The sequence below is a fragment of the Candidatus Deferrimicrobiaceae bacterium genome (assembly GCA_036504035.1).
Taxonomy (GTDB): domain Bacteria; phylum Desulfobacterota; class Deferrimicrobia; order Deferrimicrobiales; family Deferrimicrobiaceae; genus JANXPS01.
The window spans coordinates 288,187-706,943 of the sequence record DASXVV010000009.1 but is presented as its reverse complement, the minus strand read 5'-3'; the positions used below and the strand labels follow the sequence as shown (position 1 = coordinate 706,943).

379 protein-coding genes, 9 tRNA genes and 1 pseudogene (1 of these 389 running past the window's edge) are annotated in these 418,757 nt (G+C 64.5%); 251 read left to right on the top strand and 138 right to left on the bottom strand.

Annotated features, from left to right (window positions below; all coding sequences use genetic code 11):
- The first annotated feature begins 273 nt into the window (after nt 1-273).
- From VGK27_08990 to VGK27_08940, 11 genes are all read left to right on the top strand, one after another.
- A complete protein-coding gene (locus VGK27_08990) occupies nt 274-723 on the top strand; it encodes a hypothetical protein (GenBank protein ID HEY3490240.1) in 450 nt (149 codons plus the stop codon).
- 243 nt (nt 724-966) lie between these two features.
- On the top strand, nt 967-1,242 hold the full coding sequence (locus VGK27_08985; protein ID HEY3490239.1) for a type II toxin-antitoxin system Phd/YefM family antitoxin: 276 nt from the start codon (nt 967-969) through the stop codon (nt 1,240-1,242).
- A gap of 4 nt (nt 1,243-1,246) precedes the next feature.
- A complete protein-coding gene (locus VGK27_08980; GenBank protein HEY3490238.1) occupies nt 1,247-1,552 on the top strand; it encodes a type II toxin-antitoxin system RelE/ParE family toxin in 306 nt (101 codons plus the stop codon).
- A gap of 111 nt (nt 1,553-1,663) precedes the next feature.
- Entirely contained in the window at nt 1,664-3,838 is a 2,175-nt protein-coding gene (locus VGK27_08975; protein ID HEY3490237.1) for a kelch repeat-containing protein, read from the top strand.
- A gap of 149 nt (nt 3,839-3,987) precedes the next feature.
- Nucleotides 3,988-4,638 carry a transposase gene (locus VGK27_08970; GenBank protein ID HEY3490236.1) on the top strand — a complete coding sequence of 217 codons (651 nt, stop codon included), beginning with the start codon at nt 3,988-3,990 and terminating at the stop codon, nt 4,636-4,638.
- A gap of 112 nt (nt 4,639-4,750) precedes the next feature.
- Nucleotides 4,751-5,212 carry a hypothetical protein gene (locus VGK27_08965; GenBank protein ID HEY3490235.1) on the top strand — a complete coding sequence of 154 codons (462 nt, stop codon included), beginning with the start codon at nt 4,751-4,753 and terminating at the stop codon, nt 5,210-5,212.
- Nucleotides 5,213-5,236: 24 nt separating this feature from the next.
- A complete protein-coding gene (locus VGK27_08960; protein ID HEY3490234.1) occupies nt 5,237-5,833 on the top strand; it encodes a TonB family protein in 597 nt (198 codons plus the stop codon).
- A gap of 106 nt (nt 5,834-5,939) precedes the next feature.
- Complete coding sequence (gene sucC, locus VGK27_08955) at nt 5,940-7,097, top strand: ADP-forming succinate--CoA ligase subunit beta (GenBank protein HEY3490233.1); 1,158 nt, start codon at nt 5,940-5,942, stop codon at nt 7,095-7,097.
- A 41-nt stretch (nt 7,098-7,138) separates the two neighbouring features.
- Nucleotides 7,139-8,029, top strand: coding sequence for a succinate--CoA ligase subunit alpha (gene sucD, locus VGK27_08950; protein ID HEY3490232.1), 891 nt, complete (start codon nt 7,139-7,141; stop codon nt 8,027-8,029).
- Nucleotides 8,030-8,096: 67 nt separating this feature from the next.
- Nucleotides 8,097-8,939 (top strand): Sir2 family NAD-dependent protein deacetylase, encoded by an 843-nt coding sequence (locus VGK27_08945; GenBank protein HEY3490231.1) that lies wholly within the window; start codon nt 8,097-8,099, stop codon nt 8,937-8,939.
- Between the two features lie 77 nt (nt 8,940-9,016).
- Nucleotides 9,017-10,246, top strand: a complete 1,230-nt coding sequence (locus tag VGK27_08940; GenBank protein ID HEY3490230.1) for an HD domain-containing phosphohydrolase — start codon at nt 9,017-9,019, stop codon at nt 10,244-10,246.
- A gap of 13 nt (nt 10,247-10,259) precedes the next feature.
- On the opposite strand, the gene VGK27_08935 is transcribed toward VGK27_08940, so the two are convergent.
- Nucleotides 10,260-10,862: a DedA family protein gene (locus VGK27_08935; GenBank protein ID HEY3490229.1), complete on the bottom strand. Its 603-nt coding sequence runs from the start codon at nt 10,860-10,862 to the stop codon at nt 10,260-10,262.
- A 164-nt stretch (nt 10,863-11,026) separates the two neighbouring features.
- Here VGK27_08935 and rpsA point away from each other — a divergent pair, with 164 nt between their 5' ends.
- Genes rpsA through infA form a run of 3 tightly spaced genes read left to right on the top strand, consistent with a single transcriptional unit; the run spans nt 11,027 to nt 12,880 of the window.
- Nucleotides 11,027-12,244 (top strand): 30S ribosomal protein S1, encoded by a 1,218-nt coding sequence (rpsA, locus tag VGK27_08930; protein ID HEY3490228.1) that lies wholly within the window; start codon nt 11,027-11,029, stop codon nt 12,242-12,244.
- A gap of 27 nt (nt 12,245-12,271) precedes the next feature.
- Nucleotides 12,272-12,643 carry a translation initiation factor Sui1 gene (locus VGK27_08925; GenBank protein ID HEY3490227.1) on the top strand — a complete coding sequence of 124 codons (372 nt, stop codon included), beginning with the start codon at nt 12,272-12,274 and terminating at the stop codon, nt 12,641-12,643.
- Nucleotides 12,644-12,658: 15 nt separating this feature from the next.
- On the top strand, nt 12,659-12,880 hold the full coding sequence (infA, locus tag VGK27_08920) for a translation initiation factor IF-1 (protein HEY3490226.1): 222 nt from the start codon (nt 12,659-12,661) through the stop codon (nt 12,878-12,880).
- A gap of 100 nt (nt 12,881-12,980) precedes the next feature.
- Here the strand turns inward: infA and VGK27_08915 are convergent, their stop codons facing one another.
- Nucleotides 12,981-13,379 (bottom strand): hypothetical protein, encoded by a 399-nt coding sequence (locus tag VGK27_08915; protein ID HEY3490225.1) that lies wholly within the window; start codon nt 13,377-13,379, stop codon nt 12,981-12,983.
- Between the two features lie 127 nt (nt 13,380-13,506).
- On the opposite strand from VGK27_08915, the gene rph reads away from it, so the two are divergent.
- The gene (rph, locus tag VGK27_08910) at nt 13,507-14,301 is read left to right on the top strand and encodes a ribonuclease PH (protein HEY3490224.1); all 795 of its coding nucleotides are present in this window, start codon (nt 13,507-13,509) and stop codon (nt 14,299-14,301) included.
- Entirely contained in the window at nt 14,298-14,903 is a 606-nt protein-coding gene (gene rdgB / locus VGK27_08905) for an RdgB/HAM1 family non-canonical purine NTP pyrophosphatase (GenBank protein ID HEY3490223.1), read from the top strand. Before rph ends, rdgB begins: the two co-directional genes overlap by 4 nt.
- A 16-nt stretch (nt 14,904-14,919) precedes the next feature.
- Here the strand turns inward: rdgB and hgcB are convergent, their stop codons facing one another.
- The 14 genes from hgcB to VGK27_08835 all read right to left on the bottom strand — a co-directional run bounded on the left by hgcB (nt 14,920) and on the right by VGK27_08835 (nt 27,227).
- On the bottom strand, nt 14,920-15,216 hold the full coding sequence (gene hgcB, locus VGK27_08900) for a mercury methylation ferredoxin HgcB (protein ID HEY3490222.1): 297 nt from the start codon (nt 15,214-15,216) through the stop codon (nt 14,920-14,922).
- Complete coding sequence (gene hgcA, locus VGK27_08895; protein ID HEY3490221.1) at nt 15,213-16,247, bottom strand: mercury methylation corrinoid protein HgcA; 1,035 nt, start codon at nt 16,245-16,247, stop codon at nt 15,213-15,215. The genes hgcB and hgcA overlap by 4 nt, the downstream gene beginning before the upstream one ends.
- Nucleotides 16,248-16,356: 109 nt before the next feature.
- Nucleotides 16,357-17,127, bottom strand: a complete 771-nt coding sequence (ygiD, locus tag VGK27_08890; GenBank protein HEY3490220.1) for a 4,5-DOPA dioxygenase extradiol — start codon at nt 17,125-17,127, stop codon at nt 16,357-16,359.
- A 53-nt stretch (nt 17,128-17,180) separates the two neighbouring features.
- Entirely contained in the window at nt 17,181-18,107 is a 927-nt protein-coding gene (lipA, locus tag VGK27_08885; GenBank protein HEY3490219.1) for a lipoyl synthase, read from the bottom strand.
- A complete protein-coding gene (locus tag VGK27_08880; protein HEY3490218.1) occupies nt 18,056-18,871 on the bottom strand; it encodes a lipoate--protein ligase family protein in 816 nt (271 codons plus the stop codon). Before VGK27_08880 ends, lipA begins: the two co-directional genes overlap by 52 nt.
- On the bottom strand, nt 18,868-20,310 hold the full coding sequence (gcvPB, locus tag VGK27_08875; GenBank protein ID HEY3490217.1) for an aminomethyl-transferring glycine dehydrogenase subunit GcvPB: 1,443 nt from the start codon (nt 20,308-20,310) through the stop codon (nt 18,868-18,870). The genes VGK27_08880 and gcvPB overlap by 4 nt, the downstream gene beginning before the upstream one ends.
- Nucleotides 20,301-21,635, bottom strand: a complete 1,335-nt coding sequence (gene gcvPA, locus VGK27_08870; GenBank protein ID HEY3490216.1) for an aminomethyl-transferring glycine dehydrogenase subunit GcvPA — start codon at nt 21,633-21,635, stop codon at nt 20,301-20,303. The genes gcvPB and gcvPA overlap by 10 nt, the downstream gene beginning before the upstream one ends.
- A gap of 2 nt (nt 21,636-21,637) precedes the next feature.
- On the bottom strand, nt 21,638-22,012 hold the full coding sequence (gene gcvH / locus VGK27_08865) for a glycine cleavage system protein GcvH (protein HEY3490215.1): 375 nt from the start codon (nt 22,010-22,012) through the stop codon (nt 21,638-21,640).
- A 51-nt stretch (nt 22,013-22,063) separates the two neighbouring features.
- The gene (gene gcvT, locus VGK27_08860) at nt 22,064-23,155 is read right to left on the bottom strand and encodes a glycine cleavage system aminomethyltransferase GcvT (GenBank protein HEY3490214.1); all 1,092 of its coding nucleotides are present in this window, start codon (nt 23,153-23,155) and stop codon (nt 22,064-22,066) included.
- Between the two features lie 86 nt (nt 23,156-23,241).
- Complete coding sequence (gene thiE, locus VGK27_08855; GenBank protein HEY3490213.1) at nt 23,242-23,886, bottom strand: thiamine phosphate synthase; 645 nt, start codon at nt 23,884-23,886, stop codon at nt 23,242-23,244.
- A gap of 3 nt (nt 23,887-23,889) precedes the next feature.
- Nucleotides 23,890-24,690 (bottom strand): hydroxyethylthiazole kinase, encoded by an 801-nt coding sequence (gene thiM / locus VGK27_08850; protein ID HEY3490212.1) that lies wholly within the window; start codon nt 24,688-24,690, stop codon nt 23,890-23,892.
- 82 nt (nt 24,691-24,772) lie between these two features.
- The gene (locus VGK27_08845) at nt 24,773-25,138 is read right to left on the bottom strand and encodes a DUF488 family protein (protein ID HEY3490211.1); all 366 of its coding nucleotides are present in this window, start codon (nt 25,136-25,138) and stop codon (nt 24,773-24,775) included.
- 9 nt (nt 25,139-25,147) lie between these two features.
- The gene (locus VGK27_08840; GenBank protein HEY3490210.1) at nt 25,148-26,212 is read right to left on the bottom strand and encodes an EamA family transporter; all 1,065 of its coding nucleotides are present in this window, start codon (nt 26,210-26,212) and stop codon (nt 25,148-25,150) included.
- A gap of 121 nt (nt 26,213-26,333) precedes the next feature.
- A complete protein-coding gene (locus VGK27_08835) occupies nt 26,334-27,227 on the bottom strand; it encodes a LysR substrate-binding domain-containing protein (protein ID HEY3490209.1) in 894 nt (297 codons plus the stop codon).
- A 126-nt stretch (nt 27,228-27,353) separates the two neighbouring features.
- Here VGK27_08835 and VGK27_08830 point away from each other — a divergent pair, with 126 nt between their 5' ends.
- From VGK27_08830 to VGK27_08810, 5 genes are all read left to right on the top strand, one after another.
- Nucleotides 27,354-28,607 (top strand): MFS transporter, encoded by a 1,254-nt coding sequence (locus VGK27_08830; GenBank protein HEY3490208.1) that lies wholly within the window; start codon nt 27,354-27,356, stop codon nt 28,605-28,607.
- A 51-nt stretch (nt 28,608-28,658) separates the two neighbouring features.
- Entirely contained in the window at nt 28,659-29,195 is a 537-nt protein-coding gene (locus tag VGK27_08825) for a rubrerythrin family protein (GenBank protein ID HEY3490207.1), read from the top strand.
- 113 nt (nt 29,196-29,308) lie between these two features.
- Complete coding sequence (locus VGK27_08820; GenBank protein ID HEY3490206.1) at nt 29,309-29,767, top strand: DoxX family protein; 459 nt, start codon at nt 29,309-29,311, stop codon at nt 29,765-29,767.
- A 214-nt stretch (nt 29,768-29,981) separates the two neighbouring features.
- Complete coding sequence (locus VGK27_08815; GenBank protein ID HEY3490205.1) at nt 29,982-31,484, top strand: hypothetical protein; 1,503 nt, start codon at nt 29,982-29,984, stop codon at nt 31,482-31,484.
- 43 nt (nt 31,485-31,527) lie between these two features.
- Entirely contained in the window at nt 31,528-32,052 is a 525-nt protein-coding gene (locus tag VGK27_08810; protein ID HEY3490204.1) for a hypothetical protein, read from the top strand.
- A gap of 30 nt (nt 32,053-32,082) precedes the next feature.
- Here VGK27_08810 and VGK27_08805 read toward each other — a convergent pair whose 3' ends face one another.
- Nucleotides 32,083-33,669: a peptide chain release factor 3 gene (locus VGK27_08805; GenBank protein ID HEY3490203.1), complete on the bottom strand. Its 1,587-nt coding sequence runs from the start codon at nt 33,667-33,669 to the stop codon at nt 32,083-32,085.
- A gap of 108 nt (nt 33,670-33,777) precedes the next feature.
- Nucleotides 33,778-33,990 carry a hypothetical protein gene (locus VGK27_08800; GenBank protein HEY3490202.1) on the bottom strand — a complete coding sequence of 71 codons (213 nt, stop codon included), beginning with the start codon at nt 33,988-33,990 and terminating at the stop codon, nt 33,778-33,780.
- A gap of 168 nt (nt 33,991-34,158) precedes the next feature.
- Here VGK27_08800 and VGK27_08795 point away from each other — a divergent pair, with 168 nt between their 5' ends.
- From VGK27_08795 to VGK27_08785, 3 genes are all read left to right on the top strand, one after another.
- A complete protein-coding gene (locus VGK27_08795) occupies nt 34,159-34,611 on the top strand; it encodes a universal stress protein (GenBank protein ID HEY3490201.1) in 453 nt (150 codons plus the stop codon).
- A gap of 55 nt (nt 34,612-34,666) precedes the next feature.
- Nucleotides 34,667-34,996 carry an antibiotic biosynthesis monooxygenase gene (locus tag VGK27_08790; GenBank protein HEY3490200.1) on the top strand — a complete coding sequence of 110 codons (330 nt, stop codon included), beginning with the start codon at nt 34,667-34,669 and terminating at the stop codon, nt 34,994-34,996.
- A gap of 539 nt (nt 34,997-35,535) precedes the next feature.
- Nucleotides 35,536-35,940 (top strand): hypothetical protein, encoded by a 405-nt coding sequence (locus VGK27_08785; GenBank protein ID HEY3490199.1) that lies wholly within the window; start codon nt 35,536-35,538, stop codon nt 35,938-35,940.
- Between the two features lie 122 nt (nt 35,941-36,062).
- Here VGK27_08785 and VGK27_08780 read toward each other — a convergent pair whose 3' ends face one another.
- The 7 genes from VGK27_08780 to VGK27_08750 all read right to left on the bottom strand — a co-directional run bounded on the left by VGK27_08780 (nt 36,063) and on the right by VGK27_08750 (nt 43,801).
- On the bottom strand, nt 36,063-36,530 hold the full coding sequence (locus VGK27_08780) for a hypothetical protein (protein HEY3490198.1): 468 nt from the start codon (nt 36,528-36,530) through the stop codon (nt 36,063-36,065).
- Between the two features lie 66 nt (nt 36,531-36,596).
- On the bottom strand, nt 36,597-37,958 hold the full coding sequence (gene fdhD, locus VGK27_08775; GenBank protein HEY3490197.1) for a formate dehydrogenase accessory sulfurtransferase FdhD: 1,362 nt from the start codon (nt 37,956-37,958) through the stop codon (nt 36,597-36,599).
- Nucleotides 37,955-38,809, bottom strand: a complete 855-nt coding sequence (locus VGK27_08770; GenBank protein HEY3490196.1) for a formate dehydrogenase accessory protein FdhE — start codon at nt 38,807-38,809, stop codon at nt 37,955-37,957. The genes fdhD and VGK27_08770 overlap by 4 nt, the downstream gene beginning before the upstream one ends.
- A 4-nt stretch (nt 38,810-38,813) precedes the next feature.
- Nucleotides 38,814-39,716 carry an NrfD/PsrC family molybdoenzyme membrane anchor subunit gene (nrfD, locus tag VGK27_08765; GenBank protein ID HEY3490195.1) on the bottom strand — a complete coding sequence of 301 codons (903 nt, stop codon included), beginning with the start codon at nt 39,714-39,716 and terminating at the stop codon, nt 38,814-38,816.
- Nucleotides 39,713-40,534, bottom strand: coding sequence for a 4Fe-4S dicluster domain-containing protein (locus VGK27_08760; GenBank protein HEY3490194.1), 822 nt, complete (start codon nt 40,532-40,534; stop codon nt 39,713-39,715). The genes nrfD (VGK27_08765) and VGK27_08760 overlap by 4 nt, the downstream gene beginning before the upstream one ends.
- The gene (locus VGK27_08755; protein HEY3490193.1) at nt 40,535-43,156 is read right to left on the bottom strand and encodes a molybdopterin-dependent oxidoreductase; all 2,622 of its coding nucleotides are present in this window, start codon (nt 43,154-43,156) and stop codon (nt 40,535-40,537) included.
- 21 nt (nt 43,157-43,177) lie between these two features.
- Nucleotides 43,178-43,801, bottom strand: a complete 624-nt coding sequence (locus tag VGK27_08750; protein ID HEY3490192.1) for a hypothetical protein — start codon at nt 43,799-43,801, stop codon at nt 43,178-43,180.
- Between the two features lie 140 nt (nt 43,802-43,941).
- On the opposite strand from VGK27_08750, the gene VGK27_08745 reads away from it, so the two are divergent.
- The 8 genes from VGK27_08745 to VGK27_08710 all read left to right on the top strand — a co-directional run bounded on the left by VGK27_08745 (nt 43,942) and on the right by VGK27_08710 (nt 50,721).
- Nucleotides 43,942-44,757 (top strand): substrate-binding domain-containing protein, encoded by an 816-nt coding sequence (locus tag VGK27_08745; GenBank protein HEY3490191.1) that lies wholly within the window; start codon nt 43,942-43,944, stop codon nt 44,755-44,757.
- Nucleotides 44,758-45,453 carry an ABC transporter permease gene (locus tag VGK27_08740; GenBank protein HEY3490190.1) on the top strand — a complete coding sequence of 232 codons (696 nt, stop codon included), beginning with the start codon at nt 44,758-44,760 and terminating at the stop codon, nt 45,451-45,453.
- Nucleotides 45,450-46,166: an ATP-binding cassette domain-containing protein gene (locus VGK27_08735; GenBank protein HEY3490189.1), complete on the top strand. Its 717-nt coding sequence runs from the start codon at nt 45,450-45,452 to the stop codon at nt 46,164-46,166. The genes VGK27_08740 and VGK27_08735 overlap by 4 nt, the downstream gene beginning before the upstream one ends.
- The gene (gene glp / locus VGK27_08730; protein HEY3490188.1) at nt 46,153-47,346 is read left to right on the top strand and encodes a gephyrin-like molybdotransferase Glp; all 1,194 of its coding nucleotides are present in this window, start codon (nt 46,153-46,155) and stop codon (nt 47,344-47,346) included. Before VGK27_08735 ends, glp begins: the two co-directional genes overlap by 14 nt.
- 71 nt (nt 47,347-47,417) lie before the next feature.
- Complete coding sequence (locus tag VGK27_08725; GenBank protein ID HEY3490187.1) at nt 47,418-49,271, top strand: ankyrin repeat domain-containing protein; 1,854 nt, start codon at nt 47,418-47,420, stop codon at nt 49,269-49,271.
- Nucleotides 49,268-49,660: a hypothetical protein gene (locus tag VGK27_08720; GenBank protein HEY3490186.1), complete on the top strand. Its 393-nt coding sequence runs from the start codon at nt 49,268-49,270 to the stop codon at nt 49,658-49,660. Before VGK27_08725 ends, VGK27_08720 begins: the two co-directional genes overlap by 4 nt.
- 10 nt (nt 49,661-49,670) lie before the next feature.
- Entirely contained in the window at nt 49,671-50,201 is a 531-nt protein-coding gene (locus VGK27_08715; protein HEY3490185.1) for a hypothetical protein, read from the top strand.
- 226 nt (nt 50,202-50,427) lie between these two features.
- The gene (locus VGK27_08710; protein ID HEY3490184.1) at nt 50,428-50,721 is read left to right on the top strand and encodes a hypothetical protein; all 294 of its coding nucleotides are present in this window, start codon (nt 50,428-50,430) and stop codon (nt 50,719-50,721) included.
- A 60-nt stretch (nt 50,722-50,781) separates the two neighbouring features.
- On the opposite strand, the gene VGK27_08705 is transcribed toward VGK27_08710, so the two are convergent.
- From VGK27_08705 to VGK27_08695, 3 genes are read right to left on the bottom strand one after another with little or no spacing between them, the layout of a single operon-like run.
- On the bottom strand, nt 50,782-51,798 hold the full coding sequence (locus VGK27_08705) for an STELLO glycosyltransferase family protein (protein ID HEY3490183.1): 1,017 nt from the start codon (nt 51,796-51,798) through the stop codon (nt 50,782-50,784).
- Nucleotides 51,795-52,553 carry a glycosyltransferase family 2 protein gene (locus tag VGK27_08700; protein ID HEY3490182.1) on the bottom strand — a complete coding sequence of 253 codons (759 nt, stop codon included), beginning with the start codon at nt 52,551-52,553 and terminating at the stop codon, nt 51,795-51,797. The genes VGK27_08705 and VGK27_08700 overlap by 4 nt, the downstream gene beginning before the upstream one ends.
- A gap of 5 nt (nt 52,554-52,558) precedes the next feature.
- Nucleotides 52,559-54,307 carry a tetratricopeptide repeat protein gene (locus VGK27_08695; GenBank protein ID HEY3490181.1) on the bottom strand — a complete coding sequence of 583 codons (1,749 nt, stop codon included), beginning with the start codon at nt 54,305-54,307 and terminating at the stop codon, nt 52,559-52,561.
- A gap of 326 nt (nt 54,308-54,633) precedes the next feature.
- Between VGK27_08695 and VGK27_08690 the strand changes: the two genes are divergently transcribed.
- Both VGK27_08690 and VGK27_08685 read left to right on the top strand, forming a co-directional pair.
- Nucleotides 54,634-57,255: a DEAD/DEAH box helicase gene (locus tag VGK27_08690; protein ID HEY3490180.1), complete on the top strand. Its 2,622-nt coding sequence runs from the start codon at nt 54,634-54,636 to the stop codon at nt 57,253-57,255.
- 107 nt (nt 57,256-57,362) lie between these two features.
- Nucleotides 57,363-58,262 (top strand): SWIM zinc finger family protein, encoded by a 900-nt coding sequence (locus VGK27_08685; protein HEY3490179.1) that lies wholly within the window; start codon nt 57,363-57,365, stop codon nt 58,260-58,262.
- Nucleotides 58,263-58,564: 302 nt separating this feature from the next.
- Here the strand turns inward: VGK27_08685 and VGK27_08680 are convergent, their stop codons facing one another.
- Together VGK27_08680 and VGK27_08675 are read right to left on the bottom strand one after the other, a co-directional pair.
- A complete protein-coding gene (locus VGK27_08680) occupies nt 58,565-59,242 on the bottom strand; it encodes an alpha/beta family hydrolase (protein HEY3490178.1) in 678 nt (225 codons plus the stop codon).
- A gap of 137 nt (nt 59,243-59,379) precedes the next feature.
- Complete coding sequence (locus VGK27_08675; protein HEY3490177.1) at nt 59,380-60,375, bottom strand: trypsin-like peptidase domain-containing protein; 996 nt, start codon at nt 60,373-60,375, stop codon at nt 59,380-59,382.
- 128 nt (nt 60,376-60,503) lie between these two features.
- Here VGK27_08675 and VGK27_08670 point away from each other — a divergent pair, with 128 nt between their 5' ends.
- The 7 genes from VGK27_08670 (at nt 60,504) to VGK27_08640 (ending at nt 65,132) form a co-directional block, all read left to right on the top strand.
- Nucleotides 60,504-60,689: a DUF1059 domain-containing protein gene (locus tag VGK27_08670; GenBank protein HEY3490176.1), complete on the top strand. Its 186-nt coding sequence runs from the start codon at nt 60,504-60,506 to the stop codon at nt 60,687-60,689.
- A 353-nt stretch (nt 60,690-61,042) separates the two neighbouring features.
- On the top strand, nt 61,043-61,609 hold the full coding sequence (locus tag VGK27_08665; protein ID HEY3490175.1) for an Rrf2 family transcriptional regulator: 567 nt from the start codon (nt 61,043-61,045) through the stop codon (nt 61,607-61,609).
- Entirely contained in the window at nt 61,606-61,980 is a 375-nt protein-coding gene (locus VGK27_08660; protein ID HEY3490174.1) for a pyridoxamine 5'-phosphate oxidase family protein, read from the top strand. The genes VGK27_08665 and VGK27_08660 overlap by 4 nt, the downstream gene beginning before the upstream one ends.
- 420 nt (nt 61,981-62,400) lie before the next feature.
- Nucleotides 62,401-63,486 carry an SBBP repeat-containing protein gene (locus VGK27_08655; protein HEY3490173.1) on the top strand — a complete coding sequence of 362 codons (1,086 nt, stop codon included), beginning with the start codon at nt 62,401-62,403 and terminating at the stop codon, nt 63,484-63,486.
- Between the two features lie 12 nt (nt 63,487-63,498).
- Nucleotides 63,499-64,146: a hypothetical protein gene (locus tag VGK27_08650; GenBank protein HEY3490172.1), complete on the top strand. Its 648-nt coding sequence runs from the start codon at nt 63,499-63,501 to the stop codon at nt 64,144-64,146.
- 23 nt (nt 64,147-64,169) lie between these two features.
- Nucleotides 64,170-64,664: a hypothetical protein gene (locus VGK27_08645; protein ID HEY3490171.1), complete on the top strand. Its 495-nt coding sequence runs from the start codon at nt 64,170-64,172 to the stop codon at nt 64,662-64,664.
- Nucleotides 64,665-65,055: 391 nt separating this feature from the next.
- Nucleotides 65,056-65,132, top strand: a tRNA-Pro gene (locus VGK27_08640).
- 41 nt (nt 65,133-65,173) lie between these two features.
- Here VGK27_08640 and VGK27_08635 read toward each other — a convergent pair.
- Together VGK27_08635 and VGK27_08630 are read right to left on the bottom strand one after the other, a co-directional pair.
- Nucleotides 65,174-66,676, bottom strand: a complete 1,503-nt coding sequence (locus VGK27_08635; GenBank protein ID HEY3490170.1) for a TolC family protein — start codon at nt 66,674-66,676, stop codon at nt 65,174-65,176.
- Between the two features lie 141 nt (nt 66,677-66,817).
- Entirely contained in the window at nt 66,818-67,252 is a 435-nt protein-coding gene (locus VGK27_08630) for a cytochrome c (protein ID HEY3490169.1), read from the bottom strand.
- 543 nt (nt 67,253-67,795) lie between these two features.
- On the opposite strand from VGK27_08630, the gene VGK27_08625 reads away from it, so the two are divergent.
- Together VGK27_08625 and VGK27_08620 are read left to right on the top strand one after the other, a co-directional pair.
- The gene (locus tag VGK27_08625; protein HEY3490168.1) at nt 67,796-68,032 is read left to right on the top strand and encodes a hypothetical protein; all 237 of its coding nucleotides are present in this window, start codon (nt 67,796-67,798) and stop codon (nt 68,030-68,032) included.
- 75 nt (nt 68,033-68,107) lie between these two features.
- Nucleotides 68,108-68,184, top strand: a tRNA-Pro gene (locus VGK27_08620).
- Nucleotides 68,185-68,271: 87 nt separating this feature from the next.
- Here the strand turns inward: VGK27_08620 and VGK27_08615 are convergent.
- Both VGK27_08615 and VGK27_08610 read right to left on the bottom strand, forming a co-directional pair.
- Nucleotides 68,272-69,657: a hypothetical protein gene (locus tag VGK27_08615; GenBank protein ID HEY3490167.1), complete on the bottom strand. Its 1,386-nt coding sequence runs from the start codon at nt 69,655-69,657 to the stop codon at nt 68,272-68,274.
- Between the two features lie 97 nt (nt 69,658-69,754).
- Nucleotides 69,755-70,345 carry an alpha/beta hydrolase gene (locus VGK27_08610; GenBank protein ID HEY3490166.1) on the bottom strand — a complete coding sequence of 197 codons (591 nt, stop codon included), beginning with the start codon at nt 70,343-70,345 and terminating at the stop codon, nt 69,755-69,757.
- A gap of 81 nt (nt 70,346-70,426) precedes the next feature.
- Between VGK27_08610 and VGK27_08605 the strand changes: the two genes are divergently transcribed.
- Nucleotides 70,427-71,428, top strand: a complete 1,002-nt coding sequence (locus VGK27_08605) for an aldo/keto reductase (GenBank protein HEY3490165.1) — start codon at nt 70,427-70,429, stop codon at nt 71,426-71,428.
- Between the two features lie 31 nt (nt 71,429-71,459).
- On the opposite strand, the gene VGK27_08600 is transcribed toward VGK27_08605, so the two are convergent.
- Both VGK27_08600 and VGK27_08595 read right to left on the bottom strand, forming a co-directional pair.
- Nucleotides 71,460-71,918, bottom strand: coding sequence for an SRPBCC family protein (locus VGK27_08600; protein HEY3490164.1), 459 nt, complete (start codon nt 71,916-71,918; stop codon nt 71,460-71,462).
- 239 nt (nt 71,919-72,157) lie between these two features.
- Nucleotides 72,158-72,439 carry a hypothetical protein gene (locus VGK27_08595; GenBank protein ID HEY3490163.1) on the bottom strand — a complete coding sequence of 94 codons (282 nt, stop codon included), beginning with the start codon at nt 72,437-72,439 and terminating at the stop codon, nt 72,158-72,160.
- A 266-nt stretch (nt 72,440-72,705) separates the two neighbouring features.
- Between VGK27_08595 and VGK27_08590 the strand changes: the two genes are divergently transcribed.
- Complete coding sequence (locus VGK27_08590; protein HEY3490162.1) at nt 72,706-72,999, top strand: hypothetical protein; 294 nt, start codon at nt 72,706-72,708, stop codon at nt 72,997-72,999.
- Nucleotides 73,000-73,015: 16 nt separating this feature from the next.
- Here VGK27_08590 and VGK27_08585 read toward each other — a convergent pair whose 3' ends face one another.
- From VGK27_08585 to VGK27_08575, 3 genes are read right to left on the bottom strand one after another with little or no spacing between them, the layout of a single operon-like run.
- Entirely contained in the window at nt 73,016-73,456 is a 441-nt protein-coding gene (locus VGK27_08585) for a hypothetical protein (protein HEY3490161.1), read from the bottom strand.
- 7 nt (nt 73,457-73,463) lie between these two features.
- The gene (locus tag VGK27_08580; protein HEY3490160.1) at nt 73,464-74,933 is read right to left on the bottom strand and encodes a hypothetical protein; all 1,470 of its coding nucleotides are present in this window, start codon (nt 74,931-74,933) and stop codon (nt 73,464-73,466) included.
- The gene (locus VGK27_08575) at nt 74,930-77,116 is read right to left on the bottom strand and encodes an ankyrin repeat domain-containing protein (GenBank protein HEY3490159.1); all 2,187 of its coding nucleotides are present in this window, start codon (nt 77,114-77,116) and stop codon (nt 74,930-74,932) included. The genes VGK27_08580 and VGK27_08575 overlap by 4 nt, the downstream gene beginning before the upstream one ends.
- A gap of 165 nt (nt 77,117-77,281) precedes the next feature.
- On the opposite strand from VGK27_08575, the gene VGK27_08570 reads away from it, so the two are divergent.
- Nucleotides 77,282-77,824 (top strand): hypothetical protein, encoded by a 543-nt coding sequence (locus VGK27_08570; GenBank protein ID HEY3490158.1) that lies wholly within the window; start codon nt 77,282-77,284, stop codon nt 77,822-77,824.
- Between the two features lie 20 nt (nt 77,825-77,844).
- Here the strand turns inward: VGK27_08570 and VGK27_08565 are convergent, their stop codons facing one another.
- The gene (locus VGK27_08565; GenBank protein HEY3490157.1) at nt 77,845-78,687 is read right to left on the bottom strand and encodes a dihydrofolate reductase family protein; all 843 of its coding nucleotides are present in this window, start codon (nt 78,685-78,687) and stop codon (nt 77,845-77,847) included.
- Between the two features lie 157 nt (nt 78,688-78,844).
- Here VGK27_08565 and VGK27_08560 point away from each other — a divergent pair, with 157 nt between their 5' ends.
- Both VGK27_08560 and VGK27_08555 read left to right on the top strand, forming a co-directional pair.
- Nucleotides 78,845-80,245 (top strand): hypothetical protein, encoded by a 1,401-nt coding sequence (locus VGK27_08560; GenBank protein HEY3490156.1) that lies wholly within the window; start codon nt 78,845-78,847, stop codon nt 80,243-80,245.
- Between the two features lie 91 nt (nt 80,246-80,336).
- A complete protein-coding gene (locus VGK27_08555; protein ID HEY3490155.1) occupies nt 80,337-80,831 on the top strand; it encodes a hypothetical protein in 495 nt (164 codons plus the stop codon).
- Between the two features lie 37 nt (nt 80,832-80,868).
- Here the strand turns inward: VGK27_08555 and VGK27_08550 are convergent, their stop codons facing one another.
- The 3 genes from VGK27_08550 to VGK27_08540 all read right to left on the bottom strand — a co-directional run bounded on the left by VGK27_08550 (nt 80,869) and on the right by VGK27_08540 (nt 84,956).
- Nucleotides 80,869-82,347, bottom strand: a complete 1,479-nt coding sequence (locus tag VGK27_08550; GenBank protein ID HEY3490154.1) for a DUF4070 domain-containing protein — start codon at nt 82,345-82,347, stop codon at nt 80,869-80,871.
- Between the two features lie 89 nt (nt 82,348-82,436).
- Complete coding sequence (locus tag VGK27_08545; protein ID HEY3490153.1) at nt 82,437-82,733, bottom strand: hypothetical protein; 297 nt, start codon at nt 82,731-82,733, stop codon at nt 82,437-82,439.
- Nucleotides 82,734-82,823: 90 nt separating this feature from the next.
- Complete coding sequence (locus VGK27_08540; GenBank protein HEY3490152.1) at nt 82,824-84,956, bottom strand: M1 family aminopeptidase; 2,133 nt, start codon at nt 84,954-84,956, stop codon at nt 82,824-82,826.
- A 115-nt stretch (nt 84,957-85,071) separates the two neighbouring features.
- Between VGK27_08540 and VGK27_08535 the strand changes: the two genes are divergently transcribed.
- From VGK27_08535 to VGK27_08520, 4 genes are all read left to right on the top strand, one after another.
- A complete protein-coding gene (locus tag VGK27_08535) occupies nt 85,072-86,586 on the top strand; it encodes an efflux transporter outer membrane subunit (GenBank protein ID HEY3490151.1) in 1,515 nt (504 codons plus the stop codon).
- Nucleotides 86,570-87,772, top strand: coding sequence for an efflux RND transporter periplasmic adaptor subunit (locus tag VGK27_08530; GenBank protein ID HEY3490150.1), 1,203 nt, complete (start codon nt 86,570-86,572; stop codon nt 87,770-87,772). The genes VGK27_08535 and VGK27_08530 overlap by 17 nt, the downstream gene beginning before the upstream one ends.
- A gap of 4 nt (nt 87,773-87,776) precedes the next feature.
- Entirely contained in the window at nt 87,777-90,860 is a 3,084-nt protein-coding gene (locus VGK27_08525; protein ID HEY3490149.1) for an efflux RND transporter permease subunit, read from the top strand.
- 69 nt (nt 90,861-90,929) lie between these two features.
- Complete coding sequence (locus VGK27_08520) at nt 90,930-91,232, top strand: hypothetical protein (protein ID HEY3490148.1); 303 nt, start codon at nt 90,930-90,932, stop codon at nt 91,230-91,232.
- On the opposite strand, the gene VGK27_08515 is transcribed toward VGK27_08520, so the two are convergent.
- Together VGK27_08515 and VGK27_08510 are read right to left on the bottom strand one after the other, a co-directional pair.
- Complete coding sequence (locus VGK27_08515; protein HEY3490147.1) at nt 91,220-93,622, bottom strand: ATP-binding protein; 2,403 nt, start codon at nt 93,620-93,622, stop codon at nt 91,220-91,222. The two genes, VGK27_08520 and VGK27_08515, sit on opposite strands and share 13 nt — an antisense overlap.
- Nucleotides 93,623-93,708: 86 nt before the next feature.
- Nucleotides 93,709-94,956 (bottom strand): AmpG family muropeptide MFS transporter, encoded by a 1,248-nt coding sequence (locus VGK27_08510; GenBank protein HEY3490146.1) that lies wholly within the window; start codon nt 94,954-94,956, stop codon nt 93,709-93,711.
- 592 nt (nt 94,957-95,548) lie between these two features.
- Between VGK27_08510 and glgX the strand changes: the two genes are divergently transcribed.
- The 4 genes from glgX to VGK27_08490 all read left to right on the top strand — a co-directional run bounded on the left by glgX (nt 95,549) and on the right by VGK27_08490 (nt 100,504).
- Nucleotides 95,549-97,690, top strand: a complete 2,142-nt coding sequence (gene glgX / locus VGK27_08505; GenBank protein ID HEY3490145.1) for a glycogen debranching protein GlgX — start codon at nt 95,549-95,551, stop codon at nt 97,688-97,690.
- 111 nt (nt 97,691-97,801) lie between these two features.
- The gene (locus VGK27_08500) at nt 97,802-99,412 is read left to right on the top strand and encodes an ammonia-forming cytochrome c nitrite reductase subunit c552 (protein HEY3490144.1); all 1,611 of its coding nucleotides are present in this window, start codon (nt 97,802-97,804) and stop codon (nt 99,410-99,412) included.
- Between the two features lie 179 nt (nt 99,413-99,591).
- Nucleotides 99,592-100,125: a gamma carbonic anhydrase family protein gene (locus tag VGK27_08495; protein ID HEY3490143.1), complete on the top strand. Its 534-nt coding sequence runs from the start codon at nt 99,592-99,594 to the stop codon at nt 100,123-100,125.
- The gene (locus VGK27_08490) at nt 100,109-100,504 is read left to right on the top strand and encodes a PaaI family thioesterase (GenBank protein HEY3490142.1); all 396 of its coding nucleotides are present in this window, start codon (nt 100,109-100,111) and stop codon (nt 100,502-100,504) included. Before VGK27_08495 ends, VGK27_08490 begins: the two co-directional genes overlap by 17 nt.
- On the opposite strand, the gene VGK27_08485 is transcribed toward VGK27_08490, so the two are convergent.
- Nucleotides 100,505-101,974 (bottom strand): NAD-dependent malic enzyme, encoded by a 1,470-nt coding sequence (locus tag VGK27_08485; protein ID HEY3490141.1) that lies wholly within the window; start codon nt 101,972-101,974, stop codon nt 100,505-100,507.
- A 346-nt stretch (nt 101,975-102,320) separates the two neighbouring features.
- Entirely contained in the window at nt 102,321-104,975 is a 2,655-nt protein-coding gene (locus tag VGK27_08480; GenBank protein HEY3490140.1) for a LuxR C-terminal-related transcriptional regulator, read from the bottom strand.
- A gap of 136 nt (nt 104,976-105,111) precedes the next feature.
- Here VGK27_08480 and VGK27_08475 point away from each other — a divergent pair, with 136 nt between their 5' ends.
- From VGK27_08475 to VGK27_08460, 4 genes are read left to right on the top strand one after another with little or no spacing between them, the layout of a single operon-like run.
- Nucleotides 105,112-106,899: a YgiQ family radical SAM protein gene (locus VGK27_08475; GenBank protein ID HEY3490139.1), complete on the top strand. Its 1,788-nt coding sequence runs from the start codon at nt 105,112-105,114 to the stop codon at nt 106,897-106,899.
- The gene (locus tag VGK27_08470) at nt 106,896-107,645 is read left to right on the top strand and encodes an SDR family oxidoreductase (protein ID HEY3490138.1); all 750 of its coding nucleotides are present in this window, start codon (nt 106,896-106,898) and stop codon (nt 107,643-107,645) included. The genes VGK27_08475 and VGK27_08470 overlap by 4 nt, the downstream gene beginning before the upstream one ends.
- Before the next feature lie 24 nt (nt 107,646-107,669).
- On the top strand, nt 107,670-108,665 hold the full coding sequence (locus tag VGK27_08465; GenBank protein ID HEY3490137.1) for a TIGR00730 family Rossman fold protein: 996 nt from the start codon (nt 107,670-107,672) through the stop codon (nt 108,663-108,665).
- 51 nt (nt 108,666-108,716) lie between these two features.
- A complete protein-coding gene (locus VGK27_08460) occupies nt 108,717-109,490 on the top strand; it encodes a DUF1499 domain-containing protein (protein HEY3490136.1) in 774 nt (257 codons plus the stop codon).
- Between the two features lie 13 nt (nt 109,491-109,503).
- On the opposite strand, the gene VGK27_08455 is transcribed toward VGK27_08460, so the two are convergent.
- The 8 genes from VGK27_08455 to epmA are packed head-to-tail and all read right to left on the bottom strand — an operon-like array spanning nt 109,504 to nt 119,760.
- Nucleotides 109,504-109,941: a PIN domain-containing protein gene (locus VGK27_08455; GenBank protein HEY3490135.1), complete on the bottom strand. Its 438-nt coding sequence runs from the start codon at nt 109,939-109,941 to the stop codon at nt 109,504-109,506.
- Complete coding sequence (locus tag VGK27_08450) at nt 109,929-110,153, bottom strand: CopG family transcriptional regulator (protein HEY3490134.1); 225 nt, start codon at nt 110,151-110,153, stop codon at nt 109,929-109,931. Before VGK27_08450 ends, VGK27_08455 begins: the two co-directional genes overlap by 13 nt.
- A gap of 41 nt (nt 110,154-110,194) precedes the next feature.
- The gene (locus VGK27_08445) at nt 110,195-113,287 is read right to left on the bottom strand and encodes an efflux RND transporter permease subunit (protein ID HEY3490133.1); all 3,093 of its coding nucleotides are present in this window, start codon (nt 113,285-113,287) and stop codon (nt 110,195-110,197) included.
- Entirely contained in the window at nt 113,284-114,522 is a 1,239-nt protein-coding gene (locus VGK27_08440) for an efflux RND transporter periplasmic adaptor subunit (GenBank protein ID HEY3490132.1), read from the bottom strand. Before VGK27_08440 ends, VGK27_08445 begins: the two co-directional genes overlap by 4 nt.
- Nucleotides 114,523-114,551: 29 nt before the next feature.
- A complete protein-coding gene (locus VGK27_08435; GenBank protein HEY3490131.1) occupies nt 114,552-115,892 on the bottom strand; it encodes a TolC family protein in 1,341 nt (446 codons plus the stop codon).
- Nucleotides 115,893-115,915: 23 nt separating this feature from the next.
- Nucleotides 115,916-117,520: a DHA2 family efflux MFS transporter permease subunit gene (locus tag VGK27_08430; GenBank protein HEY3490130.1), complete on the bottom strand. Its 1,605-nt coding sequence runs from the start codon at nt 117,518-117,520 to the stop codon at nt 115,916-115,918.
- Nucleotides 117,521-117,526: 6 nt separating this feature from the next.
- Nucleotides 117,527-118,789 (bottom strand): HlyD family secretion protein, encoded by a 1,263-nt coding sequence (locus VGK27_08425; GenBank protein HEY3490129.1) that lies wholly within the window; start codon nt 118,787-118,789, stop codon nt 117,527-117,529.
- 23 nt (nt 118,790-118,812) lie between these two features.
- A complete protein-coding gene (gene epmA, locus VGK27_08420; protein HEY3490128.1) occupies nt 118,813-119,760 on the bottom strand; it encodes an EF-P lysine aminoacylase EpmA in 948 nt (315 codons plus the stop codon).
- A 195-nt stretch (nt 119,761-119,955) separates the two neighbouring features.
- Here epmA and VGK27_08415 point away from each other — a divergent pair, with 195 nt between their 5' ends.
- The 35 genes from VGK27_08415 to VGK27_08245 all read left to right on the top strand — a co-directional run bounded on the left by VGK27_08415 (nt 119,956) and on the right by VGK27_08245 (nt 157,340).
- Complete coding sequence (locus VGK27_08415) at nt 119,956-121,230, top strand: Glu/Leu/Phe/Val dehydrogenase (protein ID HEY3490127.1); 1,275 nt, start codon at nt 119,956-119,958, stop codon at nt 121,228-121,230.
- A 522-nt stretch (nt 121,231-121,752) separates the two neighbouring features.
- On the top strand, nt 121,753-122,673 hold the full coding sequence (locus VGK27_08410) for a carbon-nitrogen hydrolase (protein ID HEY3490126.1): 921 nt from the start codon (nt 121,753-121,755) through the stop codon (nt 122,671-122,673).
- Complete coding sequence (locus tag VGK27_08405) at nt 122,670-123,755, top strand: agmatine deiminase family protein (protein ID HEY3490125.1); 1,086 nt, start codon at nt 122,670-122,672, stop codon at nt 123,753-123,755. The genes VGK27_08410 and VGK27_08405 overlap by 4 nt, the downstream gene beginning before the upstream one ends.
- Nucleotides 123,752-124,663 (top strand): cation diffusion facilitator family transporter, encoded by a 912-nt coding sequence (locus tag VGK27_08400; GenBank protein HEY3490124.1) that lies wholly within the window; start codon nt 123,752-123,754, stop codon nt 124,661-124,663. Before VGK27_08405 ends, VGK27_08400 begins: the two co-directional genes overlap by 4 nt.
- A gap of 24 nt (nt 124,664-124,687) precedes the next feature.
- Entirely contained in the window at nt 124,688-126,016 is a 1,329-nt protein-coding gene (locus tag VGK27_08395; protein HEY3490123.1) for an ATP-binding protein, read from the top strand.
- Nucleotides 125,988-127,313 carry a sigma-54 dependent transcriptional regulator gene (locus tag VGK27_08390; protein ID HEY3490122.1) on the top strand — a complete coding sequence of 442 codons (1,326 nt, stop codon included), beginning with the start codon at nt 125,988-125,990 and terminating at the stop codon, nt 127,311-127,313. Before VGK27_08395 ends, VGK27_08390 begins: the two co-directional genes overlap by 29 nt.
- 195 nt (nt 127,314-127,508) lie before the next feature.
- Nucleotides 127,509-128,126 carry a hypothetical protein gene (locus VGK27_08385; GenBank protein HEY3490121.1) on the top strand — a complete coding sequence of 206 codons (618 nt, stop codon included), beginning with the start codon at nt 127,509-127,511 and terminating at the stop codon, nt 128,124-128,126.
- 35 nt (nt 128,127-128,161) lie between these two features.
- A complete protein-coding gene (locus VGK27_08380; protein HEY3490120.1) occupies nt 128,162-129,010 on the top strand; it encodes a hypothetical protein in 849 nt (282 codons plus the stop codon).
- Nucleotides 129,011-129,041: 31 nt separating this feature from the next.
- Nucleotides 129,042-130,502: a hypothetical protein gene (locus VGK27_08375; protein HEY3490119.1), complete on the top strand. Its 1,461-nt coding sequence runs from the start codon at nt 129,042-129,044 to the stop codon at nt 130,500-130,502.
- 161 nt (nt 130,503-130,663) lie between these two features.
- The gene (locus tag VGK27_08370; protein ID HEY3490118.1) at nt 130,664-131,104 is read left to right on the top strand and encodes an Rrf2 family transcriptional regulator; all 441 of its coding nucleotides are present in this window, start codon (nt 130,664-130,666) and stop codon (nt 131,102-131,104) included.
- 51 nt (nt 131,105-131,155) lie between these two features.
- Nucleotides 131,156-132,487, top strand: coding sequence for a cytochrome ubiquinol oxidase subunit I (locus tag VGK27_08365; GenBank protein ID HEY3490117.1), 1,332 nt, complete (start codon nt 131,156-131,158; stop codon nt 132,485-132,487).
- Between the two features lie 30 nt (nt 132,488-132,517).
- Entirely contained in the window at nt 132,518-133,546 is a 1,029-nt protein-coding gene (gene cydB, locus VGK27_08360; GenBank protein HEY3490116.1) for a cytochrome d ubiquinol oxidase subunit II, read from the top strand.
- 349 nt (nt 133,547-133,895) lie between these two features.
- Nucleotides 133,896-134,336: a hypothetical protein gene (locus VGK27_08355; GenBank protein HEY3490115.1), complete on the top strand. Its 441-nt coding sequence runs from the start codon at nt 133,896-133,898 to the stop codon at nt 134,334-134,336.
- A gap of 139 nt (nt 134,337-134,475) precedes the next feature.
- Nucleotides 134,476-134,901, top strand: a complete 426-nt coding sequence (locus VGK27_08350; GenBank protein HEY3490114.1) for a hypothetical protein — start codon at nt 134,476-134,478, stop codon at nt 134,899-134,901.
- A gap of 163 nt (nt 134,902-135,064) precedes the next feature.
- The gene (locus VGK27_08345) at nt 135,065-135,346 is read left to right on the top strand and encodes a BrnT family toxin (protein HEY3490113.1); all 282 of its coding nucleotides are present in this window, start codon (nt 135,065-135,067) and stop codon (nt 135,344-135,346) included.
- Nucleotides 135,343-135,597 carry a BrnA antitoxin family protein gene (locus VGK27_08340; GenBank protein ID HEY3490112.1) on the top strand — a complete coding sequence of 85 codons (255 nt, stop codon included), beginning with the start codon at nt 135,343-135,345 and terminating at the stop codon, nt 135,595-135,597. Before VGK27_08345 ends, VGK27_08340 begins: the two co-directional genes overlap by 4 nt.
- Nucleotides 135,598-135,685: 88 nt before the next feature.
- The gene (locus VGK27_08335) at nt 135,686-136,156 is read left to right on the top strand and encodes a DUF2059 domain-containing protein (GenBank protein ID HEY3490111.1); all 471 of its coding nucleotides are present in this window, start codon (nt 135,686-135,688) and stop codon (nt 136,154-136,156) included.
- Between the two features lie 307 nt (nt 136,157-136,463).
- Nucleotides 136,464-138,446: an APC family permease gene (locus VGK27_08330; protein ID HEY3490110.1), complete on the top strand. Its 1,983-nt coding sequence runs from the start codon at nt 136,464-136,466 to the stop codon at nt 138,444-138,446.
- A 73-nt stretch (nt 138,447-138,519) separates the two neighbouring features.
- Entirely contained in the window at nt 138,520-139,878 is a 1,359-nt protein-coding gene (locus tag VGK27_08325) for a sigma-54 dependent transcriptional regulator (GenBank protein ID HEY3490109.1), read from the top strand.
- Nucleotides 139,879-140,074: 196 nt separating this feature from the next.
- Nucleotides 140,075-140,638: a hypothetical protein gene (locus VGK27_08320; GenBank protein HEY3490108.1), complete on the top strand. Its 564-nt coding sequence runs from the start codon at nt 140,075-140,077 to the stop codon at nt 140,636-140,638.
- Nucleotides 140,639-140,689: 51 nt separating this feature from the next.
- The gene (locus tag VGK27_08315) at nt 140,690-142,525 is read left to right on the top strand and encodes an ATP-binding protein (protein HEY3490107.1); all 1,836 of its coding nucleotides are present in this window, start codon (nt 140,690-140,692) and stop codon (nt 142,523-142,525) included.
- Between the two features lie 178 nt (nt 142,526-142,703).
- Nucleotides 142,704-144,422: a potassium-transporting ATPase subunit KdpA gene (gene kdpA, locus VGK27_08310; protein ID HEY3490106.1), complete on the top strand. Its 1,719-nt coding sequence runs from the start codon at nt 142,704-142,706 to the stop codon at nt 144,420-144,422.
- Nucleotides 144,423-144,437: 15 nt separating this feature from the next.
- Nucleotides 144,438-146,459 (top strand): potassium-transporting ATPase subunit KdpB, encoded by a 2,022-nt coding sequence (kdpB, locus tag VGK27_08305; GenBank protein HEY3490105.1) that lies wholly within the window; start codon nt 144,438-144,440, stop codon nt 146,457-146,459.
- Between the two features lie 28 nt (nt 146,460-146,487).
- Nucleotides 146,488-147,072 (top strand): K(+)-transporting ATPase subunit C, encoded by a 585-nt coding sequence (kdpC, locus tag VGK27_08300; GenBank protein HEY3490104.1) that lies wholly within the window; start codon nt 146,488-146,490, stop codon nt 147,070-147,072.
- 10 nt (nt 147,073-147,082) lie between these two features.
- Nucleotides 147,083-148,756, top strand: coding sequence for a PTS sugar transporter subunit IIA (locus VGK27_08295; GenBank protein ID HEY3490103.1), 1,674 nt, complete (start codon nt 147,083-147,085; stop codon nt 148,754-148,756).
- Between the two features lie 61 nt (nt 148,757-148,817).
- A complete protein-coding gene (locus VGK27_08290) occupies nt 148,818-150,338 on the top strand; it encodes a multiheme c-type cytochrome (GenBank protein ID HEY3490102.1) in 1,521 nt (506 codons plus the stop codon).
- A complete protein-coding gene (locus tag VGK27_08285) occupies nt 150,335-151,168 on the top strand; it encodes an SCO family protein (protein HEY3490101.1) in 834 nt (277 codons plus the stop codon). Before VGK27_08290 ends, VGK27_08285 begins: the two co-directional genes overlap by 4 nt.
- Nucleotides 151,165-152,103: a cytochrome c oxidase subunit II gene (gene coxB, locus VGK27_08280; protein HEY3490100.1), complete on the top strand. Its 939-nt coding sequence runs from the start codon at nt 151,165-151,167 to the stop codon at nt 152,101-152,103. Before VGK27_08285 ends, coxB begins: the two co-directional genes overlap by 4 nt.
- 67 nt (nt 152,104-152,170) lie before the next feature.
- Complete coding sequence (ctaD, locus tag VGK27_08275; protein HEY3490099.1) at nt 152,171-153,787, top strand: cytochrome c oxidase subunit I; 1,617 nt, start codon at nt 152,171-152,173, stop codon at nt 153,785-153,787.
- Complete coding sequence (locus tag VGK27_08270) at nt 153,780-154,373, top strand: cytochrome c oxidase subunit 3 (protein ID HEY3490098.1); 594 nt, start codon at nt 153,780-153,782, stop codon at nt 154,371-154,373. The genes ctaD and VGK27_08270 overlap by 8 nt, the downstream gene beginning before the upstream one ends.
- An 11-nt stretch (nt 154,374-154,384) precedes the next feature.
- Nucleotides 154,385-154,651: a cytochrome C oxidase subunit IV family protein gene (locus VGK27_08265; GenBank protein HEY3490097.1), complete on the top strand. Its 267-nt coding sequence runs from the start codon at nt 154,385-154,387 to the stop codon at nt 154,649-154,651.
- A 21-nt stretch (nt 154,652-154,672) separates the two neighbouring features.
- Entirely contained in the window at nt 154,673-155,530 is an 858-nt protein-coding gene (locus tag VGK27_08260) for a COX15/CtaA family protein (protein HEY3490096.1), read from the top strand.
- Nucleotides 155,527-156,474 carry a heme o synthase gene (cyoE, locus tag VGK27_08255; protein HEY3490095.1) on the top strand — a complete coding sequence of 316 codons (948 nt, stop codon included), beginning with the start codon at nt 155,527-155,529 and terminating at the stop codon, nt 156,472-156,474. The genes VGK27_08260 and cyoE overlap by 4 nt, the downstream gene beginning before the upstream one ends.
- Before the next feature lie 89 nt (nt 156,475-156,563).
- Complete coding sequence (locus VGK27_08250; protein ID HEY3490094.1) at nt 156,564-156,776, top strand: hypothetical protein; 213 nt, start codon at nt 156,564-156,566, stop codon at nt 156,774-156,776.
- Between the two features lie 270 nt (nt 156,777-157,046).
- Entirely contained in the window at nt 157,047-157,340 is a 294-nt protein-coding gene (locus tag VGK27_08245; GenBank protein HEY3490093.1) for a DUF1540 domain-containing protein, read from the top strand.
- Nucleotides 157,341-157,407: 67 nt separating this feature from the next.
- On the opposite strand, the gene VGK27_08240 is transcribed toward VGK27_08245, so the two are convergent.
- From VGK27_08240 to VGK27_08195, 10 genes are all read right to left on the bottom strand, one after another.
- A complete protein-coding gene (locus VGK27_08240) occupies nt 157,408-158,238 on the bottom strand; it encodes a hypothetical protein (GenBank protein HEY3490092.1) in 831 nt (276 codons plus the stop codon).
- Nucleotides 158,235-159,338: a cytochrome bc complex cytochrome b subunit gene (locus VGK27_08235; protein HEY3490091.1), complete on the bottom strand. Its 1,104-nt coding sequence runs from the start codon at nt 159,336-159,338 to the stop codon at nt 158,235-158,237. The genes VGK27_08240 and VGK27_08235 overlap by 4 nt, the downstream gene beginning before the upstream one ends.
- 15 nt (nt 159,339-159,353) lie before the next feature.
- Nucleotides 159,354-159,773 carry a ubiquinol-cytochrome c reductase iron-sulfur subunit gene (locus VGK27_08230; protein ID HEY3490090.1) on the bottom strand — a complete coding sequence of 140 codons (420 nt, stop codon included), beginning with the start codon at nt 159,771-159,773 and terminating at the stop codon, nt 159,354-159,356.
- A 20-nt stretch (nt 159,774-159,793) separates the two neighbouring features.
- Nucleotides 159,794-160,288 (bottom strand): cytochrome c, encoded by a 495-nt coding sequence (locus tag VGK27_08225; protein ID HEY3490089.1) that lies wholly within the window; start codon nt 160,286-160,288, stop codon nt 159,794-159,796.
- A complete protein-coding gene (gene nrfD, locus VGK27_08220) occupies nt 160,285-162,213 on the bottom strand; it encodes an NrfD/PsrC family molybdoenzyme membrane anchor subunit (protein HEY3490088.1) in 1,929 nt (642 codons plus the stop codon). The genes VGK27_08225 and nrfD (VGK27_08220) overlap by 4 nt, the downstream gene beginning before the upstream one ends.
- Nucleotides 162,210-162,920 (bottom strand): 4Fe-4S dicluster domain-containing protein, encoded by a 711-nt coding sequence (locus VGK27_08215; protein ID HEY3490087.1) that lies wholly within the window; start codon nt 162,918-162,920, stop codon nt 162,210-162,212. Before VGK27_08215 ends, nrfD (VGK27_08220) begins: the two co-directional genes overlap by 4 nt.
- Nucleotides 162,921-162,933: 13 nt before the next feature.
- Nucleotides 162,934-165,129 carry a molybdopterin-dependent oxidoreductase gene (locus VGK27_08210; GenBank protein ID HEY3490086.1) on the bottom strand — a complete coding sequence of 732 codons (2,196 nt, stop codon included), beginning with the start codon at nt 165,127-165,129 and terminating at the stop codon, nt 162,934-162,936.
- A 13-nt stretch (nt 165,130-165,142) separates the two neighbouring features.
- Nucleotides 165,143-165,634 (bottom strand): cytochrome c3 family protein, encoded by a 492-nt coding sequence (locus VGK27_08205; protein HEY3490085.1) that lies wholly within the window; start codon nt 165,632-165,634, stop codon nt 165,143-165,145.
- Nucleotides 165,635-165,729: 95 nt separating this feature from the next.
- Nucleotides 165,730-166,440, bottom strand: a complete 711-nt coding sequence (locus VGK27_08200; GenBank protein HEY3490084.1) for a VTT domain-containing protein — start codon at nt 166,438-166,440, stop codon at nt 165,730-165,732.
- Nucleotides 166,437-169,424 carry a calcium-translocating P-type ATPase, PMCA-type gene (locus VGK27_08195; protein ID HEY3490083.1) on the bottom strand — a complete coding sequence of 996 codons (2,988 nt, stop codon included), beginning with the start codon at nt 169,422-169,424 and terminating at the stop codon, nt 166,437-166,439. The genes VGK27_08200 and VGK27_08195 overlap by 4 nt, the downstream gene beginning before the upstream one ends.
- A gap of 93 nt (nt 169,425-169,517) precedes the next feature.
- Between VGK27_08195 and VGK27_08190 the strand changes: the two genes are divergently transcribed.
- Entirely contained in the window at nt 169,518-171,128 is a 1,611-nt protein-coding gene (locus VGK27_08190; GenBank protein HEY3490082.1) for a radical SAM protein, read from the top strand.
- Here VGK27_08190 and VGK27_08185 read toward each other — a convergent pair.
- Both VGK27_08185 and VGK27_08180 read right to left on the bottom strand, forming a co-directional pair.
- Nucleotides 171,098-172,201, bottom strand: a complete 1,104-nt coding sequence (locus VGK27_08185) for a response regulator (protein HEY3490081.1) — start codon at nt 172,199-172,201, stop codon at nt 171,098-171,100. The genes VGK27_08190 and VGK27_08185 overlap by 31 nt on opposite strands.
- Complete coding sequence (locus VGK27_08180; GenBank protein HEY3490080.1) at nt 172,198-173,949, bottom strand: histidine kinase dimerization/phosphoacceptor domain -containing protein; 1,752 nt, start codon at nt 173,947-173,949, stop codon at nt 172,198-172,200. The genes VGK27_08185 and VGK27_08180 overlap by 4 nt, the downstream gene beginning before the upstream one ends.
- Before the next feature lie 88 nt (nt 173,950-174,037).
- Here VGK27_08180 and VGK27_08175 point away from each other — a divergent pair, with 88 nt between their 5' ends.
- Complete coding sequence (locus VGK27_08175; GenBank protein HEY3490079.1) at nt 174,038-175,294, top strand: M48 family metallopeptidase; 1,257 nt, start codon at nt 174,038-174,040, stop codon at nt 175,292-175,294.
- A 183-nt stretch (nt 175,295-175,477) separates the two neighbouring features.
- On the opposite strand, the gene VGK27_08170 is transcribed toward VGK27_08175, so the two are convergent.
- Nucleotides 175,478-175,554, bottom strand: a tRNA-Arg gene (locus VGK27_08170).
- Nucleotides 175,555-175,645: 91 nt separating this feature from the next.
- Here VGK27_08170 and VGK27_08165 point away from each other — a divergent pair.
- From VGK27_08165 to VGK27_08145, 5 genes are all read left to right on the top strand, one after another.
- Nucleotides 175,646-177,961, top strand: coding sequence for a heavy metal translocating P-type ATPase (locus VGK27_08165; protein HEY3490078.1), 2,316 nt, complete (start codon nt 175,646-175,648; stop codon nt 177,959-177,961).
- Nucleotides 177,962-178,053: 92 nt separating this feature from the next.
- Nucleotides 178,054-178,129 (top strand) — tRNA-His (locus VGK27_08160).
- Between the two features lie 68 nt (nt 178,130-178,197).
- Nucleotides 178,198-178,273, top strand: a tRNA-Arg gene (locus VGK27_08155).
- 24 nt (nt 178,274-178,297) lie between these two features.
- Nucleotides 178,298-178,373, top strand: a tRNA-Lys gene (locus VGK27_08150).
- Nucleotides 178,374-178,705: 332 nt separating this feature from the next.
- Nucleotides 178,706-179,980 carry a carboxypeptidase-like regulatory domain-containing protein gene (locus VGK27_08145; protein HEY3490077.1) on the top strand — a complete coding sequence of 425 codons (1,275 nt, stop codon included), beginning with the start codon at nt 178,706-178,708 and terminating at the stop codon, nt 179,978-179,980.
- 10 nt (nt 179,981-179,990) lie between these two features.
- On the opposite strand, the gene VGK27_08140 is transcribed toward VGK27_08145, so the two are convergent.
- Complete coding sequence (locus VGK27_08140; protein HEY3490076.1) at nt 179,991-180,194, bottom strand: 4-oxalocrotonate tautomerase family protein; 204 nt, start codon at nt 180,192-180,194, stop codon at nt 179,991-179,993.
- An 11-nt stretch (nt 180,195-180,205) separates the two neighbouring features.
- Nucleotides 180,206-180,937 (bottom strand): DUF1847 domain-containing protein, encoded by a 732-nt coding sequence (locus VGK27_08135; GenBank protein HEY3490075.1) that lies wholly within the window; start codon nt 180,935-180,937, stop codon nt 180,206-180,208.
- Between the two features lie 109 nt (nt 180,938-181,046).
- Between VGK27_08135 and VGK27_08130 the strand changes: the two genes are divergently transcribed.
- Nucleotides 181,047-181,826, top strand: coding sequence for an aldo/keto reductase (locus tag VGK27_08130; protein HEY3490074.1), 780 nt, complete (start codon nt 181,047-181,049; stop codon nt 181,824-181,826).
- Between the two features lie 25 nt (nt 181,827-181,851).
- Here the strand turns inward: VGK27_08130 and VGK27_08125 are convergent, their stop codons facing one another.
- The 5 genes from VGK27_08125 to VGK27_08105 all read right to left on the bottom strand — a co-directional run bounded on the left by VGK27_08125 (nt 181,852) and on the right by VGK27_08105 (nt 189,262).
- Entirely contained in the window at nt 181,852-184,536 is a 2,685-nt protein-coding gene (locus tag VGK27_08125; protein ID HEY3490073.1) for an ATP-binding protein, read from the bottom strand.
- A gap of 6 nt (nt 184,537-184,542) precedes the next feature.
- On the bottom strand, nt 184,543-185,007 hold the full coding sequence (locus VGK27_08120; protein HEY3490072.1) for a chemotaxis protein CheW: 465 nt from the start codon (nt 185,005-185,007) through the stop codon (nt 184,543-184,545).
- Nucleotides 185,007-186,620 carry a methyl-accepting chemotaxis protein gene (locus tag VGK27_08115; protein HEY3490071.1) on the bottom strand — a complete coding sequence of 538 codons (1,614 nt, stop codon included), beginning with the start codon at nt 186,618-186,620 and terminating at the stop codon, nt 185,007-185,009. The genes VGK27_08120 and VGK27_08115 overlap by 1 nt, the downstream gene beginning before the upstream one ends.
- Before the next feature lie 195 nt (nt 186,621-186,815).
- Nucleotides 186,816-187,451: a response regulator transcription factor gene (locus tag VGK27_08110; protein ID HEY3490070.1), complete on the bottom strand. Its 636-nt coding sequence runs from the start codon at nt 187,449-187,451 to the stop codon at nt 186,816-186,818.
- Nucleotides 187,448-189,262, bottom strand: coding sequence for a cache domain-containing protein (locus VGK27_08105; protein ID HEY3490069.1), 1,815 nt, complete (start codon nt 189,260-189,262; stop codon nt 187,448-187,450). The genes VGK27_08110 and VGK27_08105 overlap by 4 nt, the downstream gene beginning before the upstream one ends.
- Nucleotides 189,263-189,489: 227 nt before the next feature.
- Here VGK27_08105 and VGK27_08100 point away from each other — a divergent pair, with 227 nt between their 5' ends.
- The 6 genes from VGK27_08100 (at nt 189,490) to crcB (ending at nt 193,613) form a co-directional block, all read left to right on the top strand.
- Nucleotides 189,490-190,413: an ABC transporter ATP-binding protein gene (locus VGK27_08100; protein ID HEY3490068.1), complete on the top strand. Its 924-nt coding sequence runs from the start codon at nt 189,490-189,492 to the stop codon at nt 190,411-190,413.
- A complete protein-coding gene (locus VGK27_08095; GenBank protein ID HEY3490067.1) occupies nt 190,406-191,437 on the top strand; it encodes an ABC transporter permease in 1,032 nt (343 codons plus the stop codon). Before VGK27_08100 ends, VGK27_08095 begins: the two co-directional genes overlap by 8 nt.
- A gap of 183 nt (nt 191,438-191,620) precedes the next feature.
- Entirely contained in the window at nt 191,621-192,112 is a 492-nt protein-coding gene (locus VGK27_08090) for a hypothetical protein (GenBank protein HEY3490066.1), read from the top strand.
- Nucleotides 192,113-192,139: 27 nt separating this feature from the next.
- The gene (locus VGK27_08085; GenBank protein HEY3490065.1) at nt 192,140-192,706 is read left to right on the top strand and encodes a phosphatidylglycerophosphatase A; all 567 of its coding nucleotides are present in this window, start codon (nt 192,140-192,142) and stop codon (nt 192,704-192,706) included.
- A gap of 51 nt (nt 192,707-192,757) precedes the next feature.
- Complete coding sequence (locus VGK27_08080) at nt 192,758-193,225, top strand: hypothetical protein (protein ID HEY3490064.1); 468 nt, start codon at nt 192,758-192,760, stop codon at nt 193,223-193,225.
- Nucleotides 193,226-193,238: 13 nt separating this feature from the next.
- The gene (gene crcB, locus VGK27_08075) at nt 193,239-193,613 is read left to right on the top strand and encodes a fluoride efflux transporter CrcB (GenBank protein HEY3490063.1); all 375 of its coding nucleotides are present in this window, start codon (nt 193,239-193,241) and stop codon (nt 193,611-193,613) included.
- Nucleotides 193,614-193,626: 13 nt separating this feature from the next.
- Here the strand turns inward: crcB and VGK27_08070 are convergent, their stop codons facing one another.
- Nucleotides 193,627-194,487, bottom strand: a complete 861-nt coding sequence (locus VGK27_08070) for a hypothetical protein (GenBank protein HEY3490062.1) — start codon at nt 194,485-194,487, stop codon at nt 193,627-193,629.
- 93 nt (nt 194,488-194,580) lie between these two features.
- Here VGK27_08070 and VGK27_08065 point away from each other — a divergent pair, with 93 nt between their 5' ends.
- Nucleotides 194,581-195,486: a hypothetical protein gene (locus VGK27_08065; protein HEY3490061.1), complete on the top strand. Its 906-nt coding sequence runs from the start codon at nt 194,581-194,583 to the stop codon at nt 195,484-195,486.
- A 20-nt stretch (nt 195,487-195,506) separates the two neighbouring features.
- On the opposite strand, the gene VGK27_08060 is transcribed toward VGK27_08065, so the two are convergent.
- Nucleotides 195,507-197,021, bottom strand: coding sequence for a FapA family protein (locus VGK27_08060; GenBank protein ID HEY3490060.1), 1,515 nt, complete (start codon nt 197,019-197,021; stop codon nt 195,507-195,509).
- A gap of 156 nt (nt 197,022-197,177) precedes the next feature.
- Between VGK27_08060 and VGK27_08055 the strand changes: the two genes are divergently transcribed.
- From VGK27_08055 to VGK27_08035, 5 genes are all read left to right on the top strand, one after another.
- Entirely contained in the window at nt 197,178-199,370 is a 2,193-nt protein-coding gene (locus VGK27_08055; GenBank protein ID HEY3490059.1) for a hypothetical protein, read from the top strand.
- Nucleotides 199,355-200,863, top strand: a complete 1,509-nt coding sequence (locus VGK27_08050; GenBank protein HEY3490058.1) for a hypothetical protein — start codon at nt 199,355-199,357, stop codon at nt 200,861-200,863. The genes VGK27_08055 and VGK27_08050 overlap by 16 nt, the downstream gene beginning before the upstream one ends.
- Nucleotides 200,864-200,937: 74 nt before the next feature.
- Complete coding sequence (locus tag VGK27_08045; protein ID HEY3490057.1) at nt 200,938-201,357, top strand: YcfL family protein; 420 nt, start codon at nt 200,938-200,940, stop codon at nt 201,355-201,357.
- A gap of 14 nt (nt 201,358-201,371) precedes the next feature.
- On the top strand, nt 201,372-201,986 hold the full coding sequence (lpoB, locus tag VGK27_08040; protein HEY3490056.1) for a penicillin-binding protein activator LpoB: 615 nt from the start codon (nt 201,372-201,374) through the stop codon (nt 201,984-201,986).
- 28 nt (nt 201,987-202,014) lie between these two features.
- Nucleotides 202,015-202,617 carry an outer membrane beta-barrel protein gene (locus VGK27_08035; GenBank protein HEY3490055.1) on the top strand — a complete coding sequence of 201 codons (603 nt, stop codon included), beginning with the start codon at nt 202,015-202,017 and terminating at the stop codon, nt 202,615-202,617.
- A gap of 83 nt (nt 202,618-202,700) precedes the next feature.
- Here the strand turns inward: VGK27_08035 and VGK27_08030 are convergent, their stop codons facing one another.
- On the bottom strand, nt 202,701-202,982 hold the full coding sequence (locus VGK27_08030; protein ID HEY3490054.1) for a hypothetical protein: 282 nt from the start codon (nt 202,980-202,982) through the stop codon (nt 202,701-202,703).
- Between the two features lie 111 nt (nt 202,983-203,093).
- On the opposite strand from VGK27_08030, the gene VGK27_08025 reads away from it, so the two are divergent.
- From VGK27_08025 to VGK27_08015, 3 genes are read left to right on the top strand one after another with little or no spacing between them, the layout of a single operon-like run.
- On the top strand, nt 203,094-204,356 hold the full coding sequence (locus tag VGK27_08025; protein HEY3490053.1) for a ChaN family lipoprotein: 1,263 nt from the start codon (nt 203,094-203,096) through the stop codon (nt 204,354-204,356).
- Nucleotides 204,357-204,380: 24 nt separating this feature from the next.
- Complete coding sequence (locus VGK27_08020; GenBank protein HEY3490052.1) at nt 204,381-204,737, top strand: phage holin family protein; 357 nt, start codon at nt 204,381-204,383, stop codon at nt 204,735-204,737.
- A gap of 36 nt (nt 204,738-204,773) precedes the next feature.
- Nucleotides 204,774-205,685 (top strand): PfkB family carbohydrate kinase, encoded by a 912-nt coding sequence (locus VGK27_08015; protein HEY3490051.1) that lies wholly within the window; start codon nt 204,774-204,776, stop codon nt 205,683-205,685.
- 13 nt (nt 205,686-205,698) lie between these two features.
- Here VGK27_08015 and msrB read toward each other — a convergent pair whose 3' ends face one another.
- A complete protein-coding gene (gene msrB, locus VGK27_08010; GenBank protein HEY3490050.1) occupies nt 205,699-206,268 on the bottom strand; it encodes a peptide-methionine (R)-S-oxide reductase MsrB in 570 nt (189 codons plus the stop codon).
- A 126-nt stretch (nt 206,269-206,394) separates the two neighbouring features.
- Between msrB and pgm the strand changes: the two genes are divergently transcribed.
- The gene (gene pgm, locus VGK27_08005) at nt 206,395-208,044 is read left to right on the top strand and encodes a phosphoglucomutase (alpha-D-glucose-1,6-bisphosphate-dependent) (GenBank protein HEY3490049.1); all 1,650 of its coding nucleotides are present in this window, start codon (nt 206,395-206,397) and stop codon (nt 208,042-208,044) included.
- A gap of 22 nt (nt 208,045-208,066) precedes the next feature.
- Here pgm and VGK27_08000 read toward each other — a convergent pair whose 3' ends face one another.
- Complete coding sequence (locus VGK27_08000) at nt 208,067-209,224, bottom strand: class II aldolase/adducin family protein (protein HEY3490048.1); 1,158 nt, start codon at nt 209,222-209,224, stop codon at nt 208,067-208,069.
- On the bottom strand, nt 209,221-210,957 hold the full coding sequence (locus tag VGK27_07995) for an aldehyde ferredoxin oxidoreductase C-terminal domain-containing protein (protein HEY3490047.1): 1,737 nt from the start codon (nt 210,955-210,957) through the stop codon (nt 209,221-209,223). The genes VGK27_08000 and VGK27_07995 overlap by 4 nt, the downstream gene beginning before the upstream one ends.
- Nucleotides 210,958-211,055: 98 nt before the next feature.
- Between VGK27_07995 and VGK27_07990 the strand changes: the two genes are divergently transcribed.
- The 6 genes from VGK27_07990 to VGK27_07965 all read left to right on the top strand — a co-directional run bounded on the left by VGK27_07990 (nt 211,056) and on the right by VGK27_07965 (nt 230,347).
- On the top strand, nt 211,056-211,856 hold the full coding sequence (locus tag VGK27_07990; GenBank protein ID HEY3490046.1) for a DUF1189 family protein: 801 nt from the start codon (nt 211,056-211,058) through the stop codon (nt 211,854-211,856).
- Nucleotides 211,857-211,920: 64 nt separating this feature from the next.
- On the top strand, nt 211,921-212,844 hold the full coding sequence (locus VGK27_07985; GenBank protein ID HEY3490045.1) for a class I SAM-dependent methyltransferase: 924 nt from the start codon (nt 211,921-211,923) through the stop codon (nt 212,842-212,844).
- 319 nt (nt 212,845-213,163) lie between these two features.
- A complete protein-coding gene (locus VGK27_07980; protein HEY3490044.1) occupies nt 213,164-216,154 on the top strand; it encodes a radical SAM protein in 2,991 nt (996 codons plus the stop codon).
- Nucleotides 216,155-216,162: 8 nt separating this feature from the next.
- Nucleotides 216,163-220,245 carry a TylF/MycF/NovP-related O-methyltransferase gene (locus VGK27_07975; protein ID HEY3490043.1) on the top strand — a complete coding sequence of 1,361 codons (4,083 nt, stop codon included), beginning with the start codon at nt 216,163-216,165 and terminating at the stop codon, nt 220,243-220,245.
- Nucleotides 220,242-224,540: a glycosyltransferase gene (locus VGK27_07970; GenBank protein ID HEY3490042.1), complete on the top strand. Its 4,299-nt coding sequence runs from the start codon at nt 220,242-220,244 to the stop codon at nt 224,538-224,540. The genes VGK27_07975 and VGK27_07970 overlap by 4 nt, the downstream gene beginning before the upstream one ends.
- Before the next feature lie 2 nt (nt 224,541-224,542).
- Complete coding sequence (locus VGK27_07965) at nt 224,543-230,347, top strand: glycosyltransferase (protein HEY3490041.1); 5,805 nt, start codon at nt 224,543-224,545, stop codon at nt 230,345-230,347.
- 4 nt (nt 230,348-230,351) lie between these two features.
- Here the strand turns inward: VGK27_07965 and VGK27_07960 are convergent, their stop codons facing one another.
- From VGK27_07960 to VGK27_07810, 31 genes are all read right to left on the bottom strand, one after another.
- Nucleotides 230,352-231,179: a class I SAM-dependent methyltransferase gene (locus VGK27_07960; GenBank protein HEY3490040.1), complete on the bottom strand. Its 828-nt coding sequence runs from the start codon at nt 231,177-231,179 to the stop codon at nt 230,352-230,354.
- Between the two features lie 9 nt (nt 231,180-231,188).
- Nucleotides 231,189-232,364 (bottom strand): ATP-binding protein, encoded by a 1,176-nt coding sequence (locus VGK27_07955; GenBank protein ID HEY3490039.1) that lies wholly within the window; start codon nt 232,362-232,364, stop codon nt 231,189-231,191.
- On the bottom strand, nt 232,365-233,150 hold the full coding sequence (locus VGK27_07950) for a FliA/WhiG family RNA polymerase sigma factor (protein HEY3490038.1): 786 nt from the start codon (nt 233,148-233,150) through the stop codon (nt 232,365-232,367).
- A 2-nt stretch (nt 233,151-233,152) separates the two neighbouring features.
- Entirely contained in the window at nt 233,153-234,028 is an 876-nt protein-coding gene (locus tag VGK27_07945) for a MinD/ParA family protein (protein HEY3490037.1), read from the bottom strand.
- Nucleotides 234,025-235,437 carry a hypothetical protein gene (locus tag VGK27_07940; protein ID HEY3490036.1) on the bottom strand — a complete coding sequence of 471 codons (1,413 nt, stop codon included), beginning with the start codon at nt 235,435-235,437 and terminating at the stop codon, nt 234,025-234,027. Before VGK27_07940 ends, VGK27_07945 begins: the two co-directional genes overlap by 4 nt.
- A gap of 19 nt (nt 235,438-235,456) precedes the next feature.
- Nucleotides 235,457-237,553 carry a flagellar biosynthesis protein FlhA gene (flhA, locus tag VGK27_07935; protein HEY3490035.1) on the bottom strand — a complete coding sequence of 699 codons (2,097 nt, stop codon included), beginning with the start codon at nt 237,551-237,553 and terminating at the stop codon, nt 235,457-235,459.
- Nucleotides 237,554-237,564: 11 nt separating this feature from the next.
- Nucleotides 237,565-238,632: a flagellar biosynthesis protein FlhB gene (gene flhB, locus VGK27_07930; protein HEY3490034.1), complete on the bottom strand. Its 1,068-nt coding sequence runs from the start codon at nt 238,630-238,632 to the stop codon at nt 237,565-237,567.
- A 9-nt stretch (nt 238,633-238,641) separates the two neighbouring features.
- Nucleotides 238,642-239,415 carry a flagellar biosynthetic protein FliR gene (fliR, locus tag VGK27_07925; GenBank protein HEY3490033.1) on the bottom strand — a complete coding sequence of 258 codons (774 nt, stop codon included), beginning with the start codon at nt 239,413-239,415 and terminating at the stop codon, nt 238,642-238,644.
- Between the two features lie 2 nt (nt 239,416-239,417).
- Entirely contained in the window at nt 239,418-239,687 is a 270-nt protein-coding gene (fliQ, locus tag VGK27_07920; GenBank protein HEY3490032.1) for a flagellar biosynthesis protein FliQ, read from the bottom strand.
- Nucleotides 239,688-239,697: 10 nt separating this feature from the next.
- On the bottom strand, nt 239,698-240,468 hold the full coding sequence (fliP, locus tag VGK27_07915; GenBank protein HEY3490031.1) for a flagellar type III secretion system pore protein FliP: 771 nt from the start codon (nt 240,466-240,468) through the stop codon (nt 239,698-239,700).
- A complete protein-coding gene (locus VGK27_07910; GenBank protein ID HEY3490030.1) occupies nt 240,465-241,070 on the bottom strand; it encodes a flagellar biosynthetic protein FliO in 606 nt (201 codons plus the stop codon). The genes fliP and VGK27_07910 overlap by 4 nt, the downstream gene beginning before the upstream one ends.
- Entirely contained in the window at nt 241,067-241,375 is a 309-nt protein-coding gene (gene fliN, locus VGK27_07905; protein HEY3490029.1) for a flagellar motor switch protein FliN, read from the bottom strand. The genes VGK27_07910 and fliN overlap by 4 nt, the downstream gene beginning before the upstream one ends.
- A gap of 12 nt (nt 241,376-241,387) precedes the next feature.
- Nucleotides 241,388-242,338: a FliM/FliN family flagellar motor switch protein gene (locus VGK27_07900; protein HEY3490028.1), complete on the bottom strand. Its 951-nt coding sequence runs from the start codon at nt 242,336-242,338 to the stop codon at nt 241,388-241,390.
- Between the two features lie 20 nt (nt 242,339-242,358).
- Entirely contained in the window at nt 242,359-242,922 is a 564-nt protein-coding gene (locus tag VGK27_07895) for a flagellar basal body-associated FliL family protein (GenBank protein ID HEY3490027.1), read from the bottom strand.
- A gap of 757 nt (nt 242,923-243,679) precedes the next feature.
- Entirely contained in the window at nt 243,680-245,134 is a 1,455-nt protein-coding gene (locus VGK27_07890) for a flagellar hook protein FlgE (GenBank protein ID HEY3490026.1), read from the bottom strand.
- A 126-nt stretch (nt 245,135-245,260) separates the two neighbouring features.
- Nucleotides 245,261-245,659 carry a TIGR02530 family flagellar biosynthesis protein gene (locus tag VGK27_07885; protein ID HEY3490025.1) on the bottom strand — a complete coding sequence of 133 codons (399 nt, stop codon included), beginning with the start codon at nt 245,657-245,659 and terminating at the stop codon, nt 245,261-245,263.
- Nucleotides 245,660-245,664: 5 nt separating this feature from the next.
- A complete protein-coding gene (locus tag VGK27_07880) occupies nt 245,665-246,342 on the bottom strand; it encodes a flagellar hook capping FlgD N-terminal domain-containing protein (protein HEY3490024.1) in 678 nt (225 codons plus the stop codon).
- A gap of 34 nt (nt 246,343-246,376) precedes the next feature.
- On the bottom strand, nt 246,377-248,374 hold the full coding sequence (locus VGK27_07875) for a flagellar hook-length control protein FliK (protein HEY3490023.1): 1,998 nt from the start codon (nt 248,372-248,374) through the stop codon (nt 246,377-246,379).
- Nucleotides 248,374-248,892 carry a hypothetical protein gene (locus VGK27_07870; protein ID HEY3490022.1) on the bottom strand — a complete coding sequence of 173 codons (519 nt, stop codon included), beginning with the start codon at nt 248,890-248,892 and terminating at the stop codon, nt 248,374-248,376. The genes VGK27_07875 and VGK27_07870 overlap by 1 nt, the downstream gene beginning before the upstream one ends.
- Nucleotides 248,889-249,341, bottom strand: coding sequence for a flagellar FliJ family protein (locus VGK27_07865; GenBank protein ID HEY3490021.1), 453 nt, complete (start codon nt 249,339-249,341; stop codon nt 248,889-248,891). The genes VGK27_07870 and VGK27_07865 overlap by 4 nt, the downstream gene beginning before the upstream one ends.
- A gap of 15 nt (nt 249,342-249,356) precedes the next feature.
- Nucleotides 249,357-250,670 (bottom strand): FliI/YscN family ATPase, encoded by a 1,314-nt coding sequence (locus tag VGK27_07860; protein HEY3490020.1) that lies wholly within the window; start codon nt 250,668-250,670, stop codon nt 249,357-249,359.
- Nucleotides 250,667-251,341: a FliH/SctL family protein gene (locus VGK27_07855; protein ID HEY3490019.1), complete on the bottom strand. Its 675-nt coding sequence runs from the start codon at nt 251,339-251,341 to the stop codon at nt 250,667-250,669. Before VGK27_07855 ends, VGK27_07860 begins: the two co-directional genes overlap by 4 nt.
- The gene (gene fliG / locus VGK27_07850; GenBank protein ID HEY3490018.1) at nt 251,331-252,347 is read right to left on the bottom strand and encodes a flagellar motor switch protein FliG; all 1,017 of its coding nucleotides are present in this window, start codon (nt 252,345-252,347) and stop codon (nt 251,331-251,333) included. The genes VGK27_07855 and fliG overlap by 11 nt, the downstream gene beginning before the upstream one ends.
- Nucleotides 252,348-252,356: 9 nt before the next feature.
- Entirely contained in the window at nt 252,357-253,991 is a 1,635-nt protein-coding gene (fliF, locus tag VGK27_07845; protein HEY3490017.1) for a flagellar basal-body MS-ring/collar protein FliF, read from the bottom strand.
- 31 nt (nt 253,992-254,022) lie between these two features.
- Nucleotides 254,023-254,322 carry a flagellar hook-basal body complex protein FliE gene (fliE, locus tag VGK27_07840; GenBank protein HEY3490016.1) on the bottom strand — a complete coding sequence of 100 codons (300 nt, stop codon included), beginning with the start codon at nt 254,320-254,322 and terminating at the stop codon, nt 254,023-254,025.
- A 15-nt stretch (nt 254,323-254,337) separates the two neighbouring features.
- Nucleotides 254,338-254,760, bottom strand: a complete 423-nt coding sequence (gene flgC / locus VGK27_07835; GenBank protein ID HEY3490015.1) for a flagellar basal body rod protein FlgC — start codon at nt 254,758-254,760, stop codon at nt 254,338-254,340.
- 24 nt (nt 254,761-254,784) lie between these two features.
- Complete coding sequence (flgB, locus tag VGK27_07830) at nt 254,785-255,195, bottom strand: flagellar basal body rod protein FlgB (GenBank protein HEY3490014.1); 411 nt, start codon at nt 255,193-255,195, stop codon at nt 254,785-254,787.
- Nucleotides 255,196-255,411: 216 nt separating this feature from the next.
- Nucleotides 255,412-256,791 (bottom strand): sigma-54 dependent transcriptional regulator, encoded by a 1,380-nt coding sequence (locus tag VGK27_07825; GenBank protein ID HEY3490013.1) that lies wholly within the window; start codon nt 256,789-256,791, stop codon nt 255,412-255,414.
- Entirely contained in the window at nt 256,788-258,047 is a 1,260-nt protein-coding gene (locus tag VGK27_07820; protein HEY3490012.1) for an ATP-binding protein, read from the bottom strand. The genes VGK27_07825 and VGK27_07820 overlap by 4 nt, the downstream gene beginning before the upstream one ends.
- The gene (locus VGK27_07815; GenBank protein HEY3490011.1) at nt 258,044-259,936 is read right to left on the bottom strand and encodes a tetratricopeptide repeat protein; all 1,893 of its coding nucleotides are present in this window, start codon (nt 259,934-259,936) and stop codon (nt 258,044-258,046) included. The genes VGK27_07820 and VGK27_07815 overlap by 4 nt, the downstream gene beginning before the upstream one ends.
- A 321-nt stretch (nt 259,937-260,257) precedes the next feature.
- The gene (locus VGK27_07810) at nt 260,258-261,631 is read right to left on the bottom strand and encodes a sigma-54 dependent transcriptional regulator (protein ID HEY3490010.1); all 1,374 of its coding nucleotides are present in this window, start codon (nt 261,629-261,631) and stop codon (nt 260,258-260,260) included.
- Between the two features lie 80 nt (nt 261,632-261,711).
- On the opposite strand from VGK27_07810, the gene VGK27_07805 reads away from it, so the two are divergent.
- The 30 genes from VGK27_07805 (at nt 261,712) to VGK27_07660 (ending at nt 286,816) form a co-directional block, all read left to right on the top strand.
- On the top strand, nt 261,712-262,473 hold the full coding sequence (locus VGK27_07805; GenBank protein ID HEY3490009.1) for a flagellar motor protein: 762 nt from the start codon (nt 261,712-261,714) through the stop codon (nt 262,471-262,473).
- 22 nt (nt 262,474-262,495) lie between these two features.
- Nucleotides 262,496-263,263, top strand: a complete 768-nt coding sequence (locus tag VGK27_07800) for a flagellar motor protein MotB (GenBank protein ID HEY3490008.1) — start codon at nt 262,496-262,498, stop codon at nt 263,261-263,263.
- A gap of 154 nt (nt 263,264-263,417) precedes the next feature.
- Complete coding sequence (locus tag VGK27_07795; protein HEY3490007.1) at nt 263,418-263,624, top strand: hypothetical protein; 207 nt, start codon at nt 263,418-263,420, stop codon at nt 263,622-263,624.
- 6 nt (nt 263,625-263,630) lie between these two features.
- On the top strand, nt 263,631-264,242 hold the full coding sequence (locus VGK27_07790; GenBank protein ID HEY3490006.1) for a response regulator: 612 nt from the start codon (nt 263,631-263,633) through the stop codon (nt 264,240-264,242).
- 171 nt (nt 264,243-264,413) lie between these two features.
- A complete protein-coding gene (locus tag VGK27_07785; protein ID HEY3490005.1) occupies nt 264,414-266,438 on the top strand; it encodes a diguanylate cyclase in 2,025 nt (674 codons plus the stop codon).
- Nucleotides 266,422-267,033 carry a PilZ domain-containing protein gene (locus tag VGK27_07780; GenBank protein ID HEY3490004.1) on the top strand — a complete coding sequence of 204 codons (612 nt, stop codon included), beginning with the start codon at nt 266,422-266,424 and terminating at the stop codon, nt 267,031-267,033. Before VGK27_07785 ends, VGK27_07780 begins: the two co-directional genes overlap by 17 nt.
- Entirely contained in the window at nt 267,023-267,214 is a 192-nt protein-coding gene (locus VGK27_07775; GenBank protein HEY3490003.1) for a hypothetical protein, read from the top strand. The genes VGK27_07780 and VGK27_07775 overlap by 11 nt, the downstream gene beginning before the upstream one ends.
- Nucleotides 267,211-268,218, top strand: coding sequence for a flagellar hook-length control protein FliK (locus VGK27_07770; GenBank protein ID HEY3490002.1), 1,008 nt, complete (start codon nt 267,211-267,213; stop codon nt 268,216-268,218). Before VGK27_07775 ends, VGK27_07770 begins: the two co-directional genes overlap by 4 nt.
- Nucleotides 268,215-268,523: an EscU/YscU/HrcU family type III secretion system export apparatus switch protein gene (locus VGK27_07765; GenBank protein ID HEY3490001.1), complete on the top strand. Its 309-nt coding sequence runs from the start codon at nt 268,215-268,217 to the stop codon at nt 268,521-268,523. The genes VGK27_07770 and VGK27_07765 overlap by 4 nt, the downstream gene beginning before the upstream one ends.
- Nucleotides 268,524-268,673: 150 nt before the next feature.
- A complete protein-coding gene (locus VGK27_07760) occupies nt 268,674-269,429 on the top strand; it encodes a flagellar hook-basal body protein (protein HEY3490000.1) in 756 nt (251 codons plus the stop codon).
- A gap of 16 nt (nt 269,430-269,445) precedes the next feature.
- On the top strand, nt 269,446-270,231 hold the full coding sequence (gene flgG, locus VGK27_07755) for a flagellar basal-body rod protein FlgG (GenBank protein ID HEY3489999.1): 786 nt from the start codon (nt 269,446-269,448) through the stop codon (nt 270,229-270,231).
- A 16-nt stretch (nt 270,232-270,247) separates the two neighbouring features.
- Nucleotides 270,248-270,961, top strand: a complete 714-nt coding sequence (gene flgA / locus VGK27_07750; protein HEY3489998.1) for a flagellar basal body P-ring formation chaperone FlgA — start codon at nt 270,248-270,250, stop codon at nt 270,959-270,961.
- 28 nt (nt 270,962-270,989) lie between these two features.
- Complete coding sequence (locus VGK27_07745; GenBank protein ID HEY3489997.1) at nt 270,990-271,682, top strand: flagellar basal body L-ring protein FlgH; 693 nt, start codon at nt 270,990-270,992, stop codon at nt 271,680-271,682.
- A 40-nt stretch (nt 271,683-271,722) separates the two neighbouring features.
- Nucleotides 271,723-272,853, top strand: a complete 1,131-nt coding sequence (locus VGK27_07740; GenBank protein ID HEY3489996.1) for a flagellar basal body P-ring protein FlgI — start codon at nt 271,723-271,725, stop codon at nt 272,851-272,853.
- Nucleotides 272,854-272,862: 9 nt separating this feature from the next.
- The gene (locus VGK27_07735; GenBank protein HEY3489995.1) at nt 272,863-273,159 is read left to right on the top strand and encodes a rod-binding protein; all 297 of its coding nucleotides are present in this window, start codon (nt 272,863-272,865) and stop codon (nt 273,157-273,159) included.
- Nucleotides 273,160-273,224: 65 nt separating this feature from the next.
- Complete coding sequence (gene flgM, locus VGK27_07730; protein ID HEY3489994.1) at nt 273,225-273,554, top strand: flagellar biosynthesis anti-sigma factor FlgM; 330 nt, start codon at nt 273,225-273,227, stop codon at nt 273,552-273,554.
- Nucleotides 273,555-273,602: 48 nt separating this feature from the next.
- Nucleotides 273,603-274,103, top strand: coding sequence for a flagellar protein FlgN (locus VGK27_07725; GenBank protein HEY3489993.1), 501 nt, complete (start codon nt 273,603-273,605; stop codon nt 274,101-274,103).
- Nucleotides 274,104-274,117: 14 nt separating this feature from the next.
- The gene (flgK, locus tag VGK27_07720; protein ID HEY3489992.1) at nt 274,118-275,941 is read left to right on the top strand and encodes a flagellar hook-associated protein FlgK; all 1,824 of its coding nucleotides are present in this window, start codon (nt 274,118-274,120) and stop codon (nt 275,939-275,941) included.
- Between the two features lie 11 nt (nt 275,942-275,952).
- On the top strand, nt 275,953-276,882 hold the full coding sequence (flgL, locus tag VGK27_07715) for a flagellar hook-associated protein FlgL (GenBank protein HEY3489991.1): 930 nt from the start codon (nt 275,953-275,955) through the stop codon (nt 276,880-276,882).
- Between the two features lie 27 nt (nt 276,883-276,909).
- On the top strand, nt 276,910-277,140 hold the full coding sequence (csrA, locus tag VGK27_07710; GenBank protein ID HEY3489990.1) for a carbon storage regulator CsrA: 231 nt from the start codon (nt 276,910-276,912) through the stop codon (nt 277,138-277,140).
- On the top strand, nt 277,130-277,582 hold the full coding sequence (locus VGK27_07705; protein ID HEY3489989.1) for a flagellar assembly protein FliW: 453 nt from the start codon (nt 277,130-277,132) through the stop codon (nt 277,580-277,582). Before csrA ends, VGK27_07705 begins: the two co-directional genes overlap by 11 nt.
- A gap of 2 nt (nt 277,583-277,584) precedes the next feature.
- Nucleotides 277,585-278,583, top strand: a complete 999-nt coding sequence (locus VGK27_07700) for a hypothetical protein (protein HEY3489988.1) — start codon at nt 277,585-277,587, stop codon at nt 278,581-278,583.
- A 208-nt stretch (nt 278,584-278,791) separates the two neighbouring features.
- Nucleotides 278,792-279,610, top strand: coding sequence for a flagellin (locus VGK27_07695; protein ID HEY3489987.1), 819 nt, complete (start codon nt 278,792-278,794; stop codon nt 279,608-279,610).
- A gap of 84 nt (nt 279,611-279,694) precedes the next feature.
- Complete coding sequence (locus VGK27_07690) at nt 279,695-280,084, top strand: flagellar protein FlaG (protein ID HEY3489986.1); 390 nt, start codon at nt 279,695-279,697, stop codon at nt 280,082-280,084.
- A gap of 4 nt (nt 280,085-280,088) precedes the next feature.
- A complete protein-coding gene (fliD, locus tag VGK27_07685; GenBank protein HEY3489985.1) occupies nt 280,089-281,825 on the top strand; it encodes a flagellar filament capping protein FliD in 1,737 nt (578 codons plus the stop codon).
- 52 nt (nt 281,826-281,877) lie between these two features.
- The gene (gene fliS, locus VGK27_07680) at nt 281,878-282,282 is read left to right on the top strand and encodes a flagellar export chaperone FliS (GenBank protein HEY3489984.1); all 405 of its coding nucleotides are present in this window, start codon (nt 281,878-281,880) and stop codon (nt 282,280-282,282) included.
- Nucleotides 282,279-282,677, top strand: coding sequence for a hypothetical protein (locus tag VGK27_07675; protein ID HEY3489983.1), 399 nt, complete (start codon nt 282,279-282,281; stop codon nt 282,675-282,677). Before fliS ends, VGK27_07675 begins: the two co-directional genes overlap by 4 nt.
- A gap of 43 nt (nt 282,678-282,720) precedes the next feature.
- The gene (locus VGK27_07670) at nt 282,721-284,538 is read left to right on the top strand and encodes a glycosyltransferase (GenBank protein HEY3489982.1); all 1,818 of its coding nucleotides are present in this window, start codon (nt 282,721-282,723) and stop codon (nt 284,536-284,538) included.
- Nucleotides 284,525-286,198 carry a glycosyltransferase family 9 protein gene (locus VGK27_07665; protein HEY3489981.1) on the top strand — a complete coding sequence of 558 codons (1,674 nt, stop codon included), beginning with the start codon at nt 284,525-284,527 and terminating at the stop codon, nt 286,196-286,198. Before VGK27_07670 ends, VGK27_07665 begins: the two co-directional genes overlap by 14 nt.
- Entirely contained in the window at nt 286,199-286,816 is a 618-nt protein-coding gene (locus VGK27_07660; protein HEY3489980.1) for a hypothetical protein, read from the top strand.
- On the opposite strand, the gene VGK27_07655 is transcribed toward VGK27_07660, so the two are convergent.
- From VGK27_07655 to VGK27_07645, 3 genes are read right to left on the bottom strand one after another with little or no spacing between them, the layout of a single operon-like run.
- A complete protein-coding gene (locus VGK27_07655; GenBank protein HEY3489979.1) occupies nt 286,804-287,175 on the bottom strand; it encodes a response regulator in 372 nt (123 codons plus the stop codon). The two genes, VGK27_07660 and VGK27_07655, sit on opposite strands and share 13 nt — an antisense overlap.
- A gap of 29 nt (nt 287,176-287,204) precedes the next feature.
- Nucleotides 287,205-288,185, bottom strand: coding sequence for a hypothetical protein (locus VGK27_07650; protein HEY3489978.1), 981 nt, complete (start codon nt 288,183-288,185; stop codon nt 287,205-287,207).
- Nucleotides 288,186-288,197: 12 nt separating this feature from the next.
- Nucleotides 288,198-288,689, bottom strand: coding sequence for a chemotaxis protein CheX (locus VGK27_07645; protein HEY3489977.1), 492 nt, complete (start codon nt 288,687-288,689; stop codon nt 288,198-288,200).
- Between the two features lie 156 nt (nt 288,690-288,845).
- On the opposite strand from VGK27_07645, the gene VGK27_07640 reads away from it, so the two are divergent.
- The 10 genes from VGK27_07640 (at nt 288,846) to VGK27_07595 (ending at nt 298,833) form a co-directional block, all read left to right on the top strand.
- Complete coding sequence (locus VGK27_07640; protein ID HEY3489976.1) at nt 288,846-289,343, top strand: chemotaxis protein CheW; 498 nt, start codon at nt 288,846-288,848, stop codon at nt 289,341-289,343.
- A gap of 29 nt (nt 289,344-289,372) precedes the next feature.
- The gene (locus tag VGK27_07635; protein HEY3489975.1) at nt 289,373-291,625 is read left to right on the top strand and encodes a chemotaxis protein CheA; all 2,253 of its coding nucleotides are present in this window, start codon (nt 289,373-289,375) and stop codon (nt 291,623-291,625) included.
- Nucleotides 291,626-291,650: 25 nt separating this feature from the next.
- Complete coding sequence (locus tag VGK27_07630; protein ID HEY3489974.1) at nt 291,651-292,535, top strand: protein-glutamate O-methyltransferase; 885 nt, start codon at nt 291,651-291,653, stop codon at nt 292,533-292,535.
- Nucleotides 292,532-293,011, top strand: coding sequence for a chemotaxis protein CheD (locus tag VGK27_07625; protein HEY3489973.1), 480 nt, complete (start codon nt 292,532-292,534; stop codon nt 293,009-293,011). Before VGK27_07630 ends, VGK27_07625 begins: the two co-directional genes overlap by 4 nt.
- Nucleotides 293,008-293,868: an HDOD domain-containing protein gene (locus VGK27_07620; protein ID HEY3489972.1), complete on the top strand. Its 861-nt coding sequence runs from the start codon at nt 293,008-293,010 to the stop codon at nt 293,866-293,868. The genes VGK27_07625 and VGK27_07620 overlap by 4 nt, the downstream gene beginning before the upstream one ends.
- 6 nt (nt 293,869-293,874) lie before the next feature.
- A complete protein-coding gene (locus VGK27_07615) occupies nt 293,875-294,912 on the top strand; it encodes a chemotaxis response regulator protein-glutamate methylesterase (GenBank protein ID HEY3489971.1) in 1,038 nt (345 codons plus the stop codon).
- A gap of 5 nt (nt 294,913-294,917) precedes the next feature.
- On the top strand, nt 294,918-296,177 hold the full coding sequence (locus VGK27_07610) for an HD-GYP domain-containing protein (GenBank protein HEY3489970.1): 1,260 nt from the start codon (nt 294,918-294,920) through the stop codon (nt 296,175-296,177).
- Nucleotides 296,178-296,245: 68 nt separating this feature from the next.
- Nucleotides 296,246-297,403 (top strand): hypothetical protein, encoded by a 1,158-nt coding sequence (locus VGK27_07605; protein HEY3489969.1) that lies wholly within the window; start codon nt 296,246-296,248, stop codon nt 297,401-297,403.
- 15 nt (nt 297,404-297,418) lie between these two features.
- Nucleotides 297,419-297,787: a metallopeptidase family protein gene (locus tag VGK27_07600; protein HEY3489968.1), complete on the top strand. Its 369-nt coding sequence runs from the start codon at nt 297,419-297,421 to the stop codon at nt 297,785-297,787.
- 101 nt (nt 297,788-297,888) lie between these two features.
- Nucleotides 297,889-298,833 (top strand): hypothetical protein, encoded by a 945-nt coding sequence (locus VGK27_07595; GenBank protein HEY3489967.1) that lies wholly within the window; start codon nt 297,889-297,891, stop codon nt 298,831-298,833.
- Here VGK27_07595 and hisC read toward each other — a convergent pair.
- Together hisC and VGK27_07585 are read right to left on the bottom strand one after the other, a co-directional pair.
- Complete coding sequence (hisC, locus tag VGK27_07590) at nt 298,823-299,905, bottom strand: histidinol-phosphate transaminase (GenBank protein HEY3489966.1); 1,083 nt, start codon at nt 299,903-299,905, stop codon at nt 298,823-298,825. The two genes, VGK27_07595 and hisC, sit on opposite strands and share 11 nt — an antisense overlap.
- Nucleotides 299,902-301,104, bottom strand: a complete 1,203-nt coding sequence (locus VGK27_07585; GenBank protein ID HEY3489965.1) for a pyridoxal phosphate-dependent aminotransferase — start codon at nt 301,102-301,104, stop codon at nt 299,902-299,904. Before VGK27_07585 ends, hisC begins: the two co-directional genes overlap by 4 nt.
- A gap of 175 nt (nt 301,105-301,279) precedes the next feature.
- Between VGK27_07585 and VGK27_07580 the strand changes: the two genes are divergently transcribed.
- From VGK27_07580 to VGK27_07560, 5 genes are all read left to right on the top strand, one after another.
- The gene (locus tag VGK27_07580; protein HEY3489964.1) at nt 301,280-301,951 is read left to right on the top strand and encodes a hypothetical protein; all 672 of its coding nucleotides are present in this window, start codon (nt 301,280-301,282) and stop codon (nt 301,949-301,951) included.
- The gene (locus tag VGK27_07575) at nt 301,948-303,666 is read left to right on the top strand and encodes a PhnD/SsuA/transferrin family substrate-binding protein (GenBank protein HEY3489963.1); all 1,719 of its coding nucleotides are present in this window, start codon (nt 301,948-301,950) and stop codon (nt 303,664-303,666) included. The genes VGK27_07580 and VGK27_07575 overlap by 4 nt, the downstream gene beginning before the upstream one ends.
- A complete protein-coding gene (locus VGK27_07570; GenBank protein ID HEY3489962.1) occupies nt 303,663-305,501 on the top strand; it encodes an ATP-binding protein in 1,839 nt (612 codons plus the stop codon). The genes VGK27_07575 and VGK27_07570 overlap by 4 nt, the downstream gene beginning before the upstream one ends.
- 4 nt (nt 305,502-305,505) lie before the next feature.
- Nucleotides 305,506-306,501, top strand: a complete 996-nt coding sequence (locus tag VGK27_07565; protein ID HEY3489961.1) for a GNAT family N-acetyltransferase — start codon at nt 305,506-305,508, stop codon at nt 306,499-306,501.
- A 71-nt stretch (nt 306,502-306,572) separates the two neighbouring features.
- On the top strand, nt 306,573-307,745 hold the full coding sequence (locus VGK27_07560) for a glycosyltransferase (GenBank protein ID HEY3489960.1): 1,173 nt from the start codon (nt 306,573-306,575) through the stop codon (nt 307,743-307,745).
- Here the strand turns inward: VGK27_07560 and VGK27_07555 are convergent.
- Nucleotides 307,636-308,790, bottom strand: coding sequence for an inositol-3-phosphate synthase (locus tag VGK27_07555; GenBank protein ID HEY3489959.1), 1,155 nt, complete (start codon nt 308,788-308,790; stop codon nt 307,636-307,638). The genes VGK27_07560 and VGK27_07555 overlap by 110 nt on opposite strands.
- Before the next feature lie 125 nt (nt 308,791-308,915).
- On the opposite strand from VGK27_07555, the gene VGK27_07550 reads away from it, so the two are divergent.
- On the top strand, nt 308,916-310,274 hold the full coding sequence (locus VGK27_07550; GenBank protein ID HEY3489958.1) for an NAD-dependent malic enzyme: 1,359 nt from the start codon (nt 308,916-308,918) through the stop codon (nt 310,272-310,274).
- A gap of 75 nt (nt 310,275-310,349) precedes the next feature.
- On the opposite strand, the gene VGK27_07545 is transcribed toward VGK27_07550, so the two are convergent.
- Nucleotides 310,350-311,582, bottom strand: coding sequence for a multiheme c-type cytochrome (locus tag VGK27_07545; protein ID HEY3489957.1), 1,233 nt, complete (start codon nt 311,580-311,582; stop codon nt 310,350-310,352).
- 120 nt (nt 311,583-311,702) lie between these two features.
- On the opposite strand from VGK27_07545, the gene plsY reads away from it, so the two are divergent.
- The 5 genes from plsY to VGK27_07520 all read left to right on the top strand — a co-directional run bounded on the left by plsY (nt 311,703) and on the right by VGK27_07520 (nt 317,559).
- Nucleotides 311,703-312,311 (top strand): glycerol-3-phosphate 1-O-acyltransferase PlsY, encoded by a 609-nt coding sequence (gene plsY, locus VGK27_07540; GenBank protein ID HEY3489956.1) that lies wholly within the window; start codon nt 311,703-311,705, stop codon nt 312,309-312,311.
- A gap of 201 nt (nt 312,312-312,512) precedes the next feature.
- Nucleotides 312,513-312,851 (top strand): P-II family nitrogen regulator, encoded by a 339-nt coding sequence (locus VGK27_07535; GenBank protein ID HEY3489955.1) that lies wholly within the window; start codon nt 312,513-312,515, stop codon nt 312,849-312,851.
- Between the two features lie 48 nt (nt 312,852-312,899).
- Nucleotides 312,900-314,312, top strand: a complete 1,413-nt coding sequence (gene glnA, locus VGK27_07530; GenBank protein HEY3489954.1) for a type I glutamate--ammonia ligase — start codon at nt 312,900-312,902, stop codon at nt 314,310-314,312.
- 111 nt (nt 314,313-314,423) lie between these two features.
- Complete coding sequence (locus VGK27_07525) at nt 314,424-315,788, top strand: TolC family protein (protein HEY3489953.1); 1,365 nt, start codon at nt 314,424-314,426, stop codon at nt 315,786-315,788.
- 214 nt (nt 315,789-316,002) lie between these two features.
- Nucleotides 316,003-317,559 (top strand): multicopper oxidase family protein, encoded by a 1,557-nt coding sequence (locus VGK27_07520; GenBank protein ID HEY3489952.1) that lies wholly within the window; start codon nt 316,003-316,005, stop codon nt 317,557-317,559.
- Here the strand turns inward: VGK27_07520 and VGK27_07515 are convergent.
- The 4 genes from VGK27_07515 to aroF are packed head-to-tail and all read right to left on the bottom strand — an operon-like array spanning nt 317,556 to nt 323,521.
- On the bottom strand, nt 317,556-319,193 hold the full coding sequence (locus VGK27_07515; GenBank protein HEY3489951.1) for a DUF4382 domain-containing protein: 1,638 nt from the start codon (nt 319,191-319,193) through the stop codon (nt 317,556-317,558). The two genes, VGK27_07520 and VGK27_07515, sit on opposite strands and share 4 nt — an antisense overlap.
- Before the next feature lie 16 nt (nt 319,194-319,209).
- Nucleotides 319,210-319,716 (bottom strand): signal peptidase II, encoded by a 507-nt coding sequence (lspA, locus tag VGK27_07510; GenBank protein ID HEY3489950.1) that lies wholly within the window; start codon nt 319,714-319,716, stop codon nt 319,210-319,212.
- A complete protein-coding gene (ileS, locus tag VGK27_07505) occupies nt 319,709-322,492 on the bottom strand; it encodes an isoleucine--tRNA ligase (protein HEY3489949.1) in 2,784 nt (927 codons plus the stop codon). The genes lspA and ileS overlap by 8 nt, the downstream gene beginning before the upstream one ends.
- 9 nt (nt 322,493-322,501) lie before the next feature.
- A complete protein-coding gene (gene aroF, locus VGK27_07500; protein ID HEY3489948.1) occupies nt 322,502-323,521 on the bottom strand; it encodes a 3-deoxy-7-phosphoheptulonate synthase in 1,020 nt (339 codons plus the stop codon).
- Between the two features lie 129 nt (nt 323,522-323,650).
- Here aroF and VGK27_07495 point away from each other — a divergent pair, with 129 nt between their 5' ends.
- The 12 genes and pseudogenes from VGK27_07495 (at nt 323,651) to VGK27_07440 (ending at nt 334,034) form a co-directional block, all read left to right on the top strand.
- On the top strand, nt 323,651-324,244 hold the full coding sequence (locus VGK27_07495) for a porin family protein (protein ID HEY3489947.1): 594 nt from the start codon (nt 323,651-323,653) through the stop codon (nt 324,242-324,244).
- Nucleotides 324,208-325,158 (top strand): MTAP family purine nucleoside phosphorylase, encoded by a 951-nt coding sequence (locus VGK27_07490; protein HEY3489946.1) that lies wholly within the window; start codon nt 324,208-324,210, stop codon nt 325,156-325,158. Before VGK27_07495 ends, VGK27_07490 begins: the two co-directional genes overlap by 37 nt.
- Nucleotides 325,155-325,721 (top strand): annotated as a pseudogene (locus tag VGK27_07485) (DUF507 family protein). The gene VGK27_07490 and the pseudogene VGK27_07485 overlap by 4 nt, the downstream one beginning before the upstream one ends.
- A gap of 132 nt (nt 325,722-325,853) precedes the next feature.
- Nucleotides 325,854-326,147: a co-chaperone GroES gene (groES, locus tag VGK27_07480; protein HEY3489945.1), complete on the top strand. Its 294-nt coding sequence runs from the start codon at nt 325,854-325,856 to the stop codon at nt 326,145-326,147.
- 49 nt (nt 326,148-326,196) lie between these two features.
- Entirely contained in the window at nt 326,197-327,816 is a 1,620-nt protein-coding gene (gene groL, locus VGK27_07475) for a chaperonin GroEL (protein HEY3489944.1), read from the top strand.
- A 115-nt stretch (nt 327,817-327,931) separates the two neighbouring features.
- Nucleotides 327,932-328,210, top strand: coding sequence for a zinc ribbon domain-containing protein (locus tag VGK27_07470; GenBank protein HEY3489943.1), 279 nt, complete (start codon nt 327,932-327,934; stop codon nt 328,208-328,210).
- 37 nt (nt 328,211-328,247) lie between these two features.
- Complete coding sequence (locus tag VGK27_07465; protein HEY3489942.1) at nt 328,248-329,705, top strand: RtcB family protein; 1,458 nt, start codon at nt 328,248-328,250, stop codon at nt 329,703-329,705.
- 2 nt (nt 329,706-329,707) lie between these two features.
- On the top strand, nt 329,708-330,139 hold the full coding sequence (locus tag VGK27_07460; protein HEY3489941.1) for an archease: 432 nt from the start codon (nt 329,708-329,710) through the stop codon (nt 330,137-330,139).
- A 52-nt stretch (nt 330,140-330,191) separates the two neighbouring features.
- On the top strand, nt 330,192-331,082 hold the full coding sequence (gene prpB / locus VGK27_07455; GenBank protein ID HEY3489940.1) for a methylisocitrate lyase: 891 nt from the start codon (nt 330,192-330,194) through the stop codon (nt 331,080-331,082).
- Nucleotides 331,079-332,224, top strand: coding sequence for a citrate/2-methylcitrate synthase (locus VGK27_07450; protein ID HEY3489939.1), 1,146 nt, complete (start codon nt 331,079-331,081; stop codon nt 332,222-332,224). The genes prpB and VGK27_07450 overlap by 4 nt, the downstream gene beginning before the upstream one ends.
- Nucleotides 332,221-333,669: a bifunctional 2-methylcitrate dehydratase/aconitate hydratase gene (locus VGK27_07445; GenBank protein HEY3489938.1), complete on the top strand. Its 1,449-nt coding sequence runs from the start codon at nt 332,221-332,223 to the stop codon at nt 333,667-333,669. Before VGK27_07450 ends, VGK27_07445 begins: the two co-directional genes overlap by 4 nt.
- 32 nt (nt 333,670-333,701) lie before the next feature.
- Nucleotides 333,702-334,034: a 4a-hydroxytetrahydrobiopterin dehydratase gene (locus tag VGK27_07440; protein ID HEY3489937.1), complete on the top strand. Its 333-nt coding sequence runs from the start codon at nt 333,702-333,704 to the stop codon at nt 334,032-334,034.
- A gap of 36 nt (nt 334,035-334,070) precedes the next feature.
- Here VGK27_07440 and VGK27_07435 read toward each other — a convergent pair whose 3' ends face one another.
- Nucleotides 334,071-334,583, bottom strand: coding sequence for a BCAM0308 family protein (locus tag VGK27_07435; protein ID HEY3489936.1), 513 nt, complete (start codon nt 334,581-334,583; stop codon nt 334,071-334,073).
- 124 nt (nt 334,584-334,707) lie between these two features.
- Between VGK27_07435 and folD the strand changes: the two genes are divergently transcribed.
- Together folD and gcvH (VGK27_07425) are read left to right on the top strand one after the other, a co-directional pair.
- Nucleotides 334,708-335,574, top strand: coding sequence for a bifunctional methylenetetrahydrofolate dehydrogenase/methenyltetrahydrofolate cyclohydrolase FolD (gene folD / locus VGK27_07430; GenBank protein ID HEY3489935.1), 867 nt, complete (start codon nt 334,708-334,710; stop codon nt 335,572-335,574).
- Nucleotides 335,574-335,972: a glycine cleavage system protein GcvH gene (gene gcvH / locus VGK27_07425; GenBank protein HEY3489934.1), complete on the top strand. Its 399-nt coding sequence runs from the start codon at nt 335,574-335,576 to the stop codon at nt 335,970-335,972. Before folD ends, gcvH (VGK27_07425) begins: the two co-directional genes overlap by 1 nt.
- A gap of 7 nt (nt 335,973-335,979) precedes the next feature.
- Here the strand turns inward: gcvH (VGK27_07425) and VGK27_07420 are convergent, their stop codons facing one another.
- Nucleotides 335,980-336,978, bottom strand: a complete 999-nt coding sequence (locus VGK27_07420; protein ID HEY3489933.1) for a TonB family protein — start codon at nt 336,976-336,978, stop codon at nt 335,980-335,982.
- 185 nt (nt 336,979-337,163) lie between these two features.
- Here VGK27_07420 and VGK27_07415 point away from each other — a divergent pair, with 185 nt between their 5' ends.
- The 11 genes from VGK27_07415 (at nt 337,164) to lon (ending at nt 348,933) form a co-directional block, all read left to right on the top strand.
- Nucleotides 337,164-337,685 (top strand): rhomboid family intramembrane serine protease, encoded by a 522-nt coding sequence (locus VGK27_07415; GenBank protein ID HEY3489932.1) that lies wholly within the window; start codon nt 337,164-337,166, stop codon nt 337,683-337,685.
- A 107-nt stretch (nt 337,686-337,792) separates the two neighbouring features.
- Complete coding sequence (locus VGK27_07410) at nt 337,793-338,083, top strand: HU family DNA-binding protein (protein ID HEY3489931.1); 291 nt, start codon at nt 337,793-337,795, stop codon at nt 338,081-338,083.
- A gap of 126 nt (nt 338,084-338,209) precedes the next feature.
- Nucleotides 338,210-339,493 (top strand): phosphopyruvate hydratase, encoded by a 1,284-nt coding sequence (gene eno / locus VGK27_07405; GenBank protein ID HEY3489930.1) that lies wholly within the window; start codon nt 338,210-338,212, stop codon nt 339,491-339,493.
- Between the two features lies 1 nt (nt 339,494).
- On the top strand, nt 339,495-341,042 hold the full coding sequence (gene gpmI / locus VGK27_07400) for a 2,3-bisphosphoglycerate-independent phosphoglycerate mutase (GenBank protein HEY3489929.1): 1,548 nt from the start codon (nt 339,495-339,497) through the stop codon (nt 341,040-341,042).
- Nucleotides 341,043-341,050: 8 nt separating this feature from the next.
- Nucleotides 341,051-342,760, top strand: a complete 1,710-nt coding sequence (locus VGK27_07395) for a response regulator (protein ID HEY3489928.1) — start codon at nt 341,051-341,053, stop codon at nt 342,758-342,760.
- Nucleotides 342,757-343,134, top strand: coding sequence for a PilZ domain-containing protein (locus tag VGK27_07390; GenBank protein HEY3489927.1), 378 nt, complete (start codon nt 342,757-342,759; stop codon nt 343,132-343,134). Before VGK27_07395 ends, VGK27_07390 begins: the two co-directional genes overlap by 4 nt.
- A gap of 49 nt (nt 343,135-343,183) precedes the next feature.
- A tRNA-Leu gene (locus VGK27_07385) sits at nt 343,184-343,265 on the top strand.
- Between the two features lie 47 nt (nt 343,266-343,312).
- Nucleotides 343,313-344,599: a trigger factor gene (gene tig, locus VGK27_07380; protein HEY3489926.1), complete on the top strand. Its 1,287-nt coding sequence runs from the start codon at nt 343,313-343,315 to the stop codon at nt 344,597-344,599.
- Nucleotides 344,596-345,204 (top strand): ATP-dependent Clp endopeptidase proteolytic subunit ClpP, encoded by a 609-nt coding sequence (clpP, locus tag VGK27_07375; protein ID HEY3489925.1) that lies wholly within the window; start codon nt 344,596-344,598, stop codon nt 345,202-345,204. Before tig ends, clpP begins: the two co-directional genes overlap by 4 nt.
- 15 nt (nt 345,205-345,219) lie before the next feature.
- The gene (clpX, locus tag VGK27_07370; GenBank protein ID HEY3489924.1) at nt 345,220-346,473 is read left to right on the top strand and encodes an ATP-dependent Clp protease ATP-binding subunit ClpX; all 1,254 of its coding nucleotides are present in this window, start codon (nt 345,220-345,222) and stop codon (nt 346,471-346,473) included.
- Between the two features lie 24 nt (nt 346,474-346,497).
- Nucleotides 346,498-348,933: an endopeptidase La gene (lon, locus tag VGK27_07365; protein HEY3489923.1), complete on the top strand. Its 2,436-nt coding sequence runs from the start codon at nt 346,498-346,500 to the stop codon at nt 348,931-348,933.
- Here lon and VGK27_07360 read toward each other — a convergent pair.
- Nucleotides 348,917-349,924, bottom strand: a complete 1,008-nt coding sequence (locus VGK27_07360) for a saccharopine dehydrogenase NADP-binding domain-containing protein (protein ID HEY3489922.1) — start codon at nt 349,922-349,924, stop codon at nt 348,917-348,919. The two genes, lon and VGK27_07360, sit on opposite strands and share 17 nt — an antisense overlap.
- 109 nt (nt 349,925-350,033) lie before the next feature.
- Here VGK27_07360 and VGK27_07355 point away from each other — a divergent pair.
- The 5 genes from VGK27_07355 (at nt 350,034) to VGK27_07335 (ending at nt 356,691) form a co-directional block, all read left to right on the top strand.
- Nucleotides 350,034-350,109: transfer RNA gene (locus VGK27_07355), tRNA-Val, on the top strand.
- A gap of 725 nt (nt 350,110-350,834) precedes the next feature.
- Nucleotides 350,835-354,338, top strand: coding sequence for a hypothetical protein (locus tag VGK27_07350; GenBank protein HEY3489921.1), 3,504 nt, complete (start codon nt 350,835-350,837; stop codon nt 354,336-354,338).
- The gene (locus tag VGK27_07345; protein HEY3489920.1) at nt 354,319-354,777 is read left to right on the top strand and encodes a hypothetical protein; all 459 of its coding nucleotides are present in this window, start codon (nt 354,319-354,321) and stop codon (nt 354,775-354,777) included. Before VGK27_07350 ends, VGK27_07345 begins: the two co-directional genes overlap by 20 nt.
- A gap of 5 nt (nt 354,778-354,782) precedes the next feature.
- Nucleotides 354,783-356,012 (top strand): hypothetical protein, encoded by a 1,230-nt coding sequence (locus VGK27_07340; protein HEY3489919.1) that lies wholly within the window; start codon nt 354,783-354,785, stop codon nt 356,010-356,012.
- A gap of 280 nt (nt 356,013-356,292) precedes the next feature.
- On the top strand, nt 356,293-356,691 hold the full coding sequence (locus VGK27_07335; GenBank protein ID HEY3489918.1) for a hypothetical protein: 399 nt from the start codon (nt 356,293-356,295) through the stop codon (nt 356,689-356,691).
- A 37-nt stretch (nt 356,692-356,728) separates the two neighbouring features.
- Here the strand turns inward: VGK27_07335 and VGK27_07330 are convergent, their stop codons facing one another.
- The 5 genes from VGK27_07330 to VGK27_07310 all read right to left on the bottom strand — a co-directional run bounded on the left by VGK27_07330 (nt 356,729) and on the right by VGK27_07310 (nt 361,975).
- Nucleotides 356,729-356,971, bottom strand: a complete 243-nt coding sequence (locus VGK27_07330; protein HEY3489917.1) for a hypothetical protein — start codon at nt 356,969-356,971, stop codon at nt 356,729-356,731.
- Between the two features lie 119 nt (nt 356,972-357,090).
- Nucleotides 357,091-359,253, bottom strand: coding sequence for a phage/plasmid primase, P4 family (locus VGK27_07325; GenBank protein ID HEY3489916.1), 2,163 nt, complete (start codon nt 359,251-359,253; stop codon nt 357,091-357,093).
- Between the two features lie 337 nt (nt 359,254-359,590).
- Entirely contained in the window at nt 359,591-359,812 is a 222-nt protein-coding gene (locus tag VGK27_07320) for a helix-turn-helix domain-containing protein (GenBank protein ID HEY3489915.1), read from the bottom strand.
- 93 nt (nt 359,813-359,905) lie between these two features.
- Nucleotides 359,906-360,589: a hypothetical protein gene (locus VGK27_07315; protein HEY3489914.1), complete on the bottom strand. Its 684-nt coding sequence runs from the start codon at nt 360,587-360,589 to the stop codon at nt 359,906-359,908.
- Between the two features lie 201 nt (nt 360,590-360,790).
- A complete protein-coding gene (locus VGK27_07310; GenBank protein HEY3489913.1) occupies nt 360,791-361,975 on the bottom strand; it encodes a site-specific integrase in 1,185 nt (394 codons plus the stop codon).
- A 476-nt stretch (nt 361,976-362,451) separates the two neighbouring features.
- Between VGK27_07310 and VGK27_07305 the strand changes: the two genes are divergently transcribed.
- The 14 genes from VGK27_07305 to VGK27_07240 all read left to right on the top strand — a co-directional run bounded on the left by VGK27_07305 (nt 362,452) and on the right by VGK27_07240 (nt 377,288).
- Entirely contained in the window at nt 362,452-362,715 is a 264-nt protein-coding gene (locus VGK27_07305) for a type II toxin-antitoxin system prevent-host-death family antitoxin (GenBank protein ID HEY3489912.1), read from the top strand.
- Nucleotides 362,712-363,149, top strand: coding sequence for a type II toxin-antitoxin system VapC family toxin (locus VGK27_07300; protein ID HEY3489911.1), 438 nt, complete (start codon nt 362,712-362,714; stop codon nt 363,147-363,149). Before VGK27_07305 ends, VGK27_07300 begins: the two co-directional genes overlap by 4 nt.
- A 28-nt stretch (nt 363,150-363,177) precedes the next feature.
- Nucleotides 363,178-364,410 (top strand): exonuclease SbcCD subunit D C-terminal domain-containing protein, encoded by a 1,233-nt coding sequence (locus VGK27_07295; protein HEY3489910.1) that lies wholly within the window; start codon nt 363,178-363,180, stop codon nt 364,408-364,410.
- Nucleotides 364,407-368,081: an AAA family ATPase gene (locus tag VGK27_07290; GenBank protein HEY3489909.1), complete on the top strand. Its 3,675-nt coding sequence runs from the start codon at nt 364,407-364,409 to the stop codon at nt 368,079-368,081. The genes VGK27_07295 and VGK27_07290 overlap by 4 nt, the downstream gene beginning before the upstream one ends.
- Nucleotides 368,078-368,929, top strand: coding sequence for a DUF1848 family protein (locus tag VGK27_07285; GenBank protein ID HEY3489908.1), 852 nt, complete (start codon nt 368,078-368,080; stop codon nt 368,927-368,929). Before VGK27_07290 ends, VGK27_07285 begins: the two co-directional genes overlap by 4 nt.
- A 56-nt stretch (nt 368,930-368,985) precedes the next feature.
- Entirely contained in the window at nt 368,986-369,798 is an 813-nt protein-coding gene (locus tag VGK27_07280; protein ID HEY3489907.1) for a hypothetical protein, read from the top strand.
- A gap of 69 nt (nt 369,799-369,867) precedes the next feature.
- Nucleotides 369,868-369,944: transfer RNA gene (locus VGK27_07275), tRNA-Asp, on the top strand.
- 223 nt (nt 369,945-370,167) lie between these two features.
- Complete coding sequence (locus tag VGK27_07270; GenBank protein ID HEY3489906.1) at nt 370,168-371,181, top strand: hypothetical protein; 1,014 nt, start codon at nt 370,168-370,170, stop codon at nt 371,179-371,181.
- Entirely contained in the window at nt 371,178-372,674 is a 1,497-nt protein-coding gene (locus tag VGK27_07265; GenBank protein ID HEY3489905.1) for a Ni/Fe hydrogenase subunit alpha, read from the top strand. The genes VGK27_07270 and VGK27_07265 overlap by 4 nt, the downstream gene beginning before the upstream one ends.
- A 2-nt stretch (nt 372,675-372,676) precedes the next feature.
- The gene (locus VGK27_07260) at nt 372,677-373,144 is read left to right on the top strand and encodes a hydrogenase maturation protease (GenBank protein HEY3489904.1); all 468 of its coding nucleotides are present in this window, start codon (nt 372,677-372,679) and stop codon (nt 373,142-373,144) included.
- Between the two features lie 10 nt (nt 373,145-373,154).
- Entirely contained in the window at nt 373,155-375,122 is a 1,968-nt protein-coding gene (locus VGK27_07255) for a CoB--CoM heterodisulfide reductase iron-sulfur subunit A family protein (GenBank protein HEY3489903.1), read from the top strand.
- Complete coding sequence (locus VGK27_07250; GenBank protein ID HEY3489902.1) at nt 375,119-375,529, top strand: hydrogenase iron-sulfur subunit; 411 nt, start codon at nt 375,119-375,121, stop codon at nt 375,527-375,529. The genes VGK27_07255 and VGK27_07250 overlap by 4 nt, the downstream gene beginning before the upstream one ends.
- 34 nt (nt 375,530-375,563) lie before the next feature.
- Nucleotides 375,564-375,794, top strand: coding sequence for a sulfurtransferase TusA family protein (locus tag VGK27_07245; GenBank protein HEY3489901.1), 231 nt, complete (start codon nt 375,564-375,566; stop codon nt 375,792-375,794).
- A gap of 15 nt (nt 375,795-375,809) precedes the next feature.
- On the top strand, nt 375,810-377,288 hold the full coding sequence (locus tag VGK27_07240; protein HEY3489900.1) for a methyl-accepting chemotaxis protein: 1,479 nt from the start codon (nt 375,810-375,812) through the stop codon (nt 377,286-377,288).
- 34 nt (nt 377,289-377,322) lie between these two features.
- On the opposite strand, the gene VGK27_07235 is transcribed toward VGK27_07240, so the two are convergent.
- Nucleotides 377,323-379,647 carry a glutamine--tRNA ligase/YqeY domain fusion protein gene (locus VGK27_07235; GenBank protein HEY3489899.1) on the bottom strand — a complete coding sequence of 775 codons (2,325 nt, stop codon included), beginning with the start codon at nt 379,645-379,647 and terminating at the stop codon, nt 377,323-377,325.
- A 308-nt stretch (nt 379,648-379,955) separates the two neighbouring features.
- On the opposite strand from VGK27_07235, the gene VGK27_07230 reads away from it, so the two are divergent.
- On the top strand, nt 379,956-382,283 hold the full coding sequence (locus VGK27_07230) for a multicopper oxidase domain-containing protein (protein ID HEY3489898.1): 2,328 nt from the start codon (nt 379,956-379,958) through the stop codon (nt 382,281-382,283).
- Between the two features lie 27 nt (nt 382,284-382,310).
- Nucleotides 382,311-382,979 carry a PEP-CTERM sorting domain-containing protein gene (locus tag VGK27_07225; protein HEY3489897.1) on the top strand — a complete coding sequence of 223 codons (669 nt, stop codon included), beginning with the start codon at nt 382,311-382,313 and terminating at the stop codon, nt 382,977-382,979.
- A 95-nt stretch (nt 382,980-383,074) separates the two neighbouring features.
- On the opposite strand, the gene VGK27_07220 is transcribed toward VGK27_07225, so the two are convergent.
- Nucleotides 383,075-383,284: a hypothetical protein gene (locus VGK27_07220; protein HEY3489896.1), complete on the bottom strand. Its 210-nt coding sequence runs from the start codon at nt 383,282-383,284 to the stop codon at nt 383,075-383,077.
- Complete coding sequence (locus VGK27_07215; protein ID HEY3489895.1) at nt 383,278-383,565, bottom strand: chorismate mutase; 288 nt, start codon at nt 383,563-383,565, stop codon at nt 383,278-383,280. The genes VGK27_07220 and VGK27_07215 overlap by 7 nt, the downstream gene beginning before the upstream one ends.
- A 141-nt stretch (nt 383,566-383,706) precedes the next feature.
- On the opposite strand from VGK27_07215, the gene VGK27_07210 reads away from it, so the two are divergent.
- From VGK27_07210 to extS, 15 genes are all read left to right on the top strand, one after another.
- The gene (locus VGK27_07210; GenBank protein HEY3489894.1) at nt 383,707-385,026 is read left to right on the top strand and encodes an O-acetylhomoserine aminocarboxypropyltransferase/cysteine synthase family protein; all 1,320 of its coding nucleotides are present in this window, start codon (nt 383,707-383,709) and stop codon (nt 385,024-385,026) included.
- A 2-nt stretch (nt 385,027-385,028) separates the two neighbouring features.
- The gene (locus tag VGK27_07205; GenBank protein ID HEY3489893.1) at nt 385,029-385,490 is read left to right on the top strand and encodes an Rrf2 family transcriptional regulator; all 462 of its coding nucleotides are present in this window, start codon (nt 385,029-385,031) and stop codon (nt 385,488-385,490) included.
- Between the two features lie 25 nt (nt 385,491-385,515).
- The gene (gene cysK / locus VGK27_07200) at nt 385,516-386,469 is read left to right on the top strand and encodes a cysteine synthase A (GenBank protein ID HEY3489892.1); all 954 of its coding nucleotides are present in this window, start codon (nt 385,516-385,518) and stop codon (nt 386,467-386,469) included.
- 152 nt (nt 386,470-386,621) lie between these two features.
- A complete protein-coding gene (locus tag VGK27_07195) occupies nt 386,622-387,785 on the top strand; it encodes a Fic family protein (protein ID HEY3489891.1) in 1,164 nt (387 codons plus the stop codon).
- A 33-nt stretch (nt 387,786-387,818) separates the two neighbouring features.
- Nucleotides 387,819-389,420: a methyl-accepting chemotaxis protein gene (locus VGK27_07190; protein ID HEY3489890.1), complete on the top strand. Its 1,602-nt coding sequence runs from the start codon at nt 387,819-387,821 to the stop codon at nt 389,418-389,420.
- A 35-nt stretch (nt 389,421-389,455) separates the two neighbouring features.
- Nucleotides 389,456-390,754, top strand: coding sequence for a selenite/tellurite reduction operon rhodanese-like protein ExtH (gene extH, locus VGK27_07185; protein HEY3489889.1), 1,299 nt, complete (start codon nt 389,456-389,458; stop codon nt 390,752-390,754).
- A 60-nt stretch (nt 390,755-390,814) separates the two neighbouring features.
- A complete protein-coding gene (gene extI, locus VGK27_07180) occupies nt 390,815-392,062 on the top strand; it encodes a selenite/tellurite reduction operon porin ExtI (protein HEY3489888.1) in 1,248 nt (415 codons plus the stop codon).
- Nucleotides 392,063-392,086: 24 nt separating this feature from the next.
- On the top strand, nt 392,087-392,413 hold the full coding sequence (locus VGK27_07175) for a hypothetical protein (GenBank protein HEY3489887.1): 327 nt from the start codon (nt 392,087-392,089) through the stop codon (nt 392,411-392,413).
- Between the two features lie 7 nt (nt 392,414-392,420).
- Nucleotides 392,421-393,743, top strand: a complete 1,323-nt coding sequence (gene extKL / locus VGK27_07170) for a multiheme c-type cytochrome ExtKL (protein HEY3489886.1) — start codon at nt 392,421-392,423, stop codon at nt 393,741-393,743.
- Nucleotides 393,640-395,586, top strand: coding sequence for a selenite/tellurite reduction operon c-type cytochrome ExtM (extM, locus tag VGK27_07165; protein HEY3489885.1), 1,947 nt, complete (start codon nt 393,640-393,642; stop codon nt 395,584-395,586). The genes extKL and extM overlap by 104 nt, the downstream gene beginning before the upstream one ends.
- Nucleotides 395,540-396,802 (top strand): selenite/tellurite reduction operon b-type cytochrome iron-sulfur cluster-binding subunit ExtO, encoded by a 1,263-nt coding sequence (gene extO / locus VGK27_07160; GenBank protein HEY3489884.1) that lies wholly within the window; start codon nt 395,540-395,542, stop codon nt 396,800-396,802. Before extM ends, extO begins: the two co-directional genes overlap by 47 nt.
- Nucleotides 396,757-397,179 (top strand): ubiquinol-cytochrome c reductase iron-sulfur subunit, encoded by a 423-nt coding sequence (locus VGK27_07155; GenBank protein ID HEY3489883.1) that lies wholly within the window; start codon nt 396,757-396,759, stop codon nt 397,177-397,179. The genes extO and VGK27_07155 overlap by 46 nt, the downstream gene beginning before the upstream one ends.
- Nucleotides 397,169-397,789: a cytochrome b N-terminal domain-containing protein gene (locus VGK27_07150; protein ID HEY3489882.1), complete on the top strand. Its 621-nt coding sequence runs from the start codon at nt 397,169-397,171 to the stop codon at nt 397,787-397,789. Before VGK27_07155 ends, VGK27_07150 begins: the two co-directional genes overlap by 11 nt.
- Nucleotides 397,786-398,205 carry a hypothetical protein gene (locus tag VGK27_07145; protein ID HEY3489881.1) on the top strand — a complete coding sequence of 140 codons (420 nt, stop codon included), beginning with the start codon at nt 397,786-397,788 and terminating at the stop codon, nt 398,203-398,205. The genes VGK27_07150 and VGK27_07145 overlap by 4 nt, the downstream gene beginning before the upstream one ends.
- Nucleotides 398,187-399,038: a selenite/tellurite reduction operon c-type cytochrome lipoprotein ExtS gene (gene extS / locus VGK27_07140; GenBank protein ID HEY3489880.1), complete on the top strand. Its 852-nt coding sequence runs from the start codon at nt 398,187-398,189 to the stop codon at nt 399,036-399,038. Before VGK27_07145 ends, extS begins: the two co-directional genes overlap by 19 nt.
- Nucleotides 399,039-399,051: 13 nt before the next feature.
- Here the strand turns inward: extS and VGK27_07135 are convergent, their stop codons facing one another.
- A complete protein-coding gene (locus VGK27_07135) occupies nt 399,052-399,399 on the bottom strand; it encodes a YtxH domain-containing protein (GenBank protein ID HEY3489879.1) in 348 nt (115 codons plus the stop codon).
- A 150-nt stretch (nt 399,400-399,549) separates the two neighbouring features.
- Between VGK27_07135 and VGK27_07130 the strand changes: the two genes are divergently transcribed.
- Nucleotides 399,550-400,122 (top strand): flavin reductase family protein, encoded by a 573-nt coding sequence (locus tag VGK27_07130; protein ID HEY3489878.1) that lies wholly within the window; start codon nt 399,550-399,552, stop codon nt 400,120-400,122.
- Nucleotides 400,119-401,270 (top strand): methionine aminotransferase, encoded by a 1,152-nt coding sequence (locus VGK27_07125; protein ID HEY3489877.1) that lies wholly within the window; start codon nt 400,119-400,121, stop codon nt 401,268-401,270. The genes VGK27_07130 and VGK27_07125 overlap by 4 nt, the downstream gene beginning before the upstream one ends.
- Before the next feature lie 52 nt (nt 401,271-401,322).
- On the opposite strand, the gene VGK27_07120 is transcribed toward VGK27_07125, so the two are convergent.
- Nucleotides 401,323-402,978, bottom strand: coding sequence for a bifunctional UDP-sugar hydrolase/5'-nucleotidase (locus VGK27_07120; GenBank protein ID HEY3489876.1), 1,656 nt, complete (start codon nt 402,976-402,978; stop codon nt 401,323-401,325).
- A 210-nt stretch (nt 402,979-403,188) separates the two neighbouring features.
- Between VGK27_07120 and VGK27_07115 the strand changes: the two genes are divergently transcribed.
- The 3 genes from VGK27_07115 to VGK27_07105 are packed head-to-tail and all read left to right on the top strand — an operon-like array spanning nt 403,189 to nt 406,779.
- The gene (locus tag VGK27_07115) at nt 403,189-404,328 is read left to right on the top strand and encodes a PLP-dependent aspartate aminotransferase family protein (GenBank protein HEY3489875.1); all 1,140 of its coding nucleotides are present in this window, start codon (nt 403,189-403,191) and stop codon (nt 404,326-404,328) included.
- 1 nt (nt 404,329) lies between these two features.
- Complete coding sequence (gene cobA / locus VGK27_07110; protein HEY3489874.1) at nt 404,330-405,637, top strand: uroporphyrinogen-III C-methyltransferase; 1,308 nt, start codon at nt 404,330-404,332, stop codon at nt 405,635-405,637.
- Nucleotides 405,634-406,779, top strand: a complete 1,146-nt coding sequence (locus VGK27_07105) for a PLP-dependent aspartate aminotransferase family protein (GenBank protein HEY3489873.1) — start codon at nt 405,634-405,636, stop codon at nt 406,777-406,779. The genes cobA and VGK27_07105 overlap by 4 nt, the downstream gene beginning before the upstream one ends.
- Nucleotides 406,780-406,789: 10 nt before the next feature.
- On the opposite strand, the gene VGK27_07100 is transcribed toward VGK27_07105, so the two are convergent.
- The gene (locus tag VGK27_07100; GenBank protein HEY3489872.1) at nt 406,790-408,340 is read right to left on the bottom strand and encodes a methyl-accepting chemotaxis protein; all 1,551 of its coding nucleotides are present in this window, start codon (nt 408,338-408,340) and stop codon (nt 406,790-406,792) included.
- A gap of 434 nt (nt 408,341-408,774) precedes the next feature.
- Between VGK27_07100 and VGK27_07095 the strand changes: the two genes are divergently transcribed.
- From VGK27_07095 to VGK27_07080, 4 genes are all read left to right on the top strand, one after another.
- A complete protein-coding gene (locus tag VGK27_07095) occupies nt 408,775-410,361 on the top strand; it encodes an acetyl-CoA hydrolase/transferase C-terminal domain-containing protein (protein HEY3489871.1) in 1,587 nt (528 codons plus the stop codon).
- 196 nt (nt 410,362-410,557) lie between these two features.
- Entirely contained in the window at nt 410,558-412,144 is a 1,587-nt protein-coding gene (locus VGK27_07090; GenBank protein HEY3489870.1) for an acetyl-CoA hydrolase/transferase C-terminal domain-containing protein, read from the top strand.
- Between the two features lie 132 nt (nt 412,145-412,276).
- On the top strand, nt 412,277-412,474 hold the full coding sequence (locus VGK27_07085; GenBank protein HEY3489869.1) for a ferredoxin: 198 nt from the start codon (nt 412,277-412,279) through the stop codon (nt 412,472-412,474).
- Entirely contained in the window at nt 412,471-412,866 is a 396-nt protein-coding gene (locus VGK27_07080) for a hypothetical protein (GenBank protein ID HEY3489868.1), read from the top strand. Before VGK27_07085 ends, VGK27_07080 begins: the two co-directional genes overlap by 4 nt.
- A gap of 61 nt (nt 412,867-412,927) precedes the next feature.
- Here VGK27_07080 and VGK27_07075 read toward each other — a convergent pair whose 3' ends face one another.
- The gene (locus VGK27_07075; protein ID HEY3489867.1) at nt 412,928-414,241 is read right to left on the bottom strand and encodes a replication-associated recombination protein A; all 1,314 of its coding nucleotides are present in this window, start codon (nt 414,239-414,241) and stop codon (nt 412,928-412,930) included.
- Between the two features lie 144 nt (nt 414,242-414,385).
- Between VGK27_07075 and VGK27_07070 the strand changes: the two genes are divergently transcribed.
- The 5 genes in view from VGK27_07070 to VGK27_07050 are tightly spaced (at most 45 nt apart) and all read left to right on the top strand, a layout consistent with a single transcriptional unit that may run on beyond the window.
- Nucleotides 414,386-414,751, top strand: a complete 366-nt coding sequence (locus VGK27_07070) for a hypothetical protein (protein HEY3489866.1) — start codon at nt 414,386-414,388, stop codon at nt 414,749-414,751.
- Nucleotides 414,752-414,753: 2 nt separating this feature from the next.
- A complete protein-coding gene (locus tag VGK27_07065; GenBank protein ID HEY3489865.1) occupies nt 414,754-415,761 on the top strand; it encodes a transglutaminase family protein in 1,008 nt (335 codons plus the stop codon).
- A gap of 45 nt (nt 415,762-415,806) precedes the next feature.
- Nucleotides 415,807-416,661 (top strand): NAD(+)/NADH kinase, encoded by an 855-nt coding sequence (locus tag VGK27_07060; GenBank protein HEY3489864.1) that lies wholly within the window; start codon nt 415,807-415,809, stop codon nt 416,659-416,661.
- A gap of 13 nt (nt 416,662-416,674) precedes the next feature.
- A complete protein-coding gene (recN, locus tag VGK27_07055; protein HEY3489863.1) occupies nt 416,675-418,354 on the top strand; it encodes a DNA repair protein RecN in 1,680 nt (559 codons plus the stop codon).
- A protein-coding gene (locus VGK27_07050; GenBank protein ID HEY3489862.1) for an N-acetyltransferase crosses the window boundary here: on the top strand, nt 418,351-418,757 show its 5' portion. Its footprint extends 61 nt past the window's final position; the window shows 407 of its 468 coding nt (coding positions 1-407); its start codon is at nt 418,351-418,353; its stop codon lies off the right edge, out of view. Before recN ends, VGK27_07050 begins: the two co-directional genes overlap by 4 nt.

Sequence of the window (418,757 nt, the reverse complement as noted above, 5' to 3'; positions counted from 1 at the left end):
TCGACAAGAAAGAGCATTTTCTGGTCCATGGGTGTGGTCTCGCTCCAAGGCATAGGGCACCTCCTGCGGCACCCTTTAGATTGCCGGGAGTGTTACCCATGTCTCCGGACTGTTTTGTAACCCATGTGTCCAGACCGTACCAATATTCTACCTAACAAAGCGTTGAAGCTGACAGATCCTTTAATCACGCTTTTATGTTTATCGCTGGCAAAAGCGTGCCTTCGGCCTGCAGCTTAACGCTAGCGTTAGGTGGAATTTAATAGGAGGTCTTAAATGTCAAAAGCAATATTTGCGATGGCGTTTTCGGTAATAACATTGTTTGCGTCTGTTCTCGTTAGAGCAGAGAGTTGGGTGGAGTTTTCTGGAGTTCAAGCAACCAACGAAAAAACAGGAGAAATATTATTTGTCACGGAATCATATTATGACAAGGATAGTATAAGGCTAGTCGGAGACAACACATATAAATTTTGGACTAAAGCAGTAAGGACGATTACGGGAAGTCCAAATAATGATATATATGAAAAAATGAAGGATGAGACTACGAAGGATTTAGTTGCGATTAATTGCAGCGATAAAACATTTGAAGTTCTTACTAAAACTGAAAAGCAACTTATCGAAGACTGGATGCCTGAAGATTTAAAAAACCGGGTCAGGAAAACAATAAAAGGGAATGTTTTTGATTTAGATTATTATGCCAAATTATGGATTGCTGTTTGTAAGTAAATATAACTATTAAAATATATAGTTTGTCGAAATCCACCTAACAAAGCGTTGAAGCTGACAGCTCTTCAGTAACGCTTTTATTATTCTCGATGGTAAAAGCGCGCCTTCGATCTGCAGCTTAACGCTGGCGTTAGACGCACCCGGTGTAGATAGAGAAAAACATATGAAGGCATATGAAAAAAAGACAGCGTTGACGAACGATATTGTTGGTGATACGCTTAAGGGTACATTGGGAGGTGTCACATGGGTAGAATGCCGAATATTATACCGATAACGGATTTACGCCAGGATGCGGCTGGTGTGTTGCAGCGTGTGCGGGCTTCGCGCGAACCTATATTTATAACTCAGAGGGGACGCGCCGCGGCTGTCATGGTAAGCGCGGAGGAATACGAACGCGCAGAGCATGACAGGGAGATCCTCATGTTATTGGCACGAGGGGAAAAAGAAATTAAAGAAGGTAAGGGGTATGATCTAGATACGGTCATGGCCGAGGCTTATAAATTATTAAAAGAGGGATAATCCTGTGAAACTCCGGTTTACCCCATCTGCGAAAACCGAATTATTATCAGCTGCCAAATATATAAATAATGATAATCCTGACGCCGCAATAAATTTTCTAAAAAAGACGGATGAATTACTAAAACGGCTAGAGAAGCACCCGTTATCAGGGCGTATTATTCCAGAATACCCTGAACTTCCATATCGTGAATTGCTCGTGTTACCCTATCGGTTTTTCTATAGCGTACAAAATCAAACAATATGGATAGTGGCGGTATGGCATACGGCTCAATTACCGAAAGAGCCTAATAAAAATGTTAAGGGCGTCTAACAAACGGTTGGAGCTGACGGCTCCTTCAGTCACGTATTTATTTATCTCGTTGGAAAATGCGCGCCTTCGGCCCGCAGCTGAACCTGAGCGTTAGACGGACAGAGGTAAATCATGGCAAAATCGTTCAATAGCAATAAAATAAATTATTATTTCGTTGCATTGCTTGTTTTGTTTATGGACTTACTCTCATATTCTATAGCGGGTGGGATTGATACATTAATAGGAAGCGTTACAGGAGAAATGAATAAGGCACGTATACAGCACACCGCAACCCTCCTGCCAAATGGAAAAGTTCTAATCGTTGGTGGGCACGGGACATTCAATTATAAGGACCGGACGGACGAACGTCTATCTTCGGCAGAGTTGTACGACCCTCAAATGGGAACGTTTTCTCCCACTGGATCAATGGAGCATGTCTGTGGTTATAACACAGCGACACGGCTCCCAAACGGCAAGGTATTGGTAGTAGGGGGGAAACATGCTGAACTTTACGATTGGGAAACCGGTTTGTTTTCCCCGGTAGGCACAATGGAATACATACGATGGGAAGGATTTACTGCGACATTACTTGGCAATGGAAAAGTATTGGTTATCGGCGGTGCAAGAAATAATGAAACTATTGATAAAGTATCTGTGTCTGCAGAATTGTACGATCCAGTCTCCAATTCGTTTTCACCTACAGGGTCTACTAATCATTTTAGAAATAAGCACACGGCAACGTTGTTAGATAACGGAAAAGTACTTGTCGTTGGGGGGATGGCGGGGGACCATGCAGAACTATACGACCCGATTACAGGGCAATTTGCACTAACGAAAGGCACGATGACTAGTATCATGATTGTTCAGAAAGCGATATTACTTAAAACAGGGAAGGTATTGTTATCGGTTGAAAATCCTAATTTTCAGGAATTATATGACCCCGTGACGGAAACATTTTCGAGAACCGGAAACCACGGCCGTTCTGGCCGAGATTTCACAGCAACACTTCTTCTGGATGGAAAAGTTTTATTTGCGGGCGGGTATTTAGATACGGGTTTAAATAGGATAGAAATTGCAGATATTATGATTTACGATCCGGCGGCAGGTAAATCTGTATTGGCAGGGAAAATGTCAAGGTCGCGTCTTATGCACACAGCAACCCAGTTGCTTGATGGAAAAATTTTGTTTGCGGGGGGAGGACCGGCGGGGCGTTTTAGGAGTGCGTACTCTACTGCTGAACTATATGCTGTACCCACAATAAAGCCTCACGAACTATCATATGTTACTTCTGGACCCGATCATGCAATATCGACTAATCAGAACGGGGCTAAGGAATTGGCAATTGGCCGGCGAACAGAATCCCCACTGCCCACACCTTCAGGTCAACCTCACGAGCAATCGCCTGTTACGTCTAGTTCAGATAATGCGTTTCCGGCTAATCCGAATGGGACCAAGGAATTAGCCGGTAACCGTCGAGCGGAACCCCCTCTGCGTGCATCTTCCGGTGGGGAGGGTAGACCGGCGATCCGGGAATATGTTCCGTCTCAATCATTAAATAGTGTAAAGAAAGCCGATACAAGAATAGATCCATTCGATGAATTGATCCTCACCAAAAAAATTATGAGAGCAGATTCGTTCTACTTGGATGCGTGGGAAACAGAAGCAATAAATAAGTATGGCAAATTCAACCCAACAATTGTTAATGATATTTCGAAATATAGAAATAAAACAAATTGGAAAATAGATTATGAGTCAAATAATATATATGTCATCCTTGATGGACGTTTTGAGTTTCCAACGGATATGTGTCCTGACAATAAAAAGGTATATATTGTCCCATGGAATGCCAGGACCCCATATGGAGACAAAGGAGATAGCACCATTTATTATTTAAAGGATGCAAAATGTGAGGGCTCAGGGTGGCCATGCGCATTGATCTCTAAAAATAGTTCACTATATAAGCAAGATAAATTGGTTTTCGATCTTATTTCGAAGGGATATATAAATAAATCGACAGATGACGATTTCAGGCAATGGTTTGAAGCTTGGGTCAATAATAATAAATCAAAAAATATAGATGACAGATTGAAATCAAGAAATATCAGTACCAATAGTATTAAGGATATATTGAGATTGAGTTCGAGAAAAATTTATAAAACATGTGATAATATAGGTGAGATACCCGAAGGACTAAATATCGATCTATTGATATATAAAAGACATATTACATCTAGGACGAAAAGGGGACAAAATACATTTTATTATATTGAAACAGGAGAATGCGAAGGGCGTAACTGCCCCAAATAGGCCGTCTAACAATTGGCTGAAGCTGACGGCTCCTTCAGTCACGCTTTTATGATTCTCGTTGGCAAAAGCGCGCCTTTGGCTGGCTCCTCGCTGTTTGGAGTGGGTAACGGGGTTAGAATGGCCCCATCCCGTCCTGGAGGTTTGATCACTTGAACACGGAAGTCCTGTTCGGTACCGAAGGGTGCGATCATGAGACCGTCAAGGCCTTTGCTGCGGACTTCAAGGCCCACAACGGGGATCCGGTGAACGTCACCGCCGCCTGCCTCGACATGTCAAAGGCGTTCATCAAGGGGGTCAACGAAGCCCTGCCCAACGCCGAAATCACCTTTGATTCCTTCCACCTGATCAAGCACATGAACGACGCCCTGAGTGAGGTGCGGACGGAAGAATCCAAGATCTATCCCGCAATGATGAAAAGCAGCCGTTATGCTTTCCTGAAGAACCCCGAAAACCTGACCCAAAAGCAGGATGAAACCTTGACCCGGCTCTGCGGCTATCGGCTGAAAACGGCCCGGGCTTATCTGATCAAACTGGCCCTCCAGGACGTCTACTTCTCCCACTCGCGCACAGAGGCCGAAGCCCGCCTCAAGGACTGGTACGGCTGGGCAATCCGCTGTCAGTTGCTCTGGATGGGGAAGGAATGCTCGGAGAAAACCTTGCCCGGGTTCTTCGAATGGTTCGGCGAGGAACGGAGAGGCGCCCTTCGATCCGTCTGCAGCGAAATGTGGACAACTTGCTGGAAGGTGATCGCGAAGAAGGCGCAGGGATCTTCGTATGCGATTTCCTGGATGTTCAGATAGACCCAATAACCCGGTCGGGATCCACACCGTCGGCGGTGGAAGCGTCGGAAAAAGAGAGCGACGCGGTCACTGCGGGCATCGCAAGATCAATCTGATGAAAAGAGGAATTCCCATGCGGAATGTGATCATGTTGGCCCTCCTGATAGCCTGCGCCTATTGTGCTCCGGGGCACGCCGCGGCGACCCGGGTTTCGGGCCCCGGCTTCGACGGCGTGATTCTCGACATGCCGTCGACCCGGAAAGACGTCAAGATCTGGGTCCCCGGGTACGACCAGATCAACGAGATGGAACGGGCACTACCGGACTACGTCAAGCGGTACATCAAGGTACACAAGATCGTCCTGCGGAAGCCGATCAGCAAATACAAGCGGCACTATCTTGGGGTGAGCGAAAACGGGAAGCGGATGATCGGGGTCAGCTATTATTATGAAAATCTGGATTTCGTGACGTCGAAAAAATGGTTGAATGGGGTCGGGGACAGCAGCTCGGGCGGGGACGATTACCTGGGTGCCGTCTACGATGTGGACCAGAAGGCTTACGTGTTGTTCGAGATCTATCCCGATAAGAAGCAATAGAATTTCGATTTGCCGGGGCTGAACATGAAGCGGTTCGGGACGACAAAGGCGCTTGCGGTTCTGTTCCTGGTCTCGACGGCGATGGGCGGCGGCGGGTGCGGCGGCTTCCGGATGCTTCCCGCCGAGGGGCAGGGCAGGCAATCCCGGGACGCGGGGAAGATGCCCGATCCGGTGCCGGCGTCGGGACCGATGAAGACGGGCGCAGGCCCGCAGGCGCTTCCAACGCCGGACAATCCCGCTCCGGTTGCCTTGGCGCCCGCGGCGCCCCTGTTCCGGATGACGGAGTGCCGCGGCGGCTGCGTCGACATCACCGTGGACGCCATCGAGGACTTCGCGTTCACCCGCAGGTATGTCGAGGCGATCGGTCGCCGGATCGTATTGTGCGTCGTCTATCCTTGGGAGACGGTCGAGCGGGGCGCCGAGGGAACGGTCGAGCTCCATGGCATGGTGGACCGGAAGGGGAAACTGGTCTCGAAGGAAATCTTCCGCAGCTCCGGAAAGCCGCTGCTGGACAACGCCGCGTTGGATTCCCTGATCGCGGCGGCGCCGTTCAATCCGTTCCCGTCCGCTCCCTACGTCCAATCCCTGCGGTTCCAGGCCACGTTCCGGTATCTCCAGTAGCCGGGCAGATGATCATCATCCACTGATATTTATCACGCCATCTGCCGATGAAATCTCCGTGTTGTCCTGACCATTTATCCGGAACCACAATTTTCCAGGGGGAGCCATGAACATCCACGAATACCAGGCCAAGGAGATTCTCAGCGCCTACGGCATTCCGGTCCCGAGAGGTCGGGTCGCGATGACTTCCGACCAGGTCGAGCGCGCCGCCAAGGAGATGGGCGGCCATTGCGTGGTCAAGGCGCAGATTTACGCCGGCGGGCGCGGGAAGGCGGGCGGCGTGAAGGTCGTCCACCACCCCGAGCAGGCGCAGGAGGTCGGCAAGGAGCTGTTCGGCAAAAAGATCGTCACGCCGCAGACCGGGCCGGAAGGGCTGCGGGTCCGCCGCATCCTGGTCGAAGAGGCGGTCGAGATCGCCAAGGAGTTCTACCTGTCGATCACGCTCGACCGGGGCAACTCGCAATACATCCTGATCGCCTCCGCCGAGGGCGGCATGGACATCGAGGAGGTGGCGGCGAAGTCTCCCGAGAAGATCGTCACCTTCGCCATCGACCCGTTTACCGGGCTGCGTCCCTACCAGGCCCGCCGCATCGCGCTGGCGCTTGGCCTGACCGGCAGCGTCTGCGAGGATTGCGTCAACCTCATCCTCAACCTTTATCGCGCATTCCATGAGAAGGACTGCTCGCTGGTCGAGATCAACCCGCTCGTCGTCTCGAAGGCGGGCTGGCTGATGGCGATGGACGCCAAGATCACCTTCGACGACAACGCCGTCTTCCGCCATCGGGAATATCCCGACATGGTCGACTACTCGCAACTCGACCCGCTCGAGATCCAGGCGGGGAAATACGACCTCTCCTACATCAAGCTCTCCGGCAACATCGGCTGCCTGGTCAATGGGGCCGGCCTGGCGATGGCCACGCTCGACGTGCTCAACGAATACGGCGGGAAGCCGGCGAATTTTCTCGACGTCGGCGGCGGCGCCACGCGCGAGAAAGTGGCCGAGGCGTTCAAGATCATCTTGCAGGACAACGACGTGAACGGGATTTTCGTCAACATCTTCGGCGGCATCATGCGCTGCGACGTCATCGCACAGGGGATCATCGAGGCGGCCGAAGAGGTCCACTGCACGCTGCCGATCGTGATCCGGATGGACGGCAGCCAGGTCGAAGAGGGGAAGCGGCTCCTGAAGGAGTCGGGGCTCAACGTCGAGTGCGGCGACAACCTCGGCGAGGCGGCGGCGCGGATCGTCAAGATGCTCGGCTAAGGGCCCTGGCCCAATAAAATAAAAACTTCGGGGAGTCTCCCATGTCCATATTGATCGATAGGAATTCGAAGATTGTCGTCCAGGGGATCACCGGTCGCAGCGGCCTGTTCCACACGCAGCAGTGCAGGGCCTACGGCACCAATATCGTCGCCGGCGTCACGCCGGGGCGGGGCGGCATCCACATCGAGGGCATCCCGGTCTTCAACACCGTGAACGAGGCGGTCAAGTATACGGAAGCCAACACGTCGATGATCTTCGTGCCTCCGCCCGGGGCGGCCGACGCTATCCTCGAGGCCGCCGACGCGGGGCTCGGGCTGGCCGTCTGCATCACAGAGGGGATCCCGGTGCGCGACATGGTTCCGGTCAAGAAGATGGTTTCCGAAAGCAGGATGCGGCTGGTCGGCCCGAACTGCCCCGGCGTCATCACGCCCGGCCAGTGCAAGGTCGGGATCATGCCGGGCTACATCCATACGCCGGGCAGGATCGGCGTCTTGTCACGGAGCGGGACGCTCACCTACGAGGCCGTCAAGCAGCTCACCGACCTGGGGCTCGGGCAGTCGACCTGCGTCGGCATCGGCGGCGACCCGATCATCGGGATGAACTTCATCGACGTGCTCACGATGTTCAACGATGACCCGGAGACTGACGGGGTCTTCATGATCGGCGAGATCGGCGGCGGCGCCGAAGAGGCGGCCGCGCACTGGATCCAGGAAAACATGAAGAAGCCGGTCGCGGCGTTTATCGCCGGCGTCTCCGCGCCTCCCGGAAAGCGGATGGGACACGCCGGGGCGATCATCACCGGGGGCAAGGGGCGCGCGGGCGACAAGATCCGCACGTTGTCCGAATGCGGCGTGACGGTGTCGAAGAGCCCGACGAAGATGGGCGAGGCGATGCACGAGGCCATGAAGGCGGCGGCTCCGGCCGCGACCTGATTCGGCCGGGCGCTCTGAATCGGGAGGGCCCGCGGGCCACGGACGCCGGGGTCAGGGAGAGGCGGATTTGGAGCTCGGGAAGGCGGTTGCCTGCGCGGCCGCAGCGATCCGGGAAGCAGAGGTGCTCATCGTCGCCGCCGGGGCGGGGATGGGGGTCGATTCGGGGCTGCCCGACTTCCGGGGGCCGCAGGGATTCTGGAAGGCCTACCCGATGTACGAGCGGCTGGGGATGCGATTCGAGCAGGCGGCCAATCCATCCCATTTCACCGACGATCCGGCGTTCGGGTGGGGATTCTACGGGCATCGGCTCGAACTCTACCGCAAGACGGTGCCGCACGACGGGTTCCGCATCCTGCGCGACTGGGTCGTCCGCTTCGGGCTCGACGCCTTCGTGGTCACCTCGAACGTCGACGGGCAGTTCCAGAAGGCGGGTTTCGACGCGGACGCCATCCTCGAAGTGCACGGGTCCATCCACCATCTCCAATGCATGACGCCCTGCTGCGACGCGATCTGGACCAACGCGGAATCCGTGGCGGTCGATCCCGCCACGATGCGTGCACGATCGATTCCCCGCTGCCCGCACTGCGGCGGCGTGGCGCGTCCCAACATCCTCATGTTCGGCGACTGGTCCTGGGTCGACGGACGGACGCGCAAGCAGGAGGAGCGATTCGACCGTTTTCTGGGAGAGGCGGCGGGCCGGAAGACCGTCGTGGTCGAGATGGGCGCGGGGACGGACATCGCCACGATCCGGTGCATGACCGAGCGGCTTGGCCGCTCGCCCGGAATCACCGCGGTGCGGATCAACCCGCGGGAGCCCGGGATCTCCCCACCGCACCTGCCGATCGCGCAGGAGGCGCTCAAGGCGCTCTCGGCGATCGATGCGCTGCTTCCTGCCCAGGGATCGCGTTGACCGGTCGCTGCCTAAGTTCTACACTTTAAAGACCGAGGCCGCTGCGCAGGTCAACCGACCCTGTCGGGAGGTGCCGCATGAAGGTCGACGTTCGGCAATTGATCCTGTCGGTCGCACGGGCCGTGGATCTCGTCGGGATCGACGATGTGATGCACGGCCGCCGGGTCGCGGTCATCGCCGTCGAGATCGCGAAGCGGATGGGCTGGGACCGGGCGACGCAGCAGCTGCTCTTCGATGCCGGGCTGGTCCACGACTGCGGCGTTTCCTCGACCCGCGTCCACCGCACCCTCGTCGACGAACTCGACTGGGCGGATGCCCACCTCCATTGCGAAAAAGGGTACGCCCTTCTGAAAGACTTCCCGCCGATGGGCCATCTGGCCCCGATCGTGCTCTATCACCACACGCACTGGGACGAGCTCTCGAAGACGCGCTGCGATCCGATGACGGCGCTGCTCGCCAACCTCGTCTACCTGTCGGACCGGGTCGACGTGCAGGCCGCCTCCTGTATGGGCAGCGAATCGCCGCTCCTGGCGGTCGCCCCGATCCGCGAGACGATCGCGCGGTATCGCGGAACATTCTTCGCCCCCGAGATTGTCGATGCGTTCCTCACTGCCTCCGCTCCCGAGGCGTTCTGGCTGAGGCTCACGCAGGACTACATCCCCGAGTATGTCGCCGAGATGCAGCAGGCCGAAAGCTGCCGCTACGTGGGTTACGACGAGTTGAAACGGTTCGCCCTCATCATCGCAGAGATCGTCGATGCGAAATCACACTTTACGAAGGAGCATTCGCTGGGGGTTGCGCGGCTGGCGCGTCGCCTGGCGCAGATGGCGGGATTCACGGGAGAGCGGCTGGGCGAGATCGAGGTCGCGGCGCTGCTGCACGACATCGGCAAGCTTCAGGTGCCCGACGAAGTTCTCGACAGCCCCGCCAAGCTTTCGACGATGGAGCGCGCCGTCATCATGAAGCACAGCTATGCGACCTGGCAGATCCTGCGGCGGATCGGGGGGCTGGGGGAGGTTGCCCGGTGGGCGTCCGAGCACCACGAATCGATGAGCGGCCACGGATACCCGTTCCGCATCGAGGGGCATGAGATCCCGATGGAATCGCGGATCATCAAGGTCGCCGACGTCTATCAGGCGCTCGCGCAGACGCGTCCCTACCGGAGATCGCTGCCGGCGGCCGAGATCCTGACGATGCTGCGGGGGATGGAGGCCGAGAACGAAGTGGACGGGAAGCTGGTCGATCTCGTCGCCGCGAATCTGGCCGTATGCCAGGATGCCGCGGTCGGGGCGCCGGCGGCTGCCTGACCGGCCGGCCCTCTCAGGGGCGCTTCCTCTTCCGGATCAGCACGTAGACTGCCACCAGCAGCGCCGACGCGACGACCACGCCTCCCAACGCCCGGTGAGAATAGGACATGACCAACGCCTGGTTCTGCCCGATGGCGTAGCCGATATACGTCAGGATCGTCACCCAGATGCCGGCGCCGAGCAGCGTGTAGGCCGTGAAGCGCAGATGGCTCATCCCCGATAGCCCCGCGGGAATCGAGATGAGATGGCGTATGACCGGCAGCAGGCGGCCGATGAACGTGGAGATCTCGCCGTGGGTCAGGAAGAAGAGCTCGACCTTCAGAAATTTTTCGGGGGGCATCAGGACGTAGCGCCCGTACTTGAGGATCAGCGGCCGGCCCAGGTACCGGGCGGCGAAATAGTTGGCGTACGCGCCGACGAGGCTACCCGCCGTGCCGACCAGGATGGCGACCCAGAGATCCATCCGCCCCTGGCAGGCGAGGTAGCCCGCGGGCGGCATCACCAGTTCGCTCGGGACCGGGACGATCGAGCTTTCCATCGCCATGAGAAGGAAGATGCCGGTGTAGCCGCAGGCCCCGATGGTCTCGACCAGCCACATGACGACGTTGTGGATCATGCCTTGTTGCCCCCGGATGCGCAATTCGCGAAGATCGTCTTGCCCCCCGCGTCCGATGCATCATAACTCCAATTTTTCATGGATGCCATTTTCGGATGGTTCCGGAGGACGATTCGGGTTATAGTCGAATGCTTAATCTATTTTCCCCAAGGAACAGGCTACCGATGAGTGAACTGGAAGACACGAAAGTCAATGAAGTCGAAGAGGAAGAAGATTTTGCCGCAATGCTCGAAGGCTCGTACGTCGCCCCGACCAAGCTGAGGCCGGGACAGAAGATCGACGCGACCATCGTCTCCATCGCGCCCGACTGGATCTTTCTCGATCTGGGCCGCAAGGGCGAAGGGGTGATCGACCGCAAGGAGCTGCTCGACGCCGACGGGAACATCACCGTCAAGGTCGGCGACCCGCTCTCCGCCTACTTCCTGTCCTCCTCCAACAGCGAACTCCGTTTCACGCTCAAGGTTGTAGGAGGCGGCGGCAACGCCCAGATCGAAGAGGCGTTCAGAAGCGGTATCCCGGTCGAAGGGTTCGTCGTCAAGGAGATCAAGGGCGGCTTCGAGGTGAAGCTCGCGGGCGGCACCCGGGCGTTCTGCCCGTTCTCCCAGATGGGGCTTCCCCGCATCAAGGAAGAAGGCGAGTACCCCGGCAAGAAGCTTTCCTTCAAGGTCACCCAGTACGGCGAGCGCGGCCGCAACATCGTCGTCTCGCGCCGCGTGCTGCTCGAGGCCGAGCGGCAGTTGCGCCAGGAAGGGCTCAAGGACACGCTCAAGGAAGGGACGACCGTCAAGGGGACGATCACCTCGCTCCGCGATTTCGGCGCCTTCGTGAACATCGGCGACATCGAGGGGCTCATCCCGATCTCCGAGATCGGCTGGGCGCGCGTGGCCGATGTCCGGGACGTGCTGACCGTCGGCCAGGAAGTCGAGGTCGTCATCACGCAGCTCGACTGGGTCAAGGAGCGGTTCACCTTCAGCCTCAAGGCCGCGCTGCCCGATCCGTGGGACACGTCGGTCCAGAAGTTCCCCCCGGGTTCCGTCCACACGGGCAAGGTGGCCCGCCTGACGGCGTTCGGCGCTTTCGTGGCACTGGGCGACGGCATCGACGGCCTGATCCACATCTCCCGCCTCGGTGGCGGCAAGCGGATCAAGCACCCGAACGAGGTCGTGAAGGAAGGCCAGGTCGTCGAGGTCAAGGTCGAATCGGTCGACCGCGAGAAGCGTCGCATCGCCCTCGCGCTTCCGGGCGTCGTAACCGCGTCCGACTCGTCCGAGGCCGAGGCGTCCGACTACAAGGACTACATGTCCCCCGACGCGCCCCGCTCGCTTGGTTCCTTCGGCGAGGCGCTCAAGGCGGCCAAGCTGGGCAACAAGGACGGCAAGTAGCCATCACCGGGGAGGAAAGCGCAGGCGATGAACGATCGCCGTGACGACCGACCTGTCGTATATACAACCGGGGTCGGCCGGGTCTGCCCTTCGTGCGGCAGGCCGGCCGCCGGTTGTGTCTGCCGGAAAAAAGCCGCATCGCAAGCGCCTCCCAAGGGGGACGGCGTGGTCCGCGTTCGTCGCGAGACCAAGGGGCGTGGCGGGAAGACCGTCACGACCGTCTCGGGCGTGATGCTTTCCGAGGACGCGCTGGCGGCGCTTTCGGGCGAGCTCAAGAGGCGGTGCGGGACCGGCGGCACCGCCAAGGACGGCCTCATCGAAATCCAGGGCGACCATCGCGAGACGCTGGTCGCCGAACTGACGAAACGCGGCTACACCGTCAAGCTCGCAGGCGGGTAGCGGGAGGGCGATACCATGGCAAGAGACGACCTGGCAAAGATCGAGGGGAGCGTAACCGCCGCGACGGGTGGGGGCAACTACGTCGTCACGCTCGAGAACGGGATCACGATTCTTGCCAAGCTTGGCGGCAACATGAAGCGATTCAAGATCCGTGTGCTCGTGGGCGACAAGGTGACGGTCGGCGTCTCCCCCTACGACCCGACCCACGGGCTGATCGTTCACCGCCAGAAGCTCTAGAAAAGACAACGGGCGGCAGGCCTTTTCGGTCGCCACCCATTCCAGGCGTACGGCCCCGCGCGGGGCCGTTTCGTTTTTTGCTTGCGTTGATGCGGAGCCGTCAGCGGGTCCCCTGCGGGATCGCGACCGTGATCTTTTTGCCGGTCAGTGCGTTGAAAGTGAAACCTGTGGCGGTGTCCTTGTAGAGATGCCCCTCGATGGGCTGCTCGACGGCGCCCTCGATGGGGCGGCACTTTTCGGGTTTGACCAGCACCGAGGAGCGCTTGACGGCGACGACCTTCTTATCTTTCCGGTCGACCTCGTAGAGGTTGCTGTCGCCCTGGATGCAGACGTAGTAGATCTTTTTTTCGGGGTTGGTGAACAGCTTGGCGTCGGCCTGGTCCTGCCCGTCGACCTGGACGACGGAAGGCTTGACGACGGTGAACTCAGAGGCCAAGGAATTCGAATACAGGGCTCCGAGGCATCCCAGCAACAGGAACGTTCCGAGTGCGGCTTTCATGGCGCCTCCCAAGGATTCGGTCGGGACTGGATTGCCGGATCCGGTCAATTTGTATACTGTACGCAAAAATCATCATATACCTGCAGTGGGAAAGATCAATGCCCCCTGCGGCCCGAGAGGAACCCCCATGCGCAATGACGGAAGAAAGGCTTCAGAGCTCCGCCCGATCCGGGTGACCACCGGGATCCAGAAGGATGCCGAAGGCTCGGTCCTGTTCGAGATGGGCGAGACGAAGGTCGTGTGCGCCGCTTCGATCGAGGAGCGGGTGCCGCCGTTCCTGAAGGGGCAGGGGAAGGGATGGGTGACGGCCGAGTATGCGCTGATGCCCCGCTCCACCAACACGCGGGTCCAGCGCGAGCGCGGCGGCAAGGGGCTTCAAGGCCGGACGCAGGAAATCCAGCGGCTGATCGGGCGGGCGCTTCGCTCCGTGGTCGATTTCGAGAAGCTGGGCGAGCGGACGATCACGATCGACTGCGACGTGCTGCAGGCCGACGGCGGCACGCGGACCGCCTCGATCAACGGCGCCTGGCTCGCGTTGCGGCAGGCGTGCGACCGGCTGCTGGCCTCGGGCAAGATCCAGGAAGACCCCATCTCCGGCGGCGTGGCGGCGATCAGCGTCGGCGTGGTCGGGGGAAAGATGCTGGTCGACCTCGACTATTCCGAGGACTCGAAGGCGCAGGTCGACATGAACGTCGTGATGGCGTCGGGCGGGCGGCTGATCGAAGTGCAAGGGACGGCCGAGGGCGATCCGTTCTCCAGGGCCGAGCTCGACGCCATGCTCGACGGGGCGCTGAAGGCGGGGAAGGCGATCCTCGCTGTTCAGGCCGAGTGGGCGCTGCGGGAAGCGGCGCAGCTCAAGAAGGCGGCCGCGAAGAAGGCGGTCGTACCGAAACGGGGCGGTGCGGGGAAGCGGGCAAAATGAAGCTCCTGATCGCGACAAAAAATCCCGGCAAGGTCCGCGAGATGCGGGAGTTGCTGGCGCCGGAAGCGGCGCGCGGCCTCGAAGTGCTGACGCTGGCCGACTTCCCGTCCGTGCCCGACCCGGTCGAGGATGCCGGGACGTTCGCCGAAAACGCCCGGATCAAGGCGCTGGCGTACGCCGAAGCGTTGGGCGTCCTGTGCATCGCGGACGATTCGGGCATTTCGGTCGAGCCGCTTGGGGGACGGCCTGGCGTGCATTCGGCCCGCTATGCCGGCCCGGACGCGACCGACGAGGACAACAACGCGCTGCTGCTTTCGGAGCTCGCCGCGGTGTCGAAACCGTGGCCGGCGGCCTATTTCTGCGTGGCCGTTGCCGCTGTTCCGGGGAAGGTGATCGCCGAGGGGCGCGGGATCATTCGCGGCCGGATCACGGCCCATCGCGCCGGCACGGGCGGATTCGGATACGACCCGTATTTCGTCGTCGAAGGACGGGTCGAGACGATGGCCGAACTGACGCCCGAAACGAAGAACCGGATCAGTCACCGCGGGCAGGCGATGCGGGCACTGGTCGGTACGTTGCGCGAGTTGGGCGCCCTGGAGTAGGCCCGGAAGAATCGGGTCAGCAGCAACCGGACTCCGGTCCCCCACGTCGTCCGGGAAACGTGTCCCGCCACCACTCGGTGAGGATGCCCGAGGCGCAGCCGACGCCGGCATCGACGCACAGCGCATCCTCCGGACAGTTGAGGGCGCAGGCGCCGCACTCCATGCACGCGTCGCGGGCGACGATCTCCGTCTTCCTCCCTCGGATCACGAAAACCTGGTGCGGGCAGACGTGGGCGCAAAGTCCGCAGCCGCTGCACCGCTCCCGGTCGAGCGCCAGCGTCGTCACGTTCTTCAGGTACGAAAATCCCTTCATCCCGCAAATCTCCCGACGATCCATGCGATGAGACCGGCCAGCGCCGACAGACCCATCGCGGGCATCGCCAGTCGGATCTCCTTCTTGACGCCCGATTTCGAGGTGAAGGTCGTGCTGCCGGTGAAGTTGAGCGCGAAAAAGGCGGAGACGGCGGGCAACGCGAACAGCGCCGGCAGGACGGATTTAGGAGACCATCCCGTCATTCCGCCGATCGCGGCCACCGGCAGGAGTCCGAACAGGGCGCCCTTGAAGGAAAAGGCGCGGCCGGGGAGGAGCGGCAGAAGCAGCGGGACGCAGATCGTGCCGCAGGCGAGCGCCGACAGGTATGCCAGGGCGGGGAAGAGCGTCTCGAACGAAACGACCTTCGGGGCGGCAAGCGCCCCCACGACGAGGCAGGCGGCGAGGACCGGGAGCGAGGCGCCAACCGCCAGGACGAGATCGACGGGGACGACGGCTGCCCGCTCGCGCAGCGTGAACGTCAACTGCCGCATGGGTCCGGTCGTGCGGTGGCCGTTGTCGAGGTATTCGGGGAGATCCGCCGCGCGGATGGACGCGAAGCGCGCCTCGAAGCCGCTTTTCGCCCGGACGGTCCGGGCGCAGACGCCGTTCGCCGACAGCAGCGGCAACAGCACCGTGCGGTGGGAGACCACCCGGGAAAGGTTGACGGCGCCGATTCGCCGGACGAGTTCGTCGCTCCCGAACGTGCCTTTGCCCCCCGCGCACCAGACGTTGATTCCGTGCGTTTCGAGGACGAGGAGCCACGTGTTCCGGCCGCGCAATGCGCGACGGACAAGATCGAACGTCAGCTTGTAGTTGGCGGTGACGACGACGGGCGACGACGCATCCGGGGTTCCGACGGCGTAAAGCCCGGGGGGAACGAGGTAAGCCATCCGGCCGATCGCCCATCGGACCTTCCATGCGCCCAGCCGGTCGGCAGCGGTCCAGTCGGACGCGATGCGGGCGATCTTGCCCGAAGGCGTGTCAAGCCAGCCGAGGAAGCCGGGAACCGATTCGTCGATGCCCCCGCCCACGGCGGGAGTCTTCGGCCCTCAACAGGGGGGGGCTTCGGGATCCGGGCCTTTCGGGGGAACCGGGCCGAACTTGGCCGGCATGATCTTGCGGGGCGCTTCCATCGCGTCTTTAACCAAGCAGGACCGCGCGCATCGACAGCGAGGCCAGGGAAAAGCCGGTGATGGGGAAGTCGACTTCGTCCCCGGGGGCGGCGGCTCCGACCGCATAGGCCAGCGGGAGATAGTGGTCGGGCGTGGGATGGCACATCCGTCCGTCGTCGCTTTCAAGCGCACGTGCGAAGAAGTCGGCGTCGTTCCGTTCAAAGGCGTAAGCGACGGCGGCGTCGAAGCGGACGGCCCAGTCGGGCGTCGAAAAATCGCTACGATAAACGCTGGTCATCGCGTGGCGGAGATTGTGGGTGATGTTCCCGCTGCAGAGGATCAGGACGCCCTCGTCGCGCAGCGGGGCGAGCTTCCGGCCGATCGCGAGGTGGCCGGCGGATGGCAGCCGGTGGTCGATCGACAGCTGGACGACCGGGATGTCGGCCTCGGGGAAGAGGTGGAGCAGCACGCTCCACGTGCCGTGGTCGAGCCCCCAGTCGTTGCTGATCGAGGCGATATCGGGCCCGATGAGGGCCGCGGCCCGCCCCGCGAGGGCCGGATCCCCGGGCGCGGGGTAGCGCATCCGATAAAGTTCGTCGGGGAAACCGCCGAAATCGTGGATGGTCTTCGGGTGGGCGTCTCCGGTGAGGAACGTGCCTTCGACGAACCAATGCGCCGAGATGGAAAGGATCGCCCGCGGACGCGGAAGGGTCTTGCCGAGTGCCCGGAAGGCCCGGCTCCATTCGTTGTCCTCGATCGCGTTCATCGGAGACCCGTGTCCCAGGAAGAGGACAGGCATGCGGCGGATTCCGGCAACTTGCCGTGGCGTATCCATGGGCGAATTCCCTCCAGTCAGATGCCGGGCGATCCGGCCGGGTTCGACGGGACGTCACCGTAGTCGGCGGCGTGGTAAGAGCTGCGGACGTAGGGACCGCTCTCGACGTGCGCAAAACCGAGCCGAAGCGCTTCCTCCTTCAGTGAATCGAAGGTCTCCGGCGGGATGAAGGCCGACACGGGCCGGTGGCGGCGGCTAGGCGCCAGATACTGCCCGAGGCTCAGGAACGCGCAGCCGACGCCGCGCAGGTCGGCGAGCACGGCGCGCACCTCGTCGCGCGTCTCGCCCATCCCGAGCATCAGGCCGGATTTGGTCGGAAGGTGCGGCGCCCGAGCGTGTGCGGCCGCCAGCACGCCGAGCGACCGGGCATAGACGGCGCCCTTGCGGATCTCATAGAGCCGCGGCACCGTCTCGACGTTGTGCCCGAGGATGTCGGGGGCGGCGTCGACGACTTCGGCGATGCTTCCGGGGCGGCCCTGGAAATCGGGGACCAGCAGCTCGATGCGGGTGCCGGGCGACTGCCGCCGGATCGCGGTGACCGTCGCGGCGAAGGCGGCGGCGCCGCCGTCGGGCAGGTCGTCGCGCGTCGGGCTGGTGACGACCACGTGGGCGAGCCCAAGCCGCTTGACGGCGGCGGCCACCCGCGCCGGCTCGCCGGGATCGGCGGGGAGCGGGACGGTCTTGGCGACGTTGCAGAAGGCGCATAACCGGGTGCAGGCGGCGCCGAGGATAAGGAAGGTCGCCTGCTTCTGGCGGAAGCATTCCGTAATGTTTGGGCAGAGCGCCTGCTGGCAGACCGTGTTGAGCTGGAGCTCGACCAGCATTTTTTCCATATCGGCGTGTGCACCGGGCGACAGCTTCTTCTGGAGCCACTCGGGCCTGCGGACGGCATTCACGACGGGAAGGTCCGGAAGGCCCAGTCGTGCTCGGCGTATTTTCCGCATCGGAGGGCGGCTGCTCCCGCCTGCTCGGCAGGGGTCAGCGACGAGGGGGCGAGAGTGGCCCCGAGCGCATCGGAAAAGGATGCGGCGAGGCGGGCGAAAAGCGCCTCGGGCGGCAGGGTGATCCCAAGCGTTTCCAGGCTGGTCACGGCGAGGTCGGCGGCGGCCGGTTCCTCGCGCAGATAGCCGATTCCGGTCGGCACCCGGTCGGCGAGCGGGATGGAGCCGTGCTGGAAGATCGCATGGCGAAGGCGGCGTTGGGCGTTTCCGCCGATCTTGGCGCCGTCGACGAGGATGTCGAAATCCTCCTTCCCGGCGAAGCAGAAGGCGGTACGCTCTCCCAGCCGCCCTGAGTCGGCGGCCACGTCGGCGGCCCAGGCGGCGTCGAGGCCGAGACCGCGGTAGAACGCGAGCAGGAAGCCGGTGAGGTGGCGAAAAGAGTCTTTGACGGTTGACGCGGGGGGAAGGTGTTGCGGTGCGCAGACGATGGCATAGGTCAGCTCGTCGGCATGGTAGATCACGCCGCCGCCCGTGATCCGGCGGACAGCCGGAACGCCGTCGGCCCGGCAGCGGTCGAGATCGAGCACCGCCGCCGGGTCCTGGTAGCGGCCAAGCGACAACGCCGGTGGATTCCAGCCGTAGAGGCGGAGCACCGGCGTCGAGCGCTCGGGATCGAACGCGTCGAGCAGCGCCTCGTCGACCGCCATGTTGGCGGGCCCGTCAAGTGGGCCGGTGTCGACGAGGCGCCAGTCGGTGCGGCAGGTCATCCCAGGTGGCAGACGTGCTGCCCGCGGGCCGCCTTGGTCTCGTCGAGCCGCGAGACCGGCATAGTCAGCGGCGCCCGCTTGAGCGCCTCGGGATCTTTCTCTGCAAGCTCGGCCGCCTCGCGCATGACCGCGATGAAGGCGTCGAGCGTCTGCTTGCTTTCGGTCTCGGTCGGCTCGATCATGATCGCCTCTCTCACGATCATCGGGAAGTAGACCGTCGGGGGGTGGTACCCCTGGTCGATGAGGTACTTGGCGATGTCGATGGCATGGACGCCGTACGCAAGCTGGCGCGAGGCAGAGAAGACGCACTCGTGCATGCAGGTCTGGTCGTAGGGAAGATCGTAGAGGTCCTTCAGCCGGCTCATGACGTAGTTGGCGTTGAGTACGGCCAGCTCGCTGGCGCCGACCAACCCCTCGCGCCCGAGCATCAGGATGTAGGCGTAGGCGCGGACGATGATGCCGAAGTTGCCGAAGAAGTTGGCGACGCGCCCGATGCTCGACCGGGTGTCGTCGGCGACGCCGAAGGTGCCGTCGTCGAGCTTGACGACGCGGGGCGCCGGCAGGAAGGGGGCGAGCGCCGCCTTGACGCCGACGGGGCCGCTTCCCGGCCCGCCGCCGCCGTGCGGCGTGCCGAACGTCTTGTGCAGGTTGACGTGGACGACGTCGAACCCGACATCGCCGGGGCGCACCTGGCCGAGGATGGCGTTGAGGTTGGCGCCGTCGTAGTAGACGAGCGCGCCGGCCTCGTGCGCCAGGTCGCAGATCTCCTTGATGTGCGGGTTGAACAGCCCAAGCGTGTTGGGGCAGGTCATCATGACCGCGGCGACCTCGTCGTTGAGCGCGGCCTTGAATGCGTCGAGGTCCATGTCTCCGTAAGGGGCCGTGGGGATCGTGACGATCTCGTAGCCGGCCATGGCCGCGGAGGCCGGGTTGGTGCCGTGCGAGGAGTCGGGGACGATGACGAACTTCTTCTTGTTCCCCTTGGCCTTGTGGTAGGCCGAGATCAGCATGATTCCGGTCATCTCGCCGTGGGCGCCGGCCAAAGGCTGGCAGGTGACCGCGTCCATGCCGGTGATCTCCTCGAGCAGCTCGCCCATGTGGTGGAGCAGAGCGAGCGACCCCTGGACCAGCGGCTCGCCGCCAAGCAGCAGGGCGGGAACCGGGTGGAAGCCGGTGAAGAAGCGCGCGGCCTCCTCGGCGGCCTTGGCGTTGTATTTCATGGTGCAGGAGCCGAGCGGGTAGAAGGCGTTGTCGACGCCGACGTTGCGGCGCGACAGCTGCGTGAAGTGGCGGACCACGTCGAGCTCGGAGAGCTCGGGAAGCCGCGCCGCCTCGGCGCGCAGCAGCCTTTGGGGCAGGGGTGACGCCGGGGGGACGTCGCTATTGGGAAGCCGGGCGCCCCGTCGACCGGATACCGACTTTTCGTAGATCAGCTCCATAGCACCTTCTCCAGTTCCTGCGCGAGCCGGTCGATCTCGACCTTGCTCCGCTTCTCGGTCACGGTGATGACGAGGTCTTTTTCACTGCCCGGGTACCAGGGGGCGAGCGGGACGCCCGCGGCGATGCCCCGCCGCAGCAGCGCGGCGACCGCGTCTTCGGCGCGGCTCGGGAGGCGCAGGGTGAACTCGTTGAACGACGGCTCGCGGGCGATGGCGGTGACGCCGCGGATCGCGGTGAGCGCGCCCTTGGCGTATTCGGCTTTATCTCGGTTCTGATGCGCCAACTCGACCATCCCCTGCTTCCCGAGCAGCGACAGGTGGATCAGACCGCGCAGAGCGCACAGGCTCTGGTTGCTGCAGATGTTGGAGGTGGCCTTGTGCCGCTTGATGTGCTGTTCGCGCGCCTGGAGCGTGAGGACGTAGCCGCGGCGCCCCTCGCGGTCGTCGGTCTCGCCGACGATGCGGCCGGGCAGGTTGCGGATGTAGGCCTTCTTCGTCGCGATGAAGCCGAACGCCGGACCGCCGAAGGAGAGCGGGTTGCCGACCGATTGGCCGTCGCCCACGGCGATATCGACGTCCATCTCGCCGGGCGTCTTGAGCAGGCCGAGCGCGACGGGATAGACGGCCGAGACCAGGAGTGCCCCGTTTTCGTGCGCCTTCGCCGCCAGGTCGGTGTAATCGGAGACGCAGCCGAGGAAGGTGGGGTTGGCCACCAGCACTGCGGCGCACCGATCGTCGATCTCGCCGAACAGCGCGCCCCGCGCGGTGGACGCATCCTCGGGGAACACCTCGACGACCTCGACCGGGTGAGTTTCGAGGTATGTTTTCACGATGGCACGATGGAACGGGTTGACGGCCGCGTCGATCACGAGCCGGTTGCGGCCCGTGATCCGGAGCGCCATCAGCGCGGCCTCGGCCAGCGCGGTGCCGCCGTCGTAGAGCGACGCGTTGGAGACGTCGAGCCCGGTGAGGCGGCAGATGGCGGTCTGATACTCGTAGAGCGCCTGGAGCGAGCCCTGCGAGCATTCGGGCTGATACGGCGTGTAGGCGGTGTAGAACTCGGAGCGGCCGGCAAGGTGGTCGACCGCGGCCGGGATCAGGTGGTCGTAGTATCCGCCCCCCACGAAGGGAAGGACGTCGGTGTTACGCGACGCCAGCGCCTTGAGCCGGTCGAGCATCTCGAACTCGGACATCCCCGGCGGAAGGTCGAAGGATTTGGCGCGCAACGCCTGCGGGATCGGCGAGAACAGTTCGCCGATGCTGCCGACGCCGATGGCGGAAAGCATCTCCCGGATCTCTTCGGGCGTATGCGGTGCGAAGTCCATGGCTAGAGTCCCTTCAGGTACTCGAGGTATTGGTCGCGATTCATCAGCTTCGAAGTCTCGGAAGCGTCGGCGATCTCGAGCTTCGCCATCCAGGCGGATTCTTCGGGAGACGCGTTGACGACCTCGGGCGTGTCGTTGAGGGCGTCGTTGACCGCGACGACCTTGCCGGAGAGCGGCGCGTAAATGTCGCTCGCCGTCTTGACCGACTCGATGCCGCAGAGCACCTCGAACTGCTTGACCGTCTTGCCGACCTTCGGAAGCTCGACGAAGGTGATATCGCCGAGCTGGTGCGCCGCGAAGTCGGTGATGCCGACCGAGGCGCTGGTTCCGTCGACCGTGACCCATTCGTGTTCCTTGGTGTAGTACGTATTCGGCATGCCATTGCCTCCTTTTCGAAAGGGCGGATTATTGGATGCGATCGGTAAAGATTATGCGCGCAGCGACCCGCCGGCGTAGAACGGCAGCGAGCAGACGGTTGCTTCCATGACGAGGCTTCCGTGCCGGATGGTCAGCGCGGCGCCGGGCGCGGCGGAGGCCGGGTCGACGAGGCCTAGACCCATCCCGCAGCCGAGCATCGGGGAGAAGGCGCCGCTGGTGACGGTGCCCACCCGGGCTTCGCCCGACCAGATTTCGTAATAGTGGCGGGGGGAGCGGCGGGAGCCGACCTTGAAAGCGACCTTGGCGCGGGGAAGGCCCGCCGCCCGCTGGGCGAGCAGCGCCTCTTTCCCGACGAACGCCTTGTCGAAGTTGACGAAGGCATCGAGTCCCGCTTCGAGCGGCGTGACCTTCTCGTCGAGGTCGTTGCCGTAGAGGCTGTAGCCCACCTCGAGGCGGAGCAGGTCGCGAGCGCCGAGCCCGGCCGGCTTCACCGAGGGATAAGCGAGCAGCGCGTCCCACAGCTCGGCCGTCTTTTCGGCGGGCAGGAAGATTTCGTATCCCAGTTCTCCGGTGTAGCCGGTGCGGCTGACGATCGCGGGGCTTCCCATCACGGTGGTCTCGATGAATCGGAAATAGGGGAGGGATGTGATCTCGCGGCCGATCAGCGACATGAGGACGTCGCGGGATAGCGGGCCTTGCAGGTCGAGTTTGCCGGTGGCGGCCGAGATGTCCTCGAATCGGGCGGAGCCGGGCAGGCGCGAACCGATGACGGCGAAATCGTTGGGCGCCGTGGCCGCATTGACCACGATCATGGCCTCGTTCTCCGCAAGGCGGAAGACGATCAGGTCGTCGATGATGCCCCCGCGCTCGTTGAGGAGGAACCCGTAGCGGGAGCGGCCGACGGGGATCGACGCAACGGACATCGTGAAAACGTTCTCGAGGCCGCCGCCGACGATGTCCCCCTCGTACCGGAACTCGCCCATATGGCAGATGTCGAACAGCGCCGACTTTTCGCGGCAGGCGCGGTGCTCGGCCAGGATGCCTTCATACTGGATCGGCATATCCCACCCTCCGAACGGCGCCATGAGGGCGCCCAAGGCACGGTGCCGGTCGACAAGGGGGGTGGTCTTCAACGGTTCCATCGGGTCTCCTCTTAATTGGGCGGATTGCGGGGGAGTCTCGATTTTATCCGATTTGGCCGGCGGTGGAAATCGAAAGACGACCGGGGCTAACCCCGGCCCGCCATTCCGGCGGCGACCGCCTGCCGAAGAGCGGCGCACGCGCCCTCGATGTCGTCGGCCGAAACCACGGCCGAGATGACCGCGATTCCCGCGGCGCCCGCGCGCACCACGGAGGCGGCATTGCCGGCGTGGATGCCGCCGATGGCCACGACCGGCAGGGGGGTCGCCGCCGCGATCCGGGCGAGACCGTCGAGCCCCAGCGGCGCCCCGAGATCGGTCTTGCTGGCGGTGGGAAACAGGCCGTTGGCGGCGATATAATCCGCGCCGAGCGCCTCGGCCCGGCGCGCTTCACCGGCATCGTGGACCGAGACGCCGAGGATGCGGCCATCCCCCAGGCGTCGCCGCGCTTCGCCCGGATCGAGATCGCCCTGCCCCACGTGAAGCCCGTCCGCCCCGACACGAAGCGCCACATCGATCCGGTCGTTGACGACCAGCGGGACACCCGCCGCCCGGCAAAGCACGAGCAGGTGCGCGGCCTCCTCGGCCATGGCGTCGTCCGGAAGCGATTTCTCGCGGTACTGGATCATCGTGGCCCCGCCCGCCAGGGCGCGCCGGACCACCTCGGCGTTGTCGCGGTTCCGCGACAGGCCGAGGTCGGTCACGACGTAAAGCGCGAGATCGAACCGCGGCATGCCTTACGCGATCCGGAGCGGGAGGGCGAGCTCGCCTTCGGCTGCCTGGTACAGGGCGTCGAGCAGGGCGGGAACGAACGTCCCGGGCCCCGAGGATGCGGCCGCCGCCATCTCGCCGCAGGCGCCGAACACGCCCATGGCGAGTGCGGTGGACTCGAGCAGCGGCTGCCCCGCGGCGGCGAAGACGCCCACCGCCGAGGTCGCCGAGCATCCCGTCCCGGTGACGCGGCCGAAGCGCGGATGGCCGTTGTCGACCCGCAGCATCCGCGCGCCGTCGGTCACCCAGTCGGTCGGTCCCGAGACGCACACGATCGCTCCGGTGCGCCGGGCGAAGTCGCGGTAGAGGTCGAGCGGGTCTTCCCCGGTCTCGCGCGAGTCGACGCCGCTGATTTGCGCGGCGACGCCGCCGAGGACCGTGATTTCGGCGCGGTTGCCCCGGATGATGTCGGGCCGAACCTCGTCCAGCAGCTTCCGGCAGGTGTCGGTCCGGAGCGAGGTGGCGCCGGCGCCGACCGGGTCGAGCACGACGGGGATGCCTCGGGATTTCGCCCGCCGGCCCGCCAGCAGCATTGCCTCGATCCAGCGCGGGGACAGCGTGCCGATGTTGAGCACAACCGCCGAGGCGAGCGACGCCATCTCCTCGACCTCGTCCACGTCGTGCGCCATCACGGGCGAGCCCCCGAGCGCAAGCGTCACGTTGGCGGTGAGGTTCATCACGACGTAATTGGTGATGTGGTGAATGAGCGGCCGCTTCCGGGCAACCGCCCGGCGCGATTCATCGAACAGGTCCTGCCAGGGGTTCATCTTCTTCGGTTCCTTTCGGGAATGGATCAGGAAAGTATAACGCCAAGCGGCCGGTTCGCGCGCCGGAGCGCCTCGCGGAAAGTCATCGCTCCCCGTCGACCAAACGATTCAGGTAATCCCGAAGCACAAGCGCGTGATTGTGCGCCTCGTCCCTGGCCGCGTAGACGAGGGTTATGCGCCCGTTTCGCGCCTTCTCGGCCAGCGTTTCCAGGGGCTCCCGCATCCCGGGCCCGGATAGTTCATCCTCGTACCGTCGACGAAATTCATCCCACCTTGCCGGATCGTGGCCGAACCATGTGCGCAATCCGGGGCTGGGGCTCACCTCCCTCCGCCAGTCCGAGATGCAAATCGCTTCCTTCTTCACTCCCCTCGGCCAGAGGCGGTCGACCAGGATCCGTTCCCCGTCCCGATCGCCTGGCGGATCATAGGCGCGCTTGATGGCGATCATTTACCCTCCCTAATAGTCTCGATGTTTCTCGCTTTTGCGGTGGCTGTGCCCATGGTGGAGGTCGGGCCCGTGAGGGTGGGCATGGTCTGCGGCCTCGTGCAGGTGCAAATGGCTGTGGCGGCGTTCCCGCTGCGTCGGAACCGCGGGGGAACGCCCGTGGTGGTCCGAGCCCCGGCCGTGGCGGTGGGCGTGCTCGTGCTCGAGCGGCGCGTGAAAGTGCGGGTGATCGTGCCGCTCTGTCGCGAGGAGCCATGCGCCCGCCAGCATCAGGGCGATCCCTCCCCACGTGAAGCTCCCGGGCCGGTCGCCCAGCGCCATCGCGAGCACGGCGCCGATGAACGGCGCCGACGCGAAATATGTCGAGGTCCGCGCGGTGCCGAACCGCCGCTGGGCGAGGAGGTAGAAGCGCATGCTCAGGCCGTAGCCGACGACGCCGATCGCCGCGAGCGCGGCGGCGGCGGGCAGGCGGGGGATGCCCTCCCCGAACGCGGCGGCGGCCGACAGCGTGAGAATCGCCCCCAGGGAAGCCTTGGCCAGCACGACGGAGGCGGGGTCGAAATCGGCCAGCGGTCGTGAAGCCACGTTGTCCACGGCCCACCCCGCCGTGGCGGCAAGCACGGCAAGCAACCCGAGGGCGCTCGTGCCGCCCCCGGTCGAACGTTCGAAGACGAGGAAGGCGCCCCCCAGCGCCAGGGCCAAAGCGGCGGCGCCCACGCGCCGCCCGATGTGCTCGCGGTAAAGCGCTGCCGCGAGGAGGATCGTGAAGACCACCTCGGCGTTGAGCAGCAGGGAGGCGCCGAGCGCGCCGGTCCGCTGGAGCCCCCAGGCGAGCGCGGCGGGGGCGAACGCCGCGCCGGCCATGGCGACGAGCAGAAGGCGCGGAAGGTGACGGAGGCGAAGCGGCGCTTCCCGCCCGGCCCGCCGACGGGAGAAGGCCGAGACAAGCGCGGCTCCGGCATAGAGCAGTGCCGCGGTCGTCCATGGTCCGATCCCGGCCCCGGCGATCCGGATCAGCGGAGTGGTCGCGCCGAAGCAGAGCGCGGCCAGGAGGGCGAATTCCGCCCCACGGCCCACCCCGCGCCGCCTGTCCGCAGCCGGTCTTACGGAAAGTTCCATCCCTGCCGCCGTTCTCCGCGTCCTGGAAATCCGCAACCGTTGATTGGATTCCGGCGGGACATAAGTCGTTGCCGACCGATCAGCCCGGGACCCGTCGGGTCGCCGCACGGACATGGGCAACGAACCGCGAGATCAGCGGAGAGCGGTCCGATTTCCGGTGGAGCAGATACAGACGGGTCTTGGGCAGGCGTGCCGCGAGCGGGCGATAGACGACGTTGCCGCCCGGCAGGTCCATCCAGGGGAGCAGCGTCGGCGAGATCCCGAAGCCGGCGGATACCAGCCACAGCTTGGTGACCAGGTCGTTCGTGTACTGGAAGACCGGAAGCGCCACGCTCGCCGCCGCGCACGCCGCGAGGAACGAATCGTAGACGCCGAACGCCAGCTCCGGCCGGATGAGGATCAGCTTCTCTCCCCGCAGGCGCGCAAGCGGAATCCGGGACAGCGAGGCCAGCCGATGGTCGCGGGGAAGCGCCAAGGCGATTTGACCCTCTCCGAACGGCTCTTCGGAAAGTTCGGACCGCCTCGCCCCGCCGGGCACGAGACCGAGATCGAGCGTGCCGTCGAGCAGCCCCTCGATCTGTTGCGGGGCGCGCTGCTCGACCAGCGAAATCTGGACGTTCGGGCAGGAGACCCGAAATGCGTGGAGCGTCTCGGCCAGCAGGGGGCCGAGCGTTGAGGGCAGGTAACCGATCGCCAGCGTTCCGATTTCCCCCGCAGCCGCCCGGCGGGCCTCGGTCTTCATCCGTTCGGCCCCCGCGAGAATGTTCCTGGCCAGCGGGAGCAGGTTCTCTCCCGCGGCGCTCAGTCGGACCGACCTGGACGTCCGCTCGAACAGCGGCGTTCCCAGCTCGGCCTCGAACTGGCGGATCTGCATGCTCAAGGGGGGTTGGGAGAGGTGGAGCCGCTCGGCGGCCTTCCGGAAGCTCTTCTCCTCGGCGACCGCGACGAAATATCGGATGTGTCGAAGCTCCATTTCATCAGTATACAAAAGATATCAATCCATAAGATCAATATATTGGAAGGAATGACGCCCTGGATCTATCCTTGAAGAATCAAACAGGAATCGTTTCCGGGAAGGCCGCCGTTCGTGGAAGAGGTCGTGAAAGTCATCCCCCTGGCGGGGGAGCAAGCGGAGATCGTCGGGAAGGAGACATCGGCCGGAACGGCCGGCATCATCGCCGTGGCGCTGGCGGGCGTCGGGGCGAACCTCAACCTCTATGCCCCCCAGCCATTGCTGCCGATGCTCTCCACGCATTTCGCGGCTTCCAAGGCCGCCGTCGGCATGACGGTGAGCGCGACGACGCTGGGGGTTGCGCTGACGGCCCCGCTCTGGGGGATGCTGGCGGAGCGGGTCGGGCGCCGGCGCGTCATCGTAGCCGCCATGTTCCTCCTGACGCTGCCGACGCTCCTGGCATCGACCGCCGGCTCCCTTCCGGTACTGGTCTTCTGGCGATTCCTGCAGGGAGTCGTCATGCCCGGCATCTTCGGAGTCACGATCGCCTATGTATCGGAAGAGTGGCACTCCGGGCGCGTGGCGGCGGTCATGTCGTTCTACGTAAGCGGATCGGTCCTCGGGGGATTTTTCGGTCGGATGATCACGGGGTACGCCGCCTCGCACGCGCTCTTCCCGGGACTCGTCGCCGGTTGGCACGGCGGGTTCCTGGTGCTGGGGATCTGCGACCTGTCGGTCGCCGTCCTGCTCGCTTACCTCCTGCCGGGCGACCGGCGCCGCTTGTCGACTGCCCGGGGGGGCGACTCCCCGACCGGCGTTTTCCGGGTACTCCGGAACCCGCAGATGATGGCGACCTGCGCGGTCGGTTTCACGGTACTGTTTTCGCTCGTGGCGACCTTCACCTACGTCACGTTCCACCTGGCCGCGCCGCCTTATTCCCTGAGCGCGGCCAGGCTCAGCGAGCTGTTCGTCGTCTACCTGGTCGGGGCCGCAACGACGCCGATCGCCGGCCGCTGGATCGTCCGGGTCGGATCTCGGCGGGCGCTCCTGACGGCGGTCCTCGTGGCGATGTTCGGCGTGCTGCTCACGCTGGCGGGCAGTCTTCCGTTCATCCTGCTCGGGTTGGTGATCTGCTCCGCAGCCGTGTTCGTCTGCCAGTCCGCCTCCACGAGCTACATCCACAAGGCGGCGCCCGCCGGCGGCCGCTCCTCGGCGGCAGGTCTCTACGTCTCCTGCTACTACATCGGGGGAAGCGTCGCCGGCGTCCTGCCGGGGCTCCTCTGGGGTTACGGCGGCTGGACGGCGTGCGTGCTGCTCGTCCTGGGCGTTCAGGCGCTGACGATGCTCATCGCCGGGCTCGCCTGGGAGGACAACGGCCGGAGGGCGGTGAATCGGATATAATTCTGCATCTCTGCAGGATGATTTCGACATCGGCCAAGGGAGGGATGCGGCATGGCGGATCTCAAGGGCACCAAAACGGAAAAGAACCTGATGGACGCGTTCGCGGGGGAATCGCAGGCCCGCAACAAGTACACCTATTTCGCGTCGGTCGCGAAGAAGGAAGGGTACGAGAAGATTGCCGCCATCTTCCTCGAGACCGCCGACAACGAGCGCGAGCATGCCAAGCTGCACCTCAGGAATCTTGGCGGCATCGGGACGACCGCGGCCAACCTGCGGGCCGCCGCGGAAGGCGAGCATGAGGAGAGCGCCGACATGTATCCGCGCATGGCCCTGGAGGCGCGCGAGGAAGGCTTCCCGGAGATCGCGGCCACGCTCGAGGGGATCGGGAAGATCGAGGCGGCGCACAAGGCGCGCTACCGGACGCTGCTCGAGGAGCTGGAAAAGGGCGTCCTCTTCCGCCAGGGCGAGACGGTCCGGTGGCGCTGTCGGAACTGCGGCCACATCCACGAGGGCGTTGCGGCGCCCGATGCCTGCCCGGTGTGCAATCACCCGAGGGCCTATTTCGAAATGGTGGAAGACCACTACTAAGACAAGCCATCGGTTGCCGGGGCAGGCGACGATCCACCTGTCCCGGAACCTCTCCCCCGCGAAAAGCATTTCTATGACAGGTAGAAGAGCACGATAAAGGGGAGGGGAACGCCATGAAATGGGTCGTATTGCTCGGAAGGGTTCTGCTGGGAGGGCTGTTCGTCATCGCTGCGCCGGGTCATTTCCAGGCTGCAACTATCGCGATGGCGGCCGCCCATGGGGTGCCGCTCGCGAAGTTCGCTGTGCCGCTTGCCGGGGTGATCGCTTTCGCCGGAGGGCTCAGCGTGATCCTGGGATTCAAAGCGCGGTTGGGCGGGGTGCTGCTCGCCCTTTTCCTCGTGCCCGTCACGGTCATGATGCACGACTTCTGGGCGGTGGCCGACGCAGCGGCGGCGCAGATGCAGCGGGGCTTTTTCCTGGGCAACCTGTCGCACCTCGGCGGCGCGCTGCTGGTCTGCTACTTCGGGGCCGGACCTTTAAGCCTCGACGCGTGGCTGTCCGGCCGGAACGCGCAGGGCTCGCATCCCGGGGAGGAGTCGAAGCAGTCGCAGTCGATGGGCGAAGCCGCCTGAACAAGGCGGCTTCGCCGTCTGCCGTCACGCGATCGCGTTCAGGCCATGGCGCTCCCCGCCAAGCCACCTGATCACCTCGGGACGGGGGTGAAGACGGCACGAAACGTTAGTCGGGAGCGACTATTTAATGGAGAATCAGTTGACGACAAGGTCAGGTGTCGTGGTCTAATTAAATAATCATCGGAATTTCATGAAACCTTGCGGGAGGCTGGCCGTGCGTCGCTGTATTACTGGGGTGGGGCTGGCTTTGACGCTCTTGTTCTGCGCGTGCGGCGGCGGCGGGAGCGGCGGAACCGCACAATCTCCCGGCGCTTCCTCCCCTCCGCTTCTTGACGCGCCGCAACCGGCCACCGTCAGCCCGACGCAGGCCGTAATTTCCGCGTCGGTCAACCCCAACGGAAACGCTACGGAAGCCTGGTTCGAATTCGGAACCGACCCGGGACTAGCTGCCCCGCTCCAGACCGTGCGACAGGCCATCGGCAGCGGCAGCGCCCCCGTCACGGTCAACGCGACGATCGTCAACCTGGCGGCTTCGACAACCTATTATTATCGGGTTGCGGCCTCCAATGCCGCCGGGACCCAAAAAGGGGCGGTCGCGAACTGCACGACGCTTCCGTCAGTCTCCGCGCCCACCGTGCGAACGGCGACCACGGCATCCGGCGTCGGCGCCGACAACGCCGGCCTGTCGGGCATCGTCAATCCGAACAGCAACGCGTCGGAAGCCTGGTTCGAGTGGGGAACGGACAGTCAACTTTCCGCCTTCGTCGCCACCCCCCATCAGGCCATCGGATCGGGCATTTCGGATGTCGCGGTCACCGGGGCGCTAACGGGTCTGGCGAGCAACAGGACCTATTATTTCCGGATGGCGGGGGCAAACTCGCTCGGAACTTCGAAGGGGACGATTTCGGCATTCACGACCGCTGCCGCCGCACAGCGGGTCTGCACGGATTGTCACGGCGGCGTCAACGGCGACAATACCCAGGTGCGCAACAACGCCCCCAACATCACGAAATACTGGCTCAGCAGTGGCCACGGCCGATTCTCCACGAAAGCCCCCCAGTCCGTGCATGCCATCCTGTGCGACGATTGCCACGACCTGAATTTCCTTTCCGCCGCCGACCATAAGACCGACGGCACGGCCGGGGCTGCGGACCCGCCTGCGAACATCAACACATTGATGTGGCCCGGGAAGACCGGAACCGTAAATACCGTTCCCGATGCGAACACGTCCCACTTGAAGGCATCGTTCTTCCCTGTTTCTCCGGTTCGCAAATCGGATTACGCCCTGGCGTTCGATACGCAGTGCGGCTCCTTGACGCGCGGTTGCCATACCTTGCGATATCCCTTATCGCACGTCGGTTATGCCCATCCGGATTCGCGGGTCGACAATGTGCTGACCTTCGGGCGGACGCATGCGAATACCCCGCCGGATCCCAAGATCTACTCGTGGTATCCGACGGTCGTCGGGGCAGCCGATTACGCAAACCGGTCTTATGAATCGCCCGCCGTCTGGCTCGTGAGCGACCTGACCACGCTGGCCGACAACGCCGCTTATCCGGATGCCTCGGTCAGCTACGGAGGGTGCATCTCGTGTCACGACCCCCACGGAACCGGTGTCCCGATCGACGTCTCCTGGACCTCGAACAAGATGCTTCGCGGTGTTGCCTTAGGCGCCGCTGTTGGGCCGTTCTGCAACCTCGCCTGTCACGGCAATTAGGCCGGGATCGGGCTAATCCAAGGATCGAAAAGGAGGCATTGTCATGAGAACGAAAAGTCGCATGCCTGGATTCGTTGCCGTGGTAGCCTTGCTCGCGATGTGCGCAGCCGCGCCCGTTTTATCCGCCATGCGGGATATGCCCATGATGCCGCCGGGCGGAGGGCACATGCCGATGATGGGCATGGAAAACATGGACAAGATGGACGAGATGATGGGGATGTGCCTTCAGAACGCCGACAAGATCGGGCTGACCGAGGACCAGATCGCGAAGATCAAGCCCCTGCACAATGAAATGCGGAAGAAGCAGGTGCGTTACAAGGCCGACCAGAAGATCGCCGAGATCGAGATGACCGAAATCATGGACGTGAAGGATTTCGACCTCGAGAAGGCCAACGCCGCCGTCAGGAAGATCGCGGATCTCAAGACGGCCCATCAGATGGACATGCTGAAGTCGATGAAGGAGATCCGGGCCAACCTGACCGACGATCAGTTTAAGAAAATGCAGAAGATGATGATGTCGATGAAGATGGGCGGGAAAAATCCGGCCAAAAGGCCGATGAAGAAATAGTCCCCGTCGCTCCGGCCCGGGGGCATCGGCTTACGAATGCTCCCGGGTCTTGTGAAAGCTGATCTCGGGCCATTTCTCCATGGCATGGCCCAGGCGCCATTCGCTGATCGCCAGGTAGGCCAGGTTGTCCTCGGCGTCGTACGCCATGTTGCCCTGGTGCTCCCGCTCGAACTCCCGCAACCGTTTTTCGTCGGGGCAGGTCACCCAGCGCGCGGTGACGAACTCGATCCCTTCGCAAACGACGTCGACGTTGTATTCGCTCTTGAGCCGCGCAATGGTCACGTCGAACTGAAGCACGCCGACGGCCCCCAGGATCAGGTCGTTCCCGAGCAGGGGGCGGAACAGCTGCACTGCCCCTTCTTCGGCGAGCTGCGCCAGCCCTTTCAGGAGCGGTTTCGACCGAAGCGGCGATTTCAGCCGCACGCGCCGGAAATGCTCGGGGGCGAAGCTCGGGATGCCGGTGAACTGGAGTTGTTCCTTCTCGGAAAACGTGTCCCCGATCTTGACGGTCCCGTGGTTGTGCAGGCCGATGATGTCGCCCGGCCAGGCCTCCTCGACCAGCGCCCTGTCCTGGGCCATGAAGAAGACCGGGTTGGCGAAGGTGACTTCCTTGCCGATGCGGTGGTGGCGCACTTTCATTCCCCGCTTGAAATGCCCCGAACAGATCCGCAGGAAGGCGATCCGGTCGCGGTGCGACGGGTCCATGTTCGCCTGGATCTTGAAGGCGAAGCAGGAAAACGCCTCCTCGTCGGGTGCCACCATGCGCGTGGTGGTCGGCCGCGGCCTCGGTGCCGGTGCGATCTCGACGAACGTGTCGAGCATCTCGCGGACGCCGAAGTTGTTCACCGCGCTGCCGAAAAAGACCGGCGTCTGGCGTCCGTCGAGGTATTTATCCAGATCGAAGGGGTTGGCGGCACCTTCGAGGAGCGCCATGTCCCCGCGAAGTTCCTCCGCCTGGCTGCCGAGCAGCTCGTCGAGCCGCGGATCGGCCAGGTCGTGGATGACGACCAAGTTGCCGGTCAGCCGCTGTTCTCCCGCCGTGAACAGGGTCAATTCCTTGCGATAGAGGTTATAGGTTCCCTTGAACCGCTTGCCCATGCCGATGGGCCACGAAAGGGGCGCGCACTCGATCTGCAGCTTTTCCTCGATATCGCCCAGGATGTCGAGCGGGGGCATCCCCTCGCGGTCCAGCTTGTTGACGAAGGTCAGGATCGGCGTGTTGCGCATTCGGCAGACGTCCATCAACTTGCGGGTCTGGGGCTCGACGCCCTTGACGCTGTCGATGACCATGACCGCGCTGTCGACCGCGGTCAGCACCCGGTAGGTGTCCTCGGAAAAGTCCTGGTGCCCCGGCGTGTCGAGCAGGTTGATTTCGTGGTCCCGGTATTCGAACTTCATCACCGAGCTGGTAACCGAGATGCCGCGTTCCTTCTCGATGGCCATCCAGTCGCTCGTGGCGTGCCGGTCGGACTTGCGCGCCTTGACGGCGCCGGCCATCGTGATCGCCCCGCCGAACAGCAGCAGTTTTTCGGTGAGCGTCGTCTTCCCGGCGTCGGGGTGGCTGATGATGCCGAACGTGCGGCGCCGGTCGATCTCGGATTGCAATCTGGTGGCCATGAATCTTCCTTGCGGAGGAATGAGGATGCGTTCGCCGGGTGAGCAGGACATGATAACCGATAAACGGCCCGATTGCCCAGCCCCCATGTCATCGGACGGCCGGACCGGTCAATGGCTGCCCACGTTGTCCGCGCCGTCGCCCAGCCAGCCCAGCTCGGGCAGCTGACGCGGGCTGCACACGTTCTCGCCCTCGTCCGCGTACAGGCCGCATATTTCGCAGCGGACCGTCGGCTTCGAGGACAGGCTCTTCAGCAGTCCTTCCATCCCCTGATTCTTCAAATGGCAAAGCTGCGGCTTGTGAAGCTTTCCGATCGTCGCCATCGCCGTCTCCCTTCCCGGGTTGCCGTCGGTACCGGCCCCCGTTTCCCTTTGGATGACGAAGCGCGGGGGCGGGATGCCGGCGACGCCATGCGGGCGGTTCCGGGAGGACGAAGCCCGGCAGGGAACCCCCGGAAGCGGGACGTCATCTCAACCCAGGGAGAGCGGGTCATGGAAGGCATCAGGAAAATCATGGTCCTGGCACTGGAAGTCCGGAACTGCCGGCAGACGGTCCACCAGGGAATATCGCTCGCGAAGCTACTGGAGGCGCAACTGTTCATCCTTCACGTGGAGCACAACCCGTTCGGGGCGGAAGGGTGGAACCTGCCGCTCCTGTCGCTCGACGAGGACTATGTCGATCTGGTCAAGGAAGCGAAATCGGAGCTGGACAGGATCCTGTCCGCCGAAAAGGCCGACGGGTTGCCCGTCCGGGAGATCATCGTCCGGGGCGAGCCGGAAAAGATGGTCAGGGGGGCGGTCGAACGGGAGGGGATAGACCTCCTGATTGCGCCCGCTCACGAGGAGTCCCGCCTGGAGCATTTCCTGTTCGGGCGAATCAATGAATCCATCCTTCGGAATATGCCGTGCTCCGTCCTGTTCGTGAAAGAGAACCCGTCGTCCTGACGGGGCCGGACAGCGAGACCGAACGGGCGGACAACGGGACAAGGAGGAGAAAGCGATGCTGACGAAAGGGTTGCTGGTCAGGCTGGAGGCGAAGGTGGGCAAGGAGGCCGAGTTGGAGTCGTTCCTTCGGGGCGGGCTGCCGATCGTCGAGGGAGAGCCGGAGACGGTCGCCTGGTTCGCCATCCGTCTCGGACCTTCGACCTACGGGATCTTCGACGCGTTCCCGGACGAGCGGGGGCGGCAGGCCCACCTGGACGGCCGGGTGGCCGAGGCGTTGATGGCGCGCGCTTCGGAGCTTTTGTCCGGCCCGCCCGTCATCGAGAAGGTGGAAGTCCTGGCGGAGAAGATCCAGCCTTCGGCCAAAGAGACGCAGAAGGTCGCCTGAGAAGGGGGATCGAGCGGGGCGACTGCGCCTTGGGCACCCCGCTCGATTTTTACGCGGTCGAGGGACGGGTTCAATCATGGACGCCGTCCTGGGGAAACCGCCAGTCCCAAGAGGGCTCGGTTCTCCCCGCGAACGGGCATCTCATTCTTTCGATATCGATCTGGATAAATATCTAGAATTTCCCCGCCGACCTTGGAAGATATGCAATCGATGCTCATGCAACACAACGGATATAAACAGGAATCCCATCAGTAGATCCTCGTTGTCCCTCTGGCATGCTCTTTGCGCGTTGTCATGTGCAACGAATCGGCGGAGATCGCCCGAGGGAGGACTTGATGAACCCGGTGATCGAAGATAACAAAACGTTGGTGTACGCCTATTTCATAATCCTGGGTCTCGGGTTGATGCTCTCCTTCCTGATGTCCTGCGTGGAATAAGGCCGAAGCGATGCGCGCGGAATGCCCATCCATGACTGCAGGCCTCCATGCACCGTATCCAGACCCGGCAGACCGGACCCGACCGGACTGCGGAAGGAGCCGATGATGAACCGGAAGGAATTCGCCCTGCTCGCCCTGCTGACCGTGGTGTCCGGTTTGATCGGCGGCGCCTTGTCCAACCGGATATTCTCGAGCGCTCCGGCGTTCGCCCAGGGCGAGCCGGCGATCGAGAAATGCATCCAGGCCGAGTCCTTCCAGCTTCTGGACCCGGGGGGCAATGTCCGGGCCGAGTTGTGCATCGGTCCAGACGGCAATCCGGGCCTTGCGATGATCGACGAAAATTTCGTGACCCGCGTGAGATTCGCGTTGGGCCAAGGCGGCAGGCCGTCGTTGAGTTTAACGGACGAGAACCGCCGGTTGCGGGCCCACATCCCGCTCGATGAAGAGAATCTTGCAACCGCTCCCGGATTCGAGTGGTCGAAACTCGGCGGGGAAGCCGGGAAATGACGGAAACCTGGAGATAAAGGCGGTTCAGTCTCAGATCCGATTGGCCACGTTCTTGTGGTAGACGTCGAAGTAGATGACGCTGTTGTCCTTGACCTCCCGGGTGGGGAAATAGGTGAACCGGTTCATGCGCGACGGGCCGCCAGCCACGCCAGCTCGGCGTCAGCGACGTGCCGGAAGGATTCGTCCCGCAGGACCTTCAATGCTTCGGCCACGGCGGGCGTGTCGCCCTCGAAGTGGTCGAGCACCTTGCGTTCGACGTAGGACCGCTCGATATCCACCGTGATCCCCAGCGCGCGTTCCGGGGTCATCCTGCCCCCCGAAACCTCTTTGGCCATGGCGTCGACATAATCGAGGAACATCCGCATCGCCTCCGCGCGAAGCTCCCCCTGGCCGAAGGACGCCTCCCCGGCGGCGATTTTCCCGCGGAGCGCCTTCAGGACGGCGGCATGGCGCTTCTCTTCGCCCGCCATCCGCGTCCAGAGACCCCGGTGTTCCGCCATCGAGTCCGCAAATCGTCCGTATAGCGCCTCACAGCGGGCTTCGGCAGTGATCAGCAGATCAAGCAGTTCCTTTTGCGTTTCGATATTCATGGGGCCCTCCGCGCCACCGATTATATCCCGAGCCGGGCGGTGATTCCGTCTCGATGGCCGGATCGGTCAGCCCTTCTCTTCTTCGGCGAGACGGGCGTACTCCTCCGGGGTATTGACGTTGCGGAAGGAACGGAACGCGGGATCGAGGCGGGCGACCTCGTCCCGGGCGACGCAATAGACCTTCACGCGGTCGAGGAACGAGACGATCCTTCCGTCGCCCCGGCCCAGAAACGATTCGAGCTCGGCGAGGGCTCCTTTCCCGTAGAGGGCGTGCAGCGGCTCCAGCCCCCGATCGCTCTCGGGCACGACGGCGTCGGCTTCACACGCGACGGAGGCGAGGCGGCGGACCAGCGTCTCGCGAATCGTGGGCATGTCGCATCCGACGACGAAAATCCTTGGGTGACGGCTCTGGGAAAGCGCGGCATGGATCCCGGAGAGGGGGCCCAGCCCGGGCCGCAGGTCGGGCACGTGGGCGCAGGGGAGGAAGGCGAACCGCTCCCGGTCGCCGCCGGCCACGATGACTTCCTCGAAGAGATTCGCAAGCCCCCGATGGACCGCCTCGATGAGACGCCCGCCCTGCCAGGGGAGGAGCGCCTTGTCCGATCCCATCCGCCGGGAGGCCCCGCCCGCGAGGATGACGGCCGTCACGCCGGGGATCTTCCGCCCGTTCTCGTGGAGGGTGATCCGTTCCGGGTGGGCGTAGACGTTGAACCGTCCGCCCCGGACGTACCCCGCCAGCGTGATGCCCAGCTCTTCGCACATCCGGACCGCCATGTCGGTAGGGGAGGTTCGGGAGGCGATCAGGGATATCCCAAGCATGGCCGCCTTCCCTGCCATCTCGGAGGAGACGCGCCCCGACGTCACGAGCATCTTGCCCGACAGGTCGGTCCCGGTCAGGAGCGCCTCGCCCGCGATCCGGTCGATCGTGTTGTGGCGTCCCAGGTCTTCGGCGAACAGGAGGATCGCACGACCGTCTCCCACGGCGGCCGAATGGATTCCTCCGTGCCGGCTGTACCGCTCCGCCCTCTGGGCGAGCCCATCCATCAGGGCGAACAGCTGCTCCGGCGAGAAGGAGACATTCGCGGGGGAACGATGCTCCCCGTGACGGTCGGGTAACCCGAGGTGGAACGAGATGCCGCCCCCGCATCCCGAAGTCAGGACGGTCCGGAATCCTCCCGATACTTCTCCCCGGATATGGACGTTCGCGCTTCCGGAATCGGGGCAGACGGCCAGCGAAAGCAGGTCATCGGCAGTTGCCACCAGCCCCTGGGTCCGAAGGAAACCGGCCACGAGGAAAACCGGGTCGTGCGGCGATCCGATCAACGTGGCGAGCGCCACGCCGTTTACGGTCAGGGAGATGGGGAACTCCCCCACCGGGCGATGGTCGCCGGTCGCCCAACCGTGCCCGTCGAAGGTGACGACCGTCATGGCCGGAGATCCGCGGCGGGGTGGTAGCCCCGCTCCCGGGCGATGCAGTCGAGGGGGAAGGTGGCGAGATCCGCCGCGGGGAGCAGCTCGAACGGGCTGGCATCGAACGCCACGACCACCTTGACGTAGGCGTGGCATCTGTCACATACGTCGACCCGTGCCGAGGGATCGCGTCCTTCGGGATACAGGCAGCCCAGGGTGGCAGGATCGTCGTTCGCGCAGGCGACGCACCGGATGCGGGGAACCGGCCAGCCGGCGCCGCACCGGCCGCATCGCAGGTGCTTCGCCTGTCCGCGCCCCTGCAGCTCCCCAAGCGTGGCCGCTGCTCCGCAGACGAAGCAGGTCAGCCTCTCCCAGGGGACCGGGTCGGGAACCACGGCCGAAAGCTCGAGAGACCAGGCGTGGAAGGCCGGCCGGAACGCGGTCGACAGAAGTAAACAGAGGAGGTCGGCCTTCAGCGCCAACCGGCCGGCGACCGCATCGACGGGAGATCGGTCGCCCGCGAGCACGTCGCGGAGAAACCGGGCGGGATCGATTCGCGCGCTTCCGGCCGCCTCCCGGATCGGGGAGGCGCCGGCGACCCCACGATCCGCTAAGCCGGCTGCCAACCGGGAAAAGAGGGCATTCGCCGACTGTTTGTCGAGGCGGAGATCGACGCCCCGGAGAAGCGGGATTCCCTGGGCCAGCCGGTCGTGCACGGCATGAATCGGGAGGTCGATCGGGACGACTCCCAGGTCGGCGCCGACCGCCGGGGGAAGAAGTTCCTCGTACAACGCCGCCGCCTCAGCCAGTTCGGGCGTTTCCCGGGCGATGCCGCGCAGGCAGGCGATCAGCGGATCGGCTTGCGGCATCGCCCTACACCTGCCCGGCCTGGATCAGGCTGATCCGCAGCAGGGCGCCCCCGAACAGGGCGAACGCCGCGGTCCAGTTCGCCCGGGCGGAAGGGGCGGCGGCGACCGGTTCCACGCGCCAGTTCACGGCGAGGGGAACCACGATACCTAGCAGCACCGCGCCCCCCCAGAACAGGATTGCGTACCCGCCCCGCAGGAGCGGTGCGGCCCATTTGCCGGCGAACGCGATCAGGCTCGCAACGAGGAGCAGCTCGACGATCTTGGCGAGCCGGTCGAACCGGTGGAATGCGACGAGATGCCCGCACGCCGTTTTCTCCCGGAAGAGCAGGAACAGGTGGATGGCCGCGGCGCCCGTCGAGGCGGCCGACGCGATGAAGAGCGCCCCCATCATCGGAGACGTTGCGGCCCAGAACGGCCGGGCGGTGACGTTGAGCAGCACGCCGGTGTATCCGGCCACGAAGAACCCCGCCGCCGCGCCCACGACGGCGTAGGCTTTCCTGGGGATCCGATTGTAGGCGTGGGAGAAGGGGGCGCTCCGGAACCGGTTTTCCGCCACGAGGTTGTCGAGGAACGAGAGGAACGCCATGACGCCGAAGAGCAGGAGCGCCCAGGAGCCGACCGAGAGCGGCGACTGGAGATTGAAGATGGGCAGGCCGTTCCCGGAATAAAGGAACAGGTGCCAGAACCGTTCCGGCCGGCCGAGGTCGGCGATGAGGAGGGGCGGCGTCAGAAGGATCAGCGGGAAGGCGAGGTAGAAGCCCGCATGGCTGACCGCGCGCTGCTTTTCGCCGCCGAACAGCTCGGCGAGCGAGGCGATGAAATAGGCGCCGGCCGAGACGCCGCCGATGAAGAAGTACGCCGCCACGTAATACCATTCCCATCCGGGGATGTGGACTTCCGGGTTCATGATTTCACCTCCCCCTCTTCTTCGGCCTTGCCGCGTTCGCGGAACGCCGCGATCGCGACCGCGCCCAGGACGAGTGCCCCGGCAACGGTCGCCGCGGAGGAGGCCGGCAGCCGCTTCTGCGGGACCACGATCTTCTCGGGCTGGCCGTAGACCGCGGGTCGGTCGAGGAACAGGTAGAACACGTTCAGGCCGCCCGCCTCGTTGTAGCCGTAGATGTTGGCGTCGGTGCGTCCCAGCGCGACGAGCTGCGCCAGCCGCTTGTCGGCCCGGACCCGGAGGTCGGACATCTCGCCGAAGGCGATCGACCCGGTGGGGCACGCTTTCGCGCAGGCGGTACCCATGCCGTGGTGGATCCGGTCGTTGCACAGCGTGCACTTGCGGGCGGTGCCCGTCGCTTCGCTGACCGAGACCACGCCGAAGGGGCAGGAGGGGACGCAGTACTTGCAGCCGATGCAGACGTCCTGCCGGATGAACACGTTCCCGAGGTCGGTCCGCTCGATCGCCCCCGTCGGGCAGGCGTTCAGGCAGCCCGCGTCGTTGCAGTGCTTGCACGAATCGCTGGAGAACAGCCAGCGTCCCCGGGAACGGTCGGCGCTGAACTGCTCGATGAACCGGACGCGTCGCCAGTCGGTGGCGCTCAGCGCGCCGGTGTTGTCATAGGAGTCGCCGGTGAAGTTGATGGCGACGGGCCGCATCTCGATCGGGTCCTGGATGAAATGCGAAGGCTCGTGGGGCAGCCCGTTCCATTCCTTGCAGGCCACCTGGCACGCCTTGCATCCGGTGCAGATGGAGGTGTCGACGAACATTCCCTTGGGCATTTACGCCTTCCCTCCCTTCTTCCCCGCCCGCACGTCGCAGGTGAAGACCTTCCCCTCGTGGATCGACACGTTGGGGTCGGCCACCAGGGCGCTCAGGTTGTTCACGACGTCGCCGTTCGCGGAGCCCTGCCATCCCCAGTGCCAGGGGAGGCCGATCTCGTGGACGGTTTTCCCTTCGATGACGAACGGCGTCATCCGGCGGGTGACCAAGGCGCGCGCCTGGATCTCGGCCCGCGCGGTGCGGATCGTCATGTACTCTCCGTTGCGGATGCCCTTTTCCCTGGCGAGCTCGGGGGAGATCTCGCAGAAGAGCTCGGGCATAAGCTCGGCGAGCCAGGGGAGCCAGCGGGTCATGGTCCCGGTCAGGTGGTGCTCGGTCAGCCGGTAGGTGGACACGACGATGGGGAACTCTGGATCGGCCACCTTGTGGTAGGGGTTGCCTTCGATCTTCCACACCTTCGCCACGGGGTTGGACTGCCGGGCGTACATCGGGTTCTTGACGGGCGATTCGTACGGCTCATAGTGGGTCGGCAGCGGGCCGTCGACCAAGCCGCTCGGCGCGAACAGCCACGCCTTCCCGTCGGGTCGCATGATGAAGGCGTCGTCTCCCCCGAGCCGGTCGAAGGCGAGCGCCGCGTCCTTCCCGATCGATCCGGGCGCTTTCGTGGGCATGAAGTCGATGCCCTCGCCGGAAGGGGAGACCCACTTCCCGCGGACCGGGTTTCCGGCGGCGTCCTTTGTGCCGCTGTCTGCGCCCGCGTCCCAGAAGACGAGCTTCTTCCGCTCGGACCAGGGACGCCCCGCCGCGTCCGCTGAGGCGCGGTTATACATGATGTGCCGATTGGCTGGCCAGGCGAAGCCCCAATCCGGCGAGATCCACGCATCGCCCTTCCGGGAGGCCGCCCGGTTCCTTCCCTCCTCGGGGATGATGCCCGTGTAGATCCAGGCGCCGCAGACCGTGGAGCCGTCCTCCTTCAGGGCGGCGAAGGTCGAAAGCGGCTTGCGGTCGCTCCAGGTGTAGCCGTTGATCTCCTTCATGACCTTGTAAGCCGACGGTTCGTCCTTGATCCGCCACGCCGCCACCTCGTTCGGGGGCGGGTCGTAATCCCACAGCAGGTTCCGGATCGCCCAGTCCCGGTCGCCCGTCGTCGACCGGTAGCGTTCCTGGAGCATGCGGCCGAGGCGGTAGGTGAACCAGCTGTCGCTGCGCGCATCGTCCGGCGGATCGACCGCCTTGTCGTGCTGCTGGACGAGGCGCTGGGTATTGGTGAAGGTCCCCTCCATCTCGGCGACCGCCGCCGCGGGCAGGAAGAATACCTCGGTCTTGATGTCGGACGGCTTGACTTCGCCCGCCTTGACCTCGGGCGAGTTCCGCCAGAACGCCGCCGTCTCGGTCTCGTAGAGGTCGCGCACGACCATCCAGTCGAGCTTCGCGAGCGCCTTGCGCTGGAAGCGGGCGTTCTGCCCCCCGACCGCGGGATTTTGCCCCATCACCAGGAACCCCCTGATCTTCCCCGCCGCCATGTCGACGAACATGGGCAGGTGGGAGTGATCCCCGGTGATCTTGGGATGGTAGTCGTAGCCGTAGTCATTTTCCTTCGTCGCCGCGTCGCCGAACTGCGCCTTGAAATAGGACACGGCGAACTTGGGATAGTTCCCCCAGTAGCTCGTGGACAGGGGAACGGCTTCGGTGAGGATGAAATCCTTGAGCGAATCGTGGCTCTTGCGGGCGTCGGGCATGTTGAGGTAGGCGGGGAGGGAATGATACAGGGTGGCGATGTCGGTCGACCCCTGGATGGTGGCATGGCCGCGCAGCGCCAGCACCCCCCCTCCAGGGCGCCCGATGTTGCCCAGGAGTGACTGAAGGATGGCGGCGGTCCGGATGATCTGGACGCCCACGGTGTGCTGGGTCCAGCCGACCGCATACGTGATGTTGGACGTCCGGTCCCGCCCCGAGTTGGCCAGGAGCGTTTTGGCCACGGCGAGGAATTTCTCCTTCGGGCAGCCGCACACCTTCTCGACCATTTCGGGCGTGTACCGGGCGTAGTGCCGCTCGAGGATCCGGAACACGGTTTGCGGGTCCGACAGGGTCGGATCGGTTTTGGGGCGCCCGGGAACGCGCTGGAGGAGCAGGTCGGAGAAGCTCCTCGCCTCCCGGACGGCGGATGACGGGGACTTCTCGCGCTGGTAGGCCCAGGTGGCGTTGTCGTATTTCTTCCCGTCCGCGGACATGCCGGAGAAGTCGCCCGCGAGATCCTCGGTGTCCTTGAAGTCGGGGTTGATCAGCGTCGCCGCGTTGGTGTAGCGGACCACGTATTCCCTGAAGAACGGGTCGCGGTTCCATTTCTCGCTATGGATGACGTGGTTGATGATGGCGCCGAGGAAGACGATATCCGAGCCGGCGCGGATCGGCGCGTGGATGTCGCAGAGCGCGGAGGTGCGGGTGAAGCGCGGGTCGACGTGCATGAGCACGGCGCCGTGATCGGTCTTCGCCTTGAGGGGCCAGCGAAACGCCACCGGGTGGCATTCGGCCATGTTGGACCCCATGATCATGACCGCGTCGGAGTGGACGAGATCGCGCGGGAACGTCGTGGAACCGCCTCTACCGAACGAGACCCCCAGACCGGGGACCGTGGATGAGTGTCATATGCGCGCCTGGTTCTCGAGGTACACGACCCCCAGGGCGTGCGCGAGCTTCTGGTGGAGGTAGTTCCACTCGTTGTCCATGGTGGCGCCGCCGAGCGAGGCGATGGCATACGTGTTCATGACCTTCTTGCGGACGGTCCCCCCCTTGCCGTCAGGCAGATCCTGGAACTCGTTGAAGTTCGAGTCGCGCGTCTTTGCGACAAGTGACGCGATGCGTTCCATCGCCCAGTCGAGCGGCTTCTCTTCCCAGTGGTCGGAGCCGGGGGCGCGGTATTTCACCTTCGTCCAGCGCTGCGGGTTGACGGCGAGCTGATAGGTCGCGGCGCCCTTCGGGCAGAGGGTGCCTTCGTTGATGGGGGAATCGGGGTGGCCCTGGATGTCGAGGATCTTGCCCGTGTCGCGGTCGACCATGACGATCTGGCCGCAGCCGACCGCGCAGTAGGGGCAGATCCCGGGAAACTCGCGGCCTTTCTTGATGGGGATTTCGGAGGCTTTCGCAACGGCGGCGCGGGTGTCGAGACCTAAGGCGGCCAATTCGGCGGCGACCGAGACGGCCGCAGCGCCGGCTGCCCCTTTCAGGAGGGTACGGCGTGAAAGCGGGGGGATCCACGTCTCGGCCATGGCAGTCCTCCATTGCGGCGGGATGGGACGGCTTTTTCTCTTGAGGCACCTCGGGAAATAAACGCATTAAAATGTACTGGATCAGGATATCCTTTTCGGAAGGGAGATTCGACCCCTTTTCCGACGTGCCGGAGGAATCGATGCGCGTTGCGACTTTCCTGGTTCTCCTGCTGGCGACCGGGCTCCCGGTTTCCCTCCCCGCGTGGGGGGTGGAACGATTGCGGATGGCCACGACCACATCCACCGAAAACTCGGGACTTTTCGCCGTCCTCCTGCCGCCGTTCGAACGCGCCAACGGCTGCCGCGTCGATGTGATCGCGGTCGGCACCGGCAAGGCGCTGAAACTTGGGGAGACGGGCGACGTCGACCTGGTGTTCGTCCACGCCCGGAAGCTCGAGGACGCCTTCGTCGCGGCGGGATTCGGGGTCGGACGGAAGGACGTCATGTATAACGATTTCGTCCTCGTCGGACCGCCCGGGGATCCGGCCGTGGTCTCCGGCGCGAGGACGGTTCCCGAGGCGTTCGGGCGGATCGCCGCGAAGGAAGCGCTATTCGTCTCGCGCGCCGACGGCTCCGGCACGCACGAGAAGGAGCGCGAGATCTGGGAGGCCGCGAAGCGGTCGCCGGGGGGCCGCTGGTACGTCGAGACCGGCCGGGGGATGGGCGAGGTTCTGATGATGGCGGCGGAGAAGGGCGGATATGCGTTGACCGATCGCGGCACGTTCATCGCCTTCCGCCGGAAGACCGGCCTCGTCGTGCTGGCTCAGGGCGACGAAAAGCTGCGCAACCCGTACGGCGTGATCGTCGTGAACCCGCAGCGCCATCCCCACGTCCGCACCGGGCTGGCCCGCCGGTTCATCGATTTCGTGACGGGGGAGGAAGGACGTGCGCTCATCGCGAGCTACCGCGTCGATGGCGAGCCGCTCTTCTACCCCGTCGCGCCCGGGAGGCGGTGAATGGGCTTCATCGGCGATGGGCTACGCGAGGCGCTCGTCCTCCTGGCCGGGCTCGATCCCGACGTCATCCACGCGGCGTGGACCTCTCTCGTCGTCTCCGTCTGGGCGGTTGTCATCGCCTCCCTGGCCGGCATCCCGCTCGGGCTGTTCGTCGGCGTGGCCGATTTCCCGCTCCGGCGCCAGACCGTCATGCTGCTCAACAGCCTGCTCGGCATCCCCACGGTGCTCGTCGGGCTTCTCCTCTTCGGGTTCCTGAGCCGCCAGGGCCCGCTGGGCGCCTGGGGGATCCTCTTCACACGGGAGGCGATCATCCTGGGCGACGCGCTGCTCGCCGTCCCCATCATGGCCAGCTATACGCTGGCGGCGGTCGCGGGAGCCGATCCGGCGATCCTCGAGACCGCGTCGACGCTGGGCGCGGGACCGTTGCGCGGAACATTCAAGCTGGCGTCCGAAATTCGTTACGGCATCGTGGCCGCGGTGATCGCGGGATTCGGCCGCGTGATCTCGGAGGTCGGCGTCGCAATGATGCTCGGCGGCAACATCCGCGGGGTCACGCGGACGATGACGACCGCGATCGCGCTCGAGTCGGGCAAGGGAAATTTCGCCTTCGGCGTGGCGATCGGCGCGCTCCTGCTCGCCATCGTGCTGGTCGTCAACATCTTCCTGAATTCCCTGCAGCAGCAGAGGTCGCGATGACGCAGCTCTTTCGCCTGACCGGCATCCGGAAACTTTACGGAAACAGGGTGGGGCTGGAGATCGCGGACCTTTCCCTCCGGGAAGGAGCCCTCTACACGCTCAGCGGCCCCAACGGGTCGGGGAAGAGCACACTGCTGCGCCTCCTGGCTTTCCTCGTCCCGCCGACCGCGGGAGAATTGTCCTTCGCCGGCGAGACGGTCCGATGGTCTCGCCGCGGGCTGTCGCCCCTGCGCAGGGCGGTCACGCTGCTTCACCAGTCGCCGTGTCTTTTCCGGGGGAGCGTCGAAAGCAATCTCGCGTTCGGCCTCGCCGCCCGGGGCGTGGAAAAAGAGGCGCGGCACGAACGGATCGGCGGGGCGCTGGATTCGGTGGGGCTTTCGGGATTCGAAGGGCGGGATGCGAGCGCGCTTTCCGGCGGGGAGGCGCAGCGGGTCGCCATGGCGCGGGCGCTGGCCCTCCGGCCGCGCGTCCTTTTGCTGGACGAGCCGCTCGCCGGGGTCGACCGGGATTCGGCGGCAATCCTCGGGGACGTCATCGCCGCGCTGCCCGGGGCTGGGACCACCGTGATCCTGTCGACGCACGACACCGTCTTGCCGGACCGGCTCGGGACCGAGGTGATCCGCCTCGAGGCGGGCCGGATCTCCGCGCCGTGTCGATTCAAGCCCGAGATGGAAAAAGTGCAGGGAGGCGTCCTCCGCCATGCCCGCATTTGAGGAAGCGCGGACGATGATCCTCGACCGCGTGTCGGCGGGCGGCGTCGACACGATCCCGCTCGACGAGGCGGCGGGGCGCATCCTTTTCGAGGACGTGATCGCGTCCCGGGACCTTCCGGGCTTCGACAATTCCGCGATGGACGGCTTTGCGGTGCAGGCGGGGGATTGCACCGGCGACGCGCGCCTTGTCATCTGCGGTTACCACCCCGCGGGCGTCGTCGACGGCGCCCGCGTCGACCGGGGGTGCGCGGTCCGGATCATGACCGGCGGCGCGATCCCGGAAGGGGCCGACGCCGTCGTCCCCTTCGAGGAAACGGAGGAATCCCCCGGCGCCATCCGGGTGGCGGGCGCCGTCGCCCGCGGGGCCCACGTCCGTTCCCGGGGAGAGGACGTGAAGGCGGGCGAGGTCGTGATCCCCCGCGGCACGCGGCTGCGCCCGCCCGAAATCGGCATGCTCGCCTCGTTCGGCCGCATGATGGTTCCCGTGCATCGCAAGGTCCGCGTGGCGATCCTCGCCACGGGCGACGAGCTCGTCGAGCCCGGGGAGCCGGTCCCGGACGGCCGGATCGTGAACGGCAACGGCCTCGCCCTGGCCGCGGCGGCGCGGCTCGCCGGGGCCGAGCCGGTGCTGCTCGGGATCGCCCGGGACACGCGCGAGAGCCTGCGGGAGAAGCTGTCGGCCGGCTTTTCCTGCGACGCGCTGGTGACTTCCGGCGGCGTCTCGGCGGGCGACCGCGACCTGGTCCGTGAAGCGCTGGCCGAGCTGGGCGTCACGGCCGTCTTCTGGAAAGTGGACGTTAGACCGGGAGGGCCGACCGCCTTCGGCATGAAGGACGGAAAGCCGGTCTTCTCGCTGCCGGGCAACCCCGTATCCTCGCTGCTCACGTTCGAGGAATTCGTCCGCCCCGCGCTGCGCAGGATGATGGGGCACGCCCGCGTCGTCCGACCGTGCGTCCCGGTCATCCTCGCGGAGCCCTTCCGCAAGAAGGCAGGCAAGGTCCACCTGCTGCGGGTGAAGCTGGCCCGGGCGGGCGCGTCGCTGACGGCGTCTTCCGCCGGGCCGCAGGAGACGGCGATCTCGCGCACGCTGCTGTCGGCGGACGGCATCGCCGTGCTTCCCGCCGACCGGACCGTCTTCGCGGCAGGCGAGACGATCTTCGTCCATGACCTGTATCCCTGAACAGGGGCCTGTATAATCTCGGTTGTTTTCCGGGCGACTTTCCCCAAGGCCCGGAACCGATGAGGTGGCCGATGATCCGCCGAAGTAAAGGAACTCCCCCGATGCTCCGGACGATCGGATGGTGCTCACGCCTTTTCATTTCCCTTCTTGCGGCCCCCGTCCTGGCGATGGAACCTGTCGCCGAACGAATGATGCCCCCGCGCAATATCTCGGGCCTCTGCGCCGATCTCGAGCAGGGTTGGACGAACCTGGCCGGGATCGCCCTGCAGAACGGAGCCGGGCTCGATGCGCCCGATCCGGAGGACCGCCTGAACCGTCCGCCGCTGATCTGCGCGGCCGAGGCCGGACAGGCCGAATCGGTCGCCTTCCTCCTGTCGAAGGGGGCGAAGACGGACGTCACCCGCAACGGGCTCCTCGGGCCGACGACCCCGCTTTCGATTGCGGCGGCGAACGGCCACGGCGAGGTCGTGAAGCTCCTGCTCAAGGCGGGCGCATCCGTGAAAGCGATCAACGGGGGATGGACCCCGCTGATGTCGGCCGCATTCGAGAACGACAAACGGAATGCCGGCGGGTACGCCATCGCGATGCGGGCGCTCCTCGACGCCGGAGCCGACCCGAATGCGGCGAGCGACCGGGGGGAGACCGCATTGACGCTGGCGATCGGGAACCGGAACACGGCCGGCGTCGTCCTCCTCGCGTCCCGGGGGGCGGATCCGGACCGACGGGACGCGAACGGGCGGACCCCGCTCTCCCTTGCCGCCGGCCAGGGGGATGACGAGATGGTCGAAGCGCTCCTCAAGGCCGGGGCGAAGGTCGACGCGGCGGACCGGGACGGAAAGACGGCGTGGGTCTACGGGTTGGAAAAGGCGAACCGGGCGATCATGGACCGGCTCGCCAAGGCGGGCGCGCGCGAACGATACGATGCGGCCAATCTCGACGAGGCGTTCCCGAACGCCGTCTGCGGTGGCGACCTCCCGCTGGTCGGGAAAGTGCTCGGCACGAACGACGCCGACCTGGCGAAGGGGAAACGGTTCGGGACTGCGATCGTCCATGCGGCGCTGTGCGCCCGCATCGATTCCGTCCGCTTCCTCCTCAAAAACGGGGCCGATCCGAACGTCGCCGGGGAGAACGGCGAGACGCCGCTGATGGCCGCCTTGACCGACTACTCCTCGACGGGACGCGAGGCCGCGGTCCGCACGGAGCTTGCCTCCCTGCTGGTCGGGAAGGGCGCCGACGTCAACGCCCGCAACGCGCTCGGAGTGACGCCGCTCCTCCGCGCCGTCACCTGGGACAATCCCGAGGCGGTCCGCCTCCTCCTGTCGAAGAAGGCTGACCCGAACCGGGCCGACGAGAAGGGGAACCTCCCGCTCGTCTCGGCGGTCAAGAAGGGGGAGACCGCCATGACGAAGGCGCTTCTCGACGGCGCGGCCGACCCGAACGCGAAGGATTCCGGCGGAAAATCGGCTTGGGTCCACGCGAACGAGAAAGGGGACAAGGCGATGGCGGCCCTCCTCGAGAAGGCCGGCGCCCGCCCCGATTTCGCGTCGATGAAGTGGGAGGGGAGCGCGTCCGGGATCGCGTCGCTCCGGCAGATGGCGGTCACGACCGACGCGGAGTGGGTTGCGCTCTGGAAACAGGCCTTCGGAAAGGCGGCGCCGTCGATGGACTTCAGCCGGTACTTCGTCGCGTGCGCTTTCCTCGGCCACGACGCCGGGTGGTGGTACGGGATCGGGTTCGACGGGCCGGTCGTCCAGGGGAATACGCTGGTCGTCAACTACACCCTTGCGATGCTGCGCGTTTCTTCCGAGCGGGGTGCTTTCGACCGTCCCGGGATCCGCGGGCAATACGCGATGAAGGTCTTCCCGAAGCGCGAGGGGCTCGAGATCGTCGTGCGTGGCGCTTCGCCGGAGGGGGTGGGGCCATGACAAGGATCGCCTGGTTTCTGCTCGCATTCCTCGTCTCGGCGGAGACCGGGTGCGCATCCCGCCAATGGGTCGCCCCGTCGATGGCGGGAACGGTCGTGGACGCGCGGACCGGGACCCCCCTTGCAGGGGTCGAGATCCAGCGGGCGATCGACCGTTCCGATGCCGTGCCCGTGGGGGCGTCCGCTGCCGACGGTACATTCAGGGTCGCCCCGGAGCAGGTTACCGTCTGGCGGATCCCGCTCGGCGACCCGCTCCATGCCGGTCACTACGCCTTCCGTCTCGACGGGTACAAGGAGCAACGCCGTCCTTTCGGTCTTTTCGGCTACGATGTCCTGCGGGACGCCCCTCCGTCGGTCAAGGGCGGAACGATCCGGCTCGAACACGAATAAGGAGACTCTCATGGATTACCGAAAGGGGCCCGCATCCCGACGCCCCGCTTGCAGCCGAACGCCGATTCGAACGGCTGCGTCGTTCCTGGTCCTGATCGCGGTGCTCCTCGCCGGTGCGCCGTCGACCGCCGCCGGTCCGAAGATCCTCGCCGGGAAGTGGCTCGCCGAACTCGCGGGAGCCGAAGGGGCGGGGTTCACCGCGTATCCGCAACCGCTCGGTTGGCAGGCGGAGCATCCGGAGTCGTACACCGCTCCGTTCCTGGTCGTCGGCACGCGTCCTGCCGGGGACAAGCCGGGCGATGGCGTGACGCTCCGCGGCGTGAAGCGGACGGATGCCGACTGGGTGGTCGCCGACGGCTCCGGCGCCCTCTGGGTCACCGGTCTCCCCGCCCCGGAACCGGGGAAGCCCGTCGTCCTTTCGGGGCGGTTCACGACCGAAGGACTGCTCGCGCTCAAGGGAATCCGCTTCCTCGTCTTCGCCGAGCCGAAAGGGAAGACGGTCGCGCACGCCGGCGATTTCGTCTACTACGCGCTGGCATGAACGAAGAGCTCCACCTGTCCGGTCGAGATCGACGGAGACGCGGCGGCGGTTGCCTTCAACGACGAGCGGGATGCGCTGATCGTCCGTGCCGTCAAGCCCGGCACTGCGAAGATCAGGATCTACTCGCTCTGGTTCACCGAGGATGCGCCGAAGCTTCAGCACGAGCTCTTCCTCACGGTGGAATGAACGATGCCCCCCGATCGAGGCAACGAAGGAGGATGACGGGATGGGAAACAAAGAGAACGTGCGGGCTGTGACGGTGCAGGTCCGACCGGGGAAGGCGGGGGCAATCGTGCTGATCGTCGTCCCCCTCCTCTTCCTCGCGTTCGGCGTCGTTCTGTTCGGGAGCGTCATCGGCGAGTCCGAAGATGGACGTTTGCCGATCATCATGTTCGGGATCATCTGGTGCGTGGTGAACCTAATGCTCACCGGGTACGGGATCTACTCCCTCCGCCACCCGATGGGGGCGACCGGAGTCGAGATCGAGTTCACGGAAAAGAAGGAGGATTCCCCGGCCTGACGGCGAGGAGGATCGCCCCGACCGACCGGTCGAAGATCTTCCCGCCGACCGCTTCGGCCCTTACGCCGGTAGACCTTCAAGATCGTCCCGCCAGGCGCGGACGAGCGGTAATTCCTCGATGGGGAAAAAGCCCGTTTCCGTCAGCCGCTCGTAACAGGCGACCAGGTTGTCCGCGACCGCATTCGCTCCCGCGGAAAGCCGCGTCGCGTCGAGAACATTAACGAGCTCCTCGTTCCGCAGGTATCCCGGCACTTCGTCCCGAAAGTCCGCCATCAGGTCGTGGTCGTTCCGATCCTGCACGACTTCGGGTGAATGGAAGACGACGCCGTGCCCCAGTTCCCACAAGCAGCGCTGGGCGACGAAACTGCGCCAGATGTCGGTCATCCGGAAGGAGCAGAAGCTCGGCAGGTACAGAAGCGGCCAGGCGGGCGGGCGCCACCAGGTCGACTGGCTGTTGAAGGGGCACCAGGCGCCCGGAGGCAGGATCACGCTGTCGCCGTCCCGGAAGCGGAACTCCCGGTCGAGCAATAGTCGCCATACGGCGTCGACGTCCGGCGAGTAGTCGGCCAATCCCTGCTGGACGGGTGCCTCGACGACGACGGTACCCGCTTCCGCGTCGCCCTCGGGGAGGCAGTCCTGCCGCGCCAGCCGCAGGGGAAACCCGCGCGGCCAGATGGTTTCGTCGGTGAAAAAGCGGTAGGCGTTCACCCACGGCGCACGCTTCGCCTTACGTACGGGGACGGATGCGGGTCGGATGCGCCAAGAGGGCAACGGGGCGTTGTCGTCGTCGGTCTCGTAGATGCACGTCGCCCCGTCCCGGATCGCCAGCAGGTATCCCATGTTCTTGCGGGCGTAGTGCCCGGCCGGCAGGAGGCGGGACAGCCGGAACGGCAGCCTCTCCTGTGCGGCCAGGGAGAAAAAGGATGCGCCTTCGAGCGGGAAGGACGCGGGGCCTTTCCGGTCGCCGACGACGATCAGCCTGCCGCCGGCGGAACCCAGCGCCTCCTGCAGGCGCCGCATCGCGGGGGTCGGTTCCTGAATCGTGGTGACGACGGCGAACAACGATTCCCGCTTCATGCGCGGTTCCCTTTTCCGGCGTCGTCCCGCCCTGCGCGGGCGAGCTGGAGCAGGATACGGATGGATTCCAGGACGGGAGCCTTCCCCACCCCGACGCTCGGATTGGAATAATGGATGGGGATCTCGACCCAGGACCAGTCCTGCAGCATGTACCGGATCTCGGTCTGGAAGAAGTGCGCCCGGCTCCTGACGCCTTTCTCGACGACATGGGAAAGCGCCCTGCGGCTGAAGCATTCGAAGCCGCTGGTCATGTCTTTCATTCGCGTTCCCAACAGCAGGTTGGCGAGAAGCGTCCCACCGCGGCTCAGCAGCCACCGCGACCACCGCCCCCGATAGCTTCCCCCCGCGACGAAGCGGCTCCCGGCGGCGAAATCGATCCCGGTTCCGATCGCGTCGAGGAAGCGCGGGATCTCCTCGGGGCAGTGGCTCATGCCGCCGTCCATTTCGAGGATCCACGCGCACCCCGCCGCCAGCGCCTCCCGATATCCGCGGAAATAGGCGTCGACCACGCACCGGTTCTCCGGCGCCCAGACCGCCTCGACACGGCTGTCCGCCGCCGCGATCCCCCGGACCCGTTCCATCGTCTGGTCCCGGCTCTTTTCGTCGAGGATGCAGTAGATGCGGTCGCGCTCCTCCAACTGGGCCAGCACGCGCCGGAGCAAATCCTCGACCGTCGCTTCCTCGTTGGCCATCGGGATCACGACGCCGAGGCGCGGGGGATTTCCGGGAAGATCGGTTTGCGGGAGACCGGGCATTCCCGTCACTGATCCCCTTGCGACTGGAGGAGCCGGCGCAGCCGGATCGGCGCATCCGGGTCGCCGGGGGTGAGGCGCATCACCTCCCGGTAATGCGAGATCGCTTCGTCCTTTCGCCCGGTCTTTTCGAGGTCGGACGCGAGGTTGAAATGGGCATCCGCATAATCGGGCATGATCTGCAGCGCTTCCCGATAACAGGCGATCGCCTCTTCGTACCTGCCCTGGTCGGCCAGTTTCGTCCCCATGTTGTTGAGGAGGACCCGGAGCCGGTCTGCCGCATCCGGGTCGTTTGGGGCGAGCCGCTGCGCTTCCCGGTAATGGACGGCGGCTTCCCCATCCTTCCCCGTCTTTTCCATGAGCGTGGCGAGATTGTAGTGGGAGATCGAATAGTTTGGCTGGATTCTCAAGGACTCCCGGTACTGTGCGACGGCTTCTTCGGTTTTTCCGAGGCGGTTCAGTTCCACGCCCAGATTGTTCCGGATCAGCCAGTTGTCCGAAGTGATCGCCAGGGTGTGCGAAAACAGCGTGACCCCGTTTCGCCAGTATTCGACCTGCGCCCGTGCCGCCGGGGCCAGCGCCAGGAGGGAAGCCGTCGCGATCGCGGCCGCGATGCGGCCCCCGCGGCGGAACGATTCCGCGATATCCGCTCCTCCCCACGCGACCATGATGAAAAGGCCGGTCAACGGCAGGTAGACGAACCGGTCGGCCGTGAAGTGGACCCCCACCCGGACCAGCCCGATCGCCGGCAGGAGCATGCCGAGAAACCAGAACCACCCCACAAGGAGGTAGGGGCGGCGACGGGCCTGGTGAAGGACCAGCGCGGAAACGCCCGCCAGCAAGAGCGCCGCCGCGCCCAGTTCCCAGAGGGGCGGGGCGCTTGCCGGATAAGGGTAGAGGACCGCCAGGTTCGCCGGCCAGAGCGTCTTCCCGATGTAGGTCGCGTACGCGATGAGCGAATTCTCGATTCGCAGCAACAGCGGGGCGGCCGTGTCGAGGGCCCCGCCTTCATTCTGGGCGATGACGGCGATGATGCCGAAAACGATCGACAGCGCCAGGAGCGGGGCCTTTTCTCCCGCGAGTTTCGCGAACGAGGGACGCGGGGAAGGCCGGACATTTCCCAGCGGCCAGTAGTCCAGCAGGAGCAGCACGAACGGAAGCGTGATCAGCGTCGATTTTGACATGAGCCCGAGGAGGAAGAAAAAGGCGACCGCAAGGTATCTCGAAATGCCCGGTCGCTCAACGTATCTTCGGTAGGCAAAAAGGGTGAGCAGGAAGAAGAAGCCGCACAGGAGGTCCTTCCGGTCGGCAATCCATGCCACCGGCTCCACGTGCAGGGGGTGGAGGGAGAACCATGCCGCCACGAGGGCGCTGCGCCCGAACGCCCCGGTCACGCGGTTGAGAAAAAAGAACAGCAGCAGCGTGTTGGCGACGTGGATCAGCAGGCTGACCAGATGATGCCCGCCCGCGTTCAACCCGAACATCGAGACGTCCGCCATGTGCGACAGAAGGGTGATGGGGTGCCAGTTGATGACATGAATGCCGCCGAACGCCCATCGGACGCCATGCGCCGTCAGCCCCCCCTTGACGACCTCGTTCGATTCCACGTAAGCCCCGTCGTCCATGGCGATGAACGAATGGTGGCGGATCGGGCTGTAGACCGCGACGGCGGCGAGAACGAGCAACACGGCCGCCAGAATGACGCGGTGGGACCCGCCCCCCGAATGATTCCCCTCTGGAACCGCTTGCTCGCTCACCGGTTTCCCCTCGATGCGAAAATTCGACGGAGTGAATTATGGCATACCCTGGTAAGAAAGGGCTCGCGCGCTTTGTCGCGTCGATGGCGGTTTTCGCTTGGCGCCGCTCAACCTGGGCATACGTGACGGCCGTCATGGTATTGTTCGCCTCCCGGGGGCGGGCGAGTCCGCTTCCCGCCGAGGACTAATGGGGCAGTCAACGATACCCATTGGATGTCATAAAATCGATCGTGTGGCTGAATGAACCGAACGGGACATACGGAGAGAGGCATGCCGACCGGTGATGCGATCATATGACTCTTACCCTCACGCCAGCCGGTCATCTGATGATGATCGGACCGGGCGAAAAAATAGCGCAGGCATTCGCGGAGTCCCAGGCCGCGGGCATCATGGCCCTGGCCGGTGGGAAGTCCGCGCCCGACTGGCCGCTCTCCTGGATGTTCTGGCGCGATTTCGGCACGCGTTACCTTCAATTGCTTTCCCATGCCCTGCCGTCGCAGGATCGCCTCGAACCGCTCCCGCCTCCGGACGCTTCCATCCTTTCCGGCCTGACGCTGGACATTCCCCCCATGCCGGGAGCCGAGTACTGCACGCCCGACGTTCTTGCCGCCATCTGGATCGATCTCGATCGCTGGACGATGGATTCGATCGGTGGGAATCCCGAGGGCCTGGCCGGGTTTCTGCACCGGTACGCGCCGCTTTGGCGACAGGTGGGACGGGTTTGTTTCCATCTGGCCGAAAACAGGAAGGACCCCGAATATCCCTTCGCCTTCATGGCGACCTACATCCCCCGCCTGGGCAAGAACTCCCGCGCCCAGCATTTGCCTCTCAGCCAGGCGCTTCGCGAGTATGCCGGCGCGAACAACCGTGAAGCGTTGCTGCGCCTTCTGGAACCGGTCCACGAGGCAGGGAAGCGATGCGAGTGGGTCCGGGAGCTGCAGGAGAGCGGCGACATCTATCACCCCCTGGCCTGGACACCGGAGGAAGCCTATCCGTTTCTCAAGAATGTCCCCGCCCTGGAGGAGAGCGGCCTGGTGGTGCGTCTGCCGGACTGGTGGAAAAAACGTCCCCGTCCCCGGGTGCAGGTTGCTCTCGGATCGAAGGTTGGAGAAACCCTGTCGGCTTCGGCCCTGCTGGATTTTCAGGTTCAGATGACGCTGGACGGCGCCGATCTCACGCCGGAGGAAATCGCGGCGATGACGACGTCCGGCGAAGGGCTCGCGCTCTTGCGGGGGCAGTGGGTCGAAGTGGATGGCGAAAAACTGCGCCAGGCGCTGGAACAGTGGCGGCGGGTCGAGGCCGAGGCCGGGGACGACGGCCTTTCGTTTGCGGAAGGGATGCGTCTCCTGGCGGGCGCCCGGCGGGACCTGACCGGAAACGATCCCACGCTGGATGAAACCGGCTGGGCCTTCGTTTCGGCGGACGACCGGTTGCGGGAGATGCTGGCCGGGCTGCGGGAACCGGCACGGCTGGCGGCCGCCACGGCCGGTTCCGGGTTGCAGGCGACGCTGCGCCCTTATCAGCAGACCGGTCTCAACTGGCTCTGGTTCCTTTCGGAACTGGGACTGGGCGCCTGCCTGGCCGACGACATGGGGCTCGGAAAAACCATTCAGGTCATCTCCCTTCTGCTGGCACGGAAGGGGCCGGCAGGCAATCGCGCTCCCAGCCTGCTGGTGTTGCCGGCCTCGCTGCTTTCCAACTGGATGAGCGAACTGGATCGATTCGCGCCGTCGCTCAAGGTCGTCTGCCTGCATCCCTCGGCGACGGACCGATCGGAATTGGCGCTCATCGCCGAAGACCCTGAACGGTCCCTGGCATCGACCGATGCGGTGCTGACCACCTACGGCATGCTCCAGCGTCAGGAATGGATCCGAAAACTCGACTGGGACCTGATCGTCCTGGACGAAGCCCAGGCCATCAAGAACCCCGGCACGCGACAGGCAAAGGCGGTAAAAACCCTTTCCGGAAGGGCACGGATCGCACTGACCGGCACCCCGGTCGAAAACCGCTTGTCCGATCTCTGGTCGCTTTTCGACTTCCTCTGTCCCGGCCTGCTGGGCTCCGCTTCCCGGTTCAAGCAGTTCGTCGCCTCGCTCGAGAAGCACGAGCCGCCGTCGTACGCCCCGTTGCGCACGCTGGTGCAGCCTTATATCCTGCGCCGCATGAAGACCGACCGCAGCGTCATCAGCGATCTTCCCGACAAGGTCGAGATGTCGGCCTGGTGCGGCCTGAGCAAGGCACAGGCGCGGTTGTACGCCCAGGCGGTGAAGGAACTGGCCGTGGCGCTCGCCGAACCGCGGGAGGGAATGAAGCGGAGGGGGTTGATCCTTTCGTCGCTGATGCGATTCAAGCAGATCTGCAACCATCCCGGTCAGGCGCTGGGGGACGGCGACTACGCCGAGGAACGAAGCGGCAAGTTTTTGCGCCTGCGGGAGCTGGCCGAGGAGATCGCCTCCCGCCAGGAAAAGGTGCTGGTCTTCACCCAGTTCCGGGAGATGACCGGGCCGATCGCCGATTTCATGGCGATCCTGTTCGGCCGCCCCGGCCTGGTGCTGCACGGCGGTACGCCGGTGGGCGAACGGAGTAAACTCGTAGAGCGCTTCCAGCATGAAGACGGGCCGCCTTTCTTCGTCCTCTCGCTCAAGGCCGGCGGATCCGGTCTCAATCTGACCGCGGCCGCCCATGTCATCCATTTCGACCGATGGTGGAACCCGGCGGTGGAGAATCAGGCCACCGACCGCGCTTTCCGCATCGGCCAGAAAAAGAACGTCATGGTGCACAAGTTCGTCTGCAAGGGAACGGTGGAAGAGAAGATCGACGCGTTGATTTCCGCCAAGTCGGGGCTGGCGGCCGGGCTGCTGGAAGGGGCGGAAACGCTGCTGACCGAGATGGACGATGAGGCGTTGTTGAAGCTGGTGGCACTTGATCTCGAAAAGGCGGGTTTATGAGAAGAAGGTCCTCAAGCATAAGTCGTTTCGGATGGGCGCCTTACGTGCCGGTCGCCGAACGTCGAGCAAAGGCGCAAAAGCAACTCGTCAAAATGAGTCGGAACGGGATGGATCATTATCCCGTGCATATCGCCGGCCGGAAGATCGCAGAATCGTTCTGGGGCAAGGCGTGGTGCGACCACATGGAGTCGTTCGGCGATTACGTCAACCGTCTGCCCCGTGGCCGCAGCTATGTCCGGAATGGATCGGTCTGTCATCTCGAGATCCGGGGCGGCCTGATCACGGCCATCGTCAGCGGATCGACGCTCTATAACGTATCCATCACCATAGCTCCGCTCAGGAAAACGAAGTGGGATGCCGTCCGGTCTGCCTGCACCGGAAAGATCGGGTCGCTGATCGATCTATTGCACGGGAAACTCGATCGCGGGGTCATGGAAGTCGTTTCGAATCGAAATAACGGATTGTTCCCGCTCCCCGGCGAGATGAAATTCGACTGCGACTGCCCGGACTGGGCCGTCATGTGCAAACACGTGGCGGCTGTGCTTTATGGTGTGGGCGCCCGACTCGACCACTCGCCCGAGATGCTGTTCCTCCTTCGTGGGGTGAATCATGAAGAGCTGGTCGACGTTTCCAAGGCGGTTGCAGGTGTAGCCAAGGCCGGATCGTCCCGCCGGAGGATCGCCGCGTCCGGCATCGCCGATGTGTTCGGGATCGACCTGGCGGAAACCGTGGAAGAGGTTTCGGAAGCGTCCGCCGTTCCCCTCGCATCGAACCCGCAGACGCAGGAAAAACCTGAAGGTGTCCCTTTACCGAGAAAGTTGACCGGCAAGGTCATTTTCGCCTGGAGGTCGTCTCTGGGTGAGACGCAGGCCGTATTCGCATCCCGCATCGGGGTAACCGCCACCACCATTTCGCAATGGGAGAACAAGGGGAAAGCGGCTATCGGGATGCAGGCTCGCACGATATCGGCAGTAGGCAACGCTTGGAAGCTGACACATGCAGGATGATCGACTGATAGAACGGCAAACCTTCGGCGTGGTCTCTCAGTCCCCGTGTTTCCATTCCGACAGCGTCTGTTCGACATCCATGGTCTTGTGGCACCGGGCGCACGCCTGCGGGATCGTCAGCGGCCCCTGGGTCCTGACCCGGCTGAACCGGAACGTGTGTTTGTGATTCGTGTCCTTTCCGGGTCCGACGAAGGACTCGGCAAGTCATCGCTGCGAGGGAACGGCCGTCGCAAGCGGACCGTTCACGGCTCCCCCCAGGCGGCCGAAACCGTCAACAAGAGGCATAAGCCGACAAGGAGCAGTCACGCGGCCAGGGTGTCGGCCAAGTGGCGGCGGAACCAGTCGGCAGCCAGCTTCGCGACACCTTCAAGCGCGCCCGCCTCTTCGAATAGATGGGTGGCGCCGGGGACGATTTCGATCCGCTTCGTGCAGGTCATTTTCCGGTAGGCATCCCGATTCAATCGCAGGACGAACTCGTCGCGTTCCCCGACGATCAGAAGCGTTGGTGCGGTTACCCTCCCGAGCGAGGCCTCTGCCAGGTCGGGGCGCCCTCCCCGGGAGACCACCGCGCCGATCTTTTCGCCGCCGGGTATGGCCGCCGCCTTTATAGCGGCAGCGGCGCCCGTGCTTGCGCCGAAATAACCCAGCGCGTGATGCCTTGCTTCCGGCATTTTGGCCAGCGAGCGGGTCGCACGCGACAACCGGTCGGTTATCAGGTCTATCTCGAAGCGGTTTGCGGAATCGATATCCTCGTCCTCTGTCAACAGGTCGAACAGCAAGGTACCAAATCCCGCTTCCCGAAGGACCCGAGCCACGAAGGCATTCCGAGGGCTCAGCCGGCTGCTGCCGCTTCCGTGCGCAAACAGCACGATCCCGTGCGCGCCCCGAGGCAAAGCAAACTCGCCGGGCAAGGACACGTCGCCTGCCGGGATTTCCAGGTGCCGGATGAGGTTGGGTGACGGTTCCGCCAAGATGTCCATCCTCCCCCCTATTTGATGTTCGGCGGGAACGCCGCGATCTGCATGGCCGCCCTGCATGCGATGACCGGGGCAGGGTGGCTTGCCGAGAAGCGTCTTCCTCACGCCGGACGAATGCACCGCACGAGACGCTCGCCGCGCTACCCCGACGCCTCCGCGACGCGCACTTCGACGGAAAGCAGTTCCGTTCCGCGGATCACCGTCAGGGAGATCGTGGTGTAGACCGATTCGTTGCCGAGCGCGCGCTGGATCGCGTCCATGTCCCCGACGCCCTTGTCGCCGAGGAGGACGACGATGTCCCCGGTGTGGATCCCCGCGGCGGCGGCAGGCCCTTCGAGATCGAGCACCACGACTTCGACGCCCGTGTCCAGCTGCAGGTTGTAGTAGCGGACGATCCGGCGGTCGATCCGGCGTACCCGGCCGGAGAAACCCATGTATCCCCGCCGCACGCGGCCGTGCGTCAGCAACTCCGACACGACCGTCCTTGCGATGTTCGAAGGGATCGCGAAGCCGATTCCCTGGGCGGAGGCGATGATCGCCGTGTTGATGCCGACGACATGGCCGCTCGAATCGACCAGCGGGCCGCCCGAGTTTCCCGGGTTGAGCGGCGCGGTGTGCTGGATGACGTTCTCGATCAGCCGCCCATCCCGGCTCCGGAGGGCGCGACCGAGCGAGCTGACGACCCCGGTCGAGACCGTGGATTGGAAGCCGAACGGGTTCCCGATGGCGATGACGAGTTGGCCGGGGTGCAACCGGTCGGAATCGCCCAGCGTCGCGTAGGGGAGTCCCGACTCCTCGGCCCGAACCAGGGCGAGGTCGTCGGCGGGATCCTTGCCCACGGGCATCGCGGAAATGTGTGTGCCGTCCTTGAGCGTGACCTCGAAGCGGGTGCCGCCGGCGACGACATGGGCGTTCGTCAGAATGTATCCGTCGGGCGCAACGAGCACGCCGGAGCCGCCGCCAAGCTCCCCCATCCGGTCCCGCCGGTCCTCGGCGATCGCCGCCAGGCTGACGACTGTCGGCGAAACCGCCTCCGAGACGGTGATGACCGCGCGGGAATAGGCGTCGAGCAACGCGATGTCCGACCGGCTGGACGGATCGACTTCGCACCCTCCTTCGAATTTTTCAACCCGCATGATCCGCCCCCGCCGCTTCCGACTGCCTTATAAGATGCGCAGGCTCCGGCTTCAGTTCGCAGGAGGGAACCCGGAAGCCGGACCGGGTGTCTAAACAGAAGGAAACCGAAGGGAAAGGAGAAGGAAAAATGTCGAAAATCCTGAGCTGCAGGGACTTGGTGACCGGTTGCACGGCCGTGTTCCGGGGCGTGACCGAGGAGGATGTGATCAAGCAGGAAATCGAGCACTCCCGGTCGGCTCACCATCTGGGGGAAGTCCCGAAGAGCCTGGAAAGGAAGATGCATCGCCTGGTCCAGGACGACCGGAAGGGGTAGCGGTTCAGCCTTCCAACGCGGTCCGGTTGATTTCGAACCGTCCCGGCGTGAAGGCTGGCCCGTTCGAGATCCGTCCGGCGGAGGATATGTCGGCCGCGATAGCGAAAACCGGGAAGCGGCGCTCGAAGGCCCGGAAAGCAGCATGAGCCCGTCGCCTGGAGGAGGAAAACGGATCCCGGAACGGTCCGTGCGCTCCTGTCCACCCGGCCCCGCTTTCGGGCTCACAACTCCAAGGCTTCACTAAAACCGGGGCGATTCAGTCGGTGAGCGGGAGGACTGCGACGATCTCTGCTATCCGAATCGCTTGACGCGGGATCTTTCGAGCGATAAACTGCTACCTGTGAGGTGGTTGTATGGCGTCATCGATGTACGGGGCAGGCGCCGAATACGCGCTCCACTCCCTGCTCAACCTGGCCGCCCGGAAGGAGCCGACCAGCGTGCGCGACCTCGCCGGCTTCCAGGGCATCCCCGAGCGCTTCCTCGCCAAGCTGTTCTCGAGATTACGGAAGGCCGGGATCGTGGCGGGGACGGAGGGGATCGCCGGCGGCTTCGTGCTCGCGCGCTCGCCGGAACGGGTCACCTTCCTCGATGTGCTCGAGGCGGTCGATCCTCGCCGGACGCTGTTCGAGTGCGCAGAGATCCGGCGCCACTGCGACCTGTTCGAGGGAGCCCCGCCGAAGTGGGCGACAAAGGGCATGTGCCGCATCCATGCGTTCATGAACGAGGCCGAGCAGGCGCTCAAGGCTCACCTGGCGTCGAAGACGCTCGCCGACCTGATGGCCGAGTTCGAACGAAAGGCACCCGCGGCGTTCGCGGAGGAGGCAGCGCTCTGGTTCCGGCACCATACGGAACGACGCACCAGGCGGCAGGGGGCAGCCCCTGCCCCGACCGACCAAATCACGAAGAGGAGGAGATCATGAATCTGCCTGAGACGTTGATGGAGGTCCTGAAACACGACGGCGTTGTCGCCATCGGGACGACGGGGCCGGAAGGCCAGCACATGGTGAACACCTGGAACAGCTACATCCAGGTCGCCGGAGACGGCCGCCTCCTGATCCCGGCCGGATACATGCAGCGGACCGAGGCCAACCTCGCCACCGACCCCCGGGTGCTCGTGACACTGGGCAGCAGCAAGGTCCGGGGGAAGAACGCGATGGGCACGGGCTTCCTGCTGGAAGGGACGGGCGTCTTCGTCGCCGAGGGGCCGGACTTCGACGTGGTTAAGTCACGATTCAAATGGGCCCGGGCCGCGCTGGCGATTACCGTCGCCTCCGCCACCCAGACGCTCTAGCCCTAGCAGGCGTCCGCGGGAAATCGTCGCGTGGCTTGGGGCGGGAAGCCGGAAAAGCGGCTCGGCCGCTGCGTCCCGTCCCGTGACGACTTCCCATTTTCCGTATCCCCCCGGCAAGCATCAGAGGCGACGAGGAGGTAGCCGATCGTCCTGTGGCGTCCTCGTTTGGGTTCGTGCCGGCTCCTTGTCACACTTGGTGTAAGCCGTTACAATTTGCCATAGACTGCCGACGTCTCATCTCCGGAACGGAGTACCCCTTTGAAGTCCGCCTCGGCCCTCGCGACGCTGATCCTTATCCTGTCCGTCCTCCTCCTTGCCGGGTGCGGCGGGAGCGGATCTGGTGCGGCTGTCGTAGGAGATAACGGTCACCCTGCCTTGGTGATCCCAGACCCGCCGGAAATACATGGCATTATCATTTGGATGCCTCATTGGGATTCGTATGAGGTCACCCGATCCCTGTATGACGGCCGCACCCACTGGGGGGTCGGCCGCTTCGACACCCGAACATACTACCCGCAGGTCGGTGGCGGGGGGTACGACGCTTTCCTTGCAAAGTACGACACGGACGGGAACCGGACCTGGGGACAGCTCCTCGGCGGTGCGGGAGACGAGGCTGCGTACGGCGTTGCCAGCAACGGGGACAACGCGGTCTACGTCGTCGGCACGACGAACTCTCCCGTGATGGACAATCTGGTCGGGGCGGGAGGGAACGACGCATTCATCGCCAGATTCGATGCCGCCGGAAACCGGCTCTGGACACGATTGCTGGGCGGAAGCGGAGACGAAGTGGCAAGGCATGTCGCCATCGGAAGCGGCGGGGACGTCTTCGTCGCGGGCTCCACGACCTCTTCAGTCCTGGACAACCAAGCCGGTGCCGGCGGAAGTGATACCTTCCTGGTGAAGTACGACAACCTTGGCAACCGGGTCTGGACGAGGCTCTTGGGAGGGGCAGGCGACGAGGTGGTACGTGACCTGAAGATCGATGGGAGCGGGAACATCTACATCATCGGCTCCACGACCTCTTCCGTGCTGGACAACCAGACTGCTGCGGGCGGAAGCGACGCCTTTCTCGCCAAGTACGACGCCAACGGCAATCGGGTCTGGGCGCGGGTTTTCGGGGGGGCGGGCGACGATGGTGCCCTGGGGCTCACGATCGATGGCGCGGGAAACGCCTACATCGGGGGCTACAGCTACTCCTACCGGCTCGATGGCTGGCTGAACACTACTTCCTATGGGAACGACAACGTGACCGCCGACGCCTTCCTGGCCAAGTATGATTCCGGCGGGAACCTTGCCTGGAGCCGTTTGCTCGGGTCCTACTCCAACAACTTCGGCGTGGGGCTGAGCATGGAAACGAATGGGGCTGTCACCCTGGCCGGCTTGACGGGGTGCGACTCCTTGACCAGGTCAGGGGATTACACCCCGATCTCCGGCGATATCCACTTTTGGGCCAGCTTTGATCCGACCGGGGGATTGCTCGGTATCTCGTCGATGGAAGAATTCTAGGTAGAGCATACCGTGAAGCCCACCTCGCTTTTCCCGACGCTTACCCTATTCCTGTCCGCCCTCCTTCTCGCCGGGTGCGGTGGAGGCAGTTCGACCACCCCCGGGCAAAGATCATTGATCGGCGGCAGCCTGCAAGGAACACCCCTGTCCCTCTCCCAAGTCGTCTCCACCTTCGCAGGGACGGCAAGGGGCTACGGTTCGGCTGATTGCGTCGTCGGCACGGCCGCAACCTTTTATTGCCCCAGCGGCGTAACGACAGACGGAACGAACCTCTTCGTGCTGGATACGAACAACTGTACGATCCGGAAGGTGGTCATCGCTACGGGAGAGGTGACGACCCTGACTGGGACGGTCGGGATCTACGGCCACGCCGACAACGTGCTGGGCTCGGGGGGAACAACATTCAACGCCCCCTTCGGCATCACGACGGACGGGACGAACCTCTACGTGGCGGACACCATCAACCACCAGATTAGAAAAGTGACGATTGCCACGGGGGCTGTGACGACGCTGGCGGGGGACTGGCGATTTGGAGGGGGATACCTGGACAGCACACCGGGGCTGTCCCTCGCGCTCTTCGACACGCCTCTCGGCATCACGACGGACGGGACGAACCTTTACGTGGCGGATACGTACAACCACCTGATTCGGAAATCGTAATCGCCACGGGCACCGTGTCGACCTTGGCCGGAACCTTCGGGATCGTCCCCGGTCATGTCGACAACGCGGCGGGTCCCGGGGGGACAACCTTCAACACGCCTCAGGGCATTACGACTGACGGGACGAATCTCTACGTAGCGGATAGCGGCAACAACCTGATCCGGAGGGTAACGATTGCCACGGGCGCCGTGACAACGATGGCCGGGACAGCCGAAGTCTCAGGGCATGATGACAATGTGCTGGGACCGGGGGGGACAACCTTCTCCAATCCCGTCGGTATCACGACGGACGGGACGAACCTTTACGTGACGGAGACCAATAACCACTTGGTCCGGAAGGTGGCAATCGCCACAGAGGCCGTAACAACGGTTGCGGGGACGTCCGGGGTCGAAGGGAACAATGACGACACTGTGGGGTCAGGGATAACGACCTTCAATATCCCTCGCGGCATCACAACGGACGGAACGAGCCTGTACGTGGCGGACAGATCGAACCACACGATCAGAAAGATTCGATAAGCGTCAAGCCAGTCCCGAACGAGGAGCGCGCCCGCCGTCCAGTGGTGTCCGTCGGACTTTCTCCGTACTTGCCTTGCCGGTGGGGGCGGTGGGGTAGTAAGGAGAAGCCACGTCCGGTGCGGGCTGGTGAGCTTCCCTGTCTCCCCGGTCTTCCCGCCGGAGCTGACCGGGTCCCGGGGGCACGGTGTCCGCGTCGCAGTCCCGAGGGGGCGGGGCAGGTGTGCTACTGGCCGAAGCAGGTGCGCTGGCGCTCGCCTTTTTTGGGTGTGCGACGGGACCGGAGGCAGGACCGGAAAGGACTTAGGGGCGGCCCCTTGGCCGCCAAGCCCGCTAGCCCTTTTGCCCGGAAAAGGTTACACTACAAGGCCATCCACCGCTTCCACCCACAGGTCGGGATGTAGCGCAGCTTGGTAGCGCATCTGCTTTGGGAGCAGAGGGTCGCTGGTTCGAATCCAGTCATCCCGACCAGTTTCTTCTCTGAAATCATCGGCTTTCGGTGTGCGGAAGACCTAGGGACCCGCCGGTTGTGTGATTGCGACGGGCACGTCCAGGCGTTCGAGGAGCACCCCCGTGTCTCTCCAGAGCTTCGCCACGGCGTTGGAAAATGCCTCCGTCGCGTCCATCTGTGCATTGCGGGCTGTGGTCTGGTCGTTTTCCGCGTTGATCACGTCTTGAACCGTGGCTGTTCCGAGCCGGTTGTTCTTGCGGTACTCATCCAGGCGCAACTCGGCGAATTCCCGCGACCGGTCGGTCATCTGCAGCTGAAGCCGCGCGGAAATCAGGGCGCGCATGTCCGCCTCGACCTCGTTCTGGATCTTCCACGCAAGAGCCTCGATCTGGGTCTGCACCTGCCTTGTCCTGATTTTGCTTTTGCGAAAATCGTTCTTCGCGGCGGTGTTGCCCAGCGGAACGGAAAATTGCATGCCCGCCGACCAGAAATGCGCCGGATGGTTTCCCAGCTGCCGGAAGCTGTTGTCGAGGTTGGGGCCCGTTCCGCTGATCCCTCCGCTTCCCGTCAAGGTGAGTTCCGGCAACGTCTGGTGCCTCGCAACCTGCTCTTGAAGCTCGCTCGTCGTCAACGCCAGCCTGAGCTGCTTCAGGTCGGTCCGAAACGCCAGCGCCGCCTTGACCGCCTGCTCTTCCGTTTCCTGGGGCTCATTCCGGGAGGGAGGATCGACGGGGATGAGTTGCGCCTTCGACTCCATGCCGATCAGGTACCGGAGGCCTGCCTCCTGGTCCCTGACGTTTCGCTCCGCATCTACGAGGTCCTTCCGCCGCTGGGCGGTGGAGAATTCCGCGTTGGCGATATCCATCCGCTGGAGCGGGCCCGTTTTCTTGTTCAATTCGTTCAGAAAAGCCTGTGCCGAGTTCAAGGCGGCCCTTCTGGACTCGAGCGTCTCCCGCAAGGCGTACAGGTGATTGTATGAGGTGATGACGGCGAGAGCGGTGTCGGTCACGATAAAACGCAATCGTTCATGGGAATCCCTGAGCGTGTTGGAGGCCAGGGTGATACTGAGCTCCGTCGTTTTCCTGCCCGCATTTTTCAGGATCGGCTGAGTGAGGGTGAGCCCCGCCGAGGACTGCCAATCGGTCGTGGATGGCCCGGTGGATCCGGCATTGGCGGTCGTAAAGCCGGCCTGGGTCGAAACGCCGATGCTGCCCCCCGTGGAAAGGTTCTGGGTCAAACCGATGGAGGAAGTCGAACTCCTGGTCAGGAAGAACGGCTCTCCCGTAACCGCCGACACGCCGCCCCCGGCCGAGACGCTGAAGATGGGGTCATAGATGCTGCGGCTCCGCGCAACGTCCGTCCCCGCCATGGACGACCCGAGCGTCTCGACCTTCAGATCGATGTTCTTGCGGAGGGCCATCTCTATGGCGGCCCCCCGGGTCAGCGATACCTTTTCGACATCCGCCGGGGCGGCGATGCCGTGGCCCGGTCCGACCGTCAGGAGGATGATTGCGAAAATGACGGCCAGCACGCGTGACTTTTTCCCGATCACCGTTTTGCACATGTGCCATCCCTCCTGAAGTTTGATGGATTCATTATATCCGGACCTCGTTTCAACAACGGTTCCGGGGTCGGTGAAGAGCGGGCGTAAAAAAAGCCCTCCCCCGGTCGGGGGGAGGGCCTTCTGGTTGCGGTATTCGCGCGATCAGTACAGGGAAATGGCGAGGATCTGCGCGGGGGTCAGGAGGCTGAGGTAGCCCATTCCGCCGATGTTGCCGGCGATTCCGGCCTGGATCAGCGCTACGGAGCTGCTGCGCTTGCTGGTCCCGTGGCAACCGGCGCAGTACTGAGTGTACAGCGCGGCGCCCGGGGCAGGCGCCGGAGCAGGAACCGGGGCCGGCGTCGGTGTGGGAGCAGGGGTCGGCTTCGGAGCAGGCGCCGGGACCGGTGCGGGGGTCGGCTTCGGAGCAGGCGCCGGGACCGGCGGCTTCGTGGTCGGACGGTACGTATGTTCCTTTCTTTCTTTGCGACCGTAGAGGTCATCCTTCTCGGAATCGGCAAAACCGGCTGAAATGACACCCGTCACGAGAAGGGCGGCGATGCCGCATACGGAAATAAGCTTCTTCGACTTCTTCAACATGGACAATCCTCCATCTGTGTTTGTTGGTGCATGGTTGTTTGTGTAGATACCCCTTGACTCACAAGATCTTGTATCTTCGGACACCTCCTGTGAATAAAGATTTTCACCGTGGAAATTCATTGATGCTGGCGGGCGCACCGGGATACTCGCCCAGATAAAGCAGCGCCTCCATGGGACATAAACATTAAGGTCGATTCTAAATTGATGTAACAAATGGTTATAGCATTTTGCGTGCCATAAACGATATTGGTGGGCGGGGATGTAACAAATGTCCAAATATAAACAGTTTATCTCTTCTGACCCCTGGGATATCGCAGGCCTCTGCCATTTTTTGAGAACGATTACGATATGCAGGCCGGGCCAACGTTACATTTACGGAATCGGAACAGATTATCCATTCTCCAACTTGACCTTATCCGCGACGGGATGGAGCGGCCGAAATAAAAATGAAGTTTTGCGTCTGCAGCCTTGAAAAGATAACCGTGGGCATTCGAATGGAATTCCCGTCCCGGATCATGCGAAATACCCTTGGGAAGGAAAGGTATGAAAAGAGCCTGTCTTGCGATTCTCTCCCTCGCACTCGCTGGGTGCGCGACCTCTCCGGAAATCACCTTCTGGAACATGGCGCAAGAGGTCATCTCTGAAGGCGCGCGCCTTCATAACATCAATTTGAAAGGACGCGATCACGACGCCGTCGAGCGTTTGCCTGAGTGGGAAACGGCGGCGGAACAGGCGTTAACGGAAAAGGACATGGCAGAATTCTGGCAGAACTCGTCTTGAGGGCCGAAACCGCCCGTTTTTGCGTCGGTGCAATATTCCTAAAATCAGCGTATATCCAATAACTTCCCCACAAGTCGGGATGTAGCGCAGCTTGGTAGCGCATCTGCTTTGGGAGCAGAGGGTCGCTGGTTCGAATCCAGTCATCCCGACCAATATCTCGATTCATTTTTCTGTTTTGACGCCGGCATCGTTGCAGGATGCCGGCGTCATCTCCTGGACTGATCGATCTTGCGCCTGCTTCAATGCAGCAGATTCAAGGTGTTGGTTCCGTCGTCCACGAAATAGATTCCCGCCTTCGGATCGAAAGCCAGGCCGAACAGCGTTCCGGCTCCGGGAGGCGGACCGCCTGTATTGTCCAGCAGCTTCTTGGCGATCTGGCGGCCTTGCGGAGTGATCTCGGTTATGAAGCCGTCATTGCCATTGACCGTCAGGATGTGGCCGTTCGGAGCCACGACCAGCCCAAGGGGATCGTTCAGGCTTCCACCGGTGGCAAGCGTCAAACCGAGGCCGGCCGAAGTGGTGCGGTCGAGGGCTTCCGGGATCACCGCGATTCGGTTGTTCAGACTGTCGGCGACGTAGAGCACACGTTCCCGATCGATGGACTGTGCCCATCCCCCCCATACTTTCCGACGAGTCTCGTCATCCAATCCCGGGCTGAGACCGACGCCCGTCGGGCCGATGACGAGCGCGGCGATGTCGGTGCGCTCCGGGAAACCGGAACCGACCACGGTCATGGACTCGATCGTGGGGGTGTTTTCACCGGACAGGTCCAGGTTGATACGGACGACGGTGCCCCGATTCACGATTTTCCCGTTGGCTGCGACGGTGTCGTTGAGCACGTTGGTCACGAACAGCTTCGCCTCGTTTCCGTTCTCCCATGCGGTCATGTCCCAGGGGCCATTGATCAGGGAGCCGAAAATGGTATCCACGGGTTTGCCGGTGTTGTCGAGCACGATCAGGCAACCGGCTTGCGCGGTGGCGGATGTGCCGTCCGCGGTGGGCAGGCTGCCGACGATCACCCATCCGGAGCGCAGCGCCACGAGCGCGGTCGTCAGCCCGATGCCGCCGGGGCACTGCCGGGGCAATTGATCGTCGGACAGCTGGGCAAACAGGCTTACCGAGCCGCCCGGAGCCACATCGACGATGGTGATGCCGGTGCCCTGCAAGTTGTTATTGTCGTTGAAATTGCTCACCAGGATGTGGCCGGCCTTCAAATTGCCCACCGTTCGCTCCACACGGGCGACGCCGTAGGGGTTGATGTCGCCGTTCGCGGGGACCGTATACGCGATAGTGTCGATGTTGTCAAGCCGGTTCAGGATCGCATCACCCGTCGCTTGAGCTACCCCCGTTGATCCGACCATGGCCGACACGATCAGTACAATGATACGACCGGGGAACGCGCATCTTTTCATGTCCGTGGCACTCCTTTCGGCAGTAGTGGGTTGTCGCTCCAAGATTCGAAACAGATCAACCGAGTGGGACGATAGCAATTCCCGGTCCTGTGGAAGATCGGAAGGCAGATGGCTGAAACCGCAGGGGATCGGGCGCGGCAGCGGCTGTTCGCATCGCCGGGCGCGGAAAGAAAACAGGAAATAAAGACCGAACACATGAAGATTTTTCGCCATTCGAGTAGGGGATCATGTCCGGTCGTTTCCTCGGCTTCGTTCAAGGGCCGGGTCTCGACGTCGGCGTCTTCGAACGGCGCCTTCTTCAGCTTTTCGCTCATTTGGGAATCGGCGCGTCGAGGAACGATTCGACGATCGGGCAGACCAGGCCCGCGCGGTCGACGATCGCCATGTGGTCGGTGTCCGGCAGCACGGCGAGGCGGGCGTGCGGGAGCAGCCGGACCATCTCGACGGCGTGCTCGGGCCGCACGATGTCCCGGTCGCCGACCAGGACCAGCGTCGGGGCAAGGATCGACCGGATCTCGTCGCGCGTCCACCCCTTGAAGGCGCGCATCCGTGCCACGCTCTTGTTGAAGAAGACCGGAAGGTCCTGCGGCCGCGGCGCCGTCTTGAGATAGGCCTCCGAAAGCTCCGCCGGCATGTCCGCAAGCTTCGCGCTTTCGAATCCCCTCCAGAATCCGGGGTCGCTCCCCCCCCGGTCGAACATGGCCGACTCGACGACGAGCTTCCGGACTGCCTCCGGGTGCCGCAGTGCGATTTCGATCGCGATATGCCCCCCGTTGCTGTATCCGAGGAAGTCGGCCTTCCCGATTCCGAGATAGCGGAGCAGCCCGACGGCGTCCTCGGCCGATTGTCCGAAATCGAACGGGCGGTCCACGTCCGCGGAGTCCGAAAAACCGGCCAGCATGGAAGCTGGTTGTATAATGCAAAACGATACGCACATCATCCGGCAGGGCCGCATGGCCCGAGCACTCTCGCGGAGGGCACAATGGAATACCGTCGACTCGGAAACAGCGGTCTGGTCGTGTCCCGCATCTGTCTCGGTTGCATGAGCTACGGCGACCCCGACGCGACGGTCGAGGGCTCTCCCATGCGGTGGGAGTGGGCGATTCGGGAGGAGGGGGCGAAGCCGTTCTTCCGGCGGGCGATCGAGCTCGGGATCACCTTCTTCGACACGGCGAACGTTTATTCCTACGGTGCGAGCGAGGAGATCACCGGTCGCGCCCTGCGCGAGTTCGCCAAGCGCGAGGACGTGGTCATCGCGACCAAGGTGTGGGGCGTCATGCGCCCCGGCCCCAACGGCGGCGGGCTTTCACGAAAAACCATCCTGAACGAGATCGACGCGAGCCTGCGCCGCCTCGGCACCGATTATGTCGACCTTTACCAGATCCACCGGTGGGATCCGGCCGTGCCGATCGAGGAGACGATGGAGGCGCTCAACGACGTCGTGCGCGCGGGCAAGGCGCGCTACATCGGCGCCTCGTCGATGTTCGCCTGGCAGTTCGCGAAGGCGCAGCACGTTGCGGAACGGAACGGCTGGACGCGCTTCGTCTCGATGCAGAACCATTACAACCTGCTCTACCGGGAAGAGGAGCGGGAGATGATCCCGCAGTGCCTCGACATGGGCGTCGGGCTGATCCCGTGGAGCCCGCTCGCGCGCGGTTTTTTGGCGCGCGGCCTCTCGGAGGCGTCGACGCGGCGCTCGGAGACCGACCGCTTCTCGAAGACGGTCTACGGCCCGACGGCCGAATCCGACGAAAAGGTGATCGCCGCGGTCGATGCGCTGGCAAAGCAACGCGGTGTTCCCAACGCGGAGATCGCTCTGGCCTGGCTGCTGCGAGAGAATCTCGTGGCGGCGCCGATCGTCGGGGCGACGAAGATGGAGCACCTCGAGACCGCGGTGAAGGCGCTCGACGTGCGGCTTTCCGAAGAGGAGTCCGCCGCGCTCGAGGCGCCCTACGTTCCGCACCCGGTCGCCGGGCACGGCTGAAAGGGGGGGCGCAGCGCGCGGGGCGTTCCTCTCACGCGGCGTCTCGCATCCAGAGGCTGGGGAGCGCCCGTCCCGTTTCGAGCAGCGTCTTCAGGCTTGAAAGGACCATCGGCCACCCCTCCGAGATTCCTTTCAACATATCCGAGTCCGGTTCGAGGTCGTCGTGTACGACCGACAGGCGGGTGACGCCGGCGGTCGGCTCGATCTCGATCGCGACCCGGGAGTATTTCTCCGCACGGGCTTCGTCGGCCGGGTCCACCCAGGACAGGACCAGCCGCCGGGGCGGGATGAACTCCACGACCTTCCCGACGATGTCGAGCTTCTCCTTGTTCTCGAGGTCGCGATGCTCCCATCTCGAGCCGGGGCGCCAATCCGAGACATTCGCATGTTCCCAATACTTCCTGGTCGTCTCCTTGTCGAGAAGCGCGTTCCACACCGCCTCGGGCGTCGACGAGATATAAGTCACGTATGAAAAGCCGGTTGTTTTCATGGGATTCCCTCCTTTGTCTGCTTTTGGATGCCGGCGCGGAGGGAGGGGATGCTTACAGCAGAACCGTCGATGGACGGTTGATGTTGATCGATGGCGCACCGTTGCCGGCGATCCCCACGCGACGACGATGAGTATCCCGATGAGCGGAAGGAAGGTGTACCGGTCCGCCCGAGGCTGGACGCCCACTTGCATCAAGCCGATCACGGGAACAAGCGTCCCAAGGTACCAGAGCCATCCCGTCAGGATCCAGGAGCGACGCTTCCACTCCCGGAGAGCAGCACGGTCACGGAGATCAGGACGATACAGGAGACCGCGATTGTCCAGGATCCCTGTGCGGCGATCGTCACGACGCTGGAAACGGCGGACAGGAGGAGAAGCGGAAGCTTCTCCAGCAGAAGTCCCGATACTGCAACGGGAGGAATCCCGGACCGCGTCCCCGCCACGCCGCCGAAACGGCCGAGCGGCCAGATACCCATCAGGAGCAGGACGAACAACGTGACCATCAGCGCATAGCGCCCCATCTTCGGCTGTTCGGCGCGTGAAGGCCCACAGGATGCCGTCCGGCGTCAGTCCCCGCAGGACCTGGGGGGACCGCCAATATATTGCCCGTCGTCGAAGACGAACCCGAAGCGGACGGCCTGGATGTAAACCAGCACGTTCGAAACAACGAGAAACAGCGCTGCCTTGAGTGATGCTCGGGAAGGGCGTGCCATCCTGGGAACCTCGTTCTGGTGTATGGATAGGCGATAGTATCAAGATCCTAATCGACGACGACGGAGGATGACGGATGGGAAACAGGGAGAGCGGAAAAACGGTCACGGTGCGGGTCCGGCCCGGGAAGGCGGGGGCGATTGCATTGATCGTCCTTCCTCTCCTCTTCCTGGCGTTCGGTGTCGTGCTCTTCGGAAGCGTCATCGGCGAGTCCGAGGATGGACGCCTGCCGATCATCATGTTCGGAATCATCTGGTGCGTGGTGAACCTGATGCTTGCCGGATACGGCGTCTACTCGCTCCTCAACCCGAAAGGGGCGGCGAGCGTGGAGGTCGACATCACGGAAAGCGACGATGGAACGCCGGATTGACCTTCTTCACCGATTCTCAGCCGCCCTGGATCGGTTTGGCGGTCAGTAGGATCGCGCCGACCGACTGGTCTAACATCTCCCACCCGACCGCCTCGGATCGGGCGTCCCCGTTCGCCGTCGCGGCAATGATCGTGTCCATGGCGACGCAGGCCGTCTCGAGGGCGAGGACCGCTCCTTCCAATTCGACCGGCCCTAAGGCGCCACCTGCCGGACGGAGTACGGCGAGGGAGTCTCCGAGCGCTTTTCGCGCCGGGGCGAAATCGGGGGTGCGGTTCCGGGATTCGGCCTCGATCCGCGCACGCCGGAAATCGGCGAGCGATTGGACGCCGGCCCGGATTCCCGTCTTGGCAGCCTGATCCGAAAGGACGGACGGAGGCGATGCCGGGCGGGGCTTCACACCGGCGCAGCCGAAGGCGAGCAACGAGAAGAGGCAGACGATCGCAACCAGGCGTGGCATTCGATCGTCAGCGGTATTTGTTCGCATTGGCTTCATTCTCCGTCACCAGATTTGCGTATCGGTCAACTTTTGCGCCGATCGTTTTCACCCGGTTCCTTGCGGCTTCGATCGGGACATTGATGCGTTTCCAGTCGTCGCCCATGACGTCCTCGAAGACGCGCGCGGTGGCCAGCTCCCCAAGCAGCGCCCGTTCCTTCTCGACATGGGCCGCGAAATACGTGTTGGCGGCCGTCGCGTAGATGATATCCATCAGCGTTTCGGCCCCTCCGGCAACCTTGCCGACAGCCAGCTTCGTCTCGGGAACCGCCAGCAGCTTGAGGTTCAGCCGAAGCAGCGATTCCTTCGTCTCGGCCTCCCCGATCCATTCGGTGAGGTCCTTTCCCTCCCGATGTGCGCGGGCGCCCGATTCGGCCAGCGATTTCAGGTCCGTCGCGATGTCGTAGGAGCTTTTCATTTTCGAAATCCGGTCAGTCAGCTTGTGTTCCCGCCCGTAGGCCTCGCGGATCTCCTTCGGCAGCGACAGGTCGTCTTTCATCGTTTTCAGATCCGTCGCCGTCTTGTCGACCTTGAGGTCGACGAGGAAGCTGCCGAGACCGACCTTTTCGATGGCAGCCCTGCAGAAGGCGTCCTTTTCCCGGATGTCGTCCCTCAGCGCGGCGGCGAGTTTCGCCTTTTCGTCCCGTGACCGGCTCCACGCGTCGAGTTTGCCGGCGGCACGTGCGCGCGCGGCCTCCACCCCTTCGGCATCCCGAAGCTTGCAGAGCTCGGGGCGGTCGGCGATGAATGCGTCGAGATATTTTTCGCGGCGCAGCTCGGCGGCCCGGACGTCGCCGGCGGCCTTGTCGAACTCGGTCTTCGCCGCATCGCGGAAACCCCGGTAGCCGTTCGCGATCGCCTCGTAGACTGCGATGTTCGGGTCGACCGCCTTCGGAGGCGGCGGCGGGGAAGGGCGCGAGGCGAGGTCGGCCAACGCGACAATGCCCGCCCGGATGGGAACGGTGACCGCGCCGAGCACCAGCCACGGCAGCCCCCCTGCATGGGTCCCGGCGTTGAAGGGGCCGCTGAACTGCTTGTCGTCGGATTTGATGGACATGTAATTGTGATAGCTGTCGAAGAACCCGACATCGGGATATTTTCCGGCCATCTCGCCGAAGAACCATCCGCCTCCCATGAAGATCCCGCCGATAAAACCCGCCGGGGCGACGAAGATGGGCGCATGGGTGATGTCCACGTGGGGCGCGCGTTCCTCCCCGGAATCGCTGCCGCCGCCTCGGGCGTAGGGGCAATTGCTCCGGTGGCTGCCGTTCTTCCCGCCACACTCCATGCACTCGGTCTCGATGCCGGTGACCTCGGGGACCTCTCCATAAGCGGCGTACCGGACCGGTTCCGATTCGGCCCGGGCCTCGCCCGGGGGCAGGACCGGGACGGCCAGCAGGCAGGCCAGGAACAGGGCAGGCAATGCGTGTCGACGGTTCACTTCGTGGCTCCTTCCGGGCGGTCGTGCCCGTTCCGCGCGCTCTTGACGGCGATCGTTCCGGCTCCCTTGCGATCGACGATTTTCACGGCATAAGGGACGGTGGAAAAGAGGTCGTAGATGACGTAGGCGTGGGTCGACCAGGGGATGATGAGGGTGTCCCCTTCGCGCACGGGGGCTCCGAACCGGATACCTTCCGTCTCCGCGTCCTCGATCGGGCCCAGCGACACGAAGGCCGCAGCAAAACGGCCGAAATCGATCTCGGGCGCCTCGCCCTCCTGCCCCATCCCTTTCCAGAGGGCGGCCCAGGCCTCACGGCTCTCGATCGGACGAGACGCGGGGTTCCGGTCGCTCCCGTGAAAAAAGATTCCGTCCCATGCCAGCGATTCGTATTCCGCCGGGGCACCGGCCGCCTCGAGCGCCTTCGCGCTCCGATTGTGTCCCGATTCCATCGCGTAGCGCCAGGCAGTTCGGCCCTTCCCGTCGCGGGCTTTCGGGTCGGCGCCGTGGGCCAGGAGATACTTCAGCGTGTCGGTGGAATCATCCCCCGACCCGCAGGCGGCCTCCATCAGCGCCGTTTTCCCGTCGGAGGCGGCATCATTCACGTGGGCGCCTGCCTCGACCATCAGACGGGTGAGCGACAGCTTCTCTTTGTAGGCGCCGGCGGCGATCGTCAGCAACGGGGTTTCCCCCCGCGGCGAGTTGGGATCGACGCCCTTCTTGAGGAGCGTCTCGACAAGCCGGACGTCCTGGTTGGACAGCGCGCCCCACAGCGCCCCGCGATCGGGGACCGCGCCGCTTTTTCCCATGAGGGTGTCCGCGATGTCCGCATGTCCGGAATCGATCGCGAGCTTCAGGGCGGTATCGCCGTCCTTGTCCTTCGCATCGGCGTCGGCGCCCGCGGCCAGCAGAAGGTCGGCGACGCCCTTGTTCCCCGCCTTTGCGGCGTGCATCAGGGCGGTGCGACCCTCCTTGTCGGTGGCACCGGCCTTGGCGCCGCCGTCCAGCAGCGTCTTGGCCGCTTCCGTAAAACCGCTGTCCGCGGCGACCATGAGCAGCGTGACGCCCTGGTCGTCGGGATCCTCCGTGTCGGCCTTCGCCGCCGCAAGCAGGGCGATGACCGGAGGTCGATCCTGTTGCACCGCGTAATGCAGCGCGGTGTTCCCCCGGAAATCCCGGGCGCGGACGTCGGCCCCTTTCGAGAGGAGCCCTTCCACGATCCCTGGGAAACCTCCGGAGGCGGCATAAATCAACGATGTGGCGTTTCCCTGGTTCCGGATGTCCGGGTCGGCTCCTCCTTTGATCAGAAGCGCTGCGGCGGCTTCGTTCCCTCGAGCGGCCGCGTGGAGGAGGGCGCTGCTGCCGCCATCGTCGCGGGCGTCGAGGCCTGTCGCGGAGTCGACGATTCTCTTGATCCCGGGCATGTCGGAGGCCTTGACCGCCACGACGAGCGGCGGGTCCGGCAGGGGGGCCCGGGACGGTTTATCGCCCCGGAAAAGCGCGGCGATATAGTCGAGGCGGCTTTCTTTCGCGAGATCGAGGGCACTTTTCCCCTGGGGATTTTTTGCAGCCGGATCGGCGCCGAACGCCAGGAGGAGTCGGACGAGCCGCGCGTCGGCCTGCCGGACGGCGCGGAAGAGCGGCGTGACGCCCCACACGTCGGCCTTGGACGGGTCGGCGCCCGCTTCCAGGAGTGCGCGCGCCAGCTCGATCGTGTCCCGCGCCTCTTCCGGCTTCCCGCGGAATCCCAGGGAACCGGTGATGGCGACCAGGAGCACGGGGTGACGCTCATTTCCCGGGGGACTCGGCGCGGCGCCTTTCGAGAGAAGGTAGCGGACGATGGCGATCCGTCCCTGGTCGGCGGCTTCGTACAACGGGGTGTTGCCCCCGCACTCGGCGCCTTCGACCGAGGCGCCGTTCTCGACCAGCGCTTTCAGGACATCGATCCGCCCGTACGCTGCCGCCACCGCGGCGGGAGATGCATGGTCGCTGCATTCCGTCGCCTGAATCCGTAGCATCGACGGGTTGGAGATGAACCGCTGCAGCGCCTCGCCGTCGCCCTCCCGGATCGCCTTCGTGAGGGGCGGCTCGTACGGTACCGGCATCATCGGACGCCCGTGCGCGGAGGAGGAGACGAGCAACGCGGCGACGAGCGCAGCGCAGGCGGCTACCTTTCGGCGTCTCATGCGCCGGCACCGGTCGTCGATACTCCGTCCTGCGTCGATATCCCTTTTCATAAAGATAAGGATCGGCAACATGCTCGAAAACCTTTATCGGGAATCCGCCATGCTTGCATTCGGGCTCGGGATGATTCGTAATGCTATTTGATGATCGTCGGAAGGAGGTATCTCTTGGCCGTGCATATTTCCAGGTCGATATTTTGTGTCACGATTTCCCTGTTCCTTCTTTCCGGGTGCGCCCATACCCCGATCGGGGAACCCAACCAGGAACACCTCTCTGGAACCAAACCCGGCCCAATGTCCGCAAACAACGGTGTCCGGACCATTTCCGGCCTGGATTTCGATACGACCTGGGACCGGACATTGAATAATTTGTATTTCAAGGGATATCCCATCAAGCGTGCCGACAGGAATTCCGGCACCATCGTCACGGACAAGAAAGTCATGCTCCTGAGCGATTCGGATGCGGATTGCCCGGAATTCAGGGCGTCTCCCTACATCCAGGACAAGCGGGCCATCAAATACGTCTCCCAAGTGATCGTGATCAGATGCGATGGCGGGACCGTGATTCAAGTCGTTTCGAAAATCGATGGGTCACCGGACGATCGCCCGATGGAAGCCGATCAACGTCATTCCTGTACGTCTCGGGGCGTTATGGAAAGGGAGCTGGCCCGGGAGATCATCTCTTCGATGAAACCTTCCCAGCCCCACTGAAAACACCGCTTCCGGCACTTCTATGCAGTAAACGCATACCTCAAGAACAGGTGGCTGCCGGCACGCTTCACGCCCGCGAGCGTTCCCCAGATCGGATGCTCCGGGGCGAATCGTCTCCCGGCGACAAATCCCGGGCGCTCGGCGGAACCATCCCGCCCGGCAACCTGCGGGGCGATCGTCAGGAAAAGCTCGTCCAGGCATTTTTCTTCGAAGAAATCCCCCATGAGCCGCGGCCCGCCTTCCACGAGAAACAAGTTTCCCGGGCGGACCCGCGCGACGGCGGCCAGGATGGCCCCGGCCCCGATCGCACCCTCGCTCTTCGCTTCCGAGATGCCGACGGCCGCGGGGAGATCTTGCTTGCGGATCCGGCGGACGCCTTCCGGGGTTGAAATGACCAGGACCGGGACCGAGCCGGAGCGGAACACGGGAAGTCCCGGGTCGATGTCACCCCGCGCCGTGACGATGACGTTCAACGGCGGCTCGCTTTTTCCCAATGCGGCCCGAAGCTCACGGTACGCGCCGGAAAGGCTCGGGCAGATGGACTCCGCGGTCCAGAGGTGGTTCGGCACGGAACGAAGCGTGCCGGCGCCCACGATCACCGCATCGGCGATCGACCGCAACAGGCCCATGACCATCCGGTCGTGGGGGTTTGCGCCGCTGATGACGCCCCCTCCGGTTTGCCCCGGGACGGAAAGCGACGCGACGCCGTCGAGCGTGGTGACGAAGTTTCCGATGACGTATGGCCGTCCTTCCCTAACGGGGAAGTTCAAAGGGCCATAGAGAGCCGAAAGCTCTGGGGGCAGCGGGAGGTCGTTGCCGTGGTCCGTGTCGAAGAGGCATTCCAGAGGTGCCAAGAGCGTCATCGTGTTTATTGTCCCTCCCGGGAAAGATGATATCCAAGTTTAACTCACTCGCGCTTTTGGAAGTTCTGCGGGGGCACAAGTCGTCTGTCGCGATCGGGGTAAATTGAAGCACGGTTTTTGCCGATAAGTAGGGGGAGTCCGAATCCCGGAGGTTGCCGTGCGCCGTTCGTTTATCCTGCTGGGCCTGTTCTTCGTCTCGCTCCCGTTCGCCTGCGGAGGCGGCGGCGCCATCGCCCCGGCGCCCCCGCCGACCTTTACCGTCACTTTCCAGGCCGGCCCGCACGGCGCACTCTCCGGCACGCTTGTCCAGACGGTGCCTTACGGAGGATCGTGCACCCCTGTCTCGGCGCTGCCGGACAACACCTACGCGTTCGCCGACTGGAGCGGCGCCGGCATCGCGGCGAACTTGGCCAACCCCTTGACGGTTGACAACGTCACCGCCGACCTCACGATCACGGCCGATTTCCTGAGTGCGATCCCCGACCTCGAAAGTTGGCTCCTGGCACACGACAACGTGGCGGCGGCCATCCGGTGGCAGTTCCGGTCCCCGGCGGGCGGCAACGCCTACACCCCGCCCGGCGCGGCCGACATGATCGCCTGGGCCGACTGGTCCCAGGTCCAGAAGGACGCGCTGGCCGCGGCCTACCTCGACGCGGCGGCCTGGCTGCTGAACGGCGCTTCCACGGCCGTGAGCATGCCGCGCTCCGGCGTCTCGGACGCGCCGACGAATTATTATTCTCCCCAGGGCGATTCGGGGGCGGTCATGCAGTGGGTCAGTCCCGCCGATATGTGGAACCTCTACCTGTCGCATGTGGCTTTTTCGCTGGCGCTGGAGACCACGCACGCGGTCCCCTGGAGCCTCACGACTTATTCCGCGGAATCGTTGCGCTACCTGCTCGACAGCGGCACGATGGGCTGGAAGCTGCCATATTCGCCGGTTTCCTTCAGCCTGGGAACCTATGGCGGGGCCAACCTGCCGACGTTCCGGGCCGACAACCGGCCCAAGACGACCTTCGCCCATCCGATGTGGACGTACGGCTGGATGTCGGGGGCCGGGATCATCGGGAGCACGCGGCTCGCGAGCATCGGCGGGGTGCTCGACTGGATGCGGCACAACATGGCCCACTTCTACGGCGCGGAAACCTTCGGCATCTGCGACAACGTGTGGGGATACCGCGGTTATCCGCCCCTCTCAAGGATCGTCGGGGGAACCGTCGACGCCGGCAACCCGCTCGAAGGCGCGCAGCACTGGACGATGGGCTGCCACGGGAGCGTCGGTTTCCTCGCGGCCACGCTCCGGGCGCTCAACATCCCGGTGCAGCCGGTCTGGGTCGGGGGGCACGAGCTCGCCTGCTTCCTCACCGAGCGGCTGTACCTCGACCATGGGGACGATCCCTACAACCAGGTCGTCAAGGGTTCGGCGTCGCCCATCCTCAACGTCCTGATCGACGAGGCCACGTACCAGAGCCGCTTTACCCCGGACCTCACGGTGAACCTCAACAACCCCGGGCCCGGGGTCGTCGCCAATATTGGCAAGGCGGCGGCCGATTTCAGGTGAACGAACCGGATAAACAGGACTGATCGTTTCCGTTCGAGTTGCCGATAAGAGTTACAGGAAGAGAGCGGGAAGGGAGAAACAAGTGGACGCGTTGACCCAGGCTTTATCCTCCGTATCGTCCTCCTGGACCATGCCCAAGTTGAGCGTGTCGTCCGGCGCCGGGGGCGCCCTGTCGCTGACGATCGACAGCTCCGCAAGCCCATCGTCTTCCGGGGATCTGATCCAGAGCGATTCCCTCATTAACAAGGCCATCGATCGCCTGACGCTAGCCGGATCTCCCGGCCCCCCCCAGTCCATCGGAACCCCCGTTGCATCCGCGCAAACGGGGACAAATTCCGCCGCCGAATATCAGGCGGCCGCGGCAAAACTCCAGGCATCCGAAGTGTCGACCTTGCTGGGAGGAGCCGCGGCACAGGTGCAGGAATCGGAAGTGTCGACCCTGCCGGGAAGTTCCGGTTCCGGTTCAGTCGGTGGCGGGATGTCCGACCTGCTGTCCGCCGCCGTCAGCGGGAACGCCAAGGCGACTTACTACAGCGCCCTGATCAAGGCCAGGAGCTCCGCAAGCGGCCTGGACGAAACCGCCTGAGCAAACACCCTCTGCTGATCGAACCTCCTTTTTCGGTCTACCGTTCCGGCATCCGGTGCGTCAAAACGAAAAAGTGATGCCCCATGATGGCGAGCGTGACGGCGAGTCCCACGTGCTGCCGGGCGTGCAGCACGGTGCCTCCCAGGAAGCGCCAATACGCGACACGGTAAGGCGCGACGATTCCCTGCCGGATGAAGGAGCGGCACAGGGCAAGGTAGTCCGACGGCCCTAACTTGCGTTTCGCCGCCGGTCCCATGCGGGAGATCAGAAGGCGCGCCCGCTCGAAATATTCCTTCGGGCTGTAAAGTTTCGACATCACGTCGCGGTAGCCGGACAGGAGCTTCTCCGGGTCCATCCGGGGGATGAAGTTCAGCGACGCCGCCGTGTTGTCGCCGAAACTCCGCTTGATGAGCCGTCCCTCTTCCTTGAGCCGCCGCCACAACCGCGTGTTGGGGAGCGCCGTCAGCAGCCCGACCATCGAAATCGGAATCGCCGCTTCCCGGATGAAGTCGACCTGGCGCTCGAAGATGTCGGGGGTGTCCTGGTCGAATCCGAGGATGAAGCCGGCCATGACCTCGATCCCGTGCTCCTGGATCCGGCGCACGCTCGCCAGAAGGTCGACGTTGGCGTTCTGGTTCTTGCCGGCCGCGCGGTGGCTTGACGCATCGGGCGTTTCGATCCCCAGGAAAACCTTGTTGAAGCCTGCGGCCCGCATGAGCGAGAGCAGATCGTCGTCCTCGGCGAGGTTGATCGACGCCTGGGTATAGAAGGAGAAGGGGAACCGGCGGCGTTTCATCCAGTCGATCAAGCGCGGCAGCATCGCCTTGATCGACGCCTTGTTGCCGACGAAGTTGTCGTCGACCACGAACAGCGACCCGCGCCAGCCCATGGCGTAGAGGCGGTCGAGCTCTTCGATGACCTGCTCCGGCGTCTTGGTGCGCATCGTCCGCCCGAAAAGCTCGATGATGTCGCAGAACTCGCACGAGAAGGGGCATCCGCGGGAATACTGGAGCGCCATAGCGCTGTATCGGCGTTTCCGCGTAAGGTGAAGCTCGGGCGGGGGAACCGTCGTCATGTCCGTCCGCCCGACGGCTTCGTAACGGGTCTTGGGCGTTCCCGCCTCCAGATCGAGGGCGAGCCCGTCGATCAATCCTTCGGCTTCGCCGCGAACGATCGTGTCCGCCGCCGCAAACGCGGGATGCGCGTCGCTCGTAATGGGCCCCCCGACGACCGTCGGCTTGCCCGCGGCACGGCATCGGGCGAGCGCCTTCTCCAGGGATGGCGCCTGCACCATCATGGCGCTCAGGAAAACGACGTCGGCCCAGGCAAGCGCCGCGTCGCCCAACTTCTCCACATTGAGGTCGACCAACTTCCGCTCCCAGTGCGGGGGCAGCATCGCGGAAACCGTGAGCAGCCCGAGGGGCGGGAAGGCGGACCGTTTCCCCTGGAAAGGCAGGGCGTGGCGGAAACTCCAGAACGTGTCGGGAAATTCGGGATAGAGCAGGAGGACTTTCATGCGCTGACCTTCGGGCGTCTTGCGGACCGTCGGTTAAGGGTTGAACCTCCGGCATGGCGAGGGCGTCGATCCTGTCGCGGTCGAGGACCTCAGCCCGGGTATTTCGTCAGCGCTTCGTCGAAGGGCTCCGCGAACTTCCCGATGCCCACCCGGTTGCAGTCGAGTCGGTAGCCCCAGCACTGCTCACACACGCTGCCGTGCCGAACGTCGGCTCCCCGGAAGACGATCGTCGGCGTGACGCCGTCCCGCGCCTGCCCCTGGTAGACGCTGATCTCCTCGTTGCCCTCGCCGAGGTACCTGAAGCCGTCCTTGCCCACCAGCCTGTACGCCTTCTTGAAAGAGCTTTTGGGGAAGAAGCAGTCGCTCCCCCCATGCGGATGTACCATGCCTCCCTCCCTTCGCGGGTTTCTCTAAAATGCAGTTATATTAATACAATTGCGGGAGGATTGTCGAGAGGGGGGCTTTCAGGAGGGCTTTCAGGGCGCAACCGCCGCGAATTCGACGACCGCGGAGGAGGGGCCCGGGGGCCAGAATCCCTTGACGCGGTTCGTTCCGCCGGAGAAGACCAGGTAGCCGTATTTCCCGTAGTGGACGATCTTGCGCGCCGCCTCGGTCGCCGGGATCGCGCCGGGGAGCGGCAGGAAGAGGGCGCAGCGGCGGTCCCGATCGGAGGGATGCGGGAGCGCGGCAAACAGCGTCTCCCCCGGGCCCGTGTGCCGGGTGCCGTCCAGCGTGAAGCCGTTCGTCGAGACCGACAACGCCGGGGGGAGGCGCGGAAGGAGCCCCGCCCGGGACGGCAGGCCGAGGAGCAGGAGGTCGTGCCCGGCGAGACGGTCCGGTGTCGCCTGCGCCTCGTCGAGGATCGGTGCCTTCTCCTGGCCCATCGATGCGAGGAGCACCGACCCGGCGGCGCGCAGTTCCGGCGATCCGCCCTCGGCTAGGATGGCGAGGAGCGAAGTCGACCCATGAATGTGGTTGACCGCGGGCGGGATCTCCTCCGGGGACAGGCGGCGGAAGAGGGTGACGTCGGGATCCAGCAGGAGACTGCGCGGCGGTGCGGCGACGCGCACCGAGAACGCGCTCGAGGCGCCCTGCAGCGCGATCGTGAAGTCGGCGGCCGTCCCGTCCGCCAAGTCGATACGCATGGGGACGTCCAGCGCAAAGGCGGGCCCGGCCTGGACCACGCGGCCCGACAGGTTCCATCCACTTCCTTCCCGCCGCACGGTCGTCCCTTCGAGAGAAAGCACCGGCGCGCCCGGGCGGTCGACCCATTGCGCGAAAAATGGGCCGAACGACTTTCCGCTTTCCTTTTCGAGCGCCGTGGCGAAATCGGCCCACGACGCCTCCCGGAACATCTTTTCACGGACGACCCGGCGTAAGGCGGCCCAGAACGCCCGCTCGCCCGCCCGGACGCGCGCCATGTGGAACACCATCGCCCCTTTCCCGTAGCCGACTGCGCGGCTCGGGGCATCGGTGCGGGACGAGAACCGGGCCAGCGGGAAGTCCTTGTCCGGCGGCACGAGCGTCGCGTAATCCCGCAGCAGCTTCAGCCGGTGCTCGCGCCCCTTCTCCGGCGAGGCCCTCTCGTCGTACAGATAGTCCGCCACGTAACTCGTTAGCCCCTCGGACCAGTTGCCGCTCCCTTCCTTCACCCGCACGCCGTTGCCCCACCAGGAGTGCGCGATCTCGTGCCCGAGGCTCGTGTCGAGAATGAAGGGGAGGCGCACGACGTCGCGCCCGAGCAGCGTCCAGGACGGGAAGCCATAGCCCGACGGGAAGAAATTGTCGGCGATGGCGAACTTGGGAAACGGGTAGGGCCCGAGAAGGTCCCGGTAAAGCGCGAGAAAACCCGCTGCGGCGGACAGGTACCTTTCCGACCGGGGGTCGTTTTCGGGGGAGAAGTAGGTGTAGACGGGTGTCCCGTCCTGCGCGCCCTTTTCCCGAACGATGTACCGGGAGGCGGCGAGCGCCAGCCGCGACCCTGTCGGGGCGATCTCCCATTCGGACGTCGAACGGCCGCCGGCGGCTTCCCGGGCCATCCGGCGCCCGTCGGTCAACGCCTCATACCCTTCGGGCGCATCGATGCGGATCCGGTAGCCGTTCGGGACGGAGACGACCGCCGGATGCCAGCCGGCCTCGGGGGAGAGGAAGGTCCCGTCCCCGGTGATGGTCCCGGAGATACCGTAGCCGGGGTCTTCCGTGTTGACGGGACGGTCCGGGACCGGATCGCGGAATTCCGCCTCGTAGTCGATTCGCACGGGGCTTGTCGGCATCGGGGCCGGCGACGACAGGCGCAGGACGCCGTCCGTGAAAGTGTGGGGAACCGCTGTTCCGGCGACGGTAACCCCGAGGATGCGGATCCCGGGAGCGAGGGCGATCGAGACGGCGGACCTTGGGCCGGGGGGCAACTCGATCGTGTCCGAGGCGGACAGCCGACCGAGCGCCGGCTCGATCGTCACGGAAAGGCGGTGCCGCGCGATGCCGGTTTCGGGCAGGGCCGGCACCCGGTGCTCCCGGACGGCGGCACAGCCGCAGGCGAGCGCCAGGAGCGCCACCAGCGGGAGGAAGCGCCTCGGCCGGAATCCGGAGGTTGTCGCACGCGTGCCCATGACTTCGATTGTCGCGCAAGCGGTTGTCGGGCGCACGGGGGAAAATCGTGGCCCAGCGTGAAATGCCTTTCCTGCGGCTTGCATCTAATAGCGAAAAACAAGGTGAGGGGAAATATTGTCGATCGGGATTCCAGAGCGTGCATTCCCGTGGAGTGTGGCCTTCGCGGCGGCCATGACGCTCGCGATCGGCGGCTGCGCCGTCGGGACCGCGTTCCGCCCCCCGATGGCTCCGGGCGTCGCCTCATATGTCGATCCGGCAATGCCGCTTCCCGGGGAGACGGCCTCCGCGCCTGTCGCGGGCGGGGAGGCCCAGCGCTTCGTCCCGGGGCAGGAGATTCCCGCCCAATGGTGGGCACTCTTCCGATCCGAGGCGCTCGATCGATGGGTTCGGCAGGCGTTGGCGGACAGCCCGACGCTGACCGCCGCGCAGGCGACGCTTCGCCAGGCGCAGGAAATCCGGGTCGCGCGCGCCGGGGGACTCCTCCCGTCCGTCGATGCCGGGGCTGCGGTATCACGCCAGCAGGTGCCCGGCGCCACGCTCGGGCAGTCGGGCCTCCGGACCTCCCCGTTCAACCTCTATAACGCCTCGGTGAACGTCTCTTACACCTTCGACCTCTTCGGAGGGACGCGCCGGGAGCTGGAGGCGCTCCAGGCGCAGGTCGACTACCAGCGGTTCCAGCTCGAAGGCGCCCGCCTGGCCCTCACCGCCAATGTGGTTACCACGGCGATCCAGGAGGCGTCGCTGCGCGCCCGGATCCAGGCGACGCAGGAAATATTGGCGCTCCAGGGGCAGATCCTTTCGACCGTCGAACGGCAGGTCGCCCTGGGGGGCGCAGCCCGTCCCGACCTGCTTGCCCAGCGCGCGCAGATGGCCCAGCTCCGGACGACGCTTCCGCCGCTCGAAAAGGAGCTCGCACAGACGCGCCACTTGCTCGCGGTGCTGGCCGGCCGCTTCCCGGCCGAGGCGTCGGGTGTCCCCGAGTTCCGGCTGGAGGGGCTGCAGCTCCCGCCGGCGCTTCCCGTCAGCCTTCCGTCGTCGCTGGCCCGCCAGCGTCCGGACATCCGTGCCGTCGACGAGTTGATGCGCGCGGCCGGCGCACGGGTCGGCGTGGCCACGGCGAATCTCTACCCGCAGGTCACGCTTTCGGGAAGTCTTGGTACGAATGCTTCCCGCATCGGCGATCTGTTCGGGCCCGGCACGGCGGCATGGAGCCTCGGGGCGGGACTCCTGCAACCGATATTCCGGGGCGGTGCGCTGACTGCGGAACGGCGTGCCGCGGTCGCGGTTTACGACCAGGCGGCGGCGCAGTATCGCGAAACCGTCCTTCAGGCGTTCCGGAACGTGGCGGACGTGCTTCGGGCGCTGGAGGACGACGCCGTTGCACTCGCGGCGCTTGCGGAGGCCGAGACGTCCGCGCGCGATTCGCTGGGCCTGACAAGAAAGCAGTTCGAACTCGGCGGGGCGAGCCATCTCGCGCTTCTTCAGGCACAGCGCCGGCACCAGGAGGCGCGAATCGGGCTGGTCCTGGGGCAGGCGGCGCGCTTCGCCGACACCGCCGCCCTGTTCCAGGCGCTGGGGGGCGGGTGGTGGAACCGGGAAGGGGAGGCTGCCATTGCGGCGAAACCATAAGGGAAACGGAAAGGGAAACGGGGTGAAGGCCGAATCGAACCCGGGGAGGACGGCGCGCAATGGCCTCTGGAAGCGGATAGCGGTTGTCCTGGCCGGACTGGCCATCCTCGTCGGCGCCCTGGCCGGCGTCAAGGTGCTGCAGATCCGGGCGATGATCGACCAAGGCAAGAAGTTCGTCCCCCCCCCGGAGACGGTCAGCACGGCCGAGGCGCGCGCCGAGTCGTGGGAGCGCTCGCTCACGGCGGTCGGCTCCCTGGTCGCGGTCCAGGGGGTCACCGTGGCCGCCGAGCTTCCGGGCAAGGTGGTGCGGATCGCGTTCGAGCCGGGCAGGCGGGTCGCCGCGGGGGCGCTGCTGCTCCTCCAGGACACCAGCTCCGAGGAAGCGCAGCTTCCGGGTGCCGTGGCCCGCGAGAAGCAGACGTTGAGCGTCCTCGACCGCAGCGCGAAGATGCTGGCGGAGCAGATCGTCTCGCAGGCGGATTACGACGCAGCGGTCTCCGACCACGAGCAGGCGGCGGCCCAGACGAACGGAATCCGGGCCGCGATCGCGAAGAAGGCGGTTCGTGCTCCCTTCGGAGGCCGGCTCGGGATCCGGCTGGTCAACCTCGGGCAGATCCTCCGGGATGGAGACCCGATCGTCACCCTGCAGACGCTCGACCCGATCTACGTGAACTTTACCCTTCCCCAGCAGCAGCTGGCCCATCTGCACCCCGGCCTGCCGGTCCGGGTGACGTCCGATTCCCTTCCCGGCGCCACCCTCGCCGGGCGAATCACGACCGTGAGCCCGCTGGTCGACGCCGAGACGCGCAACATCCAGCTGCAGGCGACGATCGCCAACCGGTCGGAGCAGTTGCGGCCCGGCATGTTCGTCAACGTGTCGGTCGGCCTGCCGGCCCGGCAGAAGGTGCTGGCGATCCCGGCCACGGCCGTTCTTTACGCGCCCTACGGCGACTCTGTATTCGTCGTGGCTGCCGACAACGCGGGGAAGGGGGGGCTGGCGTTGCGGCAGCAATTCCTGCGGCTCGGCGAGCGGCGAGGCGACTTCGTCGCGGTCGAAGGAGGATTGAAGGCGGGGGAGCGCATCGTCAGCACCGGCGTCTTCAAGCTGCGCAACGGTCAGGCCGTGGTGGTGGACAACCGGCTCAGCCCCGCGTTCCGGAAAAGCCCGGTACCGGAGAACAATTGACGCGATGAAGATCACCGACCTGTTCATACGTCGTCCCGTCCTGGCGCTGGTGGTCAACCTGGTGATCATCATCGCCGGCCTCCAGGCGATCCGGACCCTGAACGTCCGCCAGTACCCGCGCAGCGAGAACGCGACCGTCACGGTGACCACCGTCTATATCGGAGCGAGCGCGGAACTGGTGCGCGGCTTCGTCACCTCGCCGCTCGAACGCGCCATCGCAGCGGCCGACGGGATCGACTACATGGAATCGCAGAGCACGCTCGGGCTCTCGACGATCAGTGTACGCCTCAGGCTCAACTACGACTCCACGCGGGCGCTGGCCGAGATCAGCTCCAAGGTCGACCAGGTGCGCCGGGATCTCCCTCCCGAGGCGGAAGTGCCGGTCATCAACATCGAGTCGGCCGACAGCCGTTTCGCCTCCGCCTACCTGAGCTTCAGCTCCGACCTCCTGCAGCAGAACGAGATCACCGACTACCTGGTGCGCGTCGTGCAGCCCCGCCTCTCCGCCGTCCAGGGCGTGCAGCGGGCAGACATCCTCGGGGCCCGCACCTTCGCCATGCGCATTTGGCTCAAGCCGGACCGGATGGCGTCGCTCGACGTCAGCCCATCCCAGGTGCGGCAGGCGCTTGCGAGCAACAATTTCCTGGCGGCACTCGGCAGGAGCAAGGGCGCGTACATCCAGGTCAACCTCACCGCCGACACGAACATCGGTACGGCGGACGCATTCCGGCGGCTGGTGGTGCGCGAGAAGAACGGGACCATCGTCCGCCTTGGCGACATCGCCGACGTCGCGCTGGGGGCGGAGGACTACGATTCCGAGGTGCACTTCTCCGGGAAGACCGCTGTGTTCATGGGAATCTGGCCGCTGCCCAACGCCAACTCGCTCGACGTCATCAAGCGGGTTCGCACCGAGATGGAGTCGATCCGGCACGACCTGCCGACCGGCCTGTCCGGGGTGATGGCCTACGACGCGACCGACTACATCTCCAACGCCATCCACGAGGTGCTGAGCACGCTGGGCGACACCCTCGTGATCGTCATGATCGTCATCTTCCTGTTCCTCGGCTCCTATCGTTCGGTGCTGATCCCGGTGGTGGCGATCCCGGTGTCGCTGGTCGGCGCCGTCTTCCTGATGCAGCTCTTCGGGTTCACGGTCAACCTGCTGACGCTGCTGGCCATCGTCCTGTCGGTCGGCCTCGTCGTCGACGACGCCATCGTGGTCGTCGAGAACGTCGAGCGGCACCTGTCCGAGGGGAAGACTCCCCTGGATGCGGCGCTGGTGGGCGCCCGCGAGCTGGTCGGTCCGATCATCGCCATGACCGTCACGCTGGCGGCCGTCTACCTGCCGATCGGGCTTCAGGGGGGGCTGACCGGCTCGCTCTTTCGCGAATTTGCCTTCACGCTGGCCGGGGCGGTCACCATTTCGGGGATCGTGGCGCTGACGCTGTCACCGGTGATGTCGTCGCGGCTGCTCAAGCCGGGCGAGGGGGAGCGCGGCCTGGCCGGCCGGATCACCCGGGACTTCGGCCGCCTCCGGGCTGCGTACGGAAGGCGGCTCGATGCGACGCTCGCCGCGCGTCCGGCCGTCTACATGGTCTGGATCGCGGTCTCGCTCTGCGCCGTGCCGATGTTCATCATGTCCTCCAAGGAGCTGGCACCGCTCGAAGATCAGGGCGTCATCTTCGGCATCCTCGATTCCTCCGCGAATTCGACCCTGGATCAGAACCGGATTTACGCCGCCGAGGTCAACCGGGTATTCCGGAGCGCGCCGGAGACCGAATTCACGTTCCAGGTCACTTTTCCGAGCACCGGTTTCGGCGGCATGGTCGTGAAGCCGTGGGACGTGCGGAAGCGCACGATCTTCCAGATCCTGCCCGACATCCAGAAGGGCTTCGCGCGGATCCCCGGTACCCGCATCTTCGCGGTCACCCCGCCCGCGCTTCCCGGCGGCGGCGATTTCCCGGTCGAATTCGTCCTGGCGTCGACGGCCGACGCCACGCAGATCCTGGAGTTCGCGCAGAAGCTCCAGCTGGCGGCCATGAAGAGCGGGATGTTCGCCTTTCCGCCGCTGATCGACGTCAAGATCGACCAGCCCCAGACCGAATTCGTCATCGACAAGGACAAGGTGGCTTCCCTGGGCCTGAGTCTCGAACAGGTGGGCCGGGATCTGGGCGGGATGGTCGGCGGCGACTTCGTGAACCGGTTCGACATCAAGGGCCGCAGCTACAAGGTCATTCCGCAGATCCAGAAGGTCGACCGCCTCAACCCCGACCAGCTGGAAAACGTCCGGGTAACCGGTCCGAACGGCAATCTGATCCCGCTGGGCGCGATCGCCACCCTGCGCGATTCGGTCGTGCCCCGTTCCCTCAACCGGTTCCAGCAGTTGAACGCGGTCAAGATCAGCGGCGTAGCCATCCGGCCGCTCGACGAGGCGCTGCGCTTCATGGAGGACGAGGCCGCGAAGATCCTTCCGAAAGGGTACGTCATCGACTACACCGGGGAATCGCGCCAGCTCCGGACCGAGGGGAACCGGTTCCTCCCCGCCTTCGGCCTGGCCGTCGTCCTGATTTTCCTGGTGCTCGCGGCGCAGTTCAACAGCTTCCGCGACCCCTTCGTCATTCTGGCGGGCTCGGTCCCGCTCGCCATGTTCGGGGCGCTCATCTTCACGTTCCTCAAGATGCCCGACCCGAACCTCCCGTTCTGGACCCGCGGCTGGACGACCACCCTCAATATCTATTCGCAGGTCGGCCTGGTGACGCTCGTCGGCCTGGTATCCAAGAACGGCATCCTGATCGTCGAATTCGCCAACCAGCTGCAACTCCAGGGGTTGTCCAAGCAGGAAGCCGTCCGGCAGGCGGCCATGATCCGCCTACGCCCGATCCTCATGGTCAGCGCCGCTACGATCGCCGGCCACTTCCCGCTGACGCTCGTCACGGGCGCGGGCGCCGCCGCGCGAAACTCGATCGGCCTGGTGCTCGTGGGGGGAATGTTTATCGGCACCCTGTTCACGCTGTTCGTCGTGCCGTCGATCTACATGCTGATCGCACGCGGAAAATCGTCTTGTAACACGGCCGAAACAGGCTTGTAATAAATATCAGATAGGAATACGAGAACGGCAACCTCCCGACCAACGTGTCAAAACCGGAGGTACGATGCGATGTTCTCTCCCACCGGTCTCTACGCCTGCGGCGCCATCTTCGTCACATTCCTGGTCGTTGCCCGGGTGATCTCGTCGAGAAGGAAAGCGGGGCTGATTCCGGCCGCGGCTGCAGTCACCGCCATCGAGTCGGGGCTGTTGACCGAGTTCGGGCTGCCGCTGCCCGCCGGACTGCTGCTCGTCCTGGCCGGCGCGACGAACCAGCTTGTCGTCTCGGGCGGCATTCTCATGGTCAACCTGCTGCTGGCCTGGGTTCTGTTTCGCCTGCTGACGGGCCGGGAGGCGCGGCTCTACGGCATCTGATCCGGCGGGGGCGTTCTCGCGATGGCTTCCTGCACCTTCTCGGTCAGCATTTTCGTCCGGTAGGGCTTCTGGATGAAGCCGGCAAGCCCCTTCCCCAGGAAGTGGTTGACCGTCTCCTGCTCGTTGTAGCCGCTCGACAGCACCACCCGCACGCCCGGGTCGATTCGTCGAAGCTCCCGGAACGCGTCCTCGCCGCCCATGCGCGGCATCGTCATGTCGAGCACGACCGCCGCGATGTCCCCCTGCCGTTTCCGGAACAGCTCCACGGCGTCGATACCGTCCGCCGCGGTGAGGACGGTGAAGCCGGCGCCTTCGAGCATCATCCGGGCCACGTCGCGCACCGCTTCCTCGTCGTCTGCCACGAGGACGGTTCCCGCCGGCCGGGGCTGCGCCGGCTTCGCCTGCGCGATCCGCTCCGTTCCCGCCGATCCCGCGACCCCGTCCCCGTCGATCGCGGGGAACAGCACCTTGAACGTCGTGCCGCGGCCCGGCTCGCTGTAGACGCGCAACCCGCCCTTGTGGCTCCGGACGATGCCGAGCGCCGCGGCGAGTCCCAGCCCCCGCCCGGTGTGCTTGGTCGTGAAGAACGGGTCGAAGATCCGGGCCTGGGTCTCCCGGTCCATCCCGCAGCCGGTGTCGGAGACCTCGACGAAGGCGTAACCGCCGGGGGCCAGTTGTTCGTCGAGGTAGTTTCCCGCGAGGTAGCTGCGATCGACGTCGATCGTCCCCGTGGTCACGGTGATGACGCCGTTGGAATCGTCCAGCGCGTCGGAGGCGTTCGTGATCAGGTTCATGACGACCTGGCGCAGCTGGGTGGCGTCGGCCTCGACGTGGGGAAGGGGCGCCGCCAGGTTGAACTTGAGGTGCGCCCGCTTCGAGATGACCGTGGTCAGGAGGTGCCCCATCTCCTCGACGAGGCGCGAGAGGTTGATCGGCTCGACGACGAAGCGGCCCTTGCCGGAATAGGCGAGCATCTGGTTCGTCAGGTCGGCCGCCCGGGTGGCGGCGGCGTCGATGCGCTGCAGGTAGGGGCGGACGGGCGATTCGGCCGACACCGCGTTCATCGCGAGGTCGACGTTCCCCAGCATGCTGACGAGCAGGTTGTTGAAGTCGTGGGCGATGCCGCCCGCCAGGATGCCGAGGCTCTCGAGCTTCTGCGTCTGGAGCAGCTTGGCTTCCATCTTCCGGCTCTGGATCTGCGCCTGCCGGACCTCGGTGATGTCCTCGACGAGCTCGATGAAGCCGCGGCACGTGCCGTCTTCCCCGAGGACTGGGAACGCGTGGATCCGGACGTTGAACGGGCTGCCGTCGGGACGCGTGTTGTCGATCTCGCGGGTGACCGCTTCCCGCGTGGCCATCGCCTCGGTCCCCGGGCAATGGTCGCACGGCCGGTCACGCCGCTCGAATTCCACATGGCAGAATTTCCCCTCGAGATCGGCCGGCGGACAATGGAACAGCCGCCCCTCGGCGGCATTCGCCATGACTACCCGGTAGTTCGTGTCGACGAGGGTGATCCCCAGGTCGATATGGTCGACCAGCGTCCGGTACCGGGCTTCGCTCTCCCGAAGCTTTAATTCGGCGTGGTTGCGTTCGGCAAGGTTCTCCTCGGCCCGCAGCTTCTCGGTGCGCAACTGCCGGAACAGGTCGCCCCAGTAGGTGGCCAAAAACAGCGGGATCGCCCAGATGCCGAGGTTGTGGCGGATCGGAGAGAGGACTCCCTTCCAGGCTTCAAGGCCAATCGTGATATTGACGCCCATGAGGAATTCGTCGAGGAATAGGAACGCGAAACCGGCAAAGAGGGCCGCCGGGACGCGGCTGCCCGCCCTGCGGTGACGAACCAGCATCGCGAGGACCGCCGCCATGAAGGCGGAGGCGGTGATGCGGGAGGCCATATCTCCCCAGAAGAGGGCATAATCGACGCCGGTCCCGATGTACAGCCCGGGATGCGCATCAAGGAAGCGGATCCAGAGCGGGGCGGAGACGAGGTAGAGCGCGACGAAGACCGCGATGCCGGCACGCAGGAACCAGCGTCCGAAATGTTTTTCGGGCGCGAAGTAGCGCAGGAAGGCGAAGCCTAGCAGGATGCGCCCGATGTCGGTGAGCATATGCTCGAGCGGCGGGAACGTGCGGTACGAGAAGAGGGTCGGGACGAAGCCGCGGAAGGCGCCGTACTCGAGCACGAACATCAGCAGCTCGCGGGTAAGACCGAAGGCCGCCGCGATGCCGATGTAGAGGTCGCGGCTCTCGTTCGTGCGCTTGTATTGCTGGGACGAGACGACCGCCAGCACCATCCAGAAGAATCCGGCCAGCAGGAAGCGGACGGAATTGTTCCCCGGGTCGCCGCCTCCGGCGCCGAACTCTTTCAGGATTTCGAGTATTTCGTTCCCCACCTGTCCTCCGGAAATCACAACGATGCGCTCGAGCCGGGCTCGCAGATGACTGATCGGCAAAAATGCCGGATTTGTTTAACGGAAAATCAACGGGATCGTCCCGGGATCGTCCAGCGGTCGTACCCGAGCAGGAGCAGCAACCCCGGGATCGCGGCGGCAGTGCTGATGACGAAATACGCCTCCCATCCGGCCGACTTGGCGAGCCAGCCGGTGGGGGCGCCGACCACGACGCGCGTGACGGCCATGAGGCTGGTCAAAAGCGCGTATTGCGTAGCGGTGAAGCGGCGGTTGCACAGGCTCATCAGGAACGCGGTATAGGCGGCGTTCCCCATGCCGCTGCACAGGTTCTCGGAGCCGATCGCGAACACCATCAGCGGGTAGCTTTTCCCGAAGCGGGCCAGGCCGAGGAACGACAGCGTGGAGATCGACTGGACCAGGCCGAACGCCCACAGGCACGCCTTCAGCCCGTAGCGGGTGACGGCCGCCCCTCCCGCCAGCGTCCCGAGGATCGTCGCGATCATGCCGAACAGCTTGTAGACTGCGCCGATGTCGGTCTTGGTGAAGCCGGTCTCCATGAGGAACGGGGTGACGAGGGCGTTGGCCATCACCACGTCCAGCTTGTAGAAGAGGATGAACAACAGGATCCACGCGGCGCCCGGGCGCGAGAGGAATTCGACGAACGGGTCGACGACCGCCTCCCGCAGGCTCTTCGGCGGTTTCGCGGTGAGGCGCGGCTCGGGCGCGAAGAGCGAGGCGAAGACCCCGAAGCCCATGCACCCCGCCATCAGCAGGTAGACCGCGCGCCACGGGATCCGGTCGGCCAGGATGAGTGCGGCCCCGCCCGACACGATCATCGCCACCCGGTAGCCGAGGATATGGACGCCGACGCCCGGACCGATCTCGGCCGGTTCGAGCACCTCGGTGCGCCACGCGTCGACCACGATGTCCTGCGAGGCGCTGAAGAACGCCACAAGTAGCGCGAGCAGTCCGACGAGGCCGATGTGCGCCTTCGGATCGGAAAACGCCATCGCGGCGAGGGCCGCTGCCAGGGCGCCTTGGGTGACGATCATCCAGCCGCGGCGGCGCCCAAGGAACGGGGGGACGAAGCGGTCCATCAGCGGCGACCAGAGAAACTTGAGCGTGTAGGGGAGCCCGACGAGGGAGAAGACGCCGATCAGCGCGAGGTCGACCTTCTCGGTCGCCATCCACGCCTGCAGCGTCGAGCCGGTCAGCGCGAGCGGGAGACCCGACGAAAAGCCGAGCAGCAGCACCCAGAAGATGCGCGGGTTGGCGAAGGCGGCGAGCAGCGAAGTCATGACGCGATAATTTAGCACACTGCGCCTCGATACCCCTCGCGGCGCCCGGCTCACGCTCGATGCGTCCAGCATCTCGCTGCCGCCGGCGGCTTCGGCAGGCTTCCGCGCCCATCCATGGGCGCTCTTCCTTTCGCTTGGTCGGCGCCTGACTCAGAGCTCGAATCCCCGGCCATCAATATGCCGGGCGGATTCTCGCTCCCTGGCGCCTAAACCCGCTCGGGGCATAGGCCCCCTTCAGAGGGGATACACGGCTCCGCTGCAGCCGAGTGGGGACCGACGTGTGGCGTTGTATCGGGCGGGCTACCAATCCCGCTGCCTGCGCCGTCTTCGTGTATGTGTAAACAAATCGTGTCGCGGTTGCCCGTCGCTTCCGTAGCGGAGGCGGGCGGGGGGACCTGAACGCAGTGCCGATGGATAGGAGTGTTGCGGCTGGTTACGGAGTGAACGGCTCCCCCCCGCGGAGCGAAGGAATCCCGGGGCGTCCCCCGAAAGGGATGCATCGGGACGCGGGAACCCGATGAGCGTCGTTTGCGCGTATTCCCCGCGGTTGCGATTGGTGGTAGGAATGGGATATTCGTTTGCTGCCGCGCGTTCGAAGAGGGAGGGCTTCATGGGCTATCCGCTTTCGCACCGGACCGGACGCACGCTTTCCGAAGGCAGCGATTTCCCGCTGGGCGCCACCGCATTGCCGGGCGGCGTGAACTTCGCCGTCTACTCCCGCAACGCCTCCGAGATGTTCCTCCTGCTGTTCGACCGTCCCGACGCCGACCCGACCGACGTCATCCGCATCGGGAATCGGGACCGCTTCATCTGGCACGTCTTCGTGCACGGGATCTCCGCGGGGCAGCTTTACGCCTTCAAGGCGCGAGGCGAATACGATCCTGCCCGCGGGCTGCGCTTCAACGAGAGCAAGCTGCTCGCGGATCCCTACGCCCGGGCCTTCACGGGCCCATTTCGTAATGTCGACAACCTGCTGCTTTCGTACGACCCCGCATCGCCCGGCCGCGATCTGGTCTCCGACCCTCGCGACGACACCCGGATCGTCCCCAAGGGCATCGTCACGGAGGATCGCTTCGACTGGCAGGGGGTATCGCCGCCGAACCACCCGCTCGACCGGCTCGTCATCTACGAGACGCACGTGAAGGGCTTCACCGCCGATCCTGCCTCGGGCGTCGCGCATCCCGGAACCTATCTCGGCTTCACGGAAAAGATCCCCTACCTCAAGGCGCTGGGCGTCAACGCCGTCGAGCTGCTCCCCGTGCACGCGCACTACACCGAGGACTTCCTTCTGGCGAAAGGACTCACCAATTACTGGGGATACAACACCTCCGGGTTTTTCGCGCCGGAGGCGACTTACGGCACCGGGCGGGTTCCCGGCTGCGAGATCGACGAGTTCAAGACGCTGGTGCGCGAGCTCCATCGGGCGGGGATCGAGGTGATCCTCGACGTGGTCTACAACCATACCTGCGAGGGGAGCGAACTGGGCCCGACGATGAGCCTGCGCGGCCTCGACAACCCGTCGTACTACGCCCTGACAGGGCCGCCCTCCCAACCGGCGCGCTACTACACCAACACCACCGGCTGCGGCAACGCACTCGATCTCTCCAGCCCGCCGGCGCTTCGGCTGGTCATGGATTCCCTGCGCTACTGGGTCGAAGTGATGCGGGTCGACGGCTTCCGGTTCGACCTGGCGTCGGTCCTGGCCCGGGAAGACGGCCGCTACCGGAACAACGCCTCCTTCTTCGACGCCGCCGCGCAGGATCCCGTGCTGTGCCGCGTCAAGCTGATCGCGGAGCCGTGGGACCTGGGGACTTACGAGGTGGGCAACTTCCCGGTCGACTGGAGCGAGTGGAACGGGAAGTTCCGGGATACGATCCGCCGGTTCGTCAAGGGGGATCCCGGGCAGCTTCCCGACCTGGGACGGCGGCTGACGGGCTCGGCCGACCTCTACGGCGACGATGGCCGATCGGCCTACAACAGCGTCAATTTCGTCACCTGCCACGACGGGTTCACCCTCGGAGACCTGGTCTCCTATAACGGAAAGCACAACGATGCCAACCTGGAGGGCAACCGGGACGGCAACGACGACAACGCTTCGTGGAACTGCGGGGCAGAGGGTGACACGCAGGATCCTGCGGTGCTTGCGCTGCGACGGCGACTCGCCAAGAACCATGCCTGCTGCCTGCTGCTCGCCGCCGGTACCCCGATGATCCTCTCGGGGGATGAATGCCTCCGGTCGCAGCAGGGCAACAACAACGCCTACTGCCAAGACAATGCGCTGGGCTGGTTTCGCTGGGACGACGTGAAGCGCAACGCCGATTTCCTCGATTTCTTCCGGAAACTGATCGAACTCAACCGCCGCTTCCCGATCCTGCAGCGCCGGAAATTCCTGCTGGGAGACGACCTCGACGCGGATGGCATTCCCGATATCGACTGGTTCGGGAAGGCGCTCGACCGTCCGGATTGGGGAGATTCCGAATTGCGGACGCTCGCCTGGCGGCTCGAGGGCAGCGAGGACGGGACGGAGGGGGTCGGCGGGGCGTACCAGCTGTTCGTCGTCCTGAACGCCGACTGGCGTCCGCAGCAGGTGATGCTGCCCGCGCCGCCCTCCGGGTTGCGGTGGCGGCGAGTGATCGACACGGCGCTGCCGGCGGGGGAGGACTTCGCTGAGGCGGGCGCCGAGGTGGCGATCGATCCCCCGGGCGCCTATCTCGTGCCGCCCCGGGCCACGGTGGTACTCGTCGCGAAGTGACCGGTTTTTCGAAGGTCTTGACCCACGTCAAGGCGGGCGTGGCGCCTTCCGTGGGAGAAGAGTGCAACAAAACGAATTGCGGCATACCTCATTCGGCCAGGAGGGGAGACGATGCGAACGAGACTCTGGAAGGCGGGTTCGTTGCTGATGGCGGCGGCGCTGGCCGTCGCGCTGCCGGCGCTGGCGGCGAAGTCCACCAAGTCGGCGAAGTCGGGCGGCGCGGCGGGCAAGGGGGATGTGAAAGTCTCCGCTGCGGCGTGTTACGACTGCCACGACGAGATCAAGGCGCTCAAGGAGGGGAGCCGGCATGCGGGGCTCGCCTGCGCGACTTGTCACGGCGGGCTGAAGGAGCATCTGGATTCGAGCGACAACAAGCCCGTCACGATCATCGACCAGAAGGTGTGCGGCGGCTGCCACAAGGAACAATATGCCAGCTTCTTCAAGACCAACCACGAGGGGGCTGCGCGAAAGGAAAAAGGCGTCCCGGCCGGGCGATCCCCGATGATGGACAAGCTGTTGGCGCCCTACGGCTTCACCATCGAGCACAACGAGCCGCGAGGCCATGCGTTCATGATCATCGACCAGTTTGTCGTCGACCGCTTCCAGGGCGGCCGATTCCAGTTCAAGCAGGGCGCGTGGGGAATGGACCAGGCCGGCAAGACATGGGACGTGTTGACCGACACCGGCAAGACGTTGCCCGAGACGGCGAAGGCGGGCAATCCCACCTGCATCCAGTGCAAGACCTCCGACCACCTGCTCAAGTGGAAGTATCTGGGCGACAAGGATCCCAAGGCGAAGTGGGACCGCACCTCCGACGTCGTCGCGGTCGCGAAGGACACCAACAACGTCGTGGGCTGCGTCCATTGCCACGACCCGCACGGCGCGAAGCCGCGCGTGGTGCGGGATGCGCTGATCGAGGCGATCTCGGCCAAGGGCGCGAAGATGTTCGAGCGCAACGGGAAGACCGACCTCAAGGTGATTTCCTTCCGCGACGGCTTCCGTAAAATCGGCCTGATGGAGAAGACCGACTCCCGGATGATGTGCGCCCAGTGCCACGTCGAGTACGCCTGCGGGGCGGGCGCCCAGTTCAGCGACGGGAAGAAGGTCGGCTACGACGACGTCCGCACGAACTATTTCCCGCTCGAAGGCCCTCTCGGCCTGCTGGAAAAATACAAGAAGCAGGACTTCTTCGATTTCAAGCATGCAGTCACCGGTGCGCGGCTGGTCAAGCTGCAGCACCCCGAGGCCGAGACGTACGCGGGCAGCGTCCACGACAAGGCCGGAATCCAGTGCCACCAGTGCCATATGCCGAAGGTCAAGAAGGGCGGCAAGGTCTATACCGACCACGGTGTGGTCCGCCCGAAGAACCACGTGAAGGAATCGTGCTCGGGCTGCCACCCGAAGGCGACTCTCGAGTCGAAGGCTTACCAGATCGAGGGGACGCAGAATTACATCCGCGGCAAGATGCGCAAGGCCGAATACTGGCTCGGGCAGCTGATCGACGCCTATGCAGCGGCGAAGCGGATGGGCGTCCCCGAGGAAACGCTGGCCAAGGCGCGGCTGAAGCACGAGGAAGCACACGTCCTGTGGGAGTGGTGGACCGCCGAGAACAGCGACGGCTTCCACAATCCCGAGCTCGCGCGCGAGTCGCTGGCGCAGTCGATCAGCGCTTCGAAGGAAGGCGTAAAGATCCTCAACGACGCGATGGATGCGAAGAAGTAGTGGGGGTATTGACTTGGTGTCACGGGCCGGGAGATCGCTTTCCCGGCCCGATTCCGTTCGTGGTGCCCTCTCCCCGTAGGGCAGGATTCACTTGTCGTCCTCTTCGCAAGGTTTCTTTTCGATGCGTGGCTTGGGTAGACTGTCGTGGTATGTTTTGCGACACGTCAGGGGGGGGCTGCATGCTGATTCCGTTCCGGGGGAAACATCCCCAGATCCACCCGTCCGTCTACATCGCCGAGGGGGCGCAGCTGATCGGCGACGTCGAGGTCGGCGAGGAGGGGAGCATCTGGTTCAACACCGTCCTGCGGGGCGACATCAACTTTATCCGGATCGGCCGGCGCAGCAACGTGCAGGACAACTGCATGTTCCACCTGACGAAGGACCTGCCGGTGATCGTCGGCGACGAGGTGACGTTTGGCCACGGTGTCTGCGCCCACGGCTGCGTTATCGAGGACCTGTGCCTGATCGGGATCGGGGCGGTTATCCTCGACAACGCCGTGATCGGCCGCGGCAGCATTGTGGCGGCGGGGGCGGTCGTCCCGCCGGGGTTGAAGGTCCCCCCGCACTCGCTCGTGATGGGCGTCCCGGCCAAGGTGGTCAGGGACCTCGGCCCCGATTCGGTCGAACGGGTGCGCGTCTACTCGAACAACTACGTCAACTATGCGAAGGAATTCATGAAGGAACGGGAGGCGGCGCGTGCAGAAAAGGATTGAGGCGATCTGGAACGGCGACCGGCTGATCCAGGATTTCGGGATGAAGCTGGAAGAGGCGCGGGAGGGGTACGCGCGCGTCTCGGTCAAGGTGCAGGAGCGGTTCCTCAACGCCCACAATATCGGTCACGGCGTGCTGGTGTTCGCGGTGGCCGACGCGGCGTTCGCGCTCTCGGTCAACGCGACGGTCGACGCGGTCGGCGCGCAGTACAACATGAACGTCCTGCGGGCGTCGAAGCCCGGCGAGACGATCACCTGCGAGTCGAAGGCGGTCCACACCGGCCGCCAGTCGATCGTCGTCGAGCTTTCGGTGACCGGCGAGGACGGCCGCCTGATCGCAAAGGGTCAGGCGACCGCCCTGCCGCTGCCGCGGAAGGGTTAGCTACTCGGCATCCATGTTCACATCGAACGGGATCTCGGGGTGCTCGATCTTGTTGAGGGCGCGCCGGGCGACCTTGGTTCGCTGGGCGGCCTTCGCCACTTCCTTCGCGACCGCCGGTGCGACCTTTCGGTTGAACACCGACGGGATGATGTAATCCTCCGACAGCTCGGCCTTGTCGACGCAACCCGCGATCGCATGGGCGGCCGCCAGCTTCATCTCCTCGGTGATCATCGAGGCGCGGCAGTCGAGCGCGCCGCGGAAGAGGCCGGGGAAGCAGAGGACGTTGTTGATCTGGTTCGGATAGTCGGAACGGCCTGTCGCCATGATGCGGACATACGGCGCGGCCTCCTCGGGCATGATCTCGGGATCGGGGTTCGCCATCGCGAAGACGATCGGGTCCTTGGCCATCACCTTCAGGTCCTCGACGGTGATGAGGCCCGGGCCGGCAAGACCGATGAACATGTCGGCGCCCTTCATCACGTCGGAAAGCTTCCCCCGTTCGCCGTTGGGGTTCGTGTGCTCGGCGTACCAGTCCTTCATGAAGTTCATGTGCTGCTTGCGCCCCTTGTAGATGGCCCCGGTGCGGTCGACGCCGATGATGTTCTTCGCGCCGGCGTTCATGATGATCTTGCTGCAGGCGACGCCGGCCGCGCCGACGCCCGCCACGATGATCTTCATGTCCTGGATCCGCTTCTTGACGATCTTGAGCGAATTGAGCAACGCGGCGAGGACGACCACCGCCGTGCCGTGCTGGTCGTCGTGGAATACCGGGATATCCATCTCGGCCTTGAGCCGTTCCTCGATCTCGAAGCAGCGGGGGGCGGAGATATCCTCGAGGTTGATGCCGCCGAAACTGGGCGCGAGCGCCTTGACGATCTTGATGATCTCTTCGGTGTCTTTCGTGTCGATGCAGATCGGCCACGCATCGACGCCGCCGAATTCCTTGAACAGCATCGCCTTGCCTTCCATGACCGGCATGGCCGCTTCCGGCCCGATGTCGCCGAGGCCGAGCACCGCCGTGCCGTCGGAAACGACCGCGACGGTGTTGCGACGGATCGTGAGCGTGTGCGACTTCTTGACGTCGTGGTGGATGGCCATGCAGACGCGGGCGACGCCCGGCGTGTAGGCGATGGACAGGTCGGCGCGCGTCTTGACCGGGATCTTGTTTGCGACCTCGATCTTGCCGCCCAGGTGCTTGAGGAAGGTACGGTCGGAAACGTTGACGACCTTGACGCCGCCGACCTTCTTGACCGCGGCGATGATCTCGTTGGCATGGTCGACGTCGCGGGCGCGCACCGTGATATCGCGGGTGACCGTCCCTTTGCCGTGGCCGGAGAGATCGACTGCGCCGATGTCGCCGCCGGCGACGCCGATCGCCGTGGCGATCTTGCCGAGCATGCCCGGCTTGTTCTGGATGTCGACGCGCATCGTGATGCTGTAGCTGTCGCTCGGTGTGGCCAAAACTCCCATCTTCGTCCTCCCGTAGTGTCGGTTATGTATCCCCTTGCCGGATCGCTGCGAACAACAACTTCATAAAGTGCGGATGTCTCGCGGAATCCTCCGCTCCGGGGCGGGGGCCGTTCGCTCCATCGGCAGCCGCAACACTTCTATCCATCGGCATTGCGCTCAGACCCCCATCCCCTTCCGCTACGGAAGCAGGAGCCATCCGCAGCGTCGCCTCCGTCGCTACGCGCGCAGGGGTAAACGCCGGTGAATGTGACGCTGGAGTGAATCATAGGGGAGCGTTGGGGAGGGGGCACCCCCCGAAGGGGGGGAATTCCGTCGGGCATATCCCCCCCTTTCGCGGGGGGAGAAATTACGGGATCAGGCCGAGCTTGCGCGCCTTGCTGACGGCTTCGGTGCGGGTGCCGACGTAGAGCTTCAGGTAAAGGCGCTTGAGATACCACTTCACGGTTTCCTCGGAGAGGAAGAGCCGCTTGCCGATCTCGCGGTTGCGCAGCCCTTTCGAGATCAGGTCGAGGATCTGCACCTCGCGGTGGTGGAACGGCTCGTCCCGCAGGTCGGGTTCCCGTTTCCCGTAGACCGGCCTGCCGCGGTCCTGCATCGCGGCGAGGATCGGCACGACCGTGGAGCGCATCGCCTTATTTGCCTCGAGCAACCGGAGCAGCGGGATGAGGCGGGCGCCCGCGTTGATGAAGGGCCGCAGGATCCCGTTTCCCCCGGCCAGTTTCAGCGCTTCACCAAGCGCCGAGAGCGCCCGCTCGCGACGCGACAGCCCGTCGGTGGCAAGCGCCTGGAGGATCCGGAATTCGATGACGTGGCGCACGCGGCCCGCTGCCGTGGCGCTGCGGATGGCGCCGGCGGCGAGCCTGGCGGCGTCGTCGAACTGCTTCCCCGCCAGCATGAGTCGGATCCGTTCGACCAGGTAGAGCTCCTGCCTTTCCGAGAAGCGGTCGCCGGTTCCCGGTTTCCACCCGTCCAGCGTCGCTGCGGCGGCTTCGAGGAAACCCGCCGCCTTCCCCGGCTCCCCGGTGAGGATCGTCATCCGGGCGTCGAGCAGGTCGGCCCGGAACAGGACCCGTGTAAGGTCGTGCATCCGGGCGACCGCGCGGGCGTGTTCGAGATCGGCGGCCGCCAGGTCCGGCCTCCGAAGCGCCGCATTGGCGCGCGCACGCTCCACGAGCGAAAGCCCCAGGAATCCGAACGCCTCGCCCGCCTCGATCAGCGCGATGCCTTCCGAAAGCTGTTCCTGCGCTTCCGACAACCGGTTCTGGTCGTGGAGCTCGAGCGCCAGGCCGTACCGGAGAAAGGCCGCACCGACGCTTCGGAGCCACCGTCGCTTTCCGGCGAGGTCGAGCGATTCACGGAAAGACCGCTCCGCCTCGACGCCGTGCCCCATCAGGTAAAAGGCGATCCCGACGTTGAGCCGCGCGTTGAGGTTGACGAGGGAGCTGTCGACCGCATCCGTGACCTCGATCGCCGCCTGGAAGCGGTGAAGGGCTGCGGGCAGGTCGCCCTCGACGCGGCACTTGAAGCCGAGCGCGATGGCGGCATAGCCTCGCAACACCTTCGCTGCGGAGGGGAAGGCGTCGGCAATGTCGGCGTTCAATCCCGACACGTCGGGCTCGTCCCGGCGGATGATGCCCAGGACCGCCCGAAGGACGTGCAACTCGGCGTCGGCGAGAGAGACCGCCGGAACCCGAGGATGGACGGCGCCCGGGTCCGCGGCTCGAATCGCCTTCTCTGCGGAAGCGATCCGGCTGTTCGCGCCTTCGAATTCTCCCAGGTAGCAAAGCGACCATGCATGGAGCGTGCAGAGCGTACCCGAGCGCCGGACGGCCTCGTCGGGAAGCGCATCGAGGCTCTGACGCAGCTCCTTGAAATCGCCCCGGCGGAACAGCTCCCGGCCGGAGAGCTCGAGCAGTCGCGCCGCTCTCCGGAGGCGCTTCCCGGCGATGGCATGCCGGACCGCCTCGGCCGGAAGATCGTTTTCCTCGAACCATGCACTGGCGCGGTCGTATAGCCCTTCGACCGCTTCGGGAAGATCGGTACGCAATCGGATCCGGAGGAAATGGGCGAACAGGTGATGGTAGCGGTACCAGGTGCGCTGGTCATCGAGCCCGAAGACGAACAGGTTGCCGTTCTCGAGCGTCTCGAGCATCTGCCTGCCATCCTGCCGCCCGGTAAGACGGTCGCAAAGGGGGGCGGTCATCCGGTCGAGGATTGCCGTCTCCATCAGGAAGCGCTGCACGGCCCGGGGCTGCCGGTCGAAGACGTCTTCGAGCAGGTAATTGGCGATCTTGCGCTGGGCGCCGGTGATGGACGCCACGATCCGGTCGGGATCGCCTGCGCCGGGGAAGGCCATCGCCGCCAGCTGGAGCCCTGTGATCCATCCCTCGGTTCGGGAACAGAGCCCCTCGATCTGGCGTACGGACAGCCCCAGGCGGCATGTCTCGTTGAGGTAGCCGTGCGCTTCGGCCTCGTTGAACCGAAGATCGTCCCATCGGTATTCGCGCAGCCCTCCGCGCATCCGGAGCCGTTCGAGCGAGAGCGGGGGATCCTTGCGGGTGCCGATGACGAAGCGGGTCGCGGCCGGTGCGTTGCGGATGAAATATTCCAGCAGGGCGTGGATCGCCTTCTCGCGAATCTCGTGGTAGTCGTCGAGGAAGAGGGTCAGCGGGGGGGCGTTTTTTCCCAGGGCGTGCAGGATGCTCTCCGCGACGTATTCGATCGGGACGTCCGGCGTCGCGGCGATCGCCTCGAACGCTTCCCGGCAAGCTCCGGGCCGGACCGCCCGGATCGCCGCAACCAGGTTGCCGAGGAACCGCCTGGGCGGGTTGTCGAACGCGTCGAGCGAGAGCCAGGCGGCGTCTTGCCCGGCGTCCCGCAGCGAAAGGTACCACTCGGACAGCACCGTCGTCTTTCCGGAGCCGGCCGGGGCGGAGACGAGCACCAGGCGGGGCGCCTCCTCCCCGCCTGGCCGTTCCGCAAGGAAGCGGGGGCGCGGCATATGCCGAACCCCCTGCGAAGGCGGCCGCAGTTTCGTCTCGAGCGCGCGCTGTCCGAAGCCCGGATCCATAGGCGATGATTATAGATGATCCGGTCGCGCCGCTTGCTTTTCCCGGTGCGCCCCCCGACAATTAAGGATGACCCGAAACAGTCTTCTCCCGCAATCGCCCGATGCCTCCGGCGAGCCGTTCGATATCGTCCTGGTGACCGGGGACGCTTATGTCGATCATCCCGCGTTCGGCGCGGCCATCATCGGCCGTCACCTCGAATCGCTCGGCTACCGCGTCGGGATCCTGGCGCAACCGGCCTGGAAGGACGCGGCGGAATTCCGGCGCCTCGGGCGCCCCCGGCTTTTCTTCGGGGTCACGGCCGGCAACCTCGACTCGATGGTGGCCAACTACACCCCGGACCGGCGTCACCGTGCTTCCGATGCCTATTCCCCCGGCGGAAAGCCGGGCCGAAGGCCGGACCTCGCGACGGTCGTCTACGCGCAGCGCTGCCGGGAAGCGTTTCCCGGCGTTCCGATCGTCCTGGGCGGCATCGAGGCCAGCCTTCGCCGCCTGTCACACTACGACTTCGTCCAGCAGAAGGTGCGCGGCTCGGTGCTGGCCGACGCCAAGGCCGACGTCCTCGTCTACGGAATGGGGGAGCGGGCCGTCGAGGCGCTGGCCCGGCACTACGCCGACGGGGGAGAGGCCGAGGCGCTGCGCACGATTTCCGGCATCGCCTACCTGTCGTCGGTCGCGCCGGAGGGGGCCGCCCTCTTGCCTTCCGCCGAAACGGCGGCGAAGGACCCCGACGGATTCTTCGAATTCTTCCGGGCATTCCGGGAGGCATCGCTCAAACCCTCGCCTCCCGTGCTGGCCCAGCCTCACGGCAAGCGGTGGGTCGTCGTCAACCCGCCCGCGCGGCCGCTGTCCCCGCAGGAGCTCGACGCGGTCTACCGGCTGCCGTTCACGCGAGCCTTCCCGGCGCAGTACGGTCGGGAAGGGGGAATCCCGGCGCTCGAGACCGTGCGGACCTCCGTCGTCGCGCACCGCGGCTGCTCGGGCGGCTGTGCCTTCTGCGCGCTCGGAGCCCACCAGGGAAGGATGGTGGTCAGCCGCCCCGCGGAAGGAATCGTCGACGAGGTGCGCCGCCTGGCGGCGCGGCCCGATTTCAAGGGGACGATCCAGGACGTGGGTGGTCCCACCGCCAACATGTACGGAAGCCGCTGCGGACGGGCCGGCGAGGAGGGGCAGCCGGGCTGCTCCCGGGCGAGCTGCCTGTATCCGAGGATCTGCTCCCATCTCGAGGCGTCCGGGGAGCCGTTTCGCCGACTGCTGTCCGAAGTACGCCGCGTCCCGGGCGTCCGGCACGTGTTCGTCGCGTCCGGGCTTCGGCACGATCTGCTCATCCTGCCCGCGCAGCGCGGGCTGTTCCGGGATCTGGTGCTGCACCACGTCGGCGGGCGGATGAAGGTCGCGCCCGAGCATGTGGCGCCCTGCGCGCTTCGCCGGATGGGGAAACCCGCCCCGGCGGCCTTCGAGGAATTCCTGCGGCAGTTCGACGCGCTGCGGCGGGAGGGGGGGCAGGACCTCCAGGTCGTGCCCTACCTGATCGCGGGCCACCCCGGGACGGAGATGGAGGACGCGCTCGCGCTGTCCCGCTTCGTCCTCGAACGGCTCGGCGGCGGCGTCGAGCAGGCGCAACAGTTCACGCCCACTCCGATGACGGCCGCGACCTGCATGTTCGTGACCGGGCGCGATCCCGCGGATGGCGAGACGGTGCATGTGCCGTCGGGGGCTGAGGCCAAGGTGCAGAAGGCGCTGCTCGATCTTTCGAGCCCGCGCAACGCGGAGAAGGTCGCGGCGCATTTCCGGCGGATCGGCCGGATGGATCTGGTCAGCGGCATCACAAAACGTTCCGACAGGAGGAAGGGATGATGATGAAAGGGAAGATCGCGGTTGTCACGGGCGGCTCGCGCGGCATCGGGGCGGCGACGGCTAAGCGGCTTGCGGCGCACGGGGCCGCGGTCGCGGTCAATTACGCGAACAGCCGGGAGGCCGCCGAGGCGGTTGTCCGGGAGATCGTGTCGGCGGGGGGGAAGGCGTTCTGTGTCCAGGCCGACGTCCGCGACCCGGTCCAGGTGAACGCGATGGCGGCGATCGTTGCCGATTCGCTCGGGCCGGTCGACGTACTCGTGATCAATGCGAGCATCGGTTTCCCCATCGTCCCGTTCCTGTCGTTTGCCTGGGAGGATTTCGAGGCGAAGCTGATCGGCGAACTTTCGGCCGCCTTCAACTGCTGCAAGGCGTTCATTCCCGGGATGGTCGACCGGAAGCGGGGCTCGGTGGTGGCGATCAGCAGCCAGCTGTCGCGCCAGCCGGGTTACGGCTTCTGCGCGCACGCGACCGCCAAGTCCGGGCTCGACGCCTTCATGAAGTCGCTTGCCCTCGAGCTGGGGCCGAGCGGCGTCCGGGTCAACGTCGTGGCGCCCGGGCTCACGGAGACCGATGCGACCGCGTCGATCAAGCCCGAGCACAAGGCGGGCGCGGCCAATGCGGCACCACTGCGGCGGATCGGCGTCCCCGACGACGTCGCGGGCGTGGTGCTGTTCATGGCTTCCGAAGAGGCGCGCTTCGTGACCGGCAGCTATCTCCCGGTTAGCGGCGGCAGCCAGATGCTCTAGAAACGACTTCCGGGGGATACAGGGATGGTCAACGGACGTAACGGGAACGGCAACGGGCACCCGGTCACCTCGGAGGAGCTGATCGGCGAGCTGCGGGCGTCGGTCGACCGGCTTTCCGAGAGCGGCCTGGGGCGCGCCGATCTCAAGATGCTCTCGAAATCGTTCCGGGAGCTGGTGCATGCCTTTCGGCGGTTCGATGCATTGCGCGATTTCCGCAAGGTGACCGTGTTCGGTTCAGCGCGAACCAAGCCCGGGAGCCCGGCCTACGTCCAGGCCGAGGCGTTCGGGCGCGAGATGGGGAAGCGCGGGTGGATGGTCGTGACCGGCGGAGGTCCCGGCATCATGGAGGCGGCGCACGTCGGGGCGGGGCGCGACCTGTCGCTGGGGATCAACATCCTGTTGCCGTTCGAGCAGCACGACAACAAGGTGCTCGAAGGCGGCATCAACACGATCCATACGAAATATTTCTTTACCCGCAAGCTGTTGTTCGTCAAGGAATCGCAGGGGGTGGCGCTTTTTCCGGGCGGCTTCGGGACGCTCGACGAGGCGTTCGAGGTGCTGACGCTGCTTCAGACGGGCAAGAGCCATCCGTTCCCCGTTGTCCTGGTCGACGAGCCGGGCGGCTGGTACTGGCGGGCGTTCGAGCAGTTCGTGGAACGGGACATCAAGGGCGAGGGGTGGATCTCAAGAAACGACACGACGTTGTTTCGGATCACCGACCGGGTCGAGGATGCGGTCGCCGAGATCGAGTCGTTCTACCGCGTCTACCACAGCCTCCGGTACGTCGGCCCCGACCTCGTCATGCGGCTCAAGAGTCCCTTGCCGGAGGCGACCGTCGCGGAGATTCAGGACCGGTTCGAAGGCCTGCTCGATGAGGGCGCATTCCGGCTGTCGGGCCCGCTGCCCGAAGAGGCCAACGAACCCGAGCTGGCGGAGCTACCCCGGCTGGTGTTCCGCTTCAACCGGCGGGATTTCGCCGGGCTGCGGCTTCTGATCGACGCGATCAACGCGCCCCGCTGAAACCGTTTCCCCTCTGCTTCGGTCTAACGAAGCGGAAAGGGGGGAAACGCAATGAGGATATCCGAAAAGCCGGTGCGGTCGAAATTCGGTTTCCTGTTCGTGGCCGGATTTGCGGTTTCCGTGGCCGCGATCCTGTCCGAAGCGGGTGCGGGCGAGGGGACACGCCTGGGATGGTGGACCTTCCGGACCGGTTTCACGGTGCTCGGCCGGGCTGCCTGGCTTGGCGGGGCGGGAGCTGTCCTGTCGGGGGTCGCCCTGCTGACGGGCGGTCGGCGGGACCGGAAATGGGGGGATGCGATGGCGGTCACGGGCATCATCCTGGGGATCCTGGCGATCGCCCTCCCCGGAAGTTATTACTGGACCGCGAAACACGTCCCGATGATCCACGACATCACGACCGACACGGAAAACCCCCCGCAGTTCGTCGCCCTGCTCGCCACCCGCAAGACCGCGCCCAACGGCGCCGAATATGGAGGTCCCGAGGTCGCCGGGAAGCAGCGGGCAGCCTACCCCGACATCCGGCCGATCGCGCGGGACATCCCTCCCGCCAAGGCCTTCGAGCAGGCGCTTGATGCGGTCCGGAAGCTGGGCTGGCAGATCGCGGACGCCAATGCCGCGGAAGGCCGGATCGAGGCGACCGACACCACCCGATGGTTCGGCTTCAAGGATGACGTGGTGATCCGCGTAGCGCCGGGCGGCGGGGGCACCGGAAGCCGGATAGACCTGCGTTCGGTCTCGCGGGTCGGCAAGAGCGACGTCGGCAAGAACGCCGCCCGGATCCGCGCGTTCGTAGAGGCGTTTTCATCGACCACTCCGGCGCGGTGATCGTTTTCGGACCTTACGGGAGCAGTTCGAAAATTTCGCAATGCTGTGACCGGATCAGGGAAAAGTGCAGCCGGTCGGTGGTGAGGATGCGCGTTGTCTTGAGTCGTTCGGCCACAGCGACCACCGAGGCGTCCACCAGGCCGATGTCGGCATCCCGGTAGCGGTCGAGCAGTTCCAGGGCGCGCGTCATATCGGCCTCGTCCACCGGTTCGAGATGCATTTCACGGTTGACCATCGACCGGATGAAGGCTTTCTCCGCGTCTGGAAACAGGTGTCGGTTGAGCAGGTAGCAGGCCTCGGGAACGACGGTGACGGGAACGACCAGGCGCCCCTCGAACGAGCGGACGAACGAGACGGCGCGCTCGTGCCACGAGTCGCGTCGATCGGCCAGGGCATAGATGATGCCCGTATCGACGACCACAGGCGAGGCGATCCGACTTATTTTCGCCAAAGCAGCTCTTCGTGGCGCTCGGCAACCGTGCCGTCGCTGCTCTCGCCGATGCCGATGAACGAAGGCGAGGCGGAGACGTTCCCGCGGTTCTCGGCGACATATTTTTCGAGCGCCTCGCGCACGACCGATGCGACGCTGCTGTGGCTGCGCCGCGCCAGACTTTTAAGGTCGTCGAGCAGATATTCGTCGGCAAAGATGGTCGTCCGTTTCATGGTATCCGCCCTCCCGCATATATGATGTATTACATATGCCTTTATGTCAACCGATCGCGGAAATTCCCCACCATGTCCCGCAACCGCTTCATGAAGGCCAGGTTGCCCAGGTCGTCGAACAGCGAGTAGGCGACCGGGGTCAGCACCAGCGTGAGCAGCAGGCAGAGCGCCTGCCCGCCGATGATGACCTTCGCCATCGAGGCGCGCGAGGCGGCGCCCGGGCCCTTGCCCAGCGCGATGGGGACCATCGCGGCGATCAGCGTGACGGTCGTCATGAGGATCGGCCGCAGGCGTGCGGCGTTGGCTTCAAGGATGGCTTGATTCCGCTCCATTCCCCGGGCGCGCAACGTGTTGGTGTAGTCGACCTGCAGGATGCCGTTCTTCTTGACGATCCCGAACAGCATGAAGAGCCCCATGATGCTGTAGATGTTGAGTGTCTCGCCCAGCACCAGCAGCGAGAAGAGCGCGAACGGGATCGAGATCGGCAGCGCCAGCATGATCGTGATCGGGTGCAGGAAACTCTCGAACTGCGCGGCCAGCACGATATACATGAAGACGATCGAGAGCAGCAGCGCGATGAGGAAGTTCGAAAGCGTCTCGGCCATCGTCTTGGCGCGCCCGAAGAACTGGACGGTGTACTGCGGCGGCAGGTTGAGCGACTGGATGATCGCCTGTACGTTCTCGGTGGCGGTGCCCAGCGCGAGCCCGTCGAGGTTGGCGACCAGGGTGACCTGGCGCTGCCGCATCGTCCGGTCGATCTGGGCGGGCCCCAGCTCCCGGGCCAAAGACGCCACGTCGCGGACGCGTACCTTGCCCTGGGTGAGCGAGGGGACGGGCAGGTTAGCGACCGCCCCGGCGGTGTCGCGGGAAGCGAGGTCGGCCCGGAGCCAGACGTCGTACTGGTCGGCTCCCTCCTTGTACTTTGACACCTGCTCCCCGCCGACGAAGACGTTGAGCGACGAGGCGACGTGCGCCACCTGGACGCCCAGGTCGGACGCCTTCTTCCGGTCGACGTAGACGCGCAGCTCGGGCTTCCGGTTCGACAGCGTCGTGTCGACGTCGACGAATCCCTTGATCTTCCGCATCTGCTCCGTGATCTTGTCGCCGTATTCCATCAGCTTGTCGAGGTCGGGTCCGCTCACCGTGAAGGTGAGCTGCGCCTGGCGCCCGCCCCCCATGCTGACCCCGCTGATGTTCTGGACCGACACGCGCAGCGCAGGATATTTCGCCATCAGCTTGCGAACGTCCTTCATCACGTCGAACTGCGTGAACTTCCGCTTTTCGAGATCGACGAGCCGGACGTAGATCGTGCCCTGCGTCACGTCCCCTTCGGCCACATTGCCGATCGAGGTGAGCAGGTGCTCGACGCCGCGGACCTTCTTCAGGTCGGCCTCGACCTCCCGGTAGGTCTGCTGCACCGCATCGAGCGTGTACCCTTCCGGAGACTGGATGTAGACCTCGAATTCGCTCTGGTCGTCGAAGGGCATGAAGTCCTTCCCGATGGCGCCCGCCAGCGGCTTGATGGCGAGGAGCACCGCGACCGCGAGGACGACGACGACCCAGCGGTGACAGAGTGCGACCTTCAGGATCCCGATGTATCCCGTGGTCGTGGTCCGGTGGAAGAACCCTTCGGATGATTTCTTCGCGCCCTTTTCGTGCTTCACCTTCAGGAAGCGGGAGGAGAGCATCGGCGTCAGCGTGAACGAGACGAACCACGAGATGAGGATCGCGACGGCCACGGTGATGCCGTAGGAATTGAAGAATCGGCCGACGATGCCGTACATGAAGGCGAGCGGCAGGAAGATGACGACGAGCGAAAGGGTGGTGGCGGAGACGGCCAGCCCGATCTCGGCGGTCCCCGTAATCGCGGCCGACATCGGCGGTTCGCCCTTCTCCTCGACGTGGCGGAAGATATTTTCGAGCACGACGATGGCGTCGTCGATGACGATGCCGACGGCGAGCGTCAACCCCAGCAGCGTCATGTTGTTGAGCGTGAAGCCGAGCATCCGGATCACGGTGAAGGTGCCGATGAGCGACGTGGGGATCGCCACCGAGGCGATGAGCGTGGAGCGCCAGTCGCCCATGAAGGCGAGCACGACGAAGGAGGTCAGCAACGCGCCGAGGATGAGGTGCAGCTTGACCTCGTCGATCGAGCGGAGGATGAAGGTGGACTGGTCGCGGATCGGATCGACCTTGATGTCGGGCGGCAGCGTCTTCCCGATCGCCGCGATCCGATCCTTGACGCGCCGGATCACCTCGATGGTGTTGGTGCCGGACTGCTTCTGGATGACCAGGTTGACGCACGGCACGCCGTCGAGCCGGGCCAGCGAACGCGCCTCGACCTCGCCGTTCTCGACCCGCCCGATGTCGCGCAGGAAGATGGGGCGTCCGCCGATGTTGGCGACGATGAGCTGCTCGAAGTCGGGCACCTTGGGCATCCGGCCCATCGTGCGCAGCACGAGCTCCCGGTTCCCCGCGTCGACGCGACCGCCGGGGACCTCGATGTTCTGCGCCTGGAGCGCCGCCTTGACCTGCGGGATCGAGAGGCCGTACCCCTCGATGCGGGCCGGGTCGACATAGACGTTGACCGCTCGCGCGCGCCCGCCGACGATGTTGACCGCGCCGACGCCGCTGACCGACTCGATGTTCTGCTTGATCTGCTCGTCGGCGATCTGCGTCAGTTCCTTCATCTCGCGGTTGGCCGAGACGGCGACGGTCATGACGGGGGCCGAATCGATGTCGAACTTGACGATGACCGGCGGGTCGGTGCCGTCGGGTAGCTTCTTGACGACGACGCCCACCTTGTCGCGGACGTCCTGAGCCGCCTGCTGGCCGTCGCGCTCGAGCAGGAAGCGGATGGTGACGACCGAGACGCCCTCGCGCGACGTGGAGCGCAGCTCGTCGATCCCCGAGATCGTGTTGACCGCTTCCTCGACCGGCTTGGTGACGCTGGTCTCGATCTCCTCGGGGCTTGCGCCTTTGAGCGTCGTCGTGACCGTCACCGTCGGGATGTCGACGTTGGGAAGCTGGTCGACGCCCAGCTTGTAATAGGAGACGGCGCCCAGGACGATGAGCACTGCCGCCAGCATGGTGGCGAAGACGGGGCGGCGGACGCAGACCTCCGAGATCTTCATCGGGCGGCTTTCCCCGTTCCGGCCGAAACCACGACCGGGGCGCCCGTGAACAGCTTGCCGGTATTGGTGATCGCCACGGACTCGCCGGCCCGCAAGCCCTCGGCGATCTCGACGCGGGCGCCCAGGTCGTCGCCCGGCTTGACCTTCCGCTCGACCGCCTTGCCCCCTTCGACGACGAACAGCTTGTCGACGCCGGCGAAGGTGACCATCGCCTCCTTCGGGACGGTCACGCCGTTGGGATCGGTCCGGATCAGGACGGCCCCCTTCCCGAAGAAGCCCGGTTTCAGCTCGTGCCCGGCATTGGGGAAGAGCACCTCGACCTGGACCGCCCGGTTGGCGACGTTCGAGGAGGGGGAGACGCGGGAGAGCGTCCCCCGGAACACGCGCCCCGGTTGCCCGTCGACTGTAAGTTCGACGGTCTGGCCGCGCCGCACCTGCACCGCGTAATATTCGGGCACGTCGCCCACCATCTTGACCGGCCGGTCGTTGACGACCCGGAAGAGCGGGGCGCCGGTCTTGACGTATTCGCCCGCGGACACGAGCTTCGCCTCGACCGACCCGTCGATGGGGGAGCGCACCTCGGTATCGCGCACCTTCTTGGCGGCAAGCTGAGCCTGCGCCCGCTTGCCGCGCAGCGTCGCGAGCTGGGTGTTGGCCTCCTCGCGCGCCGCCGCCACGTTGGCCTCGGCCATCAGCAGCCGCGCCTCGGCGTCGTCGAGCTCCTTGCGCGCGATCAGCTTCTTCTCGACGAGCCCCTTGCGCCGCTCATAGTCGGTCTTCGCGTTGGCGTAGTCGGCCTGCGCCTTCCGCACCAGCGACGTCCGGTCGATGTCGACGCCCACGGCGTCGGGCGCGATGCCCAGCTTGGCCGCGGTCTGGTCGGCGTCGGCCTTGGCTTGCTCCTGACGGAAGCGGAACTCGTCGGGAACGATCGTGAGCAGCGTCTGCCCCCGGCGCACCGGGTCGCCGAGGTCGGCGTTCACCCTCTGGACGGTACCGTCGACCTCGGAAGCGAGCGTCACCTGGTCGACGCCGGCCAGCGTCCCGACGAACTCGACCTTGCGCGTGATCGGGGTACGGCGCGCCGCCTCGACCAGCACCGTGACGGGCGCCGGGGGTGTCTTGGCCGTGCCCCCCTTCGGGGCTTCCGCCTTCTTGGCGCCGCACCCGGCGGCGGCAAGAAGGACGATGATCGGGACGAGCAGCGCGGCGCGTCGCGCCAGGGTCATGGGCATCGGAACAGGTCTCCTGTGGGATCTCATGCTTATTCCCCGATCGCGCGCGAAAGCGAGGCGAGGGCGGTGTTGTAGTCGTACCGGGTTTCGACGAGCGCGGTCTCGGCCTCGCTCGCCTGCGTCTGGGCGTCGATCATCTCGATGATGTCGCCCGCGCCCGCTTCATAGCGGCCCGTCGCCAGCCGGAGATTTTCCTCGGCGGCGTCGCGCTGTTTCTTGCGTGCCTGGATCTGCTCGACTGAAAGGCGCAGCGCCAGCGAAACCTGCTCGACCTGAAGCCGCACCTGCCGCTGCAAGGCCGCCAGCCCGTAGCGCGCGGAGGCGCCCCGGGACTCGGCCTCGGCGATCTGCCCCCGCGTCAGGTAGCCGTTGAAAATAGGGACGCTGAGCTGGAGCCCCACGCCGTAGTTCTGCCGGAGGGGGAGGTCGTCGGCCCCGTATCCGTATCCGGCGCTTCCCGTCAGCACGGGGTTGTATCCTGCCTGCGCCTGGCGCAGCGCCTCGTCGGCCGCCTGGACGCGGTCGGCGGCGGCGCGCAAATCGGACCGTTTCTTCTCCGCGGCGCGCATCCATTCTTCCACCGAGCCGAGCGGCGTGTCGGGCGTGACCTGGCTCTCCGCCAGCGTAAATTCAGGCGGCCCGTCGAGCCCCATGCGTTCGAGCAGCGTCACGCGCGCGAAGCGCAGGTCGTTTTCGGCGGCGGCCAGCTCTGCCCGGGCCTGGTACAGGTTGGCCTCGGCGCGCGCGACATCAATCCGGGCACGCAATCCCGCCTCGTAATAGGCCGTGGCCTGCGTCAGGAGCGCCTGCCGCTGGTGGCCGGTCTCGTTGCGGACGTCGAGCACGCGTTGCGCGCGCAGGACGTTGATGTAGGCAAGGCGCGCGCCGAACGCCACGTCGCTGCGCGTCAGCCGGCCGGACGATTTCGCAGCCGCAAGCAGCGCGTCGGCCTGCCCGACCGAAGCGGAGGTCCGGCCGAAATCGCTGATGACGTAATTGAGCGACCCCGAAAGCGACAGGTTGTTGATCGTGGTGCTCTGCTGCGCGAGCTGCGACCAGGCGCGCGACCGGAACAGGCCGGCCGATCCGGTGACGGAGGGGTAAAAGCCGGAGGCGGCCTGCGTTTGCCGCCCCCGGGCCGCCCGGGTCTCGGCGTCGGCCTGCGCGATGAGCGGGTGGTTGGCAAGGGCGGTCTCGACCACCTGCTCGAGCGTCCATTCCTCCGGGGCGGCCGCGAATGCCGTCCCTGCGGCCACGGAGAGGGCGAGGACGGCGGTCATCGTGCGAAACAGGGCGCGCCTCATCGGGTTTTCTGCAAACAGGCGGGCGGAAAGGGACAAGACCGTTTCCCGCCGGATCGATGGCGACATTCGAAATCCTTTCGTCAGAGAGATCAATGCGCGGGCGGCAGGTCGCCGGTCTGGTGCGCGGGCCGCTTGAGCAGCAGGATCAGGGGGAGGATCCCGAACATCAGCATCGACAGGATCCAGAAGGCGTCGTTGAAACCCATCATCGTCGCCTGACGGACCGCCTGGGCGTAAAGGCGCCCCATCGTCATCCTGTCGGCGGATGCCGCGAGCTCGGGCATCCCGTGGCCCATCAGCATCCGTCCCCGGGCGATCGCCTCGGTGAAGCCGCGATCGAACCAGGTGAGGTGCTCGGTGAGGTGCGCCTGGTGGAGCTGGGCGCGACGGCCGAAGATCGTCGTGGAAAAGGCGATGCCGACCGAGCCGCCGAGGTTGCGCAGCAGGTTATAGGCCGAGGTGGCGTTGCCCATCTCGCGCTTGGGGATCGAGGAGAGCGTCAGCGTCGTCAGCGGGATGAAGAGGAAGCCCATGCCGAATCCCAGGACGATGCGCGGCCACATGAGCGCGGCGAAGTCGGCGCCCAGCGTGAACTGCGACATGAGATGCGTGGCGACTGCGCAAAGGCCGATCCCCAAGAAGAGGATGTACTTCGGGTTGTGGTTCGTGATCAGCCGGCCGGTGATCGGCATGCAGACGAGCGTGGCGACGCCGCCGGGCGAGAGCACGTATCCCGCGAGGGTGGCCGTGTAGCCCAGCAGCATCTGGGCGTAGAGCGGCAGCAGGACGATGCTGCCCATCAGGTTGAAGAAGGCGATGAACATGAGCGCGTTGCCGGTGGTGAAGGAGACGTTCCGGAAGACGCGCAGGTCGACGACCGGGTGCTCGGCGAACCAGAGCTCGACCATGACGAAGGCGAGGAGCGCGAGGAGGGCGACCGCGGACAGGACCAGGATGAACTCGGACTGGAACCAGTCTTCGCGCTGCCCCTTGTCGAGGATCATCTGGAGGGAGCCGACCCACACGACGAGCAGCGCGATGCCCCAGCGGTCGGGCTTCGTCTTGACCGCGTCGCGGATGTAGGCCGGGTCCTCGATGAAGATCGAGACCATGAAGATGGCGAACAGCCCGATCGGGATGTTGATGTAGAAGATCCAGCGCCACGACATCATGTCGGTGATGTAGCCGCCCATCAACGGCCCTGCGATGGGGCCGAACATCGCGCCGATCCCGAAGAGCGCCATGGCCATGCCGTGCTCCTTCGGCGGGAACGTCTCGAGCAGCACCGACTGCGACATCGGCTGGAGGCCGCCGCCGCCGATCCCCTGGAGCACTCGAAAGAAGATGAGCATGTTGAGCGACTGCGCGGCGCCGCACATGAGCGACGCGAAGGTGAACAGGGACACCGAGAAGATCATGTAGCGCTTCCGGCCGAACGTGCGGGCGAGCCAGCCGGTCATCGGGATGACGACCGCGTTCGAGACGAGGTAGGAGGTGAGCACCCAGGCGGACTCGTCGATGCCGGCCGAGAGGGAGCCGCGGATGTGATCGAGCGAGACGTTGGCGACGCTGGTGTCGATGATCTCGATCAGCGTGGGCAGCATGACCGTCAGCGCGATGATCCACTTGTTGCCCTGCATCGCCCCGATGGCGTTGCCGATGCGGCCGTTCCCCCCCTTGTTGCCCCCGTTCATCGGACGCTACTTCACGAGCACCGTCGGAACGACCGACATGCCGATCCGGAGCAGGTGGCCGGGGTCCTCCCCCGGGTCGAGCAGGATCTTGACGGGGACGCGCTGGACGACCTTCACGTAGTTGCCCGTGGCGTTCTCGGGCGGGAAGAGCGAGAACGCCGATCCCGTGCCGGCCATGATGCTGTCGACCCTTCCGGCGAACTCGCGGCCGCGGCGGCTGTCAGGCGCGATGCGCACCCGCTGCCCCGGCTTGATCTTGTCGAGCTGCGTTTCCTTGTAGTTGGCGACGATCCACAGGTTGTCGAGCGCGGCCACGGCCAGGAGCGACTGCCCCGGGGCGACGACCTGTCCCACCTCGACGTTCCTTCGCGTGACGAAACCGTCGGCCGGGGAGACGATCTCGGTGTAGCCCCGGTTGAGCTTCGCCTCGGTGAGCACGGACCGGCGCTGCGAGATTCCCGCCTCCTGCTGCGTCACGCGCGAATGGCGCTGGGCGATCACGGACTGGACCTGGACGACGCGCGCTTCCTTCTGCGAGATCATCGCGCCGCGCTGCGCCACTATCGCCTGCTGCGTCGGGACGGCGGCTTCGGCGATCCGCTGCTCTTCCTTCGCCAGCGCATCCTGCGCCCGGGCGACGTCGAGCGCGGTCTGCGCCTTCTCGTTCCGCTCGCGGCTGACGGCTCCCCGGCCGAAGAGCGCCTTGGCCCGATCGGCGTCGCGGACGGCCTGGGCGAGCTGCGCGGCGGAGAGCGTGACCCGGGCCTTGGCCGCATCGATGGCGGTGTGCGCCTGGGCCAGCTGCGATTCCGCGGCGTCGCGGTCGCGGCGCGCGGCCTCGACGTCGCGCCGGGCGGCGGACAGGTCGGAATTCGCGGCGGCGACGTCGGAATTCGCGGCGGCGATCTCGGCCGCGGCCATGTCGATGCCGGCCTTCGCGCCCGATTCGCGGACGGCGTACGGCTCGGCATCGATCCGGAGGAGCACGTCGCCTTTTTTGACCGGCTGGTTGTCGTCGATCAAAAGCTGCGCGACGGTCCCCGGGATCCGGGCGGATACGGCGTAAACGCGCCCGTCGACGAAGGCGTCGTCGGTGTCGATGTGCGTCTGCTTGTACCACCAGTAGGCGATCCCGACCCCGACCACCAGAATCGTGACGAGCATGAACGTGGCGAGCGCCGCCCGTTTCCGGGAGGCTTTCGGGGGGCCGTTCCCGTTGTCCGGGGACGCGGCCGCGGGAGACGCGGTTCCGGGGCTGTCCGCTGCCATATTATTAAGAACCCTCCTGTGTGTTAGCGGTAGCTGACGTCGGCGATGTCGTCGCGTTCGAGGAGCAGCATCGCGAGCCGGTCGAACCCCAGCGCGGCCCCGGAGCAGGGCGGAAGTCCCGCGCGCAACGCGTCGAGGAATTCGGGATCGACCGGGAGGATTTCACCGGTATTCCCGCGGTGTCGTTCCGCAAGTTCCAGCAGCCGTTGCTCCTGTTCTGCCGGGTCGGTCAGCTCTTCGTACCCGTTGACCAGTTCGATGCCGGAAACGTATCCTTCGAAGCGCTCGGAAATCGACGGATCGTCCATTCGGCGCTTCGCCATCGCCGCCAGCGGCGCGGGAAAGCCGGTGAGGAAGCAGGCGCCCTTCGAGCGCAGCGCGGGCTCGATCACGTCGACGTACGCCCGGAAGAACAGCGCTTCCCAGTCTTCGGACACGCCCGGCCGGTGCCCCTTCTTCTCGAGCGCCCGCCGGATCCCCGCCTCGTCGGTGGCCGCGCAGTCCAGCGCCTCGGCGAAGGCGTCGGCCAGCTCCCATCGCCCCCAGCTTCCCGAAAGGGGAATCGCGGCGCCGTCCCGGACGATCTCCGGCTTCCCGGAGACGGATTGCGCCAGCTCCCGCGCCAGCGCCTCGACGTCGCGCATGACGTCGTTGGCCGACCCGCCGACCCGGTACCATTCGAGCATCGTGAACTCGGGGCAGTGAAGCGGCGAGCCCTCCCGGTCGCGGAACACCTTGCCGAGGTAGAAGATGTCGCCCGAGCCCGCGGCCAGAAGCTTCTTCATCGACAACTCGGGGGAGGTGTGAAGGTAGAAAGGGCGGCTTCGTCCCGCCGCATCGGCGATCGTCACCGGATAGATGTTGGGGTCGATGTTCGGGCAGGCAAGGGCGAGGGGCGTGTCGACCTCGAGAAAGCCGCGGGCCCGGAAGAATGCCCGGGTCTGCTCGAGGATTACGGCCCTTTGGCGCAAGAGCGCCCACGGAAGTTCCCCGGAGGCGAGGCGTCGCCAGGCGGGACTTCCGGGCCCGGATCGGTATTCTCCGCGAGGGGCGATCATCCGAGGGAGTCTAGCATGGAGACGGCTCTCCCGGCGGCGCGGATTCCCTTGCGGGAGGCCGCCGGGAAGGCATATCTTTGAGGGAGAATGCGGGAAAAGGGGGGAGTCATGCCGTTTCCGACGATGGGCACCACCGAGGAGGGGCAGAACGCACTCAAGGAGGCGCTCGCCCAGCTGGACAAGGCCGCCGAGCTCCTGTCGCTCGACCCGAATCTCACGGAGCGGCTGCGCCACGCGAAGCGGTCGCTGATCGTGACCGTGCCCGTCCGGATGGACGACGGCCACGTCGCGTCGTTCACGGGCTACCGCGTCCAGCACAACGTGACGCTGGGGCCGGGCAAAGGCGGAATCCGCTACGCCCCGACCGTCAACCTCGAGGAGGTGACGGCGCTCGCGATGTGGATGACGTGGAAGTGCGCGCTGATGAATATCCCGTTCGGCGGCGCCAAGGGCGGCATCTGCGTCGACGCGACGAAGATGTCGCGGGGCGAGCTCCAGCGGATGACGCGCCGCTTCACCTTCGAGATCTTCAACTTCATCGGGCCCGACAAGGACATTCCGGCGCCCGACATGTACACCAACGAACAGACGATGGCGTGGATCATGGACACCTATTCCACGCAGGTCGGCCACTCGGTTCCGGGCGTCGTGACCGGCAAGCCGGCCGTCATCGGGGGGTCGGTGGGGCGGCGCGAGGCGACCGGCAGCGGGCTGGTCAACCTCGTCATGGCGGCGCTCGACCACCTCGGGCTCGAGCCCGGGAAGATGACGGCGGTCGTCCAGGGCTTCGGCAACGTCGGCGCGGTCGCGGCGCAGGAGCTCGTGAAGCGGGGCATCAAGCTGATCGCGGTCAGCGACGTCGACGGCGGGGTGCATAATCCGGCCGGGATCGACCTGGAAGCGCTGCTGCACCACGTCGAATGGAAGCAGCCGGTCTCCGCATTTTCCGGCGGGTCGCCGGTGACCAATGCGCAGATCCTCGAAATTCCGTGCGACATCCTGGTGCCCGCCGCGACCTCGGGGCAGATCACGGCTGAGAACGCTCCCCGCATCCGGTGCCGCATTCTTGCGGAGGGGGCCAACGGCCCGACCACGCTCGAGGCAGACCGGATTCTCGAGGATAAAGGCGTTTTCATCATCCCCGATATCCTCGGCAACGCGGGCGGCGTCACCGTCTCCTATTTCGAATGGGTGCAGGACTCGCAGCAGTATTTCTGGGACCTGGCCGAGATCTCCGGGCGGCTCGAGAAGATCATGACGCGCGCCTTCAACGAGGTGATGGCGCTGTCCGCCGAGCGGAAGGTCGGGCACCGGATGGCCGCGCTGATGATCGGCATTTCCCGCGTCGCCGAGGCGATGCGCTTCCGCGGGCTGTACCCGTAACCCTGCGGCCGGGCAGGGCTCCCGACGCTTCGCGTCACGGGTATCCCCTTCCGGGGGACGTCTTGCTCGGGCATCCCTGCCCTCCCTGCGACTCCATACCCCTCGCGCCGCCATCCATGGCGGCTACACCCGCTCGGGGCATAGGCCCCCGTCAGGGGACACCCTTTGCCGCTGCACATCGGGAGGAGGATGCCCGGACGATCCTTTCATGCGCTTAATGGAGGCCTCACGCTCTCCGGCGTACGCCAAAGCGGGGGTCCCTGGACGGGGGCCTCTGAGGCTCGCCGGGAGGCATGGATGCCGGAGGCGAGCCGAAGGGAGATGCCGACGGCCCATGGATGGGCCGGCAAATCGTCCCCCGGGAAGGGAGCCCCCGCTTGGCGCTAGCCGGGGACCCTCGGGCGACCCAGAGCGACGGGAGTCATGCCCGGCTCCCAATCCCGCCCGTTCGATGGACGCAACGGGGCATCCTCCGGGTATAATGGAAAATTAATCTTTGGTGATGAAGGAGCCTTGCGCCCGATGAACGCACCGTACGCCCGCAAGTTCGCCCTTGGACTGGTCCAGATGGCGATGGGGCCGAAGCCGCCCGAGAACATCGAGAAGTGCGCCGCCCTGGTCGAATCCGCCGCCGGCGCGGGGGCGCAGGTGGTCGTGCTGCCCGAGCTGCCGCAGGCTCACTACTTCTGCCAGCGGGAGGACGCCGCGCTGTTCGACCTGGCCGAACCGGCCGACGGCCCGACGGTCTCGACGATGGCGCGCGTGGCGAAGGGATGCGGCGTCGTCGTAGTCGCGCCGTTCTTCGAGCGGCGCGCGCCCGGGATCTATCACAATTCGCTGGCGGTGGTCGACGCCGACGGAAGCGTGCTCGGGATCTACCGCAAGATGCACATTCCGGACGACCCGTCCTACTACGAAAAGTTTTATTTCACGCCGGGGGACCTCGGCTTCCGCTGCTTCCACACCCGCTTCGGCGCGATCGGCACGCTCATCTGCTGGGACCAGTGGTACCCGGAAGCGGCGCGGCTGACCGCGCTGCTCGGCGCCGAGCTGCTCGTCTACCCGACCGCGATCGGCTGGCACCCGCGCGAGAAGGCGGAAAACGGCGCGGCGCAGCGCGATGCGTGGAAGACCGTGCAGCGCGGGCATGCGGTCGCAAACGGGCTCTACGTCGCCGCCGCAAACCGGGTTGGGCACGAGCTGCCGCCCGAGGGAGGCCCCGGGATCGAGTTCTGGGGCACGTCGTTCCTCGCCGACCCGCAGGGGCAGCTTGTGGCGGAAGCGTCCGTCGACCACGAGGAGATCCTCGTCTCCGAGGTCGACGTCGCACGCATCGAGGACGTCCGGCGCAACTGGCCCTTCCTGCGCGACCGACGCATCGACGCCTTCGCGCCGATCTCGGCTCGCTACCTCGACCAGGAGCCGTTCGGGGGGCGCCGGTGACCGCCTCCGCCCCGCAGCAGACGCCGGCGGCCGCCGGCTTCCGGATGCCGGCCGAGTGGGAGCGCCACGCGGCGACCTGGATCGGCTGGCCGCACAACCCGAAGGACTGGCCGGGCAAATTCGCGCCGATCCCCTGGGTGTTCGGCGAGATCGTCCGCAAGCTGTCGCCCGGCGAGACCGTCCGGATCATCGTCGAGGATGCGGCCCACGAAGCGAAGGCGCGGCGGGTGCTGGCGAAGACCGGCGTCGATCCGACCGGCGTCGAATTTTTCCGCTTTCCGACCGACCGCGGCTGGACGCGCGACATGGGCCCGATCTTCGTCGCCAAGGAAGGGCGCAACCCCGAAGCGGCCGTCGTCGGCTTCGGCTTCAACGCCTGGGCGAAGTACGACAACTGGAAAAAGGACGCGAAGACGCACGCACGCGGCGCGAAAGCGCTCGGCCTGCCGCTGCTTCCCGCGCTGCGGCCCGACACGGGGAAACCGTTCGTCCTCGAAGGCGGCGCGATCGATGTCAACGGGCGCGGCACGCTTCTGACCACCGAGGAGTGCCTGCTCGACCCCGGGACGCAGGTCCGCAATCCGGGGCTGTCGAAGGCGGGCACGGAACAGGCGCTGCGCGACCACCTTGGCGTGACGAACGTCGTCTGGCTGGGGAAGGGGATCGCGGGCGACGACACGCACGGCCACGTCGACGACCTGTGCCGCTTCGTCAATCCGACGACCGTGGTGCTGTGCGACGAGAAGAACCCGAAGGACGCGAACTACGCCCCGCTCTCCGAGAACCGGGAGCGGCTCTCCGGCGCTCGTCTCGAGGACGGCGGCCGGATCTCGGTCGTGCCGCTGCCGATGCCCGCGCCGCTCATGTTCGATGGCGTGCGCCTGCCCGCCAGCTACGCCAATTTCTACATCGGCAACGCCGCGGTGATCGTGCCCACGTTCAACGACCCGAACGACCGGGTCGCGCTCGGCATCCTCGCGGAGCTGTTTCCGGACCGCCCCGTCGTGGGGATCCACGCCGTCGACCTCGTGTGGGGCTTCGGCACGCTGCACTGCCTCACGCAGCAGCAGCCCGCGTCATGAGCGGTCTCGACCGGCGCGTCCGGGCCGGCATCGTCTCGATCTCCGCGGCCATCGGGCTTTGCGTGTCGAAATTTGCCGTGGGCGTGCTCACCGGCTCGCTCGGCGTCCTTTCCTCCGCGTTCGATTCCCTCGCCGACATCCTCATGTCGGCCGTCAACCTCTTCTCGATCCACGAGTCGATGCAGCCGCCCGACGCCCAGCACCCGTACGGCCACGGCAAGGTCGAGGCGCTGGCGACGCTTTTCCAGGGATCGGTGATCGCCTTCACCGGCATGTGGGTCATCCGGGAGGGGATCGCACGGCTGCGCGAAGGGAAGGCGCCAGACTCGGCGGACGGCGGGATCGCGGTGATGCTGATCGGCGTCCTCGCTTCGCTGGCGGTCACGGCCTACCTGCGGCGCGCGGGACGGGAGACCGGCTCCAGCGTCCTGACCGCCGATGCGCTCCATTTCGCCACCGACGTCTACACCAACGGCGGCATCCTGGCCGCGCTCCTCGTCTACCGGTTCACCGGCTGGAAGTGGATCGATTCCGGCATCGCGCTCGCGGTCGGCGTCTACATCCTTTTCGCCGCCGGCAAGCTGCTGTTCGAGGCCGCGCAAGAGTTGCTCGACCGGACGCTGCCGGAAGAAACCGTCGCCGAGATCCGCAAGGTCATCGAATCGCACCGGCCCATGGTCGTCGATTACCACGACCTGCGCACGCGGCGCGCCGGATCCGAATACCAGGTCGACTTCCACGTCGTCTTCTGCCGCGAGGCCACCGTCTACGACGCTCACGCCGTGGCCGACAAGCTCGAGGAAGAAGTCGCCGCGCTGCTGGGAAAAGCGACCGTCGTGACCCACGTCGACCCGTGCCGGATCGAGTGCGACGGCCCTGCTGCCTGCCCCCGCGAGCCCAGGACGTAAGCCCCACATATCCCGGGGGACCGAGTGGATACGCCATCAGCACCACCCTTCGCCGATCCCCCCCGCGCTTCCCTCGCGGTCTTCCGGACGATCCTGATCCTGTTCCTCGTGCTGAGCTCCGTCGTCGTCCTTCGCGCCACAGGCCTGTACACCCGCAAGGCGCAGGCGCTCGCGGAGGCCTCCCTGGGAAGCACGGCGCTTGCCCTTTCCGCCTCTGCCGAAAATGCGCTTCGCTCCGGCGGGGCAGGCGAAGCCGGAGATATCCGGACATTGTTCGCGGATCAGGTCGTCGCCTACGCGCTGATCGCCCGGGAAGACGGCACCGTCCTCTTCCATACGAACCCGCTGATGGTCGGAACCCGGCTTTCCGGCGCGATGCCGGCGGGCCTGTTGCGGCAGCCGGGGAAATCCTCCGGCCGGCGGGTGACGCTCGGCACGGGCCTGCCCGCGTACGAATTCGATCACGTCCTTCGTTCGAAAGAAGGCGGACAGATGCTCCGCATCGTGCTTCACACCACGCAGGCGGACGCCATCGCGGCGGGCGGGAAGACGATGTGGGAGTCGGTCGGGGGGCTGCTGTTCCTCCTTTGGACGGCCGGGATTCTCGTTGAGCGGCTGCTCACCCGACATTTCCGTCTCAGGGCGGAAGCGGATCGCCGGGAAAGGTTGGCGTTGATAGGGCAGATGACCGCCACGCTGGCCCACGAGATCCGGAACGCGATCGGCGGGGTCAAGGGGTTCGCCCAATGGGTGGACGAGAAGGTCGACGGGGCCGATCCGAGGAAAAAGGGGCTCGCGGCCATCCTGGAAGGAAGCCGGCGCATCGAAGGACTGGTGGACGACCTTTTGCGATTCTCGAAGGAAGAGACGTACGAGATCGGAACGGTGGAGTTGGACGGCATCGTGCAAACGGTGATCAAGTCCGAAGCCTCCGGATGGGCGGGACGCCTGGAAGCCGAGGCGGGGCGAGGGCTGTTCGTCAAGGCGGACGCCGAAAAGCTCCGGCGGGTCCTGGTCAACGGCGTCCGGAACGCACTCCAGGCCATGGGCGACGCCGGGGTTCTCCGGGTGACGGCGCGCGGGGACGGCGGATGGGCCGAAATCCGCATCGAGGACACCGGGCCGGGAATCGCGGCCTCCGAGGCGCCGCGGCTGTTCACCCCCTTCTACACGACCCGGGTCGACGGAACCGGCCTCGGGCTGGCTTATTCCCGGAAGGTGATCGAGGGGATGGGCGGGAGCATCGACCTGTCCAACCGGGAGGACGGGCGCGGCGCCGCCTTCGTCGTCCGCCTGCCGAAAGGGAAACGGGAGGGAGCCGGGCATGTCGAAGCGCATCCTGATCGTCGATGACGACACGCTGATCCGGTCGTTCCTGGCGACCGTCCTCGACGAGGCGGGATACCGGGTCGAGGAGGCGCGGAACGGGCAGGAGGGGCTGGCGAAACTGTCGGGCGCCGATTTTGACCTGGCGGTCACCGATCTCCGGATGCCGGGCATGTCCGGGATGGCGCTGATGGAGGAAGGCCGGAAGGCGAGCCCGACCACCCGCTGGATCGTCATCACCGCATTCGGCTCCATCGGGAGCGCAGTGGAGGCGATGAAGGCCGGGGCGTCCGATTACCTGACCAAGCCGCTGAAGGATCCGGAGGAATTGCGCCGCGTCGTTCGAAGGGTCCTGAAGGAAGCGGAAAACGAGACGCGGATCTCGCTGCTGACCGAGGAGCTCGGCGAGCGCTTCCCCCCGGTCGAGATGATCTTCCTGGGGGATCGGATGACGAAGCTGCATTCCGTCGTCCGCGATGTTTCCGCGACGAACGCCACGGTGCATCTGACCGGGGCCAGCGGCACAGGGAAAGAGCTGATCGCCCGGGTGATCCACAACCTGAGCCCAAGGCGCGGGGGACCGTTCATTGCGGTCCACTGCGCCGCGCTATCCGAATCGCTCCTGGAGAGCGAGCTGTTCGGGCACGAGCGGGGCGCATTCACGGGAGCGGTCGCCGCAAGAAAAGGACGTTTCGAACTGGCCGACGGCGGGACGATCTTTCTCGACGAGATCGGCGACCTCTCTCCCGCCGTGCAAGTGAAGCTGTTGCGGGTCTTCCAGGAGCGCGAGTTCGAGCGCGTGGGCGGAACCCGGTCGATCCGCGTCGACGTCCGGATCATCACGGCGACGCACCGCGATCTCAAGGCGGAGGTCGCCGCGGGGAAATTCCGGGAGGACCTGTTCTATCGGTTGTATGGGTTCCCCATCGCTTTGCCTTCGCTGTCCGAGCGCCGGGAGGCGATCCTCCCGCTCGCGGAATATTTCCTCGAAAAAATTGCGGGGGAGACCGGCGTCAAACCGGGCGCCTTGTCCGCGGACGCACATGCGGCGCTGCTTCGATATGCCTGGCCCGGCAACATCCGGGAGCTTCAGAACGTGATGGAGCGCGCGGCGATCCTGGCCCATGGGGAGATCGACGAACATCACCTCGGCCTGGAGCCTGCCCCGGTCGTCCAGCCGCTCGAGGGGACGATGCATTCCGTGGAGCGCGAAGCCATCCGGGGCGTCCTTGCGCAAACTGGCGGGAACCGGAAAGAGGCAGCCCGGGTCCTGGGGATCTCCCTGCGGACGCTCCAATACCGGATCAAGGAATACGGACTGTAACTCGCCCCGACTACCGCACCCGGCAGTGCAAGCCGCTGCACCCGGACGTGCAAATCCCTGCACCCCCCGTTTGCTCCCCCGAATGCAACCTGTCCGGACAACCCTGTCATTTCAGTAGGTTGCCGTAACCGATCGGTATGGCACGCGGGTTGCTCTTCTACAGTCAATCAATCAACGAACCGCGGGGGAGAAGTGATGAGTCCAATCAGGAAAATCTGTTCGTGGGTGGCGCTGTTTCTCATGTTCGCCATTCCCGTGCTGACCACCGGCATTGCAAGGGCCGGGGAAAAGGACGGGGTGCTTCCCGGCAGCGGTATCCGCTATCCGGGCGGTTTCGATCCGAACACGGTAGGCGACGTGACGGGGAAGGCGTACGGGGTGGCCCGGTCCGGTGAAGGTCCCGTCCGCTTCCGGCTGGATACCGGCGCCGAGCGATACACGGTGCTCGCCTCATCCGGAAAATATTGGAGCGAGATCGGCGCCGATCTTCCCGACGGGACGGATATTCGGGTGCGCGGATCGAAATCGCTCGGCAAGGACGGCAATCTGTACATCGTCGCGCAACGGGTCCGGGTCACATCGTCGGGCAAGGAGCTCGCATTTCGTGATGGCTCCGGCGCGCCGCTCTGGATGAACGGAAGCCGTGGAGTCGCCGGATCGAAAGACGGGTCGGCTTCTCCCGTAGGCGGCTTGATGGGAAGCGGATCCGGCCGGGTCGGCGGCATGGGCGGCGTCGGCGGGATGGGCGGAATCGGTGGCGCTGGCGGCGGCATGGGCGGCGGCATCGGCGGCATGGGCGGCCGGAGGCGTTGAGGGTCCGCGGAAATCTTTGGAAGAGGGGGCACGGGATGATGCTTCGTAAAGGAATCGCATGGGGCGGGATCGGGCTGTTCCTGCTGGCCGGTACCCCGGCGATCGCAGGGTGGGAAGCCGGGGCCAAGGCGGGGTTCGATACGAACGTCAGCCGCACGATCGGGGGAAGCGGGAAGAGCGACGGGTTCCTGTCCGCCTATGCGGGCTACGGCCGGGAACCGTCCGGCGATGAATCGCGGGACTGGTTCTTCACGGCGATCGCCGATGGGACCGCGCACGCCAACGTCTCCGATCTCGATTCGGTGTCGGCGACCGTCGCGCCGGGATTGGTCTTCAAGTTGCGGCCGTCCTGGACGCTGTCCGTATCCCCGTTTCTCCAGGCGAAGGGCGTCAAGGACAGCAACCAGTCCGCATTCGATGCGGGGGGGCGGCTTCAGATGAAGCAGCGCCTCCAGGACGACCTGGTGCTCGGAGAGTATTACGTCTACACGAACAGTCATGCGAGCTCGGATGTCTTTTCATATTCCGAACACGCCCTCGGGGTCACGCTGGGCAAGACGTTCAGCGAAAAGGCGTCCGCCGAGATCGGGTACGAGTACGGCCGTGGCGATTCCTTCCGTTCGACCGGAAATTCGTCGGCAGGCGGAGGAGGAGTCGGCGGCATGGGCGGCATCGGGAGCGGGATGCCCCGGATGTTTTCCTCGGCATTCGGTTCCGAAGTCGTGCGGGATCGGGTTAATCGTCACTCCGTCGGGGTTTCGGCCGAGTACGACTGGACACGTTCGATCTTTACCGCGGCGAACTACACGTTCACGACGCGGCGGGGAGAGCTGGGCTCTTCCGCTGCGCACACCGGATACGCCGGACTCGGCTACCGGTTCTGACCACGATTTAACACTGACCAAGGAGATGACCATGGCAAGAGCGAAAGGATTCATGTCTGCGATATTCGTCCTCGCGTTCGCGGCGGGATTGGCCGCCTGCGGCGGGGGCGGGGGGACGACAACCGCCGCAGGGGGGACGGTGACGCTCCAGGGGATCGTCCCGGGGACCGTCTTCGTCGCCGTCGACAATGCGACCAACACCGAGGTCGCCAGGGCGACGGCTTCCGGAACGCCGAAAACCTTTTCCATGACCATATCCACCGGGAAGAGCTATCGCTTCTACCTGATGGAAAACGAATCCGCCGGCAGCGGCGCGAGGGTCTATCCCTACTACGTCGGATCGACGAACGTCTTCGAGATGGACAACACGGCCGGGCCGACGATCGACCTCGGCACGATCGCCCCGGATCTCGCCACGGGCAACGCGGCCTCGACCAACAACCCCATGCTCGGCCCCGGGGTCATGGGCCGCGGCGCGAACGGCATGATGCCCGCGTCGCTGGCGGGCGCGATGTTCTCCATGGACAACCTCGCCGGCACCTGGCATTTCAACATGCTCACCGCATCCGGCACGATGGGATGGACGCACGGGACGCTCGCCGTCGACAACGCGGGGATGGGCGCGATGACGGGCATCGTCCGAAACGGCGTCGCGATGCCGGCCGTCGGCGGCATCCCGTACACTATGACCCCCGGGGGCATGGTGTTTTCGGCGCAGGACAATACGTTCCACGCGGTGATGTCGAAAGACATGAGCCTGATGGTCGCCACGTTCACGGACAATACCGGCGGCTTCAACCTGATGATGTCGCAGAAGCGGGGCGGGGTCTTCTCGACGACGGATCTCGACGGGACGTGGCGGTTCCAGCGCATGACGGCCGGCACCGACAACCTCGTCTCCGGATGGGCATACGGGCAGATGACGATCGCGGGCGGGTCGGCGACCGTCACGGCCATCACGAGCAGCAACGGCAGCCCGGCGCCCTCCTTCACTTTTTCAATGGGGGCCGACGGCGTCATGACGGCGGTGGGGGACGCCTCGTTCGACGGCGCGATGTCGAAGGACAAGTCGATGATCGTCGCGACGGCCAACAACGCGGTGAGCGGGTCCGACCTCTGGATCCTCATGAAGTCGGGCGGCAGCTTTACCATGTCCGACATGGCGGGCGACTGGATGATGAACGGCCTCATCGCGGGGAACGTCGGCTCCAGGGACTGGACCACCGGGCATTCCGTGATCGGCACCGGCGGGCAGATGAATTTCTCGCAGATGATCGGGCACGGCGGGATGGCCTCCATGCCGTCATCGACGCTGGTCATGAATGCGTCCGGCGGGATCACGATGAGCGGCATGACGGGGATGGGCGGCGGCATGATGGGCTCGGCCGTGACCCAGACGTATCACGGGACGATGAATGCCTCGAAGGGGATGCTGCTCTCGACGTTTTCGGACGGGACCGGCGGACAGCGGATGTCGATCCAGTTGAAGTAACCGTCCGTTCCATCGTTCGAGCCTTACCCAGGACCGGGAGCTGCCAGGGGCGGCTCCCGGTTTTTTTTGTTTTCCCGACCGCCCGACAGTGAAAATCTTCTTGACGCCGGATCGGCATCAATTATAATCAGGACAAATATGATCCTAAAGGTCCGAAAGAAATGATGGAGCTTACCCGCAAGGGGGAATACGCGATCCGGGGAATCGTATTCCTGGCGCAGCAGCCGCCGGGCGAGATGGTTCTCATGAGCGATCTCGCCGCCGCCACCGATGCGCCGGCCGCCTTCATGGCCAAGATCCTCCAGGCATTCGTCAAGCAGGGCATCGTCCGGTCGTTCCGCGGTGCAAAAGGTGGATTCACGCTGGCGCGGCCGGCTGGGTCGATCACGCTCCGCGAGATCGTCGAGTCCGTCGAGGGACCCATCGTGCCGAATCGCTGCCTGACGGGAAGAGGGGCCTGCGAACGCGACGGCGGATGCAATGTTCACCCGGTCTGGAAACGCGTGCAGGCGCAGGTCATTTCAATCCTTGACGGGGTGACGATCGCCGAGCTGGCGCGGGGGCACGACCGACCCGCTGGAAAATCCGGCAAAAAAGGATAAGCATGGTCCGTAGCCGGACCAATTGATCACTCGAAGAAGAGGAGGGATTCGATGGATGTCCTGTCGCTGAGCAGGCTGCAGTTCGCGGTCACTTGCATGTTCCACTTCATCTTTGTTCCGCTGACGCTGGGCATCTCCATCCTGGTCGCCTGGATGGAGACGCACTACGTCCGCACCGGCGACGGGCAGTACAAGCGCATGGCGAAGTTCTGGGGCAAGCTGTTCCTCATCAACTTCGCGCTCGGCGTCGTGACCGGCATCACGATGGAGTTCCAGTTCGGCATGAACTGGGCCGAGTACTCCAAGTACGTCGGCGACATCTTCGGGGCGCCGCTGGCCATCGAAGCGACCGTCGCCTTCTTCCTCGAATCGGTCTTCATCGGCGTCTGGATCTTCGGCTGGGACAAGGTGAGCAAGAAGGTCCACCTGATGTCGATCTGGATCGTCGCGATCGCCACCAACGTCTCGGGACTCGTCATCATCCTCGCCAACGGCTGGATGCAGCACCCGGTCGGCTACGTGCTCCGTAACGGCCGCGCCGAGATGGTCGATTTCCCCGCGGTCCTCACCAATACCTACGGGCTGCTCAAGTTCGCCCACCAGATCACCTCGGCCTACACGGTGGGCGCCTTTTTCGTGATGGGCGTTTCCGCCTATCACCTGTTGCACAAGCATGACAACCCGAAGTTCTTCCGGTCTTCCTTCCGGATCGCGGCCACGTTCGGCCTCGTCGCCACGCTGCTGGTGGCATTCGTCGGCGACCAGTCGGCGCTTGAAGTCGTCAAGACGCAGCCCGCCAAATTCGCGGCGATGGAATCGGTGTGGGAGACGCAGAAAGGCGCGCCCATCCACCTCTTCATGCTCCCCGACGAGGAAGGGGGTCACAATCATTACGAGACGATCGCGATTCCCCACATGCTCAGTTTCCTGGCGACGCACGAGTTCGACGGCGAGGTTCGCGGGCTCAAGAGCATCCCGCGGGATGAGCGCCCGCCGGTGATGCCCGTGTTTGTCAGCTTCCGGACCATGGCGGGGATCGGCAGCTATCTCATCCTGATGGCGTTGATCGGCTTCGTCCTCTCCCGGAAGACGGGGGTCCTCGAGAAGTACCCGTTCTTCCTCAAGGTGATGGTGTTCACCATCCCGGTGCCGTACATCGCCAACCAGCTCGGCTGGATCGTCGCCGAGATGGGCCGCCAGCCCTGGATCGTCTACGGCGTGCTCAAGACGGCCGACGGGGTGTCGAAGGCGATCTCCACGACGCAGGTGCTCGGGTCGCTTGTCGGCTTCACGCTGCTCTACGGCTTCCTGGGCGTGATCGACATCTACCTGCTGGCGAAGTACGCGCGGCTCGGGCCGGTCGACGACCAGGGCACCCACTAAAAATCGAGACGGATCGGGAGGGATACCATCATGGAGCTTCAGGTCACTTGGTTCGTTCTCTGGGCGGTGCTGTGGGCCGTCTACTTCATGCTCGACGGTTTCGTGCTGGGCGCCGGCATGCTTCAAGCGGTCGTGGGCAAGACCGACGCCGAGCGTCGTGTCGTCATCAACACGCTGGGGCCCATCTGGGACGGCAACGAAGTGTGGCTGATCACGGCCGGAGGCGCGACGTTCGCGGCGTTCCCGACGACCTACGCGCTGATGTTCAGCTACCTCTACACGGCGCTGCTGCTTCTGCTCTTCTCGCTGATCGTCCGCGGCGTCGCCTTCGAGTTCCGCGGCAAGCTCGACGGCGCGGGGTGGAAGGCGGGCTGGGACCGGGCCATCCAGGTCACGGGCTTCCTGCCCGCGCTGCTGTTCGGCGTCGCGTTCGGCAATATTTTCGAGGGGCTTCCGATGACTGCGGAAGGGTATCAGGGTTCCTTCTTCGGGCTGCTGAACCCCTACGCGCTGCTGACGGGCGTCCTCTTCGTCGCCCTGTTCCTCCAGCACGGCGCGCTCTACCTGTCGGTCAAGACGGCCGGGGTGATGTCCGTACGCGCGGCGAAGACGGCGAACGCCCTCTGGCCGGTCGTGCTTGTCGTCGCGGTGGGCTTCCTCGCCTATACGCCGTTCGCAACGAAGCTGCTCGGCAACTATCTCAACACCCCGGCGCTCTTCGTCGCCCCCGTGCTGGCGGTCGCCGCGCTGGTCGGCATCCGCGTCTTCTCGGAGCAGGGCAAGCCGTTTCACGCCTTCTTTGCCTCGTGCGCGCTGATCCTCCTGGTCGTCGGCACGGGCGTGATCGGGCTGTTCCCCAACCTGATCCCGTCGTCGCTCGATCCGGCGGCCTCGCTCACGATCTACAACTCGTCGTCATCGCAGTACACGCTGGCGATCATGACGGCCGTGGCCTTCATCTTCGTGCCCATCGTCATCGCCTACAAGATCTGGGTCTACCGGATCTTCCGCGCCCGCGTGACGGTCGATCAGGTCACCGGCGATCCGTCGGCGTACTAGCGTCTCCGGGGGAATCCTTGGCAAGGATCGGCTAGTTTACGTATCCGCTCCCCTACTGCACCAACAACGGGCGATCCGGTTTTTTCGGGTCGCCCGTTTCGTTTGCGCGTCTTCCCGGTCATGAGTTCAATATATAAATTTGCGAAAGGATGGCGGAGGGAGTAGCATTTTCCGCGAAATTGCCGTCCATTTCATTATTGGGAGATGCGGTGCCTTCCCGTTTCTATCCAGACATTATCCATGATGGTGCGGATGCCTTCCGGGATAACAGGAAATAAAACCGGTTGTAGCATTTGCCCTGATATCTGTCCTGCAGTCTAAACAATGCTAGGTGTACATTGGGGAGTGAATGAAGAAAATTATAAAAACTATATTAGGCCTAATCTTATCAATGTCATTGGCATTGCTAATCGTGTGGTTTTGGATACCGCCTTGGATTGCAAAAGGTCCAATTCGTGAATTTGAAAAAGCATGTACCGATAATAATATTCAGGCAATCAGGGCCAATATATTACCAACCTCTCCATTCCTGAAAATATTCAATAAGCACAATAACCAATTTATTGAAGAATATAATAAATTTAAACCTGGGTTTGAAATAAAGGAAACATCATGGACATTTATGAGAAATGATATAAATGAAGGCTCTATTATTATAATTAATGCCTATATTATAAAGGAAGCAAAGATTGATAATAGGGGTAGGGAATTTGATAAAGTGTCCATAGCATACGATAATGGCAGATGGAAAATAGAAAGATATTATTTCCCTGATTTTATAGATTATTAATGACACCTAACAAAGCGTTGAAGCTGACAGCTCCTTCAGGCACGCATTTATTATTCTCGTCGGTAAATACGTGCCTTCGGCACTGCAGCTTAACGCTGGCGTTAGGTGGACCACGAAGAAAATAAATAGGAGCCAGTTAATGAGTCGAAAGAATTCAGACAAACTGATGGATACACTCTTGACGTTTGCTCAAAAAATGCTGGATAAAAATGGCGAGTATTATCCGTTTGGAGCTTCAATGGATAAGAAGGAAGAAATAGCGATAGTTAGTGGCAAAACTGAGAATGACCATCCAGAAAGCAATGAACTTATAGATATTATTAAAAATGGATTAATCAATGCGGTTAAAAAAGATGAAGTAATAGCGGTAGGAATCTGTTTTGATGTTCGTATCGCATTGCCAGGAAATAATGAGAAAAGTGATGCTGTACAGATAGATCTTGAACATATTGACGGGCAATCAATAAGTGTGTACATGCCATATAAGAAAAGAATTATGAGAAGCATAAAATATGGGGACTTAATAGCGGTTAAGAAAGATAAATCAATATTCATGGCCACCTAACAACAAGTTGAAGCTGACGGCTCCTTTAGTCATGCTTTTATGTCTTTCGCTGGCAAAAGCATGCCTTCGGCCCGCAGTTGGCGTTAGGCGCACTTCGTGCCGAAAACCCAGGGCAACCCCTGATATAAAAATCGAATTGACACGGTGCACGAATATGCATACGATGGTAAATATGGAATACGAGTGGGATCCGAAAAAAGCGATTGGAAATTTTAAAAAGCATGGCGTTATGTTTGCTGACGCGGTCACTGTTTTTGGTGATGACCGCGCCTTGACGATCGAAGACCCGGAACCTGATGAAGAAAGATTTATGACGATGGGTATGGATGCAATGGGAAGGATATTAGTCGTGATTTACACATGGAGAGAAGACCGAATAAGAATTATATCGGCGAGATCCGCGCTCCCAAATGAAACCCAGACATATTTCGAGGTGAGGTCATGAGAAAAGAATATGATTTTTCTAATGGGAAAAGGGGAGCATTAGACCCGTTACCGACTGGGAAAACCCGGATTACAATTCGATTTGATGATGATGTATTGGCATGGTTTAAAAATGCAGTTGAATCGAAAGGCGGGGGGAATTATCAGACCCTAATTAATTTCGCTTTAAGAGAATATATTAAGCAGCAGGGGGAAACGCTGGAAGAAATAGTTAGGAGACTGGTTAAAGAGGAAATTAAGAAAGTCGGTTAATTATGGAAGGAAGGCGCCTACGCATTCGGAATCAGCTTAATGCCGTCTTTATATGATCCTGATAATATGGAATCAAAAGGAGATAAAAATGCGATGTTGGAGACCGATACTTGTTGTCATTCTTGTGCTGGTTGCTTCTCCGTCATTGGCAGAACAAGGAACATATAGAGATGAGACGCTAAATAATGATATTCGGGAATTACTGGCGGTTACGAATGCAACAAAACTTGGTGACCAGATGTTGGATCAAATATTTACCGCATATGAAAGGTTAATTCCAAATGTTCCAACCGAAGTATGGCAGAAAACAAGGGAAAGGCTGCGCGCAAGCGATTTAATGGAACTTGTAATTCCTATATATGCGAAACATTTTAATAGCGAAGATATTAGAGGGATAATATCATTTTATAAATCACCGATCGGTAAAAAATACATTGAAAACCAAAGCGTAATAATGAAAGAAAGTATGGCTATCGGTATGGCATGGGGGAAAGAAGTTGCGAATAGTATTAAAAAAGAATTAAAGACAAAAGGATATGAATTGCCTAGTTCATTATAAGGCCTATATATTTAAGGAAACATAACACCAAGTCGAAGCTGAAGACTCCGACAGTCATGCTTTCGTGTGTTTTGCCGATTAATGCGTGCTATCGAGGCCGATCGGCCCGCAATAACGGCGGGTCTTCCCGTTGCATATCGCAATGCTTCCGCTGCCAGGTTATGCATCCTGCAATGTTGCCTCCGGACATCAGCTAAAAACGGTCATGATTCCGCAAGGTTGGCGTTGATGCACCAAGGCACGCTCCTTGCCCTCTTTTCGGTTCGGAACGCGTTCGGCGATTTCCGACAGACGAAAAGAGGATGTAATGACCGATTCCGGTCCGCCCGAAATATCGACGCTTGGCGGACGTCTGCGCCGTACCCTGTTCGGGGCTCCGAAGAAGGTCGATGATCCGTCGATCTTCCACAAATTGTCGCTCGTTCCGCTGCTGGCGTGGATCGGGCTGGGCGCCGACGGCCTGTCATCCTCCGCCTACGGCCCCGAGGAAGCGTTCCGGGCGCTGGGCGGCCACACTTATCTCGCGCTCCTTCTGGGGCTGGCGACGGCGCTGACCGTCTTCATCATCTCCTACGCCTATTCGCGGATTATCGAGCACTTCCCGTACGGGGGCGGCGGGTACATCGTCGCGACGCACATGCTGGGGGACAAGGCGGGCGTCGTCTCCGGCAGCGCGCTGCTCGTCGACTACATCCTGACGATCACGGTCTCGATCGTCGCCTGCGCCGACGCGCTGTTCAGCTTCCTGCCGATCCATTACCAGGTGTACAAGGTGCCGTTCAGCGCGATGCTGATCCTCCTCCTCATCGTCCTCAACATCCGGGGCGTCAAGGAATCGATCACGATCATGGCGCCGATCTTCATGGTCTTCTTCTTCACCCACCTGTTCCTGCTGGGGTACGGCATCTTCGGCAACCTGCACCACGTCGCACCGGCCGTGCAGGCGTTCCAGTTCAACTTCGCACGCGACATCTCCTCCATCGGCGGGATCGCCATGGTGCTCATGGTGCTGCACGCCTACTCGCTGGGCGGCGGAACGTACACGGGCATCGAGGCGGTTTCCAACGGCCTCCAGATCATGCGCGAGCCGCACGTGAAGACCGGCAAGCGGACGATGGTCTACATGGCCACCTCGCTCGCGATCACCGCAGGCGGCCTGTTCTTCTGCTACATCCTGGTGGGCGCGAAGCCGGAAGAAGGCAGGACGCTCAACGCCGTGCTCGCCGACATGCTCTACGGGCACTGGTCGTTCGGACCCGCCCTGGCGCTGGTCACGATCTTCTCGGAAGGGGCGCTGCTGCTTTTGGCCGCGCAGGCGGGATTCATCGACGGGCCGCGCGTCATGGCGAACATGGCGGTCGATTCGTGGCTGCCGCACCGCTTCTCGGCGCTCTCCGAGCGGCTGACCATGCAGAACGGCGTGGTGCTGATGGGGCTTTCCGCGATGGCGCTGCTCTTCTACACGAAGGGATCGATCTCCGCCCTGATCGTCATGTACTCGATCAACGTGTTCCTCACCTTCTCCCTATCCGAGTTCGGCATGGCGCGTTTCTTCATCACGCACCGGAAGACCGAGAAGGAGTGGAAGCAGCATCTTGCCGTCCACGCGACCGGGTTGACGCTTTGCCTCACGATCCTCGTCATCACCACGATCGAGAAGTTCCGGGAGGGCGGCTGGATCACCCTCGTCATCACGTCGTGCGTGATCGGGCTGTGCTACTGGATCCGGGGGCATTACGGCGCGGTCCGGGAAGAGATGAAGCATCTCGACGAGATGCTGACGAACCTGCCGCTGTCCGAGCACGCGAACGAGGCGGCGACGGATCGCCGGGAGATGACGGCGGTGATCCTCGTCAACCAATACAACGGCTTCGGAATCCACACGGTGCTGTCGATCGTCCGCAACTACAAACGGTTCTACAAGAATTTCGTCTTCCTCTCGGTGGCCGTCGTCGACTCGGGCAGCTTCAAGGGCGCGGCGGAGATCGAGGCGTTGAAGGATTCGGTGCAGACCTCGCTCGACCTGTACGTCAAGCTGGCGCAGCGGCTCGGATTCGCGGCCGAGGGGCGGATGACGATCGGCACCGAGGTAGTCTCCGCGGCGACGCAACTTTGCCAGGAGGTGGCGAAGGCGTTCCCGCAGTCGATGTTCTTCACGGGCCAGCTCACCTTCCGTCTGGAGAAGTTCTATCACCGTATCCTGCACAACGAGACCGCATTCGCCATCCAGCGGCGGTTGCACTGGTACAACATCCCGACGGTGATCCTGCCGATCCGGATGGATGCATAAGACCCCGGCGGGCGGATGGCAGGAAGACGTTTCGCGGGGTAAGATTGCGTTGTAAGGCATGAGGAGGGGCAATTTGACCGAGACAGTCGAAGGAGTACCGCCGCTTTCCGTTCTCGTCGTCGACGACGAAGCGAACATCCGGAAGACGCTGGCGATCTGCCTCGAGGCCGACGGGCATCGGGTCATCGCGGTCAGCAACTTCCAGGATGCCGTCTCCGAGAACGGCTCCCGGTCGTTCGATATGGCATTCGTCGACCTGCGTCTCGGCGCCGCCGACGGCCTCGATCTGATCCCCGCGCTCCTGGCTGTCTCCCCATGGCTCAAGATCGTCGTCATCACCGCCTACGCCTCGATCGACAGCGCGGTCGAAGCGATTCGGCGCGGTGCGACCGACTACCTTCCGAAGCCGTTCACCCCGGCGCAGATCCGGATCGCGGTGCGCAAGGTCGCCGAGGTGCGGGCGCTCGAGAACAAGATCGCCTCCCTGAGCGAGGATTTGAGGCGCGCGGCGCCGGATGCCGACTTCGAGAGCGCCAGTCCCGCGATGAGGAGGGCCATCGAGACGGCCCGGCAGGTGGCGGGAACCGATGTGGCGATCCTGCTTCGGGGGGAGAGCGGGACGGGCAAAACCGTCCTGGCGCGCGCAATCCACGGCTGGAGCCGGCGGGCGAAGAAGCCGCTCGGGATCGTCTCCTGTCCGACGCTGTCCCCCGAGCTGCTCGAGAGCGAGCTTTTCGGTCATATCCGCGGCGCCTTCACGGGGGCGTTGCGCGACGCCCCCGGCCGCTTTGCGGCATGCGAGGGAGGAACGCTCTTCCTCGACGAGATCGGCGACCTGCCGCTCTCCCTCCAGCCGAAGCTGCTCCGCGTGTTGCAGGACGGGGAATACGAGCGGGTCGGCGACCCGGTCACGCGCCGCGCCGACGTCCGGATCGTCGCCGCGACCCACATCGACCTCGACGCGGCCGTGCGCGAAGGGCGATTCCGGGAGGATCTGCTCTATCGGCTCGACGTCATCCGGATCGACCTGCCGCCTTTGCGGGAGCGGCCGGAGGATATCCCGGCGATCGCCGACCGGCTGCTGGCGTATTACGGGCGCCTCCATCATCGCCGCTTCCTCGGCTTCACGGACGAGGCGGCCGGACGTCTTTCCATCCACAGCTGGCCCGGGAACCTGAGAGAGCTCCGGAACGTCATCGAGCGGGCGTCCATCCTTTGTACGGCCGACCGGGTCGGCGTCGAGGCGCTTCCGGACCGGCTCGAGGGCGGGGAGCCGCCTCCCCGGGTCGGGGGGCGATTCAGTCTCGAGCAGGTCGAGGAGGAACATATCCGCCGGATTCTCGCCACGGCGAAGTCGCTCCAGGAGGCCGCCGAAATGCTGGGGATCGACCAGGCCACCCTTTGGCGCCGGCGAAAGCAGTACGGCATCTAGCCGGCCTTTTTTGCACGGTCCCCCTTGCGGGTTCCAATCCCGCTGCGGCTGAGACCTTGCATCCCGTAACCCCCCTGCGAATCCAACTGGATGAATCAAGCGTAATATCGCCATGTTGCAACTTCACCGTTTCGGCACGTGCCTTGCGCTTAACCCCGGCAGTAAGACGGCCGAAAACCGGCGTCGGGAGGCGATCATGAAAAGGTTCTGTTCCATCTCCGCACCCTGGTTTTTCGTTGCGATCCTCCTGATCGGAGCGTCGGTCTTTCCGGCGTCGGCCTCCGAGACGATATCGGCGAAGCCTACGCTTCGCGACGGCTTCCGTGGGATCCCCTGGGGGGCGTCGGAAGCCGAGGCGAAGGCGATCCACCCGGACCTCGCGTTCGTCCGCTTCGTGCTGCCGGAAGGCGAAGCGTTCCCATCGCGCCTCCTCGTACGGGAAAAGGAGAAGCCTGAACTGTTCGGCATCCCCTTCGACCAGGTGAATTACTGGTTCCGGAACGACCGGTTCTGGAAGGCAACCGCCGAGGCGCGGGGCGGCATCGGCCCGCGCACGATCGAGTCGCAATCGGACCTGGGATTCGAACAGTTGGCGACCGAGCTGAAGACAAGGTACGGCGCTCCGTCGGAAGACCGGTTCTCCGGCGCCTCCCGGATCACCCGGACCATGACGTGGGCCGCCGACGGCAAGCGTGTTTCGATCATCAAAAGGACGCAGGATGGGAACCTCGAGTCGCTGATCGTGGAGATCTCCGATTGACGGGGATCTCGTTGGGGGATGGAATATGAAGCGCGGAAGAAGGAGCGCCCCTTGACCCTTCGTCAGAAGCTGCTGCTCGGATTCGGCGGATTGCTGCTGATCATCGCAATTCTCGGTTATCACAGCATATCGCGCGTCACGGAACTGGGCCGGTCGATCGACGTGATCCTCCGCGAGAACTACCGGAGCGTGCTCGCCTGCCAGGAAATGAAGGACGCGCTCGCGCAGATGGACCGCGGCGCCGCCTTCTCGCTCCTCGGCGACGAAAATCGGGGCAAGGAGCAGATCTCGGGCAATCTTCCGAGATTCGGGAAGGCGCTTGATACCGAAATCCACAACATCACGATAACGGGCGAAGGGGAGAAGGCCGATCGGCTGCGCGTTCTGTTCGGGCGATACGGCGCCGCGATCGGATCGGTCGGCGACTCGGGCCTGACGCCGGAAGCGCGGAAGAAGATCTACTTCTCCGAACTGATGCCGCTTTCCGGCGAGATCAACGGCACGGCCGATGCGATCCAGCAGATGAATCAGGAAAGCATGGTGTCGATGGATCGTGACGCCCGGACCCGCGCCGCGTCGGCAAAGCGCCAGACGGTCGTGCTGTTGGCCGTCGTGTTGATGGTGACCGCGCTCTTCATGTACGGCACCGGCCGGTGGATCCTCCGCCCGATCCGCACGATGATCGCGTCGACGAACGAGATCCGCCAGGGAAATCTCGACCTCGTCCTCCAGGCCGGTGCGGCGGACGAGATCGGGCAGCTCTCGGATTCCTTCAACGAAATGGCGGCCGCCCTTCGCGAGTTCCGTCGCAGCGGACAGGCGAAGATGGTGCGGATCCAGCGATCGGTCCAGCAGGCATTCGACAGCCTTCCCGACGCGATTGCCGTCCTCGATCCCGACGGGCGCGTCGAGGTCGCGACTGCCGCCGCCCGCGACGGCTTCGGCCTCCGTCCGGAGGTCTATCTCCAGGACCTTCCCCATGCCTGGGCGGTCCCCGTGGTCGAGAAGGCGCTTCGGACCGGACGGCCGGCCCAATCTCCGGGACCGCCGGTGCAGCAATTCATCGGGAACGAGGAGCGGTTCTGGCTGCCGAGGGCGATCCCGATCCTCGATGCCGACAAGCTTCCGGCCGGCGTCATGCTGGTGCTGGAAGACGTGACGCGGCAGCGGGAGCAGGACGAGCTCAAGCGGAGCGTCATCTCCACGGTCTCCCATCAGTTGAAGACGCCGCTGACCTCCATCCGGATGGCGGTCCACCTGCTACTCGACGAGAAGATCGGCGCCCTGGCAGAAAAGCAGGTCGAGGTGCTGCTGGCCGCGCGCGACGACGCCGACCGGCTGAACGCGATCCTCGACGACCTGCTCGACATCAGCCGGATCGAATCCGGGAGGGCGGCGATGGCCTTTCGCCCGGTTCCCCCCGCCCTGCTCGCGACATCCGTCGCCGAACCGTTCAGGGCCATGGCGCGCGACAGCGGTCTCACATTCGAAGTGGCCGTGGCCGGGGAACTTCCCAACGTCTGGGTCGATCCGGCCCGCATCACAAATGTTTTCGACAATCTCATCTCCAATGCGCTCAAGCATACGCCGGCCGGTGGCCGCGTCACCCTGACGGCCGCTTCCGACGAGGGGCACGTCCGCTTCCGCGTGACCGACACCGGCGTCGGGATCCCCGCCCAATACCTGCCCCACCTGTTCGAGCCGTTTTTCCGCGTGCCCGGGCAGGGGGCCGAAACCGGGATCGGGCTCGGGCTCTCGATCGTGAAGGAGATCGTCGAGGCGCACGGCGGGACCGTCGAAGCAGAAAGCCGCGAGGGGGAAGGCAGTACCTTCGTCATCACACTCAACAGGGCGGATCACGTCCCCCGGGAGGATCACGCGTCATGACCGACATCGCCTATATCGTCGCTCAGATCGTCCTGTTCCTCGTTTGCGCCTGCTTCGGGGCGGCGCTGGAAAGGATGTAGAGCAACCATGGAGATTTTCGTCGGGATCGTCGCAGTCGGCCTGATCGCGTACCTGTTCGTTTCGGTCATCCGTCCGGAAAAATTCTAGGGGAGACGCGATGGATACGTACGGCTGGATCGAACTCGCACTTTTCCTTGCCCTGCTCCTGGCGCTCACTAGGCCGATGGGAAGCTGGCTGTGCAAGGTGCTCGATCCGCGGGCAAGGACCTTCCTCGATCCCGTGCTCCGTCCGGTCGAGAAGGGTTTCTACCGCGCGATGGGCGTCGATCCCGAAATCGAGCAGGGCTGGAAGCGGTACGCCTTCTCCCTCCTCCTGTTCAGCCTGGTCGGGGGGCTGTTTTCCTACCTCGTGCTTCGGGTCCAGCACCGTCTCCCGCTCAATCCGCAAGGGCTTGGACCGGTCGCCGACCACCTCTCGTTCAACACGGCGATCAGCTTCATCACCAACACTAACTGGCAGAGCTACGGCGGGGAGTCCACGATGTCGTACCTCTCCCAGATGCTTGCGCTCGCCCTCCACAACTTCACATCCGCCGCATCCGGAATCGCCGTCGCGGCCGCCCTGGTCCGCGGGATCTCGCGGAACAGCGCGAAGACGATCGGCAACTTCTGGGTCGATCTCGTGCGAATCCACCTCTACATGCTGCTTCCGCTGTCGCTCGTGTTCGCCGTATTCCTCATGTCCCAGGGGATGATCCAGAACTTCAAGCCCTATGCCACGGCGCACACGCTCGACAACGGCGCCGTCCAGACCATCGTCCAGGGGCCGATGGCGTCGCAGGTGGCGATCAAGATGCTGGGGACCAACGGCGGCGGGTACACCAACGCGAATGCGGCGCACCCTTACGAAAATCCGACGCCGCTCTCCAACTTTGTCCAGATCCTGTCGATCTTCCTCATCCCCGGCGGGCTCACTTACTACCTGGGCCGGATGGTGAAGCACCAGCGTCACGGCTGGGCGATCTGGGGCGCGATGGCCATCCTGTTCCTGGCGGGGCTGCTCGTGTGCTGGGGAGCCGAAAGCTACGGCAACCCGCGATTGCACGCACTCGGAGTCAGTTCCCTCGACGGCAACATGGAAGGAAAGGAGGTCCGCTTCGGGATCTTCGACAGCGCCTTGTTCGCCACCGTGACGACCGACGCTTCCTGCGGGGCGGTCAACGCGATGCACGATTCGTTCACCCCGATCGGCGGGCTCGTCCCGCTGCTCAACATGCATCTGGGCGAGGTGGTCTTCGGAGGAGTGGGCGCAGGGCTCTACGGGATGCTGGTCTTCGTCGTCCTGACCGTCTTCCTCGCGGGGCTCATGGTCGGGCGAACGCCGGAGTACCTGGGCAAGAAGATCGAGGCGTACGACGTAAAGGTCTGTGTCATCGCGATCCTGGTGCTGATCTTCGACATCCTCTGCTTCACGGCCTGGGCAGTGAGCAGCAAGTGGGGGATCGCGGGGCTTAACAACGTCGGGCCGCACGGCTTCAGCGAGATCCTGTACGCCTACTCCTCCACCACGGGCAACAACGGCAGCGCCTTCGCGGGTCTTTCGGCCAACACCCCCTGGTACGACACGACGCTGGCCATCTCGATGATGCTCGGCCGCTTCTTCTTCATCGTGCCCGTCCTGGCGCTGGCCGGCAGCCTGGGATGCAAGAAGCTGGTGCCCGAAAGCGGCGGCAGTTTCCCGGTCACGGGCGTCATGTTCGTCATCCTGCTGGTCGGCACCGTGCTGATCGTGGGGGCGCTCAGCTTCTTTCCCGCTCTCTCGCTGGGCCCCATCGTCGAGCATTTCCTGATGGTCCGTTCCACCACGTTGTTCTGACAGGAGCGCATTTCCATGGCCGCCAGGACTCATTCACTTTTCGATCGCGCGATCATCCGGGAAGCCGCCGCCGCCTCGTTCCGGAAGCTCCATCCCCGCACGATGCTGAACAATCCCGTCATGTTCGTCACCGAGGTCGGCGCCGCGGTCACGACGCTCGGCCTGTTCTTCCGCCCGCCCGGAGAGCCGGCCGTCTTCGGGTTCCAGGTCACGCTCTGGCTCTGGTTCACGGTGCTCTTTGCCAACTTCGCCGAGGCGATGGCGGAGGGGCGCGGCAAGGCGCAGGCTGACGCCCTCCGCAAGACGCGAACCCGCACGATCGCCGGCAAGCTGCTCCCCGACGGTTCGCTGTTGCCGGTCCCCGCCGAGGTGCTGAGGAAGGACGACCGGGTGGTGGTTGCGGCCGGGGAGGTCATCCCGGGTGACGGGGAAATCGTCGAGGGGATCGCCTCGGTGGACGAATCCGCCATCACGGGCGAATCCGCGCCCGTCATCCGGGAGGCGGGCGGCGACCGGAGCGCGGTCACCGGGGGGACGCGTGTCCTTTCCGACCGGATTGTCGTCCGCGTGACGGCGAATCCGGGAGAAAGCTTCCTCGACCGGATGATCACGCTGGTGGAAGGGGCCTCGCGTCAGAAGACGCCGAACGAGATCGCGCTGACCATCCTGCTTTCCGCGTTGACGATCATCTTCCTCGTCGTCGTCCTCACCCTCAAGTTCTACGGGCTCTATGCCCACGTGCCACTTTCCGTGACGGTACTGGCCGCGCTGCTGGTGTGCCTTATCCCCACCACGATCGGCGGCCTGCTTTCCGCCATCGGCATCGCGGGGATCGACCGGATGGTCCAGAAGAACGTCCTCGCCATGAGCGGGAGAGCCGTCGAGGCGGCGGGCGACGTGACCGTGCTTCTGCTCGACAAGACGGGCACCATCACGCTCGGCAATCGGCAGGCGGCCGAATTCATTCCGGCCGCGGGGGTGACGGCGGCCCAGCTCGCGGACGCCGCCCAGCTCGCCTCGCTGGCCGACGAGACGCCCGAGGGGCGCAGCATCGTCGTGCTGGCCAAGCAGTTCGGCCTGCGAGGGCGTTCGCTGGCCGACCTGCCGAACGCGCATTTCATTGCGTTCACGGCGCAGACCCGGATGAGCGGGGTGGACGTCGACGGCCGGAAGATCCGGAAGGGGGCGGCCGATTCCGTGAAACGGTTCGTCGGAGGCGCGTTCCCGCCAGAAGTCGACGACGCCGTGACGCGCGTTTCGTTCAACGGCGGAACGCCGCTGGCCGTGGCCGATGGCGGGCGGGTGCTGGGGGTCGTCTACCTGAAGGACATCGTCAAGGGGGGCCTGAAGGACCGGTTCGAGCGGTTCCGCGCCATGGGGATCCGGACCGTCATGATCACCGGCGACAACCCGCTGACCGCCGCCGCGATCGCGCGCGAGGCGGGCGTGGACGACTTCATGGCCGAGGCGACTCCTACGGACAAGCTGGCGCGCATCCGGGAGGAGCAGGCGGCGGGGTTCCTGGTCGCCATGACCGGCGACGGCACCAACGACGCGCCGGCGCTGGCGCAGGCAGACGTGGGCATGGCGATGAACACCGGGACGCAGGCCGCCAAGGAAGCGGGAAACATGGTCGACCTCGACTCCAACCCCACCAAGCTCATCGAGGTCGTCGAGATCGGGAAGCAGATGCTGATCACCCGCGGTGCGCTGACGACGTTTTCCATCGCCAACGACGTCGCGAAATACTTCGCGATCCTTCCGGCCATGCTGGTCGGCGTTTTTCCGGTGTTCGCGCCGATGAACATCATGGGGCTCCACTCCCCCCAGAGCGCCATCCTGAGCGCCGTCGTCTTCAATGCGCTCATCATCATCGCGTTGATCCCGCTGGCCCTGCGGGGCGTCAAGTTCCGTCCCCTGAGCGCCGTCGCGATGCTTCGGCGGAACCTGCTGATCTACGGGCTGGGCGGGGTGCTGCTGCCATTCCCGGGCATCAAGGTTATCGACGTGGCGCTGACGGCGCTGAACCTGGCCTAGGACGCCATGACAAGGGGGGGGGAATAACATGAAATCGCTCGTGGCGGAAATCCGCGCTTCGTTGTTGTCGACGCTCCTGATCGCGCTGCTGTGTTGCGGCGTCTACCCGCTGGCGGTCTCCGGCATCGGGCGTGGCCTGTTTCCCAACCAGGCCGCGGGATCGCTCCTCCGGAACGGTGGAAACGTGGTCGGGTCGTCGTTGATCGGGCAGTCGTTTTCAGGGCCGGGATATTTCCACCCGCGCCCGTCGGCTGCCGGGGCGGGTTACGATGCTTCGGAATCCGGCGGCACGAACCTCGGGCCGCTCTCGAAGAAACTGATTGCCGACGTCCGCCGAAGGGTCGCCGACTACCGGAGGGAAAACGGGTTGGACAACGCGATTCCCGTGCCCGCCGACGCGGTGACGTCCTCGGCGAGCGGCCTCGACCCGCACATCGGCGTCGACAATGCGCGGTTCCAGGCCGCCCGGGTCGCCGCGGCGCGCGGCTTGACCCGCGAGGCGGTGCAGGCGAAGATCGATGCGAATACGGAAGGGCGGCAGCTCGGCCTTTTCGGGCAGCCGCGCGTCAACGTGCTGCTGCTGAATCTTTCGCTCGACGTGAAACGGGAATAACGGAGGTCCCATGGCCGATGACCGCACCGGCACTTTTCTGAGGATGATCCGCCGCTCCGGGCGCGGGCGGCTGAAGATCTATCTCGGCTACGGGGCGGGCGTCGGCAAGACGTACCAGATGCTGCTGGAGGGACATCGTCTCCGGGACGAAGGCATCGATGTCGTCGTCGGATTCGTCGAGGCGCACGGGCGCCGGGAGACGTCGGCGCTGGTGGACGGGCTGGAGGTCGTTTCCCGCCGGAAGCAGGAGTACCGGGGAGTGGTCCTCGAGGAGATGGATCGCGACGCGGTGCTCGCGCGAAAGCCGCAGGTCGCCCTCATCGACGAGCTGGCGCACACGAACGTGCCCGGGAGCCTGAATCCCAAGCGCTACCAGGACGTCCAGGACATCCTCGATGCCGGCATCCACGTCATCACGACGCTGAACATCCAGCACCTCGAAAGCCTCTACGACACGGTCGAGCGGGAGATCCACGTCCGGATCCGCGAGCGGATCCCCGATACCGTCGTGGCGGAAGCCGACCAGATCGTCAACGTCGACCTCTCCACCGAGGATCTCCGGAAGCGGCTCGAGGAAGGGAAGATCTACCCGGCCGACCGCGTCCAGACGGCGCTCGGAAATTTCTTCACGGGGGCCAACCTCGAGAACCTTCGCGAGCTCACGCTGCGCGAGCTCGCCTCGCACATCGACCTGAAGCGTCGGGAGACGACCGAGTCCGAAGCCGGAGCCTCCCCGGACCAGGTGATGGTGGCGCTCTCCTCGCGCGGACCCAACAGCGAGATGCTGCTCCGGTATGCCTCCCGGCTGGCCGGCCGACTCAACCGGAACTGGTACGCGGTCTACGTACAGACGCCGTCGGAGGCGCCGACCGTCATCGACTCCCAAACGCAGCGGATGCTCTCCGGGACGCTGACGCTGGCGAAACAGCTGGGCGCGATGGTGTTCACCTACAAGGGGGAGGATATCGTCGACACGCTTCTCCGCTTCGCGAAGGAGTATCGCGCGGGGACGCTCGTGGTCGGCAGCCCGAGGATCCGGCCCTGGTGGAAACGGATCCGGGGGGAAAAAAGCGCGGTCGAGCGGCTGCTCCACGCGGCCTCGGGCTTGACCATCGTCGTCCTGGACACCCGGGCCCCCGTGGCGAAGTCGCCTCCGCCCGTTCCCCGGGCGTCCCCGGCAATCCCCGCCGGGGCGGTCCCGGTCCCCGAGGCCCGGGCCGAAGAGCCCCAGGTGGGCGACCTCCTGACCCCCCGGCGTGTCGTGATCTGGAACCAGCCGGTTCAAAAGGCGCTCGTCCTCCGGATGCTGGTCGACGTTGCGGCAGAAGGCGGCGCCGCGGGCGATCCGGCGGCGATTCTCGATACCGTCCTGGAACGGGAAGCGCTCGGAACGACGTTCATCAACGAGGGCGTCGCCTTTCCGCATGCGCGGCTGGAAAAGCTTACGCGCCCCGTGGTCGCAGTCGGGCTGACCCATGGCGGGATCTCCGACGTCTCGACCGATGCGCCGGTCGAGGTCGTATTCCTGATCTTGACGCCCCTGTCCGACCCTGCGATCCAGGTGAGGATCCTCGGGTTGATCAGCCGCGCCGTCCGCAACCGGGAGTTGATGCGGAAACTGATCGCAGCACGCTCCGGCGAGGAGGTGCTGGCCGCCATTACGGCGTGGGAGTCCATGGGTTGAGTCGCCCCTCCGCGTGGCGTACCATGGGTGCGTTGCCAAGATCCGCCGACGGAGGAGTCCCATGAGACGTGTCCGCCTGGTCGTACCCGTCCTTGCGCTGCTGGTCCTTCCGCCGAGCCGTCTCCCCCTGTTCGCCGCCGATCCGCCCGTCAGCGAGGCGACCGCCGAATGCATCGGGTGCCACGAGTCCGTGACTCCGGGGATCGTCGAGGACTGGCGCCGCAGCCGGCATTCCGTCGTCACGCCGGCCGATGGGCTCAAGGCCGAGCGGCTTTCCCGCCGGGTTTCCGCGACCGAAATTCCGGGGGATCTCGCGCGGGTCGTGGTCGGCTGCGCCGAGTGCCACACGGCCGATTCGGCGAAGCACGCCGACACCTTCGAGCACAACGGCCACCGGGTCCACGTCGTCGTTTCCCCCGAGGACTGCGCCCGCTGCCACCCGGTCGAGCGCGCCCAATATCGCGAGAACCTCATGTCCCACGCCTTCGGGAACCTGCACAACAACGCCCTCTACCAGGACCTCGTCGGTTCCGTCAACGGCGTGCAGACCTTCTCGGAAGGGAAGCTTTCCCCGCACGCCCCGACCGACAACGTCGGCGCCGAGTCTTGTTACTACTGCCACGGGACCGAGATCAAGGTCGTGGGGCGCCAAACCCGGGTGACGTCGATGGGCGAGATGGTGTTCCCGACGCTCTCCGGATGGCCGAACGTGGGCGTCGGGCGGGTCAACCCCGACGGCAGCCTGGGCTCCTGCGCCTCGTGCCATACCCGCCACCGCTTCTCGATCGAGATGGCGCGCAAGCCGTACACGTGCGCCGAGTGTCACAAGGGCCCCGACGTCCCTGCCTACCCCGTCTACGAGGCGAGCAAGCACGGCAACATCTACCTTTCGCTGGGCAAGGAGTGGAACTTCAAGGATGTCCCGTGGCAAGTGGGCAAAGACTTTTCCGCCCCCACCTGCGCCGCCTGTCACGTGAGCCTCGTCGTCTCCGGCGAGGGGAGCGTCGTCGCCGAGCGGAGCCACCGGATGAACGACCGGCTCGGCTGGCGCATCTTCGGCCTTCCCTACGCTCACCCGCACCCCGTCTCGCCCGACACGAGCACGATCCGCAACAAGGGCGGGCTCCCGCTCCCGACCGAGCTGACCGGAGAGCCGGTGTCGGCCTCACTGATCGACGCCGGGGAGCAGGCGAAGCGTAGCGCCGTCATGCAGAAGATCTGCCGTGCGTGCCACGCGGCCGACTGGGTGAACGGGCAGTATGCCCGGTTCGAGGAGACGGTTCGGGGCACCAACGAGATGACGCTGGCCGCCACGCAGGTGCTGCTGTCGGCCTGGGACAAGGGCGTCGCAAAGGGGCCCGGCCGGAAGGGGAGCCCGTTCGACGAGCCGATCGAGAAGCGCTGGGTCGAGCAGTGGCTTTTCTACGCGAACTCAACCCGCTTCGCCTCGGCCATGGCCGGGGCCGATTACGGAGTATTCGGAAACGGGCGCTGGTACCTGTCGAAGAACCTTCGCGAGATGCTCGAACTGCTCGACCTGTCCGCGCGCAGCGGCGAGCGTCCGGCCCCGCCCCTGAAGTGACCGGGCGCCGCGCCAGGTCGCTGTTTCTGGCGGCGCTGCTTCTGGCTGCGCTGGTCGGGGCCCAGTTGCCGGCGCTGGCCCATACCGAGGCCGACACCGGCCTGCCCGAAGTAGGCGTCGACGAGCGCCCGGGCGGGAAGGTGCCGCTCGACCTGCCCTTCGCGGATGCCGACGGGAAGCCGGTCCGCCTGGCCGACTTCTTCCCCGGCGCCACCCCGGTGCTGCTCACGCTGAACTACTACGCCTGCCCGATGCTGTGCCCGCTCACGTTCCGCAACCTCACCGGAACGGTCAAGCGGCTTGGCGGTCTGTCGCTCGGGCGCGATTACCGCATCGTGACCGTCAGCATCGACCCGGAAGAGACCATCGAAATGGCCCGTGCCAAGTCCCGCGAGACGTACGGGATGCTCCCGGGAATCGACGGGCTGCCGCTGCGCTGGCCGTTCCTTTCCGGAAAAGCGCCTGCGATCGATCGCCTGGCACACGCGGTCGGCGTGCGATATACCCGGCTCGGGAAGAACAATTTCGCTCATCCGACGGTGGCCGTCGTCCTGACGCCCGACGGCAAGGTATCGCGCTACCTCTACGACCTCGAGATCCGGCCGCAGGACCTCAAGCTGGCGCTGATCGAAGCGGCGGACGGAAAGATCGGCAGTCCGGTGCTCAACCGCGTCCTGCTCTACTGCTACCATTACGATCCCGTCGGTCGAAAGTACGCCCTGATCGCCGTCAACGTCATGAAGATCGGGGGCGCGCTGGTGCTGCTGCTTTTCGCCGCCCTGCTCTCGGCGCTGTGGCGGGCCGACCGGAAGAAGGGGCGTACGCCGTGACGCCGTATCCCAGCGACGCGGTCGGCGTGTCCCGGGTTGCGGGGCGGATCGATTCCGTCTTCCTGTTCATCGTCGTCATCGCGCTTATTTTCTTCTTCCTGACGCAAGGGACGCTGATCTGGTTCGCCTGGCGGTACCGGCGCCGGAAGGGGAACGAAGGGGAGTCGACGCCGTACATCACCGGCAACCGTCTGCTCGAGACGCTCTGGGTGGTGATTCCGTCCGCCCTGGTGCTGGCGATCTTCGCCTACGGGTGGATCGTCTTCCGCGACATCCGGACCGCACCGGCGGGGGCCGCCGACATCAACGTCGTCGCGCGCCAGTGGCTATACGAGTTCCGGTATTCCGACGGTCGCTCGTCGATCAACGAGGTGCGGGTGCCGCTGGGCAAGCCGGTCCGGTTCGTCCTGACCTCCTCGGACGTCCTGCACGGTTTCTACCTTCCCGCTTTTCGCATCAAGCAGGACATCGTGCCGGGCCGCTACACCGACCTGTGGGTCCAGCCCGAGAAGGCCGGCAGCTTCGACATCTACTGCACGCAATATTGCGGCACCGGCCACTCCACGATGCGTGCAAAGATGATCGTGATGGACGCGGCGGATTACCGGCGGTGGGTGGCCGGGGAGCGCAAGCCGGATCTCGCGCCGCCCTGGATGAAGGGCAAGGGGCTCGTCGAGCGGTACGGCTGCCTCGGCTGCCACGGCGTCGACGGCGTCGACCGGATCGGCCCTACCTTCAAGGGACTCTACGGCCGAAAGGTCGAGATGTCCGACGGCTCGGCCCTGATCGCCGACGAGAGCTACTTCCGCGAATCGATCCTCGACCCGACCGCGAAGGTCGTCAAGGGATTCGACCCCGTGATGCCGACCTACAAGGGAACGCTGAAGGAAGACGAGATCGCCGAGATCATCGCCTGGCTGAAGACGGTCAAGTAGGCCGGAAGAGGTTGCCCGAATCGTTCGAGCCCGTGATGAAGTCCAATGGAGGGTGAGGAGGAGACCCATGGCGGACGGCATCTCCGGAGCGTCGGGAACCGGGCGCGGCTACCTGGCCGAGACCGGGTTGCGCTCTTGGGCGTTCTCCCTCGATCACAAGCGGATCGGGGTGATGTACCTCTACACCACGATGTTCTTCTTCCTGGTCGGGGGGCTGTTCGCCGAACTGCTTCGGCTGAAGCTGATGACCCCCGGGCCCGGCTTCGTCTCCGACAAGACCTACAATGTATTCTTCACGCTGCACGGGGCGCTGATGATTTTCCTGTTCATCATTCCCGCAATCCCTTCGGCGCTCGGCAACTTCTTCATCCCCATGATGGTCGGCGCGCACGACGTGGCGTTCCCCCGCCTCAACCTGGCAGGCTACTGGATCTTCCTCGCGGGCATCGTCGTGGTGATCGCCTCGCTCGTGCGGCCGATGGATACCGGCTGGACCTTCTATACGCCCTATTCCGCGAAGTCCGGGGCGGCGGTGACGCTGCTCTCCTTCGGCCTGTTCCTCGTCGGGATGTCGTCGATCCTCACCGGCCTCAACTTCATCATCACGATCCACACGCAGCGGGCGCCGGGGATGACCTGGTCGCGGATGCCCCTCTTCATCTGGGGGATGTACGCCACCAGCGTCATCCAGGTGCTGGCGACGCCGGTCATCGGCATGACCTTCATCCTGCTGGCGGCCGAGCGGCTGTTCGGCGTCGGCTTCTTCGACCCGGCCAAGGGAGGCGACCCGCTCCTTTTTCAGCACTTTTTCTGGTTCTACTCGCACCCGGTCGTCTACGTTATGATCCTGCCCGCGATGGGGATCATCTCCGAGATCATCCCGGTGTTCTCCCGCAAGCCGATCTTCGGGTACAAGGCGATCGCCTATTCGTCGATGGCCATCGCCCTGGCGGGCTTCCTCGTCTGGGGACACCATATGTTCGTCAGCGGCATGTCCAGCGTCGCGGCGGTCATCTTCTCGCTCCTGACCTTCTCCGTGGCGGTGCCGACCGGCGTCAAGGTGTTCAACTGGATTGCGACGCTCTACCGAGGCTCGATCTCGTTCGAGTCGCCCATGCTTTACGCCCTGATGTTCATCTTCCTGTTCATCATCGGAGGGCTGACGGGCCCGTTCCTCGGGTCGCTCGGCACCAACGTGCAGCTGCACGACACCTACTTCGTGGTCGCGCACTTCCACTACACGATGATGGGGGGCACGGTGATGGGCTGGCTCGCCGGCCTCCACTACTGGTTCCCGAAGATGACCGGACGAATGCTGAGCGAGAAGCTTGCGAGGCGGGCCGCCGTCCTCATCCTCATCGGGTTCAACGTCACCTTCTTCACCATGTTCATCCTGGGGTACAAGGGGATGCCGAGGCGGTGGGCCGAATACCCGGTGCAGTACCAGACGATGCACATCATTGCGACGGTCGGCTCCTGGGTACTCGCGGCCGGAATCATCGTCATGGTCTGGAACTTCACGCGCAGCTTGTACCGGGGCGAAGCCGCTCCCGGCAACCCGTGGGGCGCGTTGACGCTGGAATGGCAGACCGCGTCCCCGCCACCCGTCGAAAATTTCGAAGTGATCCCGACCGTGACCGAATGGCCGTACAGCTTCGGCCGGAAGGGGGCGGGGGATGCATGAACTTGGGGGGGCTGAAGCGGCGCACACGGCGGGCGGCCCCGAGACCGCCCGGCTGGGCATCTGGCTTTTCCTCGCCACCGAGGTGCTGCTCTTCGGCGGGTTGTTCACCGCCTACACCGTCTTCCGGATGCAGGATCCCGCGCTGTTCCATGCCGGTTCGTTGAAGCTGAACCGGATGCTCGGCGCGGCCAATACCGTCGTCCTCATCTGCAGCAGCCTCACCGTGGCGCTCGGCCTGGCGGCGATCCGAGAAGGGAAGATCCGGATGCTCAAGGTCTTCCTGGGGCTGACGCTGCTGTTGGGGGCGGGGTTCCTGGGCATCAAGGCGATCGAGTACTCGGAGCACTTCGCCCGCCGCGAGTTCCCCGGAACCGACCTGTTTTTCTCCCTCTACTTCGTGATGACCGCCCTGCACGCTTTTCACATTGCGGCAGGCCTCGCGGTATTCTCGGGGCTGCTCTGGCTGGCGGCCAAGGGAAAATTCGACGCGGGGTATCACACCCCGGTCGAGGTCGCGGGGCTCTACTGGCATTTCGTCGACGTGGTCTGGATCTACCTGTTCCCGCTCCTGTACCTGATCGGGTGAGGCGATAGCGGATGAAGGAATACCGGACATACCTGATCGTCTGGGCCTCCCTGGTCGTCCTGACCGGCCTGACGATGGGCGTCTCCTACCTGCGGCTCGGGGTGGGCAACGCGATCGTGGCGCTCGCGATCGCATCCGCCAAGGCGGCGCTCGTCGGGCTTTACTTTATGCATCTCCGGCGGGAAAGCGCGCTGGTCCGTGCGTTCGCGCTGGCGCCGCTCCTGTTTCTCGCGCTCATCATCTTCGGCACGCTGTCGGACACGCTGTTCAGAAAGTAGACGGACCCGGGAGGTTCCTGCATGATCGGACGCGTTGCGGTCGGATTGTTTTTTCTGCTCCTGATCTGGGGCAATCTCGTGGCGGGGATGGAGGCGGGGCTCGGCTGTCCCGACTGGCCGCTCTGCCACGGCCGGGTGATTCCCCCGGGGCACCTCGATACCTGGATGGAGTTCGGGCACCGCCTGATCGCCATCGCCGCGACGCTCTCGCTGGTGCTGCTCGCGAGGATCCGTTTCCGGAGCTATGCCGGGAGGGCGCGTGCCGTGCCCGTGGGCGCGCTCGCGCTTATCGCCGTCGAAATCGTGCTCGGCGGCGTCGTGGTGTTGCTCGAGCTGCCGGCCGATTTCACCACGATCCATTTCGCGATCGGGCTGTCGGTCTTCCTGCTCGTCTGCTACATGGCCGCCTTCGACGGGGTCGCACGGGTGCCGCGCCTGTCGGTCCGCGGCCTTGCGGGCCTGTTCTTCGGCATCGGCGCGCTCCTGTTTATCCAGCTCGTGCTCGGGGCGTTCGTGCGCCACTCCGACTCGGGGCTCGCATGCACCGATTTTCCCACCTGCGCCGGAAGCTGGCTGCCGGCCATTTCCAGCGGGAAGCCGTTCATCCAGTTCGTCCACCGGCTGGCCGGCTACCTGGTGTTCCTGACGACGGCCGTCCTGTGCATCATGACGCGCGTCGACGACCGGCTCGACCCGTACCGGGAGGACGCCCTCGCGCTGCTGGCGGTTTGCCTGCTCCAGATCGCCATCGGCGTGGCGGTGGTGCTCTCGCACCTGGTTCCCGCGATTGCCGCTGTCCATCTCGCCGTGGCTCTGGGAATGATCGTCCTCGTCGGGAAGATGTGGGCCAGGGCCGCCGCGGCGGAGGGCGCTCCATGACGGCAGGCGACACGACGGCCGGACGCCCCTGCGGCGAATCGCCCGAAACGCTCGGGGACTGCGCGAAGGCGGGAGCCCGGATTGCTGAAGCGGGCGGCCTGAAATCGGCGCTGCTGCTCGCCAAGCCCGGGATCGTCGCCGCCTCGGCGCTGGCCGGCTACGCGGGGATGGCGCTGGCCGCCCGAGGGGCGCCTCCGGCTGGAACGGCGGTCGCGGGCCTGGGTGCGCTGGTGATGGCCGCGGTCGGCGCCGCCGCGATCAACGGCGTGCTCGACGCCGCACCCGACCGCCGGATGGGGCGGCTCGCGCGACGGTCGGCCGCCTTGGCGCATTTCGGAGAGCGGGGGGTGTTTGCCACGGCGTGCCTTATCGTCGCGGCCGCGCTCGCGTTGGCTCTGTTCCGCCTCGACGCGCTGACGGCGTCGCTGATCGCGGCCGGGGTGCTTTCCTACACGGTGGTCTACACGCTCTGGCTCAAGCGCCGTTCGCCGTTCGGCGCAATTCCCGGAGGCATCCCCGGCGCCCTGCCGGTGCTGATCGGATACGCCGCGGTCGCCGGGACGCTTCGGGCCGACGCGCTGGTGCTCTTCGCCGTGATGCTGCTGTGGCAGCCGCCCCATTTCTGGACGCTCGCCCTCAAGTGCCGGGACGACTACCGCGCTGCCGGTATCCCGGTGCTGCCCGTGGTTTTCGGGGGGCGCTACACCCGGGCGCTGATCTTCCTGTACGCGACGGCGCTGATCCCCGCCTCGCTCGGGTTGTGGCTGCTCGGGGCCGCCTCCGGGGCGTTTGCCGTCTTCGCCGTGATCGACGGCCTGATGTTCCTGGCCGCCTGCTACGTCTATTCCGTCCGCTCGTCGCGCCACGCCGCCGCGTTCCTGGCCTCCATCTTCTATCTGGCTTTCCTGCTGATCGCCCTCATTGCCGACCTCTGCATCGCCTGAGAAAGGCCGGAATCGTTTTCCGGATGGAATGGCATCTAACCGGGTGTCGGAGCCAGGCTGAGGTCGAAGGAAAAGGGGAGGGCGAAACAATGTTGAAGGTGAAGACGTTCACGTCGCAGATCCGGATTTTCCACACCATCGAGGAGTTGTCCGAGCTCGACCGCCAGGTGAACGAGTTCCTGGCGTCCGCCGGGGCACGGAAGCTGTCGGGGGTCAGCGACGCCCTCGTGACCGGCGACAACGGACAGTCGATCGGAATCGTCCGGACGATCGCCTACGAAGAACCGTCCGGGCGGGAATAATAGGCAATAAATTGTCCGTCGAGGAGAATGCATTTCGCACGAGCGAATGCGCCGCTCCGAAAGTAGAGGGCCGTTCGGCTTTCGGCTGGACTTGGACTCCGGGAATACTTCTTGAATCGTTTCCAACGATATTGCCTTGATCGTGCCACTCAGGATCGATCCCCGAGACGCCTTGCTGAATCCCGTGGCTCACGGGATATCGCCGGGCGCGAACGTCGTGCCGATAACCGAGCCGGCAACCGGGCCGGCAACAACGGAAAGGAGCTTTCCATGACCATGAAGATGCCTGGTATTGCGGGTTGTGCCGTCTCCGAATGCTCGTTCAACCAGAGGAATCAATGCCACGCACTCGCCATTACGGTCGGCGGTCCCGAGAAGTGCGCTGCGTGCGACACCTATTTCCAGGCGGCGAAAAAGGGCGGGGTGCCCGACATGACCGGGGGGGTGGGGGCATGCAAGGTCGAAGCATGCCTGCACAACAAGGGATTCGAATGCGCAGCGTCATCGATCAACGTAGGAATGCACATGGGCCACGCCGACTGCACGACGTTCACTGCCAGGTAAGCCGGCGAGGCATGATTGCGGGCGATTCCGGGGGCGGAAGTCGGGGGGCTTCCCCCGGACGCCCGCATCAATCGTAGCTCTTCCGGATCAGGTAGAGCAGCGCCGCCGCGAGGAGCGCGCCGGCGATCGCGACCGCGCCGGCGGTTTTCCGCCTGTGCTGCGTCTCGTCCATGGCCTTCAGCGCTCCGTCGAGTTTTCCCAACTCGGCGTCGATGCGGACCGATTCCTCCCACACCTTGTCGACATCCTGGTCGTGGAACAGCGTGTGGAAGCGATTACGGATGGCGAAGAGCCCTTTCTCGATCCGGTCGACATCGGCGCCCTGATCCTTGTAGGTCTGAATCCGTTTGTCCAGTGCGACGATCCGGCTCTCGGTCTTGACCATCGCGTCGCGGATGATCCGGGCGCGGTCGAATCCGTGGCAGCGGCTGCAGTCCTTTTCGTTGATCAGATCGAGCGAGGCCCGCAGCACCTTGTGGTTGCCATGGCAGGTGACGCAGGTTGGCCCGCCGCTGCCCAGCGCCTGGCCGTGCGCGCTGGCGAGGTAGTCCTTCAGCACGCCGACGTGGCACTTGCCGCAGAACGCCGGGATGTCGGTCTCTTTCGGGGCGCCCAGGAAGCCGCGCGCCGGGCTCATCGCGCTTTCGGCATCGGCGCCCTTCGGGTCGCCGCCGTGGCACCCGTTGCACGCGATGCCGTTCTCGGCGTGCACGCTCTGCCGCCACAAGCCAACCGGCTCGCCGATTTTCCCTGCCTGCCGGGAATGGCATTGGATGCAGACGATCTCGGGCGGTTCCTGAGCCGCCGTGACGCGCGGTAGGCACGCCGCCAACGCAGCGAAAAGAAGCGCACCGATCGGGATGCGCAGCCGCAGCCTTCCCACCGGGCTGGTCCTCATGAGAAGTGCCCCCAGATCATCAGCCCGAGCCACAGGAGGATCCCGCCGATGGAGCAGGCCAAAAAAAGCGGCCGTTTCAGCGGGTGCCGCTCCTTGCCGCGGTCGAGGAAGGGGAGGAGCGCGAGCAGCGTCATCGCAATCCCTTGAGCCGCGATGCCGACGAACTCGTTCGAGAAGATCTTGAGCATCTGGTAGTTGGGCAGGAAGTACCACTCGGGCTTGATGTGCGCCGGCGTCAGGTAGGGATTGGCCGGGACGAACGCTTCCTTCGGGAAGAAGAGGTAGGGATCGAAGAAGACGACGGACAGGAAGACCGCCAGGTAGATCGCGATCGAGGTGAGATCCTGCAGAAGGTAATTCGGGATGAACGGAATGCCGCCCGGATGCGCGTCGTAGCGGAAAGCGTCGCCCCGCCAGGGGGTCTTCTTGCCCTGGTGCCCGAACGGGGGCGTCGAGATGCCGATCCGCTCGAGGAAGAAGAAGTGGATGCCGACAAGCACGACGACCAGGGCGGGCAGCAGCGCCACGTGGAGGGCGAAGAAGCGTCCCAGCGTCGGGGGGCCGACCAGCTTGCCGCCGCGCAGGAATTCGACCAGCGTCGGCCCGACGTACGGGATGGCGCCGGCGCTGTTGGTGGCGACCGTCGTGGCCCAGAAGGAGAGCTGGCTCCAGGGCAACAGGTAGCCGGTGAGGCAGAGCGCCAGGATCAGGTTCAGCAGGAGGAAGCCGGAGAGCCAGTTGATCTCGCGCGGCGCCTTGTAGCTGCCCATGAACAACACCGAGAACATGTGGAGGAGGGCGATCGCCACCATCATGTTCGATCCGACGGCGTGGATCATCCGGATCAGCCAGCCGTAGGGCACGTCGTTCATGATGACGGCCACGCTGGCGAACGCCTTTTCGGAATCGGGCACATAGTGGATCAGCAGGAGGATACCCGTCACGACCTGCAGGAGGAAGATGAACAGCAGGATGCTGCCCATCGAGTACCAGAAGTTGATGTTGCGCGGGAGGAGATAGCCGGATCCCCATTCCTTCGCGAGTTCGCGGACGCCGATGCGGACGTCGAGCCAGTCGATCACCCGGTCGAGCATGGACATGGCCCTCCTCTCGCCTTACCCGACCGTGATGTTGCCGCCGGCAACCGTGAAGGGAAGCCGCACGAGCGGCTTCGGCGGCGGTCCCCCGAGCACTTCCCCGGCCGAGGAGAAGCGGCCGGCGTGGCACGGGCAGAGGAACTCTTGCCGGTCCTTCTGCCACTGGACGATGCATCCGAGGTGGGTACAGACCGCGGAGTAGGCTGCGACCTCCCCGTCCCGTTTCCGGATCAGCACCGCGGAGGCGCCGGCGAACTCGAAGAACTTCGCCTCCCCTTCGGGCAGCTCCTTCTCCGGGATCGTCACCTTGGCGGCGGATCCAGCCCCGGCCCGGGGCGACAGGAAGCGCAGGACCGGCCAGGCGGCCGCCGCGGCGCCTGCCGTTGCCAGGGCGCCGAGGCAGATCCCGAGAAATCTTCGCCGTCCTTCGTTATCCATCGCCTCTTCCTGTCGGGGTGCTACTTCCCGAGTCTACGGACATAAGTGACGACCAGCCAGCGATCTTTCGGGGGGATGTCGACGCCGAACGCCGGCATCGCGTCGGTGCCGCGGGTGATGACCGCGTAGATCGTGCCGTCGGGCATCCCGCCCGCGACGCCGCCCGGCCCGATGTTTTCGGGCGCCGGCCGGTATTTCTTTCCGACGAGGCCATCGCCCCGGCCCGATTCGCCGTGGCACGGGACGCAGAAGATCCCGTAAAGCTCCTTCCCCTTCGCGACCTCGGCCTCGCTACCCGCGACTGGGCTTTTCATCGCGGAGGCCTCCGCCATATCCGGCTCGCGGACCAGCCCCTTGGTCGGGACGGAGCCCTCCGGCGGGGTGCGGACCGGGGGCGACTGGGGGCCGAAGGCCGGGCTTTCCCACATGTTGCGGTCGATCTTCTCGCAGGCCGGAAGCAAGAGCGCGAGCGCCAGTGCCAGCGCGAGGATGAGGGGCGGGCGGTCTGCGCTCACAACATTCCCCCCTCGCTTCGGATCCCGGTCGCGCCGGCGCTGCGCAGTGCTTCGGTCGCCATCGTCTCCTGGGGACCCGGCTCGACCAAACCGCAGACGGCAATCATGCCGTCGTGGATCGCCGGGTCGGAGATCCGCTTCGACCGACGGAACGGCCGGAGTCGCATCGAGAAGAAGCCGGCGACCAGGGTGGTCACAAGCGCGCCGAGCATCGCGACCTCGTAGGTGACGATGATGGTCGGCGGGACGGAGATGATCGCCTTGCCGCCGGTGATCAGCGGGTAGTCGAGATACGTGAGCACGGACAGCGCGAGCCCCCCGATAGCCCCGGCCAGCCACCCGGCGAGGACGACCCACGGGAAGCGGATCGAACCACGGTTATCGACGACGGCCCCGGGCGGAAGCGGGACACAGGAAAGCGTCGTGATGCGCTCTCGAGCCAGCGGCATGGCCTGGAGCCCTGCGCTGCCCCGCGCCGCTGCCGCGACGTCGGGGAACAGGCCCAGGACGACGATCCCCTGGTCGCTCGTGCGCGCCGCAAGCGTTTCCGCCTCGTCTTCGGCGTGGACGATCGACGAAACCTCGGCGCTTCCGATCGACCGCGCGCTGGTGCGGAACAGCTGCTCCTTGATGTCGCTGATCGCGACAATCGGAAACAGCTTCGAGAAGAGGACGTAGAGCAGGCAGAAGAGGGAGAGCGACCCGGCGATGTAGGAGAACTCGACCCAGGTCGGGAAGTAGTTGTGCCAGATGAACGGGTCGTTCCGCCGGGCGAGCGACGGGACGATGATCAGCGCCCGCTCGGCCCACATCCCCACGTTGACGATGAGGGCGATCGAGACGAGGGCGGGAACGCTGCGGCGCACCTTTCCGATGCAGAGCAGGGGGAAGGGGATGAGGAAGTTGCAGGCGAGCATAGTCATAAACAGCGGAAGGAAATGCTTCCCGTAGGAGGAGAGGACCGACCATTCCTCGGGACCGCGGCCGTACCAGATCGTGAGGAACTCGGAGAAGTAGAAGTAGCCCCACAGCATCGTCATCATCAGCAGGAGGCGTCCCAGGTTGTCGAAGTGCTGCACGGTCAGTACCCGATCAAGCCGGAAGACGCGCCGGAGGACGGCCATGACCGTAATGACGCCGGCAATGCCGGAGTAGATGGCGCCCACGACGAAATAAGGGGCGAAGATGGTGCTGTGCCAGCCGGGCACCTTGGCCATCGCGAAGTCCCAGCTGACGATCGAGTGGACCGAAATGGCGACCGGGATGATGAGCAGCGCGAACAGCGTCGAGACGACGTGGTAGCGCCGCCATTCCTCGTGCTCGCCCCGGAAGCCTGCGGCAAGCACGGTGAAGAGCTTCTTCCGCCAGCCGGTGGTGCGGTCGCGGGCGAGCGCCAGGTCGGGGATCATCCCGACGTAGAGGAACGCGATGCTCCCGATCAGGTAGGTGTTGATCGCCACGGCGTCCCAGAGAAGCGGCGACCGGAAATTGGGCCAGAGCCCCCGCTCGCTGGGGTAGGGGATCAGATAGTAGAAACGCCAGTTGCGGCCCAGGTGGAGGAGGGGAAAGAGACCGCCGACCATGAGGGCGAAGACGGTCATCGCCTCGGCGCCGCGCAGGACGGGCGCCCGCCAGCTGGCGCCGACGACCCGAAGGATGGCCGAGATGAGCGTGCCCGAGTGCGACACCCCGATCCAGAAGACGAACAGGATGATCATCACGCCCCAGAAGACCGGGCGGCAAAGGCCCGTGACGCCGACGCCGGTCAGCATCATGTAGACGGCGACGCCGAGCGCGAACAGGAAGACGCCCCCGAAGCCCAGGACGGCGGCAAACCACTTCCAGGTCGTGACCTCGCTGTTGCGCGAGAGCTCCTCGTACAGGCGCGACCGGTCGGACTTCTCGAGTGCGTCGCGCGTGTTCACGCGCCTCCTCCCTTGACCCGTTTGAGGTAGGTCACGCTCGGCTCGGTTCCCAGGTGCTCCATCAGCCGGAAACGCCGCAGGTCCTTGATCTGGCGGGACACCGCGCTGTCGGGGTCGTTGAGATCGCCGAAGACAAGCGCCCCCGGCGGGCAGGTCTGGACGCAGGCGGGGACGGCTTCTCCGTCGCGGAGCGGGCGACCTTCGCCAGAGGCCTGCTCCCTGGCGCGCCGGATCCGCTGGATGCAGAAGGTGCATTTTTCCATCACGCCGCGCGTCCGGACGGAGAGGTCGGGGTTGAGCTGCTCGTCGAACGGGCCCTCCCACTTGTGGTCGAACCAGTTGAAGACGCGGACGGAGTAGGGGCAGTTGTTGGCGCAGTATCGGGTACCGACGCAGCGGTTGTAGACCATCGCGTTGAGGTTCTCTTCGTTGTGGTAGGTCGCGTAGACCGGGCAGACCGGCTCGCACGGCGCCTTCTGGCAATGCATGCAGGTGACGGGAATGTGGACCGATTCGGGCTCGGGCCAGCCGCTCTGCCAGTAGCGATTGACGCGGATCCAGTGCATCAGGCGTCCCTTGCCGGCCTGATCCTCGGAGGTAATCGGGACATTGTTCTCGGCGCTGCAGGCGACCATGCAGGCATTGCAGCCGGTGCACCGGTCGAGGTCGATCACCATGCCCCACTTGTGTCCGCCGCCGTGACTCATTCCCTGGCCCCCGTCATGCGATGAATTGGTCGGGCTTCCACTGCCCCTCGGGGAAGCCGAAACGGACCAGCCGTCCCTTGACGGCGGCCTTCGAAAGGGCGACGCGCGTCGACTGGAAGGCGGGCCCGCCCGTGGCCGTATCGGTTGCGTCGGGCAAAAGCGCGAACGGGTTCTCGCCCCGGCCGTTGGCAAACTTCCCGAACCGCCGGTGACCCTGGCCGAGCGGCATCGCGACGACGTCGGGCGCCAGCCCCGGGTGGAGCACCGCGTGGGCATGGACCGTACCGGACGGCGAGGAGACGGCGACGCCGTCCCCCTCGGCGATCCCCAGCTTTGCGGCCGTCGCGGGGTTGATCTCGACCCAGTTCCGCCAGACCGCCGTGGTGACCGGGTCGGGCAGTTCCTGAAGCCACGGCAGGTTGGCCAACCGTCCGTCGAGCAGCGCGTTGGACGGGTAGACGCGCAGCACGAAGGGGAAGCGCGCGGGATCGCCCGCGAAGGCGGACATGGCCGCGCGGGGAAGCGACGGCTTCGCTGCCCGTGGCGTGGGCCGCGGCGGCGACGGTTCTGCGTCGAAGTAGCCGCCCGCCTGGAGTGCGCGTTCGAAGAGAACATCCATGCCCGCATACGCCTTCCCCAAAAGCTCCCGGAAGCTGGTCGCCGGCAGCGCCGCGGCGACCGGGCCACCCAGCTCCCGCGCCGCGGCGAGGAGGATGTCGGGCATCGAGCGGGTGTCGTGGTAGACGGAAATGACCGGCTGCATGAGGGTGATCGCGTTGCCTGCGTGTCCCATGGGCGCGAAGTCGTCACCCCATTCCTCGAGGAAGTGGGAAGTGGGAAGGACGAGGTCGGCATGCGCGGTGGTCTCGTCGAGGAACGGCGCCATGGCCGCCACGAAGGGGACCCGTTCTAGCGCGGCCTCGAACCCGAGAGACGAAGGAAGCGCAAATGCGGGGTTGGCCGGCTCGCACAGCAGCGCGGCACGGAAAGCGCCCTTCTTCATCCGGTCGATCGCCCCGCGCATCGCCGCATGACCCGACTCGGGCGGCGGCGCCATCAAGGCGGCGTCCGCGCCGAAGCGGGCCAGGGCGGCACGTCGGTCCGGGAAAGCGACGCCCCCGGGGCCGCCCACGCTCCCGGAGAGCGCGTTGAGGAGCGCGACGCACGACAGGTTGAAGGCGCCGTTCGTCATGGTGGCCGGCCCCGTGCCTGCGATGGCGAGGCCGGGGCGGTTCCCTGCGAACTCGTGCGCCGTCGCCACGAAGATGGAAGGGGCAAGGCCGGTCTTCTTCGCGGCGCTCTCGGGGGTGTGGCGATCGAGCCCTTCCCGCCAAAGCGCGGCAGACGCGGCGGCGGGGACGAGCTTGTCGCGCACCAGGACGTGGGCGATGGCCAGCGCGGCCTCGCTTTCAGTGCCGGGGGCGACCGGGAAGCAGGCGTCGGCGTTCGCGGCAGTCATCGAGAAGCGGGAGCCGAAATGGACCAGCTTGCCGCGGACCGTCTCGCGCCCCTGCCGCATCTCGCCGTAGGCGCGTCCGAAGTGGACCGGGGAAAGCCCCGTTTCGAGGAAGTCGCCGCCAAATGAAAGGGCGTAGCGCGCGCCGGACAGGTCGAATTCGGGGAGGTCGCGGATGCCGAAGACCGATTCCGATGCGGCCAGCAGGGCATCCTGTCCGAACGGATCCCATGCGACGCGGTGCGGGGAGCCGAACGCCTTCATGAAGCGGGCTGCGACGACGTTGCGGTGCCCCCGCATCGGCCCCGAGAGCATCAGTAGCGATTCGGGCGCCTCGGCGTGCACCGTCTTCAACTCGCCCATCAGGATGCCGAGCGCCTCTTTCCAGGACACGGGGGTGAAGGCGCCGGAGCCGCGCGCGCCGGTTCGCCGCATGGGCTGCCGGAGCCGCTCGGGATGGTAGAGCGCCTGCAGCGCCGCCTGGCCGCGGGCGCACAATTTGCCGCGGTTGACGGGGTGGTTCGGGTTTCCCTCGATCTTCTTGGCGCGCCCCTCGGAGATCCGGACGACGATGCCGCATCCGGCGGGGCACTGGCGGCAGGCCGTCGCGTACCAGAGCGATTCTCCGAGGGCGTAGCTCTCGGGTGGGATGACGAACGGGACGATCGTGCGCGAGATGTCCCGGCATCCGCCGAAGAGGGCGGCGAACGCCGTGAGTCCCGTGATCCTGAAAAAGTCGCGACGGTCGATCATGCCCGCTCCTTGGTCACTTGTGGCAGGTCAAGCAGTCGATGGAGACGCCGCGCTGCCGGTGGCACGCCATGCACCACCCCATCGTGAACGCCCGCTTCTGCACTGCGGTGGTCGCCCGGTCGATCCCGGGATGACAGAAGAGGCACGGGACGCCGGCGTTGACCATCTTGTGGTGGGGGAAGTAGACGTGGTCGGGCAGCTTCGCCACGCGGTTCCAGGCGATCGCCTTCCTTTCCTTCGAGGCCCGAATAACCTTCTGCACTTCGGGGTTGCCTGTCGCGATGACCCGGTGGCAGACCTTGCATTTCTCGGCGGACGGAATGCCGGCCGAATTGGCGCGGGTCGCGTAGATGTGGCAGAAGCGGCAGTCGATGCGGTAGCCGGTGACGTGGACGACGTGCGGGAATAGGACGGGCTGGGCGGACTGGGCGAACCCCCGGCCGTCCGCGAGGGACAGGAAAACGATGACCGATGCGAGGGCGGAAAGTGCGACTGCGTTGCGCATCGTACTCCTACCGTACCGTGATCTCGGCTTTCCTGCGGCAGGTTCCAGTCTAGTGCAGCGCAAAAAGAAATGATAAAAAAATATGAAGCAATAGACTAGGGATGCCGGTGCTTCTGCCATGCATGAAAGCGGCGGTCGATCTCCTTTCGATAGAAAAACAGCAGCAGCACGATCGCCAGCGCCCCGGCTGTCAGCACGCCAAGTTCGGCATAATGCCCGCGCCTGAGGAAACTCCCGCCCAACGTCAGCATCACCGTCCCCAACAACCGCCCCGCGCCCGCCACCAGGATGAATTCCATCGGAAGCATGTGCCCGAGCCCGAGGATGTAGCAGAGGTAGTCCTTCGGGAATCCCGGCAGCAGGAAGAGCATGAAGGCCAGGAAGAGCCCCTTCTGGTGCAGCAGGAAATCGAAGCGCTCGAGCGTGGCGCGCTGGACGAACTTCTCGACCACCGGCCGCCCGAACGCCCGCGCGATCGAGAAATTGATCCAGGAGCCCAGCGTCAGGCCGATCGAGGACAGCGTGATTCCGACCAGCGGGCCGTAGAGGAAACCGCCCAGGAAACCGACCATCTCCCCCGGGATCGGGGCGGCGACGACCTGCAGCACCTGAAGCAGGATGAAGCCGGCGAAGCTCCAGGGGCCCAGCGAATCGAGGAACCGCTTCGCCGCGGCCCGGTCGAGGAGATAACGGTAAGCGCCGGTCGCGTAGAGGACCGCCCCGAGACCGGCGAAGCACAGCCCCAGCAGAGCCAGTCGAAGCCAGACGCGGGTGGCCCGGGGGGGGAAGGGAGCGGGATCCGTCATGCGGCCTTCCGGTGCGTCGATCCCCGGCGCGACAGCCACCGGCGCAGCTCGCCCGCCCAGAGCACGACCGAGGTCGCGGCCAGGAGGATTGCCCAGTCCGCAAACGCGAGCGGCACGGTGCGGAACACGGCGCCGCCGACCTGCGTGACGAGCGACTGGCCGATCAGGATGGTGGCCGCGATCAGCAGGAAGGCGCCGTTCTTTCCAAGCCCCGTGAAGGCCGAGTGCCGCAGCCCGAAGCAGCGCGCGTTGAACAGGTTCCAGAACTGGAGCAGGACGAAGCCGGTGAAAAAGATCGAATGCTCCCGGGGGGTGACGACGCCGTCCGAATTCATGAGGAGCAACCCGCCGACGAAGAGCGCCAGGAAGCAGCCGGCCGTGACGAAGAGCTCGCGGGCCATGGGCTTCGAGACGATGAATTCCTCGGGGCGCCTCGGCTTCTTCCGCATGATCCCGGCGTGCGGCGGCTCGGTCGCCAGCGCGAGGGCGGCGAAGGTGTCCATGATGAGGTTGATCCAGAGGATCTGCGTGACGGTGAACGGGATCTTCACGCCCAGGAAGGGGCCGATGAACGAGGTGCCGAGCGCCGCGACGCTGATGGTGAGCTGGAACAGGATGAAGCGCTGGATGTTCAGGTAGACGGCGCGCCCCCAGCGGATGGCGTTCACGATGCTGTTGAAGGAATCATCGAGCAGGATGATATCGCTCGCCTCCTTCGCCACGGCGGTGCCTGTCTTCCCCATAGCAAGCCCGACGTCGGCGTGGTTGAGGGCGGGGCCGTCGTTGGTCCCGTCGCCCGTGACGGCGACCACCTGCCCTTCGGCCTGCAGCGCCTTGACGAGGCGGAGCTTGTCGGCCGGTCGCGCGCGGGACAGGATCTTGAGGTCGTGCACGACAAGGGCGACCTGCGCATCGGTCAGCGCCTCGAACGCGGGGCCCGTGACGTGATGCTCAGGCGTGTCGGCGTCGGTCCACAAGCCGATCTGACGCGCGATCTCCTGAGCCGTCTCGGGGTTGTCGCCGGTGACGATCTTGACGCCGACGCCCGCCTCCCGGCACGCCTTGACGGCGCCCGGCACGTCGTCGCGGACGGGATCGGCGATGGCGACGAAGCCAAGCCACGTCATTCCGACGGCCACGTCCTCGAGGTCGAGGTCGGGATCGCGCGGCGGACGGGTCCGGAGGGCGAAGCCGATGGTGCGCATGCCCCGCCGCTGGTAGGTGCGGATCGATTCCTCGATCGCGCCGATCCTTCCTTCGATCGGCACCTCCCCATCCCCGGAAAGGAACGTGGCGCATCGCTCGACGATGATCTCGGGGGCGCCTTTCGCGAAAAGGACGTCTTCGCCGTCGATGCCGGAGACGCCGGCCGTGCCCATGAATTTGCGCTCGGTCGAAAAGGTCCACTGGTAGCCGGTGCGAAACCCGTCGCGCAGCGCCTTGTAGTCGAAGCCCGCCTCGTGCAGCCAGAGCAGCAGCGCCCCCTCGGTCGGGTTGCCTACGGGGAGCGGCGCTTCCGAATCGCCGAAGTCGAGGTGGGCCGTACTGTTCGCGGCGACCGATTCGGCGATGCGGCGGGCGGCGGGAAACGCCGGCGAGAACGACCCTTCCGGAATCCCCGGGAAGCCGTCGTCGCATACGCGCATCTCGTTGCGGGTCAGGGTGCCCGTCTTGTCGGAGCAGATGACCGTGGCCGCGCCGATCGTCTCGCACGCATGCATCCGGCGGACGAGGTTGTTGGTGGCGGTCATCTTTTTCATGCTGTAGGCGAGGCTCAGCGTGACGCTCATCGGAAGCCCTTCCGGCACCGCCGCGACGATGATGGTCACCGAGATCATGAAGTAGTTCAGGATCTCCCGCGCCGGGTCGTGCGGGAGCCACGCGGCCTCGCCCGGGGGGATCCAGCCGCACCACTGCGCCGCGAGGAGCGCGACTCCGAACAGCAGCCCCCCGCCGAGCACGGACGCCGCCCAGCCGGGAACGCTTCCGTTTTCGGTCCACCGGGGCGGTTCCTTCCGGACGCCGAGCAGCCGGACCGCGTCGTTGAAGATCGGCATCCAGACGCGCGACAGCGCCACCAGGACGCCGAGCGCCAGAATACCGAAAAAGCGCCACTGCCCGGTCGTCAGGGCGACGTCGCCGGTTGCGGCGCCTCGGGCGACGAGCAGCGCGAAGATGAGGCCGGACGCGCCGAAGCCGAAGACGCCGATGACGCGCGAAAGGCGGGTCGTCTGGCGGGTGAGCGGAGTGATCTCCTGCGTCTTCTCGGAGGCGGCCCGCGCCGTCCGGCCGATCTCGGAAGCGTCGCCGACCGCGGTCACCTCGAGCAGCCCGTGCCCGTCGACCACGATCGTGCCGCGAAGCAGCGCGTTGTAAGGGTAGGCGGAATGCGCCTCGTCGGTAGGGATCCCCTCGAGCGTCACGGACTTGCAGACCGGCATCGACTCGCCGGTCAGCCGCGATTCGTCGGACATCATCGAGACGGATTCGAGCAGCGTTCCGTCGCCTGGCACTTCCTCGCCGGCTTCCAGCAGCAGGAGGTCGCCCCGTACCAGTTCCTGCCGCGGGATCACCGTGACGTTGCCTTCCCGGACCACCTTGATGGGGATGTCGTCGCTGGCCTTGTTTAACAGGTCGAAGTCGCGCGCCGCCTGGTATTCGTTCAGGAAGGCGAGGGTTGTGGCGAGGAGGATCGCGATAAGGATGCCGGCGCTCTCGGTGAAGCGCCCTCGCAGGAGCGCGTCGAGCAGGCTTCCGGCGGGCGACGTGCCGGAGGGCGCTTCGGCGAGCGCTTCGACGGCAGCCACGAATACGGAGACGGCCGCCGCGATGATGAGGATCCGCATCACGGGGTCATCGAATTTTTCGAAGTAGAGCTTCCACCAGGGGTCGCGTTTCGGCGGGGTGAGGAGGTTCGGGCCGTGAAGGCGGCGACTTTCCTCGACCCCGGATGCGGTCAGCCCCTGGTGACTTGCATGCGTCATTGCAATCCCTCGATGCGTGTATTTGCCTGAAACCCTTAAGGTACCGCACGGCGCACGCTGTGGAAAGCCGCCGCGCCGGCATACAATGGAAAGATGTCCCGCCTGCTGCTCATCTACCCGCCCGCCGTCAAGCCGTGCGAACCTCCGCTCGGGCTGGCGTGCCTCCTGGGCGAGCTTGCGGCGCGGGGGATCGAGGCGTCCGCCATCGACGCCAACCTGGAGGCCTGTCTCCACCTGCTGGCGGAGGATGGCTCCACGGAGGTGCCCCGCCGCAATGGTTTCCGGGCGCTTGCCTACCTTCGGTCGCCGGGCGCCGCCGAATCCTTTCCCCGTTACGTGACCGCGGTCCGCCGGCTGGACCGGGCGCTGTCGGTCCTTCGGGGCGCCACAGGCGAAGAACGGGTCACGCTCGGCGATTACGTCCACGGCGGCTATTCCCCGTTTTCTCCCGCGGCGCTCGAAGCGGTTTCGGCCGGCGCCGTCCCGACGCTGTTCTCCGGCTATTACCGGGACTCCCTGCTTCCCCGCGTCGTCGAACTGTCTCCCCGGACGATCGGCCTGTCGGTCAATTTCCGGCACCAGGTGCTGCCTGCCTTCGAACTGGCGGGGATGTTGAAACGCGCCCTGCCGGGCGTCCGGATCGTCGGCGGAGGCGGGATGTTCTCATCCTGGGGGCGGACGCTCCGTGAATCTTCTCTTCGCCTGCCGGCTTTCGATGCGATCGTGACCGGGGCGGGGGAGGCAACGCTTGCCCGGCTGACCGCGGGCGACGGCTGGGACGAGGGCCCCGTCATGGAGGGCGGCGACGCCGTCCGGTTCGCGCCCGACTTCGGCTTCGCCCGGCTCGGGGAATACCTGTCGCCCGTCCCGGTCCTGCCGGTGACCGCCTCCCGGGGCTGCTATTGGCGGCGCTGTGCCTTCTGCCCGGAAGCGGCGACGCCGACGCACGGCTACGCCTGCATCGAGGCCGCGCGCTTTCCCGCGCTGCTCCTTTCGCTATCGGAGCGGTATGGCGTGCGCCATTTCCACCTGACCGACAACGCGATTCCCGTGAACGTCCTGCGGGCCATCGCCGGCCGGGCCGACGACCTGTCCCGCCTGCGCTGGCACGGCTTCGTCCGCTTCGAGCGCGCGCTGGCCGATCCGGCGCTGGCGGCCGCCTTGGCGAGAAGCGGCTGCCGCATGCTGCAGCTCGGTCTGGAAAGCGGCTCGCAGCGGGTGCTCGACAGACTGAAGAAGGGGACCCACCTCGAGGACGCGTCGGCGATCCTCGCCAACCTTTCCCGGGCGGGCATCGCCACATACGTCTACGTCATGCTCGGGATGCCGGGAGAGACGGAGGCCGACGCCGAGGCGACGCGGGCGTTCCTCGAAGCCCATGCGGGCGCGATCGGATTCCTCAACGTCGCCCTGATGAACCTGCCGCGCGATTCCGCCTTCCTCGATGCGCCCGAGGAGCACGGAATCCGCGATGCGAGACTTTATTCGGAGGACGAGCCGCTGGGCCTGTATCGATCGTTCGCGTCGGCGAACGGCTGGAGCCGGGCGGAGGCGCGTCGATTCCTGTCGAAGCGGATGCTCGGGACGCCGGCGATCCGGGCCATCGTCAACCGGACGCCGCCGCTGTTCACCTCGAACCACGCCTTCCTGTTTGCGCCTGGATCCGGGGGGGATTATTCCCCGGGCGGCGCGACGGGCAGGTAAAGGGACACGGTCGTTCCCTCGCCGGGCACGGAGCCGATCTCGATGTAGCCGTTGCATTGGCGGACGAACCCGTAGACGGAAGGGAGGCCGAGCCCCCGGCCGAACAGCCGGGTCGAGACGAACGGCTCGAACACGTGCCCGGCCGTTTCGGCCGGAATGCCGCACCCGGTGTCGGCCACGTCGATGAAGGCGTACTCCCCGGGCTGCACCGGGATTCCTTTCGGATCATCGCCCTTGCCGAACGTTTTCGTGCCTCGCCGGATGACGATGGTCCCGCCGTCGGGCATCGCCTCGGAGGCATTGGCGACGAGGTGCTCGAGGGCGTTCGCCAGGTGGCGTGGGTCGGTCGAGACGTGGATCTCGGCCCCGTTTTCGGGAATGAGCAACCGAACCCGGTCGCCCGCGATCCCGGAAAGCCGTTCCTGCAAGCCGCCGATCAGCGCGCCGAGCTCGAGATCCTGCGGGAAGAGCATCTGCCGGCGGCCGTAGGACAGCAGGTGGTCGGACAGTTGCGCCGCACGGTCTCCCGCCTCGACGACGATGTTCAGCTTTTCCCGGCGGGGGTCGTCGGGCGGGAGGGATTCGCCCACCATCGTGGCGTAGCCGGTCACGACGGTCATCAGGTTGTTGATGTTGTGCGCGACGCCGGCCGCCAGACGGCCGACCGCTTCGTAGCGCTCGGTCAGCGCCAATCTTTTTTCGACCCCGGCCTTGTAGATCGCGATCTCGACGGCGGCCTTCAGCTCCCGGTCCTCGACCGGCTTGACGAGATACCCGTAGGGCATCGCCTTCTTCGCCCGGGCGAGGATGTCGGCGTCGGCCCAGGCGGACAGGAAAAGGATCGGGGTGTCGAAACGTTTACGAAGCTGCCCGGCGGTCTCGACGCCGTCCATGGTCCCCTTGAGGACGATGTCGAGGAGGACCAGGTCGGGCCGGGTCGACGCGGCCAGGCGGAGTCCCTCCTCGCCCGTCGCCGCGGTGCCGGCGACGTCGTACCCGAACCGCTCGAGGCGGTTTCGGAGGTCCTCGGCGATGAGCGATTCGTCCTCGACGATCAGGATGCGCGTGGTCACTCCGCCGCCCCTTCCGCGCCGCCGGCCGTGGCCGGCACGATGCCCGATTCCGGGAAATCGACGAGGATCTCGGTGCCCCCCCCGCTCCTGGCCCGGACCGATCCTCCGATCTGCTCGGCCAGCAGTCGGACGATCCGGAGCCCCAGGCTCGTAACGGCGTGAATGTCGAATCCCTCGGGAAGTCCCCGCCCGTCGTCGGCGACGCTCAGCTTCCACCGGTCGTCGTCCCGCTTCATCGAGACCGTGATCTGACCGCTCCCCCCGGCGGCCCACGCGTGCTTGAGGGCGTTGACGAGCAGCTCGTTGAGGATGAGCGCCCAGGGGATCGCGACCGAGATGTCCATCGAGCAGGCTTCGATCCAGACCTGCAGCCGGACCCGGTTGCTGTCGATGCCGTAGGTCTGGACCAGCGACAGGAACAGCTTGCGGGCATAGTCGGCCAGGTCGATCCGGGAGAGGTCGCTCGAATTGTAGAACCGCTCGTGGACCAGGCCGATGGTGGCGATCCGGGTTCGGCTCTCGGCCAGCGCGGTGGCGGCGGCGGGATCGGCGACCACGCCCTCCTGGAGCGAGAGGAGGCTGGCGATCACCTGCAGGTTGTTCTTGACCCGGTGGTGGATCTCGCGGAGCAGCAGCTCTTTCTCCCGCAGAGATGCCTCGAGATCGGACGTCCTTTCGGCGACCATCTCCTCGAGCAGCTCGCGGTACCGTTCGAGCTCCCGCTCGACTTTTTTGCGGTCGGAGACATCCTGGAACATGATGGCGACCTGGCCGAAGCGGGGGGAGAAGGCGAATCCCTCGATCCACCGGTCGTGGAACTCGCCGCTTTTTTCGTACCGCACCGGCTTGCCGTCGATGGCGACGCCGCCGATCAGCCGGACCCAGGCCGTCGTGTCTTCGGGTGCCGCATCGAAGGCGCCGAGTTCCCCGAGCGTGCGCCCGATCACCTCGTGCGCCAGCAGCCCGGACTGCCGCTCGAACGCCGGGTTGACCTCGAGGTAGCGCAGGTCGACGGGAACGCCCGACTCGTCGCAGACCGCTTCCATCAACGCGAAACCGTTGAGCATCTTGTTGAAAAGAAGCGCGTAGTTGCGCTCGCTGTTCTGCAGCGCATCGTGGGTGAGCCGGTGCTCCCGAAGGTTCTTGAGCCAGCATCGCAAGGTCTGCCCGGCGGTGTCCTCGTCGCGGAGCTCCTCGGGGGGCAGATGGTAGATGTTCTCGGCCGCGTGCGCGCCCAGCAATGCCTTCGGGTGGGCCGACAGCGCCTTCAGCAGCAGCGTCGGGGTGAAGCGGCGGCTGTCGTAGAGGCATAGGGAGGTCGGCGGCTGCATCGATCGGCCGGCCTGCCCCAGGTCGTTCTCGAAGGTGCCCATGCAGCGGGCGGGCGACTCGGACGCGAGGATCCAACCGGTGTCGGCGGCGGTGCGCAGGCCGGCCCAGCCGCCCCTTTCGGCCAGGGCTATTTCCGGCGGAATCGGCGGGGGAGACTTACCGGGGGCGACGATCGAAAGCTGGCCCCGATCCAAAAAGGGGGCCGGGTCGATGCCGATGCTTCGGAGACCCTCGAACACGTCGGATTCCCCGCCGGCCTCGAAGAAACAGAGGACGCGCTCGTTACGGTCGAGCCCCTGCCCGATGAAGGGGACGAGCGCCGCCAGGCGATCGCGGGCCGACTCGAAGATGCAGCAAATGTGGTCGCCCGGGGAGACCCCGGACAGCGACCTGGGGAGTTCGCGAAAAAGGGGCAACCGGGCGGTCTCCTTCGTCTTTCCGACTTGGAGTTTACATCCTAATTCGGCTGAAGGACAATCACCATCAGGAAAGAAGGGGGAGAAGATGAAAACCGATTACGAACCGATCCGCGTCCTGGAAGAGGCGACGCTCCTGTCTCACCTCGAAGAGGTCTTCAACGCGCCGGCCGTCAGCTCGCTGCTGGCGTTCAAGGACAAGATCGACAAGGACAACCTGCTCGCCAGCGTGATGAAGGGATACCATTTCCCGCTGTCCGAAAAGTTCGGAGGGGAACTTCACACCATCTGCCGGGAGGTGGCGAAGCAGCTCGCACTTGATGACCTGAACGTTGAGTATTATGTATGCAACAGCCCGGAAACAAACGCATATGCCCTGTTCAACCATAACGAGGGCGAACCGCACTACGTTGTCCTGCATTCCGGGCTGATCGACAAGCTCGAGCCGGACGAGTTGCGCTTCGTCATCGGACACGAACTGGGGCATCTGGTTTACCGGCACTCGGTCCTGTACCGGGTGATGGAACTTATCTATCCCAATTTCGAGGACTTGCCGCCATTCCTTCAAGGGATACATGACCTCTGGAGGAAGCTGGGAGAGATCTCGGCCGACCGGCTGGGGCTGCTGGCCGTCCGCGCCCTCGAGCCGGCGCTGTCGGCGATGTTCAAGATGTCCTCGGGGCTTTCGATGGGCTACTTCAAGATGGACCCGAAGGCTTATCTCGAGATGATCGACGACCTGATGGCCGACATGGAGAAGACGGGCGAGCGCGTCTTCGAATCGCATCCCGCCAACCCGGTCCGCGTGAAGGCGCTCGAACTCTTTTTCCATTCGCGCACCTGGGCCGACTGGACCGGGGGGCGAAAGCCTAGGCGCGACAAGGCGCTCGAGGCGAAACTCGAGGACGCAATCGCGGTCCTGCGCAAGACGCCGCGCGTCGAGCGGGAAAAGTCGGAGCTTCTGTTTCTCGCGTCGGCCGGCTATATCCTCATGACGTGCGACGAGGATGCGAACGAGGACGAATACACCTACCTTCTCAACCTGCTTTCGTACTATTACTTCTGGCCCGCGGCCTACCTGGAGGGCTATTTCGAGGAGAAGGACCCGAAGAAGCTCCAGAAGACGATGGCGAAGAGCGCGGCGCGCATCGTCAAGGAATACCCCCAGTCGACTCGCACGATGCTGCAGGCGCTGATTCCTCTGCTGACCCGCGACAAGCGGCTAGACCAGCGCGAGCTCGACATGCTCTTCAAGATCGCCGAGAAGCACCTGCAGATCCCGCACGCCGAGGTGGTCGACCTGATCCTCGCAGGGCTGGTCGAGAACTTCCGGCCGATGACGTAAGCCGGGGAGTGAGAAGGCATGGTGCGCCTGGCAGGATTCGGCTACTTCGCCTCCGACATCCTGTCTCCGGCTGCGTAGCCTCCCCTCGACCGCCTGCTGCCGCCATCCATGGCGGCTTGTCCTCGCTATTCGCTCGGCGGCGGTCTCGCTTCGAATCCTGAGTGGGCTTGGTGAAGGGAGTCATGGTGCGCCTGGCAGGATTCGAACCTGCGGCCATCTGCTTAGAAGGCAGATGCTCTATCCACCTGAGCTACAGGCGCACGCCGGGGGAAGTATAGCAAACTAACCGGACGATTCGAACCGTGTTAGCCCCGTTGTGCCATCATAAAAGGATTGTCGGATCGCATATTCATGAGGAACCGTCGCATGGTCGACCCGGTCCCGGGCATGCCCGCCAGGGCGAGGAAGGATTTGACGCGGGACACCTTCGCCGTTGAGGGGATGTCGTGTGCTTCGTGCGTCGCACGGGTCGAGCGGGCGCTCGTCAAGGTGCCGGGCGTCGTCTCGGCGTCTGTCAACCTGGCGACGAAATCGGCCTCGGTCGACTACGCGCCGGGGACCGCCGATCCCGCCGCGTTCCGCGCGGCCGTCGAGGAGGCGGGCTACACCGTGCCCCTCCCGGTTCCCGACGAGGACCCGGTCGTGCGGCTCGAGCGGATGCAGGCCGAGGAGGAAGGCGCGCTGCTTCTCCGGCTGAAGGCCGGCGCTGCGCTCGCCGTCCCGCTGCTTCTTTTCTCCCATCTCGAAATGTTCGCGGGGCACGCGGCGATGCGGTTGTCCCCCTTCGCGGCCAACCTGCTCCAGCTGGCGCTGGCGACGCCGGTCCAGTTCTGGGTCGGCGCCCGCTTCTACCGGGGGGCGTGGGCCGCCGCGCGCCACGCCACGACCGACATGAACACCCTGGTGGCGCTGGGGACGAGCGTCGCCTGGCTCTACAGCGCCGTGGTCACCTTCTTCCCGGCGGCGGTCGTGCCGGCCGGGACCGAGGGGCATGTCTATTTCGATACTTCGGCCACGATCGTCGTGCTCATCCTGCTGGGGCGCTGGTTCGAGGCACGCGCCAAGGGACGGACGTCCGAGGCGGTGCGGAAGCTGGTCGGCCTGGTGCCGAAGAGCGCCCGCGTCGTGCGCGACGGCGTCGAGCACGACGTGCCGCTCGAGAGCGTCCGCGCGGGGGAGACGCTGGTCGTCCGTCCCGGCGAAAAAGTGCCGGTTGACGGCGACGTGACCGACGGATCGGGCGCGGTGGACGAGTCGATGCTCACGGGAGAGCCGCTTCCCGTCGACAAGCGGGTAGGCGGCGCGGTGACCGGCGGGACGATCAACCTCAACGGACGCCTGGTGATCCGGGCCACCCGCGTCGGGCGCGACACGGTGCTCGCCCGCATCGTCGCGATGGTCCAGGCCGCACAGGGGAGCAAGCCGCCCATCGGCCGGCTGGCCGACCGGATCGCATCCTGGTTCGTTCCCGTCGTGCTGGCCATCGCGGGCGCGACCTTTCTCGCCTGGTATCTCCTGGGCCCCGAGCCCCGCCTGATGTGGGCGCTGCTCGACATGATCGCGGTGCTGATCATCGCCTGTCCCTGCGCCCTGGGGCTCGCAACACCGACGTCGATCATGGTGGCCACGGGGAAGGGGGCCGAGTTGGGGATCCTGGTGCGGGACGGCGCGGCGCTCGAGACGGCGCACCGGGTCGATACGGTGCTGCTCGACAAGACGGGCACGGTGACTTCGGGTAAGCCCGCGCTCACGACGATCAGTTGCCCCCCGGCGGGCACTTTCCGGGGCGAGGCAGGGGAGGCGCAGTTGCTCCGCCTTGCGGCCTCCGCCGAAAGCGGCTCGGAACATCCGCTGGCTGCGGCTATCGTCCGCGGCGCCGCGGCGCGCGGCATCGCGATCGCGACGCCCGGGGATTTCGAATCCGTGGCGGGGCGCGGCATCCGGGCGACGGTCGAGGGGCAGGTTGTGCTGGCCGGGACGGCGGACTGGCTCGAGCAGGGGGGCGTCGATCCCTCCGGCCTGCTAGCCGATGCGGCGGAATTGGCGGAGACGGGCGCCACCGCCGTGCTCGTGGCCGTCGACAGTCGTGCGGCCGGGGTGATGGCGATCGCCGACCCGATCAAGCCCGGCGCCCCGGCGGCGATCGCGACGCTCAAGAAGATGGGGCTCGACGTCGTCCTGCTTACCGGCGACAACCGCCGGACCGCGCTGTCGATCGCGAAACAGGCGGGCATCGGTACGGTGCGGGCGGGGCTTCTTCCCGACGGGAAGGCCGAGGCGGTGCGCGCGTTCCAGGCGGACGGGCACGTCGTCGCGATGGTGGGCGACGGCATCAACGACGCGCCGGCGCTGGCGCAGGCCGATGTCGGCATGGCGATCGGCACCGGCACCGACATCGCGATCGAGTCGGGCGACATCGTGCTGATGGGGGGCGACCTGGCCGGCGTCGCGGCCGCCATGAAACTGAGCCGCGCCACGATCCGCAACATCGCGCAGAACCTGTTCTGGGCGTTCGCCTACAACGTCCTGCTCATCCCGGTCGCGGCCGGCGCCCTGTTCCCTTTCTTCGGCATCCGGCTCAACCCGATCATGGCCGCCGCCGCGATGGGGCTCTCGTCGGTGACGGTCGTCACGAACGCGTTGCGGCTGCGCCGATTCAAGCCGTGATCCGGCTTCCGGAAGATTATTTCGGGGGCCTCAAAGATTTCCGGGTTGACGTCCGCGCGAAGATGCTTGTATACTCTCCCTTCGCTTTTGCGGAGAGTGTAGCTCAGTTGGCAGAGCACCAGGTTGTGGCCCTGGTGGCCGTGGGTTCAAGCCCCATCACTCTCCCCATTCTTTGACACCGGCAAGCCCGGCACCTTCCGGAGAATCCGGATAACCGCGGGTTTTGTTTCGCGAGGGCGCCTGTAGCTCAGGTGGATAGAGTACCGGCCTCCGAAGCCGGGTGCGGAGGTTCGAGTCCTCCCAGGCGCACCAATTTTTTTGTTCTTTACATAACGTGGGCCATTAGCTCAACTGGCAGAGCAGCGGACTCTTAATCCGGAGGTTGTAGGTTCGACTCCTACATGGCCCACCAAATTTTCCCAAACGGGAAGCCGATTTTCGGCTTCCCGTTTGTCGTTACATGGGCCCAATGCAGGAGTCGAAGCGAGTCCGCCGCCGAGCGGATAGCGAGGATGAGCCCGCATGGATGCGGGCGTCAGGCGGTCGAGGGGAGGCTACGCAGCCGGAGACAGGATGTCGGAGGCGTAGTGGCCGACTCCTACATGGCCCACCAATCTTTCCCAAAGGGGAAGCCGATCATTCGGCTTCCCCTTTGGCGTATTATCCAATAATTTGCAACAGGTTGACGCCCGTCGCGGTATGATTCGGAAGCAATCGTCGCACATCTCCGCACGCGAGGTGTCCATGATGTCCGTTTCCCGCCGCATCCTTGTCCTTCTGATCGCCGCCGGCTGTTCCTTGTTCCTGTACGCCTGCGGCGGGTCGTCGCCCGGCGCTTCCGGCGCATCGGTGAGCGGCATCGTCTACGCCCCCAACGGCATCGACCCGATGCCGGGAGCCCAGGTCCGGGTCGTTCCGGCCGGCGCATCCGGCGCTCCCGCGCCCTTCGCGATCCTGAACACGGCCCCGGTTTCCGCCGAAACTACGACCGGCCCCGACGGAAGCTTCTCGATCACGGGGCTCAAGCCGGGAAGCTACAGCCTGGTCGTCACCCAGGGACAGTTCGGGAAATCTTCCATTCTGACGGTGGGCGAAAATACATTGACGGAAATTCCCCCCGGCCAGACGACGCTGCCCGGTACCAGTGCCGGGGAGACCGATGTCGCTCCGCGGGTCGCGGTCGTGACAGGCGAATGGGACGAAATGGCCAACGTGCTGGCCAAGTTCGGCATGGGGCAGGTCGACGCACAAGGGACCCTCCTCCTCGGCACCGAGAAGTTCGACCTGTACCTTGGGAACTCCAGTCGCCCCGTCTGGAACGAGGAATGGCAGGACTTTTCCTGGGACCCCTACCCCGAAGGCTACCCGACCGACAACGTTCTCTACGCGAATCTCGCATCCTTGCGGCGGTATGACGTCATCGTGATCAACTGCGGCGCGAACCAGGAATGGCTCTCGGCGCCTGGCGAACCCGGGGTCAAATCGAACCTCAGGGAATATGTCCGGCTCGGCGGACGCCTCTACGTGACCGACCGCGGAAACAACTTCGTCGAGCAGGCGTTCCCCGAATTCATCCGCTTCCAGGAGGGCGGCGACACCGTCCCCTCCGTCCCGGAACCGCTCGACGCGGCCTGGGTCGGGCTGGGCGGGATCACGACCGACGCCGCCGTGCGCGACGCCTCACTGGCGGCCTGGCTGGGGGGACTCGGAGCGCTCAACGACAACGGGGCGCTGCACGTCGAGGACTTTCTGGGGGGATGGGCGGTCATTGGAGCGCCTGAACCGACGACGGAGGGAGGCAAAGTCAAGGTTTGGGTCGAGGGACAGGTGACGATCCAGGTGCTCGATCCGCAAGGCAGCGGCAGTTACGTGGAGGTCGATGCCGGGATTCGCCCACTGACCGTGTCGTTCCCGTTCGGGCAGGGAACCGTGATCTACACGTCCTATCACACGGCCGGCATGCCGCACCTCGGCTTCACACCGCAAGAGCGGGTGCTGGAATACCTGCTGCTCCTTTAGAATCGGGGGATTATTTCCCCGATTTCCGTCGCACGGTGACGCTTTCGCCGCCGATGCCCCAGTTGTCGGTGTCGACCTCGTCGATGACGACCACGGTCGTGGCGGGATTCTTCCCCAGCACGTCGACCAGCAGCTGCGTCGCGCCCTTGATGAGCGCGGCCTTCTGCTCGGAGGTCGCGCCCTCGCGCGTGATCCTGATATTGACGTAAGGCATGGCGCGCCTCCTTATTCCGGCACGATCACCGGCAGCTTCTGCAGCCGCTTGTAGTAGAAGTTCTGGCCGTAGAGCACCGCGGCCGGGTTGTGGTTCGTCACCCGGTCCTTGACCACGAGCGTGGTCACGGGCGCCTTCGAATATTTCGCGAACAGCATATCGTGCCCGATGCACAGCCCGACGATGATGTTCATGTCCGTCTTCGCCCGGTTGAGGATCTTCGCCTGCGCGATCGGGTTGCACGCCGGCTCGAACGTGCCCGGCCTCACCTTGGCGGATTCCGGGATCCCCAGCTCGAGCTTGTCGATGCTGCCCGCCTTGCAGCAGATGCTCATCGGTTCGAGCCCCTGCGCCGTGAGGATCGCGGCCAGCCGGTCGCTCTCGTCGAGCAGCCCGATGCAGGTGGCGATGCCGATCTTCCGGTACCCCATCAGCTTCGCGAAGGCGATCGTGTCCTCGACCCGGGTCCAGCGGGCGTTGACCGCTTCGCTGCCCGGGACGGGCTGATAGCACAACCCCTCGACCCGCGCCGCGACCTGCGCGATTTTCGCATCCGTCGTCGTCCCCCGGTACTGCTCGAACGACGAATCGATGAGGTCGGCGTCGCGCTTCGACGGGCAGTTGCCCGGTTGCGGGGGCGCGCTTTCGGGGGTCGCACTCCAGCAGTTCGACGCTCCCGACTTCTGCCACACGACGCCGCACTTCGAGCAGGTCGGCGGAGCCGGGATCCCTTTTTTCGTCATCGAAATCCTCCTTCGGCAGCGATCCTCTTCGACCGCTACATGTAATTCCATAATACGATGAACCCGGAGACGGGCGATCCGCAGATCGCGGTCGCGGGGGAGGGACGCCATGGAAGAATTCGCGGTTCGGGAAGTTCCGAGGCTTGGCCGGAAATTGTTCCGGCTGGGATTGTCCGGCACCTTCAACCTCGACGAGGACGGTTGCCGCGAGGCGCTAGAGCGGGTCCAGTATGTGTTCTGGACGCCGCGGATGAAAAGCCTGACCCCGGCGCTGCGCGATGCGCTGGCGCGCGACCGCGAGCGTTACGTCGTGTCGGCCGGCCCGCTCTTCGGCTATTTCCCGGGCGCCGTGCGGCGCGGCGTCGAAAAGGCGCTCCGGACGCTCGGCACCGACCACCTCGACGTCCTGCAGCTCTACTGGCTCGGGAAGATGTCCGCCTTCACCGGGCCGGTGCAGGAAGAGATGCTCCGGTTGCGCGAGGAGGGGAAGGTGTGCGCGCTGGGCGTCTCCATCCACGACCGGCCGCGTGCCGGGCGACTGGCGGAGCATTCGATGCTCGACCTCCTGATGATCCGCTACAACGCCGCGCACCCGGGCGCCGAGCAGGACATCTTCCCGCACCTCGCACAACATCGTCCCGCGATCGTCGCCTACACGGCGACCGCCTGGCGGAAGTTGCTGACGCTGCCCAAAGGGCGCACCGGAAGGGTGCCGACGGCCGGCGACTGCTACCGTTTTTGCCTGACGAACCCGCACGTCGACCTTGTCCTGACCGCCCCGCGCACCGTGGCCGAGCTGCGGGAAAATCTCGCGGCCGTCGACGGGGGGCCACTCGACCCGGACGAGATGGCGTTCATGCGCGACTTCGGGCGCGCGGTCCACGGGTAGTCACGCTATCCGGGGAGGACCGGCATCATCCGGGCCCCAGGGTGACGCCTGGCGGGTTGCCTGCGTGCGGCGGATCGTGCAGCATTTCGGCCAGGTGGCGGAGAAGCTCCGCCGGGGCAAACGGTTTCGGCAGGAAATTGATGCCGGACTCGAGAACGCCGTTCTTCGAAATGTGCTCCTCCGAGTAACCGGACATGAGGAGCACCTTCACGCCGGGGAATTGCAACAATAGGCGGTCCCCCAACTCACGTCCGTTCATCCCCGGCATGACCACATCCGACAGCAGCAGGTCGACCGGATCGCCGATATCGGCCAGACGCAACGCCTCCTCGCCGGACACCGCCTCGGTCACGTCATATCCCGCGGAGCGAAGGATCGATCCGAGCAGCATGCGGATGCTGTCCGAATCGTCGACCAGCAGGATGGTCTTTTCCTGCCGGCCGGGTTTCCGGATGAACTCGGGGGAAGGCGCCGGCAAGGCGGCGCAATCGTTGGTGCGCGGAAGAAAGACCCGGAAGGTGCTCCCGGCGCCGGGCGAGCTGGATACCTCGATGGTGCCGCCGAGTTGCTGAACCATCCCGTGGACGGTCGCGAGCCCGAGCCCGGTCCCCTGGCCCCTTTGTTTCGTGGTGAAGAACGGGTCGAAGATGTTCGGCAGGATTTCCTCGCGGATCCCGCATCCCGTGTCGCTGATCAACAGCAGGACACCGCAGCCCGTTTCCCCGTCGCCTGCCCCTCCCGCCGATTTATCCCCCGCTTTGGTGTTGACGACCTGGATGACGATGGATCCGCCGAGCGGCATGGCATCCCGGGCGTTGATGGCCAGGTTCATGACGATCTGTTCGATCTGCCCGGGATCAGCCAGGACCGGATGCAGCGCCTCTTCCCGAATGACCGTCATCTCGTAGCTTTCTCCGATCAGGCGACGGAGCATGTCTTCGATGCCCGCCACGGCGCACCCGACGTCGAGCACCTTCGCCTGGACCACCTGCTTCCGGGAGAAGGTGAGCAGCTTCCGGGTGAGCGAGGTCGCCAGTTCCGCCGCCTTGTCGATCTCACCAAGCTCGAATCGCATAGGAGAGTGATTCGGCAATCGGGAAAGGAGCAGCTGGGTATAACCGGTGATCGCCGTGAGCAGGTTGTTGAAGTCGTGGGCGATGCCGCCCGCAAGGGTTCCGACGGCTTCCATCTTCTGCGATTGCCGCAACTGGTCCGCGACTTTGCGGAACGCCTCCTCGGCCCGTCTTCGCTTGGTGATATCGCGGGCGATGCTCAGGATGGTCTCGCGCCCGTCGATCGTCACGATCCGTGCGTTGACCTCCGTCGGGATTCCGGCACCGGAGCGGGTCCTGTATTCCGACTCGTACGAGATGTGTCCCGACCAGCGCAGCTCTTCGGAGCGCGCCGGGAGATCCGCGGGTTGACCAGCAGATTCAAGCGCGGTGATCGACATTCCCCGCAACTCCTCACGCGTGTACTCCAGCCATCTGCATGCCGTTCGGTTGGCATCCAGGATCGTCCCGTCGATCTCGTGGGAAAAGATGGCATCCCCCGCGGCATCGAACAGCGTCTCGTATCTTTCCTCGGAGGAGGCGCATAGCGCCCGGCTTTCGACCAGCGCTTCCCCCTGCTGGTCGATCCAGTCGGCCATGCGGCGGATGCTCTGCGTGAGGCTTGCGAACTTCCCCCGTTTCGGAGCGGCGCCGTCCCGGTTCAGCATCGGGAGCGTGTCGGCCACCTGCATGCCGAGGTCGAGCGGCCCGAGGACGGTCCGGTCGGCAAATCCCAGGATCAGGCCCATCGCCAGGAGCACCACGACCGCGAGGGCCGCGAGGTTGAGCGCGAACTGCCGGTTGGCCGGTCCGAAAAGCCGGTCCCGCGGGATCTCGAGAATCAGGTAGGCATCTCCTGAGGCGGGACCTGCGATTTCGTCATCGTGGGAGAGCCTGGAGAAGAAGCCGACCTGCCGGCTCCCGGAGGATCCCGTGAACTCGCGCACGCCGCCACCGCCCGAGCGAACGATCCCCAGAAGCGCCTCTTCCGGAAGTCGCTTCCCGAACAGGCGGTCGGGGTCCGGATAACGGAAAAGGACGGTGCCGTTCCGGTCGACCTTGGTGAGTATCGCCCCGTCCGGCAACTCTTGCGTGATCCGGTAGCTTTGACGGTTCATCCACTTGAAATCGAGGGAGGCGAAGAGGACCGAGTCGATACTGCCCGACGCGCTGAAAACGGGGAGGGCGCCGCTTTGGGACGGGCAACCGGTCACGCGGTCGATCTGGTATTCCCCGACGGCGAACTGGCCGGTATCGACCGCCTTGCGGAAATAGGGGCGATCGGACAGCTCGACCGGTCGGGGTGCGGCGATGGCGTTGCAGACGACCCGCCCGCCGGAATCGGTCAGGCCGATGTTCGAAAACAGCGGATTCATGGCGACGATGGCGGCGAACACGCGCCTGCAGCGGGCGGCGTCCGCCTGTTGCACGTTTCCGCGCAGCGCGAGCCCGGCCAGCAACTGCCGCATGCCGCTCAGCGCCTGCGCCTCGGCCCGGGACGCCTCCTTCGCCTGCATCTCGAGGTGGCGCTGCATCCCGGAAACGGCCAACTGGCGCTGGGATGCGGCGAAGTAAACCGACAGGCCCACGAGCGGCAGGATCGATAGCAGGATGATCCCCAGGACCTTCGCCCGGAGCGTGGCATGACGGGACGACATCCGCAGCTACCCTCCGAGGATGTTCCCGATATCGAGCAGGATGACCACCTTCTCCTTCAGTTTTGCCATGCCGACGATCTGTTCCGATACGGACCCTGAACCGATTTCCGGCGGCGGTTCGATGTCGGACGAGGGAATCTGGCTCACTTCCGACACGGCGTCCACGATCGTGCCGACCTGCCGCAAACCGGTCTGATCGGGCAGGTCGACGACGACGATGCAGGTGCGCTCTGTGAACGGCGCCGCCTCGACGCCGAATTTCAGCCGGAGATCCACGACCGGGATGATCTTGCCGCGCAGGTTGATCACGCCCCGGATCGAGGCATCCGAATCGGGAACGGGCGTGATCTCCATGATCCCGATGATCTCCCGGATCATCCGGATGTCGATCCCGAAGATCTCCCCGGCAAGCTGAAACGTTAAGTATTTATGTTGCCCGGGCCCGATTTGCCGGGATGCGGCCGTTTCCATCAGAACTGCCCCATCTCGGCGGCGTCCAGCGGGATCACTTCCTCCGGATTACGGATGCTCCTGCCGGTCGACCCGCGGACGGCGCCCGAACCGGACGACAGCGCCGTGGGGGACTTCCGACCCGCCATCTTGCCTGCGGGACGGGTCGACCAGGCTGTCGCCGGCCGCCTTGCAATCCCGTTCCCTTCACCCTCCGACAAGGCCCGGAGCGATTCGACGATCCCCTGGAGCGACATGGACTGGGAGTTCATCTCTTCGGCGGCGCTGGCGATTTCCTCCGCGCTTCCCGCGTTCTGCTGCGTCACCTTGTCCATCTGCGAAACGGCCGTGCTGACTTCCGAGATCCCGCGGGACTGTTCCAGCGATGCTGCCGAGACTTCCGCCACGAGGTCGGTCACCTTCGTGACCGTGACCGTCACTTCGAGGAAGTCGGCATTGGTTTTCTGCACGAGATCGGTGCCGTCCTTGATCCGACGGATCGCGCCCTCGATCAGCTCGGAGGTGTTCTTGGCCGCGCCCGCCGCGCGCTGGGCCAGGTTGCGCACCTCGTCGGCCACGACGGCGAAGCCGGCTCCGGCCTCTCCCGCCCGTGCCGCCTCGACGGCGGCGTTCAGCGCCAGGAGGTTCGTCTGGAAGGCGATCTCGTCGATCGTCTTGATGATCTTGCCGATCTCCTCGCTCGTGGAGGAGATCTCGGCCATCTGCCCGACCAGCTTTCCCATCGAGTCGTTCGCCTTCCGCACGGAAACCCCGGCGCTGTCGGAAAGCGATTTGGCCTCCCCGGCGCTTTCGCTATTCCGGGTCGTCATCGCCGACATCTCTTCCATTGCGGAAGCCGTTTCCTCGAGCGAGGCGGCTTGTTCGGATGACCCTTCGGCAAGTGCCTGGGAGGAGGAGGAGAGCATCCCCGCGGCGGAAGTCACCTGGGAGGCGCCTTCGGAAAGCGCGTTGACCGAATCGTTCAGCGACCTGGAAATCGTACGGGAGAGGAAAAGGCCGAGCCCCAGCGACAGGCCGATGCAGCCGAGCACCAGGCCGAGCATGAAGCGCCCCGCGGCCGTGCCGGTGTTGTGATTTTCATCTGCGATCTTCTTCGCGTTTTCGACCTTCAGCCGGACGAGTTCCTCGATCTGCGTCTGCGTCTCCTGGCGAAGCCTCCCCAGGTCGCTGACGATCAGCGCCTCGGCCTCGCCCGGCTTTCCGGCCTTCACGAGGTCGATGAACTTGTCGAGCACGGTTAGGTAGGTCCCGTAGCTGGTCCGGAATTTCCGGAACGATTCCCGGCCGCCGTCGGTCATGAGCGAGCCTTCGAACGGATCGATGTCCTGCTGGATTTCCTTCTGGCGGTCCCGGATCATACCGACCAGCTTCTCCTGCTTGGCGGAATCCTTCGCCGCCAGCAGCTCGTAGACGTTCGACCGCATCCGGTGGAAGTTGGTGGATATGCTCCCGATCTGCTCCAGCGGCTCGGTAAACTTGGTGTACAGGCGGTCGTCGGCGGCCATGATCTTGTTGATGTTGACGTATCCGACGAAACCCACGATGCCGCAGATCAGCGCGACGATCAGGAATCCCCCTGTCAGCTTCTTGCCCAGCGACATCCGTTCCAGCATGGTCTATCCTCCCCGAACAATGGGTATTGGAGCCGAGTGCCTGTAGGCTCCTCAGGTACCTTTCGGTATCGGGAAATCCTGAAAGCAGATCGGAAACAGAGATATTCGGGTGCCGGATTATGCGGGGGATGACGATAATCGGGTACGAGACCGTATTGGAAACAGATACGGATCGGTGGGCGGCCAGCCGGTCCCCTAATCGACGAAAAGCCCTTTTTCCGTGACGTAACGAGTCAGTTCCGAGTTGGAGGTCATGTTCATCTTGTGGAGGATTCTCGTCCGGTAGGTGCCGACGGTTCCGACGCCGACCCGGAGCGCATCGGATATCTCCTGCGGCTTCCGTCCGGCCGCGATCATCTGGAGAATCTCGAACTCCCGGTCCGACAGCCGCTCGTGCGGGGGCGTCTCGAGATCGCCCGCCAGCAGGTCGGCGATCTGCCCGGCGAGGTCCGCGCACATGTGGCGCCTGCCGGCGGCCACTTTCCGGATCGCCTCGATCACTTCCGCGGGCGGGGTTACCTTGGTCAGGTAGCCCCCGGCGCCGGCCTTCAATGCACGGACGGCATAATAGACGTCGCTGTGCATGGAGAGGACCACCACCCCGACCTTCGGGAAGGCGCGCCTGAGGTCTCCGATCACTTCCATGCCGCTTTTTCCCGGCAGCCCGATGTCGAGGACCAGCAGGTCGCAGGCAGTCTCTTCCACGAGGCGGTGAAGCCCGGAGGCATCTCCCGCCTCGCCCACCACCGTGATATCACCGGTTCCCGCCAGCAGCACCTGCAACCCATGGCGGACAATGGGATGATCGTCGACCAGTACGACCCGGATCATCGATTCTCCTCCCCGGACCCCTGTATTTTCAGCTGGACCCATGCGAACAGTTCCGTTCCCCCCCTGCGTCTCGGCCGGACCCCGGCACGGCCGCCCAGACGAAGAGCCCGTTCCCTGATGCCCATCAGGCCGAATCCCTGGCGCCCGCCGGGCGAGTCGGGGGAGACCCCCCGGCCGTTGTCGGCCACCCGCAGCAGCAGGCGGTTCCGGGATCGCCGGACGCGAATCCATGCGCGCGTGGCTCCCGAATGGCGAAGCACGTTGGCCAACCCCTCCTGGCAAATCCGGAAAAGGGTCGTCGCCACGTCGTTGTCGATTTCCACGTTATCGGGCAAGTCGACCGAGATGGAAATGCCGGATGTTTTGCTGCAGTTCCCGGCGAGCCATTCGATGGCCGGCATGAGTCCCATGTCGTCGAGCACCTGCGGTCGCAATTCCCGGATGATCCGCTGGAGGGATCCATGCGTGCCCTTGACGATGTCTGCCATCTCCTGCAGCCGCGTCGAAATCGACGCCGCATCCTGAGGAAGGGACATCTTCATTTCGTAAAGGGAAAGGCTCAGGACGGTCATCCGCTGCCCCAGGTCGTCGTGGATGCAGCGGGCGATCCGCCGGCGCTCATCCTCGACGATCTTGCTGCGATGGGACAGCAGATCCCGGAGCTGCTCGCCGGATTCCCGGAGCGAACGCTCCCGCGAATCGAGCGCCGCCGCCATGTCGTCGATCGAGCGGGCCAGGCTTCCGATCTCGCCGCCGCCGGCGGGCACGTCGCCCTGAGGCGGCCCATCCCCCTTGGCCAGCGCCTTCGCGACGCGTTCCAGCGCGACGATGCGGTCTGCGATCCCGCGATTGGCGATCCATCTCGCCGATGCAGTTCCGATGACGAGAAATGGCAGCAGCAACAGGAGGTTCCGGAGGATCGCGGTGTTTGCCTGGGCCGTCACCGTGGAGACCGGCACGCCGACACGGATGTAGAGGAACGGCTCCGCCTCCCCCGGCAGGCTGAGTTTCCGGTAGGCGTATTGCCGGATCTTCCCGTCGTTCCCGCGGCCGACGAAGTCTCCCTTTTCCCGGCCGGCTTTCATCTTGTCGAACAGGTCCGGAGAATAATCATGCCTTCCGATCAGGGATCGGGACAGTTCTCCTGCGGGTCCCCGGCCGAGGATGACCCCCCGATGGTCCTGGACACAATAGGTGGCGTCGCCCGGGAGGTCCGCCGCGTTGAACATCCGGCCGGCGAATCCCAGGTCGATCCCGATCCCGATCACGCCGGCCAGTTTCCCGTATCGGTCGTGGAGCGGGTAGCCGAAATTGATCATGGGATTGTTCGAGGCTTTCCCGATGCCGTATTCCCCCGAGGAAAACAGTCCGGTCCGGATCGCTTTCCGGAAGAATGACCGGTCCGAGTAAGAGATCGTTCCATGGAAGTCGGGCGCCGTCGCCCACGCTTCCCCGGTCGGATCCGTCACCACGATGTCGGATAGCTGGGGGTTCTGGAGGAGAAGCGCCGCGAGGAGCCGTCGCGATTCGCTCGATTTCCTGGACAGGACGTCATCGTCCTGCGCCATGGTGCTGGCCAGCTGCTGGGCGCCGAGAACGAGGCTTTCCTGCTGGAAGGCGATGTTCGCGGCCAGGTTCCCGCACCCGTCGGCCGCAGAATGGATGGCTTCGTGTCGCTGGACCAGGCCCGAATAGATGATGATGCCGACCGTCGGGAGCCCCAGCAACGAGAACAGGAGGAGAAACTGGATGCGGATCGGCCAGGCGAGCAGCCTGGCTCGAAGATCTACGGAATATCGTTTGTGCGTCATGTGTTATATGCGTCTTTTGGGTGCGATCCAAAAACCCTTGTCTCTAATCGGATTCCGGAGGCCAATACTTTAATATGCTGGAAAACCGGCCCTTCCCTTCGAAGACGGATCGATGGACGCCTTCTGACCCAACCGCGGCCAAGTCGGAGTAAAATGCACGAGGGACGGGCTTTCGCGAGCCGTCCCTCGTTTTTGTCGCGGGAGGTGAAGGGATCGCGGTGGGGGATATGGATTCGGTCGTCGAGGTTCGCGGGCTCGTCAAGCGGTACGGCCGCGTCGTGGCGGTCGACGGTCTCGATCTGTCGGTTGCGGCGGGAGAATGCTTCGGGATGCTGGGGCCCAACGGCGCCGGGAAGACCACCACGATCGAGACGATCGCCGGGCTGATCACGCCGACTACCGGCGAGGTGCGCGTCTTCGGAAAGTCGTGGAGCCGGAACGGCCGCGACATCCGGGAAAAGATGGGCGTCGCCCTCCAGGAGGCGCGTTTCCCGGAGCGGCTGACCGTCCGGGAGGTGGTCGTGCAGTTCCGCAGCTTCTACCCGAAAGGGCCCGATCCGGCGGTGCTCATCGAACGCGTCGGTCTCACCGAAAAATCGGGGGCCTGGACCAGCCGTCTTTCCGGCGGGCAGCGGCAGCGGCTGGCGCTCGCCTGTGCGCTCGCCGGCGACCCGGAGCTTCTGGTGCTCGACGAGCCGACCACGGGACTCGACCCGCAGGCGCGTCTGATGATCGGCGACCTGGTGCTTGCCCACCGCGACCGGGGGCGGGCGATCCTGGTCTCCACGCATTATATGGAGGAAGCCGAGCGGCTCTGCGACCGGGTAGCCGTGGTCGACCACGGGAAGGTGATCGCCCTCGGGACGCCCGCGGCGCTGATCGCTTCGCTTGGTGGGGAGCAGGTCGTCGAGTTCGAGCTGTCGGGCGCCTCTCCGGACGATGCCGTCCTGGCGTCGCTGCCCGCGGTTCGCGCGGTCCGGCGCAACGGGGCGCTGATCCGAATCGCCTCGTCGGCGGGGTCCGCCACGGCCGGCGGGCTGTTCGAGGCTGCCCGGGCGGACGGCTTTTCCGTCGAGCATCTGACGATCCGTCGCGCGACGCTCGAGGATGTCTACATGTCGCTGACCGGTCGGGAGCTCCGGGATGCGTAGCGCACTGGGCAACATGGTGCTGGCCCGCTGGCGCGAGAGCCTCCGCCAGCCCGAAGGCATCTTCTGGACATTCGTGTTCCCGGCGCTGCTCGCGGTCGCGCTCGGGGTTGCCTTCCGGGGGAGCAACGGCGCCGAACCGGTCCGGGTTGCCATCGTTCAAGGTGCAGGCGCGGAACGCATCCTTTCGGCGCTTTCCGCCGACCGGGGCGTGCGGGCGACGCTGCTTCCGGAGGGCGAGGCCGGGCGGCGGCTTCGATCGGGAAGCGCGGCGGTCGCCGTCCTCCCGGGGAACCCGGTCGTTTACCGGTTCGACCCGACGCGGCCCGAAAGCGCCCTGGCGCGCAGCGTCGTCGACGGCGCGCTTCAGCGCGCGGCGGGCCGCCGCGATCCTGTGGCGGCATCGGACCGGCCGATGACCGAGCGCGGCTCGCGCTACATCGATTTCCTCATTCCGGGGCTCCTGGGCATGAACCTGATGGGCGGGGGCGTATGGGGCATCGGCTGGGTCATCGTCGAGATGCGCATCCGCAAGCTGCTCAAGCTGCAGTTGACGACGCCGATGCGGAAAAGCGACTTCCTGCTTGCCCAGATCCTTTCCCGCCTGGCCTTCGTCCCGGTGGAAACGGTCCCGCTGCTCCTGCTGGCCGGTTGGATGTTCGGCGTATCGACGGCCGGATCGGTGGCCGCCCTGGCGGCGGTCTCCTTCTCGGGCGCCCTCGCTTTCGCGGGCATCGGCACCCTGATCGCCTCCCGGGCGCAAACCAACAGCGTGGTCATGGGGCTCATCAACCTCGTCACGATGCCGTCGTTCGTCCTCTCGGGCGTCTTTTTCTCCACGTCCCGCTTTCCGGATTCCGTCCAGCCGCTGCTGCGCGCCATGCCGCTGACGGCGCTGGTCGACGCCCTCCGGGCCGTCATGACGGATGGGGCGACGCTTGCGACGCTCTCGCCGCAATTGCTGGTGCTCGGCGCCTGGAGCCTCGGCTCCTTCCTCCTGGCGCTGAAGCTGTTCCGGTGGGCTTGATCCAAGGAATGTAACGGAGATGCCCGATGCGGAAGAAATGGTGATTTCCCACCGCGTTCCGCCGGGAGTATATTCGAACGTATGCCAGTGATATCAGGCGGATATCGTTATGGCATGCCGATTGTATCAGTCTTCGCGTGAAAAACCGGTCCACGCCGGGAGACGCGGGGAAAGGAACGGGCGATGAACGATTTCGGGCGATGGGCGACGATCCTGGTCCTGGTGCTGATCACTGGCGTGCCGGCGGCTTCTTCCTGCCTGGCGGGGGAAGGGCAGGAACGCGGTCCGGTCCGAATCAATCCGGAATATCGACTGCCGGCGCAGGCCGAAGCGGCGATCCGGCCGATGCCCGAGGCGGCCGACCTCCTCGCGATGCGCCCGACCGTCGCCCGCACATCGTCCGCGGGTCCCGCCGTCTCGCTCGACAGGCGCGTGCCCGCAGCGCAGGTGACCGACAAGGAGGGATTTTCGCTCGTCGGGCTGCTGGGGGTGGTCGGGGAATTGCGCCACGCCTTCTCCCGAAAAGACCGCGAGCAGCCGCAGGCCGAGGGTGTGGCCCGGGTGGTCCGCACGCTTCGCGACTCGGTCTTCGGCAAGCGGCCCACGATCCTCTCCGAAAGCGGCCAGGTCTCGGAGAACGAGCCGTTCCTCGTGGGGCTATCGTTCACCCACTGATCGCGGTCGCTGTTGTATAAATATCGGATGTCTTCCCGCCTGCAAGCGAACGAACGGCATGGAGCGGCACCGGCGGCCGGCGATCGCTTCCGGCTGGCCCTCTCGACCGGCCTCTGGACGGGGCTCTCCCCGCGGGCGCCCGGCACCTTCGGCACGCTGCCCGGGGTGCTGATCCACCTGTCGATCGCCTTTCTCGCGCCTCCGACGCTGGTCCGGCCTCTTCTCCTCGCCTGCTTCCTCCTGGCTTGCATCGCCTCGCTCCGCCTCGCACCGTGGGCGATCGCCTATTGGCGTTCAGACGACCCGCGGCATTTCGTGCTCGACGAGGTCGCCGGTTACCTGCTCACGATCCTCCTGTTTGTCCCCCCGGCGGGGCTGCTTCCGGCTGCCGCGTGGGGGTTTCTCCTGTTCCGCGTGTTCGACGCCGTCAAGCCGCCGCCCGTCGGCTGGATCGACCGCGGGATGAAGGGTCCGTGGGGGATCCTGCTCGACGATCTCGCCGCGGCCGTGATGGCCGCCGCGGGGCTCTACCTGCTTCGGCTGATCGCAGCCCATGCCGGTTCGCTGGCCGCCTGGCTCCCCGGTCCTGTATAATGAGAGGATTAATTCCGCACACGATGCGCAACAAAAAGGAGAAATGAACCGATGGCGTTTGATCCGACCGAGTTCCTGAACGGCTATTCCCGTGCCTACAACGAACGCAGCCCCGAGGCGATGCGCAGGTTCCTGGCGACCGACGACCCCCGGTTCGCGATCTTCGAGGATTTTTCGGGCGACCTCCTGAACGGCGAGACCTATAACGCGATGCTCGAGTCCGTCACCGATTCCACCGGCGAGATGTCGTTCGACATGCTCCGGTGCGACACGTTCGGCGATTGCGCCGTCATCCACGGGTACCAGCAGCTCAAGGCGCGTCCCGGCGAGGAAGAAGAGGAAGGGTACGGCACGCTGACCATCCGCGCCACGATTTGGGTGACGCTTACGGGCGCTCCCCGGATCGTCGGGGGCCATTTCTCGTCGATTCCGCTGGAAGACGACGGCTGCGGCTGCGGGTGCGAGGACGACGAAGAGAACGAGGGCGGCTGCTGCGGCGGCCATCACGAGGGAGAATAGCCAGACCGCCCCGATGACGATCGTCCTCTTCATCGCCCTGTTCGGGGCGCTGGGATGTCTCGCCCGTTATTTCCTGTCGGGCTGGGTCTGCGATCTTGTCGGGCCCGGGCTCCCGTACGGCACCTTCGTCGTCAACGTCGCCGGTGCGTTCCTGATCGGCTTCCTGATGGAATACGGGCTGCGAAGCCCGCTGATCTCGCAGGAGCTCCGCGTCGGGCTGACCATCGGCTTCCTGGGCGGGCTGACGACCTTCTCGACCTTCAGCTACGAGACCTTCCGGCTGATCGAGGAGGCGCAGCTCCTCCAGGCGCTGGGGAACATCCTGGCAAGTACGGGGGCCTGCCTTCTCTTCACGTTCGCCGGTATCGTAGCCGCCAGGCAATTGTAGCCGGGCCGATCCTTCACGCGTCGACCGCGCGTCGGCCATGGCACCGCTTGCTGCGCCCCTCGACGGTCGCCAGATGCTCCTTGTAGACCGCTTCCAGCCCGGCTTCCCAGTACTTCTCGGCGTTGTATCGGATCGAGACCGCGTCATCCCCGTCGATCGTCCATGCGATCGAGACCGGGCGCGCGTCGCATCGTCCCGGCGTGCCGCCGTCGACCGTGCATGACCGGAAGCGTTCATACCGTCGGGCGAGCGACGCCTCGATCTCCGGGTACTTCCGGCGCGCCGCGGCCGACTTCGCCGTCAGCGTCACCTGCGTGAGGACCACCGGCAGGACGTACTTCGTGCCGGACGCAGGGATCACGTACCGTTCGGTCAGGCCCGCGCCGGGGTTGGCCTGGAACACCGCCGTCATCTCGAAGGGGACGCCCGAAAGCATCACCTGCCGCACGGTCAGCCGGATCTCCGCGTCGAGGAAACCCTTCCGCACCCCGGATTTGTCGAAGAGCATGCCGAGCACGTGGAGGTTGAAGGCCCGGTAGAGCCGGTCGTCTCCTCCCTTTCGGGTCGTCTCGATCCGGTCGAGATAGTCACGCGTGATGGCGGAGATCGCCTCCTCCAGCGCCGGCCCGCGGCCGGGGGGGAGCGCCCGGGACCCGAAGGGAACCGGCGAGACGCGGTCGTGGAATACGAGGGAGACCTCCGCCTTACGCCCGTCGGAAAACCCTTCCATCCTGGCCAGCACATCCTGTATCCGGTCGTTCCACCGGATACCGCCGAAAGGTTCGATGCGGGGGTCGTCGTCCCCGAGGAGCGGGGCGGCGGCGAGCGTGAGGAGCATAAGCACGATCGGTATCAGGCCACGGGGCGCGCGCATCCTTGTCCCTCCCTTTCTAGTCTGAAGAATGGCACGAATCCGGATCGCCCGCCATTGACCTGCATCAAGTAGAATATTGACGCGGAGGCGAAGGTGAAAACACTCGAGACGCGCAAGGGCAAGATCGCATTTCCCGCATTCGTCCCCGTGTCCAGGCTGGGCACGCGGGGCGGCCTCGATGCCCGGCTGCAGAAGGCCATCGATTCCGTGGCGAGCGCGGTGATCGTCGGTCACGCGGCGTGCGAACACCCCAGGGCTGTGATGCCCGCGCTGCCCGTCATGGTCACCTCGGGCAGCTCCGTGCTGCTTTCCTACGGCGCGATGGCGTCACGGCGGGGCGACATCGGCGAGATCCATTTCCCCTCCACCAAGAAATCGCTGACGCCGGAACAGGTCCTGGCGACCCAGGAACGGTACGCGGACGTTGCGTTCAGCTTCGACTTCCCGATTTCCTTCGGACTCGATCCGATCGAGGCGTCCCGCCGCCAGGACCTGACCATCGCCTGCGCCCTCTGGGCGGCCAGGGCGAAGAAGCGGCAGGACCTGCCGCTCTATGCCTGCGTCCAGGGCTGGGACCGGCAAAGTTACCGGCAGTGCGCCCGGGCTTACCGGGGACGCGATTTCGCGGGGCTGGCGATCGGCGGGCTCTCGACGCGGGCCGACGACGTCGCGAACGTGCTGTCGATCGTCGAGGCGGTGCTGGAAGAGGGGGAGGGCAAGCCGGTCCACGTGTTCAGTCTCGGCACCCCGTCGGTCGTCGGCGCGCTGTTTGCCGAGGGAGTCGATTCGATCAGCGCGAATTCGTGGCTGGCGATGGCGAACGAGGGGCGCTTCTGGAACAACGCGCTGTCCCGCATCGAACGGCCGTCGGGCCGGGACAAGGAACTGCTCGCGCTCTGGAACCTTTCGTGCGCGACCGGGAAGCGGTCGGAGCAGCTTGCGACCGAAGTGATCCGCCTCGAGAAGATCGTCGAGGCGACTTGGCACGACGGGGCCTGACGAAGCGGGACGGTCGCCCGCTACGAAGGCGTTGCATCGGCGGCCGGTACCTCAAGGAGAGCCGCCTCGATCTCGCGCGCGTTCTTCTTGAGCGGGTGGAGCGGCAGGAACCGGAGCGTGCCGTCAAGCGTGTTTTCGATGATTGAGACCGGGCCCCGTTGTTCCTCGGCGATCCGGATATCGGCGTGCCACAGGTGGACGACCGTGCCCTCGTAAATATTGCCGCGGATATTGACCATGGCGTTGGAAGACGGGTCGCTCTCGGTATTGGACCGGGAGATCTCGTCGCGTGCCTGGGCGGCCTCGGCCGAAAGCGTCGCGAGCTTGCCGAACTGCTTCTCGAGCGATTCCCGTTGCGACGGCGGCATCGCAATGAGGGCGGTTTCCTCAGGCGGGTCCACGCCCACGGAGGCCTCGAGTGCGGCGATCTCCCGCTCGAGCCGGCGGATCTTTTCCTTGAGGGCATCGACCTTCCGATGGACCCGATAATCGATTCCTGCCGAAAGGATGGTCGTCACCCCCATGATGGAGCCGGCGGTCTTGACCTCGATGCCGCGCCCGGCGATGCACTCCCCCGAAGCGATGACGCCGTTCGGCATGAGGATCATGCCGCCCGCGTGCACGGTTGCGGCCCGGATCTCGGTCTCGACGATCACGTCGCCCCGGCATTCGACCTCGACTTCGCTCAGGAAGCGGGCGTGGAGGTTCCCGCCGCAGACGATCCGACCCTTCCCCTTTCCCGTGACGCCCGTCACGGTGATGTCTCCGTTCGACCTGAGCGTGGCGGCGCCGACGATGCCGCCGATCTTGATCCCCTTTCCGCCGGTGACCGAAAAATTGTCCCATACGTCGCCGGATACGACGACGAAGCCTGGATTCCGGATGTTGCCCACCGAGAAATCGACGTCGCCACGGACGACGTACTCCTCCTCGACGGAAAGGGCATTGGCGACGAACAGCACGCGGCCTGCGGTCGTTGCCGCGATCCGGTTGCTCTCGCGGTCGAGCTTCACGCCCGCGCCGAAGGCGATGCTCGTGGACGAGGGACTCTCCACGGGAATGGTGCGGCCGGTGACGGTCAGGCCGGGATGCCCGACCCGGGGTGGGTGGAAGACGCCGATCTCCTGGCCGGCCTCGACGAGATCGTAGTCGGAGCGGTCGCGGAAATCGATGGTGCCGTCGGCGCTTTCAATGTAGTGGGCGATGCCGGTATCGGGGCGGACGGAAAGGTCGACGTAGCTGTCGTGCGGGGGAGAGGGCGGGGTTCCGCGGGCAATCTCGATGCCTTCGGGGGGGAATGCCGCCGGATCGCAAGCGCTCACGGCAACAAGGGCATCGTGGTCGATGCCCTCGGCAACCCCCGATTCGGCCAGCAGCGCGAGAAGCTCGTCCGGCGTGGGGCCGGGACCCGGCACCGGACCGGGTGCGAGCCAGGCGCGGCAGGCCATCCCGTCTTCTGCCAGGCGCAGCCGGAGGACGAAACCGTCGGTTTCTATTTCGGCCAGCGGAGCCTGATCGGTCTCATTGCTCGTCAAAGGGCTGCCTTTCTCGCGTCAACTCCAATATCCGCCCCGCAGGAGACGATTTCAATCCGAAACGGACCGGGTGCGCCCCGGGCTGCGATTTGTGGTGTAATGCGGGGAATAAACAACCGCGCAATCGCAGCGCAATTCCCTCAGGAGCTCATCCCGATGTGCCCGATCATCAACCTCCCGACCTCCCGTAACCCGTCCCATCGGTGGCGTTTCTTCCGCGCCGGCGGTTTCGACCAGGTCATGCTGGACACCGGGGCAGACATGATGGCGCTGGGCACGCTCGACCAGAAGCTGTGGGTGGCGCTCTCGTGCCCGGTCGCGGGAATCGAGTTCGACAAGGCAACGCTGGCCTTCGTCGACAACGACGGCGACGGCCATATCCGGGTTCCCGAGGTGCTCGAGGCGGTCCGGTTCGCGGGAAGCGTGCTGCGGGACCCGGAAATCCTGCTCAAGCGACAGGACCGGATCCCGCTGTCCGCCATCGACGACGCCACGGACGAGGGCAAGGCGGTGCTCGCGGGCGCAAGGCTCGTGCTCTCGAACCTGGGCAAGCCCGAGGCGACGGAGATCACGCTCGACGACGTGTGCGACACCGCGCGCATCTTCGCCCAGGGATCGTTCAACGGCGACGGCGTGGTGCCCGCCGGGACGGTGTCCGATCCGGCGCTCCGCGCCGTGGCCGACGAGATCATCGCGTGCTATCCGCCGGAGCTTGACCGGGGGGGCGAGCCGGGCATGACCGCCGAGACGATCGCGCGTTTCTTCGACGAGGCGCAGGCGCTTGCCGGCTGGCGTTCGGCCGCGGCCGCCGATCCCGGTATCCTGGCGTTCGGGGACGACACCGCCGCGCGCCATGAGATGTTCAAAGGGGTGAAGGGCAAGATCGAGGATTACTTCCACCGTTGCCGCCTTGCGTCCTACGACGCGCGCGCCGCCGTGCTCTTGTCGCCATCCGACGACGAATACCTCAAGCTGGCGCTCCAGGACCTGCACGGGGACAGCGAATCGCTCGCAAGGCTGCCGCTGGCGGTTCCCGGGCCCGGCAAGCCGCTGCCCCTGGACGGGGCGCTGAACCCGGCCTGGTCCGCTCATCTCGCCCGTTTCGCCGAAGCGGTCGCGGCGCCCGTGTTGGGGACCTCCGCGGTACTGACCGACGCCGGGTGGGGCGTCCTGTGCGTCGCCTTCTCGAAATACGAGGCGTGGCTCGCCGCGTGGCCGGAGACGGCCGTCGAAAGGATCGAGCCGGCCCGGCTTCAGGAGATCCTGGCGATGGACTGCCGGCAGGCGCTGGGCGATCTGGTCGAGCGGGACAAGGCGGTCCAGCCCGAGGTCGACGCCATCGCCCTGGTCGAACGGATGCTCCGCTACACGCGGGACCTGCACGCACTCGTCAACAACTTCACCTCGTTCACGGAGTTCTACACCCGCAAGGGGAAAGCGTCGTTCCAGGCGGGGACGCTCTATCTCGACGGGCGCAGCTGCGAACTGTGCGTGCCGGTCGCCGACGTCGGGAAGCACGCCGCCATTGCCACGCTCAGCAGTGTCTGCCTCGTCTACTGCGACTGCAGGCGACGCGGCGCCGTCGAGAAGATGACGATCGCCGCGGCGTTCACGGCCGGAGATTCCGACCAGCTGCTGGTCGGCCGCAACGGCGTCTTCTACGACCGGGCGGGACAGGACTGGGACGCGACGATCGTCCGGATCGTCGAGCACCCGATCAGCATCCGACAGGCGTTCCTCGCACCCTACAAGCGGATCGCGCGGATGGTGAGCGAGCAGCTCAACAAGGTCGCGGCGGCGCGCCAGAAGGCCGGCGAGGAGCAGGCGGCCAAGGGGGTCATGGACCACGGCGCGAAGGCGCTTGCGGCTCCCCCGGCCGGTGCGTCCCCGGCCGCTTCTCCCGTGCCGTTCGACGTGGGCAAGTTCGCCGGCATCTTCGCTGCGATCGGCCTGGCGATCGGGGCGATCGGGACCATGCTCGCATCCGTCGTGGGCGGATTGTTCAAACTCGCCTGGTGGCAGCTCCCGCTGGTGATCGCGGGCGTGGCGCTGCTGATCTCCGGTCCTTCGATGTTCATGGCCTGGCTCAAGCTGCGGCAACGCAACCTCGGCCCCATCCTCGATGCCAACGGCTGGGCCGTCAACGCGCGCGCCCGGATCAACATCCCCTTCGGCGCCTCGCTGACCGCCGTCGCGAGGCTTCCCGAAAATTCGGAGCGGTCGCTGATCGATCCGTTCGCCGAGAAGAAGCGCCGCTGGCCCTATCTCATGATCGTTCTCGCGCTCCTCGCGGCCGCCGTCCTCCTGGCCTGGAAGCAGGGCTGGCTCTCGGCATGGATCGGAAAATAGGAACGCGGGGGATTGCCGAGTCGATGAACCGGGCCTTCTTATCCTGGGTGCTGGCGCCGCTGCTTCTTTTGTCCGGCTGCGCCGGCTCCACGATGTTCACCGCCTATCCCCGCCGGATCGCGCCCTATCTCGCCGCGGTTTCCGCGGGGAACCCGGTCGACACGGGAAAGGCGCTTCGTTCCGAAGTCAAGGGCGGCAACGGGACGCTCTATCGGATGGAACGGGGGCGCCTGTCGATGATCCAGGGCGATATCGCCGCCAGCCGGAGCGACTTCGAGAAAGCGATCGACTCGATCCGCGCCGGCGACGACCGCGCGGTCCTGAGCGCCGGGACCGCCGGAAGCGAGGTGGCGTCGTGGCTGCTCAACGACAACGCCCGGCGCTACGAGCCCGACGGGTACGAGCGCGTGCTGCTCCACCATTTCCAGGCGCTCGATTACCTTTTCGCGGGGGATCTCGAAGGGGCGGGCGTCGAGGTGCGGCTCGCCAACGCCGAGCAGGAAGAGGCCGCTCGTCGCCACGCGGCCGACATCGACACGGCCGAGCGGGCCGCGAACGAAAATCGGGTCGGCACCGGGCGGATCCGCGGGCTCGAGTCGGGCTTCTCCGGGATGGACGATGCCGCCGCCCGGGTCCGGAACTCTTTCCAGAACGCCTACACCTTTTACCTTTCGGGCGTCGTCTACGAGGCGATGGGGCAACCCAACGACGCGTATATCGACTACAGAAAAGCGCTCGAGATCTTTCCCACCAACCGCACCCTCCAGCTCGATGCGCTTCGGCTCGCCGAATCGCTCGGGATGCAGGACGATTCCGACGAGATGCGGTTCCGGTTCCGGATCCCCGAAGGGGCGACATTCCGGAGCGGCGATCCCGACTCCGGCGACCTGGTCGTTTTCTACGAGGACGGGTTCGTGCCGCCGAAGGAGGAGGTCAAGTTCCCCGTTCCTTTGCCGGGCGGCGGGATCGGCGCCATCGCCTTCCCGATCTACCGCTACGACTGGGCGCCGCCCGCTCCGCTCTTCGTCGCCCGCCCCAACGTCGTCACCTGGAGTACGGAGCCGATCGCCTACATCGACGCGATGGCGGTGAGCGCCCTGAAGGAGAAGATCCCCGGGATCGTCATCCGCCACCTGATCCGGACCGGAGGGAAGGCACTGGCCGCGAAGGCGGCGGGGCGGTCCGGCCGGGATGCGGCCGCGGTCGCGGAGCTGGCAGTCGATCTCTGGAACATCCTGAGCGAGAACGCCGACCTCCGAAGCTGGGTCAGCCTTCCCCGGGATGCCCAGGTGCTGCGCATTCAGCTGCCTGCGGGCCGTCACGTCCTCGCGCTCCGTCGCGGCGACGAGGCGTCCGAAAAGGTTGAGGTCGAGATCCGTCGCGGCGGGATCACCCTGCTCCACGTGGCGGGCACCGGGAGCGTGAAGCACGTGAAAACCGCGGTTTTGGGCGGAAACGCGTCAGCGCCGGTTGCCGTGGAACCGGTCCGGTAATACGATATCGACAAGGGGACTAATCCCCCCAGGAGGAAACGATGGGAAACGATCGACGCGGAGCGAAATGGATTATGCGAGGCTTGCCGATCCTGTCGATGGGGCTGCTCCTCGCGGCTGCTCCCGGATGCCAGTCATCCGGGGTCGTGGGGCAGGGGGCGCTGAAGCAGGAGCAGGAGGCCGAGATCCCGATCTACAAGCGGGTCGTCGTCAACAATACTTCGCTCGGGCGCGACATCGTCGTGACCGACACGCGGGTGGCCCAGGCGGGCGACATTCTCCAGGCGGGCGTCACGATCGTCTCGCAGACCGGGTCGACGCTTCCGCTCCAGTACAAGTTCGTCTGGATCGATGCCAAGGGCTTCGAGATCAATCCCGATTCCGGGACGTGGAAGCCGCTGACGCTCTACGGGAAGGAAACGCGCCAGATCCAGGGGGTGGCGCCCAACCCTGCCGCGATCGAGTTCATGCTCAAGATCCGCCGCGACCAATAGAGAAGGAGCCGACGATGACCAGGATATTCCGCATCTTGATTCCGGGGGTGGCGGCCCTCTTCGCCGCCGTACTGCTTGCGGGGTGCGCCGCGTCCCCGGACATCCGCTACGGCGACCCCAACGCGCACCAGAACCTCTCGACCGACTTCGGCGCGTCCGACCTGCAGCAAGTGGCCGAGGGGATGGTCGATTCGCTCCTCACCTTCCCGCCGGTGGTCGAGATCACGAGCGGGCGCCGCCCGGTTCTTTCGGTCACGCGGGTCAAGAACAAGACGCTGCAGCACATCGACACCGAGTCGATCACCGACTCGATCCGCGCGAAGCTCATCAAGTCGGGCAAGTTCCGGTTCATCGACCGCACGACCGACCAGGAGGCGATGGAAGAATTCGCCGCGCAGCAGGAAAGCGGGCTCGTCGACCCGAAAAAAGCGGTCCCCGGCGGGATGCAAGCCGGCGCCGAATATCTGCTGACCTCCAACCTGTCCGAGATCCGGCAGCAGGGCGGGCGCGTGACCGACGTTTACTACAAGTTCACGATGAACCTCAAGAACCTGAAGACGGGCATCCTCGAGTGGTCCGACGAGAAGGAGATCCGCAAGATCAAGACCCGCCCCCTCATCGGCGGATGAACCGCATTCCGAACCCCATGGAGGACACATGAACAAGAGCAGATTGATCGTGATTCTGTCCGTCGCCTGCCTCTCGGTTCTGGTCGGGCCGGTATCTGCCGAAATACCGAATTACGCCGCGATCCGGGGTGGGTTCTATTCTCCGCAGTCCCACGACCTGGACGGTTTCAAGACCGGATTCGACGGAGAGGCGGCAATCGGACATTATTTCAACCGGAACCTGATCGGCGAAGTCGGCGTCGGCTATTTCAAGACCGATTTCAACGGATCCGATCCGTTCGCTTCCGGCAACGTCAAGATTTCCGCCATTCCCGTTACGGTCACGGTCAAGGCCGTGCTGCCGCTCGATTCCGTCGAGCTCTACGGTGGGGCCGGGATGGGGGCGTATTTCAACGAGTTGAAATACAATGCCGCGATTGCCGGCGTCGGGAGCGCTTCCGGCTCGGCTTCGGACACCTCGTTCGGATTCCACCTGGTGGCGGGCGGCACAGCGGACCTGTCCCAGACCGTTTTCATGGGGCTCGAATTCCGATATCTGTGGGACAAGGCGTCCTTCAACCTTCCGGGCGGAACCGCCGATGCCAAGCTGGACGGGTTTACCACGACCGTCGGGATCGGGTGCCGGTTCTAGGCGCATCGGATCCCGTACAAAAGCAAAAGGCCCCCGGCATCGCGCCGGGGGCCTTTTTCTTCATCAAAGTCGTTCTGCCAAGGTCAGGCCGTGCGCCGCTCGCCCCACATCTTGCGCGAGACGATGCGCAGGTTGGCGAGCGAATCGCCGGCAAGGACACAACGCATGTCCCAGCTGAGCGCAGGAATGATACCGCCTTCGGGCCGGAAGCCTCCGAAGCTGGGAAGGGTCCCCAGGTCGACCCGGCATTCGGCCACGTCGGAAACCGGATCGAGCCGCGCGCCGGTGGTGGCGGCTTCGACGAGCAGGTCGTGGAGCATGTCGAGCGATTTCGCTTTCGGAATCTGTTCCGCCCAATTTTTCATGAATGTAATCCCTCCTGGATAAAATGGCCCCTGGTCGGATAATCCGCAAGAATGGTGCCCGGCGCGCGATATAATCGGGCGGATAATTCCGGAAGAGGTGATTCGAGGGCAATGATGAAGATGCGAATGGCGTTCTGCCTCCTTTCCGCGACGTTGCTGGCCGCGGGTTGCTCCGCGACGAAAAAGTCGGCCGCGTTCAGCCCCGGCTCCGACCTGCCTTACGCGCTGGCCGAGCCGCCGAAATCCGAAGACATATACCACATCCCGACCGGCACCAAGCTGACGATGGAAGCGGCGATGACCATGGCCTCGTCAGCCCGGCTGATCTGCGTCGGCGAGACGCACGACAACTACAACGCCCAGCGCGTCGAGCTGCTCGTCATCCGCGACCTGTTCAACCGGTATCCGGGCAAGATCGCCATCGGCATGGAGATGTTCCGGGGGCCGCAGCAGGCGGCGCTCGACAAATGGGTGCGCGGCGAATATGCCGACGAGACCGCGTTCCTCCGGGCGGTCAAGTGGTTCGGCAACGAGGGATGGAGCTACGACTTCGCCTATTACCGCGAGATCCTGAACTTCGCCCGGGAGAACAGGATCGACCTCATCGCACTGAACCCGTCGCGCGCGCTCGAGACCGAGGTCAGCAAGTCCGGCCTCGATAACCTGGCGCCTGCGCTCAAGACGCTGTTGCCGGCGCTGTCGGAGCCCGATCCGATCCAGAAGAGCGTGCTCGAGAGCCTGTTCGGGGGGCACGGGGATTCTTCCGCCGGTCATCTCGACGCTTTCCTCCGCACGCAGATGCTCTGGGAGGAGACGATGGCCGAGCGGGTCGTCGGCTACCTGCGCAGTTCGCGCGGCGAAGGCAAGCGGATCGTGACGATCACGGGGGGATGGCACGTCAAATACGGGTTCGGCCTTCCCAAGAAAGTCATCCGCCGGATGCCGATGTCCTACGCGATCATCCTGCCCGAGGAGATCGGGCCGCCCGAGGACAAGAGCGCAGGCCAGACGATGGACGTCGACCTGCCGCAGATCCCGCTGCTCCCTTCGGATTTCGTGTGGTTCGTCGCCTACGAAAGCTATGAAGGGCGCCGGATGCGCATCGGGGCGCGGCTCTCGGAGACGAAGGAAGGCGAGGTTGTCGTCGACGGGGTCGTGCCGGGCTCCCCGGCCGAGAAGGCGGGCGTGCGCAAGGGCGACCGGATATTCTCGATCGACGGGAAGCCGGTCAAGGAGATGTTCGACGTCGTCTACCCGATCACTTTGAAAAAAGCGGGGGATACGGTGACGCTGGTCGTGCGCAACGACGGCCAGGAGCGGACGCTTCCGATCGTGCTTTTCAAGATGGAACCGCATCACCCGATGAAAAAGTAGGAAGCCAGGGGAAAGGGGAACGCCATGCCTTTCATCGTCAGGATGGGAATCAACGCGGTCGCGATCCTGCTGGTGGCCTATCTCGCCCCGGGGCTGATCTCGGCCGACAGCGTGATGGCCGCGGTGGCCGCGGCGTTCGTCCTGGGGCTGGCGAACGCGCTCGTCAAGCCGCTGATCGTGCTGCTTACGCTGCCGGTCACGCTGATCACGCTGGGGCTGTTCATGCTCGTGGTCAACGGCTTCATGCTCTGGCTCGTCTCCGTGGTCGTGACCGGGTTCCACGTCCACGGCGCGCTCGGCGCGATCGTCGGCTCCGTGATGCTCAGCCTCGTGGGATGGGTGCTATCGTGGTTCGTGCCGGGCGACCGGCAAGGTTTTTGACCCAACAAACAATTCGTCGATAAGGGGATAAACGGGATGAGCCTTCTGGTCGTGGGGTCGATGGCGTTCGACAGCATCAAGTCGCCGTTCGGGGAGGTCGAGCGGGTGGTCGGCGGATCCGCAACCTATTTCTCGCTGGCCGCAAGCTACTTGGCGCCGGTCCGGATGGTCTCGGTGGTCGGCAGCGATTTTCCGAAAGCCACGCTCGACCTGCTGGCGTCCCGACGGATCGACACGTCGGGCGTGAAGATCGCGCCGGGCGAGACGTTCCACTGGCAGGGGTACTACGACTTCGACCTGAACACCGCGCACACGGTCAGGACCGACCTCAACGTGTTCAGCGATTTCGCCCCGGTGCTGCCGGAAAGTTACCGGGACACGCCCTACATCTTCCTGGGAAACATCGCCCCGTCCATCCAGCTCGACATCCTCGCGCAGGTCCGCGCCCCGAAGCTGATCGCGCTCGATACGATGAACTACTGGATCGAAAGCGCGTTGCCCGAGCTGAAGCAGGTCATCGCGAAGGTCGACATCATCGTCATCAACGAGGGGGAGATCCGCGAGCTGACCGGCGAATACAACCTGATCAAGGCCGCCCGGAAGATCATGCAGTGGGGACCCGGCCGCGTCGTCATCAAGCGCGGCGAGTACGGCGTCCTTCACATCTCCGACAACCGGATGTTCGCGGCGCCGGCCTATCCGCTCGAGACGATCTTCGATCCGACCGGCGCCGGCGACAGTTTCGCCGGTGGCTTCATGGGCTACCTGGCGTCCTGCCAGGGGCGGGAACTCGGCGAGATGGACTATCGGCTCGCCACCATGTACGGCAGCGCGATCGCCTCGTTCACAGTCGAGGCGTTCAGCACCGAGCGGCTGCAGTCGCTGACCCAAGAAGACATCTCGGGCCGCCTCAACGCCTTCCGGTCGCTGACCGAGTTCAAGGTCTGAAACCGCTCCCCGGTCACTTCTCCGGGACGAACGTCATCGCCGACGAGTTCATGCAGTAGCGGAGCCCCGTGGGGGGCGGGCCGTCCTCGAACACATGCCCGAGGTGGGCGTCGCAGCGGGCGCAGAGCACCTCGGTCCGCCGCGAGAAAAAGCTGAAATCGCTCTCGGTCCGGATGTTTTCCGGAGCGATCGGCTTCCGGAAACTGGGCCAGCCCGTTCCCGATTCGTATTTCGCATCGGAGCCGTAGAGGTCGTTCCCGCAGCAGACGCACCGGTAGACGCCCTTGGCGTGGTTGTTCCAGGTCGCGCCCGTGTACGCCCGTTCCGTCCCCTTCTTCCGTGTCACTTCGAATTGCTCCGGCGTGAGCTGCTTCCGCCAATCCGCCTCGCTCTTGACGATCCTTTCGGTCATGACGTACCCCTTCCGGTCGGTCGACCAGACCCGGACCGGTCCGCCCACCCCGGCGTGCGCCGGAGCAGAACCCGCCTCGAAAAGCCTCCCAATGCCGGACGAGCCGAGGCGGGAAACGATCGCTGCGCCCGCGATGGCCGCGAGCCCTGCCAGAAATTTGCGCCGCTTCATTTCAAGCCCCCCTCCTGCTTCCCATCCTTTTTCGATGCCTCCCGAAGTCCGGCGGGTGCATGGAATCGGGCCTCGATCCGTCGCCCGGCGCAGGTATACTGTGCGGAGGAAACCGGAGGGCAGATCATGGACGGAAAACACCCGAACGCCGGAACGCCCGCTGGCGAGCCGAAGCCGGCCGACATCCCGAAGCTCGTCACGCGATTCTTCACGGGGCGCCCCGACCCGGCCGTGCCGGCCCAGCGCGTCTCCTTCGGGACCTCAGGCCACCGCGGGTCGTCCCTGCGCGACTCCTTTAACGAAGCGCACGTCCTGGCCATGACGCAGGCGATCTGCGAATACCGCGCGGGAGCGGGGATCGACGGGCCGCTTTTCCTCGGCCGGGATACTCACGCTCTTTCTGAGCCCGCGACGGTCACCGCGCTCGAGGTACTGGCGGCCAACGGCATCGAGGTCCGGATCGACGCCGGCGGCGGCTACACGCCGACGCCGCTCGTCTCCCACGCGATCCTTTGCTGGAACCGGCTGCGGGAGCGCGGCTTCGCCGACGGGATCATCGTGACCCCCTCCCACAATCCGCCGGAGGACGGCGGGTTCAAGTACAACCCGCCGGACGGCGGCCCGGCCGACACGGCGGTAACCGGCGCGATCGAGACGCGGGCCAACGCGATCCTCACGGACGGATTGCGGGAGGTCCGGCGCATGACGCACGCAGCGGCGCTGCGCGCCGGGTCGACCCGCCCGCACGACTATATCGGCGATTACGTGGCCGATCTTCCCAGCGTGATCGATGTCGACGCGATCCGGTCGGCAAAGCTCAAGATCGGCGTCGACCCGTTGGGCGGGGCGGGCGTGGGCTGCTGGGACCCGATCGCCGACCGCTATGGGCTCGACATCGAGGTGGTCAACCGCGCCGTCGATCCCACGTTCCGTTTCATGCCGCCCGACTGGGACGGGAAGATCCGGATGGACTGCTCCTCCCCGCACGCCATGGCAGGCCTCGTCGCGCTTCGGGATCGGTTCGACATCGCATTCGCCAACGACCCGGACGCCGACCGGCACGGGATCGTCACCCGCAGCGCCGGCCTTCTCAACCCTAACCATTACCTGTCGGCGGCGATCGCCTACCTCTTCCCGAATCGTCCGCTCTGGCGCGCGGATGCGGCCATCGGCAAGACGGTGGTCAGCAGCGCGATGATCGACAGGGTGGCCGCGTCGTTGCCGCGTCCCCTTTGCGAGGTCCCGGTCGGTTTCAAGTGGTTCGTGCAGGGGCTGATCGACGGGTCGTTCGGCTTCGGGGGGGAGGAGTCGGCGGGCGCGTCGTTCCTGCGGTTCGACGGGACGGCGTGGTCCACGGACAAGGACGGCATCCTGCTCTGCCTGCTGGCCGCCGAGATGACGGCCCGGACCGGGCGCGACCCGGGCGAGGCATATCAACTGCTCACTGCCGAGTTCGGCACTCCCTTCTACGCGCGGATCGATGCCCCTGCGACGGTCGGGCAGAAGAAAGCGCTCAAGATGCTGTCGCCCGGGAAAGTTGCGGCGAAGGAACTGGCGGGGGAGCGGATCGAGGCGGTCCTTTCGCACGCACCGGGGAACGGCGGGGCCATCGGCGGGTTGAAGGTGGTCACGAAGAACGGCTGGTTTGCCGCGCGCCCCTCGGGAACGGAACCGGTCTACAAGATCTACGCCGAGAGCTTCCTGGGGGAGGCGCACCTGCGCCGGATCCAGGAAGAGGCGCAGGCGCTGGTCGGGAGGGCGTTCGAGTCGATCTGATCGGGCGCGCCGGACGTCGGCGTCAGGCGCCGGCCAGTTCGCGGTAATGCCGGTAGCAGTCGATCTCGATCCGGCGCAGGCGTTCGAAGGCGTCCGACAGCGTCGAGGCGCCGACGAAGGTGCCGTGTCCATGGACGATCGCCGCGCCGTGCCTCGCAATGGCGGGAGGGACGGTGCGGACGAGCCCGAAGGGCCCCATACCGACTTCCCCCGGGACGATCGGCACGCCTTCGACGGCGAAGCGGGTGACCGGGCAGTCGCGGGCGCAGCGCGTGCCGGGGGGGCACCCCGCCTTTTCGGCGCAGAACATCGAGAGGACGACCGAGAAGCGTGGATGCCCGTGGAGCACGGCCCGTGCGCCGGCATCGCGGACGATCGCTATGTGGGCGCCCGTCTCGGACGAGGCGGTGAGCCCCGCGGTCGACCCTCCGTCGAGGGGCACGGGGTCGATGCAGCCCTCGAGCGCGTCGAGCGAGCTGCCGGTCTGCGAGATGTAGAGCGTCTTCCCGTCGCTGAAAGACAAATTCCCGAAATACGAATCGACCAGCCTCGCCTCGACGGTGGTGCGCCCGCAGGCGGCGAGGGCGGCGCGGACCTCCGCTGGAGATCCGGTGCCCAACGGCGGCAGCGATTCGGGCGCGTCCAGCGGCGCCATCCGGTCGAGGATGGCGCGGAAGTTCCCCGTGGGCCCGGCCAGAGCATCGCGCAGGTATTTCACGGAAGTCGAGAAGCAGATCGAGCTGATCGACACAAACGCCTGCTCGAGCGTCAGGGCACCGCCGGCCGCGATCGACACGTCGTCGCTGTCGGGACCGGTGCCGCGGATCAGGCAGCCTTTCCGGGAGACGAGGGCGCGTTCGAGTCCCGCGGCGTCGCCGGCGCGCACCACGGGGATATCGTGCAGAAAGAGGACGGTCTCCCCGTCCTCGGGGGTGATGACGGGAGGCCGGCTTCGCGTCAGCTCCCGCAGGATGTCCTGAAAGGGCGACGCCGGGCGTGCGAACGCGAGCGCGGAGAGCCCCGTGCTGCCGAGGAAAGAGACGACCCAAGGGTTGGCCGTCCCCTGGGAGCCGCGGACGACCTCGTCGGCCACGTAGAGCGAGGCGTCGTCGGCTTTGGCGATCAGGCCGTGGCGAAGCAGCCGGTCGAGGACAACGTCGATCTGCCCGGTCCCGTTCATGGTCGCGCCTCCTCCGTCAGGCCGAGTCGCGCGATCGTCTCGGGAAGCAAACGTCCGTCGACGCCGATCCCGCGCAGGGCGGCATAGTGCCCGAGCGCCTCCGAAAATGCCGCACGGTCGATCGGGGGGGTAAAGATCCCGTCGCCGGGAGTGCCGGGCGCATCGTGGAAGCGGGCGGGCAGCACGTCGTCGGAGAACGCGAATCCCGATTGCTCGTTGAAAAGCCGCTCGGCGGCCGCGATCCGCTCGCCGGCTTCCAGCAGCGCCGACTGGCCGGATGCGAGGCCGGTGATCGACCGGAACGCCCCCGAATATTCCTCGAGCGACGCGCCGAAGAAGGCGAAGCGGCAGATGCCGAGCGCATCGGCCGCCGCGTAGAGGTCTTCCGAAGTCTTGACGATGCGCGCTTTCCCGTCGAGCGAGAAGCGGTCGGTCGCCACCGGCTTGCGCAGCACCTCGTGGACGTAGGCCATGGCGTGCGCCTCGTCTCCGCCCCGCGTCGAGACGGCGTAGGACAGCGCCGTGCCGAGCGCGCCGCGCGGGTCGAAGCCGGGCAGCTCGAGCCCCTTGACCGCCATCGATGCGGACGGCATCCCGAGCCGCTCCGACGCCCGGCGCGATCCTTCCGCCAGCGTGTCGCTTGCGCCGTCACGCGCGACGATCGATCGTAGAAGCGCCTGAAGCTCCCCTTCGACAAGATCGCCGCGGCGAATCTCGCAAAAAGCGGCGATCGTGGCGCCGGCGGTGACCGGGTCGAGCCCGGCCTCGCGACAGAAGGCGTTGGCCGCGACAGCCGTCGAGGGATCGCCGTTCCCGACGAGCGGGCCGAGGTGGGTCAGGGCGGAGAAGGAGGGGAAAGGCGTCCCGGCGGGGTCGACCCTGCCGCAGGCGACCGGGCAGCCGTCGCACGCGGCGCCGGTCCCGTGCGCGAACGCCGTGGCGGAGAGCGCCCCGGCCCCCTCGAACGCCGTCGCCCGGAAGTTGCGCGTCGGGAGCATCCGGCGGGATGCGGCGAGGTCGAACAGGGTGGCCGTGCCGTACCGCGAGATGCCGCAGGGGCCGCAGAGCGCCGGGGCCGCGTGGATCAGCCGCAGCGCCTGCTCGCGCGCCTGCGCCAGGCCCCCGGGATCGGCGACCGTTGGCGGAACGCTTCCGCGCACGCGGATGCGCAGCAGGTTTCGCGAAGCCATGACGAGGCCGAGCCCCCCTCGGTCGGCGGCCCAGGGCGCATCGAAGACGATCGAGGCAAAGCGGACGCCGGACATCGCGGCAGCGCCGACCGACGCCACCCGGCCGTCCCACCCTTCGGCGGGGTCGCCGGACCCGGGGCGCCACGCGTCGGGCTCGAGCGTGGCGCGTCCCTCGTCGATCGTCAGGCGGCACGGCGTCGCCGACCTGCCGGTGATGCGCAGGTAAAGTAGACCGCAGCGGCGAAGCTGCGCACCGAAATCGCCGCCGGCATCCTCGGTGAAGAGGGTGCCGGTCAGCGGCGACCGGGAGGTAACGTAGGTTCGGCCGCAGGCGGCCAGGCCGGCCGCGGTCAACGGGCCGACCGCGAAGACGAGCGGCAGCGCCGGGTCGTCCCACGCCCGGGTCGAATGCGGGAGGAGGAAGCGCACGCCGAGCCCGCGCCCGCCGAGCCAGCGGGCGGATTCGCCCTCCGGCAATCCTTCGGCGGATGCCGTCATCCGGGCGAGGTCGACGTGAAGCCCCTGGAGGAGAAACGGTTCCATAAGTCCCTGATTGTATCAGCCCTTTAGGCGGATCGATTCGACCCCTTGCGGTATAATCGGTCGGAGACCGGGACGATTGCCCCGGCCAAGGAGAAACGATGTCGAAGTGGCGGGCCGCGCTGCGCCCGATCTACCTGTCTTTCTATTCCGCTCCCTTCTACCGCGAAGTGGGCCGCGAGTTGACCGGAAGCTGGTTCGGCTACCTGTTCTTCCTGGTCTCGCTGTGCGCGATCCCCGGCATGGTGGGCGGCTACCAGGTCATCTCCGACTATTTCGGGAGCGAGCTGCCCGGCATCATCCGCCAGATTCCCCCCGTGCGCATTTCGGGCGGGCGGGCCTATATCGACCCCCCCGGGCCTCACGTCGTCGTCAATCCCCTCGACAATACGCCGTTCCTGATCCTCGATACGTCCGGGCAGACCACGTCGCTCGACAACACGAAGGCGTCTCTGCTGCTGATGTCCGACCGGATGATCCTGCGCAAGGATGCGCGAGAGACGCAGGTCTTCATGATGCGCGGGCTCGACAACAACGTCATCGACGAGGTGGTGCTGGACGGGTGGCGCACGGCGGTCTGGAACTGGATGACCGTGATCTACTTTCCCGTCGTCGCGCTGCTCTCGTTCGCCTACCGGGCGCTGCAGGTCCTGCTCTTCGCGGTGATCGCCCTGCTCTATGCCCGCCGGATCCACGCCCCGGTCGATTACACGACTGCGCTCCGGCTGACGGTCTTCGCGGCGACGCCGGCTATCGTGACATCGGCTTTCCGCGACCTGTTCCACGCCACGTCGCAATTGTCCACGGTCTTCGACTTCCTGATCCTCCTGGTCTACCTCCACTTCGCCGTTCGCGCGAACGCGACGCCGCGCTCCGGATCCGGGATCGCGATCTCCGCCTGAGAAAAAAGCCGCTGCGGGCGGCGACGTTCGGTATTGGCGACAAATCACGTCGGAGGGGTGTTCGATGTTGACAAGGGAGGTATCCGTCAATGCAAGAACGCGGATCGAGGAAAACATGTATCAGGCCCCGACGGAATGGCGTCTTCTGGGGGCCAAGACCAAGGCCGCGAATATCATTTTATTAAGCCAGAGGAACAACGTTCCCCACCGGAAGATCCTGGAGGTGGGGGCCGGGGACGGGGCCATCCTGAAATGGCTCGACGCGTTCAAGTTCAGCGAAGAGGCCCATGCCCTGGAGGTGGATCCTTCCGGCGTCGATGTCATCAAGAGTTTGAATCTGGCGTCGGTCCGGAAGGTTTCGCTATTTGACGGGTATGCCCTCCCGTATGACGACGACGCTTTCGACCTGGTGGTCCTTTCCCATGTCCTGGAACATGTCGAGTTCGAACGGATCCTTCTCCGGGAGATCAAGCGGGTGTCCCGGTTTCAGGTCATTGAGATTCCACTGGATTCCATCGCCGATGCCGACCGCGCATGGCAACACCTTTATTCTTACGGACACATCAACGCCTACACCCCCGCTCTCCTCAGGTTCCTGTTGAAAACGGAGCGCTTCGGAATTGTCGACGACTTGGCGGGCATCCAGTCTTGCGAGGTCAAGGAATATCTGCACTTTGTCTACAATAAAATCCAGAGGACGCCGGAGAACGTTGCCGGAATCCGGGAGCAGGCGGCGAGGAACGAGATTATTTTCAATAGCCTTCCTCGCAGCGAGCAGGAATGGCATGCGGAATATTATGCGGTCCTTACCAAGAAAATCAGCGCAAGAGAACTTTTCGACGAGAATCTGGCGCTTGCGGTTTCCTATTACAACAATAACAAGTTGGGGGACGCGAAGCTGGTGCTGGGCAATTTGAACCGGCTCTCGCTCGACGGACTATTCCCGTTACCCGCATGGGCGGAGGCGCTGCTCCGGGGGGAGTCCTAGAACTTGATGATCCCAATCAGGCTTCTCGCGGGCCCGACTTCATTTCGCTCTCATAGGGATTGGATGCCGCCAGGTAGTCCTCCTTCCTGTCTCCCCTGCATGGGAATATCCATGGGATGTCATTTGTTTGACATTAGAAGTCCGATTGACGGGCGGTTTTCTATAACTACCCGTAATCAGGGCAGTATCTTTATTATGTTGTGTGGCACGGATCTTGTATTTGCCAAAGGGGCGGACATTAGAGGTCAACCGGGGGGCACATGAATGGCAGGCGGGAGGAGGAAAGGACATCGCATCGACCAACGATCGGTTTGATCCCTTGAAGCCCGCGATCTTCGCCCTCGAAACCTCTCTCGCGTGCAACCTGAAGTGCCCGGAATGCGCCATCGGCGGCGGGATGATCGACCGGAAGAAGGGGTTCCTCTCCTTCGAGCGATTCAAGATCGTCGCGGACAAGATCCGGCCCTATGCGGAATTCTTGTACCTGCATCTGTGGGGCGAGCCGATGCTGAACCCGGCCATCCTCGAGATGACGCGCTACGCCTCGGCCTTCGTTCCCACCAACATCAGCACCAACGGCCAGACGATGACGCCGACGATGGCGGACGACCTGATCCGTTCGGGCGTCTCCGAGATTCTTGTCTCCATCGACGGCGTATCGCAGGAAATCTACGAGCGCTATCGTGTCGGTGGCGATGTCCGCAAAGCGCTGGGCGCGCTCGAGATGCTGGCCGCATCCAACGAGAGGCACGGAGGGAAGGTTCGCCTGCACCCGCAGTTCATCGTGTTTCGCCACAACCGGCATGAAATGGACGCCTTCGCCCGCACCTGTGAAGGGTTGGGCCTCGCGCCGTTCTTCAAGGCGCCGTACATCCGGCGGAGCGATTCGGATTTCGCCTGTTCCGGCTTGCCCGAATTTACGCGCCCCCGCTACCCTGACTTTCCCTCGCTTCGGAACGCGATGCGCGATTGCGGAAACGCCCGCAACGTTTTCACGATGCTGCTCGACGGGTCGGTGGTCGCCTGCTGCCACGACTACGGGAAAGGGACCCGATTCGGCAACCTCTTCGAGCAAGACGTGATGGAGATCTGGAACAGCCCGGCCTACCTGCGCTTTCGCGAGGCGGTCCTTTCAGGGAATGCGCCCGCTTTCTGCGTCGAGAACTGCATGAGCTACTTCCTCGACGCCCCCGTGCCCGGCAATCCCCCGATCAAGGTCAACCTTTGCAGCGGATCTTACCGGCTGGATGGCTACGTCAACATCGATGCGTTCCCGGGTTCCGAGGTCGTGCTGGACCTGGAAAAGGAGCTTCTCCCGTTCGATGACGGGCAGGTCGACACGCTCGTCTGCATGTCGTCGATCAACTATTTTACGCGGGAGCGCGGGCAGCGGATCGTCGACGACGTGTTCCGGGTGCTCAGGCCCGGGGGCGTCGCCCGCTTCGGGACGCAGGACCTGCACGTCCTCGCCGAGCGATACCTGTCCGAAGACCGCGGCTTCTATTTCGAGAAGCTTCCCGACGGGAGGGACCGCTTCCCCGGCGAAACCGTCGCCGACAAGTTCAACGAATTTTTCTACGGCTTTCGGGCCGGCGACAACCACTGCAAATACGTCTACGATTTTCCCGCGCTGGCCGTGCTCTTCCGGAAGGCCGGTTTTGCGCGGATCGAGAAGAAGTCGTACCTCGAAAGCCGGATCCCGGGCATCGAGTCGATCGACAACCGCCCCGAGCAGATGTTCTATCTCGAGGCGGTCAAGGGAACCCCCTTGCTCCCCGGCATGCTATCGGAGACGGAGTCGCTGCTCCGCGAGATCCGCGGCAACCTGCCCCTGGGCGCACGCACGGCCGGATCCGATGACGCGGCCGCCGTTGCCCGGCGGCTGGCGGAAAGCTACCTTGCCGGCGACGATGCGGAACGCGGCTGGCAACAGCTTCTCAATGCGCTGTCGATCGACCCCGGAGATCGCGAATCGATGGCCAGGTGCGCCGGCATCCTGCTCGACGCGGGCCGGATCGACGATCTGGTCGCGTTGCTTTCCGCGTTCCTTCAGGCAAGACCCGGCGATCAGGAAGTGTCCGAGGCGTTGGCGGAGGCGCTCGAGCAACAGCGCACCGGGAATGCCGCCAAGACGGCTCCGCTACCTTCCCGGCGGAAAGCGCTCGAACGGCTCGGCTGCGAACCGGGGCAGGCCCTGGGCGATCGCGAGCATCTCGACGCCTGCATCCGGTGGCTTTCTCTCGCCCAGGACGCCAACGGGCGCGGCGGCGTTTCGGCGGTCTATTCCATGGACAGCCTTCACTGGGATGTCGATTATCCCGAAACCACCGGCTACATCATCCCGACGTTTCTCGCTTTCCATCACCTGACCGGCAGCGCCGAAGCCCTCAAGCGGGCGATCGCGATGGGCGACTGGGAGGTTGCGATCCAGTCTCCCGAGGGCGGTGCGGGCGAGCCGGTGGGCGTCTACGGCCTGCGCCCGCGGGTTTTCAATACCGGACAGGTCCTGCTCGGATGGATCGCCCTATACAAAGAGACGCAGGACGATCGATACCTGACCGCTGCGCTTCGCGCCGCCGACTGGATCGTCGCCTGCCAGGATCCCGACGGCAAGTGGACCCGCTCCACCTACAAGGGACCGCGCGCGTACAAGAGCCGCGTGGCCTGGGCGCTTCTCGAACTGTTTGCGGTGACGGGCGACGACCGATATCGGATATCTGCGGAGCGCGCGGTCCGATGGGTCCTGTCGCAGTCGCGGGACAACGGCTGGGTCGACGCCAACAGCCTTTCCGAGCCCGGGAAGCCGTGGACCCACCTGATCGGTTACGTGTTGGTCGGGCTCCAGGAAATCCTCCGGCTAGGCAATGCCGACGTCGATCATGACCGGATCGGGACGTTGCTCCGGAACGCGGCGGACGGGATCGCCGGCTTCTACCTCGACGCGAAACGGGCCGCGGGGAAATCGCGTTTCGTCACGATGCCCGCAACCTTCGACAGGGACTGGCGCTCGGCCGATGCGTGGTCGTGCGTCACTGGGAATGCCCAGCTGGCGTGGTTCCTCCGCGGTGGCGCCCGGCGGGACGAATCATCCCCCCATGCCCACGCCTCGGAGTTGCTGATCGACGACCTCAAGCGGATGCAGTACATGACCGCACCGGATGACGCAAACCGTCTCGGGGGGTTGCCGGGGGCATGGCCGATCGGTTCGGGCTATTGCCCTTACGCGATCCCCAACTGGGGGGTCAAATTCACCGCCGACGCCTTGTTGCAGCGGCTGCTGCCCGAAGCGCGGCTGGTCTGCCTGAGCTAGAGGTCAAGATGTCACACCAGGAAAAAGGAACCGGCATGGGCAGCTCCCCTTTCGGTCGACGCACGAAATACCGCATGGCGAATCCCGATCTGGTTTCGGGCCTTTCTCTAGCGAAGCAGAAGTTCCGTGAAGGTGCATTCCTCGAAGCGTTCGACCTGTACGAACAGCTTGCGGCATCTTTTCCTCCCCGGTCGGTTTCCGTCCTCGCGGAGCTTTACGACCGTTACAAGGAACTACCCCAACGGGACCGCTACCACCTGTATCAGGCCCGGACCTTCGACTTCGGGATCCTCCCGGGCGACAAGGTCCTCGACGTCGGCAGCGGCCACATTCCCTTTCCGCTCGCCACGCACCTCTCCGACGTGACGCTGAAAGACCACGCATTCGGCCGGGCCGGGGCGCCTTTCAAGCACGTCGATGGGAAGCCGGTCTACGAGTTCGGCGTGGAAGACATCCCCTTTGCCGACAAGGAATTCGACTTCGTCTACTGCTCCCACGTGCTGGAGCACGCCTCCGATCCCGGAAAAGCGTGTCGTGAGCTGATGCGGGTAGCCCGTCGCGGCTACATCGAAACGCCCACGAAAGGGAAGGACATCTTCCTCGACAGCGCACAGATCTCCAACCACGCATGGGACGTCGCGTCTTTCGACGGGAGGCTGATCTTCACGCCGTATACCCAGGACGAGGTCGAGGCGTTCCAGTGCGACATCCTCCAGCTGATGCACGGCGCCCCGCAGACCGACCGCGAGAAGGCGTTCTCGGCGCTGATCTACCTCAAGGCGCCCGTCGTCAACACGATGTTCCTGTGGGAGGGGGAATTCGCCTACGAGGTCCGGCGCTTCGGGCGGCCGACATCCATCTTCGTTCCAGCAGCCGCGCCGGAACCGGCCCGGGCCGACGCCGAAGCGGCGGCACCCGTCTCCGCGGAAGCGGCCGCCGCGCGGATCGACGCCTGGCTCGCAAGCCCCCGGAAGTCGTCCGAGTCGCTCCTCGATCTGGCCGAGTGGCTCTTCGAGGGGGAACGCGTCGATGACTCCGAGCGGATCTGCCGCCTCATGCTCGAGCGGTTCGGGAAGAGCGCCGACGTCCTGAACCTGCTTGGAGCCATCCTCTACCGGCGGGAAAGATACGCCGAGGCGAAGGAGGCGCTGTCCGAGGCGTGTGCGTTCGAACCCGGGAATCGGGCCGCAGCGGCGAACCTCGCCGAGGCGCTCCTGGCGCTTGGCGACACGCCCGATGGCGTCGCCGCAACCCCTCCGCCTTCGGCGACGCCGGCCCTCGGGGGGGCGAACCTCAGGTTTCTCCAGATCCACACCTTCTATCTCGAATACCTCAAGGCGCTATACGAATCCGAGCCGCATCTGGCCCAGGCCTCGTTTCGGGTGCAGATGGATCGGTTGGTCGCCGACGGCTTCAGCGGGATCCACATGTTCGCGCCCTATATGGGCAATCTGGGGTATGACGCAGAACTGATCGTGGCAAACAATCCGTGGTCTCAGCAGCAGTGGCTCAACGAGAACCGGATCACGCTCGCCGACATGCAAGACTGGGTGCACGACGTGGTCCGGCACCAGATCGACACGCTGAGGCCGGACGTGCTCTATCTTTCCGACCCCATCACGTTCGATGGACGTTTCCTTCGGACGCTTTCGTGGAAGCCTTCTCTGGTGCTCGGTTGGCGGGCGGCCAACATTCCTGCCGATACCGACTGGACCGGGTTCGACGTCATGCTTTCCAGTCTCGCCGCACTGCGGGAGACGGCGCTGAAGATCGGGGCCCGGGCCGCCGAGCACTTTTTTCCGGGATACCCCGGGTGGGTCAACGGGAAAATATCCGGTTCACGCCCCGAATTCGACGTTGTATTCAGCGGCATGTGGACGCTCGACCAGCATCCGGGTCGGAACCGTTACCTGCAGGAAGTGGCGAAAGCTGCGTCGGATCCGCGGAAGCCTTTCACTCTCGGCTATTACCTGAGCGGGCAGGTCGAGACCATCACTCCGGATGTCGCACGCTTCAACCTGGGAGGACGATTCGGCGTATCGATGCATCAGGCGCTGCGGTCCGGGAAGATCGTCATCGATGCCCGGGGCATCCTCGAAACGCGCGACAATTCCGGCAATACGGTCGATCTCGCCCGGCGGGAAACTGCGAACATGCGCATTTTCGAGGCGACGGGTGCAGGGGTCTTCCTGCTGACGGAACACTTCGACAACCTTTCCGCCTATTTCACCCCGGGGGTCGAGGTCGAGACGTTCCGCGACGGAAAGGAGCTCGTCGAGAAAATTCGCTATTACCTCGCCCACCCGGAGGAGCGCGAGGCGATCGCGCGTCGCGGGCAGGAACGATGCCTTCGGGAATACGGCATCGAGGCACGCGCAGCGGTCCTTGACGCCATCGTTCGGAAGCATCTGGAAGCGCGGTCGTCCGCGCCGGAACCCGCCGTCCTGCCCGTGATCCGGATGATGCAGGACGCGATCGAATCGATCGAGGAGGGCGACCTCGCAAAGGCGTTCGATCTCCTTATCCATGCCAAGTCGTTGCGCCAGCCGGTCATGGGTCTCGACCAGCTCCGGGCCATCGTCTTCACCCGGATGAACCGGACGGGGGAGGCGCGCGACGCGCTGCTCGAAGAGCTGCGCCATTTTCCCGACAACCTCGATGCGAAGGGCGATCTGGACTCCCTGCTCAAAAGCCACCCCGAGGCGGTTTCACCGATTGCGGGGGAAGGCGAGTTCCGGGAACTGCTCGGGGTGATCCGCCCATACACGATGTTGAGCGTCGAGCGTCTATGGAACCTGTTCCGCATGGCCAAGGAAGTTTGCGAGAAGAATCTGCCGGGCAACTTCGTGGAGTGCGGTGTCGCCGCCGGAGGCTCTTCCGCGCTGCTGGCCTATGTCATCAAGCGCTACTCCAGGATCCCGCGCTTCCTTTATTCGTTCGATTCCTTTTCAGGGATGCCGAGTCCCACGGAGGAAGATCGGCACGGCGGAGTCGACGCCGACCAGACCGGTTGGGGAACCGGCACCTGTTCCGCCCCGGAGGAGAGCGTTCGGGAGGTCTGCGCCCGGGTGGGCGCAGGCGACGTTGTCCGGACCGTCAAGGGTTTCTTCGAGGAAACGCTTCCTGTATTTCGGGACCGCGTGGGAATGATTGCCCTGCTCCACCTTGACGGCGACTGGTACGAATCGACGCGGGCGATCCTGGCGAACCTGTATGATCGCATCGTCGACGGCGGGTTGCTCCAGGTTGACGACTACGGATATTGGGAAGGGTGCCGCAAGGCGTTCCACGAATTCGAAGCGGCCCGCGGCTACACTTTCGAGGTCAACCCCATCGACGATACGGGAATCTGGCTCGTGAAACCGAACAGCTTCGAAGTGAACCCGGTGTTGCAGAAAACGCTGGTCCATCGTTTCCTGGAGGACGATCCGATCCCGAAGGGAATCGAAGGGCAAATGTCCAGGAACGAGCGATTCCAGCTTTATTACGCCGCCACCGAACTGTTGCCGAGGAAGTCGTATCCCTTGCGCTTCGTGGAGGTGGGGTCGTATGCGGGCGGCTCGCTGCTCCTGGCCTACAAGGCACTCAAGCGCGTTTCGCAGGGGCTCCAGGGCTTTTGTGTGGAGCCGGGCGGGCGGCCGCAACTTGCCGAAGTGCTCCGGAAAATCGGGTCCGAGGTGACGCACCTCCCCTGCTTTTCCTTCGACGCCGCTCCGGAGCTTCGGAAGCTTTTCGAGCAGGACGGCAACTTCCCCGAGTTTATCTTTATCGATGGCGACCACGGCTACGAAGGGGTCAGGCGGGACATTCTCGACTATTACCCGCTGCTCGCAGCGGACGGGCTCCTTCTTTTCCACGACTTCCTTCCTCCTCTCGATGACGAAAATCGGGAAGCCATCTTCTTTCATCACGGTGGAACCGAGCCCGGAATCCGGCGCGCGTGCGTGGAAGTCATGGAACAACAATACGGTTTGAAACCGATCGACCTGCCGCTGCTATGCCCGGCGGATCCGACCCAGACGCAGGCCCATCTCCCGATCATCCCCGGCGTGTACTCCACGGTACGGGCCTACCGGAAACCTCGGCGATGACGAAGATCGTCCACCTTTCCACCATGGACTTCGGGGGCGCCGGGAAGGCGGCCGCCCGGCTCAATGCCGCGCTCCGGTCAGCGGGAGCCGATTCGGAGATGCTGGTCGCCTGCCGGAAGTCGGAGGACCCAGGCGTCCGGCTCCTTCCGGAAGCCGTATCCCCCGTGCTCCCGGACGGGCGTTGGGAGGAAATGTATCGCACCTGGGGGGAGGCGTTGTCCGCCTATCCCTCGCGGCCGTCCGGCCTCGAGCTGTTCAGCGATGCGCAAACCGGCGTCCGGCTGGATCGGGTGGCGGCGATCCGCGATGCGGGCATCGTCAACCTCCACTGGGTTGCGGGAACGCTGGACTACGCGCGGGCGGGGCAGGAGCTAACGGGGAAAAAGGTCATCTGGACGTTGCACGATATGAACCCGTTCACCGGCGGGTGCCATTACTCGGGCGGCTGCGAGCGATATCGCACGTCATGCGGCTGTTGCCCGCAGCTCGGGTCGGATCGGGATCAGGATCTCTCCCGCCGTGTGTTCGAGGCGAAAGCCGCAGGGTACCGGAATCTCGACATCCATGTCGTGACCCCCAGTCGGTGGCTGGCGGATTGTGCGCGGAAGAGCGCCCTCCTGGGGAACTTTCCGGTTTCGGTCGTCCCGAACGGTTTGCCTCTCGACGTGTTTCGCCCGTTGCCGTCCCCGGCGGCCCGCCGGGAAGCGGGAATTCCAAAAGGGGCCAAGGTGCTCCTGTTCGGGGCGGACTATATTGCGCACCGGAAAGGTTATTCCCTCCTTCTCGAAGCCCTTTCCCGCTTTCCCCGGCCCGCGCGGGAAGGGATCGTCCTCGCTTCCTTCGGCCCGTTGCCCGAGGGAGATATCCCCGAGGGGTTCGGAAAGATGGCCTTCGGGACGATCGGGGACGAGGAAGCGCTGGCCAAGGTGTACAACCTCGCGGATGCGTTTGTCCTGCCCTCGCTCGAGGACAACCTCCCGAACACGATGGCCGAGGCGCTGGCGTGCGGCGTTCCCGTCGCCGGTTTTGCGGTCGGCGGCATTCCCGACCTTGTCGTCCCGGGGGAGACCGGCTTTCTGGCGACCGCCGGAGACGCCCCCTGCCTTGCGAGGGCGATTCTCGATACGCTTTCGGGCAACGAGGGGCGCGCGATGGCGGCCTCCTGCCGGAGGCAGGCGGAACGTTTCTGCGCTCCGGAGATTCAAGCCGCCGCCTACCTGACGATCTATGCCGAGCCGGAAGGCGATAAACCGGGGCGTCAACCGGGCGGGTCCGTACGGAGGTCTTCGCCTGCGGGGACGCTTCCGCGGATCTCGATCGTCACGCCCTCCTTCAACCAGGCCGGATACCTCGAGGAATGCATCGACTCGATCCTGAGCCAGGGCTACCCGAATCTCGAATACATCATCATGGATGGCGGGAGCACCGACGGCTCGGTCGACATCATCAGGAAATACGCCAGGCACCTGGCCTACTGGCAGAGCTGTCCCGACGGTGGGCATTATGCGGCGCTGAACGAAGGATTCCGGCGGAGCAGCGGTGAAATCATGGGATGGCTGAACTCGGACGACAAGTACCATCCCGGCGGTCTGTCGGTCCTGGCGGACGTTTTTTCCGCCCGTCCGGACATCGCCTTTCTCACCGGGCGGCGGGAGGGGTTCGACGCGGAGGGGAATCTTCGCGGATACGGGTTCGAGACCCAGGTCTGGAGCAGGTCCCTCCTTCTCGACCCGGCGACCGTGCGGCGTCACCTGTTCGTCATGCAGGAGGCGACCTACTGGCGCCGATGGCTATGGGAGAAGGCGGGGGGAGCCCTCGACATCGCATGGAAGCAGGCCGGCGACTACGAGCTGTGGCTCCGGTTCACGCGACACGCCCCCCTCCACACGGTCGATGCGAGGATTGCCGGGTTCCGGATGTACGGGGCGGGACAGCGCTCGCAGGCGCTCGTTGGCGATTACCTGGCGGAGTGCGAACGGGCGATCGAACGGGACCGGACGATTCCTTCCGATAATCCAGCGCTCGACGCCGTCGCGCCCGCATTGATCGCGCACCCATTGCGGGACGCCATTCCTGCCGGGCTGGAACCCGGCGGATTCCGGGATTACCATTACGCGAAACAGCGCCACTTCGACCGCTTCGGGGGGGCCGACCTGGCGCTGTTCGGAGAACGGGTCGATCCCGACTACTGCGACCTGAAGGCCTACCAGGATCTGCTGGTGTTCTCCTTCATCAAGGAGCATGTCCCCCCGGGTTCCAGGATCCTCGACATCGGCGGCGGGAACTCGCGCATCCTCCGCCATTTCAAGGACGCGTACGAGTGCTGGAACCTCGACAAGCTCGAGGGGGTCGGCAACGGCCCGCGGACGGTCGAAGCCTCCGGCTATCGGCTGGTGTCCGACTACATCGGGAATTTCAACGCGGAGCTTCCCGAGGAATATTTCGATTTCGTGTTCAGCATTTCCACGCTCGAGCATGTCCCGTCGGGTCTCGAGGCGAACCGGGAGCTTTACAAAAACATCTGCATCGACATCGACCGGGTGCTCAAGCCCGGCGGATTCTCGCTGCACTGCTTCGACATCATGCTTTCGAGCGGCCGGAACTGGGGGCACGAGTTCATGGAATTCATGGCCGCCAACTGCATGGCGGATCCACCGGGAACCACGCTCGAGGAGATGGCCCGGGACCCGGAACGCTACGTGATCTCCCGAAGGTTCTTCGAAGACTACTGGAAGCCCCCTGCCGTGGAATGGAAATACGACGACGGCATGCCCTCCTCATGCAACCTCTTCTGGAGAAAGGGGGCCGAGGGGGCTCCGCGCGACCCGTCGATGCGCTGGGAGCACTACAAGCGGTTTCGTGTCGCGCTTGACGCGCGCTATCCACGGATCTCAGTGGTGAGCCCGTCGTTCAACCAGGCCCCCTTCCTGGCGGAGACGCTGGAGTCCGTCCTCGGCCAGCGCTATCCGAACCTCGAGTACATCGTCATGGACGGCGGGAGCACCGACGGCTCCGTCGACATCATCCGGCGTTATGGAGCTTTTCTGGCGCACTGGCAAAGCCTTCAGGACGGCGGTCAGTACCGGGCGATCAACGAGGGGCTCCAGCGGGCGACCGGCGAGATCATGACCTGGATCAACTCCGACGACCGGCTCTGCCCGGGGGCCTTCGCGTTCGTGGCGCTTGCGTTTCTCGAGCACCCCGAGGTGCGCTGGCTGATGGGCAGGCCGAACGGGATCGACGCGGAGGGGCGGCAGGCCTGGGTCTACGATCACCTGCCCGCCTGGAGCCGGGGGAAATACCTGGCGAAACAATATCGCGATCCCTACATCCAGCAGGAAGGGACGTTCTGGCGTAGATCCCTGTGGGAGGAGGCAGGCGGCTTCCTGCGGGGAGACATGCAGTACGCCGGCGATCTCGAATTGTGGACGCGTTTTTTCAGGCACGCGCAACTGCACACGGCCGATGCTCTTCTCGGGAGCTATCGCCAGCACCCCGGACAAAAGACGGCGCAATACCTCGAGAAGTATCACGAGGAGGCCGGGATCGTGCTCGAATTCGAGCAGGAGCTTTTCATCCACGCGAAGGACAAGACGCTTCTCCCGGCCCCCTCGCCGATCCGGTATCGCTCCGATGCATCGCAGGAAGCATCTCCCGCGCCGATCCGGTCCAACCTGGAATACTGGAAGTCGATCCAGGACGACGATTATTTCGAGAGGCACGCGTGCTACGGAGGGCTGGTCGAAACGGGCGGAGAGGACCTGATGATCTCGCCTTTCCTCGATCTCGACCGGGAGATGACCGCCGTGGTCATCGGTTGCGGATACGGCCGGGATACCCTGGCCATCGCCCCCCGGGTCAAGCGCGTCTATGGCATCGACGTCACGCCCGGAATCCTGCGGAAAGCGGAGAAGTTCCTGTCGGAACACGATGTCCGCAATTTCGTGCCGGTCCTGGCCGACGAATGGAAGCAGGCGATCCCGGACGGAATCGATTTCGCGTTCAGCGTCATCGTGTTCCAGCATCTCACGCGGGACCTCGTGAAGGATTACGTCGCCGGCCTCGGACGCAAACTGTCGGACCGGGGACTCTTCGTCTGCCAGTTCGCGGATCTCGATTACGGGACACACGACGCGGACCTCAGGAAGTATGAGCCTTCGGTCCGTTGGAGCGTGGCGGAGATAGAGGAGCTTATCCGGGACACCGGGCTCTTCCGCCATGCCATCGAAAGCGTGACGATTCCGGGGCATGGCCGGTGGCACTGGGCCTGCTTCGGTAAAAAGGAAAGGACCTGATCTTGGCCGGACACCGTTTTCTCCTCTCGGCGCTCGTCTCCCTCTACAACTCGGAGAAATTCATCATCGGCTGCATCGAGGACCTGACCCGGCAAACCCTTTTCAGGAAAGGGCTGATGGAGATCGTCATCGTCGACAGCGGCTCCGAGCAGGACGAGGCGCGGATCGTCCGGGAGGCGCAGGAACGTCACGCGAACATCACCTATGTCCGGACCGAGCGGGAGACGCTGTATGCCGCGTGGAACCGGGCGATCGGCCTGGCTTCGGGCCGGTATCTTTCCAATGCGAACTCGGACGACCGGCATCGGCCCGATGCGCTCGAAAAGCTGGCCGATATTCTCGAAAACAGGCCGGACCTCGACCTCGTCTATGGCGATTGCCTCGTATCCGAAATCCCGAACGAGACCTTCGAGCAGAATCCGGGAACCAGGCTCTTTCTCTACCCGGATTACTTTCCGCCGGCATCCCTGCTTCACTACCAGTTCGGCCCCCAGTCGGTCTGGCGGAGCTCGGTCCACGAGACGATCGGACTATTCGACGGCTCCCTGAAGGCGGCCGGCGATTTCGACTTCAACCTGAAGTTCGCCCGGGCGGGACTGAAGGCGTTCCACTTGCCGGAAACGTTGGGACTTTACCTGGAGCATGCCGGCGCCATCTCCTCCCGGGATAACGTCATGGCCGGCGAGAACAAGATCCTTTCCGAACGATATCGTTCGAAGGAAGCGGTCCTCTCGATCTACGGGGGTGTCCTCCCGATCGATTCGGCGCGGATGGGGGCAGCGTGCCTCGCCGACCTCGGAATGCGCGCGCTGGCCTACTATCCTCCCTGGTGGGGCGGGCGGGCAGAGACGGATCTTCCCCTCGCAATCGAATGCTTCTCCTGGGCGCTCGAGGAGGATTCCGCCTGCGTCGAGGCGCTGTACGGCCTGGCCGTCGCGGCCTGCCTGAAAGGCGCGCCGGACAGCGCGCACACTTTCCTGGCGCATGCCCGGAAGCACGCCCTCGTCACCGGCAAGATCGACCGCTTGCAGGAGACGGTCCTGGCGGGGGGAAGCATCACGGAGGATCACCTCTGGTATCCGCTTCCCTTCCTGCCCGCGCAAAAAGCGCTTTCCCGGCCGGCCGGCGGCCGCGCGAAGGAAGGTGCCTTCCACGATCCTGCGACCACCCCGGGGAGCGACCGGCTGTCGGTCACGTTCGTCGCCAGCTCGGGGCCGATTCCCCCCGAGGGAAGCTGCGGAGGGCTCGAGTCTGCGGTCCGCGCCTCCGCCAGGGCCATGGCTGTGCGCGGGCACCGCGTGTCGATCGCCGGCGCCACCGGCGGCTCGGGCCGGATCGATCGGGACGGGGTGGCCTATCTCCCTTACGACGCCTGGGCGCGCGGCGATTATCCCGAGTTTTCCGAGGAGTGCGACATCCTCGCGTTCTGCTCCGGTCCCGACCTCGGCAGCTACCGGCACGTCCCTCCCCGGACGGCCCGCGTCGTCCTCTTCCACCACCAGAAGATCGGCTTCCTGACGGGAACCGATGCGCGTGCGCTGCTCGCGCAAGAGGCGGACCGGGTCGTGTGCGTATCGGAGGCGGTCCGCGACAACCTGCGCGAAGCCGGCGTTCCCGCGGCCAAGCTGCGGACGGTCCACAACGGGGTGGACGAGACGGTTTTCTTCCCCCGCGAGATTCCCCGCGATCCCGGCCGCATCCTGTTCGTCGGCGCCCTCGTTCCCGACAAGAACCCGGACCTGCTGATCCGTGCGTTTCTCCGACTGGCCGACCGGCATCCTCTCGCGACCCTTCGACTGTGCGGCGGTGCTGCGCTGTGGGGTGCATCCGAATATTTAAATCGGGAGGCGATCCTGGCGGCGTGCCCCCGAATCGAATTCACCGGGATCCTATCTCCCGAGACGCTCGCCGAGGAATATTCCCGCGCGTCGATCTGCGTGATCCCGTCCCGGTTCGAGTCGTTCAGCCTCGTCTCCCTGGAGGCGCAGGCGTGCGGGTGCGTCCCGCTCGTCGCCGACGTCGGTGGCGCCCCCGAGACCGTGATCGACGGGGAGACCGGCGTCGTCTACCGGCCGAACGATGAGGAGACGCTGGCGCACGCGCTCGATGCCCTCCTCTCGGCGCCGGCTTGGGTCGAGAAAGCCGGCCGAGCCGCCGCCCGCTCTATGCCGGAGCGCTTCTCCTGGAAACGGACCGCGGAAGGGTACGAAGGCGTTTTTCGGGAGGCGATCATGGCTCGCGCCGACCGGGCGTCGTGCGCGACCGGGGAACCCGCCGGGATTCCCCGCGTCTCCGTCGTCATCCCCTGCTACAACTACGCCCGCTTCCTGCGCAGCGCCGTCGAGAGCGTCGTCGCCCAGGCATACCGGTCGTGGGAGATCGTCATCGTCGACGACGGGAGCACCGACGAGAGCCGGACGGTCGCCCGGGAGCTGATCGCGGAGAATCCAGACCGGTCGATCCGCCTGGTCGAGCAGCCCAATTCGGGGCACCCGGCACGCGCGCGGAACCGGGGAATCGGCGTGGCGCGCGGCGAATACATTCTCCCGCTGGACGCGGACGACCGGATCGCGCCCGATTATCTCGGGAAGACGGTGGCCGTGCTGGATGCCCACCCCGAGATCGGAGTGGCATATACGCACATTCGCCACTTCGGCGACCGGGACGACGTCTACCCGAGCGGCGCCTTCGACACGAACGTGCTGGCGGGCGACAACGTCCTTCCGTATTGCGCCCTCTTCCGGAAACGGCTGTGGGAAAAGGTCGGCGGCTACCGAAGCGACGTGGGGTACGAGGATTGGCACTTCTGGCTCGACGCGAGCCTCAAGGGCTGGAAAGGGCAGCTCGTTCCCGAGCCGCTGTTCCTGTACCGGAAGCACGGCGGCGGGCGGCTGCTCGAGGACAACGACCGGAGGCCACGGCTTCTCGCGCAGATGGTCGTCCTCCACCCGCAGCTCTACGGCGCGGAAACGGTTTCGTCCGCCCGGAAGATCCTCGACGGGGTGGGGGCCCCGCTACCCCCCGAGGGTGCGGACCGGGCGGGCCTGCGCCTTCTGATCGCCTGCGACTACTTCTGGCCCATGGTCGGCGGGCTCGAGGTGATCGCGGAAGATCTCGGCGCGCACCTCGTCGGGCTCGGGCATTCCGTCGACGTGGCCACCGGCGCGCTTCCGAATCGGACGAGCGACACGCTGCGCGGGATGCGCATCCTGTCGCTCCCGCGAACCTTCGATGCCGACAAGCAGCGCTGGACCGCGACGGAGGGGCTGTCCCGCCTGATCGAGGAGGGCGGGTACGACGGCTGCATCCTGCTCGGCGATCCGACGACGTGGGTGCTTTGGGGACTCGAAGGGACGCGTGTCCCGAAAAAGACGCGCATCATCATCCAGCCGCTCATCAACGAAGAGGGGTACGGCACGTGGCGGGACAACGCGGAATTCCGCCGCCGCCTCGCCGATCTCCTCCGGCGGGCCGATGCGGTGGTATCGCTGTCCCGGGGCGGAATTCCTTGCAGGTTATTTGCCGAGGAAGGTATCCGGACGGTCTACCTGCCCAATGCGACGACGCCCGAGTCGAGGATGCAGGATTTCCGGAACCGGTACGACGTGCCGAGCGATACGTTCCTCATGGTCCATGTGGGCAACCTGTGGCCGGTGAAGAACCAGGCCGGGTTGCTGAAAACGTTGAGATCGATGCCGGGCGACTGGCGACTATTCCTGGTGGGGCACCCGACTCCGGAGCGCGCGTTCGTGGACGAGGTGCTCCAAGCCGTGGCTTCCGATCCCCGGGTGACGCTGCTGCCGGGGCTCCCTCGGGCTGAGGCGGCGTCGGCGATGAAGGCGGCCGACCTCCTCCTGCTCCCCTCGAAGGGGGAGGTGTCCCCGGTCACGCTCATCGAGGCGATGAGCCACGGGACGCCTTGGCTCGCCACGCCGGAATGCGGCGCCGCCTCCGAGTTTGCGGGTGGCGTCATCGCTTCGCTGCCGCTCTTCCCGACGGTCATCGAGGCGCTCGCTGCGCAACCCGGCCTCTGCCGGGAGCTTGGAGCCGCGGGAAACGGCCACTGGCGCGCCTGCTTTTCCTGGGGCGCGGTAACCGCGCAGTGGGACCTGCTCGTCCGGACCGGAAAGACCGGAAGGGACTTCGCGATGCCGGAAGGCGTCTCGATGGCAATGGATGAGATCGGCCGCCGGCTTTCCTCGGCGCTGTCCGCCGGAGATGCTTCGAACGAATCCAGCTTGCGGGAGGAACCATTGGAAAAAGGAAACAGCTTCCGGGTCGTCGCGATCTTGTCGGCCCACAACGAGGGCGACATCATCGATCCCGTCATCGGGTACCTGGTCGGGCAAGGCGTGGGAGTCTACCTTATCGACCACGTGTCGACCGACGACACGGTCGAAAAGGCGTCGAAGTGGCTCGGCCGGGGGCTGCTGCACATCGAGAAATTCCCGGGCGACGCCGGCTTTCCCGAGGAGAACCGGCGCGAATACATATGGAGCCACATCCTCCGCCGGAAGGAGCAGCTTGCGGCATCGCTGGAAGCCGACTGGTTCATCCACCACGACGCCGACGAATTCCGGGAATCTCCCTGGGAGGGGCTGTCGCTTTCGGAGGCGATCCGCTACGTCGATCGCCTCGGCTGCAACGCGATCGACTTCGAGCTGTTCAATTTCCGCCCGACCGACGACCGGTTCGTTCCCGGCACCGATGTCCGGGACGCGCTGCGGTATTACGAGCGCGCGGAGTCGTTCAACACGCGTCAGATCAAGGCCTGGAAGAAAACCGCCGCCCCGGTCCGGATCGTCGAGAGCGGGGGGCACGACATCGCGTTCGAAGGGCGCAAGGTTTTCCCCGTGAAATTCATTCTCCGCCACTACCCGGTCCGCAGCCAGCAGCACGGGGAGCGGAAAGTGTTCCGGGAGCGGAAAGGCCGGTTCAATGCGGCCGAGCGTTCGGCCGGCTGGCACGTCCAGTACGACGGCATCGAGAAAGGGCAAAGCTTCCTGGCCGATCCTGCAGTGCTCCGGCTCTACGATCCGCAGGCCACGCGGCTGGAGCTGCTGTCGACGGACGCGCTCCGAGCCGTCAGGCAAATGGCGGCGGAAGACGCCGCGGCGGGGGCCGCACGCGCGGCTTCCGGCAAGTACCCCGCCCGGGAAGCGGCTCTGAAGTCGAAACGGGACGGGAAACCGGGCGATGCACTGGTCACGCTCCTGGGGCTGATGAAGGCGGGCGATGCGTCGGTGCTGCCGGACATCGGAGACTGCCTGGCCGCCCTTGGAAGGATGGACGAGGCGCGTGACGTGTACGAGGAAGGCCGACGGGCCTGTCCCGGCGAATCCCGGTGCATGACGGGTCTCGGCGTGCTGGCACTGATGGCCGGGGACGCCGCCCGTGCCGGCCTCCTTTTTTCGGAGGCCATCGCCGCGAACCGGGACGATGCCGCCGCGGTCTGCGGCCTCGGGATGGTCCGCGTCTCGGAAGGGCGCCTGGGCGAGGCGTTCGACCTGTTCACGCGATCCCTCGAGATCGACCCGGAAAACAGCACGGCGCTGGACCAGCTCGTGCGCGCGAGCGTCGAATCCGGAGATCTCGGGCGGGCCGAGACGGCGCTCGGCCGTCATCTCGATATGCACCCCTCCGACCCGAACATGCTGTTCACGGCGGCGGGAATCCTCTGGAAGCAGGGGAAGGGCGATCGCGCGATCGACCTGCTGGACCGACTAGACTTCGTGTCGCCGGGATACGACGGAGCGGAGGAGCTGCGGGGCTTGGTGATCGCGGAAAGCGTGCCCGAGGGCCGCTAGCCCGTTACTTTTTCATCATCCAGAACGAGCTTCCGAAAGGAGGGATTCCGCGGAGGTTCGGCGAGGACCAGACCGCGTCCATCACAGGGCGCAACCGTTCCGGATGCAGTTCGGACAAATAGAAGGTCGGAAAGATGATGTCGAATTTCTCTTCCGCCGCCAGGAGGACGGAAGCGAGCATGTATTGCTCGGAGTACATCCGCTTCCCCCAGTCGGCGTGGTAATCGTACGGAAGCACGATGTCGTGCTGACCGATCAGGACGCCCGGCTTCAGCAGCGGCAGAACCTCCATGTAGAAGACCGACACATCCGAGTTTTGAAGGACCCGATGGGATCCGTCGATGAAGAGAATGTCTCCGGGCATCAACCGGGCCATGAATTCGGCGGAGACGTTCTGGAACGGCTCGCGAATGATGAAATCGCAAAGGGACTCGATTTCCGCCCGCGGGGCCGGGTCGATGGAAACGATCAGGGTCGAAGGGCTATTCGTTCGTTTTGCCAGCGCCGCGTACTTGGTCGAGTTCCCCGAGCCGACTTCGAAGTACCTGGCCGGCTTGAGGTAGGAAATCAATCCGAACAATGCGATCCCGTCCATCGCCGGGAACCAACCGTTGTCCCAGCACGGCATGCTGGGATCGGAGATCGACGGCTGGCGGGAAATCTTCCGAAGGTCATCGGCATATCCCGCGAATTCCTGCACCAAGGCCTGATATTCGTCGAGTCCCTTGGCGAACATCCGGTCCAGCAGCACGTGGGGCGGTTTGTCGTAACCGTACCTGTGCTGCGGAAGAAAGGAATAGGGGTAGAAGTCCTCGATATCAACCAGCGGCATCGCAATCCCTCAAACGGTCTTCCTTCGATTGGCCAGGACGCCCCGGATTGCCTCGGCCAGCTCTTCGAGCTTGTACGGCTTCGGCAGGAATGCGCTGAACTGCTTGAGGATGCCCGGGTTCGTGCCGACATCGTCGATGTACCCCGAGCAGAGGACGACCGGGAGGGTCGGATCGATTTCCCCGATGCGCCGGCGCGTCTCGGAGCCGTCCATCCCGGGCATGATCTTGTCGAGCAGGACGAGGTCGATCCCGCCCTCCGCCTCGGAGAGCAGCTCGAGTCCAGCGAGGCCCGACGCCGCCTCGCAGGTCTTGTAGCCCAGCGCCCGCAGCATGTCGGACGCCAGCTGCCTCGGGATCTCCTCGTCGTCGATGACCAGGATGGTTCCGCTGCCTCGGGGAAGATCGCGCAGGGCGCCCGTCGATGCCGGCGGTTCGGCGGCCTCGGACTCGTCGGCGGACAGGGGGAGCAGGATCAGGAAGGAGGCGCCTCCTTCCCGGTTGCCTTCGAGGAAGATGAACCCGTTGTGCGCCTTCACGCAATTGTAGGCCGTGGACAACCCGAGGCCGGTTCCCTTTCCCTCGCCTTTCGTCGTGAAGAACGGGGCGAAGATCATGTCGCGGATCTCGGGCGGGATGCCCGGGCCCGTGTCCGCGACCCGGAGGGCGATCCACTCGCCGTCGGGAATGCGGGTGCCCTCGATCTCGGTGCCGGCTTCGGTCTGCAGGTTCTCGGTCGTGATCGAGAGGACGCCACGGTCGGGCATCGCGTCGCCGGCGTTGACGCCCAGGTTGAGCAGGATCTGGATGAGGCCGGTGGGATCGGCGTCGACCACGGTCTGCCGGGCGTCCAGGCGCGGCAGGATCCGGATGTCCTTGTTCTCGGCGCGGGAGAGGATCTCGACCGCCTCGCCGATGATTCGGTGGACGTCGGTCGGGCGTTGCAGCGCGGCCGTCTCCTTGCGCGAATAGGCGAGTAGCTGGCGTGTGAGGTGGGATGCGCGTTTCGCCGCCCGTTCGATGTATTCGGCGGCCTCGAATTGCTCGGTGTCGCGATCGAGGGTGTTCTTGAGCAACGAGGCGTAGCCGAGGATCCCGGTCAACAGGTTGTTGAAGTCGTGCGCGATGCCGCCGGTCAGCCGCCCGAGCGCCTCCATCTTCTGCATCTGGTCCTGAGGGGAGGCCACTTAACGCTGGAGCTGCTGGCGCAGCTTGCCGCGGAGGCGGAGGACCGCCTGGTTGTGCAGCTGGCAGATGCGCGGCTCGCCCAGGGAGAGCAGGGAACCGATCTCCTTCATCGTCAGCTCTTCGTAGTAGTAGAGAGCGATCAGGTGCTTTTCCTTCTCGGGCAGCAGATCGATCGCCTTGCCGAGCACTTCCTTGAGATCGCGCAAAATCTCTTCTTCCTTGTTCTCGTCCATCGCGGCCTCGGCGATCGCCCTCTGGATGCCGGCGTCGACCTCGTCGTCGACGGGGGCGTCGAGCGAGAAGATGGTCAGCCCCGTGGTGAGCGAAAGCTCCTTGTGCAGATCTTCGAGGGAGATCTTGAGGTGCTTGGCGACTTCCTCCTCTTCGGGGGGGCGGCCGAACAGCACCTCGAGCTGGGCATAGACGTTCTGCAGGTTGGTCGCGCGCTGGCGGACCGACCGGGGGAACCAGTCCATCTCCCGCAGGTAATCGAGCATGGCGCCGCGGATCCGGAACTCGGCATAGGTCTTGAATTTGATCCCGCGGGAATCGTCGAACCGGTCGAGGGCGTCGAGCAGCCCGACGATGCCCGAGCTGATCAGGTCGTCGAGCTCGATGTGGGGGGGAAGGCGGAGCTTCAGCATCCCGGCATGGTACTTGACCAACGGAACGAATTCGCGCACGAGGGCGTCGCGCTCTTCGGGCGTCTTGGTTGCGGCGACACGCGGGGATGGTCCGGGTGGCAGCGCCATCTGTTCGTAGGCCGTTTTGCCGTTTCTCTTCATGGTCACCCTGGCGCCTCCTGGAAGCCGTTCGACTGCTCCTCGACGAGGAGACGCTTCCAGAAGAATTGCGGCGTGCCCTTCATGCTGCTGCGCCCGTACGCGGACAGGAGGCTCTCGGCCACGTACCGGATCGACCGGGCGGCGGGGGCTGCAGGCGTGAGCTCGACCATCGGCTTCTGGGCGTTGGCTGCCTTGCGAATGTGGTCGTCCCGAACGACAAAACCGGCGTAATCGAGCGATATATTGAGAAACTTCGCCGCGGCGCGTTCGATCTTCTTGAACGTGTTGATGGCTTCGAACTCATTTTGGACCATGTTCAGGAGGATGTGAAAATATTTTTCGCCGAAATTCTGGGTGAGCACCTTGATGAGCGCATAGGCGTCGGCGACCGATGTGTTGTCGGGCGTCACGACGACGATGATCTCCTGGGCGGCCGCGTTGAAATACATCACGTTCGAGGCGATCCCGGCGCCGGTATCGATCAGCACGGTGTCGAAGACGTCCTCGAGCGTGTCGAGTTGCGAAAGCAGCGCGATCCGCTGCTCGGACGAGAGGTGGGTCACCTCGTAGATGCCGGAGGAAGCCGGCAGGACCTTGATGCCGGCCGGTCCCTCGACCAGCACTTCGTCGAGCGTGTGTTCGCCGGAAAGCAGCGTATGGATGTTCCCCTTGGGGGTCAGCCCCAGCATGAGGTCTACGTTGGCAAGCCCGAGATCGGCATCGATGATGAGAACCTTTCGGCCGAGCTTCGCGAAGCTGACGGCGAGATTCGTCACGATGCTGGTCTTGCCGACCCCCCCCTTGCCGCTGGTGATCGAGAAGACGCGCAGCCTGGCGCGCGTGCCGGTCGGGTTGGGGCCGGACGTGATCTGGGTCATCGGGACATCCTCGTTTCGGTGGCCTTGGTGTCGAGCAGGAGCCGGGAAAACATGTAGGCGCGCGCGGGGAACACGGTGCCTGCCTCGTCGTCGCCGGCGGTGAGGAAGAGAACCGGCCGCGACGCGACCGCGGCCGCCTTGACCATGTTGCCGTGCTGCTTCGAGCGGTCGATGCCCGTGAAGGCCATGTAGCCGACCGGCAGCGGCGAGAGCGAAGCGACGAGCCGGTCCGCGGGCGTCAGGTCGTAGTCGGCCGGCAGCGTCAGGCAGAAATCGATGTCGGCGTGGCCGCGGAAAACCGACGTCATGCGGGCGGCCGCCTCGCGTCCGCACGCATCGCCTTCGACGTCGATCAACAGGTATTGGGCACCATAACAGACCGCGACGGCCCGTGAAAGTTCCTCGGCGTTTCGCGCGCACAGCACCGGGATGCCGTGCGGGAGCTGCAACTCCCGGAGCAGGAAGCCGGCGCCTTTGTCGGGCTCGCCGACGGCTATGGCGGCGCAGCGGAAGCCGCGCTTCGCAAGCATCTTGCCCACCCGTGCGACGGTCGAGGTCTTGCCGGCGCCCGCGGGGCCGACGAAGGCGAGGATGCGGGGACCGTTCGGCCGGACAGGGGGAAGTTCGGCGACACGGACCATCGAGGCGAGGTAGGCGCCCGCTTCGCGCCGCAGGTCGGCGTCGGTCACGGCGCCGGGGACGGCGCAACGCGTGCCGACCGCTTGCCGGATTCGGCGCCCGGCCGGGGCGCTGAAGCCCTGGGCCACCAGGCGACGGACCAGCCAGTCGTCGTCGGACAAGTCGGTCTCGCCGGACGGGGCTTCCTTCGCGGGCTCCGCCGGAGCGTTCGCCGGGATCGCGGCCGCGGACTCCCCGAGTTGCGTCTTGAGGGCGTGGATCTCGTCGACGAGGCGGTCCAGCCGCGCATTGCTCTCGGCCGCGGGCGCGGCGTCGCGCTCCCGGAGCACCAGTTCGAGAAACCCCTTGAGCCCCGCGATCTCTTCCTTCAGAGGCGCCAGCTCCTTTTCGAGAGAAAGGAACGCCTCGAAGGGGGCCGGTTTCCCGTGTTCCGGAGGCGGGGGGGCCGAGGGGCGATTGGACTGGTCGGTCGCGGGCGCGGCCGGTTCATCGCCGATTACGGCGAGCGACGGGCGCTGCGGCGCAGCCTGCGCCTTGGGCGTGTAATGCGGGTAGGTCGCCGGGGTCGCGCCGATCGGGACTACGGTGTCGAGCACCCGGCCCCGGGTGCGGATCCCCTGGAGGGGGGCAGGCGGGGCGTCGACGGCGGCGCTCACCTCGTAGACGGCCGTCGTGAAGGCGCCCATCCGCTTCTTCGCCTGCTTGCGGGTCGACAGGATCACGGCGTCGTCGCCCAGCGTCTTCTTGACGCGCGCCAGGATCTCCTCCATCGACGTGCCTTCGAACTGCTTAATTTGCATAGCTCAACCCCACGGTGCCGAGGGAATGGATGGTGACGGTCGGCGTGACTTCCTGGAACGACAGGACGACCAGCTCGGGGTGCGCCCGCTCGGTCAGCCGCTTGAGATAGGGACGAACCGCGGGAGAGCAGAGGATGATCGGTTCGCAGCCGTTCTCGACGCACTTTCGGACGCCGTCGGCCAGCCGCTGCAGGATCATCCGGGCGATGTTGGGCTCGAGCGCGAGGTAGTTGCCCATCTCGGTGCGCTGGATGGCCTGTTCGAGCATGTCCTCGAGCGGCTTCTCGAGCGAGACGACGTAGATCTTGTTGTCGGCCGTCTTGAAATGCTGGGTGATCGAGCGCGACAGCGCCTGGCGGACGTATTCGGTGAGCATGTCGGGATCCTTGACCATGGGGCCGACGTTGCCCAGCGTCTCCATGATGGTGAGCAGGTCCTTGACCGAGACCTGCTCGTGGAGCAGGTTCTGCAGGACGCGCAGCAGGGTCCCGAGCGGGAGCATCGCGGGGACGACCTCTTCGACGACCTTGGGGTAATGCTCCTTGAGCCCGTCGAGCAACTTCTGGACGTCCTGCCGGGTGATGATCTCGTGGGCATGCCGCTTGATGATCTCGGTGATGTGCGTGGCGACGACGGTGGTCGGGTCGACGACCGTGAAGCCCGCCATCTGCGCCGTCTCGCGGTCGCGCTCCTCGATCCACTTGGCCGGAAGGCCGAAGGCCGGCTCGGTGGTGGGGATGCCGGGGATCTCGGTGACCGCCTGCCCCGGATTGAGGGCGAGCAGGCTGCCGGGGCGTACTTCGCCGCGGGCGATCTCGACGCCCTTGATGCGGATCGCGTATTCCTGCGGCTTGATCTCCAGGTTGTCCCGGATGTGGATGGACGGGACGATGAAGCCGCGTTCCTGGGCCATCTGGCGGCGGACGGCCCGGATCCGTTCGAGAAGGTCGCCGCCCTGTTCGGGGTCGACCAGCGGAATAAGCCCGTACCCGATCTCGAGCTCCATCAGGTCCATCGCGAGGCACTTTTCGATCTTTTCCTCGGAGGTGAGCTCGGGGGCGACGGGGGCGGCCGCGGGCGCCTCCTCGACGTCGGCGATCTGCCCGATGAAATAAGCGCCCGTGCCGGCGATCAACGAAAGCAACAGGAAGGCGACATGGGGCAGTCCCGGCACCAGGCCGAGAACGGCGAGGACACCGGAGGCTGTGGCGAGCGCCTTGGGCTTCATGAAGAGCTGCTTGCCGAGTTCTTCGCCGAGGTTGGTTTCGGCGGCGGCCCGGGAGACCATGATGCCGGCGGCGGTGCTGACGAGAAGCGCCGGGATCTGGGCGATCAGCCCGTCGCCGATCGTCAGGATGGTGTAGGTCTCCGCGGCGGTCTTCATGTCGAGCCCGAGCTGGAAGACGCCGATGAAGAAGCCGCCGAGGACGTCGATGACGATGATGATGATGCCCGCGACCGCCTCGCCGCGGATGAACTTGCTGGCGCCGTCCATCGCGCCGCAGAAGTCGGCCTCGCGCTCGATCTCGCGGCGTCGGCGACGCGCTTCCTTTTCTTCGATGAAACCGGCGTTGAGGTCGGCGTCGATGCTCATCTGCTTGCCGGGCATCGCGTCGAGGGTGAACCGGGCGGCGACTTCGGCGATCCGGCCCGCGCCCTTGGTGATAACGACAAAATTAATGACGACGAGGATCAAAAAAATGACGATGCCGACGGCGTAGTTGCCGCCGACGACGAACTGCCCGAACGCCTTGATGACCGCCCCGGCGGCGTCGGTTCCCTCGTTGCCGCGCAGCAGGATTAGGCGGGCCGAGGCGACGTTGAGCGAAAGCCGGAACAGCGTGGACAGGAGGAGGACGGAAGGGAACACGGAGAATTCGAGCGGCTTGATGAGATAGACGGAAACCAGCAGAACAACAAGGGAAAGCGTGATTGAAAGCGCCAGAAACAGGTCCAGGAGGAAGGGCGGCACCGGGACGATCATGAGGAAGATGATCCCCACGATGGCCAGCGGAACCATCAGTTCGCGGGCTGTGAGTCCCCCCTGCATGGCTGGCAGAGAGGTAGCGTTCGGCGATGCGGCCACGGTATTGCCTCCTAGACGGCGATCCGCGGGTTACGAAGTTTGTAGACATAAGCGAGCACTTCGGCGACCGCGCGGTAGAATTCTTCGGGGATTTCCTGCCCCTCGTCTACATTGGCATACAAGGCCCGTGCCAACGGCGGTCGCTCGACAATCGGCACTCCGTGTTCGGTGGCGATCTCGCGAATCCGGCGCGCCATCACGTCGGCGCCCTTGGCCACGACCTTGGGAGCGGTCATGCCGCGGCCCCGTTCGTATTTCAGGGCGATGGCGAAGTGGGTGGGGTTCGTGATGATCACGTCGGCCTTGGGAACCTCCTTCATGATCCGGCGCCGCGACATCTCGCGTTGGAGCGAGCGGATGCGCCCCTTGACCGCCGGGTCGCCTTCGGCGTCCTTGCCCTCCTGCCGGACCTCGTCCTTGGTCATTTTTATGGATTTTTCGAAGTTCCAGCGCTGGAACAGGTAGTCCGCCGCGGCCAGGACGAGCATCGCGAGGCCGCAATGGATGATGAGCCGGGAGACGATCGACGAGAAATAGACGGCCATCTCGGGCGTCGTGCGGTCGATGATGCCGGGAAGAACCGGGATCTCGGCCCGGATGATCCGCCACGCGAGCAATCCCACCAGCGAGAACTTGATGAGCGACTTGAAGAGCTCCCCGATCGCGGTCATCGAGAAGAGCCGGGAGAATCCGGAGATCGGGTTGAGTTTTTCAAAGTTGGGGGTCAGCGGCTGCATGGTGAACAGGAAGCCGACCTGCGCCACGTTCGCGACGTAGGCGCAGAGCATCGTGAACCCCATCACGGGCGCCAGGATCAGCCCGCAGCGCAAAACGAGGTCGATCAGCATCGCATGCATGCCGGCGACGGTCTCGAGCTGGGTCGGCTTCGCGCTGAAGAAATCGCGCAGCACGTCCGTGAGCCCCTTCATCATGTGGCCGGCGGAGAAATGGAGTGCGGCGAGGGAGCCCAGCAGGATGACGGCGGAGGAGACTTCGCGGCTCTTGGGAACGTTCCCCTTTTCCCGCATCTCGTCGCGGCGCTTGGGGGTCGCGGACTCCGTGCGGGAGGGATCGGCCATGTCTGAGGGCTACCGGGCGATGTCGAGCACGAAGAGCAACTCGTGCTCGCAGATCCCGATCAGCTTCTGGACGCCGGCCAGGAAGAAGGGGATCGAGAGGATGAAGACGAACATCCCGACGCTGATGTTGATCGCGAAGCTCATGAAGAAGACGTCGATCTGCGGCATGGACCGGGACAGGATGCCGAGGGCGACGGTGACGAACAGCGTGATCGCGAGGACGGGGGCCGCCAGCGCGAGCCCGTAGGCGAAGATGCCGGTGCTCATGCGCAGAAGCGTGCCGGCCCGCGCGGCGTCGATGAAAAAGGTGCCGAGCGGGAGCGACTGGAAGCTGCGGACCAGCGCGGTGATGAACAGGTGGTGGCCGTCGCTCATGACGAACGTCAGGAGGGCGGTGAGCGAGGTGAGCGTCGCGAAGACCGAGGTCTGCGACTCGCTCTCGGGATTGAGGATATTGGCGATCGCGAATCCCATCTGGAGGCCGGCCATGTGGCCGCCGAATTCGGCCGCGGCGAACAGCAGCGACCCGACCAGCCCCAGAAATCCGCCCAGCAGCACTTCGGAGACCATCGCCGGGATGAAGCCCTCGGATTCGGGTGCAATCCGGGAAACGGGCACGAGCGGGAGGATGGCCATCGTGAAGAGCAGGGAGAGAAGGATCCGCACCTGGGCGGGGACGTTGCGGTTCCCGAGCACCGGCGTCGCGAAGAGCAGCCCCGACACGCGCACGAAGGCGAGCAGGAAGGTGCCGATCAGCTCGGGAGAGGGAGGATGGAGGTCCACCGTCAGTGGACCATCGTTGGAAGCCCCTCGAAGATCCAGCGGGCGAAATCGAGGAACGTGTTGGTGATCCAGGGGAAGAAGATCACGAGCGCGAGGAAGACGACGATGATCTTCGGGATGAAGACCAGCGTCATCTCGGAGATCGAGGTGACCGCCTGGAAGACCGAGACCAGGATGCCGACCACGAGCGCCGCGAGCATCATGGGCGCCGCGCACATCAGCACCATGAGGAGCGCCTTCCGGATGACTTCGGCGACGAATTCCTGCGTCATGTCGTCGGCCTCACATCACGAAGCTCTTCATCAGCGAGCCGACGATCAGGTTCCAGCCGTCGACCAGGACGAAGAGCATGAGCTTGAAGGGGAGGGAGATCATGACCGGGGGCAGCATCATCATGCCCATGGACATGAGCACCGAGGCGACGACCATGTCGATGACCAGGAACGGGATGTAGATCAGGAACCCCATCTGGAAGGCGACGCGCAGCTCGGACAGGACGAAGGCGGGCGTCAGCACCGTGATACCGAGGTCGGCCTGGTTCTTCGGGCGGGGGGCCTTCGAGAGGTTGACCATGAGGGCGAGGTCCTTTTCCCGCGTGTTGGCCAGCATGAACGTCTTGAGCGGGGCGGTGCCTTTCTCCCACGCCTCGTCCTGGGTGATCTTGCCGGCCATGAACGGCTGGAAGGCATCGGTGTTCACCTTGGTGATGACGGGCGACATGATGAAGAAGGTGAGGAACAGCGCGAGCCCGACGATCACCTGGTTGGGCGGCGTCTGCTGCGTGCCCAGCGCCTGCCGCAGGAACGAGAGCACAACGATCAGCCGGGTGAACGAGCTGGTCATGATCAGGATCGACGGCGCGAGCGACAGGATCGTGAAGAGGATGAGCACCTTGACCGATGCGGCGACGTCTCCAGGCTTTCCCTCGTCGGCCAGCCCGATGCTGACCTTGGGAAGCGGAAGCGGCATGGCGGCGGCCGCGGGGCGCGGGGCGGCGGCGCAGAGCAGCCCGAGCAGCAGGAGGGCGGCGAGGAGACGGGTTGCCATCGTCATGCGACCTTTCCGGTGGCGCCTGCGGGCACCTTGTCGATGAGCGTGACCTGCGTCGGGGTGACGCCGACCAAATAACGGGAGCCGAGCGCCTCGATGACCATGACCTGCGTCTTGGGTGCGACCGACCGTGCTTCCGTGACCGTGATCGCGCGCCCGGGGGCGGCCGCGCCGGCCCCGAAGCGGTCCATGTACTTCTTCATGAAGTGCGAGATGCCCAGCAGCATCGCGAGGACGATGCCCAGGGCGATCACCATCTTGACGGCGGCCCAGGCGAAGGAGGGGCCCTCGGACGGGGCGGCGGGCGGTTGCGCGAGCGGCTTGCCCGTGACGACGGTGGCAGAGACGTCGGACTCCCGGATCGGGGCCGAGGCGCCGGCGGCGTTGTCTACGGCGAGGCGGGCCGCGTTGTCGGCGGCGGGCGCCGCGTTGTCGAAGGCGATCTTCGGCGCCGGCTCGGGCTCTGCGGCGGGGGAGGTTTCCGATGCCTTTGCCGGGCGCGCCTTTCCGTGACGTTTCTCGCTTTTCGCCGAGGCGCACGGGGCGGCCGCGAGCGACGCCGCCAGCATCATCAGGAAAGCGGCAAGAAAGGCCCGCCGGATCATTTGAGCAGCTCGACCCGCTCGTTGGCGGGGGCGATCTCGGTCAGCTTGATGCCGAACTTGTTGTTGACCACGACGACCTCTCCACGGCCGATAAGCTTGCCGTTGATGTGGACGTCGAGCGGTTCCTCGGCCGACTTCTCGAGCTCGAGCACCGACCCGCGGCCGAGCCGGAGCAGGTCGCCCAGCTGCACCTGTGCCTTGCCCAGCTCGACGATCAGCTTGACCGGGATATCGAGCAGGAAGTCGATGTCGCGGGCGTATTCCTTCTTTTCCTGCCCGTTTTCGTAGACGATCGCGTCGGACATGACTATCTCCTTTTAGCCAGCGGTGATCTTGATGGCCCGGTTGCCCCGGGAAATGCCGGGACGCCCGGAAAGCTTCGGCTTGCCTTCGACCAGGACGGCGACGGGCGCGTCGATCTCCTGGTCCGTCGTGATGACGTCTCCCGGTTTAAGCGAGAGGATCTCCCGGATCGGGAGACTCACTTCGCCCAGCATCACTTCGACGGTCAGAACGATCTCTTCGGCCGATTCCCGCAAAAGCGCCGCGTATTCCGACGCCATCGGATCGACCGGTTCCGGCTCCTCCGCCTGCCCCTTCAGCGACTCGATGAGGCCGAAGGGGAGGGAGACCGTGAAGTCGCGCGACAACCCCGTATCGGATTCGACGCGGAAGTTCATCACGTAGATCGGGTCCTGATCCGGGACCGCCGGGAGCATCTTGGGATTGGTCTCGACCTTGACCAACGAGAAATGACCCGTCGAGACGCCGTTCCACGCCTTGGACAGCTCGGCCGTAAGCCCGGCCATCACCTTGCCCGCCATCCGCACTTCGAGGACGGAAAAGTCGCGGTCGTCGGGCTCGGCGATCCGGCCGTCTCCTCCCAGCATCAGGTCGACCAGCGCGTAGGCCAGGAAGGGCGACATCGCCAGGAACATATGTCCCGGAGTCAGGTCGGAGGACAGGACGCCGATGCAGGAGCGGCCCTTGAAATTGGAGAGGAAATTGCCCGCCGTCTCGGTGTAGGACGACGCGTTGGAAACCTTGATCTCGCGCCGGGTGACGCCGGTCAGGTGGACGGAGCAACCCTTCGCCGCGTTGTTCTGGATCAGCTCGATCAGCGTCTCCTGGACGCCGCCGATCAGCTTGTGCGAGAGGAAATCGAAGGGGGTGCTGGCCGCCGAAGGCGGCTGCCCGCCCTCGATCTCGCCGCTGTCGTAGGCCTCGAGGAGGGCGTCGACCTCTTCCTGTGTAAGAATCTCGCGCAAGGTGAAAGCTCCCGTTCCGCTTACTGGACGACGAGGTCGGTAAAGTAGATTCGCCGGATCGACGCGCCTTCCATCACCTTGTTGAGCCGGTTGAGGATCTCGCTCTGGAGCGTCAGCTTTCCTTCGACCGAATGGATGTCGCCGTAGGTCAGGCTGCTCATCAGCAGGATCAGGGCGTCGCGGATCTGCGGCATGCGCCCCTCGGCCAGGCTTGCCCCGGCGGCATCGCCGAATTCGAGTACGATCGTGATCTTGAGGTAGCGGTTGGTGTCGACGTCGGCCAGGTTGAGGATGAACGGCTCGAGGGTGACCAGCAGGTTGCTGCCCGTCTTGCCCTTTTCACCCTCCTTCTTCTTGTCGCCTTCCGCTTTTTTTTCCTCTTCCTTCGGCGCCTGGGCCGCGACCGCCGCGTTGTTGTCCTTGGGGGCGGATTTCCCCTTGTTGAAGAAAAAGAAGATGCCGCCGCCGATCGCCACGATCGCGATCAGCCCGACCAGGCCGAAGATGACCAGTTTTTTCTTGGATTTGGGCGGAGGCGTGGCTGCGCCGTCCGGTGTGCCCTTCTTTTCGTCTTTTTCCGCCATCTTGGCTCTCCTTGAATAGGGGACACGTGACGGAGGAAGTTTTATTCAAGGGTCGTGCCGTCTTGCGTCCGGCAGGGAATGCTTGTCTAAGTAATCGGAATTGCAAACTATATTGTCGAGGAGCAAATCGAGGGGGCTGGCGGCTGCGTCAAGAAACCGGCGGAGATGCGGGGAGCGTCGGCGGATTGACCCCCGGCGAGGGGGCCGGGCGGGGACCCTCGATCCCTCGGCGTCGTCGGAGGGGGCCGTTCGCTCCGTAATCAGCCGCAACACTTCTATCCATCGGCACTGCGCGAAGACCCCCTCCCTTCCTCCGCTGTCGGGACCGAGGTCTATCGCCCGGCGGCGAGGAGGTAAGGGGGAGCGGGAATTCGTCCGGGATTGGTTGGAATCGGAGATTCGAGCTCCGGAGCGAACGCTGAGCAGAAAGCGAGGATGAGACGCCATGGATGGCGTCGGAAGGGAGCGGAGGCCGCGGGCGGGGACCCTCGATCCCTCGGCTGTACCTCGGGTACGCCTTGCGACGCTACGACTGCCGGGCAATCGTCCTCGCGTCCGACAGCGAGGAGGGAAGGGGGGTCTGAACGCAATGCCGATGGATAGAAACGTTGCGGCTGCCTATGGAGTGAACGGCCCCCCTCCGACGCAGCCGAGGGAGCGAGGGTATCCAGCCCGGCAACCCTGCCCATCGCAAGGCCGGGTTGGGGGGATAAAAACGCGGGGCGCCCCGGTTGCCCGGGGCGCCCCGCTTACGTGCTTACCGCTTCAGGTTGACGAGTTCCGTCAGCATCGCGTCGGAGGTGGAGATGACACGGGTGTTGGCGGTGAAGCCGCGCTGCGTGGTGATCATGTTGACGAACTCGGCCGCGAGGTCGACGTTGCTCATTTCGATCGAGTTCGCGATGACCGTCCCCTTGCCGGAGGATCCCGGAGGTCCGATGATCGGCTCGCCCGAATCCTTCGACTGCGAGAAGAGGTTCTTGCCTTGCTTGAGCAGGTCGGACGGGCTCTTGAAGTCGGCAAGGAAGATCTGGTACAGGTCGATCGTCTGCCCGTTGGTGTAGATACCGGTGATGGTGCCTTTCTGGCTGATCGAGATGTTGCGAAGCGAACCGACGGTGTAGCCGTCCTGCTTCTGGTAGGAAACGGCGGAGGTCGAACCGTACTGCGTCAGGCCCCCCTTGCCGGTGGCGTTGGCGACCGGGGCCGACGCTGCGCCTGCGGTCAGCGCGTCGCCGAAGTTGAATGCGATCGCCTGGTTCGGCGTGGCGCCGCCGCTGAAGTTGAAGCTGAGCTGGATCGGGGTTCCTGCCGCCGGGTATGTAGTCAACGGGAAGACCGGCTGGTAGGCGACCGCAGGGGCAACCGGAGCGAGGTAGGTCGTGGGCGTCCCGCTGACCCCGACGCGTTCCAGGGCGCCATCGGTGTTGAACTCGAGCGTGCCGCGGCCGACCTCGATCTTCTGGGCGGTGGCGGGAGGCCAGGTCTGGCCGCCGATCGGGGTGCCGGGCCATCCGGCGAGGTCGGACGAATCGGCTGTGACGTGGTATTCCCAGTTGTTCACGCCGGTCTTGTTGAAGTAGACGTTGACCAGGTGTCCGTTGCCGAGCGAGTCGTAGACCGAGATGGAGGTCGAGAAGTTCGTCGTCGCGCTCGTGCCCTCGATATTGAAGCCCGGAGCGGGGATGGCGTCGACGCGGGAGTCGAGGTTGGCCGCGATCTGGACGCCGCCGTTGCCGTTGGTGCCGTTGCCCGTCATCTTGGGGGTGCCGGTCAGGTTTTCGTTCCGGATGTCGCCGACGCTGCCGGTGACGTTGCCGTTGATGATCTGCGAACCCTGGAGCACCAGCCCTTCCGGGTTGACGAGGTAGCCCGCGGAATCGAAGTGGAAGTTCCCGGCGCGGGAGAAGAAGGTGCCGTTCTGGTTCTTGACGACGAAGAAGCCCGTGCCGTCGATTGCCATGTCGGTGATGTTCTCCGTCGTCGAGAAGGATCCCTGCTGGAACATCGTGTCGACCTTTTCGAGCTCGACGCCTCGGCCGATCTGGGAGGAAGCGCCCAGGCTCTGGGAGAGGATGTCGCCGAAGATCGGGCGGCCGGCCTTGAAGCCCGAAGTGTTGACGTTGGCGATGTTGTTGCCGATGATCGACATCGCGTTGCCGTAAGCGGTCATGCCGGTGACGCCTGCGAACAGAGAACTGAGAAGACTCATGGTGACCCTCCTGGGGTTCGGTCGTTGCGGGGCCGTCTTTCGGTCGGGCCCCGCGGGGCTTTCCTCTACTGGAGGTCCAGCCCGTTGCGTTGTTGGTTGCCTGTCATTTCCTTTTTCACGTTTCCCTTACGCGATCACGGCACTGTCGATGTTGGTGATGACCCGCTCGCTGGCCATTCCCGCGCCCATCGCCGTCACGACCGTTCTGCTGGGGACGTTGACGATCAGCGCCGTGTTGCCGAGCATCACCAGGGAGTTTTTCCCTCCCTTGCCTTCGACGGCCGTCACCGCTTCGGTGAGCCGCTGCCGGTCGTTTTCGGAGAGCTGGATCCCTCTCCGCGAGAGCCGTTCCGCGGCGTGCGCCGAAAAAGTCACGTCGCGTTTTCCTTCCGCTTTCGCCAGCGCGTCGGCGAATCCGCCGCTGCCCTGCGGTTTCGGCGCGCCTGGCGGCTGGGTTGCGCCGATCCCGGTGACCGTCCCGACGCCCGGCGGCCTGATCAGCCGGTAGTCGATCGGTTGGTTCATGTGTCTCACCCCCCCTTGACGAGCTGGATTTTGTCGAACGCGACCGCGTAGTCGCCGATGTAGGCTTTCGGCGGGGTATCGTTGAGGGAGATGCCCGTGATCGTTCCCTCGACGTAGCTTGTGGATGCGACGTCCTTGCCCGCGGCGTCGACCGCCTGGATGCTGAAGTGGTATTGATCGCTCGGTGCCTTGCTGCCGTTCGCGAGCTTGCCGTCCCACTGGAAGGCGTATTCCCCGGCCGCCGCCTCGCCCAGCGGCAGCGTTCGCACGATGGTGCCGTCGGAACTGCTGATCAGGACGTTGATATTGGCCGCATTGGCGTCGGTCTTGAACACCCCGTTTTGCGCGCCGGCCGAATCGACGATCAAGGCGTCGCCCTCCACGCGGGCCGTCTTGCCGACCGCCGCCAGGTAGCTGTACTTGCCCTGGTTTTCCATGGTCGTCTTGAGGTCGGTGAAGCTGGTGTTGAGGTTCTGCATCTGCTCCAGGCTGGAGAACTGCGCGAGTTGCGCGGCCATCTCCCGGTCGTCGAGCGGGTTCTGCGGATCCTGATTCTTGAGCTGCGTGAAGAGCAGCTTCAGGAAATCGTCCTTGCCCATCGACGAGGTGCCGGTTGTCTTCTTGGTCGTGGTGGTATCCACGTAGTTCGCGAAGTTCGAGGTCGTCGGGGATACGGTTGCCATGGTTTGCTCTCCTTCTCTTTCTTCTTCCGGTTGCCTATGCGATCCAGTGCCCGGGGGTTCCACCGAGGTTTTCGCCCACGGAGGGGCGTACGGGCCGGAAGCCGCCCGACCCGGCATCCGGCTCGGATTCGCGCTGCGGGCGATGTCCCTGTCCCGTTTCCCATCCCCCCATTTGCCGGGGGGCGTTTTGGTCGGCCGTCTGTCCGCCGCTCGACAGCGAGACGTCGAAGGACGACAGGGTGATGCCGTTCGAGGCGAGCGCCTCGCGCAGCGCGGGAACGTCGCGAAGCAGCGCCTCGCGGGCATCCTGGCTTTCGGCGCGGACGACCGCGTCCATCCGTCCTCCGTTCAGCTTGAGATCGATCCGCAGGTCGCCCAGCTGTTCCGGGGATAGCCGAAGCGTCACCTCGTGGAGGCCGTCCGGCAGGGTGGAGAGTCGCATGCTGACCTGCTCGTGCACCGGAAGCGGGTCGGGGGCCGGCGGCGCGGCGGTTTCGGCAACCAACCCGAAGGAGACGGTTTCGGCGGCTTTCGTCGCGGGCGCCGCCTGGGCGAAGAACGGATTGGGGGCGGTATCCGGCCGCGCTTCTCCACGCTCCCCGGACGAGCTGCCGGAGGAATTGGGAAGCGGGGTGACGCCGGTGGCGGCTTCGCGTCCTGCGAGCGATTCGGCGCCGGCTTGACGTGTCGAGGTTTCCCGGTGGGCGGGTTTTGAAGTCGCTGAGGCCGGATCTGCGCCGACGGCCGCGACGGCCGCCGCTTCCACATGAGAGCTTCCGGCGGGAGCGGAGGGCGCGACCGACGGTGCCTGCGCGGCGTGCGCTGCGACACGAGGGGCCTCGGTCCCGGGCGTCGATCCTGCATCGGCATGAATGCGGGACGGAGTTCCGGGCGCGGCAGCGAAGGTGTCCGCCATGGGGGAGGGTTTATCCTGGGCTGTGCGGGTCGTCCGGGGCGCGTCGGCCGGGGATGCGGCCGGATAGAGCGGCGCTTCTGATGTGGCCGGGGAGGTGTCGATGGCCGCGGATCGGGGGAACGTCGCAGCGTGCGCGCTAACCGGCGTCGTAGGCGTTTTCCCGTCGGTGGATTGCGCCTTCCGTTGGGGCGTGGGAGAAGGGGCAGACGCGGAATCGGTGGCCGCTTCCGGCGCCTTTCCCGCCTGATGGAACGGGATGCGGGTTGCAACCGGGGTCGTGCCGATTTCGGACGCGCGGTTCCCAACGGTCGGGCGGCTCCCCCGGGCGGTCGCGGCAGCCGAATCGCCCGAATCATCGCCGACGGATCGGGTGCCCGGTCGAACGGTATCGGTGGCCGCTTTCATATCGACCTTGCCTGCGGATCGGTGCGTCGGCGTCGGGTCCGACGGGACGGCGGTCGGAACGCTTGCCGGAACAGGCGATGCGGCGATCGTCTCGGCAGCGGCGACGATGCCGGCCGCGACCTGGCCCGCTTGCGCAGACTGCGTCGCAGGTGCGGGGACCGTCGTCTTCCCGCTTTCCGAAAGCGCTTCCGGTTTTATTTCAGGGCGTTCGTCGCGGGCAGATTTCCGTTTCGCGTGCGCAGTCCGGCCCTCCGCCTTCTGTGTGGCGGGTTCGACGGGCAGCTCGCCGGTTTTCCAGTTCTTCGACGTCCGTTCTTTTTGTTCGGCAACGATCCCGCTTTCCGGTGCGACGGGCGGGTGAGGAACGGTCGCGATCCGGACGGCGGATTCGACGGTCGGGGCGGTCTGAGCGGTCGCGAAGGCGAGAGCCGGGGCGACCTTCGGTTTTTCTACCGGGACCTCATTCGGTGTTTTGCGAACGGCGGTCTTCGCACGGTGGGCGGTTCCGGACTCGGGCTGCGTTTTCGACGGAAGGGCGGACTTGGTCCCGCTCTTCGCCCGTCGGGTCGCCGCGGAGGCAGAAAGCGTGTCCAGCGCATCGGCGAACCCGCCGGATATCACGGTCGCCTTGCGTCCCGTCTTCTTCCCCTGCGCACTCCGTCCCGCGGCGGGCTTGACCAGATCGGCGAACTGGAGCAGCTCTTCGGCCATCACTGTTTCTCCATCCATTTGGTGACCGACACGGAAAATGCCGGGTCCATCGCGGTCATGATCTTTGCCGCATCCTTCTCTTTCAGCTCCCGGAGCAGGATGGCGGCTTTCTGGTCCCCGAGGAGCGTCAGCCGCTTCGACGCCTCGGTCGCGTCCATCGCCTTGAACATCTTCGAGATGTACAGCCGGTTCGCCTTCCGTTCGGCGGCGCGCTCGCCGCTGTGCTGTTCCACCGTTGCCAGCTTCGTGTCCAGCGAGGCGAGATCCTTCCGGATCTCTTCCTTCATCTTTTCGAGCAGCCTGCGTTCCTCCTGGATCCGGAGGTCGGCCAGGTCGAGTTCCTTCGCCCGGCGGGCGACCGCCTCGGTCAGGGCATAGAGATCGGCGCCGGGCGATTTCGCGCTGAAGCCGGGGACCGAGGAGGTTGCTCCCTTCTCGGCGCCTGCCGTCCACGCGATCGCGCCGCCCAGCAGCGTCAGGAGAAGCGTTCCGATCGCCAGCACCCGCTGTCCCTTCATGCCCGCCTCCACCCGTAACGCTGGACCGCGATCTCGTCGACCATCGAGGCCATCTTCCGGTCATCCTCGATCCGGAGCGTCTCGCCCACCTTCTCTTCCCACTTATCCATCTGGCGGCGGGCGATGCGGGCCTGGCGGTAGACGGCGTCCGCCGCCAGCAGCCGTTCGCGCCGCCGGCCGAGCTCCAGCACGATCAGCTTCCGTTTCTCGCGCAAGTCCAGCCAGGCGGCGTGCGACATCGCGACGTCCTCGGGCGGCATCCCGTCTTTCATGGCCTCGTCCAGCTCCTTGCGGAACCGCTCGCTTTCGGCGTCGAGCATCTCGATGAGGCGCTCGGCCTCGGTGACTGCTGCGACGGCGAGCGCGACCTTCTTGGCCTCCTGCTTTTCCTGGACCTCGCGCAGGTGCCGGACGTTGGCGATGCGCTTGAGCTGTGCCCGATCGGCCATTCCGGGTTCCTCTCCCTATTCCTGAAGCGCCTGCGCGAGCATCTCGACGGATTCCTCGATCCCGCCGCGCTCCTCGGGCGTCTGGCGCAGCACCCCGTTGACCGGGTCGATCCGGTCGAGCGCGTAATCGATCTTGGGATCGGATCCCTTGACGTAAGCGCCGATGTGGACCATGTCCTCCGCATCGCGGTAGTTGGCGATCACCTCGCGCGCCTTCCCCTGGAGCGACACGCTGTCGGGGGGCATGATGTCGCGCATGACGCGGCTCGCGCTCTGGAGCACGTCGATGGCCGGGTAGTGGTTCCGGGAGGCCAGCGCGCGCGTGAGCGTGATGTGGCCGTCGAGGATCGACCGCGCGGCGTCCGCGATCGGCTCGTTCATGTCGTCGCCCTCGACCAGGACGGTGTAGATCCCGGTGATGCTCCCGTGGTCGGACATCCCCGCGCGCTCCAGCAACTTGGGCAATGCGGCGAAGACCGAAGGGGTGTACCCCTTGCTGGCGGGCGGCTCGCCGGCGGCGAGGCCGACCTCGCGCAGCGCCATGGCGAAGCGGGTCAGGGAATCCATCATCAGGAGCACGTCGTTGCCCTGGTCGCGGAAATGCTCGGAAACCGCGGTCGCGAGCTGTGCGCCCCGGATCCGTTGGACCGCCGACTGGTCGGAGGTCGAGACGATGATGACGGAGTGGGCGAGCGCCTCTTCTCCAAGGTCTTTCTCGATGAACTCCCGCACTTCGCGGCCGCGTTCGCCGATCAGCGCCAGCACGTTGACCTGCGCGGAGGTATGGCGCGCGATCATGCCGAGCAGCATGCTCTTGCCGACGCCGGAACCGGCGAAGATGCCGACGCGCTGGCCCTTGCCGATCGTGGTGAACAGGTTGATCGCGCGGACGCCGAGATCGAGCGGCTCCGTGATGCGTGCGCGCTTGAGCGGGTGGGGCGCGGAGGCGTGGAGCGGCCGCTCCATGTCCAGGACGAGCGGCCCCTTGCCGTCGATCGGATTCCCGAGCCCGTCGATGACGCGGCCGAGCAGGGCGTTGCCCACCCGGACGTTGCCTGCGGAAGAGGAACATTCCCGGATGCGGCTTCCCGGAGCGATCCCCCCGATCTCTCCGATGGGCATGAGCAGGACGCTGTCTTCGCGGAAGCCGACCACCTCGGCCGGAAGGGGAGGGGCTCCGTCGCTCCCGACGATCTCGCAGATGCTGCCGATTCGCGACGCGATGCCCTTGCCCTCGGCCAGGATGCCGACGATCTCGGTGATCCGGCCGTACTTGCGGACCGGTCTTGTCTTGGGCACCGCCGCGATATAGGGGGCCAGGAGGTTCATTCGGTCCCCTCCCGTACCGCCGAAAACGTCTCGCGCAGGATGTCGCACTGGCCGGCGATCGAGGCGTCGATCTCGGTGAAGTCGGTGACCGCGACGCAGCCGCCCCGGTCGATCTGCTCGTGCGGTTCTACGCGCAGCTCGCCCTTGCCTTCGAGGAAAGGGGCCAGCGCCTCCCGCTCGCGCCAGATGGAGGCCGCATCGGCCGGGTTCACGCGGAGCGTGAGACGGCCGCCGTCGCCCGCGAGAAGCAGCGCCCGGCGGACATTTTCGAACAGGATCGTGGGCGCCTGGGAGACTTCCCGGCCGATGACGGCGCCGGCGATCGCAAAGGCGAGCTCGACCAACTCCTTCTCGGATTCTTTCAGCGTCATGGCTCGCAGGGTGGAAACCTCGGCGAGCGCGACGCGCAGCTTTTCGACGAGGGGGGCGACGCTGGCCTCGCCCATCTCGCGGCCCGCCTTCTCCCCCAGCACGAACGCTTTTTCGTAGGCTTCCTGCTCGATGCGCGCGATCCGCTGGTTCACGTCCTCGGCCTGCGGTCCCGGGGAGACGGTTCCGGGGGTCACGCATCCCTCGGTGTCGAACAATTCGAAAAGTTCCTTATGAGGGGCGCCGGCGTCCTCGCCGAAGAACTGCGGGAAGTCGAACGCGTCGAGGCGGTCAGACGACATCGTCGTCCCCCCCTCCGGCGCCCGAGCGCAGGGTGACCTTGCCTTCCTCCTCGAGCTTGCGGGCGATCCGGATGATCTCCTGGCGGGCGTTCTCGACCTCGGTGACCTTGACCGGGCCCATGGCCTCGAGGTCCTCGCGCATCATCGACGCCGCGCGCTCGGAAACGTTCATGAACACCTTTTCCTTCATCTCGGGACTGGCGGCCTTGAGCGCCACGACCAGGATGTCGCGGTTGACCTCGCGCAGGACCGACTGGAAGCTCCGGTCGTCGACGGCCAGGAGATCCTCGAAGGTGAACTGCGCCTTGCGGATCACGTCGGCGAGGTCCGCGTCGGAGGACTGCATGGCGTCCATCGCCTGGTTCTCGAGCTCCTTGTTCATCGTGTTGAGCGCGGCCGCGACCAGCTTGACGCCGCCGGCGGCGATGGGCGCTTCGCCGTCGGTCTCGGTCGGGGCCAGGTTGAGGACGTCCTCAATCTCGCGAAGCAGGTCGGGGGAGATCTTTTCGAGCTTGCCCATGCGCAGGAGGATGTCGGACAGCTTCTCGGGCGGGAAGCAGGAGAGGATCTTGCCCACCTTCTTGGGCTCCAGCGTCGACAGCACCACTGCGCAGATCTGCGGATGCTCGTTGACCAGCAGGCGAGAGACGTTTTTGGGCTCGGCAAGCTGGAGCGCCTTGAGCCCGCGGACCTTGGGCGGAGTGACCAGCTCGTTGACGAGGGCGCGCGCCCGCGACGGGTCGAGCGCCTTCGAGAGCGTGTTGTTGAGGAAGTTGCGCGTGTTGGTGACCTGGCCGCGCGGCTGGATCATCTCGCGGCGGAACTCGTTGAGGACCGCGTTGATCGTGACGGTCGGGATCTCGTGCATGCGCGCCATGGCCTGGCCGACCAGCCGGATCTCGGACTCCTCGAGTCCCTTGAATACGTCGGTCGCCGCATCCTCGCCGAGCGCGAGGAGCAGGATGGCCGCCTTCTCGGCGCCGCTGATCTGGTGTTCGCCCGCCATGGCCATCCCCTATCCCTGGACCAGCCACATCTTGACGGCCTGGGCTGCGCGTTGCGGCTCGCGCTGGGCGAGCGCCGCGATGTCGTCCTTGCCGGAAGACAGGGCGGGAGGGCGCCCGCCGGCGGGCAGCTCCCCCTCGGCCGAAGCGCCCGCGGGAGCGCCGGGAACCGCGTAGGCGTACATGTCGCCGGTCGGGGGCGCCAGCGGGGCAGGCGTCGAGATCCACTGGATGAGCGGGCGGACTACGAGCAGAACGAGGACGAGCAGAAGCAGGACCGAGGCGAGGTATTTCGCCACGCTGACGTAAGAGGTCGGGATCGCCGGAAGCGACTTCGCCTGGACCGACGCGGGGAGGTTGTCCTCGGTCTGGAACGGGGCGGTGACGATCTCGAAGGTGTCGCCGCGATCCTGGTTGAAGCCGACCGCGTTCTTGACCAGCCTTTCGTAGGAGGCCAGCTCCTCGGCCGTCCGCGGGACGTAGGTGGCGGTCTCGACGCCCTTGGCATCCTTCACCGACTTGTAGTTGCCGTCGACAAGCACCGCGATCGTCAGCCGCTTGACGGCCAGGATCGGGGCGGAGCTCTTGCTGACCGTGCGGCTCACTTCGTAGTTGATCGTCTCGTTGCTGCGCGAGGAGCTGTTCGACGCGCCTCCGCCGGACGAAGTCGCCGTGGCCGAGGGCTGCCCCTGCGAGTTCGGGACGTTCGAGGGGGTTCCGGGGATGCCGCCGGAACTGCCGGCGGAGCCGCTGTTTTTTTCGGCGGAGCGCTGTTCGCTGCGGACGACGACCGAGTCGGGATCGTATTTCTCCTCGGTGCTCTCGACCTTCTTCTGCTCGATGTCGCTGGCGACCTGCACCACGACACGTCCGGCGCCGACCGTTTTCTCGAGGATCGCGCGCGCCCGGTCCTCGAGCGACGACTCGAGGCCGCGCTGGACGCCCATGGCCTCGGTCGAGCCGGCGCTGTCGCCGGTGGGCCGTATCTTGGACAGGAGGGTGCCCGCCGAATCGATGACGCTGACGCGCTCGGTCCCCAGGCCGGGGACGGAGCTGCTGACCAGTTGCGCGATGGCGGTGACCTGGTTCTCGGTGAGCGTGCGCCCGGAGCGCAGCTTGAGCACGACGGAGGCCGACGGGTTCTCCTCCTGCTCGGAGAAGATCGACTTCTTGGCGATGACGATGTGGACTCGCGCTTTCTCGACGCTGGCCAAAGACTGGATCGTGCGCGAAAGCTCGCCCTGGATGGCGCGCTGGTAGTTGAGCTTCTGGACGAAGTCGGTCATGCCCAGCTTGGGCGTGTCGAAGATCTCGAAGCCGATGGCGCCGCCCTGGAGCATTCCTTCGCCGGCCATCTGGAGACGCGTCTCGTAGACCCGCTCGCCGGGGACGAGGATTGTCGCGCCGCCCGCGTCTAGCTTGTACGGGACCTTGGACCCCTTCAGCTTTTCGACGATCTTCCCGGCGTCCTCGGACGAGAGGCCCGAGAAGAGAACCTGGAAATCGGGCTTCTGGCTCCACAGGATGAGGGCGATCATCGCCACGAGCGTCGCGCCGCCCACGCCGAGGGCGGTCCACCGCTTGGCGGGGGGCATGCTCGCGAAGACATTCTTGACCTGTAAAGCGGCCTGGTTGACGTCGGCCATAAAGGGCTCCTTGTTCGACTCTTTCGCGGGGCTAGACGCTCATCCGCATGATTTCCTTGTAAGCCTCGAGCACTTTGTTGCGGACCTGCATGAGCATCTTGAAGGAGAGGTCGGCCTTCTCGACCTGGATCATCGTCTCGTGAAGGGCGCCCTTGCCGGCCTGAAGGTCGACGATCGACGTGTTCATCGCCTTCTGGGTGTCGTTGACGTCTGACATCGCTTCCTTGAGCGAGTCGAGGAAGAGCGAGCCGTCGCCCTTGCCGCCGGACGGGGCGACGCGCGGCGTCATGGCGGGGGAGGAAATTCCTGGGATGATGCTGATCTGCGACATCTTCTTCTTCTCCCTTTACCGGAACATGTCGAGCGTCTTCGTCGCCATCGACTTGAACGCGTTGAATGCCTGGAGGTTGGCCTCGTAGGAGCGGCTGGCGGTGACCATGTTCGCCATCTCCTCGACGACGCTGACGTTGGGGTAGGCCACATACCCCTCGGCGTTGGCGTCGGGGCTGCCCGGCTCGAACACCATGTTGGGTTGCGACTGGTCGAGCGCGATCTGCGGCACCTTGACGCCCACGCGGGAAGCTTCGGGGGCGGCGCCCGGCTCCTCGACGTCCTCGGCCATGAAGATCGGGTCGCGCCGCTTGTAGGGGCCGCCTTCGGGGGTGCGCGTCGCCTTGGCGTTGGCCAGGTTGGAAGCGATCGTATCCATCCACTTGCGCTGCGCCGAAAGGCCCGAGGCGCTCACTTTCAGCGATTTGAAGATGTCCATTGCGGTGCTCCTTCGCCCGGGCCGTTACACGCGGGAGGCGTCGTCGATCGCGGCGCGGATCATCCGCAGCTTGCGCGAGACGAGCGTCACTTCGGTGAGGTAACCCACGGTGTTCTCGGCCATTTTGGTCATTTCCTTTTCGAGCACGACGTTGTTCCCGTCGACGCGGGTCGGGTCGGACTCTTCCTCGACCGGCGGGGGAGGCGCGTACGATCCGGGCATCGCGCCGATGTGGCGCGGGTTGGTGGCGACGGGCGCGCCGGTGGTCTCGGGAGCGTTTGCCCGCGCGAGGAATGCGTCGAACGGCACGTCCTTGGCGATGTACCCGGGGGTGTCGGCGTTGGCGAGGTTGGAGGCGACGACTTCCTGGCGCGCCATGCGGAAGCTCGCGGCCTTTTCCAGAAACCGGACAGTCGGGTCGAACAGAAAGTTCATCGCTTCATCCTCCTGCCCCTGTTCTAACAAGAAGCGTGCCGATCGGTCACGTTGGAAATTTCGTATGTAAGTGACTGATATGCAAGGGAATCATTGTGCGGCCCGTCAGCGGTCCGTCATGCTCCTGCCACCCCTCGGGCATGAACTGCCGGTTTCCTGACGCCCTCCGGCAATTCTTTCCGGCGGCGGGTCGATGGGCGAAGGACGAAGGAATGGTTACGGGATAGCCTCGCCGAGCTGGCGGTACTCGGCGAGCTTGTTGCGCAGCGTGCGGACGCTGATCCCCAGCGTCTCGGCGGTGCGGTTCCGGTTGCCGTCGGATGCGTGGAGCGTGGCGATGATCAGCGCCTTCTCGACCTCCTTGACCGACCGTCCCGCGGGTTGACCGGGCATGGCGGCCGCCGGAGCCTCGGCTGCAGGCGCGTCGGCAGCCATCGTCTCCCCGGGCTCGCAAAGATGGGAGGGCTGAATCGCGCCCGACGGGCACAGCAGCAGCGCCCGCTCGATGCGGTTCATCAGCTCGCGCACGTTGCCGCGGAAGGGGATCGTCGACAGGAAGCAGCGTGCCGCGTCGGAGAGCGCGGGCGCGGGTCGCCCGGCCTCGGCGGCGAAACGGGCCGCGAAATGCTCCGCCAGCGGGACGATGTCCTCGATGCGCTCGCGCAGCGGGGGGACGTGGATCGGGAACACGTTCAGCCGGTAGAAAAGGTCCTCGCGGAACAGCCCGTCGCGCACCGCGTCGCGCAGGTTGCGGTTGGTGGTGGCGATCACGCGCAGCCGGACGCGGACGGGGCCGGAGCCGCCGACGCGCTCGAAGGACTTCTCCTGCAGCGCCCGAAGCAGTTTGGATTGGAGCCGGATGTCCATCTCGCCGATCTCGTCGAGCAGCAGCGTGCCGCCGTCGGCCAGCTCGAATTTGCCCGGGCGGCGCGCCGCGGCGCCCGTGAACGCGCCCTTCTCGTGGCCGAAAAGCTCGCTTTCGAGCAGCCCGTCGGGCATCGCGGCGCAATTGACGGCGACGAAGGGTGCCCCTTCGCCGCCGCCCATCGCGTGGATCGCCCGCGCAATCACTTCCTTGCCCGTGCCGCTTTCCCCGGTGATCAGGACCGTGGCCGTCGATGGGGCGACCTGCCGCGCAAGGGCGAGCACGTCCTGGAGCGCGCGGCTGCCGCCCACGACGGTCGGCGTGCCGTCCGCGGAGACGAAGGCCGACGGCATTGCCGCGTTGGATGACCGCTCGAAGCAGTCGCGGATGACGCGTTCCAACTGGGCAGGCAGGAACGGCTTGAGGAGGAAGTCGCACGCTCCGCATTTCATGGCGGAGACGGCCGTCTCGACGGTGCCGTAGGCCGTCAGCAGGACGAAAGGGATCGCGTCCCCGCGGGCACGAAGCGCCTGCAGCAGTTCGAGCCCCGTCATGCCGGGCATCTTCATGTCGGACACGGCGAGGTCGAACCCGCCGGCAGCGGCGCGCTGAAGCGCTTCTTCGCCGCACGCCGCCTCGGTGATGGCGAATCCCGCGCGGGAGAGGAAGGTGGACATGGCGTCGCGGACGGCCGCGTCGTCGTCGACGAGCAGGATCCGGCGGGGCGTCACGATGCGCCCCCGGTTCGCGGCATCCGCGGGATCAGCACGGAAAAGGCGGTTCCCCGGCCGGGACGGCTGTTGACCTCGGCAAATCCGCCGAGCGCGGTCAGGATCGACTGGACGACGGTCAGGCCCAGCCCGGTTCCCTCGCCGCGCGTCGTGAAAAAGGGGTCGAAGATTCGCGAAACCAGCGGCTCCGGGATCCCGCATCCGTTGTCGCGGACGGTAAATCGGAGATAGGGCCGCTCGCCGTCGGCGTCCTGGACGAGGCGCTCGGACAGCGCGATGTCGATCCGCCCGCCCGGGGCCGCGGGGATGGCCTGGATCGCGTTGAGCAGGAGGTTGAGGAAGAGCTGGCGCAACAGGCCCGGGTCGGAGACCGCTTCGCCACCGGCGATCGCATCGACGACGCGCGCCTCGATGGCGCGATCGTCCAGCAGCGCCCGGACGTAATCGACGCTTTCCCGGGCGATCGCGCCGGGATCGATCGGGACGGCGGCGGGGCGGTGATCGCGAATAAAGCCGAGCATGTTGGAGACCGTGCACTCGATGGCGCCGATGACCCCTTCGAGCTTGCCCAAATTCTGGAGCGTCTCGTCGGGGAGCCCTTGCCGCGCATCCTGGATCGCCATTTCGAGGAACAGGCGGCAGGCGGTGAGCGGGTTGCGGACCTCGTGGGCGATCTTCGCGGCCATCTCGCCCATCGAGGCGAGACGCGCGGCGCGCTCGGTCTGATCGCTGCGAAGGCGGGCATCCGTGACGTCCGTCAGCAGCAGCAGGTAGCCGGCCGTTCCGCCGGCGCAGCCGGGCAGTTCGGAGCGCGTCATCTCGACCCGCACCGTTTCGCCCGATCCGAATTCGAGCGCGATCGTCCGGCTGCCGTCCTGGCGCGCCGCCTCGGCGATGCGTTTGCCCGCCTCGCCGAGCGAAGACAGCATCACGCCGGGAAGGGGAGATTCGGGAAGCGCCAGCAGCCGTTCGGCCTGGCCGTTGCTCGCGACCAGCTCGCCAGAAGGGTTCGTGACCAGGATGCCGCCGGGAATCCGCTCGAGCAGCTCCGTCAGGAAGAGGCGCCAGCGGCGTTGTTCCTCCATCTCGGCGGCGAGCAGGGCATTCTTTTCCTCGACCTCGGCCCGCAGGCGGGCGACTTCCCCGCGCAGCCCGGCGTATTCGGACTGGAGCGAGGCGGACGCTTCCTCGAACAGCCGGAACGCGTGGACAAGCTCGGCCTGCGGAAGCGCCGTTCCTGCCGCTTCGGCGGTCATGGCGTTGTTCCCTCCTCCGCGTTGATCCGTCCGACGCGCTCCCGGATCCGATGGTAGTCGGCATACAAATCGGCCCCCGGCGTGCTTCGGGCGGGCTTGGCCGGCCTCTTGCCCGCAGGCGGTTTCTCTTTTTTCGGCTCGGCCATCGCCTTCAGCATCGACAGCCCCGGTACCGGCCCCTGCGAGGGGGCGCCCCTGAATTCGTCGCCCATCCCGGCCCAGCGCCCGGGCAGCGCGCGGCTGAACGCGGACAGCTCGCGGGCGGGCGGGAAGGGGGTGCCGTCGCTGACGACGGGGGCGTCGGCCCGCACCGATTCGAGGCGACGGAGGGCGGCGTCCGCTTCCGCGTAGCGCCCCTGCCGGAACAACGTCTTTGCCGCGAGCCAGAGGGCGCCGGCGGTATGCTCCCGGGAGGGATCCCGCCAGTCGAGTTCCCGGAGAACGCCGGGGAAATCCCCCCGCCAGTACGCGGCCTCTGCGGCGGCGATCCGCTTCATGTCGGCGCTGCGGCCGGCGTCGCCGGCGGCATTGTAGAGGTCGGCCGCGCCGCCCCATATCCTCGCGTCCTCCCATTCCTTGCCGATGTCGCCCAGAAGCGCGGGCAGCTCTTTCGTACGGCCGATCGCGAACAGCATCGCGGAAAGGGCGGGCCACCCGCCGGACGGGTTGGTCTTCGCGGCCGCACGGACGAAATCGGCGCCCGCCTTTGCCGCGAGGGCCCGTATCTCCTTGTCGCCGGCCCGGCCCGCATTGCGCGCGAGCCAGTCCTCGGAGGCCTTGACGACGGCGGCGTTGTCGCCGAGCAGATACAGCGCCACGGCCTTCTTGTAGCCCGCCTCGCGCGCGACGGACCTGCCGGACGCGCAGGACAGTGCGGAATAGCCCTTGAGCGCTTCGGCGCGATTCCCGCCGGCAAAGGCGAGATCGGCCAGGCGCAGCCGCACCCAGTCGCGTGTCTCGGGGAAATCTCCGGTTCCGCCGGCGCGCCGGTAGCTGAGCCCGGCGCCGGGAAGGTTCCCCCCGAGCAGGGCGGCGTCCCCCGCACCGAGGAGGGCGGCGGCCCGAACGGGCGGTGGCACTTGGTCCGTGTCGAGGTTCCGGAACAGCGTCGCCGCCTCCTCGAACCGGCCCGCGCCGAGAAGCGACTCGCCGTAGCGGATCGAGGGCCAGGGTTGTTTCCGCTGGACGGCCGGGTCGCGAAGCGTCTTCCGATAAGCGGGCTCGGCGTAGGCGGTGTTGCCCAGCTCGAGGCTGGCATCGGCGATCCGGCGATCGATGCGCATGCGGGTGTAGGGATCGAACTTGCCGGCCTGCGCCCGGCGGAAACATTCCCGGGCTGCCAGCAGGTCGCGTTTCTGGTAGAGCGCCTCGCCCTTGAGCAGGTAGTACGGAAGGTCGGCGCCCCGGCCGCCCGATCGGCGGATGAGCGTCGTGGCGACGCCGGCCGCCTCGGCGTAGCGGCCGCCTTGGAAATAGCTTCGCGCCGCCATGCGCAGCCCGAGGAAGCCGATGGCCCCGTTCTTGTCGGCCGCATACGCGCGCAGGTAGAGCCGGGCGGCATCATCGAGCGGGCGGGACGCGCTCTCTTTATTCCGCGCGGACTTCCCTTTTTCGTCTGCCTCGCGGAGCAGTGTCCAGGCGGTTTCGGCGGGACCCGAGGGCTTGGCCGGGATCGCGCGCGAGGCGGCGGGGAAGAGGACCGGATCGAGATCCCAGGGGGGCAGCGCCTCGAAAAAAGGCCGGCGCACCCACCCCAGCTCGGGCGCCTCCGGGACCGGCGGCAGTCGGACGGCAGCCGATTCCGCACGGGCCGAAGACAGGATTGCGAGCAGGCACAAAAGCAGCGCCAGCGGAAGGGTGCGACGATATCCGGAAGGGGACGTTTTCATGGCAGGCCAACATTGAGCAAAACCGGTGCCAATAAAATGAACGGGCAAAACATGCTGTTATTGAATGGTTTTGTTTGTGGCCGAATCCCCGGGGCCGCGTCGCCGACAGTCAACGGGCTCGTCAAACCGTCGGATCGTTGACGCGCGCGCCCACCGGATGCCTCGCTCCCGTAGCAAAGGCGGGGTTGGGGGTCTGAGCGCAATGCCGGTGGATAGGAGGGTTGCGGCTGCCTACGGAGCGAACGGCCCCCTCCCGCCTGGCGAGGGTTTGCTGGCATCCGCCTTTGCGCGTACCAGAAACCGGGGAGCTAAGATGACGGATCAGGCGTCGAGCTGTTTGCGCTTGAGCATTTCGACGAAGGTGGTGCGCTTGAGGCCGAGCAGCGCCGCCGCCTTGTTCTTGTTGCCGTTCGACATCGAGAGCGCCTGGCGGATGAGGCCGTTCTCGAATTCCTCGGTCGCCGCCTTGATGTCGAGTCCTTCCTCGCCCAGCGTCGGGGCTGCGGGAGTGGCGCCGTTGGCCGCGTGGCGCGGCCGGTCGGGGAGGTCGGACGGCTCGATCCAGCCCGAGCCCTTGAGGACGACCGCCCGCTCGATGACGTTCTCGAGCTCGCGGATGTTGCCGGTCCAGGGCATCTGCCGGAGGATGGCCATCGCTTCAGGCCGGATTCCCTCGACCGAGCGTCCCTTGTCGCGATCGAACTTCTTGATGAAGTGCTCGACGAGCAGGGGGATGTCCTCGGGCCGCTCGCGGAGCGGCGGGATGCGCAGCGGGATGACGTTGAGGCGATAAAAGAGGTCTTCGCGGAACTCGCCCTTGCGCATCGCCTCGTCGAGGTCCTTGTTGGTGGCCGCGACGACCCGGACGTCGACCTGGATCGGCTTGTTTCCCCCGACCGGCGTGAACGAACGTTCCTGGAGGACCCGCAGCAGCTTGGACTGCAGGTGGGGGCTCATCTCGCCGATCTCGTCTAGGAAGAGGGTGCCGTTGTGCGCCATCTCGAAGCGGCCGGCGCGCGCCATGTGGGCCCCGGTGAAGGCGCCCTTGACGTGTCCGAACAGTTCGCTTTCGAGCAACTCGGCCGGGATCGCCGAGCAGTTGATGGGGACCAGCATGCGCTCGGCGCGCGGACTGAGGTAATGGATCGCCCGGGCGACCAGCTCCTTGCCGGTGCCGCTCTCGCCGGTGATGAGGATGGTCGAGTCGGTGTCGGCGACCTTGCGGATCATCGAGATCACGGCGCGGATCGGGTCGCTGACCCCGATGATGTTGGCGATGGCCCAATGGTCGCGGGCCTGCGACTTGAGCTGGACGTTCTCGCGCTTGACACGCGTCACGTCGAGCAGGCGGTCGACGAGTCGGGCGACCTCCTCGGTGTCGAACGGCTTGGTGACGTAGTGGAACGCCCCCAGCTTCATCGCATGGACGGCGGCCTCGACCGAGCCGAAGCCGGTCATCAGGATGACCTCGCAGTCGGGATTGACCTTGCGCGCGTGTTCGAGCACCTGAGTGCCGTCGGCCCCGGGCATCTTGACGTCGGTCAGCACGACGTCGACCGGCTGGCGGTCGAGCATGCGGATCGCCTCGGCGCCGTCCCGGGCGATGTACAATTCGAGATCGGGGCGGGAAAAGACCTTCCGGAGAAGGCTTGCGGTGATGTCCTCGTCCTCGGCGATCAGCAGCGATTTTTTCATCGGTTAAAGTTTAACCATTCCTGTGCCGAAGAAGAAAGCGTAATTTACGAGAAATCATTGTCCGGCCACGGAGGGCCGCGTTGGACCTTTCAGCAATCATCGGAATCATCTGCGGCGTCGGCGCGATCCTCCTGGGCCAAGCGCTCGAGGGCGGCAGCATCAAGTCGCTGATCCAGCCGACGGCGTTCATCATCGTCATCGGGGGGGCGTTGGGGGCGACATTGGCCAGCTTCCCGCTGTCCGCTGCGAAGATGGCGCTGGGCGCCCTGCGCAAGGTGTTTTTCTCCGGCGCCGACAAGGGCCCCGAGTACGTCCAGGAAATCATCCGCTATGCGGCCAAGGCGCGCAAGAACGGCATCATCTCGCTCGAGGCCGACATCAAGGTGGCCAAGGACCCCTTTCTCCAGAAGGCGCTCCGCTTCGTCGTCGACGGGGTCGATCCCAAGGTGTTGCAGGGCATCATGGAGACCGAGCTGAACAAGCTGGAAGAAGAGGGCGAGATCCCGGTCAAGTTCTTCGAAGCCTTCGGCGGCTACCTGCCGACGATCGGCATCATCGGTGCCGTGCTCGGACTCATCCAGGTCATGCAGAATCTCAACGATCCCTCGAAGCTGGGCGAGGGGATCGCGGTCGCCTTCGTCGCCACCGTCTACGGCCTGGTCGCCGCGAACATCTTCATGTTCCCCTGGGCCGGCAAGCTGAAGATCCGCCACAAGGAAGAGATGACCATCAAAGCCATGATCCTCGAGGGCGTGCTCGCGATGCAGGCGGGCGAGCATCCCCAGATCATCGAGGAGCGGCTCAAGGCCTACATCAACATGGCCGAACCGAAAAAGAAGTAAGGGGCCCGGGAGCGACCGCCGCATGGCACGAAAGAAAAAGCCCCCGGAACATTCCAACAGCGAGCGGTGGCTCGTCTCCTACGCCGACTTCATGACGCTGTTGTTCGCCTTCTTCACCGCGATGTATGCGATCTCCAACGCCGACACCGAGAAGCTGCAGAAACTGATGAAGTCGATGGCGGGCGCGTTCGGCGGCGCTCAGACGGCCGCGGCGCTCAAGCCCGTCACGCCCGAGTCGGGCAAGGTCCCGTTCTCGGCCCAGTTCCAGTCCGACCCCGCCAGCCCGGTCAGCCTGAACATCGGCCGGGTCACCGAGGAACAGGTGCTCAAGGTCATCCAGGAGCGGGTCGAGCAATACCTGGTCCGCGGGATCGACGAGGGAAAGGTCAAGGTCGTCATCTCCGATCGGGGGCTCATCATCTCGATCGACGACGCAGACCTCTTCCATCCCGGCGCGGCCGACATCAACCCCAAGGCCCAGGCGATGCTGGCCGATATCGGGTTGTCGCTGGTCGACCTGCCCAACTTCGTCCGCGTCGAGGGGCACACCGACAACACCCCGCTGCGCGGCGGCGTCTTCCCCTCGAACTGGGAGCTGTCCTCGGCGCGCGCCGCCCGGATCGTCCGCTTCCTGGTCGACAAGGTCCGTTTCCCCCCCGAGCGACTCTGCGCCGCCGGGTACGCCGAATACCGGCCGACGGCGACCAACGGGACCGAGCAGGGGAGAGCCTCCAACCGGAAGGTCGATATCATCGTGCTGAAGAACCGCCTCTCGATGACGGAACCATAATGGCCGAATGCCCGCCGATCCTAGGCTCCGCTACGGATATGTTGCATTCGGTCGTTCCGGGGCGGGTTGACCGTGCCGGCTGCATTTTTCCCTGAAGTTTCTCCGCGGTCCTTCCGATAAGGAGTACAGAAGGATCGGAATTGGAGAGTCAGGGATGAACCTCTCGATTTCACAGATGCAAAACGTACTCCGGACGTACCAGACCCAGGTGCGCGAAGAGAAGGTCAAAGCTATTTTGGGCGCCCGGGAAGAATCATCGGGGACCCAGGACCGCGTCGATATTTCCCGGGAAGGGAGGAGCAAGCTGGAAGGGAAGTCGCAGAAGGAGCCCGAAACGGGCAACGAACCGACTCGCCGGTAAATCCGCATGGCCGCCAACCTCGACACCCTCCTGGGCACCAGCGACGAGCCCCCGTATGTCCTCATCGTCGACGACGACGAGGCCGTCTGCGAAGTGCTCGCCACCTATCTTCGCCCCAAAGGTTATCGCATCAAGGTCGTCCATACGGGGCGCGGCGCCATCGAGGCGCTCAAGGCAAAGCCTCCCGAGGTCACGATCCTCGATCTCCGGCTGCAGGACATCTCCGGCCAGGAGGTCCAGAAATACATCCACTCGCACCATCTCGACACCGAGGTCATCGTCATCACCGGCTTTGCGTCGCTCGATACGGCGCTCGATGCCATCAAACTCGGTGCGTTCGACTACATCGTCAAGCCGTTCAAGCTCGGCGAGATCGAGATCTCCGTCCGCAACGCGCTCGAGCGGCTGTTGCTCGGCAAGCAGAACCGGGCGCTGCTCGACAAGGTCCGTGAGTTGACGCTGCGCCTCGAAAAGTCCGCGCCGACGCCTCCCGGACCCACGATCCGTTTCGACGAGATGGGCACCTCCTCTTCGATCCGCGCGGTTGCGCCCCGCAGCCCTGCGGGATTCGGCGGCTACGCCGAGGTGGCCGACCTCAAGATCCGTCGGGGGCCCTGACGCCCGGTCCGCCCTCACCGACGTATTCCTGACGCCCGGCCCCCATCCCAACCCTAAAGTTCTTGCGCCTAAACTGCCGAATATGATGGTATATTCTCCCGACGAGCGCCGCATCGGGCGTGGGCACGGAATCTGCTTTTCTTGTCGTCGTGATCCACCCGGAGGAAGAGGATGAGGTCCGAAGGTGTTCTGGCATGGGTGATCGACGGCTGCATCCGGCCCGGGAAATCGCTGTTCGACGGCGTTCCTCTGTCGTTCTCCGTGACGCTGGCGCACGAGCCCGACCCGCCGGCCATGCTCGCGCGGCTCAAGCGCGAATCCCACGACGTCCTGTGCATCGAGGATGCCCCGCCGTTCGAAAGGTCCCGTGACCTGCTCCACCTGACCGACGCGCTGCCGATGCGCCCGGTCATCATCACCATCGCCCCCGATATCGACGTTCCCACGGCCGTTCTCCTGATGGAGATCGGCGTCTTCTCGGTCATCTCCGACGTTGCCGACAGCCAGCGGCTTTCCGCCGCAGTGAACCGGGCCCTATCCACCCGCCGGGCCATGCAGCAGATCGTCAACATGAACGTCTCGCTCCGGCGCAGCCGCTCCGTCCTCGAGAAGAAGACCGTCGCGCTCTCGGCCGAGCGCATCAAGCTGCGTCGGAAGGCGTCCGAGGTGTCGCTCATGCGCCGCGTGGCCGAGTGGCTCGGGCGGGCCAGAACGCTCGAGGAAGGGCTGTCCGAAGTGCTGGCGCCGTTGGCCGCGTTCGTCGGCGCGGCGCGCGGCGTCTTCCTCGTCAACCCCGAGAAGGGGCGCTGGATCGTGTGCGGCGGCGAATCTGCCCCGATCGAGGCGTCCACGTTCCCGCGCGCTGCCGCCCTGTTCCGGCGCGCGGAGCGCATCGCCGTCTCCGAGAGCGGGGGGCTGACCATGTCGCCGGCGCCCGAGACGCCCGGCAGCGATTCCGGCGTGGCGTTGCCGGTCCGGATCAAGCGGCGCTTCCTGGGCTACGGCATCTTCTGGGGCGGCGAGGTTCCCGCCCCGTCGGCCGACACCCTCCGGCTTCTCGAGGCGGTCGGCGTCCAGGTGGGCGCCTTCTGCGAAAATATCGTGCTGCGCGAGCAGGTCGCGACCGAGCGGGATCGGCTGGGGCATGCCAAGGACGAGCTCGACTTCCTGTTCCGGTTCGCGTCGGCGCTGAACGAAGATCTCGACCTCGATGCCGTCTTCGAGTGGCTGTGCCGCGAGCTCGGCCGATTCGTCCCCTACGCCGGCATCGAGTTCCTGTCGATGCTCGGGAGGCCTGAGGTCCGGACCTGCGGCGTCGGGAGCGCCGGGGTACGGGATAGAAAGATCGCCGCCGCCCTGGCCCGCCAGTGGCGGAAACAGATGCCTCCCGCGTCCGGGACGGAGGCAGGCGAGTCGCTCGTGGTCAAGGAATTCCCCTACGGGGAGGCGGCCGGCTCCGCACCCGCCGGAATCCACCGGTGGACGGCTCCGTTGACGTTCGGCGAGAGCGTCCTCGGGTCGCTCGCGGTCCACCTCGTTCCCCATGTTTCCCAGGAACGGGCGCGCGAGCGGGTGCTCCGGTCGGTGACGGCCCAGTTGTCCCTGTTCCTCCACAACTTCGCCGAGCGCGAGAAGGTGCGCGTCATGGCCAGCAACGACGGCCTGACCGGGCTGTTCAACTACCGCTCCTTCCAAGACCGCTTCGACCGGGAGTTCGAATGGTTCCTGCGGCGCGAGCGCAACCTCGCGGTCCTCATGATCGACATCGACCATTTCAAGGGGATCAACGACACGTTCGGGCACCAGGTGGGCGACCAGATGCTCCGGGGCGTGGCCGAGATCCTCTTGCAGAACCTGCGCAAGACCGACTATGCGTTCCGTTACGGCGGCGACGAGTTCGTCGTCCTGATGCCCGACGCCGGCCTTCGGCAGGCCGAGATCTTTGCGCAGCGCGTCCGCACCGGGGTCCGCACCCGGTTGCAGGGTGTTTCCCCGTACGAATTCCAGCTGTCGGTCAGCATCGGCATCGCCGATTGCACCGTCCTGGTCTCCCGCGAACAGGAAGAATTGCTCAAGCGGGCCGACGGCGCGCTCTACCAGGCCAAGTCGCGTGGGCGCGACCGGATCCAGGTCGCCGATGCGGCCGTGGGCGCCGGGCATGCCAAGGAGGAGGTTCGCGGTGCCGAACAAACATAGCGGGAAAGAGCGCGAATATGTCCGGATCAACGATTTCCTCTGCGTGGAATCCGTCATCCGGCGGGGGGAAGAAAAGGGCATCTTCGATGCCTACCGGAAAAGGGCCAACCGCAAGGTCCCCACCCGGCTGTCGGCCGGCAATTTCTTCACGCAGCGCGACGACCGGTCCGAGTTCGCCGAAGTCGAGCGCGAGATCCTCAAGGTGATGGTCGGAATGGACAGCAAGATCGACGCGATCGTCCGCTTCCTCGGCAGCGGCGACCGGCGCTCCCTCGCGATCTTCACGCCGCGCTGGATCGACCTGGGCGGCTCCGGCATGCGCATCATCGTGTCCGATCCCGTCGCCGAGGGCGACTACGTCGAGATCCGGCTGCAGCTTCCCGATTTCGAGGGGGCGCCGGTGCCGATCCTCGGCCGCGTGATCCGCGCCGTGCCCTCCTCCCGCAAGGACGAGCCCGGCACCGAGGTGGCGTTGCAGTACCGGCTCATCGAGGAAGAGGACCGCGACCGGATCATTCGCTACATCTTCACGCGCCAGCGCGATGCCATCCGGGCCGGCGCCGAGCGCCGGGAAGAGGTCAAGGGTGTCGAATAGCCTCGGGGCGATTTCCGGGGAGGTCAAGGAAGTGGGGCGCACCCCTCACGTTTCCATCGTCGACGAACACGCGCACCGCGACCGGCCCCGGAAGGCGCCGCACCGGGAGCCGCCCTCGCCCCCGGAAGGGGAAGAGCAGCCGCCGGCCCCGGGCCCGGGCAAGGTCGACATCCTGGCATGACCTCGCCGGCCGGCCCCGGGCCGGGCGCAATCCGGGGACCGGCGCTTCAGCGTCTCGTCGAATCTCCGCAGAGCGTCCTTCTGCAGGCCGGCCAGACCGTCCGTTTCCAGGTGCTCTCTCCCGGGAGGGAAGGCGGGTTGCGCATCCGGATCAACGGCGAGGAGCTGCCCGCCTCCGCGCAAAAGCCTTTGGCGCCCGGGAGCAGCGGGATAGCCGTCGTCCTTGACCCCGGCCAGCCGCTCCGGATCCGGATCGTTTCCCTCACTCCGCCCCCTCCTTCCACCGGCTCCCGTATGCCCGTCCTGCTTGGGCGAGAGCCGGTTCGCGGAGACGGCATTTCTCCCGGCGCGCTCGCACAGTTCAATGCCCGGTTGTCGGACGCGGCCGCTTCCGGAGCGGCGCCGTCCCCACGATTCATGCAGGAGGCGATCCTCCTCTCCCGGTTCCTCGCGTCGACCTTGGTCGACTTGCCGGGAGGGAAGCCATCGATGGCCCGAATATCCAAACCTGCGCCGAACGCCGCCGGGTCGCAAGCCGAACCCCCGGTCCGCCCCGAGGGCGCAGCGTCCCCCGAAGTCGAGACGCCGGACGCGCGGGAGGCGCTCGCCGCCGCGACGCCGCCGACGGCGGATGTCCCGTTCTGGTTCTTCGTGCCGTTTCCCGGCGAGAAGGCGCCGCTCCTGTTTCCGGGATATCGGAAACGGGAACGCGGGGAACCGGAAGCCACCTACGGGCTCTTCTTCCGGCTGCCCGACGCTGGTTCCGTCTCCGTCCGCTTCCGCCCGGGCGGCGGGACCTGGTCCATCCTGTTCGAGGTCGAGCATCCGCAGATGGCCGACCTGATCGAGGCGGGCCTCCCGGATTTCTCGGAGTCGCTGCGCGCGCACGGATTCTCGTTGCGGGATGCGGCCGTCACCCGCGTCCGGCGCGGCGCCCTCGAGTCCGAATTCGGCGCGATGCTGTCGCGCGATACCGGCCTGACGCTGCTCGAGGAGCGCGCATGACGCGGCCGGACGACCCGAAAAGAAGGGCCGTGGCGCTCTCCTACGACCGCGGAAAGGAGGCGGCGCCCCGGGTGTCGGCCAAGGGCGAGGGCGCGTTGAGCGACGTCATCCTGCGCCTGGCGCACGAAAACGGCATTCCCGTCGAAAACGATCAGCTCCTGGCCGATGCGCTCTACCGTTTTCCCGAGGGTGACCCGATCCCGTCCGAGCTCTACATGGCGGTGGCCGAGGTCTACGCCTTCCTGATCCGGTCCCGAAGAGATTTCCAGGAAAAAAGTTCCGCCTCCCCGACGGCCGACGCGTAAAAACTGCCGGTCTTTTGACGGTCGCTCAGGCGTCAGCCGTCCTCATCGCACGCTAATACCCCGATATGTTAACCGATTATAAGATCCTGAGAACGGGCACGCGGATTGCTACCACTACGGTTGGTGTCAAAATCTCGTGGAGGCTACGCCGTGCAAGCGGGAATGTACATTGCCTATACCGGGGCCCGGGCCGCAGAGAAAAGGCTGGAGCAGGTCGCCAACAACCTGGCCAACATCTCTTCCGTGGGCTACAAGCAGGATAAATCGATCGATTCCGGTGTCGTTCCCGCCGCCTCGCTCGCGGGCATCGACCCGTCGGCGGCGTCCGGCGCGATGCCCGGTGGGCAGCTGCTCTACTCGACGCCCGCGATGCAGTACGTCGACATGAATGCGGGACCGCTCCGGACGACGGGCAAGCCGACCGATCTGGCCATCGAGGGCGAAGGATTCTTCACCGTCCGCACGAAGGATGGCGACCGGTTGACGCGCGCCGGCAACTTCCGGATCGACGCCGCGGGCGATCTCGCCACGGTCGACGGCGGGAAGGTGCTGGGGGCGGGCGGGCCGATCCATATCGGCGACGGGGTTCCCGCGGTGACTTCCGACGGCCAGGTTGCCGTCGACGGCAACGTCGTCGGCACGCTCCTCGTCCAGAAGGTCCCCGATCCGACGGTTCTCAAGAAAGAGGGGCACTCCCTGTTCCTCGTGCCCCCGGGAACGGCGCTGTCTCCGGCCGGCGCCGGCGCCCGCATCGAGCAGGGAAGCGTCGAGGAGGCCAACGTCTCGGCGATCACCGGGATGACCGAGATGGTCGAGGCCTCGCGGATGTTCGACGCCTACATGAAGATGATGTCCACGATCAGCGATCTCAATTCGAAGGCCTCGAACGACCTCGGCCGGGTGTAGGGAGGACAGAAACCAAATGATCCGTTCATTGATGATCGCCTCGTCGGGGATGGAGGTCCAGCAGACCAACATGGACATCATCTCCAACAATCTCGCCAACGTGAACACCAACGGCTTCAAGCGCAGCCGCGGCGATTTCCAGGACTTGCTCTACCAGAACATCACGCCGGCGGGCGCGCCCTCCTCGTCGAGCACCGAGGCGCCGGTCGGCCTCGAATACGGCCTGGGCGCCCGCGTCGTCTCGGTCAGCAAGATCTTCACCCAGGGCGAGTTCAAGCAGACCGGCAACGATCTCGACATCACGATCGAGGGCGAGGGCTTCATCCCGGTCCTGCTGCCGACCGGCGAGCGGGCCTACACCCGCGACGGCGCCCTCAAGAAGAACGTCCAGGGCAAGCTCGTCAATCCCAACGGCTACGCGATCGATCCGCCGATCACGATTCCCGACAATTCGACCCATGTCACGATCGCCCCCGACGGCACCGTCTCGGCGCTGCTCCAGGGCTCGATCACCCCCACCGTGCTCGGCACGATGCAGCTGGCGCGCTTCACCAACCAGTCGGGCCTGAGCAGCCTCGGCAAGAACCTGTTCGCGGCGACGCCCTCGTCCGGCAACGCGACGATCGGCAACCCCGGATCGAACGGCCTTGGAACCATCATGCAGGGCTTCATCGAAGCCTCGAACGTCAATATCGTCGAGGAGATGGTGAACATGATCGTCGGGCAGCGGGCCTATGAAATCAATTCAAAGGTGATCCAGACCGTCGACCAGATGCTGCGCACGGCGACGAACATCCGCTAGGGGGGCGCGAAAGAAGATGCGACGGATATCCGCGATCCTGTTTTTCCTGTTGGCCGTCGTTCCTGCGGCATGCCTTGCCGCACCGGCGAAGCCAGACGATTCACTGGCGCTTTCGGCGCGAGATGCGCTGACGAGCGTGATCGTCGAGCAGACGGCCGTCCCGGGGGTCGAGGTGTTCGTGTCCGGCATCCGCTTCCAGGACGCGTCGCGCGCGGCGGGGGGCAAGGAGATCGTCCGCGTGTCGCTCGAAGGGCCGGTCCGTTCCGGCCGCGGGATCCAGTTCGCGATGTTCGTCCGGCTCTCGAACGGCGACGTGTGCGAGCTTCGCGCCTCGGCCGACGTCTCGATCCAGGTCCCCGTCGTCGTCTCCGCGCGCAACGTGTCCACCGGTTCGGTGCTCGTAGCCGACGATCTCCAGCTTCGGCGGCGGGAATACTCCGCCTCCGGCGAGGCGATGATCCACGATCCGTCCGAGGCGATCGGAAAACGCGTCCGCTGGCAGCTTTCCGGCGGCGTGCCCGTCCGCCGGGAATACCTCGAGGACCCCGAGGCGCTCAAGCGCGGCGATTCGGTCCTCATCGAGGCCGAGACCGGGATGGTCCACATCACGGGCAAGGGCGTGGCGCTCCAGTCCGGAAGGATCGGCGAGACGGTCCTGGTGCGAAGCCAGCTTTCCGGCAAGGAAATGGCCGGCCGGCTCGCCCCCGGGCATGTCGTCCGGGTCGATTAGCCAAGATGCACGAGGGAGGATCGATCGGATGAGACGTCTCTACTCCAGATTGCCCGCGGCGCTGCTGATTCTGGCGAGCGCGGGTTGCGCCCCGGCCTGGGACCGCAAGGCGGAGTACAAGGTGACGACCTGGCCGGAGGCCCCGGTTCGCGTCGCGGCGGTCAACGGCACTTCGCTCTGGGACGACCGCGGGGGGGCATTCTTCGCCGACCGGCGCGCGCGCAAGGTCAACGACGTCGTGACGATTGTCGTCGACGAATCGGCCAAGGCCTCCAAGGCGGCGGGCACTTCGCTCGCGCGCGATTCGTCCAGCCAGCTCGGCATCTCGGCCTTCTTCGGCCTCGACAAGTCGGTCGCGGGCGCCAACAGCCGCCTCAACCCCTCGTCGCTGATCCAGTCCAACACCAGCACCGGGTTCGACGGCTCCGGGAAGACGTCGCGCGAGGAATCGCTGACCACGACGGTCACCGCGATCGTCAAGACGATCCTGCCCAACGGCAACATGGAGCTGGAGGCGAAGCGCACGGTCAGCGTCAACAACGAGAACCAGGTGATGGTGCTGCACGGCGTGATCCGTCCCGAGGACGTCGACGGCATGAACAGCGTCGCCTCGTCTCGGGTGGCCCAGGCGCGCATCGAATATTACGGGGAAGGCGTCATCAGCGAAAAGCAGAACCCCGGCTGGATGCACAAGATCATCGATCACCTGTGGCCCTTCTAGCCATGGGGCGACCGGTCGAACACGGGAAGGCGGGATGTCGATGAAGACCGAAGGGATGTTTCCGAAAGCATGGGCGGCGCTGATCGCGCTGCTGCTCGTCACGGCTCCGATGGTCACGCCGGCGCCGCAGGCCTCCGCCGCGCGCCTGAAGGATATCGCCAACATCGGCGGAACCCGCGCGAACCCCGTCATCGGCTACGGCCTCGTCGTAGGGCTCAACGGCACGGGCGACACCGACACGTCGACCTTCACGATGCAGAGCATCATGAGCATGCTGGCGAAATTCGGGGTCTCGGTGCCGCTTTCGAAGATCAAGACGAAGAACGTCGCGGCGGTCATGATCACGGGGGATCTGCCCGCGGTCTCGAAGCAGGGGTGGCGCATGGACGTGATGATTTCGTCCATGGGCGACGCCACGAGCCTCGAGGGCGGGACGCTCCTGATGACGCCGCTGATGGCGGGAAACGGCGAGGTATTCGCCGTGGCGCAGGGGCCGGTGCTGGTGGGCGGCTTCGCCGTCTCGGGCGCCTCGGGCTCCGGGGTCCAGAAGAACCACCCGACGGTCGGCCGTATCCCCGGCGGCGCGGTGATCGAGCGGGAAATCGCGCTCGCCGAGGGGGGCGAGAACATCCGGGTGCTCCTGAACGCCCCCGATTTCGCCACGGCATCCCGGGCGGCGGCCGCCATCAACGAGCGGCTGGGAGAGCCGGTCGCGCAGCCCGCGGACGGCAGCGAGGTGCTGGTGCGCGTCCCGGCCAAGGACCGGGCCAACCTGGTCGATTTCATGGCTCGCATCGGCGATTGCGAGGTGACGCCCGACTCGGTGGCGCGCGTCGTCGTCAACGAGAAGACCGGCACCGTCGTGATCGGGCAGAACGTCCGCATCTCGACCGTGGCGCTGGCGCACGGGGCGCTCAACATCGTCATCCGGGAGAAGCTGGAAGTGTCGCAGCCGGCCCCGCTGTCGAAGGGGCAGACCGTGGTCACCCCGAAAAGCGATGTCAAGGCGACCGAGGAGAAGGTCAAGCTGGCGGTGATCCAGAAGGGCGCGACCATCTCCGACCTCGTCGATGCGCTCAACAAGCTGGGCGTGACCCCGCGCGACCTCATTGCGATCATGCAGGCACTCAAGGAGGCGGGGGCGCTTCAGGCCGACCTCGCCCTGATGTAGGAGAACGCCATGGATCCGCTGTCCGCGGTGGCCGTGAAACCGGCCGACGACCCGAAGACGCTGCTCGACCGGAAGAGCAAGGTCGAGGCGGTCCGGGGTTTCGAGGAGATGTACCTGAACGAAATGCTGAAAACGATGCGGAAGACCGTTCCCAAGGCCGAGGAGGACAGCAACGCCAAGGCGATGTGGCAAGAACGGTTCGATGCCGAGATCGCCCGCAAGATCGCGGAATCGGGCGGGATCGGGTTGGCGAAGATGCTCGAGCAGGGACTGGCTTCCCGGGGGAAATCGGCGGTTCGACCGTAAAGTTTTGACCATGTTTTTCCGATAGGTGATTTATAGGCGGATCACCGATCGGAGGAACCCCCCGCGTGAAGATATCGGGTCGAGGAAAAGGAAACGAGGCAAAGAATGTCGGATACAAGAAGACAAGCGGGGTCGCTCCGGTCGCACCGGCTGCCTCCACGTCCGGCCAGGGGGGCGTCGGCGAGGCAACCGAATCCAGCGTCGCCATATCCGACCTCGGCCGGGTCGTCGCCGAGGCGGCCAAGATGCTCGAATCCGTCCCCGACATCCGGGTCGAGAAGGTCGGACGCATCCAGAGCGAGCTCGACGCCGGTACTTACCAGGTCGAGGGCGAAAAGGTGGCCGACAAGTTGGTTACCGAAGCCGTCCGGGACGTTCGCAACCGCACCCGCTGACCCCAGTCCGTCCGCGGGGCCGAAAGCACCCAGGGAAGGGGGCCGGTCATGATGGACCAGGGCGCCGCAGAGCGCTGGATCGAGATCATCCGCCAGGAAGAATCCCACCTCACCAGGCTTATCGAAGTTCTGCAGGCCGACCAGCGCGCCATTGCGCAGTCGCACCCCGAAATCCTCGAAGAGAATGTCCGGCTGAAGGAAGCGGTGCTTGCCGAGATGCAGGTGGTGATCGAGGCGCGCCGCGGGCTGCTCGACGATCTCGGGCGCATCCCCGGATTCGCGGCAAGGACCTTCGACGACCTGGCCGAGACGCTCCCGGCTACGGTTCGTGAATATGGCGTCGGCTCCCTGGCGCGGGTCCGTTCGCTGCGATCCTCGCTGTCCGAGCTCAACGATCTGACGCGCCGGATCATGACGCACGGGCTCCTCATGGTCCGCAGCACGCTCGGGCTGATCCAGGGCATTTCCGCGGTTCCCGTATACGGCGGGAACGGCGATTTCCGCCCCGCCGCGGGCACAACAGGCCGGATCGTCCGGCAAAACGTGTAAAGGCGGTATCGGCTATGCCCGGCATCTACATGGCGATGGAAATCGCCCGGAAAGCGCTCTACACCAACCAGATGGCGATGCAGGTGACCAGCCACAACGTCGCCAACGCCAACACGCCCGGCTATTCGCGGCAACAGGCGATCGTCACCGAGTCCAACGCGATGTCGTTCAACCCGGGACAGCTCGGGATGGGTGCCGAGGTCATCCAGATCGCGCGAAGCGTCGACGCGTTCACCGACACCCAGCTCAATGCCGAGACCAGTACCTACAGCGGGCTGGAATACACATCCAAGTCGGTCGGTCAGGTCGAGGCGATCTTCAATGACAACAACGGGGCAAGTCTCGCCGACCGGGTCAACGAGTTCTACCACGCCTGGGACGACCTGTCGGCCAATCCCCAGGGCACCGCCGAACGGCAGACCGTCGTGTCGACCGCCGAGCTCCTGACCTCCGAGTTCCGGCGGGTCGACCAGCAGGTCGCGACGCTCAAGGAAAACGCCAACAAGGACGTCAAGTCGCTCGTCTCCGAGGTTAATCAGCTCGCCTCCCAGATCGCGACGCTCAACGGCAGCATCAAGATCAACACCGCGCAGGGGCAGTCGCCAAACGACCTGCTCGACCAGCGCGGCGAGCTGCTCAAGCAGCTCGGCCAGAAGATCGGCTTCACGACGATCACCGACGACTATGGGCAGGTCAACGTCTACGTCGGCAAGGGGCGCGCGCTGGTCGACGGCGAGAACACGGGAAAGCTCTACGCCGACATCAACTCGAGCACGCCCGACCTTCTCTACGACGTCAAGATCCAGCTGCCCGGGCAGCGGGGCGACATCAACAATTTCGACACGATCACTTCCGACATCTCGGGCGGGCAGATCGCCTCGGCCATCTCGTTCCGCGATGGCTACATCAACACGGTCCGCGACCGGATCGACAAGCTCGCCTATGCGATCACCAACCAGACCAACGCGACGCACGTCGTCGGTTACGGGCTTTCGAGCGGCACGCCGGCCGTCGCATCGACCGGGAACGCTTTCTTCGCCGCGCTTTCCGATGTCAAGGGCGCGGCGTCCAACTTCCAGGTCGACGCCACGGTCCTGGCCGACATCCGGAAGGTGGCGGCGGCAGGGGCGACGAAGGGCTCCGGCAGCATCGTGTTCACCGGCGTCCCGTCGGTCGCCTCGGCGCCCGCGCCGAGCATCACGATCGGCGCCGATACCTACGATTTCTACGACAGCTCGGTCGCCGCCTATGCCGGCGCCAACACCGGGGTCGACCTCAAAGGCGCCCGGACGGCGGGCGACGTCGCATCCCGCCTGGCGGCCGCATCCGTCGGCGCGAACTACACGCTTCAGGCGAAGGGCGGCCTGCTGATGGCGGTCGCGAGCCTGGATGGCGCCGCGGGCAACGCCATCACGATGTCGATCGCCGGAACCGACGCTTCGAAATACATCAACCTGTCGGGCACGTCGTTCTCGGGAGGCGTCGATACGCCCGCTCCGCCGCCGCCCGTGGGCGACAACCGGAACGCCCTGCTGCTGTCCGGGATGGGGAACACCAAGGTGTCGTTCCTTCAGGAAGGCGCCACCGTTCCCGACTTCATCGCCGGGATGATCGGGCAGATCGGCTCCGAGACCAAGGGGGTCAACCTCGATCTCCAGCACCAGAAGGTGATCGTCGACAATCTCGAGACACGTCGCCAGGACGTTTCGGGCGTCTCGCTCGACGAAGAGATGACCAACCTGATCAAGTTCCAGCGGGCGTTCGAGGCCTCCACCAAGATGATCGCGATCGTCGACTCGATGCTCAACACGCTCATCACGATGAAGAGCACGGTCTAGGAGCGCCAGCCATGAGAATCACCGAACAGATCATCTACGATTCCGTCCGCAATTCCGTGATGGACAACCGCTCGTCGCTCTTCACCATCCAGCAGAAGATCGCCGAGAACCGGCGGCTCGTCTACCTGTCCGACGACCCCCGCTCCTCCGAGAAGGCGTCGCAGATCAAGACCGGCCAATCCGAAGTGGCCCAGTTCCAGCGGAACATCACGTTCGGCAATGCATCGCTCGACCTGACCGAAAACGCGCTCAACGGCATCAACGACACGCTCGTCCGCGCCAAGGAGCTGGCCATCCAGATGGCCAACGGCGATGCCAGCGCCTCCGACCGCAAGTCCGCCGCGGCCGAGGCCGCCGAGCTGTTCAATGAGGCGGTCGGATTCGCCAACACCAAGTTGGGCGGAGAATACATCTTCTCGGGATTCAAGAGCGATACGCCGGCCTACACCAACGACGGAGTCTGGCAAGGCGACACCGGGACCCGCCTCGTCCGGATCGGCCAGAGCGAGAAGATGCAGATCAACGAGATCGGCAGCAATGTCTTCGGGGACCGGGTCACGGTCGGCGCCATGCCGCCGGCGCCTCCAGGGACCTACGTTCCCGGAAGCTCCATCATGGAAGATCTCGCCCAGTTTCGGTCGGCGCTCGAGACCAACAATCTCGCGGGGATCCAGGCTTCGATCGACGCGATGGACCAGGGACAGCAGAAGGTGCTCCAGAGCCAGGCGGCGGTCGGCACGCGGACCAAGCACATGGGAGTGAGCAATTCCTCGCTCATGAACATGTCGGCAAGTCTGACCAGCCAGCTGTCCGATATCCAGGACCTCGACATCGCCCAGATGGCGATCGACCTCAAGAAGCAGGAGGCCGTGCTCCAGGCCTCCATCCAGGTCGCCGGGACGATCACGTCCATGACCGTGCTCGATGCCGTGAAACGCTAAATAGACCAAGTCTCCAGGGAGGGAGCGATGCTTGTACTGACAAGGAAGTCGGGCGAACGGCTCATGATCGGGGATGACGTTACGCTCACCATTCTCGAAGTGGGAAAAGGGCAGGTCAGGCTCGGCATCTCGGCGCCGCCGGGCGTCAAGATCCACCGCGAGGAGATCTACCTGAAGGTCGTCGAGGAAAACCGGACCGCATCGAACGTCGACCGCGATTTCATGGCAGCCTGGGAGGGGACCGAAGATGAAGATTGATGGCAGCAAGCTGGGCGACATCGAGATCGCGGACGAGAAGATCATCACGCTCGAGGAGGGTCTTCCCGGATTCGCCGACGCCCACCGCTGCGTTCTGGTCGACGCCCGTCCCGGCGCGGAGTTCAAATGGATGCTGTTCGTCGATCGCCCCGAGCTGGCGTTCGTGGTGGCCGACCCGTTCGCCTTCTTCCCCGATTACGAGGCGCCCGTGGGGGAAGGGGACCTCGAAGCGGTCGGATTCTCGGATGGAGACGAGCTCGCGCTCCTGTCGGTGATCACGATCCGCGGCCGGCGCAAGGAGGACACGACGTTCAACCTCAGGGCCCCGATCGTCGTCAACATGAAGACCTGTTCAGGGAAGCAGTTCGTGCTCAAGGACGACAAGTGGGGCGTCCGCGTCCCGATGCCGCCGGCCGCGGCCGAAGCCGGAGGCGACCGATAGCTGTGCGGTTCGCGCCCGGGATCTCTGCCGTCCTTCTCGCGGCCCTGGTGCTTCTGCCGGTCCTCGGCCTTACGACCCGGGCCGACACGCGCGCCGAGCGCGTCCGGAAGTTCCAGGGCTCGCTCGACGAACAGGTCGTGCGCGATTCGGGCAAGCCTCTCGCGCCCGAGGAGCAGACCGTGTTCACGGCCGAGGCGGCGCTGGCGGCCGGGGTCGTTATCATCATCCTGTTGGGGGTTCAGCGGCTGATTTCCCGGATCGCCGCGCGGCGACGCGAGACGGAGAGCGCTACCCGGTACCAGATCGAGAACCTGATGACGCCCGTCGCCGTCCGCGACCACCTTGCCAGGGTGCTCAAGGAACGAATATCGTTTTCCATATGGATCGATGATCACTTCATCCGCTTTTCCTCGCACGCCGACGGAATCTCGGACGACCGCAAGGAGCTGATGATGCTTCCCCTGTCGCCCGCGGCAGGAAATGACATGCTCCGGTCGTCCCGCTCGATCCGGGTCGAATACCTTTACCAGCGGGTTCCCTACCATTTCGTTTGCGCATGGGCCGGCGAAGACGCCGACCGCGGGTCGTTCATGCACCGGTTGGCGTTGCCCGAGTCGATTGCCTTTACGCAGCGCCGGGACGTCTACCGGGTCGATCCTCCGTTGTCGGCGCCCCTCGTGTGCAGGACGAGCGGGACCGACCCCGCCGACATCAGCGTGCTCGACGTGAGCACCGGGGGATTCTCACTGGCCTCCTCCAACCGGTTCAGGCCGGGGGAGGAACTGGCGTCGTTCCGGATCGAGGGGGGGACGCTGGTCCCGATCGAGGGGGCCGCGCGCTGCGTCTACGAGCTGTCGCTTTCCGAGAGCAAGACCCGGTTCCGCTTCCGCTACGGGTTCGAATTCACCCGGTTGGCCGAGGGCTGCGATCGCCGTCTGATGGTCTACATTGCGAAGATGCAGCTTTCCGACCTTTCCCGACGCCGGGAGATGGAAAGCTGAGGGGAACCCCCAATTTGCATTAAAGTCGCGGGAGCTTCCTTCCGATAAGTAAATCAGAAGGAAATGCACGGAGCGCCAAGAGGAAAGGGGGATCACCGAAGGCACAGACCAAAAAGAATAAAGCCGGTTTTCATGGGAATCGGAATTCGTCAACCAACCATGAACCCCAGGGCAAGGATGCCCGGGAAAAATCAAGGAGGATACGATCATGGCAGTCGTAATCAACAGCAACCTGGCAGCCCTCACCGCCCGCAAGAACCTCGAAGTTTCCCAAGCGAGTCTTTCGACCTCCATCGCCCGTCTCTCGTCCGGCATGCGCATCACCAAGGCCGCAGACGACGCCGCCGGCCTGGCGATTTCCGAAAAGTTGGGCGCCCAGATCCGCGGCCTCGGGCAGGCTTCCCGCAACGCCGCCAACGGCATCTCCGTCGTGGCGACGGCCGAAGGCGCGATGGTCGAAATCACCAACAGCCTGAGCCGCATGCGTGAACTGGCGGTCCAGTCTTCCTCGGGCGACATCGGCGATACGGAACGCACCAACCTGAACGCCGAGTTTTCTGCACTGACCGCCGAAATCGGAAGAATCTCCGACTCGACCAAGTTCAACGGACAGGCGCTTCTGACCGGCACTGTCTCCAGCATTTCCCTGCAGATCGGCACCGGCTCCTCCGAACAGCTGGGCGTCGGCCTCTCGACCGTCACCACCGGTACGCTGAGCATCAGCGCCGCCAACATCTCCACGGCCGCCTCCGCACAGGCCGTCCTGACGACGATCGACACCGCGATCTCCTCGGTCACCACGGCTCGAGGCAGCCTGGGTGCCCTCCAGAACCGGCTCGAGTCGGTCATCCGGAACCTCTCGGTCAGCATCGAGAACACCACGGCCGCCAACTCGCGCATCCGCGACGTGGACGTCGCCGAGGAAACCGCCAACTACACCCGGAACCAGATCCTGGTGCAGGCAGGCGTCTCGGTCCTGTCGCAGGCCAACCAGCAGCCCTCGATCGCCCTTTCGCTCCTCAAGTAACAAGGGCCAATCGTCAAAGGCTGATCGCATCAAGCCGGGGGAGGGAGTTCATGCCCCTCCCCCGGTTGCTACGAGGTGATCCTCATGAAAATCCAGGCAGTGACAAGTGGCGCCGAGGTCGATGTTTCCCGCCCTGCATCCGGTGCGCGCAAGTCGGACGCGGCGAGCAGTCCCGCCCAGGCGACCGGGGCCGAAGGCGTGGTTGTCCCGTCGAACCCGAATGTCGTCGTTCCCGTCCAATCGGTCGAAAAGTCGAAGGAGATGGAGCGTCTGGCCGAAGAGGTTCAGCGCCATTTCAGGGGAGACCCTTCGAAACTCGACATTTCCCTCGACAAGGATCTCAAGATGATCGTCACCAAGGTGCTCAATGCGGATAACGGTGAGGTGATCCGCCAGTACCCGCCCGAGTCGGTCATCGAGGTGATCAAGTACCTTCGCGCTCAACGCGGGATGATCGTCAACCAGAAGGGGTAAGGTCATGGCGACGACGAACAGCGTCAATTTCTCCGGGCTCTCCTCCGGGATCGACTCGTCGAGCCTGATCGCCGCCCTCGTCGCGGCCAAGCGGCAACCGATCGATCTCTTGCAGAGCCAGGTGACCGACTACCAGTCCAACCTGACCATGATGGACACTTTTTCCGGGAAGCTGACCGCCCTGCGAAGCGCGGCTCAGGCGATCGCATCGACAAGCTCCTTCTCGGCCTTTTCCAGCAGCACCAGCGACAGCAACGTGATGACCGTCGCCGCTTCGTCCGCGGCTTCCGAGGGGAACCACACGGTCGTCGTCCAGCAGATGGCCTCCGGGCAGTCGTCCAAATCGGCCGAAACTTCCGTTTCCGCAGACAACCCGTTCGGCCTGGCCGGAACCCTCAAGTTTACCCCGGCAGCAATGCCGGGCGTTTCCGTCCCCGACAACCTGGTCTCGATCTCAGCGGGAGATTCACTCTCGGCCATCCGGGACAAGATCAACAACTCCGCTCCGACGGCCTACGGGTCGCTCTCTTTCCTGGCCGTTCCCGCCACCGGGACCAAGCTCGCCATCGATGACAAGACCTACGAATTCTACGACAGTTCCGCCGGGGCCTATGCGGGCACGAACGTCGGGGTCGATATCAGCGGCGCGGCAACCGGTGGCGACATCGCGACCCGGTTGGCGGCCGCATCCCCCGGAAGCGGAACCTCCATGTCCGCTTCGGGCGGCGTCGTCACCGTGAAAGCGACTGTTGCGGGCAGTGGCGGGAACCTGGTCGGGATGACCAACACGAATGCCGGCGGCAGCGGTACCGATGGCGCGATCCAGCTGTCCGGTTCCAAATTGTCCGGCGGGATCCCGTCCTATTCCGCAAGCGCCATCAACACCGGGACGACCGCCGCCCCCTCCTGGTCGCTGGTACTGACCGGCAAGGGGATGGGCGAGGTGGCTGCCTTCACGTCGGTCTACACGCCCACGACGCCCGGAGATCCCAAGACGCTGTCGTTCGCCAACACCCAGACGGCGAAGGACGCCATCATCGACATCGACGGCATGACGGGCCTTCACCGCTCGACCAACGTGATCACCGACCTCGTCTCCGGGGTTACGCTGAATTTAGTGAGCGCTCCCTCCACAAAGCCGTCGATTTCCATCGGCGTGACCAAGGACAACGGCGCGATCCGGAACAAGGTGCAGGCGTTCATCGCCGCATACAACGACCTTGCGGGCTACGTCCGCTCCAACTCGACCTACGACGCGACAACGAAAAAGGCCGGGCCGCTCCAGGGCGACATGGCGGTATCCAGCGTGTCGAATTCCCTGACCTCCCTTCTCGTCAACGCGGTCAAGGGCCTCGGGGGCAATTACAATGCCTTGTCTCGTGTCGGCATCAGGACGCAGTCCGACGGGACGATGTCCATGGATTCCGCGAAGATGGACACGGCGATGTCGGCCGATTTCAAGGGCGTCGTCGACCTCTTCACGAAAAACCTGTCGACCGGCACGAAGGGCGTGGCCGCGCAGATCATGGACAAGATCGACAGCTGGATGTCGCCCGTCTCCGGCCTCGTCGCTACCCGGAAGGCGAACATCCAGTCGAGGATCAAAAGCATCAATGCCATGGTGACCCAGAAGGAATCGGCTGTGACGTTGTACGAGGCGTCGCTCAAGGTCAAATTCGCGAACATGGAACAATTGGTCGGAGTCTTGAAGAACCAGTCCGGGGCGCTCAGTTCACTCTGATTGCAGCCCGGGCAATTAAAAACCGTCCGATCCACCTCAAGAGGATGAGTCAATGCAGATGCAGGCAAATCTCAACAAGTACCAGCAGAGCACCGTTCGGACGGTGTCCCGGGAGAAGCTTCTCTTGATGCTGTTCGACGGCGCGATCTCCTTCGCCAATGCATCCGGCAGTCGGCTGGCGGCCGGCGACAAGGTCGGCTTCCGGGAATATCTCCTCAAGAGCCAGGCGATCGTCACCGAGTTCCTGACCACCCTCGACATGGAAGTGGGCGGGGAGGTTGCCGCGAACCTGCAGCAGATCTACCTGTTCCTGATCGACCACATGACCGAAGCCAATGTCCGCCTGCTCGGAAAGAACATGAACGATGTCGCGCGCATCCTGGGCACGATCCGGGAAGGTTTCGACGGCGCCATCCGATCGCTGGCCGGCTCCCACGAGATTCGGGCAGCACGATGACGGAACGCGCCTCGGGCTGCGCCCGGGCGATGGAGGAGATCCTCGACGCGTACCGCAAGGCGACCGCGGATCTTCTCGAGTCGATCCGGCAGCTCGACGACCCGGGTACCGCACGGGCCGTGGCGGAACGGGCGGACTGCATCGAGCGATACGGCGTGGCGGTCGCCGACTGGAACTCCCTCCCCGAACGCGAACGAGATGTCTCCCTGCTCGAAAAACGCGATTGGCACCTCCGTTGCATCAAAGAAGAGGATGACGGCGCGATCGCCCGGGTCCAGTCGATCCAGGTAGAGATCGGCGCCGAGCTATCCCGCCTGGGACAGGTTCGCAAGGTCGATCGCGCGTACCAGTCGCCGGCCGGAGATAAGGCAAGAATCGTCAGCGGCGAGGGGTGAACCGGGGCATCGCCGGTGCGTCCCGCCGGCGGAGGTCCATGATTTGCCTGTCGAATTCGTAACACGCCAAACCCTTCCCCTGAAGCTGGAAGCGTTCTCACGGAGCGGGGGCCCCTCCGTCGACGAGGTCGTCTCCTCGCGCACCGGTGGCCTCCCGGTCCCGAGGTTCGCCGGGAAAACAATCCACAGCAGCTACGACCCGATCGATGAAGCCCGACGCTTCGTTGACGCATTCCGTCGGCAGGTCGACGCCCGGCAGGGTGAAGCCGTCGCGGTGCTGGGCAACGGTTTCGGGTATGTCGCCGAGGCCCTTCTCGAAGCCGGGCTCAAGCCCGTCGTTTTCGAGCCGGTCCGGGCGCTTCTTGCCGGGATGGCCGCGCACCGGGACGTCCCGGCATTCCTGGACCGCGTCCCCTTATTCCTGATCGACGATCCTGCCGAACTATTTCGGGCGGGGGAACACAAGGCGCTCCTTGCCGGCGTGAAGGCGGTTCTGCCCCTCCCTTACCTGTCCTGGCTCTTTCCCGCTTTCGCGGACGATTTCCGGAACAAATGCGCGGCGATCGCATCTGCGCGCGACGCCTGCTACAAGGTCTCCGTCGTGTCGCCCATCTACGGCGGGGCCGTCGAGACCGCCCGGCATGCGGCGGCGGGCCTCCAGGCCAACGGCATGGCGGTCGACTTCGTCGACGTCTCGCCCTTCGGGGCGATTCTCAACCCGCTCCGGGCGTTTCACGCCACCCATGCGCGGAAGGGGAGCGAAGGCGGATTCGATGCCGGGGTTTCGACCTTCCTGGCGTGGGCGTCGTCCCAGGTCGCGGCACGCGTCGCAGCGTTCGACCCGGCGATCGTGGTCGTGCTGCCCGACGCGCCGGTGGGGGCCGACCAGCTTCGCGCGTTCCGCGAGCAAGGACGCCGAGTCGTCACATGGTTCGTCGAAGACCGGCACCTGCTGCGTCGCTGGGAGTCCGAAGCCGCGTCGTACGATCTGTTCCTCCCGATCCAGAAAGGAGATTTCCCCAAGGCGCTCGCGACGGCGGGACAGGCGCATCATCATTATCTTCCGTTGGCCGCGGACTGTTCGGTGTTCGCCCCGATGGTGCTCGAAGTGCGAGATCGCCGGGATTTCGGCTCCCCGATCTCGTTCATGGGGGCGGCCTACTACAACCGCATCCGCTTCTTCCAGGCGCTCGCCTCGAAACCGTTCCGGATCTGGGGCACCGGGTGGCCGGCCGACGGTCCGCTGGCGCCGCTGGTCCAGGAAGGGGGGCGGCGACTGACGGCTCCGGAGACGGCCAAGATCTTCAATGCGACCGACGTCAACGTCAACCTGCATTCGTCGGTCAGCCACGAGGGCATCAATCCGTTCGGAGACTTCGTCAACCCGCGGACCTTCGAGATCGCCGCTTGCGCGGCCTTTCAGCTGGTCGACCGTCGCTCGCTCCTGCCCGGCCTCTTCGAGCCGGGCGTCGAGGTCGAATGCTTTTCCGACCGCGTCGAGTTCGATGCGCTGCTCGACGTTTATCTCGCCGATCCCGAATCCCGCCGTTCGATGGCCGAAAAGGCGCGAAACCGGGTTCTCCGGGAGCACACCTACCCGCAGCGGATGCGCGAGCTCCTCGAGGCGGTCCACGAGCACTGCCCACCGGATCCGGGCAGGAAGATACCGACGGCCCGCGCGCTGGCCGAGGAAAGCGCCGACCCCGACTGGAAATCGATGCTCCGCGGTCTCGACGCGGAGGCGCTCGTCGATTTCGACCGCCTGCACCGCCACGTCATTCGCGGAAACCCGGGCCACCCGCTTACGAAGCTCGAAACGATGGTTCTCATGCTGGGGGAGCTCCGTCATGGCGGCCGCTGACGCCAACCTCATCCTGGCGTTCGTCCGCGTCGGCGATCTGGTGCAGCTGACGCCCCTGGCCCAGCGGCTCCGAAGCCGGCAACCGGATTCCCCCGTGGCGGTCTGTGTCCTCCCCGAGTTCGTATCGGCGGCCGGGCTCATGGGCGGCGTCGACGAGATCATCCCAATCGACCGGGACGCGCTACTTCGCCTCTCGCTCAGGAGCGACCTCACGCTGAAGTCGATGCTCGGGGAGGCGGAAGCCGTCCTCGCGCCGCTCCTTTCCCGGAGATTCCGCATCGCGGTCAACATGACCCACACTCACGTGAGCGCGATGCTCATGTACCTGGTCCAGGCAGCCGACAAGCGGGGGCCTGTCATGACGCTCGAGGGGCAGCGGCGTGTTCCGGATCCCTGGATGCGTTTCCTCCATGCCTACATCGCGGAAAAAACCTGCTGCCCCTTCAATCTTGTCGACCTGTGCGCGCAGACGGCTGGGCCCGAGGGCGGGAAAGGGCCGTTTCCGCTCGCGATCCGGATTCCTGCCGACGCCGGCCGCTGGGCCGAGGACTTCCTGGCGCGGGAATGTGCGGGCGACGGACCGCTCGTCGCCGTCCACATGGGGGCAAGCGACTCCCACAAGATGTGGACTCCGGCATCGTTCGTCCTGGCCTGCCGCGCGATCAGGGAACGGGTCGGGAACGCCCGCTTCCTGCTCGTCGGCGGCGGCGGGGCGGAGCGCGAAGTGGCCGAACGCGCGCTCGCCTGCATCGACGCGCCGGGGAGCGCCGTCGCGGCCGGCAAGACCGACCTGGCGCAACTCGCCGGGCTCCTGGAGCGTTGCGACCTGGCCATCACGAACGACACCGGTCCGATGCATGTCGCGGCGGCTGCGGGGACGCGCGTCCTGTCGGTCGCGCTCGGGCCGATCCACTATTCCAATACGGCTCCGTACGGGGAGGGGCACGTCGTGGTCCAGTCTCGGGCCGCCTGCGCACCCTGCTCGTTCCACGTCCGCTGCGTCAACCCCGAGTGCAAGGAGATGATCCCGCCGCAAGCTGTCGCCGATGCCGCGGTCAGGATGCTTTCCGGCGATCCGCTGGCGGAACGCTCGATTCCCGACGCCGGGGCGTTTGCGACGTGCGACGTCTATGCGACGTTTTGGGGCGAGGACGGCATGCTCGACTATCGGCCACTGGTCGACCGCCCGCCCGATCTCCGCACACGGCTTGTCCGCGCCTATCGCAAGATCTGGCCGGCATCCCTCGGGGACATGGGGGCGATGCCCGGCGAGCGTTTCGTCTTGCCCGCGGCAGGCGGCGAACTCGTCGCTGTCCTAAGGAAGCTCGAATCGCTTGCGCTCGAAGGACGGAACGCCGGGGGCGATCTTGCAAAACTGGGCCGGAACCCGCGCCACCGGGCGCAGCTCGAGGCGGGGCTCGAAACGATCCGTCGCTCGGGGAAATCGATCCGGGAGCTGGGGCAGGCCGTTCCCGAGGTGAACAGTTTATGCACGATGTTTGCGCTCGAAGAGGAAAACATGGAAGCGGGTGGGCTCGAAGAGGCGTCCGCCGAAAATGCCAGGATTTACGGAAAGTTGTTGCGCCGTACGCGAAGTCTGGCGTATCTTTTGGCGAACGGTGAGGACGCCGGGTCCGACCGGCACGAAGGGAGTGGCTGAATGCCCAGGCTATTGATCGACGGAAACGAGGCGCAGTGGGAGCTGTCCGGCTTGCCGGACCTGTCCGCGCTCATGCTCCGCCTTTACCAGGACAGCGCCGATTCGGGGCGCGTCGTCTGCCGGGTCGAGGTCGACGGAAGGGAACTCGATGCGGCGGGCGAAAAAGAGCTTGCCGACACGCCGCTGGCGGGATTCACCGAGGTGAGCGTCACCACGGGAACCGCAGCCGAGCTTTACAAGAGCGGCATCGCAGGGGCGCTTTCGCTCGCCGAAGCGATGCGCACCGATATCGGGCGGGCGTCGGCGTCGTTCCGACAGGGCGATTTCGAAGGCGGGATGTCGATGTACATGGCGTGCGTGTCGTCGATGGAAACGTTTTTCCAGCTTTGCGGCGCCATCCTCGGCGGTTTCCAGGCGGGCTGCTTCATCATGGGAGAGGGGACGGCGCCTCCCGAGCCGCCGTCGACCGATACGGCCGAAATCCTGAACCGGCTGCTCGAGGCGCAACGCGGGGAAGACTGGACGCTCATGGCCGATGTGCTTGAATATGAAGTGGTGCCGAACCTTGACGGCTGGAGCCGGTTTCTCGGGGAGTTGCAGGGGGCTCAGACGAAATAGCTCGCCAGCTTTTCCTTGATCTGCTCGGGGGTGAACGGCTTCTTCACGAGGTTGTTCGCCCCTTTTTTCACGGCTTCCTTGGTCATCGACTCGGCGCCTTCGGTAGTGATCACGATGATGGGGGTCTTGTCCCAGGCGGCGTTGGCCCGGACGTTGTCGATGAAGGTCAGGCCATCCATGACGGGCATGTTGATGTCGGTCAGGATCAGGCCGAAAGACTGGGCGTTGAGCTTTTCGAGGCCCGCCTGCCCGTGTTCAGCTTCGACGATTTCGCCGATCTCGAAGCCCGCCTGCCGCAGCGAGCGCGCGATGATCTTCCGCATGGTGCTGGAATCGTCGACGATCAGTATGCGTTCCATTCAGTCGGTTTCCCCTTGCTTGCCGGATATTAGGATTTTACACAACCTGCGATCAAAGGCGCTACCTTTGTTCGCAGCGTGTCGGGCGAAAACGGGTGTACGAGGAGGGCCTTGACCCCCGTTTTTTTCGCCAGGAGGACGGTTTCCCGGGTCGGGTTCGAGGAGACTCCCACGACCGGGATGTGCATCCGGCTGCCGGCGGCGACGCAGATCTTCTCGATCGACGATTCGGCGCCGGGCACGAACCCGGCAACGACCAATACGGGCTTTCTCGACAGGTATTCGACCGCTTCCCCGGCGTTGTCGATCCGGCGGGTGCCGATTCCCTGTCCGGACAGGAACTGCTCGAGGTCGGCCGCGATCGTGGGGTCGGTCCCGAAAAGCAGCACCTCGGGGCCCACCGCGGATCCTTCCGAAGCGGGTTCGTCGACCGGGATCCCGGTGACCTGGGTGAGGAGCGCCTCGTCGAAGACGAGGAAAGCCGACGCCCCCTCGAATCCGGGGAACGTCATCGACAACTCGCCGCCGAACGTGAGGCCGGCCGGCCAAAGCGTCTCGAGATCGCTCATTTTGGACGGATCGATCAGCTGCACGCCCTCGTTCCGGAGCTTTCCGTTCTCGGGCGACATCTCGTGCGTCAGCTCGTCGACGGCGCCGTAGACGATATTGGCGACCTCGTTGAAGGCGTCGTTCAGGTCCTGCTCCATCTCTCCGGACTTGATCATCTCCTTGATCTGGTTCTGGGGCATCATCAGAAGCGTGCCGGCCATGAGGATCGCTTCCTGCATCCGGATGAACATCAGCGCGTGACCGTCGCCGTTGCTCTCCATCAGCAGGACCGCGGCCTTCTTGCGGTTCTTCCGGGCGTAGTCCTCGGCGGAGAGGACCCCGATTCCATCGGACCGGAACTCGGCTTCGCCCCCGACGAGGGAGCCAAGTCGTTCTCCGGTCTGCTCGACGCAACGGGTCAGGAGCGATTCCGCCGCCTTGATGAATTTGTCCGACGCCATGGTTTTTTGCGGCTACTCGTCGAGCAGGCCCGCTCCGCCCCCCTTGCAGAAGAACGAGAAGACGATCTCGTCGCCTTCGACCAGGAAGGGGACGCGCACCCCGTGCACTTCCTCGGGAAACGCCAGGACGACCTCCTGTCCGTAGACCACGGTCGGGATCGACAATGTGAAATTGATGCCTTTCTCGAGCGCCTTGCTCTTGATGTTGCCCGTGACGATGTTCACGATCTCGCCGGCACAGTCGGCGACCTCTCCCTCGGCCGGTTGCTCGTCTTCGGTGCCCAGCATGTTGCGCGTCAGCAGTTCCGCCGACTTTCGCGAGCAGGACATCGAGACGATTCCGTTGAGGTCGCCCTGAATGTGGATGGAGGAGATGAGCTCCCCGCAGAGGCGGCTTTCCTCCGTTTCCTGGGGAGGCAGCTCCTCGGGAAGGATGAAGATGAGCGTCTCGAACACGTCGTGGACGGCGTCGATCATGATCGCGCCCATGTCTGCGATGACCATTCGGTTCCCCCAGGGTTGGTTTCCTACCTAATTCTCATCGGAAAAACGGCTGGAAACTTTAGGCCTTCGTCCGGGAAATTGGAGTGAAGTTTTCAGGGGATCGGTCCGATAGATATAATGTTCGGCGTAAACCTGTTCATTCGGAGGGAAAAGTTCATGGCGGAGCGCCAAGGTATCGACGCGGCAACCGGTTCGGTCAAAAGCCACAAGTTCCTGACCTTCCAGCTGGGCGAGGAGATCTACGGTCTCGACATCCTTAAGGTCAAGGAAATCATCGGCATCATGGATATCACTCCCGTGCCGCAGTCGCCCCCCTTCGTCAAGGGCGTGCTGAACCTCCGGGGCAAGATCATCCCGGTCGTCGACCTGCGGCTCAAGTTCGGGTTCGACGAGCGCGAATACACCGAGCGCACCTGCATCATCGTCGTCGAGCTCGAGACGCCCGACGGGAAGATGCTGGTCGGGATCATCGTCGACGCCGTCTCCGAGGTAACCAACATTTCCGAGGCCGACGTCGAGCCGACGCCCGAATTCGGCGCCTCCTTCTCGACCGAATACATCCGGGGCATGGCCAAGATCAAGTCGAAGGTCGTCATCCTGCTCGACATCGGCATGGTGCTTTCCGGCGGCGGACTGGGCCAGTTCGCAGGCTGAGCAGCCGGCGAGGAAACGGGAACATAGAGATGAGCGAACCAGAGATTTCCGACCCGCAGGGCGGCCCGGAGAAGACGCCTGCCGAGGTGCAGTTCGACCGCATTTCGGTGGCGGTCCTGACCGCCACCCGGGACGATATGCGCAAGCTTGGCGAGATCCTGTCCTCCTTCGAGAAGCTGGGCAAGATCGCGGCGTCCGAGGGGCGCGAGGACGTGCCCGATGCGGTCCGCGCCGGCGACGCGGTGGGCACCGCCCTGATGTTCGACGACACCGCCCGCAAGCACTGGGACCAGGCGATGGACATCTTCTCCCGCCTCGCCTCCTGCTGCCAGGAGGTGTTCCGCGGAAACAAGATGAACCGGCCGGTGCTTTCCCGCATCTATTCCGACATCCGCGAGCAGCTCGAGATCGTGCTCGAGGGGGGGGAGGTCGAGGAGGCGCCCCCTGCGGCCGTCGCCGACAAGTCCATGGCGCTCGACCAGGACAAGGAGCTTTACACCGATTTCATCACCGAGTCGATGGAGCACCTCGACTCCATCGAGGTCAAGATGGTCGACCTCGAAGCTGCGCCCGACGACAGCGAGACGCTCAATGCGATCTTCCGCGCCTTCCATACCATCAAGGGCGTCTCGGGCTTCCTTAACCTGCGCGACGTCAACGAGCTCGCCCACCGCACCGAGACGCTCCTCGACATGGCCCGCCGCAACGAGCTCCCCGTCACCGGGCCCGTCATCGACGTCATCTTCGAGGCGATCGACGGCATGAAGGGGATGGTCCGCGACGTCTCCGAAAAAGTTTCCGCCGGCGCCCCCACGCGCGAGTTCATCGGCACCGACCGCATCGTCGCCCGCATCACGGCGGTCCAGGAAGGGCGCGAGGACAGCGCTCCCGGGACCCGTGCGGCTTCGATCCCCCCCCGGCTGGGCGATGTGCTCGTCGAGCAGGGCAAGATCACCCAGGCCGAAATCGACGCGACGCTCAGCGGGCAGGCCGATGGGGCCGAACGGCAGCCGCTCGGCATGCTGCTCGTCGAAGAAAAGAAGATCTCCCCCAAGGATGTCGCCCAGGCGATCCGCATCCAGAAGAACGCGGCCAACGCCATCGAGGCGCAGGACATCCGGGTCAATATCCACAAGCTCGACGGGCTGGTCGACATGGTCGGCGAGCTGGTCATCGCCCAGTCGCTCGTCTGCAACGACCCCGACGTCATGTCGATAGACAGCCAGCGCTTCTATCGCAATCTGTCCCAGTTGGGCCGCATCACCTCCGAGCTCCAGAAGATCTCCATGTCGCTCCGGATGGTGCCGATCCGCGCCACGTTCCAGAAGATGTCGCGCATGGTGCGCGACCTCGCCAAGAAGTCGGGCAAGGAAGTCACGCTGCTGATGGAAGGCGAGGACACCGAGATCGACCGCAACATGATCGAGGAGATCCACGACCCGCTGGTCCACATGATCCGCAACTCGGTCGACCACGGCGTCGAGAAGCCCGACGTGCGGCTTGCGGCCAACAAGAGCGCCTGCGGCACCGTGACGCTGCGCGCTTTCCATCACGGCGGCAATGTCGTCATCGCGGTCGAGGACGACGGCCGCGGGCTCGACCCCGAGAAAATCCTGGCCAAAGGGCAGGAGCGCGGCGTGGTCCCGGCGGGCGCGTCGCTGTCCGAGTCCGAGATCTTCGCCCTGCTGTTCGAGCCCGGCTTCTCGACGGCCGAGAAGATCACCGACATCTCGGGGCGCGGCGTCGGGCTCGACGTCGTCAAGCGGAACGTCGAGAAGCTGCGCGGTACCATCGAAACCCGTTCCCTCCTGGGGCAGGGCTCCACCTTCCAGATGAAGTTCCCGCTGACGCTCGCCATCATCGACGGCATCGTGGTCCGGGTCGGGGAGCAGCGCTACATCTTGCCCACCAACAGCATCGTCGAGGCGTTGAGGCCCCCGCGCGAGGATTACCTCACCGTCGAACAGCGCGCCGAGATCATCCGGGTGCGCGAGGAACTGCTTCCGCTGATCCGCCTCCACCGGCTGTTCTCCATCCCCGAGGGCATCCAGGATCCGTGCGACGGCCTCGTCGTCGTCATCGAGAGCGAGGGGCAGAAGCGGGCGGTGCTCGTCGACGAGCTGCTCGGGAAGCAGGAAGTCGTCATCAAGACGCTCGGCGGCGGTATGGCGAATGTCCGGGGCATTTCGGGCGGCGCCATCATGGGAGACGGACGGGTGGGGCTGATCCTCGATGTCTCGGGAATCTTCGAGATCACAGGCAAGCAGCCCTCCTTCAACTGACATGTTCAGCGGTGGCCCGACCGAAATGGTAAGAGACTTGGGGGGCGTCCGCGACCTGACCGACGCCGATTTCGAGAAATTCCGTCGGATCATCTACGACACTGCGGGGATCACGCTTAACGAAGGGAAGAAAGAGCTGTTGCGGGCGCGGCTTGGCAAGATCCTCCGCCGGCGCGGCCTGCGATCCTTCACCGACTATCTCAAGGCCGTCGAGGCAGACCGGAGCGGCGAAGAGCTCACGCTCCTGCTCGACGCCATTTCGACCAACGTCACGTCGTTCTATCGCGAGCCCGACCACTTCCATTTCATCGAATCGACCGTGATTCCCGCGCTTGCGGCGGTTCGCACGTCACCGGAGACCCGGAAGGTCCGGATCTGGTGCGCGGGCTGCTCGACCGGCGAGGAGCCGTACACCCTGGCCATCACGCTGCGCGAGACGCTGCCCGGCGTCGACGGCTGGGACGCCCGGATCCTCGCGACCGACATCTCGACGCGGGTGCTCCAGGTCGCCCGGAACGGCGTCTATTCGCAGGACAAGCTCAAGACGATGCCGTCGCCCGTCGCAAGCCGCTGGTTCGTCCCGACCGAGGTCCATGGCGACGGCGGGTATTTCCGGGTTCAGCCCGCCATCCGGAAGATGGTGACCTTCGCGCACCTGAACCTGCACGCCGAGTACCCGTTCAAGGGACCATTCGACGCGATCTTTTGCCGCAACGTGATGATCTACTTCGACCGCCCGACCCAGGAATCGCTCGTCAACCGCTACTATCGCTATCTGGCGGACGGCGGCTACCTGTTCATCGGGCACTCCGAAAGCCTCAACAGCGTCGCCCATCCGTTCACGTATGTCAGGCCGGCCGTCTACCGGAAGATGGGCGCGGGGGGCGAGCACAAGGGACATCGCTTATGAAGTTGACCGTCGGGGTGGCCGACCTCAAGGTCAGCAACCGTGCCGACGATGTCCTGATCACCTACTCGCTGGGTTCCTGCATCGGCATCGTCATCTACGATCCCGTGGCGGTCGTGGGCGGTCTGCTCCACTACATGCTTCCCGAGTCGTCGCTATCCCCCGAGAAGGCCGCAAAGAATCCGTACATGTTCGGCGATACGGGCATCCCGATCCTCTTCAGGGAATGCTACCGTTTCGGGGCGGTCAAGGGGCGGCTTGTCGTCAAGGCGGTCGGCGGCGCGCAGCTGCTCGATCCCAACGGCCTGTTCAATATCGGGAAGCGCAACATCCTCTCCATGCGAAAGATGCTGTGGCAGAACGGGGTGACCATGGGCGCGACCGCGCTCGGGGGAACGGTCAACCGGACGATCTCCCTTGAAATGAATACCGGCATGGTTGTTCTCAAGACATCAGGAGAAGGGGTGGTATCCCTGTGAGCAGCGTCGACGAGATCCTCGAAAAGGCAGGCGACCTTCCTCCGTTCCCCGCGGTCATCCAGAAGGTCATGGCGCTGATGTCCGATCCGCTAGTCGGCGCCGACAAGATCCTCGACGTCGTCAAGTACGACCAGGCCATCACCGCCAAGGTCATCAAGATGTGCAACTCGACCCTCGTGATGGGGACCATGCCGGTCTCCACGCTGCGCGACGCGCTGGTGCGCATCGGCAACAAGCAGCTTCTGCAGATCATCATGTCCGCGGGCGGTACCGACCTCCTCGAGCGTGCGGTCCTGGGCTACGACCTCGAGCGCGGCGAGCTCTGGAAACACTCAATGCTCTGCGCCCTGCTCGCCGAATCGCTGTGCGACGTCGTCAGTTACCCGTCGCCCGACAAGGCGTTCACGGCCGGGCTGCTCCACGATGTCGGCAAGCTGGCGATGGCCGAATTCGTTGCGGGCTCCTACGAGGCCATCCGTGAGGCCGCGGGGGCCGGCAGGATCTCCTTCCTCGAAGCCGAGACGCACATCCTCGGCATCAGCCACGCCGAGATCGGCGGGCGCCTCGGGGAGTTGTGGCGTTTCGACTCGGAATTGACGGATGCGATCAGGCATCACCATGCCCCGGCCGAGGCCAGTGGGGGCTCAAAGCTTCCCTTCCTGGTCCATCTGAGCGACATCCTGTGCCTGACCAGCGGCATCGGCGTCGGGGCGGACGGGTTGCAATACAAGATCGACTACGACCAGTGCAGGTCGAACGGGATCGGCCCCAGGGAATTCGAACGGGCCATGATCCGGCTGATGGAAGTCGAGGCGCAGTTCCACGGTATCGTGGCGATGTTCGACCAGGAGGGATGACGATTCATGGCCAAGATCAAGGTGCTGGTGGTCGACGATTCGGCCATCGTCCGCAAGGTGTTTTCCGAAGAACTGGGGCGACACCCGGATATCGAGGTCGTCGGTACGGCGCCCGACCCCTTCGTCGCCCGTGACAAGATCCTGCAGCTCGAGCCCGACGTGATCACGCTCGACGTCGAGATGCCGCGCATGGACGGCATCACCTTCCTGAAGAAGCTGATGAAGTACAAGCCGATGCCGGTCATCATCGTCAGCTCGCTGACGCAGGCCGGCAGCGCCATGGCGCTCGAGGCGCTCGAATCCGGCGCCATCGACGTCATCGCGAAGCCCGGCTCCTCCTATTCCGTCGGCGAGCTCTCCGAGCAGCTTGCCGACAAGATCCGCGGCGCGGCCATGGCCCGGCGGGGCCTCCGGATTCCCGTCGCCCCGGTCGCCTCCGCCGAGCCTTCCGGCGGCTACCGCCTCATCGACACGACCGATAAGGTCATCGCGCTTGGCGCCTCCACCGGCGGGACCGAGGCGATCAAGTCCGTGCTAACGCAGCTCGACGCGGCCATGCCCGGCATCGTGATTGTCCAGCACATGCCGGCGCAATTCACCAAGGCGTTCGCCCAGCGGCTCGACGGCATCTGCCGGATGGAGGTCAAGGAAGCCGAGGACAACGACCTGGTCCGCACGGGGCGGGTCCTCATCGCGCCGGGAAACTTCCATATGGTGCTCGCCCGCAGCGGGGCCAAGTACTACGTCCGGATCAAGACGGGACCGCTCGTCTGCCACCAGCGTCCCGCGGTCGACGTCCTGTTCCACTCGGTCGCCGAGGTTGCCGGCAAGAACGCGCTGGGCGTCATTCTTACCGGCATGGGGAGGGACGGCGCCGAGGGGATGAAGCATATGGCCGACGCGGGAGCGGTCAACATCGCCCAGGACGAGGAGAGCTGCGTGGTGTTCGGCATGCCGAAGGAAGCGATCAAGACGGGGGCGGTTCAACAGGTGCTTCCGCTGTCGCGCATCCCCCAGGCCATGACTGCGCATTTCTGCGCATAAAGGACATGCTGAAGAAGATCGGGATCGAAGCGCTCAAGCCCGGAATGGTCATCGAGAAGATGGACCGTTCCTGGCTCGAACACCCGTTCCTGACCAACCGCAAGAAGATCACCTCCCAGGTTCATATCGAACGATTGCGCGAGTACGGCATCCACGAGGTCTACATCAACACCGAGATCGGGGACGACGTCGCTCCCGAGGTCGCCGGGCCGGAGCCGGTAGTCGAGATCGTAGACCCCGACCCTCTCCCACCGGAGCAGGTGCCCGTTCCCGAGAACCTGCCGGAACCCCTCAAGGAAGAGCTCCCCTTCGACCGCGAGATCGAGGTCGCCAAGGTCGTCCAGCAGGAAGCGCACACCGTCGTCAACGACGTCCTGAACGATGTCCGGCTCGGCAAGAACGTCGAGGGGGGCAAGGCCGAAAAGGTCGTCAACCGGATGATCGACAGCATCTTCCGCAACATGGATGCCCTGTCGAGCCTGACCCGGATCAAGGGATACGACGAATACACTTTCGTACACTCGGTCAACGTCTGCGTCCTGTCGCTGGCGCTGGGACGCCAGCTCGACCTCGACCGCGAAGAGATGCAGTCGCTCGGCGTCGGGGCGCTGCTGCACGACGCGGGCAAGATGCGTGTGCCGGCCGAGATCCTCCACAAGCCGGGAAAGCTGACCGACGCCGAATTCGCCGAGATGAAGCGGCACACGATCTACAGCCGCGAGATCCTCGACTTGGCGGCCGACATCCCGGGCGAGGCGAAGCTGGTCGCGCTCCAGCACCATGAACGGATGGGGGGAACCGGCTACCCGGGGGGACTGGCGGGAGAGGCGATCAGCCGTTCCGCCCAGATCACGGCCATCGCCGACGCGTACGACGCCATGACGACGACCCGGGTCTACAGTCGTCCGATGACCCCCCCCGACGGCATCAGACGCATTTTCGAATTGAGCAAGACCGACTTCAACCCGATCTTCGCACAGCGATTCATCCAGTGCCTCGGCATCTATCCCGTCGGGACGACCGTCCAGCTCGATAGCGCCGAGATCGGCATCGTCGTGTCGGTCAACCACGAGAAGGTGCTCCGGCCGAAGGTGCTGCTGGTGTGCAGGGACGACCGCCGCCGGCTGCCGGTGCCGGTCGAGGTCGACCTGACCGAGCCTTCGCCTTCCGACCCGGGGAAATTCAGGCGGACGATCGTCCGGCCCGTCGACCCGGCGGCGTACGTCATCGATCCGGAAATGTACCTACCCAAGCCCGCGCTCTGACCAGCCTCCCAGCTTTCCTCAATTGATGTAGAATCATCGAAAAACGGCAGGGGGATGGAGCGTTGGGCATGGTTAGAAAATGCATCGTCTTTTTTCTGGTCCTGCTGTCGGTTCTCGCTTCTGCCGCGTCTGCCGACGAGTTCCTGGTGCTCCGGATCGACGGCCGGCTCCTGAGGAAGTCATCCGGAAAGCTGGTCACCTCGCTGTCCGAGTTCGAGCTCGACGGCCAGGGGTCGGTGACGATCGAGAACCGGAAGACCCGCGAGCGCATGACGCTCAAGCTCACCTCCGTCTACGACGACAGCAGTTACACCGAGACGCTTCCCGCAGCCCTGTTCGACGCCATCGACCTCGACGCATGGACTCCATTCGTCAACTGGCGCATCCCGCTGACGACCGAAGCGCTCAACCGCCGGCTGACGGCCATCCACGAGCAGCAGAACTCCCTTCGGCATGCGATGGGCAATGCGCTGATGGAAGACGACGGAGGAAGCGGCAAGGTCACCTCCCGATCGACCCTCAACAAGATCGAAAAATATCACCGACTCGGCAACCGGATCGCGCAAGAGATCATGCGGAACTGGAACCGGGAGGAGACCAACCCCTTCTTTTTCCCAGTGCGTATCCAGGTCGGCTTCAACCCGTTCGGCCCGAAGGCCGCATCCGCCCAACAGACGCCGCTCCTGCAGGCGCGCGAAGTGATCTATTGGGAGCTGCACCGGTTGCTGACGCAGCAGTACGGTATCGACGAGGCGCTCGTCCCGCTCATCTTCAACGCACCCGGCACGGTGCGCACGATCATTCCCTTGGGCGAGCTTTCGCTCGAAGAGCAGCTCGTCTTTTCCCCGCAGCTCCTCATGTCGAGCGAGACGCTCGACGGTGCCGTCTACCTCCAGCGGCAGGATTTCGTCATCGACCTCAAGAACACGCTCCGGACGAAGGCCTATCTCGAATCGTTCGTGACCGATCGCCCCGTTCTCGACGCGTTCGTGAACGAGGGGAAAGTGACGGCCGTGATTGGCCGGCAGCTCGCCCTTTCCTTTATTACGCCCTATGCCGTGACCGGCGAAAGGCTTTACGTGGTGGTCGGCTCCGACGAGCGCGACGAGGTGCCGGTCACCATCGAAAAGATCCGGGCGGACGAAGGGTACTCCCTCACGGCGTCGCTGCCGGAAGAAGCCATTGCACGCATCAGGGCCGGGATGAAAGTGCATCGCCGGAAATAAAGGCGGATTCTTCCCATGCGCCCCTCCCGGTTCGACCGGATCCTGGCCGGAGCGATCGAGGCTCTTCCCGCCGAGTTCCGCGATGCGCTCGACGACCTCGCGATCGTGGTCGAGGGCTGGCCCCCGGACGATCTCCTGGACGACCTGGGGGTCCCAGAGGTGGGCACGATCTACGGCTTTTACCAGGGCACCCCGCTTCCCGAGCGCTCCGTGGGCGATCCCTATCGCCTGCCCGACGTCATCTCCATTTATCAGGGGCCGCTCGAAGAGGACTTCCCCGATCCCGCCGAATTGCAGCGTCAGATCCGGATCACGCTCCTCCACGAGATCGGCCATTATTTCGGGCTCGACGAGGAGGCGCTCTCGCAGCTCGGCTACGGATAATGCCGCACATTGGTCTTTATTTCCGTTTCCGGAAGGGTATACAAATGGATTCATGCATGGACAAACGGTGGGGGCGTGGGCCCGGGAAGGGGTAAGAAACGATGCTGTTGCTCCGGCGTGAGTTTTCAGACGGTGAGGGATGCCCCGAGTTGGTGGTCATCCATTATTCGATGGTCGAGCCGAAGACGGGATCCGTCATCTCTCGCGCGTCGTGCGTCATGCCTCCGGGACGGGACGCCGGGGTCCGCGAGACCTTCCTGTTCCTCCCGGACCCGTCACCCGATCGTCCGCTGCTGATTCGCTACCGCTATTCGACCGTTTCGGGCGGCGGCGAGTGGTATTCCCCCCGGTTCGAACTGGCGTTGGCTGAAGGCGCCGCGGAGGAGGGGATGACCCGCCTCGAAGAGCTCCCCCCCGGTAATCTCGGACCGGCTCCCGGGCGCGGGATGTTCCGGATGCTGCTGCCCCTCAGGCATCCCGCCCCGGGCGCCGTCGTCCGCTTCGGGTTCGGCGCCATGCGGAAAAAACCGTCCGATGCGCTGTGCCGGCTTTCGATTCCCGCGGGGGACGGGGGCGTCCCGGTCGTCGAGGCGCCCGAGGCGCTTTCGGTGCTGAAGGCGCGCCCGATGCCCTACTTCCTCTATCACGTCGACCCGGTCGACGGGCAGCTGCGCCAGGACAAGATCGCCTCGGCGCGCATCACCTTCTCCGACGCATCGGGCGACGTCGTCGCCGCGCGCCTGCTCTGGGGAGACGCCGCGTGGGGCGCATCCAACCTCACAGTCATGGAGATCAAGAATTACGGGGAAGGTCCTCTGGGATCGGGAAACCACTTCTTTGCCGCCGATCCGGCGCAATTCGCAGCCGAACGGCAGGCGGCGATCTCGGATCGTCCGGTGCCGCGCGTTTTCGAGGGCTACCTGGCGGGCCCCTCGGGCACCGAGGCGGAATACTGCTTCCACCTGCTGCGTCGTTCTCCCGACGGAACGATCCGGGCCGAATGGCGCAACCGCGAAGGCGGGGGGAACTGGCGGATCACCCTTTAGCGTTCTTGCGGGCGCGGCCACCGCCGCGCCCGATCTCCTTCATCGCCCCGAGCAGCGCGTCGATCTCCGCATCGGTGCCGACCGTGATGCGCAGGCAATCGGATAGCCGCGGCGTGTCGAAATAGCGAACCAGCACCTTGCGCTGCTTGAGCGCTTCGTAGACGGGCCGTGCGGAATCGCCGCCGGAGCGCCGCGCGAGGATGAAATTGGCCTGGGACGGGTAGGGAACGAACCCCGCCTCGGGCAGCATCGCGGCCAGCCGCGCCCGCGTCGCCCGGACCTTCCCGACGTTGCGCTCCATCCACGCGGCATCCTTCAGCGCCGCTTCTCCCGCCAGAATCGACAGCCGGCTCATGTTGTAGGAGTCCTTGACCTTGTTCAGCCCTTCGATGACCTCGGGGTGGGCGAAGCCCAGGCCGATCCGCATGCCCGCCAGGGAGAATGACTTCGAAAAAGTGCGCAGCACGATGACGTTTTCCTTTTCGCGGGCCAGGGGGAGGGCCGTTTCCTCCGCGAAATCGGCGTAGGCCTCGTCGATCACGAGCAGGCCCGGGACCGCGTCGGCCAGGTCGGCCAGCTGCCCGTAAGGTACGACCGTTCCGGAGGGTGAGTTGGGGTTCGCGACGATGGTGACCGGCGCCCGGTTGCGGAAGAGCGCCTTCGGAAGCGCATAGTCGTCGGGATAGGGGACGCCTTTCACTTTCCCGCCCTGGATCGTGACCAGCGTGTCGTAGAGCGTGTAGGTCGGGGTGGGGCAGGCGAGCGTTCCCCCTTCGGAGACGAAGCACCGGACGATCATGGCCAGCAAGTCGTCCGACCCGTTGCCGGCGATGATGCGGTCTTCGTCTATTCCGTAGGTCAGCGCCGCCTGTCGGCGCAGCACGGCGGCGTCGGGGGAAGGATAGAGCCGTAGCGAGGCGTCGAGCCCCCCCAGGATCGCCTTGCGCACCTTCGGCGAAGGCGGGTACGGATTCTCGTTGGTGTTGAGCTTGACGAATCCCTCTTCGCGCGGCTGTTCGCCCGGGGCATAGCCCGTCATCCTCGCGATGTCCCGGCGCCATGGAAGCTTCATGAGCGGCCACCACGCTTTCCGAAAAACCGTTCGCCAAGGCGGCGCCATGCTGGCAGCGAGCGTTCGACGGTGCCGGGGGACACGCAGTAAGCCACCCGGAAGTGCCCGGGCCTACCGAATCCGCTCCCGGGGACGACAAGCACGTTTTCGGCGTGCGCGGCCGAGACGAATTCCATTTCGTCGGCGCCGGGCGTGGGGACGAACAGGTAGAACGCGCCCCCCGGCGGGAGGACGCGGAAGCCGGACTCGCCGAGGACCTCGAGGAGAGCGTCGCGATTGGCGGTGTACACCGACATGTCGGCGGGCTCGTCCTGGAGCGATGCGACCGCGCGCTGCATCAGCGACGGCGCGTTGACGAACCCGAGCACCCGGTTGCAGAACACGCACGCCTCGGCGACTTCGTCCGCGTCGGCGGCGCGGGGGCTGACGGCCAGGTAGCCGATCCGCTCGCCCGGGATGTTCAGATCCTTGGAGTGGGAGTAGGCTACGAGGCAATTCCGGAGCGACGCGGCGGGCGGATCGAAACGGTTGCCGGGATGGACGATCTTCCGATAGGGCTCGTCGGAGATCACGTAGATCGGATTCCCGGTCGCCCGCTCCCGTTCGGCGAGGTGCACATCGAGCGCGCGCAGCGCGCTTTCAGGGTAGATCGTGCCGGTCGGGTTGTTGGGCGTATTGAGGATGATCGCCTTGGTCCGGGCCGTCAGCGCAGCGGCGACGGCGGACGGGTCGAGCCGAAAGTCGGCATCGGACTCGGCCACGACCGGCACCCCGCCGGCGTTGCGGATGTAGAACATGTACTCGACGAAATAGGGGGCGACGACGATCACCTCATCGCCGGGAGACAGCAGCGCATGCAGCGCGATGTTGAGGGCGCCCGCAGCGCCGGCCGTCATGACGAGCATGCTTCCGGAAAAGGGAACGCCGGTCGATTTCGCCAGAGACCCGGCGATGGTTTCGCGGACTTCGGGAAATCCCGCGTTGGACATGTATTTGTGGAGGTCGGCAGCCGGGTGGTCGGCGAGTCGGGCGATCTCGGCCGCGAGACGGGGCGGAGGGTTGCCGTAGGGGTTGCCGAGCGTGAAATCGTACACCTTGTCGGCGCCGATCGCGGCCTTGAGCTGGGCCCCCTCCTCGAACATCTTGCGGATCCAGGACCCCTTGAGGATCGCTTCCCGTATTTCGGCCGCTGCGGGCATATGTTCTCCTTGTCTGCCCCGGCTCCAGGCTTTCCCGGGCGGGAAGTTCAAGATACGCCATCGAGCCGCACGCTTTCAAGTGGCGGCGCCGTTGAAAGATTCCCGGGAATCCCATAGAGTTAAAGCAGGCCTGCCATCGGAACGGCGCAGGTCGGAACATCATTCGGAGGAATTCGTGCCAGGGAATAAACGGTTGATCCTGATCGGGCTGATGATCGCGGCGATGGGATGCGGGTGCGCTTCGGGGCGGCCGCTCTCGCTTACCGGGAGCCTGCTCTCCCCGGGTCGGACGATTTCGTCCGACAACGTCCTTCCGCGCGTCGCCGTGGTCGATTTCGAATATGCCGGCGGGGAAGACGCGGTCCTTGGACGCGACTTCGACAACGTGCGGCCGATCATGTGGAAAGGCACACCGGGCGCGGCGGTCGCCGACCTCGTGTCGGCGTCCCTCTTCGAACGGGGGGTCCCCGTCGTCCGGGTGTCGATGGCCGGGCACGTCCCGGCGGGCGTCCTGGTGACGGTTCGCGGCCGGATCGACGATTTCCGGGTCAGCGCCAAGCGCATCCACTCCGTCAAGGTCGAGTCCTTCGCATCCATCGGGTTGACTGTTTCCGCAGAGGGGGAGGGGGTACCGGGCGGATGGAACAGCGGTGTGATCTCATCGGACGTCTGGACGTCAGAGCCGTTTTTCGTCACGCCGGACGGCGTGCGTGAATCGGTCGCGTCCGCGGCGAACGGGGTTGCCGAGGAGGCTGCCTTGCGCCTGATGACGCTGCGCAGCGCCTTCGCCCCGGCTTCCGGCACCCCAGCCGTTCCGGGCGCAGGGGGCGCTGACGGCCCGAAATGAGTTTCCCCCGCATCCCTTCGATACTTTCGGCGGCCGTCCTCCTGCTTTCGGTTGCGGCCGGGTGCGACGCGAACAAGCACCGGGTCGAGGTGCTGCCGGCGCCCGCCGATTCCCGCAAGATCATTCGCGTCGTCGCCTCCGACGAGAACATCTCCGCGTTCCGGAAGCTGGTCGAGGGATACTCCGCGAGTGCGGACCTGACGGTCGAAATCATTCACGCGCAGTCGGCCGACATCCCGGGTATCATCCGGAAGGGGGCCGCCGACCTCGGGGTGACGGCCCGGAGGCCGGGGCCCGGGATCATCGAGGGCGACATCAACTACGTTCCGTTCGCCTGGGACGGCGCAGTCTTCATCGCCGGGGAGGATGCCGGCGTGACCGCCCTCACCTCCGCCCAGCTGGCCGCCATCTACGGCGGCCGCATCGCCAACTGGAAGGAAGTGGGCGGGAAGGACCTCCCGATCCGGGTCGTCGAGCGGCCTGCCAACTCGACGCTGCGGGCCGCCGCCGAGTCGGTGGCGGGGCACTCGCCGGCCTCGCGCTCCTCCGCCCTCCCGATCGAGACGAGTGAGGCCGTCCTGCATGCGACCCGGTCGATTACGGGCATCCTTGCCTGCGTTCCCCTGTCACGGACACTGGTCGAGAAGTTCCCGGTCGTCCCGCTGGCGATCGACGGCCGGCCGCCCGTTTCCTCCGGCGACCGGGAAGCCGCCTACCCCTACCGCCTGGAATACGCCATGATCTTCCGGAAAGACGCGCCCGATCCGGTCAAGGAGATGGCGAACCACCTCGTTTCCGTCGAAGGAGTCCACCAGATCACCTCCCTGGGGCTGGTCGCGGCCGTCGACAAGTTTCCGGTCACTTCCTGCCACTGCCGGGCGACCGATGGCGATGCCACCCCGAAGAAGAAGTCGCCGCTGTCCGGAACGCTGACCATCGGGGTGATCCCCGAACTCGGCGCCATCGTCCAGGAGAAAAGGTACGCGGGCATCTCCCAGATGATTGCCGAGCAGCTCGACGTCGATACGAGAATCAAGCTTCTCCTGACCTACGAGGACGTGGTTCAAGCGTTCCAGGAGGGACGGATCGATGCTGCCTTTGTCGGCAGCCTGGCGTATGCGCGCCTGAAGACCCGGTTCGGCATCGTTCCCGTGGCCCGGCCCGAGGCCGAAGGGGTCTCGTGGTATCGGGGGGTGGTGGTGGTCCGTGCCGACGGCTCCCTCAGGAGCCTTTCGGCTTTGCGCGGGAAACGGTTTGCCTACGTCCCCGACACCTCCGCCGGCGAGCTATGCATGCGGTCGATCCAGCGGAAGATGGGCGCAAGCGATCCCGTGGCGTTCTTCGGCCAGGCGATCCGGGCCCGATCCCATGAAGAGGCCATCCGGATGGTGCTCGAAGGAAAGGCCGACGCGGCGGCGGTCAAGGACCTCGTCCTCCGGCGCATCGTGCGGACCGAGCCCGGCGTGGCCGCGCATCTTCGGGAGATCGACCGGACGTCCACTTTTCCCGAGAACGCGTTGGTCGTCTCCCGCGAGATGAACGCGCGGCAGGTGGGACGGTTCCGCGACCTGCTCCTGTCGATTCACAAGAGCGTGGCCGGCAGGCGATCGCTCGAGGCGCTGGGCGCCGACCGGTTTGTCCCGACGGCCGATGCGGATTATGCGAACGTCTACGCGCTCGCGAGCGATACCGGATACCCGTTGGAGAAGAAATGAGGGTTCCGTTCCTTTCCGCATTGCGGAAGCACCTCGCCTTCAGGCTGGCTGCGGCATTCGCCCTCCTGCTCGTCGCGGTCAGCGTCGCCGGCATCCTGCTGCTGCGGACCGTCATCAAGCGCGACCTCGAGAACGCGACGCGCCGCGAGCTGGTCTCATCGATGGGCAATCTCGTCAGCGATCTTGGGCAGGCACGGCAGGAGGTGTCGGTCCTGGCGGACCTCATGGCCTCCAGCTCCGACGAGAGCGGGGCCGGCCGGGAAACGTCGCCGCTCACGATCTCCCTGGTCGAGAAGGCCCGTTCCCTGAACATCGAGGTCGACGAGGTGCGCCAGGCCGAGGTCACGAAGGAATACGGCGATCTCCTCCGGCGCGCGTTCGCCGGCATGCCCACGGTCGATTACGTGCTTTCGGGCGGCTCGCCGAAGCGCGTGAGCATCGTCGCCGCGGTTCCGGTCGGTTCCGGCTCCGAACGGCGTGTCATCACGGCGTCGATGCCGATCGGTCGCCAGTTCCTGCGGCAGGAAAAGGACGCCCTGGGGGGGGACATCTCCCTGTTTCTGAAGGACGAACAGATTGCCACCTCGTCGACGTGCTACAGCTGCATGCAATGCATCAAGGAGACGCTATTCACGGCGGCCGGCTGGCGCCTCCTCGAGGGTGGGAAGCCGCTCTATTTCATCTTCGACTGCAACCCGGACCCGCAGGCGGTCGTCGTGACTCCACTCCACACGTTCGACGGTCGCGTCCTCGCCGTCGGCTTTTCCCGGTCGCGCACCGGGGAATCGCTGACGCTCTTTCACACGACGATCGGAATCGTGGGCGGCGCGCTCGCGTTCGCCGGCGTGACGGCGGTCGTATTCCTGCTGCTGATCGTGCAGGCGCTGCGCCCGCTCAAGAAGTTGACACGGCTGGCCGGCGAGATCTCCGAGGGGCGCTATGGCGAGACGATCCCCGTCGGCGGCGAAGACGAGGTCGGCGAGCTTGCCGGCGCCTTCAACCGGATGAGCCTGTCGCTCGATGGCGCGGTTCGCGAGATCTCCGCCTGGAATCGCACGCTCGAACAGCGCGTCGCCGAAAAGACCCGGGAGCTCGAGAAACTGCACCTCGGCATGGTCGAGGTCGAGAAGCTGGCCGCCATGGGGCAATTGGCCGCGGGCGTCGCGCACGAGCTCAACAATCCCCTCAGCGGGATCATGGGCTACTCCGAGCTGGGCATCGAGCTCTTCCGGGACAAGCCGCGGGCCGAGATCACCCCGGCCGACGTCGACCGGATGATCACGTACTTCGGTCACATCGACGAGCTGTCGCAACGGTGCCGGTCGATCATCCTCGACATGCTCAAGTTCGCCCGCCAGCACGATGAGGAGATCGCCGACGTACACCTTAACGATCTTCTCGAAAGGACGCTGGTGTTCGTGGCCAAGCAGCTCAAGCAGGGGCATATCGAGCTCGTGCGGGAGCTTTACCCGGCGCTTCCCGTGATCCGGGGCAATCCGATGCAATTGCAGCAGGTATTCACCAACCTCATACTCAACGCCTCCCAGGCGATGCCGGAAGGCGGGGTGCTGACCGTGCGAACGGGGCTTTCCGGAGAAACGGTCTTCATCTCGGTGTCCGATACCGGAAAGGGCATCCCTCCCGAATTCCGGCACCGCATCTTCGACCCCTTCTTCACGACCAAGCCGGTCGGCGAGGGGACGGGCCTCGGTCTCTCGGTCAGCTACGGGATCGTCAAGCGGCATGGGGGCGAGATCCGGGTCGAGAGCGAGCCCGGCGCGGGCGCGACGTTCACCGTCGTTCTGCCGATTTCCGCCACGATCCCGGTGGCCTGACGCCATGCCGATCTCATGGCTCGACCGGGCGACAGACATCGAAGCCGGTGAGTGGCGATCCGTCCACGAACGCTCCGCGGCGCGCTCCCCCTTCCTGTCCCCTTCCTTCCTCTTGCCATGGGAAATCGCATTCGCATCCGGCCGTCGCCGGCGGATCGCGCGGTGGGAATCGTCCGGCGTTGCAAGCGGCTTCCTCTTCCTCTGCGAACGGGGGGACGAGTACCCGGGGTGGGAACTCATGGGGGGGACCGACGTCGCGGACATCCTCGATGCCCTGATCGTCCCGGGGATGGAAGCGTCTTTCTGGGACGCCGTGATCGGGGAGTTTGGCGTCTTGCTCGAGGCGGGTCCGCTGGTCCTCCAGAACCTGGTCGCCGGAACGCCTACGCTCGAGCATCTTGCCCTTCGTTGCGCGGTTGCAGGATTATCCCTGCAGATCGAGGAGATCGAAAGATCGCCCTGCATGTCGCTGCCGGGTTCCTTCGATGAATATGTGGAGGGGCTCGACAAGAAGGCGCGCCACGAGCTGCGCCGCAAGATGCGGCGGGCGGGGGAGGCGTTGCCCGGGATCTCTTTCCGCGTGTGCCGCGATCCCGGCGAGGTGGCCTCCGCTTTCCCGGCCTTCCTCGATTTGCACCGGAAAAGCCATCCCGACAAGGCTGCGTTCATGACCGAGGCGATGGCGGCCTTTTTCTCCGAGGTGGCGCAGAGGTTCGCGGAGGACGGCACGTTGCGGCTGGCGCTTCTCTCCGGCGAACCCGGGGACGTTGCGGCCGCTTTCCAGATCGTCGCGGGCGACCGGCTCCTGCTCTACAATTCCGGGTTCGACCCGGCGCACCGGGACGCGAATGCGGGGCTGGTGCTCATCGCGCGCGCCATCGAACGGGCGATCGCCGAGGGGTTCCGGGAGTACGACTTCCTGCGCGGCACCGAGCGGTACAAGTACGACCTCGGCGGCGTCGACCGAGCCGTCTATCGGGCGACGATCACCCGCGCCTGACCGTGCGCCACCTTCTGTTTTCCTATCACACCTGCCCGTACGAACCTCCGGGGAAGGGGCTTTCCGGGGGGATGAACGTATTCCTGTCGGGACTGCTTCCGGCGCTCGCCGCGAGCGGTATCGAAACGGATGTGTTGACGCGCGGCACGAAAAGCGTGGTTGCCGTCTCGCGGCCGGTTCCCGGCGTCCGGGTGCTGCACCTGCCTTGCGGCTGGGAGGAGGAGCCCCCGACCCGGGAAGGGGCATTGCGCGCCTTGCCGCGCTTCATCTCCGCCGCTCGCACGCTGGTGGGCGATCGCCTCGACGAGTATGGCGCCGTGTCGGCGCATTACTGGATGTCGGGGATCGCGGCGCGCGCCGTCTGCGGCGCCCGCTCAGGCCGTTTGTCCGCGCTGCCCCTGGCCTTCATGTTCCACACGATCGAGGAGCGGAAGCATCGCGTGCCCGGAACCGTCCCCGACGCCCATGCGTGCATCCGGATGGCCTCCGAACGAGCGTTGGCCGCTTCCGTCGACGCGATGGTCTGCCTGTCGGCGTTCGACCTGGCCGAGACGGTGCGCTGGCGATTGGAGGCATCCCCCCGCGGGGTCGTCATCCCGCCGGGCGTCGATGACCGGTTCCGCCATCCCCCTGCGCGCGAAGCCGCCCGGAGGAGGCTTGGGATCGACCCTGCCTGCTTCCTGTTCCTGGTAGCCGCGCGGCCGGACGCGGCCAAGAACACAGAGGAGGCCGTAACCGCGATAAGACGTTTGCGGGCTTCCGGAAGACGTGACGTCACGGGGGTGGTCGCGGGGCAGCGTGCCCCGGCAGGGGACGCGGGCGGAGGCGGCGTGGCCTATGCCGGGCCGGTCAGGTACGACGCGATGCCGGACTACTATGCCGCGGCCGACGCCGTCGTCTGCCCGTCGCCGTACGAATCGTTCGGCCTGGTGCCGCTTGAGGCGATCGCGTCCGGAACGCCGATCGTGGCGCCCCGGACGGTCTACTGGGGAAGGCGTGTCGGATCCGAAGGGGGTGGGCTGGCGTACGATCCTGCCGATCCCGGCGGGATCGATGCGGCGTTGGCGGCGATCGCTTCGGACGATGCGCTGAGGGTGCGGCTTGCGGCGGAATGCGCCCGGCTCGCCGCCCCGTTTACCTGGTCGCGATGTGCGGCGTCTTGGGTTGCGCTTCTTTCGCGGCTTTCCAGGCGCGATGGTCGGCCAGGAACTCCTCGATCTCCCGGTGGGCGTCGTCGTCCGTGAGCTGCCTCGGCGGGTGTTTCATGTAATAAGCGGCGGGGGCGATCATCGGCCCCGCAATGCCCATGTCGCGCCCGATGCGGCAGAACCGGATCGCATCCATCACGACGCCGGCGCTGTTGGGCGAATCGGTGACCGAGAGCCGAAGCTCGAGCTCGATCGGCAGGCCTCCGAATCCCTCCCCCTCGATCCGCAGGAAGCAGAGCTTGTTGTCTTTCTGCCAGGGCACGTAATCGGACGGCCCGATGTGGACGTCGTCGTCGGCGATCTCGTGTCCCAGCACGGAGGTTACGGCCTCGGTCTTGGAGATCTTCTTGGACTCGAGGCGCTCCCGGCTCAGCATGTTGAGGAAGTCGGTGTTGCCGCCCGTGTTGAGCTGGTAGGTGCGGCGGACCCGGATGCCTCGCTGGGTGAACAGGTTCGCGAGCACCCGGTGAACGATCGTCGCGCCGAGCTGCGACTTGATGTCGTCGCCGATCACCGGAATCCCCTTTTCGCGGAAGCGCTCGCCCCACGCCGGGTCGGAGACGACGAAGACCGGGACGCAGTTGACCAGGCTCACGCCCGTGGCAAGGCACGCCTCGGCGTAGAAGCGGACTGCCTGTTCGGAGCCGACCGGCATGTAACAGACCAGAATCTCGGCGCCCGATTCGCGAAGCACCGCCTCGACGTCGCACGGAGGCGCATCGGACGGAAGGAAGGTCTGCCGATCGGGATAGTCGCGCATGTGGGGCGCCACGCCGTCGAGCACCGGGGCCATCCGGACGGTCGGGCCGCCGGCCGGCATCCGTTCTACGAAGCGGGGAGTGCAGTTGGGGGCGGCGAAGATCGCTTCCCGCAAGGGGAGGCCGACCTTGCGCCGGTCGATATCGAATGCGGCGACCACCTCGATGTCGCCGGGGAGGTATCCGCCGACGTCGCGGTGGATGAGACCGTCGAAAAAAGCGCCGGTCGGAGCACCGGAGGCGGCCCCATAGTGCTCGATGCCCTGTACCAACGCACTGGCGCAATTTCCGACGCCCGCGATCGCCAACCTGATGCTGCCCATTCGTTATCCGCTCCAGTCGGGATTGCTTTGTATTCCTGCGAATTTCGATCCGATAAGCCGGTCCGCTATTCTACCCCCGGCGCTTTGTTTGACAAAACGGATTTCGACTGTAATAAGATGTCGCCATGCAGATCGAAAAGGGCGTAGACAAGGTCGTCAAGAACATCCGGGTCATGGTTCTCGACAAGCCGGGCTACTTCGGACGCCTGGCCACCGCCATCGGCGCCGCCGGTGGGAGCCTGGGCGATATCCGCCTGGTCAACTACGGCATCGAATACAATACCCGCGACGTCACCGTCTTCGCAAATGACGAGACGCATTTCCAGGCGATCCTTGAAGAGCTCGGCAAGGTCGAAGGCGTCATCATCTCCGACATCATCGACCCGGTCCTCGAACTTCACAAGGGGGGCAAGATCCGGGTCAAGTCGCGCATCCCCATCGACAGCATTTCCGTCATCCGCAAGATCTACACGCCGGGCGTCGCCAAGGTCTGCCGCCTCATCCAGCGCAAGCCCGAGCGGATGTACGACTATACCGCCATCGGCAACACGGTCGCCATCGTGACCAACGGCACCGCCATTCTCGGCCTGGGCGACATCGGACCCGTCGCGGGCATGCCGGTCATGGAGGGCAAGGCGGCGCTCTTCGACGCCCTGGTCGGCATCAACGGCTTTCCAATTCTGATCGACTCCAAGGACAGCGAAGAGATCATCCGCACCATCGCCGCGATCGCCCCGACGTTCGGCGCCATCAAGCTCGAAGACATCAAGGCGCCCGAGTGCTTCGAGATCGAGGATCGGCTGAGCGACATGCTCGACATCCCGGTCATGCACGACGATCAGCACGGCACCGCGGTGGTCGTCCTCGCCGCGCTGCTCAACGCCAGCCGTTACGCCGGCATGCAGGTCAAGAACGACGTCGTGGGCATGGTAGGGCTCGGCGCCGCCGGCATGGGCATCGCCAAGCTGCTCATGGCCTACGGCGTCCGCAAGATGGTGGGCGTCGACATCAACCCCGAGGCGCGCGAGATCTTCGAGAAGGCGGGCGGGAAGCCGATGACGCTGCCCGAGGTGATGGCCGCTGCCGACATCGTCATCAGCACGACCGGCGTCCCCGGGCTCATCGTTCCCGAAAGCATCCGTAAGGGGCAGGTCATCCTGGCGCTCTCCAACCCGAATCCCGAGATCAGGCCCGAGGATGCCCGGAAAGCGGGCGCCTCTTTCGCAGCCGACGGCCGCGGCGTCAACAACGCGCTGGCGTTCCCGGGGCTGTTCCGGGGGGCGCTCGACGCCCGCGCGCGCAAGATCAACAACCGGATGAAGATCGCGGCCGCCCGGACCATCAGCTCGTTCGCCGAGGCGGGGGAGCTCGTCCCGTCGATCCTCAACCTCGAGATGCACCAGAAGGTCGCCGAGGCGGTCGAGCGTGCCGCGTTCGAATCCGGCGTGGCGCGCGCGCGCGGCGAAGAAGCCGAAGAAACCTAGGCAAGTCCCTCCCCCGATCATCGCAAGGCGGATGTCCTTTTCGCCTCTCGCGCCCGAAGAAGGCGTCTTGAGGGGCTACTTGCGTTTCTTGAGGGCGACGATCAATGCGAGAAGTGCGATGACGACGAGGGCGACGATCAGGTAGCGGAGCGCCGGCGATTCGGGCTTCGCCGGAATGGTGAGCTGGGAGATCGGCATCTCGACCGACTTGAGCGAGGGCGAGAGGTCGATGATGGGACGCTCATAGGTGAGGGCGATGGACGCCGATGCGGGCGTGACGCCGTGCAGCGAGAACTTCTGGACGACCACGCGCGATTCCTTGGGCCCGATCCGGTTATCCTTGAGCACTTCGCGCCCCTCGGTGAACACCTGCTCGGGCTTTTCGAGCGCCTTGCCGGAGCCGTCGCCGATGATGCGCTCGAAAAGTTCTTCCTTGCGGTCGATGACGGCTCCCTGCGCGTCGTAGAGCGTCGAGGCGAGCCGGATCTTGTGCATGGGGAGCCCCGAGGGCGTCTTGTGCCCGACGGTCTCGTTCTTGAGGGTGACGGTGAGGCGCGCCTCGTCGCCCGAGAAATCGAGGTTGGCCTTGATCGGGATGGCGCGGGCGAGGCGCTCGCGGGAGTGCCCCCCGACCATGCCGTGGTCGACCGGACCCTTCTTCTGCTGCTTGTCTATGAAGCGGGCGTCGAAGAGCTCGGGCAGGTGGCAGTATTGGCAATGGACCTGCTCACCCCGGTAGAAGCTCTGTTCCCATTCGCTGGTCGTCGTGAGGATCGGGACGCCGTACTCGTTGCGGTATTCATGGCAGCCCGCGCAGAATTCGGACGTGATGTGGAGGCGCGAAAACTGGGTGACGTGGGCCGTGTTGGCCGGGTTGCCGCCCTGCGGCCCGAACTTGATGCCCGGCTTTGCCCGGTAGCGGGGCCACGGACCCTTGGCGTTGACGCTCTCGACGGAGTGGCAAAAATCGCAGCCGACCCCCTCCTGGCTGAAGATGTCGGCCTTCGGATCGCCCTTGGCGATGAGGAACTTCATCGGGTTGTGGCACTGCTCGCACTGGGATGCCTGGGCGGGGCTGACCCGGCGGATCCGGTCGTAGGGGATCTGGAACTCGGGGCTGGTGAACGCGGTCGCGTGCTCGGAGGCGGCCCACGCCTTGTAGATCGCCGGGTGGCATTCGACACAGACCGAGGCGGACTGGTAGCCGGACGCAGGCACAGGCGCCGGCGAGGCCGCGCAAGGCAGGCAGGCGACCGCCGCGAGCACCATGGACAACGAAGCTGCGATATGGCGGAAATAATTCCTCATGACAGGGCAGTCATTCTACAGGACGAATGATCGTTCGTAAACCGCCGGTTTAGTTTTATTTGATATCATGCACGGTGTTGCAGGACGGTTTTATCGTCGCCCGGAAAGGGGAAAGTCGTATTGCAGATATCCTGGCTCACGGCCGCTGCGCTCGTGCTGGCGTCCTACCTGCTCGGCGCCGTTCCGTTCGGCGTCCTGGTGGCGAAAATGTTCGATCGGGGCATCGACCTCCGGGCCACCGGCTCCGGCAACATCGGGGCGACAAACGTCGCGCGGACGCTGGGCAAGTGGCCCGGCATCCTGACGCTTCTGCTTGACGCATCGAAGGGCGCCGCCGCCGTACTCGCGGCAAAGGCGCTGGCGCCGCCGGGCGATCTCGTCCTGCCGGCCGCTGCCGCGGGCGCCGCGTTCCTCGGCCACCTGTTTCCCGTCTACCTCGGCTTCCGGGGCGGCAAGGGAGTCGCCACGGCGCTCGGCGTCGTCCTGGCTTTTTCGCCGGCCGCCGCCTGCATCCTCTTTCTCCTTTTCGCCTCCGTGTTCGCCGCCACGCGCTACGTCTCGCTCGGCTCGCTCGTCGCCGGGGCGGGCCTGATGCCCGCCATGATGCTGCTTGGCGCCCCTCCCCCTCTCCTTGCGCTTTCGGCGGGGATCGGCGTCATGGTCTTCTGGACCCATCGCGAAAACATCCGCCGGCTCGTGGCCGGACAGGAACGCAAGTTCGGACGCTGACGCACCGGCTGCCTGTTTATCGGGCAGATCGTGATCGACTTTTAGGCAACGGGTCTCGCGGCACGCCTCAGGCCGTTTATTGCGGCGAACCGGGCGACCTTCGAAACCCATCGAATCCGTAAAGAAATTCAGATAGGCCGGTCGCGTAGCCCGGCCTGGCATGCCTGTTGCTTACCCATGCGAACCGGGAGGTGAAAATCAATGAAGAAGATCGAAGCCATCATCAAGCCGTTCAAGCTCGACGAGGTCAAGGAGTCGCTCAACGACATCGGCGTCCAGGGCATGACCGTATCCGAGGTCAAGGGATTCGGGCGGCAGAAGGGGCACACCGAGCTTTATCGCGGCGCAGAATATGTCGTCGACTTCCTGCCCAAGATCAAGCTCGAGATCATCGTTTCCGACGACCTGGTCCCGCAGGTGGTCGAGGCTGTCGAAAAGGCCGCCCGCACCGGGCGCATCGGCGACGGCAAGATCTTCGTGACCAATGTCGAAGAAATCGTGCGCATCCGCACGGGCGAACGGGGGCACGACGCGATCTGACCCGGACGTCCGCTTCCCGCCACAAAAATAATATTTCAGGAGGAAGGCATGACCCCGAAGGAAGTTCTGGAATTCGCAAAGAGCAAGGGCCTCGAGATGGTCGATCTCCGCTTCATGGACTTCATCGGCACCTGGCAGCACTTCGCCGTGCCGATCGAAGAACTCAGTGAAGACAGCTTCGAGGAAGGATTCGGCTTCGACGGCTCCTCGATCCGCGGCTGGCAGCCGATTCACGCCTCCGACATGCTCGTCATCCCCGAGGCGGGCACGGCCCAGATCGATCCGTTCATCACCCGCCCGACCCTCGTGCTGATCTGCAACATCGTCGATCCGATCACGAAAGAGAACTACAGCCGCGACCCGCGCAACATCGCAAAGAAGGCCGAGGCCTACCTGAAGTCGACCGGCATGGCCGACACGGCGTTCTTCGGCCCCGAGGCCGAGTTCTTCATCTTCGACGACATCCGCTACGGCGGCGGCGCCAACTCGGGCTTCTATTTCATCGACTCCGAGGAAGGCGCCTGGAACTCCGGCGCCGACGAAGGCCCGAACCTGGGCTACAAGCCGCGCCACAAGGAAGGCTACTTCCCGTGCCCTCCGACCGACTCCCAGCATGATCTGCGTGACGAGATGGTCCGGGTGATGCAGCAGGTCGGCCTCCGGATCGAGGCGCAGCACCACGAGGTCGCGACCGCCGGCCAGGCCGAGATCGACCTTCGCTTCGACACGCTGGTCAAGATCGCCGACAATCTCCAGTGGTACAAGTACATCGTCAAGAACGTCGCCCGCAAATGGGGCAAGACGGCCACCTTCATGCCGAAGCCGCTCTTCGGTGACAACGGATCGGGCATGCACACCCACCAGTCGCTCTGGAAGGACGGAAAGCCGCTCTTCGCAGGGGACGGCTACGGCGGAATGTCCCAGATGGCGCTCTGGTACATCGGCGGCATCCTCAAGCACGCACCGGCGATCTGCGCATTCTCCAACCCGACGATGAACTCCTACAAGCGGCTCGTCCCGGGCTTTGAGGCGCCGGTCAACCTGGCCTACTCAAGCCGCAACCGTTCCGCGTCGGTCCGCATCCCGATGTACTCCGCCTCGCCCAAGGCGAAGCGGCTCGAGTTCCGCACGCCCGACCCCTCCTGCAACGGCTACCTTTCGTTCGCCGCGCAGCTGATGGCGGGCCTCGACGGCATCCAGAACAAGATCGACCCGGGCCAGCCGCTCGACAAGGACATCTACGCGTTGTCCCCCGAGGAGCTGTCCAAGGTTCCGACCACCCCGGGCTCGCTCGAGGAATCGCTCAAGGCGCTCGAGGCCGACAACGAGTTCCTGTTCAAGGGCGACGTGTTCACGCCCGACGTCATCGAGAAGTGGATCGAGTACAAGATGGAGGCCGAGGTCAACACGATCAAGCTTCGTCCCCATCCGCACGAGTTCTACCTCTACTTCGACTGCTAGGTCCGGCGAATAAAGCAACGATCGGATCGCAAGGAAAGGGGGCCCGTCACGGCCCCCTTTCCGCGTCCGGCACCCTTCCCACCCGGCATATTTGGCGCTATCCTCTACCGCATGCGAAAGCGCAACCGTCTTCCATCGATCGCCTTGCCCTTCCTGCTTGCAACCACGGCTTACGCCGCGCCCACGGCGACGGCGCCTCCGGCGGCGTTCGAGGCGCTTGCAGGCGGGCAGCCCGTCACGCTGGTCGAGTCGCTCCGCTACGCCCTGGGCCACGCGCGCGAACTCGAGGCCGCCGACATCGACGCCGGCGTCGCCCGTCTCGGGATGGCACGGGCCAGGGCCGGGTACCTTCCCCGGGTCGATGCGGGGGCCGACCTCACCATGCTGTCCGCGCAGCCGGGGGCCATCATCAACGGCTTCCCGGTCAACACCGCCGACCGGGACATTTTCGGGATCCGGGTGACCGCCGAGCAGACGCTCTACGACTACGGCCGCACCTCGGCCCGCATCGGGCAAGCGGACGCCCGCGCCGACGGCGCGAACGAGGCTGCCGCCGTCGCCCGCGAGCGGCAGGCGCTCGAGGTTATCGGCGCCTTCATCACGGCGCGTCGCTCCGAAGGGCTCAAGGCGGTGGCAGCCGAATCCCTCGTCCTTGCGCGCGAGCATCGCAAGGTCTCGGGTGATCTCTACGATCAGGGATCCGTGGCGAGGAACGACTTGCTGGCGGCCGATGTCTCGGTCGCCAACGCCGAGGCGGCGCTGGTCGCCGCCGAGAACCGGGTCGAGATCGCCCGGTCCCGGCTGGCGCTCCGGATGGGAATTTCCGGCGAACGGGCCGTACTCCCCGACGCGGGCGATATCCCGGTCCCGCTTGCGGCGGTTCCCGGTCAGGCCGACAGCGTCCTGGCCGCATCGAACCAGCGTCGCGAGATCCGGGCGCAGGAAGGCGCGATCCGGGAAGGGCGGGAAGCCGCCCGCGCGGCCGATGCCGAATTCGGGCCGACCTTTTTCGGGCGCGCCGGCTACGCCTACGACAGCAACGGGTACAACCCCAACCACAACCTTTTTTCCCTTTTGATCGGCGGGCGCATCAACCTGTTCGCCGGGAACGCCGACCAGGTCGCCCGGAGGCAGGCGCAACGCCAAGTCGACCGGCGCGAATCCGAACTCGCGCTCCTCAAGGACACGATCGCGCTTGATGTCAAGGCGGCGCACCTCGCCCTGCGCGAGGCGGTGCAGCGTCGTGAGGCCGCCGAAAGGGCCGTAACGGCCGCGACCGAGAACCTGCGGATCCAGGACGACCGCTACCGGGAGGGCATCGCGATCTCCACCGAGCAGATCGACGCCCAAACGCTGCTGACGCGGGCCCGGATCGATCTCCAGAACAGTACCCACGACGTGTTCGAGGCACGCTACCGGCTGACCTATACGCGCGGCGAACTGATGGACTACCTGCTTCCGCTCGTCGCCCGCTGACAAATCCCGTCCCTCCGCCTGTTCCCCGAAACGCCATAAATCAGGAAATAATCTGCCGGTCCTGGCAAAAATAATGCTTTCGACCAGGAGGATTGCCCCCGTCGCCCGGGCGGGGCTCTATCGGAACAGGACGTATTCAATACTGGTATGGATATTGCCGAAGTTTCCGTCCGGAGGCAGTCCGCTGCCGACCGACCAACAGAGGAGGCCGGATATGGGCAAGAAGAACGTGACGCGGAGGGAGTTTCTGGAGCTGTCGTCGATCACGCTTGCCGGCGGGTATCTCGGGCTGAAATCCGCCCAGGCGGCGGCCGGGATGATGGGGGGCGGCATGGGAGGGATGGGCGGCGGTATGGGCGGAATGGGCGGTGGTTCCACGGGCGTCATCGATCCTCCCCCCGGCCTGCGTTTCCAGGATCCCCCGGTGCTGCAGAACATGTTTCCTCTGGCGAAGAACCTGGTCGAGGTGAGTCTCGAGGCCAGTGCCACCCCGGTGAACCTCAACGGGTCGATCGCGAACCTGCTGACATACAACGGGTCCTTTCCAGGCCCGACCATCCGCGTCAGGAATACCGACACCCTGCGGATCCATTTCCGAAATTCCCTTTCAATTCCGGGGACGAACATCCTCGGTCATGTCCGCGACATCACCAACCTGCACACGCACGGGCTGCACGTCTCTCCCATGGGGAATTCCGACAACGTCATGGTGATGGTTGAGCCTGGCGGAGAGTTCGTCTACGAATACAACCTGTCGATGCACCGGCCCGGCACGCTCGATTTCTATCATCCACACGTCCATGGGACAGTCGCCGAGCAATACTGGGGCGGCTTGGCGGGTGCGCTCATCGTCGAGGACGATCTATCGGTCCTCGAGGGATTTGAAACCCACCTCATGGTCCTCAAAGACATCTCGATCGCTGGCGGCAATCCGGCCCCTTACGACACGATGATGGATTATATGCACGGCAAGGAGGGGAACCTGGTCACGGTGAACGGCCAGGTCAACCCGGTCCTGCCGATCCGCCCCGGGCAAGTGCAGCGGTGGCGCATCCTGAACGCGAGCAACGCGCGGTACTACAAGCTGGCGCTCGAGGGGCACATGCTCCAGCTGGTCGGGACGGACGGGGGGCTGCTCGACAGGCCTTATCCGTTATCGCAGATCGTCGTCGCACCGGGCGAACGCGTCGATCTCCTCGTCAAGGCCAACCCGACGACGCGAAACTACCGGCTGCTTTCCCTGGCCTACGACCGGGGGTGCGGAGGCATGGGGCAGCAGGTGACGCTGCTCACGATGTCCTGCAAGGGGAAAAGCAGCGCAAACGACGCCGGCATCCCCGCGGTGGTCGACCCGGAGGCGGTCCGGATTCCCCTCGAATCCGTCGCGACGCGCCGGCTGGTGCTGAGCATGGGGCAGGGAAAGGGGTACATCAACGGGGTATCGTTCGCCGGCATGAATGCGACGACGACCGTGGACTCGTCGCTCGGGACCTGCGAGGTATGGGAGATCGTCAACCAGAGCGGGATGGACCACCCGTTCCATCAGCATGTCAACCCGTGCCAAGTCCTCTCGGTCTCGGGAGGTGACCCGGCTTCCGCCGCGCTCTACGCGAACAAGCCCGCGTGGAAAGATGTCGTGAACATCCCCAAATTCGGGAGCGCCAGCTTGCTGGTGCCGGTCGCCGACTTCGACGGAATGGCGATGTTCCACTGCCACATCGTCGAGCACGAGGACATCGGCATGATGGGCATCTGGAACATCATGCCCTAGCGCAACAGCACCATCCAGAGGTCGATGTTGCCCCGGTCGCCGAAGCGGAGGTTGGCGACGGGCGGCAGGAGCGTCAGGTTGCGGAAGCCGACCGCAAACGTCGCGGGCGTGGCGGAGGTCCAGCCGAACGTCTCGAGCCCGTAGACGCCCGGGTTGAAGGGCGAAAGAACGGTGCCGCCGGGGAGGTTGGCGAACTGGTATGCACCCCCCGGGTTTCCCATCATGCCGCTCACGTCGAGACGGTCGACGATCAGCCCGCCCCGGACCGCGAGCATGAGCCCGTTGTCCAGCCCCATGCCGGGGGCGAACATCATGATGCGGCCTCGCGCCGTGCTGGCCACGGCGGGCGCCGAGGGGATGAGCGTCCCGAGCGAGAGCGTGTTTCCGTTGTCGAGCGGCGTGACCTGGAGCGGCGTGCTGCGGTCGTAGAGGAGCGCATCGGCGACGGCGAAGAAGGTGCCGTTGAGGGGGGCGGTCGTGTTGTCGACCGGAGAGACGTCCGAAAAGGCGATTGCCGCGCCGCTGGTCGACCAGTTTCCGACCCGGAGATTTGTGGCGGAGAGCGAAATGTTGTCGGAAAAGGCGCCGGTGAACGGGTTGACGTGCCGGAAACGGACCTCGTAGGCGATCGGATCGATCCCGGCCGGAAGGTATTGATAGAAAGAGACCCACGACCCGGACGGGGAGACGCGCGTGTTGACCTGGAAATCGGTGCCGGTTGGCATCGGGACCATCCCCAGGTCGGCGGCGCCGACGGACGGGGTGGTTCCGGCGAGCACGTTGACCCCCTTGACGATGACGGTCTTGCGGTTGCGGCCGCGCAGCACGATGTCGTACTTGCCGGGGGCGATCGGGTAGAAGACGAAGCGGCCCGTGTTGTCGGTCAGCGAGGTGAAGCGGCGCACGACGCGGAAGGTGTTGTCGGCGTTGGGCTGTTCGGCCTTGAACACGTAGAATGCAGCGTTGTCGGAAGCAGCGGCCGCGTCGATGCGGCCGGTAATGGCGCCGGCGCGGGCAAGGTCGAAGATGCGAAGCAGCGGTTTTAGCAGGTATTCATCGGCCGTGCCGCGAGCGATCCGGACGATGTCGTGGCCGATGTCGAAATCGATGGCGAGCCGGAGAGGGGCCGACTTGTTGACGTCGAACGTGCCTGCGAGACGGATTCCACGAAGCGCGTCGGGGATGCGCAGGGGCGCCTGCCCCGTGGCCGTATCGACCTGGTTGTTGAAATGCAGGCCCAGCGCCCGGGCGGACGCCGCGACGTTGTCGCGCCCCCGCGTCGGCTCGACGAACAGCAGGATCTGGCGATAACGGCCGGTCGGCAGCGACACATTATCGAACACCGTCTGCATGGCGCCGCCGGAAAGCCGCGCCAGGTTCAGGGTGACGGTCTCGTTGTCGGCGAACCGCTTGCCGATCCAATCGGCATCTTCGGGCTCGGCGGTGTCGAGCCGGTGAAACAGGACCCCCCGGACGGTGATCCAGACATTGTCGATGCCGCTCTCGGTCGCCGGGGCGTCGGTCAACCGGATCTGCACGGTCCCGGTCGCCGGCGAGGACGAGCCGCCGCAGGCGGCCAGGAAGAGCAGGCAGAGTACGAAAAGGAGCACGAACAGCAGGCGGGACCGGTTCATCGACGGAACCTCCGGGTTAATGTTTCGGCTCAAGCAGCAGCTCGATCGCCAGCAGGATGACTCCGGCCGAGATCGCGATGTCGGCGACGTTGAACGCGGGCCAGTGAAACCTCCTCCAATAGACGTCGAGGAAATCGACGACATAGCCGAGGCGGGCGCGATCGGCCAGGTTGCCGACGGCGCCCCCCAAAATAAGCCCCAGCGCGGCCTGGGTGGCGCCCCTTGCGGGCAGGTAGCCCAGGTAGCCGACCACGCCGGCGACGGCCAGAAGCGTGGCGAAAACGAGCGCGGGGACAGACCAGCGCGGGTCCATCCCCGAAAACATGCTGAAGGCGACGCCCGTGTTGTGGACGTGGACGACGTTGAAGAAGCCGGGGATCACGGCCTTTCCCTCGAACAGGCCGAAGGCCCGGACGACCGCCCCCTTGCTCCACTGGTCGAAAAGCGCGACGACGACGGCGATCAGCAGCGGCGCCGCCAGCTTCTTGGGCGTCAGGGAAAACTTTGCCGCGGTCTCACCCACCGATGACCTCGGTACAGCGGGGGCACAGGTCGGGGTTGGATAGCGTCCCGACCGCCGGTTCCTGGTTCCAGCACCGTTCGCACCGTGCCCAGGGCGCCTTCTCGACCTTGATTCGAAGCCCCGGATAGAGGGCGCTCTCGTAGACGCCCTCGCCGGATGGGTCGCCAGCTTCGAGTCCCGAGACGATGAGCGTTTCTTTCAGCGACGACAGGCGGTTTTCGAACAGGTCGGCAAACGGCCCCGGAGCCACCACGACGCGGGCGTGCTGGTCCTTCCCGATCTCCTTCGACTTGCGCGCCGCCTCGAGCGGTTGGGCTGCTTCTGCCTTGAAGGCGAGGATCCGTTCCCATACGGCCGCAACCTCGGCCTCGCCCGGCAGCGGGTCGACCTCGGGGATGTCGGCCAGAAAGACGTTTTCCGGCTTGCCTGGGAAAGCGGGCAGGTAACGCCACGCCTCGTCGGCCGTGAACGACAGGATCGGGGCAATCAGCGGGAGAAACCCCTTCGCGATTTCGAAAAGCGCGGTCTGCGCCGAGCGGCGCGCCGGGTCGTCGACCTTCGAGCAGTAGATCCGGTCCTTGATCGCGTCAAGGTAGAAAGCCGACAGGTCGACGATGCAGAAGTTGTTGAGCGCCTGGTAGATCGTGTGGAACTCGTAGGCGTCGTAGCAGCGGCGCACCTCGACGGCCAGCTTGCGGAAGAGCGCCAGCGCGTACCGGTCCATCTCCTCCATCTTGTCGTGCGGCACCGCGTCGCGCGCCGGCGCGAAGTCGCCGATGTTGGCGAGCAGGTAGCGCACGGTGTTGCGGATCTTCTTGTAGGCCTCGGAAAGCTGGTCGACGATCTCCTTGCTGATGCGGATGTCGCCTTCGCGGAAGTCCTGGGCGCTGACCCAGAGCCGGAGGATCTCGGCGCCGTGCGTCTTGATGATGTCCTGCGGGGCGACGACGTTGCCCTTGGTCTTGGACATCTTCTCGCCCTTGCCGTCGACGACGAAGCCGTGCGTGAGCACCGCCTTGTAGGGTGCGTACCCGCGCGTTCCGATGCCGCACAGGAGTGACGAGTGGAACCACCCCCGGTGCTGGTCGGATCCTTCCAGATAGAGGTCGACCGGGACGCCGAGACTTTCCTTGCCTTCGCAGACAGCCGCCCACGAGACGCCCGAGTCGAACCAGACGTCGAGGATGTCGGTCTCCTTGACGAACGCGGATCCCTTGCACGACGGGCAGGTCGTCCCCGCGGGAAGCAGCTCGGAAACCGGCCGGTTGAACCAGGCGTCGGCCCCTTCCTTTTCGAAGAAGTCGGCGACGCGGTCGATGAGCTTCCGGTCGAGCAGGTGCGTGTTGCACGCCTCGCAGCGGAACACGGCGATCGGCACGCCCCACGACCGCTGGCGCGAGATGCACCAGTCGGGGCGGCCGGAGATCATCCCCTCGATGCGCGCCTGTCCCTTGGCGGGAACCCACTGCACCTTCGCGATGGCGTCGAGCGCCTTCTGCCGCAGCCCGGTCTTGTCCATCGAGACGAACCACTGCGCGGTTGCCCGGAAAACGACGGGGCTCTTGCAGCGCCAGCAATGCGGGTAGGAATGGTCGACGGAACCCGCCTGGACGAGCGCGCCGACCTCGGCGAGTTTCTCGATGACCTTCGGGTTGGCGTCCCAGACGCGCATCCCGGCGAAGAAGGGAACGTCGGCCAGGAAGCGGCCCGCGTCGTCGAGCGGGGCGTAGATGTCGAGCCCGTAGCGGACGCCGGTCTTGTAGTCGTCCTGGCCGTGGCCGGGCGCCGTGTGGACGCAGCCCGTTCCCGCGTCGAGCGTGACATAGTCGGCGAGGACGATGAGCGAATCGCGGTCCAGGAAGGGGTGGCGGCACGTCATCTTGTCGAGGTGCGGGGCGGTGAACGTCGCGAGCTTGACCGCGCCCTCGATGCCGACCGCCTTCGTGAACGATTCGGCCAGCTCTTCGGCGACCACGAGGACTTCGCCCCCCGTTTCGATCGCCGCGTAGGTGAACTCGGGATGGAGCGCGACGCCCAGGTTGGACGGGATCGTCCAGGGGGTCGTCGTCCAGATGACGAAGGAGACCTTCTTGCCGGCGAGCGCGGGGTGGATCGCTTCCGGCGCCCCGTTGAAGGGGAATTTCACGTAGATGGAAGGGGAGGTGTGGTCGGCGTACTCGACCTCGGCCTCGGCCAGCGCGGTCTTGCACGACAGGCACCAGTGGACCGGCTTGTAGCCCTTGTAGACCGCGCCGGCTTCGACGAACTTGCCCAGTTCGCGCAGCGTCGCCGCCTCGTAGTCGAACGTCATCGTCTTGTAGGGATGATCCCAGTCGCCCAGGACGCCCAGCCGCTTGAACTCGTCGCGCTGGATGGCGACGAATTTCTCCGCATACTCGCGGCACATCTTCCGCTTCTCGCCCTTGTCGATCGCCTCTTTCTTTCCCCCCAGGTTCTTGTCGACCTGGTGCTCGATCGGCAGGCCGTGGCAGTCCCATCCCGGGATGTATTCGGCGTAGTGCCCGGTCATCGACTTGTACTTGACGACGACGTCCTTGAGGATCTTGTTGAGCGCATGGCCGATGTGGATGTGACCGTTGGCATAAGGGGGGCCGTCGTGAAGGACGAATTTCCGGTGTCCCTTGCGGCTCTCGACCAGCTTGCGGTAGACATCCTCATTCGCCCACTGCTCGAGAAAGGCGGGCTCGCGCTGCGACAGGTTGCCGCGCATCGGGAAGTCGGTCTGCGGAAGGTTCAGCGTATTTTTGTAGTCCATCGTATTCTCCTAAAGCGTCCGGCCCGCGGCGGCGATGAAGGGGGCGAGCGCCTTCATCAACTCGGCGAACTTCGCGAAATCAAGCGACTGGGGGCCGTCCGACCACGCCTTCTCGGGCGTCGGGTGCACCTCGATCATCAGCCCGTCGGCGCCGGCGGCGACCGAGGCGAGCGCCATCGGCTGGACGTACTGGGCGTGGCCCGTGCCGTGCGACGGGTCGACGATGACGGGAAGGTGCGTGCGCTCGTGGAAGACCGGCACGGCGGAAAGGTCGAGCGTGTTGCGGGTGGCGTCCTCGAAGGTGCGGATGCCGCGCTCGCACAGGATGACGCTGCGGCTGCCCTCGGAGAGGCAGTATTCGGCGCTCATCAGCGTTTCATTGATCGTGGTCATCATGCCGCGCTTGAGCAGGATGGGGCGCTTCGACTTCCCGACCTTCTTGAGCAGCGCGAAATTCTGGACGTTTCTCGCGCCGATCTGGATGATGTCGGCATATTCGGAAACCAATCCGACCTCTTCGGTGTTCATCACTTCGGTGACGACCGGCATCTTCGCGGCGTCGCCCGCCTTGCGCAGCATCTTGAGGCCCTTCTCGCCGTGTCCCTGGAAGGCGTAGGGGCTGGTGCGAGGCTTGAACGCGCCGCCCCGCAGCACCTGGGCGCCGGCGGCCTTGACCGCGTGGGCCGTCTCGATCATCTGGGCCTCGCTCTCGACCGAGCAGGGGCCGGCCATGACGAGCAGCTGCCTCCCGCCGATCGTGACGCCGGGGGCGATCTTGATGACCGACCGCTCGGACTTGATCTCGCGGCTGGCCAGCTTGTAGGGCTTGAGGATCGGAACGACCTGCTCGACGCCCGGCAGCGGCTCGAGCGACTGGAGGATCGCCTTCCCCCGCTCGTCGCCGATCGCGCCGATAACCGTGCGCGTGGTGCCGTAAATGGGGTGGGGGGTGTATCCCAGCTCCTTGATCCGCGCGATGACGGAGGTGATATCCTTTTTCGACGCCGACGGCGCCATGACGATGATCATGAGGCGACTCCTTGCCCGTTTGGGGGATGGCGTCCATTATAGGCGCGCGTCGCTCTTTATTTCTACCCGCTCGGGAGTTATCCTCGAACGGTATGCGGCAGCCGTAAACTCACCAGGAGGTCAGATACCATGAAAAAACGGATTTCAATCCTGATCGCGCTCGCCGCGATGCTTTCGCTGTCGACCGCGGCATTCGCCGCGCGCGGCTTCTCCGGCGGCGCACCGCCTCCTCGCCACGCGCAGTTCGGCGAACCCTACCTCTTCGGGCATTTGGGGATCTTCTCCCCCAACAACGACACCGACGGGCTCGATGGGTTCGACAGCGGCTACAACGTCGACTTCGGCCTCGGCTCGCGCGTCAACGAGAACATCGCCATAGAAGCGAACCTCGGCGCCTACGGCGCGGATGGTCCCGGTGCAGCCAAGGTGTCGGTCGTCCCGCTGACGTTCGGCGCGCGACTGATCTACCCGCAGCCGGTCGTCGAACCGTACATCGGTCTGGGGCTCGGCTTCTATCGCTCCAATCTGGACAACCCGATCGGCATCAGCGATTCCGACACCAATTTCGGCGGCTACCTGTCGCTCGGAGCCGACGCCTGGCTCAACCCCAAGATCGCCCTCAACTTCGAAGGGAAGTACCACATCGTCGAGTCCACCTATTTCGGACAGGACGTCAATGTCGGCGGCTGGACGGTCAATCTCGGCGTCCGGGTCGGTTTCTGAAGACAGCGTCCAAGGCAGAGCCCCGGACCCTCCTGCTCGGAGGGTCCGGCGGCTACGCCCTCCCCGAGGGAACGCTCGGCGTCCGGCTCGCTCCCCCGCGACGGGTCCGTACGCCGTACGGCCTTTCCAATCCGGTCCACCTTCACGAAAAAGACGGCTTTCGTTACTATTTCCTCTCCCGGCACGGCGAGCACGGCTACGAGACCACGGCGCCGTACGTCAACTACCGGGCCAACATTTACGCTGCGAAATCGCTGGGCGTGACAAGGATCATCGCCTGGTCGGGCCCCGGCTCCATTTCTCCGAAATACCGTCCCGGCGACCTCGTGCTCCCCGACGATCTGCTTGATTTCACCAAGAACCGCCCCTCGACCTTCTACGAAGGGAAGGGGATCGGCTTCATCCGGCAGTTCCCCGTTTTTTGCGAGCCGATCCGCACTGCATTGCAGGCGGCATGGGGAAAAGGGATCGCGGGTCACAAGATGCACGGTGACGGCGTCTACGCCTGCACCGAGGGGCCGCGCCTGGAGACGCCCGCCGAGATCCGCTTCTACGGACGGGCGGGGGGCGACCTGGTCGGGATGACGCTGTGCCCCGAGGCGTTCCTCGCGCGCGAGCTCGAGATCTGCTACGCGCCGGTGCTCTACGTCACCAACTACGCCGAAGGGGTCAAGGCGCTTCCCTACGAGAAGGGGGCGCTGTTCGAGGGGATGCTGCCCGCGGAGCAGGCCGGGCGCGTCGAGGCGGCCAAGAACGCGATTCCCGCGCTGGCGATCGCGGCGGCCAGGGCGCTCGATGCGAGCCCGCGCGATTGCCCGTGCTCTGTTGCCATGGAACGGTACCGCCGTCGCGGCGCGATCGGCGACGATTTCCGGGATTGGGTCGCAAGGCCGAAGGGGAGGGGAAAGGGATGAGATTCACCGAGGACGCCGCAAAACGGATCTGCCGGGCGACGCTCACGCGCTGGAGCGCCAAGGGGATGATCCGCAAGAAGGGGACCGACGAGGCGCTGATCGCGGCGATGACCGCGGCCATCATGGCCGACATCGGGCGGGAAGAGGCGCTCGACCGGGAAGTCGAGGCGCTGCTCGAGAAGCATTCGCAGGAGCTCAACGCGACACAGGCCAACGCCCGCCTGCTGTTCCAGAAGATCAAGCAGCGCCTCGCCGAAGAGCGCGGCATCGTCCTTTAAAGGAGACGCGGGATGACCATTTCCAACGACCGGCGCGGCCACTGGGCTCACTTGCAAATGACACGACTGAAGAATGACGGGCTCGCCGAGTTTCCCGATCCCGCCGCCGCCCAGCGCGAGGCCCGCGCGGTCCTCGACGCCTACGCGAAGGCGACCGACGAAGCCGACGACGCCGCGCGCGCCAAGATCTCGAAGCAGGTCAAACGGGTCCCCGAGGGCGGCCGCGAATGGGAGATCCTCTACCGCAAGTACTTCGAAGAGGAAATGACCCGCCGCAACCTGTAGTCCCGTCCCTTCCGCGCTTTCCCCCTTGACACGATTCCGGGGGCGTTTTATATTCCTTGTTAGCACTCGACGTGAACGAGTGCTAACAGCCGTCAGGCAATCAACCCCCATCACGAAATAGGAGGATGCGACATGAGTGTCAAGCCATTGCAGGACAGGATCCTGGTCAAGCGGGTCGAAGAAGAGACGAAGACCAAGGGCGGGATCATCATCCCCGACAGCGCCAAGGAAAAGCCGCAGGAAGCGCTGGTCGTGGCCGTCGGCCCCGGCAAGGTGACCGACAACGGCACGCTCGTCGCCCCGGGCGTCAAGGCCGGCGACAAGATCCTGTTCGGAAAGTACTCGGGCACCGAGATCAAGATCGAGGGCGTCGAGCACCTGATCCTGCGCGAAGACGACATCCTGGCCGTCATCACCGGCAAGTAATCCGGAAATTATTACATTCACCCATAAGTTCAAGAGGAGGTAGTTCACGATGGCGAAGATTCTCAAGTTCAGCGAAGAAGCGCGCGGCGCGATCAAGGTCGGCGTCGACGCATTGGCCGATGCGGTCAAGGTGACGCTGGGACCCCGCGGCCGCAATGTCATCATCGAGAAGTCGTTCGGCTCCCCGCTGGTCACCAAGGACGGCGTGACGGTGGCCAAGGAAGTCGAGCTTTCCGACAAGTTCGAGAACATGGGCGCGCAGATGGTCAAGGAAGTCGCCTCCAAGACGAGCGACGTGGCCGGCGACGGCACCACCACCGCCACCGTGCTCGCGCAGGCGATCTATCGTGAGGGCGCCAAGCTGGTCGCCGCCGGCTTCAACCCGATGTCGCTCAAGCGCGGCATCGACAAGGCCGTCGAGGCGGTCTCGGGCGAGCTCAAGAAGATGAGCAAGGCCACGAAGGACCCCAAGGAAATCGCGCAGGTCGGCACCATCTCGGCCAACAACGACGAGACGATCGGCAACATCATCTCCGAGGCGATGGCCAAGGTCGGCAAGGAAGGCGTCATCACGGTCGAGGAAGCCAAGGGGATGGAAACCACCCTCGAGATCGTCGAAGGCATGCAGTTCGACCGCGGCTACTCCTCGCCCTACTTCGTGACCGATCCCGAGCGCATGGAAGCCGTCCTCGAGGATCCGTTCATCCTCATCTACGAGAAGAAGATCTCCAACATGAAGGACCTGCTCCCGCTGCTCGAGCAGATCGCCCGCTCCAGCCGCCCGCTGCTCATCATCGCCGAGGACGTCGAGGGTGAAGCGCTCGCAACGCTGGTCGTCAACAAGCTGCGCGGCACGCTTAACGCGATGGCGGTCAAGGCGCCGGGCTTCGGCGACCGCCGCAAGGCCATGCTCGAGGACATCGCCGTCCTCACCGGCGGCAAGTGCATCGCCGAAGAGCTGGGCGTCAAGCTCGAAGCGGTCCAGCTGACCGACCTCGGCCGCGCCAAGCGCGTCGTCATCGACAAGGAGAACACCACCATCGTCGACGGCGCCGGCAAGAAGGCCGATATCGAAGGGCGCGTCAAGCAGATCAGGGCGCAGATCGAGGAGACCACCTCCGACTACGACAAGGAAAAGCTGCAGGAACGTCTCGCCAAGCTGGTCGGCGGCGTGGCCGTCATCAACGTCGGCGCGGCGACCGAGTCCGAGATGAAGGAAAAGAAGGCGCGCGTCGAGGACGCCCTCCATGCGACCCGTGCGGCGGTCGAGGAAGGCATCATCGCGGGCGGCGGCGTCGCGTACATCCGCGCGGCGGCCGTGCTCGAGACCCTCAAGCTCGACCACGAAGAAGCGGCGGGCGTCGACATCGTCAAGCGGGCGCTGTTCGAGCCGGCACGCCAGATCGCGGTCAACGCGGGCCAGGACGGCGGCGTGATCGTCGACAAGATCAAGAGCGGCAAGGGCAGCTTCGGCTACAACGCCCGCACCGACGAGTTCGAAGACCTGATCAAGGCCGGCATCCTCGATCCGACCAAGGTCACCCGCGTCGCGCTGCTCAATGCGTCGTCCGTGGCGGGCCTCATGATCACGACCGAGTGCGCGATCTCCGAGAAGCCCGAGGAGAAGCCGCAGATGCCCCCGATGCCTCCGGGCGGCGGGATGTACTAGGAAGGCCAGGCCGGCGCGCGCTTCGAACCGAAGCGGGAGCAAAGGCATCGAACCAGAGGGGGCCGGGCCGTGAGGGCTCGGCCCCTTTTCCACGTCGAACCAAGGAGAAACAGCCGTGCCGATCTATGAATACCAGTGCCGCAAATGCGAGAAGGTGACCGAGCAGATCCAGGGCTACGACGATCCGGGGCCCATCTGTCCTTCCTGTGGCGGCAAGACCGATCGCGTGATGTCCGAAAGCTCTTTCCAGTTGAAGGGATCCGGCTGGTACAAGACCGATTATGCCAGCAAGTCGGTCGAGGGCAAGCACCACCGGAAACCGGCGCCGTGCGCCGAAGGAAAGGCCGAGGGGGCTCCCGCCTGCGCGGGTTGTCCGAAGGCGGCTTCCGAGTAACGCCCGACGCTTGATCCGTGTGGGGAGGTCAATGAACATGCCGCTCCCTGCTTTGATCCACAGAATCTCCCCGACCGTCTGGGAGCTGCCCCCTTCCCACAAGAAGGGGATGCGGGTCCCGGCCCGCTTCGTCGCCTCGCGTTCGCTCCTCGAGCGGATGGACGACGGCGTCTTCGCGCAGACCGCCAACGTGGCCTGCCTCCCCGGAATCCTGAAATATGCGTGGTGCATGCCCGACGGCCATTGGGGGTACGGTTTCCCCATCGGGGGCGTGGCCGCGATGGACCCGGAATCCGGGGTGATCTCCCCCGGCGGGATCGGCTTCGACATCAACTGCGGGATGCGGCTTATCCGGACGAACCTGACCGAGGACGAGGTCCGGCCCCGGATCCGAGAACTGGTCGACCTGCTCTTCGCCCGGATCCCGACCGGCGTGGGTTGCTCTGGTACGGTCAAGATGACCCGGAGCGGCTTTCGCGACGTCCTCGAGAAGGGATCCCGGTGGTGCCTGAAAAACGGCTACGCCTGGCCCGAAGACCTCACGATGACGGAGGAAGAGGGCTGCTACGCCGGCGCCGACGCCGCCGCCTGCAGCGAGAAGGCGATCGAGCGGGGGTACGACCAGCTCGGCACTGCCGGTTCGGGCAACCACTACTGCGAGGTCCAGGTCGTCCGGCCCGAAAACGTGTTCGATCCCGGTACTGCCCGGAGCTTCGGCATCACCCTCCCCAACCAGATCTTCGTGATGTTCCATTGCGGCAGCCGCGGCTTCGGCCATCAGGTGGCGACCGACTCCCTCAACGCTTTCCTCAAGGTCATGACGCCGAAATACGGGATCCATCTCGACGACCGCGAACTGGCGTGCGCCCCGTTCCGGTCGCCCGAGGGGCAGGCCTACCACAAGGCGATGAAATGCGCGGTCAACATGGGATTCGCCAACCGGCAGGTCATCACGCACCGCATCCGGGAAGCGTTTTCCGTCGTCTTCCGCCGTTCCCCCGAGGATCTCGACATGCGCATGGTTTACGACGTGGCGCACAACACCGCCAAGCTCGAGCGGCACGCGATCGACGGCGCGATGCGCGAGGTGCTGGTCCACCGAAAGGGCGCCACCCGCGCCTTCCCGCCCGGGATGGCCGGCATTCCCGACGCCTATCGCGAGACGGGCCAGCCGGTGATCATCGGCGGCAGCATGGAAACCGGCTCCTACCTGCTTGTCGCCGAGAAGGGCGCGGCCGACACCTTCTATACGACGGCGCACGGCAGCGGCCGGACGATGAGCCGTCACGAGGCGAAGAAGCGGGTGCGCGGGAAGGCGCTGCTGGACGGGATGGCCGAGCGCGGAATCTACGTCCGGACCGATTCGTACGGAGGCCTGGCCGAGGAGGCGGGGCTGGCCTACAAAGACATCGACGAGATCGCCGAGACGACCGAGGCCGCCGGCCTCAGCCGCCGGGTGGCCAAGATGATCCCGCTCGGCAACATCAAGGGTTGAGCGTGCCCTTCCGATTCCTCCCGAAGGTGGCCTTGGCCGACGTCGCGTTTGCGGCGTGGGGGGACAGCCGGGAGGGGATGTTCTCCGCCTGCGCCGAGGCGCTCCTCCGGACGATGGTCGAACGGCCCGAAACGGTCGCGCGGAGCGAGACGCGGTCCGTTAGGCTATCGAACGGCGCGCTCGACCTGCTGCTCTTCGAATTCCTCCAGGAGCTGGTTTTCCTGAAGGATGCGAGGCTTCTCCTCGTGCATCCCGATGCCTTGCGCATCACGGAAGGGGAGGGCGGCTACGCCCTCGAGGCGCGGCTCATCGGGGAGCGGATCGACCGGGCCCGGCATCCCTTGCTCGTAGACGTCAAGGCGGTTACGCTGCACCGGCTCGCCGTCGCCCGGGTGCGCGGTCGCTGGAAGGCGACCGTCGTGCTCGACGTCTAGAACTCGCACTACCCCGCAAGGCATCCAATAGACGGATGAAAAGGAGCAAACGATGGTGAATCCGGTTACGCCCGGAGCGCTGCTGCGCCGGGCCATCGAGGAGGAAAGCCCGCTCCAGGTAATGGGGGCGATCGATGCCTACGCGGCGATGATGGCGGAACGGGCCGGCTTCCGGGCGCTCTACCTCTCCGGGGCCGGCGTTGCCAACGCGGCGCTGGGGTTGCCCGACTTGGGGATGACCTCGCTCGACACCGTGCTCGAGGAGACGCGCCGGATCACCGGCGCGAGCCGCCTTCCGCTGTTGGTCGACGCGGAGACGGGGTGGGGGCACGCCTTCGCGATCGCCCGGACCGTCCGGGAGATGACGCGGGCGGGCGCGGCGGGAATCCACATCGAGGACCAGGTGGCAGCGAAGCGGTGCGGCCACCGCCCCGGCAAGCAGCTCGCATCGCCGGGCGAGATGGTCGACCGGATCAAGGCGGCGGTCGACGGCCGGACCGACCCGTCGTTCGTGATCATGGCCCGGACCGACGCGGTGGCGATCGAGGGGCTGGAAGCGGCCGTCGAGCGGGCCGGCCGCTACCGGGAGGCGGGGGCCGACATGATCTTTCCCGAGGCGCTGGCCGACCTTTCCCATTACCGGCGGTTCGTCGACATCGTCGGCGTGCCGGTCCTTGCCAACATGACCGAATTCGGCGTCACCCCCCTCTACACCGTCGAAGAGCTGCGCAGCGTCGGTGTCCGGCTCGCGCTCTACCCGCTTTCCGCCTTCCGGGCGATGGCAGCCGCGGGACAGGCGGTCTTCCGGGCGATCCGCTCCGAAGGGACCCAGCGGAACGTCCTGGGGAGCATGCAGACGCGGGCCGAGATGTACGACATCATCGGATACGAAGACTACGAGCGAAAACTGGATGCGCTGTTCGGAAAGGAGGATCCGTCATGACCGAACATGCTTATAGCGCCGGGCTCGAAGGGGTCGTCGCCGGGGAGACGGCGATCAGCACGGTCGGCAAGAAGGGAAGGGGACTCAGCTATCGAGGCTATCCGATCGAGGAGCTGGCCACGCACGTCTCGTTCGAGGAAGTGGCCCATCTCCTGATCCACGGGAATCTGCCCGGCCGTGAAGAACTGGAGGCCTACCGCCTGTGCCTGCGCGGGATGCGGCGGTTGCCCGGCCCGCTGAAAATCATCCTCGAGGAGCTGCCCGGAACATCCCACCCGATGGACGTCCTCCGCACCGGCTGCTCGGCGATCGGCACGCTCGAACCCGAACGGGAGAAGCACGATGCGCGCGACATCGCCGACCGTCTGCTGTCGGCGCTTCCCGGCATGCTTCTCTACTGGCACCATTACCATCACAACGGACACCGCGTCGACACCGACTCGGGCGAAGAGACGCTGGCCGGCCACATCCTGCACCTGCTCCACGGCCGGACGGTCCGCGACCTCCACCGGCGCGCGCTCGACGTGTCGCTGATCCTTTACGCAGAGCACGAGTTCAACGCCTCCACCTTCTCCGCCCGCGTCACCGCATCGACGCTGACCGATTTCTACTCGGCGGTGACTTCGGCGATCGGAACGCTGCGCGGGCCGCTGCACGGGGGCGCCAACGAGGAGGCGATGCGGCTGATCGACCGGTTCGCCACGCCCGACGAGGCGGCGGTCGCGGTCCGCGCCATGCTGGCCGGCGGCGAGAAGATCATGGGATTCGGCCACCGGATCTACCGGAAGGCGCCCGATCCCCGATCGGCCATCATCAAGGAGTGGTCCCGCAAGCTCGCGGAATCGGCCGGCGACCTGCGGCTGTTCCGGGTCTCCGAAAGGATCGAGACGCTGGTCCGCGAAGAGAAGGGGCTCTACCCGAACCTCGATTTCTACAGCGCCTCGGCCTATCACCATTGCGGCATTCCCAGCGGCATGTTCACCCCGGTCTTCGTGTTCGCCCGGGTCGCCGGCTGGGCGGCGCACATCATCGAGCAGCGGGCGTCGAACCGGATCTTCCGCCCCGTCGCCGATTACGTCGGCCCCGGGCCGCGGGCGGTCGAGCCGATCCGGCAGCGCGCGGGAGGGGCGCACGCGGCATGACAACGGCCCCCGAATCCAACCTCCGTCCCGAGCCCGACCGGGAGATGGTCGAGATCGCCGATTACGTGCTTTCCGGCACCGTCGGGAGCGCCGAGGCGTACGAGACGGCCTGCCTCGTGCTGCTCGACGCGCTCGGATGCGCCCTGCTTGCCCTCCGCTTCCCGGCCTGCGCCCGGATGCTGGGGCCTGTCGTTCCCGGAACGGTCGTCCCCGACGGGGTCCGGGTTCCCGGCACGTCGCACGTCCTCGATCCCGTCCAGGGCGCCTTCGACATCGGCGCCCAGATCCGGTGGCTCGACTACAACGACGCGTGGCTGGCGGCCGAGTGGGGGCATCCCTCCGATAACCTGGGAGGGATCCTGGCGGTCTCGGATCACGTCAGCCGGCGAAACCGCCGCGCGGGCGCCGCGCCTCTGGTCATGGGGGACGTCCTGACGTCCATGATCCGGGCGCACGAGATTCAGGGGATCATGGCGCTCGAGAACGGTTTCAACCGCGTCGGGCTCGACCACGTGGTCCTGGTGAAGCTCGCGACGGCCGCGGTGGCAACGCGGCTTCTGGGCGGCGGGCGCGAGGCGATCGTCAACGCCCTTTCGAACGTCTGGGTCGACGGGCAGGCGCTGCGGACCTACCGGCACGCCCCGAACACGGGCCCCCGGAAGTCGTGGGCCGCGGCCGACGCGACGAGCCGGGGCGTCCGGCTGGCGATGCTGGCGGCTGCGGGAGAGCCCGGATATCCGGGCGCCCTGACCGCGAAGGAGTGGGGGTTCTACGATGTCTCCTTCCGGGGCGGGTCCTTCAGCCGTCCGCGGCCGTACGGGTCTTACGTGATGGAGAACGTCCTGTTTAAGGTGTCGTTCCCGGCCGAGTTCCACGCCCAGACGGCCGTCGAGTGCGCCCTGGCGCTGCACCCGGCCGTTCGGGAGCGGCTGGGCGAGATCGGGCGGGTCGTCATCGAGACGCAGGAGTCGGCGGTTCGCATCATCAGCAAGCGCGGTCCGCTCTACAACCCGGCCGACCGCGACCATTGCCTGCAATATATGACGGCGATCGGCCTGATCTTCGGGCGCCTGACCGCCGACGATTACGAGGACGCCGTGGCGGGCGACCCGCGCATCGACGCCTTGCGGGAAAAGATGGAAGTCGTCGAGGAGCCCCGCTATTCGCAGGACTACCTGAACCCCGCCAAGCGGTCCATTGCCAACGCGGTCCAAGTGTTCTTCCGGGATGGGAGCGCGACCTGCCGAGTCGAGGTCGAGTACCCCGTCGGGCACCGGCGCCGGCGAAGCGAGGCGCTGCCGCTGCTCCTGCGGAAGGCCCGCGAAAACCTCGCGACGCGGCTCCCGGCCGAGCGGGTCGAGACGCTCGTCGCGCTTTGCCTCGACCGGGCCCGGCTGTCCGCGATGCCGGTCGACGAATTCATGGCGCTGACGACGGCGCCGTGAGCGTTCGCCTCATTTCAAGGGAGGTGGGAAGCATGAAGCTCGAGGAAATGATCTGCGTTCCCTGTCGGGGCGGCGTCGCGCCGCTGACGGCGGTAGAGTCCGAAGCGAAGATCGCGGAACTTCCGGGATGGACGCTCGAGGATGCGTCGACCCGGATCTCCCGGACCTTCCGTTTCCCCGATTTCGTGTCGGCGCTCGGGTTTGCCCGGAAAGTCGGCGCGATCGCGGAGGAGCAGAAGCATCATCCCGACATCGCACTGGGGTGGGGCTACTGCACGGTCTCTTTCCAGACGCACAAGATCCACGGCCTGCATGAGAACGACTTCATCATGGCGGCCAGGGTGAACGCCGCGGCGACTGCCTGATCGATCGCTTTCTGGCCTGTTCCTTCGATCTGGGCGTCAGGCGTCCCGGATCCAGCGGACCCTGAGCAACTTGGTGTAGTCGGACCAGGTGTACTCGAGATCGCCCTGGCACGCCTTGTGGACTTCCCGCCCGATCCGCTGCGCCAGCTTCTCGTCGGTGGTCGCGATCTCGACGCGCCCGCCGACCTCGGTGAGCGACATGATGCGCGCCATCGGGTTGGTGGACATGGCCCGCTTCTCCTCGTTCCGGACGATGCAGAGAATCTCGTCGTGGTGGAATGCCAGGAAGCCGCCCTCGAGGGAGACCAGGCCGAAGGGGAATCCGTCGGCGATCTTCCGGCAGGCAGGGCAGTGGTGGCGATCCACGCCTTCCTCCTTCATCAGCATCCGGGCCTTCCGGGGATCGAGGGTCCAGCGGTGGCCCTCCCTGACGGCGTTGCAGCCTGGGCAGACGCCCAAGGCAGGTGCTGCCTTCCGAGGCATGTAGGGGTCGGTGTCGCGGGTGACATTCTTCCGGCTTGCGGGATTGAACCTGGCAGTGGACAACATGCCCGTACCTCCATTTCCCCGTTGCGGGGCGTTCGGCGGGTTGACGGGGCTTCCTGGCCTGGTTCCATTATACCGCCCAATGGTGTAAAAGTGAGAGTTCACCATTCATCCCGGAGGATTGCATATGCCCGCACAGATCATCGACGGCAAGGCCATCGCGGCGTCGGTCCGCGCCCAGGTCGCGGTCAAGGTCAAGGATTTCGTCGCCCGAACCGGCATCACCCCCTGCCTCACGGTGGTACTCGTCGGCGAAGACCCCGCCTCCCAGGTCTACGTGCGCAACAAGGGCAAGGCGTGCTCCGAGGCGGGTATCCTGTCGCGGCAGATAGACCTCCCGGCGACCGTCCAGGAGCGGGAGCTGCTCGCGCTGGTCGCCGAGCTCAACGCCGACCGTTCCGTCAACGGCATCCTCGTGCAGCTCCCGCTGCCCGGCCCCATCGACGAGGCCAAGGTGATCGAGGCGATCTCCCCCGAGAAAGACGTCGACGGCTTCCACCCGATGAACGCGGGCCGGCTGTTCACGGGCGGCGTGTCCTGCCTGCCGTGCACGCCGTATGGCGTGATGAAGATGCTCGAGCACGAGGGGGTCGCGCTCAAGGGAAAGAACGCGGTCGTGGTCGGGCGCAGCAACATCGTGGGCAAGCCGATGGCCATGCTGCTGCTCGCGCAGCACGCGACCGTGACGATCTGCCACTCCCGCACGGCCGACCTGCCTTCGGTGTGCCGGAGCGCCGACGTCCTGGTCGCTGCCGTGGGGCGGGCCGAGATGGTCCGCGGCTCCTGGATCAAGCCGGGCGCTGTCGTCATCGATGTCGGGATGAACCGGAACGCGGAAGGGAAGTTGTGCGGCGACGTCGCGTTCGCCGAGGCAAGCGAAGTTGCGGGCAAGATCACTCCGGTGCCGGGCGGCGTGGGTCCCATGACCATCGCGATGCTGATCCAGAACACGCTCGAGGCCGCCGAACGGCAGGTCGCGGCAGCCAAGGGCTGATGGAACGCGTCCCGGTTCCGGCCGAAAGGCGGTATTCCCCGTCCCATAGCTGGGTGGTATCCGAAGAGGCCGGAAATGTCCGGGTGGGGATCACCCACATCGCGGCGGGCTATCTCGGCGACGCGCTCTATCTCGAGATGCCGGCCGCAGGGATCGAGGTGCGGGCGGGAGAGCCGGTCGGCCTGATCGAGTCTTCCTGGTCGGTCTTCGAGGTGGTGTCGCCGGTCTCGGGCTTCGTGGTCGAGGTCAACCCGGCCGTGATCGAATCGCCCGAGCGCGCCACCTCCGACCCGTATGGCGAGGGGTGGCTCCTCCGGTTACGGATGCCCGACCCGTCCGACCTCGACGCCCTCATGGCGTCGGAGGATTACGGATCGCCGGAAGACAGCGGCGCCTGACCCCTGGCTACCGATAGAGATTGATCCCTTTTTCCACCGAGATGGTTCCTGTCAGGTAGATCGTCAGTGACGGCTTCGGATAGTAAGAGGGCAGCTTGTTGAAGGGCGCGGCGCTCCGGATCGCGCGCAGCACGGAATCGTCCATCGCTCTCGAGCCCGAACTCTTGACCAGCTTGAGATTGGTGAGCGATCCGTCTCTCAGGATGGTGAATTCCACGAACGTCTCCTGTCGACCTTCCCGGATCGACGACAACGCCTCATATGGGTTCCACCTCTGCTCCAGGCGAAAACGCAGCGAATCGTAGTACGTCAATAGCTGGACATCGTCGGAGTCGAGGGAAGACAGATGGACCCCGCCGCCGCTCTCCTCGGTGATCAGTCCCTTCTCCTTCGGTTTCGACTCGGTGCCGACCGCACTTCCCTTGTTCGGCTTCTCCCTCCGGCCGCCCGGCTCTCCGGGCGCGCGCACCAGCGCCCCGAGCCTCGGCAATAGTTCCTTGAGCGCCTTCGGCGCGGCGCGAGGCGGCGTCGGAGAATTTCCGGCGGGGCCACGCGACGGGACCGGTTCGGCCGCAGCAGGCGTTGCTTTTTCGGAGGCGGCGCCCGCCGCAGGCTTTTCCTGAGCTTGCGGTGGCGGCTCGGGCGCGACGGGTGCCGAAGTCGTCGCGGACGGCGCGCCTTTCGGGGCGCCCGCAGGGGCTGCGGCTTTCGGCGCGCTCGGGGTCGGGGCGGCCTTCGGGGTGCTTGCGCGCGGCGGAGGCGCAGGGGCCGGCGGCCTCGGCGCCGTGGACGGCGGAACCGGCGCGGGGGGCGGGGGGGCGCCTTGCACGGCCCCGGGTTCGGGCTTCAGGAAATCGGTGGCGCGCGGCATGTCGGCCAGCTCGACCGGCACGAAATCGGGATGCGGGCGCTTCCCTTGCGGGAGGAGCAGGAAGACGACCGTCGCTGCGATATGCAGGGCGAGCGATACGGCAATGCAGACGGAAAGCAGGCGACTGCGGGGCATAACGGACTATTATATTTCATTGGCGGTGAAAAAACCGGGGAGGCTGTCCCATCATCCCGATTCGCGACTCGGTACCGACGCAGCACTTCCCTGCGGTCACTTGGCTTCTGGTCGCGGCCAACGTCGGCGTCTTCCTCGCCGGACGCTTCCCGGGGGGCGACGATCTGGCGATCTACCCGCACGCCGTGATCCCGTATCGCTTCCTGCTTCGCTGGAGCGAGGACCTCGGGGAACTTTCGACCCCCTTCACCGCGATGTTCATGCACGCGGGATGGCTCCACCTGATCGGCAACATGCTCTACCTGCACATTTTCGGCGATAATGTCGAAGATCGTCTCGGCCGCTTCCGCTTCCTCGTTTTCTTCCTCGCCTGCGGCTACTTGTCTTTCCTCGTCCAGATCGTGCTTTCGCCGCAGTCGATGATTCCCACGCTCGGCGCCTCGGGCGCCGTCGCCGGCGTGCTCGGGGCGTACGTTTTCCTCTACCCGCGAGCCCGCGTGATCGCGGTGGTCCCGCTGCTGTTTTTCTTTCCGCTGATCGAGCTGCCCGCGTATGTCTTCATCGGAATCTGGTTCCTGCTCCAGTTCCTGAGCGGGGCGGCCTCGATTGGGACGGGCGCGGCGCTGACGGGGGGCACCGCCTGGTGGGCGCACGTGGGCGGTTTCATCGCCGGCATCGCCCTGCTGAACGTCTTTAAAAAATCTTGACACTCACGGCTCATTCGGCTTTATTTAAGGGAATTTGCAGATTCCCGGCCGGCGTCCCCGATCCGGCGGCAGAAGATCCAGGAAAAAAAACTTCAGGAGGCAGTGCAATGACGAAAGCGGATCTGGTCACGTTCATCTCGGAAGAGGCCGGCATCAAGAAGAACGAAGCCGAAAAGGCGCTCGGCGCTTTTCTCTCGGCGGTCGAAAAGACGCTGAAGAAGGGCGAGAAGCTGGCGCTGACGGGCTTCGGCACCTTTTCCGTGAGCGAGCGCAAGGCGCGTACGGGCCGCAACCCCCAGACCGGCGCTGCCATCAAGATCGCGGCCGCCAAGCTCCCCAAGTTCACCGCGGGCAAGGGCCTCAAGGAAGCGATCGGCGGCAAGAAGAAGAAGAAGTAACCGGCGAATCCCCGCTTCATCCCGATCAACTTTCCCCGGCCGGCGCCCATTCCCGGCCGGGGTTTTTCATTTGAGGGCGCGTCCCACCGCGCCGACAAAAACCGTATCCGGAGGTCCAGTCCCACCATGACGATGATTATCGATGTCCACGGGCGCCAGGTGCTCGACTCGCGGGGAAACCCCACGGTCGAGGTCGAGGTGCTGCTCGAGTCCGGCGCCGAAGGGCGCGCGATCGTTCCGTCCGGCGCCTCGACCGGCACGCGCGAGGCAGTCGAGCTGCGCGACGGCGACCCGAAGCAGTACATGGGCAAGGGCGTGCTCAAGGCGGTGCGCAACGTCAACAAGACGATCGCCCCGAAGCTGCTCGGGATGGATGCCGTCGAGCAGGTCGCGATCGACGAGATGATGATCGACCTCGACGGCACCGCCAACAAGGGCAAGCTGGGCGCCAACGCGATCCTGGCGGTCTCGATGGCCGTCGCGCGCGCGGCGTCCGATGCCTGCGGGCTTCCCCTCTACCGTTACCTCGGCGGCGTCGGCGGCCGCACGCTGCCCGTTCCGATGATGAACATCCTCAACGGCGGGGCGCACGCGGACAACAACGTCGACATCCAGGAGTTCATGGTCATGCCCTACGGGGCGAAGAGCTTCTCCGACGCGCTGCGCATGGGCGTCGAGACGTTCCACAACCTCAAGAAGGTGCTCAAGGGCCGGGGACTCAACACCAACGTCGGCGACGAGGGCGGCTTCGCGCCGTCGCTCAAGTCCAACGAGGAGGCGATCGAGGTCATCCTCGAGGCCATCACGGCTGCGGGCTACAAGCCGGGCAAGGAAATCGGCATCGCGCTCGACTGCGCGGCCTCCGAGTTCGGCACGAAGGGCAAATACGTATTCAAGAAGTCGGGCGGCGCCAAGAAGGACGCCGAGGGCATGATCAAGTTCTACGAGTCTCTCGTGCGCCAGTACCCGATCGTCTCGATCGAGGACGGCTTCGGCGAGGACGACTGGAAGGGCTGGAAGATGTTCAAGGACGCCCTGGGAAAGAAGATCCAGATCGTCGGCGACGACATCTTCGTGACCAACCCGTCGATCCTCAAGAAGGGGATCGAGGCCGATGTCGCCAACTCCATCCTCATCAAGCTGAACCAGGTCGGCACCGTGACCGAGACGATCGACGCGGTCGAGATGGCCAAGCGCGCCGGCTGGACCGCCGTCGTGTCGCACCGGTCGGGCGAGAGCGAGGACAGCACCATCGCCGACCTCGTCGTCGGGCTCTCCACCGGCCAGATCAAGACCGGCTCCGCCTCCCGCACGGACCGGATCGCGAAATACAACCAGCTTCTGCGCATCGAGGAGGAGCTGGGCGCCACCGCGCGCTTCGACGGCAGGGAAGTGTTCTATAATCTCTGACATGTCACGACGCTTCGTCGCACTGATCATCATGGACGGCTGGGGCTACCGCCAGGCGCGCGACGCCAATGCGGTGGCCCTGGCCGATCCGCCTTTTTTCGGGCGCCTCTGGCGCGAGTTTCCGCACACGCTCATCCACGCATCCGAAGAGCGGGTCGGCCTGCCCGCCGGCCAGATGGGCAATTCCGAGGTGGGGCACCTCAACCTCGGCGCGGGCCGCGTCGTCTACCAGGAAATCGTCCGCATCAGCAAGTCGATCCGCGACGGCGACTTCTTCGAGAAAGCCGCCTTCGTCGACGCGATGGATTCGGCGCGCGCAAATGGCAAGGCTCTCCACCTCGTCGGGCTGCTTTCCGACGGCGGCGTCCACTCGCTGAGCACCCACCTCTATGCCCTCATCCGCATGGCGAAAGCGCGCGGCCTCGACAAAATCCTCGTCCACGTCCTCCTCGACGGACGGGACACCCCTCCGACCAGCGGCATCCACCACGTCGACAACCTGCGCGCCGAGATGCAGCGGCTGGGCGCGGGCGAGATTGCCACCGTCATGGGCCGCTACTACGCGATGGACCGCGACAACCGGTGGGACCGCGTCGAGCGCGCCTACAAGGCCATGGTGCGCGGCGAGGGCGTCCCGGCCTCCGATCCGTCAGACGCCGTGTGCGCTTCGTACGCGGCGGGCAAGACCGACGAGTTCATGGAGCCGGCGGTGATCGCCCGCGACGGCCGTCCCGTCGGCGCCATCGCCCCCGGCGACTCCGTGATCTTCTTCAACTTCCGGGCCGACCGCGCGCGCGAGATCACCCGGGCATTGGCGATCGAGCCCTTCGACGGGTTCCCGCGCCCCGAGCGGCTCGGGCTCTCCTACGCCTGCATGACCGAGTACGACGCGACGTTCGGGCTGCCCGTGGCGTTCCCGCCCCAGCCGATGACCCATTTGCTGGCCGACGTATTCGCCGAGTACGGCGTGCGCAACCTGCGCATCGCCGAAACCGAGAAATACGCCCACGTCACCTATTTCTTCAACGGCGGCATCGAGAAGGAATTCCCCGGCGAGACCCGGGCGATGATCCCCTCGCCGCGCGTGGCCACCTACGACCTCAAGCCCGAGATGAGCGCCCGCGAGGTCGGCGACCGGGCCGTGGCCGAGATCGCCTCGGGCGCTTACGACGCCATGGTGCTCAACTTCGCCAACGGCGACATGGTCGGGCACACCGGCATCCTGCCCGCGGCGATGCGGGCGGTCGCGGCGGTCGACGCCAACCTGCAGCGCGTTGTCGAAGCGGTGTGGGCCCGCGGAGGCGTGGCGCTGGTGACCGCCGACCACGGCAATTGCGAGACGATGGTCGACGCGCAGACCGGCGAGCCGATGACGGCGCACACGACCAACCTCGTGCCCTTCGTCTACGCCGACCCGCAGGCGATGGGGGGGCGGCTCTCCGATGACGGGGCGCTGGCCGACGTGGCGCCGACGATGCTCGCCATCCTCCGGATTCCGCAACCGCCCGAGATGACCGGGCAAGATCTCCTGGCGCGACCCAGGACGTGACCGCCTCCATGCGGAAGTCGATCCTCGTCATCAGCAACGATCCCGGCGTGCGCGACATGCTGACGAACCTGCTGACCGAGGCCGGCTTCAGCGTGTCGCTCGCGTCCTCCGGCGCCGAGGCCGTCAAGATCGTCACCAACAGCGCGCTCGACTTCGTCCTCGTCGAGCTGTTCCTTGCCGACTTCTCCGGCGTCGAGCTCAAGCGTCGCATCCGCCGCCTCTCCCCCAAGACGCGCGTCATCGTCGTCTCGTCGTTCACCACCATCCGCAGCTCCGACGACGTGCTCCGCTTCGGGCCCTCCGACTTCATCCTCGACCAGCGCGAGATCCTCGAGCTCGTGGAGTCCTCCGCCGAAGAACGCACCGTCCCGGCCGCGACGCTTCCGGCCGACGACCGTCTCAAGCACTGCCTGGTCGACACGATCGACATCCTCGTCGGCCTTCTCGAGGTCAACGACCCGTTCTTCGGCGGCAACTCCCACATCACCATGGAGTACGCCAGGTCGGTCGCCGAGGACATGAAGCTGTCCCAGGAGATGATCGACGAGATCGTCGTCGCATCGCTGCTCCACGACATCGGCCGCATCGGCATCAAGAGTGAAATCCTCTCGGGCAAGAAAGAGATGTCCGAGGCCGACATCCGCACCATCCGCTCCCACTCCGAAAACGGCGCCAAGATCCTCGAGTCGATCGACTTCCCCTGGAAGATCAAGCCGATCATCATCCACCACCACGAGCGCTACGACGGGAAGGGCTACCCGAGCGGGCTCAAGGGTCGCGAGATCCCGATCGGCGCCCGCATTCTGTCGGTGGTCGACGCCTTCGCCGCGATGACCGCCAACCGACCCTACCGCCGCGCGCTCTCGCGCGAAGAGGCGGTGCTCGAGCTCCACAAGAACGTCGGCACCCAGTTCGATCCCGAGGTCGTCGAGCACTTCAGCAAGGTGGTCGAACTGAAATACTTCTTCCGGGGCGTCGGCTCCAAGCCCAAGATCCTGCTGGTCGACGACGAGGTCGACTACCTCACGCTGCTCAAGCTCAAGCTGGTCAGCGAGGGGTTCGACGTCGACACGGCCGACAACGCCGAGGAGGCGCTGCTCCACATCGCGCGCGCCAAGCCCGACATGGTGCTGAGCGACGTCATCATGCCGGGGACCGACGGCCTCGAGATGCTGCGCCGCCTGCGCGAGAAGCCCGAATACGCCGACCTGCCCGTCGTATTCCTGTCGGGGCGCGACGACAACAGCGTGAAGATCCAGGCGCTCCATCTGGGCGCCGAGGACTACATGCTCAAGCCGGTCGACTTCGTCCTGCTGGCGGCCAAGATCCGCAATGTGATCCGGCGAGACGAAAAGCGCAAGAAGGGGGCGTCTCCGGGACCCAGCACGGGCGTGGTCGGCGACCTCAAGAACCTGGGCATCCCCGAGATCGTCCAGACGCTCCACCTGGGGCTGAAGACCGCCTGCGTAACCGTCACACGGGAGGACGAGGAAGGGCGCATTTTCTTCGAGAACGGCCGGATCCGCCATTGCGAAGTCGGCACCGCGCGCGGGGAAGAGGCGTTCTACAAGATGCTGCGCTGGCAGGAAGGCCCCTTCGTCATCGCGCACGGCCAGACCACCGCCGTCCGCACGATCGAGATGGACGAGATGCAACTGATGATGGAGGGGATGCGACGGCTCGACGAAGAAGGAAAGGGCCGGGACGTTCCCGCATGAGCCGTTTCGGCCGCGAGCGACGGGCTGCGAGCCGGGTCGGGCTTCCCGACACCGAGGTGGTCTTCGTCGTGCGCGACGGCAAGGAGGCCGGGCGTGTCTCGACCCCGGTCTCCGCGCTTCTGCGCGACCTGTCCCATACCGGGATGTCGGTGGCGTCCCCGCGCCTGGCTCCCGACGGCATCCACATCATGTACGACACCCTCATGATCGTGCGCAACCGGATCGAGGCCGAGGTCCGGCCGGCGGCCGGTTCCCCGTTTTCGGTCTCCGGCACCGTGATCTGGTTCCGCGCCGACGAGGAAAGGCCGGGACGCTACATCTTCGGCATGACCTTCGACACCCCCCTCCCCGCCGGTTCCTTACCGGTTGCCTGAAACATAAGTTCATATATACTGTACGTTTACGTCAAAACGGCATTGCTACGCGAGAGTGGCGGAATGGCAGACGCGCCGGACTTAGGATCCGGTGGGCAACCGTGAGGGTTCAAATCCCTCCTCTCGCACCAGAATCGATCGAATACCGAAATAATCCAAAAGGGGTGGGACGAACGCGATGAAAACGAGCATCGAAGCGGTCAGCGGCATCGAAAAGAAGATCACGGTCGAGGTTCCGGCCGAAGAAGTGGCCAAGCGGATCGAGGAAGGGTTTGTCGAGGTCCGGAAGATGGTCCCCGTCCGCGGCTTCCGTCCCGGCAAGGCGCCGATGTCCATGGTCAAGCGCCTCTACAAGGACGCGGTCCAGGGCGACGTGGCCGAGAAGCTGGTCCGCGAGACGCTGGCCGAGGCCGTGAAGACCAACGACCTGCGCGTCCTCTCGATGCCCAGGGTCGACGGCGCCGAAATCGTCGACGGCGCCGACTTCACCTATACCGCGGTCGTCGAGGTCACGCCCGACGTCGAGCCGAAGGACTACAAGGGGATTCCCGTCGCCAAGGAGAAGGTCGAGGTGACCGACGCCGACGTCGAGGCTTCCGTGGCCCGCATCCGCGAGGCGTACGGCCGCTACGAGCCGGTCGAGTCCCGGGGCGCGGCTTCCGGCGACCTGGTCGAGATCGCCTATGTCGCATCCGAGGCGGGCGAGCAGGTCGAGAGCAAAGACTCGCTGGGCGTCCTGCTCGAGGGCGGGGTGCCCTTCGGCAAGGAGTTCGAAGAGAAGCTGACCGGCGTGAAGACGGGCGACCACCGCGAATTCGAGATCGTGTTCCCCGCCGATTCTCCCGCCGACAAGTTTGCCGGCAAGACCGTCGCGTTCAAGGTCACGGTCAACGGCATCAAGGAGAAGAAGCTGCCAGCGCTCGACGACGAGCTGGCCAAGAACTTCCCCGAGGTCGCCACGCTCGACGAGCTGCGCGCCAGGCTGCGCGAGCGCCTCGTCGCCGAGGGCAACGACCATGCGCGCCAGCGCGCCGAGGACGACATCCGCAAGGGGCTGCTCGCCAAGAACGAATTCGAGATTCCCAAGACGCTGATCGACCGGCAGACGCGCACGATGATCGAGGACACGGCGCGCCGGCTCGCGTCCCAGGGCGTCGATCTGCGCCAGCTCAACATGGACTTCAACAAGATGAAGGAGCGCTTCGAGCCGGGCGCCGCCGATTCGGTCCGCGTCTCCCTGCTGCTCGAGGCGATCGGCAAGAAAGAGACCATCGACGTCTCCTACCCCGAGATGGAAGCCGAGATGAAAGAGATGGCGACCGGCGCCGGCATGGCGTTCGAGAAGGTCCGCGAGATCTACGGCGACGAGGAGCGGCTCGACCATCTCCGGATGGGGCTGATGGAGCGCAAGGTCATGCAGTTCCTGATTGACAACGCCACCGAGTCCAAGGAGGCCGCAAAATGAGTCTGGTCCCCATCGTCGTCGAGCAGACCAGCCGCGGCGAACGCTCCTACGACATCTATTCCCGGCTGCTCAAGGACCGGATCCTCTTCATCGGCACCGGCATCGACGACGACGTCGCGAACCTCGTCATCGCCCAGCTGCTGTTCCTCGAGGCCGAGGATCCCGACAAGGACATCAACATCTACATCAACTCCCCCGGCGGCGTGGTCACCGCCGGCATGGCCATTTACGACACGATGCAGTTCATCAAGCCCGACATCGCCACCGTGTGCATCGGGCAGGCGGCCTCGATGGCGGCCGTGCTGCTCGCGGCCGGCACGGCGGGCAAGCGCACCTCGCTGCCCAACGCCCGGATCATGATCCACCAGCCGATGGGCGGAACCCGCGGGCAGGCGACCGACATCAAAATACAGGCGGAAGAAATCCTCCGGATGCGCGAGGAGCTCAACAAGATCATCGCGCACCACAGCGGGCAGCCGGTCTCCCGCGTGGCGGCCGATACCGAGCGCGACTACTTCATGTCGGCGGAGCAGGCCAAGGCATATGGTATAATCGACCAGGTTGTCGAGAAGCGGATCCTGACAGGGCGTCCGATCGTTGACTGACGGAGGATTCACCTTTTGAACCGGAAATATACCGACAAGGCCAATCTTCTCGTCTGCTCCTTCTGCGGCAAAGCGCAGAACGAGGTCAAGAAGCTGATCGCAGGGCCGACGGTCTACATTTGCGACGAGTGCGTCGAGCTTTGCAACGACATCATCTCCGAAGAATACGACCTCGACGGGCAGCTCGAAGAAAAGCGCAAGCGGCTTCCCAAGCCGGCCGAGATCCGCAAGACGCTCGACGATTACGTCATCGGCCAGGAGCGCGCCAAGAAGATCCTGTCCGTCGCCGTCTATAACCACTACAAGCGGGTCGAGTCCAAGGGCCTCGACGGCGTCGAGCTCCAGAAGTCCAACATCCTGCTGCTCGGCCCCACCGGCAGCGGCAAGACGCTCCTGGCGCAGACGCTCGCCCGCATCCTCAACGTGCCCTTCACGATCGCCGACGCCACCACGCTCACCGAGGCGGGCTACGTCGGCGAAGACGTCGAAAACATCATTCTCAGCCTGCTCCAGGCGGCCGACTACGATGTCGAGAAGGCGCAGCGCGGCATCGTCTACATCGACGAGATCGACAAGATCGCCCGCAAGTCCGAGAACCCGTCCATCACGCGCGACGTCTCGGGCGAAGGCGTCCAGCAGGCGCTGCTCAAGATCCTCGAGGGCACCGTCGCAAACGTCCCGCCCAAGGGCGGCCGCAAGCACCCGCAGCAGGATTTCATCAAGGTCGACACGACCAACATCCTGTTCATCTGCGGCGGCGCGTTCGTCGGGCTCGACAGCATCGTCGACCGGCGCACCACCAAGAAGACCATGGGCTTCGCGGCCGACATCCAGTCGCGCCACGAGCGCAACCTCGGCAAGCTGTTCGAGCTGACGCAGCCCGAAGATCTCATCAAGTTCGGGCTCATCCCCGAGTTCGTCGGCCGCATCCCGGTCGTCGCGACGCTCCACGAGCTTGACGAGGCCGCGCTCGTCGAGATTCTCACGCGTCCCAAGAATGCGCTGGTCAAGCAGTACCAGCGGCTGTTCGAGTTCGAGGGGGTCAAGCTCGAGTTCACCGAAGAGGCGACCCGCGCGGTGGCGCGCCAGGCCATCCTGCGCAAGGGCGGGGCCCGCGGCCTGCGCTCCATTCTCGAGCACATCATGCTCGACGTGATGTACGACATCCCGTCGCGCACTGATATCCGCAAGTGCGTCATCACCGAAGACGTGGTCGAGGGCAAGAACGAGCCCGAGATCATCGAGGGCAAAAAAGCCGAATTGGCATAATCTTCCCAATAGCGAGAGGTGGCCATGGATGACCGCAAGATGATCCTCCCGCTTTTGCCGTTGCGCGACATCGTCGTTTTCCCCTATATGGTCGTCCCGCTCTTCGTCGGCCGCGACAAGTCCATCGCCGCCCTCGAGGCGGCGGTTTCGTTCGACGGCCTCATCATGCTCGCATCCCAGACCGACGCCTCCACCAACGAGCCGGCCGAGGAAGACATCCACGGGATCGGCACCGTCAGCCACATCGTGCAGCTCCTCAAGCTGCCCGACGGCACCGTCAAGGTGCTCGTCGAGGGGAAGCGGCGCGCCCGCATCCTCCACTACCTGCCCAACGACCGCTATTTTCAGGTCAGCGCCGAAGATATCGTCTCCGGGGCGGTGTCCGAGGGGCTCCAGACCGAGGCGCTCGTGCGAAACCTGCAGGCCTCCTTCGAGAACTACGCCCGTCTCAGCAAGAAGATTCCCACCGAGCTGATCGCGCAGGCGGCCGCCATCGCCGATCCCTCCCGTCTGGCCGATACCGTCGCGGCGCACCTGCCGCTCAAGATCTCCGACCGGCAGATGCTGCTCGAGACCGAGCCCGTCGAGGAGCGGCTCGAGAAGCTGCTGGTGCTGATGGAGTCCGAGGTCGAGATCCTCGACATCGAGCGGCGCATCCGGGGGCGCGTCAAGAAGCAGATGGAGCGCTCGCAGCGCGAGTTCTACCTCAACGAGCAGATGCGCGCCATCCAGAAAGAGCTTGGGCAGGGCGAGGACGGCAAGAACGAGGCCGACGAGCTCGAGGAAAAGCTGAAGGAAAAGGGGATTCCCTCCGAGGCGGCCGAGAAGGCGCGCAAAGAGATCAAGAAGCTTCGGATGATGTCGGCGATGTCGGCCGAGGCCACGGTCAGCCGCAACTACGTCGACTGGATGCTGTCGCTTCCATGGAACGAGCGCACCGACGACAAGCTCGACATCCTCGAGGCCGAGAAGATCCTCGACGAAGACCACTACGGGCTCGAGAAGGTCAAGGAGCGCATCCTCGAATACCTGTCGGTCCGCTCGCTCGTGAGCAAACTCAAGGGGCCCATCCTCTGCTTTGTGGGGCCTCCCGGCGTCGGCAAGACGTCGCTGGCGCGCTCGATCGCCCGGGCGATGGGGCGCAAGTTCGTCCGGATGTCGCTGGGCGGCGTGCGCGACGAGGCCGAGATCCGGGGGCACCGCCGCACCTACATCGGCGCGATGCCGGGCAAGATCCTCCACCAGATGCGCAAGGCGGGCACCGTCAACCCGGTCTTCCTGCTCGACGAGGTCGACAAGATGTCGACGGATTTCCGCGGCGACCCGTCGTCCGCGCTGCTCGAGGTGCTCGATCCCGAGCAGAACGTGGCGTTCAACGACCACTACCTCGACGTCGACTACGACCTGTCCGACGTCATGTTCATCACGACGGCCAACATGCTGCACGGCATACCGGGACCGCTCCAGGACCGGATGGAGATCATCCGGCTGTCAGGCTACACCGAGTACGAGAAGGTGGCGATCGCCCGCGGGCACCTCGTCCAGAAGAAGCTCGAGGAGCACGGATTGTCGCCGGCGCGCGTTTCGATTCCCGACGCGACGATCCTCGCCATCGTGCGGTACTACACCCGGGAGGCGGGCGTCCGCAGTTTGGAGCGCGAGCTGGCCGCCGTCTGCCGCAAGGTGGCGCGCGAGGTCGTGACGCACCCGGACGAGGCCGGCAAGATCGTGGTCACGCCGGCGTCGCTCAAGAAATACCTGGGGCCGCGGCGTTTCCGGCACGGCGAGGCCGAGGCGGTCGGGCAGCCGGGCGTCGCGATGGGGCTGGCCTGGACCGAAGTCGGGGGCGAGCTTTTGCTGATCGAGGCGGTCACGATGCCGGGCAAGGGGTCGCTCAAGGTGACCGGCAAGCTGGGCGAAGTGATGCAGGAATCCGCCCAGGCGGCGCTGTCCTACGTCCGGTCGCGCGCCGAGGCGCTGGGGCTCGACAAGTCGTTCTACCAGAACCTCGACATCCACATCCACGTGCCCGAGGGCGCCACGCCCAAGGACGGCCCGTCGGCCGGCATCACGATGGCGACCGCACTGGCGTCGACGCTGCTGCGCATCCCGGTCCGCAACGACCTGGCGATGACGGGCGAGATCACGCTTCGCGGGCGGGTGCTTCCGATCGGCGGGGTTAAAGAGAAGTTGCTGGCGGCGCACCGGGGCGGCATCAAGACCGTGATCCTGCCGGCCGAGAACGAGAAAGACCTCGACGAGATCCCGGCCAAGATCAAGCGGGGGCTCGCGATCCGCTTCGTGCGTCACATGGACGAGGTGATCGAGGAGGCGCTGGGCAAGGGGATTCGCGGAAGCGCGCCGCCCGTGGCGCTTCCCGAAGACATCATGCCCGACACGAGCGGGATGATCCCGCCGGGCGCCGGATCAAGCGAAGGGGACGTTATCCAGCGTCATTGATCGCGGCTTGGCGTGCGACGATGATCGTGGCGCCGACCGACTTCGCAATATCTTCGGCCTCCTTTTTCCCAAGCAGCGCGGCGGGCGAGAGGAGGCCGCTTTCTTTCCGGCGGTGCGCCTCGAGGAGGCGGACGGTCATCTCCGAAAGCGTCGCCGCCGCGAGCCGCCCGTCGGGGTCGGTCACCGTGGCGGTCCGACCGCCCTCGGCATCGGGCAGGTAGACGCCTGCGATCGCCACGGGGCTCCCTTTTTCCCCCCGCATGCCGTCTTTCGCCCAATAGAGGAACGCCGAGAAGAACTCGTTGCCGATGCCGCCGAGACGTCCGAACGTGAGCTCGAGCAGCCGGTAACGGCGCGCCGGCTTTCCGGAGGGGATGCCGACCCGGTGCCCGTCGAGGGTGGCGCGCCACAGGCCCGGCGGGGCACCTGGAGGGGCTTCGACCGCCCCCGAGCGGTGGAGGATAGTGCGGCGGTAGAAGGCGTACCCGCCGAAGCGGTCGGGGGAGAAAAAGAGGAAGGGGACGGGGTCGCCGGTCCGCGCGGGCCCGGTGCCGCCGGCCAGGAAGCGTTCGAGCAGCAGGTCGGTCCAGCCGGGCATCAGCCCGCAGCCCGTGATCGCCGGCACGCCCGCGTGGCGAAGGGCGGCGTTGAGCTCGCGCCGCGCATTCTCGTGGAGCTTCGCGTCGCCGATGATGGCAACAGGCACTTCCTTGTGCGCGCAGGCCGACAGGATCGTCTCTTCGTAGGTGGCGGCGGGACCGACGGCCGACGCGACGACGTCGATGTCGTGCAGCAACCGCTCGAGGTCGGGCCTCTTGCTTGCGTCGACCATCGCCCAATTGCACTTGGGCGACAGCGCTTTTGCCAGCTTCTTCGCGATCCGGACATCGTAATCGGCGAGGATCAGCGCGCTCACGTCGCTTCTCGCCGCCAGCGTCGCCGCGGCCTGCCGCCCGACGAACCCGTTGCACCCCAACAAAAGTATTCTCATGCCGGACATCATACCGGACCCGGGCGGTGCGGGGAAGGGGGCCGCCGGTCCGTTTGACCCGCCGTCGGTGCTCTGATATTGTGATCGATCCACGTGTATTCACGAACGTGGGCGGATAGCTCAGTTGGCAGAGCGTCGCCTTTACACGGCGAATGTCGCAGGTTCGAGCCCTGTTCCGCCTACCATCCATTAAAACAAGGGGTTACGGGTTATTCCGTGGCCCCTTGTTTGCGTCTATAATATCTCACTCCCAGCACTACTCCCAGCATGCAGCAAGGACATGCAAGCAAACCCCTCATCGAAATTAACCCCGTCAAACTCTCACGTGTGGGAATATTCGCGACATCAGCGAAAATAAATTTAGCCCGTTGGGAGGGCGTCGGGGGGGGGGTCAGAATCGGTGCCGGGGTATCGTAAGTTCGCCCTGTATTTTATCGACTTCAAGAAAAAGGGTTTCCCTCCGGCGCAACTCATTCCATCCGGTCCACGGTCGACCTGTTAACAAGTCTGGAAACGGGGAATGCTCCCATCGCGTTCCCGTAACATGAGGCAAGCAGTCGGGTGACCTATTCAAATTCATATAAGCATTCGCCAATGCGCATAGTCGGCATGTTAAATAATCGCAGGCATTCGGGCGTGGATATCAATGCTGTAGTTGATTGACATCTTTTTATTTTCGATAAATGGCGTATGATGCCCTTAAAAACAATATAACGCTTTATATGCGGTAACTAAAGGGATGAGGACTCCGACTCGGCCAAGAAATATATTCCCCAGTATTCCCTTCATGTTGGAATCGACCCGAAGGCGTTTTATTTTTTTACTAAAAATTTCAGGATACGACCTACATAATTGTGTAGCTATTATTTTGTTATTTACGGTTTAATAAATAATGAATGGTGGTTGATAAATGCGGAAAGATAAAAAACATAAAAATAAAGCGCCAAACTCATTATTGTTAAAATATAAGAATAAATTACGCGGCTTAAAAAAACCGATACTTGTTTTATCTGATGCTAGAATTATTTTGGGGCAAAGTACTTACCCAGAATTGATTTCTTGGGTTCGATCAAATCCAATATTAAGACCTTTAGTATTTCATAAGGATTTCCCCCGCTCTCTAAAAGAACTTAAAGGGATAGCTCCATTGTATAGGATAAACTTTGGAAGCGAGTTACGGTGGGCATGCGTTTACTTAAATATATATGTAAGTGAGATTAAAGGTTTTCTCGCCCTATCGTTAGAGTACCAACAATCCTTTTTAAATAGCGATTACGAGAAATGTTTAGAAATATTGAATGGAATTGAAAAGACCTATGGACAATCAATTTGGCTTATAAAGACAAAATTAAACTTACTAGATATTACGGGCGGGCTAGAATCACAAAAAAAATACTTTCGCCTTATAAAAGATACGGCGATAAAAAATGGAACGGCACAATACATAGCATATTATGTAAGCATTAGGAACGAATCAACTATAACTACTAATAGATTTTCTTCTATATTTAAGAATCATACATCTAAAATGTCAATGCCTAAGGACACGTATGTATACCTCAAATACCATATAGACCCAGATATAGATTATGACAAAGAAGACTTAAGCGACATTTTGAGAAATGAATGCGCCGGGTCAATTATAGATTATTACGAGGGGTTTGTTAGGGTAATACAGGTATTAATTCATAAAGGATATTTGGAAGAGTTAAATTGCATAAAAAATATGGTGCTACGATTTGCGGCAGATATTAATGACAGCCGGATGTTACGTCTCCTGCAAAGTATCTTTAAGATACCTATCCGCGACGAACACAAATATGACAAATACGTTGATGCCTTAAACCAATTCTATAAAGGAAATATAGAATTATCAACTGACCTGCTGAAAGATAATGTTGAGTTGCATCCTGATTTATTTGAAAATATTGAGTTGTTATCAAAAATATTTTCAATTGAAAATATTAATGTCGATAATATTAAGAAGTGCTTACTTCAAGAAATATCGATAAGAATGGCCTCTGTTATAAATAACTCTAATACATTTGAAGATGATGTAAGTTATTTGTCAAAAATAGCAATTAATAATTTCCATTTCCAATGGGCTTTCGGTCTTAGTAATTATTTAGGAATAGAAACGTCGTCAGATTATATCAATGGAGATCGGTACATTACCTTTCCATTAATTAATTATGCCTTTACTCATCCATTATTGAACCCGTTTAGGATGTTATCGTTAGGCGGTAAATCGGATATTGCTAACATGATTGATATGTATAAAGACAATTATGGTATTAATTCGGCTCTTGGTTGTGTCGAGTGCTTGAATGAGGGGGTTTATAGCGAAGATATTGCAATTGGATTAAGAGATGAGGAAAAATGTTTGCTTGAAGCAGAAATAATGAGAATAAATAGTAAATGGAGTAATATCGATGAAGTATTATCAAAGTTGGAGTTATCAAAATATCGGTTTTATAATAACAAAGCAATAGTTATAACCATCGCTAGATATATTCTGAATGGAGAGTTAGAGGAATGTATACGGTTTATAACTGCTAAATATATTAACGATGCAAGCGTTAGGCATATTATTCCAATCACCACCATTGCTGATATGGTTACTAAAGACATTAGAGGAAGAATGAAAAATGACATATCGCTTTCTATATTTTATGATTTATATTCAAAATACATAGACAATAAATATGATTCGTTACGAGCATTTGCCTACGAAGACTTCCTGTTGAGTAATGGCATCTCACGTCCATCTGAAATAAACAAAATAGTAGATAAATTTGATCGAGAGAAGATATATTATTTCTTAAAATATTTGTGCATTGAGCCAATAATGGATAACTCCATTGTATTTTCCGGCTCTACGGATGTTGCCGAAGAACGTTTAGCTGTGTGTAAGTTCCTTATTGAAAATAAAGTAGACGGATATGAATTACATGAGGATGAAATTAAAAACATACTAAAGAGACTTACAATTCAAAAACGTATGCGAGAAGTAGAGCAAAGTAAAATATATGTAGATATTGAAGGTATAAGGAAACATGTAACAAAATCAATGAAAGAAATATACATACGATATATATCGTTTTTAGCGCACGGCATTAAATCGGATAATAATTCGATTGCAGAGGAAAGTAAAATTATATTACCCGATTTATTGTCTAATTCAGGGATATCATTCCCTACCCCTACGAATGAAGCATATGAGATATTTGAGAATATGATTATAGAATTGCGTGATGCGTTTATTTCTAGCACTGAATACGGTTTAGATGGGTACCTAAGTGTTAGGATTCGTCATGGGACTTTATCCGGCCAATTAAGAAGACATTTAGAATCAGCAAATCTTATCACGAGGATTGATAATAATACAGGCAAATATCGGCGGAATGAATATTGGATTAACAAGCTCCATATCGAGGGGGATCAGCTTTTATCTGAATTTGATACTGCTTTTGAGGAGTACTCAAAGGGATTTGATAAATTAATATCTGACATTAACAATAATTGGATACAAGTAAAAAAGTCACCTGAAGAAAAAGGATTGTTTGATTTCTCACTATATAAGACCGATACAATGCAATTGGCAACTTTAATCACATCGGATACGGCTTTTGATGATTTTTTGGAAATCATATTTAATTTTTTCAACTCTTTATTGATGACCAACTTGTCTGAGATTAGAAAAGTTATTGATACAAATGGTAAATCACAAGTAAACAATTTATTTGATTCATTAATGACTAAAATTGATAGCCACGATAATGTAATAAATATAGGTGATTTACGAAATACTATTAGAACAACCATGACAGACATGCAACTTGTAATGGACCGTATAAAAGAATGGTTTAGACTTTCTAAGATATCTGCGAATGATCCATTCCTTATCGAAGATGCGATTAATATAGGTGAAGAAAGCGTAAAGATGTATTCAACTAATTTTAACGTTCACATAGCTACAAATGAGGATATGCCAAAAATCCATTTCAAGGGGAAGTTGCTTACAAGCTTCGTCGATATATTATTTATTATATTTGAAAATATTGTTCGCCATTCTGGGCTTCTAGATCGGCCCGAAGCATTTGTTACTGTTTTTTACGATAAAGGGGTTATAAATATTGAGATTGAAAATGAAATTGGTAAAACAATAAATATTAGAGAGACCAATGTTAAAATTAACGCAATTAAAGAAGTGATGCGAGAAGGTAATTACGGCAAATCCATATCGTCTGAAGGCGGAACTGGATTTCATAAAATTGGAAAAATACTGACACATGATTTTAGAAGTAATCAAAAGAAACTTGAATATGATTTCGGGATACGAGAAAATGATCGTTTTTTTGTAAAATTTCAGATTTATGGAGTGGAGGTGCCAATTGAAGATTTTACTAGTTGAAGATGATGAAAATAAACGTTTACAAATATGCAATTCTCTTAAGGAGTCGTTTCCTGGTTGCGAGATCACACTTGCAATGTCCCTCCAGTCTGGATTAAGGAAAATAATAAATTCTGAAGTAAGTATTGTATTGCTTGATATGACACTACCAACATATGACCAAAGTTTTAACGAAGATGGTGGAAGACCTCAAGCATATGCAGGCCGTGAAATATTAAGACAAATGGATCGCAGGGATATCAGGTCTCCAGTGATAGTTGTTACCGCCTATGATAGATTTGGTGAAGGTAAGGATGCCTTGAATTTAGAGGAACTAGATCGCGAATTAATGGCCGCTCATAAAGATTGCTATATAGGAACTGTATACTATAACCCAACGATTGATATATGGAAAGACCAGTTGAATGAATTAATTAAAACTGCATTAAGTGCGGAGTAAAGTATATGAACATACTTATTATTGAAGACAACCATGATAAACTCGCAAACTTAATAAGAGTTCTTACGTCTGTTGAAGGCGTCGATGAAGGTGACATCTGTTATGTCCTTGATATACATTCCGCAAAAACAAAATTAAGAGAAAAACACTATGACTTAATGATGTTAGACATTGCGGTACCTAATCGATTGGGAACTGATATAGAACCCGATGCTGGAATAAAGCTATTGGATGAAATATTTGAAAGAGATGGGTATGTCATTCCCGCGAATATTATAGGGATTACGGCTTATTCAGATATTTATAATATCGCTAAAGTAGCAATGGATCAGCGATTAATAATGATTATGCAATACGATGAAAGCTCTGAATCTTGGGAAGATCGTCTTAGAAATAGGACTCAGCAAATATTATTATCAAAACAATGTGAACGCTTAGATACAAAAAATGAATCTTTTTTAGTCATTGTTTGTGCTCTTGAAAACCCTGAGTTGTCAAGTGTTAAACAGATTCCATGGAATTGGAAGCAAATAGTAATACCTAATGATTCAGCAATTATATTTCAAGGGGAGATTAAGCACAACGAAAAATTATTTAAGGTATATGCAGCATCAGCTACTCGGACTGGTCTTCCGTATTCAGCCATACTCGCGACCAAATTAATAAATCTATTTAAGCCCATTTATATAGGAATGACGGGTATAACCGCGGGAATTGCGGGGAAAACAAAATATGGAGACATTATTATCGCCGATCCATCTTGGGATTGGGGAAGTGGTAAATGGGTGATTAAAGATGGGAAATTGTCATTTTCATCTGCTCCATATCAAATATCACTCAACCCCAATTTGAGAGGCGCTATAAGAAAATTTGTACTAGAAAAAGGATTATTCCAGAAAATTAAAAGCGATTGGCCATCCGATGCTCCAGATCATGAATTAAATATTTACCGAGGACCATTGGCCTCTGGGGCATCCGTGCTTGCTGATGGAGTTACTGCAGAACGTATTAAAGAACAGCACAGGGAAATATTAGGGATAGAAATGGAAACCTATAGTATCTTTGCTGCTGCTGAAGAAGCAGCATCTCCACACCCTATAGCATTTTCTATGAAATCTGTTGTTGATTATGCTGATCCATCAAAAATGGACAGCTATCAAAAATACTCTGCATATACTAGCGCACAAGCAATGAGGCATTTTGTTGAAAAACACCTTGTTGCTGAAATATCTTAAACAAAGAATTCGTTTGCTAGTTTATTTCGATAGTTTTATTTTCCAAATTACGCAATATTTCTTTTATCATGATACAATTATTGTTCAAAATGTGCATGCTAAGTGATGGACTGCTGCAAAATCAATTGATCGTGATGGGTACGCGTTTCTTTTGGTATATTTTATTGACTCGGTAAAATATATTACGTAGTATGGTAAATATTGTTAATCTAGATTAAAGATAATGATGATGTGTTTGGTTATAATTGTCGTCTTATTATATTGCTATCAGGAGTAACGTATGATTATATATGAAAAACCAAATAATTCACCTAAAGGGCTTGACCTTGACACTGCCATTGGATACCGTGAGAAAGGATTATCTTACGCGGAAATAGGAAAGATCATGGGGGCCTCGAAACAATCCATTCATGAATTACTGGTGAGGAATGGGATCGACCTCGGAACGGTGGCGTCTTTCAGATCGAATCGCGGGGCAATTCTAGCAGCAAAGCAAAAAATGTTACTCGACAACCTGACGGACGCGGATATAAAAAAAATGGCCCCGCGTGATAGAGTTCTCGGTTTCGGCATCTTATTCGACAAGGAGCGGTTGGAAACGGGGAAATCGACCGCGAACCTTTCGGGCCTGATGCAGATCGCTCAAAAGGTGGACATCCGGGAGAGCGGTCAGGTTTAGCCCATCATTCCTTCATTATTTCGTTCAACGTCATATCTTACATTTCGTCTGTTCCCATCATCAACCCATCCATGTCGGCCTGTCGGTCGTCCGCTCGCAGCGCCGCTTCACGCAGGGAACGCACCTCGCCGACGCTCGAATCCGTTGCTGGTGCCTCAAGGCATCGTCCGCAACAACGGTGCGCCTTATCCCCTTCGGTCTTGTCCTGTATCGCTTGATAGAATCCGGAACCGATTGCCGCTTGCATCGCCTTATCGGGCCGGGGGTGTCGTTTCGCCATCGTCGTAATCCTCCCTTGAACCGCGATGAACCGCGACACAGAGCATTGCGGCCCATACTTTAATCATGTGCTAGATAAATCTTTACCTTCCGACCATCCTGCAATGCTTAAACCGCGGTTCATTGCGGTTCAGTCCCTACGTCGGGCCGAAAACGGATGCCGCTATACTGCCGATTCAGTCCGTGCGGCCTCCGAACTTCAATCCGGGGGATCGCCGTCCGGATGTCGCGCCCGAAGGTTTGAGCCGTTCCCGCGTGATCGCGCCCCTGCTCCTTGCACCATTTCCCCCATCCTTCGAATAGTTGCTCGCAACTGACCATTGCGCCAGGAGTCAATTCGCAACGTTGTCGAATGAATGCCGAGATAGGGGACGAAAGTTCTTCGAGTTCCTGCATCGCGTCGCGGCTGGATTCAGGGATGATGAAGCGCCCGCGTTCCTTGAGCCGTCGCCATCCGGCAAGCGCCCAATTCAGGATGCCGGAAAGTTCCGTAAGCAGTCGATCTGTCAGCCCGGTATCTTCCTTGTCGAAGAACGATTCTTTGAGCGTGAGGATTACGAACCGCGAAGTCAGCGCGCCCGAAACGTCCGCGATGCGGGGAAGTTCATTCGAGACGATCAGGAAGCGCACTGAAAGCCGTCGAGTCAGCGCCGGTAGGAATTTCCGATCAATCGTTTGGGCATCCTCTCCGGAAATCGTTAGCAATCGTTCGGCAAGGGCGGCTTGGTCAGTCCGCCCGCCCAGCCGTGCATCTTCGATGATTGCCGCCGATTTATCGACAAGGGGAGCAAGCCCGAATTGTCCGCCGATGCTCGAAAGGGTAGGATGCGCCACGTTTTCAGGCCCGAGCATAGCGGATAGAATGCGCGTGATCGTACCTTTACCGGCTCGTTTCGGACCAACGATCAAAAAAAGTTTTTGGTATCGCGTCTCCGGCGTCAACAACAGCCCGAAGATTTCTTGCAGCGTCTCCCGTGCGTCGATGTCTTCATCCCACAGTTCGTCAAGAAACGATTTCCAATGAGGACAAGTTGCCACGGGGTCGAAGTCGAAGGGAACCGCGTTTGCGTTGAAAAAGCGGGGCGTGTGCGGAGACAGTTCTCCCGTGGGAATGTGCAGCAGACCGTTATTGCACGCGACGATTTCGGACGCGAGCGGAAGGTCTTCGACTTTCCTTTCCGTCCACGCCGGGGGAGCCAGGTCCGGGGGAATGTAGGCGTGGGATTTCAGCGCCTCAAGTACGTCTCCCGTTGTGGAGCGGGTCGGCTTGAATTGCTTGTCGCCTTCGACCATGGATTCCGCAAGGAAGGCCCACAGCCGCGCCCTGATGCCGCCATCGTCGGCTTCGGGCCAATGCGTCCCGGTCCACTGGCGGAACACGCCGCCGAAATGATTAAGGGTCCGCCCTTCGGAGTGGGCGTGCTCTGCTTCAAGGAAGATTCTCGCGTTGTCGTATGGATCGCGGCGGTCAAGCACGCGGGGGGAGGTTCCATCGTCTCCCTCGCTCATGGCGTCGGTGTTGCCTTTCCCGGTAGCGTCTATTTCTTCTACGTTCGATGCTAGGGGAGCCGCTTTGCAGAGTTTAATGAACAGCCCCCGGAATCCCTCCGGGTCGTCGCAGTAGAGGTCGTTCACGTCCTTCCCGTCCGGCATCGGGATAATGCGGCAGCGCGTCAGCCCGATCATCCTTGCGGTTTTTATCGCCCCATCCCGCCCCGCGGTGTCGCCATCGTACGCAATAAAGACAGTTCCGGCATCGGCAAGCGCCGCGGCCCATTCGGGCTCAAATGTTCCAGCGCCAACCGGGACTCCGACGATGCGAGCTTCCGGCGATGCCTGCAACAGTGTCAGGGCGTCTATTTCACCTTCCGCGACAAAGACGGTTTTCCCCGCCGCATCTTTCAGGCAATCGACGTTGAACAGTGTAGATGTCGCGCCCGCTGGTTCCCGCCGGAAGGTCTTTTCCGTCGGCGGAAGGGTGCGCCACTTAATCAGGTGGGGTGAGCCGTCCTTGAAAGTGGGGAAGCCGATACAGCCGGTCCCGTCCGTCGTCGTCTTGTAGCCGATCCGGAAGCGTTCGCACGTCTCGCGGTCGATTCCCCGCGTCTCCATGTACGCCAACGCATCATGAGTCGAAAGGAAGGCGCTGTGATACTTGTCCACGTCTGGCGGGGAAGGCGGAGCAACGGGGGCCAGGGCGGGCTTGATTTTTGTCGGCCTCGATACCGGGAACACGTTGCGGCGGCTTCCGTTCCAATCTGATTCGGGCATTATGTCTTTCATCGTTAGCCCCATCGCTTCGACTATTGATTCATTCGGACATCCGGCCCGACAACAGAGCAATACGCGCCCGTCGTTCCCTTCCTTTACGTCGAGGGAGGGGTTACGGTCCCAATGCGCCGGGCATCGTGCCCGATACTGTCCAGCCGCCGGGGTCCATTTCGCATCGGGGAGACGATCCAAAACGCGGGCAAGGGGCGTCATCATTCCCCCTTGAGCCATGGACCCAGCACATGCCACAGCAGGGCACATGTTGAACGGATTCGCGGTGTGGCGGGCGGTAGGGCGTTCCATTCGTCCGTGACGCGGGCTAGCAGCGCCGCCTTAATTCGCGCCCGCATCATTCAGCGCCGCTGGGGGTGACAATTCCGTCGGTGATCCATGCTTGCAGGTCTGAATGCCGGTAGCGGATCGCGCCCCGAATGCGTCCAGCGCCCCGGAGGACGATGTAACGCGGCCCGCGTGACTGGCTCCGGAGGTTCGACAGCGTTTTCGGGGACAGGTTGAGAAATTCGGCGGCTTGCGGGGCAGTGAGCAGATTCAGCGTTTGATTCGTGTCCATCTTGAGCCCTCCCGTGTATAGAGGTAATTTGACACGGGATTATCGGATAAACGGGGACGTAGGGCCGGGGTTTGTGTCCCCTGTTTCAGCCCGCTATTTGAGCGGATTCAAGCGGAGTTTTCTGTAAAGCTTGCCGTCGGAATCTTTATAAATGTCCACGACGGCACGCTTGCGGAGTCTGGTAAGAGCCCTCTTGACAGCTTCCGGGTCTGTATCGTCCCCATACGTTGCCGACAGGAAAAAGGCGATAACATCTTTGAACGACGCCACACCCGGAGCCACCCCAAATTTTCGCCTCAACCTGAAGTCGAGCGAAAGCGTAAGGAAATTCCTTCGGTAGTCTTCTTGGCGGCCTTGGCGTTTGGGGGCAAGGAACCCGTTCGCGACAGAACAGACCATCTTGAAACAAAGGTCGTGCATTCTCGGATCGTCGGTGGTCGAGTATGTTTCCTTGGCCCGTTTTAGCGTCAAAGCAGGATCGGGAACGGTGGCCCATTCGACGCATTCGCGGATCATACCGAAAAGGTTGATCCCGTCGCCGCTGTCCGTGTCGAATCTTCGGAAATATCGGGTGTCGGTCGATCCGTGGCTGTTTTCGAGCATAAGATATCGTAGCGCCTCCCCTACTTCATGGTGGCCAAGTATTCTTAGGGCTTGCGTCTGAATGTCGGCGGGCATGCTGTCGCGGATTAGCTTGGAGACGGGGGTGAAAACTTCTTCTTCCCAATATCGGCGGGACAACCGCGGGAGTTGATTGTCCTTGATCGGCCTAGGCATTGTCCGCACCCTCCATGCGGCCTCAAGATGATCCGGGGAAACGGGGTGAGGGTGCCCCGCTAGTTGGCCCGTTGGCCTATCCTCGAAAGGCGGATTTTCTAATTCGCAGCCATTGCTGCCTTGATCTGATTATGGGCGTCCAGCCCGAATCTATCATCTGCTCCCGGTTTCGCACAAATTCGCCTTGAGAGTGACGTTTATTTATTCCCCTGATTCAACTGCCACTGGAGCCGTAGCGCCCGCCACAATGCGTCCCATGACGTTCGATGCGCGCTTGATCGAATCATCACGAAGGTGGGCGTAACGCTGTGTCATGAGGGGTGATTTGTGCGTGAGCAATTTTTGCAGCGTGAATAGGTCCACTTCACCACTCGATGCCAGGTGACTGGCAAACGTATGCCGTAGACCGTGAAGGGGGCGGAAGTCGGCAGGGAGCCCCGCCGCATCGCGAATGTCTTTAGCCGACGCGCCAACCTGCTTCAACCCGATCATGCCGCCCATCTCGCCGGTGAAGACGTAGGGGCTTCCCTTGACGTGCGGGATCGTTTTGACCAGTTCGAGTGTCGGGTCGTTCATCGGTATTTTCTGGTCAGTCCCGCCTTTGGGGTCGCGGATATGGATAAATCCTCGGTCGTCGTCAACGTCAACCCACTTCAACCCGCGTATTTCCGCCCGTCTCATGCCGGTGAACAGCGCGAGCAACTGGAACGCGCCCGCTTGTGAGTCTTTCCATTCGCGGCAGGTTTTAACGTATTGCGACATCTGCGTTTCGGTCATGTCCTCGGTCTTTTGCTTTGATCCCTTCGGCAGTTCGATGGTGAACGAGAGCCCTTCGCACAACCCGCTTTTCTTGCCGAAAAACTCAATGCGTCGGAGAAGCGTTAGGACGGATACCACGGTGGACACGGCAAGGGGTTTCTTCCCTCGCTTGCCCTTGACCAACGTGCTAGACAAGCGCCGAACAGAAAGAGGGTCGATGTCCTTTGGTTCGATGTCGCCGAAGGGGGCTTTAATATGGACGTTGTATCGGCTGTTATCCTTCACGACGCCTTTCTTGTCAGCGTTGACTTTCTTCCACTCGGTCCACAGACGATCAATTGTCCATCGCCCGGTTTCTGCCGTCCGTGCTTCGCGCTCTGCTTCACGTTTGCCCTCGTTGGTCGGAGCCTTGCCTTCTATTTTTCGGGACCGGATCGCGGCTGCGCGGGCGGGTGTCATGCTGTCGCGTCTGGCCCGCCCTGCCTTTTCCTCGGTCCATTTCCCGCCGACACGGTAGCCGATGTAATAGATGCGTTCGGGTTTCCCGTCGAGCCCGGTCCCCACGATGTGCCAGACGCCGGGATAGTCTGTCTTGGTTCTTTCAAGTTTCATCTTGCCGCCCGGCATTGTATCCTCCTTCGCAGGGGTGCTCGTGTAACTCCCAGCACTACTCCCAGCACAAAGTTAGGATATCGAATGCCGTTAAGGGAATCAACGAGAAATATATATGCATATATATCGATTAGTTACGCATGCAGTGGAATGTGGGGAATTGGTGGGAATATGGGTAGTTCGCCTTTACACGGCGAATGTCGCAGGTTCGAGCCCTGTTCCGCCTACCATCCATTAAATCAAGGGGTTACGGGTGATTCCGTGGCCCCTTGTTTGCGTTTGGGAAACGTCGCCCCACCACTATCCCCAACATGCAACCTGGAAAATCCGCGGACAGAAATCACTTGTGAGAGGTGTCGCCAAGAATGAGACAGATGGAGAGCACTAATAATTTTAAGTCGAGCGGACGAAAGCGGTTTAATCGCGGAAGAGAATGGCGGCAAAGGTGGTCACTATGTATAATATGAAGTGACTACAAGTGTAAGGGGGCAATGATGATCGCAGTCGGCATCAAGGAATTGAAGGCCCATTTAAGCAGCTACGTCGACAGGGTGAAAGGTGGCGAGGAAGTCATCATTACCGACCGGGGGCACGAGATTGCCTTGGTTGTTCCCATATCGCGGGAGCGGCGTGTCGTTACGACGATGATGGAACACGGTCGAGTCCGTTGGAGTGGCGGTAAGCCGACCGGCGCCTCCGGAATCCGGGCGAAAGGCATTCCGGTCTCCGAGACCGTCCTCTCGGATCGGCGTTGATCCTTTATCTCGACACCAGTGCCCTGGTGAAGCTTTACGTCGACGAGGAGCAAAGCGACAAGGTTCGCGAATGGGTAGCGGAAGCAGAGATCGTTGCGACTTGCAAGGTGGCCCTTCCCGAGGCGATGTCCGCATTCGCCAGGAGACACAAGGCGAAGGAATTATCTCTCAGTGAGTTTCGCAGACTGAAGGATGCCTTGAGCGCTGATTGGGGGCACTACGCGGTCGTCGATTTCGACGAGATGGACGCCGCGCAACTCGCCATAAAGCATATTCTGCGGGGATTCGACGCGGTTCATCTGGCGGCTGCTCTGTTACTGAAACGTCAGGACGAAAATACTCACTTCGGATTTGTATCTTTCGATGGACGGCAAAACGCCGCAGCGAAGGCGGAAGGTTGCCGAGAGCCGGCCATTCCAAAGAGGGCCGATTAAACTCCTCTCTTGTGGGGTGCCAAATTAAATGTTTATTCTTCACACATCCGACTGGCACATCGGCCGGGCGCTCTACGGACGTAAACGCTACGAGGAATTCGAGCGTTTCCTCGACTGGTTGATCGGCTGCATCGCCGACAAGGGCGTCGAGGCGCTTCTCGTTTCCGGCGATGTCTTCGACAACGGGACGCCGAGCAACCGGGCGCTCGAGATCTATTACCGCTTCCTGGTCCGCGTGGCCGGCGCCGGTTGCCGGCACGTCGTGGTCACGGGCGGCAATCACGATTCCCCCTCTTTCCTCAACGCGCCTCGCGAGGTGCTTCGTTTCCTGAACGTTCACGTGGTCGGCTGCATGACCGATGCCGCCGAGGACGAAGTGATCGTTTTGCGGGATGCCGCCGGGGAGCCGGAGATGATCGTGTGCGCCATTCCGTATCTGCGCGACCGCGATATCCGGACCGCCGAGGCCGGTGAAACCTTCGAAGACAAGGGGCGCAAGCTGATCGACGGCATTCGCGACCATTACCGGAAGGTGTGCGACGCGGCCGAAGCAAAACGGGTCGAGCTGGGCGGAAATGTCCCGATCGTCGCGATGGGGCACCTCTTCGCGGCGGGCAGCCGAACGGTCGACGGGGACGGCGTGCGCGAACTTTACGTGGGCAACCTCGGTCATGTCGGGGATGAGGTCTTCCCTGCTTGCATCGACTATCTGGCCCTTGGCCATCTGCACACGCCCCAGAAGATCGTCGGCTCGGAGCACCACCGCTATTCGGGCTCACCCATCCCGATGAGCTTCGGAGAGGCCGGGCAGCGCAAGGTGGTCGTGGTCGTGGAAACCGGAGATGCGGGCGTTACGGTCGAGGAAATCCCCGTTCCATGCTTCCAGTCGCTGGCTACGGTGCGCGGAGACTGGAAAGACATTGCCGAACGGATCGCCGGGATGAAGAAGGAATCCGCGTCGGTCTGGCTCGAAGTCATCTACGATGGCGACGAGCTGCTGGGCGACCTGCAGGAGCGGTTGCGCGCGCTGGTCGAGGGGACCGAGATCGAGATCCTCCGAACCCGGAACATGCGCCTGGTCGAGCGGACGCTGAGCGGGACGTCCACGGAAGAAACGTTGCACGACCTGGATGCGGACGAGGTCTTCGCTCGTTGCCTTGCCGTCCACGAGGTGCCGACGGATCAGCACGAAGAGTTGCTCGCCACGTTCCACGAAACCCTTCTCGCATTGCATGAAGACGACGCGCTGGGCGTGCCATGAGAATCCTGCGGCTTCGTTTCCGGAACCTGAATTCTCTGGCTGGCGAATGGGATATCGACTTCACCCATCCCGCCTACGTATCCAGCGGAATCTTCGCCATCACCGGTCCGACCGGTTCCGGGAAGACCACCGTCCTCGACGCGATCTGCCTTTCCCTTTATGGCCGGACCCCGCGCCTGAACCGGGTCAACCAGAGCGGCAACGAGATCATGTCGCGCCAGTTGGCCGACTGTTCGGCCGAGGTCGAGTTCGAAACCGCAAAGGGGCTTTTTCGCTGCCACTGGAGCCAGCACCGGGCGCGAAAGCAGGCCGACGGCAATTTGCAGGCGCCCCGTCACGAAATCGCCGAGGCGGCAACGGGACTGATCATCGAATCGAAGCTGACGGCCGTAGCCGGCAAGGTCGAGGAAGTGACCGGGATGGACTTCGACCGGTTCACCAGGTCCGTGCTGCTGGCGCAGGGCGGATTCGCCGCATTTCTCCAGGCGCGTCCGGACGAACGGGCTCCGATCCTGGAGCAGATCACCGGCACCGAGATCTACAGCCGGATTTCCGTGAAGGCCCACGAGCGAACTACCGAAGAGCGCCGGAAGCTGGACGTGCTTCGTGCCGACCTGTCCGGGATGCAGCTGCTCTCACCCGAAGAAGAGGAGCGTTTTCGAAGCGAGCAGACGGAAAAGGAGCGGGAAGAGGCGAATCTCACCGGATGGGTCCAGGCCATCGGAGAACAAAAGGCCTGGAAAGAACGGATCGAGACGCTCGAAACGGAAATCGCTCAGACCCGGCTGGCATGGCAATCATTTGAGCAGAAGAAGGAAAGTGGCGCCCCCCAACTCGAACAATTGGCTTGGGGCCGCCGTGCCTTGTCCCTCGATGGCGATCATGCGAACCTCGAGGGCGTCCGGAAACAGCAGCGCGTGGAGCAGGACGAATGGGCCGGCTCCGGCGATCGCCTCCTCGAGGTGCAACAGGCGTGTCAAGTTGCGGGGGTTGCGCTGGACAAGGCGGAAATCGGTCTTCAAGAGGCCCGTGCCGAGCAACTCCGCAAGGCCGAACCGATCCGCAGGACGCGGACGCTTGACCTCAAGCTCGACGAGGCGAGCTCGCAGCTTCGGGGAGGTGAGGACGAGATCGGAAGACTCGTAGGGCAGGGTGACGAGTACCGGGCGAAGATCGCGGCCGGCGAGGAACGGATCCGCGGGACGGGCTCCTCCTTGCAGGCTGTCGAGGTCTTTTTAAGTACGAATGGGGCGGATGCAGTGTTGGCGGAGACGCTGACGGGAATCGGGCAGCAGGTCAAGACCCTCAAGGCGCTCGGAGAGCAGGATTCCGCCAGGCGGGAGCAACTTGCCCGACAGATCGGGGTATGCGAAAGCGCCGAGCGAACGAAGTCGAAGGCCGAGGCCGATTTGAAGGCTGCCCTGGAGGCGGTCACAACGGCCGGGAACAGACTCGGGTCGATCCAGGCCGAATGCGAAAAGCTGCTGGGTGGGCGCGACCTCCCGCTTTGGCGTGCCGACGCCGAGGCGTACGCGACCCGGGAAAGCCGGTTGCAGGGCCTTCTCGATGCCGTGACGCGAGTCGGGGATCTCCGCAATAAACTCGAATCGGTGCGTGCAAGGCATGAAGCGCTTGAGCGATCGCGCGAGCGGCTTTCCCGGCAGGAAAAGGCACTGACCGATGAATGCGGGTTGCGTGAAACGGTGGCCTGCCAGTTACAGGACAAGGTCATCCTGCTGAACCGGGTCAAGACCCTGGAAGCGGAACGGGCGCAGCTCGTGGATGGGGTGCCCTGTCCCTTGTGCGGCGCCATCGATCATCCGTACGCCGTCGGAAACGTCCCTTGCCCCGATGAGGCGCAGCAGGCGCTGGCGCAGGCCCGCGACGAGGCGAGGGATGCAGCGAATCGTCTCTCTGCCGTCAAGGCGGAGGCGGCGGGTGTCGCCACGGGTCTCGAACAGGTCGAAAGAGAACGAAACGAATGCCTGGCGATGTTGGCTCGGGATGAAGCTTCGTGCACCGGAGCCTTGCTCGAGCTGAAGCTTGATATCGATGCCGCGGCTCGCCCCGACAGCCTACGGGCTGAGCTGGAATCGTGCCGGGAATCGCTGGCGGGCTGCCGGGACATCATCGGGCAGGTTGACGCGAAAGAAGCCGAAGCGCGGGAAGCGAAATCGGCGTACGACAAGGTAAAGGACGAGCTGGCCCGAAGGGATACGGCGCGCCAGACCGCCGCGATCGCCTCCGAAAATGCCGTGGGGGAACGCGAACGTCTCGAGCGGGAATCGGCAACTTTGAAGGACGATTTCGACCGTGCGCTGGCGGAAACGGAACGGGCCGTCGAGCCGTACGGTTGTCGGGGGATATCCCCGCAGAATGCCGACGAGATCCTCGAAGCCCTCACCGCCCGGCGCAACAGCTACGGAGAGCAGGTGGGGGAAAAGGAAACGCTCGAAAAGCGGTTGTCCGATCTCGGCAGCGAAGTGCAGACGCTGCGGGCCTTGCTTGCCGAGGCCGCAAGAAATCTGGGCGAGAAGGAAGCCCTTCGGTGCGAACAGTTGAAACGCCGGGGGGAATTGGCGACCCAGCGCCTGGCGCTGTTCGGAGATCGCAATCCCGACACCGAGGAAAAACGGCTGGCCGATGGAATCGAGCGGGCAGGCGGGCAACGGGAAGCGGCGTTGCAGGAGCGCAATCATCTTCAGGCGGAACTTGCCGGGTTGCAGGAGCGGATTCAGACGCTGGCCGCGACGATCGCGACGCGCGCATTGGAACTTGCCGAGCTTGAGGGGGGCTTCAAGCAGCGGATGTCCGACGCCGAATTTGCGGACGAAGCCGCTTTTCTGGAGGCACGTCTGTCTCCGGAGCGGCTCGATGCGCTCGCCGGCTTCGCCGACGCGCTGCTGCGGGAAGAGACCGAACTCCGGGCCCGCCTGGAAGACCGGGCGGCGACCTTGAAGGCGGAGCGGGAGAAAAACCTGACCCCGAAAACAGTCGATCAGATCGGGGAGGAGTACGCCGCGGTTTCACTGAAGTTGAACGAACTGCAGAAGGCGTTGGGCGCACTCGGAGAGAAGCTTCAGCAGCACCGGGGGCAGCAACAACTCCGTCAGGTCCGGTTGCAGGCCGCGGAAGCCCAGAAGATCGAATGCGCCCGATGGGAGCGCCTGCATGAATTGATCGGGTCGGCTGACGGGAAGAAGTTCCGCAATTTCGCCCAGGGGCTCACCTTCGAGATGATGGTTGGCCATGCCAACCGGCAGCTCGGGAAGATGAGCGACCGCTATATCCTGGTCCGGGACAGTCTTGAACCGCTTGAGCTCAACGTGCTCGACAACTACCAGGCCGGGGAAATCCGCTCGACCAAAAACCTCTCGGGCGGGGAGAGCTTCATCGTCAGCCTCGCACTGGCGCTCGGGTTATCGAACATGGCCAGCCGCAACGTGCGCGTGGATTCGTTGTTTTTGGATGAAGGGTTCGGAACCCTGGACGAGGATGCCCTGGAAACCGCCCTCGAGACCTTGTCGGGTTTGCAGCAGGACGGCAAGCTGATCGGGATCATCTCGCACGTCCCGGCGCTCAAGGAGCGCATCGGCACCCGGATCCTGGTGGAAGCCGGAAGTGCCGGACGCAGCACCCTTAGTGGCCCGGGATGCCGGCGAGTGGTTTGAGCCCCTATATCGTCAGCGCGTCGCGCCGCACGGACATCCCGCAGTTCTTTGGAGCGTGGTTCGCCGAACGGCGCCGCGCCGGCTTTTGCGAGGCCCGGAGCGTCTTCGGCCGGACCGACCGCATTTCGCTCCTGCCCGAAGATGTCCTCGGGTACCTGTTCTGGTCGAAGAACACGGCGCCGTTCGAAGGGGAGTTGGGCGACCTGCTGGCGGCGGGAACGCCGGTCGCCCTCCAGTTCACGATCAACGGATACGGCCCGGCCGTCGAGAAGAACATCCCCGGCCTCGACGTGACGATTCCCGCCTTCCTCCGCGCCTCGAAGATGCTGCCGTCCCCTTCGGCCATCCAGTGGCGGTACGATCCCGTCGTGGTCGCGGACGACTTCGACATCGATTGGCACCGGGCCAACTTTCGCCGGATCGCCGGCCGTCTCGCGGGCGCCACGCGCGTCTGCAACACCTCGATCGTCGAAGCCTATCGCAAGGTCGTTCGCCGAATGGGGGAGGGGGTGGCGTATCGCCTCCCGGAGGCGGGCCGCCACGAAGGCGTCGACCGGAAGCACCCGGGACTGCGTCGTGTCGGCGCGCCGGAAATCGCTTTGATGGCCGACCTCGCCCGGATTGCCGCTGAGCATGATATTACGCTTCGCGCCTGTTGCGATCCCGGGCTCGGGCTCCCGCCGGCGGTCTGCTGCGGCGCCGAACTTTTCGCAGACTACGGGATCGGTCCCCGGATCGTCATGCAGGCCTCAGCCCCGACCCGGCAGGGATGCCGCTGCATCAAGTCGCGGGACATCGGGACGGGAAACACTTGCCCGGGCGGATGCGATTACTGCTACGTGAGCTGATGTTGTAAGATAGTCCCGTTTTGCCGGACGACCATCTCAACCCGCAAGGATGCCCAATGAAGCGCTTCTCGATCGCCGCATTGTTGTTCCTTCTCCTTCCGGCCGCGCCGGGGCTCGCCGGCGAATTTCCGCGCGACGATCAGCAGGTCTACCTGTTCCTCGCCGGCCAGGGCTGGAAGGATTTCAGCCTCGTCGACGGGTCGGCGGTGACCGACGACAAGGGATATGCCGGGGGGATCGGCTGGGAGGGCCAGTTCGAGGGGGACGGTTACCGGGGATACTGGCGCCCGCGCCTGCAAGGGTACATGGGCCGTTCCAACTATAAGGAAAAGACGGTCTCGGGCGACATCGATTCCAAGAGCAGCCTGTCGGGGATGAGCGCCGAGCTCGATTACCTCTACCGGATCCCGGTGACGCAATCCTTCGCGCTCGAGCCGGTGCTGGGGATGGCGATCCGGATGGATCGCCGCGTGATCGGCGCCGGTTCGGCCGGCAGCACGGCCGACAACACCTTCATCCTGCGGGGACGCTATCGCGAGGAGCGGCGCGGATTCATGGCCCGGATCGGCCTGCGGGGCACGATCGGCGAGCTTGGGGGGCCGGGCGACGAGCGGACGCTCGACGAATTCTCCGCGCGGCACCTTTATGTCGAGGGCGGGCTGCTGGTGCCCGCCTACATGGAATACCAGGGCGGTATCAACCAGAACCGGATCCGGACCAAGTATTATCCCGGCGCCTATTTCGAGGCGAGCGGGCGGATCGGGCGCTGGCAGCCCGCCGTCTACTACGAAACGATCAAGTACGACTACACGGGCGCGAAGCAGGCGCAGAGCGACGTGCTCGGCTTCCGGCTGGGGATGCGGTTCTGACCGGTGCGATTCCATGTTGACACCCGCGTTTCCATCGTCTAGTATCTGTGGTTCCGTTTCAACTCATGCGGGGTGGTAGTTAAGCTGGTTATAACGCCGGCCTGTCACGCCGGAGGCCGCGGGTTCAAGTCCCGTCCACCCCGCCATTGCATTCCAGAAGCCCCTTCGGGTCAACCGAAGGGGCTTTTTCGTGAATCGCTCTCGATAAGCGATAAAAAAGAAATAATTCTGTCCAAGGGGGATATTCGGAAATAAATTCGTGAAGAAATATCGAAAACCGTCCGATAACTAAAGGGTCATTGAGCCATCCTGCACCGATAACGTTGCTTAGCCGTTCCCAAGTTCAACCAACTTGTCAGGAGATGCGGCATGACGAACAAGCGGCCGGTTGCGATTTATTGGGGTTCCTCCTGCGGAGGTTGCGAGATCTCCGTCGCCAACCTTCACGACCATCTCCTCGATTTCGACGCCAATTTCCAACTCGTTTTCTGCCCATGCCTGGTCGACACCAAGGTCGACGACGTCCGCGCCATGCCCGACGGCGCCATCGAGGTGACGTTGTTCAACGGCGCGATCCGCACCGACGAGAACGAGGAGATGGCGCACCTGATGCGTCGGAAATCCAAGGTGCTCGTCGCCTACGGCGCGTGCGCATCCTCCGGCTCCATCCCCGCCCTCTCCAACCTGCATCGCCGGGAAGACCACTTTCGGGCCGCCTATCTCGACAACCCGTCGATCGACAATCCGGAAGGGGTTCTTCCCACCACGAGCACGAACGTGGCCGAGGGGGAATTGAAGCTGCCCCGGTTCCACGACCGCGTCCGCACGCTCGCGCAGGTCGTTCCGGTCGACTACTTCGTCCCCGGCTGCCCTCCCGAATCGCACCAGCTCTGGGGCATCCTCGAGCTGCTCATCGCCGGCGGCCCGCTGCCTCCCCGTGGAAGCCTCCTGGGCGGCGGAAGAAAAACCGTCTGCGACGAGTGCGCCCGGGAGCGGCACGACAAGAAGATCGACCGGATCCGACGGCCGTACGAATTCGCCCCCGACCCGAAGACCTGCTTACTGGAACAGGGGCTTCTCTGCATGGGAGTCGCGACGCGCGATGGATGCGGGGCGCTGTGTCCCCAGGCGAACATGCCATGCAACGGCTGCTACGGGATTCCCGAAGGGGTGCTCGACCAGGGGGCGAAGATGGCCTCGACGCTCGGCTCCATTCTCGACATCGAACCGCTGAAAGGGCTACCCGAGGAAGCGATCCGCCGCCACATCGACGCCATTCTCGACGGGATGCCGGATTATGCGGGAACCTTCTACAAGTTCACGCTCGCGTCCTCGCTGCTCGAAGGGGCACTCGGGAAGCGGACGCCGGAGGTCAAGGGATGAAGCGCATCAGCATCGACCCGATCACCCGCCTTGAGGGGCATGGCCGGATCGAGATCTTCCTCGACGACGCCGGGGGCGTCGAGAACGTCTATTTCCAGGTGCCCGAGCTGCGGGGTTTCGAGCAGTTCTGCGTCGGACGCCAGGCGGAAGAAATGCCGGTCATCACGAACCGCATCTGCGGCGTCTGCCCCGAGGCCCACCACATGGCCTCGGCCAAGGCGCTCGATGCCCTGTTCGGCGTCGAACCGCCGCCCGCCGCCAAAAAGGTGCGCGAGCTTCTCTACAGCGCCTTCTATGTGACCGACCACACAACCCACTTCTATGCGCTCGGCGGTCCCGACTTCATCGTCGGCCCCGATGCGCCTCCCTCCGAGCGGAACCTGCTCGGTGTCATCCGCAAGGTCGGCGTCGACATCGGGAAGCAGGTCATCGCCTGCCGGCGGCGGAACCACGAGATCATCCGGATGCTCGGAGGCCGCCCGATCCATCCGGTGGCCGGGCTGCCGGGCGGCTGGAGCCGTCCCGTGACGGAGGAGGAGCGGCAATTCATCGAGAAGGCCGCGCGGGAAAACGTCGAGTTCGCCTTGTTCAGCCTCCAGGCGTTCGACGACATCGTGCTCAAGAACAGCGGCTACCTCGATCTCGTCGTCTCCGACACCTACCTGCACCGCACCTATTCGATGGGGATGGTCGACGCCAACAACCAGGTCAACTTCTACGACGGGCAGATCCGCGTGATCGATCCCGACGGCAAAGAGTTTGCGAAGTACCACCCGCGCGACTATGCCGAGCACATCGCCGAGCGCGTCGAGAGCTGGAGCTACCTCAAGTTCCCCTACCTCAAGAAGGTCGGCTGGAAGGGCTTTACCGACGGCGTCGACAGCGGCGTCTACAGCGCGACGCCCCTGACCCGCCTCAACGTTTCCGAAGGGATGCCCACGCCGCGGGCGCAGGAGGCGTTCGAGCGGCTCTTCGAGACGCTGGGAAGCAAAAAGGTCGAGGGCCGCCGCTATGCGCCAGTCCACCACCGGCTGGCCACCCACTGGGCGCGGCTGGTCGAGCTGCTCTACGCGGCCGAGCGGATGCTCGAGCTCGCGACCGACCCCGAGATCACCTCGCCCGACCTGCGCAACATCCCCACGGGGCCCGTGGTCGCCCCTCTTGGCGGGGTCGGCTGCGTCGAGGCGCCGCGCGGGACGCTGACCCACCACTACTTCGCCGACGAGCGCGGCGTCCTGACCAAGGTCAACCTGGTCGTCGGGACGACCAACAACCACGCCCCCATCTCGATGAGCATCAAGCGCGCAGCCCAGAAGCTGATCCAGCCGGGACGCCCGCTGAAGGAATCCGACCTCAACATGATCGAGATGGCGTTCCGCGTCTACGACCCGTGCATGTCGTGCGCGACCCATACGCTGCCCGGGCAGATGCCGCTGATCGTCGATGTCCGCGACTCCGCGGGCGCGCTGATCCAGAGCGTCCGGAAGGATTGACGATGCCGGGAACCGTCGTCGTGGGCGTGGGGAATCCGGTGCTGACCGACGATTCCGTCGGAATCCAGGTCGCCCGCCTCGTGGGGAAATCGCTTGCGGGGCGCGACGACGTGACGGTGCGCGAACTGTGCGTCGGGGGCATGGAGTTGATGGAGGCGCTGGTCGGCTACGACCGCGCGATCATCGTCGACGCCATGGCCGGCGGGGGGGCGCCGGGCACGATCTACCGGAGCACGCCCGAGACGCTCTTCGAATCGCGCAATTCCTCGTGCGCCCACAACGCCACGCTTGGCGAGGCGCTCGAGGTCGGCCGCGCGGTGGGCCTTCCGCTTCCCGGCACGATCGAGATCGTGGGGATCGAGCCGGAGGATGTCTCCACATTCGGCGAAACATTGACAGGGCGCGTGGCCGACGTGGTCCCGCGAGTGGTCTGCGAACTTCTGGAAAGGCTGGCGCCGGCAGGCGCTTGAGGAGGATTCGATGAGGATCGGCGTCTACTTCTGCAACTGCGGCCCGAACATCTCCGAGAAGATCGATTCCGCGGCCGTGCGCGAGGCGGTCGCGCAGGTCGAGGGCTTCGGCTATTTCCGGACCGTCGATTTCCTCTGCTCGTCGACCGGGACCGAAGAGATGGAGGCCGACATTTCGGCCGAAAAGCCCGACCGGGTCGTCGTCGCCGCCTGCTCCGTCCGCGACCACGAGGAGACGTTCCGCGACGTGCTGTCGCGCGCCGGCATCAACCCGTTCCTGATGCAGATGGTCAACATCCGCGAGCATATCGCCTGGGTCACGGCCGATCCCTTGCAGGCCACCGCGAAGGCGATCGCCCAGATCCGCGCCGCGATGAAGCGGGTCGTCCTGCACGAGTCGCTGGTCCGGCAGGAGCTCGACGTCAACACCGGCGTTCTCGTGGTCGGCTCCGGGCCTGCGGGGCTCAAGGCCGCGCTGACGCTCGCCGAGGCGGGCCGCAAGGTCGTCCTCGTCGAGAAGGAGCCTATGATCGGCGGGATGCCGGTCCGCTACGAGGAGATGTTCCCGAACATCGAGTGCGGCCCCTGCATGCTCGAGCCGGTCATGGGAGATCTCCTGCACGGTCCCTTCGCCGAAAATGTCGAGATCCTGAACCTGTCCGAGGTCGAGGGGGTCGTCGGCTACCACGGCAATTTCACGGCCACGATTCGGAAACGGGCGCGTCGCGTCTCCGCGGACCTTTGCATCGCATGCGGCATGTGCATCGAGGCTTGCCCCGCCAAAGGCCCCAATCCTTACAACTGCGGGATGAACGAGAAGAAGGCGATCGATTTTCCGTTCCGCGGCGTGCTGCCGAACCTTCCCTACATCGACGCCGCAGCCTGCGTCCGGACGACGAAGGGCGAGGATTGCACCGCCTGCCGCGACGCCTGTCTCGTCGAAGGGGCCGTTCTGCTCGACGAGGCGGAAGAAGTCGTCACCCGCGACATCGGGGCGATCATCCTGGCGACCGGCGGAGCCCTCTACGATTGCTCTCGGCTTCCGAACCTGGGCCATGGAGTGGTTCCGGACGTCCTCGACGCGCTCGAGTTCGAGCGGATGCTCGCGGCCAGCGGGCCCACCGAGGGGGTGCTCCGGACCGCTTCGGGCAAGATCCCCGAACGGATCGCGATCGTCCACTGCGTCGGCAGCCTCGATCACCGGCACATGAATTACTGCTCGGGCGTTTGCTGCGAAGTGGCGTTCAAGTTCAACCACCTGATCGCCCACAAGCTGGAAGGAGCGACGGTCACGCACTTCTACAGGACGATCTGCGTCGCGGGGAAAGAAGAATTCAAGCTGTACGAGGAGGCCAAGAGCCGCGGCACCACCCGGTTCCTCCAGTACGAAGACTTATCCGAGCTTTCCGTGTCGGGCGGCGGCGAGGGGAAAGGCATCTCGATCTCTTCCGCGCGCGGGGGCGGGAATGCGCTCGACAGATACGACATGGTCGTCCTCTGCCCGGCGATCGTCCCTTCCGACGGGACGCGAAAGATGCTCTCCCTCCTCGAGCTTGCCAGCGACCGGTTCGGATTCGCCGCCGAGCTCCACGGCCGGATGGATTCCGCGAAGGGAAACGTCCGCGGCGTCTTCCTTGCGGGAACCTGCCAGGCGCCGATGGACGTCCAGAAGGCCGTCAATCAGGCGCTCGCCGCTACGGGGCTCGCCCTGTCCGGGCTCGTTCCCGGCCGGAAGATGGTCGTCGAGCCGGTGACCGCCGAAGTCGACGCGGAGCGTTGCTCCGGGTGCCGCTCCTGCATCCTGGTCTGCCCCTACAAGGCGATCGTCTTTGATGCCGAAAAGGATGCCGCGGTCATCAACCCGGTGCTCTGCATGGGATGCGGGACGTGCGTGGCGGCCTGCCCCTCGGGCGCCATCAAGGGGATCCACTTTACCAACGAGGAAATTCTCGCCGAGATCGCGGAGGTGCTGGCATGACCCCCTTCGAGCCGAAGATCGTCGGGTTCCTGTGCAACTGGTGCTCGTATGCAGGCGCCGACAAGGCCGGAACCGCGCAGATCGCCTACCCGCCGAACCTGCGCATCATCCGGGTCATGTGCACGGGGCGGGTCGACCCGCAGTTCGTTCTCTCCGCGTACAGGGAGGGGGCCGACGGCGTCATCATCCTTGCGTGTCACCCGGGCGATTGCCACTACAAGGAACAGAACTACCGGGCCATCCAGCGTCACCGCCTTCTCCTGCGGTTGCTCGCGCCGTTCGGCATCGGGGAGGCGCGTTGCCGGCTCGATTTCGTTTCCGCCGCCGAGGGCGAGACGTTCGCACGGGTCGTGACCGGGATGGTCGAAGAGCTGAAGACGATGGGGCCGATCGGATTGCAGGCCTGACGCATAAACGAGGAACAGAGGAGGCAAGGAAGCAATGGGAACCAAGCACACGCTCGATGCGAAAGGTCTCAAATGTCCGTTGCCGACGCTCATGGTCGACGGGAAGCTCCGCAAGAACGAGATCAAGCCGGGCGACGTCCTCGAGGTGATTGCCGACTGCCCCACCTTCGAGAACGACATCAAGTCCTGGTGTACCCGGAACAAGAAGGTGCTCGTTTACATCCGGGACGAAGGCGGCGTCAAGCGCTGCCAGATCCAGTTCTAGGAAAGGGGCACGGAAATGTTCGCGCGCAGCAAGCTGTCCGTCCGGATCTTTTCGCAGGCCGTCGTCCTGGTTCTTTGTTTCGCCCTGGTCCTGGCCTGGATCTATCCCACGATCCGCAGGGTGCTTTACGAGGATCGCCGGACCAAGACGCGCCACCTGGTTGAGGTGGGGTACGGGGTCGCCGCCTCCTTCGCGAAGCAGGCGAAGGATGGGGCGCTGACGGAGGAAGAGGCAAAGAAGCGGTCGCTCGACGTCATCCGCACGCTGCGTTACGAGAAGTCCGACTATTTCTGGATCAACGACATGAAGCCGGCCATGGTGATGCACCCGTTCAAGCCCGAGCTCGACGGGAAGGACCTGTCCGAATTCAAGGATCCCAACGGGAAGCGGCTGTTCGTCGCTTTTGTCGACAAGGTCAAGGCCGACGGCGCCGGGTTCGTGGACTACCTGTGGCCGAAGCCCGACAGCAGGGATCCGGTCGAGAAGATTTCCTACGTCAAGGCGCTGCCCGAGTGGGGGTGGGTCATCGGTTCGGGTGTTTACATCGACGACATCAAGGCCGAGCTGAACCGGCTTCTCCTGATGCTATACGGGGTGGTCGCGCTGATCGTGGCCGCCGGCGTAGGGGTTTCCCTGTGGCTCTCGCGTTCGCTGGCCGGTGCGCTATCCGCCTCCGTCGAGGAACTGGACAGCGGCGTATCCCACCTCCTTTCCACCTCGTCGTCGATCTCCTCCGTCTCGGCTTCGTTGGCCGATGCCTCCGCATCGCAGGCCTCCTCGCTCGAGGAGACCGCTTCCGCGATGGAGGAGATGTCCGCGATGACGCGCCAGAACGCGGAAAACGCGGGGTTGGCCAAGACGCTGGCCGACGGCATGGGCGCCAGCGTCGAGAAGGCGAACGGCTCCATGGTCTCGATGGTTACGGCGATGGAGCAGATCTCCCTGCGCAGCGAGGAGATCGGCAAGATCATCAAGACGATCGACGAGATCGCGTTCCAGACCAACCTGCTGGCGCTGAACGCCGCGGTCGAGGCGGCGCGGGCCGGAGAGGCGGGCGCAGGCTTTGCGGTCGTGGCCGGCGAGGTGCGCAACCTGTCCCAGCGTGCGGCGGAGGCGGCGAAGAACACCTCCGAACTGATCGAGTCGACGCTCATGGTCGTCTCGGCAGGAACGATGCTCGTCGAGGAGACGAACACCGATTTCGGCGATGTGGCGTCCGCGGTCCGGAAGGTGACGGAGCTGGTGGCCGAGATCTCGGCGGCGACTTCGGAGCAGTCCCGGGGAATCGCCGAAGTCAGCAAGGCGGTATCCGAGATCGACAAGATCACCCAGCAGACCGCGGCCAGCTCGCAGGAAGTGGCATCCTCGTCCGAAGAGCTGGGAAGCTATGCCGAGCAGGTCCAGAGCGTCGTGGACCGGCTCAACCTGATGGTGGAGGGGGAGCAGGGCGGCGACGCAGGGCGCAGGCCGCCGGGACCCTTGGCACTTCGATAGGCATCGATGGGGGAGGGCGCCCGGAGGGGCGCTCTCACCCCAGCTTGATCTTCAGGATTTTCTGAACGGCCTGCGGATCGGCCTTCCCGGCCGTAGCCCGCATCGCATGGCCCGTAAACATCCCCAACAGGTTGGTCTTCCCGGCCCGGTATTCGTCGACCTTTTCACGAAGCGAATCGAGCAGCGAGTCGATCACCACCTCGATCTCGGATTCGGAAAGAACCCGGTCGAGACCGAGTCGCGCCGCGATCTCCGATGGCCTTCCCCCGCCGGACATCATTTCGCCGAAGATCGTCCGGGCCGCAGGGGTCGTGATCGCCTGCCGGTCGGCCAGCGCGACAAGCTCGGCCAGCTCGGCCGGCCCGAATGGCAGGCTTTCGATGGTCTTTCCCTTCAGCTCCCGCAGCAGGTCGTTTGCCACCCAGTTGGCGACGGATTTCGCATTGGCGTGCGCCGATAGGGCGGCGTCGAAGAAATCGGCAACGGCCCGGGAACCCGATAGGACGTCGGCCTGCTCCGGCGTCAGGCCGAGCGCGCCGAGGTAGCGCTCGTGGCGCTCGGCAAGCGATGGATCGGCCGCACGCGCTCGGAGCCGCTCGTCGGAAAGCGTGCCGGACGCTTCGGCCGAGGGGCGGGGCGCCGTTTTCGGGCGGTCCGGCTTCGGGGCGGCGGGGGGCGGCGAAGTCGCGGCCGCCTTGTGGGCCTTGTAGCCGTCGCGTAGCTCGATGATGCGGTTGAACACCGGGGCGCCCGGCTTCGAATCCACCTCGTCGGCGACGAAGTAGCCGTGGCGCACGAACTGGAAACGCTCCCCCGGCTGCGCGCCGGCCAGCCCCGGCTCGACGAACGCCCCCGGCAGCATCCGGATCGAATCGGGGTTCAGGAAGTCCTTGAACGTTTTCCCTTCCGCGGCATCTTCCGGATTGGCAACCGTGCAGAGATGATCGTAAAGGCGGATCTCGGCCGGGACCGCGTGCGCCGAGGACAGCCACTGGATGGCGGCGCCCCGTTTCTTCTTGCCGCCTGCGGCCGGCCCGTCGGCGACGCGGCTGCAGCGCAGGCCGGTTACCCGCCCGTCGGCCGGGTCGCGGACCACCGCGTCGCACCGGATGAAGCCGCCGTTTGCGAGCCGGACCTCGCCGCCGGGCGACAGGCGAAGCCAGCCCTCGGGCGGGTTCTCGCTGAAGTCGGTCTGCTCGATGAAGATCCGGCGGGTCAACGGAAGCTTGCGGCTTTCGGCCCGGCCCAGGTCCCGAGGCCAGAAGGGGGCGTCGAGCCACTCGGTCTCGCCTTCGGGCAGGTCGGTGATCGTCGCTTCGAGCGGACGAAGGATTGCCATGACGCGGGGGCAGCGGGCGTTGAGGTCGTCGCGGAGGGCGTCCTCGAGCAGGTCGATGCTGACGCGGCTGTTGGACTTGTCGACGCCGATACGAGCGGCAAAGAGGCGAATGCCCTCGGGTGTGTATCCCCGTCGGCGAAGCCCGGCGATGGTCGGCATGCGGGGGTCGTCCCAACCGGAGACGAACTTTTCCTCGACGAGCTGCAGCAGCTTTCGTTTGCTCATCACCGCGTAGTCGAGGTTGAGACGGGCGAATTCGTATTGATGCGGGCGCGGGCCGTCGAACAGGGCTTCGAGGAGCCAGTCGTAGATCGCACGGTTGTTCTCGAACTCGAGCGTGCAGATCGAGTGGGTAATGCCTTCGATGGCGTCGGAAAGGGGATGCGCGAAGTCGTACATGGGGTAGATGCACCAGGCGTCGCCGGTTCGATAGTGCGAGGTATGACGGATCCGGTAAAGGAGGGGGTCGCGGAGTTTCATGTTGGCGGCCGCCATGTCGATCTTCCCGCGCAGGATGTGGGCACCGTCAGGATACTCGCCGGCGCGCATGCGGGCAAACAGGTCGAGATTATCGGCAACGCTGCGGCTGCGGTATGGGCTATCGCGCCCGGGATCGTTGACCGTTCCCCGGTATTCGCGGATCTCGGATTCGGTCAGGCTGTCGACGTAGGCCTTGCCGTCCTCGATGAGACGAACGGCGAAACCGTAGAGCTGCTCATAATAGTCGGAAGCGAAGAACTGGTTGTCGGCCCAGTCGAAGCCGAGCCAGCGCACGTCGCGCTTGATCGACTCGACGAAGGCCATGTCCTCTGTCTCGGGGTTGGTGTCGTCGAAGCGGAGATGGCAGACGCCGCCAAAGTCGCGGGCGATGCCGAAATTGAGGCAGATCGACTTCGCGTGACCGATATGCAGGAAGCCGTTCGGCTCGGGAGGGAAGCGCGTGACGACGCGACCGCCGTGGAGGCCGGATTCCATGTCGCGCCGGACGATTTCGCGGATGAAGTCGAGGTTTTCTGCCATGTTTTTACCAATAGCACGCAGCCGGTTTTCTGTCAAAAAGGCGGGGGGAGACGTGGGGGACTTCGTGGGGAAAGGAGAAATTATTTATCGCAATTTTCCGAAAAGACCCTCCTGAATTCTCAAAATTTATCGATGAAACCGGTTCATAACAGGGGCATCAGGGAAAATCCCTACCGATATCGATAGGTTTCTGATCGATAGCATTAGGCACGATGATTGCCTTATAACAGGACATCCACGAACCAGAGGACGATCGAATCGTTGTGTCGTAGCCGCACCGCTCAACTCTTTCATGAGGAGGAAAGGTCATGGCAAAGACGAGATTCAAGATCGCTGCAGTATTGGTCGCCACTCTGGGGACCGGGGCCGCCTGGGCGAGCACGCTTATCCCGCAGACCGTCGTGCCGGGTGCGTGCATTCCGCAATTCGCCACACCGCTACTTTCATTCGGGCCGGGAACGAAAGCGGCATTGCCGCGGGTCGACGCTCTCAAGCACCCCGTGCTCACGATCAAGATGAAAGAGTCGAATCGGCCGGTGCTTCCGCCGCCGACGCCAGCCATCCCCTATCCGTCGAATTATTTCGACGTTCCCTCGCAGAGCAATCTGGTTTGCCCGACGGTGACCATCGACAACACCCGGATCTGGGCCTATGAGACCTCCGACGGCATTACGGGCAAGGTGCTCGGCCCCGCGTTCTGGCCGGCCGTCACGCTCGAGATCCGGCGGAACATCCCGACGCTCGTGAACTACGTCAACGAGCTGCCCTCGTTCGACAACAACAATCCGACCGGGCCGGGCATGCTCCAGGGGTTGGTCACAGTCGACCAGACGATCGACCTGGCCAATCCATACCTGCTTCCGAACCAGATGGCCTGCGCCCCCCCGCTCAAGTGCAACGAGCCGTACGTGGGCGCGGTCCCGTCCGTGCCGCACCTTCACGGCGGCGAAGTGCCTCCCCAGTTCGACGGGGGGCCGAGCGCATGGTTCACATCCGCCCTCAGCGGCGGATTCAGGGGGCCCACTTACAGCTCGCTTTGGCCCGTGGGCGCCGGCAAGGCGCTCTACTTCTACAACAATACCCAGGAGGCCGGAACCCCGTGGTTCCACGACCATTCCATGGGCGCAACGCGGACCAATGTCTACAGCGGTTTGGCTGGTTTCTACTTCATCCGTGATCCCGCCAGGGAGCCGGCCAATCTCCCGCAGGGCGACTACGAAGTCGAAATGGCGATCCAGGACCGCCAGTTCGACAACAACAGCCAGCTGTTCTTCCCTGACGGAAGCGGCGCTGACGCCGGCGTGACCAACCTGAACGGTACTCCGGGGAACCCTAGCGTGCACCCCTTCTGGATCCCCGAATTCTTCGGAGACGTCGCGGTCGTCAACGGTTCGCCCTGGCCGGTCAAGGAAGTCGAGCCGCGCCGGTATCGCTTCCGGATCGTCGAAGGCTCCAACGCCCGCATGTACAATATGACCTTCCTGGCCGACAACGGCTCCAAGGCGCCCGTCTATGTGATCGGCTCAGACGACGGTTACCTCAACAAGCCGGTCCCGGCCGACCCGCTGTTCATGGCGCCCGGCGAGCGCTACGACGTTATCGTCGATTTCACCGGGCTGACCGGCAGGACGATCACGGTGACCAATGACGCCGCCGCACCGTTCCCGAGCGGTATGTCGCCCGTGCCGTACAAGGTGGCAAATCCGGGTGACAATTGCTTCTTCGGATTCCCCTCCGACAACACCACCGGCATGTGCCCGGCCGACCAGCCGACGATGGCCAAGATCATGCAGTTCAAGGTGGTCCTCCCGCTTCTGAGCGCAGACAAAAGTTGCAACCCTTCCGCCCTTTCGAACAATTGCTCCCGCCCCGTGCCGTATGTCCGCCTGACCGACGGAAAAGGGAATGCGGCAGCCGGGATCAACCTGGCCGCCCTTCCGAAGCGTCAACTGATCCTCAAAGAGCACGCGGGACCAGGCGGTCCGCTCGAAGTGCTGGTCAATAACACCTATTACATGGGCAACATGTCGCCAAGCGTGAAAGCCCTCGGACGTGCCGACGGCGTCACCGAACTGCCGCGGGTGGGGACCACCGAGCTGTGGGAGATCATCAACCTGACGATGGACGCGCACCCGATGCACACCCACCTGGCGCAGTTCCAGGTCCTCGATCGCCAGACCTTCAACGACAACACAATGGTCGCCACCGATCCAAACTCCTACCCGCTCGACTGGGCGGCAGCCTTCGGACCCGTGCTTCCGGCATTCTGCGATAACGTCCTTCCGGACAACCCGTGCCCCGGCTACGGCCCGCCGGCACCTTACAACCTCCTGAACGGAGATGGCGCCCTGGGCGGCAACCCGGCGCTCAGCCCGTACCTCAGCAACGCGCTTCATCCCCCCGCAGCACCTGCTCCCTGGGAGTCCGGCTGGAAAGACACGGCCAAGGCGTATCCCGGCCAGGTCATGCGGATGCTGGTACGTTTCGCCCCGACCAGCGCTTCGGTGGCCTCGGCAACCCCCGGCAAAAACCTTTACCCGTTCGACCCGACGGTCGGAGACGGATACGTGTGGCATTGCCACATCATCGATCACGAAGACAACGACATGATGCGGCCGTACAAGGTCATAAAGTAAACCGGCGATCATAAGGAGGAGAATGATATGAAACGTATTTTGTTACCTGCCTTGGCACTCTTCGCCGCATCGGCCTTGTTTGCGTCGCATGCGAATGCGGCCGCGATTCTTTACCTGAGCGACGGCACCAACGTGAGGACCATCACCGACGGGGGGGTGGGCGACCAAAATCCGGTCGTTGGTGCGGTCAGCTTCGTGGGCAGTTTCGGAAGCTGGGCTCTGGATGTTTCCACGGGGGTCTCGAAACCGCTCCTCGGGAGTGTGCGCTCACCGGAAATGGACCTCAACACCATCGCAATCGGTCTCGGTTTTCTGGATGTCGCGTTTCTGGATGACAAGTTCTCGGTCGCCAATATGGGGTTCCGATCCGATATCGATGGCAACTCCTTCAATTCGGTCGGTTCGGTCACGGCGATCACGGGCGTCGCTAAACCGACGCCTGCTCCGTTTGCTCTGGACAGCATCATTTCTTTCAATTTTATCGATGTGCCCGGCAAGATTCACGGCACCGGATTCGGCACCGCCACGTTGACGCCAACCGATTTCCTCTTCCTCGGTGCCACGATCAACCACGGAGAAATGGGAACGACCTCCTTCGATTACCACACGGCTGTTCCCGAGCCGGGCACGATGATGCTGCTCGGCAGCGGGCTCATCGGCCTCATCGGCTTCGGCCGGCGTCGGTTCACGGCGTAATCCGCCGGGCGCCGACGGCGCAAGCGGAAACGCGGAAACGGCTCGCGGATGCAATTTCCGCGAGCCGTTTCCATTGGGGGAAGCGGGGTGGCGCTTCAGTCGTCTTTCTTGATCCGGACCACCTGGCTGACGCCGGGCAACGCCTCGATCGCATGCTCGTCGAGCGACGCGGTGTCGCCGATGACGCCGATGATGGTGCGGTTCGCGCCGGTGGACTGGTGGATGTCGAAGCCGCGGGTGATCAGGTATTCCTTGATGGCGTCGAGCGCTTCCTCCGACGCGTGGGCCTTCGTGATGATCAGCATTCGTCGTGTCCTTCCTCCTGCGACATGATGCGCTCGAGCCGCCGCGATTCGTCGACGACCCGCTCGAACAGCCGCACGATCGCGCCGTCGTCGAGCGGTCCCGGGTTGTCTTCTTTCATGCGAGTGAAGACCCGTTTCTCCCGCGCCGGGTCGTACACCGGCAGGCCGAGACCTTTTTTGAGATGGCCGATCTCGAGCGCCAGCCGGGCCCGCTCGTTGAAGATGCGCAGCAACACATCGTCGAGCAGGTCGATCCGTTTCCGCACTTCGTTGATTTCCATTTGATCCTCGCTCCGAGTCCGGCCTATCGTCGGACGCATGGAATATTTTCACCGAAGGGGGGCGAAAACGGGAAAAATATATTGACCGCGAAAGCGCAATATAATATCTATAGTACATATAGATTAAGAAGGAGGCGTCCCATGTCCAGCGAATCGAGTCAGCCGCGCCAGCCGGGCCTTTCAACATTATCCCTTCATGCAGGGCAGATTCCCGATCCGACGACCGGGTCGCGCGCCGTGCCGATCTACCAGACCAGCTCGTACGTTTTCAAGAGCTCCGAGCACGCGGCCAACCTGTTCGGCCTGAAGGAGCTCGGCAACATCTACACGCGCCTGATGAACCCCACGACCGACGTGTTCGAGAAGCGGGTCGCTGCGATCGAGGGCGGTAGCGGGGCGTTGGCCTTCTCGAGCGGCCAGGCCGCGGCGGCCTCCGCGCTCCTCAACATCACCCAGGTCGGCGACGAGATCGTGTCGGCGAACAACCTTTATGGCGGCACCTATTCCCAGCTTCATTATTCCTTCCCGAAGGTCGGACGCAAGACGATCTTCGTGGAGGCGACCAAGCCCGAGGAGTTCCGCAAGGCGATCACGCCCCGCACGCGGGTGATCTATGCCGAGACGATCGGGAATCCCGGGCTCAGCGTCCCCGACTTCGAGGCGATCGGGAAGATCGCGAACGAGGCCGGCATTCCGTTTCTGGTCGACAACACCGCCGGCATCGGCCTGGTCAAGCCGCTCGATTACGGCGCCGACCTGCTGACGCTGTCGGCGACCAAGTTCATCGGCGGCCACGGCACCTCGCTCGGCGGCGTCATCGTCGATGGCGGGAAGTTCAACTGGGGCAACGGGAAGTTCCCCGAGTTCACCGAGCCCGACCCCAGCTACCACGGCCTGAAATACTGGGACGTCTTCGGCAACTTCCCGGGCTTCGGCAACGTCGCCTTCGTCTTCAAGGCGCGCCTCCAATGGCTTCGCGACTTCGGGGCGTGCATCTCGCCGTTCAACTCGTTCCAGCTGCTCCAGGGGCTCGAGACGCTTCCGTTGCGGATGGTCAAGCATTCCGAGAATACGCTCGCGATTGCGCGATTCCTCAAGAACCACCCCCGGGTCGCCTGGGTCAACTACCCGGGGCTCGAAGACAACGTCAACCATGCGGTGGCCAGCAAGTATCTGAAGAACGGGCATTACGGCGCGCTCCTGGGCTTCGGCATCAAGGGAGGGCTCGAGGCGGGCAGAAAGTTCATCGACTCGGTGAAGCTGCTGTCGAACCTCGCGAACATCGGCGACGCGAAATCGCTCGTCATCCACCCGGCCTCCACGACGCACCAGCAGTTGACGCCCGAAGAGCAGTTGGCCACCGGTGTGACGCCCGACTTCATCCGGCTCTCGATCGGGCTCGAGGACGTCGAAGACCTCATCGCCGATTTCAACCAGGCGCTGCAGGCGGCGACGCTGTAGCGATGATTTCCAAGAAGACGAAATATGCTCTAAAGGCACTCGGCTACCTGGCCGAGCATTCGACCGGCGAGCCGATCCTCATCGCCGAGCTGGCCGAGAAAGAGAACATCCCCAAGAAATTTCTCGAGGCCATCCTGGTGGCGTTGCGAAAAGGGGGGATTCTCGTGAGCCGGATTGGAAAGGGGGGCGGTTACCTGCTGGCGGTGCCGCCCGCCGAGATCATGGTGAGCCAGGTCGTCCGGATCCTCGAGGGCGAGTTTGCCCCATTGCCCTGCCTGAGCGAGGCGCACGGCACGCGGTGCGAGGAATGCGACGACCAGGAGAGCTGCGGCATCCGACTGGTCATGTGGGACGTCAAGAATGCCGTCACCGGCGTCATGGACGCCATCTCGGTGGCCGACATGGTCGAGCGAAGCCGGGCGGTTCGGATGACGAGCCGGAAGATCATCGATTTTTCGATTTAATCAGGAAACCGCGAGGAGGATGGCCATGGGCAACGTGTACAACGACAATTCGCAGTCGATCGGGAACACTCCGCTGATCCGGCTCAACCATATGACGGAGGGCGCGAAGGCGATCGTGCTCGTCAAGGTCGAGGGGCGCAATCCGGCTTACTCGGTCAAGGACCGGATCGGCGAGAACATGATCACGGACGCCGAGAAGCGGGGCGTGCTCAAGCCCGGCGTGCAGATCATCGAGCCGACCAGCGGCAACACCGGCATCGCGCTGGCGTACGTCGCCGCGGCGCGCGGCTACAAGCTCACGCTGACGATGCCCGAGACGATGAGCATCGAACGACGGCGGGTGCTCGGTGCGCTGGGCGCCAATCTGGTGCTGACGCCGGGCGCGGAAGGGATGAAGGGCGCGATCGAAAAGGCTGAGGCGATCAAGGCGTCCGACCCGGACAAGTGGTTCCTGCCGCAGCAGTTCAAGAATCCCGCGAATCCCGAGATCCACGAAAAGACGACGGGGCCCGAAATCTGGAACGATACCGATGGTGCGGTCGATGTGATCGTCTCCGGCGTCGGCACGGGCGGCACCCTCACCGGCATCTCGCGCTACATCAAGAAGACGAAGGGCAAGGCGATCATTTCGGTGGCGGTCGAACCGAAGGAGAGCCCGGTCATTACGCAGAAACTGGCCGGTGAACCGCTGAAGCCGGGCCCCCACAAGATCCAGGGGATCGGGGCGGGATTCATCCCCGACACGCTCGATCTGACGCTGGTCGACCGCGTCGAGACGGTCAGCGGAGACGAGGCGATCGAGACCGCGAAGCGGCTCGGCAGGGAAGAAGGGATTCTGGTCGGCATCTCCTCGGGCGCCGCGACGGCGGTGGCTCTTCGGCTGGCGAAACTGCCCGAGTTTGCGGGCAAGACGATCGTTGTCATCCTGCCCGACCTGGCCGAGCGTTACCTGTCGACGGCGCTGTTCGAGGGGGTCTAGCGGTCGAAGCCGGACGCGTCAACCGGGATCGTAGAGCGGCATTAAAGCGGACACCAACTGTTACCGATAGCTGTTTTAATTATATAAATACTGTTATTAATTGGGCAGTTGAAGTAGTTGACAACCGGACATTATCAGGGACAATATAGTCCATGATCTTGCCGGATTATCCCAAGCGGATCGATCTGTCCTCCTCGGAGTCGTTCACCATCCAGGTCGGAGTCGACCTTTCATCGCTCCAAATTCTCCTGAACCACATCGAAGCGGCGAAGATCCGTTTCGATCGCGCGCCGCTTCTCCCGAGAGTGGTTTCCTTGCTCGAAAGGGAAATCCACGTCTGCAGCGTTTCCTATACCCATCGGATCGAGGGAGGCCTGCTGTCCGAGTCCGAAACCGACGCAGCCCTCCGTATACAACCCGGTGAACCCTGTTCCGAATCCCAGTTGCGGGTGATCAATATCGGGACCGCCTGCAAGATGGCCAGGGAAGAAACGGCGTCCACCGGCTGGCGGTTGACCGGGGGGTATATCCGGTCGATTCACGAAATCCTGTCCGAAGGCGTCACGCACGAGCGCAACCGGCCCGGTCAGCTGCGCGACGGCAACATCGAGACACCGATTCCGGTCGGCGATGAAGGCCACGGGGGACGATATATTCCCCCGCAATTCGCAGCCGATATCGAGCGGCTGCTTGACGGGCTCATCGCGTGGCACGACGAAATCACGAGTTATGGCGTTCCTGCGCTGATCCGGGCGCCGCTGGTCCACTTCTACTTCGAGCTTATTCACCCGTTCTGGGCCGGCAACGGCCTGGTCGGGCGCCTTCTGGAAGCCTCGATCCTCTACTCGTCCGGCTACGGGCTTGCCGCCTTCTGCCTCTGGCGTTATTACGCTGAGCGGGTCGACCGATATTACGCGCTGTTCAACGAATCCCGGAAGGCAGCGGTTCGGGGCGAGGCCAAACCCTTCACACCGATCGTATCGTTCCATCTGGAAGCGATGCTGACGTCGTTCCTCCGGAAACTCGAACGAGTCAGCGGGATCACGGGCACGCTCCTGTTCGAGGGGGAGCTTCGTCGACTTCGTGACGAGAACGGGATCAACCTGCGCCAATACGCGATTGTGACCCACCTGATGGCGTCCCTGACCCCGATCTCCCTCGATCAACTTCGCCGGTCCCCCTGGTACGAGGAAATCTATCGCAGGCTGGCCGACAAGACGAAGCAGCGCGACCTGCGCCAGCTTCGGGAAGCGAAGCTCCTGTCTCTAGACGATTCGGGTTTCCTGAGACCCGGATACACCCGGCCCCCGATGTAAGGGGGGGCAGATGATGCGGCTGAGGAGGCTGGAATGATCGGAACCTTTTCCCTGAAGAAGAAGCTGATCGGGGCGTTTGTCGTTGTCGCACTGATCGCCGCAGTCATCGGCGTGATCGGATATCGGGGCATCCTGTTCGCCAAGGGCGCCCAGGACCAGATGGGATCGGTCCAGCTTCCCGCAGTCAACGCGATCTGGATGATCAAGGATGCTCTGGACGTCGCCAGGCGGGTTGAGCTCGTGATGTTCCAGCCGCAACTCGACGAGGACGAAATCGCGGGCATGATGAAAAACCTCCAGAAGGCGCGCGAGCAGGCCGACGAAGGAATCCGGCTCTTCGAGTCGCTTCCGGTCGGCCAGGAAGAGAAGTCGGCCTGGCAGGCTTTCAAGACGGCATGGGACGACTGGATTCGCGGGGCCGACAGGGTGACGGCCAGCCTGGGGGGGAGCGCCGCGGAGCGGTCGGCCGGATACGACGAGGCAACGGGACCTTCCCGCGTGCGTTTCCACACGACGCGTGTCGCCTTGGACAAGCTGATCGAGATCGAGCTGGCGAGCTCCGAGCGGATCGACCGGGAATTCGAGTCGGATGTCCGGCGGACCAAGCTGTTTACGATCATTGCGGTCGTCGCGGGTGTCGGGCTGGGGCTGGCGTTCGGAATCTTCCTGTCGCTGAATCTTTCCGGTTCTCTGACCCGAGCGGCTCGGTCGCTGGACGAGGGGGCGTCGCAGCTATCCGTTTCGGCATCCGATTTGACCAGCTCCTCCCAGTCGCTGGCGGGGGGGGCGTCCGAAGCGGCTGCCTCGCTCGAGGAGACCTCCGCCGCGATGGAAGAAATGAGCTCCATGACGCGTCAGAACGCCGATAACGCGGGGCTAGCGAAGCAGCTCGCGGACAAGGCCCGATGCGGGGTCGACAAGGCCAACGAGTCGATGGGCGCCCTGGTTTTGGCTATGACCGAAATCTCCCGGATGGGTGAGGAAACAGGCAAGATCGTCAAGACGATCGACGAGATTTCCTTCCAGACCAACCTGCTGGCGCTCAACGCTGCGGTCGAGGCCGCCCGGGCAGGAGAGGCGGGGGCCGGCTTCGCGGTTGTCGCCGACGAGGTGCGCAACCTGGCCCAGCGTGCCGCCGGAGCGGCCAGGAATACCTCCGACCTGATCGAATCCACCGTCGGAAAGATCAAGGAGGGCACGAGTCTGGTCCACCGGACGAACGACGAATTCCAGGAAGTCGCAGTTGCGTTCCGGAAGGTGACGGATCTCGTGGGCGAGATTTCGGCTGCATCATCCGAACAGTCGCGAGGGATCACAGACGTCGGGCAAGCGGTTTCGCGACTGGATCGGGTAACGCAGCAATCCGCCGCGGGTGCCGAAGAGGTCGCCGCATCGGCCGAGGCGCTGGGCGGGCAGGCCACATCGGTCAAGGCGGTCGTCCGCTCGCTCGAGGGAATCGTGGCGGGCGATGGGGATCCGGGTGCGAATGGCTTCCGGTCTGGAAGGCCGCCTGCCGAGGCGGGCGCATCGCCCCGGCGACTCGTCGCGGCATCGCCTTCGGGTCGGGTTCGTGCCGTTTCGAGGTCCGCAGCCGAAAAAGAGATTCCTTTCGAGGACCAGGAAAAAGGATTGTGAGGACCGGCACTGAAATTATTCCAAAAGGAGGGTTTATGTCCGGAAAGAAAACGGGTAAAGCAAGGATCATCATGGGAGCCTGCGCCGCGGGGCTTCTGGCTGCTTTTCTTGTCGTCTGGGGATGCGGCGGTTACGACCAACCGACGGTTACCAAGACTCCGACCGCGTTGATTTCGGCCGATACCTTGAAAAATTGGGCCGATTCGGGGCTCGTCAACGGGACCGGCTTCGAACGGGTCGTCGTGGTCGAGATCACCGACAATCCGGCCCTGTATTCCTCCGGTCACATCCCAGGCGCCGTGCTGGTGAACAAGAGCGAGATCGACCAGAACCGGATGGAAGGATCTTCGCTGAGCAATTCGATGGTCGCGGACGGGGCGCACATGGACGCCATCCTCCAGCGATGCGGCATCGACCGGAACACGACCGTGGTGTTCACCACCTCGGTCGGGAAGGCGTCGTATCTGGCCGCCCGCGGCTATTTCGTCTTCCGGTACTGGGGCTTCCCGAAGGCGCGCCTGAAGGTGCTCGACGGGCAGAACGCCGCCTGGCTCGCCGCCTATTCCTCGCTAGACAACAGTGTCGTAAACGTCGCGCCGTCCACCTTCAGCGTCCGCGATAACGGTGGTCTCGCGGCCGGCGTCCGCGCCTCCCTCGGCGAAATGATGGCCGCCGTCAGGGCGGGCACGGCCTCCAATGCGTTTGTCGACGGACGAGGCAGCGACAACGCCGTTGGCGTGGGCACCGCTTTTTCCTATGACGGCGATTTCCGGACGACGGCCGGGGTATTTCCCGCGGTAGCCGGCGATTACGTCGTTTTCGAGGGGCACATGAAAGGCGCGACCGCACTGACCTTCTCGACGCTTTTCAGCGCCGGGAAATATCTGCCGGCCGACAACCTGGCGGCGCTCTTCGCCGCGAAAGGCGCCAGCGCCTCGAAGACGAATTACGTCTACTGCCGGACCGGTTACATCGCCTCGGCCCTTTTCTTCGCCCTCGACGGGATTCTCGACTGGCCGACGCAGCTTTACGACGGTTCCTGGAGCCAGTGGGGCCAGCAGTCCACGATTGCCACCGCAAAGGGCGGGAAACTTCCTTCGGCGACCTGGGCGACGGACGTTCCCGCCCTTTCCGAGCTGGTCGTCTATAACCAGGACAACGCCGCGACGATCGAGGCGATGACGGTCGACGCCATCGTCGATACAACCTTCACGAACACGAGCGATCCCGCCGTCAACCAGATCGAAAAAGAAGACGCGGCCTACATGCAGCAAGGCGCCGGCTCCACGGGCTCGGGCGGCGGCACGGGCGGAGGAGCCGGAGGCGGCTGCTGATCGGAACGAAAGGCCTGCGGGCTTGTGGATTCAATTAACGAAAATCACAGGGGAGGACCCATGAGGAAGTCTTTCAAGGCAGGTATCCTTTTCGCGGCTGCGCTCGGACTGGCGGTCGGTTTTGCGGGCGAGTCGTTCGCAGGGCCGCAGATGACATTCGGCCCCGACGACGAGGGGGCGCTGCAAATCGATTACAAGGGGCAGTTCCAGCTCGTGGGCCGCGATGCGGGAAGCGGCCCTGCGAAAGAGAACAGCACCATGTCGATGAATTTCCGCAGGAACCGGCTTGCGCTGATGGGCAAGTACGGCGACATGTTCGGACTTTATGTCCAGACGGAGTTCACGGAAGACCAGAATATCAACCCGTTGAACGTCCAGGACACCAATTCCGGAAGCAACTTCGAGCTGATCGATGCGAATTTCCGGATCAAGCTCGATGAACGCCTCCAGTTCAACATCGGCAAGTTCAAGTACGGATTCAACCGCGAAACGCTGGAAGCGTGCGAGGCGCCGTTGACGCTCGACCGTTCCCTGTTTCTCCGCGCGCCGTCGGTCGCCACGCGCGACAAGGGCGTCGGGGTGTGGGGCAACATCGCCGGCGGGATGTTCCAGTATCGGGCCGACGTGACCGAAGGCCGCAAAGCGACCACGGCGGACGCAACCCAGCCGGCATCCTCATTCCGGTACGGGGTGCGCGGGCATGTCAGCCTTCTCGATCCGGAGAAGGATTACGGCTACAAGGGCACCTATCTCGGCAAGAAGAAAGTGTTGACCGTTGGCGGCGCCTATCAGGTCGAGCCGAAGATCGCATACGCCGATATCGTCGACAAAAGCGGAGCGGAAGATTACAAAGGCTGGACGGCCGACCTGTTCTTCGAATACCCCATCGAAAAAGTGGGCACCGTCACGGTTTCGGGCGCCTACGAAGATATCGACTTGGGCGACCTCTACAAGGGCGCGAATCCCGACCCGTCTCTCCTCGGCCTGGCCGGGCAGAAGAACGGTTACTATGCAAAGGCCGGCTATCTGCTGCCGTCGACCCCGCTCCAGTTCTTTGGACGTTACGAAAAGTGGCGTTTTGCAAGCCTGAACAACGATTCGAATGGCGCCGCCTCCGGGAACGTCTTTGACCAGAAGGTCTCCTGGTATGGCGCGGGCGCCAATTATTACATCAAGAACGTCCTGAATCCGAACAACGATCAGGCGCTCAAGCTGACTTTCGAGTGGTCCAAGGCCGCTTTCGACAAGCAGAATGCGACTTCAAAGGATTTCAACACGTTCACGACGCAACTTCAGGTCGTGTTCTAAAACCCTGAGAGGAGATTCGGAATCATGAGAAAAAAGATGATCGTTTTGATGGGCGCGATGCTCGCTACGGCGTGCATGGTCGGATTTGCGTTTGCTGCAGCAGGCAAGGTCGTGTCGGTCCAGGGGGAAAAGGTGACCGTGTCGGCCAAGGGACACGGGCTAGCGGTCGGAGCTGCCGGGGTCGAAGTCAAGGGACCGGGCGGAACCATCAAGGGCAAGGTGGCCGAGGTCGATGGCGACAAGGTGACGATCCAGGTCCGCAAGGGGAAGGCGTCGAGCCTGAAGGCAGGCGAGGCCGTTTCGATCGACCAGAAGAAAAAGGCGGGTTCTGAAGAAATGCAGGGTTGCTGAGAAGCGCATGAAGCGAAGCCGTATATTGATCGTCCTTGTCCCGGTGGCGTTGTTGTTCTCGGCAGCGCCCGCCGGGGCGGGACGTGCCGGCGTCGGATGGCAGGAAGGGATCGCAGTCAAAAAGGCGCGGACGGTATCGGAGCTCGTGTCCATGTACGACTCGTCCTCCTGCATCGAATGTCACCGAGAAATTCATGAAGGTTGGGAAAAGTCGGTTCACTCCCGGTCGATCTACGGGACGGGGCGGACCGCCGCCACCTTCGTGACCGCAATCAAGAACGGCCTGTTGCAGTGGCCGAATTCCGGGGTCAAGGAGCTCAAGGACATCAAGGTCGAGCACCTGATGACCTGTGCCAAGTGCCATCTCCCGCAACTGGCCGATGCGGAAGACCCGGTCGCCATGGAAATCGTCGAGTCGCTTTTCCGCTGGCAGGATGCGTTCGAGAACGACGATACCGAGGCGGCCAAGAAGGAAGAACCGCTCATCAAATCGCTCAACATCAACTGCCTTGTCTGCCATAACCGGAACGCGATCGTCCACAAATGGGGCGAGGGGTACCCGAAGGCAGGCGTGGTCTACGGCAGCAAAGAAGGCGCGCACGAAGACCCGAAATATCCCCGGATGGCGAAGAGTTCCATCATGGGGGAGGCGATCCTGTGCGGCCAATGCCATGGCCTGGGTCCCAATCTCGAGTTCGACGGTCCTTCGCAGTGCGCAACGGCTTACGGCAGCTACCTCTGGGCATACCGGGCCGATGGGGGCCGGGAGCAGTGTCAGGATTGCCACATGAGAAAGAGCGGGCTGGGTCACAACATGCAGAGCTACCGGGACCCGGGCATGGCGAAGGCGGCAATCGACTTCGTACCTGAGGCGTATGGCGTCCTCTGGCGAGACGGATCGAGGTATGTGCCCAAGGCGGTGGTCAAGGTATCGATGACCAACCGGGCGGGCCACTCGATCCCTGATGGTTGACCCACCCCCAATCGGGTGGTCCTGGATGTGACCGCGAGCACGAAAGAAGGCAAGGAAATTTACTTCCAGTCCAAGATCTACATGCCGGTTCCCCAGAAAATGGGGCGCGGCGGCAAGATGGGGCGAGGCCCCTACGAAAAAAGCGGTATCATTGAAGACACCGGCCTTCCGGTCAACCGGATGGTCCAGGAGCGGTTCGATATCCTCGTTCCGGTCCCCGACGGAGAATCGGCCGAAGCCGACCGGGAGATCGATGTCGCAGTCAAGCTTTGGTATCTGCCCTACGGGACCCGGAACTCAGACGCTTTTCTTTGGCGCGAATTCAAGAAGAAGGTGCTCATCGGGGAAGGCCATTAGCGGCAAGGGCAGGATTGCCGCGCTCCTTCTCCTGTCGCTGGTCTCTCTTTCGGGGTGCCGTCTTGCGGGGCGGCACCCCGTTTCCACCTGCGAAACCTGTCACGCAGGTATCGAACCGGCCTCGGCTTCCCACGCTTCATGTGTCGCATGCCACGGCGGCGATGACCGGACGAGGGACAAGAACCGTTCCCACATGGGGATGTTTGCCCCCCGGAATCCCGCAGCGCCTCAAACGTGGGATAAAAGCTGCGGCCGCTGTCATCCGTACCAGTTAGCCCGCGTGATAAGCTCGCTGATGACTACCAACATCGGGATGATCCGGAACATCCGGGCCACATGGGAAGGCGGCGAGGACAACCTTTATGCTTCCGCGGGGACGGACCTGTATGACGCGGGGGGCCGGCCGTTCTTAGCGTTGCCGGTCGGGTCGCTGCCCGGTCTGTCCGGGGAGCTGTACCGGAAATTCTGCGCGCTTTGCCACGTGGGGGCGGAGCCGACGAGGGTCCTCGGTGCGTCCCACGCTTCCGGCTGTGCCGCCTGCCATTTCCCGTTCAACGACAACGCCACCTATATGGGCGGCGACCCGACCGTGCACGGGAAACGGGGATATTCCGACAACCATGCGCTATCGGCGCTCCCCGATAACCGCACATGCCTGCGCTGCCACAACCGGAGCGGTCGGATCGCGCTTTCCTACCAGGGGCTTTACGACGGCAATGCGGCCCAGGTCCCGACCCGGGACGGCGAGCCGGGACCCCGCATGATGGGGGGCGGCCGCAGTCTCGCCGGGATCATGCCGGACATCCATTTCGCCCGGGGCATGGATTGCATCGATTGTCACACCTCCCGCGATGTGATGGGCGACGGCTACGCCTATAAAAACCTCTATCGGCAGGTGGAGGTTCGCTGCGAGGATTGCCACGGCAGCGCGACCGAACTGCCGCGTTACCGCGACATTGCCCGGGAAAACGAAGAGCCGGTTCGCGAATCACGACGCTACAAGGTTCCGACCAGGCCGGGCATGCGGATGATCGTCACCGGGAAAGGGCGCAGCTATTCCAACGTGTTCGTCGCCGGCCAAAAAATCGTGGTGCAGGGGAAACGGAGCGGGAAGCTGCACGAAAGCCGCGTCATAACGGGAACGCCAGCGCACACGGTCGTCGGCCACGAGCGAATGTCGTGCCACGCATGCCACTCGCGCACCGTCGTGCAATGCTACGGCTGCCATACGACTTATGACAAGACCCGGACCTCGTACGATTTCATCCGCCGGCAGGAAACGGAGGGGGCGTTCTCCGAGACCGAGGACTATCGCGCGCTGTTCCCGTTTCCGCTTGCGCTCGACGAGCAGGGGCGGATTGCGACGGTGACGCCCGGCTGCCAGACGTTCATCTCCGCCGTCGACGAGAGCGGGCGTGAAACCCGGCGTGAATACGTGGCCCGCTACAAAGGGAAGCCGCAGCTGCGGTTCGCCCCGTTCTTCTCGCACAACACGGGGGACAAGGCGGTGGCCTGCGTCCGCTGCCACGCCGATCCGGCTTTCCTGGGCTTCGGCACCGGAGTCCTTTCCGGGGCCACGTTCGAGGGCACCCTTCGCTGCGAGAAGCGCGACGACAAGGCGCTCGACGCGTTCCTGTCGATGGACGGGGGGCGGGTTCGGGCGGACGCGGCCGTGACGCGGGAAAATTCCAGGCCGCTTTCGGCGGCGGAGGTCAAACGCGCGCTTGCCGTCAACCTGTGCCTCGTCTGCCACGACAAGCCGTCGGATAACGTCTACCGAAGGAGACTCGATTACCGTGCGCTTCGCGATGCGGTTCATCGTCCTCTGCTGGCTGATCGGTAGCCCGGCCGCTTCGCTCGCTTCCCCGGCTGACCGGTGCGGGGAATGCCACGGCACCGTCAGGCGATCGGGAGGACACGCCTCGCTGACCTGCACCCGGTGTCACGGGGCGAAGGGCGACCGCCGATTTCGGGGAGCCGATGCCGCGCGCGATGGTTGCACCCCCGCCGGATGCCACGCGGGATATCTCCCGGTTCTGCACGGGCCGATGGCGACCCGCGCTCCCGAGAAGGCGTTCGCCGCCAGGACGATCGGGCGGTACGACCCGGCCTTCTTCGGAAAGGCCTGTGCAGGGTGTCACGTTTCCGGCTGCGCCGATTGCCACGAAGGGGGTGGACACGCCGCAGCGAAGCCGCCGGTCGGGAAATGCCTTCGCTGCCATTCGGGCGATTTTATCGGGGCCGAGTACCTGGGGTTGGCCCCCCGGGAAGAGAACGCCCGGTTTGCCCGCGGGATATCCCGGGATGGCGAGTATTACCTGAAGATGCTGCCCGACGTCCACGCGGAAGCGGGCATGGCGTGCGGTGCCTGCCATTCCATGCAAAGCCTTGCGGAAGGTCGTCGATCGTCTCGGGGCTGCACGGACTGCCACGAGGCGTCCGTGAAGATCGTCGAGCATTCGATCTCGTCGCACCTGTCCGGGATGACCTGCTCCGCCTGTCATTCGGCCTGGGCGGCTCAACCGTATGGCACTTTTTATCTCCGAATCGACGGGATCGTTGATGCGAAGTCCCGATTCGACCTGCGGCACGAAAAGGGCGGATACATGAAGAGCGTATACCTTCACCGACAGGATGCGCCGCCGCTCGGGATCGATGGGCAGGGGAAGGTGAGCCCGATCCTGCCTCGGTTCATCCTCTATTATTCCGACGTTCGCCCCGGCATGAAGGACCGTGTCGAGAACCGGTTGCTGGCGGCCGAGTGGAAGACGATCTTTCCGCACACCGTCCGGCGTGGCAGCGTGACGTGCGAAGGGTGCCACGACGCACCCGACCGATGGATGCGGGAACCCGCGGCGGATCGCATCTTCCGGTTGAAGGACGACGGCTTGTCGCTTGCCGCATTCCGCGACCGGGAGGGGCAGCGGGTGATCAACGGGGCGTTCCTGGACGAGGGACGGATCGCCCGGCTAAAATCCCGGAATCGCGAATACAAGATCGCGCTGGTGAATAAATGGAAACGGTTGATCGATCGCGTCGACGGCTCATTGGGTCGGTAGCTGCCGCTGCCTCGCTGCTGTTTCTCGGGAAGTGGCTTTCTCCCGCGAAACGGGCCGCGGATGGGCGGAAGCTGCTGACGGTTCCCAAGGCGGACATTCCCGAGGGCGGGGCGCTGGTCTATCGGGAATCCCGCGTCGTGGTCGTCAAGGAGCGCGGCGTCGTTTATGCGATGAGCCTCGTCTGCACCCATCTGGGCTGCACCGTTTCGGTCGGACCCGACGGGATCGCCTGCCCGTGCCATGGCAGCCAGTTCGATCGGGCCGGCAACGTGTTGAAGGGGCCGGCGACCCAGGCGCTGGCGCGCCTGCCGGTCGAGGACAGGGGCGACACCCTCGTCGTGATGACATCATCCCGTCGGAGCGAAGATGTTTCTTGATTTCATCATCCACCTGTTTCCCCGAACTGTCCGGAAGGAGGACCTTCGGTTGAAGGTCACCTTTTGCCTCGGGGGAATGGCGTTCACCACCTTCCTCGTGCTGGCGGTTTCGGGGATGCTGCTTGCGTTTCATTACGTGCCGTCGCCCGCGGGCGCCTACGGGTCCATCCAGTCGATCGAGTCCGACGTTTTCTGCGGGCGGTACATCCGGGGACTCCATCGGCTGTCATCCCATGTCTTCCTCGTGCTCCTGGCGCTCCACGCGCTTCGGGTGGCTCTTCGGGGCGCATACCGTCCCCCGCGCGAATGGACGTGGCTCCTGGGCTGCGGCCTGATGGGGCTTGCCGTGTTCGGAGCGTGGAGCGGCACGCTGCTTCCGATGGACCAGCTGGCGCTCTGGGCGACCCAGACCGGAACGGAGCTCGTGCGTTCCCTGCCTTTCTCCTGTTCTCTGGTTTCCTTCCTGGCTCCCGACGGGGTGGGGCAACCGCGCACGCTGGTCCGTTTCTACATGCTGCACACGTTGCTTGTTCCCGCCTCGATCGCCATCCTTTCCGGGTTCCACTTCTATCGGATCCGTAAAAGCAAGGGGGTCTTGCCCTGGCTGTGAGAATCCCGAGCGAGCCCACGTTTCTTCGATTGATCGGGCGGGCCATGGCGGCATGCCTCGTCGTGCTGGCGATCGCGGCGCTTGCGTGGCCTCCCCCCCTCCAGGAAGCGGCCGATTTCGGCAATCCGCCCAATCCCGCCAGGTCCGCCTGGTTCCTGTTGTGGGTGCAGGAGCTGGTCAGTCACGGGACCGCATGGATCTACCCGGCCATCCTGTCGCTCGCCGTTCTGGCAGGGCTTCCCTGGATCCCGGGCAAAGGCATCCGCATCACGCCGGACGACGGCACGCCGGAGACCGAGCGGGCGCCCCGGACGGGCGGCCTGATCGCCATCCTGTTCTTCGGGATCGTGGTCGTCCTGACGTTGGTCGCCGTTTTCTGCCGTGGGAAGAACTGGGAATGGGTTTCGCCGTTCTGAAGCGAACCGCACCGCTGCTTGCGTTCCTGCTCGCCATGCTCGTGCCCCGGGCATCGGATGCGTCGCAGCCAGTCGGAAAAGTGCACTGCCTGGGGTGCCATCCGGTCCATCACGCGGAGGTCTGCGGTTGTGTTTCCTGTCACAGGGGAAATCCGTCGACCGATCGCAAGACCTTGGCGCACGGCGGCTTCCTGTCCGCCGCGTATGCCCGCTTCACGCTTCCCGGAAATGCGGCAACCGCGCGAGGGCGGGACTTGATGACCCGTTCCGGCTGCCGGCGCTGCCACGTATCGGGAGGGGAAGGCTCGCGGCTGGGCTCCGACCTGGATGCCGCATTCGGTTCCCGTCCTGCCCGGCTTCAGGATGCGATTCGGCTCCCGGCCGTCTACATGCCCGATTTCCGATTCGATGAAGAAGCCGTCCACGCGCTGGTCAACGCAATCTACGGGAACGGCATGGCAGGCCAAGTCAGCCCGAAAAACGCACGGGAAATTCCGTTCAAGGTCCACTTCCGCGACAGGGGCGATCGGCTCGGCGGCCCGCCCTTTGTCAGGTATTGCGGTGGATGCCATCGGGCGATATCGCGCGAGGGTGTGGGCATGGGAACCGGCGCCATCGGCCCGAACCTGTCGGGGCTATTCACGAAATATACTCCGGGGAATCCGGATGCGAAAAACCGCTGGACCCCGAAAACGCTAATCCGTTGGGTGGCCAACCCGCGGGGATTCCGTCCCCGCGCGCTGATGCCGCCATTACGCATCGAAGAGAAAGCGCTCCCCGCACTGGTCGAATCGTTGCAGACCCCTCTTCGAGGACCCGGTCAGGCGCGATGAACGCGGTGTCGATTCAGCCGACCTTCTTGAGGAGCCTAGCCCGCTGCGCCTCGAGCCGGTCCCGACCCGATTCCAGGACAGAGAGAAGTTCCTTCTTCGTGTCGTGGGTGAGGTCCTTGCCCTTGTCGAGGATCTCTTCGGCCTTCTCGCCGACCTGGGCGACCAGTTCCGAGACGTTGCCGGCGAGGTCCTCGATCGCCCGGTTGGCCTTCCGGCGAGCCCGCCGGGCAATGCGGGAGATGTCGTTCCGCGTCGCCCGGCCCGACTGGGGGGCGAGCAAGAGAGCGACTCCCGCCCCGATGAGCGCTCCGGTCAGAAGCAGTGCTGCGCCGGTTCCGATCCTGTTCTCGCGATCTTCCATGGCTCACCTCCGTGTGGTGCATTCAACAATAGTTTACTGCAACCGGGTCGGGATAAAAACTTGGAACCTCTCCGGCTTCCGGGTCGGTATAGTGATCGGGTAAGGCGGAATCCTTGGGAGGACCCGGACGGCCGGGGAAAGGGGCAACGAATGAAGCAATCCGTGGGGGCGAAAACGCTGGCGATGCCGGCGCCGGTGTGGATGGTCGGCACTTACGATGCCGCGGGGAAGCCGAACATCATGACGATCGCCTGGGGCGGGATCTGCAATTCCCAGCCGGTAAGCGTGAACGTGTCGCTGCGCAAAGCGACCTACAGTTACGAGGCGATCCTGGCGCGCAAGGCATTCACCGTGAGCATCCCGTCGGAGGCGCAGGCCGCCGAGGTCGATTACGTCGGAACCGTCTCGGGGCGGGACGTCGACAAGTTCGCGGCGACAGGGCTCACCCCGGTGCGCAGCGAGATCGTCGATGCGCCGTACGTCGCCGAAGCGCCGATCGTCATCGAGTGCCGCCTGGTGCATCACGCCGATTTAGGGCTGCACACGCTGTTCGTCGGCGGGATTCTCGATGTGAAGGCCGATGTCGCGGTGATCGGGGAGAAGGGGTATCCCGACATCTCGAAGGTGAAACCGATCGTGTTCGACACTGGGCTCCGGCGTTATTTCGGGGTCGGCGGCTTCCTCGCCAACGCGTGGGAGGTCGGGAAGAAGTTCGGGCAATGACCGTCCCGACGCTCAGGTCCCGCCTTCCGGAGGTCGGCACCTCGATCTTCGCCGTCATGTCGCGGCTGGCGCAGGAGCAAGGCGCCATCAACCTTTCGCAGGGCTTTCCCGATTTCGACGTGCCCGAGCCGTTGATCGCGCTCGTGGGCCGCGCCATGCGGGACGGGCACAACCAGTATGCCCCGATGCCGGGCTGCCTCCCGCTGCGGAAAGCCATCGCGGAGACGGCGTCCGCATGCTACGGGCGGCCCATCGATCCCGAGGGCGAGGTCACGGTGACCGCCGGCGCGACCGAGGCGCTCTACTCGTCGATTGCCGCGCTCATCGCCCCGGGCGACGAGGCGATCCTCTTCGACCCCGTGTACGACCTGTACGACCCCGCCATACGGCTCAACGGCGGCGTCCCGATCCATCTTCCCCTGCGTCCTCCCGCATTCCAGGTCGATTGGAACGAAGTCCGCCGGCGGATCACCCCCCGCACCAAGCTGATCGTCGTCAACAACCCGCACAACCCCACCGGCACCGTGCTGGGCGAGAGCGACCTCGAGGCGCTCGAGGCGATCGCGCGCCGGCACGGGCTTTTCGTGTTGAGCGACGAGGTGTACGAGCGGATCGTATTCGACGGGGTTCCCCATCGCAGCGTCCTGGCGCGCCCGGGTCTCGCCTCCCGAAGCGTCGCGGTCTTCTCGTTCGGGAAGACGTTCCATGCGACCGGCTGGAAGATCGGTTATGCGATCGCTCCCGAGGCGATCATGCAGGAGATCCGGAAGGTCCACCAGTTCGTCACCTACTGCGTCAACACCCCGTTCCAGATCGCGTTGGCCGGGTACTTGTCCGATCCGTCGAACGTCTCCGGCCTGGCCGCGTTCTACCAGCGGAAGCGCGACCGCTTTCTGTCGCTACTCGGCGGATCCTCGTTCGAGCCTTATCCCTGCGCGGGAACCTATTTCCAGCTCGTCTCCTATCGCCGGCTTTCCGACCGGCCCGACACCGAGGTGGCCGAGTGGCTCACGCGGGTCCACAAAGTGGCGGCGATCCCGCTGTCTCCCTTCTACGGCGACGGGACCGACCCGAAGCTGCTCCGGTTCTGTTTCGCGAAGAAAGAGGAAACGCTGGAGCGGGCAGGAGAGATCCTGGCGGGACTTTAAGTATTTCCGGCAGGCGGCCGGGCACTCTCGAGTCCGGCCGCCTGCTTCTCCATCAATGATCCTTTTCGTGCTTTTCGTGCTTCCCTTGCTTCCCCGGATCGATCCCCTCATCCATGATCCGCCCCTGGGAACCGGTGTCCAGCGTTCCGAGCCGCGTGACGTAATCCCGGAGGACGATGTATTCGAGGTCGGGCAACGCGGTCAGGTTCGTCACCTGGAGCCCCATCCTGGGGAGGAGGAACGCGAGTCCTTCGTTGACCGTCACGCTGTACGTGGCGGTTGGCGAGAACCGGTGGCCTCCGATGTGGATCGTGTCGGGAAGCACCCGGCTGCCGGGGGGGCGGGTCGAATCGTAGCGGAAGCGCATCCCCGAGACCTGGAGGAAGAAGTCCTCGTTGATCCCCAGGTATGCCAGCCCGATCTCGAGCCCCTTGACCAGCTCGACGCCGCGGATATCGAAGGTCGCGAGCTTGAGCCCGAGTCCCGTTTGCGGGTCGTAGCCGTAGCTGACGGGGCGAAAAATGTCGGCCCCGACGATCGGCCCGGCCGTGATGCCTTCCGAGATCAGCCCGTTGGCGGTGATGGCGATGTCGGTCCGGGTCCGGTGGCGCAGGGCGTCGGTGATCAGGTTGCCCATGGCGCTGTCGCGCTTGCGCCGGTCGGGATCGGTCGTCGTCCCGAGATCTTTTTCCGCGCTCGCCAACACCGTGCGGTAGACGTCCCCGTATTGCGCCACGATCCCGGCTTTCAGTTCATCGACCGCCGCCTGGAGTCCCGGGGCCGCGGGAACCTTGGCATCGACGGGGAGCAGCGCGTAGTCGATCATCCGGAAGGCATCGCCCTCGACGGAGAACCGGAGCCGGCCGACGTCCCGGTAGTGATCGCCCGCCTGCACGATCAGCGTTTGCGTGCCGCCCGGATTGGCGACGGAGATCGGCTGCTCGAACGCATAATGGTCGTGGCCGCCGACGATGAGGTCGATGCCGGGGACGTTGGCCGCCAGCGCGCGGTCGTACAGGATCCCGAGGTGGGACAGGCAGATCACGACCTTCGCCCCTGCCCCGCGAAGCGCCGCCATCTCCTGCGCCGCGATCCCGAAAAGGAGAGCCGCGTTGTCCGCCCCGAGGATCGTCACGTCTCCGGAGTTCGTGGTGGGGACGCCCGGGACGGTCATGCCGAAGATGCCGACCGTCACGCCCCCGACGTTCTTGATGATCGAATTGTCGATCCATGGGCGGAGGAGTGAATTGTCCGGGAAAGCGAGGTTGGCCGAAAGCAGCGGCAAGGGCGAAGGTGGGGCGCCGAAGGCGGTCGCGAGCGACCAGGCGAGCGTGTCCGGCCCGAGGTCGAACTCGTGGTTTCCCACCGCCATCGCGTCGAAGCCGAGCTGCTGCATCATCCGGAATTCGGGGATCCCGAAATAACGGTTGAAGAAGAGGTCGCCGTGGAAGACGTCGCCCGCGTGCAGCAGGAGGACGTTTTGGCCCGCGGCGGCGCGTTCGGTCCCGATGACCGTGGCCGCCTTCGCCATGCCGCCGATCGTGCCGTTGAGCGCGGCATCCTTGGGCCCGGTGGCGTCGAGGTGGGAGTGGGTGTCGTTGACGTGCAGAAGCGTGATGACCGTTCCCTGGGCAAAGACGCCCGAGGCGGCCAGCAGGGCGGTTACGGCGACAAGACAGACGACACGGAAAAGCTTCATCGGCTTCATGCGTTCCTCCTTGCCTCTTTTGCGGGTTTGCGGATGATTCGATCATATTCCGGTTCATTGCTTCCGGGTAGCAAATAATGCAGGCGTCTGCCGAATCCCGCCGCCCTTTTGGCCCGGGAGATCACCCTTTGGTGCCCGTGTTGACATGATCTATAGATAATATATACAATGTTTGGGGAATTTCGATATACGGCCGAGAAGGGGAACGCCATGAAGCTCGGGACGCGCATCATCCATACCGGGAAGGAGACCGACCCGTACACCGGGGCCGCCACCGTGCCCATCTACCAGGTGTCCACGTTCCGGCAGGAGGATCCCCTCCGACCCGGCCGGTACGAGTATGCTCGCGGCGACAATCCCACGCGGGACGCGGTCGAGCATGCGGTCGCCGTGCTCGAGGGCGGGACGACGGGGGCGGCCTTCGGGTCCGGGATGGCGGCGATCTCGTCGGTGCTGATGCTGTTTGCGCCGGGCGACCACCTGGTCGTGACCGAGGACGTCTACGGGGGCACCTACCGGGCGCTGACCACCCTGTTCCGCGGGTGGGGTCTCGAGACCACCTTCGTCGACATGGCCGATCCCGGCAAGGTCCGGGCAGCGCTCAGGCCGAACACGCGGGCGCTGTTCGTGGAGAGCCCCTCGAACCCGATCCTGAAGGTCACCGATCTGCGGGCCGTCGCGGCGATCGCGAAGGAGACCGGCATCCTGTCGCTGATCGACAACACCTTCATGACGCCCTACCTCCAGCGCCCCATCGAACACGGATTCGACCTCGTGATGCACAGCGCGACGAAGTTCCTCGGCGGGCACAGCGACCTCCTGGCGGGAATCGTGGTGACCGCGAACGAAGAACTCGGGGAACGGGTCCGGTTCGTCCAGCGCGCGTTCGGCGCCATCCTGGGGCCCCAGGACGCCTTTTTGCTGCATCGCGGGATCAAGACGCTCGCGGTGCGGATGGACGCGCAGCAGCGCAGCGCTGCGATCGTCGCCGAACGGCTTGCCGCGACGCCCGGGATCGCGCGGGTATATTACCCGGGGCTCCCCGGGCATCCGGGGCGCGGGACCCACGCGGGCCAGGCCGACGGGGCCGGCGCGGTCGTCTCGTTCGAACTGTCCGACGCCGACAGCGCCGTCCGATTCATGAAGGCGGTCACGCTGCCGCTGGTCGCCGTCAGCCTGGGCGGCGTCGAGAGCATCCTGTCGTACCCCGCGACGATGTCGCACGCTTCGATGCCGCGGGAGGAAAGATTGAAGCGGGGCATCCGCGACAGCCTCGTTCGTCTTTCCGTCGGCCTCGAGGATCCGGAAGACCTGGTCGACGATCTGCTCCAGGCGCTCGGGAAGGCTTGAGATGGCGCCCATAAATCGATACCTGCCGATCGTCGCGGACGTGGCGGGCGCGCGCATCCTGGTCGTCGGGGCGGGTGCGGTGGCCGGACGCCGGGCGCTCGGACTCGCCTCACGCGGGGCATGCGTCACCGTGGTTGCGCCCAGGATCAAGGACCGGGTAGCGCAGGCTGCGGCGCGCGGGGAGTTGGTCGCGCTCCGGGAACCTTTCCGGCCGGAGCATCTCGAAGGGATCGAAATCGCCTTCGCCGCGACCGACGACCCGGCCGTCAACGCGGCGGTCGCCGTCGCCGCCCGCAACCGGTCGATCCCCGTCAACGTCGCCGACGATCCCGCCCGATGCACCTTCATCATGCCTGCCGTCGTCGAAGAGAACGATTTCACCATTGCCGTCACGACCCTGGGGAAGAACCCCGGGGCGGCCCGCGCGATCCGGGAATTCCTCGAGGCGCATACCCCGGAGCTGTCTGTCCGCCTCGAGCGCGGCCGACGACGCCGCTCGGGTCGGCCCGTTGCGGGTAAGGTCTACATCGTCGGCGCCGGGCCGGGCGACCCCGACCTGCTGACCGTGCGGGCGCTCGGATTGCTCCGGGCCGCCGACGTCGTGATCCACGACTACCTGGTCCCGGAGGAAATCCTCTCGCTCGCACCGCAACGCGCCCCGAAAATATGCTATGCACGAAGGGGGGCGACGGTCGGGCACGGTGCGGCGATCAAGCAGTCGGCGATCCACGAGGCGATGGTCCGCTTCGCCCGCGCGGGGAAAGCGGTGATACGGTTGAAGTCGGGCGACCCCCTGATCTTCGGGCGGGGAGGCGAGGAAGCGGAGCACCTGGCTGCGGAAGGGGTACCCTTCGAGATCGTCCCGGGCATCACGGCTGCGGCCGGCTGCGCCGCGGCTTCGAACGTCGCGCTGACGCATCGGACGCGCGCCTCCTCGGTGACGTTCCTCGCGGGGCACGAGGCCTGCGGCAAGCCGGGCGCCGGCTTCGACTGGCGCGATTTCCCGCGGAGCGGGACGCTGGCGATCTACATGGGCGTCCGGCGCGTGGAAGCGATTGCCCAAGGCCTGGCCGAGGCCGGGTGGCCTGCGGGCACCCCGTTCACGATCGTGGAGAACGGCAGTCGCCCGAACCAGCGGATCGTTCCGGGGACGCTGGGGCGACTAGCCGAGATCGTCCGCAACGAGGCGGTGCAGTCGCCGGCGATGCTCTTCGTCGGCGAAAGCGCCGTACCGGTTGGCGGATGCGCTTCCGGGACGCTCGACCGGATCTCAGAACCGCCATTATCGGCGCTGGAGGGAAAAGAATGAAAAAGGGAAAGTCGATCGAGACCATCGCAGCGCAGGCCGGCGTCGGGGCCGACAAGGCGTACGGAGCGGTGAGCGTCCCGATCTATCCATCGGCGATCTACCGGTACGAAAAGTTCGGCGTGCACAAGGGGTACGATTATTCACGCGCCGAGAACCCGACGCGGCATGCGCTCGAGCAGGTGATCGCCGACCTCGAAGGCGGCCGCCGGGCGGTTTCTTTCGCGTCCGGGATGGCTGCGATCTCCGCCGTCATGACGATGTTCCGCGCGGGCGACCACATCCTTTGTTCCGACGACCTTTACGGCGGCACTTATCGGCTGTTCGAGCAACTGCTCCGGCCGTACGGGCTCACGTTCGACTACGTCGACATGGGCGACCCGAAGGCGATCGCGCGGAAGGTCGGAAAGAAGACGAGGGCGCTATTCATCGAGACGCCGACCAATCCGCTGATGAAGATCGCCGATCTTCGAGGGGTGTCGGAGGTCGCGAAGAAGAAGGGCATCCTGTCGATCGTCGACAATACGTTCATGTCGCCGCTGCTCCAGCGTCCGCTGGCGCTGGGCATCGATGTCGTGGTCCACAGCGCGACGAAGTTCCTCGGCGGCCACAACGACGTGATCGGCGGGGCGGTGGTCGCATCGGATCCGGCGATCGGGGAGAGGCTGGCGTTCGCCCAGAAGGCGGCCGGCGCCGTGCCGTCGCCCTTCGACTGCTGGCTGCTGTTGCGGGGGATCAAGACGCTGGCGGTCCGGGTGGAGCGGGCCCAGGAGAATGCGCAGGAGATCGCCGAATTCCTGACGGGGCATCCGGGCGTGTCGCGGGTGTATTACCCGGGACTGCCCGGCCACCCGCGCCGCGACCTGCATTTTTCGCAGGCGTCGGGCGCCGGCTCGGTGATCTCGTTCGACCTGGCGGATGAGAAGAAGGTTCCCGCTTTCCTGAACCGGTTGAAGACGGTGCTTTTGGCCGAAAGCCTGGGCGGTGTCGAGTCGCTCGTGACGCACCCGGCGACGATGACCCACGCGGACATCCCCGTAGAGGACCAGGCGGCTGTCGGGTTGTTCCCGACGCTCGTGCGGCTGTCGGTCGGGATCGAGCGCGCCGACGACCTGATCGCCGACCTCGGGCAGGCGCTCCGGTAGACGCGGCGGCCTAGAACCCGTCGATTCCGGAGCCGCCGCCCTTTTTGGCCGACGGCAGCGCCGCCTTGCGCGGAGCGGCCGCTTTCAACGCCGGCGCCTGCGTATGGGCGGGGCCCTGGGGCCCGCTTGCGCCTCCGCCGATGATCTCGATCAGCTGCCCGACCATCGCGTCGAGGTGATCCGCCTCTGAGGCCAGCTCGTCGCTGACGCTGGCGGATTCCTGGGCGTTGGAGGCGTTGGCCTGCGTGATCTGGTCCATGTGGGTGACGGCCTGGTTGATGTGGGTGATGCCCTGGGCCTGTTCGTCGCTTGACGCCGAGACTTCGCTGATCAGCTCGGTGACCTTGCGGACCCGTTCCGAGATCTCCTCGAAAGCCGTCGCAACTTCCTTGGAGACGGCCACCCCGTTCTCGGCATTCTGCTTCGCTTCCTCGATAAGGACGGTCGTGTTCTTGGCCGCTTCGACGCTACGCTGGGCCAGGTTCCGGACCTCCTCGGCGACGACCGCGAATCCCTTGCCCGCCTCCCCGACATGGGCCGCCTCGACGGCTGCGTTGAGCGCCAGCAGGTTGGTCTGGAAGGCGATCTCGTCGATGGTCTTGATGATCCGCGCGGTGGCCTCCGAGGAAGACTTGATCTTGGAGATGGCGTCGGACATGCGGAGAACCGCGGATTGCCCCTTCTCGGCCGCCTTGCGCGCCTCGTTCGCCATCCCGTTGGCCTGGCGGGCGTTGTCGGCGCTCTGCTGCGTCATGGCCGTGATCTCTTCGAGCGACGCCGAGGTTTCTTCGAGCGCGGCCGCCTGCTGATTGGCACCGTCGGCGATCTGATGGCTCGCGTGCGCCATCTTCCGGGACACGCCGGTGACCTGGTCTGCGCCGTCGATCAGCCCGTCGGCGACGGTCTGGACCGGCCGGATGACGCTGCGCGTGATGAGAACCGAGAGCAGCAGCGCCTCGATCAGGATGCCGAGACCCAGCGCGGAGATCGTGACCCAGGTGATCGTCGAGACAGCGGCGTCGGCGCTCTCGGTCTTGACGGTCACGCTGACCACGCCGGTCACGTCGCCCACCTTGGCGGCGGGGTGGCAGCCGATGCAGTCCTGGATCGCGAGCAGCGGCAGGACGAAGCGGATGGTGTGCTTGTCGGTATCGACGGACTGGTACTCCTTGCCGGTCCGGATGACCTCACGCTCGGCCTCGTCCTTCGGCGTCCCGCCCTGGCGCTCCTTGTGGTCGGTGATGGTGACAGGCCCACGCGCGGCGTGAACCTCTTCGATATCCTTCCGCTCCCCGATGCTCTTCAGGAACTTCTCGAGCCCTGTCATGTCTCCGATCTCGCCGAACGTCTTGACGCCGTCGCCCACGCCTTCGGCCAAAAGCTTCGCCGTATTGGCGGAATCGTCGCGGACCGTCCCCCGGATCTGCCGGATCAGCAGGACCGCGGTGAAACCCAGGACGACCATGAGGCTGACGGTAATCATGAGGATCAGCCGGGCGCGGAGTCCCATGCTGCCGGAGGGGTTATTTTCGTGGCGCAGGCTGTCGAATGGATTATCCATAGGGTATTGCCTCCGGAAGTGTCGGGATCACGGTCGTACCTCCATTACTTATCGGCCCCTTTTTCGGAAACTTTATCGAAAAGGTCGGAAGCCGTCGGCTTATCGGCGCCGAAAGCCCGTCTCGGGCCTAAGCCGTGGATGGGGCTCGATAAGGGCCTGTTTCGGAAAATACCCGCATTTGTTTTCATCGCAACCAAACGGAATGGTCATAAAAAAATGCAGCGATAAATCCTTTCAATAACAATATTATAGCGTGGTACAAAACGTGGTTGTTAAAATGACAGCGCCTTTTTCGGCAACTGGTTCTTGACACTGTTTTATTGTTGAGGTATATCCTGTTCCTGCGCGATTCAACTGGTCACGCGAGCCGGCGGGGGTTGCCGCCGCGGTGACCGCTTACATTCCGTCATCACACCAGACCCGAAGGAGGAGACATGTCCGAACTGAACAAACGCATCCGCAGGACCAGTCTGATGTCGAAAGTCATGAAGGCCGAGGAAACCATCCAGTTCTTCAAGCCGGGCATGAACCTCGGCTGGTCCGGCTTCACGCCGGCCGGCTACCCCAAAGCCGTGCCCATCGCACTTGCCGACCATGTCGAAAAGAACGGCCTCCAGGGCAAGTGGAAGTTCAACCTGTTCATCGGTGCCTCCGTCGGCGTCGAGACCGAAGACCGCTGGGCGCAGCTCGACATGATCGACCGCCGCTGGCCCTACCAGACCGGCAAGAACATCCAGGAAGGGATCAACACCGGTCGCATCCGGATGGGCGACAAGCACCTGTCGCTCTTCGCCCAGGATCTCGGCTACGGCTTCTACACGAAAGATTCCGAGTCCGGCAAGATCGACATCGCCATCATCGAAGTCTCCGCCATCACCGAGGATTGCGGCCTCGTCCCCACCTCCTCCTGCGGCGTCATCCCCGAGCTGCTGATGGTCGCCGACAAGATCATCCTCGAGGTCAACACCGGGCAGCCCTCCTTCGAGGGGATGCATGACCTCGTTTCCGCGCAGAACCCGCCGCATCGCCAGCCTTTCCTCATCAGCCGCGCCAGCGACCGGATCGGCACCGAGTCGATCGTCTGCGATCCCGACAAGATCATCGCCATCGTCGAGTCGAAGCGTCGCGACAAGGGCCGGGCGTTCTCCGAGGAAGACGACAGTTCCACGGCGATCGCCAATCACATCCTCGAGTTCTTTACCCACGAAGTGAAGGCCGGGCGCCTGCCTAAAAACCTGCTCCCGCTGCAGTCCGGCGTCGGCTCCATCGCCAACGCGGTCGTCGGCGGCCTGGCCAAGGGGCCGTTCTACAACCTGTCCGTCTACACCGAGGTGCTCCAGGACACGATGCTCGACCTGTTCGACTCGGGCCGGCTCGACCACGCGTCGTCCTGCTCGCTGTCGCTGTCCGAAGACCCGGGCTTCCCCCGCTTCTTCGACAAGATGGATTTCTACGCGCCCAAGATCACGCTTCGCCCGCTCTCCATCTCGAACGCCCCCGAGCCGATCCGTCGCCTGGGCTGCATCGCGATGAACACGCCGGTCGAGATCGACATCTACGCGCACGCCAACTCGACGCTGGTCGGCGGCACCCGCATGATCAACGGCCTCGGCGGCTCGGGCGACTTCCTCCGCAACGCTTTCATCTCGGTCATGCACACGCCGTCGTCGCGTCCGTCCAAGACCGACCCGATGGGCATCTCCTGCGTGGTTCCGCACTGCTCGCACATCGACCACACCGAGCACGACCTCGACGTGCTGGTCACCGAGCAGGGCTTGGCCGACGTCCGCGGCCTCTGCCCGCGCGACCGCGCCAAGGTGATCATCGAGAAGTGCGCGCACCCCGAGTACAAGCCGATCCTCACCGAGTACTACGAGATGGCGGCCAAGGAATGCCTCGCCAAGAAGGCGGGCCACGAGCCCCAGCTCTGGGACCGGGCATTGAAGATGCACCTCAACCTGGCCCAGAACGGCACCATGCGCATCAAGAACTGGGATATCAAGGTCGATCTCTGCGAATAGCGGAAACCGTCCGTCCACCGAACGCGAAAGGCCCCGCCGGGAAACCGGTGGGGCCTTTTTCTTTATCCTTTCCATTATCCTTCCAACCTCGCGATATTGAAGGGAATAACGATCAATCCCTTGACCCCGCTGTTTTATCTTGAGAAAATCCACTTCTATCCAGTAATTTGCGATCCAATAAAACGGAGGGAAAGTGATGTCTGAACTGCAAAACCGCGTCCGCAGGTCGAGTCTGATGTCCAAGGTCATGAAGGCCGAGGAGACGATCGGGTTCTTCAAGAACGGGATGAATATCGGTTGGTCCGGCTTTACGCCGGCCGGTTATCCCAAGGCCGTGCCGATCGCACTGGCCGATCACGTCGAGAAGAACAACCTGCAGGGCAAGCTCCGCTTCAACCTGTTCATCGGCGCTTCCGTCGGCGTCGAGACCGAGAACCGCTGGGCGTCGCTCGACATGATCGATCGCCGCTGGCCCTACCAGACCGGCAAGGACATCCAGGCCGGCATCAACACCGGGCGCATCCGGATGGGCGACAAGCACCTGTCGATGTTCGCCCAGGACCTGGGCTACGGCTTCTATACGAAAGACACCGAGAGCGGCAAGATCGACATCGCCATCATCGAGGTCTCCGCCGTCACCGAAACGGGCGCTCTCGTGCCTACGGCGTCCTGCGGCGTCATTCCCGAGTTGCTGATGATCGCCGACAAGATCATCCTCGAGGTCAACACCGCGATGCCTTCCTTCGAGGGGATGCACGACCTCGTCTCCGCGCAGAACCCGCCGCATCGTCAGCCGTTCCTGATCAGCAAGGCCGACGACCGGATCGGCACCACCGCCATCCAGTGCGATCCCGACAAGATCATCGCGGTCGTCGAATCGAAGCGGTTCGACAAGGGGCGTGCCTTCGCCGAGCAGGACGATACGTCCACGGCGATCGCGGACCACATCCTCGATTTCTTCACCCACGAAGTGAAGGCGGGTCGCCTGCCCAAGAGCCTGCTCCCGATCCAGTCGGGCGTCGGCTCCATCGCCAACGCGGTCGTCGGCGGTCTGGCCAAGGGGCCGTTCTACAACCTGAGCGTCTTCACCGAAGTGCTCCAGGACACGATGCTCGACCTGTTCGACTCGGGCCGGCTCGACTGCGCGTCGTCCTGCTCGCTCTCGCTCTCCGAAGATCCCGGCTTCCCACGCTTCGTCGCGAACTGGGACAAGTATTTCGACAAGATCGTGCTGCGCCCGCTGTCGATCGCGAACGCTCCCGAGCCGATCCGGCGCCTGGGCGTGATCGCGATGAACACGCCGGTCGAGATCGACATCTACGCGCATGCGAACTCCACGCTGGTCGGCGGCACCCGCATGATCAACGGGATCGGCGGCTCGGGCGACTTCCTGCGCAACGCCTACCTGTCGATCATGCACACGCCGTCGTCGCGCCCGTCCAAGACCGACCCGCTGGGCATCTCCTGCGTCGTCCCGCACTGCTCGCATATCGACCACACCGAGCACGACCTCGACGTTCTGGTCACCGAGCAGGGGCTGGCCGACGTCCGCGGCCTCTGCCCGCGCGACCGCGCCAAGGTGATCATCGAGAAGTGCGCGCATCCCGAGTACAAGCCGATCCTCAATGAGTACTACGACATGGCGTTGAAGGAATGCCTTGCCAAGAAGGCGGGCCACGAGCCCCAGCTCTGGGACCGGGCATTGAAGATGCAGCTCAACCTGGCGAAGAACGGCACCATGCGCATCAAGAACTGGGACATCAAGCTCGACCTCTGCGAATAGCCGAAACCGTCGCTGACAGGGAACGGAAAGCAGATGCCCCGCCGGGAAACCGGCGGGGCGTTTTTTATGTCGGTGCAGGGTTTATAATCGGGCTGGGTTGAACAGCACGCGGACAGGGGGGATCGCATCGGTATGGGAAAAGTGCCCGTGGTCGACCAGAAGGAGTGCATCAGCTGCGGCGTCTGCATCGACGTGTCCCCGGCGGTGTTCCGGTTCAACGTGCACGGCAAGTCGGAGGTGTTCGATCCCCACGGGGCGCCCGAGGAGGAGATCCGGCAGGCGATCGACCTCTGTCCGGTCGCGTGCATCGCGTGGGGGGAAGAGGCGTGAGGCGATCTCGTTTTCGGGGGCTGGCGCTGGCCGGGGCGGTCGGGCTGTGTTGCGCCGCAGGGGGATGCGGCGGAAAGCCGATGATCCGCCCCCCGGAGGCCGAGGGCGTTTCGTTCCTGGTGACGCCGTCCGACGCCGAGATCGTGATCGACAACGCCGTGAGCGGGAAGGCGTCCGATTATTCCGACGAGCGGCCGCTCAAGATTCCCGTCGGGGAGCACACCCTCGAAGTGCGGGCTCCCGGGTACGAATCGTATGTCCGCCCCCTGTCCGTCTCGCCGAACGCGAAGCGGATCGAGGCGACCCTCCCCCGGAAAGAGGAGCCGCCCGCGGCCCCGAAGGAAAAGTCCGGAAGCGTTCCCGCCGGGGGGGCATCGCCGAAGACGCTATAGTCGTATCGATTTCGCCGCAACTGCCGCAAATTAATCGATTCCATGCTGTGCCCCGACACCCTTACCCCTTCTCCGGCTTCCGGCTGCCCCACCAGCTCTTCAATCGTTCAGAAATGACTTTCTCGTGCCCGGCTTCTGACGGGGTGTAGTAGCTGCGGCGGCCCAGCGTCTCCGGAAAATAGTTCTCCTGGACGAACGCGTCGGCGAAGTCGTGCGGGTAGCGGTATTCCTTCCCGTAGCCCAGTTCCTTCATCAGCTTCGTGGGCGCGTTGCGCAGGTGGTCTGGCACCGGGTGGTTGCCGCCGGTCTTGACCTCCCGCATCGCCTTGTTGAAGGCGGTGTAGCAGCGGTTGCTCTTGGGCGCCGTGGCCAGGTAAAGCACGGCCTGGGCGAGGGCGAGCTCTCCCTCGGGGCTGCCCAGCATCCGGTAAGTCTCGGTCGCGGCCAGGGTAATCTGGAGCGCGCCGGGGGCGGCGTTGCCGATGTCCTCGGAGGCGAAGCGCACCATCCGCCGGGCGATGTAGAGCGGGTCCTCGCCGCCCTCGAGCATCCGGCAGAACCAGTAGAGCGCCGCGTCGGGATCGGATCCGCGAAGACTCTTGTGCAGCGCCGAGATCAGGTTGTAGTGTTCCTCGCCGTCCTTGTCGTACATCAGCGCCTTGCGGCGAAGCGCCTCCTCGGCGACGGGCAGGTCCACCGCGGGCAGCTTCCGGTGATCCGCGATGGCGACGGCGGCCTCGAGCGCGTTGAGCGCCGTCCGGGCGTCGCCGTCCGCCGTCTCCACGATGTGGCGTAGAGCATCCGCCGAGAGGAAGCTTTCCGGCTTCCCGAGGCCATGTTCCGTGTCGGTCAGTCCGCGAAGCACGATCGCCTGGATGTCGGCGGCCGAAAGCGGGGAGAGCACAAGCACGCGGCAGCGCGACAGAAGCGCGTTGCGCACCTCGAACGAAGGGTTCTCGGTGGTCGTCCCGAACAGCGTGACGGTGCCGTCCTCGACGAACGGGAGCAGCGCGTCCTGCTGCGCCTTGTTGAAGCGGTGGATCTCGTCGATGAACAGGATCGCGGGACGGTCGTCCTCGCGGCTCCGGGCGGTCTTCAGCTCAGAGAGCGCCTCCCGGATCTCCTTGATGCCCGACAGCACGGCCGAGTAGGGGAGGAAGAGGGCATTCGTTTCGGCGGCGATGATCCGGGCGAGCGTGGTCTTGCCGGTCCCGGGAGGCCCCCAGAGGATGACCGAGGGCAGCGGCCGGGCGGCAAGGACCGAGGCGAGGAACTTCCCTTCGCCCAGTAGCGCTTCCTGACCGACGAACGCTTCGAGCGTCGCGGGGCGCATCCGGTCGGCGAGCGGGGATCGTGCGGAGCGGGTCGTCATCATGGATTATTCCTTCCAACCGCAGAATAGCATTGAACCTGTCGAGAACGAATCGCATCAAAGGAACTGAAAAGGGCGAACAATCAACCCAACCGTCTGGCCCGCCGTCTCAGGGTATCGGAGAAGCGGGAAAAGGGGGTAAAGATCATGAAACTGACCCATTTATTGGCTTTGATGGCGGCGACCGTCCTGTTTGCCGCATTCTCTGGAATCGCGATGGCGGGCGATGGTTGCGCCGCTTTCCAACATCCGGGAATGACGCATGCGATGCTGACGGCGGACTCCGGGTACGGGTCCGATGAGAGCGTCGGCAGCGGGTCGATGACCGACACCGACAGCAGCGCTCCGGCCGTGACGCCGGATTCGTCCGGAAGCGTGGACAACCCGGAAGTCGAGTCGACCCCGGCGCCCGACAGCAGTCTCGGAACGGGCACGATGGACGATTCGTCCCATCAGTTCAACCTCGATTCGCCTGGCGGGATCGATCCGCGGCCCGGTAACGACGGTCCGTAAGCGTGATTGACGATTGCAAGGCGACGGGTTCGAAAGGCCGGGCGAGGGGGATTCCCCCCGCCCGGCTTCTTTTTTCCGGCCGGATTCTGCTCGCCGCCGCCTGGGTTCTTTTCTGCGTCCTGCCGTCTTGGGCCGGCCACGGGGGCGGCGGGGGCGGGAAGGCGTCCCAAGCCGCCTGCCGGTTCGATACGGCCCCCCTGACGCCGATTCCGTCGCCGGACGCCTCCCTCGAAGAGACAGTGCTGGCGTTGAGTGTGCGCGGCTGCGCCGAGCTTTCCGGACGCAAGTTCGACCGGGAGCGGGTGACCGGCGATCTGGAACGCCTTACCGGGCGCGTCGAAGCGCTGCTTGGCGGCGACCGCGAACCGCATCGGGCATTGGCGGCGATCGGTCAGGTGCTGTTCGGGGAAGAGAAGTTCGCCTACGATGCATCGGGCACCGACGCCGACCTCTATCTCCTCGACCGCGTACTCGAGCGGAAGCGGGGAAACTGCCTCGGGCTGACGCTGCTCTACGACCTGATCGGCGAGCGGCTGGGCATCCCGCTGACGGGCAGTTACCTGCCCGGGCACATCTTCGTGCGCTACGAATCGGGCGGCGTCCGGATCAACGTCGAGACGTCGCGGGAAGGAAAAGAGCTGCCGGATGCCGAATACCGGCGCGTCTTCAAACTGTCGCAGGAGCGCCCCTATCTCCGGACGCTCGACAGGCGGGCGCTGGCCGCGATCCTCTTCAAGACGCTGGGGGCGAGTTGCGCGTGCGGAAAGAAAGACGAGGCGGCGCTGCGTCTCTACGGCGAGGCGAAGCGGCTTTACCCCGAGCTGGCCGACATCTACTTCAATACCGGGATCTCCCTGCAGCGGACCGGGCAGAAGGGGCAGGCGCTCGAGGAATACCGCAAGTGCCTTTCGCTCGATCCGGGCCTGGGCATCGCCCGCGAGAAGCTCGACCGCGCGACGCAGGCTGAGGGCGCATACTGCGATTACCGTTCCCCGCCGGCGACGCCTTGAAGTTCGCTTTCCCTTTTGCTTCCGATGGATTATCCTGACAGGCCTATGAAATGCGCAGGGATCATCGCCAAGCACACCGACCCGCGGGCGGGCAAGATCGTCAACGACCTGGTCGACTGGCTGACCGAGCGGGGGCTCAGGTCCGTGCTCGACCGCGAGACGGCGCAAGCGGCCGGCCGGACCGACGGGATCGTGCGGGCGAGACTGCCTGCCGAGTGCGATTTTCTCATCGTCATCGGCGGCGACGGCACGCTCCTGTCCGCGTCGCGCGTGGTCGGCATGACCGGCAAGCCGATCCTCGGCGTCAACCTGGGATCGCTCGGCTTCATGACCGCCATCACCATCGAAGAGCTTTATCCGGTCCTCGAGCGCATCTTCAACTACGACATCGAATACGACGAGCGGATGATGCTGGTCGCGCATGTCCACCGGCTCGGCGAGCGCGTCGCCAACTACACGGTGCTCAACGACGTGGTCATCAACAAGGGCGCGCTGGCCAAGATCATCGACATCGAGACGACCGTGGGCGACACCTACCTCACCACGTTCCGCGCCGACGGGCTCATCATCTCGACGCCCACCGGCTCCACCGGCTATTCGCTGGCGGCGATGGGCCCCATCGTCTACCCGACGCTCCGCACGATCATCCTCACGCCGATCTGCCCGCACACGCTGACCAACCGCCCGCTGGTCGTGCCCGAGGACATGATCATCCGGGCCGAGCTCAAGGCGAAGGAGACCGACGTCTGCCTGACGCTCGACGGGCAGGTGGGATTCGGGCTGCGCGAGGGGGACGTCATCGAGGTCAAGAAAGCCGATCTGCCGCTCCGGTTCATCCGCTCTCCCTTCAAGGACTACTTCGCCGTCCTGCGCACCAAACTCAAGTGGGGAGAGCGGTAATTTTTCCCGCGCCATGCTGATCGAGCTCTCCGTCCGCAACCTCGCCGTCTTCGAAGACGTCAGCGTTCCCTTCGCGCCGGGCCTCAACGTCGTCACCGGCGAGACCGGCGCGGGAAAATCCGTTTTGGTCGAAGCGATCCGCCTGGCGATGGGCGAGAAGGGCGACCCGCAATCGATCCGGGCGGGCGAGACCGAGGCCGAGGTGACCGCCCTGTTCGACCTGTCCGGCCGCCAGGAGCTGCACGACGCCTTCGAAGAGGCGGGGCTGCCGTGGGAAGACGAACTGGTGCTGCGGCGTGTCGTTCCCGCCGGCGGCCGCAGCCGCTGCTGGCTCAACGGCCGGCCTGCGGCGCAGTCCGCCCTGGCGTCGATCTCCCCGCTCCTCGTCGAGATGGTCAGCCAGCACAGCGTGCCGCTGCTGATGTCCAAGCCGGCCGCGCTTGCCGCCATCGATGCCTTTGCCGGCACGGTCGCGCAGGCCTCCGATGTCCGCCGTCGCTTCCGCCGAATCGCGGCGCTGCGTCGCGAGGTCTCCGAGGCCGAAATCCGCAGCGCGACCGCGCGCGACCGGATCGAGGGGCTCGACTTCCGAATCGCCGAGCTGTCGAAGGCGAAGCTCGTTCCCGGCGAGGCCGAGGAAGTCGCGGCCGATCTGGCGCTGCTCAAGGGCGGCGAGAAGGTGCTGGCGTCGCTTACGGGGGCCGTCGAGGCGCTGACCGATTCCGAGCGCGGCGCCCAGGCCGCCCTGGCGTTCGCCGCCGCACGGCTCCGGGAAGCCGCCGCGGCCGATCCGCGACTGGCCGCGTTCGGCGAGCGGGTCGTGTCGCTCAAGCTCGAGTCGGACGAGCTCGCACGGGAGCTGTCCGCGCACGGGCGGGGCATCGACACTTCGCCGGCGCGGCGCGAGCGGCTCGAGGAGCGGCTGAGCGAGCTTCGGCGCCTCGAGCGCAAATATGCGATGGACGCCCCGGCGCTGATCCTCCACCTCGACGCGCTTCGCGCAGAGCGGGAAGGGCTTGATGGGGCGCTCGACGAGGAGCGGCAGCTGCGGGCCGCGCTCGAAGACGAGGAGACCGAGGCGCTCCGATGCGCCGTGACGCTCGGCGCGGCGCGGCGGAAGGCCGCACTCCCCATGACGCAGGCGGCCGAGGCCGAGCTGGCCCGGGTCGACCTCAAAGGGGCGCGCCTGTCCGCCGAGATCGTCTCCCGGGCGCCCGAGCCGGCGTCTCTCTCCGCCTCCGGCCTCGACGAGGCCGAGCTGCAATTCTGCGCCAATGCGGGGCAGGAGATGCGCCCCTTGGCCCAGGTCGCCTCCGGCGGAGAGCTTTCGCGCGTCATGCTCGCCCTGCGCAACGTATCGGCTTCGGGCGGGGGGCGGCGGACCGTCGTTTTCGACGAAATCGACACCGGCATCGGAGGCAAGGTGGCCGAGCGGATCGGCGCGCGCCTCAAGGCGCTTTCATCCGGTACGCAGGTTCTTTGCGTCACCCACCTTCCCCAAGTGGCCGCTTTCGCCGAAGCCCACCTTCTCGTCAGCAAGGAATCGGGGAGCGACGCCGTTACGACTAGGGTGAAACTGCTCGGGAAACAGGATAGGATTAACGAATTGGCTCGCATGGTCTCGGGCGCAGAGGTGACCGCCGAGGCCAGGGCGCACGCGCGGGAACTGATCGGGAAAGCAGGTGGGGCATGATCCGGAAGGCGAGAATCGACGACGTCAAGGCCATCCAGAAGCTGGTCGGCGATTACGCGCGCAAGGGCGACATGCTCCCGAGGTCCCTCAGCGAGATTTACGAAAACATTCGCGATTACGTCGTCTACGTCGAGAACGAAGACGGCCCGCCGCTTGGTTCCGCCGCGCTGCATATCATGTGGGACGACCTGGCCGAGGTCCGGTCGCTGGCGGTCCATGACGAAATCGGCCGCCGGGGCGTCGGCACGCTGCTCGTCGAGGCCTGCATCTCCGAAGCGATCGTCCTGGGGATCACCAAGGTGTTCGCTTTGACCTACAAGCCCGCTTTCTTCGAGAAACTGGGTTTCCGGCAGGTCGACAAGGCCGAGCTTCCGCACAAGATCTGGACCGACTGCCTCAAGTG

What these genes read in the sequence shown, in the direction of transcription:
- VGK27_08990 (HEY3490240.1), top strand. Translation starts at nt 274, where the DNA reads ATGTCAAAAGCAATATTTGCGATGGCGTTTTCGGTAATAACATTGTTT.
- VGK27_08985 (HEY3490239.1), top strand. Translation starts at nt 967, where the DNA reads ATGGGTAGAATGCCGAATATTATACCGATAACGGATTTACGCCAGGAT.
- VGK27_08975 (HEY3490237.1), top strand. Translation starts at nt 1,664, where the DNA reads ATGGCAAAATCGTTCAATAGCAATAAAATAAATTATTATTTCGTTGCA.
- VGK27_08965 (HEY3490235.1), top strand. Translation starts at nt 4,751, where the DNA reads ATGCGGAATGTGATCATGTTGGCCCTCCTGATAGCCTGCGCCTATTGT.
- VGK27_08960 (HEY3490234.1), top strand. Translation starts at nt 5,237, where the DNA reads ATGAAGCGGTTCGGGACGACAAAGGCGCTTGCGGTTCTGTTCCTGGTC.
- sucC (HEY3490233.1), top strand. Translation starts at nt 5,940, where the DNA reads ATGAACATCCACGAATACCAGGCCAAGGAGATTCTCAGCGCCTACGGC.
- sucD (HEY3490232.1), top strand. Translation starts at nt 7,139, where the DNA reads ATGTCCATATTGATCGATAGGAATTCGAAGATTGTCGTCCAGGGGATC.
- VGK27_08940 (HEY3490230.1), top strand. Translation starts at nt 9,017, where the DNA reads ATGAAGGTCGACGTTCGGCAATTGATCCTGTCGGTCGCACGGGCCGTG.
- VGK27_08935 (HEY3490229.1), bottom strand. Translation starts at nt 10,862, where the DNA reads ATGATCCACAACGTCGTCATGTGGCTGGTCGAGACCATCGGGGCCTGC.
- rpsA (HEY3490228.1), top strand. Translation starts at nt 11,027, where the DNA reads ATGAGTGAACTGGAAGACACGAAAGTCAATGAAGTCGAAGAGGAAGAA.
- VGK27_08925 (HEY3490227.1), top strand. Translation starts at nt 12,272, where the DNA reads ATGAACGATCGCCGTGACGACCGACCTGTCGTATATACAACCGGGGTC.
- infA (HEY3490226.1), top strand. Translation starts at nt 12,659, where the DNA reads ATGGCAAGAGACGACCTGGCAAAGATCGAGGGGAGCGTAACCGCCGCG.
- VGK27_08915 (HEY3490225.1), bottom strand. Translation starts at nt 13,379, where the DNA reads ATGAAAGCCGCACTCGGAACGTTCCTGTTGCTGGGATGCCTCGGAGCC.
- rph (HEY3490224.1), top strand. Translation starts at nt 13,507, where the DNA reads ATGCGCAATGACGGAAGAAAGGCTTCAGAGCTCCGCCCGATCCGGGTG.
- rdgB (HEY3490223.1), top strand. Translation starts at nt 14,298, where the DNA reads ATGAAGCTCCTGATCGCGACAAAAAATCCCGGCAAGGTCCGCGAGATG.
- hgcB (HEY3490222.1), bottom strand. Translation starts at nt 15,216, where the DNA reads ATGAAGGGATTTTCGTACCTGAAGAACGTGACGACGCTGGCGCTCGAC.
- ygiD (HEY3490220.1), bottom strand. Translation starts at nt 17,127, where the DNA reads ATGCCTGTCCTCTTCCTGGGACACGGGTCTCCGATGAACGCGATCGAG.
- lipA (HEY3490219.1), bottom strand. Translation starts at nt 18,107, where the DNA reads ATGCGGAAAATACGCCGAGCACGACTGGGCCTTCCGGACCTTCCCGTC.
- VGK27_08880 (HEY3490218.1), bottom strand. Translation starts at nt 18,871, where the DNA reads ATGACCTGCCGCACCGACTGGCGCCTCGTCGACACCGGCCCACTTGAC.
- gcvPB (HEY3490217.1), bottom strand. Translation starts at nt 20,310, where the DNA reads ATGGAGCTGATCTACGAAAAGTCGGTATCCGGTCGACGGGGCGCCCGG.
- gcvPA (HEY3490216.1), bottom strand. Translation starts at nt 21,635, where the DNA reads ATGGACTTCGCACCGCATACGCCCGAAGAGATCCGGGAGATGCTTTCC.
- gcvH (HEY3490215.1), bottom strand. Translation starts at nt 22,012, where the DNA reads ATGCCGAATACGTACTACACCAAGGAACACGAATGGGTCACGGTCGAC.
- gcvT (HEY3490214.1), bottom strand. Translation starts at nt 23,155, where the DNA reads ATGGAACCGTTGAAGACCACCCCCCTTGTCGACCGGCACCGTGCCTTG.
- thiE (HEY3490213.1), bottom strand. Translation starts at nt 23,886, where the DNA reads ATGCCGCGGTTCGATCTCGCGCTTTACGTCGTGACCGACCTCGGCCTG.
- thiM (HEY3490212.1), bottom strand. Translation starts at nt 24,690, where the DNA reads ATGAACCCCTGGCAGGACCTGTTCGATGAATCGCGCCGGGCGGTTGCC.
- VGK27_08845 (HEY3490211.1), bottom strand. Translation starts at nt 25,138, where the DNA reads ATGATCGCCATCAAGCGCGCCTATGATCCGCCAGGCGATCGGGACGGG.
- VGK27_08835 (HEY3490209.1), bottom strand. Translation starts at nt 27,227, where the DNA reads ATGGAGCTTCGACACATCCGATATTTCGTCGCGGTCGCCGAGGAGAAG.
- VGK27_08825 (HEY3490207.1), top strand. Translation starts at nt 28,659, where the DNA reads ATGGCGGATCTCAAGGGCACCAAAACGGAAAAGAACCTGATGGACGCG.
- VGK27_08820 (HEY3490206.1), top strand. Translation starts at nt 29,309, where the DNA reads ATGAAATGGGTCGTATTGCTCGGAAGGGTTCTGCTGGGAGGGCTGTTC.
- VGK27_08810 (HEY3490204.1), top strand. Translation starts at nt 31,528, where the DNA reads ATGAGAACGAAAAGTCGCATGCCTGGATTCGTTGCCGTGGTAGCCTTG.
- VGK27_08805 (HEY3490203.1), bottom strand. Translation starts at nt 33,669, where the DNA reads ATGGCCACCAGATTGCAATCCGAGATCGACCGGCGCCGCACGTTCGGC.
- VGK27_08800 (HEY3490202.1), bottom strand. Translation starts at nt 33,990, where the DNA reads ATGGCGACGATCGGAAAGCTTCACAAGCCGCAGCTTTGCCATTTGAAG.
- VGK27_08795 (HEY3490201.1), top strand. Translation starts at nt 34,159, where the DNA reads ATGGAAGGCATCAGGAAAATCATGGTCCTGGCACTGGAAGTCCGGAAC.
- VGK27_08790 (HEY3490200.1), top strand. Translation starts at nt 34,667, where the DNA reads ATGCTGACGAAAGGGTTGCTGGTCAGGCTGGAGGCGAAGGTGGGCAAG.
- VGK27_08785 (HEY3490199.1), top strand. Translation starts at nt 35,536, where the DNA reads ATGATGAACCGGAAGGAATTCGCCCTGCTCGCCCTGCTGACCGTGGTG.
- VGK27_08780 (HEY3490198.1), bottom strand. Translation starts at nt 36,530, where the DNA reads ATGAATATCGAAACGCAAAAGGAACTGCTTGATCTGCTGATCACTGCC.
- fdhD (HEY3490197.1), bottom strand. Translation starts at nt 37,958, where the DNA reads ATGACGGTCGTCACCTTCGACGGGCACGGTTGGGCGACCGGCGACCAT.
- VGK27_08770 (HEY3490196.1), bottom strand. Translation starts at nt 38,809, where the DNA reads ATGCCGCAAGCCGATCCGCTGATCGCCTGCCTGCGCGGCATCGCCCGG.
- nrfD (HEY3490195.1), bottom strand. Translation starts at nt 39,716, where the DNA reads ATGAACCCGGAAGTCCACATCCCCGGATGGGAATGGTATTACGTGGCG.
- VGK27_08760 (HEY3490194.1), bottom strand. Translation starts at nt 40,534, where the DNA reads ATGCCCAAGGGAATGTTCGTCGACACCTCCATCTGCACCGGATGCAAG.
- VGK27_08750 (HEY3490192.1), bottom strand. Translation starts at nt 43,801, where the DNA reads ATGGCCGAGACGTGGATCCCCCCGCTTTCACGCCGTACCCTCCTGAAA.
- VGK27_08745 (HEY3490191.1), top strand. Translation starts at nt 43,942, where the DNA reads ATGCGCGTTGCGACTTTCCTGGTTCTCCTGCTGGCGACCGGGCTCCCG.
- VGK27_08740 (HEY3490190.1), top strand. Translation starts at nt 44,758, where the DNA reads ATGGGCTTCATCGGCGATGGGCTACGCGAGGCGCTCGTCCTCCTGGCC.
- VGK27_08735 (HEY3490189.1), top strand. Translation starts at nt 45,450, where the DNA reads ATGACGCAGCTCTTTCGCCTGACCGGCATCCGGAAACTTTACGGAAAC.
- glp (HEY3490188.1), top strand. Translation starts at nt 46,153, where the DNA reads ATGCCCGCATTTGAGGAAGCGCGGACGATGATCCTCGACCGCGTGTCG.
- VGK27_08725 (HEY3490187.1), top strand. Translation starts at nt 47,418, where the DNA reads ATGATCCGCCGAAGTAAAGGAACTCCCCCGATGCTCCGGACGATCGGA.
- VGK27_08720 (HEY3490186.1), top strand. Translation starts at nt 49,268, where the DNA reads ATGACAAGGATCGCCTGGTTTCTGCTCGCATTCCTCGTCTCGGCGGAG.
- VGK27_08715 (HEY3490185.1), top strand. Translation starts at nt 49,671, where the DNA reads ATGGATTACCGAAAGGGGCCCGCATCCCGACGCCCCGCTTGCAGCCGA.
- VGK27_08710 (HEY3490184.1), top strand. Translation starts at nt 50,428, where the DNA reads ATGGGAAACAAAGAGAACGTGCGGGCTGTGACGGTGCAGGTCCGACCG.
- VGK27_08705 (HEY3490183.1), bottom strand. Translation starts at nt 51,798, where the DNA reads ATGAAGCGGGAATCGTTGTTCGCCGTCGTCACCACGATTCAGGAACCG.
- VGK27_08700 (HEY3490182.1), bottom strand. Translation starts at nt 52,553, where the DNA reads ATGCCCGGTCTCCCGCAAACCGATCTTCCCGGAAATCCCCCGCGCCTC.
- VGK27_08690 (HEY3490180.1), top strand. Translation starts at nt 54,634, where the DNA reads ATGATGATCGGACCGGGCGAAAAAATAGCGCAGGCATTCGCGGAGTCC.
- VGK27_08685 (HEY3490179.1), top strand. Translation starts at nt 57,363, where the DNA reads ATGGATCATTATCCCGTGCATATCGCCGGCCGGAAGATCGCAGAATCG.
- VGK27_08680 (HEY3490178.1), bottom strand. Translation starts at nt 59,242, where the DNA reads ATGGACATCTTGGCGGAACCGTCACCCAACCTCATCCGGCACCTGGAA.
- VGK27_08675 (HEY3490177.1), bottom strand. Translation starts at nt 60,375, where the DNA reads ATGCGGGTTGAAAAATTCGAAGGAGGGTGCGAAGTCGATCCGTCCAGC.
- VGK27_08670 (HEY3490176.1), top strand. Translation starts at nt 60,504, where the DNA reads ATGTCGAAAATCCTGAGCTGCAGGGACTTGGTGACCGGTTGCACGGCC.
- VGK27_08665 (HEY3490175.1), top strand. Translation starts at nt 61,043, where the DNA reads ATGGCGTCATCGATGTACGGGGCAGGCGCCGAATACGCGCTCCACTCC.
- VGK27_08660 (HEY3490174.1), top strand. Translation starts at nt 61,606, where the DNA reads ATGAATCTGCCTGAGACGTTGATGGAGGTCCTGAAACACGACGGCGTT.
- VGK27_08655 (HEY3490173.1), top strand. Translation starts at nt 62,401, where the DNA reads ATGCCTCATTGGGATTCGTATGAGGTCACCCGATCCCTGTATGACGGC.
- VGK27_08635 (HEY3490170.1), bottom strand. Translation starts at nt 66,676, where the DNA reads ATGTGCAAAACGGTGATCGGGAAAAAGTCACGCGTGCTGGCCGTCATT.
- VGK27_08630 (HEY3490169.1), bottom strand. Translation starts at nt 67,252, where the DNA reads ATGTTGAAGAAGTCGAAGAAGCTTATTTCCGTATGCGGCATCGCCGCC.
- VGK27_08625 (HEY3490168.1), top strand. Translation starts at nt 67,796, where the DNA reads ATGAAAAGAGCCTGTCTTGCGATTCTCTCCCTCGCACTCGCTGGGTGC.
- VGK27_08615 (HEY3490167.1), bottom strand. Translation starts at nt 69,657, where the DNA reads ATGGCGAAAAATCTTCATGTGTTCGGTCTTTATTTCCTGTTTTCTTTC.
- VGK27_08610 (HEY3490166.1), bottom strand. Translation starts at nt 70,345, where the DNA reads ATGCTGGCCGGTTTTTCGGACTCCGCGGACGTGGACCGCCCGTTCGAT.
- VGK27_08605 (HEY3490165.1), top strand. Translation starts at nt 70,427, where the DNA reads ATGGAATACCGTCGACTCGGAAACAGCGGTCTGGTCGTGTCCCGCATC.
- VGK27_08600 (HEY3490164.1), bottom strand. Translation starts at nt 71,918, where the DNA reads ATGAAAACAACCGGCTTTTCATACGTGACTTATATCTCGTCGACGCCC.
- VGK27_08595 (HEY3490163.1), bottom strand. Translation starts at nt 72,439, where the DNA reads ATGGGGCGCTATGCGCTGATGGTCACGTTGTTCGTCCTGCTCCTGATG.
- VGK27_08590 (HEY3490162.1), top strand. Translation starts at nt 72,706, where the DNA reads ATGGGAAACAGGGAGAGCGGAAAAACGGTCACGGTGCGGGTCCGGCCC.
- VGK27_08585 (HEY3490161.1), bottom strand. Translation starts at nt 73,456, where the DNA reads ATGCCACGCCTGGTTGCGATCGTCTGCCTCTTCTCGTTGCTCGCCTTC.
- VGK27_08575 (HEY3490159.1), bottom strand. Translation starts at nt 77,116, where the DNA reads ATGAGACGCCGAAAGGTAGCCGCCTGCGCTGCGCTCGTCGCCGCGTTG.
- VGK27_08565 (HEY3490157.1), bottom strand. Translation starts at nt 78,687, where the DNA reads ATGACGCTCTTGGCACCTCTGGAATGCCTCTTCGACACGGACCACGGC.
- VGK27_08550 (HEY3490154.1), bottom strand. Translation starts at nt 82,347, where the DNA reads ATGAAAGTCCTCCTGCTCTATCCCGAATTTCCCGACACGTTCTGGAGT.
- VGK27_08545 (HEY3490153.1), bottom strand. Translation starts at nt 82,733, where the DNA reads ATGGTACATCCGCATGGGGGGAGCGACTGCTTCTTCCCCAAAAGCTCT.
- VGK27_08540 (HEY3490152.1), bottom strand. Translation starts at nt 84,956, where the DNA reads ATGGGCACGCGTGCGACAACCTCCGGATTCCGGCCGAGGCGCTTCCTC.
- VGK27_08525 (HEY3490149.1), top strand. Translation starts at nt 87,777, where the DNA reads ATGAAGATCACCGACCTGTTCATACGTCGTCCCGTCCTGGCGCTGGTG.
- VGK27_08520 (HEY3490148.1), top strand. Translation starts at nt 90,930, where the DNA reads ATGTTCTCTCCCACCGGTCTCTACGCCTGCGGCGCCATCTTCGTCACA.
- glgX (HEY3490145.1), top strand. Translation starts at nt 95,549, where the DNA reads ATGGGCTATCCGCTTTCGCACCGGACCGGACGCACGCTTTCCGAAGGC.
- VGK27_08500 (HEY3490144.1), top strand. Translation starts at nt 97,802, where the DNA reads ATGCGAACGAGACTCTGGAAGGCGGGTTCGTTGCTGATGGCGGCGGCG.
- VGK27_08495 (HEY3490143.1), top strand. Translation starts at nt 99,592, where the DNA reads ATGCTGATTCCGTTCCGGGGGAAACATCCCCAGATCCACCCGTCCGTC.
- VGK27_08485 (HEY3490141.1), bottom strand. Translation starts at nt 101,974, where the DNA reads ATGGGAGTTTTGGCCACACCGAGCGACAGCTACAGCATCACGATGCGC.
- VGK27_08480 (HEY3490140.1), bottom strand. Translation starts at nt 104,975, where the DNA reads ATGCCGCGCCCCCGCTTCCTTGCGGAACGGCCAGGCGGGGAGGAGGCG.
- VGK27_08475 (HEY3490139.1), top strand. Translation starts at nt 105,112, where the DNA reads ATGACCCGAAACAGTCTTCTCCCGCAATCGCCCGATGCCTCCGGCGAG.
- VGK27_08470 (HEY3490138.1), top strand. Translation starts at nt 106,896, where the DNA reads ATGATGATGAAAGGGAAGATCGCGGTTGTCACGGGCGGCTCGCGCGGC.
- VGK27_08465 (HEY3490137.1), top strand. Translation starts at nt 107,670, where the DNA reads ATGGTCAACGGACGTAACGGGAACGGCAACGGGCACCCGGTCACCTCG.
- VGK27_08460 (HEY3490136.1), top strand. Translation starts at nt 108,717, where the DNA reads ATGAGGATATCCGAAAAGCCGGTGCGGTCGAAATTCGGTTTCCTGTTC.
- VGK27_08450 (HEY3490134.1), bottom strand. Translation starts at nt 110,153, where the DNA reads ATGAAACGGACGACCATCTTTGCCGACGAATATCTGCTCGACGACCTT.
- VGK27_08445 (HEY3490133.1), bottom strand. Translation starts at nt 113,287, where the DNA reads ATGAAGATCTCGGAGGTCTGCGTCCGCCGCCCCGTCTTCGCCACCATG.
- VGK27_08440 (HEY3490132.1), bottom strand. Translation starts at nt 114,522, where the DNA reads ATGCCCATGACCCTGGCGCGACGCGCCGCGCTGCTCGTCCCGATCATC.
- VGK27_08435 (HEY3490131.1), bottom strand. Translation starts at nt 115,892, where the DNA reads ATGTCGCCATCGATCCGGCGGGAAACGGTCTTGTCCCTTTCCGCCCGC.
- VGK27_08430 (HEY3490130.1), bottom strand. Translation starts at nt 117,520, where the DNA reads ATGAACGGGGGCAACAAGGGGGGGAACGGCCGCATCGGCAACGCCATC.
- VGK27_08425 (HEY3490129.1), bottom strand. Translation starts at nt 118,789, where the DNA reads ATGGCAGCGGACAGCCCCGGAACCGCGTCTCCCGCGGCCGCGTCCCCG.
- VGK27_08415 (HEY3490127.1), top strand. Translation starts at nt 119,956, where the DNA reads ATGCCGTTTCCGACGATGGGCACCACCGAGGAGGGGCAGAACGCACTC.
- VGK27_08410 (HEY3490126.1), top strand. Translation starts at nt 121,753, where the DNA reads ATGAACGCACCGTACGCCCGCAAGTTCGCCCTTGGACTGGTCCAGATG.
- VGK27_08400 (HEY3490124.1), top strand. Translation starts at nt 123,752, where the DNA reads ATGAGCGGTCTCGACCGGCGCGTCCGGGCCGGCATCGTCTCGATCTCC.
- VGK27_08390 (HEY3490122.1), top strand. Translation starts at nt 125,988, where the DNA reads ATGTCGAAGCGCATCCTGATCGTCGATGACGACACGCTGATCCGGTCG.
- VGK27_08385 (HEY3490121.1), top strand. Translation starts at nt 127,509, where the DNA reads ATGAGTCCAATCAGGAAAATCTGTTCGTGGGTGGCGCTGTTTCTCATG.
- VGK27_08380 (HEY3490120.1), top strand. Translation starts at nt 128,162, where the DNA reads ATGATGCTTCGTAAAGGAATCGCATGGGGCGGGATCGGGCTGTTCCTG.
- VGK27_08375 (HEY3490119.1), top strand. Translation starts at nt 129,042, where the DNA reads ATGGCAAGAGCGAAAGGATTCATGTCTGCGATATTCGTCCTCGCGTTC.
- VGK27_08370 (HEY3490118.1), top strand. Translation starts at nt 130,664, where the DNA reads ATGATGGAGCTTACCCGCAAGGGGGAATACGCGATCCGGGGAATCGTA.
- VGK27_08365 (HEY3490117.1), top strand. Translation starts at nt 131,156, where the DNA reads ATGGATGTCCTGTCGCTGAGCAGGCTGCAGTTCGCGGTCACTTGCATG.
- cydB (HEY3490116.1), top strand. Translation starts at nt 132,518, where the DNA reads ATGGAGCTTCAGGTCACTTGGTTCGTTCTCTGGGCGGTGCTGTGGGCC.
- VGK27_08355 (HEY3490115.1), top strand. Translation starts at nt 133,896, where the DNA reads ATGAAGAAAATTATAAAAACTATATTAGGCCTAATCTTATCAATGTCA.
- VGK27_08350 (HEY3490114.1), top strand. Translation starts at nt 134,476, where the DNA reads ATGAGTCGAAAGAATTCAGACAAACTGATGGATACACTCTTGACGTTT.
- VGK27_08345 (HEY3490113.1), top strand. Translation starts at nt 135,065, where the DNA reads ATGGTAAATATGGAATACGAGTGGGATCCGAAAAAAGCGATTGGAAAT.
- VGK27_08340 (HEY3490112.1), top strand. Translation starts at nt 135,343, where the DNA reads ATGAGAAAAGAATATGATTTTTCTAATGGGAAAAGGGGAGCATTAGAC.
- VGK27_08335 (HEY3490111.1), top strand. Translation starts at nt 135,686, where the DNA reads ATGCGATGTTGGAGACCGATACTTGTTGTCATTCTTGTGCTGGTTGCT.
- VGK27_08330 (HEY3490110.1), top strand. Translation starts at nt 136,464, where the DNA reads ATGACCGATTCCGGTCCGCCCGAAATATCGACGCTTGGCGGACGTCTG.
- VGK27_08320 (HEY3490108.1), top strand. Translation starts at nt 140,075, where the DNA reads ATGAAAAGGTTCTGTTCCATCTCCGCACCCTGGTTTTTCGTTGCGATC.
- kdpA (HEY3490106.1), top strand. Translation starts at nt 142,704, where the DNA reads ATGGATACGTACGGCTGGATCGAACTCGCACTTTTCCTTGCCCTGCTC.
- kdpB (HEY3490105.1), top strand. Translation starts at nt 144,438, where the DNA reads ATGGCCGCCAGGACTCATTCACTTTTCGATCGCGCGATCATCCGGGAA.
- kdpC (HEY3490104.1), top strand. Translation starts at nt 146,488, where the DNA reads ATGAAATCGCTCGTGGCGGAAATCCGCGCTTCGTTGTTGTCGACGCTC.
- VGK27_08295 (HEY3490103.1), top strand. Translation starts at nt 147,083, where the DNA reads ATGGCCGATGACCGCACCGGCACTTTTCTGAGGATGATCCGCCGCTCC.
- VGK27_08290 (HEY3490102.1), top strand. Translation starts at nt 148,818, where the DNA reads ATGAGACGTGTCCGCCTGGTCGTACCCGTCCTTGCGCTGCTGGTCCTT.
- ctaD (HEY3490099.1), top strand. Translation starts at nt 152,171, where the DNA reads ATGGCGGACGGCATCTCCGGAGCGTCGGGAACCGGGCGCGGCTACCTG.
- VGK27_08270 (HEY3490098.1), top strand. Translation starts at nt 153,780, where the DNA reads ATGCATGAACTTGGGGGGGCTGAAGCGGCGCACACGGCGGGCGGCCCC.
- VGK27_08265 (HEY3490097.1), top strand. Translation starts at nt 154,385, where the DNA reads ATGAAGGAATACCGGACATACCTGATCGTCTGGGCCTCCCTGGTCGTC.
- VGK27_08260 (HEY3490096.1), top strand. Translation starts at nt 154,673, where the DNA reads ATGATCGGACGCGTTGCGGTCGGATTGTTTTTTCTGCTCCTGATCTGG.
- cyoE (HEY3490095.1), top strand. Translation starts at nt 155,527, where the DNA reads ATGACGGCAGGCGACACGACGGCCGGACGCCCCTGCGGCGAATCGCCC.
- VGK27_08250 (HEY3490094.1), top strand. Translation starts at nt 156,564, where the DNA reads ATGTTGAAGGTGAAGACGTTCACGTCGCAGATCCGGATTTTCCACACC.
- VGK27_08245 (HEY3490093.1), top strand. Translation starts at nt 157,047, where the DNA reads ATGACCATGAAGATGCCTGGTATTGCGGGTTGTGCCGTCTCCGAATGC.
- VGK27_08240 (HEY3490092.1), bottom strand. Translation starts at nt 158,238, where the DNA reads ATGAGGACCAGCCCGGTGGGAAGGCTGCGGCTGCGCATCCCGATCGGT.
- VGK27_08235 (HEY3490091.1), bottom strand. Translation starts at nt 159,338, where the DNA reads ATGTCCATGCTCGACCGGGTGATCGACTGGCTCGACGTCCGCATCGGC.
- VGK27_08230 (HEY3490090.1), bottom strand. Translation starts at nt 159,773, where the DNA reads ATGGATAACGAAGGACGGCGAAGATTTCTCGGGATCTGCCTCGGCGCC.
- VGK27_08215 (HEY3490087.1), bottom strand. Translation starts at nt 162,920, where the DNA reads ATGAGTCACGGCGGCGGACACAAGTGGGGCATGGTGATCGACCTCGAC.
- VGK27_08210 (HEY3490086.1), bottom strand. Translation starts at nt 165,129, where the DNA reads ATGATCGACCGTCGCGACTTTTTCAGGATCACGGGACTCACGGCGTTC.
- VGK27_08205 (HEY3490085.1), bottom strand. Translation starts at nt 165,634, where the DNA reads ATGCGCAACGCAGTCGCACTTTCCGCCCTCGCATCGGTCATCGTTTTC.
- VGK27_08200 (HEY3490084.1), bottom strand. Translation starts at nt 166,440, where the DNA reads ATGACGGATCCCGCTCCCTTCCCCCCCCGGGCCACCCGCGTCTGGCTT.
- VGK27_08195 (HEY3490083.1), bottom strand. Translation starts at nt 169,424, where the DNA reads ATGACGCATGCAAGTCACCAGGGGCTGACCGCATCCGGGGTCGAGGAA.
- VGK27_08190 (HEY3490082.1), top strand. Translation starts at nt 169,518, where the DNA reads ATGTCCCGCCTGCTGCTCATCTACCCGCCCGCCGTCAAGCCGTGCGAA.
- VGK27_08175 (HEY3490079.1), top strand. Translation starts at nt 174,038, where the DNA reads ATGAAAACCGATTACGAACCGATCCGCGTCCTGGAAGAGGCGACGCTC.
- VGK27_08165 (HEY3490078.1), top strand. Translation starts at nt 175,646, where the DNA reads ATGAGGAACCGTCGCATGGTCGACCCGGTCCCGGGCATGCCCGCCAGG.
- VGK27_08145 (HEY3490077.1), top strand. Translation starts at nt 178,706, where the DNA reads ATGATGTCCGTTTCCCGCCGCATCCTTGTCCTTCTGATCGCCGCCGGC.
- VGK27_08140 (HEY3490076.1), bottom strand. Translation starts at nt 180,194, where the DNA reads ATGCCTTACGTCAATATCAGGATCACGCGCGAGGGCGCGACCTCCGAG.
- VGK27_08135 (HEY3490075.1), bottom strand. Translation starts at nt 180,937, where the DNA reads ATGACGAAAAAAGGGATCCCGGCTCCGCCGACCTGCTCGAAGTGCGGC.
- VGK27_08130 (HEY3490074.1), top strand. Translation starts at nt 181,047, where the DNA reads ATGGAAGAATTCGCGGTTCGGGAAGTTCCGAGGCTTGGCCGGAAATTG.
- VGK27_08125 (HEY3490073.1), bottom strand. Translation starts at nt 184,536, where the DNA reads ATGTCGTCCCGTCATGCCACGCTCCGGGCGAAGGTCCTGGGGATCATC.
- VGK27_08120 (HEY3490072.1), bottom strand. Translation starts at nt 185,007, where the DNA reads ATGGAAACGGCCGCATCCCGGCAAATCGGGCCCGGGCAACATAAATAC.
- VGK27_08115 (HEY3490071.1), bottom strand. Translation starts at nt 186,620, where the DNA reads ATGCTGGAACGGATGTCGCTGGGCAAGAAGCTGACAGGGGGATTCCTG.
- VGK27_08110 (HEY3490070.1), bottom strand. Translation starts at nt 187,451, where the DNA reads ATGATCCGGGTCGTACTGGTCGACGATCATCCCATTGTCCGCCATGGG.
- VGK27_08105 (HEY3490069.1), bottom strand. Translation starts at nt 189,262, where the DNA reads ATGACGCACAAACGATATTCCGTAGATCTTCGAGCCAGGCTGCTCGCC.
- VGK27_08100 (HEY3490068.1), top strand. Translation starts at nt 189,490, where the DNA reads ATGGATTCGGTCGTCGAGGTTCGCGGGCTCGTCAAGCGGTACGGCCGC.
- VGK27_08095 (HEY3490067.1), top strand. Translation starts at nt 190,406, where the DNA reads ATGCGTAGCGCACTGGGCAACATGGTGCTGGCCCGCTGGCGCGAGAGC.
- VGK27_08090 (HEY3490066.1), top strand. Translation starts at nt 191,621, where the DNA reads ATGAACGATTTCGGGCGATGGGCGACGATCCTGGTCCTGGTGCTGATC.
- VGK27_08085 (HEY3490065.1), top strand. Translation starts at nt 192,140, where the DNA reads ATGTCTTCCCGCCTGCAAGCGAACGAACGGCATGGAGCGGCACCGGCG.
- VGK27_08080 (HEY3490064.1), top strand. Translation starts at nt 192,758, where the DNA reads ATGGCGTTTGATCCGACCGAGTTCCTGAACGGCTATTCCCGTGCCTAC.
- crcB (HEY3490063.1), top strand. Translation starts at nt 193,239, where the DNA reads ATGACGATCGTCCTCTTCATCGCCCTGTTCGGGGCGCTGGGATGTCTC.
- VGK27_08070 (HEY3490062.1), bottom strand. Translation starts at nt 194,487, where the DNA reads ATGCGCGCGCCCCGTGGCCTGATACCGATCGTGCTTATGCTCCTCACG.
- VGK27_08055 (HEY3490059.1), top strand. Translation starts at nt 197,178, where the DNA reads ATGTGCCCGATCATCAACCTCCCGACCTCCCGTAACCCGTCCCATCGG.
- VGK27_08050 (HEY3490058.1), top strand. Translation starts at nt 199,355, where the DNA reads ATGGATCGGAAAATAGGAACGCGGGGGATTGCCGAGTCGATGAACCGG.
- VGK27_08045 (HEY3490057.1), top strand. Translation starts at nt 200,938, where the DNA reads ATGCGAGGCTTGCCGATCCTGTCGATGGGGCTGCTCCTCGCGGCTGCT.
- lpoB (HEY3490056.1), top strand. Translation starts at nt 201,372, where the DNA reads ATGACCAGGATATTCCGCATCTTGATTCCGGGGGTGGCGGCCCTCTTC.
- VGK27_08035 (HEY3490055.1), top strand. Translation starts at nt 202,015, where the DNA reads ATGAACAAGAGCAGATTGATCGTGATTCTGTCCGTCGCCTGCCTCTCG.
- VGK27_08030 (HEY3490054.1), bottom strand. Translation starts at nt 202,982, where the DNA reads ATGAAAAATTGGGCGGAACAGATTCCGAAAGCGAAATCGCTCGACATG.
- VGK27_08025 (HEY3490053.1), top strand. Translation starts at nt 203,094, where the DNA reads ATGATGAAGATGCGAATGGCGTTCTGCCTCCTTTCCGCGACGTTGCTG.
- VGK27_08020 (HEY3490052.1), top strand. Translation starts at nt 204,381, where the DNA reads ATGCCTTTCATCGTCAGGATGGGAATCAACGCGGTCGCGATCCTGCTG.
- VGK27_08015 (HEY3490051.1), top strand. Translation starts at nt 204,774, where the DNA reads ATGAGCCTTCTGGTCGTGGGGTCGATGGCGTTCGACAGCATCAAGTCG.
- msrB (HEY3490050.1), bottom strand. Translation starts at nt 206,268, where the DNA reads ATGAAGCGGCGCAAATTTCTGGCAGGGCTCGCGGCCATCGCGGGCGCA.
- pgm (HEY3490049.1), top strand. Translation starts at nt 206,395, where the DNA reads ATGGACGGAAAACACCCGAACGCCGGAACGCCCGCTGGCGAGCCGAAG.
- VGK27_08000 (HEY3490048.1), bottom strand. Translation starts at nt 209,224, where the DNA reads ATGAACGGGACCGGGCAGATCGACGTTGTCCTCGACCGGCTGCTTCGC.
- VGK27_07995 (HEY3490047.1), bottom strand. Translation starts at nt 210,957, where the DNA reads ATGGAACCGTTTCTCCTCCAGGGGCTTCACGTCGACCTCGCCCGGATG.
- VGK27_07990 (HEY3490046.1), top strand. Translation starts at nt 211,056, where the DNA reads ATGTCGAAGTGGCGGGCCGCGCTGCGCCCGATCTACCTGTCTTTCTAT.
- VGK27_07985 (HEY3490045.1), top strand. Translation starts at nt 211,921, where the DNA reads ATGTTGACAAGGGAGGTATCCGTCAATGCAAGAACGCGGATCGAGGAA.
- VGK27_07975 (HEY3490043.1), top strand. Translation starts at nt 216,163, where the DNA reads ATGTCACACCAGGAAAAAGGAACCGGCATGGGCAGCTCCCCTTTCGGT.
- VGK27_07970 (HEY3490042.1), top strand. Translation starts at nt 220,242, where the DNA reads ATGACGAAGATCGTCCACCTTTCCACCATGGACTTCGGGGGCGCCGGG.
- VGK27_07960 (HEY3490040.1), bottom strand. Translation starts at nt 231,179, where the DNA reads ATGCCGCTGGTTGATATCGAGGACTTCTACCCCTATTCCTTTCTTCCG.
- VGK27_07950 (HEY3490038.1), bottom strand. Translation starts at nt 233,150, where the DNA reads ATGAAGAGAAACGGCAAAACGGCCTACGAACAGATGGCGCTGCCACCC.
- VGK27_07945 (HEY3490037.1), bottom strand. Translation starts at nt 234,028, where the DNA reads ATGACCCAGATCACGTCCGGCCCCAACCCGACCGGCACGCGCGCCAGG.
- VGK27_07940 (HEY3490036.1), bottom strand. Translation starts at nt 235,437, where the DNA reads ATGGAGGAGATCCTGGCGCGCGTCAAGAAGACGCTGGGCGACGACGCC.
- flhB (HEY3490034.1), bottom strand. Translation starts at nt 238,632, where the DNA reads ATGGCCGATCCCTCCCGCACGGAGTCCGCGACCCCCAAGCGCCGCGAC.
- fliQ (HEY3490032.1), bottom strand. Translation starts at nt 239,687, where the DNA reads ATGACGCAGGAATTCGTCGCCGAAGTCATCCGGAAGGCGCTCCTCATG.
- fliP (HEY3490031.1), bottom strand. Translation starts at nt 240,468, where the DNA reads ATGACGATGGCAACCCGTCTCCTCGCCGCCCTCCTGCTGCTCGGGCTG.
- VGK27_07910 (HEY3490030.1), bottom strand. Translation starts at nt 241,070, where the DNA reads ATGATCCGGCGGGCCTTTCTTGCCGCTTTCCTGATGATGCTGGCGGCG.
- fliN (HEY3490029.1), bottom strand. Translation starts at nt 241,375, where the DNA reads ATGTCCGACGCGATCGTCTACGAAAACGGGCAGGAAAAGAAGGAATAC.
- VGK27_07895 (HEY3490027.1), bottom strand. Translation starts at nt 242,922, where the DNA reads ATGGCGGAAAAAGACGAAAAGAAGGGCACACCGGACGGCGCAGCCACG.
- VGK27_07890 (HEY3490026.1), bottom strand. Translation starts at nt 245,134, where the DNA reads ATGAGTCTTCTCAGTTCTCTGTTCGCAGGCGTCACCGGCATGACCGCT.
- VGK27_07885 (HEY3490025.1), bottom strand. Translation starts at nt 245,659, where the DNA reads ATGAACCAACCGATCGACTACCGGCTGATCAGGCCGCCGGGCGTCGGG.
- VGK27_07880 (HEY3490024.1), bottom strand. Translation starts at nt 246,342, where the DNA reads ATGGCAACCGTATCCCCGACGACCTCGAACTTCGCGAACTACGTGGAT.
- VGK27_07875 (HEY3490023.1), bottom strand. Translation starts at nt 248,374, where the DNA reads ATGGCCGAAGAGCTGCTCCAGTTCGCCGATCTGGTCAAGCCCGCCGCG.
- VGK27_07870 (HEY3490022.1), bottom strand. Translation starts at nt 248,892, where the DNA reads ATGAAGGGACAGCGGGTGCTGGCGATCGGAACGCTTCTCCTGACGCTG.
- VGK27_07865 (HEY3490021.1), bottom strand. Translation starts at nt 249,341, where the DNA reads ATGGCCGATCGGGCACAGCTCAAGCGCATCGCCAACGTCCGGCACCTG.
- VGK27_07860 (HEY3490020.1), bottom strand. Translation starts at nt 250,670, where the DNA reads ATGAACCTCCTGGCCCCCTATATCGCGGCGGTGCCCAAGACAAGACCG.
- VGK27_07855 (HEY3490019.1), bottom strand. Translation starts at nt 251,341, where the DNA reads ATGTCGTCTGACCGCCTCGACGCGTTCGACTTCCCGCAGTTCTTCGGC.
- fliG (HEY3490018.1), bottom strand. Translation starts at nt 252,347, where the DNA reads ATGGCGGGCGAACACCAGATCAGCGGCGCCGAGAAGGCGGCCATCCTG.
- fliF (HEY3490017.1), bottom strand. Translation starts at nt 253,991, where the DNA reads ATGGCCGACGTCAACCAGGCCGCTTTACAGGTCAAGAATGTCTTCGCG.
- fliE (HEY3490016.1), bottom strand. Translation starts at nt 254,322, where the DNA reads ATGTCGCAGATCAGCATCATCCCAGGAATTTCCTCCCCCGCCATGACG.
- flgC (HEY3490015.1), bottom strand. Translation starts at nt 254,760, where the DNA reads ATGGACATCTTCAAATCGCTGAAAGTGAGCGCCTCGGGCCTTTCGGCG.
- flgB (HEY3490014.1), bottom strand. Translation starts at nt 255,195, where the DNA reads ATGAACTTTCTGTTCGACCCGACTGTCCGGTTTCTGGAAAAGGCCGCG.
- VGK27_07820 (HEY3490012.1), bottom strand. Translation starts at nt 258,047, where the DNA reads ATGACCGCCGAAGCGGCAGGAACGGCGCTTCCGCAGGCCGAGCTTGTC.
- VGK27_07815 (HEY3490011.1), bottom strand. Translation starts at nt 259,936, where the DNA reads ATGAAAACGTCCCCTTCCGGATATCGTCGCACCCTTCCGCTGGCGCTG.
- VGK27_07810 (HEY3490010.1), bottom strand. Translation starts at nt 261,631, where the DNA reads ATGAAAAAATCGCTGCTGATCGCCGAGGACGAGGACATCACCGCAAGC.
- VGK27_07800 (HEY3490008.1), top strand. Translation starts at nt 262,496, where the DNA reads ATGGCACGAAAGAAAAAGCCCCCGGAACATTCCAACAGCGAGCGGTGG.
- VGK27_07795 (HEY3490007.1), top strand. Translation starts at nt 263,418, where the DNA reads ATGAACCTCTCGATTTCACAGATGCAAAACGTACTCCGGACGTACCAG.
- VGK27_07790 (HEY3490006.1), top strand. Translation starts at nt 263,631, where the DNA reads ATGGCCGCCAACCTCGACACCCTCCTGGGCACCAGCGACGAGCCCCCG.
- VGK27_07785 (HEY3490005.1), top strand. Translation starts at nt 264,414, where the DNA reads ATGAGGTCCGAAGGTGTTCTGGCATGGGTGATCGACGGCTGCATCCGG.
- VGK27_07770 (HEY3490002.1), top strand. Translation starts at nt 267,211, where the DNA reads ATGACCTCGCCGGCCGGCCCCGGGCCGGGCGCAATCCGGGGACCGGCG.
- VGK27_07765 (HEY3490001.1), top strand. Translation starts at nt 268,215, where the DNA reads ATGACGCGGCCGGACGACCCGAAAAGAAGGGCCGTGGCGCTCTCCTAC.
- flgG (HEY3489999.1), top strand. Translation starts at nt 269,446, where the DNA reads ATGATCCGTTCATTGATGATCGCCTCGTCGGGGATGGAGGTCCAGCAG.
- flgA (HEY3489998.1), top strand. Translation starts at nt 270,248, where the DNA reads ATGCGACGGATATCCGCGATCCTGTTTTTCCTGTTGGCCGTCGTTCCT.
- VGK27_07745 (HEY3489997.1), top strand. Translation starts at nt 270,990, where the DNA reads ATGAGACGTCTCTACTCCAGATTGCCCGCGGCGCTGCTGATTCTGGCG.
- VGK27_07740 (HEY3489996.1), top strand. Translation starts at nt 271,723, where the DNA reads ATGAAGACCGAAGGGATGTTTCCGAAAGCATGGGCGGCGCTGATCGCG.
- VGK27_07735 (HEY3489995.1), top strand. Translation starts at nt 272,863, where the DNA reads ATGGATCCGCTGTCCGCGGTGGCCGTGAAACCGGCCGACGACCCGAAG.
- VGK27_07725 (HEY3489993.1), top strand. Translation starts at nt 273,603, where the DNA reads ATGATGGACCAGGGCGCCGCAGAGCGCTGGATCGAGATCATCCGCCAG.
- flgK (HEY3489992.1), top strand. Translation starts at nt 274,118, where the DNA reads ATGCCCGGCATCTACATGGCGATGGAAATCGCCCGGAAAGCGCTCTAC.
- flgL (HEY3489991.1), top strand. Translation starts at nt 275,953, where the DNA reads ATGAGAATCACCGAACAGATCATCTACGATTCCGTCCGCAATTCCGTG.
- csrA (HEY3489990.1), top strand. Translation starts at nt 276,910, where the DNA reads ATGCTTGTACTGACAAGGAAGTCGGGCGAACGGCTCATGATCGGGGAT.
- VGK27_07705 (HEY3489989.1), top strand. Translation starts at nt 277,130, where the DNA reads ATGAAGATTGATGGCAGCAAGCTGGGCGACATCGAGATCGCGGACGAG.
- VGK27_07695 (HEY3489987.1), top strand. Translation starts at nt 278,792, where the DNA reads ATGGCAGTCGTAATCAACAGCAACCTGGCAGCCCTCACCGCCCGCAAG.
- VGK27_07690 (HEY3489986.1), top strand. Translation starts at nt 279,695, where the DNA reads ATGAAAATCCAGGCAGTGACAAGTGGCGCCGAGGTCGATGTTTCCCGC.
- fliD (HEY3489985.1), top strand. Translation starts at nt 280,089, where the DNA reads ATGGCGACGACGAACAGCGTCAATTTCTCCGGGCTCTCCTCCGGGATC.
- fliS (HEY3489984.1), top strand. Translation starts at nt 281,878, where the DNA reads ATGCAGATGCAGGCAAATCTCAACAAGTACCAGCAGAGCACCGTTCGG.
- VGK27_07675 (HEY3489983.1), top strand. Translation starts at nt 282,279, where the DNA reads ATGACGGAACGCGCCTCGGGCTGCGCCCGGGCGATGGAGGAGATCCTC.
- VGK27_07665 (HEY3489981.1), top strand. Translation starts at nt 284,525, where the DNA reads ATGGCGGCCGCTGACGCCAACCTCATCCTGGCGTTCGTCCGCGTCGGC.
- VGK27_07660 (HEY3489980.1), top strand. Translation starts at nt 286,199, where the DNA reads ATGCCCAGGCTATTGATCGACGGAAACGAGGCGCAGTGGGAGCTGTCC.
- VGK27_07655 (HEY3489979.1), bottom strand. Translation starts at nt 287,175, where the DNA reads ATGGAACGCATACTGATCGTCGACGATTCCAGCACCATGCGGAAGATC.
- VGK27_07650 (HEY3489978.1), bottom strand. Translation starts at nt 288,185, where the DNA reads ATGGCGTCGGACAAATTCATCAAGGCGGCGGAATCGCTCCTGACCCGT.
- VGK27_07645 (HEY3489977.1), bottom strand. Translation starts at nt 288,689, where the DNA reads ATGGTCATCGCAGACATGGGCGCGATCATGATCGACGCCGTCCACGAC.
- VGK27_07640 (HEY3489976.1), top strand. Translation starts at nt 288,846, where the DNA reads ATGGCGGAGCGCCAAGGTATCGACGCGGCAACCGGTTCGGTCAAAAGC.
- VGK27_07635 (HEY3489975.1), top strand. Translation starts at nt 289,373, where the DNA reads ATGAGCGAACCAGAGATTTCCGACCCGCAGGGCGGCCCGGAGAAGACG.
- VGK27_07630 (HEY3489974.1), top strand. Translation starts at nt 291,651, where the DNA reads ATGGTAAGAGACTTGGGGGGCGTCCGCGACCTGACCGACGCCGATTTC.
- VGK27_07625 (HEY3489973.1), top strand. Translation starts at nt 292,532, where the DNA reads ATGAAGTTGACCGTCGGGGTGGCCGACCTCAAGGTCAGCAACCGTGCC.
- VGK27_07615 (HEY3489971.1), top strand. Translation starts at nt 293,875, where the DNA reads ATGGCCAAGATCAAGGTGCTGGTGGTCGACGATTCGGCCATCGTCCGC.
- VGK27_07610 (HEY3489970.1), top strand. Translation starts at nt 294,918, where the DNA reads ATGCTGAAGAAGATCGGGATCGAAGCGCTCAAGCCCGGAATGGTCATC.
- VGK27_07605 (HEY3489969.1), top strand. Translation starts at nt 296,246, where the DNA reads ATGGTTAGAAAATGCATCGTCTTTTTTCTGGTCCTGCTGTCGGTTCTC.
- VGK27_07600 (HEY3489968.1), top strand. Translation starts at nt 297,419, where the DNA reads ATGCGCCCCTCCCGGTTCGACCGGATCCTGGCCGGAGCGATCGAGGCT.
- VGK27_07595 (HEY3489967.1), top strand. Translation starts at nt 297,889, where the DNA reads ATGCTGTTGCTCCGGCGTGAGTTTTCAGACGGTGAGGGATGCCCCGAG.
- hisC (HEY3489966.1), bottom strand. Translation starts at nt 299,905, where the DNA reads ATGAAGCTTCCATGGCGCCGGGACATCGCGAGGATGACGGGCTATGCC.
- VGK27_07585 (HEY3489965.1), bottom strand. Translation starts at nt 301,104, where the DNA reads ATGCCCGCAGCGGCCGAAATACGGGAAGCGATCCTCAAGGGGTCCTGG.
- VGK27_07575 (HEY3489963.1), top strand. Translation starts at nt 301,948, where the DNA reads ATGAGTTTCCCCCGCATCCCTTCGATACTTTCGGCGGCCGTCCTCCTG.
- VGK27_07570 (HEY3489962.1), top strand. Translation starts at nt 303,663, where the DNA reads ATGAGGGTTCCGTTCCTTTCCGCATTGCGGAAGCACCTCGCCTTCAGG.
- VGK27_07565 (HEY3489961.1), top strand. Translation starts at nt 305,506, where the DNA reads ATGCCGATCTCATGGCTCGACCGGGCGACAGACATCGAAGCCGGTGAG.
- VGK27_07560 (HEY3489960.1), top strand. Translation starts at nt 306,573, where the DNA reads ATGAACGTATTCCTGTCGGGACTGCTTCCGGCGCTCGCCGCGAGCGGT.
- VGK27_07555 (HEY3489959.1), bottom strand. Translation starts at nt 308,790, where the DNA reads ATGGGCAGCATCAGGTTGGCGATCGCGGGCGTCGGAAATTGCGCCAGT.
- VGK27_07550 (HEY3489958.1), top strand. Translation starts at nt 308,916, where the DNA reads ATGCAGATCGAAAAGGGCGTAGACAAGGTCGTCAAGAACATCCGGGTC.
- VGK27_07545 (HEY3489957.1), bottom strand. Translation starts at nt 311,582, where the DNA reads ATGAGGAATTATTTCCGCCATATCGCAGCTTCGTTGTCCATGGTGCTC.
- VGK27_07535 (HEY3489955.1), top strand. Translation starts at nt 312,513, where the DNA reads ATGAAGAAGATCGAAGCCATCATCAAGCCGTTCAAGCTCGACGAGGTC.
- glnA (HEY3489954.1), top strand. Translation starts at nt 312,900, where the DNA reads ATGACCCCGAAGGAAGTTCTGGAATTCGCAAAGAGCAAGGGCCTCGAG.
- VGK27_07525 (HEY3489953.1), top strand. Translation starts at nt 314,424, where the DNA reads ATGCGAAAGCGCAACCGTCTTCCATCGATCGCCTTGCCCTTCCTGCTT.
- VGK27_07520 (HEY3489952.1), top strand. Translation starts at nt 316,003, where the DNA reads ATGGGCAAGAAGAACGTGACGCGGAGGGAGTTTCTGGAGCTGTCGTCG.
- VGK27_07515 (HEY3489951.1), bottom strand. Translation starts at nt 319,193, where the DNA reads ATGAACCGGTCCCGCCTGCTGTTCGTGCTCCTTTTCGTACTCTGCCTG.
- ileS (HEY3489949.1), bottom strand. Translation starts at nt 322,492, where the DNA reads ATGGACTACAAAAATACGCTGAACCTTCCGCAGACCGACTTCCCGATG.
- aroF (HEY3489948.1), bottom strand. Translation starts at nt 323,521, where the DNA reads ATGATCATCGTCATGGCGCCGTCGGCGTCGAAAAAGGATATCACCTCC.
- VGK27_07495 (HEY3489947.1), top strand. Translation starts at nt 323,651, where the DNA reads ATGAAAAAACGGATTTCAATCCTGATCGCGCTCGCCGCGATGCTTTCG.
- groES (HEY3489945.1), top strand. Translation starts at nt 325,854, where the DNA reads ATGAGTGTCAAGCCATTGCAGGACAGGATCCTGGTCAAGCGGGTCGAA.
- groL (HEY3489944.1), top strand. Translation starts at nt 326,197, where the DNA reads ATGGCGAAGATTCTCAAGTTCAGCGAAGAAGCGCGCGGCGCGATCAAG.
- VGK27_07465 (HEY3489942.1), top strand. Translation starts at nt 328,248, where the DNA reads ATGCCGCTCCCTGCTTTGATCCACAGAATCTCCCCGACCGTCTGGGAG.
- prpB (HEY3489940.1), top strand. Translation starts at nt 330,192, where the DNA reads ATGGTGAATCCGGTTACGCCCGGAGCGCTGCTGCGCCGGGCCATCGAG.
- VGK27_07450 (HEY3489939.1), top strand. Translation starts at nt 331,079, where the DNA reads ATGACCGAACATGCTTATAGCGCCGGGCTCGAAGGGGTCGTCGCCGGG.
- VGK27_07445 (HEY3489938.1), top strand. Translation starts at nt 332,221, where the DNA reads ATGACAACGGCCCCCGAATCCAACCTCCGTCCCGAGCCCGACCGGGAG.
- VGK27_07440 (HEY3489937.1), top strand. Translation starts at nt 333,702, where the DNA reads ATGAAGCTCGAGGAAATGATCTGCGTTCCCTGTCGGGGCGGCGTCGCG.
- VGK27_07435 (HEY3489936.1), bottom strand. Translation starts at nt 334,583, where the DNA reads ATGTTGTCCACTGCCAGGTTCAATCCCGCAAGCCGGAAGAATGTCACC.
- folD (HEY3489935.1), top strand. Translation starts at nt 334,708, where the DNA reads ATGCCCGCACAGATCATCGACGGCAAGGCCATCGCGGCGTCGGTCCGC.
- gcvH (HEY3489934.1), top strand. Translation starts at nt 335,574, where the DNA reads ATGGAACGCGTCCCGGTTCCGGCCGAAAGGCGGTATTCCCCGTCCCAT.
- VGK27_07420 (HEY3489933.1), bottom strand. Translation starts at nt 336,978, where the DNA reads ATGCCCCGCAGTCGCCTGCTTTCCGTCTGCATTGCCGTATCGCTCGCC.
- VGK27_07410 (HEY3489931.1), top strand. Translation starts at nt 337,793, where the DNA reads ATGACGAAAGCGGATCTGGTCACGTTCATCTCGGAAGAGGCCGGCATC.
- eno (HEY3489930.1), top strand. Translation starts at nt 338,210, where the DNA reads ATGACGATGATTATCGATGTCCACGGGCGCCAGGTGCTCGACTCGCGG.
- gpmI (HEY3489929.1), top strand. Translation starts at nt 339,495, where the DNA reads ATGTCACGACGCTTCGTCGCACTGATCATCATGGACGGCTGGGGCTAC.
- VGK27_07395 (HEY3489928.1), top strand. Translation starts at nt 341,051, where the DNA reads ATGCGGAAGTCGATCCTCGTCATCAGCAACGATCCCGGCGTGCGCGAC.
- VGK27_07390 (HEY3489927.1), top strand. Translation starts at nt 342,757, where the DNA reads ATGAGCCGTTTCGGCCGCGAGCGACGGGCTGCGAGCCGGGTCGGGCTT.
- tig (HEY3489926.1), top strand. Translation starts at nt 343,313, where the DNA reads ATGAAAACGAGCATCGAAGCGGTCAGCGGCATCGAAAAGAAGATCACG.
- clpP (HEY3489925.1), top strand. Translation starts at nt 344,596, where the DNA reads ATGAGTCTGGTCCCCATCGTCGTCGAGCAGACCAGCCGCGGCGAACGC.
- lon (HEY3489923.1), top strand. Translation starts at nt 346,498, where the DNA reads ATGGATGACCGCAAGATGATCCTCCCGCTTTTGCCGTTGCGCGACATC.
- VGK27_07360 (HEY3489922.1), bottom strand. Translation starts at nt 349,924, where the DNA reads ATGAGAATACTTTTGTTGGGGTGCAACGGGTTCGTCGGGCGGCAGGCC.
- VGK27_07350 (HEY3489921.1), top strand. Translation starts at nt 350,835, where the DNA reads ATGCGGAAAGATAAAAAACATAAAAATAAAGCGCCAAACTCATTATTG.
- VGK27_07340 (HEY3489919.1), top strand. Translation starts at nt 354,783, where the DNA reads ATGAACATACTTATTATTGAAGACAACCATGATAAACTCGCAAACTTA.
- VGK27_07335 (HEY3489918.1), top strand. Translation starts at nt 356,293, where the DNA reads ATGATTATATATGAAAAACCAAATAATTCACCTAAAGGGCTTGACCTT.
- VGK27_07330 (HEY3489917.1), bottom strand. Translation starts at nt 356,971, where the DNA reads ATGGCGAAACGACACCCCCGGCCCGATAAGGCGATGCAAGCGGCAATC.
- VGK27_07325 (HEY3489916.1), bottom strand. Translation starts at nt 359,253, where the DNA reads ATGAAAGACATAATGCCCGAATCAGATTGGAACGGAAGCCGCCGCAAC.
- VGK27_07320 (HEY3489915.1), bottom strand. Translation starts at nt 359,812, where the DNA reads ATGGACACGAATCAAACGCTGAATCTGCTCACTGCCCCGCAAGCCGCC.
- VGK27_07315 (HEY3489914.1), bottom strand. Translation starts at nt 360,589, where the DNA reads ATGCCTAGGCCGATCAAGGACAATCAACTCCCGCGGTTGTCCCGCCGA.
- VGK27_07310 (HEY3489913.1), bottom strand. Translation starts at nt 361,975, where the DNA reads ATGCCGGGCGGCAAGATGAAACTTGAAAGAACCAAGACAGACTATCCC.
- VGK27_07305 (HEY3489912.1), top strand. Translation starts at nt 362,452, where the DNA reads ATGATGATCGCAGTCGGCATCAAGGAATTGAAGGCCCATTTAAGCAGC.
- VGK27_07295 (HEY3489910.1), top strand. Translation starts at nt 363,178, where the DNA reads ATGTTTATTCTTCACACATCCGACTGGCACATCGGCCGGGCGCTCTAC.
- VGK27_07290 (HEY3489909.1), top strand. Translation starts at nt 364,407, where the DNA reads ATGAGAATCCTGCGGCTTCGTTTCCGGAACCTGAATTCTCTGGCTGGC.
- VGK27_07280 (HEY3489907.1), top strand. Translation starts at nt 368,986, where the DNA reads ATGAAGCGCTTCTCGATCGCCGCATTGTTGTTCCTTCTCCTTCCGGCC.
- VGK27_07270 (HEY3489906.1), top strand. Translation starts at nt 370,168, where the DNA reads ATGACGAACAAGCGGCCGGTTGCGATTTATTGGGGTTCCTCCTGCGGA.
- VGK27_07265 (HEY3489905.1), top strand. Translation starts at nt 371,178, where the DNA reads ATGAAGCGCATCAGCATCGACCCGATCACCCGCCTTGAGGGGCATGGC.
- VGK27_07260 (HEY3489904.1), top strand. Translation starts at nt 372,677, where the DNA reads ATGCCGGGAACCGTCGTCGTGGGCGTGGGGAATCCGGTGCTGACCGAC.
- VGK27_07255 (HEY3489903.1), top strand. Translation starts at nt 373,155, where the DNA reads ATGAGGATCGGCGTCTACTTCTGCAACTGCGGCCCGAACATCTCCGAG.
- VGK27_07250 (HEY3489902.1), top strand. Translation starts at nt 375,119, where the DNA reads ATGACCCCCTTCGAGCCGAAGATCGTCGGGTTCCTGTGCAACTGGTGC.
- VGK27_07245 (HEY3489901.1), top strand. Translation starts at nt 375,564, where the DNA reads ATGGGAACCAAGCACACGCTCGATGCGAAAGGTCTCAAATGTCCGTTG.
- VGK27_07240 (HEY3489900.1), top strand. Translation starts at nt 375,810, where the DNA reads ATGTTCGCGCGCAGCAAGCTGTCCGTCCGGATCTTTTCGCAGGCCGTC.
- VGK27_07235 (HEY3489899.1), bottom strand. Translation starts at nt 379,647, where the DNA reads ATGGCAGAAAACCTCGACTTCATCCGCGAAATCGTCCGGCGCGACATG.
- VGK27_07230 (HEY3489898.1), top strand. Translation starts at nt 379,956, where the DNA reads ATGGCAAAGACGAGATTCAAGATCGCTGCAGTATTGGTCGCCACTCTG.
- VGK27_07225 (HEY3489897.1), top strand. Translation starts at nt 382,311, where the DNA reads ATGAAACGTATTTTGTTACCTGCCTTGGCACTCTTCGCCGCATCGGCC.
- VGK27_07220 (HEY3489896.1), bottom strand. Translation starts at nt 383,284, where the DNA reads ATGCTGATCATCACGAAGGCCCACGCGTCGGAGGAAGCGCTCGACGCC.
- VGK27_07215 (HEY3489895.1), bottom strand. Translation starts at nt 383,565, where the DNA reads ATGGAAATCAACGAAGTGCGGAAACGGATCGACCTGCTCGACGATGTG.
- VGK27_07210 (HEY3489894.1), top strand. Translation starts at nt 383,707, where the DNA reads ATGTCCAGCGAATCGAGTCAGCCGCGCCAGCCGGGCCTTTCAACATTA.
- VGK27_07205 (HEY3489893.1), top strand. Translation starts at nt 385,029, where the DNA reads ATGATTTCCAAGAAGACGAAATATGCTCTAAAGGCACTCGGCTACCTG.
- cysK (HEY3489892.1), top strand. Translation starts at nt 385,516, where the DNA reads ATGGGCAACGTGTACAACGACAATTCGCAGTCGATCGGGAACACTCCG.
- VGK27_07195 (HEY3489891.1), top strand. Translation starts at nt 386,622, where the DNA reads ATGATCTTGCCGGATTATCCCAAGCGGATCGATCTGTCCTCCTCGGAG.
- VGK27_07190 (HEY3489890.1), top strand. Translation starts at nt 387,819, where the DNA reads ATGATCGGAACCTTTTCCCTGAAGAAGAAGCTGATCGGGGCGTTTGTC.
- extH (HEY3489889.1), top strand. Translation starts at nt 389,456, where the DNA reads ATGTCCGGAAAGAAAACGGGTAAAGCAAGGATCATCATGGGAGCCTGC.
- extI (HEY3489888.1), top strand. Translation starts at nt 390,815, where the DNA reads ATGAGGAAGTCTTTCAAGGCAGGTATCCTTTTCGCGGCTGCGCTCGGA.
- VGK27_07175 (HEY3489887.1), top strand. Translation starts at nt 392,087, where the DNA reads ATGAGAAAAAAGATGATCGTTTTGATGGGCGCGATGCTCGCTACGGCG.
- extM (HEY3489885.1), top strand. Translation starts at nt 393,640, where the DNA reads ATGTCGCAGTCAAGCTTTGGTATCTGCCCTACGGGACCCGGAACTCAG.
- VGK27_07155 (HEY3489883.1), top strand. Translation starts at nt 396,757, where the DNA reads ATGGAAACGGTTGATCGATCGCGTCGACGGCTCATTGGGTCGGTAGCT.
- VGK27_07150 (HEY3489882.1), top strand. Translation starts at nt 397,169, where the DNA reads ATGTTTCTTGATTTCATCATCCACCTGTTTCCCCGAACTGTCCGGAAG.
- extS (HEY3489880.1), top strand. Translation starts at nt 398,187, where the DNA reads ATGGGTTTCGCCGTTCTGAAGCGAACCGCACCGCTGCTTGCGTTCCTG.
- VGK27_07135 (HEY3489879.1), bottom strand. Translation starts at nt 399,399, where the DNA reads ATGGAAGATCGCGAGAACAGGATCGGAACCGGCGCAGCACTGCTTCTG.
- VGK27_07130 (HEY3489878.1), top strand. Translation starts at nt 399,550, where the DNA reads ATGAAGCAATCCGTGGGGGCGAAAACGCTGGCGATGCCGGCGCCGGTG.
- VGK27_07125 (HEY3489877.1), top strand. Translation starts at nt 400,119, where the DNA reads ATGACCGTCCCGACGCTCAGGTCCCGCCTTCCGGAGGTCGGCACCTCG.
- VGK27_07120 (HEY3489876.1), bottom strand. Translation starts at nt 402,978, where the DNA reads ATGAAGCCGATGAAGCTTTTCCGTGTCGTCTGTCTTGTCGCCGTAACC.
- VGK27_07115 (HEY3489875.1), top strand. Translation starts at nt 403,189, where the DNA reads ATGAAGCTCGGGACGCGCATCATCCATACCGGGAAGGAGACCGACCCG.
- cobA (HEY3489874.1), top strand. Translation starts at nt 404,330, where the DNA reads ATGGCGCCCATAAATCGATACCTGCCGATCGTCGCGGACGTGGCGGGC.
- VGK27_07105 (HEY3489873.1), top strand. Translation starts at nt 405,634, where the DNA reads ATGAAAAAGGGAAAGTCGATCGAGACCATCGCAGCGCAGGCCGGCGTC.
- VGK27_07100 (HEY3489872.1), bottom strand. Translation starts at nt 408,340, where the DNA reads ATGGATAATCCATTCGACAGCCTGCGCCACGAAAATAACCCCTCCGGC.
- VGK27_07095 (HEY3489871.1), top strand. Translation starts at nt 408,775, where the DNA reads ATGTCCGAACTGAACAAACGCATCCGCAGGACCAGTCTGATGTCGAAA.
- VGK27_07090 (HEY3489870.1), top strand. Translation starts at nt 410,558, where the DNA reads ATGTCTGAACTGCAAAACCGCGTCCGCAGGTCGAGTCTGATGTCCAAG.
- VGK27_07085 (HEY3489869.1), top strand. Translation starts at nt 412,277, where the DNA reads ATGGGAAAAGTGCCCGTGGTCGACCAGAAGGAGTGCATCAGCTGCGGC.
- VGK27_07075 (HEY3489867.1), bottom strand. Translation starts at nt 414,241, where the DNA reads ATGATGACGACCCGCTCCGCACGATCCCCGCTCGCCGACCGGATGCGC.
- VGK27_07070 (HEY3489866.1), top strand. Translation starts at nt 414,386, where the DNA reads ATGAAACTGACCCATTTATTGGCTTTGATGGCGGCGACCGTCCTGTTT.
- VGK27_07060 (HEY3489864.1), top strand. Translation starts at nt 415,807, where the DNA reads ATGAAATGCGCAGGGATCATCGCCAAGCACACCGACCCGCGGGCGGGC.
- recN (HEY3489863.1), top strand. Translation starts at nt 416,675, where the DNA reads ATGCTGATCGAGCTCTCCGTCCGCAACCTCGCCGTCTTCGAAGACGTC.